Annotated in this window: 431 protein-coding genes, 9 tRNA genes, 1 other RNA gene, 12 pseudogenes, 1 riboswitch and 1 other annotated feature (1 of these 455 running past the window's edge); of the genes and pseudogenes, 215 read left to right on the top strand and 238 right to left on the bottom strand. The window is 70.9% G+C overall.

Annotated features, from left to right (window positions below):
* A protein-coding gene (locus CFI00_RS02265; protein WP_207083684.1) for a hypothetical protein crosses the window boundary here: on the top strand, positions 1-290 show its final stretch. It extends 604 nt beyond the left edge of the window; the window shows 290 of its 894 coding nt (coding positions 605-894); its start codon lies beyond the left edge, outside the window; the stop codon is at positions 288-290.
* A 97-nt stretch (positions 291-387) separates the two neighbouring features.
* Here the strand turns inward: CFI00_RS02265 and CFI00_RS02260 are convergent, their stop codons facing one another.
* Positions 388-2,715: a sodium-translocating pyrophosphatase gene (locus CFI00_RS02260; protein ID WP_207083683.1), complete on the bottom strand. Its 2,328-nt coding sequence runs from the start codon at positions 2,713-2,715 to the stop codon at positions 388-390.
* Positions 2,716-2,883: 168 nt separating this feature from the next.
* A complete protein-coding gene (locus CFI00_RS02255; RefSeq protein WP_207083682.1) occupies positions 2,884-3,216 on the bottom strand; it encodes an anti-sigma factor antagonist in 333 nt (110 codons plus the stop codon).
* Between the two features lie 177 nt (positions 3,217-3,393).
* Between CFI00_RS02255 and CFI00_RS02250 the strand changes: the two genes are divergently transcribed.
* A complete protein-coding gene (locus CFI00_RS02250; RefSeq protein ID WP_242532642.1) occupies positions 3,394-5,736 on the top strand; it encodes a DEAD/DEAH box helicase in 2,343 nt (780 codons plus the stop codon).
* Positions 5,737-5,751: 15 nt separating this feature from the next.
* A complete protein-coding gene (locus tag CFI00_RS02245) occupies positions 5,752-6,057 on the top strand; it encodes a hypothetical protein (protein WP_207083681.1) in 306 nt (101 codons plus the stop codon).
* Positions 6,058-6,061: 4 nt separating this feature from the next.
* On the opposite strand, the gene CFI00_RS02240 is transcribed toward CFI00_RS02245, so the two are convergent.
* The 7 genes from CFI00_RS02240 to ssd form a co-directional block, all read right to left on the bottom strand.
* The gene (locus CFI00_RS02240) at positions 6,062-6,409 is read right to left on the bottom strand and encodes an Rv3654c family TadE-like protein (RefSeq protein WP_207083680.1); all 348 of its coding nucleotides are present in this window, start codon (positions 6,407-6,409) and stop codon (positions 6,062-6,064) included.
* The gene (locus CFI00_RS02235; RefSeq protein ID WP_207083679.1) at positions 6,406-6,768 is read right to left on the bottom strand and encodes a TadE family protein; all 363 of its coding nucleotides are present in this window, start codon (positions 6,766-6,768) and stop codon (positions 6,406-6,408) included. The genes CFI00_RS02240 and CFI00_RS02235 overlap by 4 nt, the downstream gene beginning before the upstream one ends.
* Positions 6,768-6,941: a DUF4244 domain-containing protein gene (locus CFI00_RS02230; RefSeq protein WP_207083678.1), complete on the bottom strand. Its 174-nt coding sequence runs from the start codon at positions 6,939-6,941 to the stop codon at positions 6,768-6,770. The genes CFI00_RS02235 and CFI00_RS02230 overlap by 1 nt, the downstream gene beginning before the upstream one ends.
* A gap of 140 nt (positions 6,942-7,081) precedes the next feature.
* On the bottom strand, positions 7,082-7,768 hold the full coding sequence (locus CFI00_RS02225) for a type II secretion system F family protein (RefSeq protein WP_207083677.1): 687 nt from the start codon (positions 7,766-7,768) through the stop codon (positions 7,082-7,084).
* On the bottom strand, positions 7,765-8,442 hold the full coding sequence (locus CFI00_RS02220) for a type II secretion system F family protein (RefSeq protein ID WP_207083676.1): 678 nt from the start codon (positions 8,440-8,442) through the stop codon (positions 7,765-7,767). The genes CFI00_RS02225 and CFI00_RS02220 overlap by 4 nt, the downstream gene beginning before the upstream one ends.
* A complete protein-coding gene (locus tag CFI00_RS02215; protein ID WP_207083675.1) occupies positions 8,439-9,614 on the bottom strand; it encodes a TadA family conjugal transfer-associated ATPase in 1,176 nt (391 codons plus the stop codon). The genes CFI00_RS02220 and CFI00_RS02215 overlap by 4 nt, the downstream gene beginning before the upstream one ends.
* Positions 9,611-10,618, bottom strand: a complete 1,008-nt coding sequence (gene ssd, locus CFI00_RS02210; RefSeq protein ID WP_207083674.1) for a septum site-determining protein Ssd — start codon at positions 10,616-10,618, stop codon at positions 9,611-9,613. Before ssd ends, CFI00_RS02215 begins: the two co-directional genes overlap by 4 nt.
* 134 nt (positions 10,619-10,752) lie before the next feature.
* Between ssd and CFI00_RS02205 the strand changes: the two genes are divergently transcribed.
* Positions 10,753-11,544 (top strand): HAD-IB family hydrolase, encoded by a 792-nt coding sequence (locus CFI00_RS02205; protein ID WP_207083673.1) that lies wholly within the window; start codon positions 10,753-10,755, stop codon positions 11,542-11,544.
* A gap of 287 nt (positions 11,545-11,831) precedes the next feature.
* Here the strand turns inward: CFI00_RS02205 and CFI00_RS02200 are convergent, their stop codons facing one another.
* Positions 11,832-12,548 carry an oxidoreductase gene (locus CFI00_RS02200; protein ID WP_207083672.1) on the bottom strand — a complete coding sequence of 239 codons (717 nt, stop codon included), beginning with the start codon at positions 12,546-12,548 and terminating at the stop codon, positions 11,832-11,834.
* A gap of 98 nt (positions 12,549-12,646) precedes the next feature.
* Here CFI00_RS02200 and CFI00_RS23810 point away from each other — a divergent pair, with 98 nt between their 5' ends.
* The 9 genes from CFI00_RS23810 to CFI00_RS02155 all read left to right on the top strand — a co-directional run bounded on the left by CFI00_RS23810 (position 12,647) and on the right by CFI00_RS02155 (position 22,856).
* On the top strand, positions 12,647-13,948 hold the full coding sequence (locus CFI00_RS23810) for a hypothetical protein (protein WP_207083671.1): 1,302 nt from the start codon (positions 12,647-12,649) through the stop codon (positions 13,946-13,948).
* 20 nt (positions 13,949-13,968) lie between these two features.
* Positions 13,969-14,832 carry a class I SAM-dependent methyltransferase gene (locus CFI00_RS02190; protein WP_207083670.1) on the top strand — a complete coding sequence of 288 codons (864 nt, stop codon included), beginning with the start codon at positions 13,969-13,971 and terminating at the stop codon, positions 14,830-14,832.
* A gap of 68 nt (positions 14,833-14,900) precedes the next feature.
* Positions 14,901-16,373: a calcium-binding protein gene (locus CFI00_RS02185; protein WP_207083669.1), complete on the top strand. Its 1,473-nt coding sequence runs from the start codon at positions 14,901-14,903 to the stop codon at positions 16,371-16,373.
* Positions 16,370-17,644, top strand: coding sequence for a calcium-binding protein (locus CFI00_RS23805; protein ID WP_207083668.1), 1,275 nt, complete (start codon positions 16,370-16,372; stop codon positions 17,642-17,644). The genes CFI00_RS02185 and CFI00_RS23805 overlap by 4 nt, the downstream gene beginning before the upstream one ends.
* 25 nt (positions 17,645-17,669) lie before the next feature.
* Positions 17,670-19,073: a calcium-binding protein gene (locus CFI00_RS02175; protein ID WP_207083667.1), complete on the top strand. Its 1,404-nt coding sequence runs from the start codon at positions 17,670-17,672 to the stop codon at positions 19,071-19,073.
* Between the two features lie 28 nt (positions 19,074-19,101).
* Complete coding sequence (locus CFI00_RS02170; protein ID WP_207083666.1) at positions 19,102-20,232, top strand: histidine kinase; 1,131 nt, start codon at positions 19,102-19,104, stop codon at positions 20,230-20,232.
* The gene (locus CFI00_RS02165) at positions 20,229-20,948 is read left to right on the top strand and encodes a LytTR family DNA-binding domain-containing protein (RefSeq protein ID WP_207083665.1); all 720 of its coding nucleotides are present in this window, start codon (positions 20,229-20,231) and stop codon (positions 20,946-20,948) included. Before CFI00_RS02170 ends, CFI00_RS02165 begins: the two co-directional genes overlap by 4 nt.
* Complete coding sequence (locus CFI00_RS02160; protein WP_207083664.1) at positions 20,945-21,337, top strand: hypothetical protein; 393 nt, start codon at positions 20,945-20,947, stop codon at positions 21,335-21,337. The genes CFI00_RS02165 and CFI00_RS02160 overlap by 4 nt, the downstream gene beginning before the upstream one ends.
* Positions 21,338-21,344: 7 nt before the next feature.
* A complete protein-coding gene (locus CFI00_RS02155; RefSeq protein WP_207083663.1) occupies positions 21,345-22,856 on the top strand; it encodes a cation acetate symporter in 1,512 nt (503 codons plus the stop codon).
* A gap of 54 nt (positions 22,857-22,910) precedes the next feature.
* On the opposite strand, the gene CFI00_RS02150 is transcribed toward CFI00_RS02155, so the two are convergent.
* The gene (locus tag CFI00_RS02150) at positions 22,911-23,597 is read right to left on the bottom strand and encodes a VOC family protein (RefSeq protein WP_207083662.1); all 687 of its coding nucleotides are present in this window, start codon (positions 23,595-23,597) and stop codon (positions 22,911-22,913) included.
* Between the two features lie 281 nt (positions 23,598-23,878).
* On the opposite strand from CFI00_RS02150, the gene CFI00_RS02145 reads away from it, so the two are divergent.
* Together CFI00_RS02145 and CFI00_RS02140 are read left to right on the top strand one after the other, a co-directional pair.
* Positions 23,879-26,104 (top strand): ATP-binding protein, encoded by a 2,226-nt coding sequence (locus CFI00_RS02145; RefSeq protein ID WP_207083661.1) that lies wholly within the window; start codon positions 23,879-23,881, stop codon positions 26,102-26,104.
* Positions 26,105-26,106: 2 nt separating this feature from the next.
* A complete protein-coding gene (locus tag CFI00_RS02140; RefSeq protein ID WP_207083660.1) occupies positions 26,107-27,468 on the top strand; it encodes an ATP-binding protein in 1,362 nt (453 codons plus the stop codon).
* Positions 27,469-27,526: 58 nt separating this feature from the next.
* On the opposite strand, the gene CFI00_RS02135 is transcribed toward CFI00_RS02140, so the two are convergent.
* Both CFI00_RS02135 and CFI00_RS02130 read right to left on the bottom strand, forming a co-directional pair.
* Complete coding sequence (locus CFI00_RS02135; RefSeq protein ID WP_207083659.1) at positions 27,527-28,705, bottom strand: IS110 family transposase; 1,179 nt, start codon at positions 28,703-28,705, stop codon at positions 27,527-27,529.
* 431 nt (positions 28,706-29,136) lie between these two features.
* The gene (locus tag CFI00_RS02130; protein WP_207083658.1) at positions 29,137-29,433 is read right to left on the bottom strand and encodes a DUF4193 domain-containing protein; all 297 of its coding nucleotides are present in this window, start codon (positions 29,431-29,433) and stop codon (positions 29,137-29,139) included.
* A gap of 357 nt (positions 29,434-29,790) precedes the next feature.
* Between CFI00_RS02130 and CFI00_RS02125 the strand changes: the two genes are divergently transcribed.
* Entirely contained in the window at positions 29,791-30,630 is an 840-nt protein-coding gene (locus CFI00_RS02125) for an Ltp family lipoprotein (protein WP_242532641.1), read from the top strand.
* A gap of 72 nt (positions 30,631-30,702) precedes the next feature.
* Here the strand turns inward: CFI00_RS02125 and CFI00_RS02120 are convergent, their stop codons facing one another.
* From CFI00_RS02120 to CFI00_RS02090, 7 genes are all read right to left on the bottom strand, one after another.
* Positions 30,703-31,401, bottom strand: coding sequence for a hypothetical protein (locus CFI00_RS02120; RefSeq protein WP_207083656.1), 699 nt, complete (start codon positions 31,399-31,401; stop codon positions 30,703-30,705).
* Positions 31,402-31,795: 394 nt separating this feature from the next.
* On the bottom strand, positions 31,796-32,674 hold the full coding sequence (locus CFI00_RS02115) for a DUF1524 domain-containing protein (RefSeq protein ID WP_242532640.1): 879 nt from the start codon (positions 32,672-32,674) through the stop codon (positions 31,796-31,798).
* Between the two features lie 210 nt (positions 32,675-32,884).
* The gene (locus CFI00_RS02110) at positions 32,885-33,778 is read right to left on the bottom strand and encodes a right-handed parallel beta-helix repeat-containing protein (protein ID WP_207083655.1); all 894 of its coding nucleotides are present in this window, start codon (positions 33,776-33,778) and stop codon (positions 32,885-32,887) included.
* Between the two features lie 157 nt (positions 33,779-33,935).
* Positions 33,936-35,048 carry a uroporphyrinogen-III synthase gene (locus tag CFI00_RS02105; protein WP_207083654.1) on the bottom strand — a complete coding sequence of 371 codons (1,113 nt, stop codon included), beginning with the start codon at positions 35,046-35,048 and terminating at the stop codon, positions 33,936-33,938.
* On the bottom strand, positions 35,045-35,383 hold the full coding sequence (gene nirD / locus CFI00_RS02100) for a nitrite reductase small subunit NirD (RefSeq protein ID WP_207083653.1): 339 nt from the start codon (positions 35,381-35,383) through the stop codon (positions 35,045-35,047). The genes CFI00_RS02105 and nirD overlap by 4 nt, the downstream gene beginning before the upstream one ends.
* Positions 35,380-38,007, bottom strand: a complete 2,628-nt coding sequence (gene nirB / locus CFI00_RS02095; protein ID WP_207083652.1) for a nitrite reductase large subunit NirB — start codon at positions 38,005-38,007, stop codon at positions 35,380-35,382. Before nirB ends, nirD begins: the two co-directional genes overlap by 4 nt.
* A gap of 85 nt (positions 38,008-38,092) precedes the next feature.
* Positions 38,093-38,518, bottom strand: coding sequence for a hypothetical protein (locus tag CFI00_RS02090; protein WP_207083651.1), 426 nt, complete (start codon positions 38,516-38,518; stop codon positions 38,093-38,095).
* A 56-nt stretch (positions 38,519-38,574) separates the two neighbouring features.
* Here CFI00_RS02090 and CFI00_RS02085 point away from each other — a divergent pair, with 56 nt between their 5' ends.
* The 9 genes from CFI00_RS02085 to thiC all read left to right on the top strand — a co-directional run bounded on the left by CFI00_RS02085 (position 38,575) and on the right by thiC (position 46,020).
* Positions 38,575-40,032, top strand: a complete 1,458-nt coding sequence (locus CFI00_RS02085) for a phospholipase D-like domain-containing protein (RefSeq protein ID WP_207083650.1) — start codon at positions 38,575-38,577, stop codon at positions 40,030-40,032.
* 32 nt (positions 40,033-40,064) lie between these two features.
* Positions 40,065-40,304 (top strand): hypothetical protein, encoded by a 240-nt coding sequence (locus CFI00_RS02080; protein WP_207083649.1) that lies wholly within the window; start codon positions 40,065-40,067, stop codon positions 40,302-40,304.
* A gap of 32 nt (positions 40,305-40,336) precedes the next feature.
* Positions 40,337-40,447: riboswitch (TPP riboswitch) on the top strand.
* Positions 40,441-41,034 (top strand): thiamine phosphate synthase, encoded by a 594-nt coding sequence (locus CFI00_RS02075; protein ID WP_207083648.1) that lies wholly within the window; start codon positions 40,441-40,443, stop codon positions 41,032-41,034. (Overlaps the previous riboswitch by 7 nt.)
* Positions 41,034-42,062: an FAD-dependent oxidoreductase gene (locus CFI00_RS02070; protein ID WP_207083647.1), complete on the top strand. Its 1,029-nt coding sequence runs from the start codon at positions 41,034-41,036 to the stop codon at positions 42,060-42,062. Before CFI00_RS02075 ends, CFI00_RS02070 begins: the two co-directional genes overlap by 1 nt.
* Positions 42,053-42,241 (top strand): sulfur carrier protein ThiS, encoded by a 189-nt coding sequence (gene thiS / locus CFI00_RS02065; RefSeq protein WP_207083646.1) that lies wholly within the window; start codon positions 42,053-42,055, stop codon positions 42,239-42,241. Before CFI00_RS02070 ends, thiS begins: the two co-directional genes overlap by 10 nt.
* Positions 42,238-43,023 (top strand): thiazole synthase, encoded by a 786-nt coding sequence (locus tag CFI00_RS02060; protein WP_207083645.1) that lies wholly within the window; start codon positions 42,238-42,240, stop codon positions 43,021-43,023. Before thiS ends, CFI00_RS02060 begins: the two co-directional genes overlap by 4 nt.
* Complete coding sequence (locus CFI00_RS02055; protein ID WP_207083644.1) at positions 42,999-43,562, top strand: thiamine phosphate synthase; 564 nt, start codon at positions 42,999-43,001, stop codon at positions 43,560-43,562. Before CFI00_RS02060 ends, CFI00_RS02055 begins: the two co-directional genes overlap by 25 nt.
* Positions 43,556-44,374 (top strand): bifunctional hydroxymethylpyrimidine kinase/phosphomethylpyrimidine kinase, encoded by an 819-nt coding sequence (thiD, locus tag CFI00_RS02050; RefSeq protein ID WP_242532639.1) that lies wholly within the window; start codon positions 43,556-43,558, stop codon positions 44,372-44,374. Before CFI00_RS02055 ends, thiD begins: the two co-directional genes overlap by 7 nt.
* Positions 44,371-46,020 carry a phosphomethylpyrimidine synthase ThiC gene (gene thiC, locus CFI00_RS02045; RefSeq protein WP_207083643.1) on the top strand — a complete coding sequence of 550 codons (1,650 nt, stop codon included), beginning with the start codon at positions 44,371-44,373 and terminating at the stop codon, positions 46,018-46,020. The genes thiD and thiC overlap by 4 nt, the downstream gene beginning before the upstream one ends.
* Here thiC and CFI00_RS02040 read toward each other — a convergent pair.
* From CFI00_RS02040 to CFI00_RS02010, 7 genes are all read right to left on the bottom strand, one after another.
* Complete coding sequence (locus CFI00_RS02040) at positions 46,007-47,557, bottom strand: alpha/beta fold hydrolase (RefSeq protein WP_207083642.1); 1,551 nt, start codon at positions 47,555-47,557, stop codon at positions 46,007-46,009. The two genes, thiC and CFI00_RS02040, sit on opposite strands and share 14 nt — an antisense overlap.
* An 80-nt stretch (positions 47,558-47,637) precedes the next feature.
* Entirely contained in the window at positions 47,638-48,057 is a 420-nt protein-coding gene (locus CFI00_RS02035) for a hypothetical protein (RefSeq protein ID WP_207083641.1), read from the bottom strand.
* 110 nt (positions 48,058-48,167) lie between these two features.
* Entirely contained in the window at positions 48,168-48,737 is a 570-nt protein-coding gene (locus CFI00_RS02030) for a hypothetical protein (RefSeq protein WP_207083640.1), read from the bottom strand.
* 264 nt (positions 48,738-49,001) lie between these two features.
* Positions 49,002-50,414 carry an FAD-dependent oxidoreductase gene (locus CFI00_RS02025; RefSeq protein ID WP_242532638.1) on the bottom strand — a complete coding sequence of 471 codons (1,413 nt, stop codon included), beginning with the start codon at positions 50,412-50,414 and terminating at the stop codon, positions 49,002-49,004.
* The gene (locus CFI00_RS02020; protein ID WP_207083639.1) at positions 50,407-52,440 is read right to left on the bottom strand and encodes a molybdopterin oxidoreductase family protein; all 2,034 of its coding nucleotides are present in this window, start codon (positions 52,438-52,440) and stop codon (positions 50,407-50,409) included. Before CFI00_RS02020 ends, CFI00_RS02025 begins: the two co-directional genes overlap by 8 nt.
* Before the next feature lie 11 nt (positions 52,441-52,451).
* Entirely contained in the window at positions 52,452-53,927 is a 1,476-nt protein-coding gene (locus CFI00_RS02015) for an MFS transporter (RefSeq protein WP_207083638.1), read from the bottom strand.
* Between the two features lie 177 nt (positions 53,928-54,104).
* A complete protein-coding gene (locus CFI00_RS02010) occupies positions 54,105-54,308 on the bottom strand; it encodes a cold-shock protein (RefSeq protein WP_207083637.1) in 204 nt (67 codons plus the stop codon).
* Between the two features lie 351 nt (positions 54,309-54,659).
* On the opposite strand from CFI00_RS02010, the gene CFI00_RS02005 reads away from it, so the two are divergent.
* The gene (locus CFI00_RS02005; protein ID WP_207083636.1) at positions 54,660-55,097 is read left to right on the top strand and encodes a GNAT family N-acetyltransferase; all 438 of its coding nucleotides are present in this window, start codon (positions 54,660-54,662) and stop codon (positions 55,095-55,097) included.
* Positions 55,098-55,163: 66 nt separating this feature from the next.
* Here the strand turns inward: CFI00_RS02005 and CFI00_RS02000 are convergent, their stop codons facing one another.
* Together CFI00_RS02000 and CFI00_RS01995 are read right to left on the bottom strand one after the other, a co-directional pair.
* Positions 55,164-56,081, bottom strand: coding sequence for an NAD(P)-dependent oxidoreductase (locus CFI00_RS02000; protein ID WP_207083635.1), 918 nt, complete (start codon positions 56,079-56,081; stop codon positions 55,164-55,166).
* A 15-nt stretch (positions 56,082-56,096) separates the two neighbouring features.
* Positions 56,097-56,750 (bottom strand): phosphatase PAP2 family protein, encoded by a 654-nt coding sequence (locus CFI00_RS01995; protein ID WP_207083634.1) that lies wholly within the window; start codon positions 56,748-56,750, stop codon positions 56,097-56,099.
* A 171-nt stretch (positions 56,751-56,921) separates the two neighbouring features.
* On the opposite strand from CFI00_RS01995, the gene CFI00_RS01990 reads away from it, so the two are divergent.
* Together CFI00_RS01990 and CFI00_RS01985 are read left to right on the top strand one after the other, a co-directional pair.
* Positions 56,922-57,290, top strand: a complete 369-nt coding sequence (locus tag CFI00_RS01990) for a DUF485 domain-containing protein (RefSeq protein ID WP_207083633.1) — start codon at positions 56,922-56,924, stop codon at positions 57,288-57,290.
* A 76-nt stretch (positions 57,291-57,366) separates the two neighbouring features.
* Positions 57,367-58,974 carry a cation acetate symporter gene (locus CFI00_RS01985; protein ID WP_207083632.1) on the top strand — a complete coding sequence of 536 codons (1,608 nt, stop codon included), beginning with the start codon at positions 57,367-57,369 and terminating at the stop codon, positions 58,972-58,974.
* Positions 58,975-59,065: 91 nt separating this feature from the next.
* On the opposite strand, the gene CFI00_RS01980 is transcribed toward CFI00_RS01985, so the two are convergent.
* Positions 59,066-61,288 carry a hypothetical protein gene (locus CFI00_RS01980; RefSeq protein ID WP_207083631.1) on the bottom strand — a complete coding sequence of 741 codons (2,223 nt, stop codon included), beginning with the start codon at positions 61,286-61,288 and terminating at the stop codon, positions 59,066-59,068.
* 182 nt (positions 61,289-61,470) lie between these two features.
* Here CFI00_RS01980 and CFI00_RS01975 point away from each other — a divergent pair, with 182 nt between their 5' ends.
* The 5 genes from CFI00_RS01975 to CFI00_RS01955 all read left to right on the top strand — a co-directional run bounded on the left by CFI00_RS01975 (position 61,471) and on the right by CFI00_RS01955 (position 66,767).
* On the top strand, positions 61,471-62,019 hold the full coding sequence (locus tag CFI00_RS01975) for a sigma-70 family RNA polymerase sigma factor (protein ID WP_242532637.1): 549 nt from the start codon (positions 61,471-61,473) through the stop codon (positions 62,017-62,019).
* A complete protein-coding gene (locus tag CFI00_RS01970) occupies positions 62,016-62,714 on the top strand; it encodes a zf-HC2 domain-containing protein (RefSeq protein WP_207083629.1) in 699 nt (232 codons plus the stop codon). Before CFI00_RS01975 ends, CFI00_RS01970 begins: the two co-directional genes overlap by 4 nt.
* A 130-nt stretch (positions 62,715-62,844) precedes the next feature.
* Complete coding sequence (acs, locus tag CFI00_RS01965) at positions 62,845-64,809, top strand: acetate--CoA ligase (RefSeq protein ID WP_207083628.1); 1,965 nt, start codon at positions 62,845-62,847, stop codon at positions 64,807-64,809.
* Between the two features lie 108 nt (positions 64,810-64,917).
* The gene (locus CFI00_RS01960) at positions 64,918-65,721 is read left to right on the top strand and encodes an S-methyl-5'-thioadenosine phosphorylase (RefSeq protein WP_207083627.1); all 804 of its coding nucleotides are present in this window, start codon (positions 64,918-64,920) and stop codon (positions 65,719-65,721) included.
* On the top strand, positions 65,718-66,767 hold the full coding sequence (locus CFI00_RS01955; protein WP_207083626.1) for an NAD-dependent epimerase/dehydratase family protein: 1,050 nt from the start codon (positions 65,718-65,720) through the stop codon (positions 66,765-66,767). The genes CFI00_RS01960 and CFI00_RS01955 overlap by 4 nt, the downstream gene beginning before the upstream one ends.
* Before the next feature lie 3 nt (positions 66,768-66,770).
* Here CFI00_RS01955 and CFI00_RS01950 read toward each other — a convergent pair whose 3' ends face one another.
* The gene (locus CFI00_RS01950) at positions 66,771-68,108 is read right to left on the bottom strand and encodes a hypothetical protein (RefSeq protein ID WP_242532636.1); all 1,338 of its coding nucleotides are present in this window, start codon (positions 68,106-68,108) and stop codon (positions 66,771-66,773) included.
* Positions 68,109-68,221: 113 nt separating this feature from the next.
* On the opposite strand from CFI00_RS01950, the gene CFI00_RS01945 reads away from it, so the two are divergent.
* From CFI00_RS01945 to CFI00_RS01925, 5 genes are read left to right on the top strand one after another with little or no spacing between them, the layout of a single operon-like run.
* Complete coding sequence (locus CFI00_RS01945) at positions 68,222-68,887, top strand: glycosyltransferase family 2 protein (RefSeq protein WP_207083625.1); 666 nt, start codon at positions 68,222-68,224, stop codon at positions 68,885-68,887.
* The gene (locus CFI00_RS01940; protein WP_242532635.1) at positions 68,884-69,552 is read left to right on the top strand and encodes a DUF2064 domain-containing protein; all 669 of its coding nucleotides are present in this window, start codon (positions 68,884-68,886) and stop codon (positions 69,550-69,552) included. Before CFI00_RS01945 ends, CFI00_RS01940 begins: the two co-directional genes overlap by 4 nt.
* Entirely contained in the window at positions 69,522-70,196 is a 675-nt protein-coding gene (locus CFI00_RS01935) for a class I SAM-dependent methyltransferase (protein ID WP_207083624.1), read from the top strand. The genes CFI00_RS01940 and CFI00_RS01935 overlap by 31 nt, the downstream gene beginning before the upstream one ends.
* Positions 70,193-71,353: a molybdopterin-dependent oxidoreductase gene (locus CFI00_RS01930; protein WP_207083623.1), complete on the top strand. Its 1,161-nt coding sequence runs from the start codon at positions 70,193-70,195 to the stop codon at positions 71,351-71,353. Before CFI00_RS01935 ends, CFI00_RS01930 begins: the two co-directional genes overlap by 4 nt.
* Positions 71,350-71,760, top strand: coding sequence for a hypothetical protein (locus tag CFI00_RS01925; protein ID WP_207083622.1), 411 nt, complete (start codon positions 71,350-71,352; stop codon positions 71,758-71,760). Before CFI00_RS01930 ends, CFI00_RS01925 begins: the two co-directional genes overlap by 4 nt.
* Before the next feature lie 69 nt (positions 71,761-71,829).
* On the opposite strand, the gene nhaA is transcribed toward CFI00_RS01925, so the two are convergent.
* Positions 71,830-73,245 (bottom strand): Na+/H+ antiporter NhaA, encoded by a 1,416-nt coding sequence (nhaA, locus tag CFI00_RS01920; protein ID WP_207083621.1) that lies wholly within the window; start codon positions 73,243-73,245, stop codon positions 71,830-71,832.
* Between the two features lie 161 nt (positions 73,246-73,406).
* Here nhaA and CFI00_RS01915 point away from each other — a divergent pair, with 161 nt between their 5' ends.
* The gene (locus tag CFI00_RS01915; protein WP_207083620.1) at positions 73,407-73,811 is read left to right on the top strand and encodes a phage holin family protein; all 405 of its coding nucleotides are present in this window, start codon (positions 73,407-73,409) and stop codon (positions 73,809-73,811) included.
* 128 nt (positions 73,812-73,939) lie between these two features.
* On the opposite strand, the gene CFI00_RS01910 is transcribed toward CFI00_RS01915, so the two are convergent.
* The 4 genes from CFI00_RS01910 to nth are packed head-to-tail and all read right to left on the bottom strand — an operon-like array spanning position 73,940 to position 77,134.
* Positions 73,940-75,115, bottom strand: a complete 1,176-nt coding sequence (locus CFI00_RS01910; protein ID WP_207083619.1) for a MarP family serine protease — start codon at positions 75,113-75,115, stop codon at positions 73,940-73,942.
* A gap of 5 nt (positions 75,116-75,120) precedes the next feature.
* On the bottom strand, positions 75,121-75,858 hold the full coding sequence (locus tag CFI00_RS01905; protein WP_242532634.1) for a CoA pyrophosphatase: 738 nt from the start codon (positions 75,856-75,858) through the stop codon (positions 75,121-75,123).
* Entirely contained in the window at positions 75,855-76,481 is a 627-nt protein-coding gene (locus CFI00_RS01900; RefSeq protein ID WP_207083618.1) for a TlpA disulfide reductase family protein, read from the bottom strand. The genes CFI00_RS01905 and CFI00_RS01900 overlap by 4 nt, the downstream gene beginning before the upstream one ends.
* Positions 76,478-77,134 carry an endonuclease III gene (gene nth / locus CFI00_RS01895; RefSeq protein ID WP_207085333.1) on the bottom strand — a complete coding sequence of 219 codons (657 nt, stop codon included), beginning with the start codon at positions 77,132-77,134 and terminating at the stop codon, positions 76,478-76,480. Before nth ends, CFI00_RS01900 begins: the two co-directional genes overlap by 4 nt.
* A gap of 223 nt (positions 77,135-77,357) precedes the next feature.
* Between nth and CFI00_RS01890 the strand changes: the two genes are divergently transcribed.
* The 3 genes from CFI00_RS01890 (at position 77,358) to CFI00_RS01880 (ending at position 79,916) form a co-directional block, all read left to right on the top strand.
* Entirely contained in the window at positions 77,358-78,035 is a 678-nt protein-coding gene (locus CFI00_RS01890; RefSeq protein WP_207083617.1) for a Crp/Fnr family transcriptional regulator, read from the top strand.
* 112 nt (positions 78,036-78,147) lie between these two features.
* Positions 78,148-78,645: a SigE family RNA polymerase sigma factor gene (locus CFI00_RS01885; RefSeq protein WP_242532633.1), complete on the top strand. Its 498-nt coding sequence runs from the start codon at positions 78,148-78,150 to the stop codon at positions 78,643-78,645.
* Positions 78,642-79,916, top strand: a complete 1,275-nt coding sequence (locus CFI00_RS01880) for a PD40 domain-containing protein (RefSeq protein WP_207083615.1) — start codon at positions 78,642-78,644, stop codon at positions 79,914-79,916. Before CFI00_RS01885 ends, CFI00_RS01880 begins: the two co-directional genes overlap by 4 nt.
* Before the next feature lie 79 nt (positions 79,917-79,995).
* On the opposite strand, the gene CFI00_RS01875 is transcribed toward CFI00_RS01880, so the two are convergent.
* Genes CFI00_RS01875 through CFI00_RS01855 form a run of 5 tightly spaced genes read right to left on the bottom strand, consistent with a single transcriptional unit; the run spans position 79,996 to position 82,862 of the window.
* Positions 79,996-80,529, bottom strand: coding sequence for a TIGR03086 family metal-binding protein (locus CFI00_RS01875; RefSeq protein WP_207083614.1), 534 nt, complete (start codon positions 80,527-80,529; stop codon positions 79,996-79,998).
* A 39-nt stretch (positions 80,530-80,568) separates the two neighbouring features.
* Complete coding sequence (locus tag CFI00_RS01870) at positions 80,569-81,381, bottom strand: MBL fold metallo-hydrolase (protein WP_207083613.1); 813 nt, start codon at positions 81,379-81,381, stop codon at positions 80,569-80,571.
* A 7-nt stretch (positions 81,382-81,388) separates the two neighbouring features.
* The gene (locus CFI00_RS01865) at positions 81,389-82,249 is read right to left on the bottom strand and encodes an NUDIX hydrolase (protein ID WP_207083612.1); all 861 of its coding nucleotides are present in this window, start codon (positions 82,247-82,249) and stop codon (positions 81,389-81,391) included.
* Positions 82,250-82,705: a RidA family protein gene (locus CFI00_RS01860; protein ID WP_207083611.1), complete on the bottom strand. Its 456-nt coding sequence runs from the start codon at positions 82,703-82,705 to the stop codon at positions 82,250-82,252.
* Position 82,706: 1 nt separating this feature from the next.
* Positions 82,707-82,862, bottom strand: a complete 156-nt coding sequence (locus CFI00_RS01855) for a hypothetical protein (RefSeq protein WP_191194160.1) — start codon at positions 82,860-82,862, stop codon at positions 82,707-82,709.
* A gap of 91 nt (positions 82,863-82,953) precedes the next feature.
* On the opposite strand from CFI00_RS01855, the gene CFI00_RS01850 reads away from it, so the two are divergent.
* The 5 genes from CFI00_RS01850 (at position 82,954) to CFI00_RS01830 (ending at position 88,527) form a co-directional block, all read left to right on the top strand.
* A complete protein-coding gene (locus tag CFI00_RS01850; RefSeq protein WP_207083610.1) occupies positions 82,954-84,117 on the top strand; it encodes a sensor histidine kinase in 1,164 nt (387 codons plus the stop codon).
* On the top strand, positions 84,114-84,794 hold the full coding sequence (locus CFI00_RS01845; RefSeq protein ID WP_277988343.1) for a response regulator transcription factor: 681 nt from the start codon (positions 84,114-84,116) through the stop codon (positions 84,792-84,794). Before CFI00_RS01850 ends, CFI00_RS01845 begins: the two co-directional genes overlap by 4 nt.
* A gap of 111 nt (positions 84,795-84,905) precedes the next feature.
* On the top strand, positions 84,906-85,655 hold the full coding sequence (locus CFI00_RS01840) for an ABC transporter ATP-binding protein (RefSeq protein ID WP_207083609.1): 750 nt from the start codon (positions 84,906-84,908) through the stop codon (positions 85,653-85,655).
* Positions 85,655-88,069: an FtsX-like permease family protein gene (locus CFI00_RS01835; protein WP_207083608.1), complete on the top strand. Its 2,415-nt coding sequence runs from the start codon at positions 85,655-85,657 to the stop codon at positions 88,067-88,069. Before CFI00_RS01840 ends, CFI00_RS01835 begins: the two co-directional genes overlap by 1 nt.
* A 62-nt stretch (positions 88,070-88,131) precedes the next feature.
* A complete protein-coding gene (locus CFI00_RS01830) occupies positions 88,132-88,527 on the top strand; it encodes a low affinity iron permease family protein (protein ID WP_207083607.1) in 396 nt (131 codons plus the stop codon).
* Between the two features lies 1 nt (position 88,528).
* Here CFI00_RS01830 and CFI00_RS01825 read toward each other — a convergent pair whose 3' ends face one another.
* Positions 88,529-89,563 (bottom strand): LLM class flavin-dependent oxidoreductase, encoded by a 1,035-nt coding sequence (locus CFI00_RS01825; RefSeq protein WP_207083606.1) that lies wholly within the window; start codon positions 89,561-89,563, stop codon positions 88,529-88,531.
* A 75-nt stretch (positions 89,564-89,638) separates the two neighbouring features.
* Here CFI00_RS01825 and CFI00_RS01820 point away from each other — a divergent pair, with 75 nt between their 5' ends.
* The gene (locus CFI00_RS01820; RefSeq protein WP_207083605.1) at positions 89,639-91,006 is read left to right on the top strand and encodes an MFS transporter; all 1,368 of its coding nucleotides are present in this window, start codon (positions 89,639-89,641) and stop codon (positions 91,004-91,006) included.
* Between the two features lie 73 nt (positions 91,007-91,079).
* Here CFI00_RS01820 and CFI00_RS01815 read toward each other — a convergent pair whose 3' ends face one another.
* Positions 91,080-92,168, bottom strand: coding sequence for an alkene reductase (locus CFI00_RS01815; protein ID WP_207083604.1), 1,089 nt, complete (start codon positions 92,166-92,168; stop codon positions 91,080-91,082).
* Between the two features lie 210 nt (positions 92,169-92,378).
* Between CFI00_RS01815 and CFI00_RS01810 the strand changes: the two genes are divergently transcribed.
* The gene (locus tag CFI00_RS01810; protein WP_207085331.1) at positions 92,379-93,593 is read left to right on the top strand and encodes an IS30 family transposase; all 1,215 of its coding nucleotides are present in this window, start codon (positions 92,379-92,381) and stop codon (positions 93,591-93,593) included.
* A gap of 35 nt (positions 93,594-93,628) precedes the next feature.
* Here CFI00_RS01810 and CFI00_RS01805 read toward each other — a convergent pair whose 3' ends face one another.
* Positions 93,629-94,564 carry an EamA family transporter gene (locus CFI00_RS01805; RefSeq protein ID WP_207083603.1) on the bottom strand — a complete coding sequence of 312 codons (936 nt, stop codon included), beginning with the start codon at positions 94,562-94,564 and terminating at the stop codon, positions 93,629-93,631.
* Between the two features lie 73 nt (positions 94,565-94,637).
* Here CFI00_RS01805 and CFI00_RS01800 point away from each other — a divergent pair, with 73 nt between their 5' ends.
* Entirely contained in the window at positions 94,638-95,561 is a 924-nt protein-coding gene (locus CFI00_RS01800; RefSeq protein WP_207083602.1) for a LysR family transcriptional regulator, read from the top strand.
* Between the two features lie 67 nt (positions 95,562-95,628).
* Positions 95,629-96,513 carry a hypothetical protein gene (locus tag CFI00_RS01795; protein ID WP_207083601.1) on the top strand — a complete coding sequence of 295 codons (885 nt, stop codon included), beginning with the start codon at positions 95,629-95,631 and terminating at the stop codon, positions 96,511-96,513.
* Here CFI00_RS01795 and CFI00_RS01790 read toward each other — a convergent pair whose 3' ends face one another.
* A complete protein-coding gene (locus CFI00_RS01790) occupies positions 96,514-97,182 on the bottom strand; it encodes a 3-oxoacid CoA-transferase subunit B (RefSeq protein ID WP_207083600.1) in 669 nt (222 codons plus the stop codon).
* A 1-nt stretch (position 97,183) separates the two neighbouring features.
* The gene (locus CFI00_RS01785; RefSeq protein ID WP_207083599.1) at positions 97,184-98,020 is read right to left on the bottom strand and encodes a CoA transferase subunit A; all 837 of its coding nucleotides are present in this window, start codon (positions 98,018-98,020) and stop codon (positions 97,184-97,186) included.
* Between the two features lie 98 nt (positions 98,021-98,118).
* Between CFI00_RS01785 and CFI00_RS01780 the strand changes: the two genes are divergently transcribed.
* Entirely contained in the window at positions 98,119-99,159 is a 1,041-nt protein-coding gene (locus CFI00_RS01780) for an ArsA-related P-loop ATPase (RefSeq protein WP_242532632.1), read from the top strand.
* Positions 99,156-100,313 (top strand): ArsA-related P-loop ATPase, encoded by a 1,158-nt coding sequence (locus tag CFI00_RS01775; protein WP_207083598.1) that lies wholly within the window; start codon positions 99,156-99,158, stop codon positions 100,311-100,313. Before CFI00_RS01780 ends, CFI00_RS01775 begins: the two co-directional genes overlap by 4 nt.
* Before the next feature lie 6 nt (positions 100,314-100,319).
* Here the strand turns inward: CFI00_RS01775 and CFI00_RS01770 are convergent, their stop codons facing one another.
* Positions 100,320-100,607, bottom strand: a complete 288-nt coding sequence (locus CFI00_RS01770; protein WP_207083597.1) for a WhiB family transcriptional regulator — start codon at positions 100,605-100,607, stop codon at positions 100,320-100,322.
* 193 nt (positions 100,608-100,800) lie between these two features.
* Here CFI00_RS01770 and CFI00_RS01765 point away from each other — a divergent pair, with 193 nt between their 5' ends.
* Positions 100,801-103,185, top strand: coding sequence for a transglycosylase domain-containing protein (locus tag CFI00_RS01765; RefSeq protein WP_207083596.1), 2,385 nt, complete (start codon positions 100,801-100,803; stop codon positions 103,183-103,185).
* Positions 103,186-103,197: 12 nt separating this feature from the next.
* On the opposite strand, the gene CFI00_RS01760 is transcribed toward CFI00_RS01765, so the two are convergent.
* Complete coding sequence (locus CFI00_RS01760; RefSeq protein WP_207083595.1) at positions 103,198-103,656, bottom strand: GatB/YqeY domain-containing protein; 459 nt, start codon at positions 103,654-103,656, stop codon at positions 103,198-103,200.
* Between the two features lie 26 nt (positions 103,657-103,682).
* Here CFI00_RS01760 and CFI00_RS01755 point away from each other — a divergent pair, with 26 nt between their 5' ends.
* Entirely contained in the window at positions 103,683-104,597 is a 915-nt protein-coding gene (locus CFI00_RS01755) for a metallophosphoesterase (RefSeq protein ID WP_207083594.1), read from the top strand.
* A gap of 146 nt (positions 104,598-104,743) precedes the next feature.
* Positions 104,744-104,817 (top strand) — tRNA-Pro (locus tag CFI00_RS01750).
* 63 nt (positions 104,818-104,880) lie between these two features.
* Here CFI00_RS01750 and CFI00_RS01745 read toward each other — a convergent pair.
* Entirely contained in the window at positions 104,881-106,068 is a 1,188-nt protein-coding gene (locus CFI00_RS01745) for an IS481 family transposase (protein WP_207083593.1), read from the bottom strand.
* A 167-nt stretch (positions 106,069-106,235) separates the two neighbouring features.
* Here CFI00_RS01745 and CFI00_RS01740 point away from each other — a divergent pair, with 167 nt between their 5' ends.
* Complete coding sequence (locus tag CFI00_RS01740) at positions 106,236-106,862, top strand: hypothetical protein (protein WP_207083592.1); 627 nt, start codon at positions 106,236-106,238, stop codon at positions 106,860-106,862.
* 96 nt (positions 106,863-106,958) lie between these two features.
* Here the strand turns inward: CFI00_RS01740 and CFI00_RS01735 are convergent, their stop codons facing one another.
* The 7 genes from CFI00_RS01735 to ffs all read right to left on the bottom strand — a co-directional run bounded on the left by CFI00_RS01735 (position 106,959) and on the right by ffs (position 113,287).
* Positions 106,959-108,008 carry an aspartate-semialdehyde dehydrogenase gene (locus CFI00_RS01735; protein WP_207083591.1) on the bottom strand — a complete coding sequence of 350 codons (1,050 nt, stop codon included), beginning with the start codon at positions 108,006-108,008 and terminating at the stop codon, positions 106,959-106,961.
* Positions 108,005-109,288: an aspartate kinase gene (locus CFI00_RS01730; RefSeq protein ID WP_207083590.1), complete on the bottom strand. Its 1,284-nt coding sequence runs from the start codon at positions 109,286-109,288 to the stop codon at positions 108,005-108,007. Before CFI00_RS01730 ends, CFI00_RS01735 begins: the two co-directional genes overlap by 4 nt.
* 90 nt (positions 109,289-109,378) lie before the next feature.
* Entirely contained in the window at positions 109,379-109,960 is a 582-nt protein-coding gene (locus tag CFI00_RS01725) for a DUF5063 domain-containing protein (protein ID WP_207083589.1), read from the bottom strand.
* Positions 109,957-110,553, bottom strand: a complete 597-nt coding sequence (gene recR / locus CFI00_RS01720) for a recombination mediator RecR (protein WP_207083588.1) — start codon at positions 110,551-110,553, stop codon at positions 109,957-109,959. The genes CFI00_RS01725 and recR overlap by 4 nt, the downstream gene beginning before the upstream one ends.
* A 10-nt stretch (positions 110,554-110,563) precedes the next feature.
* Positions 110,564-110,941 carry a YbaB/EbfC family nucleoid-associated protein gene (locus CFI00_RS01715; protein ID WP_207083587.1) on the bottom strand — a complete coding sequence of 126 codons (378 nt, stop codon included), beginning with the start codon at positions 110,939-110,941 and terminating at the stop codon, positions 110,564-110,566.
* Positions 110,942-110,972: 31 nt separating this feature from the next.
* Positions 110,973-113,129 (bottom strand): DNA polymerase III subunit gamma and tau, encoded by a 2,157-nt coding sequence (locus CFI00_RS01710; protein WP_207083586.1) that lies wholly within the window; start codon positions 113,127-113,129, stop codon positions 110,973-110,975.
* 68 nt (positions 113,130-113,197) lie between these two features.
* Positions 113,198-113,287: signal recognition particle sRNA small type (gene ffs / locus CFI00_RS01705), an RNA gene on the bottom strand.
* A gap of 118 nt (positions 113,288-113,405) precedes the next feature.
* Here ffs and CFI00_RS01700 point away from each other — a divergent pair.
* Positions 113,406-113,491, top strand: a tRNA-Ser gene (locus CFI00_RS01700).
* 62 nt (positions 113,492-113,553) lie between these two features.
* On the opposite strand, the gene CFI00_RS01695 is transcribed toward CFI00_RS01700, so the two are convergent.
* The 8 genes from CFI00_RS01695 to CFI00_RS01660 form a co-directional block, all read right to left on the bottom strand.
* Positions 113,554-114,855 carry a UDP-N-acetylglucosamine 2-epimerase gene (locus CFI00_RS01695; protein WP_207083585.1) on the bottom strand — a complete coding sequence of 434 codons (1,302 nt, stop codon included), beginning with the start codon at positions 114,853-114,855 and terminating at the stop codon, positions 113,554-113,556.
* Between the two features lie 26 nt (positions 114,856-114,881).
* Positions 114,882-115,949, bottom strand: coding sequence for a sugar phosphate nucleotidyltransferase (locus tag CFI00_RS01690; protein WP_207083584.1), 1,068 nt, complete (start codon positions 115,947-115,949; stop codon positions 114,882-114,884).
* A gap of 53 nt (positions 115,950-116,002) precedes the next feature.
* Positions 116,003-117,244, bottom strand: coding sequence for a S8 family serine peptidase (locus tag CFI00_RS01685; RefSeq protein WP_207083583.1), 1,242 nt, complete (start codon positions 117,242-117,244; stop codon positions 116,003-116,005).
* The gene (locus tag CFI00_RS01680; RefSeq protein WP_207083582.1) at positions 117,241-118,659 is read right to left on the bottom strand and encodes a type VII secretion protein EccB; all 1,419 of its coding nucleotides are present in this window, start codon (positions 118,657-118,659) and stop codon (positions 117,241-117,243) included. Before CFI00_RS01680 ends, CFI00_RS01685 begins: the two co-directional genes overlap by 4 nt.
* A 16-nt stretch (positions 118,660-118,675) precedes the next feature.
* Complete coding sequence (eccD, locus tag CFI00_RS01675; protein ID WP_207083581.1) at positions 118,676-120,058, bottom strand: type VII secretion integral membrane protein EccD; 1,383 nt, start codon at positions 120,056-120,058, stop codon at positions 118,676-118,678.
* A gap of 192 nt (positions 120,059-120,250) precedes the next feature.
* A complete protein-coding gene (locus CFI00_RS01670) occupies positions 120,251-120,541 on the bottom strand; it encodes a WXG100 family type VII secretion target (protein WP_207083580.1) in 291 nt (96 codons plus the stop codon).
* Positions 120,542-120,574: 33 nt separating this feature from the next.
* Positions 120,575-120,886, bottom strand: coding sequence for a WXG100 family type VII secretion target (locus tag CFI00_RS01665; protein ID WP_207083579.1), 312 nt, complete (start codon positions 120,884-120,886; stop codon positions 120,575-120,577).
* Positions 120,887-121,025: 139 nt separating this feature from the next.
* Positions 121,026-122,393: a hypothetical protein gene (locus CFI00_RS01660; RefSeq protein WP_207083578.1), complete on the bottom strand. Its 1,368-nt coding sequence runs from the start codon at positions 122,391-122,393 to the stop codon at positions 121,026-121,028.
* Positions 122,394-122,523: 130 nt separating this feature from the next.
* Here CFI00_RS01660 and eccCa point away from each other — a divergent pair, with 130 nt between their 5' ends.
* Positions 122,524-126,531, top strand: coding sequence for a type VII secretion protein EccCa (eccCa, locus tag CFI00_RS01655; protein ID WP_242532631.1), 4,008 nt, complete (start codon positions 122,524-122,526; stop codon positions 126,529-126,531).
* Between the two features lie 156 nt (positions 126,532-126,687).
* Here the strand turns inward: eccCa and CFI00_RS01650 are convergent, their stop codons facing one another.
* On the bottom strand, positions 126,688-128,280 hold the full coding sequence (locus CFI00_RS01650) for a helicase HerA-like domain-containing protein (RefSeq protein WP_207083577.1): 1,593 nt from the start codon (positions 128,278-128,280) through the stop codon (positions 126,688-126,690).
* A gap of 68 nt (positions 128,281-128,348) precedes the next feature.
* Here CFI00_RS01650 and CFI00_RS01645 point away from each other — a divergent pair, with 68 nt between their 5' ends.
* Both CFI00_RS01645 and CFI00_RS01640 read left to right on the top strand, forming a co-directional pair.
* The gene (locus CFI00_RS01645; RefSeq protein WP_207083576.1) at positions 128,349-128,645 is read left to right on the top strand and encodes a type II toxin-antitoxin system VapB family antitoxin; all 297 of its coding nucleotides are present in this window, start codon (positions 128,349-128,351) and stop codon (positions 128,643-128,645) included.
* Entirely contained in the window at positions 128,645-129,148 is a 504-nt protein-coding gene (locus CFI00_RS01640; RefSeq protein ID WP_207083575.1) for a LytR C-terminal domain-containing protein, read from the top strand. Before CFI00_RS01645 ends, CFI00_RS01640 begins: the two co-directional genes overlap by 1 nt.
* 9 nt (positions 129,149-129,157) lie before the next feature.
* Here the strand turns inward: CFI00_RS01640 and CFI00_RS01635 are convergent, their stop codons facing one another.
* On the bottom strand, positions 129,158-130,675 hold the full coding sequence (locus tag CFI00_RS01635; RefSeq protein ID WP_207083574.1) for a potassium/proton antiporter: 1,518 nt from the start codon (positions 130,673-130,675) through the stop codon (positions 129,158-129,160).
* A gap of 187 nt (positions 130,676-130,862) precedes the next feature.
* Between CFI00_RS01635 and CFI00_RS01630 the strand changes: the two genes are divergently transcribed.
* Genes CFI00_RS01630 through CFI00_RS01620 form a run of 3 tightly spaced genes read left to right on the top strand, consistent with a single transcriptional unit; the run spans position 130,863 to position 133,549 of the window.
* A complete protein-coding gene (locus CFI00_RS01630) occupies positions 130,863-131,285 on the top strand; it encodes a hypothetical protein (protein ID WP_207083573.1) in 423 nt (140 codons plus the stop codon).
* A 1-nt stretch (position 131,286) separates the two neighbouring features.
* The gene (locus tag CFI00_RS01625; RefSeq protein ID WP_207083572.1) at positions 131,287-132,234 is read left to right on the top strand and encodes a hypothetical protein; all 948 of its coding nucleotides are present in this window, start codon (positions 131,287-131,289) and stop codon (positions 132,232-132,234) included.
* The gene (locus CFI00_RS01620; protein WP_207083571.1) at positions 132,227-133,549 is read left to right on the top strand and encodes a hypothetical protein; all 1,323 of its coding nucleotides are present in this window, start codon (positions 132,227-132,229) and stop codon (positions 133,547-133,549) included. The genes CFI00_RS01625 and CFI00_RS01620 overlap by 8 nt, the downstream gene beginning before the upstream one ends.
* Positions 133,550-133,556: 7 nt before the next feature.
* Here the strand turns inward: CFI00_RS01620 and CFI00_RS01615 are convergent, their stop codons facing one another.
* From CFI00_RS01615 to CFI00_RS01605, 3 genes are all read right to left on the bottom strand, one after another.
* Entirely contained in the window at positions 133,557-134,942 is a 1,386-nt protein-coding gene (locus CFI00_RS01615) for a VWA domain-containing protein (protein WP_207083570.1), read from the bottom strand.
* Between the two features lie 6 nt (positions 134,943-134,948).
* A complete protein-coding gene (locus tag CFI00_RS01610; RefSeq protein ID WP_242532630.1) occupies positions 134,949-135,827 on the bottom strand; it encodes a MoxR family ATPase in 879 nt (292 codons plus the stop codon).
* A gap of 97 nt (positions 135,828-135,924) precedes the next feature.
* A tRNA-Ser gene (locus CFI00_RS01605) sits at positions 135,925-136,009 on the bottom strand.
* A 100-nt stretch (positions 136,010-136,109) separates the two neighbouring features.
* Between CFI00_RS01605 and CFI00_RS01600 the strand changes: the two genes are divergently transcribed.
* The 3 genes from CFI00_RS01600 (at position 136,110) to CFI00_RS23800 (ending at position 137,033) form a co-directional block, all read left to right on the top strand.
* Positions 136,110-136,571, top strand: a complete 462-nt coding sequence (locus CFI00_RS01600; protein WP_207083569.1) for a hypothetical protein — start codon at positions 136,110-136,112, stop codon at positions 136,569-136,571.
* Positions 136,572-136,635: 64 nt separating this feature from the next.
* Positions 136,636-136,726 (top strand) — tRNA-Ser (locus CFI00_RS01595).
* Between the two features lie 172 nt (positions 136,727-136,898).
* Positions 136,899-137,033 (top strand): hypothetical protein, encoded by a 135-nt coding sequence (locus CFI00_RS23800; RefSeq protein WP_277988342.1) that lies wholly within the window; start codon positions 136,899-136,901, stop codon positions 137,031-137,033.
* Between the two features lie 156 nt (positions 137,034-137,189).
* On the opposite strand, the gene CFI00_RS01590 is transcribed toward CFI00_RS23800, so the two are convergent.
* The 6 genes from CFI00_RS01590 to CFI00_RS01565 form a co-directional block, all read right to left on the bottom strand.
* Entirely contained in the window at positions 137,190-138,197 is a 1,008-nt protein-coding gene (locus tag CFI00_RS01590) for a LuxR family transcriptional regulator (RefSeq protein WP_207083568.1), read from the bottom strand.
* 144 nt (positions 138,198-138,341) lie between these two features.
* The gene (locus tag CFI00_RS01585) at positions 138,342-140,189 is read right to left on the bottom strand and encodes a phosphoenolpyruvate carboxykinase (GTP) (protein WP_207083567.1); all 1,848 of its coding nucleotides are present in this window, start codon (positions 140,187-140,189) and stop codon (positions 138,342-138,344) included.
* A gap of 171 nt (positions 140,190-140,360) precedes the next feature.
* A complete protein-coding gene (locus CFI00_RS01580) occupies positions 140,361-140,591 on the bottom strand; it encodes a hypothetical protein (protein ID WP_207083566.1) in 231 nt (76 codons plus the stop codon).
* Position 140,592: 1 nt separating this feature from the next.
* Positions 140,593-141,999 carry a glycosyltransferase family 2 protein gene (locus CFI00_RS01575; RefSeq protein ID WP_207083565.1) on the bottom strand — a complete coding sequence of 469 codons (1,407 nt, stop codon included), beginning with the start codon at positions 141,997-141,999 and terminating at the stop codon, positions 140,593-140,595.
* 60 nt (positions 142,000-142,059) lie between these two features.
* Positions 142,060-144,312 carry an EAL domain-containing protein gene (locus CFI00_RS01570; RefSeq protein WP_207083564.1) on the bottom strand — a complete coding sequence of 751 codons (2,253 nt, stop codon included), beginning with the start codon at positions 144,310-144,312 and terminating at the stop codon, positions 142,060-142,062.
* A 48-nt stretch (positions 144,313-144,360) separates the two neighbouring features.
* Complete coding sequence (locus CFI00_RS01565) at positions 144,361-146,199, bottom strand: phosphoenolpyruvate carboxykinase (GTP) (RefSeq protein WP_207083563.1); 1,839 nt, start codon at positions 146,197-146,199, stop codon at positions 144,361-144,363.
* A 181-nt stretch (positions 146,200-146,380) separates the two neighbouring features.
* Between CFI00_RS01565 and CFI00_RS01560 the strand changes: the two genes are divergently transcribed.
* Together CFI00_RS01560 and CFI00_RS01550 are read left to right on the top strand one after the other, a co-directional pair.
* Positions 146,381-146,453, top strand: a tRNA-Arg gene (locus tag CFI00_RS01560).
* Between the two features lie 450 nt (positions 146,454-146,903).
* A complete protein-coding gene (locus tag CFI00_RS01550) occupies positions 146,904-148,151 on the top strand; it encodes a site-specific integrase (RefSeq protein ID WP_207083561.1) in 1,248 nt (415 codons plus the stop codon).
* Between the two features lie 629 nt (positions 148,152-148,780).
* Here the strand turns inward: CFI00_RS01550 and CFI00_RS01545 are convergent.
* From CFI00_RS01545 to CFI00_RS01535, 3 genes are all read right to left on the bottom strand, one after another.
* Positions 148,781-149,869 carry a hypothetical protein gene (locus CFI00_RS01545; protein ID WP_207083560.1) on the bottom strand — a complete coding sequence of 363 codons (1,089 nt, stop codon included), beginning with the start codon at positions 149,867-149,869 and terminating at the stop codon, positions 148,781-148,783.
* 13 nt (positions 149,870-149,882) lie between these two features.
* Entirely contained in the window at positions 149,883-150,086 is a 204-nt protein-coding gene (locus CFI00_RS01540; protein WP_207083559.1) for a hypothetical protein, read from the bottom strand.
* Positions 150,087-150,540: 454 nt separating this feature from the next.
* Positions 150,541-150,855, bottom strand: coding sequence for a hypothetical protein (locus tag CFI00_RS01535; RefSeq protein ID WP_207083558.1), 315 nt, complete (start codon positions 150,853-150,855; stop codon positions 150,541-150,543).
* 279 nt (positions 150,856-151,134) lie between these two features.
* Between CFI00_RS01535 and mftD the strand changes: the two genes are divergently transcribed.
* From mftD to CFI00_RS01510, 5 genes are all read left to right on the top strand, one after another.
* Positions 151,135-152,313 (top strand): pre-mycofactocin synthase MftD, encoded by a 1,179-nt coding sequence (gene mftD, locus CFI00_RS01530; RefSeq protein ID WP_207083557.1) that lies wholly within the window; start codon positions 151,135-151,137, stop codon positions 152,311-152,313.
* The gene (locus tag CFI00_RS01525) at positions 152,310-153,089 is read left to right on the top strand and encodes a mycofactocin-coupled SDR family oxidoreductase (protein ID WP_207083556.1); all 780 of its coding nucleotides are present in this window, start codon (positions 152,310-152,312) and stop codon (positions 153,087-153,089) included. The genes mftD and CFI00_RS01525 overlap by 4 nt, the downstream gene beginning before the upstream one ends.
* Positions 153,090-153,252: 163 nt before the next feature.
* On the top strand, positions 153,253-154,437 hold the full coding sequence (locus CFI00_RS01520; protein ID WP_242532629.1) for an iron-containing alcohol dehydrogenase: 1,185 nt from the start codon (positions 153,253-153,255) through the stop codon (positions 154,435-154,437).
* The gene (locus CFI00_RS01515; protein WP_242532628.1) at positions 154,434-155,879 is read left to right on the top strand and encodes a histidine kinase; all 1,446 of its coding nucleotides are present in this window, start codon (positions 154,434-154,436) and stop codon (positions 155,877-155,879) included. Before CFI00_RS01520 ends, CFI00_RS01515 begins: the two co-directional genes overlap by 4 nt.
* Positions 155,876-156,553 (top strand): response regulator transcription factor, encoded by a 678-nt coding sequence (locus tag CFI00_RS01510; RefSeq protein WP_277988341.1) that lies wholly within the window; start codon positions 155,876-155,878, stop codon positions 156,551-156,553. The genes CFI00_RS01515 and CFI00_RS01510 overlap by 4 nt, the downstream gene beginning before the upstream one ends.
* On the opposite strand, the gene mftM is transcribed toward CFI00_RS01510, so the two are convergent.
* The 4 genes from mftM to mdo form a co-directional block, all read right to left on the bottom strand.
* Positions 156,550-157,470 (bottom strand): mycofactocin oligosaccharide methyltransferase MftM, encoded by a 921-nt coding sequence (gene mftM / locus CFI00_RS01505; protein WP_207083554.1) that lies wholly within the window; start codon positions 157,468-157,470, stop codon positions 156,550-156,552. The genes CFI00_RS01510 and mftM overlap by 4 nt on opposite strands.
* Complete coding sequence (locus CFI00_RS01500; RefSeq protein WP_242532627.1) at positions 157,470-158,936, bottom strand: VWA domain-containing protein; 1,467 nt, start codon at positions 158,934-158,936, stop codon at positions 157,470-157,472. The genes mftM and CFI00_RS01500 overlap by 1 nt, the downstream gene beginning before the upstream one ends.
* A 58-nt stretch (positions 158,937-158,994) precedes the next feature.
* On the bottom strand, positions 158,995-160,203 hold the full coding sequence (locus CFI00_RS01495) for a MoxR family ATPase (protein ID WP_242532626.1): 1,209 nt from the start codon (positions 160,201-160,203) through the stop codon (positions 158,995-158,997).
* Between the two features lie 91 nt (positions 160,204-160,294).
* Positions 160,295-161,587 carry an NDMA-dependent methanol dehydrogenase gene (gene mdo / locus CFI00_RS01490; protein WP_207083552.1) on the bottom strand — a complete coding sequence of 431 codons (1,293 nt, stop codon included), beginning with the start codon at positions 161,585-161,587 and terminating at the stop codon, positions 160,295-160,297.
* A gap of 213 nt (positions 161,588-161,800) precedes the next feature.
* Between mdo and mftA the strand changes: the two genes are divergently transcribed.
* From mftA to CFI00_RS01435, 11 genes are all read left to right on the top strand, one after another.
* Complete coding sequence (mftA, locus tag CFI00_RS01485; protein ID WP_207083551.1) at positions 161,801-161,908, top strand: mycofactocin precursor MftA; 108 nt, start codon at positions 161,801-161,803, stop codon at positions 161,906-161,908.
* Positions 161,908-162,174 carry a mycofactocin biosynthesis chaperone MftB gene (gene mftB, locus CFI00_RS01480; RefSeq protein WP_207083550.1) on the top strand — a complete coding sequence of 89 codons (267 nt, stop codon included), beginning with the start codon at positions 161,908-161,910 and terminating at the stop codon, positions 162,172-162,174. The genes mftA and mftB overlap by 1 nt, the downstream gene beginning before the upstream one ends.
* Positions 162,171-163,388: a mycofactocin radical SAM maturase gene (gene mftC / locus CFI00_RS01475; protein ID WP_207083549.1), complete on the top strand. Its 1,218-nt coding sequence runs from the start codon at positions 162,171-162,173 to the stop codon at positions 163,386-163,388. The genes mftB and mftC overlap by 4 nt, the downstream gene beginning before the upstream one ends.
* A 1-nt stretch (position 163,389) precedes the next feature.
* The gene (mftE, locus tag CFI00_RS01470) at positions 163,390-164,157 is read left to right on the top strand and encodes a mycofactocin biosynthesis peptidyl-dipeptidase MftE (RefSeq protein ID WP_207083548.1); all 768 of its coding nucleotides are present in this window, start codon (positions 163,390-163,392) and stop codon (positions 164,155-164,157) included.
* Positions 164,154-165,575, top strand: a complete 1,422-nt coding sequence (gene mftF, locus CFI00_RS01465) for a mycofactocin biosynthesis glycosyltransferase MftF (protein ID WP_207083547.1) — start codon at positions 164,154-164,156, stop codon at positions 165,573-165,575. Before mftE ends, mftF begins: the two co-directional genes overlap by 4 nt.
* Positions 165,576-165,661: 86 nt before the next feature.
* Positions 165,662-166,849: a GAF domain-containing protein gene (locus CFI00_RS01460; RefSeq protein ID WP_207083546.1), complete on the top strand. Its 1,188-nt coding sequence runs from the start codon at positions 165,662-165,664 to the stop codon at positions 166,847-166,849.
* Positions 166,850-166,939: 90 nt separating this feature from the next.
* Positions 166,940-168,463 (top strand): aldehyde dehydrogenase family protein, encoded by a 1,524-nt coding sequence (locus CFI00_RS01455; protein ID WP_207083545.1) that lies wholly within the window; start codon positions 166,940-166,942, stop codon positions 168,461-168,463.
* Positions 168,464-168,835, top strand: coding sequence for a DUF779 domain-containing protein (locus tag CFI00_RS01450; protein ID WP_207083544.1), 372 nt, complete (start codon positions 168,464-168,466; stop codon positions 168,833-168,835).
* 199 nt (positions 168,836-169,034) lie between these two features.
* Positions 169,035-171,044, top strand: coding sequence for an acetate--CoA ligase (gene acs / locus CFI00_RS01445; RefSeq protein ID WP_207083543.1), 2,010 nt, complete (start codon positions 169,035-169,037; stop codon positions 171,042-171,044).
* A 35-nt stretch (positions 171,045-171,079) separates the two neighbouring features.
* A complete protein-coding gene (locus tag CFI00_RS01440) occupies positions 171,080-171,709 on the top strand; it encodes an adenylate kinase (RefSeq protein ID WP_207085324.1) in 630 nt (209 codons plus the stop codon).
* Positions 171,710-171,790: 81 nt separating this feature from the next.
* On the top strand, positions 171,791-173,044 hold the full coding sequence (locus CFI00_RS01435; RefSeq protein WP_207083542.1) for an IS256 family transposase: 1,254 nt from the start codon (positions 171,791-171,793) through the stop codon (positions 173,042-173,044).
* Positions 173,045-173,213: 169 nt separating this feature from the next.
* Here CFI00_RS01435 and CFI00_RS01430 read toward each other — a convergent pair whose 3' ends face one another.
* Complete coding sequence (locus CFI00_RS01430) at positions 173,214-173,372, bottom strand: hypothetical protein (RefSeq protein ID WP_207083541.1); 159 nt, start codon at positions 173,370-173,372, stop codon at positions 173,214-173,216.
* A 132-nt stretch (positions 173,373-173,504) separates the two neighbouring features.
* The gene (locus tag CFI00_RS01425) at positions 173,505-174,713 is read right to left on the bottom strand and encodes a glycoside hydrolase family 16 protein (RefSeq protein ID WP_207083540.1); all 1,209 of its coding nucleotides are present in this window, start codon (positions 174,711-174,713) and stop codon (positions 173,505-173,507) included.
* A 113-nt stretch (positions 174,714-174,826) separates the two neighbouring features.
* Between CFI00_RS01425 and CFI00_RS01420 the strand changes: the two genes are divergently transcribed.
* Positions 174,827-175,363, top strand: a complete 537-nt coding sequence (locus tag CFI00_RS01420) for a hemerythrin domain-containing protein (RefSeq protein ID WP_207083539.1) — start codon at positions 174,827-174,829, stop codon at positions 175,361-175,363.
* 25 nt (positions 175,364-175,388) lie between these two features.
* Here the strand turns inward: CFI00_RS01420 and CFI00_RS01415 are convergent, their stop codons facing one another.
* Genes CFI00_RS01415 through CFI00_RS01400 form a run of 4 tightly spaced genes read right to left on the bottom strand, consistent with a single transcriptional unit; the run spans position 175,389 to position 178,647 of the window.
* A complete protein-coding gene (locus tag CFI00_RS01415) occupies positions 175,389-175,871 on the bottom strand; it encodes a hypothetical protein (protein ID WP_207083538.1) in 483 nt (160 codons plus the stop codon).
* 48 nt (positions 175,872-175,919) lie between these two features.
* The gene (speB, locus tag CFI00_RS01410; RefSeq protein WP_207083537.1) at positions 175,920-176,930 is read right to left on the bottom strand and encodes an agmatinase; all 1,011 of its coding nucleotides are present in this window, start codon (positions 176,928-176,930) and stop codon (positions 175,920-175,922) included.
* A gap of 17 nt (positions 176,931-176,947) precedes the next feature.
* Positions 176,948-178,072 (bottom strand): SGNH/GDSL hydrolase family protein, encoded by a 1,125-nt coding sequence (locus CFI00_RS01405; RefSeq protein ID WP_207083536.1) that lies wholly within the window; start codon positions 178,070-178,072, stop codon positions 176,948-176,950.
* A complete protein-coding gene (locus tag CFI00_RS01400; protein ID WP_207083535.1) occupies positions 178,069-178,647 on the bottom strand; it encodes a TetR/AcrR family transcriptional regulator in 579 nt (192 codons plus the stop codon). The genes CFI00_RS01405 and CFI00_RS01400 overlap by 4 nt, the downstream gene beginning before the upstream one ends.
* Positions 178,648-178,751: 104 nt before the next feature.
* Between CFI00_RS01400 and xylB the strand changes: the two genes are divergently transcribed.
* From xylB to CFI00_RS01385, 3 genes are read left to right on the top strand one after another with little or no spacing between them, the layout of a single operon-like run.
* Positions 178,752-180,158, top strand: coding sequence for a xylulokinase (gene xylB, locus CFI00_RS01395; protein ID WP_207083534.1), 1,407 nt, complete (start codon positions 178,752-178,754; stop codon positions 180,156-180,158).
* Positions 180,155-181,321, top strand: a complete 1,167-nt coding sequence (gene xylA, locus CFI00_RS01390; protein ID WP_207083533.1) for a xylose isomerase — start codon at positions 180,155-180,157, stop codon at positions 181,319-181,321. The genes xylB and xylA overlap by 4 nt, the downstream gene beginning before the upstream one ends.
* A gap of 2 nt (positions 181,322-181,323) precedes the next feature.
* A complete protein-coding gene (locus tag CFI00_RS01385) occupies positions 181,324-182,511 on the top strand; it encodes an ROK family transcriptional regulator (RefSeq protein ID WP_207083532.1) in 1,188 nt (395 codons plus the stop codon).
* A gap of 12 nt (positions 182,512-182,523) precedes the next feature.
* Here CFI00_RS01385 and CFI00_RS01380 read toward each other — a convergent pair whose 3' ends face one another.
* The 5 genes from CFI00_RS01380 to CFI00_RS01360 all read right to left on the bottom strand — a co-directional run bounded on the left by CFI00_RS01380 (position 182,524) and on the right by CFI00_RS01360 (position 187,901).
* On the bottom strand, positions 182,524-183,753 hold the full coding sequence (locus tag CFI00_RS01380) for an ROK family protein (protein ID WP_207083531.1): 1,230 nt from the start codon (positions 183,751-183,753) through the stop codon (positions 182,524-182,526).
* 9 nt (positions 183,754-183,762) lie between these two features.
* Positions 183,763-185,040, bottom strand: coding sequence for an ABC transporter permease (locus CFI00_RS01375; RefSeq protein ID WP_207083530.1), 1,278 nt, complete (start codon positions 185,038-185,040; stop codon positions 183,763-183,765).
* Between the two features lie 21 nt (positions 185,041-185,061).
* Positions 185,062-185,838 (bottom strand): ATP-binding cassette domain-containing protein, encoded by a 777-nt coding sequence (locus tag CFI00_RS01370; RefSeq protein WP_207083529.1) that lies wholly within the window; start codon positions 185,836-185,838, stop codon positions 185,062-185,064.
* A gap of 112 nt (positions 185,839-185,950) precedes the next feature.
* Positions 185,951-187,048, bottom strand: a complete 1,098-nt coding sequence (locus CFI00_RS01365; RefSeq protein WP_242532625.1) for a substrate-binding domain-containing protein — start codon at positions 187,046-187,048, stop codon at positions 185,951-185,953.
* Positions 187,049-187,295: 247 nt separating this feature from the next.
* Positions 187,296-187,901, bottom strand: a complete 606-nt coding sequence (locus CFI00_RS01360; protein ID WP_207083528.1) for a DNA starvation/stationary phase protection protein — start codon at positions 187,899-187,901, stop codon at positions 187,296-187,298.
* Between the two features lie 72 nt (positions 187,902-187,973).
* On the opposite strand from CFI00_RS01360, the gene CFI00_RS01355 reads away from it, so the two are divergent.
* Positions 187,974-188,411, top strand: coding sequence for an SRPBCC family protein (locus CFI00_RS01355; RefSeq protein WP_207083527.1), 438 nt, complete (start codon positions 187,974-187,976; stop codon positions 188,409-188,411).
* A 6-nt stretch (positions 188,412-188,417) separates the two neighbouring features.
* On the opposite strand, the gene CFI00_RS01350 is transcribed toward CFI00_RS01355, so the two are convergent.
* Positions 188,418-188,891 (bottom strand): DUF6328 family protein, encoded by a 474-nt coding sequence (locus tag CFI00_RS01350; RefSeq protein WP_207083526.1) that lies wholly within the window; start codon positions 188,889-188,891, stop codon positions 188,418-188,420.
* 84 nt (positions 188,892-188,975) lie between these two features.
* Here CFI00_RS01350 and CFI00_RS01345 point away from each other — a divergent pair, with 84 nt between their 5' ends.
* On the top strand, positions 188,976-189,254 hold the full coding sequence (locus tag CFI00_RS01345) for a Rho termination factor N-terminal domain-containing protein (protein WP_207083525.1): 279 nt from the start codon (positions 188,976-188,978) through the stop codon (positions 189,252-189,254).
* A gap of 11 nt (positions 189,255-189,265) precedes the next feature.
* On the opposite strand, the gene CFI00_RS01340 is transcribed toward CFI00_RS01345, so the two are convergent.
* The gene (locus tag CFI00_RS01340; protein WP_207083524.1) at positions 189,266-190,132 is read right to left on the bottom strand and encodes a DICT sensory domain-containing protein; all 867 of its coding nucleotides are present in this window, start codon (positions 190,130-190,132) and stop codon (positions 189,266-189,268) included.
* Between the two features lie 102 nt (positions 190,133-190,234).
* On the opposite strand from CFI00_RS01340, the gene CFI00_RS01335 reads away from it, so the two are divergent.
* From CFI00_RS01335 to CFI00_RS01300, 9 genes are all read left to right on the top strand, one after another.
* Positions 190,235-190,429 (top strand): hypothetical protein, encoded by a 195-nt coding sequence (locus CFI00_RS01335; RefSeq protein WP_207083523.1) that lies wholly within the window; start codon positions 190,235-190,237, stop codon positions 190,427-190,429.
* A gap of 106 nt (positions 190,430-190,535) precedes the next feature.
* Entirely contained in the window at positions 190,536-190,709 is a 174-nt protein-coding gene (locus CFI00_RS01330; protein ID WP_207083522.1) for a CsbD family protein, read from the top strand.
* Positions 190,710-190,829: 120 nt separating this feature from the next.
* Positions 190,830-191,345, top strand: coding sequence for a CinA family protein (locus CFI00_RS01325; RefSeq protein WP_207083521.1), 516 nt, complete (start codon positions 190,830-190,832; stop codon positions 191,343-191,345).
* 18 nt (positions 191,346-191,363) lie between these two features.
* On the top strand, positions 191,364-191,498 hold the full coding sequence (locus CFI00_RS23795; RefSeq protein WP_277988340.1) for a hypothetical protein: 135 nt from the start codon (positions 191,364-191,366) through the stop codon (positions 191,496-191,498).
* A 36-nt stretch (positions 191,499-191,534) separates the two neighbouring features.
* Positions 191,535-194,879: an exodeoxyribonuclease V subunit gamma gene (recC, locus tag CFI00_RS01320; protein WP_207083520.1), complete on the top strand. Its 3,345-nt coding sequence runs from the start codon at positions 191,535-191,537 to the stop codon at positions 194,877-194,879.
* The gene (locus CFI00_RS01315) at positions 194,876-198,238 is read left to right on the top strand and encodes a UvrD-helicase domain-containing protein (RefSeq protein WP_242532624.1); all 3,363 of its coding nucleotides are present in this window, start codon (positions 194,876-194,878) and stop codon (positions 198,236-198,238) included. The genes recC and CFI00_RS01315 overlap by 4 nt, the downstream gene beginning before the upstream one ends.
* Positions 198,235-200,013, top strand: coding sequence for an exodeoxyribonuclease V subunit alpha (gene recD / locus CFI00_RS01310; RefSeq protein ID WP_207083519.1), 1,779 nt, complete (start codon positions 198,235-198,237; stop codon positions 200,011-200,013). Before CFI00_RS01315 ends, recD begins: the two co-directional genes overlap by 4 nt.
* A gap of 9 nt (positions 200,014-200,022) precedes the next feature.
* Entirely contained in the window at positions 200,023-200,628 is a 606-nt protein-coding gene (locus CFI00_RS01305; protein ID WP_207083518.1) for an ACT domain-containing protein, read from the top strand.
* Between the two features lie 73 nt (positions 200,629-200,701).
* On the top strand, positions 200,702-200,884 hold the full coding sequence (locus CFI00_RS01300) for a hypothetical protein (RefSeq protein ID WP_207083517.1): 183 nt from the start codon (positions 200,702-200,704) through the stop codon (positions 200,882-200,884).
* A gap of 2 nt (positions 200,885-200,886) precedes the next feature.
* Here CFI00_RS01300 and CFI00_RS01295 read toward each other — a convergent pair whose 3' ends face one another.
* Positions 200,887-201,327 carry a nitroreductase family deazaflavin-dependent oxidoreductase gene (locus tag CFI00_RS01295; protein WP_207083516.1) on the bottom strand — a complete coding sequence of 147 codons (441 nt, stop codon included), beginning with the start codon at positions 201,325-201,327 and terminating at the stop codon, positions 200,887-200,889.
* A gap of 142 nt (positions 201,328-201,469) precedes the next feature.
* Between CFI00_RS01295 and CFI00_RS01290 the strand changes: the two genes are divergently transcribed.
* Together CFI00_RS01290 and CFI00_RS01285 are read left to right on the top strand one after the other, a co-directional pair.
* A complete protein-coding gene (locus CFI00_RS01290) occupies positions 201,470-202,405 on the top strand; it encodes a 1,4-dihydroxy-2-naphthoyl-CoA synthase (RefSeq protein ID WP_207083515.1) in 936 nt (311 codons plus the stop codon).
* An 18-nt stretch (positions 202,406-202,423) separates the two neighbouring features.
* Positions 202,424-203,581, top strand: coding sequence for a sterol desaturase family protein (locus tag CFI00_RS01285; RefSeq protein ID WP_207083514.1), 1,158 nt, complete (start codon positions 202,424-202,426; stop codon positions 203,579-203,581).
* Between the two features lie 4 nt (positions 203,582-203,585).
* On the opposite strand, the gene CFI00_RS01280 is transcribed toward CFI00_RS01285, so the two are convergent.
* From CFI00_RS01280 to CFI00_RS01270, 3 genes are read right to left on the bottom strand one after another with little or no spacing between them, the layout of a single operon-like run.
* Positions 203,586-204,626 carry a glutathione synthetase gene (locus CFI00_RS01280; RefSeq protein WP_207083513.1) on the bottom strand — a complete coding sequence of 347 codons (1,041 nt, stop codon included), beginning with the start codon at positions 204,624-204,626 and terminating at the stop codon, positions 203,586-203,588.
* Positions 204,623-205,795, bottom strand: a complete 1,173-nt coding sequence (locus CFI00_RS01275; protein WP_207083512.1) for a tyrosine/phenylalanine carboxypeptidase domain-containing protein — start codon at positions 205,793-205,795, stop codon at positions 204,623-204,625. Before CFI00_RS01275 ends, CFI00_RS01280 begins: the two co-directional genes overlap by 4 nt.
* Positions 205,792-206,595: an N-formylglutamate amidohydrolase gene (locus CFI00_RS01270; protein ID WP_207083511.1), complete on the bottom strand. Its 804-nt coding sequence runs from the start codon at positions 206,593-206,595 to the stop codon at positions 205,792-205,794. Before CFI00_RS01270 ends, CFI00_RS01275 begins: the two co-directional genes overlap by 4 nt.
* Before the next feature lie 80 nt (positions 206,596-206,675).
* On the opposite strand from CFI00_RS01270, the gene CFI00_RS01265 reads away from it, so the two are divergent.
* Both CFI00_RS01265 and CFI00_RS01260 read left to right on the top strand, forming a co-directional pair.
* Entirely contained in the window at positions 206,676-207,353 is a 678-nt protein-coding gene (locus tag CFI00_RS01265) for an NAD-dependent deacylase (RefSeq protein ID WP_207083510.1), read from the top strand.
* A gap of 83 nt (positions 207,354-207,436) precedes the next feature.
* Positions 207,437-208,213 carry a hypothetical protein gene (locus CFI00_RS01260; protein WP_207083509.1) on the top strand — a complete coding sequence of 259 codons (777 nt, stop codon included), beginning with the start codon at positions 207,437-207,439 and terminating at the stop codon, positions 208,211-208,213.
* Here CFI00_RS01260 and CFI00_RS01255 read toward each other — a convergent pair.
* Together CFI00_RS01255 and CFI00_RS01250 are read right to left on the bottom strand one after the other, a co-directional pair.
* A complete protein-coding gene (locus CFI00_RS01255) occupies positions 208,210-210,054 on the bottom strand; it encodes a GAF domain-containing sensor histidine kinase (protein ID WP_207083508.1) in 1,845 nt (614 codons plus the stop codon). The genes CFI00_RS01260 and CFI00_RS01255 overlap by 4 nt on opposite strands.
* Before the next feature lie 114 nt (positions 210,055-210,168).
* The gene (locus CFI00_RS01250) at positions 210,169-211,941 is read right to left on the bottom strand and encodes a HAMP domain-containing sensor histidine kinase (protein ID WP_207083507.1); all 1,773 of its coding nucleotides are present in this window, start codon (positions 211,939-211,941) and stop codon (positions 210,169-210,171) included.
* Between the two features lie 115 nt (positions 211,942-212,056).
* On the opposite strand from CFI00_RS01250, the gene CFI00_RS01245 reads away from it, so the two are divergent.
* Together CFI00_RS01245 and CFI00_RS01240 are read left to right on the top strand one after the other, a co-directional pair.
* Positions 212,057-213,202, top strand: a complete 1,146-nt coding sequence (locus CFI00_RS01245) for an acyl-CoA dehydrogenase family protein (RefSeq protein WP_207083506.1) — start codon at positions 212,057-212,059, stop codon at positions 213,200-213,202.
* A 64-nt stretch (positions 213,203-213,266) separates the two neighbouring features.
* Complete coding sequence (locus tag CFI00_RS01240; protein ID WP_242532623.1) at positions 213,267-214,001, top strand: VIT family protein; 735 nt, start codon at positions 213,267-213,269, stop codon at positions 213,999-214,001.
* Positions 214,002-214,020: 19 nt separating this feature from the next.
* Here CFI00_RS01240 and CFI00_RS01235 read toward each other — a convergent pair whose 3' ends face one another.
* The gene (locus CFI00_RS01235) at positions 214,021-215,034 is read right to left on the bottom strand and encodes a LacI family DNA-binding transcriptional regulator (protein ID WP_207083505.1); all 1,014 of its coding nucleotides are present in this window, start codon (positions 215,032-215,034) and stop codon (positions 214,021-214,023) included.
* Positions 215,035-215,167: 133 nt separating this feature from the next.
* Between CFI00_RS01235 and CFI00_RS01230 the strand changes: the two genes are divergently transcribed.
* The 3 genes from CFI00_RS01230 (at position 215,168) to CFI00_RS01220 (ending at position 218,417) form a co-directional block, all read left to right on the top strand.
* The gene (locus tag CFI00_RS01230; protein WP_207083504.1) at positions 215,168-216,469 is read left to right on the top strand and encodes an extracellular solute-binding protein; all 1,302 of its coding nucleotides are present in this window, start codon (positions 215,168-215,170) and stop codon (positions 216,467-216,469) included.
* An 89-nt stretch (positions 216,470-216,558) separates the two neighbouring features.
* Positions 216,559-217,506, top strand: a complete 948-nt coding sequence (locus CFI00_RS01225; RefSeq protein ID WP_207083503.1) for a sugar ABC transporter permease — start codon at positions 216,559-216,561, stop codon at positions 217,504-217,506.
* Positions 217,506-218,417, top strand: a complete 912-nt coding sequence (locus tag CFI00_RS01220; RefSeq protein ID WP_242532622.1) for a carbohydrate ABC transporter permease — start codon at positions 217,506-217,508, stop codon at positions 218,415-218,417. The genes CFI00_RS01225 and CFI00_RS01220 overlap by 1 nt, the downstream gene beginning before the upstream one ends.
* A gap of 6 nt (positions 218,418-218,423) precedes the next feature.
* Here the strand turns inward: CFI00_RS01220 and pntB are convergent, their stop codons facing one another.
* Entirely contained in the window at positions 218,424-219,863 is a 1,440-nt protein-coding gene (pntB, locus tag CFI00_RS01215) for a Re/Si-specific NAD(P)(+) transhydrogenase subunit beta (protein WP_242532621.1), read from the bottom strand.
* 1 nt (position 219,864) lies between these two features.
* Positions 219,865-221,394, bottom strand: coding sequence for a Re/Si-specific NAD(P)(+) transhydrogenase subunit alpha (locus CFI00_RS01210; protein ID WP_207083502.1), 1,530 nt, complete (start codon positions 221,392-221,394; stop codon positions 219,865-219,867).
* 212 nt (positions 221,395-221,606) lie between these two features.
* Between CFI00_RS01210 and CFI00_RS01205 the strand changes: the two genes are divergently transcribed.
* Both CFI00_RS01205 and CFI00_RS01200 read left to right on the top strand, forming a co-directional pair.
* Complete coding sequence (locus tag CFI00_RS01205; protein WP_207083501.1) at positions 221,607-221,882, top strand: HU family DNA-binding protein; 276 nt, start codon at positions 221,607-221,609, stop codon at positions 221,880-221,882.
* Positions 221,883-221,956: 74 nt separating this feature from the next.
* Positions 221,957-222,094, top strand: coding sequence for a hypothetical protein (locus CFI00_RS01200; protein ID WP_207083500.1), 138 nt, complete (start codon positions 221,957-221,959; stop codon positions 222,092-222,094).
* Positions 222,095-222,101: 7 nt separating this feature from the next.
* On the opposite strand, the gene CFI00_RS01195 is transcribed toward CFI00_RS01200, so the two are convergent.
* The 3 genes from CFI00_RS01195 to upp form a co-directional block, all read right to left on the bottom strand.
* Positions 222,102-222,734 carry a hypothetical protein gene (locus CFI00_RS01195; protein WP_207083499.1) on the bottom strand — a complete coding sequence of 211 codons (633 nt, stop codon included), beginning with the start codon at positions 222,732-222,734 and terminating at the stop codon, positions 222,102-222,104.
* Positions 222,735-222,954: 220 nt separating this feature from the next.
* Positions 222,955-224,388 carry an HNH endonuclease signature motif containing protein gene (locus CFI00_RS01190; protein ID WP_207083498.1) on the bottom strand — a complete coding sequence of 478 codons (1,434 nt, stop codon included), beginning with the start codon at positions 224,386-224,388 and terminating at the stop codon, positions 222,955-222,957.
* Between the two features lie 156 nt (positions 224,389-224,544).
* Entirely contained in the window at positions 224,545-225,186 is a 642-nt protein-coding gene (gene upp / locus CFI00_RS01185) for a uracil phosphoribosyltransferase (RefSeq protein ID WP_207083497.1), read from the bottom strand.
* A 111-nt stretch (positions 225,187-225,297) separates the two neighbouring features.
* Between upp and CFI00_RS01180 the strand changes: the two genes are divergently transcribed.
* Genes CFI00_RS01180 through CFI00_RS01170 form a run of 3 tightly spaced genes read left to right on the top strand, consistent with a single transcriptional unit; the run spans position 225,298 to position 226,738 of the window.
* Positions 225,298-225,783 (top strand): tRNA adenosine deaminase-associated protein, encoded by a 486-nt coding sequence (locus CFI00_RS01180; protein WP_207083496.1) that lies wholly within the window; start codon positions 225,298-225,300, stop codon positions 225,781-225,783.
* Positions 225,780-226,256: a tRNA adenosine(34) deaminase TadA gene (gene tadA, locus CFI00_RS01175; RefSeq protein WP_242532620.1), complete on the top strand. Its 477-nt coding sequence runs from the start codon at positions 225,780-225,782 to the stop codon at positions 226,254-226,256. Before CFI00_RS01180 ends, tadA begins: the two co-directional genes overlap by 4 nt.
* Positions 226,253-226,738 (top strand): GNAT family N-acetyltransferase, encoded by a 486-nt coding sequence (locus tag CFI00_RS01170; RefSeq protein ID WP_207083495.1) that lies wholly within the window; start codon positions 226,253-226,255, stop codon positions 226,736-226,738. The genes tadA and CFI00_RS01170 overlap by 4 nt, the downstream gene beginning before the upstream one ends.
* Here CFI00_RS01170 and CFI00_RS01165 read toward each other — a convergent pair.
* From CFI00_RS01165 to CFI00_RS01150, 4 genes are read right to left on the bottom strand one after another with little or no spacing between them, the layout of a single operon-like run.
* Positions 226,699-227,988 carry a DUF2254 domain-containing protein gene (locus tag CFI00_RS01165; RefSeq protein WP_207083494.1) on the bottom strand — a complete coding sequence of 430 codons (1,290 nt, stop codon included), beginning with the start codon at positions 227,986-227,988 and terminating at the stop codon, positions 226,699-226,701. The genes CFI00_RS01170 and CFI00_RS01165 overlap by 40 nt on opposite strands.
* Before the next feature lie 26 nt (positions 227,989-228,014).
* Complete coding sequence (locus tag CFI00_RS01160) at positions 228,015-229,427, bottom strand: wax ester/triacylglycerol synthase domain-containing protein (protein WP_207083493.1); 1,413 nt, start codon at positions 229,425-229,427, stop codon at positions 228,015-228,017.
* Positions 229,424-230,857 carry an HAD-IB family hydrolase gene (locus CFI00_RS01155; RefSeq protein ID WP_207083492.1) on the bottom strand — a complete coding sequence of 478 codons (1,434 nt, stop codon included), beginning with the start codon at positions 230,855-230,857 and terminating at the stop codon, positions 229,424-229,426. Before CFI00_RS01155 ends, CFI00_RS01160 begins: the two co-directional genes overlap by 4 nt.
* On the bottom strand, positions 230,854-232,773 hold the full coding sequence (locus CFI00_RS01150; RefSeq protein ID WP_207083491.1) for a lysophospholipid acyltransferase: 1,920 nt from the start codon (positions 232,771-232,773) through the stop codon (positions 230,854-230,856). Before CFI00_RS01150 ends, CFI00_RS01155 begins: the two co-directional genes overlap by 4 nt.
* A 164-nt stretch (positions 232,774-232,937) precedes the next feature.
* Between CFI00_RS01150 and CFI00_RS01145 the strand changes: the two genes are divergently transcribed.
* A tRNA-Ser gene (locus CFI00_RS01145) sits at positions 232,938-233,027 on the top strand.
* 235 nt (positions 233,028-233,262) lie between these two features.
* On the opposite strand, the gene CFI00_RS01140 is transcribed toward CFI00_RS01145, so the two are convergent.
* Entirely contained in the window at positions 233,263-235,446 is a 2,184-nt protein-coding gene (locus CFI00_RS01140) for a hypothetical protein (protein WP_207083490.1), read from the bottom strand.
* Positions 235,443-236,501 (bottom strand): hypothetical protein, encoded by a 1,059-nt coding sequence (locus CFI00_RS01135; RefSeq protein ID WP_207083489.1) that lies wholly within the window; start codon positions 236,499-236,501, stop codon positions 235,443-235,445. The genes CFI00_RS01140 and CFI00_RS01135 overlap by 4 nt, the downstream gene beginning before the upstream one ends.
* 637 nt (positions 236,502-237,138) lie before the next feature.
* On the opposite strand from CFI00_RS01135, the gene CFI00_RS01130 reads away from it, so the two are divergent.
* The 6 genes from CFI00_RS01130 to CFI00_RS01105 all read left to right on the top strand — a co-directional run bounded on the left by CFI00_RS01130 (position 237,139) and on the right by CFI00_RS01105 (position 245,352).
* The gene (locus tag CFI00_RS01130; RefSeq protein ID WP_207083488.1) at positions 237,139-237,501 is read left to right on the top strand and encodes a helix-turn-helix domain-containing protein; all 363 of its coding nucleotides are present in this window, start codon (positions 237,139-237,141) and stop codon (positions 237,499-237,501) included.
* A 184-nt stretch (positions 237,502-237,685) separates the two neighbouring features.
* On the top strand, positions 237,686-239,347 hold the full coding sequence (locus CFI00_RS01125) for a site-specific DNA-methyltransferase (RefSeq protein ID WP_207083487.1): 1,662 nt from the start codon (positions 237,686-237,688) through the stop codon (positions 239,345-239,347).
* Positions 239,344-241,908, top strand: coding sequence for a DEAD/DEAH box helicase family protein (locus CFI00_RS01120; RefSeq protein ID WP_207083486.1), 2,565 nt, complete (start codon positions 239,344-239,346; stop codon positions 241,906-241,908). The genes CFI00_RS01125 and CFI00_RS01120 overlap by 4 nt, the downstream gene beginning before the upstream one ends.
* A complete protein-coding gene (locus tag CFI00_RS01115; RefSeq protein WP_207083485.1) occupies positions 241,905-243,203 on the top strand; it encodes an ATP-binding protein in 1,299 nt (432 codons plus the stop codon). The genes CFI00_RS01120 and CFI00_RS01115 overlap by 4 nt, the downstream gene beginning before the upstream one ends.
* A 931-nt stretch (positions 243,204-244,134) precedes the next feature.
* Positions 244,135-244,629 (top strand): hypothetical protein, encoded by a 495-nt coding sequence (locus tag CFI00_RS01110; protein ID WP_207083484.1) that lies wholly within the window; start codon positions 244,135-244,137, stop codon positions 244,627-244,629.
* Positions 244,630-244,758: 129 nt separating this feature from the next.
* The gene (locus tag CFI00_RS01105) at positions 244,759-245,352 is read left to right on the top strand and encodes a hypothetical protein (RefSeq protein ID WP_207083483.1); all 594 of its coding nucleotides are present in this window, start codon (positions 244,759-244,761) and stop codon (positions 245,350-245,352) included.
* Between the two features lie 401 nt (positions 245,353-245,753).
* Here the strand turns inward: CFI00_RS01105 and CFI00_RS01100 are convergent, their stop codons facing one another.
* The 3 genes from CFI00_RS01100 to CFI00_RS01090 form a co-directional block, all read right to left on the bottom strand.
* The gene (locus CFI00_RS01100) at positions 245,754-246,038 is read right to left on the bottom strand and encodes a rhodanese-like domain-containing protein (RefSeq protein WP_242532941.1); all 285 of its coding nucleotides are present in this window, start codon (positions 246,036-246,038) and stop codon (positions 245,754-245,756) included.
* A 98-nt stretch (positions 246,039-246,136) separates the two neighbouring features.
* Complete coding sequence (locus CFI00_RS01095) at positions 246,137-246,598, bottom strand: helix-turn-helix transcriptional regulator (RefSeq protein WP_207083481.1); 462 nt, start codon at positions 246,596-246,598, stop codon at positions 246,137-246,139.
* A 73-nt stretch (positions 246,599-246,671) separates the two neighbouring features.
* A complete protein-coding gene (locus tag CFI00_RS01090; protein WP_207083480.1) occupies positions 246,672-247,064 on the bottom strand; it encodes a hypothetical protein in 393 nt (130 codons plus the stop codon).
* A gap of 204 nt (positions 247,065-247,268) precedes the next feature.
* Between CFI00_RS01090 and CFI00_RS01085 the strand changes: the two genes are divergently transcribed.
* Positions 247,269-248,354, top strand: coding sequence for a carbon-nitrogen hydrolase family protein (locus CFI00_RS01085; protein ID WP_207083479.1), 1,086 nt, complete (start codon positions 247,269-247,271; stop codon positions 248,352-248,354).
* Positions 248,351-248,782, top strand: coding sequence for a hypothetical protein (locus CFI00_RS01080; RefSeq protein WP_207083478.1), 432 nt, complete (start codon positions 248,351-248,353; stop codon positions 248,780-248,782). The genes CFI00_RS01085 and CFI00_RS01080 overlap by 4 nt, the downstream gene beginning before the upstream one ends.
* A gap of 367 nt (positions 248,783-249,149) precedes the next feature.
* Here the strand turns inward: CFI00_RS01080 and CFI00_RS01075 are convergent, their stop codons facing one another.
* Together CFI00_RS01075 and CFI00_RS01070 are read right to left on the bottom strand one after the other, a co-directional pair.
* Positions 249,150-249,461, bottom strand: a complete 312-nt coding sequence (locus CFI00_RS01075) for a hypothetical protein (RefSeq protein WP_207083477.1) — start codon at positions 249,459-249,461, stop codon at positions 249,150-249,152.
* 36 nt (positions 249,462-249,497) lie between these two features.
* On the bottom strand, positions 249,498-250,541 hold the full coding sequence (locus CFI00_RS01070; RefSeq protein ID WP_207083476.1) for a LacI family DNA-binding transcriptional regulator: 1,044 nt from the start codon (positions 250,539-250,541) through the stop codon (positions 249,498-249,500).
* 694 nt (positions 250,542-251,235) lie between these two features.
* On the opposite strand from CFI00_RS01070, the gene CFI00_RS01065 reads away from it, so the two are divergent.
* Together CFI00_RS01065 and CFI00_RS01060 are read left to right on the top strand one after the other, a co-directional pair.
* A complete protein-coding gene (locus tag CFI00_RS01065; protein ID WP_207083464.1) occupies positions 251,236-252,432 on the top strand; it encodes an IS30 family transposase in 1,197 nt (398 codons plus the stop codon).
* Positions 252,433-252,439: 7 nt separating this feature from the next.
* Positions 252,440-252,760: pseudogene (locus tag CFI00_RS01060) on the top strand (integrase core domain-containing protein); the annotation flags it as partial.
* Between the two features lie 382 nt (positions 252,761-253,142).
* On the opposite strand, the gene CFI00_RS01055 reads toward CFI00_RS01060, so the two are convergent.
* The 6 genes from CFI00_RS01055 to CFI00_RS01030 are packed head-to-tail and all read right to left on the bottom strand — an operon-like array spanning position 253,143 to position 257,766.
* Positions 253,143-254,324 carry an FAD/NAD(P)-binding oxidoreductase gene (locus CFI00_RS01055; protein ID WP_207083474.1) on the bottom strand — a complete coding sequence of 394 codons (1,182 nt, stop codon included), beginning with the start codon at positions 254,322-254,324 and terminating at the stop codon, positions 253,143-253,145.
* On the bottom strand, positions 254,324-254,671 hold the full coding sequence (locus CFI00_RS01050) for a Rieske 2Fe-2S domain-containing protein (RefSeq protein WP_207083473.1): 348 nt from the start codon (positions 254,669-254,671) through the stop codon (positions 254,324-254,326). The genes CFI00_RS01055 and CFI00_RS01050 overlap by 1 nt, the downstream gene beginning before the upstream one ends.
* Entirely contained in the window at positions 254,671-255,486 is an 816-nt protein-coding gene (locus tag CFI00_RS01045; RefSeq protein ID WP_207083472.1) for a hypothetical protein, read from the bottom strand. Before CFI00_RS01045 ends, CFI00_RS01050 begins: the two co-directional genes overlap by 1 nt.
* Positions 255,486-255,761, bottom strand: coding sequence for a hypothetical protein (locus tag CFI00_RS01040; protein ID WP_207083471.1), 276 nt, complete (start codon positions 255,759-255,761; stop codon positions 255,486-255,488). The genes CFI00_RS01045 and CFI00_RS01040 overlap by 1 nt, the downstream gene beginning before the upstream one ends.
* The gene (locus CFI00_RS01035) at positions 255,758-256,597 is read right to left on the bottom strand and encodes an alpha/beta hydrolase (protein WP_207083470.1); all 840 of its coding nucleotides are present in this window, start codon (positions 256,595-256,597) and stop codon (positions 255,758-255,760) included. Before CFI00_RS01035 ends, CFI00_RS01040 begins: the two co-directional genes overlap by 4 nt.
* A complete protein-coding gene (locus CFI00_RS01030) occupies positions 256,594-257,766 on the bottom strand; it encodes a Rieske 2Fe-2S domain-containing protein (protein ID WP_207083469.1) in 1,173 nt (390 codons plus the stop codon). Before CFI00_RS01030 ends, CFI00_RS01035 begins: the two co-directional genes overlap by 4 nt.
* A gap of 160 nt (positions 257,767-257,926) precedes the next feature.
* On the opposite strand from CFI00_RS01030, the gene CFI00_RS01025 reads away from it, so the two are divergent.
* Complete coding sequence (locus tag CFI00_RS01025; protein WP_207083468.1) at positions 257,927-258,688, top strand: IclR family transcriptional regulator; 762 nt, start codon at positions 257,927-257,929, stop codon at positions 258,686-258,688.
* A 4-nt stretch (positions 258,689-258,692) separates the two neighbouring features.
* Here CFI00_RS01025 and CFI00_RS01020 read toward each other — a convergent pair whose 3' ends face one another.
* Positions 258,693-260,999, bottom strand: a complete 2,307-nt coding sequence (locus tag CFI00_RS01020) for a LuxR C-terminal-related transcriptional regulator (protein ID WP_207083467.1) — start codon at positions 260,997-260,999, stop codon at positions 258,693-258,695.
* 444 nt (positions 261,000-261,443) lie between these two features.
* Between CFI00_RS01020 and CFI00_RS01015 the strand changes: the two genes are divergently transcribed.
* The 8 genes and pseudogenes from CFI00_RS01015 to dmpG all read left to right on the top strand — a co-directional run bounded on the left by CFI00_RS01015 (position 261,444) and on the right by dmpG (position 266,903).
* Positions 261,444-261,884, top strand: coding sequence for a hypothetical protein (locus CFI00_RS01015; protein WP_207083466.1), 441 nt, complete (start codon positions 261,444-261,446; stop codon positions 261,882-261,884).
* A gap of 303 nt (positions 261,885-262,187) precedes the next feature.
* Positions 262,188-262,484: a transposase gene (locus CFI00_RS01010; protein WP_207083465.1), complete on the top strand. Its 297-nt coding sequence runs from the start codon at positions 262,188-262,190 to the stop codon at positions 262,482-262,484.
* Between the two features lie 108 nt (positions 262,485-262,592).
* A pseudogene (locus tag CFI00_RS23790) lies at positions 262,593-262,871 on the top strand (transposase); the annotation flags it as partial.
* Entirely contained in the window at positions 262,772-263,776 is a 1,005-nt protein-coding gene (locus tag CFI00_RS01005; protein ID WP_242532940.1) for an IS3 family transposase, read from the top strand. The pseudogene CFI00_RS23790 and the gene CFI00_RS01005, both read left to right, overlap by 100 nt.
* Positions 262,904-263,053, top strand: a sequence feature (AL1L pseudoknot). It overlaps the preceding gene by 150 nt.
* Positions 263,777-263,865: 89 nt before the next feature.
* Positions 263,866-265,062 carry an IS30 family transposase gene (locus CFI00_RS01000; RefSeq protein WP_207083464.1) on the top strand — a complete coding sequence of 399 codons (1,197 nt, stop codon included), beginning with the start codon at positions 263,866-263,868 and terminating at the stop codon, positions 265,060-265,062.
* A 4-nt stretch (positions 265,063-265,066) separates the two neighbouring features.
* Positions 265,067-265,414: pseudogene (locus CFI00_RS00995) on the top strand (integrase core domain-containing protein); the annotation flags it as partial.
* A 29-nt stretch (positions 265,415-265,443) separates the two neighbouring features.
* Positions 265,444-265,863: pseudogene (locus CFI00_RS00990) on the top strand (acetaldehyde dehydrogenase (acetylating)); the annotation flags it as partial.
* Positions 265,860-266,903, top strand: a complete 1,044-nt coding sequence (dmpG, locus tag CFI00_RS00985; RefSeq protein WP_207083462.1) for a 4-hydroxy-2-oxovalerate aldolase — start codon at positions 265,860-265,862, stop codon at positions 266,901-266,903. The pseudogene CFI00_RS00990 and the gene dmpG, both read left to right, overlap by 4 nt.
* Before the next feature lie 1,285 nt (positions 266,904-268,188).
* Here dmpG and CFI00_RS00980 read toward each other — a convergent pair.
* From CFI00_RS00980 to CFI00_RS00970, 3 genes and pseudogenes are all read right to left on the bottom strand, one after another.
* Positions 268,189-268,479, bottom strand: a pseudogene (locus CFI00_RS00980) (integrase core domain-containing protein); the annotation flags it as partial.
* Between the two features lie 7 nt (positions 268,480-268,486).
* Positions 268,487-269,686 carry an IS30 family transposase gene (locus tag CFI00_RS00975; RefSeq protein ID WP_207082267.1) on the bottom strand — a complete coding sequence of 400 codons (1,200 nt, stop codon included), beginning with the start codon at positions 269,684-269,686 and terminating at the stop codon, positions 268,487-268,489.
* 290 nt (positions 269,687-269,976) lie between these two features.
* A pseudogene (locus tag CFI00_RS00970) lies at positions 269,977-270,950 on the bottom strand (IS3 family transposase); the annotation flags it as partial.
* Between the two features lie 105 nt (positions 270,951-271,055).
* Between CFI00_RS00970 and CFI00_RS00965 the strand changes: the two are divergent.
* The 7 genes from CFI00_RS00965 to CFI00_RS00935 all read left to right on the top strand — a co-directional run bounded on the left by CFI00_RS00965 (position 271,056) and on the right by CFI00_RS00935 (position 275,321).
* On the top strand, positions 271,056-271,622 hold the full coding sequence (locus tag CFI00_RS00965; RefSeq protein ID WP_207083461.1) for a uracil-DNA glycosylase: 567 nt from the start codon (positions 271,056-271,058) through the stop codon (positions 271,620-271,622).
* 85 nt (positions 271,623-271,707) lie between these two features.
* Positions 271,708-272,370: an alpha/beta hydrolase gene (locus tag CFI00_RS00960; protein ID WP_207083460.1), complete on the top strand. Its 663-nt coding sequence runs from the start codon at positions 271,708-271,710 to the stop codon at positions 272,368-272,370.
* A gap of 130 nt (positions 272,371-272,500) precedes the next feature.
* Positions 272,501-272,992 (top strand): sigma-70 family RNA polymerase sigma factor, encoded by a 492-nt coding sequence (locus CFI00_RS00955; protein WP_056604303.1) that lies wholly within the window; start codon positions 272,501-272,503, stop codon positions 272,990-272,992.
* On the top strand, positions 272,989-273,642 hold the full coding sequence (locus tag CFI00_RS00950; protein WP_129478271.1) for a zf-HC2 domain-containing protein: 654 nt from the start codon (positions 272,989-272,991) through the stop codon (positions 273,640-273,642). Before CFI00_RS00955 ends, CFI00_RS00950 begins: the two co-directional genes overlap by 4 nt.
* Positions 273,643-273,700: 58 nt before the next feature.
* A complete protein-coding gene (locus CFI00_RS00945; RefSeq protein WP_129478269.1) occupies positions 273,701-274,396 on the top strand; it encodes a hypothetical protein in 696 nt (231 codons plus the stop codon).
* Between the two features lie 185 nt (positions 274,397-274,581).
* Positions 274,582-274,821 (top strand): cupredoxin domain-containing protein, encoded by a 240-nt coding sequence (locus tag CFI00_RS00940; protein WP_211253534.1) that lies wholly within the window; start codon positions 274,582-274,584, stop codon positions 274,819-274,821.
* A gap of 26 nt (positions 274,822-274,847) precedes the next feature.
* Positions 274,848-275,321, top strand: a complete 474-nt coding sequence (locus tag CFI00_RS00935; protein ID WP_129478267.1) for a hypothetical protein — start codon at positions 274,848-274,850, stop codon at positions 275,319-275,321.
* 521 nt (positions 275,322-275,842) lie between these two features.
* Here CFI00_RS00935 and CFI00_RS00930 read toward each other — a convergent pair.
* The 3 genes and pseudogenes from CFI00_RS00930 to CFI00_RS00920 all read right to left on the bottom strand — a co-directional run.
* A pseudogene (locus CFI00_RS00930) lies at positions 275,843-276,163 on the bottom strand (integrase core domain-containing protein); the annotation flags it as partial.
* Between the two features lie 7 nt (positions 276,164-276,170).
* The gene (locus CFI00_RS00925) at positions 276,171-277,370 is read right to left on the bottom strand and encodes an IS30 family transposase (protein ID WP_207082267.1); all 1,200 of its coding nucleotides are present in this window, start codon (positions 277,368-277,370) and stop codon (positions 276,171-276,173) included.
* Between the two features lie 245 nt (positions 277,371-277,615).
* Positions 277,616-278,268: pseudogene (locus CFI00_RS00920) on the bottom strand (IS3 family transposase); the annotation flags it as partial.
* Between CFI00_RS00920 and CFI00_RS00915 the strand changes: the two are divergent.
* From CFI00_RS00915 to CFI00_RS00900, 3 genes are all read left to right on the top strand, one after another.
* A complete protein-coding gene (locus CFI00_RS00915) occupies positions 278,192-278,584 on the top strand; it encodes a DUF202 domain-containing protein (RefSeq protein ID WP_129478265.1) in 393 nt (130 codons plus the stop codon). The pseudogene CFI00_RS00920 and the gene CFI00_RS00915 sit on opposite strands and share 77 nt — an antisense overlap.
* 140 nt (positions 278,585-278,724) lie before the next feature.
* Positions 278,725-279,462, top strand: coding sequence for an MBL fold metallo-hydrolase (locus CFI00_RS00910; protein ID WP_129478263.1), 738 nt, complete (start codon positions 278,725-278,727; stop codon positions 279,460-279,462).
* Between the two features lie 414 nt (positions 279,463-279,876).
* Positions 279,877-280,272: a GNAT family N-acetyltransferase gene (locus CFI00_RS00900; RefSeq protein ID WP_207083459.1), complete on the top strand. Its 396-nt coding sequence runs from the start codon at positions 279,877-279,879 to the stop codon at positions 280,270-280,272.
* Between the two features lie 958 nt (positions 280,273-281,230).
* Here CFI00_RS00900 and CFI00_RS00890 read toward each other — a convergent pair.
* Entirely contained in the window at positions 281,231-281,653 is a 423-nt protein-coding gene (locus CFI00_RS00890; protein WP_207083458.1) for a RidA family protein, read from the bottom strand.
* A 72-nt stretch (positions 281,654-281,725) separates the two neighbouring features.
* On the opposite strand from CFI00_RS00890, the gene CFI00_RS00885 reads away from it, so the two are divergent.
* The 7 genes from CFI00_RS00885 to CFI00_RS00855 are packed head-to-tail and all read left to right on the top strand — an operon-like array spanning position 281,726 to position 289,198.
* Positions 281,726-282,523, top strand: a complete 798-nt coding sequence (locus CFI00_RS00885) for a fumarylacetoacetate hydrolase family protein (protein WP_242532619.1) — start codon at positions 281,726-281,728, stop codon at positions 282,521-282,523.
* A 23-nt stretch (positions 282,524-282,546) separates the two neighbouring features.
* Positions 282,547-283,032, top strand: a complete 486-nt coding sequence (locus tag CFI00_RS00880) for a cupin domain-containing protein (RefSeq protein WP_207083456.1) — start codon at positions 282,547-282,549, stop codon at positions 283,030-283,032.
* Positions 283,029-283,931 (top strand): acyl-CoA thioesterase domain-containing protein, encoded by a 903-nt coding sequence (locus CFI00_RS00875; RefSeq protein ID WP_207083455.1) that lies wholly within the window; start codon positions 283,029-283,031, stop codon positions 283,929-283,931. The genes CFI00_RS00880 and CFI00_RS00875 overlap by 4 nt, the downstream gene beginning before the upstream one ends.
* On the top strand, positions 283,928-285,571 hold the full coding sequence (locus CFI00_RS00870; protein WP_207083454.1) for an AMP-binding protein: 1,644 nt from the start codon (positions 283,928-283,930) through the stop codon (positions 285,569-285,571). Before CFI00_RS00875 ends, CFI00_RS00870 begins: the two co-directional genes overlap by 4 nt.
* A complete protein-coding gene (locus tag CFI00_RS00865) occupies positions 285,568-287,943 on the top strand; it encodes a bifunctional salicylyl-CoA 5-hydroxylase/oxidoreductase (RefSeq protein WP_207083453.1) in 2,376 nt (791 codons plus the stop codon). The genes CFI00_RS00870 and CFI00_RS00865 overlap by 4 nt, the downstream gene beginning before the upstream one ends.
* Complete coding sequence (locus tag CFI00_RS00860; protein WP_207083452.1) at positions 287,940-288,386, top strand: acyl-CoA thioesterase; 447 nt, start codon at positions 287,940-287,942, stop codon at positions 288,384-288,386. The genes CFI00_RS00865 and CFI00_RS00860 overlap by 4 nt, the downstream gene beginning before the upstream one ends.
* Entirely contained in the window at positions 288,347-289,198 is an 852-nt protein-coding gene (locus CFI00_RS00855) for a PaaX family transcriptional regulator C-terminal domain-containing protein (RefSeq protein ID WP_347401908.1), read from the top strand. The genes CFI00_RS00860 and CFI00_RS00855 overlap by 40 nt, the downstream gene beginning before the upstream one ends.
* Positions 289,199-289,346: 148 nt before the next feature.
* Here the strand turns inward: CFI00_RS00855 and CFI00_RS00850 are convergent, their stop codons facing one another.
* Positions 289,347-289,841: an IclR family transcriptional regulator gene (locus CFI00_RS00850; protein ID WP_242532617.1), complete on the bottom strand. Its 495-nt coding sequence runs from the start codon at positions 289,839-289,841 to the stop codon at positions 289,347-289,349.
* Between the two features lie 143 nt (positions 289,842-289,984).
* Positions 289,985-290,089 (bottom strand): annotated as a pseudogene (locus CFI00_RS23435) (hypothetical protein); the annotation flags it as partial.
* Between the two features lie 33 nt (positions 290,090-290,122).
* Between CFI00_RS23435 and CFI00_RS00845 the strand changes: the two are divergent.
* The 4 genes and pseudogenes from CFI00_RS00845 to CFI00_RS00830 all read left to right on the top strand — a co-directional run.
* A pseudogene (locus CFI00_RS00845) lies at positions 290,123-291,096 on the top strand (IS3 family transposase); the annotation flags it as partial.
* A 290-nt stretch (positions 291,097-291,386) separates the two neighbouring features.
* Positions 291,387-292,586 (top strand): IS30 family transposase, encoded by a 1,200-nt coding sequence (locus CFI00_RS00840; protein ID WP_207082267.1) that lies wholly within the window; start codon positions 291,387-291,389, stop codon positions 292,584-292,586.
* A 7-nt stretch (positions 292,587-292,593) separates the two neighbouring features.
* Positions 292,594-292,884: pseudogene (locus CFI00_RS00835) on the top strand (integrase core domain-containing protein); the annotation flags it as partial.
* 236 nt (positions 292,885-293,120) lie between these two features.
* Positions 293,121-293,453, top strand: coding sequence for a hypothetical protein (locus tag CFI00_RS00830; protein WP_165354436.1), 333 nt, complete (start codon positions 293,121-293,123; stop codon positions 293,451-293,453).
* Positions 293,454-293,747: 294 nt separating this feature from the next.
* Here the strand turns inward: CFI00_RS00830 and CFI00_RS00825 are convergent, their stop codons facing one another.
* On the bottom strand, positions 293,748-294,815 hold the full coding sequence (locus CFI00_RS00825; protein ID WP_224275779.1) for a putative sulfate exporter family transporter: 1,068 nt from the start codon (positions 294,813-294,815) through the stop codon (positions 293,748-293,750).
* Positions 294,816-294,922: 107 nt separating this feature from the next.
* Here CFI00_RS00825 and CFI00_RS00820 point away from each other — a divergent pair, with 107 nt between their 5' ends.
* A complete protein-coding gene (locus tag CFI00_RS00820) occupies positions 294,923-295,867 on the top strand; it encodes a LysR family transcriptional regulator (RefSeq protein WP_129478277.1) in 945 nt (314 codons plus the stop codon).
* 57 nt (positions 295,868-295,924) lie between these two features.
* On the opposite strand, the gene CFI00_RS00815 is transcribed toward CFI00_RS00820, so the two are convergent.
* The 3 genes from CFI00_RS00815 to CFI00_RS00800 all read right to left on the bottom strand — a co-directional run bounded on the left by CFI00_RS00815 (position 295,925) and on the right by CFI00_RS00800 (position 299,315).
* Positions 295,925-296,083 carry a hypothetical protein gene (locus CFI00_RS00815; RefSeq protein WP_207083450.1) on the bottom strand — a complete coding sequence of 53 codons (159 nt, stop codon included), beginning with the start codon at positions 296,081-296,083 and terminating at the stop codon, positions 295,925-295,927.
* Positions 296,084-296,255: 172 nt separating this feature from the next.
* Positions 296,256-297,059 carry a cyclase family protein gene (locus CFI00_RS00810; protein ID WP_084622976.1) on the bottom strand — a complete coding sequence of 268 codons (804 nt, stop codon included), beginning with the start codon at positions 297,057-297,059 and terminating at the stop codon, positions 296,256-296,258.
* Between the two features lie 1,782 nt (positions 297,060-298,841).
* Positions 298,842-299,315 (bottom strand): MarR family transcriptional regulator, encoded by a 474-nt coding sequence (locus CFI00_RS00800; protein ID WP_207083448.1) that lies wholly within the window; start codon positions 299,313-299,315, stop codon positions 298,842-298,844.
* A 59-nt stretch (positions 299,316-299,374) separates the two neighbouring features.
* Here CFI00_RS00800 and CFI00_RS00795 point away from each other — a divergent pair, with 59 nt between their 5' ends.
* Both CFI00_RS00795 and CFI00_RS00790 read left to right on the top strand, forming a co-directional pair.
* Complete coding sequence (locus CFI00_RS00795; RefSeq protein WP_129475681.1) at positions 299,375-300,208, top strand: sulfurtransferase; 834 nt, start codon at positions 299,375-299,377, stop codon at positions 300,206-300,208.
* Positions 300,209-300,246: 38 nt separating this feature from the next.
* Entirely contained in the window at positions 300,247-300,612 is a 366-nt protein-coding gene (locus CFI00_RS00790) for a hypothetical protein (protein ID WP_129475683.1), read from the top strand.
* A gap of 978 nt (positions 300,613-301,590) precedes the next feature.
* Here CFI00_RS00790 and CFI00_RS00780 read toward each other — a convergent pair.
* The 4 genes and pseudogenes from CFI00_RS00780 to CFI00_RS00765 form a co-directional block, all read right to left on the bottom strand.
* Complete coding sequence (locus tag CFI00_RS00780; RefSeq protein WP_207083447.1) at positions 301,591-302,448, bottom strand: glycoside hydrolase family 16 protein; 858 nt, start codon at positions 302,446-302,448, stop codon at positions 301,591-301,593.
* An 83-nt stretch (positions 302,449-302,531) separates the two neighbouring features.
* Positions 302,532-303,071 carry a fibronectin type III-like domain-contianing protein gene (locus CFI00_RS00775; RefSeq protein ID WP_207083446.1) on the bottom strand — a complete coding sequence of 180 codons (540 nt, stop codon included), beginning with the start codon at positions 303,069-303,071 and terminating at the stop codon, positions 302,532-302,534.
* A gap of 238 nt (positions 303,072-303,309) precedes the next feature.
* Positions 303,310-303,552 (bottom strand): annotated as a pseudogene (locus CFI00_RS23965) (DUF305 domain-containing protein); the annotation flags it as partial.
* Between the two features lie 280 nt (positions 303,553-303,832).
* Positions 303,833-304,315 (bottom strand): MarR family transcriptional regulator, encoded by a 483-nt coding sequence (locus tag CFI00_RS00765; protein WP_129478242.1) that lies wholly within the window; start codon positions 304,313-304,315, stop codon positions 303,833-303,835.
* 184 nt (positions 304,316-304,499) lie between these two features.
* Between CFI00_RS00765 and CFI00_RS00760 the strand changes: the two genes are divergently transcribed.
* Both CFI00_RS00760 and CFI00_RS00755 read left to right on the top strand, forming a co-directional pair.
* Positions 304,500-305,102, top strand: a complete 603-nt coding sequence (locus CFI00_RS00760) for a TetR/AcrR family transcriptional regulator (protein WP_129478245.1) — start codon at positions 304,500-304,502, stop codon at positions 305,100-305,102.
* Between the two features lie 38 nt (positions 305,103-305,140).
* Positions 305,141-307,480 (top strand): MMPL family transporter, encoded by a 2,340-nt coding sequence (locus CFI00_RS00755; RefSeq protein ID WP_129478247.1) that lies wholly within the window; start codon positions 305,141-305,143, stop codon positions 307,478-307,480.
* 131 nt (positions 307,481-307,611) lie between these two features.
* Here the strand turns inward: CFI00_RS00755 and CFI00_RS00750 are convergent, their stop codons facing one another.
* A complete protein-coding gene (locus CFI00_RS00750) occupies positions 307,612-308,115 on the bottom strand; it encodes a MarR family transcriptional regulator (RefSeq protein ID WP_129478249.1) in 504 nt (167 codons plus the stop codon).
* 732 nt (positions 308,116-308,847) lie between these two features.
* Between CFI00_RS00750 and CFI00_RS00745 the strand changes: the two genes are divergently transcribed.
* On the top strand, positions 308,848-309,681 hold the full coding sequence (locus CFI00_RS00745; RefSeq protein ID WP_129478251.1) for a TetR family transcriptional regulator: 834 nt from the start codon (positions 308,848-308,850) through the stop codon (positions 309,679-309,681).
* 723 nt (positions 309,682-310,404) lie between these two features.
* Here CFI00_RS00745 and CFI00_RS00740 read toward each other — a convergent pair.
* Positions 310,405-310,899, bottom strand: a complete 495-nt coding sequence (locus CFI00_RS00740; RefSeq protein ID WP_129478253.1) for a peroxiredoxin — start codon at positions 310,897-310,899, stop codon at positions 310,405-310,407.
* A gap of 52 nt (positions 310,900-310,951) precedes the next feature.
* Positions 310,952-311,377, bottom strand: coding sequence for a DoxX family protein (locus CFI00_RS00735; protein WP_207083444.1), 426 nt, complete (start codon positions 311,375-311,377; stop codon positions 310,952-310,954).
* Positions 311,378-311,585: 208 nt separating this feature from the next.
* Here CFI00_RS00735 and CFI00_RS00730 point away from each other — a divergent pair, with 208 nt between their 5' ends.
* Positions 311,586-311,957: a helix-turn-helix domain-containing protein gene (locus tag CFI00_RS00730; RefSeq protein WP_207083443.1), complete on the top strand. Its 372-nt coding sequence runs from the start codon at positions 311,586-311,588 to the stop codon at positions 311,955-311,957.
* A 152-nt stretch (positions 311,958-312,109) separates the two neighbouring features.
* On the opposite strand, the gene CFI00_RS00725 is transcribed toward CFI00_RS00730, so the two are convergent.
* Complete coding sequence (locus CFI00_RS00725; protein ID WP_224276416.1) at positions 312,110-312,589, bottom strand: PaaI family thioesterase; 480 nt, start codon at positions 312,587-312,589, stop codon at positions 312,110-312,112.
* 5 nt (positions 312,590-312,594) lie between these two features.
* Positions 312,595-313,221 carry a TetR/AcrR family transcriptional regulator gene (locus CFI00_RS00720; protein ID WP_207083442.1) on the bottom strand — a complete coding sequence of 209 codons (627 nt, stop codon included), beginning with the start codon at positions 313,219-313,221 and terminating at the stop codon, positions 312,595-312,597.
* 269 nt (positions 313,222-313,490) lie between these two features.
* Between CFI00_RS00720 and CFI00_RS00715 the strand changes: the two genes are divergently transcribed.
* Positions 313,491-313,637: a hypothetical protein gene (locus tag CFI00_RS00715; protein ID WP_242532616.1), complete on the top strand. Its 147-nt coding sequence runs from the start codon at positions 313,491-313,493 to the stop codon at positions 313,635-313,637.
* 1,235 nt (positions 313,638-314,872) lie between these two features.
* On the top strand, positions 314,873-315,835 hold the full coding sequence (locus CFI00_RS00710; RefSeq protein WP_207083441.1) for a hypothetical protein: 963 nt from the start codon (positions 314,873-314,875) through the stop codon (positions 315,833-315,835).
* Here CFI00_RS00710 and mobF read toward each other — a convergent pair.
* Positions 315,759-319,133 carry a MobF family relaxase gene (gene mobF / locus CFI00_RS00705; protein WP_207083440.1) on the bottom strand — a complete coding sequence of 1,125 codons (3,375 nt, stop codon included), beginning with the start codon at positions 319,131-319,133 and terminating at the stop codon, positions 315,759-315,761. The two genes, CFI00_RS00710 and mobF, sit on opposite strands and share 77 nt — an antisense overlap.
* A 256-nt stretch (positions 319,134-319,389) precedes the next feature.
* On the opposite strand from mobF, the gene CFI00_RS00700 reads away from it, so the two are divergent.
* The 4 genes from CFI00_RS00700 (at position 319,390) to CFI00_RS00685 (ending at position 323,006) form a co-directional block, all read left to right on the top strand.
* Positions 319,390-319,605 carry a helix-turn-helix domain-containing protein gene (locus CFI00_RS00700; RefSeq protein ID WP_207083439.1) on the top strand — a complete coding sequence of 72 codons (216 nt, stop codon included), beginning with the start codon at positions 319,390-319,392 and terminating at the stop codon, positions 319,603-319,605.
* Between the two features lie 53 nt (positions 319,606-319,658).
* Positions 319,659-321,131: a plasmid pRiA4b ORF-3 family protein gene (locus CFI00_RS00695; RefSeq protein WP_242532615.1), complete on the top strand. Its 1,473-nt coding sequence runs from the start codon at positions 319,659-319,661 to the stop codon at positions 321,129-321,131.
* Between the two features lie 113 nt (positions 321,132-321,244).
* Positions 321,245-322,255, top strand: a complete 1,011-nt coding sequence (locus CFI00_RS00690; RefSeq protein WP_242532614.1) for a transcriptional regulator — start codon at positions 321,245-321,247, stop codon at positions 322,253-322,255.
* A gap of 4 nt (positions 322,256-322,259) precedes the next feature.
* Positions 322,260-323,006, top strand: coding sequence for a prevent-host-death protein (locus CFI00_RS00685; RefSeq protein WP_207083437.1), 747 nt, complete (start codon positions 322,260-322,262; stop codon positions 323,004-323,006).
* 31 nt (positions 323,007-323,037) lie between these two features.
* On the opposite strand, the gene CFI00_RS00680 is transcribed toward CFI00_RS00685, so the two are convergent.
* From CFI00_RS00680 to CFI00_RS00670, 3 genes are all read right to left on the bottom strand, one after another.
* Positions 323,038-324,210, bottom strand: a complete 1,173-nt coding sequence (locus tag CFI00_RS00680; protein ID WP_207083436.1) for a site-specific integrase — start codon at positions 324,208-324,210, stop codon at positions 323,038-323,040.
* 396 nt (positions 324,211-324,606) lie between these two features.
* Complete coding sequence (locus CFI00_RS00675; protein ID WP_207083435.1) at positions 324,607-324,984, bottom strand: hypothetical protein; 378 nt, start codon at positions 324,982-324,984, stop codon at positions 324,607-324,609.
* Positions 324,977-325,222, bottom strand: a complete 246-nt coding sequence (locus CFI00_RS00670; RefSeq protein ID WP_207083434.1) for a hypothetical protein — start codon at positions 325,220-325,222, stop codon at positions 324,977-324,979. The genes CFI00_RS00675 and CFI00_RS00670 overlap by 8 nt, the downstream gene beginning before the upstream one ends.
* A gap of 191 nt (positions 325,223-325,413) precedes the next feature.
* On the opposite strand from CFI00_RS00670, the gene CFI00_RS00665 reads away from it, so the two are divergent.
* From CFI00_RS00665 to CFI00_RS00640, 6 genes are all read left to right on the top strand, one after another.
* On the top strand, positions 325,414-326,079 hold the full coding sequence (locus CFI00_RS00665; protein ID WP_207083433.1) for a DUF305 domain-containing protein: 666 nt from the start codon (positions 325,414-325,416) through the stop codon (positions 326,077-326,079).
* A gap of 38 nt (positions 326,080-326,117) precedes the next feature.
* Positions 326,118-326,552 carry a DUF6153 family protein gene (locus tag CFI00_RS00660; RefSeq protein WP_207083432.1) on the top strand — a complete coding sequence of 145 codons (435 nt, stop codon included), beginning with the start codon at positions 326,118-326,120 and terminating at the stop codon, positions 326,550-326,552.
* A gap of 93 nt (positions 326,553-326,645) precedes the next feature.
* Entirely contained in the window at positions 326,646-327,284 is a 639-nt protein-coding gene (locus CFI00_RS00655) for a DUF305 domain-containing protein (RefSeq protein ID WP_207083431.1), read from the top strand.
* A 65-nt stretch (positions 327,285-327,349) separates the two neighbouring features.
* On the top strand, positions 327,350-327,973 hold the full coding sequence (locus CFI00_RS23785) for a helix-turn-helix domain-containing protein (RefSeq protein WP_207085314.1): 624 nt from the start codon (positions 327,350-327,352) through the stop codon (positions 327,971-327,973).
* Positions 327,974-328,018: 45 nt separating this feature from the next.
* Positions 328,019-330,520 carry an MMPL family transporter gene (locus CFI00_RS00645; protein ID WP_207083430.1) on the top strand — a complete coding sequence of 834 codons (2,502 nt, stop codon included), beginning with the start codon at positions 328,019-328,021 and terminating at the stop codon, positions 330,518-330,520.
* A 35-nt stretch (positions 330,521-330,555) separates the two neighbouring features.
* A complete protein-coding gene (locus tag CFI00_RS00640; RefSeq protein ID WP_242532938.1) occupies positions 330,556-331,341 on the top strand; it encodes an HAD-IIA family hydrolase in 786 nt (261 codons plus the stop codon).
* A gap of 63 nt (positions 331,342-331,404) precedes the next feature.
* Here the strand turns inward: CFI00_RS00640 and CFI00_RS00635 are convergent, their stop codons facing one another.
* From CFI00_RS00635 to CFI00_RS00605, 7 genes are all read right to left on the bottom strand, one after another.
* Positions 331,405-331,647: a hypothetical protein gene (locus tag CFI00_RS00635; protein ID WP_207083428.1), complete on the bottom strand. Its 243-nt coding sequence runs from the start codon at positions 331,645-331,647 to the stop codon at positions 331,405-331,407.
* A gap of 99 nt (positions 331,648-331,746) precedes the next feature.
* Positions 331,747-333,258, bottom strand: a complete 1,512-nt coding sequence (locus CFI00_RS00630) for a fused MFS/spermidine synthase (RefSeq protein WP_207083427.1) — start codon at positions 333,256-333,258, stop codon at positions 331,747-331,749.
* Positions 333,259-333,303: 45 nt separating this feature from the next.
* Positions 333,304-334,668 carry a chromate transporter gene (chrA, locus tag CFI00_RS00625; RefSeq protein WP_207083426.1) on the bottom strand — a complete coding sequence of 455 codons (1,365 nt, stop codon included), beginning with the start codon at positions 334,666-334,668 and terminating at the stop codon, positions 333,304-333,306.
* Between the two features lie 111 nt (positions 334,669-334,779).
* Positions 334,780-335,037, bottom strand: a complete 258-nt coding sequence (locus tag CFI00_RS00620) for a hypothetical protein (protein WP_207083425.1) — start codon at positions 335,035-335,037, stop codon at positions 334,780-334,782.
* Positions 335,038-335,104: 67 nt separating this feature from the next.
* Positions 335,105-336,484: an aspartate aminotransferase family protein gene (locus CFI00_RS00615; RefSeq protein ID WP_207083424.1), complete on the bottom strand. Its 1,380-nt coding sequence runs from the start codon at positions 336,482-336,484 to the stop codon at positions 335,105-335,107.
* Positions 336,477-338,021, bottom strand: a complete 1,545-nt coding sequence (locus CFI00_RS00610; RefSeq protein ID WP_207083423.1) for a CoA-acylating methylmalonate-semialdehyde dehydrogenase — start codon at positions 338,019-338,021, stop codon at positions 336,477-336,479. The genes CFI00_RS00615 and CFI00_RS00610 overlap by 8 nt, the downstream gene beginning before the upstream one ends.
* Positions 338,022-338,159: 138 nt before the next feature.
* Positions 338,160-339,572, bottom strand: coding sequence for an FAD-dependent oxidoreductase (locus tag CFI00_RS00605; RefSeq protein WP_207083422.1), 1,413 nt, complete (start codon positions 339,570-339,572; stop codon positions 338,160-338,162).
* A gap of 139 nt (positions 339,573-339,711) precedes the next feature.
* Between CFI00_RS00605 and CFI00_RS00600 the strand changes: the two genes are divergently transcribed.
* Entirely contained in the window at positions 339,712-341,307 is a 1,596-nt protein-coding gene (locus CFI00_RS00600; RefSeq protein WP_207083421.1) for a PucR family transcriptional regulator, read from the top strand.
* Positions 341,308-341,359: 52 nt separating this feature from the next.
* Positions 341,360-341,695: a cupin domain-containing protein gene (locus CFI00_RS00595; protein ID WP_207083420.1), complete on the top strand. Its 336-nt coding sequence runs from the start codon at positions 341,360-341,362 to the stop codon at positions 341,693-341,695.
* 126 nt (positions 341,696-341,821) lie between these two features.
* Here CFI00_RS00595 and CFI00_RS00590 read toward each other — a convergent pair whose 3' ends face one another.
* From CFI00_RS00590 to CFI00_RS00570, 5 genes are all read right to left on the bottom strand, one after another.
* Positions 341,822-343,324, bottom strand: coding sequence for a gamma-aminobutyraldehyde dehydrogenase (locus CFI00_RS00590; protein ID WP_207083419.1), 1,503 nt, complete (start codon positions 343,322-343,324; stop codon positions 341,822-341,824).
* A 109-nt stretch (positions 343,325-343,433) separates the two neighbouring features.
* Entirely contained in the window at positions 343,434-344,054 is a 621-nt protein-coding gene (locus CFI00_RS00585) for a hypothetical protein (RefSeq protein WP_207083418.1), read from the bottom strand.
* 54 nt (positions 344,055-344,108) lie between these two features.
* Positions 344,109-345,008 (bottom strand): cation diffusion facilitator family transporter, encoded by a 900-nt coding sequence (locus CFI00_RS00580; RefSeq protein WP_207083417.1) that lies wholly within the window; start codon positions 345,006-345,008, stop codon positions 344,109-344,111.
* Positions 345,008-345,757 carry a cation transporter gene (locus CFI00_RS00575; protein WP_207083416.1) on the bottom strand — a complete coding sequence of 250 codons (750 nt, stop codon included), beginning with the start codon at positions 345,755-345,757 and terminating at the stop codon, positions 345,008-345,010. Before CFI00_RS00575 ends, CFI00_RS00580 begins: the two co-directional genes overlap by 1 nt.
* Entirely contained in the window at positions 345,754-346,134 is a 381-nt protein-coding gene (locus CFI00_RS00570; RefSeq protein WP_207085313.1) for a metalloregulator ArsR/SmtB family transcription factor, read from the bottom strand. Before CFI00_RS00570 ends, CFI00_RS00575 begins: the two co-directional genes overlap by 4 nt.
* A 99-nt stretch (positions 346,135-346,233) precedes the next feature.
* On the opposite strand from CFI00_RS00570, the gene CFI00_RS00565 reads away from it, so the two are divergent.
* A complete protein-coding gene (locus CFI00_RS00565; RefSeq protein WP_207083415.1) occupies positions 346,234-347,496 on the top strand; it encodes an MFS transporter in 1,263 nt (420 codons plus the stop codon).
* A gap of 172 nt (positions 347,497-347,668) precedes the next feature.
* Here the strand turns inward: CFI00_RS00565 and CFI00_RS00560 are convergent, their stop codons facing one another.
* From CFI00_RS00560 to CFI00_RS00525, 8 genes are all read right to left on the bottom strand, one after another.
* Complete coding sequence (locus CFI00_RS00560; RefSeq protein WP_207083414.1) at positions 347,669-348,679, bottom strand: aldo/keto reductase family protein; 1,011 nt, start codon at positions 348,677-348,679, stop codon at positions 347,669-347,671.
* 38 nt (positions 348,680-348,717) lie between these two features.
* Positions 348,718-349,092, bottom strand: coding sequence for a hypothetical protein (locus CFI00_RS00555; protein ID WP_207083413.1), 375 nt, complete (start codon positions 349,090-349,092; stop codon positions 348,718-348,720).
* Entirely contained in the window at positions 349,085-349,480 is a 396-nt protein-coding gene (locus CFI00_RS00550) for a hypothetical protein (protein ID WP_207083412.1), read from the bottom strand. The genes CFI00_RS00555 and CFI00_RS00550 overlap by 8 nt, the downstream gene beginning before the upstream one ends.
* Complete coding sequence (locus CFI00_RS00545) at positions 349,477-350,691, bottom strand: hypothetical protein (RefSeq protein ID WP_207083411.1); 1,215 nt, start codon at positions 350,689-350,691, stop codon at positions 349,477-349,479. The genes CFI00_RS00550 and CFI00_RS00545 overlap by 4 nt, the downstream gene beginning before the upstream one ends.
* Positions 350,692-350,763: 72 nt before the next feature.
* The gene (locus CFI00_RS00540) at positions 350,764-351,420 is read right to left on the bottom strand and encodes a Pr6Pr family membrane protein (RefSeq protein ID WP_207083410.1); all 657 of its coding nucleotides are present in this window, start codon (positions 351,418-351,420) and stop codon (positions 350,764-350,766) included.
* A gap of 37 nt (positions 351,421-351,457) precedes the next feature.
* Entirely contained in the window at positions 351,458-351,685 is a 228-nt protein-coding gene (locus CFI00_RS00535; RefSeq protein ID WP_207083409.1) for a biotin/lipoyl-binding carrier protein, read from the bottom strand.
* Between the two features lie 90 nt (positions 351,686-351,775).
* The gene (locus tag CFI00_RS00530) at positions 351,776-353,038 is read right to left on the bottom strand and encodes a hypothetical protein (protein WP_207083408.1); all 1,263 of its coding nucleotides are present in this window, start codon (positions 353,036-353,038) and stop codon (positions 351,776-351,778) included.
* An 11-nt stretch (positions 353,039-353,049) separates the two neighbouring features.
* On the bottom strand, positions 353,050-353,823 hold the full coding sequence (locus tag CFI00_RS00525; protein WP_207083407.1) for a carbon-nitrogen hydrolase family protein: 774 nt from the start codon (positions 353,821-353,823) through the stop codon (positions 353,050-353,052).
* A gap of 43 nt (positions 353,824-353,866) precedes the next feature.
* Between CFI00_RS00525 and CFI00_RS00520 the strand changes: the two genes are divergently transcribed.
* The 4 genes from CFI00_RS00520 to CFI00_RS00505 are packed head-to-tail and all read left to right on the top strand — an operon-like array spanning position 353,867 to position 356,463.
* Positions 353,867-354,445, top strand: coding sequence for a molybdenum cofactor guanylyltransferase (locus tag CFI00_RS00520; protein WP_207083406.1), 579 nt, complete (start codon positions 353,867-353,869; stop codon positions 354,443-354,445).
* Positions 354,446-354,495: 50 nt separating this feature from the next.
* Positions 354,496-354,819, top strand: a complete 324-nt coding sequence (locus tag CFI00_RS00515) for a DUF6457 domain-containing protein (RefSeq protein WP_207083405.1) — start codon at positions 354,496-354,498, stop codon at positions 354,817-354,819.
* A 4-nt stretch (positions 354,820-354,823) separates the two neighbouring features.
* The gene (locus tag CFI00_RS00510) at positions 354,824-355,789 is read left to right on the top strand and encodes an NAD(P)H-quinone oxidoreductase (RefSeq protein WP_207083404.1); all 966 of its coding nucleotides are present in this window, start codon (positions 354,824-354,826) and stop codon (positions 355,787-355,789) included.
* A 53-nt stretch (positions 355,790-355,842) separates the two neighbouring features.
* Positions 355,843-356,463, top strand: a complete 621-nt coding sequence (locus CFI00_RS00505) for a bacterial proteasome activator family protein (RefSeq protein WP_207083403.1) — start codon at positions 355,843-355,845, stop codon at positions 356,461-356,463.
* Between the two features lie 18 nt (positions 356,464-356,481).
* Here the strand turns inward: CFI00_RS00505 and CFI00_RS00500 are convergent, their stop codons facing one another.
* Genes CFI00_RS00500 through serS form a run of 5 tightly spaced genes read right to left on the bottom strand, consistent with a single transcriptional unit; the run spans position 356,482 to position 360,290 of the window.
* A complete protein-coding gene (locus tag CFI00_RS00500) occupies positions 356,482-357,063 on the bottom strand; it encodes a hypothetical protein (protein ID WP_207083402.1) in 582 nt (193 codons plus the stop codon).
* 10 nt (positions 357,064-357,073) lie between these two features.
* A complete protein-coding gene (locus CFI00_RS00495; protein WP_207083401.1) occupies positions 357,074-357,874 on the bottom strand; it encodes an HAD family hydrolase in 801 nt (266 codons plus the stop codon).
* Complete coding sequence (locus CFI00_RS00490) at positions 357,871-358,191, bottom strand: DUF1905 domain-containing protein (RefSeq protein ID WP_207083400.1); 321 nt, start codon at positions 358,189-358,191, stop codon at positions 357,871-357,873. Before CFI00_RS00490 ends, CFI00_RS00495 begins: the two co-directional genes overlap by 4 nt.
* Before the next feature lie 4 nt (positions 358,192-358,195).
* The gene (locus tag CFI00_RS00485; protein WP_207083399.1) at positions 358,196-359,032 is read right to left on the bottom strand and encodes an HAD family hydrolase; all 837 of its coding nucleotides are present in this window, start codon (positions 359,030-359,032) and stop codon (positions 358,196-358,198) included.
* Positions 359,025-360,290, bottom strand: coding sequence for a serine--tRNA ligase (gene serS / locus CFI00_RS00480; protein ID WP_207083398.1), 1,266 nt, complete (start codon positions 360,288-360,290; stop codon positions 359,025-359,027). Before serS ends, CFI00_RS00485 begins: the two co-directional genes overlap by 8 nt.
* Positions 360,291-360,406: 116 nt before the next feature.
* On the opposite strand from serS, the gene CFI00_RS00475 reads away from it, so the two are divergent.
* Together CFI00_RS00475 and CFI00_RS00470 are read left to right on the top strand one after the other, a co-directional pair.
* Positions 360,407-361,981, top strand: coding sequence for a YegS/Rv2252/BmrU family lipid kinase (locus tag CFI00_RS00475; protein WP_242532613.1), 1,575 nt, complete (start codon positions 360,407-360,409; stop codon positions 361,979-361,981).
* Between the two features lie 133 nt (positions 361,982-362,114).
* Complete coding sequence (locus CFI00_RS00470) at positions 362,115-362,252, top strand: hypothetical protein (protein ID WP_207083396.1); 138 nt, start codon at positions 362,115-362,117, stop codon at positions 362,250-362,252.
* A gap of 3 nt (positions 362,253-362,255) precedes the next feature.
* On the opposite strand, the gene CFI00_RS00465 is transcribed toward CFI00_RS00470, so the two are convergent.
* Positions 362,256-362,654 carry a DUF4446 family protein gene (locus CFI00_RS00465; protein WP_242532612.1) on the bottom strand — a complete coding sequence of 133 codons (399 nt, stop codon included), beginning with the start codon at positions 362,652-362,654 and terminating at the stop codon, positions 362,256-362,258.
* Between the two features lie 70 nt (positions 362,655-362,724).
* Here CFI00_RS00465 and CFI00_RS00460 point away from each other — a divergent pair, with 70 nt between their 5' ends.
* The 6 genes from CFI00_RS00460 to CFI00_RS00435 all read left to right on the top strand — a co-directional run bounded on the left by CFI00_RS00460 (position 362,725) and on the right by CFI00_RS00435 (position 368,092).
* Positions 362,725-363,561 carry a prephenate dehydratase gene (locus CFI00_RS00460; RefSeq protein ID WP_207083395.1) on the top strand — a complete coding sequence of 279 codons (837 nt, stop codon included), beginning with the start codon at positions 362,725-362,727 and terminating at the stop codon, positions 363,559-363,561.
* 16 nt (positions 363,562-363,577) lie between these two features.
* Positions 363,578-364,183 (top strand): TMEM165/GDT1 family protein, encoded by a 606-nt coding sequence (locus CFI00_RS00455; RefSeq protein ID WP_242532611.1) that lies wholly within the window; start codon positions 363,578-363,580, stop codon positions 364,181-364,183.
* Positions 364,165-365,313, top strand: a complete 1,149-nt coding sequence (locus CFI00_RS00450; protein ID WP_207083394.1) for a GNAT family N-acetyltransferase — start codon at positions 364,165-364,167, stop codon at positions 365,311-365,313. The genes CFI00_RS00455 and CFI00_RS00450 overlap by 19 nt, the downstream gene beginning before the upstream one ends.
* 62 nt (positions 365,314-365,375) lie before the next feature.
* On the top strand, positions 365,376-366,611 hold the full coding sequence (locus CFI00_RS00445) for an arginine deiminase (RefSeq protein WP_207083393.1): 1,236 nt from the start codon (positions 365,376-365,378) through the stop codon (positions 366,609-366,611).
* Between the two features lie 48 nt (positions 366,612-366,659).
* A complete protein-coding gene (locus tag CFI00_RS00440; RefSeq protein ID WP_207083392.1) occupies positions 366,660-367,034 on the top strand; it encodes a cyclic nucleotide-binding domain-containing protein in 375 nt (124 codons plus the stop codon).
* 5 nt (positions 367,035-367,039) lie between these two features.
* On the top strand, positions 367,040-368,092 hold the full coding sequence (locus CFI00_RS00435; protein ID WP_242532610.1) for an adenylate/guanylate cyclase domain-containing protein: 1,053 nt from the start codon (positions 367,040-367,042) through the stop codon (positions 368,090-368,092).
* A gap of 267 nt (positions 368,093-368,359) precedes the next feature.
* Here the strand turns inward: CFI00_RS00435 and CFI00_RS00430 are convergent, their stop codons facing one another.
* Both CFI00_RS00430 and CFI00_RS00425 read right to left on the bottom strand, forming a co-directional pair.
* A complete protein-coding gene (locus CFI00_RS00430) occupies positions 368,360-369,295 on the bottom strand; it encodes a DUF5926 family protein (RefSeq protein WP_207083391.1) in 936 nt (311 codons plus the stop codon).
* A gap of 34 nt (positions 369,296-369,329) precedes the next feature.
* Entirely contained in the window at positions 369,330-370,151 is an 822-nt protein-coding gene (locus tag CFI00_RS00425) for a glycerophosphodiester phosphodiesterase family protein (RefSeq protein WP_207083390.1), read from the bottom strand.
* Positions 370,152-370,226: 75 nt separating this feature from the next.
* On the opposite strand from CFI00_RS00425, the gene CFI00_RS00420 reads away from it, so the two are divergent.
* Complete coding sequence (locus CFI00_RS00420) at positions 370,227-370,646, top strand: DUF2177 family protein (protein ID WP_207083389.1); 420 nt, start codon at positions 370,227-370,229, stop codon at positions 370,644-370,646.
* 9 nt (positions 370,647-370,655) lie between these two features.
* Here the strand turns inward: CFI00_RS00420 and CFI00_RS00415 are convergent, their stop codons facing one another.
* The 3 genes from CFI00_RS00415 to CFI00_RS00405 form a co-directional block, all read right to left on the bottom strand.
* The gene (locus tag CFI00_RS00415) at positions 370,656-371,129 is read right to left on the bottom strand and encodes a DUF2087 domain-containing protein (RefSeq protein ID WP_207083388.1); all 474 of its coding nucleotides are present in this window, start codon (positions 371,127-371,129) and stop codon (positions 370,656-370,658) included.
* Between the two features lie 242 nt (positions 371,130-371,371).
* Positions 371,372-371,581 carry a hypothetical protein gene (locus CFI00_RS00410; protein WP_207083387.1) on the bottom strand — a complete coding sequence of 70 codons (210 nt, stop codon included), beginning with the start codon at positions 371,579-371,581 and terminating at the stop codon, positions 371,372-371,374.
* Positions 371,582-371,790: 209 nt separating this feature from the next.
* Positions 371,791-372,792 carry a TerC family protein gene (locus tag CFI00_RS00405; RefSeq protein ID WP_207083386.1) on the bottom strand — a complete coding sequence of 334 codons (1,002 nt, stop codon included), beginning with the start codon at positions 372,790-372,792 and terminating at the stop codon, positions 371,791-371,793.
* Positions 372,793-372,975: 183 nt separating this feature from the next.
* Here CFI00_RS00405 and CFI00_RS00400 point away from each other — a divergent pair, with 183 nt between their 5' ends.
* A complete protein-coding gene (locus tag CFI00_RS00400) occupies positions 372,976-374,391 on the top strand; it encodes an NAD(P)/FAD-dependent oxidoreductase (protein WP_207083385.1) in 1,416 nt (471 codons plus the stop codon).
* Positions 374,392-374,397: 6 nt separating this feature from the next.
* Here the strand turns inward: CFI00_RS00400 and CFI00_RS00395 are convergent, their stop codons facing one another.
* Both CFI00_RS00395 and CFI00_RS00390 read right to left on the bottom strand, forming a co-directional pair.
* Positions 374,398-375,594 carry an ATP-binding protein gene (locus CFI00_RS00395; RefSeq protein ID WP_207083384.1) on the bottom strand — a complete coding sequence of 399 codons (1,197 nt, stop codon included), beginning with the start codon at positions 375,592-375,594 and terminating at the stop codon, positions 374,398-374,400.
* A gap of 171 nt (positions 375,595-375,765) precedes the next feature.
* A complete protein-coding gene (locus CFI00_RS00390) occupies positions 375,766-376,029 on the bottom strand; it encodes a hypothetical protein (protein ID WP_207083383.1) in 264 nt (87 codons plus the stop codon).
* A 46-nt stretch (positions 376,030-376,075) separates the two neighbouring features.
* On the opposite strand from CFI00_RS00390, the gene CFI00_RS00385 reads away from it, so the two are divergent.
* A complete protein-coding gene (locus CFI00_RS00385) occupies positions 376,076-376,957 on the top strand; it encodes an Fpg/Nei family DNA glycosylase (protein ID WP_207083382.1) in 882 nt (293 codons plus the stop codon).
* Between the two features lie 98 nt (positions 376,958-377,055).
* On the opposite strand, the gene CFI00_RS00380 is transcribed toward CFI00_RS00385, so the two are convergent.
* From CFI00_RS00380 to aat, 3 genes are all read right to left on the bottom strand, one after another.
* A complete protein-coding gene (locus CFI00_RS00380; protein WP_207083381.1) occupies positions 377,056-377,379 on the bottom strand; it encodes a hypothetical protein in 324 nt (107 codons plus the stop codon).
* 141 nt (positions 377,380-377,520) lie between these two features.
* Positions 377,521-378,009, bottom strand: coding sequence for a hypothetical protein (locus tag CFI00_RS00375; RefSeq protein ID WP_207083380.1), 489 nt, complete (start codon positions 378,007-378,009; stop codon positions 377,521-377,523).
* A gap of 71 nt (positions 378,010-378,080) precedes the next feature.
* Positions 378,081-378,767 carry a leucyl/phenylalanyl-tRNA--protein transferase gene (gene aat, locus CFI00_RS00370; protein ID WP_347401891.1) on the bottom strand — a complete coding sequence of 229 codons (687 nt, stop codon included), beginning with the start codon at positions 378,765-378,767 and terminating at the stop codon, positions 378,081-378,083.
* Between the two features lie 71 nt (positions 378,768-378,838).
* Between aat and CFI00_RS00365 the strand changes: the two genes are divergently transcribed.
* Entirely contained in the window at positions 378,839-380,191 is a 1,353-nt protein-coding gene (locus CFI00_RS00365; protein ID WP_207083379.1) for a hypothetical protein, read from the top strand.
* Positions 380,192-380,226: 35 nt separating this feature from the next.
* Positions 380,227-380,904 (top strand): EcsC family protein, encoded by a 678-nt coding sequence (locus CFI00_RS00360; RefSeq protein WP_207083378.1) that lies wholly within the window; start codon positions 380,227-380,229, stop codon positions 380,902-380,904.
* Between the two features lie 4 nt (positions 380,905-380,908).
* On the opposite strand, the gene CFI00_RS00355 is transcribed toward CFI00_RS00360, so the two are convergent.
* The 11 genes from CFI00_RS00355 to CFI00_RS00305 form a co-directional block, all read right to left on the bottom strand.
* Positions 380,909-381,472 (bottom strand): GNAT family protein, encoded by a 564-nt coding sequence (locus CFI00_RS00355; protein ID WP_207083377.1) that lies wholly within the window; start codon positions 381,470-381,472, stop codon positions 380,909-380,911.
* Positions 381,473-381,526: 54 nt separating this feature from the next.
* Positions 381,527-382,291: a hypothetical protein gene (locus CFI00_RS00350; protein ID WP_207083376.1), complete on the bottom strand. Its 765-nt coding sequence runs from the start codon at positions 382,289-382,291 to the stop codon at positions 381,527-381,529.
* A gap of 89 nt (positions 382,292-382,380) precedes the next feature.
* Complete coding sequence (locus tag CFI00_RS00345) at positions 382,381-382,551, bottom strand: hypothetical protein (protein WP_207083375.1); 171 nt, start codon at positions 382,549-382,551, stop codon at positions 382,381-382,383.
* Positions 382,552-382,653: 102 nt separating this feature from the next.
* Positions 382,654-383,850 (bottom strand): hypothetical protein, encoded by a 1,197-nt coding sequence (locus tag CFI00_RS00340; protein WP_207083374.1) that lies wholly within the window; start codon positions 383,848-383,850, stop codon positions 382,654-382,656.
* Positions 383,847-384,977, bottom strand: a complete 1,131-nt coding sequence (locus CFI00_RS00335) for a hypothetical protein (RefSeq protein WP_207083373.1) — start codon at positions 384,975-384,977, stop codon at positions 383,847-383,849. The genes CFI00_RS00340 and CFI00_RS00335 overlap by 4 nt, the downstream gene beginning before the upstream one ends.
* On the bottom strand, positions 384,974-386,059 hold the full coding sequence (locus CFI00_RS00330) for a hypothetical protein (RefSeq protein ID WP_207083372.1): 1,086 nt from the start codon (positions 386,057-386,059) through the stop codon (positions 384,974-384,976). The genes CFI00_RS00335 and CFI00_RS00330 overlap by 4 nt, the downstream gene beginning before the upstream one ends.
* Before the next feature lie 93 nt (positions 386,060-386,152).
* The gene (locus CFI00_RS00325; RefSeq protein WP_207083371.1) at positions 386,153-387,079 is read right to left on the bottom strand and encodes a hydroxymethylglutaryl-CoA lyase; all 927 of its coding nucleotides are present in this window, start codon (positions 387,077-387,079) and stop codon (positions 386,153-386,155) included.
* The gene (locus CFI00_RS00320) at positions 387,072-389,024 is read right to left on the bottom strand and encodes a biotin carboxylase N-terminal domain-containing protein (RefSeq protein ID WP_207083370.1); all 1,953 of its coding nucleotides are present in this window, start codon (positions 389,022-389,024) and stop codon (positions 387,072-387,074) included. Before CFI00_RS00320 ends, CFI00_RS00325 begins: the two co-directional genes overlap by 8 nt.
* 121 nt (positions 389,025-389,145) lie before the next feature.
* The gene (locus CFI00_RS00315) at positions 389,146-390,678 is read right to left on the bottom strand and encodes a carboxyl transferase domain-containing protein (RefSeq protein ID WP_207085308.1); all 1,533 of its coding nucleotides are present in this window, start codon (positions 390,676-390,678) and stop codon (positions 389,146-389,148) included.
* 48 nt (positions 390,679-390,726) lie between these two features.
* Positions 390,727-391,923 (bottom strand): ATP-binding protein, encoded by a 1,197-nt coding sequence (locus CFI00_RS00310; RefSeq protein ID WP_207083369.1) that lies wholly within the window; start codon positions 391,921-391,923, stop codon positions 390,727-390,729.
* A 7-nt stretch (positions 391,924-391,930) separates the two neighbouring features.
* Positions 391,931-392,626, bottom strand: coding sequence for a response regulator transcription factor (locus CFI00_RS00305; RefSeq protein ID WP_207085307.1), 696 nt, complete (start codon positions 392,624-392,626; stop codon positions 391,931-391,933).
* Positions 392,627-393,000: 374 nt separating this feature from the next.
* On the opposite strand from CFI00_RS00305, the gene CFI00_RS00300 reads away from it, so the two are divergent.
* Positions 393,001-393,552, top strand: a complete 552-nt coding sequence (locus tag CFI00_RS00300) for a TetR/AcrR family transcriptional regulator (protein WP_207083368.1) — start codon at positions 393,001-393,003, stop codon at positions 393,550-393,552.
* Between the two features lie 13 nt (positions 393,553-393,565).
* Here CFI00_RS00300 and CFI00_RS00295 read toward each other — a convergent pair whose 3' ends face one another.
* Both CFI00_RS00295 and CFI00_RS00290 read right to left on the bottom strand, forming a co-directional pair.
* Positions 393,566-394,264: an SWIM zinc finger family protein gene (locus CFI00_RS00295; protein ID WP_207083367.1), complete on the bottom strand. Its 699-nt coding sequence runs from the start codon at positions 394,262-394,264 to the stop codon at positions 393,566-393,568.
* The gene (locus CFI00_RS00290) at positions 394,261-396,969 is read right to left on the bottom strand and encodes a DEAD/DEAH box helicase (RefSeq protein ID WP_207083366.1); all 2,709 of its coding nucleotides are present in this window, start codon (positions 396,967-396,969) and stop codon (positions 394,261-394,263) included. Before CFI00_RS00290 ends, CFI00_RS00295 begins: the two co-directional genes overlap by 4 nt.
* An 83-nt stretch (positions 396,970-397,052) precedes the next feature.
* Between CFI00_RS00290 and CFI00_RS00285 the strand changes: the two genes are divergently transcribed.
* Positions 397,053-398,234 carry a dipeptidase gene (locus tag CFI00_RS00285; RefSeq protein ID WP_207083365.1) on the top strand — a complete coding sequence of 394 codons (1,182 nt, stop codon included), beginning with the start codon at positions 397,053-397,055 and terminating at the stop codon, positions 398,232-398,234.
* 82 nt (positions 398,235-398,316) lie between these two features.
* Entirely contained in the window at positions 398,317-399,891 is a 1,575-nt protein-coding gene (locus CFI00_RS00280) for a DHA2 family efflux MFS transporter permease subunit (protein ID WP_347401890.1), read from the top strand.
* A 109-nt stretch (positions 399,892-400,000) separates the two neighbouring features.
* On the opposite strand, the gene CFI00_RS00275 is transcribed toward CFI00_RS00280, so the two are convergent.
* From CFI00_RS00275 to CFI00_RS23780, 9 genes are all read right to left on the bottom strand, one after another.
* Positions 400,001-402,163, bottom strand: a complete 2,163-nt coding sequence (locus tag CFI00_RS00275; RefSeq protein WP_207083364.1) for a DEAD/DEAH box helicase — start codon at positions 402,161-402,163, stop codon at positions 400,001-400,003.
* A gap of 118 nt (positions 402,164-402,281) precedes the next feature.
* Positions 402,282-403,295, bottom strand: coding sequence for an SGNH/GDSL hydrolase family protein (locus tag CFI00_RS00270; RefSeq protein WP_207083363.1), 1,014 nt, complete (start codon positions 403,293-403,295; stop codon positions 402,282-402,284).
* Between the two features lie 98 nt (positions 403,296-403,393).
* Positions 403,394-404,200 (bottom strand): 2-phosphosulfolactate phosphatase, encoded by an 807-nt coding sequence (locus CFI00_RS00265; protein ID WP_207083362.1) that lies wholly within the window; start codon positions 404,198-404,200, stop codon positions 403,394-403,396.
* A gap of 22 nt (positions 404,201-404,222) precedes the next feature.
* Positions 404,223-406,169, bottom strand: coding sequence for a M13-type metalloendopeptidase (locus CFI00_RS00260; RefSeq protein WP_277988337.1), 1,947 nt, complete (start codon positions 406,167-406,169; stop codon positions 404,223-404,225).
* A 48-nt stretch (positions 406,170-406,217) separates the two neighbouring features.
* Entirely contained in the window at positions 406,218-407,195 is a 978-nt protein-coding gene (locus tag CFI00_RS00255; protein ID WP_207083361.1) for an NADPH:quinone oxidoreductase family protein, read from the bottom strand.
* Positions 407,196-407,326: 131 nt separating this feature from the next.
* A complete protein-coding gene (locus CFI00_RS00250; RefSeq protein WP_207083360.1) occupies positions 407,327-408,547 on the bottom strand; it encodes a M15 family metallopeptidase in 1,221 nt (406 codons plus the stop codon).
* Between the two features lie 10 nt (positions 408,548-408,557).
* Positions 408,558-409,952, bottom strand: coding sequence for an MFS transporter (locus tag CFI00_RS00245; RefSeq protein WP_207083359.1), 1,395 nt, complete (start codon positions 409,950-409,952; stop codon positions 408,558-408,560).
* A gap of 16 nt (positions 409,953-409,968) precedes the next feature.
* Positions 409,969-410,532, bottom strand: a complete 564-nt coding sequence (locus CFI00_RS00240; protein WP_207083358.1) for a TetR/AcrR family transcriptional regulator — start codon at positions 410,530-410,532, stop codon at positions 409,969-409,971.
* A 47-nt stretch (positions 410,533-410,579) separates the two neighbouring features.
* Positions 410,580-412,055 (bottom strand): fatty acid desaturase, encoded by a 1,476-nt coding sequence (locus CFI00_RS23780; RefSeq protein WP_207083357.1) that lies wholly within the window; start codon positions 412,053-412,055, stop codon positions 410,580-410,582.
* 152 nt (positions 412,056-412,207) lie between these two features.
* Here CFI00_RS23780 and ppgK point away from each other — a divergent pair, with 152 nt between their 5' ends.
* Positions 412,208-412,963 carry a polyphosphate--glucose phosphotransferase gene (ppgK, locus tag CFI00_RS00230; protein WP_207083356.1) on the top strand — a complete coding sequence of 252 codons (756 nt, stop codon included), beginning with the start codon at positions 412,208-412,210 and terminating at the stop codon, positions 412,961-412,963.
* Positions 412,964-412,971: 8 nt separating this feature from the next.
* Here ppgK and CFI00_RS00225 read toward each other — a convergent pair whose 3' ends face one another.
* Positions 412,972-413,457 carry a MarR family transcriptional regulator gene (locus CFI00_RS00225; protein ID WP_242532609.1) on the bottom strand — a complete coding sequence of 162 codons (486 nt, stop codon included), beginning with the start codon at positions 413,455-413,457 and terminating at the stop codon, positions 412,972-412,974.
* A gap of 149 nt (positions 413,458-413,606) precedes the next feature.
* Here CFI00_RS00225 and CFI00_RS00220 point away from each other — a divergent pair, with 149 nt between their 5' ends.
* A complete protein-coding gene (locus tag CFI00_RS00220; protein ID WP_242532608.1) occupies positions 413,607-415,733 on the top strand; it encodes an MMPL family transporter in 2,127 nt (708 codons plus the stop codon).
* Between the two features lie 37 nt (positions 415,734-415,770).
* Here the strand turns inward: CFI00_RS00220 and CFI00_RS00215 are convergent, their stop codons facing one another.
* Complete coding sequence (locus CFI00_RS00215) at positions 415,771-417,150, bottom strand: NAD-dependent malic enzyme (protein ID WP_207083355.1); 1,380 nt, start codon at positions 417,148-417,150, stop codon at positions 415,771-415,773.
* 60 nt (positions 417,151-417,210) lie between these two features.
* Between CFI00_RS00215 and CFI00_RS00210 the strand changes: the two genes are divergently transcribed.
* The 5 genes from CFI00_RS00210 to CFI00_RS00190 all read left to right on the top strand — a co-directional run bounded on the left by CFI00_RS00210 (position 417,211) and on the right by CFI00_RS00190 (position 420,295).
* Entirely contained in the window at positions 417,211-417,489 is a 279-nt protein-coding gene (locus CFI00_RS00210; RefSeq protein WP_207083354.1) for a GNAT family N-acetyltransferase, read from the top strand.
* Between the two features lie 77 nt (positions 417,490-417,566).
* The gene (locus CFI00_RS23775) at positions 417,567-418,139 is read left to right on the top strand and encodes a potassium channel family protein (RefSeq protein ID WP_207083353.1); all 573 of its coding nucleotides are present in this window, start codon (positions 417,567-417,569) and stop codon (positions 418,137-418,139) included.
* A complete protein-coding gene (locus CFI00_RS00200) occupies positions 418,136-418,522 on the top strand; it encodes a hypothetical protein (protein WP_242532607.1) in 387 nt (128 codons plus the stop codon). Before CFI00_RS23775 ends, CFI00_RS00200 begins: the two co-directional genes overlap by 4 nt.
* A 52-nt stretch (positions 418,523-418,574) precedes the next feature.
* Positions 418,575-419,033: a DUF350 domain-containing protein gene (locus CFI00_RS00195; RefSeq protein WP_207083352.1), complete on the top strand. Its 459-nt coding sequence runs from the start codon at positions 418,575-418,577 to the stop codon at positions 419,031-419,033.
* Positions 419,033-420,295 (top strand): glutathionylspermidine synthase family protein, encoded by a 1,263-nt coding sequence (locus tag CFI00_RS00190; RefSeq protein ID WP_207083351.1) that lies wholly within the window; start codon positions 419,033-419,035, stop codon positions 420,293-420,295. Before CFI00_RS00195 ends, CFI00_RS00190 begins: the two co-directional genes overlap by 1 nt.
* A 4-nt stretch (positions 420,296-420,299) precedes the next feature.
* On the opposite strand, the gene CFI00_RS00185 is transcribed toward CFI00_RS00190, so the two are convergent.
* From CFI00_RS00185 to CFI00_RS00165, 5 genes are all read right to left on the bottom strand, one after another.
* Positions 420,300-420,776 carry a glutathione peroxidase gene (locus CFI00_RS00185; protein ID WP_207083350.1) on the bottom strand — a complete coding sequence of 159 codons (477 nt, stop codon included), beginning with the start codon at positions 420,774-420,776 and terminating at the stop codon, positions 420,300-420,302.
* Between the two features lie 44 nt (positions 420,777-420,820).
* A complete protein-coding gene (locus CFI00_RS00180; RefSeq protein WP_207083349.1) occupies positions 420,821-421,273 on the bottom strand; it encodes a hypothetical protein in 453 nt (150 codons plus the stop codon).
* Positions 421,270-421,911: a nitroreductase family protein gene (locus CFI00_RS00175; RefSeq protein WP_207083348.1), complete on the bottom strand. Its 642-nt coding sequence runs from the start codon at positions 421,909-421,911 to the stop codon at positions 421,270-421,272. Before CFI00_RS00175 ends, CFI00_RS00180 begins: the two co-directional genes overlap by 4 nt.
* 106 nt (positions 421,912-422,017) lie before the next feature.
* The gene (locus CFI00_RS00170) at positions 422,018-422,326 is read right to left on the bottom strand and encodes a hypothetical protein (protein ID WP_207083347.1); all 309 of its coding nucleotides are present in this window, start codon (positions 422,324-422,326) and stop codon (positions 422,018-422,020) included.
* A 59-nt stretch (positions 422,327-422,385) separates the two neighbouring features.
* A tRNA-Leu gene (locus CFI00_RS00165) sits at positions 422,386-422,471 on the bottom strand.
* Between the two features lie 211 nt (positions 422,472-422,682).
* Between CFI00_RS00165 and CFI00_RS00160 the strand changes: the two genes are divergently transcribed.
* Genes CFI00_RS00160 through pknB form a run of 7 tightly spaced genes read left to right on the top strand, consistent with a single transcriptional unit; the run spans position 422,683 to position 431,278 of the window.
* Entirely contained in the window at positions 422,683-423,399 is a 717-nt protein-coding gene (locus tag CFI00_RS00160) for a DUF3662 and FHA domain-containing protein (RefSeq protein WP_207083346.1), read from the top strand.
* Positions 423,392-423,871 carry an FHA domain-containing protein gene (locus CFI00_RS00155; RefSeq protein WP_207083345.1) on the top strand — a complete coding sequence of 160 codons (480 nt, stop codon included), beginning with the start codon at positions 423,392-423,394 and terminating at the stop codon, positions 423,869-423,871. The genes CFI00_RS00160 and CFI00_RS00155 overlap by 8 nt, the downstream gene beginning before the upstream one ends.
* Positions 423,871-425,118 (top strand): protein phosphatase 2C domain-containing protein, encoded by a 1,248-nt coding sequence (locus CFI00_RS00150; RefSeq protein WP_207085301.1) that lies wholly within the window; start codon positions 423,871-423,873, stop codon positions 425,116-425,118. The genes CFI00_RS00155 and CFI00_RS00150 overlap by 1 nt, the downstream gene beginning before the upstream one ends.
* A gap of 13 nt (positions 425,119-425,131) precedes the next feature.
* Positions 425,132-426,535, top strand: a complete 1,404-nt coding sequence (locus CFI00_RS00145) for an FtsW/RodA/SpoVE family cell cycle protein (RefSeq protein WP_207083344.1) — start codon at positions 425,132-425,134, stop codon at positions 426,533-426,535.
* Positions 426,532-427,992 (top strand): penicillin-binding protein 2, encoded by a 1,461-nt coding sequence (locus CFI00_RS00140; RefSeq protein ID WP_207083343.1) that lies wholly within the window; start codon positions 426,532-426,534, stop codon positions 427,990-427,992. Before CFI00_RS00145 ends, CFI00_RS00140 begins: the two co-directional genes overlap by 4 nt.
* Positions 427,989-429,458 carry a serine/threonine protein kinase gene (locus CFI00_RS00135; RefSeq protein WP_207083342.1) on the top strand — a complete coding sequence of 490 codons (1,470 nt, stop codon included), beginning with the start codon at positions 427,989-427,991 and terminating at the stop codon, positions 429,456-429,458. The genes CFI00_RS00140 and CFI00_RS00135 overlap by 4 nt, the downstream gene beginning before the upstream one ends.
* Entirely contained in the window at positions 429,455-431,278 is a 1,824-nt protein-coding gene (pknB, locus tag CFI00_RS00130) for a Stk1 family PASTA domain-containing Ser/Thr kinase (protein ID WP_207083341.1), read from the top strand. Before CFI00_RS00135 ends, pknB begins: the two co-directional genes overlap by 4 nt.
* Positions 431,279-431,291: 13 nt before the next feature.
* Here pknB and CFI00_RS00125 read toward each other — a convergent pair whose 3' ends face one another.
* Positions 431,292-432,044, bottom strand: a complete 753-nt coding sequence (locus CFI00_RS00125) for a DUF881 domain-containing protein (RefSeq protein ID WP_207083340.1) — start codon at positions 432,042-432,044, stop codon at positions 431,292-431,294.
* Between the two features lie 95 nt (positions 432,045-432,139).
* Here CFI00_RS00125 and CFI00_RS00120 point away from each other — a divergent pair, with 95 nt between their 5' ends.
* Positions 432,140-432,592: a cell division protein CrgA gene (locus CFI00_RS00120; protein WP_207083339.1), complete on the top strand. Its 453-nt coding sequence runs from the start codon at positions 432,140-432,142 to the stop codon at positions 432,590-432,592.
* Positions 432,593-433,001: 409 nt separating this feature from the next.
* On the opposite strand, the gene CFI00_RS00115 is transcribed toward CFI00_RS00120, so the two are convergent.
* A complete protein-coding gene (locus tag CFI00_RS00115; RefSeq protein ID WP_207083338.1) occupies positions 433,002-433,715 on the bottom strand; it encodes a GAF and ANTAR domain-containing protein in 714 nt (237 codons plus the stop codon).
* A 1-nt stretch (position 433,716) separates the two neighbouring features.
* Positions 433,717-434,445: a GAF and ANTAR domain-containing protein gene (locus CFI00_RS00110; RefSeq protein ID WP_207083337.1), complete on the bottom strand. Its 729-nt coding sequence runs from the start codon at positions 434,443-434,445 to the stop codon at positions 433,717-433,719.
* Positions 434,446-434,594: 149 nt separating this feature from the next.
* Here CFI00_RS00110 and CFI00_RS00105 point away from each other — a divergent pair, with 149 nt between their 5' ends.
* Positions 434,595-435,317, top strand: coding sequence for a GAF and ANTAR domain-containing protein (locus tag CFI00_RS00105; RefSeq protein ID WP_207083336.1), 723 nt, complete (start codon positions 434,595-434,597; stop codon positions 435,315-435,317).
* 9 nt (positions 435,318-435,326) lie between these two features.
* Here the strand turns inward: CFI00_RS00105 and CFI00_RS00100 are convergent, their stop codons facing one another.
* Both CFI00_RS00100 and CFI00_RS00095 read right to left on the bottom strand, forming a co-directional pair.
* Positions 435,327-436,286, bottom strand: a complete 960-nt coding sequence (locus tag CFI00_RS00100) for a rhomboid family intramembrane serine protease (protein ID WP_207083335.1) — start codon at positions 436,284-436,286, stop codon at positions 435,327-435,329.
* A 24-nt stretch (positions 436,287-436,310) separates the two neighbouring features.
* The gene (locus tag CFI00_RS00095; protein ID WP_207083334.1) at positions 436,311-436,823 is read right to left on the bottom strand and encodes a peptidylprolyl isomerase; all 513 of its coding nucleotides are present in this window, start codon (positions 436,821-436,823) and stop codon (positions 436,311-436,313) included.
* 149 nt (positions 436,824-436,972) lie between these two features.
* On the opposite strand from CFI00_RS00095, the gene CFI00_RS00090 reads away from it, so the two are divergent.
* Positions 436,973-437,758, top strand: a complete 786-nt coding sequence (locus CFI00_RS00090; RefSeq protein WP_207083333.1) for a hypothetical protein — start codon at positions 436,973-436,975, stop codon at positions 437,756-437,758.
* A gap of 100 nt (positions 437,759-437,858) precedes the next feature.
* Here the strand turns inward: CFI00_RS00090 and CFI00_RS00085 are convergent, their stop codons facing one another.
* The 4 genes from CFI00_RS00085 to CFI00_RS00070 are packed head-to-tail and all read right to left on the bottom strand — an operon-like array spanning position 437,859 to position 440,898.
* On the bottom strand, positions 437,859-438,878 hold the full coding sequence (locus tag CFI00_RS00085) for a lysophospholipid acyltransferase family protein (RefSeq protein WP_242532606.1): 1,020 nt from the start codon (positions 438,876-438,878) through the stop codon (positions 437,859-437,861).
* Positions 438,875-439,750 carry a patatin-like phospholipase family protein gene (locus CFI00_RS00080; RefSeq protein ID WP_242532605.1) on the bottom strand — a complete coding sequence of 292 codons (876 nt, stop codon included), beginning with the start codon at positions 439,748-439,750 and terminating at the stop codon, positions 438,875-438,877. The genes CFI00_RS00085 and CFI00_RS00080 overlap by 4 nt, the downstream gene beginning before the upstream one ends.
* Positions 439,751-439,768: 18 nt before the next feature.
* Positions 439,769-440,149 (bottom strand): DUF3817 domain-containing protein, encoded by a 381-nt coding sequence (locus tag CFI00_RS00075; protein WP_207083332.1) that lies wholly within the window; start codon positions 440,147-440,149, stop codon positions 439,769-439,771.
* 23 nt (positions 440,150-440,172) lie between these two features.
* Positions 440,173-440,898 carry an SURF1 family protein gene (locus CFI00_RS00070; RefSeq protein WP_207083331.1) on the bottom strand — a complete coding sequence of 242 codons (726 nt, stop codon included), beginning with the start codon at positions 440,896-440,898 and terminating at the stop codon, positions 440,173-440,175.
* A gap of 64 nt (positions 440,899-440,962) precedes the next feature.
* Here CFI00_RS00070 and CFI00_RS00065 point away from each other — a divergent pair, with 64 nt between their 5' ends.
* Positions 440,963-441,622 carry a hypothetical protein gene (locus CFI00_RS00065; protein ID WP_207083330.1) on the top strand — a complete coding sequence of 220 codons (660 nt, stop codon included), beginning with the start codon at positions 440,963-440,965 and terminating at the stop codon, positions 441,620-441,622.
* A 5-nt stretch (positions 441,623-441,627) separates the two neighbouring features.
* On the opposite strand, the gene leuE is transcribed toward CFI00_RS00065, so the two are convergent.
* The 13 genes from leuE to dnaA form a co-directional block, all read right to left on the bottom strand.
* On the bottom strand, positions 441,628-442,299 hold the full coding sequence (gene leuE, locus CFI00_RS00060) for a leucine efflux protein LeuE (protein ID WP_207083329.1): 672 nt from the start codon (positions 442,297-442,299) through the stop codon (positions 441,628-441,630).
* Positions 442,300-442,361: 62 nt separating this feature from the next.
* On the bottom strand, positions 442,362-442,835 hold the full coding sequence (locus CFI00_RS00055) for a hypothetical protein (protein WP_207083328.1): 474 nt from the start codon (positions 442,833-442,835) through the stop codon (positions 442,362-442,364).
* A gap of 264 nt (positions 442,836-443,099) precedes the next feature.
* Positions 443,100-443,175, bottom strand: a tRNA-Ala gene (locus CFI00_RS00050).
* 20 nt (positions 443,176-443,195) lie between these two features.
* Entirely contained in the window at positions 443,196-443,321 is a 126-nt protein-coding gene (locus CFI00_RS23410; RefSeq protein WP_242532604.1) for a DLW-39 family protein, read from the bottom strand.
* Positions 443,322-443,351: 30 nt separating this feature from the next.
* A tRNA-Ile gene (locus CFI00_RS00045) sits at positions 443,352-443,425 on the bottom strand.
* A gap of 82 nt (positions 443,426-443,507) precedes the next feature.
* Positions 443,508-444,053: a DUF3566 domain-containing protein gene (locus CFI00_RS00040; RefSeq protein WP_207083327.1), complete on the bottom strand. Its 546-nt coding sequence runs from the start codon at positions 444,051-444,053 to the stop codon at positions 443,508-443,510.
* 3 nt (positions 444,054-444,056) lie between these two features.
* Positions 444,057-446,783, bottom strand: a complete 2,727-nt coding sequence (gyrA, locus tag CFI00_RS00035) for a DNA gyrase subunit A (protein ID WP_207083326.1) — start codon at positions 446,781-446,783, stop codon at positions 444,057-444,059.
* A 58-nt stretch (positions 446,784-446,841) separates the two neighbouring features.
* Positions 446,842-448,917: a DNA topoisomerase (ATP-hydrolyzing) subunit B gene (gene gyrB / locus CFI00_RS00030; protein WP_207085298.1), complete on the bottom strand. Its 2,076-nt coding sequence runs from the start codon at positions 448,915-448,917 to the stop codon at positions 446,842-446,844.
* Positions 448,918-449,310: 393 nt separating this feature from the next.
* Positions 449,311-449,892, bottom strand: coding sequence for a DciA family protein (locus CFI00_RS00025; RefSeq protein ID WP_207083325.1), 582 nt, complete (start codon positions 449,890-449,892; stop codon positions 449,311-449,313).
* The gene (recF, locus tag CFI00_RS00020; RefSeq protein WP_207083324.1) at positions 449,882-451,033 is read right to left on the bottom strand and encodes a DNA replication/repair protein RecF; all 1,152 of its coding nucleotides are present in this window, start codon (positions 451,031-451,033) and stop codon (positions 449,882-449,884) included. The genes CFI00_RS00025 and recF overlap by 11 nt, the downstream gene beginning before the upstream one ends.
* A 4-nt stretch (positions 451,034-451,037) precedes the next feature.
* Complete coding sequence (gene gnd / locus CFI00_RS00015; protein ID WP_207083323.1) at positions 451,038-452,012, bottom strand: phosphogluconate dehydrogenase (NAD(+)-dependent, decarboxylating); 975 nt, start codon at positions 452,010-452,012, stop codon at positions 451,038-451,040.
* Between the two features lie 86 nt (positions 452,013-452,098).
* Positions 452,099-453,232, bottom strand: coding sequence for a DNA polymerase III subunit beta (dnaN, locus tag CFI00_RS00010; RefSeq protein ID WP_207083322.1), 1,134 nt, complete (start codon positions 453,230-453,232; stop codon positions 452,099-452,101).
* A 410-nt stretch (positions 453,233-453,642) separates the two neighbouring features.
* On the bottom strand, positions 453,643-455,046 hold the full coding sequence (dnaA, locus tag CFI00_RS00005; RefSeq protein ID WP_242532935.1) for a chromosomal replication initiator protein DnaA: 1,404 nt from the start codon (positions 455,044-455,046) through the stop codon (positions 453,643-453,645).
* Positions 455,047-455,384 lie beyond the last annotated feature (338 nt).

Below are 455,384 nucleotides of genomic sequence, written 5' to 3'. Positions count from 1 at the left end.
AGCCCGGCGTGCACAACCAGTGGCTGGCGCACGACCGGGTGTGGATCCTCGACTGGGAGTCGCTGCTCCTCGCACCGCCCGAGCGTGACCTCGCCACCCTGGTGCTCGAGGGCCGCGACGTCGCGCACGACCCGCAGATGGTGCGCCTGTTCGACCTCGAATGGCGGCTCTCGGAGATCTGGTCGTTCGCCCAGTGGCTGCAGGCCCCGCACACCGGCGACGCTGACGACCGCGCTGCGCTCGGCGGGCTCACCGAGGAGCTGACGCGAGCCCACTTCGGTGAGCGCTGAGCGGGCTTCCCTATCAAGACTGGAGCCTCACCCCCGAAGTTTCGGGGGTGAGGCTCCAGGTTCCCCGGGTACCCGGGGATCGCGACCGAGTGGGCCGTCAGGCGTGGTCGGGGTGCGGGGTGAACGACGACGAGCCGGTGTTGTCACCGTCGTCGGCGATCGCCACCTCGCGCCGCTTGGAGACGACCACCGCGCCGGCGATGATCGCGACCGCGACGAGCGCGATCACGATGCGGAGCACGTCGTTCTGGTCGTCGCCGACGCTCAGGGAGACGACCGCGCTCGCGATGAGCAGCGAGACGAGGTTCATCACCTTGATCAGCGGGTTGATGGCCGGGCCGGCGGTGTCCTTGAACGGGTCACCGACGGTGTCACCGATGATGGTCGCCTCGTGGGCGGCCGAGCCCTTGCCACCGTGGTGGCCGTCCTCGACCAGCTTCTTGGCGTTGTCCCACGCACCACCGGCGTTGGCCAGGAAGACGGCCATCAGGGTGCCGGTGCCGATGGCGCCGGCGAGGAAGCCGGCCAGGGCGGTCGCGCCGAGGCCGAAGCCCACGGCGATCGGCGCCAGGACGGCCAGGATGCCGGGCGTCACGAGCTCGCGCAGCGAGTCCTTGGTGACGATGTCGACGACCTTGCCGTACTCCGGACGACCGGTGCCCTCCATGATGCCGGGGATCTCGCGGAACTGGCGGCGGACCTCCATCACGACCGCGCCGGCAGCGCGGGCGACCGCGTTGATGGCGAGGCCGGAGAAGAGGAACACCACGGCCGCACCGAGCAGCACGCCGACGATGACCGCCGGGTTGAAGACGCTGAAGTCCAGCAGGTAGGCCTCGTCGAGGCCGACGTTGGCCTCGGCGAGCGACTCGAACACCGAGGTGGCGTAGGAGCCGAACAGCGCCGTCGCGGCGAGGACCGCCGTGGCGATCGCGATGCCCTTGGTGATGGCCTTGGTGGTGTTGCCGACCGCGTCGAGCTCGGTGAGGATCTGCGCGCCCGCGGGGCTGACGTCGCCCGACATCTCGGCAATGCCCTGCGCGTTGTCGGAGACCGGACCGAAGGTGTCCATCGCGACGATGACGCCGACGGTGGTCAGCAGGCCGCAACCGGCCAGGGCCACGGCGAACAACGACACGGTGAGGGCCGCGCCACCGAGGAGATAGGCACCGAAGACCGCGGCACCGATGACCAGGGTCGTGTAGACCGCGGACTCGAAACCGACCGAGAGCCCGGACAGGATCACGGTGGCCGGGCCGGTGAGCGAGGTCTTGCCGACGTCCTTGACCGGGCGGTACTCGGTGCCGGTGTAGTAGCCGGTGAGGGCCAGGATGCCCGCGGACATCACGATGCCGATGACCACTGCGGAGGCGGCGATGAACCGCGGGTCACCCTCGGCGCCGGTGAGGTCGGCGGCGATGTTGGTGAACTCCGAGAAGCTGCTCGGCAGGTAGAGGTAGGACAGCACGACGCTCGCCACGGCGGCGATGCCCGAGGAGATGTAGAACGACTTGTTGATCGTCGTCAGGCCGTTCTCGTCGGCCTTGGGCTTCGTCAGGTAGACGCCCGCGACCGCGGTGAGGGCACCGATGGCAGGGATCAGCAGCGGGAACACGAGGCCCTTGTCGCCGAAGGCCTGGGAGCCGAGAATCAGCGCGGCCACCAGCGTGACGGCGTAGGACTCGAAGAGGTCGGCGGCCATGCCGGCGCAGTCGCCGACGTTGTCGCCGACGTTGTCGGCGATGGTCGCGGCGTTGCGCGGGTCGTCCTCGGGGATGCCCTGCTCGACCTTGCCGACCAGGTCGGCGCCGACGTCGGCGGCCTTGGTGAAGATGCCGCCGCCGACGCGCATGAACATGGCGAGCAGCGCTGCACCGAAGCCGAAGCCCTCGAGCACCTCGGGCGCCGAGTCCTGGAAGAACAGCACGACGAGGCTGGCACCGAGCAGGCCCAGGCCCACGGTCAGCATGCCGACCATCGCCCCGGTGCGGAGGCCGATCGTCATGGCCGGCTCGCGGCCGGTGGACTCAGCAGCTGCCGCGACGCGCAGGTTGGCGCGCACCGCGAGGTTCATCCCGAGATAGCCCACGGCTGCGGAGAAGCCGGCGCCGACGATGAAGAACACCGAGCGGAAGATGCGCACGGTCATGTCGTCGGCCGGCAGCACGAGCAGCGCGAAGAACGCGATCGCCGCGAAGATGGCAAGGGTCCGGAACTGCCGGGTCAGGTAGGCGTTGGCGCCTTCCTGCACGGCCTGGGCGATGGTCTTCATGCTGTCGGTGCCTTCGCCGGCGGCCAAGACCTGGGACCTGAACATCGCAGCCATCCCGAGCGCGCCGAGCGCGATCAGGGCGACGACGACGACCAGGACCAGGTTGGTGCCTTCGAGCTCCGGCCTCACGACCGCGGGCAGGATCCCCGTCATGCGTGTCCTCCTAGGACTGATACGTCAACCTCGAACGCGCCGGAGTCTACGCAGACGTGACCCAGATCACGGGACGGCGTGACCTACGCCACACCGTGCGACTGGACCGGAGCACGACAAACCCCTCCGAACCTGCTCGGAGGGGTGAGGTGAAAGGGCGTAGCGGCGTCAGGCGCCGGACGCGCTCACGGCGTCGTGGATGACGAAGACCTTCGCCAGGCCGGTGATGCGGAAGATCTTGAGCAGGCGCTCCTGGGTGCAGACCAGGTCGAGCGACCCGTCGTGGGCGCGGACCTTCTTCAGCCCCCCGACCAGCACGCCGAGGCCGGTGGAGTCGAGGAACTCGACGGCCTCGAGGTCGATCACGATGTCGTAGGTGCCGGCACCGACGAGGTCGGTGATGCAGTCGCGCAGCTTGGGTGCGGTGTAGACGTCGATCTCCCCGCCGACGGCCACGACGGCGCGGCCGTCCACCTCGCGCGTAGCAAGGGTGAGATCCACGACTGCTCCCCGGTCCCCGAACTCGTTCGGACAGTGCGTCTGCGGGCACACGCGTGCCCCTTGTTCTTTCCGGGTGGTATCAAACCACGAGTCACAAGGGTTGCGCAGGACTCCCCGGCACTTGGGAACGGGCCACACGCAGCGCTCACCGTCGCAGGCGTTTGCCAGACTGCGTGGGTGAGCCAGTCCCCAGTCCGCGCGCTGCCCCCGGTCGACGCGCTGGTCCGACGGCTCACCGGGGTTCCGGGGCGCGAGGAGCGGCTGCAGCACCTCGAGGTGCTGCCGGCCCGCGAGGCGGTCCACGAGGACTGGCCGGACTGGGTGCCCGACGACGTACGCAGTGCGTTCGCCGCCCAGGGCGTGGCCCGTCCGTGGCGCCACCAGGTCGTCGCCGCCGACGCCGCGCACGCCGGCGACCACGTCATCGTCGCCACCGGAACCGCGTCCGGGAAGTCCCTGGCCTACCAGGTGCCGGCGCTCTCGGCGATCCGCGCGGCCCGCGGTCCGCGCGGCGAGCGGGGCGCCTCGGTGCTCTACCTCGCGCCGACGAAGGCGCTGGCGCACGACCAGCTCGCGGGCCTGGAGTCCCTGCGCCTCGACGTACGCCTCTCCGCGCACGACGGCGACAGCTCGCGCGAGGAACGGGACTGGACCCGCGACCACGCCGAGTACGTCCTGACGAACCCCGACATGCTGCACCGATCCCTCCTGCCCTCGCACCACCGCTGGGCGCGGCTGCTCGGGTCGGTGAAGTACGTCGTGGTCGACGAGTGCCACCACTACCGCGGGGTCTTCGGCGCGCACGTCTCCCACGTGCTGCGACGGTTGCGACGGGTGTGCGCGATGTACGGCGCGCACCCGACGTTCGTGCTCGCCTCGGCCACCGTCGCGCAACCGGAGGTGACCGCGTCGCGACTGACCGGGCTCGACGTCGTCGCGCTGACCCGCGACGACTCGCCGCGCGGCAGGGTGTCGCTGCTGCTGTGGGAGCCGCCCTTCACCTCGCACGCCGGGGAGAACGGTGCCCCGGTGCGGCGCGCCGCGTCGTCGGAGGTCGCCGACCTGCTGGCGGACCTCGTCGCCGAGGACGTGCGCACCCTGGCGTTCATCCGCTCGCGCCGCGGCGCCGAGCAGGTGGCGCTGACCGCGGCCGAGCTGCTCGCCGAGGTCGACCCGTCGCTGCCGGGACGCGTCGCGGCCTACCGTGGCGGCTACCTCCCCGAGGAGCGTCGGGCGCTGGAGTCGGCGCTGAGGCGCGGCGACCTCGTCGGGCTCGCCGCCACCAACGCCCTCGAGCTCGGCATCGACATCAGCGGCCTCGACGCCGTCCTGATCGCCGGCTTCCCCGGCACCCGCGCCGCCTTCTGGCAGCAGGTCGGGCGCGCCGGCCGCGGTGCGCAGGACGCGCTCGGCGTGCTGGTGGCCAAGGACGACCCGCTCGACACCTACCTCGTCACCCACCCCGAGATGTTGATCGGGGCGCCGGTGGAGGCGTCGGTCTTCGACCCGTCGAACCCGCACGTCATGGGCCCACACCTGTGCGCGGCGGCGCAGGAGGCGCCCCTCACCGAGGTCGACCTGCCGCTCTTCGGGCCGACGGCGCGCGAGGTCCTGGACCGGCTCGTCGAGATCGGGCTCCTGCGGCGGCGCCCGCGCGGCTGGTTCTGGACCGACTCCGGACACGCGGCCGACCTCGCCGACATCCGCTCCGCGGGCGGGTCGCCGGTGCAGCTCATCGAGGCCGGCACCGGCCGCGTGGTGGGCACGGTCGACGCCGGGGGCGCGCACAACCAGGCGCACCCGGGCGCGGTCTACGTCCACCAGGGCGAGACCTGGCTGGTCGAGGAGCTCGACCTCGAGCACCACGTGGCGACGATGCGCCGCGACGAGCCGGCCTACAGCACCACGGCGCGCGAGACCACCGACATCAGCATCGTCGCCACCCACGAGCGCCGGTCGTGGGGCGGCTGCGAGCTCGCGTTCGGCGAGGTCGACGTGTCCCACCAGGTCGTGTCCTTCCTCAAGCGGCGCCAGCCCGGCGGGGAGGTGCTGGCCGAGGAACCGCTCGACCTGCCCGAGCGGACCCTGCGCACGAGCGCCGTCTGGTGGACGGTCCCCGACGACGTGGTCACCGAGTCGGGTGTCCCGCTGCTCGACGTGCCGGGGGCGGCGCACGCCGCCGAGCACTGCTCGATCGGCCTCCTCCCCCTCTTCGCCACGTGCGACCGCTGGGACATCGGCGGGGTCTCGACCGCCCGTCACGCCGACACCGGCCTGCTCACCGTCTTCGTCTACGACGGCCACCCGGGCGGCGCCGGCTTCGCCGAGCGGGGCTTCCGCACCGCGGTCGCGTGGCTCTCGGCCACCCGTGAGGCGATCGCCAGCTGCGAGTGCGCGAGCGGGTGCCCGTCGTGCATCCAGTCACCGAAGTGCGGCAACCAGAACAACACCCTCGACAAGCCCGGCGCGATCGCCCTGCTGGACGCCCTCCTCACGGGTGCGCCCCGCGAGGGGGAATGACGCTAGATTCGCCGCATGGTGATCCTCGGACTTGGCCTGCTGATCCTCGGCGGCATCGCGATCCTCTCCGCCGTCTTCGTCAGCGAGCCCGGGTCCGGCGGCGAGCTGCTGGGCTTCGACGTCACCACCCTGGAGTCCTTCTTCGTCGGCGTCGCCGCGGGTGCGGCCATCCTGTGGGGCTTCTCGATCCTCAAGTGGGGCACCCGCCGCAGCCTCGCGCACCGCAAGGAGCGCAAGGAGCTGACCGAGCTCAACGCGAAGCTCGAGCGGGTCGAGGCCGAGCGCCGCGACGAGGACCCCGAGCGCCGCGACACCGTCTGACGGGCTAGACGGGGCCGGCCCTCGACTCCGCGCTCACCCGCACCTCGCGCCACGGCACCCGCGGCCCGGGCACCGACACGGTGACCGTGACCTCGCGTCCCTCCACCCGGCACCGGTCGAGGGACGCCGCGTTGGCTGCGGCGACACGGGCGGCCGCGGCGCACGCGGTCGCCGGGTCGTCGGCCCCGCCGAGGGCGGCGAGGTCGGCGGCGGCTTGCGCCTGCCGTTGCGCGGTCACCAGTCCCCCGACGGCGGCGAGCCCCACCGCCACGAACATCAGCACACCCGCCATGGCCACCACGAGGACCGTCGCGGCGCCGTCGTCGCGGCGCGGCCGGCCGGCGGCATTCACGACGTCTCCGCCACCGCGACCGCGTCGGCCGACACCGTGACACCCGGCAGCGCGCCGAGCAGCCCTCCCGGGGCGGCGACCCGGACGCTCGTGGTGACCTCGACCTGACCGGCGCCCTGGTCCACGCTCACCCGTGCCCCGTCGGGCGCGATGCGCAGCGCCACCGCGCGGGCCGACGAGACGTCGTCGCCCCGTGCCACGGCGCGCGCCGCCTCGCGCGAGGCGTCGATCACCCGCACCTGGGCCGCGCCGAGGGCCAGCATCCACACCAGCCCGGCGGTCAGCGCGACGAGCAGCGGGATGCCGAGGGCGAGCTCGGCGGTCGCCGCTCCCCGCTCGCACCGAGCCCGCCTGCCCATCAGCCGATGCCCAGCAGGCCCATGACGTGGTCGAAGAGCCGCTCGAGCACCTGGTTGCCGAACCGTCCGGTCAGCAGCGTGTAGAGCAGTCCGGCGAAACCAGCCCCGGCAGCCGTGCCGACGGCGTACTCCGCCGTGGTGATGCCGGACTCGTCGTGGCGTCGGATCTTCATCGCTTCCCCTGTCGTCCCGGGGCTCCCGATGAGCCCCGCTGCCTCCACCCTCGGCCGCCCGGGCGAGCCGGCGCACCCGTCACGTCCCGGGCCTGTGGATCGCGACGTCAGGGGGCCGCCTGTGGACGGAAGGTGGCCCGTCACGGGGCCACCGACCCGAAGAGCGAGGCGACGGTCGGCACCACGCCGAGCAGCAGGAAGGCCGGCAGCAGGCACACCCCGAGCGGGACCGCGGCGGACACCCCGACCTTGCGAGCGGCGTCCTCGGCGCGGGCCAGCGACTCGCGCTCGAGCTCGTCGGCCAGCCGCTCGACGGCCTGCACGACCGAGGCGCCGGAGGCCTGGGAGCGCACCATCGTGCGGGCCAGCGGAGCGAGCGCGGGGTCGCGGGCGAGGGTGTCCCAGGCGTCGGCACCCGACGCGCCCCAGCGCGAGCGCTCGACGACCGGCGCCAGGCGCGCGGCCGTCGGACCGGGCAGGGCCGCGCAGACGCGTGCCATCCCGGAGACCGGTTCGGCGCCCGCGCGCAGCGTGGAGGCGAAGAGGGCGACGAGGTGCGGCAGCGAGCGCTCCACCTCCTCGCGCTCCCGGCGTGAGGCCGACGACTCCGCCCTGGCCAGCACGTGCCGGGCACCGACGCCGGCGACGACCGCGGCCACCATGCCGGCGACACCACCGACGACGAGCCAGGCGGCGAGCGCGACACCGACCACCGCGACGGGGCGTGCGCCGGGCCGGGCGGCCGTGGGCCGCCGGGGACGCACCGCCGACGGGGGCAGCCAGCACAGCACGGCCGCGGTCGCGGCGAGGACGGTCACCCACGTCATGGCGCGGCCGCCCGATCCGCCAGCCGCTCGATCCACCACAGCCCGAGCCCCAGCAGGCCCAGACCCAGGACCAAGCAGCCCAGACCGACGGGAGTCGCGAGCAGGAAGGACCACGGGTCCGAGCCCGCACCCGAGCCCATCAGCAGGACCGCCAGCGGCAGGCACGCGACCAGGCGGGCCGTGGCTCGCGCCGAGGCCAGCTCGGAGTCGATGAGCCGGCGCGTACGCCCGTGGGCGCGGAGTCCGCGGGCGGTGCGCTCGAGAGCAGTGGCAAGGCCGTGCCCCGAGTCGTGGGCGACCTGCCAGGCGCCTGCGACCCACCGGAGGTCGGTGGCGCCGCGGCGCTCGTGGGCCAGGCGGCGCAGGGCGTCGGGGACGTCCGCGCCGAGGCGGGCGGCCTCCACCGCGACGTCGAGCGGAGGCCACCGCTGCGCCGCCGACGCCAGCGCCACGCCGGCCGGTCGCCCGGCTGCCAGCTCGGCGGCCAGGAGGTCGCACACCTCGAGCACTGCCGCCTGCGTGGCCGCGGTCTCGCGACGGCCCGCCCACGGCACCGCGGGGCGCGGCCGCCGCCCGCCGGGACTCCCCGGTCCGCGGGCTGCGCCCGCTCTCCCGGCGGGGACCCACGCCGCCACCGCGGCTCCGGCGAGCAGTGCCACCAGCACGGCGCTCACGGGACCGCCGACCCGAGCCGTGCGGCCAGGGTGGACGCGGCCGGCCCGCGCACCACGCGGTCGGCCTCGAAGGTCACCGCGGTGCGCAGCACCACCAGTCCCGACCCATCGCGCTCGGGCACCCCGAGCTCGAGGACCCGGCGTCGGCCGTCACGTCCGCGACCGAGGTGGATCACGACGTCGAGGGCGGCGGCGAGCTGGCTGTGCGCCGCCTCCCGCGGCAGCCCGGCGGCCAACGACAGGGCCTCGATCCGGGCGGGCACGTCGGCCGCGGAGTTGGCGTGGAGGGTGCCGCAGCCGCCGCCGTGACCGGTGTTGAGGGCCGCGAGCAGGTCGACCACCTCCGCCCCGCGGACCTCCCCGACCACCAGCCGGTCGGGCCGCATCCGCAGCGCCTGCCGCACGAGCGTCTGGAGGGTGATCTCGCCGGCGCCCTCGATGTTGGGCGGCCGGCTCTCCATCGCAACCACGTGCGGGTGCTCGGGTCGCAGCTCGCTGGCGTCCTCGACCAGCACGATGCGCTCGCCGGTGTCGACCAGGGACAGCAGGGCCGACAGCACGGAGGTCTTGCCGGTCCCGGTGCCGCCGGTCACGAGGAAGGCACAGCGGGAGTCGACCACCTCCTCGAGCAGGAAGGCACCGTCGGGCGGCACCGCCCCGGCCGCGACGAGCTCGGGCAGCGTCCAGACCCGGCCCCGCGGCACCCGCAGCGACACGACCGTGCCGGAGCGGGCGACCGGGGCGAGCACCGCGTGGAAGCGGGTGCCGTCGGGCAGGCGTACGTCGGCGTGCGGGGTCGCGTCGTCGAGGCGCCGCCCGGCCGAGGCCGCGAGGCGCTGGGCGAGCCGCCGCACCGCGGCGTCGTCGGGGAAGGACACCGCGGCGCGCTCGAGACCCGCACCGCGGTCGATCCACACGTCGTCGGGCCCGTTGACGAGCACGTCGGTCACGTCGGGCAGCCGCAGCAGCTCCTCGAGCGGCCCCGCACCGAGCACGTCACGGCGGAGCAGGTCGTGCACGGCGAGCACGGTGGCGTCCCCCACCGGCGCCCCCGAGGCCCGCAGCGCCTCGGCCACCCGGTGGGGGGTCAGGTCGCCGACGGAGCCGGCCAGCCGACGGCGTACGTCGTCGAGGACGACGGTGGGCACCGCCGGGACCGCGGGGGCACTCACGCTGCCTCCAGGAGGGTGCGCGCGGCGCGGGCCAGCGGACCGCGGCCGGCGAGCGGGCCGAGCCCGCGGTCGACCGAGGCGGCCAGGCCGCGCTGGTCGGCGACGGACGCCACCACCGGCAGCCCGGTCACCCGCTCCGCGTCGGCGTCGCCGAGCGCCCCGGGGCGCACCACCAGTCCTGTGTCCTTCTCCCGACCCAGCGTCGCGACGAGCCGCGCGGTCGCGGCGAGGGCGGGGACGGTGGTGGGTGTGACGACGAGCAGGTCGTCGCACCGCTCGACGAGCTCGGCCAGGCACGGGTCCTGCCGGGCGAGGTCGAGCACGACGAGGTCGTGACCACGGACCGCGGACGGGAGGATCCGGCGCGCGGTCGGCAGGTCGAGCCGCCGTTGCAGGCCCGACCAGGTCAGCACGCCGAGGTGGTCGCGCCGCGGGACCCCCTCGCGCAGCGCCCGCGCGCCGAGGCGTCCGGCCGTGTCGACCAGGCCCTCCCACCGCACGCCCCGGCACTCCTCCATCCCGAGCAACCGGTCCAGCCCCGCTCCGAGCGGGTCGGCGTCGACGAGCAGCGTCGGTGCGCGCAGGGAGTGCCACTGGGCGAGCGCGCAGGCGAGCGTCGTCGCCCCGGCCCCACCCGCGCCACCCACCACGCCCACGGTGCGGCCCGGGGAGGCCCGCTCACCCACGTCGGCCAGCGCCTCCACCAGCCACGGAGCCGCGTCCGGCAGGTCGACCACGGACGCCGCGCCGATCGCCACCGCGGCCCGGAAGACGGCGTCGACCGGCGACAGGCCGACCACGTGCACGTCGGGCCGTCGCGGCGGGGCGAGCGCCACGACCTGGTCGGCGAGGTCCACCCCGACCAGCACCAGGTCGGCGCGGCTCCAGGCCGCCAGGCAGAGGGCGGGGTCGCCGCCCACCTCCACCTCGACGCCCGCGGCAGCGCAGAGCGGGACGACGGCGTCGTGGACGGGACCGGAGCGGGTGAGGAGGAGGACGGGCATGGCGACGAGCCTGCGCCGGGCCACCGACGCCGGCCAGCGCGGCGTACGGATCCCTGTGGACAACGTGTCCCGGAGGCCGCCTGTGGACGGTTGATGGCCCGTCCCGCAGGCCTGCGGCCCCCTACGATGAGCCCATGACCCGCCCCACCGCGGCCTTCTTCGACCTCGACAAGACGATCATCGCCAAGTCGAGCACGTTGGCCTTCAGCCGCGAGTTCCAGGCGGGCGGCCTCATCTCCCGGCGCGCGATGCTGCGCTCGGCCTACGCCCAGTTCGTCTTCTTCACCGGCGGCGCCGACCACGACCAGATGGACAAGATGCGGCTGTTCATGTCGCAGCTGTGCGCCGGCTGGGACGTGGCCACGGTCCGCGAGATCGTCCACGACACGCTCAACAACATCGTCGAGCCCCTCGTCTACGCCGAAGCCGTGCGGCTGATGGAGGAGCACCGCGCGGAGGGTCGCGACATCGTCATCGTCTCCGCCTCGGGTGCCGAGGTGGTCGAGCCGATCGGCCAGATGCTCGGCGCCGACCGCGTGATCGCCACCCGGATGGAGATCGTCGAGGGGAAGTACACCGGCAACATCGACTACTACGCCTACGCCGAGGAGAAGGCGCGCGCGATCGAGCACCTCTCCGCCACCGTCGGCTACGACCTCGACGAGTGCTACGCCTACAGCGACTCGGTGACCGACGTGCACATGCTCGAGGTGGTGGGGCACCCGTTCGTGGTCAACCCGGACCGGGAGCTGCGGCGGACGGCCGTCGCCCGCGAGTGGCCGGTGCTGAGCTTCGTGCGCCCGGTCGCGCTGCGCTCGCGGGTGCCGCTCCCGCCGGCGCGCCCCACCCTCGCGGCCCTCGCGGTGGGCGGCGCGATGGCCGCGGGTGGCGTGATGTGGGCCAATCGCCGCCGCCGGCCCACCTGATCCGCACCCGGTCGCCACCTGATCTCCGCGCACCCACCGCCGGAGGCATAAGTCAACCCTTGAAGGTGCCGCCCGGCAGGACTACAACTGAGTCAGAACTCAAGAGCAGCACGTGATCCAGGTACCCACGCGGCGATCCACCCATCCGATGGGGTGCTAGCCATTCGGGATCTGCCCGAGGGCGGCGACTTAGAGAATGCACGCTTGGTAGCCACGGCATCACGTGTCAGCGGCGGCACCCGATCCTCGTGAACGGGTGCCGCTCGCATGCCCGGACCGGTGAGGGCTCAGCCCCGCAGCGGCGACGCCTCGGCGCCCGCGGAGAACGCCTCCGCCCCGTAGAGCGCCCACGCGTGCACGCCGCGCGGCCCGCCGTCGCTGTAGGCGCGCAGGTTCGACTCGTACGCCGCGCGCTGGGCCAGGTGCCCGGCCTCGGGCACGACCAGCGACTTGGCGTCGACGCCGCGCGAGACCAGCACCAGGCGCTCGAGGGCGCGGGCGACGATCCCGTTGTGGGAGGCGAAGGGCGCGGCGGTGGCGACGTCGGCGTGCGCGATCGCGGCCACCAGGAGCGCGGGGGCGTCGGTGTCCGACAGGAGCAGCTCCGCGACCCCGCGCAGCCGGTCGGCCGAGGCCGCGTCGCGCGGGCGGCCGAGCTCGTCGGCGGACAGCGACGAGGACGCCACGACGGTGTGCAGGCGCGCGATCGCCTGCAGCGGCGCGGTCTTGAGCAGCGGCGCCAGCCCCAGCATGGAGGTGGAGAGGCGTACGGCGTCGGCGGCGATCTCGTCGGTCTCCCCCGCGCGGACCTCCTCCAGGCTCGAGGACGAGCCCTCGAGCACGGCGCTCGCGTGGGCGCCGCGCAGCAGCGACTCGGCGGTCAGCTCCGGCGACGTGCGCCGCAGGCCGCGGTCGCGCAGCATCACGTCGATCCCGTCGCGGGTGCCGGCGTAGGCGGAGCGGACCCCTTCGAGGTCGGTGAGCCAGGCGAGCGGGTCGGTCATGGGAAGGAACGGTAGTCGTGACAACCTCCGGCACCGCGCGCGCGTCCTATCCGCGTCCGGCCGTCACTGACGCACGAGCTGATCTCCAGGGGAGTCCGATGATCCGCACCACCACCCTGACCACCACCGCGCTGGTGGGGCTCGCGCTCCTCGTGCCGACCGGCGCGCAGGCCGCCGACGAGACGTGCCGGGGCCTGCCCGCCACCGTCGTGGGGGCGCCCGACCAGCGCCTCGTCGGCACCGAGGGGCCCGACGTCGTCGTCACCAACGGTGCGCAGTCCCTCGTCGCTCTCGGCGGCAACGACACGATCTGCGTGACCGGTACGCCGGTGACCACGGGCCAGGGGATCATCAGCATCGACGCGGGGGCGGGCGACGACCACGTCGAGGCGTCGGTCCAGGGCCGCGGCTCCTCCACGACGTTGGGTGCCGGCGCGGACACGTTCATCTCCGGCAACGGCGCCGAGCACTCGGTGTACGCCGGCACCTCGCGCCTCGCCTCGTCGACCGACACCGAGGCCGACAACGTCCGGATCACCCTCGGCGACGCGTCGGTGACCAGCGGCCAGGTCGGTGCGGTGAACCTCGACACCGTGGCGATCGACGACGGGACCGTCGTGTGGAACGGCCGGTCGGGCGGCCAGGGACCGGTGACGGCAGGGGGCCGTGGCAACCTGGTCCTCGGCGGGATCACCGGTTCCACCGTGATCGACGCCCGCAGCGGATCCGCCACCTCGGAGTCGTCCTCGCTGGACTTCTCCGGCTTCACCGGGTTCACCTTCAGCGGCGGCAGCGCCGACGGCACGCTGACCTTCCGCGGCACCGGTGCCGACGAGCGGCTCGAGGTCTTCGCCCCGGACGCCTTCGAGCGGGACGTGGTGATGCGCGGCGGGGACGACTTCTACGGCACGAACGGCACCGGGACCCGCTCGTCGAGGGCGCGCGGCGGGTCCGGCCGCGACGAGGTGCTCCTCGCCCTGCCGACGTACGACGTCACTGCCGACCTCGACGGCGGCCGCGCCGTCGCGCGCCAGGGCCGCGCCAAGAAGATCGTGAGGACGACGGGCTTCGAGGACCTCTCCCTGACCGCCCGACGCGGCGTGGTCGACGGCACGCCCGCCAGCGAGCAGATCATCGTCGCGGCGTGCCGGGTCAACGTCAGCGGCGACCGCGGCAAGGACTTCGTCGCGGCCACCGACGAGCTCGATGACGTGTGGCCGGTGCGCGACTGCTCGCGCTACTCGGCCTACCTCAGTGGTGGTCGCGGCAAGGACATGCTGTTCGGCGGACCGGGCGACGACCGGCTGATCGGCGGTGCGGGCCGCGACACCCTCGACGGCGGCTCGGGTCGCGACGTGTGCCAGGGCGAGAAGCGTCGCGGCTGCGAGCGCAAGATCTGACGACCGATACGGTGAGGGGGATGAGCGACGAAGTCCCTGAGTCCCCCGCCACCGTCGACCGCGCGCGGTCCTTCGGCCCCGTCGCCGAGGCCTACGACCGGGGTCGTCCGGGCTACCCCGCCGAGGCGGCCGCGTGGCTCGCCGGCGGGGAGGCCAAGGTCGTGCTCGAGCTCGCCGCGGGCACCGGCAAGCTGACCCGCCAGCTCGTCGACCAGGGCCACGCCGTCTTCGCCACCGAGCCCGACGAGGCGATGCTGGAGGTGCTGCGCGAGCGGGTTCCGGAGGTGAGCGCCAAGGTCGCGACCGCCGAGGAGATCCCGGCCAACGACCGCTCCGTCGACGTGGTGGTGGTCGCGCAGGCGTTCCACTGGTTCGACCACGAGGTGGCGCTGCCCGAGATCGCCCGGGTGCTCAAGCCGGGCGGCCACGTCGCACTGGTGTGGAACAGCCGCGACGAGCGGATCCCGTGGGTGCGGCGGATGGGGGCCATCCTCGGGCGCCAGGACCTCGACACGTCGTCGGCCGAGCACCTCGTGCACAGCGACCTCTTCGGCTTCATGGAGGAGACGACCTTCAAGCACTGGCAGGAGATCGACCGGGAGTCGATCCTCGACATGGCCCGCTCGCGCTCGAGCTTCGCGGTGATGGACGAGGCGGAGCGCGAGCGCCACCTCGCCGAGGTGCTGGCCTTCTACGACGACTTCGGCCGCGGCATGGACGGCATGCGGGTCCCCTACGTCACCCGCTGCTACCGCGCGGTGGTCGTGGACCGCGACGAGCCGCCGAGCCACACCGACGGCGACGGGCCAGACGACGAGCGGCCCGACGGTCCCGTCGTCAGCGACGGGACCGACACCGACATGCTGCTCATCGACTTCCGCTGAGTCCGCAACCTTCCGGGCCGCACGCGCATCACACGACCGGAAGCACGACGACGAACTCGGGGGATCCCATGCGACGTACGACGCCACTGACCACCGCCGCGCTGCTGGGCCTGGCCCTGCTCACGCCGGCGACCGCGGCCGTCGCCGCGGGCGAGACCTGCCGCGGCGAGGCCGCCACGATCGTCGGGACCGGACCCACCGTGACGGGCACCGAGGGACGCGACGTGATCGTGACCGCAGCAGCCGGCGTGGTCGACGCGCTCGGCGGTGACGACCTGATCTGCGTGACCGGCCCGGGCGGCAGCTCCAACCTGCTGTCGGTGGTCGCCGGTGCGGGCGACGACGTGGTCGACACGACCGCGGCCCCGGCCAACTTCTACGTCACCACCGTCCTCGGTGCCGGCGCCGACACGTTCGCCGGCGGCCCGGCCTCCGACACGGTGTACACCGGCGAGAGGGCGAGCACCGGCGGTGGCGGCTACACCTTCGGCGCCGACACCGAGAAGGACACGGTCGACACCGGCGAGGGCAACGACACCGCCTGGACCGGCGCCGCCGGCACCCCGAACCGCGACGTGGTCCGCCTCGGCGTCGGCACCGACCTGCTCTACCTCGGCGCCGCCAACGCCACGTCCGAGGCGGTCCTCGACGGCGGCGAGGGCCTGGACGGCCTCCGCCTCACCGGAGGATCGGGCGACCTCACCCTCGACATGGCACGCGGCACCTTCACCTCGCCGCAGGGCACGGCCGCCTTCACGGCCTTCGAGTCCACCAGCCTCGAGGTCGGGACCGGCACGGTCACCTACCGCGGCACCGAGGGTGACGACGACGTGACCCTGCGGCCCACCGACGGCGTGCCCGCGCTGGACGTCACCACGGGCGGCGGTGACGACGACGTCACCCTCGAGCCCGCCACGGCCATCGGGACCGGCAGCCGCATCGACACCGGCGCGGGCGCCGACAACCTCGTCGCCGCGACCGAGACCGGGCGCCTCGCGCTCGACCTGGCGACGCAGCGCTTGGGCGTCGGTGGTGTCGACGCGGTCGCCGTCGGCCTGGAGGACGCCTTCCTGATGGCGCCCGAGGTCGTGATGAACGGCGACGACGGCGACAACGAGCTCAGGTGGAACGGCTGCGACGCGACGCTGCGCGGCGGCCTGGGCGACGACTCCCTGCGGTGGCAGTTCGACTACGTCTTCGAGACCTACACGTTCGACTGCGACGGCGAGGTCTCGATGAACGGCGGGGACGGGCGGGACAGCCTGCGCGGCTCCGGCGCCGACGACCAGCTCATCGGCGGTCGCGGGCACGACACCATCGAGGGACGCGGCGGCGACGACCGGATCCGCGGCAGCCGCGGCAACGACGAGGTCGACGGCGGCAACGGCCGCGACAAGGTGAGCGGCGGCGCCGGCAACGACGTGCTCAAGGGCCGCTCGGCCGACGACGTGCTGATCGGCGGGCCCGGGCGCGACCGGGTCGACGGCAGCAACGGGCGCGACCGCTGCGTCGCCGAGCGGAAGACGCGGTGCGAGCGATGAGGCGTACGACCTCCCTGACGGCCGCAGCACTCGTCTGCCTCACCGTCCCGGGCCTGGCGCTGCTCGGCCCGACCGCGGCCAGCGGTGCCGCCGAGACCTGCCAGGGCCGGACCGCGACGATCGTCGGGTCCGGGCACAGCGTCCAGGGCACCGAGGGCCCGGACGTGATCCTCACCAACGGCGCCCGGTCGGTCTACGCCCAGGGCGGCAACGACCTCATCTGCATCTCCGGCCCCTACACCGGGAAGTACTACCCCGTCTTCGTGCGCTCCGGCAACGGCAACGACGTCGTCGACGGGACGGGCTCACCGCGTCAGGAGGTCTACGCCTTCCTCGCCGCTGGTGTGGACACCTTCCTCGGCGGCGACGCCAGCGACTCCGTCGAGCTCGACTACCCCGACGCCGCGAGCGGCGTCGACACCGTCGACGGCGGGGGCGGCTCCGACTCGATCCGGATCCAGACCGGCCCCGGCGACGCGGTCGTCGACAACGAGGTCGGGCGCTTCACCTCCGCCGGCGAGGTGCGCACCACGTGGGCGGACGTCGAGGGGTTCGGGATCCAGCAGTCCGCGGGGTCGCAGCGCCTGACCTTCGTCGGCACGGACGCCGACGAGTCCGTGGGCTGGTCGTCGTCGGACGCCGCCACCGTCGACGTCACCCTGGGCCGCGGTGACGACCACTGGTCCAGCTCGACTCCGCCGACCCCGTCGAGCCGCCTCTTCGGCGGCCCGGGTCGCGACAGCATCTACCTGGCCTCCGAGGAGGCCGGCATCGACCTCGACCTGCCTGTCGGCACGATGGGCGTCGATGCTGCTGCGCCCTACGTCGTGACGGCCGCGGACTTCGAGGACGCCGACCTCTTCGCCCCCAGCGTCACCGTGCGCGGCACGGACGGCCCCAACGACATCGGCCTCACCGCCTGCACCGGGGTGGTGCGCCTCGGTGGCGGCGACGACTCGGTGCGCCGGCAGTACGACTCGAGCTTCGAGACCGACATCCGCTGCGCGGAGACCCTCACCGCCAACGGCGGCTCCGGTGACGACAAGCTCTCCGGCACCCGGGGTGACGACAGGCTCACGGGTGGCTCCGGCAAGGACGTCCTGAAGGGCGGGTTCGGCGAGGACCGGCTCGTCGGTGGCCGCGGGCACGACCGGCTGGTCGGACAGGCCGACGCCGACGTGCTCCTCGGCGGCAGAGGGCGCGACACCGCCGACGGCGGCACCGGGCGCGACCGCTGCAAGGCCGAGCGCAAGCAGTGCTGCGAGGGCTGACCACCACCTGGAGAGGATCGCACTCATGCGTACGACCACCTTGGCCTCCGCCGGACTGCTCGGTCTGGCCCTGCTCACGCCCGCGTACTCCGCGACCGCAGCACCCCACACCTGCCGCGGTGCGGCAGCCACGATCGTCGGTCAGCCGGGCACCCGCGTCGTCGGCACCGAGGGGCCTGACGTCATCGTCACCAACGGGGGCCTGTCGGTCGACGCCCTCGGTGGTGACGACCTGGTGTGCGTCACCTTCGACACTGGGCTCCCCTTCGTGGCCGTCGACGTGCGGGCGGGCGCCGGCGACGACGTGGTCGACGGCACCGGCTCGAGCAGCCGGGTCGCCGCCGAGCTGGGCGAGGGTGCCGACCGCTTCGAGGCAGGTGCGGCCGGCAGCTCGGTCTTCGGGGCCCATCGGAACGACTCACCCGCGGACACCGAGAAGGACGTCATCATCGGTGGCGCGGGGTCGGACTCGGTCACCAGCGGGGTGACCGGTGAGCCCAACCCCGACGTCATCGGCCTCGGCGCCGGCGACGACGGCCTCACCTACGCAGGGACCACGGCGCCCGGGGGATCGATCGACGGCGGAGCCGGCCAGGACCTGTTCACCCCCTTGACGGGGCGACTCGGCGCCAAGGTGATCGACAACGCGGCCGGGACCCTCACCGTCGACCAGCAGGTCGTGGCGACCTGGGCCGGTCTCGAGAACTTCCAGACCGGGACCATCAACGGTGCCCCCCTCCGGTTCGTCGGCACCGCGGCCGACGAGGAGGTCGTCGCCGCGGTCTCCGGACCGATCCACGCGACCTTCGGCGCCGGCGACGACAGCCTCGTGATCGACGAGGCACCACGTGCCGGCAGCTCCATCGCCGGTGGGGACGGCCGCGACGACGTCTACGTCAGCACCGACTCGGGCCTCCTGGACCTCGACCTCCGGCACGGCCGGCGCGGCCGGCTGACGACCGACGCCGACGACCCGTACACGGTCATGGTCGCCGGCTTCGAGGACGCGACGCTGCACGCGCGCCGGGTCGTCGTCGCAGGTACTGACGGAGGCAACGAGCTCCAGTTCTCCGCCTGCGACGCCACGCTCCGCGGCCGCAAGGGCGCCGACACGGTGATGCGGAACTACGACACCTGGTTCGAGAGGGTCTTCTGTCCTCGGTTCATGAAGGCGCGCATCAACGGCGGACGAGGCCACGACGACCTGCAGGGAACGCGGGGTCGCGACGTCATCCGCGGCGGCCCGGGCAACGACGTGCTCGACGGGCTCGAGGGCGCCGACCGGCTCTACGGGGGCGACGGACGTGACGAGATGAGGGGCAGGGACGGCACGGACCAGCTCTTCGGCGGGCAGGGACGGGACTCCGCCTTCGGCGGTCCCGGTCGGGACACGTGCCGCGCCGAGGTCCGTAGGTCCTGCGAGCGCTGAGGCCCCTCCTGGGGGCTAGTCTCCCGACGTGGCGAGGTGGAGGTGGCGGCGTACGTCGCTGGGCGGCGAGGCCGACCGCGCAGCCTTCCGCGCCCTCCACAACGCCTCCCTCGCCAGTCCCGCGCTGCGGGAGGGCCTGACCACCGCCAGCGCGGAGAAGTCGGTCGGCCACCTGCGGGCGCTGCTCGGCACCCCGGCGGCCGGGCTCGGCGACACCAGCGGGCTGCTGGCGTGGGACGGCCTCGGCGGCCACCACCGCAGCCAGCTGGCCGCCACGATCAGCCAGGTCGCGGAGACCGGGCGCACGATGATCGTCGACGAGCGCACGCTCGTGTGCGACGACGGCGGCTGCCAGGTGCGGCAGGCGATCGTGAGCCCACTGGTCGTCGAGGACACCCTCGTCGGCGCGCTCGTGGTCGGCGCCCCGCACACCACCGGCGGCCTCGTGCGCGCGGCCGACGAGGTGGCGTCGTGGGTGAGCGGCCAGCTCGAGCTGGCCGAGCTCGACCTCTCGCGCAACCGGCTGATGGAGGCCGAGGTGCGCGCGCTGCGGGCGCAGATCAGCCCGCACTTCATCTACAACTCGCTCGGCGCGATCGCCAGCTTCGTGCGTACGGACCCCGACCGCGCGCGCGAGCTGCTGCTGGAGTTCGCCGACTTCACCCGCTACTCCTTCCGCCGCCACGGGGAGTACACGACGCTCGCCGAGGAGCTGCGCTCCGTCGAGCGCTACCTCCTCCTCGAGCAGGCCCGCTTCGGCGAGCGGCTCCAGGTGCGGCTCAAGATCGCGCCGGAGGTGCTGCCGGTGGCGGTGCCCTTCCTGTGCATCCAGCCGCTGGTGGAGAACGCCGTACGCCACGGGCTGGAGGCCAGCGCCGACAAGGAGGACGGCGTCGGCCGGCTCTCCATCACCGCGCGCGACCTCGACCAGGAGTGCGTCATCGAGGTGGAGGACGACGGCACCGGCGAGGACCCCGAACGGGTACGGCAGGCGTTGGCCGGTGACGCCTCGATGGACTCGGTCGGGCTGGGCAATGTGGATGCGAGGCTGCGCAACGCCTACGGCGACGACTACGGTCTGGTCGTCGAGACCGCACCCGGCGCCGGCACGAAGGTCATCGTGCGGGTGCCCAAGTTCGCCCCGGGAGTCCAGGTATGACAGGTCTGAAGGTCCTCGTCATAGACGACGAGCGCCCTGCCCTCGACGAGCTGACCTTCCTGCTCGGCCGCGACCCGCGCATCGGCGAGGTCCGCGGCACCGACTCCGCCACCGAGGCGCTGCGGGTGCTGCAGGCCGAGGAGGTCGACGCGGTCTTCCTCGACATCCAGATGCCAGGCCTGACCGGGCTCGACCTGGCCCAGGTGCTGTCGCGCTTCAGGTCGCCGCCGCCGGTGGTCTTCGTGACCGCCCACGAGGAGCACGCGGTCGCGGCCTTCGAGCTGCGCGCGGTCGACTACGTCCTCAAGCCGGTGCGCGAGGAGCGCCTCGCCGAGGCCGTACGCCGCGTGGTGGAGGCCGGCGCACCGGTGCCGTCCGGCGACGTGCAGATCCCCGTCGAGCGCGGGGGCGTCACCCGCTTCATCAACCGTTCCGAGATCACCCACGTCGAGGCGCAGGGCGACTACGCCCGGCTGCACACCGCCGAGGGCTCGCACCTGGTGCGCACCCCGCTGTCGTCGCTCGCCGAGCAGTGGGCACCCGCCGGGTTCGTGCGGATCCACCGCTCGGTGCTGGTCGCGCTCCCCCATGTCGAGGAGGTGCGCAGCGAGGGCGGGCGCGTCAGCGTGGTGATCGGCGGGATCGAGCTGCCGGTGAGCCGTCGCCACACCCGCGAGCTGCGATCCGTCCTGACGAAGCGGGAGCCGCTCGCGTGAGCGAGCAGCCGCCGCCTCGGGTCCGGGTCACCGGCCCGCCGCGGCGGCGCGCGTCCGGCGTACGGTCTGCCGGGACGCGCGAGATCGACGCCGAGACCGCGCTGGGCGAGGTCTTCATGCGCTCGCTGCTGCGCGAGCAGCTCTTCCTGGCGCTGCGGGTGCTGGCGGCGCTGGCGCTCAGCGTCGGGCTGCTGCCGCTGGCCTTTCACCTCTTCCCGTCCCTCGGCGACGTGCGAGTGGGGCCGTTGCCGCTGGCGTGGCTGCTCCTCGGGGCGCTGACCTATCCGTGGCTGGTGCTGCTGGGCTGGCTCTACATCCGCCGGTCCGAGGCCAACGAGCGCGACTTCGCCGAGCTGGTCGGGACGGTCCTCCCGGAGGAGCCGCGGTGAGTGCCTCGTGAACGCCGACGTGGTCCCCGGCGTCGTCGCGGTCATCCTGGTCACGGTCGCGACGCTCGCCATCGGCACGTGGGGTCTGCGGATCTCGCGCACCACGAGCGACTTCCTCGTCGCCTCGCGCACGGTGCGGCCGCGGCTCAACGCGAGCGCGATCGGTGGGGAGTACCTCTCCGCGGCGTCCTTCCTCGGCGTCGCCGGCCTGCTGCTGACCTTCGGCGCGGAGATGCTCTGGTATCCGGTCGGCTGGACCGCGGGATACCTCGTCCTGCTGGTGCTCGTCGCCGCCCCGCTGCGGCGCTCGGGGGCGTACACCCTGCCGGACTTCGCCGAGGCTCGACTGGGGTCGCGGGGGGTGCGCAAGCTCTGCTCGGTGCTGGTCGTCGGCATCGGCTGGCTCTACCTCCTGCCGCAGTTCCAGGGCGCCGGCGTGACGCTGCGCTCGACGATCGGGGCGCCGCCGTGGGCGGGGTCGCTGGTCGTCGCGCTGGTGGTGCTGGCGTCGGTGAGCCCGGGCGGGATGCGCTCGATCACCTTCGTGCAGGCCTTCCAGTTCTGGCTCAAGCTGACCGCGCTGCTCGTCCCGATCTTCGTGCTGCTGGCGGTCTGGGCGGCCGACGGGGCCCCCGACCCAACCACCACCGCGGCCTCGTCGTGGTCGACCCCGCTGGCCTCGGGCGGCGGCGTCGGGCTCTACACGACGTACTCCCTCATCGTCGCGACCTTCCTCGGCACGATGGGCCTGCCGCACGTGGTCGTGCGGTTCTACACCAACCCCGACGGCCGGGCGGCTCGTCGTACGACGCTCGCGGTGCTGGTGCTGCTGGGCGTCTTCTACGTCCTGCCCCCGCTGTACGCCGCCCTAGGCCGGATCTACGCCCCCGACCTGATCGACGGACGGTCCGACGTGCTCGTGCTCGAGCTGCCGTCGCTGATGGTGGGCGGACTGCTGGGCGCCGTGCTGACCGGGCTGGTCACCGCGGGAGCCTTCGCGGCCTTCCTGTCGACCAGCTCGGGCCTGACGATCGCGGTCGCGGGCGTGCTGTCGCAGGACGTGACCGGGCGGCGGTGGGGGTCCTACCGCCTCGGCGGCGTCGCGTCCTTCCGCGTCGCCGCAGCCATCGCGGTGGTCGTGCCGCTGCTTCTCTCCTTGCCTGCGCAGGATGTCGCGGTCGCCCGGACCGTGGGCCTGGCCTTCGCCGTGACCGCGTCGACCTTCGCGCCGCTCCTGATGCTGGGGATCTGGTGGCGCGGCCTGACGCCGGCCGGTGCAGTCGCTGGACTCCTGGTCGGTGGGCTGGGATCCGGGGCCGCCGTGGCTTGGACGCTGGCGACCTCGACCTCCACCGGCTGGACCGCCGCCCTGCTCGGGCAGCCGGCCGCCTGGTCGGTGCCGGCGTCCCTCGCCACGATGGTCGTGGTGTCTCGGCTGACCCGGGCGTCGGTGCCCGCGCACGCCGGACGTTTCATGGTGCGCCTGCACACGCCCGAGGCAGTCGACCTCCAGCGCTGAGGGCCCCTCGCTGGTCGAGTAGCCGAGCGAGGAACGAGCGAGGCGTATCGAGACCTACTCCTCCGCCCGCAGCTCGAACCCGTTCCCGTCCGGATCGACCATCTCGACGTAGTCATCAAATCGCTGGGTCACCGAAGCCCCCAGGCCCACCAGCCGCTCCACCTCAGCCTCGAGCACCTCCGCGACGAGCACGAAGTACATCCGGTTCGGCCCGTGCCGCTCGTTGAGCGGCTCGCCGCCCCACGCGATCTTGAACCCACCCTCCGGCGGCGAGATCGCGGTCTCGCCGTCCTCGTCCCAGACCAGCGGCCAGTCGAGTGCCGCCGCCCAGAAGAGCCCGACCTCCCGCGTCCCGTCCGCCGCGATCTCGCCCAGGAAGCTCGTGCCGGCCAGCCAGTTGTTCCCTGCCTCGATCACGCAGAACTCGTTGCCGTCGGGATCGGCCAGGACGACGTGGTCCTCCTCCGGCAGCTGGCCGACGTCGAGGTGGGTGCCGCCGAGGTCAAGCACCCGCGCGACGGTCGCCTCCTGCGAGATGGCGTTGCTGGTCAGGTGGAGGTGCATCTGGTTGAGGCCAGTCCTCGGCCGATCAGTCGCGGCGAACGTGAGCCGCAGGGGCACTCCCTCCCCTGGTACGACGTCCAAACCCTCGCGCTCCCACCCGAGCAGGCTCGCCCAGAAGACCGCCAGTTCCTCAGGGGCAGTCGCAAGGACGGTGAGGGCGCACAACCTGGAGGCCATGGACGCCACGGTAGGCATCTCGACGTCCGCGCTGCCACTGCATTGCAGGCCCCTCATGGAGACAGTCAGTTGCCGGCAGTGTGTCTCTAGAGGTGCTGCGAACCGCCGCGAATGACGCCGGTTCGCTGATCTTGAGCCGGCCAGCATCGGCCCGGCTGAGCGAGTGGACACATTGGTGAGGCCGAACCTGCAGGATGCAAGCTTGAGCAAAGATTCCGTCGCGCCGAGCACGCGCCCGGTTATAGTCTCCTAACGATTGGCGTCTTACCGAAAGCCTCCCCGTGCAGAATGAATCGCTGATCACTGTCGGCGCGCGACTTGAGTTCGAGCTCCGCGGACGCGGCAGCCACCGCGTGCTCGCTACGGTGATCGGTGTCCTGCCAGAGTCGCTCCAGCTCGTCACCCCGGACGGTCGGCGACTTACGGTCCCGAGAGAAGCTGTCTCTGCCGCTCGGAGACAACCATCGAAGTCAGCGGATCCCCCTGCCACTGACCCGACGAAGTCGCTGGAACCGGAAGACCAGGAGCCCCATCCGACCCAAGCCTCGCTCGCCCGCGAATTCATCGAGGCGGATCTTCTGGAAGCGCCTCCTGTCGAAGCAGCTCACCTGGAGCCACTACGGCGGGCGATCCTGCACATGCAGCCGGCCATTACCGGGAAGTTCAACCGACACCTGGCCGGTGTCGCGCTCGGAGCGTTGGATGCCTTCGCAGCCCAGTTAGGCAGCGATGACCCCTCCGTCGTCGAAAACTCGCACCAGCGGGTCATTGAGCAGCTTGCGCTGGTTCCCCGTGCGAGGCGAACTCAACCTCTCAGCGCGGCACTTCGTGAGTGCATCGACACCATCGGCGCCTGGGAGAAGGCCTCTTGGATAAGCAGGGTTGAGAACCTGTTAGCTCCGCCCCAAGTCACTACGATCGACCTAGTGAACGTCACCCGCGACGTAAACGGGGAGTTCGAACTGCCGGTCCGGATTCTCCTGCAGGCCGACGGCGCTCCTGTCCGTGACGTGCGCCTCGTGCTCGACAAGTACCGAGGCATGAAGTTGATCGGAGCGCAGCCTTATTTGGGCGAGCTTCGCCCCGGGAAGTCAGCAACGCTCAGAGCACGCTTCCGCGACACCCGAAAGCAAGGAGCGCGTGCAGAGATACGGCTCGAGACTCACTTGACGTACGTCGATGCAATCGGGACCAAACGTCAGTCGGCAAGGCAAAATATCAATGTCAAGATCTTGGGTAAGGAGAACCACGAGGACATACCCAACCCGTTCGAGCCGTACGCTGGCGGCCTCCCGATCGCTGCTGAGTCAGACATGTTCTTTGGCCGCGAACAACTTGTTGCCGATTTCGCGAAAGAGTTGTCGAAGACGCCCGGCGGACGCTGCTTTGCGCTATACGGACAGCAACGAACCGGTAAGTCGAGCGTCCTCAGCCAGGTGCATAAGCGGCTACTCGATCAGGGGGCAATAGTCGCCAGACTGTCGTTTGGGACCATTGACCGACGCAGCATTACTGTCGACTTCTTCGAAGAAGTGCTCGACCAGTTCCGCGACCAAACCTACGAACGCCTGCCTGAGGAGCTGTCACAACTGTTCCTCAGCAGTTGGCCGGACTCCGCAGCAATAGAGCGGCGGCCGCTTCGCAGTTTCCAGCGGGGGCGGGATGCCGCGCGTAGCGTACTCCGCAGCGCGGGACATACCGGTGTCCCATTCGTTATTGTTGTCGACGAGTTCACCTATTTGCAGGAGGTGCTTCGCGGAGGGACGAACCCGAGCGAACACCAAGAACTTCGCGATTTCATGCGGCAGCTTAAAGGCCTTCTTGAGGCCAGGATGTTCTCAGCGCTTCTGCTTGGCCAGGACACCATGCCGCGCTTCCTCGACGCGTACCCAAATGAGTTCAGCGTCATGACGACCCGCAAGCTCGACTATCTCACCCCCGACGAAACTCAAGCCTTGGCTGACGTTCCGATCCGCACGGCGTCCGGCAGCACCCGTTACACCGGATATGCGCTTAGCACTATCGCAGGGTATACCGACGGACATCCGTTTTTTACACAGATTCTCTGCGACCGGATTGTGCGAAACGTCAACTCTCGACGACGTTCCCAAATTACCCAAGGCGACGTAGAGGAGGCGATCGAGAATCTGGTCGCTGGCCACGACCGGATCGAGCAGCACAAGTTCGACTGCCTTGTGACGGCCGACAATACGAAGTCGTTCCTCGCGAACTTCGATGAGGAGAATGAGAAAGAAGACGGGCATCCAAGCGACGAGGACATCGCGCGGCACGATGATTCACGCGTCGCCGTGGAAGTGTTGACCCGAATCGCTCTGCTAGGCGGGCCGCAGAATAATCCGGTCCCCATTGAAAGTTTGCAACTTGAAGGGGAACACATCCTAGCCTTAACGGATTTACTGGTACGCGGTGTCCTCCATGAGTCGGAACGTGGCGTAAGTATCCGCGTCGTGCTGTATGCCGAATATTTACGCCGGAGGTACGGATGACAGTGAGGGGCGACTTCCCCGGGCGCTTGGCGAGACTTTTGCGCGCGCCAGCCAATGTGGCCTTGCACGGCAGTCCCGGGTCAGGCAAATCGTGGATCGCCGATCGCAGCATCGAGCAACTAGAGCATGTCGGCACCCGGTCAGTCCGCTTCGACCTCTCAACGTCCATGACCGGCGCCGAGGTGTTCGCGGAGCTCGCGACTGAAGTCAGCGGTCAAGGTGTCGCTGGCGGCTCGAGCAATTCGACGCGCGAGAGTTGGAAGCGTCTGCGTGCTGTTTTGGCCGCCGAGAAGCGCCTGACAGTTCTCGCGCTCGACCAGTTCGATCGCGTTATCCACTTCCCGGATAGCCAGCAGTTCCTGCTGCTGTTACGGGAGCTCCTTCACCGTCCGGAAGCACTGCATTGCACCGCATTGATCACCTCCCGTCGCTCGCTTGCGTTCATTGAGACGCATGTCAGCGGTATTTCGACTCTCGCCAGCGTCTGCTACACGGAGTACCTCGGAGGCGTCAATGCCGCCGACATCGGAGCTTTCGGCGAGACCGAGCTCGAACACGACGACATCCGGTCTTGCCTTTCCTGGTCCGGCGGTCACGCCGGACTCACAAAGTACTGGCTCGCAACTCGGCCCGACTCGAACCCGAGCGGAGCCTCCGAGCTCGAGCGCGCCCGCGCCTTCGTCCGAGTTGTCGACCACCTTGCCGAACTCAAGCTCTTGTCCCCGGCGGCGCAACTGGTGCTCGGACCTGTCGTGAGCGACTTGTTCCTCGAACGTCAGGAACTCGAAGAGCTTGGGGTCTTGCCCCGGAGCCCTGAGGCGGAGTCAGACGACCCGAGTCTTGCCGATCAGCCGGTCTTCCGCGACGCCCTGGCACACCGAACCTGGAACCTTGACCCCTGGGGCATCTTCGGTGTCGCTGAGGTGCGCGTTCGGAGCGTCATAGAACTCGTCCTGGCGGACCACTACGGCGACGACTGGCCAGACGAAGTCGCCAACAAGAACGCCGCCGTTAAGAAAGCCCGGAACGAAGCGCTTGCGAAGATGGAGCGCGATAGTCGCATGTTCGGGCGACAGGCACCTTGGTTGTCCTACACCTATCCTCTGGACCTCTGGGCGATAATCAATGCCGAGTGGGCGGTCTTCGCCGCCGTGTTTGCCGCCCGCGATAAGGCGTATTGGCGAGGAACCTTCACCGCAGTGAGCGAGTATCGAGCGCCGTTGGCACACGGCCGTCCAGAGGTCCTGGGCCAAGATCGTCGCGCCCACCTGAGTGTACTGGCGCGGGAAATCCTCGACGAACTTGACCGCTTCGATGCCCGTCGGAACAATTCAGTGCTGCAGGCAACGCTCGGCGACGACTAAGTCCGCCTCACAAGTCAGGTGTGTAGTCCACCTGTCCCATTCCGGCTCCCTTCTGTTGTCAACCGGTTCGGCGTAGCGTCTTCTTCGCGGGTCCGGGAAGTGGCTGATCCGAAGTGTCGATGTGCGGGTGCAGGTCGACCGCGCTGGATTGAAGAGTCGCCCCGCAGCGCCCTCCCGGACCCGTGCCAACGTCCTCGCCGGCGGCGCGTTGTGCGTCCTCGAGCAGTTGTCGGTAGATCGCATCCGAGATCCTGCGCTTGAGGCATCGGATCGCTTCGAGGGGCTTCTTGCCCTCGGCTCGCTTGCGTCGGTAGTAGGCGCGGCCGTTGGTGGCGAGGCGGATCTGGCTCATCGCGGCGATGTGGATCATGTGGTTCATCCGACGGTTCCCGGCACGTGAGAGCCGGTGCCGGTTCTGCTCACCCGAAGACGCATCGAGGGGTGCTGTGCCGGTCCAGGACGCGAACCGGTTCCGGTCAGCGAAGCGGGTGACGTCACCGACGTCGGCCAGGACCCGGGCGGCGACGACAGGTCCGACGTCGTGGATGTCCATCAGGTGTGAGCCGCGGGCCAGGACGATGGCCTTGAGCTCGGCGGTGGACTTCTTGATCTTGGCCTCGACCGCAACCAGTTCTGCGAGCTCCTCGGCAGCTATGCGCCGCCGGGTCTTCCCGGCGATGTCACGCGGTCGGACCGAGGCGAGCATGGCCTTTGCCTGACCGGTGGTGATGTCACGTTTCGCCTGTCCTGGCAGGAGTTCTGCGAGCAATGCCTGGAGCCGGCCAACGGTCTGGACCCGCCGGCGGGTGAGTGCTTCGCGGCGGTCGGTGAGCATCCGCAGTGCCTCGAGCTCGCCGTCGAGCTGCAGTACCCGCAGGTTCTTGGTGCGCACCGCGACGGCCGCGACCGCGTGCGCGTCGTGGGCGTCGGTCTTGCGGTTATGGCCGGTGTCGAAGAGACGCACCCGAGCAGACAGCTTGGCCGGCACGTCGACCACGCGTTCGCCATCTTCGAGGAGCCGCTGTGCCAGCGGGCGGCCAGCGCCGTTGGCCCCCTCGACCGCCCAGACCCGGTCCGGCCAGGTCTTCGTGTACCCGCGCATCGCGGCGTAGCCGGCCCGATCCGTGGTGAACCTGCCCGAGCCCAACATCTGTTCGTGCTGGTCGACGACCTCGATCGTGGCCGACAGCTTGTGGGGGTCGACCCCGATGATCACGTGCTCCGTCTGGTTGTCCATGTGCTGCTCCCGCCTGTGCTCGTTCCCGTTATGGACGGCGAGGTGGGCATTGCTACTACGAGCAGGGCAGTCCCTTCTTGAGCCACGCCTCGTCACGGTGACCGGCGGGCCGCAGACCGAAAGTGAGCCACACCAGAACAGCCGGTGGGCAGCCGCATGGAGAGCTGCCCGCCGATCACCTGAACCGAGTCTGGCCAGACGCCGGTCCTAACGGAATCGTCTAGTAGCCGCGTCGGTACGTCCAGATCCGCTCCGGCTCAGTGCGCCGACGGCCTGTCCGGCCTCGATCCGCTCGACCCTGCGCGCGTTCGACCGCGTGATGACGCGTGACGAGGGGACGTCCGTTGACGACGTGCCGACCGCTCCGCCGAGGACCGGACAGCGCTGAACGCGTCGCCGGTGCCGACCGCCAGCCCGACCGATGCGCGCGACTACGCGCAGTCGCGACAAACGGGCGGGGTGTCTGCTGTCCGCGCGCTGCGGTGGTGCACGAGGAAGCACACCGAGCAGGTGAACTCGTCGTCCTGCTTCGGCACCACCTCGATGCTGAGCTCCTCGTTCGACAGGTCGGCTCCGGGCAGTTCGAAGGACTCTGCCGCGTCGGTTTCGTCCTCGTCGATCTTGCTGGAGCTCGCGTCCTTGTCGGTTGCAGCGAGGCGAAGGGCTTCGAGGCTCTCCTCCTTCTGCTCCTCCTCGCTCTTGCGAGAGGCGTCGTAGTCAGTTGCCATGGCGGGAGGTACGTCCTATTCGTTCGGGGCGAGCGCAGTCTGCCGTACCCAGTCCGTCCTTTGACCACGCATTCAGATGAACATTCGGCTCCCAAGAACACCTCACCTCCGTTGACCGACGGCGGTCGAGTGGCGCCTGACCGCCTGGACGTCATCGGTCGTTTCGCGAACAAGACGCAGTCGTCAATGCGACCCTGACAATGGCGCACTCGATCTCGACATGCGCTTGACGAAGCACCTTGGGGGAACGAGCTCATGCCTACAGACACGCCAGCGCCGGGATGGTTTCCTGACCAGTTGAACCGCGAGCAGCTGCGGTGGTGGGACGGTCGGGCTTGGACTGACCAGACTCGGCCGTTGAACGGCCCGGAGACTCCTCGCGCCGACGTGGTGGCGCCAGGCCCCGGGTTCCCGCCGGCGCATCACCAGGCTGCGTCGTCGACAGCGAAGAAGCCTTGGTACTTCCGGTGGTGGGCCATCACGGCTGCGGTGCTGATCGCCCTTTCGGTGGTGGGCAATCTGCTGCCGGACGAGGAGGCCCCCGTCGCAGCAGCTACAGAGCCGTCGCCCACCACGGCAGCATCATCACCATCGCCGACTGAGACTGAGCCCGCGGTTGAGCCTGAACCCGTCGACACCGACGGCGACGGCGTTTTGGACGACGAGGACTTTGCGCCCGAGGACCCGAAGGTCCAGACCGAGGATGATGTCGACACCGACAAGGACGGCGTCGCGGACTACAAGGACGACTTCCCGAAGAACGCCAAGTACAGCAAGGACGCAGACGGCGATGGCGTCGCTGACCAGGTCGACGACTTCCCCCAGGACGAGCGATACAGCAAGGACTCTGACGGCGACAAGGTGGCGGACTCGGAAGACGACTTCCCTGCCGACCCCAGCCGGTCGAAGATCACCAACGCGATGTACAACGCGATCGACAGTGCGTCGTCCTACCTCGACTACACCGCGTTCTCCCGGACCGGTCTGATCGGCCAGCTGGAGTTCGAGAACTACGCGACCGCGGACGCGACCTTCGCGGTCGACTACTTGAAGGTCAACTGGAACGAGCAAGCATTCGAGTCCGCGAAGAGCTACCTCGACTACACCAGCTTCTCCCTCCAGGGCCTGATCGACCAGCTGGTGTTCGAGGGGTTCACCTACGAGCAGGCGTCGTACGGCGCCAACAAGGCGTACTGACCAGGACGGCTCCATCGAGAACTCGTCTGACACCTTCCAGGACGTACTCGCAGGGAACTGCGACCCCTCGGCTCAACGGCTCGTTGTGTCCCGCTCCGCAGTGGCGGCCGTGGCGTGCTCGGTCTCTCGGCGCTCGAGGAAGAAGGCGCCCAGGCTGCCAGCAAGAGTGGCGAACACGACGACCGAGAACACGGCGAGCACCACCTCCAGGGCGCGGGCGAAGCCGTCGGACAGGCCGAGCGGCTCACCCGTGATGGTCGCGAGCGCTGAGGCATGCAGGGCGTCGGCGTACCGGGTGTATTCGGAGAACTGGAAGAGCAGCTGGCTGCTCCCCATCACGGTGATCGCCCAGACGACGCCCAACCACCCGATCCGGCTCCCCAACACCTGGTGCGCCGAACGGGAAGACCGGACGGCGGAGGACAGGACGCGCCCGGTTCGGAGGAACCGCGCCGCGCGCACCACCCTCAGCACGCGTAGGAACGGCAGAACCAGAAAAAGCAGCTGCCACCAGTTGCGGCGCAGGAAGCGACCGGTGTCCGGCGCCACCACCAGACGTGCCACGAACTCGACCACGAAGACCGACCACAGTCCCCACCCCAGAACAGCAAGCGCCATGGCCACCGGGGTCCCCTCTCGGGCGAGGCTCTCCCCGAGGACGACGAGCAGGAAGAGGACGCCCAACGCAGTCATGACGGGGCTGAGCCGGTCCAGCACCTCGTCGGCCCAACGTTCGCGCTCGGTCTGGCTCCGTCGAAGCAAGGTGACCATGGAGGCGAGTATCCCAAGGGCGCTGCTCGTGGAGACCCCAGCGGCCTGGGCTCACGGGCCGAGAACTGGGTACTACTCCCAGATGAACCCGTCATATCCATTCGATCCCGATTTGCACCCGGAGCGTTCGACCGCCGCCGGGGGCCGATGTTCATGGCATGGCACGCACGGAACGGCCGAGTCCGCGTGCATGGGCGAGGCCGTGGTGTCGTTCCAGGACGAGCAGGGCACGTGGCAGGCCGGCTGTCAGCGCGCTCTCGAGGACCTGGTGAACAGCGGTCAGATCGAGCCCTTGGGGCAGAGCGCTTGAGCCTGGCTGAGGCTGCCTACCCGCGCACGCACTGGGACTGGCACGAAGCCAGCAACGGCGCCTGACCCCGGCCGCGTCCGGGCGTCATTCGCACGCAGATCCATCTCCGTCCCCGTCCAGGTGTGTGCCGTAACCCGGATCCCCGGTGCGGACCGGCGTCGCACCGGCTGCACGCGCCTCGTCGCAGCTGTCGTAGCGCACGGGATCGCCGCCTCCGGACGGACCGGTCGCAGGCACTGCCGACGGGTCGGAGATGTTGTGGTCCACCTCGGTCGGCGCGCCCCACCGGTCAGGCGTCACGGCCTGTCCGTCGCACGGCACGAGCACTCGCTGGATCGCCGCCTCCTCCGGGGGCGTCACCCAGAGGTCGTACTTGGCCTTCACCGCGACCTGCCGTGAGACGTACTCACAGCGGTACGACGTGTTCGCCGGCAGCCACGTCGCGGCGTCACCGTCTCCCTTCTGACGGTTGGCACCGGCGTCCGTCGGGAGGAGGTTGAGCGGGTCGTTCGCGAAGGCAGCGCGCTTCTTGATCGGCCAGTCGAAGGCTCCCGTCGCCCAGGCGTTGCCCAGGGAGACCACGTGGTCGATGTCGACGAGGGACCCATCGCCCTGCCAGTAGTCGATCGTGGACCCGGTGTAGGGGTCGTCGTACGACCCAGCGGCCACCACACAGCCGTTGCTCTCCAGCGTCACCGGCAGCAGGTGTTCGGCGAGGATGTCGTTCCTGGTGTCGCAGCCGTTCCGGTCCGCGTCGAGCCACGCCGGCCCGAACCGAGCGCGGTCGTACCCCGTCATGGCAGCACGCCCCTTGACGGACAGGAGACCGAGAGCCGCCACCGCGGTCGCGTCGCCAGCTCCGGTGGGAGCCTCGCGGGCGCCTGGCACGACGTCGGAGTCGTCGCCGCACTGGCCGGCCGCGACGAGAAGGACAACACCCACGACGACGAACGCGAGCTTCACAGGGGTCCGATTCGCCAGAGCGGGACCAGGCCCAGCGCAGGCGTGGCCGCTGCTGTCAGCGCTTCTCGCAGGCGATGCCGTCGTTGTCCGATGGCCACGAAGGTATGTCAGGACGTCGGGCGTTGTCCGGCGAACGGGAAGGTGAGCCCACCTGCCCGAGGCAGGTGGGTCTCGATACTCGACCAGCGATGGGGACTGGGCTACTCGCCGCTACGCGCAGCTGACTCCCACGCACTGGGCCGGGTTGCCGTTCCCCGAGGCCAGGTTGCCCCCGCCGTCCGTCGTCCCGGGCACCGCCTCGATGCCGAGGTCGCCGTTGCCGTTGGCGACGTTCTCGGTGATCGTCGTGCGCGGGTTGTCCGTGTCGATCCCGTCGTCGCCGTTGAGGTTCGCGATGTTCTTGGTGATCGACGTGAGGTCGGAGTCGGGCGAGACGGAGATGCCGTCGCCCTGCACCGTGCCTTGCACGTCGTTCTTCTCGATGAGGTTGGCGTCGGAGTCGCTGAACACCGCGATCCCGAATCCGCGGGTGCTCCGGAGGACGTTCTTCTCGATCAGGTTCACCGTCGAGCGGTCAGCCACGCCGATGCCGAACACGTTGCCCGTCAGGACGTTCTTGCTGATGATGTTGTCAGTGGAGAGGCCGAGGCGGATCGCGTCGAGACCGCTGTTCGCGATCGTGTTCTTCTCGACCAGGTTGTCGTCCGACCCCGCGACGTTCACGCCGCGGATGTTGCCGGTCAGCGCCAGCTTCGACACGGTGCTCAGGGTGGACTCGTCGAGCACCACTCCCGTGTGGAAGCCCACGATCGTGCCGCTCGTGACGGTCACGCCCGTGCGCTGTGCGACACGGACGCCTGCGCCGCTCCCCGTCCCGCTGATCGTGTAGCCGCCGAGGTCGATGGTGATGTTGTCCGCCCCGGCGATCAGCGCGTCACCGGCGCACGGGCCCAGGTTGGCGGTGAGCTTGATGCTGGTGGTCACCACGGTCCCGCAGGTGACGGCCGCCGCGGTCGCGGGGGCGGCCGGGACCGCGAGCAGCGAGGTCACGAAGGCAGCGCCGAACAGGGCGCTGCGGGCGCGAGAGAACGATCGATTCGTCATGGTTGTCGCCTTCGGGGGTCATGCGCGCAGTGGTCGCGACCGATGGCCCGTGCCACGGCGCGCCGAGAACTGGCTGCCCTCCAGAGTCGTCAGCGCGGCAGGACTCCGTCAACGTGCTGAGAAGCAGATACCGACGATGAGGTACGCCCTTCGGTCCTCACCCCACGGCCAGCCGGTACCCCCGCTTCACCACGGTGAGCACGGCCTTCGTGCCGACGGCGGCCCGGAGCCGTGCCACCGCCATCTCCACCGCGTGCTCCGAACCCGCCTGACCCGACGGCAGCGCAGCCAGCAGCGCCCGCCGCGAGACCACGAACCCGGGGTTCACCAGCAGCGCCATGAGCACCGACAGAGGCGCAGGCGACAGCTCCACCGGCACCCCGTCGAGCAGCAGCGAGTCGGAGTGCACGATCAGCGTCCGCCCGTCGGAGAGGCGTACGTCGACACCGTCGCGTCGCGTCGGGAGCTCGGTCTCGAGCTGCTTGATCATCCCGGCCAGGCGCGAGCGGTCGGGGAAGATCGTCGGCACGCCCCACATCTCGAAGGCCGCGGCGGTGACCGGGCCGACGCAGGAGGCGACGACGTCGGACTGGAAGGCGGAGACGATGTCGTCGCGACGACCGACGCTGTAGGCCGCCTCCATCAGCGCGGCCACGGCCGGCGCCGAGGTGAAGGTGACGGCGTCGAGCTCGCGGTCGGCGATGAGGTCGATCAGGTGGAACATCGACGACGGGTCGTCGGCCGACTCGACGCGGTAGATCGGGACGGTCACCACCGACGCGCCCTGCCGGCGCAGCGCGTGTGCCGCCATGGACAGCGACTGGCCGTGCTCCTGCACCACGATCCGCTTGCCGGTGAGGTCGCGCCCGCGCAGGTGCGCGAGCACGTCCTCGAAGCACTCCGACTCCGGCGACCACAGCTCGCGCAGGCCGTGGCGGCGCAGCACGCCGACGCTCTTCGGCCCGCGGGCGAGGATCTCCGAGGCGCCGAGGACGGACACCAGCTCGTCGTACAACCCGGCTTCGGTCGCGGCGTCGAGCCACGCCTTCATGCCGATGCCGGTGGTGGCGAGGAAGAGGTCGACGGGCGCGGAGACCACGTCGCGGGTCGCGGCCAGGAGCTCGGCGAGGTCGACGTGGTTGGGCTCCAGCGACAGCGCCGCCGCCCACTCGACCTTCGCGCCGCGACGCTCCAGCAGCGCGACCTGCTCGTCGGCCTTGCGGGCAGCCGTCACCCCGATCCGGAAGCCCTCCAGCGGCAGGACGCTCACCGGACGCCCCCGACCAGCACGACGCCGTCGACCACCGAGACGTCGTACGACGGGACGGACACGGATGCGTCGTCCAGGCAGGCGCCGGTGCGCAGGTCGAAGGCCTGCTTGTACATCGGCGAGCTGACCACCGGCGCTGTCCCGCGGGAACCCACGATCCCGCGGGACAGCACCGACGCGCCGCTGAAGGGGTCGACGTTGCCGATCGCGTGGACCGACCCGTCGTGGGTGCGGAAGACCGCGACCGCGACGCCGTCGACCAGCGCGGCGACGCCGCCCTCGCGCGGGATGTCGGCCACGGCGCACACGGCGGTGGCCCGGGCGAGGTCGATCATGCGGGGGCTCCCACGGGGATCAGCGCCGGCGCGATCGGCTGGATCTGGTCGCGCTCGGTGGTGAAGGCGATGGTCGGGTCGGGGGTGTCGGGGGCGTTGACGAAGGACACGAAGCGCTCGAGCTTCGCGGGGTCGGCCAAGGTCGCTGCCCACTCGTCGGCGTACCCGCCCACGTGGCGCGCCATCTCCGCCTCGAGCTCCGCGCCCAGGCCCAGCGAGTCGTCGACGACGACCTCGCGCACCCGCTCCAGCCCGCCCTCGAGCTGCTCGATCCACGTCGAGGTGCGCTGGAGGCGGTCGGCGGTGCGGACGTAGTACATGAGGAACCGGTCGAGGTACGACACCAGCGTCTCCGTGTCCAGGTCACCCGCGAGCAGCCGTGCGTGGGCCGGCGTGGCGCCGCCGTTGCCGCCGACGTAGAGGTTCCACCCCTTCTCGGTCGCGATGACGCCGAAGTCCTTGCCGCGCGCCTCCGCGCACTCGCGGGCACACCCGCTGACGCCGCCCTTGAGCTTGTGGGGGCTGCGCAGCCCGCGGTAGCGCAGCTCCAGCGCGATCGCGAGACCCACCGAGTCCTGCACCCCGAAGCGGCACCACGTCGAGCCGACGCACGACTTCACCGTGCGCAGCGACTTGCCGTAGGCGTGGCCGGACTCGAAGCCCGCATCCACCAGCCGCTTCCAGATCGCCGGCAGCTGCTCCATCCGGGCACCGAAGAGGTCGATCCGCTGGCCGCCGGTGATCTTGGTGTAGAGCCCGTAGTCGCGCGCCACCTCCCCGATGACGATCAGCTTCTCCGGCGTGATCTCGCCGCCGGGGATGCGCGGGACGACGCTGTAGGTGCCGTTGCGCTGGATGTTGCCGAGGTACTTGTCGTTGGTGTCCTGCAGCTCGGCGGTCACCGGCTCGAGGATGTGGGTGCTGGTCTGGCTGGCCAGGATGCTGGCGATCGCGGGCTTGCAGACGTCGCAGCCGCGGCCCGTGCCGTGGGCCTCGACGATGTCGTCGAAGCGGCGGTAGCCGTGCACCGCGACGACGTCGAAGAGCTCCTGCCGGGTGAGCCGGAAGTGCTCGCACAGGCCCTTGTCGACGACCTTCCCGACACTCGCGAAGTGCTCCTCGACCAGGTTCTTCACCGTCGGCACGCACGAGCCGCAGGTGGTGCCGGCACGGGTGCACTGCTTGACGTCGGCGACGCTCTCGCAGCCCTGCTCGGCCACCGCGTGGAGGATGTCGGCCTTCGTGACGTCGTTGCACGAGCAGACCTGCGCCTCGTCGGGCATGCCGAGCTGGACGCCGCTGCTCGCGGGCAGGATCAGCTGCTCGGGGTTGTCGGGCAGCGCGAGCCCGCTGCTGACCATCGGCCGCAGGGTGCCGTACGCCGACGCGTCGCCGACCAGGATGCCGCCGAGCAGTCTGAACGAGCCGTCCCCGGCTTCGGACTCTGCCACCACCAGCTTCTTGTAGACCCCGCTCACCGCGTCGGCGTACGTCAGCTCGAGCGCGCCGTCGGTGGTCGCGAAGGCGTCGCCGAAGCTGGCCACGTCGACGCCGAGGAGCTTGAGCTTGGTGGACATGTCCGCGCCGGTGAAGGTGCCGGGGCCGTCGAGGAGCGCGTCGACCACGACCTCGGCCATCGCGTAGCCCGGCGCGACCAGGCCGTACATCGTGCCGCCCGGAGCCGCGCACTCGCCGATCGCGAAGACGTGCGGGTCGGCGGTGCGGCACTGCTCGTCGACCAGCACGCCGCCGCGCGCGGCCGTCTCGAGGTCGCACTCCCGGGCCAGGGCGTCGCGCGGGCGGATGCCGGCGGAGAACACGACGACCTGCGCCTCGACGACCTCCGTCGGGGCGCCCTCCTCGGTCCCGGCCTGCCTCATCCGCAGGCCCGTCACGCTGGAGTCGCCCTCGATCTCCTCGGTGAGGACGGCGGTGTGGACCTTCACGCCGAGCTTCTCGACGTGGCGCACGAGCGTCACGCCTGCGGCGTCGTCGAGCTGGACGGGCATCAGCCTCGGGGCCATCTCGACGACGTGGGTGTCGAGGCCGAGCTGGACGAGCGCGTTGGCCGCCTCGAGCCCGAGCAGCCCGCCGCCGATGACGACTCCGCTGGTCGCGGTCTCGCTGGCGGCCTTGATCGCCTCGAGGTCCTCGATCGTGCGGTAGACGAAGCAGCCGTCCTTGCCGCGACCCTCCACCGGCGGGACGAACGGCGCCGCGCCGGTCGCGAGGACGAGCACGTCGTAGTCGTGGACCGTGACCGCTCCGGGCTCCCCCCGCTGGTCGAGGAGGGCGCCCTGGCGCCCGTCACGAGACCCCGCCGACGGCGGTGACACGACGGTGACGGTCCGCGCCGCCCGGTCGATCTCGGTCACGACGCTGTCGAGCACGAGCCGCACCCGCGGGTCGTCGTACACCCCACCGGGCAGGAGCGAGAGCCCCTCCGCGCCGTCGGGGTGGCCGAACCAGCTCGTGAGGCCGACGCGGTCGTAGGCCGCCCGCGGCTCCTCGCCGAAGACGACGACGTCGTGGGTCTCGGTCAGGCCGCGCTCGACGGCGGCCTGGGCGAAGCGGTGGCCCACCATGCCGTGCCCGACGACGACGATCCTCTGGCGCTTGGTCATGCCGAGGACGGTAGGAAGCCGATGTTGTCAGCGGGCTCCGCGAATGTTTCGGGCGTGAAAACTGGGTGGCACGGGCTCACGCGCCTCACCCGGCCCGGCCGAGCTCCTCCCGCATGCCGACGAGCACCTCGAGCTCGGCGGGGGTGACGTAGGACGGGTTGCTGCCGGCCGGCATCCGGATCACCTCGAGGCCCGCGAGGTCGGCGTGCCCGACCAGCTCGGAGCGCAGCAGTGGCGGATCGAGGGGCGTGAGCACCAGCGGGACCTCGCCGGCGCGCGCCGGGCCGGTCGTGCGCCCGTAGGCGTGGATGCCGGCCCCGGTGCCGCTCACCCACAGCAGCACCCGCTGCCCCGCCTCCACCAGGTCGGTGCGGTAGGTCGGCCGCACGCACCGTGCCCGCACGTCGGCAAAACCGGTGCGCAGGTGCGCCTGCGTCGAGGGATCTGAGCCGGTCGCCTTGAACAGCCAGGCGCCGAGAGTGTCGGCGGTGAGGGCACGATCTGCAGCCACTCCCTGAGGGTGGCACAGGCGTCGACTCCGACCCCGACAGGTGCCAACCTGAAGGGGTGAGCGAGTGGTTCCTGCCCGAGAGCGAGCGTCCCTGGACCTCGGGCAACCTCGTCGTGCCGCGGGTCCACGGCGCGACCTACTTCGCCCGCCTGGTCGAGGTCGTCGGCGCGACGGAGGCCGGCGACCGGGTCTACTTCACCGACTGGCGCGGCGACGCCGACGAGCGGCTGACCGACGACGGGCCGACCGTGGCCCAGCTGCTGCGCGCGGCCGCCGCGCGCGACGTCGAGGTCCGCGCGCTCATGTGGCGCTCGCACCCCGGGCAGCTCAACGGCGAGGAGAACGGGCACCTCGGGCGGATCATCAACGAGTGCGGCGGCGAGGCGCTGCTCGACGAGCGGGTGCGCTACGGCGGCTCGCACCACCAGAAGCTGCTCGTCGTACGCCACCGGGACCGGCCGCAGGACGACGTGGCCTTCGTCGGCGGGATCGACCTCTGCTACAGCCGCCGCGACGACGCCGCGCACGCCGGCGACCCGCAGGTCGCGCCGCTGGACGACCGCTACGGCGACTCGCCGCCCTGGCACGACGCGATGGCGGAGATCCGCGGCCCGGCGGTCGCGCACGTGGTCGACACCTTCGCCGAGCGGTGGGACGACCCGACGCCGCTCGACCACCGCAACCCCTACCGCGCCGTCGCCCAGCGGATCGCGCGAATGCCGCGGCACCCCCAGCAGCTGCCGGAGAGCTGGGACCCGCCGCCCGCCGCCGGGCGCCACCAGGTGCAGATCCTGCGGACCTACCCCTTCAAGCGCCCGCACTACCCGTTCGCCCCCGACGGTGAGCGCTCGATCGCGCGCGGCTACTCGCGCGCCTTCAGCCGGGCGCGACGCCTGGTCTACATCGAGGACCAGTACTTCTGGTCCGACGTCGTGGCCACCACCCTCGCCGACGCGCTGCGCCGCGAGCCCGGCCTCGAGGTCATCGCGGTCGTGCCGCGCTTCCCCGAGTCCGACGGCCGCATCGGCGGCCCACCCATCCACCACGGCCAGCGGCTCGCGTGGGAGAGTCTGCGCGCCGCGGGCGGCGAGCGCTTCGCGATGTTCGACCTGGAGAACGCCGCCGGCACGCCCGTCTACGTCCACGCCAAGGTCTGCCTCGTCGACGACGAGTGGATGACCATCGGCTCGGACAACCTCAACCTGCGCTCGTGGACCCACGACTCCGAGCTGACCTGCGCGGTCGTCGACCCCGAGGGCGAGCTCCCACGCACCCTGCGTACGTCGTTGTGGGCCGAGCACCTCGGGCTGCCCGAGGACGACCCGCGACTCGCCGACCTGGACGGCGCGCTCGACCTGTGGCGCGAGCGCGTCGGAGCCGCCGGCAGCCGCATCGGCGTCCACGAGCCGCCCTCGCTCCCCCGGCGTACGACGCGGTGGGCCGGCCCCGCCTACCGTCTGCTCTACGACCCGGACGGCCGGCCGCGGCGGCTGCGCGGCACCACCGAGTTCTAGGACCCCACGGCCTTCGGGGCTACCTTGACGGCATGCCCACATCGATCGAAGCCTGGTGGCCCCGGCTGTCGCAGGAGACCCGGGACTGGCTCGTCGCCCACAACGGCGACGAGGTCACGCCCACCGTGATGGCGGAGATCAACCGCGCGGGCGGCGTCGTGTCGACCGACGCGTGGGGAGCGGGGCACGACACCCCGCAGGGGGCCTACCTCCCCGACGAGGTCGTCGACTGGATCGAGGCGGTCGCCAACGGCGAGGTGCCGCCGCGCTAGCGGGCCCGCCTGCGCGGGTCTGCTAACGTCCACGCCGTCCACACGGGAGTCCGCGGTAGCGGGCTGAGAGGGAGCTGTACACCGCTCCGACCGTCGCACCTGATCCGGGTCATGCCGGCGAAGGAAGTGAGTTCCGGTGTCACTGCCACGCATCTTCAGCCTGGTCTCCTCGACCGACGACCTGTCCCTCCTGGCAGACCTGGCGCTGGCCGGGATCGACGGGTTCCAGGTCCGCGACAAGACCGCCACCACCCGCGAGCTCGTCGAGCTCACCCGTGTCGTCGTCGCTGCGGTCCGGCCGCTGGGCGCGACCGTCGTCGTCGACGACCAGCTCGACGTCGCCCTCGCCACGGGCGCGGACGGGGTCCACCTCGGCGAGCACGACCTCCCCGTCGAGCTGGCCGCGGCCATCGCTCCCCACCTCCTGATCGGCGCGACCTGTCGCGACCGGGAGGCGGTCGAGCGGGCGGCCGCGGACGGGGCGTCGTACGCCGGCTTCGGCCCGGTCCACGACACCGCGAGCAAGACCGGCCTGCCGCCCGCGCTCGGCACGTCCGCGATCACCGACGCGTGCGGCGTGCTGCCGCTGGTGGCGATCGGCGGCATCGGCCCCGGCCGCGTACGCCCGGCGCTGGCCGCCGGCGCCCACGGCGTGGCCGTGCTGGGCGCGATCTGGCGGGACCCCGACCCTCTGGCAGCAGCGAAGGAGCTGGTCCGGGAGCTCGGCTGATGCGGGTGCACGTCCTCGGGGGCGGCGTCGTCGGACTGGCGTGCGCCGACGAGCTGCTCGCGCGTGGGCACGACGTCGTCGTGGTCGACCGCGCGGTCGGCAGCGGCGCGTCGGCCGTCGCCGCCGGGATGCTGTCGCCGGCCGGGGAGGCCTGGCACGGGGAGCAGGACGTCCACCGGCTCGGCGTCGAGAGCGCACGGCTGTGGCCGTCGTACGCCGCTCGCCTCGGCGTGCCGCTGCACGACCACGGCACCCTCCTGGTCGGGCACGATGCCGACGACCGGCACGACGTCCGGCGCCAGGTCGAGCTGCTGGCCGGGCTCGGTGTCGTGACCGACCTCCTCGCCCCTGCCCAGGTGCGCCGGCTCGAGCCGGGCCTGGGCCGGGTGTCCGCAGGTGCGCGTGTCGAGGACCGCGCCGTGGACCCGCGCGCCGTCGTCGCGGCCCTGCTGCGGCGGCTCGCGGGTCGCGTGCACGCCCGCGAGCCCCGGGCCACCGCCGACGCGGTCGTCCTCGCCACGGGCGCCCGGCTCCCCGAGCCGTGGACCCACTTGCTGCGCGGTGTGCGGGGCGAGGTGGTCCGGCTGCACACCTCGGACCCGCCGCGCCACGTCGTGCGCGGATGGGTGGCCGGCGAGCACGTCTACGTCGTGCCGCACGAGGGGGGCGAGGTCGTCGTGGGCGCCACGGTGGAGGAGCACGACGAGCCACCGGTCCCGACCGCCGGCGGGGTGCTGCGGCTGCTGCGCGCAGCACGCGTCCTGCTGCCCGCGCTCGACCGGGCCGAGGTCCTCGCGTGCGCCGCCCGGGACCGACCGGCGACGCGCGACCACCTGCCCCTCATCGGCCCGACCCACGACCCGCGGACGTGGCTCGCAGCGGGTCACTTCCGCCACGGCGTGCTCCTCGCGCCGCTGACCGCGCGGTTCCTCGCCGACGCCCTCGAGGGTGCCGCGCCCGACCCGGCCGTCGACCCCCGACGACTCCTCGCCACCCCCACCGCCCCAGGAGGACCACCGTGCACCTGACCCTCAACGGCGTCCCGCTCGACGTGGACGTCACGACGCTCGCCGACCTCGTCGGACCCCTGCCCGTCGGGCACGCAGCAGCGGTCAACCTCGAGGTCGTGCCCCGCGCAGACCACGGCCGCGTCGTGCTGGCCGACGGCGACGTGGTCGACGTGGTGACGGCGGTGGCAGGCGGATGAGCGACCTCGTCATCGCGGGCACCCGCCTGGCCTCGCGCCTGTTCCTGGGCACGGGCGGGCTGCCGCGCCCCGACCTGCTCGGCCCGGTGCTGGCCGCCGCCCGTCCCGGGCTGGTGACCGTCAGCGTGCGGCGTACGTCGAGCACCGCCGCCGGTGGCATCCTGTCGGTCCTGCGGGAGCACGGCGTGCCGGTCCTGCCCAACACGGCCGGCTGCCTGTCGGCGCGCGAGGCCGTGCTCACCGCCGAGCTGGCCCGCGAGGCGCTCGGCACCACCTGGGTCAAGCTGGAGGTCGTGGGCGACGAGACCACCCTGATGCCCGACGTCGTGGATCTCGTGGAGGCGGCCGAGGAGCTCGTGAGCCGCGGCTTCACGGTGCTCCCCTACACCACCGACGACCCCGTCGTGGCACGCCGCCTCGCCGATGCCGGGTGCGCCGCGGTGATGCCGCTGGGGTCGCCGATCGGCTCGGGCCTGGGCGTCCTCAACCCCTACGCGATCGAGGCGGTGGTCGCCGCGGTCGACGTGCCCGTGGTGCTCGACGCGGGCGTCGGCACCGCCTCCGACGCGGCGCTCGCGCTGGAGCTCGGGTGTGACGCGGTGCTGGCCGCGACCGCGGTCACCCGCTCCGCGGACCCCGAGCGGATGGCCCACGCCCTGCGGCTGGCCGTGGCGGCCGGCGCCGCTGCCCGGGACGCCGGCCGCATCCCGCGCCGCGACACGGCGCGGGCCTCCAGCCCGACCGAGGGGAGGGTGACGTGGTCCCCCGGCTCGTCCTGCTGACCGACCGCTCCCAGCTCCGCCTCGGTCGCGGCCTCGTGCGCACCGTCCTGGAGTGCGCCGACGCCGGGCTGGAGGCGGTCGTCGTGCGCGAGCACGACCTCGACGCCTCGCGCCGGCACGCGCTCGTCGCCCGGCTGGCCGCCGTCGACGGGCTCACGGTGCTGTCCTCACGGCTCCCCGACCCGGCCGCCCACGGCCTGCACCTGGCCGCCCACCAGCGACCTCCGGGCGAGGGTCGCTGGGGACGGTCGTGCCACGCCCCGGGAGAGGTGGCGGTCGCAGCGGCCGAGGGCGCCGCGTGGGTCACCCTCTCGCCGTACGCCGCCAGCGCGAGCAAGCCGGGGCACGGACCCGCCCTGCCACCCGCGGCGTTCGCGGGGCACCCCGTCCCAGTGCTGGCGCTGGGCGGCGTCGACGTGACCACCGCCGCCGCTGCCCGGGGGGCCGGCGCCCACGGCGTCGCGGTGATGGGCGCGGTGATGCGGGCTGCCGACCCGGCACGCGTCGTGGCCGGGCTGCTGCGGGAGACCGGGTGCTGACCCCGCCGGTGGTGCTCGCCGTCGCGGGCACCGACAGTGGTGGAGCCGCCGGGCTCGCGGCCGACCTCGCCACGGTCGCTGCGCTCGGCTGCCACGGCGCCTGTGCCGTGACCGCGGTGACGGCGCAGGACACCACCGGCGTCCACGCGGTCCACCCGGTCCCCGCGGCCACCGTCGCGGCCCAGGTCGAGGCCGTCCTGGGCGACCTGCCGGTCGCGGTCGTGAAGACCGGGATGCTCGGCTCACCCGAGGTCGTCGACCTGGTCGCCACCCGGCTCGGCCACCTGCCCCTCGTGGTCGACCCCGTGCTCGTGGCCACCAGCGGCGCGGTGCTCGGCGGCGCCGCCGTCGTCGCGGCCTACCGCGAGGCGCTGCTGCCCCGGGCGCTCGTCGCCACGCCCAACCTGTCCGAGGCCCGCGCCCTCGCCGGCCGCGACGGGTCGGCGCCCGACCTGGCCGCGGCGCTCGCCGACCTCGGCTGCGCGGTCGTCGTCACCGGCGGGCCCGAGTGGCGTCCGGGCGATCCGGGCGCGACGTGCACCGACTGGCTCTGCCGACCCGGAGGCGCGCCCGTGCCGCTGCGCCACCCGGGCGTGGCGACCACGGCCGACCACGGCAGCGGGTGCACCTACGCCGCCGCGCTCGCCGCCGGCCTCGCCCACGGCGCCGACCTCGAGGACGCCGCCGGCGATGCCGCGGCCTTCGTCGGCGCCCGCCTCGCCGCCAGCAGCGGCTGGCGGCTGGGGCGCGGTCGCGGCCCCGTCTCCCACCTCGTCCAGGCCCCACCACCCACCCAGGAGGAACCCGCATGACCGTCCACCCCGCCCACGAGCGCGTGCTCACCGGCCCGCTCGGCGTCCCCGCCACCCGCGTCCACCTGACCAACGGCGAGACCTTCGACCTCTACTCCACCTCCGGACCGGGGTCCGACGCCGAGACCGGCCTGCCCGCGCTGCGGGCCGGGTGGATCGAGGACCGTGGCGACACCGAGGAGTACGCCGGTCGCGAGGCCCTGCTGCGCGACGACGGCCGCTCCGCCGTACGCCGTGGATCGACCCGCGGCGCGTGGCGCGGTGAGCGACGACGTCCGCGCCGGGCGGTGGCGGGCGGCAACGTCACCCAGCTCCACCACGCCCGCCGTGGCGTCGTCACCGCGGAGATGGAGTACGTCGCCGCCCGCGAGGGCTGCGACGTGGAGCTGGTCCGCAGCGAGGTCGCCGCCGGCCGCGCGATCATCCCCGCCAACGTCAACCACCCGGAGTCGGAGCCGATGATCATCGGCCGCGCGTTCCTGGTGAAGATCAACGCCAACATCGGCAACAGCGCCGTCACCAGCAGCATCGCCGAGGAGGTCGACAAGCTGACCTGGGCGACCACGTGGGGCGCCGACACCGTCATGGACCTCTCCACGGGCGAGGACATCCACACCACCCGCGAGTGGATCCTGCGCAACTCGCCGGTCCCCATCGGCACCGTCCCCCTCTACCAGGCGCTGGAGAAGGTCGGCGGCGAGGCGGACCAGCTCACGTGGGAGGTCTTCCGCGACACGGTCGTCGAGCAGTGCGAGCAGGGCGTGGACTACATGACCGTCCACGCCGGCGTGCTGCTGCGACACGTCCCGCTCACCGCCGAGCGGGTGACCGGCATCGTGTCGCGCGGCGGCTCGATCATGGCCGGCTGGTGCCTGGCCCACCACGAGGAGAACTTCCTCTTCACCCACTTCGACGAGCTGTGCGAGATCTTCGCGGCCTACGACGTGGCCTTCTCCCTGGGCGACGGCCTGCGGCCCGGCAGCGTCGCCGACGCCAACGACGCCGCCCAGCTGGCGGAGCTGCGCACCCTCGCCGACCTGACCGCCCGGGCGTGGGAGCACGACGTGCAGGTGATGGTCGAGGGCCCCGGCCACGTCCCCCTCGACCTCGTGGAGGAGAACGTCCGGCTCCAGCAGGAGTGGTGCCACGGCGCGCCGTTCTACACGCTCGGTCCGCTGGCCACCGACGTCGCGCCCGGCTACGACCACATCACCAGCGCCATCGGCGCCGCGGCGATCGCCATGCACGGAACGGCGATGCTCTGCTACGTCACGCCCAAGGAGCACCTGGGCCTGCCTGACCGCGACGACGTCAAGACCGGCGTCATCACCTACAAGCTGGCCGCCCACGCCGCGGACGTGGCCAAGCGGCACCCGGGTGCCCGCGCGTGGGACGACGCACTCAGCCGGGCCCGGTTCGAGTTCCGCTGGCGCGACCAGTTCGCGCTCTCGCTCGACCCGCCCACCGCCGAGTCCTTCCACGACGAGACGCTCCCTGCCGAGAGCGCCAAGACCGCGCACTTCTGCTCGATGTGCGGACCGAAGTTCTGCTCGATGCGCATCAGCCACGACGTGCGCGAGCGGTTCGCGGAGAAGTCCGCCGAGCTCGTACGCCTCGGCGGCACCGTCTACGTCAGCGAGTCGTGACCGGCAGGTGCACCACGACGTCCTTCATCCGCATCGCACCGACCACGCGCGAGCCGAAGCCGACGTACATGTCCGAGATCGGCGCCACCGTCAGGAAGAGGGTCTTCCCGGCCGGCACGTCGACCGCGACCGACGGCAGCTCGATGCCCCGGCGCGGCTTGTTGATCACGATGCCGCTCTCTCGGACCGGGAGCATGTTGTTCTGCACGATGCGGGCGTCGAGCGGGCTGGTGCCGACCGACAGGCCGAGGAAGGCGCGGTTGTCGAGGCCGAGCGTGGTGAGGGTGGCGTCGAGCTTCGAGGAGCCGGCGATGGTGAGCGGGCCCTGCGCGATCGGGTAGGCGATCGGGGCGCCGACGCCCACGGTGCTGACGACCTCGCCGAGCTCGACCGGCGTGGTCGGCGCGGAGGCCGGGACGGTGACGCAACGGTCGCCGGCGGCGGTGGTGAGGTGCAGCTGGCCGAAACCCTCGAGGCCGGTCTTCACGCCCTGCAGGTTCTGCTGGAGGAAGCGCAGGCCGAGGTCGGCGAAGGTCGCGCTGCCCAGCACCGGCGAGCAGGCGTCGCTGGTGGCGAGCGGGATGTCCAGGTTGCTGCCGAGGGGCAGGGCCGACGGCAACGTGTGACCGCCGTTGTAGCCGACCAGCATGCTCTGCGCGCGGGCCTTGTCGGTGAGCGCCCGACGGAAGTTCTTCAGGCCCTGGTCGAGCGGGAACAGGTTGTCGGTCGCGCCCTGCCCGAAGAGCACAGGGATGTCGAGCTTGCGCCCCTGGCGCACGTGCCACTCCGGGCCGTTGCGGTCGAGGAAGTCGTGGAGGTACGCCGGCACGTGGCCCGTCGCGGTCGCCTCGGCGAAGCCGCGGAGGACGATCGGCGGCAGCGCGTCGGTCGGCAGCGCGGCCGCGGTGAGGGCGGTGGCCCACTCGGTGCGCGGGACGCCCTGCGGGAAGAGGCTCTCGGTCAGGCTCGACCAGGTGATCTCCGGGACGAGCGCGTCGAAGCGCGTCGCGCCCCTGTCGCGCAGCTCGCTGAAGGCGCCGACGAACTGGTAGCCACCGCCGTAGGACCCGCCGATCGCGCCCAGCACCGGGTCGCCCGGCCTCTGCTTCTTCACCCACGGCTGCGCGGCGACGACGTCGACGATCGCCTGGACGTCCTTGCCCTCGACGTCGGGGTTCTCGATGTGGGCCCGGCCGCCGCTCTCGCCGAAGCCGCGCTGGTCGAAGCTCAGCACCCCGAAACCGGCGTCGGTGAGGTGGGCGAACGCGACCGGGTCCGTCGTACGACTCCCACCCCAGCCGTGGCTGTGCAGCACCATCGGCACCGGTCGGTCCTTCGTGGCGCCGGCCGGGCGGAACAGCGTGAAGCAGATGTCCACCGGTGCGGTGGTGCCCGGGTCCGGGACGCTGCTCAGGCAGCCGTCGGTCGTGGTGACGGCCTCCGCGGCGGCGCCCGGCGAGGCGACGTAGGGGACCGAGGCGAGCGCGAGGACGCCCGCGACGGCGGCGGTGATGCGGCTGGCGAGGTGACGGTGCATGGCTTCTCTCCTGCGGTGGGGTCACTCGTACCAACGAGTAGCCCCGCTCGCGGCTACGCACCCCGCCAGCCGCGGTCACCTCAGCAGTCGTGCGCGTCCGCCCCGGCGATCCAGGTCTCGACCATCTCGTCGGCCAGCGTCGAGCCGGCACCGAAGTACTCCAGCCCCTTGCCGTCCGCGCCGTTCGGCGTCGGGATCCGCTCGGTGCCCTTGGGATCGCCGATCGTCATCTTCTCGAAGATCTTGATCCCGACCGGCATGCGCTCGGCGCGCAGGGCGTCGTAGCCCGCGTCGGCGGCCTCGTCGCACGCGGCCTGGTAGCCGAAGATCAGGTCGGCCCCCGTCTCGGCCGAGAGGACGAACCAGTTGCTCGACGCCGGGGCGCTGAGGGAGTACATCGGCACGTAGCAGTGGTGCGCGCTGGCGCTGGTCGCGGTCACGGCGACCGCCGCTGCTGCTGCGGCTGACACGACGCCGAGGCGGCGCAAGGTGGTTCTCATGGTGCTGACCCTTTCGTCACGGACCCCCGTCGGGTCTCGGTCCCACCAGTCCACCCGCCGGGCCCGGGCGCCGACCACCGCGTGGACCCGCACAGTTCTCGTACAGTTCGTCAGCCCTGGCGCCTCGCCAGCTCCAGGCCCGCATCCCATCCCGGGGCGCGGCCACCGGCGGGCGGTCGGATCGCCTCCATGTCGTGGCCCGAGCGCGCCAACACCCACGCGACCGCGGAGTTCGAGTTCCACATCTCGCCGAGCGCCAGCTCGTCGCGGCCCCAGACGAGCGGCGGCACGAGGGCGAGGAGCTCCAGGACACGCCTCACCCGGGCCAGCTCCTCCGTCGTGCGGACGGGGCTGTCGACCGCCTCGGCGACGTCGGGGATGCGACCGCCCGCCCAGCAGCGCAGCTCGTAGCGGAACGCGCGGAAGCGGCCGAGCCGGGCGGACCCGACGGGGCCCTCGCAGAGCACGCCACGGTCGCGGTCGGCCACGTTCCACACGGGCCCCATCTCGACCGCGTAGGTGGCGCCATCGGCGTGCACCATCAGGCCGGAGTGGAAGAGGTCGAGGGGTGCACGGTGGTTGCGCCCCGCCGAGCAGCGCTCGTAGACGCGTCCGTTGGTGCGGACGAACCAACCGCCCGCGCCGAGGGGCAGCCAGTAGAGATCGACCCATGAGTCCACTGGCTGCCCTCCCCCTCGTGACGCCAGATAATCAGCGCGCAGCAGGGGACCGACAGGGCCGAAGGTCCCAGTGGTCGGCAGGGGTCACGCCTCTTGCGTGCGACCAGGGTGCGGGCCTCGCCGACGAGACCGCGTACGACGTCCGCCGCGCGCAGGGGCCGTGCTTGTGCGGTCGCTGTGGTGTGGATCCCGCACCACGACGACCGCACTGTCGTCGGGGTCCCCGGGTGACCGGGGATCCCGAGGGATCGGCGACCCCGGCCCTCACCCCACCGGGACCCGCACCGGCCCGACCTCGCCCACGAGACGGCGTACGACGTCCGCGCACCCACCGCAGCCGGTGGTCGCACGGGTCCGGTCGACGCACTCCGCGACGGTTCCGCAGGCCCGGATCTCCCCCGCACTGACGCCGGCGCAGGCGCAGACCTCGGCCTCGTCGGGCAGCGGGGTGGGGGCGTCGGCGGCCTCGGGCAGCAGCAGCTGGCCGGGCTCGTCGGGTCCGAGGATGGTGCCCCGGTCGTAGAGCTGGGTGATCAGCCCGACGCGCGACAGGTCGCCGACCAGCGCGGCCGCGACGATGCGACCGCCGTGGACCACGAGTCGCCGGTGCGAGCCGGCGATCGGGTTCGTCACCTCGACGACCTCGCCCTCGGCGGCCCGCGGGTCACCCAGCACGGCGACCTCGAGCCCGGTGGCGCGCAGCCGAGCGACGCTGCGCCGGCCGTCGTACGCCGCCTCCTCCCCGCGCAGGACGCGGGCCAGCACCTCGGCCTGCTCCCAGGCGGGCGGGACGAACCCGGTCGTACGCCGGCGGTGCTCCGCGCAGTCGCCGATGGCGTGGACGCGGTCGTCGGTGACGCTCGTGAGCGTGCTGTCGACGACGATCCCGCGGCCCACCATCAGCCCGGCACGGCGCGCCAGCGCGGTCGACGGCCGGCCGCCAGCGGTGAGGACCACGAGGTCGGTCGGGAGCAGCGCGCCGTTGTCGAGCTGCACGCCGTCGTCGGTCATCCGGACCGCGCGGGCGCCGGTGTAGACCTCGGTCCCGAGACGGCGCAGGTCGCGGGCGAGCACCCCGCCCGCCGCCGGCCCGACCTGCCCGGCGAGCAGGTGGTCGGCACCCTCGACGACCTCGGTGAGCACGCCGCGCACGGACAGGGCCCGGGCGACCTGGAGGCCGAGGAGGCCGCCGCCGACGACGACCGCCCGCGATGGTTTCGAGGCTCGCTGCGCTCGCACCTCAACCACCGAATGCTCGAGGCGGCGGCAGTCGGCCAGGCTGCGGAAGGGGTGCACCTTCGGGTGCAGCGTGCCGTCGCGCCGCACCAGGCCGCGGATCGGCGGGAGGGTCGGGATCGATCCGCAGGCCAGGACGAGCCGGTCGTAGGCGATGCGTTCCCCGTCGACCAGCACCACCTCGCGGTCGTCGCGGTCGAGCTCGAGCACCCGCGCGTCGAGCCGCAGATCGAAGCCCTGCGCCGCGAACCACTCCGGCGAGCGGAGCGTCAGCGCGTCGGCGGAGTGCGTGCCCTCGAGGACCGCGGAGAGCAGGATCCGGTTGTAGGGCGCGTGCGGCTCGTCGGCGAGCACCGTGAGGCGGACGTCGGCGCCGACGAGCTGCTCGGCCAGCCGGACGGCGGCCATGCCACCGCCGACCACGACGACCCGCTCAGCCACGACCCACCGCCGCGAGCCGCGCGGCGCACACCTTGAACTCCGGCATCCGCGAGGCCGGGTCGAGCGCGTCGTTGGTCAGCCGGTTGGCGCCGACCCAGTGGAAGGGCACGAAGACCGTGTCGGGGCGGATCGTGGTGACCACCCGCGCGGGCGCGGTCATCGTGCCGCGGCGCGTCGAGACCTGCACGGCCTCGCCCGTGGCGAGGCCGAGCCGGCCGGCGAGCAGCGGGTGCAGCTCGACGAACGGACCGTCGTCGGGGAGGTCGCGGACCCGGCGGGTCTGCGCGCCGGACTGGTACTGCGCGAGCACCCGCCCGGTGGTCAGGTGGACCGGGTAGTCGTCGTCCGGGACCTCGGCCGCGCCCCGGTGCTCGACGCTGAGCATCCGCGCCCGGCCGTCGGGGTGGTTGAACGACGAGGCGAAGAGCCGCTCGCCACCCCAGAAGACGCCACCCTCGGCGCGGATCCGGTCGTAGGTGATCGACGAGTAGTCCGCCGGCCCGCCCGCAGACGCCCGGCCGAGCTCGGCGAAGACCTCCTCCGGGTCGGTCGCGAAGGTGGCCGTGGACCCCAGCCGCTCCGCGATCGCGGCGATGACCTCGAGGTCCGACCGCACGCCGGACGGCGGGGTGATCGCCTTCTGCCGCAGCACCACCCGGCCCTCGAGGTTCGTCATGGTGCCGGTCTCCTCGGCCCACTGCGTCACCGGCAGCACCACGTCCGCGATCGCGGCGGTCTCCGACATGACCACGTCGCACACCACCAGCAGGTCGAGCGCCTCCAGCCGCGCGGTGACCTGGGTGGCGTTGGGCGCGCTGACGACGATGTTGGAGCCGAGGACCAGCATCGCGGCGGGACCGTCGTCGGTGCCGCAGGCGTCGAGGAGCTCGTACGCCGACCGGCCGGGGCCGGGCAGCGAGTCGGGGTCGACGCCCCACACGCCGGCGACGTGGGCGCGGGCCGCGGGGTCGTCGATGCGGCGGTAGCCGGGCAGCTGGTCAGCCTTCTGCCCGTGCTCGCGCCCGCCCTGGCCGTTGCCCTGCCCGGTGAGGCAGCCGTAGCCGCCGCCGCGCTTGCCGACCATGCCGAGGGCCAGCGCCACGTTGATCCACGCCAGCACGGTGTCGGAGCCGGTGGAGTGCTGCTCGGCGCCGCGCGCGGTGAGCACCATGACGCGCGGCGAGCCGGCCAGCATCGCCGCCAGCTCCCGCACCTCGGCGGCCTCGATGCCGGTCACCCGCTCGACGCGCTCGGGCCACCACGGCGCGACCGACTCCTTCACCTGCGCCCAGCCGGTCGTGCGGGCGGCGAGGTAGTCCTCGTCCACCGCACCGGCGGCGACGAGCAGGTGCAGCAGGCCGAGGGCGAGCGCGAGGTCCGTGCCGGGCACCGGCTGCAGGACGAGGTCGGCGCGGTCCGCGGTCGGCGTACGCCTCGGGTCGATGACGACGACGCGACCGCCGCGGGCGCGCAGCCGGTCGAGGTGGCGCGCGGCCGGCGGCATGGTCTCGGCGAGGTTGGACCCGACGAGCACCAGCACGTCGGTCTCCTCGACGTCGGCGAGCGGGAAGGGCAGGCCGCGGTCGAGGCCGAAGGCGCGGATCCCGGCCGAGGCGGCCGAGCTCATGCACCAGCGGCCGTTGTAGTCGATCTGCGAGGTGCCGAGCGCGACGCGGGCGAGCTTGCCGAGGGCGTACGCCTTCTCGTTGGTGAGCCCGCCGCCCCCGAAGACCGCGACCCCGTCCGGGCCCTTCGCCGCCTGCGCGGCGCGGATCCCGGCAGCGACCCGGTCGAGCGCGTCGTCCCACGTCACCGCCGCCCACTCCCCCGTCGCCCGGTCGCGCACGAGCGGCGAGGTGAGCCGCTCGCGACCGCCGTACAACCCGGCCGCGGCCCAGCCCTTGCGGCACAGCGCGCCGGCGTTGACGGTGAACTCCTCCCAGGCCGACACCTCCGGCACACGCCGGCCGGTGAGCCGCATCCCGCACTGCAGGGAGCAGTAGGGGCAGTGGGTGTCGGTCGCCATCGGGTCGCCGCTCAGATCCCGGCGCCGGCCAGGCTGTGGGAGCGGACCTCGGCGGGACGGCGCAGGTAGACCGCCCAGGTCACCGCGCCGCAGACGACGTAGAAGACGGTGAAGACCAGGAAGGCGCCCTTGGTGGCGGACATCGGGTCGGCCACCCACGGAGCGCTGAAGGCCATCGGGATCAGGAAGCCGCCGATGGCGCCCACCGCGCCGATCACGCCGATCGCGGCGGAGGCCTGCTTGGTGCCGGCCAGCAGCGCGGCGGTGCGCTCGGGGGTGCCGGCCGGCGTGGCGCGCTCGGCCTCGGTGCGCCAGATCGCCGGGATCATCTTGTACGTCGACCCGTTGCCGATGCCGGTCGCGGCGAAGACGCAGAGGAAGAAGCCCAGGAACCACGGGAACCACGACTGGTTGGCCGACGCGATCGCCGGGTCGGCGGTCGGGTTGGGGGTGAGCTGCATGAGCGTCCAGAGCACCGCGAGGGTGAAGACGACCATCGCGGCGAACGCGCCCAGCGTCACCTTCGCACCGCCGAGGCGGTCGGCCAGCCAGCCGCCGAACGGGCGGGTCGCCGAGCCGACCAGGGCCCCGAGGAACGCGAAGTAGGCGAAGTAGATGCCGGTCCCCAGCGGCGCCGGCTCCGGCACCCAGAAGTTCAGCTTGATGAGCAGCGGCATGGCGGCGGAGTAGCCGATGAACGAGCCGAAGGTGCCGATGTAGAGGAACGCCATGATCCACGTCTGCCGCTTCCGCACGACCTGCATCTGCTCGCGGGGCGAGGACTTCGCGGTGCTCAGGTTGTCCATGAAGAAGTACGCCGCGAGCGTCGCGACGACCGCGAGGCCGGCGTAGACCCAGGCCGCGCGCTGCAGGTCGATCCCGCCCTCGGAGGCCTTGACCAGGCCGAAGATCCCGGCACCACCGACGATGACGGGCAGGAAGAGTTGGATCAGTGCGACGCCGACGTTGCCGCCCGCGGCGTTGAGGCCCAGCGCCGCGCCCTTCTTGGCCGCGGGGTAGAAGAAGTTGATGTTGGCCATGGAGCTGGCGAAGTTGCCGCCGCCGAGGCCGGCGGTGGCGGCGATGAGGCAGAACACCCAGTACGGCGTGTCCGGGCGCTGCACGGCGTACGCGAAGCCGAGCGTGGGGATGAGGAGCAGCGCCGCGCTCGCCATCGTCCAGTTGCGGCCACCGAACTTCGGCACCGCGAAGGTGTAGGGCAGGCGCAGCATCGAGCCGACGAGGTTGGGCAGCGCCACCAGCAGGAAGAGCTGCTGCGGCGTGTAGTCGAAACCGGTCGCCACCAGGAAGGCCGAGCTCACGCTCCAGATCAGCCACACCGAGAAGCCGAGGTGCTCGGCGAAGATCGACCAGACCAGGTTGCGCCGGGCGACGCGGCGGCCTCCTCCCTCCCAGAACTCGGGATCCTCGGGACGCCAGTCGTCGATCCAGCGGCGGCTACGGCGGGTGGGGGTCTGCGTGCTCATGGCAGCAGCGTGGTCGGCGACTGTGACGTGCGCGTGGGCCCGGCGGTGGCAGGACCGTCACGTTCTCCTCACGGCCTCACGGACCGCACCGCCCCACGGCGCGCCACCCGTACGACCTGCCTCGGACGCAGGAAGAGCCCCGTCCGCACGAGGCGGACGGGGCTCTTCGAGGAGAGGTCAGGCGATGCGGACGTTCTCGGCCTGGGGACCCTTGGGGCCCTGGGCGAGGTCGAACTCGACCTTCTGGTTGTCCTCGAGCGACTTGTAGCCGTTGGACTGGATCGCGGAGAAGTGGACGAACACGTCCTCGCCGCCGCCGTCCTGAGCGATGAAGCCGAAGCCCTTGTCAGCGTTGAACCACTTGACGGTGCCCTGAGCCATGATGTGTTTCCTTTGTTTTCGTTCGCGGGCTGTGTGCCGGCGACCTGCTGAAGACATCCACCTGATGGAGTCCAGCGAACCGAAAACCAGGAGTAAGAACACGAGCCGCACATCGTGAGCGGCCAGGACGATCCGGGGATCGTCCCTTCAACAACCACCAGCGTACGCCATCGGACCCCGAACCCGGGTTTCGTGGGCGCGGTGACCGTCGTGATGGTTGCGCACGACCTGCTGCCGATGGGCGAGGTCTCCCCCGCGACACGTTGCGGCGACCGCACCCGCTGCGGCGTACCTCCGGGTAGTCCACCGGGACTCCGGGGGCCGGGGTAGGGATGGTGTCAGGATCGCCTCATGACCGACGGCTACGAGATCCGCGCCGGCCTCGACGCGATGGACCTCGACCTCGTCCACCGCTGGCTCAGCACCGACGCCTACTGGGCGCTCGGCCGCACCCGCGACAACGTCGAGCGCGCCGCAGCCCACTCGTTGAACTTCGGCGCGTTCGCCGACGGCACCCAGGTGGCGTACGCGCGCGTGGTCACCGACCACGCCAACTTCGCCTGGCTGTGCGACGTGTACGTCGACCGCGACCACCGCGGCCGCGGCCTCGGCGGGCGGCTGGTCGCTGCGGTCGCCGAGCAGCTCGACGACCTCGGGGTCCGGCGCACCCTGCTGTCGACGTACGACGCCCACACGGTCTATGCGGCCCACGGGTTCACGCCGCTTCCGGATCCGGACCGGTGGATGGTCCGGGTAGTCCACCGGGAAGTGGCTGACGAGCTCGGGTAGTCCACCGGGGGCGGCGGGGCGGAGGCGCCGAGGCGCCGGCGGGCCGGGGCGGTCGGCGAGCCGGACTCAGGACTCCCGCAACCCCGACCGCAGCTCGGCGAGCGCGTCCTCGAGGGACACCCGCGGCGACCAGCCCCAGCCCCGCGCCCGGTCAGCACGGATCTGCCCGGTCCAGGCGGGGGCGTCGTCCCAGGTCGGCTCGAGGCCGAGGGCGGAGGCCACGGCGCCGAGGTAGTCGCGCTGCGTCGCCGGTCCGCCGGCCACGTTGACCGGGGTGCAGCCGCCGGCCACCGGCCCGGTCGTCGGGTCGGACCCGGCGGGGATGGCGCCCGTGGCGAGGTCGGCGGTGAGGGCCGCCAGGTCGTCCACGTGCACCCAGGCGAAGGTCGCGTCGGCGACGGCGTGCTGCTCGGCCGGGTCGGCCGCGATGTCGCGCGGACGGACCGTGTTCCACACCGACGACCCGCCCGGACCGAGGATCGCGGGCGGGCGCAGCAGCACGCGGGTGATGCCGGCCAGCCGCTCGAGGGCGGCGTCGGTGTCGCGCTTCACCACGCCGTACGCCGACGAGCCGTCCGGCACCAGCGCCCCGTCCTCGTCGATGTCCCCGACCCCGGGGCTGCGGTCGTAGACACCGGCCGTCGAGACGTGCACCAGCAGGGGCACGGCGGCGGCGACCGCGGCGTCGGCGATCACGAGCGTGCCGTCGAGACCGACGCGGCGCTGGTCCTCGGCGCCCGAGCCGAGCGGGTGGACCGTGGTGACGAGCGCGTCCGTGCCCGCGACCACGGAGTCGGCGAAGGCCGGGTCTGCGAAGTCGCCGACGTGCTCCTCGACGCCCCGAGCGACCGGCGCGGTGCCGACCCGGCGTACGACGGCGCGCACGATGGCGCCCCGCTCGGCCAGAGCGGCCACCACGTGGCTGCCGACCAGGCCGTTGGCACCGGTCACGACGACGACGGGGTCAGTTGTGCGAGAGCTCATGGACCCACCTTGTCACTACGCGGAAACGCGCCTCGGCAGCACGACGTGCGCGACGACGGCGACCCACAGCGGGGCGAGGGCCAGGCTGGTCAGCACGTCGGTGGGGTGGTGGGCGCCCTGGTAGAGCCGGCTCGCGGCGACGACCAGCGGGACGGCGTACAACGGCCACACCCAGCGGCTCGCGCCGGCGACGGTGCGGGTGAGGTGGACGGCGAGGGCGACGTAGACCACGACCGAGGTGACGACGTGGCCCGACGGGAAGCTGTGGTCGGGCACGAGGCCCGGGTCGAGGATCTCCACCGGCGGGCGGTCGCGGGTGATGACCCACGTGGCCACGAGGTAGAGCGCGAGGGCGCCGACGACGAGCACCCCGTAGTAGACGAGCGGGCGGCGCGACCCCTGCCAGCGCCAGGCGACCAGCGCGATCACGACGGCCAGGCCGATCCCCACCACCGTGTCGGCGACGTGGCTGCCGACGGCGGCGACGACGTCGAGGGTGGGCGTGCGGCGCTCCTCGATCCCCACCGCGACGCTGTCGTCCCAGGGGTCCACCACCGACTCCAGGGGCCCGGTGAGCAGCCAGCCCACCGCGAGGACGGTGAGGGTCAGCAGAGCCCAGGCGGAGGCGAGGACGCGTACGCCGTCGCGGCGGGCGTCGGTGTCGGTCACCGGCGAAGCCTCGCACCCCGACCGCTCGTCGTACCCCACCCGCCGCTCGCCGCGCGGCGGCAGCCATCGACAGACCGTCCGGTCCGCACCACTGCCACACGGATGTGACGGCTGCCACGGTGATCGCGGTCACACGACGTGGCCACCAGCCACAGCGTGAGAGGAACCCCCGTGACCACCGAGGCACCCGACCAGGCAGCGCGCCATGATCCGGTCTACGACCGGCTCCACGAATCCAGTGAGTTCACCGAGCTGAGGAAGCGCTACCGCGGCTTCGTCATCCCGGCCACCGTGGCCTTCCTCGCCTGGTACCTGCTCTACGTCGCCATGTCGAACTGGGCCGGCGACCTCATGGCCGTCCAGGTCGTGGGCAACATCAACGTGGCCCTGGTCTTCGGGCTCCTGCAGTTCGTCACGACCTTCGGGCTGGCCTACATGTACAGCCGCTACTCCAACGCCAAGCTCGACCCGTTGGCGCGCAACCTCGAGCAGGCCTACCGCGACCAGGCCGGCACCACCGGGAAGCGGGGCCAGGCATGAGCGAGCGAAGCGAGCGAATCATCCAACACAGTGCGACATGTGCCTCATGCGCGCACGGAGCGAAGCGAGTACGCGCATGAGTGACCAGTTCCTGACCACGTTCCTGTTCCTGTCGGTCGTCGCGCTGACGGTCGGCATCACCTTCTGGGCCAGCCGCCAGACCAAGACGGCCACCGACTTCTACTCCGGCGGCCGGTCCTTCTCCGGCTTCCAGAACGGCCTGGCGATCGGCGGCGACTACATGTCGGCCGCGTCGTTCCTCGGCATCTCGGGCGCCATCGCGGTCTACGGCTACGACGGCTTCCTCTACTCCATCGGCTTCCTCGTCGCGTGGCTCGTCGCCCTGCTGCTGGTGGCCGAGATGCTCCGCAACGCCGGTCGCTACACGATGGCCGACCAGCTCGCCTTCCGGATGAACCAGCGCAAGGTCCGCACCGCGGCCTCGGTCTCGACCGTGGTCGTCTCGATCTTCTACCTGCTGGCCCAGATGGTCGGCGCCGGCACGCTCGTCGCGCTGCTCCTCGGCGTGGACAGCGAGGCGATCAAGAACATCACCATCGTCGGTGTCGGCATCCTGATGATCTTCTACGTCGTCGTCGGCGGCATGAAGGGCACGACCTACGTCCAGATCACCAAGGCCGTGCTGCTGATGATCGGCTCCGCGCTGATCGTGCTGCTCGTGCTCGCGGAGTTCAACTTCAACCTCTCCTCGCTGCTCGGCGCCGCTGCCGAGAACTCCGGCAAGGGTGACGCGTTCCTCCAGCCCGGCCTGCAGTACGGCAGCACGCTGACGTCGCAGATCGACTTCCTGTCCCTGGGCCTGGCCCTGGTGCTCGGCACCGCCGGCCTGCCGCACATCCTGATCCGCTTCTACACCGTCCCGACCGCCCGTGACGCCCGGAAGTCGGTGCTGTGGGCGATCGGCCTGATCGGCGCGTTCTACCTGATGACGCTGGTGCTCGGCTTCGGTGCCGCGGCGCTGCTGGACCGCGAGGCCGTCGACCCGGCCGTGGGCGGCAACCAGAACCTGGCCTCCCCGCTCCTCGCCGAGGCGGTCGGCGGTGGCGCCGGCTCCACCGGTGGCGCGGTCCTGCTGGCCCTCATCGCAGCGGTCGCCTTCGCGACGATCCTCGCCGTCGTGGCCGGCCTGACCCTGGCGAGCTCGTCGTCGGTGGCGCACGACCTCTACAAGGGCGTGCTGAAGAAGGACCAGGAGGTCAGCGAGAAGGACGAGGTGCGGGTCGCCCGCATCGCCGCCTTCGCGATCGGCGCCATCGCCATCGTGCTGTCCATCCCGGCGCAGCGGCTCAACATCGCCTTCCTCGTGGCCCTGGCCTTCGCGGTGGCGGCGTCGGCGAACCTGCCGGCGATCATCTACAACATGTTCTGGCGCCGCTTCAACACCCGTGGCGCAACGTGGAGCATCTACGGCGGCCTGATCTCCGCCGTCGGCCTGGTGCTGCTCTCGCCCGTCATGTCGAGCCTGCCGACCTCGATGTTCCCCGACGCGGACTTCGCGATCTTCCCGCTCAACAACCCGGGCATCGTCTCGATCCCGCTGGGCTTCCTGCTCGGCTACATCGGCACGATCACCAGCCGGGAGCCGTCCGCGGAGGAGCGCTTCACCGAGCTCGAGGTCCGCGCCCTGACCGGCGCAGGCGCGGAGGGCGCGACGCACCACTGACCCGCACCACCGCGCCGCACGCGCACTGACGCCCCGGGGACCATCGGTCCCCGGGGCGTCGGCGTTGTCGTCGTACGGGTGGTGCGAGTGGTCAGATCCCGGTGCCCGGCAGGATGAGGGCGCCGTTGACGCTCATCAGGCCACCGTCGTTGTAGGCGTCGGGGCCCTCGGGCGCGGTGTTGTCGCCGAAGGTGATGCCGGTGGCCGTGAACGTGCCGGTGGCGGAGTTCCACAGGCCGCCGCCCTCGTTGGCGGCGCTGTTGCCCGTCACCGAGCCGACTGCCCAGGTCACCGTGCCGGCGCCCGTGACGTGCAGGGCACCACCGTTGCCGGGCGCGGGACCGGTGGAGTTGTCGGCGGCGTTGACGTTGGACAGGTCGGCCGACCCGCCGTTGACCTCGACGGCTCCACCGGCACGGGGCGCGGTGTTGCCGTTGAGGTTGGTCCACGCCATGTCCAGCGATCCGTTGAGCGACAGCACGCCGCCGCCGGAGCCGGCAGCCCCGGTCGCCTTGTTGGCCTCGACCATCGAGCCGGTGACGACCAGCTCGCCGCCGTCGTTGTAGATCGCACCGCCGCCCTGGTCGGCCGCGGCACCGCTGGCGGTGTTCCCGCGCAGATGGGTGTCGCTGACGGTCATGGTCCCGGTCGCGGAGCCCCACAGGCCGCCACCCTCGACGGCCGTGTTCTCGTAGACCTTGCTCTGCGAGACGGTGACGTTGCCGGCACCGGTGAGGTGCAGTCCGCCGCCGTTGCCGGGCGCGGTGCCGGCGTCGTTGGCCTGGAGCAGGGTGCGGGCGACGGTCGTGGTGCCGACGTTGGCCTCGATGCCGCCACCGGCACGGTTCGCGGTGTTGGCGGACACGGTGCTGCCGTCGACGGACAGGGTGCCGAGGTTGTTGAGCACGCCACCACCCGAGCCGGCCGCACCGGTGGCCTTGTTGGCGCTGATCGTGGTGCCGGTGATCGACGTGGTGCCGTCGGAGTAGACGCCACCGCCGCCCTGGTCGGCAGCGGCACCGGAGGCGACGTTGCGCGAGATCGTGGAGCGGGTGACCGTCAGCCTGCCGGTCGCGGCGTTCCACAGCCCGCCGCCCTCGACGGCCGTGTTGTCGAGCACCTGCGTGGTGTCGACGACGACCGTTCCGGCGCCGGTGAGGTGCAGGCCGCCACCGTTGCCGGGACCCGCGCCGGTGCTGTTGGACTGCAGCGTCGAGCCGGTCAGCGTCGTCGTACCGGCGTTGGCCTCGATGCCGCCACCCGCGCGGGGCGCGGTGTTGGAGAGGACCTCGGTGTTCGCGATCGCCAGCGTGCCGAGGTTGTTCAGCACGCCGCCGCCCGAGCCGGCAGCGCCGGTCGCGGCGTTGCCGGAGATCGTGCTGCCGCTCACCGTCAGGGTGCCGCCGTCGTTGTAGAGGCCACCACCGCCCTGGTCGGCGGCGGCGCCGGCCGCCTCGTTGTCGCGCACCGTGGTGCGCTCGACGGTGAAACGTCCCGTGGCGGAGTTCCACAGGCCGCCGCCCTCGGCGCTCGCCGAGTTGTTGGCCACCAGGCTCGCCTTGACGCGTACGTCGCCGGTGCCGGTGAGGTGCACCGCGCCACCGTTGCCGGGGACGGCCCCGGTCGCGTTGCCGGTCAGGCGACTGCGTACGACGACGGTGGTGCCGCCGACCGCCTCGATGCCGCCGCCGGCGCGCTCGGCCTCGTTGCCGCGCACGCGGCTGTCGACGATGCGGAGCATGCCGCCGTCGTTCATCACGGCGCCGCCCGAGGCGCTGGCACCGGTGACGGTGGAGCCCAGCAGGTGGGACTTCCTGATCTCGACCTCGCCGAGGCTGCGGACCAGCCCGCCGCTCTCGGTCTCTGCCGGTGCGCCGTTGCGCAGGTGGAGCCGCTTGACGACCAGGCGGCTGTCGTCGCGCACGTCGAAGACGCGGTCGACGCCGCGGGCGTTGATCGTCTTGCCACGACCCATCACGACCAGGCTGCCGCGGACGTCGAGGTCGCCGCGCCCGGCGCCGCCGTTCGCGCCCTTGCCCGTGCTGAACCTGATGGAGCGCAGCAGGACGATGCGGTCCTTGCCCTTGCTCTTGTTGGCCTTGCGCACGGCCGTGCGCAGCTGCTTCTCGGTGCGCACCCTGAAGACCCGCTGGGCCTGGGCGGCCTTCGCCGCCTGCGCCTGCGTGGTGGTCGTGGTCGATGCGTTCGCGGTCCCGGCCGCGCTGGCCGGGGCCACCGCGAAGGCCGCGAGTGCGAGCGCGGTGGCGGCCACTCCCGTGGTCGCTCGCGCCGTGGTTGTCCTCAGTGCTGACATCGCTGTCTGCCCTTCTGGTCGTCGTCCGGCGGACGTGTCGTGCTCCGCCTCTGGTCGGCCCCGCTCGTGCGGGTCGACATCGGTGGATACGGCTCCGAGCCCGGTCGCGTTCACCGGGTGCCGGGATGAACGTGGCCCCACCCGGCGCCGTACACACGGGTGTGACCGGCAGACTGGATGGCGTGAGCGACCCCGACGGAGCGGTCCCGTCCCTGGCGGACGAGGACGGTGTGACGGCGGCCTACCGGTTGCACGGCGCGGAGGTCTACCGCTTCGTCCTGCGGGGGCTCGGGGACCCGATGGCCGCCCAGGACGTCACCCAGGAGACGTTCGTGAAGGCGTGGCGCCACTCCGAGCGCTACGACCCGGAGGTGGCCTCGCTGCGGGTCTGGCTCTACGGCATCGCCCGCAACACGATGATCGACCACGTGCGCGCCGCTGCGGTCCGCCCGTGGCACAGCCAGCTCGCCGAGCCGCCCACGGTGGAGGCGGCCGCGGGCTCGACCAGCGACCGGGCCGACGCCCTGCTCGACGGCTGGCTGGTCGAGGAGGGCCTGCGCCGGCTCGCCCCGCACCACCGGGAGGCGCTCGTGCAGACCCACCTGCGCGGACGTCCCTACGACGAGGTGGCGACGGAGATGGCCATCCCCGTCGGCACCCTGCGCAGCCGGGTCTTCTACGCGATGCGAGCCCTGCGGGCCGCCATGGATGAGATGGGAGTGAGCCTGTGAGCGTCTCCGAGGAGGGTCACCGCGAGCTGCGGGAGCTGCTGGGCTCCTACGCCCTCGGCCACCTGCCCGACGACCAGGTCGCCCGGGTGCGCGCGCACCTGGACGGGTGCCGCGCGTGCCGCGCCGACCTCGACGAGCTGCTCCCCCTCGCGCGACGGCTCGACGCGGTGGACGCCGACGCGTTCGGCGACGTGCCCGCACCCCCGCCCGGCCTCGGCGACGACATCTGGCAGGCCGTGTCCCGCGAGCGCACCGCGGCACAGGAGGCCGAGGAGGTCGTCCGCCTCCGGCCGCGACGGACCCGCCTCCTCGCGGCGGCCGCAGCCGTGGTCGTGGCGCTCGGGGTCGGCGGTGCCGTCGGTCGGGCGACCGCACCCGAGCCCGCCGCGGTGCCGACCGAGGCCATCTCGATGCGCGTGGTGCAGGACGACCCCGTGAGCATCGAGAGCGCCGACCTGGTGGCCCACACCTGGGGCGTCGAGCTGCGGATCGTCGCGGCCGGCTTCACCGAGGGCGAGACCTTCCGCGCCTCGTTCCGCACCGAGGACGGCACGCTGGTGCCGGCCGGCGAGTTCCTGGGTGTCGGCTCGTCGCGGATGACCTGCTTCCTCCAGTCGGCGGCCCTGCGTGAGGACGTCACCCAGGTGCTGGTGACGGACGAGACGGGCACCACGGTGCTCTCCTCGGACCTCTGAGCGGGTCCCCCCGCCCGTCCACCGCACGCCCCTGACCGCCCGTCGCGCTCCGCGGGACCGGACCTGTCGACGACCCGCCCGCGCGCAGTAGGTTCACGTGACGACAATCACGCACACCGGGAGATCGCAGATGAGCAGTGAGACCCTCTCCAACCTGTCCCGCGAGGACCGGCGGTTCGAGCCCCCGGCCGCCCTGGCCGCCGACGCCAACGTCAAGGACGAGGCGTACGCCCGTGCCGACTCGGACCGCGAGGCCTTCTGGGCCGATGCCGCCGAGCGGCTCGACTGGGGCCAGAAGTGGGACCAGGTCCTCGACTGGTCGAACCCGCCCTTCGCGAAGTGGTTCGTCGGCGGCACCCTCAACGCCTCGGTCAACTGCGTGGACCGACACGTGGATGCCGGCAACGGCGACAAGGTCGCGATCCACTGGGTCGGCGAGCCGGTCCACGACGGGGTGGCCGACACCCGCGACATCACCTACTCCCAGCTCAAGGACGACGTCTCCCGGGCCGCCAACGCACTGACCGAGCTCGGTGTGAAGAAGGGCGACCGCGTCGCCATCTACATGCCGATGATCCCCGAGGTCGTCGTCGCGATGCTCGCCTGCGCCCGCCTCGGCGCCCCGCACACCGTCGTGTTCGGCGGGTTCTCCGCCGACGCCCTCGCCTCGCGCATCACCGACTGCGAGGCGCACGTCGTGATCACCTCCGACGGTGGCTACCGCCGCGGTGCGGCCAGCGCCCTCAAGCCGGCCGTCGACGAGGCCGTCGAGAAGACCGGCGACCTGGTGCGCCACGTGCTCGTCGTACGCCGTACGGGCCAGGACGTCGCCTGGAACGACGAGCGCGACGTGTGGTGGCACGACGCCGTCGACGGCGCCTCGGCCGAGCACGAGCCCGAGATGCACGACTCCGAGCACCCGCTCTACGTCATGTACACCTCCGGCACGACCGGCAAACCGAAGGGCATCCTGCACACCACCGGCGGCTACCTCACCGGCACGTCGTACACCCACTGGGCGGTCTTCGACCTCAAGGACGACGACGTCTACTGGTGCACTGCCGACGTGGGCTGGGTGACCGGCCACAGCTACATGGTCTACGGCCCGCTGGCCAACGGCGCGACGCAGGTGATGTACGAGGGCACGCCCGAGAAGGGCCGCTGGTGGCAGATCATCCAGGACCTCAAGGTCACCATCTTCTACACCGCGCCCACCGCGATCCGGACCTTCATGAAGCAGGGCCGCGAGATCCCCGACGGCTACGACCTCACCTCGCTGCGGCTGCTCGGCTCGGTCGGTGAGTCGATCAACCCCGAGGCCTACATCTGGTACCGCGAGGTCATCGGCGGCGAGCGCTGCCCGATCGTCGACACCTGGTGGCAGACCGAGACCGGTCAGATGATGATCAGCCCGCTCCCCGGCGTGACCGCCGGCAAGCCCGGCTCGGCGATGAAGGCGCTGCCGGGCATCTCCGTCGACGTGGTCAACGACGAGGCGGAGTCCGTCGGCAACGGCAACGGCGGCTACCTCGTGATCCGCGAGCCGTGGCCCGCGATGCTGCGCACCCTGTGGGGCGACGACCAGCGCTTCAAGGACACCTACTGGTCACGCTGGGAGGGGCTCTACTTCGCCGGGGACGGCGCCAAGCTCGACGACGACGGCGACATCTGGCTGCTCGGCCGCGTCGACGACGTGATGAACGTGTCGGGCCACCGCCTGTCCACCACCGAGATCGAGTCGGCGCTCGTGTCGCACCCCAAGGTCGCCGAGGCGGCCGTCGTGGGCGCGGCGGACGAGACCACCGGTCAGGCCGTGTGCGCCTTCGTCATCCTGCGCGAGTCCGCCGGCGACGGCGGTCCCGACATCGTCGAGGAGCTGCGCAAGCACGTGCAGAAGGAGATCGGCGCGATCGCCAAGCCGCGCCAGATCATGGTCGTGCCCGAGCTGCCCAAGACGCGCTCCGGCAAGATCATGCGGCGCCTGCTCAAGGACGTCGCCGAGCACCGCGAGGTCGGCGACGTGACGACCCTGGCCGACTCGACGGTCATGGACCTGATCAAGTCGAAGGAAGGGTCCTCGGCCTCCGACGACTGACCTGCGTCCCGGGATATCTAGGGACGATCTGGTGGGCGATCCGGCCTCCGGACCCACCATTTCGTCCCTAGATATCCCGGTTCAGGGCCGCTCACTAGGGTGAACCGGGTGACCGACTCCCCCCGCGCCGACGTCGCCGTGATCGGTGGCTCCGGCTTCTACTCCTTCCTCCCCGACCCGACCGAGCACGTGGTCCGGACGCCGTACGGCGAGCCGTCCGCGCCGGTCGGGATCGCCGAGGTGGCCGGTCGTCGGGTCGCCTTCCTCCCCCGCCACGGTCGCCACCACGACCACCCGCCGCACGCCATCCCCTACCGCGCGAACGCGTGGGCGCTGCGCTCCCTGGGCGTACGCCAGGTGCTGGCGCCGTGCGCCGTCGGCGGGCTCCGCGACACGGTCGCGCCGGGCGACCTCGTCGTCCCCGACCAGCTCGTCGACCGCACCCACCGCCGCGTCGGGTCGTTCGTCGAGTCCGGCGCGGTGCACCTGCCGTTCGCCGACCCCTACTGCCCGGGCGTCTCCGCAGCGCTGGCCGGCGCCGACGCGGACGTGCGGGCCGGCGGCACCATGGTCGTCGTCGAGGGGCCGCGCTTCTCCACCCGCGCCGAGTCGCGCCACTACGCCGACCAGGGCTGGGACCTGATCAACATGACCGGGGCGCCGGAGGCGGCGCTCGCCCGCGAGATGGGCCAGTGCTACGCCTCGCTCGCGCTGGTCACGGACATGGACGCCGGCGCCGAGTCGGGCGACGGGGTCGGCCAGGAGCAGGTCTTCGCGCTCTTCCGCCAGAACCTCGAGCGGCTGACCGGCCTGCTCACCGCGGCCATCGAGGCGCTGCCCGACCCGGAGGGCTGCACCTGCTCGACGTGGGCGGACGGCGTGGACCTGACCTACGAGGTGCCGGGCGCATGAGGGTCCTGCTCACCGGCGCCGCCGGCTTCATCGGCGGCGCGATCGGCCGTGCGCTGGCTGCTGACGGGCACGAGGTCGTCGGGGTCGACCTGATGCTCGACAGCGCGCACGGCAGCACCACCCCGCCCGAGGGCGTCCACCAGCTCGACGTGCGCGAGGCCGGGTCTCCGGAGTGGACCGGGCTGCTGCGCGGAGTCGACGCCGTCTGCCACCAGGCCGCGCTGGTCGGAGCAGGCGTCCGCGTCGGCGACCTGCCGGCGTACGCCTCCCACAACGACCTCGGCACCGCCGCGCTGCTGGCGGCGATGCACGACGCCGGCGTCGACCGGCTGGTGCTGGCGTCGTCGATGGTGGTCTACGGCGAGGGGCGCTACACCTGTCCGCGCCACGGCGACCAGCAGCCGCCGCCGCGTGACCTCGCGGCGCTGGAGAGCGGCGACTTCGACAACCACTGCCCCGTCTGCGCCGAGCCGCTCGCATGGTCGCTGGTGCCCGAGGACGCCCGCCTCGACCCGCGCAGCAGCTATGCCGCGAGCAAGCTCGCGCAGGAGCACTACGCCTCGTCGTGGGTGCGGCAGGCGGGCGCCGGGGCGGTGGCCCTGCGCTACCACAACGTCTACGGCCCGGGCATGCCGCGCGACACCCCATACTCGGGCGTCGCCGCGATGTTCCGCTCCTCCCTCGAGCGGGGTGAGCGTCCGCAGGTCTTCGAGGACGGCGGGCAGGTGCGCGACTTCGTCCACGTCGACGACGTGGCCCGCGCCAACGTCGCCGCCCTCGAGCAGGTCGTCGCCAAGTCGGTGCCGCGCTACGCCGCCTACAACGTCTGCTCCGGCACGCCCGTGACCATCCTCGACGTCGCGACCCGCGTCGCCGAGGGCACGGGGCGCGACATCGCCCCGCAGGTGACCGGCGGCTTCCGCGTGGGCGACGTACGCCACGTGGTGGCCTCGCCCGAGCTCGCCACTGCGGAGCTGGGCTTCACCGCCTCGGTCGACCCGCACACCGGGCTCGCCGACTTCGCCACCGCGCCGCTGCGCACCTAGGCATCACCAGGTCGTGTAGAGCAGGTGCTGCACCGCCAGCGCGGTGAGCACCTGCAGCCCCAGCCCCCAGCGCCGCCAGCCGCCGGGCAGCAGCGCCAGCGACAGGGTCAGCCACGGCACGAACGGCAGCCAGATCCGCTCGACCTCGGCCTTCGACATCCGGCTCAGGTCCGCCGCCGCGACCGCGGCCGCACCGGCGAGCGCCAGCACCGCGAGCGTGCGCGCCTCGCCCTCGTGGCGGCGCGCCGCTACCGCCAGGCCGGCGCCGAGCAGGGGGCCGCCCGACACGAGCAGTGCCCCGAGGTTCCCCCACATCCAGTACGCCGCGGGGCGGGTCGCGGCGATGCCGTCCCAGTAGCGGTCGACGAGCACCGGGTAGGCCTCCCACCACGCGAAGCCGAGGACGGCGAAGCCCAGCACCACGACCAGCGCGGCACCCGCCGCGACCGGCAGCGGCCACCACGAGCGGGCGAGGAACAGCACCGCCAGGGCAGGCAGGCCGAGCAGCGGCAGGCCGTAGGAGCTCATCACGCACCAGCCCAGCAGCAGCCCCGCCACGACGCCCCAGCCGACGAGGCGCGCGCGCGAGGTCGACGTCGCGGACACGGCCAGCGCGGCCAGCCCCCAGGCGCCGAGGGCGGCGAAGACCGCGTCCGCCGACACCGCCAGGAACACCGCCGCCGGGGTCAGCACCAGGAAGGGCGCGGCGAGTCGCGCCCCCCGGTCCGCGCCGAGCGCGCGCAGCGCCAGCAGGGTCGCCACCGGGATGCTGGCCGCCACCGCGCAGACCACGAGCGCGGCCGCCAGGTCGCTGCCGAGACCGACCGCGACGAGTCCCACGAAGAACAGCAGCGCGCCGGGCGGGTGGCCGGCGACGTGGATCGGCCAGTTGTCCGGGTGGGCCTGCGGGATCCGCTCGACGTAGCCCGCCAGCAGGGCCGGGACGTCGGACACCGTGCGCGCCGTGACGAGGTACTCCGTGTCGTTGGTCATCACCCGCGTCAACCCGGCGGAGCCGTCGACGAGGGCGAGCGAGACCAGCCACACCAGCGCGACGACGTACGCCGTCAGCAGCAGGCGGCGCCACGACCAGGCCAGCGCCCAGGCCTCGGCGCGCCACACCCCGAGGCCGGCGACGAGCAGCGCCGGCAGCGTGCCGATGCCGACCTTGGCCTGCCAGAAGCCGTGGGTCGGCGGCACGCCCAGCATGTCGCTGCGCGCATCGACGTCCCAGCCGGTCAGCGGCGGGACGACGAACGACGCCAGCAGCACCAGCGCCGCCACGGACAGGCCGATCGCGGCGCGTCTGCCGACGCGTGCGGACGTGCCCCCCTCGGTCATGCCGCCGAGCCTAGGGGCCGCGTGCGCGGGACCCCCGGGCCGCGGCGCGACGTCACAGTTTCGTAAGCCGAAGGGTGAGCACGGGCTGCGCCCGGCTGGCTACGTTCGACGACATGACCCACGACACCGTCTGCGACCTGGTGCTGCCGTGCCGCGACGAGGCCCCCGCGCTGGCCGCCCTGCTCGCCCGCGTGCCGGCCGAGTTCTCCGTCGTGGTCGTCGACAACGGCTCGCGCGACGGCACCGCGGAGGTGGCCGCCGGCCTCGGTGCGCGGGTCGTCGTGGAGCCGACGCCGGGCTACGGCTCCGCCGTCCACGCCGGGATGCTCGCCGCGACCCACGACTACGTCGCGGTCATGGACGGTGACGGCTCCTTCGACCCGACCGACCTGCGACGCCTGCTCGCCGACGTGCGCGAGGGCCGCGCCGACATGTCCGTCGGCCGGCGACGTCCCACCGGTCGCGGCGTGTGGCCGTGGCACGCCCGGCTGGGCAACGCCCTGATCGCGACGTGGCTGCGCCGCTCGATCGGGATGGACGCCCACGACATCGCGCCGATGCGGGTGTGCCGGCGCCAGGCGCTGCTCGACCTCGACCTGCGGGACCGCCGCTTCGGCTACCCCGTCGAGCTGCTCCAGGCCGTGACCCGCGCGGGCTGGCGGATCACCGAGCACGACGTCGACTACCACCCCCGCGCCGAGGGCACCCGCTCCAAGGTCTCCGGCTCCGTGACCGGCACCGTGCGCACGGCCCGCGACTTCTGGCGGGTGCTGTCGTGAGCACCCTCACCGTCCTGGTGATGGCCAAGGCGCCCGTCGCCGGACGCGCCAAGACCCGGCTCGCCGCCCACACCGGCAACGACGTCGCCGCCGACCTCGCCGCCGCGGCGCTGCTCGACACGGTCGCCGCCGTCGAGGCGACGCCGGGCGCGCGCGGCCACCTGGCCCTGGCCGGCGAGCTCACCGACGGGGCACGCGGCGCCGAGCTGGCCGACGCAGTCCGCGGCTGGACGATCACCCCCCAGCGCGGCCGCACCTTCGCCGAGCGGCTCGTCGCCGCGCACGAGGACGCCGGCCACGGCCCGGTCGTCCAGGTCGGCATGGACACCCCGCACCTGACGCCCGACCTGCTGCTCGGCGCGGCCCGCGACCTCGAGGCGTACGACGCCTGCCTGGGGGCCGCGCCCGACGGCGGCTGGTGGGTGCTGGCCCGCCGCGACCCGCGCGTCGCGGCCCCGCTGGCGACGGTCGTGATGTCCACCGCCGCCACGCACGACGACACCCGGGCCGCGCTCCTCGCGGCCGGCCACACCGTGGGGGCGACCGCCCGGCTCCGCGACGTCGACACGATCGACGACGCGCACGAGGTGGCCCGGCTAGCACCCGACACCCACTTCGCCCGCACCCTGCGCGCGTGGGTCGACCGCACGACGGTGGCACCGTGACCGCCGAGCGGTCCTTCACCGAGGTCTTCACCTCCGCGCTCCGCGGGGTGCCGACCCACGTCGTCCACACGTCCGACGACACCCTGACGCCGCTGCCGGTCACGTCCTGGACCGGACCGGCCGACGCCGCCGACCACGCGCTGCTCGACCTGTGCCACGGTCCCACGCTCGACATCGGCTGCGGCCCCGGCCGTCTCACCCAGGAGCTCGCCCGCCGCGGCCACCGGGCCCTCGGCGTCGACCTGGTCGCCGAGGCCGTGGCGCAGACCCGACGCCGCGGCGCGGACGCGGTCGTCGCCGACCTGTTCGAGCCGCTGCCCGACGAGGGCCGGTGGTCCAGCGTGCTGCTCGCCGACGGCAACGTCGGCATCTGCGGCGAGCCGCGCCGGCTGCTCGGCCGGGTGCGCGAGCTCCTCCACCCCGGCGGGCGGGCCGTCGTCGAGGTGAGCGCCCCCGGCACGGGGTCGACGTCGGGGTGGACGGTCATCGAGGGCGCCGGCGCACGCAGCCGGCCCTTCCGCTGGGCGCAGGTCGCCGCGGACGACGTCGCCGTCGTCGCCGTAGCCGCGGGCCTGGTGGTGCACTCGCTGCACGAGCTCGCCGGGTGCGGACGCTGGGCAGCGGTGCTCGTGGACCCGTCGTGAGGGTCCCGCACCCCGAGCACTTCACCTCGCGGCTCCGCAGCCCGGCCGTCGCGGCACGCGTCGGCGTCTGGCTCGGGATCAGCTTCGGCACCTGCTTCCTCACCGGCCTGGTGAGCCACTGGGCCCAGCTGCCCTCGCCCGCGATCGGCTTCCCCACCTCGCCGGCCTGGGGCTACCGCTCCACCCAGGGCCTGCACGTCGTGACCGGCTGCGCCGCGGTGCCGCTGCTGCTGGTGAAGCTGTGGGTGGTCTACCCCCGCCTCTTCGAGCGCGTCGACCTCCGCGCCGGCCGACGCCTCGTCACCGTCGGGCTCGAGCGCGCGTCGATCGCCGTCCTCGTGGCTGCATCGATCTTCCAGCTCGCGACCGGGCTGGCCAACGCCGCGCAGTGGTACCCCTGGCGCGAGTTCTCCTTCCGCACCACCCACTACGCCCTCGCCTGGGTCGCGATCGGTGCCCTGCTGGTGCACATCGCGGTCAAGCTCCCGGTGATCCGCGCCGCCCTCGGCGCCGACGTCGACGACACCACCCACGACCGGGCGACCGCCGTCGAGCCGGGCCCCGTCTCGCGCCGCGCACTGCTGCGCACCACCTGGGCGGCCGCCGGCGTCGCGGTCCTCGCCACCGCGGGCGGCACCGTGCCGTGGCTGCGCCGCGTGAGCGTGCTGGCCGTGCGCACCGGGGAGGGCCCCGGCGGCGTGCCGATCAACAAGACCGCCGCCGCGGCCGGCGTCACCACCACTGCGGCCGACCCCGGCTGGGCGCTCGAGGTGGTGATCGGCGGGGACCTACGCGCCCGCCTCGGGCTCGCCGACCTCCGCGCGCTGCCGCAGCACACCGTCGACCTGCCGATCGCCTGCGTGGAGGGCTGGAGCGCGCAGGGCCGGTGGTCGGGCGTACGCATCTCAGACGTGCTCGCCGCGGCCGGCGCGACGGGTGGACGCGACGTGCTGGTCACCTCGCTCCAGCAGAGCGGCGCCTTCCGTCGCACGGTCCTGCCCGGCGCCTTCGCCGACGACGACCGCACCCTGCTCGCGCTCGACCTCGCCGGCGAGCCGCTGTCCCTCGACCACGGCCACCCGTGCCGGCTGATCGCGCCCAACCGTCCGGGCGTGCTGCAGACCAAGTGGCTGGCCTCGCTGGAGGTGGGCGCATGAGCGCGGTCCGCTGGGCCGTCGGCGGCCTCGGCGTCCTCGTCGGGGCGTACGGCGCCTGGCTGGCGCTGACACGGCAGGACCTCCTCCAGCTCGCGGAGGTCGCACTGTGGCTGGCCGCCGGTGTCGCCGTGCACGACGTGCTGGTCGCCGGCGTCGTCATCGGCGCCTCGATCCTCGGCCGTCGCGTCCTGCCCCGTCCGTGGCACGCGCCTGCCACATTCGGCCTCGTGGTGTGGGGCGGCGTGTCGGTGATGGCCGTGCCGGTGGTGGGCAGGTTCGGCGCCCGGGCCGACAACCCGACGCTGCTCGACCGTCCCTACCTCGCCACGTGGCTCGCGCTGACCCTGCTCACCCTCGCCGCGGTCGCCGTGGCCGGACTGGTCCGATCCCGCCGGACGGAGGCCTGAGGTGGCGCGCGTGCTCGGGCGTGGCCGGCTGCCGCTTCGTCGTACGGCTGCCGGCCTGACCGCCCACCGTCAGGGCGTGGCGGTGTCCCGGTCCTCGTCGAGCGCGTCGTCCTCGTCCTCCTCGTCGTCGGCCGCGCCGCTGGTCGAGGCCAGCAGCACGACGATGCCCACGACCGCCGCGAAAAGGGAGGCCAGCAGGATCGCGATCTTCGCCTCCTCCGTGAGCAGGTCGGCACCCGGGAAGGACAGCCCGGCGATGAAGATCGAGACGGTGAAGCCGATGCCGGCGACCGCGCCGAGGCCGAGCAGCATCGGCCAGGAGGTGCCCTCGGGCAGGCGCGCGACGCCGAGGCGTACGGCGAGGTAGGACGTCAGGAAGATGCCGACCGGCTTGCCGAGGACCAGGCCCAGGATGATGCCGAGGCCCACCGGCTCGGTGAAGACCTTGCTGATCGCGCCCAGCTCGACGCCGGCGTTGGCCAGGGCGAAGATCGGGAGCACGACGTAGGCCGACAGCGGGTGGAGCGTGCTGATGAGGCGCTCCACGACCGAGACCGACTCCTTGAGCAGGAAGCGCAGCCGCGCCAGCTCGTCGGGGTTGAGGTGGCGGTCACGCAGCGCGTCGGTGGCGTAGCCCCGCGCCACCGCCTCGTTGAGCAGGGGCTTGGCCGGCGCGAGGAGGCCGATCGCGACGCCGGCCAGGGTGGCGTGCACGCCCGACTCGAGCAGCGCGAACCAGACCCCCACGCCGAGGATCGCGTAGACCACGACCGACCACACCCGCAGCAGCCGGGCGACGACCATCAGCGCCAGCAGGCCGAGGGCGATCACGAGCCAGGTCAGTGAGAGGTCGCTGGTGTAGAACACTGCGATCACCAGGATCGCGCCGATGTCGTCGACGATCGCGAGCGTCAGCAGGAAGAGCCGTGCCGCGGACGGGATCCGCCGGCCCAGCACGCCGAGCACACCGACCGCGAAGGCGATGTCGGTGGCCATCGGGATGCCCCAGCCGGCGCTGCCGTCGCTGCCGGGCGGGTTGAGCGCGAGGTAGAGGCCGGCGGGCACCACCATGCCGCCGATCGCGGCGATGATCGGCAGCGCCGCGGTCTTGGGATCGCGCAGGTCGCCGTTGACCAGCTCGTACTTGATCTCGAGGCCGACGACGAAGAAGAAGATCACCATCAGCGCGTCGTTGACCCAGTGCTGGATCGACTCGTCGAGGTGCAGCGGGCCGACGTCGATGACGAGGTGGGCGTGCCAGAGCGCGTCGTAGGACGACGCCCACGGGCTGTTCGCCCAGATCAGGGCCGTGGCCGCGGCGAGCAGCAGCAGGATCGAGCCGGCCGCCTCCACCCGGAGGAACTCGCGCACCGGCCGCGCCACCAGCCGGGCCAGCGGCTTGTTGCTGGCGATGTAGACCGGCCCGGACTCCCAGAGGTCGTCGTCGGGAGCCGGGTCGTGGGGACTGTTCTGGCGTGAGGCCATGCGGGGGGCGCATCCTTCGGGGGTCGTCGGGGAACTGTCACCGCGACGACACGTCACGGGCCGACCAGACTTCCCGGCTCACCTGAGGCCCCAGTCTAGTCGGACCCGTTGGTAGGGTCACAGCCGTCAGCCCCCGAGCGTTCACCGAAGGACCGCCACACATGGCCCACGAACCGATCAAGGACACCGATCCGACGCTCGGCAAGCTCGTCATGGACGCGCAGCGCGACATCTCGACCCTGATCTCCCAGGAGATCGCCCTCGCCAAGAGCGAGATCAAGGTCAGCGTCCGCCACGGCGGCCTCGGCCTGGGCCTCTTCGCCGGCGCGGCCTTCCTCGGCCTGCTCGCGGTGATCATGCTGTCGGTCGCGATCGCCTACTTCATCCACTGGAACGGCGCCGGCCTCGACCTGCACTGGGCGTTCCTGATCGTCTTCGGCCTCTACGTCCTCATCGCCGCGCTGCTGGCCTTCGTCGGCATCAAGCAGGTCAAGCAGGTCAAGGCACCCGAGCGCGCGATCCAGCAGGGCAAGCAGATCCCCTCGGCGCTCAAGGGCCGCGGCTGACGCTCGGCCCCTCGGTGATCGAGCAGCCGGCGACGCGACATCCCGCCCGCACCGGGCGGTGAGTGACGCAGGTTCCGCGCGCCCGCAAGCTGTCTCACGCACCGCCAGCCCCGGAGGCGTACGCCGTCTCAGCGCACGCAGGTGCCGGTGTCGACCGGGGACTCTCGGGTGACGCCGGCGGCCGCGGACTCCGCGACCTGGCTCGCGGTCAGCGCGTAGCCGGTGTCCCGGTCGCTGACGGATGCGGCGAAGACGAGGCCCGCGACCTCGCCGGCCGAGGTGACGATCGGGCCGCCCGAGTTGCCGGGGCGGATGAGTGCGCGCAGCGAGTAGACCTGGCGGATCACGGTGCCGTCGCCGTAGATGTCCGGGGAGCGCAGCCGCTGCTCGGCGCGGATGCGGCCGGACTGCACGTCGTAGGGGCCGTCCTCGGGATAGCCCAGCACCGCGATCGGGTCGCGCGGCTCGGCCTCGGTGTCGAAGGCGAGCTGCGGCACGCCGACGTCGGGCACCGAGAGCACGGCGATGTCGAGGTCGGCGTCGTAGAGGACGACGGAGGCGACGACGCTCGAGCCGCCCACCTCGACCTCCGGACGGGTGACGCCGGCGACGACGTGGGCGTTGGTCATCAGCCGGCCGGGAGCGTAGAAGAAGCCGGTGCCCTCGACGCCGCTGCCGCAGCCGTTGGCGCCGCGGACCTTCACCACGCTGGTCTCGGCCGCCATCACGTCGGGGTCGGTGAGCATCCGCGGGTCACCGGGCTTGACCGCGACGATCCGCTCCGGGGCGAAGGGCTCGAGGTAGCGCGGGAAGAAGGTCGTGCCGACGACGTTGTTGAAGGTCGCCAGCACCTTGCCGGAGTCGGGCGGCAGCGTCTGGTCGACGCGGGCCAGGATGGCGGAGTCACGCACCAGCGGCGTGATCGCGCCGATGCGCGTGCCGGAGACAGCGACGCCGAGCGCCCACGCGACGAGCAGCACGGCGACGGCGCTCAGCGCGGACCCGCCCACGGCGTCGAGCGCGCGCACCGGCTGCCAGGTGATGCGGTCGCGCAGCCGGGCGCCGAACCACTGGAAGACCGCCTGGCCCAGCGACGCCGACAGGATGACGATGAAGAGCGCGCCGAGCGAGACCCACAGCGAGGGTGCCGCGTCGCCGAGCGCGAGCGGTGCCGCCCAGATGCCGAGCAGGCCACCGATGAGCAGACCGGCCGTGGCCGCCGCGCCGGTGATGAAGCCCTGCCAGTAGCCCGAGAGCGCGTAGATCCCCACGAGTGCGACCAGGCACCAGTCGAGGACGTTCATCGTTGCTACTCCTCGAGGCTGGTGTTGGGCGCCGGGTTGGGCGCCAGGTCGGACTGTCGGGGCTCACCTTGCAGCATGTGGTCCGGCAGGTCACGCACCCGCGCCCGGTCCCAGTTCTCGTCCCAGCCGAGGTAGGAGAACAGCCGGGCGATGATCCCGGCCGTGAAGCCCCACAGGATGACGTCCTTGTCGGGGCCGATGAGGAAGCCCGGGCCCGTCCAGCCGCTGGGGTGACGCACGTTGATCCGGTGCTCGGGGTCGAGCAGCTCGGCGATCGCCACGTGGTGGATCTCGTGCACCTCGTCGGGGCTCGCGATGCGCACCTGGCCCCGGTCGCGCCAGTAGCCCAGGACCGGGGTGACCGCGAAGTTGCTGGGCGGCAGCCACAGCTCGGGCAGCTCGCCGAAGACCTCCACCTCGGAGGGCTCGAGGCCGATCTCCTCGTGGGCCTCGCGCAGCGCTGCCTCCACGGGGGTCTCGCCGTCGTCGAGCGATCCGCCGGGGAAGGACACCTGGCCGGGGTGGGAGCGCATGTGGTGGGCGCGCTCGGTGAGCAGCAGCTCGCCGCGGTGGGCGAGGTCGTCGGGGGCGCTCGGGTCGTCGTCTCGGTCGGCGAACACCATCAGCACCGCGCCGAGCCGCGCGTCCGCGTCCTCGGGCGGCATGAAGCGCGTCAGCTCGTGGACCGTGATCGTGGAGGCGGCCTCGACCACCGGGGCCAGCCACCCCGGGAGGGACGTCACAGGTCGACCCCGAGGTGCTCGGCGACGAGGCCCTTGAGCTCGTCCATCGACTCGACGCCGCCGGAGTCCTGGCCGACGACGACACCGTCGGCGTCGACGAAGACGAAGGCCGGCAGGCCGCGTCGCGCCACCGCGAAGGTGCTCTCACCCATCAGCTCGCCGCCCGGGTCGGCGACGGACGGGTACGTCGCCCCGGTCTCCTCGGCCAGCGCCATGGCACCCTCGGGGTTCACGTCGTTGAAGTCGACGCCGACGATGCGTACGCGGTCGGCGTACTGCTGGTGGAACTCCTCGAGCACCGGCATCTCGTCACGGCACGGCTCGCAGAACGCCTGCCAGAGGTTGATCACCAGCGGGCCCCGCAGCGACGACAGCTCGACCTCGGGCCCGCCGCCGAGGCACGGGAGCGTCAGCTCCGGCAGGCCGCCCTCGACGGGCTGGCCCGTGCCGGGCTCGCAGTCCTCCATGCCGATACGGGCCTTGACCCTGCGCAGCTCGGGGGTGTCGACCTGCACGTCGGGAGGGCGTACGTCGAAGCCGCCGCCGTCGTCGGACGTGCACGCGGTCAGCGACGCGACGAGCAGCGCCGTGAGGAAGGCCCCTCGGAGACCGGGACGGCTCATGCAGGCCCCTGCGTCTTCACGAGCTTCTCCGCCTCGACCGGGTCGGTGGGCCCCGCGCCGAAGGAGGGGCACAGCCGCGCGATCGGGCAGGCACCGCACGCGGGCCTCTTGGCGTGGCAGCGCCGACGGCCGTGCCAGATGAGGTGGTGCGACAGCATCGTCCAGTCACGCTTGGGGAAGAGGGCGCCGACGGCGTGCTCGACCTTCACCGGGTCGGTCTCCTCGGTCCAGCCGAAGCGGCGCGCGAGGCGGCCGAAGTGGGTGTCGACGGTGATGCCGGGCTTGTCGAACGCGTTGCCGAGCACGACGTTGGCGGTCTTGCGCCCGACCCCCGGGAGGGTGACGAGGTCCTCGAGCCGGTCGGGCACCTGGCCGTCGAAGCGCTCCACGAGTGCCTGGCTGAGCTTGAGCACCGAGTCGGTCTTGGCGCGGAAGAAGCCCAGCGGGCCCAGCAGCTGCTCCATGTGCTCGCGGGGAGCGGCGGCCATCGCCTCGGGCGTCGGGTAGGCCGCGAACAGTGCGGGGCTCGCGGCGTTGACCCGCCGGTCGGTGGTCTGCGCGGAGACCACGGTGACCACCAGGCACTCGAAGGCGTTGGTGAAGTCGAGCTCTGCGCGGGCGTCGGGATAGGTCTCGGCGAGGATCCGGTCCATCTTGCGAGCCCTGCGCACCAGCGACGTGTCGGGCTTGACGCTCACAGTGGGGGCAGGCACGCGCCCAGCCTACGGTCCGGCTCCGACACGCCCCCGATCGCCGACTTCGGCTGCCGCACCGGCCCTAACTGGCCGTTGTGAGCCAGACCACGGCTAGGATCGTGCCGATCCCGAGGGCTCGGCACCGGGCCCGGCACGGGACGCAACTACTTGGAGGATCAACGTGGACAACGACGTGCTTCGGCAGGCACCGCTGTTCAGCTCGCTCGACGACGAGGCGGCGACCGCGCTCGGCAACTCGATGGCCGAGACCACGCTGCGCCGTGGAGACGTGCTCTTCCACGAGGGCGACTCCGGCGACAGGCTCTACATCGTCACCGAGGGCAAGGTGAAGCTCGGTCGCTCCTCCTCCGACGGCCGCGAGAACCTCCTGGCCATCATGGGCCCCGGACAGATGTTCGGCGAGCTCTCCCTCTTCGACCCGGGCCCGCGCTCGGCGACGGTCACCGCGGTCACCGACGCCACCTTCGGCTCGCTGTCCCACGACGACCTCCTCAAGTGGCTCGACGGCCGGCCGATGGTCGCCCGCGGGCTGCTGTCCCAGCTCGCCGGCCGGCTGCGCAAGTCCAACGACGTCGTCGCCGACCTCGTCTTCTCCGACGTCCCCGGTCGTGTCGCCAAGGCACTGCTCGACCTCGCCGACCGCTTCGGCCGCACCGCCGACGACGGCGTCCACGTCCACCACGACCTCACCCAGGAGGAGCTCGCCCAGCTGGTCGGCGCCTCCCGCGAGACGGTCAACAAGGCGCTCGCCGACTTCGCCTCGCGCGGCTGGCTCCGCCTGGAGCCCCGCTCCGTGGTGATCATGGACCTCGAGCGCCTCTCGCGCCGCGCCCGCTGACACACCACACCTGACTCCCGGCGGCCCCAGAACTTCTTCCGAGCCACTGCCACCCGGCACGACGCCAGCGCGCGTCGTACGTGGTGAGGTGCTGATGCGGGGGAGGTTCGACGTGATCACAGGGGACGAGGCGGGATTCGACGCCTTCGTGGCCGGGCGGCAGGCCGCCCTGTCGCGGACGGCGTACCTGCTGAGCGGCGACCACCACCTCGCGCAGGACCTCGTGCAGGCCGCGCTGCTGCAGGCGGCGAGGCACTGGAAGCGGATCCACACCTCGCCCGAGGCCTACGTCCGGCGCGCGATGTACCACCAGAACATCTCCTGGTGGCGACGCCGCCGCTTCGCCGAGTCGCCGCTGCTCGGGCACGACGGCGCGGCCGCCGCCGTCGACACCGACCTGCGGCTGACCCTCGACCAGGCGTTGGCCCGGCTCACCGCCAAGCAGCGGACCGTGCTGGTGCTGCGCTTCTACGAGGACCTGACCGAGGTCGAGACCGCACGTGCGCTCGACCTCTCGACGAGCACCGTGAAGTCGACGACCCGGCACGCGCTGGCCCGGCTGCGGACGCTGGCCCCCGAGCTGGCCGACCTGATCGGAGCAGACGCATGAGCGACGACCTGCGCACCCGGATGCACCACGTGGCCGACGAGGTCACGCCGCTCCCCGTCTCCGACGACCTCTGGCGTCGCGGGCAGGCCGCCCGCCGCCGCGCGCAGGCGCTCGCCGTGGCTGCGGTCCTGGTGGTTTTCGCCTCCGTCGGCGGCGGCGTCGCGATGTGGTCCACATCGGACCGGGAGGCGCGTACGGCGTCGGGCGAGGTGCCGGACGCCGGTGCGATCCCGAGCCGGATCGAGGACGTCCCCGATGACCTCGAGGTGACCACGGACCTCGCCGTGGGGCGGGCCTCGGCGGCTTTTGTGTCTGCCTCGGGTGACGCCGTCGTCATCACGGCGACCGACGGGGTGGCGCACCGGATGGGGCTGCCGGGCTGGGACCAGACGCTGACGGGGCTGGCGCTGTCCCACAACGGGCGGACGATCGCCTATCAGGATGGATCTCCCGAGTCGGGCACCTACCTCACCCTGGTGGACCTCGAGACCGGACGCTCCGTGCGAGCCTTCTCAGATGACAGCCAACGCCTGCAGCTGAGCGAGCTCAGCTGGTCACCGGACGGACGCTGGCTCGCCTGGATCGCGACCACCCAGGACGGTCTCCAGGCCTTGCTCGGCAGGGTCCTCGTCGCAGACGGCCGACCGCTCCAGGTCCGTGTTCCTTCGGACACTGTCAGCGTCGCGGTGGCAGACGATGGATCCGCGCTCGTCGGGCGGGTGGCTGGAGAGCTCCTCCTGGCCGAGCCGGACCGCACGCCGGTCAGCGTCCACTCCCGACCGAGGATCGAGGCGGGCGCCTTCTCCCCGGACGGCCGCCACGTCGCCCTCCGGACGTTCGCGGACACGTCGTCGTACACGTGGGACGCGGATGCCGGCGAGCTGCTGCAGCACCCGTTCCCGGAGGACACCTTCGAAGCGGTCGACATCCATCCCCTCGGCTGGATCGACCACCGCCTGCAGGTGCTGCTGGTGCAGAACCTGCGAGGAGGGGCCGGCGAGCTCGTGGTCACCACCACCACCGTGAGCGACACCAGCACGTGGCGCCGCTCCGTCGGCCGCGTCGACGCGGACATCGCCACCTCGCTCAGCCTCGCCGTCGACCTCGTCCCCGACCTCGACGGCACCTCGTCGCAGGAGCTCACCCACGACTTCGGCGACGGTCCGCCGACGCCGCTGGGGATCGAGCTCTCGCTCTTCATCGGCCTGGGCGTGGCAGCGGCGATCGCGCTGCTGCTCGCGCTGCGGTGGCTCTGGCGCCGGTTCGCGTAGTCCACCGGAAGACGGTTGCTACCTACGCCGTCGAACGACCCCTTCCCGGTGGACTACCGAGCGGGAGGCGGTACGACGGTCAGTGCGGATCGCGCCCCGCGAACGCCACCAGCCGGTCGTACGCCGACGCGTCCTCCGCCACGCCGACCGGCGGACCGAAGGCAGCGCCGCGGTTGTCCGCGGTCAGCCCCTGCTGGATGAAGGCCAGCCCGCGTTCGGCCACCTCGTCGTCGAGAGCGAGCGGTCGCCCGAGCGCGCGGACGAGGTCCCAGGTGTGGACCCCGAGCTCGGCGGTCTGCCAGTCGGCCTGCGCCACGCGGTCGTCGGGCTGGCCGTGCCAGTGGTGGATGAGGTCGTCGGCGTGCGAGCGGAAGTGCGCGGCGAGGGCGTAGGGCTCGACTCCTGTGCCCGACGCCCAGTCGACCTCCTCGCCGCGGGCCAGCTGCAGGAAGTGCTGCGGCGCCGCCGCGAGGTGGTCGGCCAGCTGGCGCACGGTCCAGCCCTCGCACGGCGTCGGCCGGTCCCAGTCGTCCGCATGGACGGCCGTGAGCGCGTCGCCGGCCTGGTCGAGCGCGTGGGACAGGACGACGACGGACCGGTGCTGGGTGTCCATGCCCCCACTCCACTCCTGCCGGAGGCGTGCGCGCAAGCCCTACTTCGGGGAGGTGAGGTAGGCCAGCTGCGCGCGCACCGAGAGCTCTGCGGCGCCCCACAGCACGGGGTCGACGTCGGCGTAGACGATCTCCACGATCGCGCGCGGCAGCGTCTCGTGCGGGAAGGCGCCACCCTCGCGGGCGATCGCGTGCAGGTCGCGCAGCGCGTCGCGGACCTGGTCGAGACGCTGCTTGCGGTGGGCGAGGTAGAAGTCGAGCGCCCCGAGGGCGTCGTCGATCACGGGCCCGTGCCCCGGCCACACCGTCGTGATCCCCTGCTCGCCGCACAGCGCGTGGAGCCGCTCGAGGGAGGAGAGGTAGGCCCCGAGCTGGCCGTCGGGGTGCGCGACGACGGTGGTGCCGCGCCCCAGCACGGTGTCGCCGGTCAGCACCGCCCGGTCCTGCGGCACGACGAAGGAGAGCGAGTCGGCCGTGTGGCCCGGCGTCGCCACCACGTGCACCTCGAGGTCGCCGACCGACACCACGTCGGCCTCGCCCAGTCCCTCGGAGCCGAGCCGGTGCGCCGGGTCGAGGGCGCGTACGCCGCACCCGTGGCGTTCGGCGTACTCCCGTGCCGCCTCGCTGTGGTCGGCGTGGTGGTGGGTCAGCAGCACGACGGCCACGTCGCCGGCGGCAGCGTCGATGGCGTCGAGGTGGCGGGTGATCGAGGGTCCGGGGTCGACGACCACGGAGCGCGAGGAGGACGGGTCGCGCAGCACCCACGTGTTGGTGCCGTCGAGGGTCATCACGTCCGCATTCGGCGCCAGCACGCAGGTGCCGGTGTCGCCGAAGGAGCCGCCGCTCCAGCTCATCGCCGGCTCACCGGGAGGCCATCAGCGCGGTGTAGTGCGGCGGCGTGGACAGGATGAACTCGTCACCGTCGGCCACGACCTCGGGCATGAACATGTCGACGATGCGGTCCTGCGCCGCCGCGAGCACCGCGTCGGGATCGGCGAGCCGGCCGATCTCGAGGCAGGTCAGCCAGGTCGGCGGCAGCATCAGGATCTCCTCCTGCTCGACCTGGGCGACCGCGTCGAGCGCGCCGGTCCACGTCACCGACGACGACTCGGTGGACACGTCACGGGTGACCTGGCCCTCCGGCAGCCGCGCGACGAAGAACCACGTCCGGTAGCGCCGCGGCTCGAAGACCGGGGTCAACCAGCCCGACCACGCGCCGAGCAGGTCGGTGCGCAGCACGAGCGAGCGCTTCTCGAGGAACTCCGTCAACGAGATCGCACGCGACTCCAGGGCGAGCCGGTCGGCCTCCCAGTCGTCGCCCGTCGTGTCGGCGACGACGGAGTCCGCGCCGGTGCCGGCGAGCAGCACGCCGGACTCCTCGAAGGTCTCCCGCACGGCCGCACACACCAGCGCGCGGGCCTTCGCCTCCTCGCAGCCGAGCCGCTCCGCCCACTCCGTGGGGTCCGGCCCGGCCCAGAGCCCGCGGTCGACGAGCTCGTCGTCGAAGTCGCGCGGGTCGACGCCGCCGCCGGGGAAGACGCACATCCCGCCGGCGAAGGCCATCGAGGTCTGCCGGCGCAGGAGGTAGACATCGGGTCCGGTCGCTCCGGGGCGCAGCAGCACCACCGTGGCCGCGTCGCGCGGCTCGGCCGGAGCGGCGTCACCCGAGGCGTACGCCCTGGCCTGGGCGACGAAGGCGTCGGGCAGCGGGAGGCGCTGCACTCAGACCTCGACGACGATCTCGACCTCGACCGGCACGTCGAGCGGCAGCACGGAGACGCCGACGGCGGACCGCGCATGCTTGCCGGCCTCACCGAAGACCTGACCGAACAGCTCGGACGCACCGTTGGCGACCTTGGGCTGGCCGGTGAAGTCAGGGGTGGAGGCGACGAAGACGACGACCTTCACCACGCGCTTGACCTGGTCCAGCGAGCCGATCTCGGCCTTCACCGCGGCGAGCGCGTTGAGCGCGCACTGGCGCGCGCACTCGTAGCCCTGATCCTCGCTGACCTCGCCGCCGAGCTTGCCGACGGCGATCATCTCGCCGTCGCGCGCGGGCAGCTGGCCGGCGGTGAAGACGAGGTTCCCGCTGCGGGCCGTGGGCTGGTAGGCCGCCACCGGAGGCACGACCTCCGGGACGGTGATGCCGAGCTCGGCGAGGCGCGCCTCGGCCGACACGTCAGGCCGCCTTCGCGCGCTTGAGGAAGGCCACCAGGCCACCCTGGGCGTTGGTGTGGATCGCCACCAGCTCCCATCCGTCCTGGCCGAAGTTGTTGAGCATGAGCGCTTCGTTGTGGAGCGGAATCGGCGCCACCTGGTATTCCCACTGGGTCATGGATCGCACCCTACTCGGGCCCCGCCCGCCGCCGCGCGGCGTCCTCCCGTGGTCTGACGTGCCGGCCGCGCCCGGCGTCTAGGGTCCGCACATGCGCGATCACCGGGACTCCCACCCCTGGCGGCTCGGCCCACGCGGCCGGTGGCTGTTCGACGCAGCCCTGACCCTGGGCCTGCTGGTCACGGGGTTCCTGGGCCACCTGACGGCCGAGGAGCCGCTCGCCGCGCTCCTCACGGCCGCGCAGGTGGCTCCCCTGTGGTGGCGTCGCGCCCACCCCAGCGCGGTCTTCGCGGTGGTCGCACTCGCGAGCGCCGCCCAGGCACCCCTCCACGACACGCCGATCTTCGGTCAGCTGGCCTTCCCGGTAGCGACGTACTCCGTGGCCAGATGGGGCCCGCGACCGCACGGTGTCGCGGCGCTGCTCATCGGCTACACCGGGTCGCTGGTCGCCGCCTGGAGCTGGATCGGCGGCCTGGGCGCCCCGACCGTCACCCTCGAGGCCCTGGTGCCCTACGTCGTCACCATCAGCGCGATCGTCACCTCTGCCTGGGCACTCGGCTTCGCCGCCCAGCAGCGGGAGAGGTACGTCGCCTCGCTGGTCGCGCGCGCCGAGCAGGCCGAGCGGATCGCCGAGCGCGAGGTGGAGCTGGCGGCGCGCGACGAGCGCTCGCGCATCGCCCGCGAGATGCACGACGTGGTCGCGCACGGCCTGTCGGTGATCGTGGTGCAGGCCGACGGCGCCCGCTACGCCGCCGCCAAGGACCCCGACGTCGCCGTCGGCACGCTGGCGACGATCTCGAGCACCGGTCGCGAGTCGCTGACGGAGATGCGCCGGCTGCTGGGTCTGCTGCGCGACGGCGACACCGGCGTCGCGCCGCAGCCCGGCCTCGACGACGTACGCCACCTCGTCGACGAGGCCCGGGCCGCCGGGATGCAGGTCGACGCCGACCTCCCGGAGGCTGCGCCGGACGTCCCGGACGGTGTCGGGCTGGCGGCGTACCGGATCGTGCAGGAGTCGCTGACCAACGTGCGCAAGCACGCCGGTCCCAGCGCCACGGTGGCGCTGCGCGTCACCGTCGGGCGCGCGGTCGAGGTGGAGGTGCGCGACGACGGGCGCGGTGCGGCCGCATCCTCCGACGGGCGCGGGTTGGGCCTCACCGGGATGCGCGAGCGTGCCGCCGTGCACGGCGGCACGCTGCAGGCCGGACCCGCCGCGGGTGGCGGGTTCACGGTGTCTGCGAGGCTGCCGCTGTGAGCGAGCAGTCCGTGACGGCACCGATCCGGGTCTTCCTGGTCGACGACCAGCAGATGGTGCGCGCCGGCTTCCGGATGCTGGTGGAGAGCCAGGACGACATGGTCGTGGTGGGCGAGGCGGGCGACGGCGGCGAGGCGCTGGAGCGGCTCGCGGTCACGGCCGCCGACGTCGTGCTGATGGACGTCCGGATGCCCCGGCTCGACGGCGTCGAGGCGACCCGGCAGCTGCTGGCGCAGCCCGAGGCGCCGCGCGTGATCGTGCTGACCACCTTCGACCTCGACGAGTACGCCTTCGCCGCGATCCGCGCCGGCGCCTCCGCGTTCCTGCTCAAGGACGCCGCGCCGCCCGACCTGCTGGGCGCGATCCGGTCGGTCCAGGGTGGTGACGCAGTGGTCGCCCCCAGCACCACCCGCAGGCTCCTGGAGCACTTCGCCGCACTGCCCGATCCCGCGGCACCCGCCGCGCACGACGACCGCCTCAGGCACCTCACCGAGCGGGAGGTCGAGGTGCTGACCCTCATCGCGCGCGGGCGCACCAACACCGAGATCGCGGCCGACCTCGTCGTCGCCGAGACGACCGTCAAGACGCACGTCGGGCGGATCCTGGCCAAGACCGGCTCGCGTGACCGGGTCCAGCTCGTGGTGCTGGGCTACGAGTCCGGGCTCGTGGCTCCCTGACCCCGTCCTCCCCGGGTCGTACGCCGCGCGCCGGCGTACGACCGCGGACCGACCGCAGGTCCGTGCCCGGGACCGACGATCGCGGGACCGCCGACGACGAGCGTTGACCCCATGACGACGACACTCGACCAGACCACCGCGACGGCCGCCAGCGCGCGCGGGCTGACCCGCACCTACGGCGACGGTGACAGCACCGTCCACGCCCTCCGCGGCGTCGACCTCGACCTGCCGGCCGGTCGCTTCACCGCGATCATGGGGCCCAGCGGCTCCGGCAAGTCCACCCTCATGCACTGCCTGGCCGGGCTCGACACCGCCACTTCCGGCACCGTCACCGTCGCCGGGCGCGACCTCGCCGGACTCGACGACACCGCGCTGACCCTCTTCCGACGCGAGCACATCGGCTTCGTCTTCCAAGCCTTCAACCTGCTCCCGATGCTCACCGCGGGGCAGAACATCCTGCTCCCCCTCGAGCTCGCGGGACGCGCCGTCGACCGGGAGCGCTACGACCAGGTGGTCGGCGTCCTCGGCCTCGCCGACCGGCTCGGCCACCTGCCCAGCCAGCTCTCCGGCGGCCAGCAGCAGCGCGTCGCGATCGCCCGCGCGCTCGTCACGCAGCCCGACATCGTCTTCGCCGACGAGCCGACCGGCAACCTCGACAGCGAGGCCAGCGCCGAGGTGCTCGGCCACCTGCGCCGCTCGGTCCGCGAGCTCGGCATGACGGTGGTGATGGTCACCCACGGCCTCGACGCAGCGGCGTACGCCGACGACGTCGTGGTCATCCACGACGGCGCGGTCACCGCGCACCTCACCGACCCCGACCAGGACGCACTCGTCGCCGCGCTGCGCGGAGGGATCGCCTGATGCGCACCGTGCTCCTGGCGTCGATGCGCCACCACACCCGCAGGTACGTCGCCGCGTCGGTCGCGGTCGCGATCGGCGTGGCCTTCATCGTGGTCGTCGGGATGCTCACCGGCGCCACCCGCTCCGGCCTGACCGCCGACGTCGGCGCCCCGGTCGCGGGCGTCGACCGGGTCGTGACGACGTACGACTCGCGCGAGGTGAGGCGGCTCGTCGACGTGGCGGCCGACCGCGACCTCCCGGTGCTCACCCTCGGCTACGCGATGGAGCCGGTCTCCCGCCACGGCATCCAGCTCGCGGCGGCCGCCGACGTCGCGGAGGTGTCGCTCGACCCGCTCCTGCAGTGGCAGGAGCTCGAGGACGGGCGGTTCCCTGCCGCGGCGGGCGAGGCCCTGGCCGACGTCAACCGCGCCAAGAGCAACGGCTTACGCCTCGGTGACGTCGTCCGGGTCGGCGCCGGGGACGCGGCGGTCGACGTGGAGGTCGTCGGCATGGTCGACAGCCCGGCCGCCCGGACCGCCGCCCTCTACGTGCCGTGGGAGGACCTGCGACGCTTCGAGGACACCCTCTGGGTCGACGCGGTCGCCTGGGGCGGGTCGGCGGACCTGGCCCGCGCGACCGCTCCCGACGCCGGCGTGGAGTCGGCCGCCGACTGGACGGCTGCCCGCCAGGCCGAGATCTCCCGCGGCGTGGACGTCATCGCGCTCCTGGCGCTGCTCTTCGTCGTGATCGCCCTCTTCGTCGGCGTGCTGGTCATCACCAACACCTTCTCGATCCTCTTCGCCCAGCGGATGCGCGACTTCGCGCTGCTGCGCTGCGTGGGGGTCACCCGCCGCCAGCTGCGCCGCGCGATCCGGCTCGAGGCGCTCGCCCTGGGCCTGGCGGCCGCCACGGTCGGGGTCGTCGTCGGGGCCGCGGCCGGTGTCGGGCTGGTGGCGCTGGTCGGGCGCTGGTTCAGCGACATGGGCGCCGCTGCGATCGACCCCGTGTGGGCACTGTCGGCGTTCGCCGTCGGCACGCTGGTCACGCTCGGGGCCGCCTGGCTGCCCACGCGCTCGGCGACGCGGGTCGCCCCGCTGGCCGCGCTGCGCCCCGACACCGGCGTCGACGTCCGCTCGGCTGCGGGCCGCTGGCGCCTCGGCCTCGCTGCCCTCTGCCTCGTCGGTGGCGGCGCCCTGCTCGCCCTGGCGGTCTCCGTGAGCTCGGTGCCGGCGATGCTGGCCGGCGGCATGGTCTCCTTCGTCGGCGTCCTGCTCGTGGGGCCGGTGCTGGTCCCCCGCCTGATCCGGCTCGCCGACCACCTGCCTGGCGGCGGCCCGGTGCGCCGGCTCGCCACCGGCAACGCCGTGCGCAACCCGCGGCGCACGGCGACGACCGCCGCGTCGCTGCTCGTGGGCGTCACCCTCACCACCGCGATCCTCACCGGCCTGGCGTCGTCACGGACCGCTATCGACCGCGACATGGACGACTCCTATCCGCTCGACGCCACCCTCACCGCCGTCGGCGCACCGCTCGAGACGTCCCTGGTGGACCGGGTGGCCGGGACCGAAGGCGTCTCCGACGCGCGGGTCCTGGACGGCACCGTGGCGGAGGCCGGCGGGCTGGAGGTCCCGCTGCTGGGCTCGGCCGGGGACGACGTCGTCGTACGCGGTCCTGCCGACCTGTCCCCGCCCGACGGGACGGTGCTGCTGCCCTACGCAGTCGTCGAGGAGCTCCCCGCGCGGCTTGCCGACCGGGTGTGGGAGGACCGCGAGCTCTCCGTGGTGGTCGCCGGTCGCGAGCACACGCTCCGTGTCGAGACCGGCAGCGGCTGGGGCCGGGCGGGCCTGGTCTCGCCGGCCACGCTGGCGGTGCTCGACGCCGGGGCCCGTCCGACGGCGGTCTGGGCGCGCGCCACTGACGGCGCGGACTCCGAGGACCTGACGGGCGACCTCGCGGCACTCGCCGGGACGGCCGACGCCGAGCTGGACGGCGGCTTCGGCAACCGCAGCTGGGTCTACGTCCAGCTCGACATCATGACCGGCGCCGTCATCGGGCTGATGGCCGTCGCGATCATCATCGCGCTGGTCGGCATCGCCAACACGCTCGGCCTCTCGGTGCTCGAGCGTGCCCGGGAGAACGCGCTGCTGCGGGCCATGGGACTCACCCGTCGGCAGCTGCGGCACGCGATGGCCGCCGAAGGACTGCTGCTCTCGGCCGCAGCGACCGTCCTCGGCACGGCCCTCGGCCTGGTGTTCGCGTGGATCGGCGTGCAGGTGATGGTGGGCAGCGTCGTCGAGGGTGCCGGGTTCACCGTGCCCGTGTGGCAGGTGGGCGCGGTCGGCGCCGTCGCGGGTCTCGCCGGCCTCGCCGCGTGCGTCGTGCCCGCCCGCCGCGCGGCCCTCGTGACGCCGGCGGCCGGGCTCGCCGCGGACTGACGGGTGCCGGTCGTGCCGCCGGGGTGGGGACGCGGAGTGCCCGGCGGCACTAGATTCCGGGCATGGAGCGCACCGACGCGGCCGAGAGCCGCAAGAACCAGAAGGGCCTCGACCCCTTCGAGAAGTTCGTCGAGCTGTCGACGAAGGCCATCAGCCGGGCGCCCTTCTTCGCCGTCGTCATGGCGATCGTGGTGATCTGGGCGGCCAGCTACCCGCTGTGGAAGTCCACGACCAAGTGGGAGCTCGCGATCCACACCTTCGGCGCGGTGCTCTCGCTGCTGCTGCTCGTGCTGCTGGAGAACGCCGGGCGCCGCAACACCGAGGCCATGCAGGAGAAGCTCAACGTCATCGCCGATGCGCTCGCCGCGCTGATGGACTCACGCGCCGCTGACGACCCCGAGCTCCGCGAGGCCGCGGAGAACTTGCGCGAGGCCGTGGGCCTGGAGGAGCGGCACTGACCTACGCCACCAGCAGCCGCAGCGTCTCCTCACGCGCTGGCGAGGTGCGTACGTCGGTCCCGGTCGCCGCACCCGCGACGGGGTGCACCATGACCTCGTCGACGCCGTAGGTCTCCGCGAGCTCCGCGAGCTGCTCGCGCGCCTGCTCGGGTGATCCCACGACCCAGCGGCGTGCCATCGCAGTGCCGACCGAGCGCTGCTCGGGCGTCATCTCCACGGCCTCGGCCTGCTCGACCAGGCGCTGCGGGTGCAGCGGGGCGCCGGTGCGCAGCGCGATCATCTGCTGCACGTTGGGCAGCGCCCGGCGGCGTGCCTCCTCCTCGGTCTCGGCGACGACGGCGTTGACGGTGAGGAAGGTGCGGGGCTCCGGGTGCTCGGGCGAGGGACGGTAGGTCGAGCGGTAGAGGTCGAGCGCAGCGCCGGTGCCCTCGCCGGAGAAGTGGTGGGCGAAGACGTAGGGCAGGCCCTTCTCGGCCGCGAGGCGGGCGGAGTAGTCCGACGACCCGAGCAGCCACACGTCGGCGACGCTGCGTGCCGACGGCGTGGCGCGCAGGGGCTGGCGGCGCGGGCCGATCTGCACCTCGACGCCCTCGGTCGACATCAGGGTGCGGATGTCGTCGACGTACTCCGGGAAGCGGGTGACGGCATCGTCGGCCGACTCCGCGCTGCCGCCGCGCAGGACGTACCTGGTCAGCGGGTCGGTGCCGGGCGCACGGCCCAGGCCGAGGTCGATGCGGCCGGGGTACGCCGCCTCGAGGAGCGCGAACTGCTCGGCGACCACGAGCGGCGCGTGGTTGGGCAGCATCACGCCGCCCGAGCCGACGCGGATCCGCGAGGTGGCCGCGGCGAGCATCGCGATGATGACCGGCGGGTTGGTCGACGCGACCGCCGGCATGTTGTGGTGCTCGGCGACCCAGTAGCGGCGGTAGCCGAGCTCGTCGGCGACCTGCGCGAGGCTCCGGGAGGCGGCGAGCGCGTCGCCGGTGGTCTGGTCGCTGCGGACGGTCACGAGGTCGAGCACGGAGAGGGCAGTCACTGTCGGTGCAGCAGTTCGGCGCCCGCGGATATTCCGATTGACCTCAGGTGCCCGTGAGGTCCTAGCGTCCTCGACGTGAGTGCCACCACGTCATCGCCGCGCGAGCGGATCCTCTCCCCCGCCTACGCCGCGACGACCGTCGCGATGTTCGGCCTGATCGCCTTCGTGGCCTTCGAGGCGATGGCGGTCGCCACGGTCATGCCGACCGTGGCGCGCGACCTCGACGGGCTCGGCCTCTACGCGCTGGCCTTCGCCGCACCCCTGGCGAGCGGGGTGGTCGGGATGGTCGCCGCCGGGACGTGGAGCGACCGGACCGGCCCGGTGGTGCCGCTGCTCGCGTCGATGGCGCTGTTCTCCGCCGGCCTGCTCGTGTGCGGCCTCGCGCCGTCGATGGAGGTGCTGCTCGCCGGCCGCGTGCTCCAGGGCCTCGGCGGCGGGGCCCTCACCGTCGGGCTCTACGTCATCGTCGGCCTCGTCTACCCGCCGGCGCTGCGACCCGCGGTCTTCGCGTCCTTCGCCGCCGCGTGGGTGCTGCCGGCCCTCTTCGGTCCCGGGCTCGCAGCGCTGGTGGCCGACGTGTGGAGCTGGCGATGGGTCTTCCTGGGCGCGGTGGCCCTCGTCGTGGTGGCGCTGGCGATGCTCGCCCCAGCGCTCCGCGGCCTCGAGCCGCACGCGGAGGGCACGGCGACCCCGCGGTCGCGGCTGTGGTGGGCGGTCCTCGGCGCCGTCGCGGTGCTGGTGCTCGAGCTGCTCGGCTCCGCGACCGGCACCACCGCCCTGGGCGCGCTGCTGGCGCTGGCGCTGGTGTGGGTGGCGCTGGGCCGGCTGCTCCCGGCCGGCACCCGGCGTGCCGCCCCCGGGCTCCCCGCCGTGGTCGCCACCCGCGGCCTGCTGAGCGCGGTCTTCTTCTGTGCCGAGGCCTACATCGTCTACGTCCTGCAGGACCACTGGGACCTCGGCCCCGGCCGCGCCGGCATCGCGCTCACCTGCGTGGGCGTCGTGTGGGCCACGACCAGCCAGGTGCAGTCACGGCTCGGCGAGCGTGTCTCGCACCCGCGGGCGATGCTCGTCGGCACGTCGCTCGTGCTGGTCGGCACCGCCTGCCTGGCCGCCTCCGTGCTGCTGGTCGACGCGGGCGCGCAGCCGTCCGCCCTGCTGCCGGGAGCGGCGTACGTCCTCGCCGGGGCCGGCATGGGATTCGCCTACCCCCGCACCGGCGTCGCCATGCTCGAGGCGTCGTCGGACCGTGACCGCGGCTTCAACTCGTCCGCGCTCTCGGTCGCCGACTCGCTCGGGGCCGCGCTGGCCCTGTCGCTGGCCGGCGCGGTCTTCGCCGTCACCGAGCGCACGGGGGCCGATCCGTTCCTCGCGGTCTTCACGATGGCGGCCGCGGCCGGGGTGCTGGGCGTCGTCGCCGCGTCGCGCACCGGCGTACGCAGGTGAGACGACGAGCGTCCGGCCGGCCCCACGGGGGTGTGAGGGACCGACCGGACGGTTCAGGGGATGACCGCTGGGGTCAGGACGCCTCGTCGAGGGTCGGGTAGTCGGTGTAGCCCTCGGCGCCACCGCCGTAGAAGGTCGCCTGGTCGGGCTCGTTGAGGTCGGCACCCTTGCGCCAGCGCTCGCCGAGGTCCGGGTTGGCCAGGAACGGGCGACCCACGACCACGGCGTCGGCCAGGCCGGTCGCGAGGAGCTTCTCCACCGAGTCGAGCGTCGTGACGTCACCGAAGCCGTCGTTGAGGAGCACGACGCCGTCGAAGCGCTCCCGCAGGTCGCGGACCAACGTCTCGAGGGGCTCGAGCGGGCTGGCGAGCAGGCTCAGGTAGGCCAGGCCGAGCGACGACACGCCGTCGACCACGGCGCGGTAGGTCGCGGTGAGGTCCGACCCGATCTCCTCGCCGACGCCGTTGAACGCGTGGCCGGGGCTCAGCCGCAGGCCCACCCGGTCGGCGCCGATCGCCTCGGCGACGGCCGTGACGACCTCGATGACGAAGCGAGCCCGGTTCTCCGGCGAGCCGCCGTAGGCGTCCTCGCGCAGGTTGATCGTCGGGTCGAGGAACTGGTGCAGCAGGTAGCCGTTGGCGGCGTGGACCTCGACACCGTCGAGCCCGGCCGCGACGGCGTTGCGCGAGGCGGCGACGAAGTCGGCGACCAGGCCGGCGATCTCGTCGGTCTCCGGGGCGCGGGGCACGTCGTGCGGCTTGGGACCCTCGGCGGTCACCATCTCGTCCGGCGCCTGCACGGCGCTCGGAGCGATCGTCTCGACGCCGTCCTTGTTGTCTGCGTGGGCGATGCGACCGGCGTGCATCAGCTGCGCGACGACGATGCCGTCCTTGGCGTGCACGGCGTCGGCCACCAGGCGCCAGCCCTCGACCTGCTCGTCGGTGTAGAGGCCCGGCACGTTGAGGTAGCCCTGGCCCACCTGGCTCGGCGCCGTGCCCTCGGTGACGATGAGGCCGGCACCGGCGCGCTGGGCGTAGTACTCGGCGTTCAGGGCGGTCGGGGCGTGGCCGGCGCCGGCGCGGTTGCGCGTCAGCGGCGCCATCACGAAGCGCTGCGGGAGCTGCCAGCGGCCGACGGTGAGGGACTCGAATGCACGGGTCATGGGGGTGCTGCCTCCAGAGAAGTTGAGGACTGTACGACCGTCCTCAGCGACCTCGGCGCCGTCGTTGTTCCCCGATCAGCCCCTTCGAGAGATGGCTCACAGGCCGCGCCACCCGCCCGGGTAGTCCACCGGGTTCTGGTCGGTTCGGGGTCCTCGAGTTCAACGGGCTAACGCAACACCTCTCATGAGGAGGTTGTGATGGCTTACTTGATGGCGGCACGTCGAGGGTTGTGGGAGTGCATCGCGGCGGGCTGCTCGGTGGAGGAGGCTGCCTCACGTGTCGGTGTGCCGGTCACGACGGCACGCCGGTGGTTTCGTGAGGCTGGCGGTGTGAAGCAGTTACCCAGCCGCAGGCCGGCCACGTACCGACGCTTGTCGATGCTCGAGCGTGAGTGGATCCATGCCGCGATGGAGCGTGAGGAGTCGATCCGCGAGATCGCGCGATCCTTGAGCCGGTCGCCCTCGACGATCAGCCGCGAGATCGCGAAGAACCTGTGCAACCAAAACTACGGCCGCCCGGCCCGCGATGGCAGACGACGCTCCACGCCGTGGAACTACTCCCCGCACCTGGCACAGGTCGGTGCGGAGCGTCGGGCTCGCGGCAAGGGCCGCCCGGCGAAGCTGACGCTCAACGAGCGACTGCGTCGGGAGGTGCAGTCCAGACTGGCCCGCAAGCACAGTCCCGAGCAGATCGCCCGGCGGCTGCGTAAGAAGTTCCCCGACCAGCCGGAGATGTGGGTGTCACACGAGACGATCTACCAGTCGATCTACGTCCAGGGCCGCGGCGCTCTCAAGCGTGAGTTGGCGGTGTGTCTACGCACCGGGCGCGCCATCCGCAGACCCCGCCGCAGTGGCGAGGCACGCCGCGGCCGGATCAAGGACATGGTCAACATCAGCGAGCGTCCCGCCGAGGTCGAGGACCGGGCCGTGCCCGGACACTGGGAGGGCGACCTGATCACCGGCAAGGAGAACAAGTCCGCGATCGGCACCCTGGTCGAGCGGACCACGGGCTTCCTGATGCTGTTGCACCTGCCCGAACGCCACGGTGCAATCGAGGTCCAAGAAGCGATGATCCAGACCCTCGCCCAGCTCCCCGATCGGCTTCGGGGCAGCGTCACCTGGGACCAGGGCATCGAGATGGCCAACCACGCCCAGATCACCTTGGCCACCGACGTGAAGATCTACTTCTGCGACCCCGCTTCACCCTGGCAGCGCGGCCTGAACGAGAACACCAACGGGCTCCTGCGCCAGTACTTCCCCAAGGGCACCGATCTGTCCGGATACCACCCCGACTACTTGGCCTACGTCGCGAACGAGCTCAACGACCGACCACGCAAACGTCTGGACTGGGACACCCCCACCGAAGCCCTCACCGCCCTACTGTCGAAACCAACAGATCCAGACGGTGTTGCGCTAGCAGGTTGATTTCGCCCCCCCACGAACGACCACATCCCGGTGGACTACCGCGGCTCCACGACACGATCCCGGTGGACTACCCCGGCCCGGCGTCGCCCGCGGCCGGGGTCCGCGGGAGTGGCCACCGGCGCGGGACGACGCAGCGCCACCAGCACGCCGAGCAGCAGCAGACCGCCACCGCCCAGCTCGGCGGCATTGGGACGTTGGCCGAGCAGGGACCAGGCCGAGGCCATCGCCACGACCGGAGCGAGCAGGACCCATGGGACGACGTCGCTCGACGGCCACCTGGCGAGCAGCCCGTTGAAGATCCCGTAGCCCACCAGCGAGGCGAAGCCCGCGGTGTAGAGCGTCGACACCCCCGCCTGCCACGAGAAGCCCGCCACCGCCGCGACCACCGCGTCCGGGCCGTCGACCGCGATCGAGAGCACCAGCAGCGGACCGGGTACGACGAGCGCCGACCAGACCGTCAGCGACAGGCCACCGGGCACGCGAGCCTGGCGGGCCACGACATTTCCGACGGCCCAGGACAGAGCGGCGAGCAGGCAGAGCGCCAGCGCGAGGAACGGCACGTGCCCACCCCGCCCGACGCCGATGAGCACGAGCCCGGCCGTTCCGAGCGCGACCCCGCCGACCTGGACGGGCGTGGGGATCTCCCGCAGCACCCCGGCGGCCAGCACGATGGTGAAGACCACCTGGGCCTGGAGCACCAGGGCGGCCAGGCCCGGGGGCATGCCGGCCGCCATCGCCAGGTAGAGCAGGGCGAACTGTCCGAGCGACATGAACGCGCCGACCGCGGCGATGCTCCGCCAGGATGCCGCCGGTCGCGGCACGAGGAACACCGCCGGCAGCAGCACCGCGGTGAACCGGATCGCCACGAACAGCAGCGGCGGCACGTCGCGCATCCCCCAGTCGATGACCACGAAGTTGAACCCCCAGATCGTGGCGACGAGGGCGGCCAGCAACGAGTCACGTGTGTTCACCCCGTCAGTCTCCGTCTGCACGACCGTCAAGCACCAGCGATCTCTGGTGCACCTGATTCGGTAGCATTCCTGCATGATCGATCTCGCCGCCCTGGCCAGTCTCCGCGCGGTGGACGCCCATGGCAGCGTGGTCGCGGCCGCCGCGGCGCTGGGCTTCACCCCCAGTGCGGTGTCGCAGCAGGTCAAGCGGCTCGAGAAGCAGACAGGCGTCGCCCTGCTCGAGCGCGTCGGCCGCGGCGTGATGCTCACCGAGCAGGGTCGGCGCCTCATCGACGACGGCGCACGCCTGCTCGCCGAGCTGGAGGAGATCGAGTCCGGGCTCCAGCGCGCCACCGGCACCGTCACGGGCCGTCTGAGAGTGGCGGCCTTCTCGACCGCCATGCGCGGACTGGTCGCGCGGTGCGTCCGCGACCTCCTCGACCGTCACCCCGACCTCTCCCTCGTGCTGACCGAGCGCGAGCCGTGGGACACGGTGGACCTGGTCGCGAGCGGTCAGCAGGACCTGGGCATCGTGCACACGTGGGGCGACGTCCCCATCCACCTACCCGACCACCTCGCGGCCACCACCGTCGCCCGGGACGTCGCCGACGTGATCGTCCCGCGCAGCCACCACCTCGCCGGTCGTGCACGAGTGTCTCCGCGCGACCTGGTCGACGAGCCGTGGATCGCCACTCCCGAGGGTTCCATCTGTCGCCAGTGGTTGATGCGGATGTACGACGGCACCGGGCACTCCCCTCGCATCTCCCACGTCGCCATGGAGTTCGACTCCCACCTCGCGCTCGTCGGTGCCGGCCTGGGGATCGCACTCGTGCCCCGGCTCGGTCGCACCGTCCTGCCCGACACCGTCGTCGCCGTCGCGGCGCACCGGCCGGTGCCTTCGCGGGAGATCACGGTCGTGCACCGCCGGTCGATGTCGGACTCGCCAGCGGTCCGGGCAGTGGTCACCGCGCTCCGAGGGGATCGACAAGGCGGCGTGGGCTCCGACCCCGGCACCTGAGGAGGTGCGCCACCCCGCGGGGTGAGGATCGGCGCGGACGGCGCGCTCCTGGGGGAGGATCCCGGTCATGCCCCGCCCGGACCTGTCCGACGTACGCCGACGACTCGAGCTCGGCCGGCTCCTGCTCGGCTCGCTGCTCGAGGTGTTCATCAAGACCTACGGTGTCGCGGCCGCAGTCGCCGTCGCACTGAGCCCCGCCGAGTCCTTCGGCGGCAAGGCGAGCGACGCCGTGAGGGCGGTGCCGACCCTGGCGGAGGAGTGGGACCGGGCGAGCTACCTCGTCGACCACCGCGAGGAGATCCAGGCCGCCGTCACCTACCTCAACGAGAACACCCTCCCCCGTGAGGAGCTGGAACGGACGGCGGACGAGAGCGTGGCGACGCTCGACGCGATCGACACGACGTACGACGAGGTGGCCGCGGCCCGCGACGTGCTCGAGATCGACGGCATCACGGGCACGATCGACAACGTCCGCGAGGCGATCGGGCACGTCGGCGACGCCTACGACGCACGGCCCGACCTCGCCTCGCTCGAACGGCTCGCCGGCGTGGCCGACCAGGTCGGTCCCCTGGCCGACCAGGTCGACGTCCTCCTGCCCGTCTACTACGGCGGCCTCGCGACGATCACCGACAACTTCGCGAGCGACGAGATCGCCTCGACGCTCCTCGTCATGGCACTGGCCTACGGCGTGGCCGTCGTGGTCGGTCACGCCGTGGGCTTCTGGGTCCGACGGGGCCGGCCCGGCCTGCTCGCGCTGCTGCTGCAGGCGCTCGGCGCGCGCGTCTTCCGCCGTTGGTACGTCGACAACCTGCCCTGGGCGCTGACCCCGCCCCTCCACGACGCCGCGCGGGAGCACCTGCAGGCCGAGATCGCCGCGGACCCGGAGGCCGCGCTCGACCCGGAGACGCTCCGCGCGCTCGAGGAGCACTTCGCGAGGAAGCGCCCCGACTGATCAGACCAGCGTCGGGCCCGTCTTCTCCCGCACCTCGTCCTCGGTGACGCCGGGGGCGAGCTCCACGAGCCTGAGGGCGCGCTCGCCGAGCGTGCCCGACGGCGCCACCTCGCCGGTCGCGGGGTCGATCACGTCGATGACGGCGAGGTCGGTGATGATCCGCTGCACGACGCGCTTGCCGGTGTAGGGCAGGTCGCACTCGTCGAGGATCTTCAGCGAGCCGTCCTTGGCGGTGTGCTCCATCAGCACGATCACGCGCTTGGCGCCGTGGACCAGGTCCATCGCACCGCCCATGCCCTTGACCATCTTCCCGGGGATCATCCAGTTGGCGATGTCGCCGTTGACCGAGACCTGCATCGCGCCGAGGATCGCGGCGTCGATCTTGCCGCCGCGGATCATCCCGAAGGACTGCGCGGAGTCGAAGAACGACGCGCCCTTGCGCAGGGTCACCGTCTCCTTGCCGGCGTTGATGAGGTCGGGGTCCTCCTCGCCCTCGAAGGGGTAGGCGCCCACGCCGAGGATGCCGTTCTCGCTCTGCAGCACCAGCTCGACGTCGTCGGCGACGTAGTTGGGCACCAGGGTCGGCAGTCCGATGCCGAGATTGACGTACGACCCGTCCTTGAGCTCCGAGGCGGCACGGGCCGCCATCTCCTCACGTGTCCAGCTCATGTCAGCCTCCCAGTCCGTGCGTCGCGGCGTCGTCGGTCAGCGCACCGTCGGCAGAGCCCGATGAGTCCGGCCGCGGTCGCGTGGTGACCCTCTCGATCCGCTTGTCCGCCGCCTGCTCCGGCGTCAGCGCGACCACCCGCTGGACGTAGACGCCCGGGGTGTGGACGTCGTTGGGGTCGAGCTCACCGGGCTCGACGAGGTGCTCGACCTCGGCGATCGTGGTGCGCCCGCACATCGCGGCGAGCGGGTTGAAGTTGCGCGCGGAGTCGCGGTAGACGAGGTTGCCGTGCCGGTCGCCCTTCCAGGCCCGCACCAGCGCGAAGTCGGCCACGATCGCCTCCTCGAGCACGTACTCCTTGTCCCCTTCCGCGGTCGAGAAGACCCGCGTCTCCTTCGGCGGGGACGCCACGACGACGTTGCCCTCGGCGTCGTACTTCCACGGCAGGCCGCCCTCGGCGACCTGGGTGCCGACGCCGGTCGCGGTGTAGAAGCCCGGGATCCCGGAGCCTCCGGCGCGCATCCGCTCCGCGAGCGTGCCCTGCGGGGTCAGCTCGACCTCGAGCTCGCCGGAGAGGTACTGCCGGGCGAACTCCTTGTTCTCCCCGACGTAGGAGGAGATCATCCGCCGCAGCCGCTTCTCGACCAGCAGCCGGCCCAGGCCCCAGTCGTCGACGCCGCAGTTGTTGGAGACCGCCTCGAGGTGCGAGGTGCCCGCCTCCAGCACCGCCTCGATGAGGACCGACGGGATGCCGCACAGTCCGAATCCGCCGACCGCGAGGGTCGCTCCGTCCGGGATGTCGGCGACAGCCTCGGCCGCCGAGCTGACCACTTTGTCCATGCTCGGCACCCTAGCGGCCGTGTGACCGCGGCCACTGTGTGGGCCGGGGCCACACTTTCGCCCCTCGCACGTGCACACCCGCGCCCTACGCTGAAGGCGTGAGCGCCCACCCCGACCGGCCCGTCGACTGGCCCCAGGTCCGCCTGCACGTGGTCACCGGCAAGGGCGGCACCGGCAAGTCCACCGTCGCCGCCGCCCTCGCGCTCGCCCTGGCCTCCTCGGGGCGCAACGTCCTGCTCTGCGAGGTCGAGGGCCGCCAGGGCATCGCCCGGATGTTCGACGTCGACCCGCTCCCCTACGAGGAGCGCCGCATCGCCAAGGGAGCCCCGGACGCGACGGGACGCGCGGGCCAGGTCAACGCGCTCCACATCGACCCGGAGTCGGCGCTCCTGGAGTACCTCTCGATGTACTACAAGCTCGGGCGCGCCGGGAAGGCGCTGGACCGCTTCGGCGTCATCGACTTCGCCACCACCGTCGCCCCCGGCGTGCGCGACGTGCTGCTCACGGGCAAGGTCTACGAGGCCGTGCAGCGGCCCGCCCGGCCGGAGAAGAAGTCCGGCCGCGGTCGCGACCCGGTCCGGTACGACGCCGTGGTGCTCGACGCCCCACCGACGGGCCGGATCGGCCAGTTCCTCGGCGTCAACTCCGAGCTCGCCGGGCTGGCCAAGGTCGGACCCGTCAAGACGCAGGCCGACAAGGTGATGGAGCTGCTGCGGTCCCCGCGCACCGCCGTTCACCTGGTCACGATCCTCGAGGAGATGCCCGTGCAGGAAACCTCCGACGGCATCGCCGAGCTCCGGGCGGCCGGCCTGCCCGTGGGTGGCGTGGTGGTCAACCTGGTCCGCCCGCAGGCACTCGGCGCCGGGGCGCTGGCCCGGGTCCGCGAGGGTGGGGTCGACCCGACCGCGATCGCGTCCGAGCTGACCCGCGCGATGGTCGACGTCGACGCCGGGCTGGTGGGCTCGCTGCTCGACGAGGCCCGCGACCACGCCGTACGCCGTCAGCTGGAGGACGAGCAGCGCGCGCTCGTCGCGGCCGAGGGCGTGCCGACCTACGAGCTGCCCCGCATCGCCGGCGGCATCGACCACGGGGCGCTGCTCGAGATGGCGCAGATGCTGCGCGAGCAGGGGATGGCATGAACACCCCACGGACGAGGCAGACCGACCCGCCGGTGCTGGACGTCGACGCCCTCCTCGACGACCGGAGCACCGAGATCATCGTGTGCTGCGGGTCCGGTGGCGTCGGCAAGACCACGACCTCCGCCGCACTGGCCCTGCGGGCCGCCGAGCGCGGGCGCAAGGTCGTCGTGCTGACCATCGACCCGGCCCGCCGCCTCGCGCAGTCGATGGGCATCGAGCAGCTCGACAACACCCCGCGCCCGGTGGCCGACGTCGACCCCTCCGGCGGCGGGTCGCTCGACGCGATGATGCTCGACATGAAGCGCACCTTCGACGAGGTGGTGGAGAGCCAGGCGAGCGCTGAGAAGGCGCGCCAGATCCTGGAGAACCCGTTCTACGTCGCGCTCTCGAGCTCGTTCGCCGGCACCCAGGAGTACATGGCGATGGAGAAGCTCGGCCAGCTCCACCGCGAGGCACTCGCCGACGGCACCTACGACCTGATCGTCGTCGACACCCCGCCCTCGCGCTCGGCGCTGGACTTCCTCGACGCGCCCGAGCGGCTCTCGAGCTTCCTCGACGGGCGACTGATCCGGCTGCTCATCGCGCCTGCCCGTGGCCCGGCGCGACTGATGACGGCCGGCTTCTCGGTGGTGACCAACGCGCTCGGCAAGATCCTCGGCGGCCAGATGCTGCGCGACGTGCAGACCTTCGTGACGGCGCTCGACACGCTCTTCGGCAGCTTCCGCCAGCGCGCCGAGCAGACCTTCGCGCTGCTGCAGGCCGACGCGACGGCGTTCGTCGTCGTCGCCGCGCCCGAGCCCGACGCGCTGCGCGAGGCGGCGTACTTCGTGGACCGGCTCACCGACGACCACATGCCGCTGGCTGGCATGGTGGTCAACCGGGTCAGTCCGTCGGCGCGCACGGAGCTGTCCGCCGAGGAGGCGATCACCGCCGCCGACCGGCTGCGTGCCGGCGACTCGTCGTCGCTGACCGCGGGCCTGCTGCAGCTGCACGCGGACCGCGTACGCATCATCGAGCGCGAGCGGCACCTGCGCGAGCGCTTCGCCGCCTCGCACCCGAGCGTGCCGACGGCCGTGGTGCCCGCCATGGCGAGCGACATCCATGACCTCGACGGCCTGCGGGAGATCGGCCGGGCCCTGGCGCACCAGGGCTGAGGCCGATCAGACCGAGACGGCCGGCGCCTCGACCTTGGTGCGGGCGGTCTCCAGGATGGAGCGCCACGACGAGTCGGGGCGGCGGCGCAGCAGCGCACGACGCTCACGCTCGGTCATCCCGCCCCAGACACCCCACTCGATCTGGTTGTCCAGCGCCTCGGCGAGGCACTCGGTCCGCACGGGGCAACCCGCGCACACCTGCTTCGCCTTGTTCTGCTCGGCCCCGCGCACGAACAGCGCGTCCGGAGTGTCGCCCTTGCATGCAGCGCGTGCTGCCCAGTCCTCGACCCACATAGTCAATCCCCACGGTGTGTGCGAGCCGATCGGCCGCCCCCATAGCGGCCATTCCCGACTCGAGTAGAAAAGTAAACGAATCGCTACCACCACCGGCAGGGCCAGGTGGCTCAATTCGTATAGTCCGATGTGACTATCCGGCTGCGCGGCTGGAATTCCGTCTGGTATGCCCGCTCCCCGTACTCTGGTGACCATGTCTTCACGCTCCGAGCGCTCCACGGGACGCCCTGAGGCCGGTCGCGTCGCCTCCCACCTCGCGGTCATGGGTGCCGTCGCGGTGGTCATGGGTGTCCTCACCGCCTGCCTCGCCATCCCGTTCGCCGGCCTCGTCGGCGTGGCGGCCAAGGACGTCAGCGCCGGGATGGTCGACCTGCCCGAGTCGCTGGAGGCCAAGGACCTGTCGCAGAAGACGCGCATCTACGACGTCAACGGCAACCTGATCGCGTCGCTCTACGACCAGAACCGGATCAACGTCCCGCTGAGCTCGATCTCGCGGCCGATGGTGAAGGCGATCGTCGCGATCGAGGACTACCGCTTCTACGACCACGGCGCCCTCGACCTCAAGGGCACCCTGCGCGCCTTCATCACCAACCAGGCCAACGGCGGCTCGGTGCAGGGTGGCTCGTCGATCACCCAGCAGATGGTGAAGCAGACCCTGCTCTACCAGGCCGAGACCGACGAGGAGCGGGCTGCGGCGACCGAGGAGACCTACGCCCGCAAGATCCGCGAGCTGCGCTACGCGATCGCCTTCGAGAAGAACCACACCAAGGACTGGATCCTCGAGCGCTACCTCAACATCGCCTACTTCGGCGACGGCGCCTTCGGCGTCCAGGCGGCCGCGGTCCACTTCTTCTCCAAGAACGCCAAGGACCTCAACCTGCTCGAGTCGGCCACGCTCGCCGGTCTGGTGAAGAACCCGGTCGGCTACGACCCGGTGGACAACCCCGAGCGCGCCGAGAGCCGCCGCAACGTCGTGCTCGACCGCCTCGCCCAGCTCGGCGTGCTGTCCGAGAAGAAGGCCGAGCGCCTCAAGAACACGCCGATCAAGAAGACCCTGAAGATCAAGAACTCCCCCAACGGCTGCCAGCAGTCGCGGGCGCCGTTCTTCTGCGACTACGTCGTCAACTGGCTGCTCAAGGACCCCGTGCTGGGCGACACGCCCAAGGAACGTCGTACGGCGCTCAAGAACGGCGGCCTGACGATCAACACCACGATCGACCTCGACATGCAGAAGGCCGCCGACGAGTCCGTGGCCTCCCACGTCTACCCGACCGACCAGGCCATCGGCGGCCTGGCCATGGTCGAGCCGGGCACCGGCGACGTCCGCGCGCTGGCGCAGTCGCGCCCGATGGGCAAGGACAAGGAGGCAGGCCAGACCTACCTCAACTACGTCGTCCCGAAGAAGTACGGCGACGCCAACGGCTTCCAGGCGGGCTCCACCTTCAAGGTCTTCGTCCTCGCCTCGGCCATCAACCAGGGCATCCCCCTGAGCACGGTGATCAACGCCCCGGAGGAGATGAACATCCCCGACGAGGAGTTCGAGACCTGCGACGGCCCCTACGCCGGAGACGGCGAGGGCTGGAACGTCTCCAACTCCACCGGCTCGGGTCCCTTCAACCTCTACACCGGCACCCAGCAGTCGGTGAACACGTTCTTCGCCCAGCTCGAGGTGCAGACCGGCATGTGCGAGCCGCTGCAGCTCGCCGCCGACATGGGCGTCAGGGTCCCGCTCGAGCAGAAGGTGCCGTCGTGGATCCTCGGCGTCTCCGACAGCAACCCCCTCGAGATGGCCCAGGCCTACGCCACCTTCGCCGCGCGCGGCCTGCACTGCGAACCCCGCCCGGTCACCGAGGTGCTCGACCCGCAGGGCCAGCAGCTCAAGGCCTTCCCGAGCGAGTGCGAGCAGGTCATGCCCGGTGCCACCGCCGACGCCGTCAACGACGTGCTGCGCGGCGTGATCGAGGGCGGCTTCGGCTCGGCCCTCGCGATCGACAAGCCGTCGGCCGGCAAGACCGGCACCACCCAGAGCGGCCGGTCGGTGTGGTTCGTCGGCTACACCCCCCAGATCTCGGCCGCCGCCATGATCGCGGGCGCCAACGACCAGGGCCAGTGGCTCGAGCTCGGCGGCCAGACCGTCGGCGGGCAGTACATCAGCGAGGCCTCCGGCTCCGGCTACGCCGGCCCCATCTGGGGCGACGCCATGGCGGCGATCTCGGCCAAGCTCACCTACGAGGACTTCCAGGCCCCGCCCGGCGACGAGATCGCCGGCGTGCTGAGCACGGTCCCCGACGTCGCGGGCCAGAGCGTCGAGGCGGCCACCGCAGCCCTCGAGGCGGCCGGCTTCTCGGTCGCCGACGGCGGCCAGGTGAACTCCGAGGTCGCCGCGGGCTCCGTCGCCTACACCTCCCCCGCGGGCGGCACGGCGCTGAGCAGCGGTGACACGGTCACGCTCTACGCCTCGACGGGCTACGTCCCGCCGCCCCCGTCGAACAACGACGGCGGTGGCAACGGGAACGGCAGTGGCAACGGCAACGGCAACGGGAACAACGGCCAGGGCAGGGGCGGCGGGCGCCGCTGACCCGGCCGGGCCTCAGCCCAGCTGCTTGCGCACCTCAGCGGCAACGGCGCCACCATCGGCGCGCCCCTTGACCTGCGGCGTGACGACGCCCATCACCTTGCCCATGGCGCGCATGCCCTCGCCGGCCGCGCCGGTCTGCTCGACGGCTGCGGTGACGAGTGTGGCGATCTCGGTCTCGGTGAGCGGGGTCGGGAGGTACTCCGCGATGACCTCGCCCTCGGCGGCCTCCTTTGCCGCCATCTCGTCGCGACCGCCCTCGGCGAAGGCGGTGGCCGCCTCGCGGCGGCGCTTGGCCTCGCTGGACAGCACCCCGAGGACGTCCTCGTCGGACAGCTCGCGCGCCTCCTTGCCGGCGACCTCGGCGTTGGTGATGGCGGTCAGCACCATCCGCAGCGTCGATGAGCGCAGCTCGTCACGCGCCTTGATGGCGGTGGTGAGGTCGGCGCGCAGACGGTCCTTCAGAGCACTCATGACGACCATTGTGGCAGCCTTGGCGAATGGCTTTCCTCCCGCTCGTGCGCCGCACCATGACGCTCGGCGCGGTCGCCGGCGCCGGCTTGGCGTCGTACGCCGCCTGGGAGGCCCGGCAGTACACGCTGCGGCGTGTCACGGTGCCCCTGCTCCCGCCCGGGCACGCGCCGCTGAAGGTGCTGCACCTCAGCGACATCCACATGGCGCCCGACCAGCGCGCCAAGCAGGAGTGGTTGCGCGGGCTCGCCGCGCTCGACCCCGACCTGGTCATCAACACCGGTGACAACCTCGCCCACGACCGGTCGGTGCCGGTGGTCGCGGACGCGCTCGGGGGCCTGCTCGACGTGCCGGGCGCCTATGTCCTGGGATCCAACGACTACTGGGTCCCCGGCATGCGCAACCCGCTGCTCTACCTCCTGCCCGACACCGGCACGCGGCACACCTCGGGCCGCCAGCTGCCGTGGCCCGACCTGAAGGACCGCTTCGACTCCGCCGGCTGGGTCGACCTCACCAACGGCTTCGGCGCGCTCGACGTGGGCGGCACGTCGATCGCCTTCGCCGGCGTCGACGACCCCCACCTGAAGTACGACGACCTCCCCCGGGTCGCGGGCCCCGCCGACCGCGAGGCCGACCTGCGGCTCGCGGTCACGCATGCGCCGTACCTCCGGGTCCTCGACCAGTTCGCCGCCGACGGCTACGACGCGATCATCGCCGGCCACACCCACGGCGGCCAGGTCTGCCTGCCGGGCGGGCGGGCGCTCACGACCAACTGCGACATCGAGCCGGCCCGCGCCCGCGGTCTGCACCGCCACCCGGCCGACTCCGCTCCCGGCGACGCCGGCTCCGCCTGGCTGCACGTGTCCGCCGGTCTCGGCACCAACCCCTACGTCCGCTTCCGGGTGGCCTGCCGGCCCGAGGCGACGCTGCTGACGCTGACCTGAGGCTGGGTTGCTGCATCGGCGTTGCAACGCCCTGTCCACGCAAGACTCCCCCGCCTCCTCCAGGGGGCCGGGGGCGATTTCGGAGGGCGTCGCCCGCTCCGGTATGCTCGCCCGCGTTGCCCGGACTGGAGTTTCGGCCCGGGCGGCGGGCTGTGGCGCAGCTTGGTAGCGCGCCTCGTTCGGGACGAGGAGGCCGCAGGTTCAAATCCTGTCAGCCCGACATTGTGATGTCGCAAGACATCACGGACACCCGAACCCACGGAAACGTGGGTTCGGGTGTTCTTCATTTCGGGGTTCTGCGTTGGTAGTCGTGGTCGGGGTCGATGGTGAGCTCGCGGAGGAGTTCGCCGGTGATGGCGTTGATGACGCGCACCTGTAGGTCCTGGATGAGCAGGATGACGTGGGTTCGGGTGTGGGTTCGTCCGACGCCGATGTGGCGCAGTTGGCCGGCGATGCGCAGGGTGACGGTGCCGGACTTGTCGACGATGTCGTGTCGGATGCGGTCGTGGGTGTCGGTGTCGCGGCTGGGGCCGGGGACGGCTTTGGGGATGGCGTCGTAGAGCGCTGCGGGGGTGGCCTTGTGTGGTAGCGAGCGGTGGGGCCGGGTGGTGTTGTACTCGCGGCGGAACCGGTCCAGCAGGGCCTGTAGCTCGTCGATGGTGGCGGGCTGTGCGGGTTGGGCGCGTAGCCAGTTCTTCATCGTCTGCTGGAACCTCTCCACTTTCCCGCAGGTGGTGGGGTGGTTGGGCCGGGAGTTCTTCTGGATGACGTGCCAGTCGCGGAGCTGGTGCTCGAATCCGTTGCGGCCGCCGCGGTGTCCGATGCTGGCCAGGCGGACGGTGTAGACCATGCCGTTGTCGGTCAGCGTGGATGCGGGGATGCCGTGCTGACCTGCGGCTTTGCGGAAGGTGGCCGTCACGATCGTGGTGGTGATCGCCCGGTGGGCGGACACGTGGAGTGCGTAGCGGGTGCAGTCGTCGAGCCAGGTGATGATCTCGACACCTTTGGGGAACGTCGCGGTGTCGGTGAGGGGGTAGTGGGTGAAGTCGGACTGCCAGCACTCGTTGGGCATCGCGGCCTGGAACCGGATGTAGGACGACCGGGGTCGTTTCCTCGGTTCGGGGGTGACGGCGCCGTGGCGGGTCAGGATGCGGTGGATCGTGGCACGTGAGAGCTGTACGTCGTGGTGCTGGGCCAGGTGCCAGGCGATGGTGTCGGCGCCGGCGTCGTGGCCGGCCTCGAGGAGTTGTTTGCGCAGGGTGAGGACCAGGTCGACAGTCGCGGGCGGGGTGGCTCGCGGTGAGGTCTTCGGGGCCTTGGAGCGGGGTTCGAAGGCGGCCTCGCCCTCGTCTCGGTAACGGGCCAGCAGTTCGTAGAGCCAGGAACGGGACACCCCGTACGCGGCGGTGACCTCGTCGACTGTTCTTTTCTCGACCACGACAGCGGTGATGACCAGGCGTGCCTTCGACATGGCTGAGCATCAGCGCGGTGTCGCGTATGTCTTGAGACATCTGTCCGGGATGTCGTGAGACATGGGTTTCCGATGTCCTGAGCCAGCACACTGTCAGCCCGACATCCGGAGCTCCCGGACCCACTTCGACGGGTCCGGGAGCTCCTGTCATTTGGCACACTGCCCCCATGGCAGACACCGGCAGGCCCGACGAGCCCGACGACGGCCCCTCCCTCGAGATGCCCGCCTTCTCGCTGCGGCGCAGGAAGCCTGCGGCGGAGCCGGGGCCGGTCGAGCACGTCGAGCCGACACGGGCCGTCACCCCGGCGGTCGAGGCCGAGCCCGCGCCGGAGACCGACCCGGAGGAGCCGGTACGCCGCCGTGAGCCCCGCCGGTTCCCGACCGTCGCCCTGCCCGGCCTCACCGCAGCGGCCGTGAGCGGCGTGGCGATCGGCGCCCTCGCGGTGCTGCTCGCCTGGCTCGCCGGGGCCGGCTGCAGCGCCGTACGCGGCACCTCGTCGTGCGGCGGCGCGGCCGGGCTGCCGCTCCTGCTCGCGGGCCTCGTGCTGCTCGCGTGGGTCGGCAGCCTGCTGCTGCGTGCCCTCGGGGTCGCGGACGCCGGCTCCACGAGCGTCCTGGCCGTCGGGGTCATGGCCGTGCTCGTGATGGTCTTCCTGCTCGGCTCGCTCGACGAGTGGTGGGCGCTGGTCGCTGTGCCCGTGGTGGCCGCCATCGGCTACGGCGCCTCGTGGTGGGTGACCTCGTCGGTCGTCGGAGGCGACGCCGAGGCACCCGCGCCCCGCGACGTGCGTTGACGCAGGGTTGTCAGGCTCTCCCACACGTTGTCAGGCCGTGCAGAGGCCGACAACCTCGGGGATCCCCGGTCAGCCGGGGATCCCGAAGGTGCCCGATCACCGAGCGGCGACGATCAGCTCCGCGATCTGCACGGTGTTGAGGGCAGCGCCCTTGCGCAGGTTGTCGTTGCTGATGAAGAGCGCGAGGCCGCGGTCGTCGGGCACACCCGGGTCCTGCCGCAGCCGTCCGACGTAGGACGGGTCCTTGCCGGCGGCCTTGAGCGGGGTCGGCACCTCGTCGAGCTCCACGCCCTCGGCCGAGGCCAGGATCTCGCGGGCCCGAGCCGGGGTCATGGGCCGGGCGAACTCGGCGTTGACCGCGAGCGAGTGTCCGGTGAAGACCGGCACCCGCACGCAGATCCCGGAGACCAGGAGGTCGGGCAGGTCGAGGATCTTGCGCGACTCGTTGCGGAGCTTGTGCTCCTCGTCGGTCTCGTTGAGGCCGTCGTCGACGATCGAGCCGGCCATCGGGAGCACGTTGTAGGCGATCGGCTCGACATACTTCACCGGCTCCGGGAACGCGACCGCAGAGCCGTCGTACGCCAGCTCGCGGGCCTTGTCGCCCGCCTCGGCCACACCGTCGGCGAGCTCGTCGACGCCGGCGACACCGGAGCCGGAGACGGCCTGGTAGGTCGAGACGATGAGCCGCGCCAGCCCCGCCTCGTCGTGCAACGGCTTGAGCACCGGCATCGCGGCCATCGTCGTGCAGTTGGGGTTGGCGATGATGCCGCGCCCGGCCCCGACGACGCCGGACATCGCGCCGGGGTTGACCTCGGCGACGACGAGCGGGATCGCCGGGTCCTTGCGGAAGGCGCTCGAGTTGTCGATGACGATCACGCCGGCGTCGACGAACTTCTGGGCGAGCGCCCGCGAGGTGGTGGCGCCGGCGGAGAACAGCGCGATGTCGAGACCGGCAGGGTCGGCGGTCTCCGCGTCCTCCACGGTGATCTCACGGTCACCGAAGGGCAGCACCGTGCCCGCCGAGCGGGAGGAGGCGAAGAAACGGACCTGGTCGGCCGGGAAGTCCCGCTCGAGCAGGATCTGGCGCATCGCGACGCCCACCTGCCCGGTGGCGCCGACGATTCCGAGGTTGACGCGTGCACTCATCGGCCCGTGCCTCCGTAGACCACGGCCTCGACCTCGTCGGCGTCGAGGTCGAACGCCGTGTGCGTCGCGCGTACGGCGTCGCTGACGGAGCTCTCGTCGACGATCACCGAGATGCGGATCTCGGAGGTGGAGATCATGCCGATGTTGACCCCGGCGGACGCGAGCGCGCCGAAGAACTTCGAGGTGATGCCGGGGTGCGAGCGCATGCCGGCGCCGATCAGCGAGACCTTGCCGATCTTGTCGTCGTAGAGCAGCTTGTCGTAGCCGACCTCTGCCTGGATGCGCGCCAGCGCCGTCATCGCGGTCTGCCCGTCGGTGCGCGGCAGCGTGAAGGAGATGTCGGTGAGGCTGGTCGCGGCGGCCGAGATGTTCTGCACGATCATGTCGAGGTTGATCTGGGCCTCGGACAGCGCCTCGAAGATCCGGGCGGCCTCGCCGACCTTGTCGGGCACCCCGACGACGGTGATCTTGGCCTCGCTGACGTCGTGGGCGACTCCGGCGATGATGGGCTGTTCCATGGTCTCTTCCTCGGGTCCGTCGAGACCGGGGTCGTTCATGACCCAGGTTCCCTGAAGCTGGCTGAACGACGAGCGCACGTGGATCGGGACGCCGTAGCGGCGGCCGTACTCCACGCAGCGCAGGTGCAAGATCTTGGAGCCGCAGGCGGCCAGCTCGAGCATCTCCTCGTAGGAGACCCGGTCGAGCTTGCGGGCCTGCGGGACGACCCGCGGGTCGGCGGTGAAGACGCCGTCGACGTCGGTGTAGATCTCGCAGACGTCGGCGCCCAGCGCGGCGGCCAGCGCCACCGCGGTGGTGTCGCTGCCGCCGCGGCCCAGCGTGGTGATCTCCTTGGTGTCCGCGGAGACGCCCTGGAAGCCGGCCACGATGACGATGTGGCCCTCGCCGATCGCCTGGGTGATGCGCCCCGGCGTCACGTCGATGATCTTGGCCTTGCCGTGCACCGAGTCGGTGATCACGCCCGCCTGCGAGCCGGTGAAGGAGCGCGCGGTGTAGCCGAGGTCGCTGATCGCCATCGCGACCAGCGCCATCGAGATGCGCTCACCTGCGGTCAGCAGCATGTCCATCTCGCGCGCCGGCGGCAGGGGAGACACGCCCTTGGCCAGGTCCTCCAGGTCGTCGGTCGTGTCGCCCATGGCGGACACGGCGACGACGACGTCGTGTCCGGCCTTCTTGACCTCCACGATGCGCCGCGCGACGCGCTTGATGGCGTCGGCGTCGGCGAGCGAGGAGCCGCCGTACTTCTGCACGACAATGCCCACGGTTGGTCCTCGGGATCGGGGTGCGGCCGTCAGCGGCCGCCTTCGACTGACGAGCCCGACGGCGGCGTTGCCGGCAGGCCGTGCCCGATTCTACGGCTGCTCGGCCGGGTCGACCTCCAGCATCTCATCGGCGACCGCGACCGCTGCCGCGTTGGCGACGAAGTCGGTGTCGAAGCGGTCGTGCGCCACGACCGTGAGCAGCGCGTTGAGCGCGGCACCGGCGAGGTTGCCCCAGTTGTTGACGTAGGAGAACTGCCACCACCACAACGCCTCCTCGACGTTGCCGGCGCGGAAGTGGCGCAGGCCGTTCTCGAGGTCGATGGCGATCGAGGCGAGGTCGTCGGACAGACGGCTCTCCACCACCTCGGGGACGTAGGGGTCGAAGACGAAGGTGTAGGAGTCGACGCCCTCGAGCATGTCGGCCAGGCGCAGCCGGAGCTCGTCGATGTCGGCCTCCGGACCCACGTCGGGCTGGAACTCCTCGCGCGGGGCGAAGTCGGTCTGCGCACCCAGGCGGGCACCCGCGAGCAGCACCTGGCTGATCTCGAGGAGCAGCAGCGACACGGCCTCCGAGCCGTTGCCCTCGCGGGCGATCTCGCGCAAGGCGAGCAGGAAGCTGGTCACCGAGTCGGCGATCTGCTCCTCGAACCTGATCTGGTCGGCGTCGGTCATTGTGCTGATCTCCTTCCGGCGAATGCGCGGCCGAGCGTGACCTCGTCGGCGTACTCGAGATCACCGCCCACGGGCAGTCCACTCGCCAAGCGGGTGACGCGCAAGCCCATCGGCAGGAGCAGGCGCGTGAGGTAGGTCGCGGTGGCCTCGCCCTCGAGGTTGGGGTCGGTGGCGAGGATGACCTCGGTGACCGTGCCGTCGGCCAGTCGGGGCATGAGCTCCTTGACGTGGAGCTGGTCGGGTCCGATGCCGTCGATCGGCGAGATCGCCCCGCCGAGCACGTGGTAGCGGCCGCGGAACTCGCGGGTGCGCTCGATGGCGACGACGTCCTTGTACTCCTCGACGACGCACAGCACGCTCGGGTCGCGCCGCTCGTCGCGGCAGATCCGGCACTGCTCGTCCTCGCTGACGTTGAAGCAGACGGAGCAGAACTTCACCCGCGCCTTGACCTCGATCAGCACGTCGGCGAGACGGCGTACGTCGGCGGGCTCGGCCTGGAGCAGGTGGAAGGCGATCCGTTGCGCGCTCTTGGGACCGACGCCGGGCAGTCGGCCCAGCTCGTCGATCAGGTCCTGGACGACGCCCTCGTACAAATGAAGCCCCTCAGCCCAGGCCGGGGAGGCCGAGGCCACCGGCCCCGCCGCCGAGCCCGTCGGTGAGCGGACCCATCGACTCGCTCGCCAGGGCCTCGGACTTGGCCCGGGCGTCGCGGTAGGCCGCGACGATCAGGTCGGACAGGTCCGAGAGGTCGTCGGGGTCGTTGCCGTCGAACTCGCCGGTGCGGATCGTGACGCCCACCAGCTCGCCGACACCGTTGGCGGTGACCGAGACCGCGCCGCCGGCGACGGTGCCGTCGACGGTCTGGCGGGCGAGGTCGGCCTGCGCCTCCTCGAGCTGCTGCTGCATCTGCTGGGCCTGCTGGAGCAGGGCGTTCATGTCGAAGCCGCCGCCGCCGAGGGCGTCGAAGGGGTTCTGGGTCATCGGGTCTCCCGCGTCGTGGATGGGACGTGCATCAGTCGTTGCGAATCTCTTCGATCAGCCGCGCGCCGAGCGTCTGGCTCAGCAGGGACTCGGTGTCGAGCGCGGCCGACTCGGCGTCGGGGTCGTCGGGGTCGACGTCGTCGTCGGCCGACCGGACGGGCTCGGACGCCTCGGGCGTGCCACCCGCACGGGCAGCCTCCAGCGCCTCGCGCGCCGGGGCCGCGGACACGACGGGTGCCGGCGACGGAGGCGGAACCGGGGCGTCGGGCGCGGCGGACTCACCGGTGACCCACGACGGCGGGCCGTCGGGTGCGTCCGCGGCCGGCGCAGCGGCCAGGCCGGGCTGCGGAGGCGCGGCGGTGGCCGACTGGCGCACCACGGGTGCCTCCGCGGCGGCACCGGACTGGTCGACGATGGACTCGACGCGCCAGTCCATGCCGACGACGTCGATCGCGGCCTGGCGCAGGATCTCGTCGCAGCCGCCGTTGACGAAGGAGTCGCGCGCGCCGGAGTTGGCGAAGCCCACGGTCAGGCGGGTGCCATCGACGTCGACGACGTGGGCGTGCTGGGAGAGCACCATCCAGGCCAGGCGGCGACGGTTCTTGGTCTGCTCGAGGATGTCGGGCCACAGGCGGCGTACGTCGACGAGGCTGAGGCCACCGCGCGGTCCTGCCGGCTGCTCGGCCACGGGCGTGCCCGGGGCGGCCGGGGCCGACGGCTCCGGCGCGGGCTCGGCCGTCGTCGGCGGGGGCTGCGGCGGCTCGGGCAGCGAGGTGGGCATCGGCGGGGGCGGCGCGGGACCGTCGTCGCGCACCGGGGTCGGCGCCTCGGGCCGCGACGGCGCCTGGGCCTCGGCAGGAGGGGTGGTCGGCACCGGGGGCGGCGGCGCGGGCTCGTCGGCGCGCGCCGGACCGGGGGCCGCCACGGGAGCAGCCGGGGACACCGCGGCAGGAGCCGGTGCCGCGGCGGGAGCCGGTGCCGCCGCCGCCCGCGCGACCGCGGCGGGAGCCGGGGCCCCGGTGACGTCCATGCGGCGCTCCAGGCGCTCCAGGCGCGCCATCACGCCGTCGGCCGTGTGGTCGGCGCCCGGCAGCAGCACGCGGGCGCAGAGCAGCTCGAGCAGCAGGCGGGGGGCGGTGGCCCCGCGCATCTCGGTCAGCCCGGAGGCGACGATGTCGGCCGCGCGGCTGAGCTCGATGGCCCCGAAGCGCGCGGCCTGGGCCACCAGCCGCTCCCCCGCGTCCTCGGCGACGTCGATGAGGCCCGTGGCCGGGGCGTCGGGCACGGCGGTGACGATGACGAGGTCGCGCAGGCGGCGCAGCAGGTCCTCGGTGAAGCGGCGCGGGTCCTGGCCGGTCTCGACGACCTTGTCCACGACCGAGAAGACCGCGGCACCGTCGCGGGTGGCGAAGGCCTCGACCACCTCGTCGAGCAGCGAGTCGGGGGTGAAGCCGAGCAGGTCGGTGGCCAGCTTGTGGGTGACGCCGCCCGGACCGGCGCCACCGAGGAGCTGGTCGAGCACGGACAGCGTGTCGCGCGCGGACCCCGCCCCGGCGCGTACGACGAGGGGCAGGGCGGCCGGCTCGATGCTCACCCCCTCCTCACCGGCGAGCTGGGAGAGGTAGTCGCTCAGCAGGCGCGGCGGGATCAGCCGGAAGGGGTAGTGGTGGGTGCGCGAGCGGATCGTCGGCAGCACCTTGTCGGGCTCGGTCGTGGCGAAGATGAAGCGCAGGTGCGGCGGCGGCTCCTCGACCAGCTTGAGCAGGGCGTTGAAGCCCTGCGTGGTGACCATGTGGGCCTCGTCGATGATGTAGACCTTGTAGCGGTCGCGCACCGGGGCGAAGAACGCCTTCTCGCGCAGGTCGCGCGCGTCGTCCACACCACCGTGGGAGGCGGCGTCGATCTCGATGACGTCGATCGAGCCGGGACCACCGCGGGCCAGGTCGCGGCAGCTGTCGCACTCACCGCACGGGTCGGAGATCGGGGCCTGCGCGCAGTTGAGCGCACGGGCCAGGATCCGGGCCGAGGTGGTCTTGCCGCAGCCGCGGGGGCCGGAGAAGAGGTAGGCGTGGTTGACCCGGTTGGCCGCCAGCGCCGCCCGCAACGGCTCCGTCACGTGGTCCTGCCCGATGACCTCCTGGAAGGTCTCGGGCCGGTAGCGGCGATAGAGCGCGAGCGGTGACTCCACGTCGTGAACCCTAACCGTGACCACCCACAGCGACCACAGGCCCGCCCCCTGAGGTGGAAAGGACATGGAAAGGCCCCCCACGCACCCGTCAGAGCTCACTGACCCTTGCTGCCTTCCGGCCCTGGGGGATTGGGCGAGGTGACGCCACGTGGGGGGTTGCCGGGAGTCTAGGCGGAGCCTCGCCGGGCGCCCAAACCGAGGGGGCGCGATGGCCGGGGCACCGTCGGCGGTCGGGCGATTTCACCGCTCGTGGAGCCGACCGGTACTCTCCTCGGCGGAGGTATCGCCTAGTGGCCTATGGCGCTCGCTTGGAAAGCGGGTTGGGTTAATAGCCCTCGGGGGTTCGAATCCCCCTACCTCCGCCGGCACGAGGCCCCGCACCGATCACGGTACGGGGCCTCGTCGTTCGTCCGGTGTACGCCGCTCAGCGCAGCTGCGCCTTGAGGCCGTAGCGCCACTCCTCGGAGATCAGCAGGCTGCCCTCGTCGAGGCGCCGCTCGACCGCGTCGACGAGCATCCGCGAGGCGCCCTCGGGGTAGACGCGGTCCCACGACAGCTCGGCGCGGTGCTCGAAGACGTTGTGGATGACGCTGGTCATCAGCGCCTTGTCGATGGGCGGGGCGAGGAAGTTGCTGCCGGCCAGGAAGGTCTCGGAGCGGTCGGAGCCGAAGCGCAGGGTCACGCACGGCACCTGGAGCACGTTGGCCTCCTCCACGATCGAGCCGGAGTCGGTCACGATCACCGCGCACATCGACATGGCGGCGACCACGTCGAGGTAGCTGTCCCACACCGGGGTCGAGATCAGCGCGTCGCCGTACCTCGCCTCGAGGTCCTCGAGCCACTGGCGGCGACCGAAGTTGTCGATGGCGGCCTCGGTGCCGAGCAGGCGGATGAAGAGGACGTGGTGTCCCTGCTCGAGCAGCGACTCCATCGCGTCCATCAGCAGGTTGAACCGGAAGTGGTTGGTGGTGTTCTCGCGCCGGTGGACGCAGAAGCGCAGGAACGACCCGTCGCCCATCTGCGGGAACTTCTGCAGCACCTGGTTCTTGTCGCTGCCGGCGACCGCCTGCGCGAGCGCGTCGACGACGGAGTTGCCGACGACGTCGATCGCGGCGGGCGCGAAGCCCTCGTCGACGAGGAACTCGCGGTTGAGCTCGACCGGGGCGGCGTGCAGGTCGGTGCCGGCGTCGGCGACGCGGGTGTTGAACTGCTCGGGCGAGGGCTCGCGGCTGCCCTTGGACCAGCTGTTGCGGTCGATCGACTGCTCCCGGAACGAAGCCCAGTCGAGGTCGGCGCCCTGGTCGAGCCAGCCCTGCAGCACCTCCGGCTTCGGCGACAACGTGCGCAGGCCCGCCTCGACGTGGACCAGTGCCTGGCGCTCGCCGAACGTGGCGAGCGCGCCCGCCATCGCAGTGGTGGTGTCACCGTGCACGTAGGTGATCGGGAAGCCGCCCCGCTCGGCGAAGCCCCGCAGGTAGAGGGCGAGCTTGGCGGTGATCCCGGAGACCAGGTCGTTGACGCCGCCGCGCACCTCGAGGTTCACGTCCTCGCGGACACCGAACTCGTCGAGCATCGACTGCGAGAGGTTGTGGTCGTAGTGCTGGCCGGTGTGGCACAGCACGACGTCGTGCCCGCGGTTGCGCAGCTCGTGGTAGATCGGCGCCTGCTTGATGATGTCGGGCTTGGTGCCGACGACGACGATGTGCTGGCTGTTCTCGTGGGACATGGGTTCCTTCGGGTGGGAGCGAGGCGTCAGAGGAGATCTTCGCGGGTGCTGGCCGCGAGGAGCGAACGCAGGTGTGCGAGGCCGCCGGCGTCGAGGGCCAGCTTCTTGTCGAGGACGTAGACCGCGTCCTCGTGCGACACCACGACGAGGCCCGTCGCCCCGAGCGTGATGACGGGCCGCCCGTCCATGCTGGCGACGAGGACGTCGTCGCTCTCCAGCTGCAGGGCGGGGCCGATGGCGTGCTCGTCGTCGGCGGCGAGCACCTGCTCCAGTCGCTTCCAGGTGCCGATGTCGCTCCAGCCGAGGTGGCGCGGCACGACCAGGCACTCCATCCCGGCGGCGAGCAACGGGTAGAGCTCGTGACCACCGATCGCGGCACCGCGGTAGCCGTTGACGTCCGGCCGGTCGGCGGTGAACCGCGAGATGGCGTCGAAGACCATCGGCATCGCGGCGCGGTAGGCGTCGCACGCCTGCTGGACCCGTACGCCGTAGCAGGCGGTGTTCCAGTATAGCGATCCCTCGTCCCCGATCTCGTCGATCGTCGCGGGGTCGGGCTTCTCGAAGAAGCTGGTGATCACCTCGACGGGTCCGCCCTCCCCCTGGGTGTGGATGTAGCCGAGGGTGCCGTCGAAGCCGGTGGGCTCGGCGCCGAGCACCACCATCGACTCGGGCGTCTCGACGAGCTGGGCGAGCATGTCGCGCGAGGCCTGGTTGAAGGCCTCGTCCTCGGTGATCAGGTGGTCGGACGGAGCGATCAGCGCCGGCACGTTGCCGTAGCGGTGCTCGAGCGTCGCGATGCCGAGCGCGAAAGCCGTTGCGGGCCCGGCCGGGTCCTCCTCGAGGATCAGGTTCTCCGGCGGCACCGGGCCGAGCGTGGCGCGGGCGGCGTCGGCGAACCGGGCGCGGGTCGAGACATGGATGCGGGACGGGTCGACGATCTCGCTGAGCCGCTCGATGGTCCCCGTGAGCAGCGGACGACCACCCACGACGGGCTGGAACTGCTTGGGTCGGCGGTCCCGGCTGATCGGCCAGAGGCGCGAGCCCTGCCCGCCGGCGAGGATGACGGCAACCGGCTCGTCAGTGGTGTCGGTCATGGCTCGATTCCATCACGGTGTCGGGGACGGGGCGGGGGAACGTGGCTCAAACGTCAGCGGCGCAGCAGCGGGCGCAGCATGAACGCCAGCGCCAGGAGCGATCCGGCGACCAGGCCCGACCACAGCAGGATCGCGCGCGGGGTGCTGAACAGGTCGATGCGCTCGGGCGCGGGAGGCGCCTGGGCGTCGGTGCGGGTCTCGGCGACGGTCGTCTCGATCCTTCCCTGCCGTCCGGGCTTCAGCTCGCGGGTGAGCGCGTCGTGGGCCTGCACCACACCGGCTCCGGTCCACGGGTTCGCGACCGCACCGTCCTCGCCCTGCACCGGGCCGTCGCCCTCGGTGGTGGCCTGCAGGCGGGCGACGAGCTGCTGCGGGGTCTCGCGGGGGAAGCGCTCGCGCAGCAGCGCGATGATGCCGCTGACCTCCGCCGCCGACCACGACGTCGCGACCTCCACGACGTCGCACGCCTGCCCGGACGCGTTGAGCGAGATCGCGCCGAGCGTGGGCGCGGCGACGTCGGTGTCGAGGTTGGGCAGGACGTAGGTGCCCGGGTCCTCGAAGCCCGGCGGGACCGCGCTCACGGCCAGCACGCCGGGGTAGTCGGCGGGGTAGACGTCGGCGTCGTTGCCCGGCGTGCCCTTGAAGGACTCGTCGTCGGAGCCGTCGCCCTCCTCGGCGTTGCCGGCCGCGGCCACCACGACGAGCGGCAGCTCGACGAGCCGCGCGACCGCGGCCTCGAGCCTCGGGTCCGACTGGTTCACGGCGAGGGAGATGTTGACGACGTCGAACTGCTGCGTGCGGTGGTCGGCGATGACGGCCTCGATGCCGGCGACGATCCCGGCCGACGTCACCTGCTTCTCCCCTTCGGCGATGTCGGCGACCTCGGTGTCGTAGACCTTGTAGTCGAAGACCTGCGCGTCGGGGGCGACGCCGCGCGGACCGGCGATCAGGCCCGCGACGATCGTGCCGTGGCCGGACAGGATGCCCGTCGCAGACGCTCCGCCGACCGCGACGGCCGTCGGGCGGTCGATGCCCGGCAGCGGCATGACGCCGCTGTCGATGACCGCGACCTTCACGCCGCGACCGGTGGCGAGCTCCTGCGCCTGCTCGACGTGCATCCGCTCGAAGGCCGGGTTGTCCCTGCTGTGCGTGTCGGCGAGCTGCTCCGAGCCCGGCACCTCACCGACCGAGCACGGCGCGTCGTGCTCCGCGGAGGCAGGGGTCGCCCACAGCGGCACGACCCCCGCGGCGACCAGACCGGCCGCCAGCGTCGTACGCAGTCGTGCGCGGCTCACGAGCCGCTGTCCTCTTCCGCGGCGGCGGGCGCCGCGTTGTCGGGCAGCCGTCGGGCCCGGTTGGTCGACAACGGCACGCCGGGCTCGAAGAACTCCAGCCAGGTGCTGGGCACGAGCGGCGGGTCGACCTCGGCGTAGCCGATGAAGTCCGGCACCTGCGAACCGAGGAGGGCGTACTTCTCGCCCTTGGTGTCGATGACGTAGGGAGTGCCGGCGTCGGCCGCGGCCTCGGAGCCGGACTGGACGTAGGCCCCCGCGCTGGGCGCGACGTCGACCTCGTGGCGCCCCGACGAGACCTCGCTCGGGTCGGCCGCACCGGTCGGGTTGGTCGCCAGGCTGACGGCCGGGTCGGCGCCCTCTGCGGGGTGCAGGACGCCGCACAGCGCGCCTTCGCGCACCGCGACGGGGAGCGCGGTCGGCCACTCGGCGGGGTACTTCGTGGACCCGAACGAGGCGACGAGGTCCTCGCTGACCGGGGTGGCGGCGCGGCCGACGACGTCGTAGACCATGCCGGCGAACGGCGAGAGCTCCTCCGGAGCCTCGTCGCCGAGCAGGTAGTACCGCCCGGTGTCAGCGAGCAGCAGGTCGCCGATGCGGTAGCGGGAGAGGTCGGTGCGGCTGTCGCCGTAGGGCACCTGCTCACCGCGCTGCGTGACGCCGAAGGCGTCCTCCTCCAGCGCGTCGCGCTCGGGGAAGAGGTTGAGCCAGTCGACGTCGACCTCGACGGGGGTGGCGCCGAAGCCGATGCGGTTGCCGACGGTGGAGGCGGAGGTCTGGTTGGCCGGCATCGGGAAGCGGTAGGCGCGCTCCTGCTGGTTGCCCACCGCCGGCGCCGTGGCGATGAGCCACTGCTCGCCCTCGTGGGACACCAGGAACGCCGAGCCGGTGAGGTCCTCGACCGTCGGGGTCTGCTGGACGGCGACCTTGATGCCGACCTCGGAGCCGGTGCACGCGGTCCAGCCGTCGTCCACCAGCTCGCCCGCCGACGGCAGACCCGCCGGGGCACCCTCGATGCCGAGGTCCTCGCCGAGCTGCACGGTGCGGATGTACTTGTCGCGCACGGTGTAGGGCGTCAGCTCGGCGTCCTCGAGCAGCAGCTGCGCCGAGACGTAGTTGGGGACGCGCTGGAGCAGCGGGTCGTCGCCGCCGCGCAGCACGACGTACTGCTCGCCGGTGTCCTTGGAGATGATGAAGCTGCCCTCGTCGAGCCACTGGGCCGGCGGGCGGCCGAGCAGGAAGCCCGCGATCGCAGCACCGGCGAGCAGCAGCACCGACAGCGCGACGCCGCCGATGAGCACCCGGCCGGGACGCACCGGCTCGACCTCACGGCCGCCCGGGGCGCCGGAGACGAACGCGGTGACCAGGCGGCGGCGGCTGAAGGCGTGGGCCTCGACGAGGTCCTTCTTGGTGGCCATCTGTTCCCAGCCCGCCTCAGCCCGCCACAGCGGCGACGAAGCCCGCCGCGAGCACCATCAGCGGGAGCAGCGCGAGCAGGGTCACCATCTCGACCACGTCGCCCATCCGGCCGCGCCGCACCGACGGCGAGGCCGGCACCAGGGTCAGCGCCAGCAGGACGGCGCCGACACCGGCGAGCCCGATGGCCGCACCGGCGCGCCAGCCGTCGTGGATGAGCAGCATCGACACCGCCACCGACACCAGGCCCAGGATCCCGGACGTGAGGCCGGCGAGGACCTCGGCGCCGGTGCGGTACTGGCGGGTGCGGAACATGACGGCCAGGCAGCACACGGCCGCCAGCACCGTGCCGTAGGCGCCGCGGCCCACCGCGAACGGCGCGAAGAGGACCAGCAGGGTGCCGACCGTCGCAGAGACGGCCAGCAGGATCTCGTGCCCGACGCGGGCGTCGCCCGCCACCTCGTCGGGGTCGATCTCCTCGGGGTCGGCAGTGATGTCGTGCAGCGAGTAGAGCTGGTCGACCTTGGTGCCGGTGACCCCGAGCGCGAGCCACGGGAAGATGCTCCCCGCGAGCACCACGAGCGTCAGGAGCACGGTGAAGACGACGTCGGGCTCGAGCGAGGCGACCCGGATCAGCACCGAGCTGGCGACCAGCACCGCGCCCACCACGATGGCCGGGATGACCAGCGGACGGCCGTCCTGCAAGCCGACGACGGCGACCAGACCGGCGGCGAGGACGCCGAGCCCGGCGAAGAGCAGCGGGTCGGAGAAGAAGGTGTCGGCGAGGGGCCACTCCCAGCCCGGCAGCTCGCCGGGGGCGAGCAGGAGGCCGGCCACGCCGGCGTACAGGGCGGCGAGGAGGGAGACGACCACGCCGGCCTCGGGCTCCTCCTGGGCCCGGGCCAGGACGATGCCGCCCACGACGAGGAGGCCGGCGATCACCGCCGCGGCGACGCCGCCGAGCAGGCTCTCGCCCCGCAGCAGCAGCGCGAGCGCGCCGAGGCCGAGCAGGATGCTGCCCGCGCCCAGCGCCGTACGCCGTCCGGCCGAAGGCTCCCACGGCTGGAGCTCGTTCTCCACCACGTCGGCCATCGCCTCGACCACGTCGTCGTAGACGCGCGGCGCCCTGTCGTCGACGCCGGCGGTGACCGTCAGCAGGCCGCCGTCCTCGATGCCCTGCATCGTGAGGCCGGCGTTGTTGACCAGGATCCGGCCCTCCTGGGTCACCAGGCGGTAGCCGCCGTAGACGGTGGAGGCGTCGAGCAGGCCCACCGAGCGGGCGAGCTCGGGCACCAGCTCGGCGACGGGGATCGAACCCGGCAGCACCAGATCGACGCGCCGGGACCCCGATGCGATGGTCACCCGGACCAGGCCCGAGGCGACCGAGGACCCCTGACTCATTGGTGTTTCCCCCTGGTTGTGCTTCACGTGCGCCGACGCGGCCGGGCACCGAACGGAGTGCAGCCTAGGCGAATTCCCCCTGGCGGCGGCCGACGGCTCCGGCCCGACGTGCCGGAGCCGGGCAGAAGACGGCGCGAGGCCGGTCGTCCCCGTGGGGACGACCGGCCTCGGATCAGGCGTGGTGCGAGGCGCTCAGAAGCGGTTGGCGCCCCGGGCGTCGGCCGCCTTGTACTCGGCGTTGGACGCGTCGACGCCCTGGCTGGCCTGCTGGAGCAGCAGGGTCATCTCGGTCATCGCCTGGTCCCACTTCGCCTTGGCCTGGTCGTACGCCATCTTGGCGTTACCGTTCCAGTCCGACTTGAGGGGGTTCAGCTCGTTCTCGAGCTGGTCGAGGCGCGCCTCGATGTCCTTGGCGGCCTTCATGACGTCGGCGGCACCGGCGTCGAGCGACCCGTGCTGGACCTTGATTCCGTCGAAGCTCATCATCGATCTCCTAAGTCTGTGAGGGGCTCGGCGTCAGCCGAGGCGGCCCTGGAGGTTGGCGTGGGTGGCGGACTGGCTCTCGTCGGTCGAGACGTTGTCGCGCTCGGTCTCCTTCATCGACGCGGAGAGCTGGTCGAGGGCCTTGAGGATCGTCTCCTGCTTCTGGTCCCACGCGATCATGAGGTTGTTGAACGCGGTGGCGCCCTGGCCGCCCCATCCACCCATCATCGTCTGGATGTTGCCGGAGAGCACGCCGCACTTGTTCTTGACGTCACCGCGGGCCTGGTCGACGAAGTCGGCGCCCTTGGAGAGGGCCTTCTCTGTCTGGCCGTACATCTCGCTCATGAAAGATCCTTCTCCCTCGGCGGTCGAACCGACCGAGTTTCTGTGTGTTGGTGATCCACTGGTGGTGATCCGGTGCTCGGGGAGACGTCCCGGCCCCCCGCGCTGACGTGCATCTACCCGACCGGATTCGGGCTAAACATCAGGACGTCATTTCCCACAGGCGCCGGAAGACGCCGGCCGCGACGACCGCCGAGGCGAAGGCGAGGCTGCCGCACAGCGACTCCGCGACCTCGGCCCGACGCGACCACCAGACCGAGCGCCAGCCGCGTCCCGTCGCGATGGCCGCGGCGAGCGCGATCGCCCCGAGCGCGACCGCGACGTAGAAGAAGGTGTCGAGGTGGGAGGCGCCGGGTCCTGCGACGAGGTGCACCGCCAGGGAGACCAGCGCGCCGAGCCCGGCCAGGCGCAGCAGCGCCCGCGCGGCGGCGTGGCGGTAGGAGCGCGCGGCGAGCAGCAGCGAGCAGCCGGCGAAGAACACCAGGCAGCGGGCGCCGATGCGGTCGAGGTCGATGGTGGCGCTGCGCAGCAGCAGCGGGCTGGCGACCACGACCGTGACGAGGATCGCCGCCGAGGCGCCGGTGACGATCCGCGAGGCCCGGTGGACCAGGCGCTCCATCGCGTCGGCGGCCACCACGATGCGGCCCCGTCGGCCCGTGCGCTGGGAGTCGCGCGCCGACCAGGCCGTGACGGCGAGCCGGTCGAGGTCGAGCAACGCCTCGTCGGGGACGTCGATGGCCAGCGACGGCGCGAACCGCGCCGCCATCATCGAGCCGAAGACCAGCAGCGTCCAGGCGACGCGGGCGTCCCAGCCCATCAGCGCCGGCAGCGCGCAGCAGGCGAAGACGGTGAGCCCAGAGACGATCCACACCGTGCCGATCTCGTCGCCGCCGTCGACCGACAGCGCCCGGCCGATGCCGGCCACCACCGCGGCCGCGATACCGGCCGCGCCGAGGATCGCGGGCAGCAGGTGCAGGCCCGGCTCGTAGAGGGCCGCGAAGGCGGCGGCCGCAGCGAAGGCGGGTGCGGCCGCCGCGCGCTGGCGGGTGTGCCGGCCGACCGGCAGCGCGCCCACGAGCGCACACACGAGCAGGATCCCCACCGTGACGGTGCGGACGGCGTCCTCCCCGGCGCGGGCGGCGTACCACCCGGCGAGGGCGGCCACGAGGGACGCGACGCTGGCGATCATCGACGCCAGGGCCGGGCTCTCGGGTGCGTTCTTGGCCGCCTCGAGCAGCGTGGCCTTGCGGGGGCGGTGCACGCCGGTCGTCGCGACCAGCACGTCGCCGGACTGCACCCCGACCTCGGCCAGCGGCACTGCCGCGTTGAGCCGCTCCCCGAGCGCGGTCTGCAGCAGCGGGATCCCGGAGACGACGCCGGCGGCCTCCGCCTGCCTGGCGTACTCGCGCGCGACGTCGACGGACGTGGCTCCGGCAGGCACGACGAGGTCCAGCACCCCGGCAGGGCCGTGGATGCTCACGGCGATGGTCGCGTCAGCAGAGCTGGGCATCGCAACGTCCGACACGAAATCCCCCTTCTCGTGCATCGGGCGGGCGCTTCTCGGCAGCAGGGTAGTCGCGCCCGTGCCGGAGCACACCTATCATCGTCGCGACTTCAACGGGTGAGGCAACGGGGGACGCGTGAGCACGACACTGCGGGGCGGCCAGAGGCTCGACGAGCCCGAGATGCCGGGCGGTCAGATCGTGCTCCAGCCCCCGCCGGAGCTGCAGGAGGGCGAGGGCGCCGGCGGCGTGCTGATGAACGCCATCCCGATGCTCGGCAGCCTCGGCTCGATCGTGCTCGTCGCCACGATGGGCGGCGGCGGCAACCGCACCCGCAGCTTCCTCGCCGCCGGCATGTTCCTCTTCGCCACGCTCGGCTTCATCATCGTGCAGATCGACCGGCAGCGGAAGCAGCGCGCACAGCAGGTCACCGGTTCGCGCACCGAGTACCTCCGCTACCTCGGCAACATCCGCAAGGTGGCCCGCGAGGCGGCCGACCAGCAGCGCCGCGCGCTCAACTGGCACCACCCCGAGCCGTCCGCGCTGCCGGCCCTGGCCGAGGACCGCACCCGGCTGTGGGAGCACACCGCCTCCGACGACAACTTCCTCCACGTCCGCTACGGCCTGTGCTCGCAGCCGTTGTCGCTGGAGCTGGTGCCGCCGGAGAGCGCACCCGTCGACCAGGTCGACCCGGCTGCCGCGTCCGCGCTCCACCGCCTGCTGGTGGTGCACCGGCTCCAGCCCAACCTGCCGGCCTCGATCGACCTGCGCGCCTTCGACCGCATCGAGCTGTGCGGCGACGCCGAGGAGGTCCGCTCGACCGCCCGGGCGATGATCTGCTCGGCGACCGCCTTCCAGAACCCCGACCAGCTGATCGTCGCGGTGCTCAGCTCGGAGCAGAACCTCACGCACTGGGACTGGGTCAAGTGGCTCCCCCACGCCCAGAGCACCCGCGAGGCCGACGCGGTCGGGCCGATGCGCCTGGTCTCGACGTCCCTCGACGACCTCGGCAACCTGCTGCCCCCCGACCTCAGCGACCGGCCCCGCTTCGGCGCCGACGAGCGGGCCGCGACGCCCCACATCCTGCTGGTCATCGACGGCGGCCACCTGCCGCCCGGCAACCACATCGTGCCGCCCGACGGCCTGCACGGCGTGACGCTGCTCGACCTGCCGAGCCGCTGGGACGAGCTCGAGGACTCGACGCGGCTGCGGCTGGAGTTCGCCGACGGCCCCGACGAGCTCGGCAAGCGCCCGGTCAGCGCGCTGCGGCTGCGCGGCGAGCCCGTGCGGGCGCTGGCCGACCAGTGCGACATCGCCACCGCGGAGGCGTACGCCCGTCGCATCGCGCCGCTGAAGACCGCGAGCGCCGAGTCGTCCTCGGCCGGCGGCGCCGTCGACATCACCTCCACGACCCCCGACCACATGGACCTGCTCGGGCTCGGCGACATCTTCGCCTACGACCCCGCCACCGCGTGGCGGCCGCGACCGGCCCGCGACCGGCTGCGGGTGCCGATCGGCATCGGCGACTCCGGCGGCCTGATCCACCTCGACATCAAGGAGTCCGCCCAGCAGGGCATGGGCCCGCACGGCCTGGTGATCGGCGCGACCGGGTCCGGCAAGTCGGAGTTCCTGCGCACGCTGGTGCTCGGGCTGGTGATGACGCACTCCTCGGAGCAGCTCAACCTCGTGCTCGTCGACTTCAAGGGCGGCGCGACCTTCGCCGGCATGGCCGACATGCCGCACGTCTCAGCCGTCATCACCAACCTCGCCAACGAGCTCACCCTCGTCGACCGCATGCAGGACGCGCTCTCCGGCGAGATGACGCGTCGCCAGGAGCTGCTGCGCGACGCCGGCAACTACGCCTCGGTCCGCGACTACGAGAAGGCCCGCGCCAACGGCGAGCCGCTCGAGCCGATGCCGTCGCTGTTCATCGTCGTCGACGAGTTCTCCGAGATGCTCTCGGCCAAGCCCGAGTTCATCGACCTCTTCGTCGCCATCGGCCGTCTCGGCCGCTCGCTCGGCCTGCACCTGCTGCTCGCCTCGCAGCGCCTCGAGGAGGGTCGCCTGCGCGGCCTGGAGTCGCACCTGTCCTACCGCGTCGGCCTGCGCACCTTCTCCGCCGGCGAGTCCCGCGCGGTCCTCGGCGTGCCCGACGCCTACGAGCTCCCGGCCGTCCCGGGCCTGGGCTACCTCAAGCCCGACCAGTCCACGCTGCTGCGGTTCAAGGCGGCGTACGTCTCGGGGCCGCCGTCGAGCCGCACCCGCGTCACCCGCGACGAGGGCGGCGCCATCCGCGGGATCCTGCCCTTCACGATCTCCGAGGTGCAGGCGCTCGAGCCGGTCGCCGACGACGACGCCGACGTCGCCACGCCGCAGCCGCAGCAGGGGCAGGGCGAGCAGCCCTCGCTGCTCGACATCGCCGTGACCCGGATGATCGGCAAGGGCCCCGAGGCGCACCAGGTGTGGCTGCCGCCGCTCGACGTGCCCGACACCCTCGACGAGCTCATGCCCGACCTCGTCGAGCACCCCGACCTGGGCCTGACCTCACCCCAGTGGCGCGACGTCCCCGGCCTGGTGATCCCGCTCGGCACCGTCGACCGTCCCCGTGAGCAGCGCCGCGACACGATGACGCTGAACCTCACCGGCGCCGCCGGCCACGTCGCCGTCGTCGGGGGGCCACGCTCGGGCAAGAGCACGCTGCTGCGCAGCATCGTCACGAGCATGGCGCTGGTGACCACCCCGATGGAGTCGCAGTTCTTCGTGCTCGACTTCGGCGGCGGCACGTTCGCGCCGCTGACCCGCCTGCCGCACGTCTCGGGCGTCGCGACGCGCTCCGAGCCCGACGTCGTACGCCGTGTGATGGCCGAGGTCGAGGGCATCGTCGACCGCCGCGAGGCCTACTTCCGCACCAATGGCATCGACTCCATCGAGACCTACCGCTCGCGTCGCGCCCAGGGTCGCGTCGACGACGGCTGGGGCGACGTCTTCCTCGTCATCGACGGCTGGAGCACGCTGCGCGCGGAGTTCGACGACCTCGAGATGGAGATCCAGCAGCTGGCCGCCCGCGGCCTGACCTTCGGCCTCCACATCGTCACCGCCTCCACCCGCTGGGCCGACTACCGCGCCGCGATGCGCGACGTCTTCGGCTCCAAGCTCGAGCTGCGCCTCGGCGACCCGCTCGACTCGGAGGTCGACCGCAAGGTCGCCGCGCTCGTGCCCGTCGGTCGTCCCGGCCGCGGCCTGGTGCCGTCGAAGCTGCACTTCCTCGGTGCGCTGCCGCGCATCGACGGCGACGGCAGCGCCGACACGCTCGGCGACGGCGTCGACGACCTGATCGACAAGATGGCCGCCGCGTGGAAGGGCCCCGAGGGCCCCAAGCTGCGCCTGCTGCCCGAGAGGGTCACGCTGGAGGCGATCCGTGAGGACGCGGTGCGCCGCCAGCTGCCCGAGCGCCAGATCCTGCTCGGCATCAACGAGAAGGAGCTCGCCCCGGTCGGCCTCGACGTCGACGCCGAGCCGCACATGCTGATCTTCGGCGACGGCCAGTCGGGCAAGAGCGCGCTGCTGCGGGCGTACGTCCACGAGGTCATGCGCACGCGCACGCCCAAGGAGGCGCAGATCGTCCTCGTCGACTACCGGCGCTCGCTGCTCGGCGAGGTCCCCGACGAGTACCTGCTCAACTACCTCACCTCCGCGACCCAGGCCACGCCGACGCTGAAGGACATCGCGAGCTATCTCGAGGGGCGCATCCCCGGTCCCGACGTGACGCCCGACCAGCTGCGCAGCCGGTCGTGGTGGACCGGCGCGGAGGTCTTCGTGGTCGTCGACGACTACGACCTCGTCGCGACCCAGCAGTCCTCGCCCGTCTCCTCGCTGCAGCCGCTGATGGCGCAGGCCCGAGACGTCGGCCTCCACGTGGTGGTGGCACGGCGTACGGGCGGTGCGTCCCGCGCGCTCTACGAGCCGGTCATCCAGTCGCTCCGCGACCTCGCGATGCCGGGCGTGATGCTCTCCGGACCGCGCGACGAGGGCGTGCTGATCGGCAACCTGCGACCGCAGCCCGCGCCCGAGGGCCGCGCGCGCGTCGTCACCCGCGACGGCGGCACGCAGACGACCCAGCTGGCCTGGCTCGACCCGACGATGTGAGACCCGCCCTCGCCTGTGCGTCATACGAAGGCGCACCCATGGGTGCATGTGCGTATGACGATGGCGGCCCGGCCCCTGGGAAGCGTCATACCCAAGCGAACGGATGAGTGCGGGTTCGTCTGACGCACGCCCGGGGCAGCCGCGCCGACGCCAGCCTCAGCGGCGACCGGAGCCGAACATCCCCCGCGCGATCTCGCGCGCGGCTGTGCGCATGAAGTCCTTGAACACCGGCGACTTCACGACGCTCTCCACCATGGAGTCCTCCTCCGGCGCAGGCTTCGAGGACTTCTTGGTCACCCGCTCGTTGCGCTGCTCGCGAGCCATCTCCTCCACGCGGGCGTCCTCGGCCGCCTTGCGCGCGCCCTCCTCGAGCTTCTTGGCGAGCAGCTCGCGCGCGGACTCGCGGTCGATCGCCTCGGCGTACTTCGGGGCGAGGGGGGAGGCCGCCACCGCAGCCTCCATCGCGGAGGTCTCGGCGGCGTCCATCAGCGACTCGGGCGCGCGCAGCCGCGTCCAGGCGACCGGCGTCGGGGCGCCGCGCTCGTTCATGACGGTCACGACGGCCTCGCCGATGCCGAGCGAGGTGATGACCTCGCCGAGGTCGTCGTAGGCGCTGTTGGGATAGGTGTTGACGGTCGCCTTCAGGGCCTTCGCGTCGTTGGGCGTGTGCGCCCGGAGCTGGTGCTGCACGCGGGAGCCGAGCTGGGCGAGCACCTCGTCGGGGACGTCGGTCGGCGACTGCGTCACGAAGAAGACACCGACCCCCTTCGACCGGATCAGCCGCACCGTCTGGGCGATCTGGTCGAGGAAGGCGTCGGAGGCGTCGTTGAAGAGCAGGTGCGCCTCGTCGAAGAAGAAGACCAGCTTGGGCTGGTCGAGGTCGCCCTCCTCGGGGAGGTCGTGGAAGAGGTCGGCGAGCAGCCACATCAGGAAGGTCGAGAAGACCGCGGGCCGGTCCTGGAGGTTCGGCAGCTCGAGCAGGCTGATGACACCGCGACCGTCGTCGGTGGTGCGCAGGAACTCCTTGGTCTCGAACTCCGGCTCGCCGAAGAACACGTCGGCGCCCTGGGCCTCGAAGGAGACCAGCTCGCGCAGGATCACGCCGGCGGTCTGCGGAGAGAGCCCGCCGATGGTCTTGAGCTCGGCCTTCCCGGCCGGGTCGCCGGTGAGGTACTGCAGGACCGCGCGCAGGTCGGCGAGGTCGAGCAGCGGCAGGCCGTGGGAGTCGCAGTAGTAGAAGACGAGCCCGAGGGAGGACTCCTGCGTCTCGTTGAGGCCGAGCACCTTGGCCAGGAGGGTCGGGCCGAAGGCACTCATCGTGACCCGCACGGGTACGCCGACGCCCTGGCCGCCGATGGCGTAGAACTCGGTCGGGAAGCCCGTCGCCGTCCACTGCTGGCCCACGCTTGCCGTACGCGCGGTGAGCTTCTCGCTGCTCTCGCCCGGCTGGCTGAGCCCGGACAGGTCGCCCTTGATGTCGGCGGCGAAGACCGGCACGCCGTGGGCGCTGAGCTGCTCGGCCAGCAGCTGGAGGGTCTTCGTCTTGCCGGTGCCGGTCGCCCCGGCCACCAGGCCGTGCCGGTTGAGCATCGCGAGCGGGATCCGGATCGGCACGTCGGCGAGGGTCTCCGCGTCGAGCATCAGGCCGCCGAGCTCGAGTGCCGGGCCCTCGAAGTCGTAGCCCGGCGCGACGGCGGCCGAGATCGGGTCGACGGGAGCCTGCGGCGCTGCCTCGGGAGTCTCACTCATGGCGCGAGCCTAGCCGCGCCGGACGGAGCGGGGTGGGGCTCGAGCGGGGCGTCGTTATGATCACCGGCGTGATCTTCAAGCGGGTGGGCGACGGCCGGCCCTACCCCGACCACGGGCTCGACTCGCGCGGCTGGGCCGACCTGCCCCCGCGCCAGGTGCGCCTCGACGAGCTGGTGACCACCAAGGACACCCTGCGGCTCGACACCCTGCTCGACGAGGACTCCACGTTCTACGGTGACCTCTTCGCCCACGTCGTGCAGTGGCAGGGCGACCTCTACCTCGAGGACGGCCTGCACCGCGCCCTGCGCGCGGCGCTCCAGCAGCGCAGCGTGCTGCACGCTCGCGTCCACCTGGCGGATGGCTGATGACGGGTGCCGTGAAGTCCGCGCTCACCCTCGGCGTGCTGACGCTGCTGGTGGTCGTCGCCGCGGTGTGGGGCTGGGCCGCGCTCACCGAGCCGCTCCCGCGGGAGGAGCCGGTCGCCATCTGCGAGGACACCGCAGTCACCGCCGGTTCGGAGGTGCGCCGCGACCAGGTCGTGGTCAGCGTCTTCAACGGCAGCGGCCGCAGCGGCCTGGCCGGAGCGACCAGCGCCCAGCTCGCGGAGCGCGGCTTCGTCGAGGGCGACGTCGGCGACTCCCCGCTCCCCGCCGCCACCACCCAGATCTGGGCGGCCGAGCCGAAGAACCCGGCGGTCCTGCTCGTCAAGCGGCAGTTCAGGGGAGCCCAGGTCGTGCAGGGTGAGGCGCTGGGCCCGGGCGTCGTCGTCGTGGTCGGCGAGGAGTTCAAGTCGCTGCGCAAGAAGCAGGTCGAGTCCGTCGTCGCCAAGGCCGACGCGACCTACTGCCGGGCCACCGGCTCGGAGTAGACCCCGACCTCAGTCGCGCTCGCGCCGCGAGGGGTCACCGATCCACTGCGCGAGCCGCCCGTTCGCCGAGACCTGCCGCATCCGCGCCTCGGTCGCCTCGCGCAGCTTCCGGGGCGTGACGACCACGAGGTCGTCGCCGTGGCGCAGGACCGTACGCAGCTCCGGCACCAGCACGTTGCCCCCGCGGATCACCAGCGAGACCGAGGCCCCCTGCGGCAGCCGCAGCTCCCCGACCTCGACACCGTGCATCTTCGACGTGGGCGCGATGGTGACCTGGAGCAGGTCGGCGTCCACCCGGTCGAGCGGGGCGGCCTCGACGTCGAGGCCGCGCGGCTCGGAGCGCCGCGCGATCCGCAGCCGGCGCGCCACCCACGGCAGGGTCGGGCCGGTGAGCAGCGTGTAGACCACGACCATCACGAAGACGATGTCGAAGAGGTCGTCGGCACCGTCGACGCCTTCGGAGAGCGGGATGGTGGCCAGCACGATCGGCACCGCACCGCGCAGCCCGGCCCAGGAGATGAAGGCCAGGTCGCGCGGGGCCATCGGCTGCGCGATGCTGCTGACGAACACCGACAGGGGTCTCGCGACCAGCGTGAGCACGAGCCCGGTGACGAGGGCCTGGAAGACCGTGTCGAGGTCGATGCGCGAGGGCGAGAGCAGCAGGCCCAGCATCACGAAGAGGCCGATCTGGGCGAGCCAGGCGACGCCCTCGGCGAAGGAGCGGGTCGCGACGCGGTGCGGGAGCTCGCTGTTGCCCAGGATGAGGGCGGCGACGTAGATCGCGGCGAAGCCGGAGGCGTGCAGCGCGGACGAGGCGCCGTACGCCGTGAACGCCAGGCACAGCACGGCCAGCGGGTAGAGGCCGGAGGACGGCAGCGCCACCCGCCGCATGAGCCACGCGCCCGCGACACCGCAGGCCACTCCCACGAGCCCGCCGGCGATGAGCTCGAAGACGATGATGCCCGCCGTCTCGGCCAACCCTGCCTCGCCGACGGCGCCCGTGGAGATGATCCCCACGAGCACGACGGTCGGTGCGTCGTTGAGACCCGACTCCGCCTCGAGCGCGCCGGTCAGACGCTTGGGCAGCGGCAGCGCCCGGAGGACCGAGAACACCGCCGCGGCGTCGGTGGGCGAGCAGATCGCGCCGAGCAGGATGGCCAGCTCCCACGGCAGGCCGAGGAGGTAGTGGGTTCCGGCGGCCACGACAGCGACCGACACCGCGACCCCGACCGTCGCCAGTGACAGACCGAGCCGGATGCTCGGGCGCACCTGTCGCCAGTCGGTGGTGAGCCCACCCTCGGCCAGGATCACCGCCAGCGCCCCGAACCCCAGCGCGTGCGCGAGCTGGGCGTCGTCGAAGGGGATCCCGAAGGGACCGCCCTCGCCCAGCACGACACCGATCAGGAGGTAGATCAGCAGTGACGGCAGACCGGCCCCGGCCGAGACCCGCACCGCGAGGATCGCCGCCAGCGTCACGACCGCGCCGACCAGCACGAACAGGTCGAGCTGGTGGACGTCGAAGGTCATGCACACCTCTGTCACGGCGGGCGGCGGGAGGCGGGTCGGGCCTGCACCCGATCCTATCGGGCGGAGCGGGTCCGACGGGCCGCGTCCCAGTGCCCTCGCGCGGTGGAAGAATGCTCCCTCGTCCACGTGGGAACGTTTGGGCAGGCCGCCTCTCGGGTAGTCGTCCACCGACGAAAGGGTGTGATCGATGTACGGCGACTCCGCTGCGGGCCGCAAGCGCGTCGCGCAGCTGCGCGAGCAGAGCGGTGACATCCGGGCCCTCGCCCAGCGCCTCGTGTCGCAGGCCGAGGCCGTGCCGTGGCACGGCAAGGCCGCCGACGCGATGCGCGAGCGCATCAAGGACCGCGCCAACCACCTCCGCACGGCCGCCGCCCACCACGAGACCGCGGCCGACTCTCTCGCCCGCCACCTCGTCGAGGTCGACTCCCTCAAGGAGGCGATCGAGACCCGCGCGCACAAGGCGACCTCGCTCGTCGAGGACGCCCGCACCCGCGCCGCCGGGGCCGACCCCGCGGCGGTCCCCGACGACGCCGAGACCGCGCTCCTCGCCTTCGACCCCCCTCCGGCCGGTCACCGGGACTGGCTCGCCGTCGACCTCCCGGGCCTCTGACATGGTGACCATCGACCTCACGAGCCCGCCCCCGGTGCCGGCGTCCTTCCTCGACGGCCTCGCCCGGCGGCTCGCCCTCACCCTGCCCGAGCTGCGTGTGGTCGCCGAGCTCGCCGGCGGAGCGCCGCTCCCGTTCGACCTCCAGCCCGCGGAGGCCACCGACGCGGGCTCGCTCTCCGGGCGCCTGGGGCAGAGCCGCGGCTCGGCGGAGGACTCGGCGTACGCCGACGCGCTCGGCACCCTCCACGACCCGCACGACACCCTCCGACGGCGCGGCCTGCTCACCGACGAGGGCGCCGACCCGGGCGTCGTCGGCGCGGTCGGCCTGCTCGCGACGCCGCGCCTCGCCCTCGACGTCGACGTGGCCGCCGGCGCCACCCAGGTCAAGGCGTGGCACCGCCAGGCCGGTGACGCGGTGGCGAGCCTGTCCACGTGCGACGGCATCGTCTTCGAGCTGGCGTGGTTCCCCGTCACGCAGTGGACCACCGAGCTCGCGCGCGTGACCGCGGTGCCCGAGGACCTGCCGCTGACCACCTCGCAGGTGCCGACCCGGCTCGACGTGCCCTACGCACTGGCCGACTCGGTCGGCGAGGCGCTGCGGTCGGGTCGCTCCGACCTTGTCCCGGTGCTGGTCGGCCATGCCGACGGTGCCGTGCTCGCCGACGGCGAGGAGCTGGGTGACGCCGAGGCGGCCGCCGCGGTCTCCGCCGTGCACGCCGAGGGCCGCGGCCGGCTGCGCATCCTGGCCGCCGAGGTGTCCGAGCGCGCCACCACCGCCGTGGGCGTGGTCTCGTGGGTGCTGCTCAAGGACGGCTGGCACTCCCTCACCCCGCGCCACGACGACGGCGCGCGCGTCTCGGTCGCCCGCGTCGACCCCGACGCCCTCGCCACCGAGCTCGCCCCCGTGCTCGCGCAGGTCCTGGTCCGCGAGGAGCCCACCGATGAGTGACCTCGACATCCCCCGCACCCACAGCGCCGGCGACGACTCCTCGGCGGCCGTCGCCGCCGACAAGTACGACCAGATGCTGGCGCTCGCCGACCTCTTCGACGCCTCGGGCAACGAGATGCGCACCCGGGCCCGCCTGGGCGCCGAGATCCTGCGCGACGACGACGTCGTCGACTCCGGGCCGCTCTCCCCCGCCACCTGGGGCCAGGCCGAGGAGGACGTCCGGGCCGCCACCACCGGCAAGCACGGGTTGCTCACCCGCTCGGTCGAGCTCGACGCCGACGCGCTCGTCGTACGCGCCACGGTGCTGACCTACCGCTGGATCGACGAGCTCCAGCAGGCCGCCTACAAGACGCTCGGGTCGATCGCGGGCCGCGCCATCGGCTACCTCGCCCCCGAGGTGGCGCTGGGCGGCGCGATCGTCAGCGCCGGCCTGATCGAGAGCGACACGCTCGACCGCGACGGCGTCACCGCCTACCTGAGCGAGCTCGCCGAGAGCAACCCGGACCTGATGGAGCACCTCTCGGGCGGCGGTGGTCTGCTCGACGGACTCCACATGCGCTCGCTGCTCACCGCGGGCGTGCTGTCCTCCGACCAGGGCGCGGCCGCTGCGCGCGGCGGCCTGCGAGCGATCGGCGTCGACCCGTTCCCGACCGACGCCGTGTCGGCCCTCCGCGACTCGGCGGGGTCCTTCGTCGAGGTCGAGGAGGCCGAGCCCGAGGTGGGCACGGACACCGCCCGCGCACCGCGCTCCCTCGAGGAGCTGATGGCCAACCTGGTCGCCGAGGACCGCCGGATCAGCGTCCAGCGCGTGGGCACGGGCCGCTACATCGCCTACCTGCCGGGCTCGCTGGGCGCGGAGTCCGGTCGCCTCCGACTCGTCGGCGCGGACCCGACCACGTCGGCCGGCCAGGTCGTGCGCGCGATCGAGAAGGCGGTGACCGAGGACGACGCGCGCGTCATGCTCGTCGGGTCCGCCGCCGGCGGCACCGTCGCCGCCGAGATCGCGGCGAGCCTCTTCTCCTCGCGCTTCGTGGTCGACCAGGTCGTCACCGCCGGCGCGCCCTCGGCGCAGGTGCCCCGGATCCCCGACGCCGTGCGCATGCTGTCGCTGGAGGACCGGGGCGACCCCGTCGCCCTCCTCGGCTCGCTGATCAACGCGCGCACGACCAACCGCCTCACGGTGGTCTTCGACAGTGGTGACCGCGACGGCGCCCACGTCTACGTCGCCGGCGCCCGGGCCGCCGACAGCGCCCAGCACCCCGAGCTCAGGGCCGAGATCTCCCGACTGCAGGGGCTCGGCTACCTCGCCGGCTGAACGACCCTCACGCGATCTCGTGCACGAACTCGCCGAGCTGGGCGAGGTTGCGGCACTCCACCATCGGCACGATCGCGCCGTACTGGTCGGCCGCGCTGTCGCCGGTGCCCCAGTGCCGCGGGTGCTCGGGGTTGAGCCACCACGCGTGCCGGGCCCGCCCCGCGAGGTCGGCGAGCACCGGCAGCGCGAGGTCGCTGTAGTTGGAGCGCCCGTCGCCGAGGACCAGCAGGGACGACCGCGGTCCGATCGCGTCGGGGTGCTCCTCGGCGAAGCGGGTCAATGCCCGTCCGTAGTTGGTGCGGCCGAACATCGCGGCCTGCGACATGCTCGCTGCCAGTGACTCCATCACCTCGGCGACGTCGGCGCCGGGGCGGAACACGTCGCTGACCTCGGCCACGTCGTCGACGAAGGTGAAGGCCCGCACGCCGCTGAAGGCCTCCCGCAGCGCGAAGACCAGCATCAGGGTGAACTGCGCGAAGTTGGCGACCGACCCGCTGACGTCGCACAGCACCACGAGCTCGGTGCGGTGCGGGCGCCGCGGACGGTGGTGGGTGGTCAGCGGCACCCCGCCGGTGGCGATCGAGGCGCGCACGGTGCGGCGTACGTCGAGGGGGCCGCGACGGCGGGCGTGCTGCTCCTTGGTGAGCCGGGCGGCCAGGCGCCGGGCGAGGGGGTAGACCTCGCGGCGCATCTCCTCCAGGTCGCTGCGCCGGGCGGCGGTGAAGTCGAGGCGGTCGATCGTCGGGCGGACGGTCACGCCCGCGACGTGCTCGGGGCCCTTCTCCTCGGCGATGCGCCGACGGGCGTCGCCCTCCACCATCCGCGTGAAGTCCCCGATGCGCCGTCCCGCGGTGCGCTGGGCCCGCTCGGCGTCGAGGCCGTCGGCGAGGAGCCCCTGCACGAGGCGGTCGACCAGCTCGGCGGGCGAGACCCGCTGGAGGGAGGTGTACGCCGACCAGCTCGACAGCCCCGGGCCACGCCCGGGCATCGCCCCGAAGCGTGCGACCGCCTCCGCTGCAAGGTCCTGCAACGCCTGCTGGTCGCCGGAGACCAGCGCCTCGGCGAGGGCCTCGCGGAAGCGCTCGAGGTCCGGACCGGTGTCGCGCGGACCGGCATCCGGCCCCGGGGCGTCACCGTCGTCACCGTCGCGCTCGCGCGCGACACCGTCGCCGACGAGCCGCGGGTAGTAGATGTCGAAGACCGCGTCGAAGGTCACCCGCTGCGGCTGGCGCTTGACCAGCGTCGCGGCGTACGCCGCCCGCACGGTCTCGCGGTCGTGCCAGCTGACCTGCTCCAGCGCGCTGATCGCGTCGAGCCCCTCGGCGAGGGACACCGACAGCCCGGCGGCGCGCAGCGCCTCCACGAAGCCGATGTGGGTGTCGAGCAGGCTCACCTCGGATCAGGCCGTCGCCAGCTTGAGCTCCTTGACCGCGCGGCGCTGGTCGGAGGCGTGCTTGAGCACGACGCCGAGGGTGCGCGCGACCGTGGCCTCGTCGAGGTCGCCGATCTGCAGCGCGATCAGCGTGCGGGCCCAGTCGACGGACTCCGCGATCGAGGGGGCCTTCTTCAGCTCGAGCTCACGCAGCCGCACGACCACGTCGACGAGCTGCGCGGCCACCTTGTCGTCGAGGCCCGGCACCTGGGAGGTGACGATCGCCCGCTCACGCTCGGCGTCCGGGTAGTCGAGGTGCAGGAACAGGCAGCGGCGCTTCACCGCCTCCGACAGCTCGCGGCTGGCGTTGGAGGTCAGCACCACGAAGGGGCGCCGGGTCGCCGTGACCGTGCCGAGCTCGGGGATGGTGACCTGGAAGTCGCTCAGCACCTCCAGCAGCAGGCCCTCGACCTCGATGTCGGTCTTGTCGACCTCGTCGACGAGCAGGACCGTCGGCTCCTCGCGCCGGATCGCGCTCAGCAGCGGCCGGGTGAGCAGGAACTCCTCGGTGAAGATGTCGTCGTGGGTCTCGCTCCAGCTGTCCTGCCTCGATCCTCGGCCGCTGCTGGCCTGGATGCGGAGCAGCTGCTTCTTGTAGTTCCACTCGTAGAGCGCCCGTGCCTCGTCGAGGCCCTCGTAGCACTGCAGCCGCACCAGCTCCGCACCCGTCGCGCGCGCGACCGCCTTCGCGAGCTCGGTCTTGCCGACCCCGGCCGGGCCCTCGACGAGCAGCGGCTTCTCCAGAGCACCCGCAAGGTACGCCGTCAGCGCGGTGGCGTCGTCGGTGAGGTAGCCAGCCTCGCGCAGGCGGGTGGCGGCGTCGGCGGGAGAGGCGAACCAGGTCACCCGGCGCAGCCTACCGTCGTGGCTTCGGGTTGCAGGCGGGCTCTGCTGAGGTTCAGGCGGCCTCTGCTGAGTCCCTTCGCTGCGCGAAGGGACTCAGCAGAGGGGGCGGGATTCGAACCCGCGGTAGGTCTCCCTACGACCGCTTTCAAGGCGGTTCCGATCGGCCGCTCCGGCACCCCTCCTCGCGCGGCGTCGCGACGCCGCACACCGCGGGACTCTACCCAACTGCGGCGCTCGACCACCCGGGGGACGACCCGGCGGGCCGCGTGGGAAAATCGGTGCGTGACGACCGACACCGCCACCGTGCACCGCCTCGCCCCCGCCGTCACGGCGCGCCTGCTGGGCGTGGTGCTGTGCGCCGTCGCGGTGCTCATCCTCGTCAGCACGCTGCTGATCGCGGTGCTCGACCTCCACACGGTCTTCCTGCTGGTGCCCGTCGTGATCACCATCGCCGCGCTGGTGGCCTGCTGGTGGTTGTGGCGTGAGAAGGGCTGGGTCGTGAAGCTCACCGCGGAGGGCTACCGGGTCCAGTGGGTGCGGGGCGTCGGCGCCGCGTCGGCGCGGTGGAAGGACGTCGAGGACGCGGTCACCACGACCCTCCTCGAAGCGCCGGTGGTGGTGCTGCGGCTGCGCGACGGACGGACGACCACCATCCCCGTGGAGATGCTCGCGACGGACCGCGAGGCGTTCGCCCGCGACCTCCGCGAACACCTCCAGCGCGGTCAGGGACTGCGGAACTTCTGACCTGATTCGGCGCAGGCACCCTGCGCCTTGTAGCCTTCTGTGCGCTCGACCATTGGTCGGGCATGGAGGCGTCGCCTAGTCCGGTCTATGGCGCCCGCCTGCTAAGCGGGTTTGGGGCTAAAACCCCATCGAGGGTTCAAATCCCTCCGCCTCCGCCCAGGGGTCGGCCCCCTCCGTCGCGAGGGGGCCGACACGCGGCCCTCCCTCTTTTGCAGGATCCTGCAATGCACAGACCTGCAGTCCGTTCGGTGGGACGCCACCGCGGACAGTGGGTGAGAATGGTCTGGTCATCCCCTGTGACAACGTGACATGAGTAAGGTGAAAGCAATGACCCCAGTACGCCGCATCGCAGCAGCAGCCCTCGTGGCCGCTCTCGGACTCGGTTTCGCCGTCGTTCCGATGGGCGCCGCCAGCGCCGGCATCGACACCACGTGGGGCGGCCGGGTCGCAGCTCACAAGTAAGCCAGCCGTGCCATGATGGGCACGCAGTGAAGAGCCGGGACACGGACCCCTCAACCCCCCACGAGTTCTGGTCCGGAAGGCCTCCCCCACAGGCCAGTCCTGGCAGCAAGGGCAGCGACCTCGGTCGCTGCCCTTGCCTCATTTCGCGGCCCGTCCCTACCTCTTCGGGGACTCGTCGGTCTCCCGGCCCGAGATCCCCCGCTTGCCCATCTCGTAGCCGAGCTGGAAGCGGGTCTCCACCTCGAACTCGTTCTTCAGGTCCGCCACGTAGCCGGCGTACGTCCGGGGGCTGACGCCGAGGCGCTTCGCGCCCGCCGGGTCGGCCCGGCCCTCCAGGAGCATCCGGATGGTCATCGCGCGCTGCTCGGCGGCGATGTCGCGCATCAGGGAGGTCTCGCTGCTGGTGAAGGGCCGCGCCCGCTCCCAGTGGCGCTCGAACATGTCGACGAGGTAGCCCACCATCGAGCGGTCGCTGATCACCATGGCGGCGTTCATCCCCTCGTGGCTCGGGATGATCGCGATGCGCTGGTCGACGACGATGAGGCGGTTGAAGAACTCGTCGAGGGTGCGGACCTCGGCGCCCGCGGCGGTCACCGCGGCGACGTACTTGCGGGTGTCGGTGCCGCGGCGGGCCGCGTGCTGGTAGAGGGTGCGCATCTTGACGCCGCGCTTGAGGGCGGCGATCTCGCGGGCGCCGGCCTCGCCGAGCTGCTTGACCCCGCGGCGGTCCTGCGGCTGCGCGGTGAGCAGCTCGACCTCGGCGTCACTGACCAGGGAGGCGAGGAAGTTGCCGATGGTCGCGAGGCCACGGATCTCCGCGAAGGGGCCGCCGACGGCGCTGGGCGAGCGACGCCAGGCGTGGGACAGGGTGCTGAAGGCCTGTGCCCAGTGGGCGGACTCCGCGATCAGCTCGGCGCCCTGCTGGCCCAGCGGCGCCACCACGCGCGCCTGGACGGCCGCCGGGTCCACGGCGCGCCAGTAGGCCTCGTCGTCGCTCCTGACGACCAGGCCGACCTCCACGAGGAGCTCGAAGGCTCGCTTGAGCTCGCCGCGCCGGCCGATGCGCTCGTCGGTGGCGGTGATCCCGCCGGAGCTCACGATCTCCTCGTAGAGCGGGGTGGCCTGCTCCTCGAAGATCGCGCGCTCGTGCTGCCCCAAGGGCATGCCACACCTCCCGATCACCCCCGACACCAGTGAGGTGATCGTGCCACACGAGCACCAGTGACCTCCCCGGAACGCGTCCAGAGCTGCCACGACCCGCCGCACCGGGAGACCGGTGGGCGGGTCGAGGCGTACGACGCGGTTGGGTCAGGCCCCGAGGCGCGCCTTCAACGTGTCGAGCTCGCTCCAGAGCACGGCGGGCAGGTCGTCGCCGAACTTCTCGAACCACTCCTCGATCTGGGGGATCTCGGCCTTCCACTCCTCCGCGTCGACCGCGAGCGCCTGGGCGAGCTGGTCGTCGGTGAGGCCGAGGCCGTCGACGTCGAGCGACCCCGGCGCCGGCACGTGGCCGATGGGGGTCTCGACCGCGGCGGCCTGGCCGTCGATGCGCTCGATGACCCACTTGAGCACGCGGCTGTTCTCACCGAAGCCGGGCCACAGGAAGTCACCGTCGTCGGAGCGGCGGAACCAGTTGACGTAGAAGATCTTCGGCAGCTTGGCGGCGTCGTTGTCCTTGCCGATGCCGACCCAGTGGCCGAAGTAGTCGCCGGCGTTGTAGCCGATGAAGGGCAGCATCGCCATCGGGTCGCGGCGCACCACGCCGACCGCGCCCACGGCCGCGGCGGTGGTCTCCGAGGAGAGCGTGGCGCCCATGAAGGTGCCGTGGTTCCAGTCGCGCGCCTCGGTCACGAGCGGGATCGTGGTCTTGCGGCGACCGCCGAAGAGGATCGCGTCGATCGGCACGCCGCGCGGGTCGTCGTACTCGTCGGCGAGGATCGAGCACTGCTTGATCGGGGTGCAGTAGCGGCTGTTGGCGTGGCTGGAGAGCTCACCGGTCTCCTCGGCGATCTCCGGGGTCCAGCGCTCGCCCTTCCAGCTCGTGGCCTCGGCGGGCGTGTTCTCCAGGCCCTCCCACCACACGTTGCCGTCGGGGGTCAGCGCGACGTTGGTGAAGACCGAGTTGCCCTTGCGGATGGTCTCCATCGCGTGCGGGTTCGTGTGCTCGTTGGTGCCCGGCGCGACGCCGAAGAAGCCGAACTCGGGGTTGACCGCCCAGAGGCGTCCGTCCTCACCGACCCGCATCCAGGCGATGTCGTCACCGATCGCCTCGACGGTCCAGCCGGGGATGGTCGGCTTGAGCATCGCCAGGTTGGTCTTGCCGCACGCGCTCGGGAAGGCCGCGGCGACGTACTTGGTCACGCCCTGCGGCGAGGTGAGCTTGAGGATGAGCATGTGCTCGGCCAGCCAGCCCTCGTCGCGCGCCATCACCGAGGCGATGCGCAGCGCGTAGCACTTCTTGCCGAGCAGGGCGTTGCCGCCGTAGCCCGAGCCGAAGCTCCAGATCATCCGCTCCTCGGGGAACTGGACGATGTACTTGGTGTCGTTGCAGGGCCACGCGACGTCGTCCTGGCCGGGCTCGAGCGGCATGCCGACCGAGTGCAGCGCCGGCACCCACTGCGGGTCGCGGCCCGCGGCGTCGAGCTCCTCGATGCGGGCGAGGACGTCGCTGCCCATGCGGGCCATGACGCGCATGGAGACGGTGACGTACGCCGAGTCGGTGACCTCGACGCCGAACATCGGCTGCTCAGCCTCGAGGTGGCCCATCACGAACGGGATGACGTACATCGTGCGGCCCCGCATGCAGCCGGCGTAGAGCCCGCGCATGAGGTCCTTCATCTTGGCCGGGTCCATCCAGTTGTTGGTGGGGCCGGCGTCGCGCTCGTCGACCGAGCAGATGTAGGTGCGGTCCTCGACCCGGGCGACGTCGGTCGGGTCGGAGGCGGCGTGGAACGAGTTGGGCATGACGTCGGGGTTCAGGCGGGTGAACGTCCCGGTCGCCTCGAGGGAGGCGGTGAGCTGGGCCCACTCCTCGTCGGAGCCGGTGCACCAGTGGATGGTGTCGGGCTGGGTGAGCTCGGCGATCTCGGTGACCCAGGCGAGGATGCCCTCGTGGGTCGTCGGCGGAGTCGTCTGGGTGTCGATGGTGGCGGTCATGCCCGTTCCTTCAGCGTTCGTCGCGGTTCGCGCGGCCTCGTTGTCGGCGACTTTTTCCGGACGCTAGCGCTTGTGAAAGCGAGCACGTATTGGATCGGTCTAAGGGTTGTGACGTGGATCTCGCTACCCACGCGTATGCCCCGGGCGCGGCTGGGCAGCGCTGCCGCTGGGTCAGATCGGCGCGTCGGGGTGGATGCTGCGGGTCTCCGCCCGGCGGTTGCGGGTGCTGAGCCAGTCGCTGACGTAGACCTTCGGCAGCATCTTGGCCACCGACAGCGTCACGTAGACGATCGTGTTGATCGCCACGAAGGCGGCGAGCACCGCGATGGCCTCGTGGCGCAGGATGCTGTCCGGCAGGAGCACCCCCATGGGGACCAGCCCCGACGTGACCGTGCCCAGCACGTCAGACCCCCGTCCGTGCGGCGGTGTCGGGCTGGACGACGTGCTTCCAGTCGGCCTGGCGCGCCAGCGTCAGGTCCCACACGCCCTTGAGGTAGACCACATTGAGGAACATCGCGTAGCCGAGCTCGGGGAACAGCGAGAGTGCCAGCAGGCGCGCTCGCCACCCGCCGCGCCAGACGGTGACGACCCGCTCGAGGGTGAAGACGAGGCCGATCCCGATCCAGAACGGGAACCACACCCAGCTCGACGTGGCCAGCACCATCAGCAGGATGAGCAGCAGGTAGGCGGCGAGCGCGATCACGCCGTAGCCGATGCCGAGCTGCTGCATCCAGTAGCGGAAGGTCTGCGGCCTCATCCCGTAGGCGCCGAGGTTCTCCAGGGCACCGCGCTGCCAGCGCAGGCGCTGGGCCCACAACCCGCTCCACGACGGCATCACCTCGGTGACGACGGTGCACTCGCGCGGGGAGACCATCAGCGCGCCGAGCGTCTTCAGCGCGATCGTGAGCTCGTTGTCCTCGGTGAGGGCCACCGTGTCGTAGACGTCGCCGGGCACTCCCGGCAGGAGCTTGCCGCGCTCCTCGGCCACCGCGCGCAGGGCACGCGGGCGGAAGACCGACGCCGTCCCGGTGAGCACGAAGACCCGTCCGCGGCGCCGGCGCAGGTCGCGCTGGTAGCGCGTGTACTCGTTGCGCTGGAACTGCCCGATGAGGCCGAAGCCGTCCTCGCCGTAGAAGAGGCCGCCGACCGCCATCAGGGCGCGGTCGTCGGTGAGGCGGCGGGTGGCACCGGCGAGGAAGCCGGGGTCGAGGGTGGTGTCGGCGTCCATGATCATCACGCAGTCGTTGTCCCCCTGGGCGGGAAGGAGGTCGCGCAGCGCCTGGTTGAGCCCGCCGGCCTTCTTGTGCCGGTTGGCCACGGTCTCGAACACCTCGACGCCGGCCTCGCGCGCCAGGCGTACGGTCCCGTCGGTGCAGTTGTCGGCGACCACCACGATCCGCGCGGGCGGGGGCTCCTGGGCAAGCAGGGAGGCGAGCGTCTCCGCGATGCAGCTCTCCTCGTTGTGGGCCGGGATGAGGACCGTGATCGTGACGGGGCCGGCGAAGTGCCCGCGCGTCTCGGCCATCACCAGCCTCGGCGCCAGCGGCATCCGGTTGCCGTCCTCGCTGCGGCGTGCTCGCGTGAGCAGACGACGCTCGAGCCCGGCGACCGCGGCGGCCAGCAGCAGTGCGACGCCGACCGCTGCGAGGAGGACGCGGGGCGCGGGCATCTCGGTGTCGTAGAAGACGCGCCAGATGCCGAACAGCACCCCCTCACTGGGGGCGCGCCCCCTCTCGGGGGCACCGGCGGCGACGGCGAGCCAGAGGGCGACCGCCCCCAGCGCGGCGGTCCCGACGATCGCCAGTCCCACGGACCTCTGCAACCACTGCACGCGACCTGCTCCCCCCTCCTGTGCCATGGGTGGCCGCGCTCAGTCCCCGGCCACAGCGGGCACGGGTGCGGGCACGAGCAGGAACTCCTCGATGAAGACGTCCATCGGCACGGGCTTGCCGATCAGGAACCCCTGGGCGTAGTCGACGCCCTCGGCCCGGACCACCTCGAGGATCTCGGGGTCGGAGACGAACTCGGCCACCGTCTGCTTGCCGAGGTCGCGGGCGATGCCGACGATCGAGCGCACGATCGTGCGGTCCACCGACGAGCGGTGCACGTGCGCGACGAACTCGCCGTCGATCTTCACGTAGTCGAAGATCAGGTGCTTGAGGTAGTAGAACGAGCCGAAGCCAGCGCCGAAGTCGTCGAGGGCGAACCGGCACCCGAGCGCCGCCATCCGCTCGGCGAACTCGCGGGCCAGGGCCACGTCGGCCACGGCGGAGGTCTCGGTGATCTCCAGGATCAGCGCGTGCGGGTCGACCTCGAAGCGCTGGAGCGCCGACAGGATGGTCTGCTCGACGGCGGGGTCTCCCATGGACGCCCCGGAGATGTTCACCTCCAGGCAGAAGTCCGGCACGATCTGGCGCAGCTGCGCCAGCATCTCGAGGCTGCGGTCGAGCACCCAGCGGTCGACCCTCGGCATGAGACCGGCGCGCTCGGCGATGTAGACGAAGCGGCCGGGCGGCACGAGCTCGCCGTCGTCGCCGCGGAGCCGCAGGAGCACCTCGGCCGAGTCGATGCGGCCGGTCTTCATGTCCATGATGGGCTGGAAGTGGAGCGCGAAGCGGTCGTGCTCCAACGCCTCCTCGATCCGCGCCTGCCACTGCAGCCGCATCGAGCTGCGCGGGCCGCGGCCCTCCCCCTCGGCGAGGAGCGCGACGCGGTTGCGGCCGGACTCCTTGGCGTCGTACATCGTCATGTCGGCCAGGGCCAGGATGTCGGCGGAGTGCTCGGCGGCCGCCGCGAAGGTGACCGCCCCCACGCTCGCCGAGACGTGACGACGTACGCCGTCGAGGGTCGCCGCGTGGTCGCGGATGCGCTCGACGACGAGGTCGGCGACCCGCTGGGCAGCCGCCTGGTCGGCGTCGGTGAGCATGATGGCGAACTCGTCGCCGCCCACCCGCGCCACGACGTCGGTGGTGCGGATCGAGCGACGCAGCAGTCCCGCGATCGTCACGAGGAGCTGGTCGCCGGCGTTGTGCCCGAGCGAGTCGTTGACCTGCTTGAAGTTGTCGAGGTCCAGCAGCAGCAGGGCTCCGGTGGGACCGTGCCGGCGGCACCGGTCCAGGTGTCGCTCGAGCTCGCTCTCGAAGCGGCGCCTGTTGGCCAGCCCGGTGAGCACGTCGTGGTCGGCGAGGTGGGCGAGCCGGTCGAGGTAGCGACGGCGGTCGGAGACGTCGACGACGTTGACCATCACGATGTCGCCGATCTGCGGGTCCTGGACCACGGTGCTGCTGAGCGCCACGGCGACGTCGTTGCCGCCCGAGTCACGCAGACGGCACTCGGCGTCCATGATCTCGCTGCGGTGGGACATCAGGCGCTCGACGTGGTCCGAGATGGCGTCCTCGCCGGGCGTCTCGAAGCTCGTGAAGGGGTGCCCGACCATGTCCGGCGGCTCGAGGCCGACGATCACGGCCAGGGCGGTGTTGACGCGCACGACCGTTCCCGCCGGGTCGAGCAGGGCGACCCCGTGCGGAGCGTTGTCGAAGAGCCGCTCCACACGCTCGTTCGCCGTCCGGGCACGACGGGTCTCCCGGTCGAGGTCGTGCACGATCCGCTGGACGACGGGGGCGAGCACGAGCGCGACCGTGCTCCACACCGCGGCGCGGCGCCAGTCTCCCCACACGTACTCCGGCGCGCCGATGAGCACGATCGGGAGGAGGAAGACGAGCACCGTCAGGCCGCTCGCCACCCACAGCTCACGGCGCGTGCCGGTGATGGCCAGCCACAGGATGGGCAGCAGGACGCTCGCACTCAGTCCGGACGAGGTGCCCCCCGCCGCGCCTCCCGACGCGTGGTGCACGAGGGCGACGAAGGGGAACATCAGGTACGCCGGCGCCGGGTCGAGCCACGTGCGCTCGGGGCGGCGCACCGCGAGGACGAAGAGGGCCGCGACCGCGACGAGGAGCAGCCCGGCTAACGCGTAGACCCACCACCCGCTGACGTACGGCGGGACCAGGATGACCCCGAGGCACGCCAGCGCCACCGCGGCGAACGGCACCGCCAGCCCTACGCCGGGCTTGCCGTTGCGCAACCACAGCAGCGGGTCCGCGTGTTGCCGAGATCTTGACACGCACTTGATCGTACGTGCGATCTTCGTCCGCCGGGGCCGATTCGGTGGTCAGTCCTCCGCGTCGAGGTCCGCAGCCACCCGGCGGTGCGCCTCCCAGATCTCCTCGGGCATCCGGTCGAACTGCGCGAGGTGCTCCTCGCGGAAGCCCATCTCCTGCTGCCAGCGCTCCTTGTCGATGGTGAGGATGCGCTGGAGGTCGGCGGCCGGGACGTCCATGCCCGCGAGGTCGAGCTCCTCCTCGGTCGGGATGATGCCCACGGCCGTGCGGCGTCCCTCGACCTCGCCGTTCTTCAGCTGCAGGAGCCAGAGCAGCGGACGCAGGTTGTCGCGGTAGCCGGGCCACAGGAAGTGCCCGTCGTCGGGGTCCTTCTGGAACCAGTTGACGTGCGCGAAGATCGGCTGCTCCTTCGCCGCACCGACGACGTCGAGGTAGTGGCGGGCGTAGTCGCCCTCGCCGTAGGCCATGAACGGCCGGTTCGACATCGGGTCGTAGCGCAGCTGGCCGTCGACGCCCTCGGCCGCGAAGGTCGCCTCGGCACCGAGCGTGAGGCCGTCGTAGACACCCTCCGCGAGGTCGGTGATCGCGCGGATCAGCGGCTCACGGTCGCTGGTGCGACCACCGAAGATGATCGCGTCGATCGGCACGCCCGCCGGCACGTCGTAGTCGGGCGCGATGTTGGGGACGTTGGCCAGGGTCGTGGTGAAGCGGCTGTTGGGATGCGCCCACGCGGCCGTGTCGTTGTCCTTGCGGTCGGCCAGCGGTGCGCCGGTCCAGTCGAGCCAGCCCTTGACGTCGGTCGGCGGCTTCGGCGACTTGCCCTCCCACCACACCTCGCCCGTCGTGGGGTTGTGGGCGACGTTGGTGAAGATCGCCCGCGAGCCCTCGTCGATCGAGGCGAGGGCGTTGGGGTTGGTGGTCTCGTTGGTGTCCTTCGCGACGCCGAAGACGCCGTACTCCGGATTCATTCCCATCAGCCGGCCGGACTGCTCGTCGACCCACAGCCACGCGATGTCGTCGCCGTAGAACGACACGTGGTAGCGGTCGCCGAGAGCGTCGGGGGCCGCCATCATCGCGAGGTTGGTCTTGCCGGAGGCGCTGGGGAAGCCGCCGCAGACGTGCCAGGTCTTGCCGGTCTCCTTGTCGTGGATGCCGATGAGCATGTACTGCTCGGCGAGGAACTTCCGGCTCGCCCAGCCGTCGTACGCCCCCTGCCGCAGGCCGTGGGCGATCTTGCCCAGGAGCGCGTTGCCTCCGTAGGAGGAGCCGAAGTGCAGGATCGTGCGCTCGTCGGCGACGGTCACGAAGTAGCGCTGGTCGTCGGGGGTGCCCTGGCCGAGGTTCTCCAGGTCGCCGGTGACGTGGACCGCGCGGACGAAGGAGTCCGGGTCCTCGAGGTCGTTGACGAACTGCACGCCCACGCGGGCCATGCGGATCATGTGGAGCACGACGGTGCGGGTGTCGGTGAGCTCGACGCCGGCGGCCCACGGCTCGAGCGGGTTGCCGGGGGGCGACATCAGGTAGGGGATGACGTACATCGTCTTGCCCTCGGACGCGCCGCGCATCCGGTCGTGGAGCATCGGCTTCATCTCCGAGGCCGGGCGCCAGTTGTTGTAGACCCCGCGGTCCTTCTCGTCGTTCGTCGCGACGATGGTGCGCTCCTCGGAGCGGGCGGTGTCCTTGTAGTAGCTGCGGGAGTAGTAGCGCCCCTCCCCTGCGCGTTGGAGCTCGCCGGCCGCCACGGCCTCCTCGAGGAGACGGGCGTCGTCGGAGGCGTTGACCACCTCGACGTGCTCGGCGCCGGTGAGCTCGGCGTACTCCTTGACGAACTCGCGGACACGGGGGTTGGTCAGCCCGGCTTCGTCCAGGACTGCCTCGAGATCTGCCATCGCGCTCCCTCTCGTCGTGCGACGACCCGTTGTTCGACGTGCCGTCGCGTGTGCGGTGCTAGGCACCCTAGGGCACCGCCTCGCGGACCGGACCGGCCTGCAGGGGTGCTGATTTCACTGGTCCGGAGTACGTCGGCTATCCTCGACCAGTCGTTGCACGCCGGTTGGCTCGCACCGACGGGCGCCTGTAGCTCAACGGATAGAGCATCTGACTACGGATCAGAAGGTTTGGGGTTCGAATCCCTACAGGCGCACAGATCGGAACAGGTCGATGACCTGCACGAACGCCACACGCGAGGCGAGACACCACCCACCACGGTCGCCAGCATCGGCTCAAGAATCGGCCCAAGAACCACCGCAGGTACCACTGGCGGAAGCAGGCGGGTCCCGGCGCACCCAGCCGCACCACTCCCCCTCGGGGTCCGCGTCGCCTGACCGCTCGGAGCCGCTCCGGCGACGTAGGTGCAGTATGGAAACCACAACTCACGCCCCGGACAGCCACGACCCGTCCACCACCGTCACCCTGCTGCTGACCTTGGACGAGGTCGCCAACGAACTACGCTGCGCTCGACGCAGCGTCGAGCGCCAGATCGCCGCGCACCGACTCCGCGTCGTCCACTTCGGAAGGTCGGTGCGAGTCGCGCGCTCCGACCTCGAAGGCTTCATCGACGATCTCCGCTCAGACCATCTCGCAGGACCCGCTGATGGGTAGGCCACGAAAGCCCGCCGCGGCGACGACCTCGTCGGTGTACCTAGGTGCCGATGGTGACTGGCACGGCCGCGTCACCATGGGGAAGCGACCCGACGGCCGCACCGATCGCCGGCATGTTCAACGCCACACGAAGGCCGAGGCCCGTCAAGCCGTCCGCGATCTCGAGCGCCGCCGTGACGCCGGCGAGTACCACTGGATCGCGGCTGACCTCACCCTGGAGAGCTGGCTGAGCCACTGGTTGGAGGTGATCCTCCCGATGACCGTGCGCTGGAAGACACTCTCGACCTACCGCAGCCAGATGAACCGTCACGTCATCGGCACCTTGGGCTCCTGGCGGATGAGCGAGATCGAACCCGAACACCTGGAGGAGCTCTATCGACACCTCACCGCCCAAGGACACTCGACCCACACCGTCCGCGCCGTTCACCGAGTCCTACGATCCGCGTTGAACGAAGCGGTGCGCCGCAGGCGGCTGAGCGTCAACCCGGCCATCATCGCCCGCCCGCCACGCGCGGTGGAGACCGAGATCGAACCTCTCACCATCGAGGAATGCCGCCGCGTCCTCCAGACAGCGCACTCGACCCGCCATCCCGCTCGCTGGTCCGTCGCTCTCTCGCTCGGCCTTCGTCAAGGCGAGGTAATTGGGCTGCTGTGGACGGACGTGGACTTCGACTCAGGGCAACTGCGGGTGCGCAGATCCGTGCAACGGCGTACTTGGTCGCACGGCTGTGGCCTGACGGACGGCCGCGCAGACTGTGGGCGCAAGCGCGGCGCCGAATGCCCGGAGCGTCGCGATGGCGGTTTGCTCCTGGTGGAGCCCAAGACGAGCGCATCCAAGCGCACAGTGGCCCTTCCCGCGCCGTTGACCGCCGAACTCCAGGCACACAAGAACAGGGTGAACAGGCGCAAACTTGCCGCCGGCCCGAGCTGGGACGACACCTGGCCGCTGGTCTTCCCAGCCGACGACGGCGGCCTCATCGACCCTGCCCGCGACCATCGGGAGTGGAAGGCACTCCTCGACAAGGCCGGAGTGCGTGCCGTCCGACTGCACGACGCACGACACACCGCCGCCACCCTGCTTCTGCTGCAGGGCGTGGACATCCGCACCGTGATGGCCATCATGGGGTGGACCGAGATGGCCACCGCCCAGCGCTATCTCCATGCCGTTGACGACCTCCGCCGCCGAGCGGCACAGCAGATGGGTTCCCTGCTGTGGGACACATGCTCGACAATCCCCTGACCCGACCTTCCGCTCGATGATCGAGCGACGACTGGCCGAAAGGCCTGGCCGAGTCGTCGAGGCCCGCAGCCTTCACGCGCAGTCCCGTGGCGAAGAGCCAGTTTGTCCGCCCGAATCTGCGCGGCCTCCCGAGCGTCCGCGACGGCGGCGTCGTGCTGCGGCACGCCCTTCTGAGGGAAATGCAAAGAGTTCGCCCTGAACCTCGCTTCAACATCGTCCACGCGATCGAACCACCTGCGCGCTAGCAGGGGTGACGATCCCGGGTTGACGCTCATGCCACTCGGCGCCCTTGCCAGAGGCGCCCGGGTGTTGTGTCGAGGGTCGAACCCCAACGACCGGCGACGCGACAACTCCAGCGGCCATCGCTGCATCTACGACGGCCTGGCTGGCAGCCCGGAGACCCGCGATGACGGGCGGAGGAGCGTCGACGACTCGCTTGGCGAGGATGGCTTCGGGCGACACCCACACGACGTCGCCGTCCCGAGGCTCGGCGTCGCGACCGGCCTCGATGTCGTTGTGCGCGCGTATGGACATGGCTCGCGCGCGCCCGGTCGGCCCGGGAGTGGTGGCCTTCTCGGCTATCGCGCGCCCGAGCTCGTCGGCGTGCTCGAGGGCGTGGAGCGCGGCCGCTAGGCCCTGGTGGTGGCCGGGCCGCTGGCGATGGTGTCCTGGCAGGCCATGGTGGCGCCGTCGTGGATGAGTTCACGTGTTGCGGCGCGGATCTCGCCGGCGGCCACTAGCAGCTGCGGCGAGGGTCGGACGTTCACCGGCGTGAGGTCGTCCCAGCGGCTACCGAGGTCGCTCCACGCGGCACCGGCTCGGCCGAGAGCAGGCCCGAGCCGCGGTGATGGGTCGAGTTTCCCGCCGGCGGCCGCGGCGTCGACCAGCACCATGGCGGTCGCGGCGATGAGCGCTTGTGTGCGCGTGATCAGGACCATGTTGTCGCGCCAGCCTGGGCACACGAGTCCGCGGTGGGCCTGGACATCCCAGCGGGCCAGGGCTCGAGTGAGCCGGCTGGTGTCAGCCGGCGGAACGCGCTGTTCGCCGTTGAGCAGTGCGGGGAGTCGGCCGTGGGCGGCGAAACCGGCAGCGGCGGCTTCGGCCGCAGCCATCCGGCGTACCCACTCGGTGGTCGGGGCCACGGCGTACGGGGTCTGATCGGCTGGCCTGGCCAGGGGCCGGCGGTTGGCCGAGGCCTGATCGTGACGTGTGCGACCGTGTTGAACCAGTGACACCGTGACCGCGTGCGCGGCGACGTAGAGACTGTGCATGATCCGCGCTCGCGCGGCGTCGAGGTCCTCGCGCCCCGCGTCGCTGAGAGGCACGTGGTCAGCGAACCGCTCGACCAGAGAAGCCGCTTGGTCAAGGGTGTGCGCCATGTCGCCCAGGCGTGGGTCGGGCGCGGTCGGTGGTGGCCATGAGCTTGTCGTCAGCCGCCGGGAAATGCTGTCGCTGATCTGGGCGACGCGCTCGATCGGTGTCGTCGTTACGGCTACAGGCCCCGCAAGACGGGGCAGGGCTCGCCACAGATTGACCGCCGCGGAGACGAGTGCTGGCCAGGCGTGCAGGAGTTGCGCGACGTCGTCCTCCGTGACGTCGATCAACAGCAGCCGCGCATGACGATCGACGTCGAAGAGGAGCTCCCCGACGCTGCGTTGGTCGGTGGTGTGCGTGAGCCGGCCAAGGTCGAAGAGCTCGACGTCGGCGGTGGCGTACATCGCCGGCCCGCCGCTACCAGTCAAGGTGACTGGCCTCGCGGATCAGGTCGCATAGGGCGACAACCAGATCCGAGATCGCCGCCGTCTCGGGCCAGTGCAGCGGCAGAGTCCGGGCGCGATGTTCGGCGTCCCGGAGCAACTGCACCACGGTGCGGTCATCGACGTCGACGAGGACCTGGTAGTCGGTGGGCAACAAGGTGCTCACCTGCGCGTGCACGAGGTAGATCCCCAGCCCCAGGGAGACGCGCGGTTACTCGGTCGCTGCGCCCTGCCAGGTCTGTTCGGAGGCCTGATGCAGCAGCTGGACGATCTCCCCGATCACCTGGTGCGGGTCCTGGACGATGGTGCTGGACACGGTCACGTTGCGGGTTCCTTTCGTTCGGCGCGGATGCCCGATAAACCCACACGGCAGGCCTCTGGCGCTCCTGATGCCACCTGCCTGTGGATAACTGCATCGGTGTCGGCGGTTGGGCACACACTGGTCACCAATACCTACGGAAAGTGACCGCCGGGAGCGGTCAACTCATGGCCAGTCCGACCGCCATCAGCTGGGACACCCGAGAGGAGAGGGTCTCGATGAGGATCGTTTCGACGTCGTTGCTGCGGCTGGTTCGTGCCGGACCGGCCCTGGTGGTGGGCCCATGCTGATCGCCGGGCTGGCCGTCTTCGGCCTATCGAACGTGGTGGCGGCCCTGGCACCGACCGCCGAGGTGATGATCGGCGCACGCGTGGCCAGCGGTATCGGCGCAGCCGTGATCATGCCCATCACCCTGGCCGTCATCACCTCGACCTTCCCGAGGAGCAGCGGGGAGCTGAGGGTGCGTTGCATCGACGGTAGAAGTCCGCGGTACCAGCGCACGGTTGTCCAGGCGACCGCGCTCGAGAACGGACTCGGTGGTCTCGGTGATGTCGAGCAGCACGTCGCCTGGCAGGGCGATGTCGGTGATGTCGATTCGCTCGATCGTCAGGCGCACGGTGTCGTTCATCGCGGGTTGGCGAATTCGATGCCGCAACTGAGCTTGACCCGGGCGAGCCGCTCGACCTCTTCGATGTCGTTGTGTGCGGCGCCCGGCAGGCCAATGGGTCTCCTTGTGGCCACGCATAACGGCAACGAATGGCAGTTGGGTGTCCGCACGCGGTGTGATCTCGCGTGCGTCCGGGGCTGTAACGGCCTGCCGGTGTGGTGGTCACGTCCCCTCCGGACGGGCAGTTATCAGCACCGTGTACGCCGCCTAGCGTCGAACCGACGACACGAGGAGGATCCGATGGGTCAGTGGTTCGAGACAGTGAACGAGGCGCAACGACGGGCGAAGAAGAGGCTGCCGTCGTCGGTCTACTCCGCCCTGCTCGCCGGGTCGGAGCGGGGAATCTCCTACGACGACAACACGCGGGCGTTCGGCGAGCTGGGCCTGGCGCCGCACATGGCCGGACTCTCGGCCAAGCGTGACCTCGCCACCCGGGTGATGGGCCAGGACATCTCGATGCCGGTGATCATCTCGCCGACAGGGGTGCAGGCCGTGCACCCCGACGGTGAGGTTGCCGTGGCGCGCGCCTCTGCGGCGCGGGGTACGGCGATGGGCCTGAGCTCATTCGCCAGCAAGCCGCTCACCGAGGTGATCGCGGCGAACTCGCAGACGTTCTTCCAGACCTATTGGATGGGCGACCGCGACGCGATGGTCCGTCGGATGAATCGGGCCCGCGACGCGGGAGCGGTCGGGCTGATCGCCACGCTGGACTGGTCCTTCTCGCACGGCCGCGACTGGGGCAGCCCGCAGATCCCGGAGAAGCTCGACCTCAAGGCGATGGCGAAGTTCGCGCCCGAGGTGCTGCGCCGCCCGCGGTGGCTCGCCGACTTCCTGCGCTCCGGTGCCCTGCCCGACCTGAGCGCGCCCAACCTGGCCGAGCCCGGTGGCGAGGCGCCGACGTTCTTCGGGGCGTACGGCGAATGGATGACCACCCCGCCGCCGTCCTGGGAGGACGTGGCCTGGCTGCGTGAGGAGTGGGGTGGGCCGTTTATGCTCAAGGGGATCTGCCGCGTCGACGACGCGCTTCGCGCCCGCGACGCGGGGGTCACCGCCATCTCCGTCTCCAACCACGGCGGCAACAACCTGGACGGCACCCCGGCCCCGATCCGGGTGCTCCCGTCGATCGCGGCCGCCGTCGGTGACGACCTCGACGTGCTGCTCGACTCCGGGATCAGGCGGGGCAGCGACGTCGTGAAGGCGGTCGCCCTCGGTGCCAAGGCCGTGATGATCGGCCGCGCCTACCTCTGGGGGCTCGCCGCCGGCGGCCAGCCGGGCGTCGAGAACGTCCTCGACATCCTGCGCGGTGGCATCGACTCCACGCTGCTGGGGCTCGGCCACTCCTCCATCCACGACCTCACGCCCGACGACGTGATCGTCCCCGACGGCTTCACCCGCACCTTGGGCGTCCCGCGGTCGTGACCCGCGTCGCCCTCGTCACCGGTGCTGCTCGGGGGATCGGCGCGGCCACGGTCCGCGCCCTCGTCGACGACGGCTGCCGCGTGGTCGCGGTCGATGCGTGCCTCGGCGAGGACCATGGATTGCCCGGTGTCGACTACCCGTTGGCGACGCGCGACGACCTCGACCTGCTCGGGTCGTACGGCGACGCGATCATCACGCACGTCGCCGACGTCCGGGACCCCGACGGACTCGGTGCGGCGGCCGACCTCGCACTGGAGCGCTGGGGAAGGCTGGACGTGGCCGTGGCCAGCGCCGCCGTGATGGCCGGCGGTCGGCCCGCGTGGGAGACGACGGCCGCCGAGCTCGAGGTGCTCTGGGCGGTCGACGTGGTCGGCGTGTGGAACACCGCCGGCGTCGCCGTACCCCACATGCTGGCCGGCCCGGACCCGGCGAGCTGCCGGTTCGTCGCGATCGCCTCCGCCGCGGGCAGCCGGGGGCTGTTCCACCTGGCCGGCTACACCGCGGCCAAGCACGCCGTGATCGGACTGGTGCGCGGCCTGGCGGCAGACCTGGTCGGGACCGGCGTCACGGCGGTGGCCGTCTCACCCGGAGCCACTCGCACCGCGATGCTCGACGCGACGGCCCGGCTCTACGGGCTCGAGGACCCGGCCGACCTGGTCGGCGACCAGCTCACCCGACGCCTGCACGAGCCGGCGGAGGTGGCCGCGACGATCGTGCACTGCTGCTCCGTGGCGGGCGGACTGCTCAACGGCTCGGTCATCGAGCTGGGAGGCTGAGCCCGCATCTGGTTGTGCCTGTCCGATCGGGCAGGACGGCCCCCGCACAGTGACGGGCGGAAGTCACCCGGTCGGCACCTAGGGTGAGGGCGTCCCACCAGTGGGTTCCCGGCTCGCTTCCCTGGGGCTACCGTGGAAACGAACCGGGTGAGGAGGTCCTGTGGTGTCTGCCCTGACTCCCTCGCGCCCCCCGGCCCCTCCAGCCCTGGCGAAGTTCCACGCGCCGGAGGTGGTGTTCGGTGCCGACTCACTGGGTGAGGCAGGGTTCGCGGCCATCCGGCTGGGGGCACGTCGACCGTTCCTGGTCACGGACCCCGGCATCGTCGAGGCGGGCTGGCTGGCGATGCTGCTCACCCTGCTCAAGGCGGAGGGGCTCACGCCGGTGCTGTGGACCGACGTCACGCCCAACCCCAAGGACCACGAGGTGCGCCGGGCCTACGAGTTGTACGCCGAACGCGAGTGCGACGTCATCATCGCCCTCGGCGGCGGATCGGTCATCGACGCAGCCAAGGGCGTCGCGATCCTCTCCGGCAACGGCGGCGACATCCGCGACTACGCCGGCGTCGACCAGGTGACCCGACCCATCCCGCCGCTGCTGATGATCCCCACGACCTCCGGCACTGGCGCCGACGTGTCGCAGTTCTGCATCGTCACCGACACCGACAGGCACGTGAAGCTGACCATCATGGGCCGAGCCCTGGTGCCCGATGTGTCGATCACGGACCCGCGGTTGCTCACGACCATGCCCGAGGACCTCAACGCCGCCACGGGCCTCGATGCACTCACCCACGGCATCGAGGCTTTCGTGTCGCTGGCGCACAACCCGCTCGCCGACACCCATGCGCTGAACGCGGTGGGCCTCGTCTGCCGCAACCTGCGCACGACGATCACCGAGCCGGCCGAGATGACGGCGCGGGCGAAGATGGCGCAGGCCAGCCTGCAAGCAGGCCTCGCCTTCACCAATGCGATCCTCGGCGCCACGCACGCCATGAGCCATCAGGTCGGTGGGCTTCTGGACGCGCCGCACGGCGTGGTCAACGGTGTCCTGCTGCCCCACGTGATCCGTTACAACGCCCGTGCCAGCCCCGAGCGTTTCATCGACCTGGCCCGGTCGGCGGGTATTGCCGTCGAAGGGATGCCCGGCGAGGACGCCGCCGAGCTCCTCGCCCAGCACGTCCGACGGCTTGCCGACGACGTGGGTGTTCCGCGCGGGCTGCGAGAGCTCGGGGTGTCCGACACCGACATCGACACGTTGGCGCACACCACGCTCGACGACACGTGCCTGACCACCAACCCGCGCACGGCGTCCGAGGCCGAGATCCAGCAGTTGTTCAAGGACGCGTTGTGACGACGCGAGCGCAGCAGCCTGCACCGGACCTGGCCACCCTCACGGGGGTCAGGTCCGGCAAGGGCTCCTACTACCGCGCCTACGTCAACTCCGACGAGCGGATGCAACGCGCCGTCCGCGCGATGGACTCGATCTCGCGAGCGCTGGTGCGCACGCATGAGGGGCCCCGCGGGCTGCTGGAGGAAGTGGTGCGGGCGGCGGCCGAGCACCTCCAGGCCGAGTGGACTTTGCTTGCCCTTTCCGACGGACACCTCAGGGGTGCCCGGCCACGGATCCTCGTGCTGGGTCCGGCCGACGGACCGCAGGGGCAGCCGACCGCCGACGACTCCGGCCTGCCCCCGATGGTACAGCGAGAGCTGGGTGCCATCCGGGCCGGCCATGCGGTCCGTAGCCACGACGACGGCCGTTGGGTGCGGGTGCCGATGACGCTCGAGGGGCGGCCCATCGGCTGTCTCGTCGGCCTCCACCAGCTGGAGGTCGATCCCGAACCCGGAGACCTGTCCGTGCTGCGCATCCTCGCCAACCAGGCGGCGGTCTCGCTGCACACCTCGGAGCAGTACCAGGCCAGCATGGCCCTGCACCGGCGCGCCCAGCTGCTGCACGACGAGGCCCGCGCGCACGAGCGCGATCTCGAGGTGCGCACATCCGAGCTCCGGCGGGCCGAGGACCGGCTGGTGCTGGCGCACCAGCGCGAGCTGATCGACACCGAGCGCCACCGGATCGCGCGCGAGCTCCACGACTCCGTGTCGCAGTACGTCCTCTCGGCCGGCATGGCCGTCGAGGTGGCCCGAGGAGAGGCGGAGTCCCTGGGTGAGCCGGGCGCCGGCATCTCCCATCGACTCGGCACGGCCAAGGAGCTGTCCCAGCAGGCGGTCGACCAGCTGCGGCGTGCGATCTATGCCCTGCACCGCACCCCGAGCGAAACCGTGGTCGCGCTGCCCGAGCTGCTGCGCGAGGTGGCCGCCCACCACCGGCCGCAGCTTGTGGTCCAGGTCAGGGTCGAGGGGGAGGCCGTGACGCTCCCGGCCGAGGCTGGGCACGAGGTGGCCAGGGCCGTCGGCGAAGCCATGTTCAACGTCGCCGTACACGCGCGGGCGGAGCGGGCCGTGGTGCGCCTGCGCTACCGGCCAGACCAGGTGCTGGTGTCGGTCGCGGACGACGGGCAGGGCGACCCCAAGGAGCTGAGCCGGCTGCTGCGCCTGGAGCGCGGTCGCTCCGGCGACGGGTCGCACCGCGGCCTCGCCAACATCGAGAGCCGGCTGGTCGAGCTGGGCGGCAGCGTCGCCTTCCGTCGTGCTCGCATCGGCGGAGTCCGCGTCGAGATGCGCATCCCGCTCCCGCTCACACCGCCCGACCGGCCGGGCATCATCGACCAGCTGGTCGCGACCGGGAAGCGGCAACCCGCCGCACTGAAGGCCCACCGAACAAAGGACAGCTCGTGACGACGCTGACACCACCCCAGCACGGCCATGACGTGGAAACGGTGCGGATCATGCTCGTCGACGACCACGCCATCGTTCGCCAGGGCCTGCGCTCGATCCTCGAGCGGGAGCGCGACCTGATCGTGGTCGCCGAGGCATCCACCCCCGACGAGGCGCTCACCGTGATCGGCCGCTCCGCGCCGCACATCGTGCTGCTCGACCTCAAGTTGTCGACCGCGTCCGACACCGAGGGGCTCGAGCTGTGCGCCGAGCTCACGAGCCGCCACCCCGACATCGGGGTGCTGGTGCTGACCACCTTCCTCGACGAGCAGCTGGTGCTCAAGGCCATCCGCGCTGGCGCGCGCGGCTACGTCCTCAAGGACGTCGACACCTCCGGGCTGGTCCGGGCGATCCGCGACATCAGCCGTGGTGAGAGTGCCTTCGACGCGCGGTCGGCGGCCGCGATGGTGCGCGGGCTCAACACCCCGGACCCCGAGGAGTCCCAGCAGCTCACCGCCCGCGAGCGCGAGGTGCTGCGGCTGCTGGCGCGCGGGCTCTCCAACCGCGACATCGGCGTCAAGCTGTACATCTCCGAGACGACCGCGAAGTTCCACGTCGGCAACATCCTGCGCAAGCTGGGCGTCTCCCGGCGCGCCGAGGCCGTCTACGAAGCGACCAAGCTCGGCCTGATCTAACGCTTGTCGATCACCAGCCAGCCGCCGTGATGCTCGTTCACCTCGAACGGTAGCCCGGTCGCGCGGCCCCACGCTGTCAGGTCGTCGAGGCTGATCGTGCGGACGTGGCCCCACGTCTCGTCCGCCTCGTCCTCGAGGGGTACGGCGATGACGACCCGCCGCGCCGCCAGGCGCACCGCCTCGGCGACCACTCGGTCGCCGTGCCCGGCGTCGAGGTGCTCGAGGAGGTGGATGGCCAGCACCGTGTCGGCACTCGCGTCAGGACCGGGGAAGTGCCCGGCATCGGCCGCGACCGTGGTCAAGGAGATGCCGAGGCGCGGCGCCACCCCGGCGAGCAGCCGGCTGGTGCCGGGGGAGAGGTCGCTGGCTGTCGTGCGCCGACCGCTGGCCGCGATGCGGAGCGAGAGAAAGCCGAAGCAGCAGCCCAGCTCGAGCACGCTGCCGGGAGCGAGCAGCTGCTCCGCCCGGGCGTAGACGGGTGCGTAGTTGGCGATGGTGCCGTGCCGATCTGAGCCCTGCGCCACCCCGGTGTGGTCGTCGATGCGCTGCTCGATGCGCGCCATCGAGTTGCGGTAGAAGAGCTCCCAGCTGTCCAGTGCCCCGGACCGCGACGTGCGCACGATGCCGGTGAAGATCCGCTCGAAGACCTCGGGCCCACGCAGCCAGCCCGGACCGAAGAGCTCATCGGCGAGCAGCCCGGCGAGGTCGTCGTCGACCAGCTCGGGCGGCACCCGGTGGCCGACGTGGAGCAGGTCTCGGTCGTTGTGCACGTCGAAGTGCTCGGTGCGGATCGTGTGCAGCGCGCGTCGTGGCGGCACCGGACCCTGCGCACGCACCTCCACGACCTCGTCGACATAGGCCCCGTCGAGGCAGGCCTGGAGCGGGTCGATGGGGGCCGAGGTCGCGGCCTCGGTCATCAGCCGACCTCGGACATCGACATGGTGACCCGGTCGAGACCGGTCAGGTTGCGCACCACCTGGACGCGGCTGCAGTACTCCGCATAGGCGGGGAGATCGCAGCGACCCAGTCCCCACGAATAGCGCGGTTCCGGGGTGAGCCAGACGGTCTCGCGGGCCCGCCGCGTGATCTCCTCGAAGACCGACAGTCGCGGGTCGTTGCCGTTGCCCCGGCCGTCGCCGAGGACGATCACGGTCGTACGGCGGGTGACGGCGGAGCCGAACTGCTCCAGGAAGTCCTCGAACGCGGATCCGTAGTCGGAGTCGGCATCGACGTCGAGCACACCACCGGCCGGCAGTCCGGACATCACGAGCGAGAGCGCCTCCTCGGGGTGGTGCTCGGCGAACAGGTCGGTGATCTCCACGAGGTCCTTGACGAACGCGAAGGTGCGCACCGACGAGGCCAGCGACTGCAGGCTGTGCACGAGCTGCAGGGTGAAGCGCGCCGCCGAGCGCACCGAGAGCGAGACGTCGCAGAGCACCAGCAGCTTGGGCCGGTCCTCGACCTTGCTGACGGTGACCGGTCGGAACGGGACGCCGTCGTACTTCATGTTGGCGCGCATGGTGCGGGCGCCGTCGACGACGCCACGCGCGGCGGCCTTGCGACGCGGACGCGGCGCGCCACGCAGCGACCTCAGCAAGCGGCGCAGGGCCTCTTCCAGCTCGGCCCGCTCGTGCTCGTGGATCCGCTCGGTCTGGGCTGCCCGGATCTCGCGCTTCTCGATCTCGTGCTCGACCGCCATCAGCTTCTCGAGGTGCTGCTTCAAGCGCTCGGGCAACCCGGCGAGGAAGGGTGCGAGTGCCGCGCGCAGGGCTTCGAGCGTCGCACCGCGGTCCTCGTCGACATCGGGCAGGGCGTCCTCGAGCCAGCTGAGCAGTGCCATCTCCTGGGCCACGGTGAGCTCGACGTCGAGCTCCATGCCAGGGCTGCGGATGAGGTCGCCGGGGGAGCCCGGGTTGTGCATCCGGTGCGTGGAGATCTGCACGCGCGCGGCCTCGCCGGCACTGCCCTCGGTGTCGTTGGAGAGCACGATCTCGTCGGTTAGGGCAGCGATGTCGATCTTGTTCGCCTCCTGGTGGAGGTTGTACTGCTGCGCCATGTCCTCCGGCTTGAAGAACTCCTTGATGTCGTCCGGCTTGCCGTGCGAGTGACCGTCCTCGGGGATGTCGCCGGGCTCGTCGGAGAGCGTGAACTGCTCGAGCTCGCCGTCATCGGTCAGGTCGTCGTGGCTGTGGCCGTGGCCGACCTCGTCCTCGAAGACCGCTCGCAGCCCGAAGAACAGGTCGAAGACGCGATCGAAGGTGTCCAGGTCGCGACGGTCCTTGATCAGACTGACCATGAGCGCCGATCGAAGCACCTCGCGCTCACCGAGCACGCCGGCCTGAGCGACGGCGTGCATCGCGTCGATCGCCTCCGCCGTGCTCACCCGCACCCCGTTGAGGCGGAGGAACCTGATGAAGCGATGGACTGCCCCCTCCATCGGATCAGACCGGACGCTTGCGGGCAGAGCGCGCAGCGAACGAGCGCTCGCCCTGGCTGGCCGTGACCGTCTTGACCGCGGGTGCCTCGTCGGACTTCCCGGGACCGCCGTAGTTGTCACCGTGGCGTCCGGGCCTGTCCTTGGCGGCGCGGACCTCCTTGCCGTCCACCTCGGCGTCACCGTCGTCGTGACTGTGGTCGCCGTCCGCGCCGTGGCCGTGTCCGTGGCCGTGTCCGTGTCCGTGGTCGTTCTTGGACGGCACCTTCGCATTCGGGTCGACCAAGGTGGGGATCGCGGCCAGCGCCTTCTTCAGGTCACGTTCGTACTTCACCACCACGTTGAGGGTCTGTGACAGCACGTCGGCACTCAGCTCGCTGACCCCGAGCACGGCCAGCGTGCGGGCCCAGTCGATGGTCTCGGAGATGCTCGGTGCCTTGCGGAGCTCGAGCGCGCGCAGACCTCGGACGATCTCGATGAGGCGGACGGCCAGCGCCTCACTGAGCCCGGTGTCCTTGGAGTTGATGATCTCCAGCTCGCGCTGCGCCTCGGGGTAGTCGAGGAAGAGGTGGAGGCAGCGGCGCTTGAGTGCGGCGGACAGGTCGCGGGTGTTGTTGGAGGTGAGCACGACGTACGGCAGTTGCTCGGCCTTCACCGTGCCGACCTCGGGGATGGAGATCTGGAACTCCGACAACAGTTCGAGCAGCACGGCCTCGAGGGCCTCGTCGGCGCGGTCGACCTCGTCGATCAGCAGCACGACGGGTTCGTCGGAGTCGATCGCTTCCAGCAACGGTCGGGGAGCGAGGAAGCGCTCCGAGAAGAAGACGCTGTCCTGCTTGGCGATCCGCTCGACCGCCTCGTTGAGGTCGGCGGCGTCCTCGACGACCTGGCCGATCTTCTCGCGCAGGATCTGGGTGTAGAGCATCTGCTTGCCGTAGTCCCACTCGTAGAGGGCCTTGGTCTCGTCCTGGCCCTCGTAGCACTGCAGCCGGATCAGCCGCCGGCCGGTGACGGCGGCGAGGCTGGTCGCGAACTGGGTCTTGCCCACGCCGGCCGGGCCCTCGAGGAGGACCGGCTTGCCCAGGCGGGTCTGGAGGAACACCGTCGTGGCGAGACGGTCGTCGGCGAGGTAGCCGGCTTCGCGGAAGCGCTCGAGGGCATGGTCGACGTCGTCGAACTCGCCTTCGCCGGCAGCATTGCGCGGATCTGTGTTCACTTGGCGCTCCCTCGAACGTGGTGGGGATGGGGTCCGGACCGGGCAGCACGGCGATCGCTGCCCGGTCCGGCGTACAGGGGCGAACCCGGCCTCAGGAAAGGAGGTCGTCCAGGTCACCGTTCATGCAGTGCTCGATGACGGGGCGAACCGTCTCGAAGGTGCACTCCTTGGCGTTGCCCGGGGTGCAGGCGTCGCCGAGGACGTGGTTGGTGATGCGGTCCACGTCCTCCTTGTCACCGGTGATCACCTTGGCGTTCTCGTAGAACTTCGTCGGGCCCTGGCCCAGCCGGTTCTTCGAGTAGCTGTCGGCGGTGATGTCGGTGAACTTCTCCGGGATGCCCACGTCGCGCAGCAGCCGGATCGAGGCGGCGAGCGCCGCATCGGCTGCCTGCGGCTTGGTCATGCCGCGGGTGTCGACGCCCATCGCCTCGGCGATGTCGGCGAAGCGGCCGTACGCCGCCGACATGTTGAACGCCCACACACGCGGCAGCGCGATGGCGTTGTTCAGGCCGTGGTGCGTGTCGTAGAACGCGCTGATCGCGTGCGACGTCGAGTGGATGATGCCGAGACCACCGGAGTTGAACGCCTGGGCGGCGATGTACTGCGCGTACATCATGCCCTCGCGTCCGGCGAGGTCCTGGCCGTTCCACACCGCTGCCCGGAGGTGCTCCGACGTCAGTTTGATGGCGTGCAGTGCGTTGCCGAGCGACGGCTGGAAGTTGATGCGGGAGACGTACGGCTCGCTGGCGTGCGCGAGCACGTCGAAGCCGCACTGGGCGGTGTAGTCGACCGGGCAGTCGAAGTAGAGCACCGGGTCGTCGATCGCCAGGGAGGTGACTGACGCGTCGTCGAAGGCGACGTACTTGTGCGGGTTGTCCGGGTCGGTCGTGGTGTCGGTGATGACGTAGGCCCACGAGGTCTCCGAGCCGGTGCCGGCCGTGGTGGAGACCGCGATGTGCGGCGGGTTCTTCGGGTTCTCGGACATGTTGAAGCCCTCGAACTCGTTGACGTTGCGACCGTCATGGGCCACCGAGACACGAGCGCCCTTGCAGGCATCGTGCGAGGAGCCGCCGCCGATGGAGACGAACGAGTCGCACTCGTTCTCCTGATACATCGCCACGGAGTCCATGACGTTGTAGTCTTTCGGGTTGGACTCGACCTTGTCGTAGACCACGACCTCCAGGCCGTGGTACTTCATCGACTCCACGATCTTGTGCACGATGTCGGTGCCGCGCAGGCCCGACGTCATGACGAGCGTCTTGCGGAAGCCGAGCTTGAGTGCCTCCGGCCCGATCATCTCGTGCGCGCCGGGTCCCATCAGGGCCCGAGGGAACGGGTGGAACTCCTTGATGGGGAACGGTTTGAGCAGTTCGTCGACCTGCATGGATGACCTCCTGGAGACGGATATCTGACTGCTCCGGACGCTAGGTCCGCCACGGGGCCGCGGCCAGACGAGGATCCGCATACGGGTCGGTGGGTCAGGAGTCGACCTGACCATCAGGGCAGGTCCGGCCCGCTGAGTGAGGGGTGCGCCGCCACGGCGTGCTTCCTAGCGTGGAAAGCGACCCACCAGCCATCTCGACCCGGAGGTATCGCCATGACCGACCCGAACCAGGACCCCACTCCCGAGACCAAGACCGCCGCCCTCGCCGAGGACGAGCTGGTCGAGGAGGTCTCCATCGACGGCATGTGCGGCGTCTACTGATGATCGACGGCGAAGCCTGGCAGCTGAGTCCGTCGGTGGAGTTGCGACCGGAGCCCTTCGGGGCGTTGGTCTACGACTTCTCGACCCGACGCCTCAGCTTCCTCAAGACCCTGCGCCTGCTCGACGTCGTCCGCCGCCTCGACGGGACGACAGACGTCGGTCACGCGCTGGAGTCTGCGGGAGTGGGCGAGGGGGAGCGCGCCGGCTACCTCAAGGCCCTCGACGGGCTCGCCGCCAACGGCGTACTGATCAGGAGCGCACCATGACCGCGACATTGACCGAGACCCCGCCGCCCGCCGTCGGTCGCCTCATCGACCAGTTCGAGCTCGGCCTCGACGCCCCGATCTGCCTCACCTGGGAGCTCACCTACGCCTGCAACCTTGCGTGCCTGCACTGCCTGTCGTCCTCGGGTCGCCGCGACCCCGACGAGCTGGACACGGAGGAGGCCAAGGCCCTCATCCGCGAGTTCGAGCGGATGCAGATCTTCTACGTCAACATCGGCGGCGGAGAGCCCACGGTGCGTCCCGACTTCTGGGAGCTCCTCGACTACGCGGTCGAGCACCACGTCGGGGTGAAATTCTCGACCAACGGCTTCCGGATCACCAAGGAGCGGGCCGAGAAGCTCGCGGCCACGGACTACATCGACGTACAGATCTCGCTCGACGGCGCGACCGCCGAGGTCAATGACGCGGTCCGCGGCCAGGGCACCTACGACGCCGCCATGAAGGCGCTCGCCAATCTCCAGGCAGCCGGCATGCAGGACTTCAAGATCTCGGTGGTGTGCACGCGTCACAACATCGACCAGCTCGACGAGTTCAAGGCGATCGCGGACAGCTTCGGCGCCCAACTGCGGCTGACGCGGCTGCGACCGTCGGGTCGCGGTGCCGACGTGTGGGACGAGCTGCACCCGCTGCCGCACCAGCAGCGCCAGCTCTACGACTGGCTCGTCGCCAACGGCGAGAAGGTGCTCACCGGTGACTCGTTCTTCCACCTTGCGGCGTACGGCGATCCGTTGCCCGGCCTCAACCTGTGTGGCGCCGGCCGCGTGGTCTGCCTGGTGGACCCGGTCGGGGACGTCTATGCGTGCCCGTTCGCGATCCACGACAGGTTCAAGGCCGGCAACATCCGTGACCTCGGCTTCGACCACGTCTGGAAGCACGCGCCGTTGTTCGAGGAGCTGCGCAGCCCGCAGACCGGCGGTGCCTGCGCGAAGTGCTCGGCCTACGACAACTGCCGCGGTGGCTGCATGGCGGCCAAGTTCTTCACCGGGCTGCCGTTGGACGGTCCGGACCCGGAGTGCGTCAAGGGCAACGCCGAGGAGGCGTTGGCGAGCCTGGACCGCGGCGCGCTCCCGGGCTCCAGTCAGGACCACTCCCACACAGGCACGGTGCGCAACGCACCCGTCGGACTCACGCTCGGGGCGACCCGGACGCGACCGACGAGCGCGTGCGACGAGAGTCCGGTCGCAGGGATGGTCTGAGATGGGTGCGAGCTCGGCCGGCGAGCCCAGTCGACGCCTCGGCCTCGGCGGGGCGCGCTGGCCAACGATCGAGGGCGACCCGCCGCTGGTGCTCGTACCCATCGGATCGCTCGAGCAGCACGGCCCGCACCTCCCGCTGGCGACGGACTCGATGCTGGCGTGTGCAGCGACCCGGGAGGTCGCCGTACGACTGGATGCTGCTGGTGTGCGCGTGCTGGTGGCGCCCGCTCTTGCGTATGGCGCCAGCGGCGAGCACGAGGACTTCCCGGGGACCATCTCGATCGGCCACGAGGCGCTCCATCTGCTGCTGGTCGAGCTCGGCCGATCGGCCTGCCGGTGGGCCAAGGGGTTGGTGTTCGTCAACGGTCACGGCGGCAATGTGCCCACGGTGGTGAGCGCCGTGACCACCCTGCGCGACGAGGGCCGCCCCGCCGCCTGGACAGGGTTCGGGGTGCTGGGCGGCGACGCGCACGCCGGCCGCACGGAGACCTCAATGCTGCGCAACCTGGCGCCGTGGACCGTGCGCATGGACCTCGCCGAGGCCGGGGCCACCGAGCCCATCGACCAGTTGATGCCGCGGCTGCGCAGCGTCGGCGTCCGCACCGTGTCGCCCAACGGCGTCCTCGGTGACCCGACCGGCAGCTCCCCGGACGAGGGCCGGCGACTCTTCGACGTGCTGGTGAACCGGCTGCATCGTGAGCTGACCGTTCTGGACGTCGGCAACGACGGCCGACTCCGGCGTCCCGAGCGCAGCAGCGTCAGATCGTGACCCTGCCGGACGGCTTCGGGGTCCGTCTGTCGTCCCGGACCAAGGTCTGTGACGGTGGCCGGTCACTGGTGGGCGGCAGCCGCGGCTCGGTGCTCTATCTCAGCGACGTCGCCGCCGAGCTGCTCGACGGCGGCCCGGTCCTGCGTGCGCACACCAGCGACGCCGCCACGCTGGCCAGGTCGCTCCTCGACAGGGGTTTCGCGGAGCCGTGGTGGCCGGACCCGGCCGGGCCCGACAGCGACGTCCTCGACGTGACCGTCGTGGTGCCGGTGCGCGACCGGGCGCCGGACCTGACCTCGTTGCTCGAGGCGCTGCCCTCATCGGTGCCGGTCGTGGTGGTCGACGACGGATCGCGCGATCCCGATCTCGTCGCCCGTGTCGCTCGTGCGTACGGCGCCTTGCTGGTCGTCCACGACGTCAATCGCGGCCCGGCGGCCGCCCGCAACTCCGGCCTGCGACACGTGACCACGCCCTTCGTCGCCTTCTGCGACTCCGACATCGTCCCCGACCCCGGCTGGCTGGCGACGCTGCGTCGGCATCTCGACGACCCAGCGCTGGCGATGGTCGCGCCGCGGGTGCTGGGTCCCGAGCGTCGCCCCGGTGACAGCTGGGTGGAGCGCTACGAACAGGCGCGGTCCTCCCTCGACCTCGGCCCCGAGCCGGCAGCGGTGCGTCAGCAGGGCGTCGTTGCCTACCTCCCGAGCGCCTGCCTGATCGCGCGCGTCGCCGTACTCGCCCGGCTCGGGTCCGGCCCCTTCGACGAGGCGCTGCGCTGCGGTGAGGACGTCGACCTGGTCTGGCGGCTGCTCGCCGCAGGCGCGGGTGTGCGCTACGAGCCGGCGGCCACCGTCCGCCATCGGCACCGCGCCCGGCTGGGGGAGTGGCTCGGACGCAAGGCCTTCTACGGCACGTCGGCGGCACCGCTGGCGCAGCGCCACGGCTCGGCGGTCGCGCCCCTCGTCATCTCGCCCTGGTCGGCCGTGTTCGCGGCCGCCCTCCTCGCCCAGCGCCGCTGGTCCGTCCCGGTCGCGCTAGCCTCGGCTGCCGTCGCGACGGCCGGCACCTCCCGTCAGCTGGGCCGCAGTGAGCGTCCCGTTCGCGCGGCGGCGATCCTGACGCTGGAGGGCAGCGTCACCGTGCTGTGGCAGACGGGCGCCGCGTTGACCCGCCACTACTGGCCGCTCGCGGCCCTGGCCGCCACCCAGTCACGCCGCGCCCGGCGCGCACTGGCCGTGGCCGCGGTGGTCGACGGACTGGTCGACCGGCGACGGGTCGGGGCCGACCTGGATCCCGTCCGCTACGTGCTGGCGCGACGGCTCGACGACCTGGCCTACGGGAGCGGCGTCTGGCTCGGCGCCGCCCGGGCGCGTTCCTTCGACGCGTTGCGCCCCGACGTACGCCTCTCTCGTCGCCGATGAATCACGGTGCAACCTCGTCGAACCTCCGGCGCGCGATGGTGGGGAACCGGGCGGGCTCCGGAGGGATGAGCGTGAATAATGAACCCATGGGTCGCGACGGCATGCGCGCAGAGGTGGCAGATTCCTGGCACCTGTCGGCGGCGGCGGGCGTGGACGTGGAGAGCATCGAGGCGCCGATCACGCTGGCCGAGTCCGACCTGCGTGACCACCGGGCGGCTCATCCGCTCGCCCAGGTCTTCCCGCTGCTCGACGACGTGCTCGGCCAGGCCGCGCGGGACTGCGGTGCGGTCATGGCGGTCAGCGACGCGGCCGGCCAGCTCCTGTGGGTGTGCGGCTCTCCGTCGACGCTGCGGCAGGCCGAGAAGATCGGCTTCGTCGAGGGCTCGAACTGGGACGAGCGCCTGGCCGGCACCAACGCTCCGGGTCTCGCCCTGCGCCTCGGCCAGCCTGTCCAGGTGCGGCGGTCGGAGCACTTCCGGCACTCGGTCCAGCAGTGGAGCTGTGCGGCATCGCCGATCCACGATCCGACGTCCAGCACCCTGCTCGGGGTCCTCGACATCACCGGCAACGACGACATCGCGGTGCCGCAGACGATGGCGATGGTGCGGGCGGCGGCCCGGATGGCCGAGGCCGAGCTCGCGCGTGAACTGCTCACGCGCGCCGCGCAGCCGGTCGAGTCCAAGGCCGGTCCGCAGGTCGTGGTCGAGCTGCTCGGACGCCACGAGGCGCTGCTCACGATCGACGCGCGCCACTCGCTGCGGCTCTCCCCGCGCCATAGCGAGATCCTGCTCCTCCTCGCCTCGGCCCCGCACGGGCTCTCCGGCGACGAGCTCGCGGTCCTGGTCTACGAGGACGACGGCGCGTCCTCCACCCTGCGCGCCGAGCTCAACCGGTTGCGCAACCTCCTCGGCGACGACCTCCTCGCCTCCCGCCCCTACCGTCTCGGGGCCCGGGTCGCCGGCGACTGGCTGGCGCTCGAGGCGCAGCTGGCGGCGGGCGACGTACGCCGAGCGCTGCGCGACTATCGCGGCCCGATCCTTCCCCGGTCGACCGCGCCCGGCGTGGTCCGGCTTCGCGACCAGCTGCACCACTCGCTGCGTGCCACGGTGCTGGCGAGCAAGGAACCCGACCTGATGTCGACGTGGACGCGCTCTCGGTGGGGCGCGGACGACTACGACATGTGGGTGGCGCAGCGCGATGCCCTCGGCGCGGTGTCGCCGATGCGTTCGCTGGTCGACGGGCAGCTCGCGCGCCTCGACCGCGACCTGGCCTGAGGGCCGGCCCGGGGGTTCGCAACGTTCATGCAACATGCCCGCTCCTAGCGTGACGGTCGTCACACACTCCCTCACTCTTTGGAGCATCACATGACTGTCTACGCCCAGCCCGGAACCGACGGTTCGGACATCGAGGTCAAGAGCCGCTACGGCCACTACATCGGCGGCGAGTGGGTCGACCCGATCAAGGGCGGCTACTTCGAGAACATCTCCCCGGTCAACGGCAAGCCCTTCACCGAGGTGGCGCGCGGGACCGCCGAGGACATCGAGGCCGCCATCGACGCTGCCTGGAACGCCGCCGACGGCTGGGGACGTTCATCGACCACCGAGCGTTCCAACGTCCTGCTCAAGATCGCCGACCGGATGGAGGCGAACCTCGAGTCCCTCGCCGTCATCGAGACGTGGGACAACGGCAAGGCGGTGCGCGAGACCATCAACGCGGACATGCCGCTGGCCATCGACCACTTCCGCTACTTCGCCGGCGCCCTGCGCGCCCAGGAGGGCGGCATCTCCGAGATCGACGAGAACACGATCGCCTATCACTTCCACGAGCCTCTGGGCGTCGTCGGCCAGATCATTCCGTGGAACTTCCCGATCCTGATGGCGGTCTGGAAGCTCGCGCCCGCCCTCGCGGCCGGCAACGCGGTCGTGCTCAAGCCGGCTGAGCAGACGCCGTGGTCGATCCTCAAGCTGATGGAGCTGATCGGCGACCTGCTGCCGGCTGGCGTGCTCAATGTCGTCAACGGCTTCGGTGTCGAGGCCGGCAAGCCGCTGGCGAGCAGCAGTCGCATCCGCAAGATCGCGTTCACCGGCGAGACCACGACCGGGCGGCTGATCATGCAGTACGCCTCGGAGAACATCATCCCGGTCACGCTCGAGCTCGGCGGCAAGAGCCCGAACATCTTCTTCGACGACGTCGCGGCCGAGAAGGACGCCTTCTACGACAAGGCGCTCGAGGGCTTCACGATGTTCGCGCTCAACCAGGGCGAGGTCTGCACGTGTCCGTCGCGCGCGCTCGTTCAGCGGTCGATGTACTCCGACTTCGTGCCCGACGCGATCGCCCGGGTCGAGGCCATCACCCAGGGCAACCCGCTCGACGTCACCACGATGATGGGCGCGCAGGCCTCCAACGACCAGCTCGAGAAGATCCTGTCCTACCTCGACATCGGCAAGCAGGAGGGCGCCAAGGTGCTCACCGGTGGTGAGCGCAACGTCCTCGAGGGCGACCTCGCCGAGGGCTACTACGTGCAGCCCACCGTCTTCGAGGGCGACAACTCGATGCGGATCTTCCAGGAGGAGATCTTCGGTCCGGTCGTCTCGCTCACCAGCTTCGACGACGAGGCCGACGCCCTCAAGATCGCCAACGACACAATGTTCGGCCTCGGTGCCGGTCTGTGGACCCGCGACGGCTCCCGTGCCTTCCGCGCCGGCAAGGCGATCCAGGCCGGCCGGGTCTGGACCAACTGCTACCACGCCTACCCCGCGCACGCGGCGTTCGGCGGCTACAAGCAGTCCGGCATCGGCCGCGAGAACCACAAGATGATGCTCGATCACTACCAGCAGACCAAGAACCTCCTGGTCTCCTACAGCCCCGACAAGCTGGGCTTCTTCTAAATGCTCGAACGAGTAGCGGTGACAGGTGAGGCGGCGGAGATGATCCGCCGCCTCACCGAGGCGCACGGCCCGGTGATGTTCCACCAGTCCGGTGGCTGCTGCGACGGGTCGTCGCCGATGTGCTACCCCGACGGCGAGTTCCGCACCGGCGACTCCGACATCCTGCTCGGCGAACTTGCTGTCGGGCTCGACCGCGACGTGCCCGTCTGGATGTCGAAGACCCAGTTCGAGTACTGGCAGCACACCCACCTCACCATCGATGTCGTCAAGGGCCGCGGCGCCGGCTTCTCCCTCGAGGCACCCGAGGGCGTGCGGTTCCTGATCCGATCACGTCTATTTACGGACGAGGAGTCCGCCACGGTCAACGGCTGACATGTAGGCCACGCCGGCACGCGCTGCTGCCAGCAAGTTGGACGACAACCCCGCGATCGTCATGGCGGGAGCGCGGTGATGCACCTAGTAGAGAGGCAATTTCGCCACTCAAGACACGGCTGCTTGCCGGCGGGCGTCAACGCGGCCCGACTAGCGCTGAACTTGCACTCCACTTTCAACTACCCGATAAGGAGACGATATGAATTGCCCAGGGAAGCCCGACCCAACTCGTTCAAGACTTCTGTCGAATCCGTCCCGTGAGGAGCGTCGCTTCGAGCCGCCCGCCGACCTCGCAGCCAACGCCAACGTCAAGGAGGAGGCCTACGCCCGCGCCGATTCCGACCGTGAGGCGTTCTGGGCCGAGGCCGCCGAGCGCCTCGACTGGGGCCAGCGCTGGGACCATGTCCTCGACTGGTCCAACCCGCCGTTCGCGAAGTGGTTCGTCGGCGGCACCATCAACGCCGCCGTCAACTGCGTCGACCGGCACGTCGATGCCGGCAACGGCGACAAGGTCGCGATCCACTGGGTCGGCGAGCCCGAGGACGACACCCGCGACATCACCTACGCCGATCTCCTCGACCAGGTCTCGCGCGCGGCCAACGCGCTGACCGACCTCGGCGTGCAGAAGGGCGACCGGGTCGCGATCTACATGCCGATGATCCCCGAGGTCGTCGTCGCGATGCTGGCGTGTGCGCGCCTCGGCGCCCCGCACACCGTGGTCTTCGGCGGCTTCTCCGCCGACGCCCTCGCCTCGCGCGTCACCGACTGCGGGGCGAAGGTGATCCTCACCGCCGACGGTGGCTACCGCCGCGGTGCGCCCAGTGCCCTGAAGCCCGCGGTCGACGAGGCCGTGGCCAAGGTCGCCGCCAAGGGCGGGGAGAGCCTCGTCGAGCACGTCGTCGTCGTACGCCGCACCGGCCAAGACGTCGAGTGGGACGACTCGCGCGACGTCTGGTGGCACGACGTCGTCGACGCCGCCTCGCCCGAGCACGACGCGGAGATGCACGACTCCGAGCACCCGCTCTACGTCATGTACACCTCCGGCACCACCGGCACACCGAAGGGCATCCTGCACACGACCGGCGGCTACCTCACCGGCACGTCCTACACACACTGGGCGGTCTTCGACCTCAAGGACGACGACGTCTACTGGTGCACCGCCGACGTCGGCTGGGTGACCGGGCACAGCTACATGGTCTACGGCCCGCTCGCCAACGGCGCGACGCAGGTGATGTACGAAGGCACCCCCGACGCCCCGCACAAGGGCCGCTGGTGGGAGATCATCGCGAAGTACGGCGTCACGATCTTCTACACCGCGCCGACCGCGATCCGGACGTTCATGAAGTGGGGCGACGACATCCCCGCCGAGCACGACCTGTCCTCGATCCGCCTGCTCGGCTCGGTGGGTGAGTCGATCAACCCCGAGGCCTACATCTGGTACCGCAAGCACATCGGTGCCGTTCAGGCGCCGATCGTCGACACCTGGTGGCAGACCGAGACCGGCCAGATGATGATCAGCCCGCTGCCCGGCGTGACCGCCGGCAAGCCCGGCTCGGCGATGAAGGCGCTGCCCGGCATCTCGATCGACGTGGTCAACGACGAGGCCCAGTCGGTCGGCAACGGCAACGGCGGCTACCTCGTGATCCGCGAGCCCTGGCCGGCGATGCTGCGCACTCTGTGGGGCGACGACCAGCGGTTCAAGGACACCTACTGGTCGCGCTGGGAGGGCCTCTACTTCGCCGGCGACGGCGCCAAGCTCGACGACGACGGCGACATCTGGCTGCTGGGCCGCGTCGACGACGTCATGAACGTGTCGGGCCACCGGCTCTCCACGACCGAGATCGAGTCGGCGCTGGTCTCGCACCCCAAGGTCGCCGAGGCGGCCGTGGTCGGGGCAGCCGACGACATGACTGGCCAGGCCGTGTGCGCCTTCGTGATCCTGCGCGACACGGCCGGCGACGGGGGGGCGGACATCGTCGAGGAGCTGCGCAAGCACGTCGCCAAGGAGATCGGCGCGATCGCGAAGCCGCGCCAGATCATGGTCGTGCCCGAGCTGCCGAAGACCCGCTCGGGCAAGATCATGCGCCGCCTGCTCAAGGACGTCGCCGAGCACCGTGAGGTCGGCGACGTGACCACGCTCGCCGACTCCACTGTCATGACGCTGATCACCGACAAGCTCACGTCCGGCAGTCCCAAGGACGACGGATGAACTCTGGCCGGACCAAGAAGGAGCAGCCCGCCGCACTGAGATTGATCTTGATGGGCCCCCCAGGAGCGGGCAAGGGGACGCAGGCGAGGGTCATCGCCGCCGAACTGGGAATCCCCGCCATTTCCACCGGGGATCTCTTCCGAGCCCATGTGGCGAAGCAGACACCCCTCGGCATCGAGGCGGAGCGTTTCATGAGCCTCGGCGAGTACGTCCCTGACTCCGTCACCAACGCGATGGTTCGAGATCGGCTTGACGAGGGTGACGCTCGCGGCGGATTCCTACTCGATGGCTATCCGCGCACATTGGCACAGGTTGAGGAACTCGACGTTCTGATGACCGCAAGAGGAATTGCTCTGGACGCGGTCATCTTGTTGATCGTTGATGGTGACGAAATCGTCGAGAGGCTGCTGCGGCGGGGTGCCACCGAGGGACGCACGGACGACAACGAGAGAGTGATCCGTCGCCGTCTTGACGTCTACGCGGAGGAGACCGAGCCATTGCTCTTGAACTACTCTCGCAGTGGCCTTCTCACCGAAGTCTTTGGTGCGGGTCCGCCTACCGAGGTGACCAGTCGAACCTTTGCCGCTCTACAGCGCTCCGGACTGACGGTGCCAAATCCCTCCCAGTTGAGTCCACGGGTGTGGTGTACGACGGGCCCGTCGTGAGCGTGGCGTCCTGACATAGCGACGGCCACCGCGTGATCCTTCAGAAGACCTGCGAAAGCACAACTGAAGGAGAACCAAACGATGACCGTCGACCCCAACTCTATTGACCTGCCCGCGTTCATGGCCGAGCACCTCCAGCGCGCCGAACCCGACCTGCTCCGATCGATGCTGTCCACGTTCGTTCAGGCGTTGATGTCGGCCGAGGCCGACGCGATCTGCGGCGCCCCGTATGGCGAACGCAGCCCGGATCGGACCAACTCCCGCAACGGCTACCGGACCCGGGACTTCGACACCCGCACCGGGACGATGCAGGTCGCGATCCCCAAGCTGCGCGAGGGGTCCTACTTCCCCGACTGGCTCCTCGAGCGACGCCGTCGTGCGGAGCGAGCACTGACCACCGTGGTGGCGACCTGCTACCTCCTCGGGGTCTCTACCCGGCGGATGGAGAAGCTCGTCGAAACGCTCGGCATCACCCGGCTGTCCAAGTCGCAGGTCAGCGTGATGGCCAAGGAGCTCGACGCGCACGTCGAGGACTTCCGGACCCGGCCACTCGATGCCGGGCCGTACACGTTCGTGGCCGCGGACGCGTTGACGATGAAGGTCCGCGAAGGCGGCCGGGTGGTCAACACCCACGTGCTGGTCGCCACCGGCATCAACGCCGACGGCCACCGCGAGATCCTCGGCGTGGACATCTGCTCAGCCGAGTCCGAGGCCGGCTGGCTGACCCTGTTCCGTGGCCTGAACGCCCGCGGCCTGACCGGGGTCAAGCTCGTCACCTCGGACGCCCACAGCGGTCTGGTCGCCGCGATGACCTCGACCCTGGACGGTGCCGCCTGGCAACGCTGCCGGACCCACTACGCCGCGAACCTGATGTCCGCGACGCCCAAGTCGTCGTGGGGCTGGGTCAAAGCGATGCTGCACTCGATCTACGACCAGCCCGACGCCAAGGCCGTGCACGCCCAGTTCGACCGCGTCATCGAGACCCTGTACGAGAAGCTCCCCGCGGTGGCTGAGCACCTCGAGGAAGCTCGCGCCGACATCCTGGCCTTCACCGCGTTCCCGAAGGAGATCTGGCGCCAGATCTGGTCCAACAACCCGAACGAACGGCTCAACCGCGAGATCCGCCGCCGTACCGACGTCGTCGGGATCTTCCCCGACCGCAACTCCGCCATCCGGCTCATCGGCGCCGTGCTGGCCGAGCAGCACGACGACTGGGCCGAAGGACGCCGCTACCTCGGACTCGACGTCCTGGCCCGCTCCCGCATCGCCCTGATCAACACCGACGACACCACCGACCAAAAGGAGGACCTGACACCCGCCGCACTCACTGCCTAGAGTGCTGCCACCGGGTCACGCGGTGGCCCCTTCATCCACCACGACCGTGGACTCGACCCACCAGTCACCTCAGCGGATCCCTACGGATCAGAAGGTTTGGGGTTCGAATCCCTACAGGCGCGCAGATCAAAAACGGTCCCGGCTCCACGCCGGGGCCGTTTTCTGCATCTCAGCCCGCCTGCGGACCGCTGTGCCGGTGGCGCTTGGGCCGGTTGGCCAGCACCAGGAACAGGCCCATCCCCACCACCACGAGGGTGGCCATGGTGAGCAGCACCGCTGCCCACAGGAACGGCGGCCAGTCGTGCTGGACGTACTGCTGGGTGAGCATCGCGACCTCCGGGTCTCTCGGCGATCCCTCCACGATGGCGCCGGGGGCACCACCCGCGACAGGTCCGGAGGACCCGTCGCGGGTGGGCCGGAAGGCCCGGGCGCTGACCCGGGCTGACCCGGGCTGACCCGATCAGGCCTGCCAGATCCGCAGCCAGTCGACCGACATGTGCTGGGGCAGCTGCTCGTCCCGCATGTAGGACAGCTCGTAGTCGGAGGCGAGCAGGCTCAGGATCGGGTACTGGGGCTGACCGGAGACGCCCTTGCGCGTGCGCCAGGTCTCCTTGCCGTCGATCCTGAAGATGTACATCTTCGGGGTCCACTCCACGGAGAAGACGTGGTAGTTCTTCGACCACCCGTCGCGCCGGTTCTTCAGGAAGCTCCTCGGCTGCTTGATCCAGGAACCGGTCTTGACGACCCGGCCGTCGCGCTTCCAGTGGATGAAGCTCGTCAGGCCGCCGCGGCGGTGCTTGTCGCCGAAGTACTCGATGACGTCGATCTCGGCGCCCGCCGTGCGCGGGCTGCCGGCCCGCGAGACCTCGGGCTGCATCCAGAAGCTGCTGTGCTGGCCACGACGCGTGTGCATCTTGATCCGCGCGGCCGCGAAGCCGTACGTGAACGACACGCGGTCCTGCGTCGAGATGTGGCCGTTGAGACGGTAGGCGTAGCGGCCGGACGAGGAGCCCCGCTTGACCGCCTTGCACCTGTCCTTGCGGCTGCGGTCCTTGATCACGCTGAGGCGCACCTTGCCGCCGCGCACCTTGACGGCCTTCGGGCTGCCCTTGGAGCACAGTCTCTTGCTGGCCCGCTCGTAGGTCTGGCCGCGGTGGCTCCACTCGGGTCGCAGCGAGCGACCCGAGAAGTTCTCGGTGTAGTGGGGTGTGCGCCAGCGTGCGGTGCTCTCTCCACGGCTGGTGGTCGGGCGCAGGCCCTTGAACCGGTGGGCCTTCACGCGGTAGGTCAGCGGGAGGCCACGGCGGGTGGCGCGCGCGGAGAACTCCGCACGCCCGCGGCGGTCCGAGCGCGCCTTGCCGACGTTCTTCCACCCCGAGCCGCGCTTGACCTGGAGCCGGACGGGTCGACCGGCACGGCGGGGCTTGACGGTGGCGGCGATGGCCACCCGGGCAGCGTCGGGGCTGGCCGTGCGGCGCCCCTGCTGCACGATCTGGGGCAGCACCTGGATCTTCGCCCGGGACCGGGTGGCCCGGCGTTCGGGCGACGACAGTGCAGTTGGGGCGGCCACCGACGGATCGGCGGCCGACCCGGTGCTTGTGGCCAGGAGCAGGGACGCGGGCATCAGCAGCGCGAGGGCGCCACCGGCCAGCGCGCGTGGTGCGGGCATGGCGATGTCTCCTTCGTTCATCGTGACTCGTGTCTCTCGACAGCTCTCCACTCGAGGGTGTCCCGCGTGCCTGGCGCAGCCAAATCGTCGGGTCGGTCCGTAGGCTCGCCGTCGTGCCGATCGACGACGCCACCCGACCTCGCGTGGCCGGGCAGGTGGACCTGACTCCGACGCAGCGTCACGCCGGCGACCACCTGCGGATGATCCACGACCACTTCCGCCAGCAGCTGGCCCAGCTGACGGCGGCCGTCACCGAGCTCCGCGAGGGCACGCTCGACGTGGGTGCCGTCCGCGAGCACCTGCACCGACTGGCCCCCGCACTCACGACGCAGCAGGTGTCGGGGCTGTGCCAGCAGGTCTGCCGGTTCCTGACGATGCACCACACCATCGAGGACCAGAACCTGTTCCCCGCCGTCGCCACCCTGGAGGCGTACGCCCCGGTCGCGGCGCGGCTGGCCGAGGAGCACCTCGACATCCACGCCCACCTCGAGCGGGTCGACGAGCTCGCGGTGGCCGTGCTCTCCGACCCGACGCACGTCGACGCCCTGGTGGTGGCCGTGGCGGACCTGCGCGCGGACCTCGAGTCGCACTTCACCTACGAGGAGACCGAGATGACCGAGCCGCTCGGACTGCTGGGGCTGGGGATCTAGCCCGGCGCAGGACCGACCGGACGGATCAGCGGCTGAACACCGGGTGGATGCCCGGGGGCGGCGTGAGGGTGTCGTCCGGCTCCCACGCCGCGAGGTGCGCGCCGTTCGCGACGGCCAGCTCACGCAGCCGGACCGGGAACTCCCACACGCCCGGCGCCGAGCCGATGGCGAGGCGGCTCACCATGTGGAGGTAGAACGGCCGGCCGGATCCGGGCTGCACCCACACCTCGGCCATCGGCGACACGGCCACCTGCTGCAGGCTCGACAGCGGGACCGTCCTGCGCGCCCACCGACCCTGGGCGCGGAGCTCGCCGTCACGCACCACGACGCAGCGTCGCAGCTCGAGCAGGGTGGCCGCACCGACGACCAGGAAGACGAGACCCCACGGGTTCTGCTTCCAGAACACGCTGGCGAGCCCGACCGCCAGCAGCAGCCCGCCACCCGCCAGGAAGGCCCAGCGCTCGGACCAGTGCGGACGTCCCACGAGGGTGCTTGCGTCATCAGGCACACACGCATGGTGTCACTACGCCACAGCCGCCAGGAGCCACGTCTGGGCCTAGCGGTCCAGCAGCGGGCGCGCCGGGTCCCAGGTCGTGCCGTCGCGCTCGTCGCGTCGCCTCCGCGCGATCGCGGACAGCGCCTCCAGCACGACGCGGTTGGCGAGCGCAGCCGTGATGTCGGCGTGGTCGTAGGGCGGGCTGACCTCCACGACGTCGATGCCTACGACGGGCAGCTCGAGGCAGATGCGGCGTACGGCGTCGAGCAGCTCGCGGGCACTGAGGCCGCCGGGCTCCGGGGTGCCGGTGCCCGGCGCGTGGCCGGGGTCGCAGACGTCGATGTCGACGGAGAGGAAGACGCCGTCGCACTCGTCGGTGGCGATGGCGAAGGCCTCGGTCAGGCACGCGGTGAGCCCGCGGTGGACGATCTCGGTCATCTCGTAGGACCGCATCCTCTCCGCGGCCATCCAGTCGAGGGTCTCGGGACCGGGCCAGTAGCCGCGCAGTCCGACCTGGAGGAAGCGGTCGCCGCGCAGCGCACCCGACTCGATGAGGCGTCGCATCGGCTGGCCGTGGCCCCACAGCGAGCCGAACTCGATGTCGCCGGTGTCGGCGTGCGCGTCGAAGTGGATCATCGAGACGCGGCCGTGGCCGAGCACGTTGGCCACGCCCTTCGCGTCGGGGAAGGCGATCGAGTGGTCGCCGCCGAGCACGACGGGGATGGCGCCGGCGCGGGCGACCTTCTCCACCGCCGCCTCCAGCACCCCGAGGGCGCGCTCGATGTCGCCGGGCGGCATCTCGACGTCGCCGGCGTCGACCACACGGAGGTCCTGGAGGCCGTCGGTGCGCAGCGCCAGGCTCGGCCGCGAGCCGTCGTGCGGGAGGTAGTCGGTCATCCGGATCGCCTGCGGCCCGAAGCGCGTGCCCGGGCGGTGCGACGTGCCGCCGTCGAAGGGTGCGCCGACCACGACGACGTCGGCGCCGGCGTACGTCGCCGGGTCGTCGAGGTCGCACGCGGGGACGCCGAGGAAGGTGATGTCCGGGCCGAACTGAGCGCCGTAGCGAGCCATGGGCCGATGCTAGAGCGCTACCAGTCCCCCAGCGCCGCGAACCGCTCGCCGATCAGCCGGTGGGCCGCGGAGTCGGGGTGAAGGTTGTCCGGCAGCGGGAGGCGCTCCTCGTCCGCGGGGCCGTAGAGCGCCAGCCCGTCGACGTACGCCAGGTGCGGGTCGTCGCGTCGCTCGACCACCTCGGCGAGCACCTCGCGCACCACCTCCAGGGTGAGCGCTCCGCGCGCCACCTGCGCGGGGTCCCCGCCGGCGACGAACGCCACCCGGCCCTCGGCGAAGGCCTCTGCGTCGGGGGCGGTGGGTCCCGGCACCGACTCGTGGATCGCGCAGTGCACGGGCGAGACCACCCGGACCGGGGTGTCGGGGTGGCCGTCACGGATCGTGTCGAGCCAGCCGTGGACCGCCGGGCCCAGCGCGCGGCGGCGGATCAGGTCCTGGTTGACCAGGTTGACGCCGAGCTTGAGGCTTATCAGGTCGGCAGGGGTGTCGCGGATGGTGCGCGCGACGAAGGGGTCGAGCAACGCACTGCCGCCGAGGCCGAGGTTGACCAGGTCGAGCCGGGCCAGGCGCGCGGCCACGACCGGCCACGGCTCGGTGGGGTGGGTCGCGATCGACCCGTGGCTGATCGAGCTGCCGTGGTGGACCCACCGGGGCCGGTCGTCGTCGACCGCGGTCACGTGCGCATCCGCGCGCAGGTCGACGAGCGCGGTCTGCTCGTCGTGCGGCAGCCAGACCTCGACGTGCTTCGCACCCGCCGGGAGCGCGATCACGAGGGTCGTCGGGTCGCCTGCGGTGAAGGTGCTCGCCCCCGTCATCATGTCGACGTCGAGCACGTTGCCGCCGGGTGCCTGGAGCCGGTCGACCAGCGCGCCGTCGACCAGCACGTCGTACCACCCGTCGGGTCGCGCCGGGGCGCCGACGTAGCGCCGCTTGGTGGGCAGCACGTCGAGCTCCAGGCGGGTGGCGGTGGTGCGCAGCGCGAGGCGTACGCCGGCGGGCTGGGCCTCGACGAGGTGGAGCTGCGGGTCGTCGGACTGCGCGCGGGCCCACCCGGGCAGTCGGTGCGGCAGCAGGCCGCGGTCGGTGGGCTCGAGCTCGAGGGCGCCCTTCACGAGGGTCTCGAGCAGGGTCGGGTCGGTCATCGGGTCTCCCAGGAGCGGAACAGGGTGTCGAGCCCGTCGAGCACGCGCTCCCACGTGTCGTCGGACGTCGGTGCCCCGGGGGCACCGTGGCTGAAGGCGCCAGCCGCGTCGAGGGCGGCGTAGCCGTGGAAGGTCGCGCCCAGCAGGCGTACGGCGTGGGTCCCGTCGGCGTCGGACAGGGCGTAGTCGCGGAGCGAGGCGCGAGCCAGGTCGGCGTGGCGCGGGCCGGCGCTGGCGGCGGCCGCGGCGGGGTCGAGGGGCAGCCGGGTCGCGGCGTAGCGGCCCGGGTGCTCGCGCGCATAGGTGCGCCAGACCCCACCGACGGCGGTGAGGGCGTCGCGCCCGCTGACCCCGGCGAGGGCCGCGGCGACGAGGTCGGCGCTCTCCTCGAGGGCCAGCAGCGCGACCCGCACCTGGAGGTCGCGCAGGCTGCTCACATGGGCATAGAGGCTCGGGACCGCCACCCCGAAGCGACGGGCCAGGGCCGAGAGGCTGAGCCCGTCGACGCCCACCTCGTCGGCGAGGTCGGCAGCGGCCTCGGCAAGGCGGTCGCCGGTCAGTCCTGCGCGTGGCACGGGCCGCTCCCTTCGTTCGTGAGGTTGAAACCTAACATCTATAGGACGGTGGTCGGGGGGGAACCACCATTGACATTAGTTCGAGACTCGTACTTAATAGTGACGTGGCTCTCGTGCTCGGCATCGACTCATCGACCCAGTCGACCAAGGCGCTCCTCGTCGACACCGACGACGGGCGCGTGGTCGACGCCCGGACCGCTCCGCACCCGCCCGGCACCGAGGTCGATCCGCGTGCCTGGCTGGGCGCGGTCGACGACGCGACGCAGGGCCTGCTCGAGCGGGCCGACGCGGTCTCCGTCGCCGGCCAGCAGCACGGCATGGTCGCCCTCGACGCCGACGGCGAGCCCGTGCGCGACGCCCTGCTCTGGAACGACACCCGCTCCGCAGGCGCCGCCCACGACCTCATCACCGAGATGGGCGGGCCGCAGGCCTGCGCCGACGCGGTCGGTAGCGTGCTGGTCGCCTCCTTTACCGTCACCAAGCTGCGCTGGCTGCGCGACCACGAGCCCGACCGGGCCGCCCGCGTGGCGTCGGTCCTGCTCCCCCACGACTACGTCTCCCGCCACCTGTCCGCGGCGGGCACCCCGGCCTTCACCGACCGCGGCGACGCCTCCGGCACCGGCTACTTCGCCACCGCCGAGGGGTCCTGGCGCCCCGACCTGCTCGAGCGCGCGCTGGGCAGGTCGGCGGACCTGCCGCGGGTGGTCGCGCCCGGCACGGCGGCGGCGGAGACCGCCGGCGGAGCCCTGGTCGCGGGCGGCACCGGGGACAACATGGGCGCCGCCCTGGGGATGGCGCTGCGTCCCGGCGACGTGCTCGTCTCGGTCGGCACCTCCGGCGTCGCCTCTGCGGTCAGCACGGTCCCGGTCGCCGACGGCACCGGCGTGGTCACCGGCTTCGCCGACGCCAGCGGCGGCTACCTGCCGATGGTGACGACCATGAACGCCGCCGGGATCCTCGACCTCCAGGCGCAGTGGCTGGGTGTCGACCACGACGGCCTCGCCGAGCTCGCCCTGGCGTCCACGCCCGGCGCGGGCGGCGTCACCCTGCTGCCCTACTACGGCGGTGAGCGCACCCCCAACCGTCCCGACGCCGTCGGCACCTGGACCGGGCTCACGCCCCGCACGACCCGCGCCGACCTGGCGCGAGCGGCGTACGAGGCGCTCCTGTGCTCGCTCGCCGACGCCGTCGACCGGCTGGTGGCCGCCACCAGCGAGCAGCCCCGCCGCCTGCTGATGGTCGGCGGCGCCACGAAGAGCCCCGCGCTGCGGGCGCTGGCCCCGGCGATCCTCGGCGCGTCCGTGACGCTGCCGCCGTCGGGTGAGTACGTCGCCCTCGGCGCCGCGCGGCAGGCCGCGTGGGCGCTCGCCCGGACGTCCGCTCCGCCGACCTGGCCGGCCGCCGAGACGACCGTGCTCGAGGCCGACCCCACCCCCCACGTCCGCGAGGTCTACGCCGACCTCCGTGAGCGCACCGCCCCCTGGACCCCTGCAACGGAAGGCACGTCATGACCACCCAGATCCCCACCCCCACCCCCGAGGACAAGTTCTCCTTCGGCCTCTGGACCGTCGGCTGGCAGGGCGTCGACCCGTTCGGCGGCGCGACGCGCCCGCCCATGGACACCGTCCACGCGCTGGAGAAGCTGGCCGAGCTCGGCGCCTACGGCGTGAACTTCCACGACGACGACGTGATCCCCTTCGGCTCCGACGACGCCACCCGCGACAAGATCATCGCCCGCTTCAAGAAGGGCCTCGAGGACACCGGCCTGGTCGTCACCACCGCGACCACCAACCTCTTCAGCCACCCGGTCTTCAAGGCCGGCGGCTTCACCAACAACAACCGCGAGATCCGTCGCTTCGCGCTGCGCAAGGTGATGCGCAACATCGATCTGGCCGCCGAGCTCGGCGCCAAAGTCTACGTCGCGTGGGGCGGGCGCGAGGGCGCGGAGTACGGCGCCTCGCAGGACACCACCGTCGCGCTGGACCGCATGAAGGAGGCCTTCGACCTCCTCGGCGACTACGTGACCGAGAAGGGCTACGACCTCCGCTTCGCGATCGAGCCCAAGCCCAACGAGCCCCGCGGCGACATCCTGCTGCCCACCATCGGGCACGCGCTGGCCTTCATCAACGAGCTCGAGCGCCCCGAGCTGGTGGGCGTGAACCCGGAGATCGGGCACGAGGAGATGGCCGGCATGAACGCCGCCGCGGGGTACGCCCAGGCGCTGTGGGCCGGCAAGCTCTACCACATCGACCTCAACGGCCAGAACGGCCCGAAGTACGACCAGGACCTGCGCTTCGGCGCCGGCAACGTGCGCGGCGCGTTCTGGATCGTCGACGTGCTCCTCGCCGGTGGCTACGACGGCCCGGTGCACTTCGACTACAAGCCCTCGCGCATCGAGGACGAGGACGGCGTGTGGGTCAGCGCCGCGGCCAACATGCGCAACTACCTGATCCTGCGCGAGAAGGTGAAGGCCTTCCGCGCCGACCCCGAGGTGCAGGAGGCGCTGGTCGCCGCGCGCCTGCCCGAGCTGGCCCAGCCCACCCTCGGCGAGGGCGAGGACTGGAAGCAGCTGCTCGAGTGGCAGCTGCCCGACCCCGAGGCACTGGCCACGATCGGCGCTGCCACCGAGCACCTCGACCAGCTGGCGCTCGAGCACCTGTACGGCGTCCGCTGACCGTGGACCGTCCCGGCGGCGCCGGCACCGAGGGACTGCGGCGCGACAACACCGCCGCGGTCCTGCGTTCCCTGCGCCGCTGCGGACCCTCCACCCGGGCCGAGCTCGCCAAGGACACCGGACTCGCCAAGGCCACCGTCGGCGTGATCGTCGCGGACCTCCAGGCCGCCGGTGCGGTGGCCGAGGAGGGCTCGCGACCCGGGGTGCGAGGCCGGCCCGGCCGCCCGGTGGCGCTGCGCGGCGAGGGTGTCGTCGCGCTCGGGCTGGAGCTCAACGTCGACTACACCTCCGCCGTGGTCCTCGACCTGGCCGGACAGGTGGTCCTCAGCGAGAGCCGGCCCGGCACCGGCGACACCGCCGACCTGCTGGCGCTCGCCCGTGACGCGTACGCCGCCGCGGTCGGCGACGGCCGCCGGCTGGTCGGCGCCACCGTGGCGGTGCCGGCGCTGGTCCGCGGCGACAACCGCACCGTCGCGTGGGCACCCAACCTCCACCTCGAGGGCGCGGGCCTCGCCGACGACCTCACGGCCACGCTGGCCGAACTCGGCGCCGGACCGACCCCGGCCGTGCGGGTGAGCAACGACGCCAACTGCGCGGCGTACGCCGAGTCCCACCACGGGGCCGCGCGCGGCGCCGCCCACGCGCTCTACCTCACCGGCACCGTCGGCATCGGCGCCGGCATCGTGCAGGGCGGCGAGCTGGTGCGCGGGGCTGCGGGCTTCGCCGGCGAGGTCGGCCACATGCCCCTCGGTGACGCGTCCGCGGTGTGCGGGTGCGGCCGCCACGGCTGCTGGGAGGCCTCGGTCGGCCTGCACGCGATGCTCGCCGAGGTCGGCATGCACGAGCTGGACACCCCGCTGCGGACCGCGGAGGCCGTGGCCGAGCGCGCCGCCACCGACGCCGGGGTGCGCGCCGGCCTCGAGCGCGTCGGGCGCGGCGTCGGCCTCGGCATCGCGATGCTCAGCAGCGTGCTCGACCCCGAGGTCGTCGTGCTCGGCGGCTACTTCGCGCCGCTCGGCGACCTCGTGCTCGACCCGGCGAGGCGCACGCTCGACGAACGACTGGCCTCCGAGGCGCAGGTGCGCCCCGAGCTGCGACTCAGCACGCTCGGCATCCGCGCGGCCGCCCTCGGCGCCGCCGAGCAGTCGCTGGGACCGGTCTTCAGCGGTGAGCTCGACCTGACGTCCTGAGCCCGCGACCGGTCAGCCGGCGAGGCGGGCGCGTACGTCGACCAGCGCGGTGCCCAGCGCGGCCACCGGGTCCACGAAGAGCGGCTCGAGCGCGATCTCGGCCGCTCCGAGCAGCGCCGAGTCCGATCCCAGGCCGGGCAGCGTGAGCCGCACCGACTCCAGAGGCGCGGGCAGGGCGCGGTCGGCCAGTCCGGCCTCGATGTCGGGCCCGACGAGCTGGTGGAGCGAGCGGAAATATCCCCCGAGGATCACCAGCCGCGGGTTGAACATGTTGACGATGCTGGCCAGCCCGTGGCCGATCGCGGTGCCGGTGCGGCGCAGCTCCGGCGACGGGGAGTCGAAGCCGTCCAGCACCTCGTCGAGCTGGGCGACCTTGTCGGGCGGGCAGTGGATGGCCTCGGCGATGGCGTGGCCGCCGACCTCGGTCTCCCAGCAGCCGCGGTTGCCGCAGTGGCAGGGGCGACCACCGGGGTCGAAGCGGAGGTGGCCCACCTCGCCGGCGTAGCCGCCGGCACCTTCGAGCCGGTGCCCGCCCATGATCACGCCGGCGCCGACGCCGACGTTGCCGGAGACGTAGATGAGGTCGTCGATGCCCACCCCGACACCGCGGGTGTGCTCGGCGAGCGCACCGAGGTCGGCGTCGTTCGCCAGCGACACGGGGACGTCGAGGCCCAGCGCGGCCAGGACGATGCCCCCGAACGACACGTCGTGCCACTCGAGGTTGGGCGCGAGCCGGATCAGGCCGTCGCTGCGCCGCACCATGCCGGGCACGCTGATGCCGATGCCCACCAGCGGCGAGGCGGCGGGCGCGTCCTCGACGACCTCGCGGATGAGTGCGGCCACCGAGGCGCCGACCTGCCAGGCCTCGCCCTCGGCGGGCACCGGCGCCTGCGCCCGCTGGAGCACCCGGCCGCCGAGGCCGACGCGGGCCACCACGGCCCGGTCGACCCCGAGGTCCACGGCGATCACGCACGGGCCGTCGGCGGCGATCGCCACCCCGGCCGAGGGGCGTCCGGCGCCCTGTCGGGCACCTCCGGCGGGGGTCGCCCGCTCGGAGATGCCCAGGGACTCCAGCTCCGCGACCAGCCCGGCGATGGTGCTCCGGTTGAGGCCCATCAGGCTGGTGAGCTCGGCCCGGGAGATCTGTCCGGCACCGTGGACGTGGCGCAGCAGCGTCCCGAGGTTGTGGCGCCGGACGGCCTCCTGGTTGGTGCCGAGGCCCGAGCGCCGCTGGGCGGTCATGTGGTCGACCTAGACCCCGGCCGAGGAACGGCGGCGGCGCGAGATCGCATCGACGCTCGCGGCGAGCAGCAGGACGCCGCCGGTGACCACGAAGTTGATGTACGCCGCCTGGTCGAGCAGGCCGAGACCGTTGGGGATGGTCGCGATGACCAGGCCGCCGACCACGGCGTCCATGGCGCGGCCGCGACCACCGAAGAGGCTGGTGCCGCCGATGACGGCGGCCGCGACGGCGTAGAGCAGCTCGTTGCCGCCGCCGGAGCCCGGGGAGACCTTGCCGGTGTAGGACGCCGACAGGAGCCCGGCGATCGCCGCCATGGAGGAGCAGATGACGAAGGCCATGATCCGGACCCGCAGCACGTTGATGCCGGCACGGCGCGCGGCCTCGGCGTTGCCGCCGACGGCGTAGAGGTGACGGCCGAAGCGGGTCTTGGTCAGCACGAAGGTCCAGAAGAGCAGCAGCGCGATCACGACGGGCGCCACCCACGGGATGCCGCTGATGTCGAAGTTGGGGTTCGGTGCGCGGTTGGCGCTCAGGAGCGCGGTGAGCCCCAGCACGATCACGGCCAGCACGGCGATCCGGACGATCACGAGGCTGAGGGGCTGGTGGACCAGGCCCTTGGCCGACAGGGAGCGGTAGCGCCACAGCGACAACGCTGCGAAGCCCACCACGATGAGGATCGCGGCGATCCAGCCCGCGGTGACCGGCACGTTCTTGATCGACAGCCCGCGCAGCACCTCGTCGTTGAAGCGCAGCGAGCCGCCCGAGCCGATGAGCCGCAGCGGCACGGCCTGGAGGGCCAGGAAGAAGGCCAGGGTGACGACGAACGACGGGATGCCGAGCATCGACACCAGGGCACCGATCGCCAGGCCGATCACCGCGCCGGCCGCGATCCCGGCCAGCGTGGCCATCCACCACGTCCAGTCGTAGTCGATGAGCATCAGCGCGATGATCGTCGCCGACGCGCCGCCCGCGACACCCGCGGAGAGGTCGATCTCGCCGAGCAGCAGCACGAAGACGATGCCCATGGCCAGGACGATGATCGAACCGGCCTGGATGACCAGGTTGGCCATGTTGTAGGTCGTGAGGAACCGGTCGTTGAGCGAGGCGAAGACGACGACCAGGAAGACCAGGCCGAGGATCGCGGGCAGCGAGCCCATGTCGCCGCCGCGCAGGCGGTTGACGTAGTCACGAGCCGCGTCGCCGATGGTCGCGGCCTGGCGGTTGTCGTTGTCGAACCCGCTGGGGGCGGGTGTGGAAGCGGACGCGGTGTCGGTGGAAGCAGTCATGGTGGGGGTCTCCGGTCCTTCTCAGACGGTCGCGGTCGCGGGGTTCTCGGCGATGCCGAGGTCGCCCGAGCGGCCGGCGGTGATGAGCTCGACGACCTGGCTGTGGGTGAGGTCCTTCGCGGGGACGTCGGCCGCCACCCGGCCGAGGTAGAGCGCGGTGATCCGGTCGGCGACCTCGAAGACGTCGCCCATGTTGTGCGAGATCAGCACGACGCCGAGCCCGCGGTCGGCGAGGCGACGCACGAGGTCGAGGACCTGACGGGTCTGCGCCACGCCGAGGGCCGCGGTGGGCTCGTCGAGGAGGACGACCTTGGAGTTCCACAGCACCGCCTTGGCGATGGCCACGGTCTGGCGCTGACCTCCCGACAGGCTGGCCACGCTCTGGCGCACCGACTTGACCGTGCGCACCGACAGCGACGCCAGTGTCTCGCGGGCGCGCGTCTCCATGGTGACCTCGTCGAGGCCGAAGCGGCTGGTCTCCTCGCGGCCGAGGAACATGTTCTCGACGATGTCGAGGTTGTCGCAGAGCGCGAGGTCCTGGTAGACGACCTCCACACCCAGCGCGGCGACGTCGCGGGGGCCGTGGACCTCGACCGGCTTGCCGTCGAAGTGGTAGTCGCCGGAGTCGCGGCCGTAGATGCCGGCGATGATCTTGACGAGGGTCGACTTGCCGGCGCCGTTGTCGCCGACGAGGGCGGTCACCTGCCCCGGGTAGACCGCGAAGTCGACGTCGTGCAGCACGTGCACCACACCGAAGCTCTTGTTGACTCCACGGAGCTCGAGCAGCGGCTCAACCATGGGATTCACTTCCGATCGCGAAGAATTTGTTGTGCGGGTGGACAAGTACGACGCCCGGGCCGGGGTCGGCCCGGGCGTCGTCCGAGGTGGATCTGATCAGCCGGTCAGGGGATCAGGAGATGCCGGCGTCGGCGCACAGGTCGGCGAAGTCGCCGGTGCACACGTCCTCGGCCTTCTGGCCACCGTCCTCGATCACGTCGGAGACGTTGTCCTTCGTGATCGCCTGCGGCTCGAGCAGGATCGAGGGGACCTCGCTGTCGTCGGAGGAGTCGACCGTCGTGCCGGTGGTCTCGGCCTCCTCGCCGTTGGCGAGCGCGATGGCGACCTCGGCCAGCGCCTCGGCCTCCTGCGTGGCGGACTTGTAGACCGTCATGCACTGCGTGCCGGCGAGCACGTTCTGCAGGCCCTCCACCGTGGCGTCCTGCCCGGTGACCGGGACCTTGCCGTCCTGGCCGTTGGCCTCGAGGATGCTGATCGCGGCACCGCCGAGGCCGTCGTTGGCGGCGAGCACGCCGTCGACCTGGCCGTCCGCAGCGGTGTAGAGCTGCTGGAAGATCGTGGCGGCCTCTTCGTTGTCCCAGTCCGGGACGGCCTGCTCTCCGACGACGGTGTAGTTGCTCATCTCGTCGAGCACGCTGTGCGCGCCCTCGGCGAACAGCGTCGCGTTGTTGTCGGTGGGCGAGCCGTTGAGGTAGACGATGTTCGCCTCCTTGTCACCGAGGCAGTCCGCGAGGCCCTGGCCCTGCAGCTCGCCGACGACGGTGTTGTCGAAGGAGACGTAGTACTCCGCCGTGCCGCCCAGCGTGAGCCGGTCGTAGTCGATGGTGGCGACGCCCTGCGACGCGGCCTTCTCCTGGATCGCGGCGCCCGACTCGGAGTCGAGGTTGACGATGGCGAGGACCGTCACGCCGTCGCCGATCATCGAGTCGGCGATCTGGGTCATGCGCTCGGCGTCACCCTCGGCGTTCTGGATGTCGTACTCCACGCCGGCCTCCTCGAAGGCAGCCGCGAGGGCGGGGCGGTCCGCGCTCTCCCAGCGCACCGAGGACTCGGTGTCGGGGAGGATCACGCCGATCTTGCCGGCGGAGTCGCCGCCGCTGCCGCTGTCGCCGGCGTCAGAGCCGGTGTCGCCGTCGTCACTGCCACAGGCCGTGAGGGCCATGGCGGCACCCAGCAGGGGGACGAGGACCAAATTGTGCTTCCGCTTCACGCGAACCGCCTCCTAGCGATTTCAATCGCACGTCGGCCGGTCGGGGGACACTGCGCCGTCGTACATATGTTGTGCGGGACAACATATGTAGTGATGGTGGTCACGTCCAGAGCGCAGCCGAGCCGTTAGCGGTTCGTTACCGAAGTGAGGGTCGTCCAACCCCGGACACGCGTAGGGGCGACTGGACCACTGGTCCAGCCACCCCTGCGTGTGACGTATGCGCGGACGCCTGCGCGTCGCAGTCGGCTCAGCGCTTGCGGCCGCGCCGCGACACCTTCTCGGCGGCCTCGACCTCGCCCGAGGCGCCGGCGGTCGCCAGCTCGCCGGTGACGCCCTGGAGGTGTGCCCGCACGAACCACTGGAACTGCTCGAGGTCGGCGGTCTGGCCGATCACGATGTCCTCGGTCACCGGGTCGTCGCCCACGGCCTCGATCGCGGCGCGGTGGTCCTCGATGACGCCGGTGTAGACGAGGTCGAGCGCGGCGAGGTGGGCAGCGGTGTCGGCGCGGGTGAGGTCGTAGTCGTCCCAGGTGCGCGCGGCCACGAGGGCACCGGGCAGGCCGTTCGGCGGCACCCCGAGGGTCGACATGCGCTCGGCGAGCACGTCGATCATCTCGCGCACGCCGTCGATCTGCGGGTCGAGCATCTCGTGGACGCCGATGAAGTGCGGGCCCACGACGTTCCAGTGGGCGTGCTTGAGGGTGAGAGCCAGGTCGTTGAGCGCGTGCACCCGCATCTGGAGCGCGTCGGCCACGCGGTGACCGGTGGCGGCGTCCAGGCCGGGGACGGTGAGGGGGGCGTCGGCGTCGCTGGACACCGAGGTGGTCGCGGAACGAGTCGTCTTCTTCGCCATGCCTCCACGCTAGGAGGCCGGGCCAAGGCGGACACCAGCCGAAGGGAGGTGGCCGCTGGCTACGGTGGGCCCATGCCCTCCATCACCCGCACGTTCGCGACGACCGCCTCCCCCGAGGCGGCGCACGCCTACCTCGCCGACTTCCGCACGGCCGAGGAGTGGGACCCGGGCACCCGCACGTGCGAGCGCACCAGCGGCGACGGCGGGGTCGGCACGACCTACCGCAACGTGTCGTCGTTCCTGGGCCGCACCGTCGAGATCACCTACACCGCCGCCGAGGTCGTGGCACCGACCCGCGTGCACCTGCGCGGCACCAACGAGTCGTTCGAGGGCCACGACATCTTCGAGATCACCCCGGCGACCGGCGGCGCACAGGTGTCCTACACCGCCCGCATGTCCTTCTCCGGCGTCTCGCGCCTGGCCTCGCCGCTCGTCCAGGCCTATCTCCCACGGCTGGCTTCGAAGACGGTGGACCAGCTGCGCGCCTGCCTGGACCGCCAGCCGGGCTGAGCGACCTCAGCTGCGCCGCAGCACCCGGGACGGCAGGACCAGCAGGAGTCCGGCCAGCACGACCACCGACCCCACGGCACCCGCCGCGGCGGCCTGCCGGTCGTAGACCACGTCCACCACGAGGAACAGGATCCCGCCGAGCAGGACGGCGATGAGCGCGAGCGCGATCGAGGTGAGCCGATGGCCCGCGCGCACCAGCTCGGGCTTCGCGTTCTCCTGGAAGACGTGGCGGTGGATGGCGACGGGGGCCAGCATCACGGCGACCGTGGTGAACGCCAGGGCCAGCAGGCCGACGAACCACCCGCGCTGGAAGGCGTCGAGCTCGTCGAAGCGCGACTGGAACGGCAGCGTGGCGAGGAAACCGGCCAGCAGCTGCACTCCGGTCTGGCTCACCCGCAGCTCCTGGAGGAGCTCGAGCCAGTTGCGGTCGGCGCGCTCCTCGGGCGTCTCGTCGCGGCGCGCGCGCTGGTTGTCGGACATCCTGCTGACGCTACTCGGCCCGCCCGCGGCGCCCACCTCCCGACGGGTGAGGATCAGACCGGCGAGCGGTGGCACGGTGGAGCGATGGCCGAGAAGAAGAAGCAGGATCCGGGGCCGTCCGTGAAGGACGCCGAGGTGTACGAGGCGCTGCGCGACGACGGCGCCAGCAAGGAGAAGGCAGCCCGCATCGCGAACGCCTCAGCAGCACAGGGCAGGTCGAAGGTCGGTGAGCGTGGCGGCGAGGCGGCCGACTACGAGGACCGCACGGTCGAGGAGCTGCGCAAGCGCGCGGCCGAGCTCGACATCGAGGGTCGCTCGTCGATGACCAAGGACGAGCTGATCGACGCCCTGCGCCACCACTGAGCCACGAGGCGTCAGCCGGGCGGGTCCAGCCGGGCGAGCGCGCGCAGCCACATCCGGTCCGCGTCGACCGCCGCGGTCGCCGGACCGTGCGCCGGCTCGTCGAGGACCGCCGTCGCCGAGGCGGGCGGCGTCGCTCCGGACGCGCGTGCGACGTCGACGAGCACCCGCGCCGCTGCCAGCGCGGCGGGCCGGTGCGTGCTGATGACGGACTCGTAGACAGGCGCGCCCCCCGGACCGCTCGGCACCTCCCAGGCCGAGACGACAGCTGCGCGCGAGGCGCTGACGGTGACCACCGTCCACTCCCGGCGCAGGGGCGAGCGCTCCGGCAGCTGGCACCGGGCCGGCTGGGCCGAGGGGTCGGCAGGGTGGGCCTCGTCGAACTCGGCCACGACCGCGGCCCACGACGCCGTACGCGCCAGCTCGTCCCAGCGGTGGCTGGAGCGGGCGAACTTGTGGCCCTCCTGGAAGGTGCCGAGGACCAGCGGGCGGTCGGCGCGGGCGAGCGCCTCGTCCTCGACCGCGTGCGAGGCGGCCAGCAGCGCCCGCCGTCCGAGGCGGTGGACGACGAGGTGCGGGAAGTCGCGCGACAGCACGGCGTGGACCGAGTCAACCGCGCCCTGCTCCTGGCGTCGGCGTACGGCGTCGATGGCGACCTGGAGGCCGACCCCGGACTCGCGCACCTCGAGCACCTGGCGCACGAGCTCGACGTCGGCCTCGGAGAAACGGCGGTGGCCCGTGGGCGAACGCTCGCCGGCGGGGAAGCCGAACCGGTTCTCCCAGGTCCGCAGCACCGCGGGGGTCAGCCCGGTCCGGTCGGCCAGGACACCGATGCTGAAGCCACCCGTTGCTCCGGTGTCCATGACGCCTCCACGATTCATCTCGTCCAACCCTTGTACAACGTGTGGAAATAATCTATACAGGACTGTAGAGGTTTTCGCACCATCCACAGGGAACCCCACACGAGACACCTGGAGAATCGCATGGGCACAGTGATCCTGATCGGGACGGTGGCGATCATCGTGGCCATCGTCGGCTGCTTCGGCATCTGGCGCCTGGACGCGTCGCGCGCCGAGGAGATCGAGCACCAGACCCCGCCGCCGCCGCGTCCGCAGCTCGGCGTCGTGCCGGCTCCCACCACTTCCACCACCACACCCCCGCGCCACATCGGCTCCTGACCGGCACCCACCCGCACGGGTGTCGTCGGGCGCCCACCCGCGTGGCAGGTTCGATGATGACCACCCGGTCAGCACCGACCCACACCCGAGACGCAGGAGGAACACCATGGGACTCGACGACAAGATCGGCAACAAGGCCGAGGAGCTCAAGGGCAAGGGCAAGGAGCACACCGGCAGGGCGACCGACGACGAGCAGCTCGAGGCCGAGGGCAAGGGCGACCAGGCCGGCGCCAACCTCAAGCAGGCCGGCGAGAAGGTCAAGGACGCCTTCAAGGGCTGACGCACCGCCCTGCTCCACGCGTCGCCCAGAGCGACGCCCCCCGCCCCCGCCGGCGGCCACCTACCCCCGTGTGGCCGCCGGCGGTCGCATGTCCGGACGCCCGCGCGGGTACGACGGCGCATGACCGGCACCGACGCCCACGGGGCGGATGACCAGCAGTGGGTGGAGCGCATCGCCGAGGTGGCCCGCGCCCAGGACGTGGGCGTCGCCGTCGCGGAGTCGCTGACGGCGGGACGGCTGTCGGCGTCGCTCGGCCGCGGCAGCGAAGCCGCCTCGTGGTACCGCGGCGCGGTCGTGGCCTACGCGAGCGAGGTCAAGCACGCGGTGCTCGGCGTGGACCCAGGCCCGGTCGTGACCGACGGCTGCGCGCGCCAGATGGCCGAAGGCGTACGCCGCCTGCTGGGCGCCGACGTCGGGCTCGGGATGACCGGGGTCGGCGGACCGGGCAGCCAGGAGGGACGCCCACCCGGCACGGTCCACCTCGCGGTCGCGGACGGACGTGGGACGTGGTCGCACGAGGTGCACCTCGAGGGCGAGCCGGACGAGGTCCTGGCGTCGGCCACCACCCTGGCGCTGCGCGAGCTGGCGAAGGCGCTCGGTGCGGACACCGATGACGAACCGCATGCGACGGCGTGACGCGGGTACCGACACGTCATGGACCCCCGTCACCAGCCCGACAAGGTGGACCCCACCAAGCAGAGCGGTCGCCCCTGGATGGTCACCGCCGCGCCGATCGGCCTGCTGATCGTGCTGGCGTTGCTCGTGCTGGTCTACTTCCTCGCGCGCTGACCCCGGCTGTCGGTCGCCGCTCATAGGGTGGCGCCCGTGACCCTGCACCTGCACACGGCCGAGCGCACCGACGCCCTCGCCGACGGCCTCGCCGACCTGCTGGTCACGCCCCTGCCCGACCCGTTCGCCCGCGAGGTCGTGGTGGTGCCCGCGCGCGGTGTCGAGCGCTGGCTCACCCAGCGCCTGTCCCACCGCCTCGGCACCGGCCCCCGGGGCGGCGACGGCGTCTGCGCAGGTGTCGACTTCGTGACGCCCCACTCCCTGGTGTCGCTGCTCCTCGACCGGGACGCCGAGGACCCGTGGAGCCCCGACCGGCTGGCTTGGCCACTGCTGTCGGTCATCGACGACGTGATGGGCACGACGGGCTTCGAGGACCTCACCGCGCACCTCGGCGGCGGGGATCCCGACGACGACCGCTCCGCGCGGCGCTACGCCGTGGCGCGGCGGCTGGCCGGGCTGTTCTCCTCCTACGCCGTGCAGCGCCCGGCGCTGCTGGCCGACTGGCGCGCGGGCGGGCGCTCCGACGGCGCCGGCGGCGTGCTCGACGCCGACCTCGCGTGGCAGGCCGAGCTCTGGCGCCGGCTGCTCGACGCGGTCGGCGACCCGCCCCCCGACGTGCGCCACGCCGAGACCGTGGCCCGGCTGCGCCGCGGGGGCGACGCCCTCGACCTGCCGCCGCGGCTCTCGCTCTTCGGCCACACCCGCCTGCCGGAGACCGAGGTCGCGCTGCTGAAGGCGCTCGGCGAGCTCCGCGAGGTCCACCTGTGGCTCCCACAGGCCTCGACGGAGCTGTGGGAGTCGCTCGCCCCGACGGCACGCGAGGGACAGGTGCCGCGTGCCGCCGACGACTCCGCGGCGCTCGTCGGCCATCCCCTCCTCGGCTCGCTCGGTCGTGACGCGCGCGAGCTGCGCCGCACCCTCGGCGACCTGCCGACCGTCCCGGTCGGGGCCCCGCCGGTGTCGGCGCCGACGCTGCTGGGGTGGCTCCAGCACGACCTGCGCGCCAACAGCGCCCCCGGTCCCGACGAGCGGGCCGGCCGCACCGGCACCGACGACTCGGTCCAGGTGCACGCCTGCCACGGCGCGGCGCGCCAGATCGACGTCCTCCGCGAGGTGCTGGTGGGGCTGCTGGAGGACGACCCGACCCTCGAGCCCCGCGACATCCTGGTGATGGTCCCCGACATCGAGACCTACGCACCCCTGATCTCCGCGTCCTTCGGCATGGCCGACGTCGCCGGGGAGGGCGCCGGGCACCCGGGCCACCGGCTCCGCGTACGCCTGGCCGACCGCTCGCTGGCGGCCACCAACCCGCTCCTGGCGCTCGCGGCCCAGCTGGTCGAGCTCGTCCGCGGCCGGATGACGGCCAGCCAGGTGCTCGACGTCGCGGGCGCCGACCCGGTGCGGGCGCGGTTCGGTCTCGGCGACGAGGAGCTCGAGCGCATCGCACACTGGGTCGACGTCAGCGGCATCCGCTGGGGCTACGACGCCGAGCACCGCGGCGCCTTCGGCCTGGCCGGCCTCGACGCCAACACCTGGGTGGCGGGGATGCGCCGCGTGCTGCTGGGCGCGGCGATGTCCGGCCTCGACCACCGCCAGGTCGCCGGCACGGTGCCGGTCGACGACGTGAGCGACGGCGACCTCGACCTGGTCGGACGCTTCGCCGAGCTCGTCGAGCGCCTCCACACCTTCGTCACACGGGCCGAGCAGGCGACGACCGTCACCGACTGGACCACGGCCCTGGGCGAGGCGGTGCACCACCTCACCTCGACGCCGCTGGCCGAGGTGTGGCAGGTGGCGCAGTTCGACCGCGAGGTCGCACGCATCGCCGCGGGCGCGGAGGGCACGGGCACCCGGCTGCGGCAGGCCGACGTACGAGCCCTGCTCCAGCAGCGGTTGCGCGGACGTCCGACGCGCGCCAACTTCCGCACCGGCACGCTGACCGTCTGCACGATGGTCCCGATGCGCTCGGTGCCGCACCGGGTGGTGTGCCTGGTCGGTCTCGACGACGGCGTCTTCCCCCGGGTGTCCACCGTCGACGGCGACGACGTGCTCGCGCGCCGACCGCGCACCGGCGAGCGCGACCTGCGCGCCGAGGACCGCCAGCTCTTCCTCGACGCGATCGTCGCGGCCACCGACAAGCTCGTCATCACCTACACCGGCCGCGGCGAGCACACCGGGGCGGAGCGCCCGCCCGCAGTGCCGCTCGGCGAGCTGCTCGACGCCCTCAACCGCACCGCCGCGACGCCCGTGCGCGACCACGTGCTGACCCAGCACCCGCTCCAGCCCTTCGACGAGGACAACTTCGTCGCCGGTGCGCTGCGCGGGGGCGGGCCCTTCACCTTCGACCGCTTCGCCCTCGCAGGTGCGAGCGCGGCCCGCGACGAGCGCCGCCCCGTGGGTGTCCTGGTGCCGCACGCCCTGCCGGCCGCCGGCACGGCCGAGGACGTCTCGCTCGCCGACCTCCACGACTTCTTCGCCCATCCCGTGCGCGGGTTCTTCCGCCGGCTGCGGATCGCGCGCCCCTACGACGCCGACGTCGTCAAGGACGCCATCCCGATCACGCTCGACGCGCTGGAGAAGTGGGGGGTCGGCGACCACCTGGCCTCCGAGGTGCTCGGCGGTGCCGACGCCCTGGCCGTGGGCGAGGCGCTCAAGGTCTCCGGTCAGCTCCCACCCGGGCCGCTCGGGGAGGGCGTCCTCGACGACATCATCGAGGTGGTCCGCCCCCTGGTGATGAAGGCGCTCGAGCTGCGGCGCGGACCCCACCGCACCCTCGACGTCGACGTCGACCTGGGGGGCGGACGCCGCCTCTCCGGCACGGTGGGCGACGTGTGGGGCAACAACGTGGTGTCGGTGTCCTTCTCCAACCTCGCCGCCAAGCACCGCCTGGCCGCGTGGATCGACGCCCTCGCGCTCGCGGCCGGGGCCCCCGACGAGAACTGGACCGTCCACACCATCGGCAAGCACCGCTCCGGCGGCCAGGTGCAGCTCATCGGCCCGCTCGCCCAGCACGAGGCCCAGGAGTGGCTGCGCGGCCTCGTCGCCCTCTACGACGCCGGCCAGCGCGAGCCGCTCCCGCTCCCGGTGAAGACCTCGCTGGCATGGGCCGAGGAGCACCGCAGGATGCTCGCGGGCAGCGACGGCGACCCCGACGTCCGGGCGCGCGCAGAGTGGGAGACGCCGCGCTTCAACGACGCCGGCTTCCCCAAGGAGGACGCCGACGCCTGGCACGTCCGCGCCTTCGGCGAGCACGCCGACTACTCCCTCCTCACCACCGCACCGCGCACGGGCGAGGACGGACCGCACCGGCTCGGCCACTACGCCTGGGCCCTCTGGGCGCCGCTGATCGACGGCGGCCACGAGCAGGTGAGGGGCCTGTGAGCACCACTCCGACCCACGTGCCGGTCCAGACCTTCGACATCACCGCGGACCTCCACCCCGGCACCACCCTGCTCGAGGCGAGCGCGGGCACCGGCAAGACGTGGACGATCGCCGCACTGGTGGCCAAGCACATCGCGTCCGGCGACGTACGCCTCGACGAGATGCTGGTCGTCACCTTCACCCGCGCCGCCAGCCAGGAGCTCCGCGAGCGCGTACGCCGCCAGCTCGACGAGGCCGTGCAGCTGCTCACCGGCACCTGCGCACCCGAGCCGGCCAACCGGCTGCACACGTGGCTGCTCGACGCCGACACGACCGCGCGGGAGGCTCGCCACGACCGCCTGACGCAGGCGCTGGTGTCCTTCGACGCGGCCACCATCGCCACGATCCACCAGTTCTGCCAGCTGGTGCTCCGCAGCCTCGGCGTCGCGGGCGACACCGACGCCTCGGCCACGCTGGTGGAGGACCTCGAGCAGCTCACCACCGAGGTCGTCGACGACCTCTACCTCGCCCGCTTCGGCTCCGAGGCGCGCCCGCCGTGGAGCCGCGCCGACGCGCTGGAGCTCGCACGCCATGTCATCGGCGACCCCCGAGCCGTGGTCGAGCCGGCCGCCGTGCTCACCGAGTCGCCCGACTCCTCGGCCGCGATGCGGGTCCGTTTCGCGTGCGACGTGCTGGAGGAGGTGGAGCGCCGCAAGCGCCGCCTCGGCGTGCTGAGCTACGACGACCTGCTGAGCCAGCTGGCCGACGCCCTGGAGGACACGCACGCGGCGGCGCGGCGCCGGATGCAGCACCGGTGGAAGTTCGTGCTGATCGACGAGTTCCAGGACACCGACCCGGTGCAGTGGCAGGTCTTCCGGCGTGCCTTCGCCGAGACCACGACGATGGTGCTGATCGGCGACCCCAAGCAGGCGATCTACGCCTTCCGCGGCGGCGACGTCGTGACCTACCTCCAGGCCGCCGACACGGCGACCACGACCCAGACGCTCGGCGTCAACTGGCGCTCCGACCGCCCGCTGCTCGACGCCGTCCAGGCGGTGCTCCGGGGCGCCCAGCTCGGCGACGAGCGCATCGTCGTCCATCCGGTCGAGGCGCACCTGGCCCACTCGCGCCTCGAGGGGGCCGGGGCTCCCTTCCGCCTCCGGGTGGTCCGTCGTGCCGAGCTCGGCAAGGGCCCGCGCTCGAGGCCGCCGGTGGCGCTGTGGCGCGACCACGTCGTCACCGACACCGCCCACGACATCAAGCGACTCATCGACGCCGGCGCCCGCTTCGAGGGCCGGGACCTCAGGCCGGGCGACATCGCCGTGCTGGCCGCCCGGCGCAACGAGCTCGAGGCGGTCCAGGCGGCCCTCGCCGACGTCGGGGTGCCGTCGGTGGTCAACGCCGGCGGTTCGGTCTTCCACACGCCCGCCGCGGGCGAGTGGCTCACGCTGCTCGAGGCGATGGAGCAGCCGCACCGTGCCGACCGGGTGCGCGCCGCCGCGCTCACGTCGTTCTTCGGCCACGACGCGGTCTCGCTCGACGCCGGCGGCGACCGGCTGACCGACCAGCTCGCCGCCCGCGTCCGCACCCTGGCCGACGTCTTCACCCGGCGCGGGGTCGCCGCGGTGGTGGAGGTGGCCGCGGTCGAGGGGTTGACGGCCCGGGTCCTGGCACGCGTGGGCGGCGAGCGCACGCTGACCGACCTGCGCCACATCGGGGAGTCCCTGCTGCGGGTGTCCACCGAGCAGCGGGTCGGGCTGGTCGGCCTGCTCGCCTGGCTGCGCGAGCAGGTCGCCGACGACAAGCTCGAGGTCGCCTCCGAGCGCACCCGGCGCCTCGACTCCGACGCCGCCGCGGTCCAGCTCGTGACCATCCACAGCAGCAAGGGGCTGCAGTGGCCCGTCGTCTACCTCCCCACCCTGTGGAACCGCTTCACCGGCCGCGACCCGGCCGTGCCGCTCTTCCACGACGACGCCGGGCGCCGGTGCCGCGACGTCGGCGGTGCGAGCGCGTTCCACCGTGACGCGGTGCGCCGCCACTGGCGCGAGGACGCGGGCGAGTCGCTGCGCCTGCTCTACGTCGCGATGACGCGCGCCCAGTCGCAGGTCGTGGCGTGGTACGCCGCCGCTGACCGCAACACCCCCGACTCCCCCCTGCACCGGATGCTCCTGGGACGCCGCCCGGGGACGGCCCCGGTGCCCGACAGCCAGGCGCTGGTCGACGAGGACCGGCTGATGACCATCCTGGCGGCCTGGGCGCAGGAGGGCGGGCCGAGCGTCGAGCTGGCCACCCTCACCCCGCCCGACCCGACCCCGCTCCAGGGCTCGACCGAGCGCTTGGCCGTCCGGTCGTTCAGCCGCGAGGTCGACACCACCTGGCGCCGTACGTCCTACTCCTCGCTCTCCGCCACTAGCGCCGCCCACGCCGCCGCCGCGCTGTCGGAGCCCGAGATGGAGGCCGAGCTGGAGGCGAGCGCCGACGCGGAGGTCTCCCCCGAAGAGCTCGACGGCGCGGCCGAGGGAGACCTCGCGGCCGCCGCGGTGCCGTCGCCGATGGCGGCCCTGCCCGTCGGTGCCACCTTCGGCTCCCTGGTCCACGCGGTGCTCGAGCACGCCGACCCGGGCGCCGACGACTTCCACGCCGAGCTGCTGGGGCACGTGCGCGAGCAGCTGGTCTGGTGGCCGGTCGACCTCGACCCGGTCGCGCTCACCGACGCGCTCGTCGCGGTGTGCTCGAGCCCGCTCGGACCGCTCGCCGCCGACCGCACGCTGCTCTCCCTGGGCCTGCCCGACCGGCTGCGCGAGCTCGACTTCGAGGTCCCGCTGGCCGGCGGCGACACGGTGGCCACGCCCGTCGACGTACGCCTGGGCGACCTCGTTCCGCTGCTGCGCCGGCACCTGCCCGAGGGCGACGCGGTGCGGGTCTACGCCGACGCACTCGACGCTGACCCCGAGCTCGCGTCCCAGTCGCTGCGCGGCTACCTCACCGGCTCGATCGACGTGGTGCTGCGCGTCGACGTCGGCGGCGCCCAGCGCTTCCTCACCGTCGACTACAAGACCAACTGGCTCGGCCCGATGGACCAGCCGCTGACGGCCCACGACTACCGCCCCGAGGTGCTCGACGAGGCGATGGCCCACTCCGACTACCCGCTCCAGGCGCTCCTCTACACCGTGGTGCTCCACCGGTTCCTGCGCTGGCGACTGCCCGACTACGACCCCGCGACCCACCTCGGCGGGGTGCTCTACCTCTACCTCCGCGGCATGTGCGGCCCCGGCACCCCGGTGGTCGACGGCATGCCGTGCGGTGTCTTCTCGTGGCGCCCGCCCGTGCCGCTCGTGGAGGAGCTCTCCGACCTGCTCGACGGGGTGGTGAGGAGATGAGCGAGGTCTTCGAGCCGGTCGACGCGCACGACCGCGACCTGGCGCTCGCGGCCCACGGGCTGCTGCACACCTTCAACGCCGCCGGGGTGCTCACGTCGGCCGACGTCCACGTCGCCTCGACGCTCGGCCGGCTCGCCGGCGAGTCGGACGAGTCCGTTCTGCTCGCGGTCGCCCTCGCCGTGCGGGCCGTGCGCCACGGCTCGGTCTGCCTCGACCTGGCGGCCGTGCCGGCCTCCCTCGCGGACCTCGGGCTGCCGTGGCCGACGCCGGAGCGGTGGTCCGCGGCCGTGTCGGCGAGCCCGCTGCCGGCGGCCGGGGTGGTGCGCCTGGACCACGGGCTGGTCTACCTCGACCGCTACCACGAGCAGGAGACCCAGGTGCTGGGCGACCTGCGCGAGCGCGGGCGGGTGGCCCACGCCGTCGACACGGGGCTGCTGGAGCAGTCGCTGGTGCGGGTCTTCCCCACCGCGGAGTCCGACGAGCAGCGCGAGGCCTGCCGGCGGGCGGCCACGCAGGCCACCACCGTGGTCACCGGCGGCCCCGGCACCGGCAAGACGACGGCCGTCGCGGGCCTGCTGGCCGTCCTCGTCGAGCAGGCCGAGGCCCGGGGCGAGCGGCTGCGCATCGCGCTGGCCGCGCCGACCGGCAAGGCCGCCGCGCGGCTCGAGCAGTCGGTGCGGTCGTCCGTCGCCCGCTTCGGGCCGGCCGACCAGAGCCGCCTGGCCGACGTGTCGGCGATGACGCTGCACCGCCTGCTGCGCCAGCACCCCGGCAACAGCACCCGCTTCCGCCACCACCGCGGCAACCGCCTGCCCCACGACCTCGTCGTGGTCGACGAGGCGTCGATGGTGTCGTTGACGATGATGGCGCGCCTGCTCGAGGCGGTCCGGCCCGAGGCCCGCCTGGTGCTGGTGGGCGACCCCGACCAGCTCAGCTCGGTCGACGCCGGTGCCGTCCTCACCGACCTCGTCCGCGGCTACGAGCACCGCCCCGACAGCCCGGTCGCGGCGCTGCGCACAGCGCACCGCTACGGCGCCGAGATCGGCGAGCTCGCCGAGGCGCTGCGCCTCGGCGACGCCGACCGGACGGTCGCGGCCCTGCGCGCCGGTGGCGAGGCGGTCGAGTGGGTGCGCGACGGCGACCCGGCCCGCGCGATCCGCTCCTCGGTGCTGCCGCACGCCCTCGCCGTGCACGACGCCGCGGTGGCCGGTGACGCCCAGCGGGCCCTGGAGGCGCTCGATCGGCACCGACTGCTGTGCGCGCACCGCGACGGCCCGTTCGGCGTACGCCACTGGAACAGGCGCATCGAGCAGTGGTTCACCGCCGAGACCGGCGAGCCCGTGCACGATGCGGCCTACCTCGGGCGGCCGCTCCTGGTCTCGTCCAACGACTACACGCTCGGCGTCTACAACGGCGACACCGGTGTCGTCGTGGCCAGCCCGTCCGGGCCGCGCGCGGCCATCGCGACGGGGGTCGGGTTCCTCGAGCTGGCCCCCTCCCGCCTCGGCGACGTGGAGACCATGCACGCGATGACGATCCACAAGTCGCAGGGCAGCCAGGCCGACGAGGTCACGGTGCTGCTGCCCGACGAGGAGTCGCGGCTGCTGACGCGCGAGCTGTTCTACACCGCGGTCACCCGCGCGCAGCGACGGGTGCGCGTCATCGGCTCGGAGTCGGCGGTCCGCGCGGCCATCGCCCGGCAGGCGCTGCGCGCGAGCGGGCTGCGTGCCCGGCTGTCGGATGACGGAAACCTGGCCGACACGTCGGCCCGATAGCCTCGGCCCATGCCCTACCTCATCCGTGTCGAGCTCCCCGACGTCCCGGGGTCGCTGGGCCGCGTCGCGAGCGCGATCGGTGAGGCCGGCGGCGACATCGAGGCGATCGAGATCGTCGAGAAGCGCGACGGCTACGCCGTCGACGACGTCCTGCTCGAGATCCCGCCCGGCACGATGCCCGACTCGATCGTGTCCGCGTGCAGCGTGCTCGACGGGGTGAGCGTGCTCTGGATCAACCGCTACGCCGCGGGCGGCAACCTCTTCCTGGACCTCGAGGTCGTCGAGGCGCTCACCGAGGACCCCGGCTCGGCGCGGGACCGGGTGGTCGACCTGCTGCCGATCACGTTCCGCGTCGACTGGGCGGCACGCGTGCGTCGCGGCGACGCTGGGCTCTCGGTGGTGCACGCGACCGACGCCGCGCCGAGCGAGTTCGACATCGGCCACCTCACTTCCCCCACCCGCCTGCCCGGCGACGACACCTACGTCGAGTGCGCGGCGCCCTTCGGCGACGACCTCATTGCCATGGGTCGGCGCGGGGGTCCGGAGTTCCTCGACTCCGAGCTCGCGCGGCTCGAGCACCTGCTCGGGCTGGCGATGACGATCAGCCGCGCCTGAGGCGGGTCGGGCGGTCGCACATGGAACGCACGCGTGACGGGTACGTCCCGGGTCCCGAGGAGAGGTGAGTCCAGTGGCAACCGACGAGACGCAGCACGAGGCCTTCCACGACGACGAGATCGAGCAGCCGGCCGACCCGTTCGAGCCCGAGGCGCCGGCCCACGTCGATCCCGACGCCGAGGCGATCGTCCACGCCGAGGACCCCGACGAGGAGGCCGTCGTAGACGAGATCGACGCGGACCAGCCCGCGGGCTGAGGTCAGGCGCGCTCGAGCAGGAAGAGCGGGATCAGGCGGTCGGTCTTCTCGGCGTACGACGCGTAGGTCGGCCACGTCGCCACGGCGTGCTGCCACCAGTCCTCGCGCTCCGCGCCCTCGAGCTCGCGCACGCGGTAGGCGTGCTTCTCCGCGCCGTCCTGGAGCTCGACCTCGGGGTGGGCGACGAAGTTGTGGTACCACTCCGGGTTCTCCGGGGCGCCGCCCTTGGACGCCACCGCGAGGTAGGCCCCGTCGCGCTCGACCCGCATCACCGGGTTCTTGCGGAGGTGGCCCGACCTCGCACCGACGGACGTGACGACGACGATCGGGTAGTCGGTGTCGGGGAGCGTGCCCGACCTCGCGCCGTCGGTCGCCTCGTACTCCTCGACCTGGTTGCGGACCCACTCGGACGTGCTCGGGACATAGGTGCCAGTCAGTGCCATGCCTGCCACAACACCACGGGCGGCGACGATCTTCCAGACCGGCTGGGGGTAGTCCACCGGGAAGTGGCGGGTAGTCCACCGGGAGATGGTCGGCGGCACGCGGTCCCCGCGACCGTCTGCCGGTGAACTACCCTCCGACTCCATGAGTGCGATCGAGGGCGTCAGCGAGATCTTCGACCCCGAGGCGTGGGACGTCGTCCCCGGCTTCGAGGACCTGACCGACCTGACCTACCACCGGGCCCGCGCGCACGGCACGGTCCGGATCGCCTTCGACCGCCCGGACGTGCTCAACGCCTTCCGTCCGCACACGGTCGACGAGCTGCTGCGCACGCTGGAGCACGCGCGGCAGTCGGCCGACGTCGGGTGCGTGATCCTCACCGGCAACGGCCCGAGCGCGAAGAACGGCAAGTGGGCCTTCTGCACCGGCGGCGACCAGCGCATCCGCGGGCGAGCGGGCTACCAGTACGAGACCGACGGGCACACTGACGCCGGCGCCGAGCCCCACCCGATCGACAAGGCCAGGCTCGCCCGCCTGCACATCCTCGAGTGCCAGCGGCTGATCCGCTTCATGCCGAAGGTCGTCATCTGCGTCGTCCCGGGCTGGGCCGCCGGCGGCGGTCACAGCCTGCACGCGGTCGCCGACCTCACGCTGGCCAGCCGGGAGCACGCGCGCTTCAAGCAGACCGACGCCGACGTCGGCTCCTTCGACGGCGGCTACGGCTCGGCCTACCTCGCCCGCCAGGTGGGTCAGAAGTTCGCCCGCGAGATCTTCTTCCTCGGCGACGAGTACGACGCCGAGACGATGCACCACATGGGCGCCGTCAACCGCGTCGTCGACCACGCCGACCTCGAGCGCGAGGCGCTGGAGTGGGGGCGCAAGATCAACGGCAAGTCGCCCACCGCGCAGCGGATGCTGAAGTACTCCTTCAACCTCCTCGACGACGGCCTCGTCGGCCAGCAGCTCTTCGCCGGCGAGACCACCCGCCTGGCCTACATGACCGACGAGGCGCAGGAGGGCCGCGACCAGTTCCTCGAGAAGCGCGAGCCCGACTGGTCGCCCTACCCCTGGTACTACTGAGCCCGGCATGATGGCGCCGTGAAGATCGACCTCACGGTCGCCGCGATCCCGGCGTTCGTCGGCGCCATGGCGGCCGAGTACGCCTGGCAGCGCACGCACCCGGTCGCGCCGGGCACCCGCGCGGGCGACTACCAGCTGGCCGACACCGTCGCGAGCCTCAGCATGGGCGTCGGCAGCCTCGCCGCGCCCTACGTCGCGCGCCGCCTGCTGGACCCTGTCACCCTCGGCCTCGGCCGGCACGGCCGGACCCTGCTCGCGATCGGCGCGGCGACGGCGGCGCTGACCACGGTCGGCGACGTCGTACGCCGTCGGGTGCGCGACGGCGCGCTTCCCGACCCGCAGACGGTGCCCGCCGACGTGCGCGAGGTCCAGGAGGAGCTGGCGCAGATCCGGCAGGCGCCGCCCACCCGGACGGACCGTACGCCGCCCACGCTCCGTCGCGTCCACGGCGGGCTCGCCGTCAGCGCGGTCGCGTCGACGGCGCTGATCACCTCGACCACCTGGGCGGCGATGACGTCGGGCAAACGGCTCCACGCCCGGTCACCGCTCGACCTCGGCACCGGCCACTGGGCGCTCCTGGCCGCGGTCCTCGGCTGGGACTTCATCTACTACTGGAACCACCGGCTCAGCCACGAGAGCCGCTGGCTGTGGGCGGTGCACTCGGTCCATCACTCCAGCGAGCGCTACAACCTCTCGACCGCGCTGCGGCAGCCGGTCGCCGAGGGCGTGACGCTCACCGTTCCCTACGGCCTGCTCGCGCTGGCCGGCGTACGCCCCGCGCTCATCGAGCAGGCGCGCGGCATCAACCTGATCTACCAGTTCTGGATCCACACCGAGGCCATCCAGCGGCTCGGGTGGGTGGAGAAGGTCTTCAACACCCCGTCGCACCACCGGGTGCACCACGGCTCCAACCGCGACTACCTCGACCGCAACCACGGCAGCATCCTCATCCTCTGGGACCGCCTGTTCGGGACCTTCGAGGAGGAGGACGAGCCGGTCGTCTACGGCTTGACCTCCAACATCGACACGTTCGACCCGGTGCGGATCGCGACCCACGAGTGGCGCGACATCGCCGCCGACGTCGCCGCGGCCGAGTCCTGGCACGACCGCTGGTCGTTCCTGCTGCGGCCGCCGGGATGGGCGTACGCCCGTCGCCCGGCCGCCGGCGTCGCCTGACGCCTCAGCTCGTCGCGAGGCTGTGGTTGTCGATCTCCGGGTAGTGGCGGCGGATGTTCACCTTGCGCTCGAGCTCGCCGATGATCGCGGGCGCGAAGTTGACGTCGTAGAGCGCCTGGGCGCTGCCGAGGCCGCCGGGGCTGAAGACGTTGATCTCCATCAGCTTGTCGCCGACGATGTCGAGGCCGACGAGGAACATCCCGTCGCTGACGAGCTTGGGACGCACCACCTCGACCATCTCCAGCATCGCGTCGGTGACGTGGACCTTCTCCGCCTTGCCGCCAGCGGACATGTTGGAGCGGATGTCCTTGGTCTTGTTGGTGCGGCGGAAGGCGGCGTACTCCCCCTGGTGCATCAGCGGCTGGCCGTTCATCACGAACATGCGCACGTCGCCGTTGACCGCCTCGGGGAGGTACTCCTGCGCCACGACGTAGCCGTCGCGCGAGATGGCCTCGATGATCTGGGTGAGGTTCGGCGCCTCCTTGCGGTCGACGAGGAAGACGCCGGCGCCGCCCGAGCCCTGGAGCGGCTTGAGGACCGCCTTGCCGCCGAGGTCGGAGATGAACTCCTCGATCATGCCCTCGTCGCGCGAGATCAGCGTGCGGGGACGCACGACCTCTGGGAAGTGCTGGAAGTAGGCCTTCGACAGCGCGTTGGCGAGGCTGGTCGGGTCGTTGACCACGAGCACGCCGCTGGAGGCGATGAGCTGGCCGAAGGCGACGCCGGCGTTGTTGCGCCACGGGTCCGACTCGGCGTCGTCGGCCGGGTCGTTGCGCAGCATCACCACGTCGAACTCCTCGAGGCCGAGCAGCTGCTCGACCTCGGGCTTCTGGATGTCGGAGAGGTGGCGCTCGAGGGAGCGGTACGACTTCGCGTCGCCGGCGCGGGCCTTGGTGCTGAGCGAGCCGTCGGGCAGGTAGGCGAAGTCGCCGATGCCCATGTACCACGCCTCGTGGCCCATCTCCTTGGCTGCCATGGCGAGGCGGTTGGTGGTGTACTCCGCCTTCTCCGTCTCGATGTCGTTGACGACGAATCCGATCTTCATGCGTGTCCCTCCAGGAGTGTCCCGAGATCCTCGGTCCCGGCCGCGCGGGCCAGGTTGGCGTGGGTCGCCGGGTCGTGCAGGTAGCGCGGCAGCACCCGGGGCGGGCGCAGCAGGCCGCGGTCCTCCAGGTCGCCGATGAGCGGCAGGTCGCGCAACGAGAACTTGCCCAGCCAGAGCTGGTCGAGCGAGCCGTCGGCGCCGAGGTGCTCGAGCAGCTCGACGAGGCCGCGCAGGTAGATCGCGTCCTTGGTCATCCCACCGGAGCGGTAGACCCGCATCACGGTCGTCCACGCGCTGCCCTCGGGGAAGCCGTCGGCGACCAGCGCCTCGTGGGCCTCGGCGAAGCTCGCGCCGCCGATCATCCGGTGCACGGTCACGACGCGGCTGGCGAGCTGGCGCAGCCGGAAGGCGGTCAGGCCGCCGCACGCGATCTCGGCGAGGACCGCGAGGCCCTCCTGCGTCTCGTCGTAGCCGGCCAGTCCGACACCGAGCACCTTGATCGGCTGGTGGCTGCCGTTGGCCTGGGTGACGAGGTGGGTGCCGACCTCGTGGTGGAGCAGCGCCTGCGCGCGGGCGCGCTGCACCTTGGTCTCGGGTCCGATGAGCAGGGTGTCGCCGGAGACCATCACGCCGTTGACGTCGGTGCGGATCTCGGCGTGCATGTCGAGGTCCGGGTCCTCGGTGCGGTAGTGAGCGATCTCGTCCTCGGCCAGGGCGAGGAACTCCTCGGCGTCGAGCGCCTCGTCTGCTGCCTCGGTGCGGGTGATGCCCGCGAGCAGCGTCTCGGCCTGCGTGCGCAGCGAGGGCGACACCCCGCCGTAGAGCTCCACGCTCAGTGGCAGGAAGTCGTCGGTGTCGCGCGCCTCGAGCATGTCGAGCTGAAGCTCCATCTCGCGGTGCTTGGCGCGCAGCAGCTGGCCCAGCACCGGGTCCTCGACCTCGCCGACGTCGATCGCGTCGAGCTCGGCGCGGACGACGTCGGGGTCGGTGTCGAGCTCGCGGTAGGTGAAGGCGGGGTCGGGGTCCCGGCCCTCGAGGAAGTCGTCGCGCAGGTCGTCGGCGTCGACCGGGGTGACCTCGAGGAGGAAGCGGAAGCTCTGCGACAGCAGCGCGAGGCGGTGGTCGACCGCGAGGTCGGCGGCGCTCAGCCCGGCGTCGCCACCGCTCACCGCAGCCTCCCCAGCTCCTCGTGGAGACCGGGCAGCGCGGCCGCGAGGCCCTCCTGCGCGTTGCGCAGCCGCGCCTCGTCGAGCTCGCCGGACCACTCGTCCATGAAGGTCTTCTTGAACTCCAGGGCCAGCACGCACCCGACCCGGGGATAGCGGTCGTGCACCCACCACGCCAGGTTGCGGCCCTCGAAGGCGACGTTCTCGCGGGCGTCGAGCGGACCGCAACCGAGCGAGGCGTCGCGCAGGTCGCCCATGAAGCGCTCCACCAGCGGACCGAAGAGGTCGTGGTCGAGGCTGCCGGTGCCGACGTTGACCTCGGGGTTGTCCGACGACGGCGCTGGTGGGGCGTCGGCCCCGTCGCGGCGGTGGTTGTAGGAGTGCACGTCGAGGAGCACGAACGGACCCCGCTCGGCCAGCGCGTCGAGCCGCGGCGCGAGGGCGTCGTAGAAGGCGTCGTACGTCTCGAGGCTGCCCTCGAAGAGCTCGTCGGACAGCACGCCGTCGCGCCACACCTCCAGGCCCCAGCAGTCCTCGGGCCGGCGGTAGACCGCCTCGCGCCGCGGCCGGTTGAGGTCGGCCTCGAAGCGCGAGCGGGTGGTCACCACCCGGTCCGGCACGACCGCGGCGATGCGGTCGGTGTGGGGGTCCTCCTCGCGGAACCGCTCGGTCTCGTCGAGCACCATCGCCGCGGCGATGTCCGGGCGCAGCTCGTGCCCGGCGTGCACCGAGGTCGCCACCACGGGCCCGCTCCAGTCACCGACGAACGCGACGGCGTCCGACGTCCCTCCCAAGGTCGTCATGGTCGACTGTCTACCGGAGTCCCGGACCGCGGTGCACACCTCGCGCCTCCCTAGGGGTGGGGACTGGTAGTAATGGACGCGTGCGCGTCGTGGTCCTCACCGGTGCCGGCATCTCCGCCGAGAGCGGGCTGTCGACCTTCCGCGACTCCGGCGGGCTGTGGGAGGGCCACGACCCGATGCAGGTGGCCACCCCCGAGGCGTACGCCGACGACCCCGGGCTCGTGCAGCGCTTCTACGACCAGCGGCGCGCGGCGCTCCCGAGGGTGCGTCCCAACGCGGCCCACGAGGCGCTCGTGCGACTCGAGGACGCGCTCGGCGACGACCTCCTCGTCGTCACCCAGAACGTCGACGACCTCCACGAGCGGGCCGGGTCGCGACGGGTGCACCACATCCACGGGCGGCTGCGCTCGGCGTGGTGCACGACCTGCGACGCGCGCCACGGGTGGGACGGGCCGCTGCGCCACGAGCCGCCGTGCCCGACCTGCGAGGAGCCGACACTGCGGCCCGACATCGTCTGGTTCGGCGAGATCCCCTACGGCATGGACGTGGTGGAGCAGGCGCTGTGGGACTGCGACCTCTTCGTCTCCATCGGCACCTCCGGCGTCGTCTACCCCGCCGCGGCCTTCGTGCACTGGGCACGCGGCGCGACCCTCGAGCTCAACCTCGAGCCGAGCGCGACCGCCACGGACTTCGGGCAGTCACGTCATGGTCCGGCCACCCGCCTGGTCCCCGCCTGGGTGGACGAGCTGCTCGGCTGACGTGCCCCCGGACTTGACCAGTTCGCCTGCGCCCGACGCCGCCGCGTGATGTGATCGACCGGCTCGTCATCAGGGGGGACGTCATGCGCAAGGTCCAGAAGATCGTCGTCGCGCTGTCCGTCGCGTGCGCCGCGACCGGGTGCAGCGTGTACGACGACCTCACGACCTCCGACTTCGCCAAGCAGGACGGCGACGCGATCGTCGCCGCCGCCAGCGAGGCGATGCTGGACGTGCAGAGCATGCGCATCACCGGCCAGGCGCGCTCGAAGGGCAACCAGGTCTTCATCGACCTCCGGCTCGACCGGGAGGACAACTGCACCGGGGCGGTCCGCCTCGGTGGCAGCAACATCGACATCCGCCGGGTGGGCGACCGCGTCTGGCTCAAGGGCGAGTCCGGCGCCTACAACCGGTTGAGCAGCACCCCGCTGCCCCGCTACCTCCTCGAGAAGCTGAGCACGACCTGGTTGCTCTTCGAGGACGACCAGGAGATGCGCAGGCTCTGCGACCTCGAGGACCTCCTCCAGTCCTTCGAGGTCGTCGACCTCGTCGAGGACGACGAGTCCGACGGGGGCAAGGGGAAGGGGAAGGGGAAGGGCAAGGACCGCACCGACGACCTCTCCGGGGACGTGCCGACCACCGTCGGTGACGAGACCAGCGAGGACGGACAGAAGGTCGTGCAGCTCAGCGGCAGCCCCGGGGGCCAGCACGAGGAGCTGGCCTGGGTGCGCAGCGAGGCCCCGCACCACGTCGTACGCCTCGAGTCGACCTCGACCCAGGACGGTGGGTCGATCGCGTTCTCCGAGTTCGACGAGGAGTTCGAGGTCGAGGTCCCGAAGGACAAGGACGTCATGCGCCCCTAGTCACCGGTGCGCCAGCTCGACGCGCCCCGCGGCGTCGGCGTGCGGGGCGTGGCGTCCGGGGCCAGCGGACGGAAGTGCAGGCGTACGGCCGTGCCGCGCCCGAGCGTCGACTCGACCTCCACGGTGCCGCCGTGGCGCTGCATGATCTCGCGCACGATGCCCAGGCCCAGCCCGGTGCCGGGACGCATCAGCGCCTCGTCGTTGGTGGACCGGAACAGCGGCGTGAAGAGCTTCTCCTGGTCGGGCCCGGAGATGCCGATGCCCTCGTCCTTGCACGCGAACGACAGGCCGCCGTCGTGGCGGCGTTCGATCCCGAGCCAGATCTCGTCGTCCTGGTCGGAGTACTTCACGGCGTTGTCGACCAGGTTGGTGATCGCGCTGGCGATCTCGCGCGGGTCGGCGAGCACGATGGCCTCGCGCGTGTCGCCGACGAGGTGCAGGGTGATCCCACGGCGCTCGGCCACGGCCGCCATCGAGGTCAGCGTCTCCTCCACGATCGGCAGCAGGTCGATGCGCCGCATCGTGGGCGGGTGCTGCGGGTCGCTGACCCGCGACAGCATGGCCAGGCCCTCCAGCAGGTCGCCGAGCCGCTCGCTCCCGCGCAGGATCGCCTGCGCCCGCCGGCGGTCGCGCTCGTCCACGAAGTCGCTGGTGGCGAGGAACTCGGCGTTGGCGGAGATGACCGTCATCGGGTTGTTGATCTCGTGGGTGAGCTCGCGCAGGAACCGGTGGCGCGACTCCTCGAGCTCGCGCAGCTCGGTCAGCAGCCGGCGTTCGCGCTGGGTGGCGTGCGCGTTGGCGATTGCGCGGCCCAGGTCGTGACCGAGCTCGAGCGCGGCGACGCCCTCGCCGTCGGTCCAGCGCCGCGACCCGGTGCGGCGCGCGCACATCAGCATGCCCAGCACCTGGTCGTCGACGCCGACCGGCGCGACGACGACGGCCTCGAAGCCGGCGGTGCGCAGGGCGTCGGTGAACCAGTCGGCGTGCGAGGTGTCGAGCTCGGGGTCACCCCAGACGTGACCGGCCTCGATGATCAGCACGCGCTGCTCGGCCCACGCCCGCGCGGCCGCCTCGTCGAGCGCACGGCGCACGTCGGGGGCGATCTGCAGGCCCAGGCTGTCAGGCGTCTCGGCGTCCGGCTCGATGAAGACGTGGATCTCCAGCTCGTCGACCGACAGCGCGCCGAGCAGCGTCGAGCGCGCCTCGCGCAGCAGGTGGCCGACGTCGTGGCGGGCGGGGTTGGAACGGGCGAGGCGGCGGGTGGCGCGGATGACGCGCATGTGGTCGGCGTACTCCTCGCGCTCCACGAGCGTCACCACGGAGCGCAGCGTCATCGCCAGCTCGTCGGAGATCTCGAGCAGGCGGGCCTTGTCGGGACGCTTCAGGTCGTTCGGGACGTCCAGGTAGAGCAGCGCGCGCAGGTCCCCGCGCTCGTCGGCGATCTGCGCGACGAGCATGTCCATCGGGTGCCAGTCGTCCGGCTCGCCCGTGGTGGGGATGTCGGGGACGACGACCACGCCGTCGATGCGGTCGCGGGTCGCGTCGGAGAGGAGCTCGTCGGGGATCCACAGGAAGTTGCCGAAGGCCTCCCCGTCCGTGAAGACGCCCTGCATGTCCGAGAGCCGGGAGGCCGTGCCGAGGCGCTCCTCGGCGTTGGTCATGTCGCCGTAGATGGCGACGAACTCCAGCAGGCCCTTGGGGCGGACGACCTCGATGGCGCACACACGGAAGCCGGCGCGGGTGGCGGCGTCGCGGGCGAGGGCGTGCATCAGCGCTCGCGCACGCGCGTCGCCCCAGCTCAGGTCGCGCGTCCTGCGCTCACCCGACCCACCCTTTTCCATGCCGCACTCGTCCTCCCACCCGCCATGGGGATGGTAGGCGCGCGATGGTGACTCCGGGACTTTTTCCCAAGTCTTGACCTTCGGTGCCCGACATCGGTCGATGACGGCAGTGGCTCACCGCTCGCGCCGGCCGGCTTCCGCCGGGAGCCACACCGCGAAGGTGGTGCCCTCACCCAGCACCGACTCGACCTCGACGGTGCCGTGGTGGCCGGTGACCACCCGCTCGGTGATCGCCAGGCCCAGCCCGGTGCCGGGTCGCCGGCGCGCCTCGGGCCGGGCGGAGCGGAAGAAGGGGGTGAAGACGTCGCCGAGCTCAGCGGCGGCGATGCCGATCCCGGTGTCCGCGCACGTGAGGCGTACGCCGTCGCGCCCGTCGACGACCTCCGGCGCCAGGCGTACGTCGACCCGGCCGCCCGCGGCGGTGTACTTCAGGGCGTTGGAGAGCAGGTTGGTCACCAGGCGCTGCAGGCCCGCGAGCTCGCCCTCGACGACGAGGCCCTCGGTGACGTCGGCGTGCATCTCCAGACCGCCGAGGGCCGCCGTCGGCGCGAGGAACTGGCAGCTCTCGCCCACCAGCGCGGAGAGGTCCACCGGCGCCGGCGAGGTGGGCCGCTCGGGGTCGCTGACGGTGGCGAGCGCCATCAGGTCCTCGATCATGTCCTCGATCCGCCGGGCGGCGCGGTCCATCGCCTGCACCGACTCGTCGCGCTCGTCGTCGTCCGGCTCCAGGGACAGCAGCTCCAGGTTGGTCCACAGCACGCTCACCGGGTTGCGCAGCTCGTGGGCCAGCGTCATGACCATGTCGCGGCGGTAGTCGTTGGTGGCGCGGAGCTCGGCGTTGAGGGCGCGCTCGCGCTCCACCAGTCGCGCCTCGAGCAGCATCCGGGCGATGTCGGAGGCCACGACGCTGGCGGCCATGATCTCGGAGGCGATCCACCGCGGCGCGTCGGGCGCGCGGCCCATCGCCAGGGTGCCGAGGTAGTCGTCGCCGGCGCCGATGGGCACCAGCAACCCCGACCCGAGCCCGTGGGTGTCGAGGAGCCGGGTGAGCGAGGGCGGGGTCTCGATGGACTCCTCCTGCATGCTCCACGTCCGCTGGCGCTCGACGACGACGTGCCCGCGCCGGCGCCACTGGCGCCGCATCAGCTCGGTCACCTCGCCGCGGTCGGCCTCGAGCTCGGCGATGACGGTGGACTCCGAGATCACGTCGACGGTCGCGACGTCCATCGCGTCCACCATCGCCTCCGACAGCGCTGCGAGGAGCTCCTCCTCGCCCAGCCCCGGTCGTACGCTCTCGATGGCGCGCCGCGCCTGCGTGACCATGCGCACCTGCTCGCCGTAGAGCTCGCGCTCGACGATGCTGATCACGGCCTCGAAGAGCACGCCCGCCCCGGCGTTGATCTCCGCGACGCTCTCGGGCGTCGGTCGCAGGCCGGACAGGGGCTCGTCGAGGTAGAGCATGCCGCGCAGCTCGCCGTCCTCGTTGAGGAGCATCCGCACCAGCTGGTCGTCGGGGTCCCACCCGTCGGGCAGGTCGGACGCGGGCACGTCGGGCTTGTGGCCGTACTCGTCCAGCCACGCCCGCGTCTCCCCGTCGAGCCGCTCGCTCGGGATGTGGCGCCAACCAGCCATCTCGTCGCCGAGGTGATGGATGTGGTTGAGCTCGAGGGGGGACGCCTTGCCGAGCATCTTGTCGCGAGCGGCATCGTCCCCGGCGATCGCGACGAACTCGAGGTAGCCGTCGGAGCGGAGCGCCTCGATCGCCACGACCTTGTGGGCGGCGCGGGTGGCGATGTCCTCCGCGACGGCGTGCAGGACCGCGCGCTGGGCGTCGTTGCCCCAGGCGCGTCCTCGCGGGCGTACGAATGCCCCGCTGTCTTCGCTCACGTGCTGCTCCCGCTCCCTCAGAGCCACTGGAGGCGACGTTACGCGCGTGGTGGCTCCTCCGGCAGCAAGTCGGGATGTTCGGTGGCTCAGGTGACCCGCGGGTAACATAGGCCGCATGAAGCGTGAGATCTACGACGAGGACCACGAGGCCTTCCGCGCCTCGGTCAAGCAGTTCCTGGACCGCGAGGTCGCCCCGTACCTGGAGGCGTACGCCGACAACCACGGCCTGGACCGCGCCTTCTGGACCGCGGCGGGCAAGCAGGGGTTCCTGGGCCTGGAGATCCCCGACGAGTTCGGAGGCTCCGAGGCCGGCGACTACCGCTTCAACGCGGTGCTCACCGAGGAGCTCGCCAAGGTCAACATGACCCTGCCGAGCTGCGTGGGCATCCACGCCGACATCACCGTCCCCTACCTGGTGCACCTCACCAACGACGAGCAGAAGGCACGCTGGCTGCCCGGCTGTGCGTCGGGCGAGATCGTCACCGCCATCGGCATGACCGAGCCCGGCGGCGGCTCCGACCTGGCCAACCTCAAGACCACGGCCGTCCGCGACGGGGACGACTGGATCCTCAACGGGTCGAAGACCTTCATCACCAACGGCGGCTCGGCCGACATCGTGCTCGTCGCGGCGCGCACCAGCCCGGAGAAGAAGGCCAAGGGCATCTCGCTGTTCGCCGTCGACACCACGCTGGAGGGCTTCAGCGTCGGCCGGGTCCTCGACAAGGTCGGGCAGGACGAGTCCGACACCGCCGAGCTCGCCTTCGACAACGTGCGCGTGAGCAACGACGACCTGGTCGGCCCGCTCGACACCGGCTTCATCTCGATGATGCAGTTCCTGCCGCAGGAACGCCTCGGCTCGGCGATCACCAACCTCGCCCACGCCAAGCAGATCCTCGAGGAGACCGTCCAGTACGCCAAGGACCGCCAGGCCTTCGGCCAGCCGATCGGCTCCTTCCAGAACACCCAGTTCCTGCTGGCCGACCTCGTCACCCGCGTCGACGTCACCCAGGCCTTCGTGGACCAGTGCGTCCTCGCGCACACCAAGCAGGAGCTGACGCCGGTCGACGCCGCGAAGGCGAAGTGGTGGACCTCGCAGGTGCAGAACGACGTCCTCGACCACTGCGTGCAGGTCCACGGCGGCTACGGCTACATGAACGAGTACCGCGTGGCCCGCGCCTGGCGCGACGCCCGGGTGACGAAGATCTGGGCCGGCTCCAACGAGATCATGAAGATGCTGATCGGGCGCGACCTCGGCTTGTAGGGGGCCTCTGAGCACAGCCTCACCTTCGTTGCGCGGCCCCGGTCGCGGGGCGAGGATCGTAGACGTGAGCCTCGAGATCGGAACCGACGAAGAGCCGCAGCACTTCCACGACGACATGGGCGACGACGTCGGCGCGCGGCTGAACTGGCTGCGTGCCGCGGTGCTGGGCGCCAACGACGGCATCGTGTCGACCGCCGGGGTCGTGATGGGCGTCGCGGGCGCCACCGACGACAGCGGCGCGATCGTGATCGCGGGCATCGCCGCCCTGACGGCGGGCGCGCTGAGCATGGGCACCGGGGAGTACGTCTCGGTGAGCACCCAGCGGGACTCCGAGAAGGCGCTCCTCGCCCTCGAGGCGCGCGAGCTCGAGCGGATGCCGGAGACCGAGCAGTCCGAGCTGGCCCGGATGTACCAGGACAAGGGACTCTCGCGCGCGACCGCCGAGCGCGTCGCCGCGGAGCTGACCGAGAAGGACGCGCTGCGCGCCCACGCCGACATCGAGTTCGGCATCGACCCCGACAACCTCACCAACCCGTGGCACGCGGCCTGGGCCTCGATGATCGCGTTCACGATCGGTGCGCTGCTGCCGCTGCTGATCGTGGCCTTCGTGCCCGACGGCGTACGCATCCTCGTGACGGTGCTCAGCGTCGTGGCCGCGCTCGCGCTGACCGGCTTCGTCAGCGCGCGGATCGGCTACAGCCCGCGCCTGCCTGCCGTGGTCCGCAACGTGTCGGGCGGCCTGCTCGCGATGGGCGTGACCTACGCGATCGGCATGCTCGCCGGCACCCAGCTGGGCTGACGCCGGCGACCGTACGCCGTCAGGCCGGCACCGGCCCGGTGGAGCTGCGCATGATGAGCTCGGGCGCGAAGAGGTACTCCCGCGACGCCACCGGGTCGCCGCCGATGGCGTCCGCGAGCGCGGCCACGGCCGTGCCACCCATCGGTGCGACGGGCTGGCGCACGGTGGTGAGCGGCGGGTCGAGGAAGGCGACGAGGGGCGAGTCGTCGAAGCCGACCACCGAGACGTCGCCGGGCACCGTGAGGCCTTGCGCGCGGGCCGCGCGGATCGCGCCGATGGCCATCATGTCCGAGCCGCAGACGACAGCGGTCGCCCCCTGCTCGAGCAGCTGGGTGGTCGCCGCGGCGCCGCCCTCGACGGAGAAGATCGTCTCCGCGATCCAGCTGCGCGCCTCGGCCTCGGGGAGCCCGAGGTGGCGGCGCAGCGCGGCGACGAAGCCCTCGTGCTTGCGTGCCGAGGGCATGAAGCGCGCCGGGCCGATGGCCAGGCCGATCCTGCGGTGGCCGAGGTGGCAGAGGTGGGCGACGGCGATGTCCATCGCGACCCGGTCGTCGGCGGAGATGAAGGGCGCGTCGATGCCGTCGACGTAGCCGTTGATGAAGACGACGGGCAGACCGCGCTCGAGCAGGACGCGGTAGCGGTCGTGGTCGGCGCGGGTGTCGGCGTGCTTGCCGGAGACGAAGATGATCCCGGCGACACCGTGGTCGAGCAGCGACTCGACGTACTCGTCCTCCGACAGGCTGCCAGGTGACTGGGTGCAGAGCACGGGCGTGAAACGTCGGCGGGCGAGGGCGTCCTCGATGACCTGCGCGAAGGCGGGGAAGATGGGGTTCTCCAGCTCGGGCACCACCAGGCCGACGAGCCCGGCGCTGCGCTGGCGCAGCTGGGTGGGGCGCTCGTAGCCGAGCACGTCGAGGGCGGTGATCACCGCCTGTCGGGTGCTCTCGCTGACACCCGGCTTGGAGTTGAGCACACGGCTGACGGTGGCCTCGCTCACGCGGGCCTCCGCAGCGATCTGGGCCAGCGTTGCCATGGCGCAATGAAAGCACCGTGCGCGACCCTTGCACACACATTGCAAGGTCTTTCAGATTCTGAATGTTCTTGCTAGCCTCCGGTGACCGTCATCACAGCGTCCGGTCCGGACGCGCGTTCACCAGGAGAAATCGATGCGTCGATCCACCGCCGGCACCACCGGCATCGCCGTCGCCGCCCTCGCCCTCACGCTCGCAGCGTGCGGCAGCGACGGCGGGGACTCCGACACCAGCAGCGACGACGCGGGCGCCTCCGGCGACCTCAGCGCCGAGCTGACCTGGTGGGACACCTCGGACGCCACCAACGAGGCGCCCGCCTACGACGAGCTGATCAAGAAGTTCAACGAGGAGTACCCCGACGTCACGATCAACCACGAGACCGTGCCGTTCGACCAGACGCAGAACAAGTTCAAGACCGCGGCCGAGTCCGGCTCCGGTGCCCCGGACATCCTGCGCGCGGAGGTCGCCTGGACCCCCGAGTTCGCCTCGCTCGGCTACCTCTACGCCCTCGACGGCACCGCCGCGCTGGAGAACAACTTCCTGGAGACCCCGCTCTCGAGCAACGTCTACGAGGACAAGACGTACGGCGTCCCGCAGGTCACCGACACCCTCGGGCTGATGTACAACAAGGCCCTCTTCGAGGAGGCCGGCCTCGACCCCGAGGCCCCGCCGACCACGTGGGACGAGGTCCGCGAGGCGGCCAAGGCCCTCAAGAGCCAGGCCAAGGTCGACGGCATCTACCTCAACTCCGGCGGCTACTTCCTCCTGCCGTTCCTCTACGGCGAGGGCGCCGACCTCGTCGACAGCGAGGCGCAGGAGATCACCGTCAACAGCCCCGAGGCCGCAGCCGGCATCGAGGTCGCGGCCAGCATGGTCGAGGACGGCACGGCCGTGAAGCCCACCGCCAACGACCCCTACGGCACGATGATGACCCTGTTCAAGGAGCAGAAGGTCGCGATGATCATCAACGGCCCGTGGGAGGTCGCCGGCGTCAGCGACGACCCGAACTTCGGCGGCATCGAGAACCTCGGGGTCGCGCCCGTCCCCGCCGGCAGCGCCGGCCAGGGCGCCCCGGTGGGCGGCCACAACTACGTCGTCTACTCCGGCATGGACGACGAGAAGGCCGAGGCCGCCGCGGCCTTCATCGCCTTCATGAGCTCCGCCGAGTCTGAGGCCTTCATCGCCGACGAGCTCGGTCTGCTGCCCGGCAACGCCGACTCCTACGACATGGTGACCAACGAGCGGGTGGCCCTGTGGGCCGACGCGATGGAGGTCGCGCAGCCGCGTCCGTGGATCCCCGAGGGCGGTCAGTTCTTCGCCGCGCTCGACACGATGGCGACCGAGGTGCTCGTCCAGGGCAAGCCCGCCCAGGGCGCGCTGGACAAGGCCGCCGACACCTACAAGAGCGACGTGGTCCCGGACTACTCGCTCCGGTGACACCCCGCTGAGCCCCGAGCGGCCGGCCCCGGAGTCCCCGGGTCCGGCCGCTCGACCCAGCCCGACCTCTCGACGACGGAGACAGTCAGTTGCGCAAGAGCTTCGACAAGCACTGGTACGCGTGGGCCATGGTGCTGCCCACCGTGGTGGTGCTCGGCGTCCTGGTCTTCTACCCCCTCGTGCAGGGTGTGTGGCAGTCGTTCACCGACCTCAACGAGTCCAACCAGCGCGAGGAGATCTGCACGAAGATCCTCGGCGGCGCGGAGACCTGCGAGCCGAACCCCGACGCCGCGAGGTTCGTCGGTCTCGACAACTACGTCGACATCCTCACCGGCGCGCAGGGCAGCTTCTGGCTCCAGCTCACCAACACCCTGGTGTGGACGGTGGCGTGCGTCGCGCTGCACTACGGCATCGGCCTGGGGCTGGCGGTCATCCTCAACCGCAACTTCCGCTTCCGCGGCTTCTACCGCGTCGCGCTGATCCTGCCGTGGGCGGTGCCGTCCTTCGTCGCGGCCTTCGCCTGGCGCTTCATCTTCGACGAGCGCTTCGGCATCATCAACGGCGTGCTGCGCGCTGTCGGCATCGACCCGGTGTCGTGGTTCGAGCAGCGTTGGACCTCGCTGTTCACCGCGATCGTGGCCAACGTCTGGCTCGGCGTGCCGTTCATGATGGTCGCCCTGCTCGGCGGCCTCCAGTCGATCAACGGCGACCTCTACGAGGCGGCCGAGATCGACGGTGCCACCCCGTGGCAGCGCTTCGTCAACATCACGCTCCCGGGCCTGCGCCCGGTGTCGTCCACGGTGATCCTGCTCGGCACCATCTGGACCTTCAACATGTTCCCGATCATCTACTTCGTCACCCGCGGGCAGCCGGCCGGCTCGACCGAGATCCTGGTGACCGGCGCCTACCGGGCGGCCTTCGAGGGCATCCGCGACTACTCGCTCGCGGCCACCTACGGCGTGCTGATCCTGTCGATCCTCGTCGTCTACGCCAGCGCCTACAAGCGCATGCTGGCCAAGCAGGGAGAGGTGTTCTGATGACCACGATGCCCCCGGCCGCCGTGGCCGCCGACCCCGTCGAGACCGTCGCCGGGACGCGTACGCCGCTCCCGCGCCGCCGCCGTGACCGCTCGGTCGGCGCCAGCGTCGCGCTGCACGGCACGCTCGTCGTCGCGACCTTCATCGCGCTCTTCCCGATCCTGTGGGTCGTGCTGAGCTCGATCAAGCCCGCCAGCGAGATCCGCCGCACGGAGGTCGAGCTCTTCTCCAGCCCGACCCTCGACAACTACCGACGCCTGCTGACCGAGACCGACTTCCCGACCTGGTTCGCCAACTCGGTGGTCGTGGCAGCCTTCACGATGGTCATCGGCATCGCGATGTCGGCGACCGCGGGCTACGCGCTGAGCCGCTTCAACTTCCCCGGCAAGCGCGGCCTGATGTGGGTCTTCCTGCTCACCCAGATGTTCCCGGTGGCGATCCTGATCGTGCCGATCTACACGATCATGGCCAACCTCGGGCTGATCGACACCAAGCTGTCGCTGATCATCGCCTACTGCACGGTGGCCGTGCCGTTCTGCGCGTGGATGCTGCGCGGCTACTTCGACACCATTCCGCGCGAGCTCGACGAGGCCGCCGCGCTGGACGGGCTCGGCCCCTTCAGCACCTTCTGGCGGATCATCCTGCCGCTGGCCCGTCCGGGCCTGGCGGTGACAGCGTTCTACACGTTCCTCACCGCGTGGGGCGAGGTGGCGTACGCCATCGCCTTCATGCAGGGCAGCGACCACTACACGCTCGGCGCCGGGCTGCAGCAGTTCGTCCCGCAGTTCAGCCCCCGGTGGGAGCTGCTGACCGCGGGCGCGGTGCTCATCACGGTGCCGGCCGCGATCGTGTTCTTCTTCGCCCAGCGCCACCTCGTGGCCGGGCTGACCGCGGGCGGCACGAAGGGCTGAGCGCCCTCAGCCGAGGGCGGCGACGATCTCGTTGACCTTGTCCTTGGCGTCGCCGAAGAGCATCTGGGCGTTGTCCTTGAAGAACAGCGGGTTCTGCACGCCGGCGTAGCCGGTGGCCATCGACCGCTTGAAGACGATGACGTCGCGGGCGTTCCAGACCTCGAGCACCGGCATCCCGGCGATGGGCGAGCCGGGCTCCTCCATCGCCGCGGGGTTGACGGTGTCGTTGGCGCCGATCACGAGGACGACGTCGACGTCGGGGAGGTCGTCGTTGATCTCGTCCATCTCCAGCACGATGTCGTAGGGCACCTTGGCCTCGGCGAGCAGGACGTTCATGTGGCCGGGCAGTCGGCCGGCGACGGGGTGGATGCCGAAGCGGACGTCGACGCCCTTCTCCCGCAGCCGCTTGGTCATCTCCGCGACCGGGTACTGCGCCTGCGCGACCGCCATGCCGTAGCCGGGCGTGATGACGACCGACGAGGCACCGGCCAGCATCTCGGCAACGTCGGCGGCCTGGATCTCGCGGTGCTCGCCGTAGTCGCGGGCCTCCCCGCTGACGGTGCCGTCGGAGCCGAAGCCGCCGGCGATGACGCTCACGAAGGAGCGGTTCATCGCCTTGCACATGATGTAGCTGAGGATCGCACCCGAGGAGCCGACCAGCGCGCCGGTGATGATGAGCAGGTCGTTGCCGAGCATGAAGCCCGCAGCCGCGGCGGCCCAGCCGCTGTAGCTGTTGAGCATCGACACCACGACCGGCATGTCACCGCCGCCGATCGCGGCGACGAGGTGGAAGCCGAGGAACAGCGCGAGTGCGGTCATCACCAGCAGCGGCACCAGCCCGAGCACCAGCTCGCCGTCGAGCGCGACGAACCAGACCATGAGCAGCACCGAGACGACGATGACGGCGAGGTTGAGCTGGTGGCGCCGGGGCAGGACCAGCGGGGCGGACGACATCCGTCCGCTGAGCTTGGCCCAGGCCACGATCGACCCGGTGAAGGTGACCGCGCCGATGAACACGCCGATGAAGACCTCGGCGTCGTGGACGCCGTCGGCGAAGCCCTCGTACTCCAGGTAGGAGTTGATGCCGACCAGCACGGCGGCGAGACCGACGAAGCTGTGCAGCATCGCGACGAGCTCGGGCATCCCGGTCATCTCGACCGTGCGGGCCCGCCAGGCCCCCACCGCAGCACCGGCGCCCATCATCAGGAGCACCAGCAGGAGGGTGACGGCGAAGCTGCGCTCGTCGAGGAGCTCGGCCTTCTGGGCCGCCAGGAGGAGGGTGGCCACCAGGGCGAGCGCCATGCCGGCCATGCCGGCGATGTTGCCCACCTTGGCGGTCTCGTGCCGCGAGAGGCCGGCCAGCGCAGAGATGAAGAGCAGCCCGGCGATGATGTAGGCGCCGGTGACGAAGCCGAACAGGTTGTCGGAGGCCAGGAAGTCGCTCACGTCAGTCCTTCCTGAACATCTCGAGCATGCGCAGCGTCACGAGGAAGCCTCCGAAGATGTTGATGCTCGCCACGAAGACCGCGACGAGCGCGAGCAGCATCACGACGAGGTTGTCGCTGCCGACCTGGAGGATCCCGCCGACCAGGATGATCCCGGAGATGGCGTTCGTCTCCGCCATGAGCGGCGTGTGCAGGGCGTGCGAGACGTTCGAGATGACGTAGTAGCCGACGACGACTGCGAGTGCGAAGACCGTGAAGTGGCCGAGGAAGCTGCCCGGCGCGAGCGAGGCCACCACCGCGAAGACCGCGGCGCCGAGCCCTGCGGCGTACCACTTCCGCCTCTGGTCGACCGGCTTCGGAGGCGCCTTCTCGACCGGCATCACCTTCGTCGCTTCGGCCGGGGCTGCGGAGACCTGGACCGGGGGCGGTGGCCACATCGTGGTGCCGTCACGGGTGACGGTGATGCCGCGCTGGACCACGTCGTCCATGTCGAGGGTGAGGACGCCGTCCTTGGCAGGGGTGAGCAGCTTGAGGAGGTTGACGATGTTGGTGCCGTAGAGCTGGCTGGTCTGCGCCGCGAGACGACCGGCGAGATCGGTGTAGCCCAGGACGGTCACGCCGTTGGCGGTGACCACGCGCTCGTCCTTGACCGTGGCGTCGACGTTGCCGCCGTTGGCGGCCGCCATGTCCACGACCACCGAGCCGGGCTTCATGGCCGCGACCGTCTCGGCGCTGATCAACTGCGGGGCGGGGCGGCCGGGGATCAGCGCGGTGGTGATGACGATGTCGGCGGCGCGCGCCTCCTCGTCGTACATCGCCGCGGTGGCGGTCTCCTGCTCGGCGGTCATCTCCTTGGCGTAGCCGTCGGAGGAGACCTCCTGCTCCATGTCGACAGTGACGAACTCCGCGCCCATCGACCGGACCTGCTCGGCCACCTCGGGGCGTACGTCGAACGCGCGCACGATCGCGCCCAGCGAACCCGCGGCACCGATGGCGGCGAGCCCCGCGACACCGGCGCCGACGACGAAGACGCGCGCCGGCGGGACCTTGCCGGCCGCGGTGACCTGGCCGGTGAAGAGCCGGCCGAACTCGTGGGCCGCCTCGATCACCGCGCGGTAGCCCGCGACGTTGGCCATCGAGGACAGCACGTCCATCGACTGCGCCCGGGAGATGCGCGGCACCGCGTCCATCGCGAGCGCGGTCACGCCTGCGGCGGACAGCCGCTCGACGAGCTCGGGGCTGCGGGCCGGCGCCATCAGTGCGATCACCGTCGCGCCGCGGCGCAGTCGACCGATCTCCTCGTCGGTGGGGGCGTTGACCTTCACGACGACGTCGCTCGACCAGACCTCCTCGCCCGTGCCGACGAGGATGTCCGCGTCGGCGTACGCCGCGTCCGGCTGGTCGGCCGCAGTGCCTGCGCCCTGCTCGACCACGACGTCGTAGCCCAGCGACACCAGCTGTGACGCCGTCTTCGCCGTCGCGGCGACGAGGGTCTCGCCGGGTCGTGACTCACGTGGGATGCCGATGCGCACTGCTGCCTCCTGGGTGGGGGCTCCGGACCTGGTCGGGACCAGAGCGGCGTGCGGGCCGGGGCACAACGTACCGAAACGCAGGCCGCTGTCACCGGCATCTCAGGTGGCGCGCGTCACACGTCTGCTCACCCTTCGGGGTCAGGCGGGCGCGACCGCGGGCGACGAGCACGGTTGAATGGCCGCTGACCGACATCGACGAGCAGGAGCTCAACGTGAACAAGACCGAACTGCGTGACGCCATCGCCTCGCACGCCGAGCTGACCAACGCCCAGGCCGACAAGGCACTCGAGGCCGTCATCACCTCCATCACCACCGCTGTCGCCGGTGGCGACAAGGTGACCGTGCCGGGCTTCGGGACGTTCGAGTCCCGTGAGCGCTCGGCGCGCACGGGCCGCAACCCGCAGACCGGCGAGACGATGGAGATCGCCGCCAGCAAGGCGCCCGCCTTCAAGCCGGCTGCTGCGTTCAAGAACGCCGTCAACGGCTGACCTGAGGCACCACCACTCGGCCCCGTGAGGACTCCTCACGGGGCCGAGGTGCGTGATGACAACCGTGCGGGCCGATGGCCGACAGCACCAACCGCGCGAACAAGATCGGTGTCATCGCGTGCGGGACGACGATCAAGGGCAGGAGGAGCCGGGACGAGCTCTACGTCGACTCCCCGTACCGCGGCCTCGGCTCGTGGACCGCGCAGCGGTGAGGAGCGCTCAGCCCTGACGGCTGAGACCAAGGATGTCGAGGATTGCTTCCCCACCGTCCAGGATCCCGCCGACCGCCCCCTCCTGGTCGTCCGCTCCAGGTGGCGTCGTGTGGGGGTTGTCAGTGAGGCGAACGTCGCGGCAGCCGTAGTCGTCCACGACCAGTCCGGTGAGGTCGCCACCGTGGTTGTAGACCACCAGCCAGCGCGGCCCCAAGTCAGCGTTGCATCCCTCGCTGCGGTCAGCGGGGTGCAGTCCGCCCAGTGCATCTCGCAAGTGAGGAAGGTCAGCAGAGTCGACGGGCGTGGGCTGATCGGATCGTCGCCACTCGTACACGGCCCCGCCACTCGTCGTGGTGGCGGCGTCGAAGGGGTCGTACTGGCACACCCACGCCTCGTTCGGGCTCAAGAGGCTCGGGTGGTCGTCAGCGACCTCCTGGACACCGAACCCGTGTCCTGACGGGTCGTCACCCGTGGGCAACTCGTCAGGGCAGGGCCGGTTGGCGGCGTCGGCCAGTTCGAAGGGCCGTACCTCTGGCTTGTCGGCGGTCGACGTTCCCGACCACTGCACTCCGCACCCCATGAGAACCACGGCTGCCGATGCAGAGCCGAGGAACGCACCGACTGGCCTGATCCGACCCATGGCGGGTGGGCGCCCGCTGAAGACCGAAGGAAGGTGCAGGTTCGGCGGCATGGCTGTCCGACGCTCTCACGACGCCGCTGGTTGCATCTTGGACCGCCTGAACCCACACCGCAGGCAGCTCCACCCCTACCTCCGCTGCTGCAAAGCGACGGGAGCGTTCTTGTTCTGCAGACGCGCCCGCGGCCCCGTCAGCTCGTGGCCGGCGGGGTGTGGGGCGGGGTCATCTTCGAGGTGACGGGATCCGGGGCGGTTTCGGGTCGGGCGGGTCGAGTGCGGTGGTGCCAGTCGAATCTCGCCGGTAGCGGTGCCCGTGCGGACTCGTCCACTCGAACACCCCGGGCGCGACCATGTCGTAGCGCCAGGCGGTGTGGGTCTTGACCCGGTGGTGGAACCGGCACAAGGCGCCCAGGTTCTCGGTCCACGTCGGGCCCGGCTGGGGTCTGCCTTCCGCGTCGGCGTCATGGTCGTACTCGGTGACGTGGTCGACGTCGCACCCCCGTGCAGGGCGGGAGCAGAACGGGAACACGCACGTGCGATCGCGGAGGACCACGCGCTCACGGATCCGGTCCGGGATGTCGTAACCGGGCGAGTACTTCTCCTGGTTGAGGTCGATGACGGGCTTGACCGTGACTTTCGTACGCGAGTCGCCACACCACGACTTCAGCTGCTCGAGCAGCAGCAGCCGCTGGCCCTCCTCCAGCCGCCCGATCCGCTCGAAGACCGTGGCGTCGCCGGCCATGGTGGCGTCGAAGTGGGCGTGGAGGACGACCTCGCGTGCCGCGGGGAGGTCTGGTCTCGATACGCCGGCTCGTTCCTCACCGGCTACTCGACCACCAGCAACCTCGTGGAGGTCGAGCGCGGTCTGCGTCCGGGCGAGGTCGCCGAGTGCCTTGGCCCTGCGGGCATCCAACGACTCCTGGGAGCCGAGGGCTTTCTGCGTCGCCGCCCCGTGGGCGAGGGCCTGGTGGAGGTCGAGTCCGTCGGCGAGGTCGATCTCTGCCTCGAGCCGCACGGTGCCGGCGAAGTGCACGTCCTCGTCGTGGATCGTGACGTGGCGCGGGTCGACATGGAGGTACCCGTCCTCCGGATCCGCGGCCGGGTCCACGCCTGCGAGGTCGAACCGCTTGATCGTCTCGGCCACGAGGCGATCCAGCTGCGCAGGTCCGATCCGACCGGCGACCGCGGCGACCTGCGCGTCGACGAACCGCGCCGCCTCCACGGTGAGCGCGGGAGTCGCGTGGATCGTCACCTCCGCAACGGCCCGGGCCCGCCAGGCGGGGACCGATCCGGCGTGGACCTGTGCCCACAGTCGGGGGAGGCGGTGGCGGAGCTCGAGGGCGTGCCCGATCAGCTTCTTCGCCGACACCGAGGTGATGCCCAGGACGGTGCCGAGCTCGGCGACGCAGAACTCCGCGACCAGCGGCGCCCCAGGTCCGGCAATGGGCTCCTCGTGCTCACACCCCGGCACGGTGAACGAAGCGGCGGAGTGGATGGACTCAGGTGGGTGGAGGTCGGCCCACCGGGCAGCGAGGTCGAGCTGCCGGGCGGCTTCGGTGTTCTCGATCGACCGAGAAGCCTTGATGGAGGCGAGCAGGGCTGCGGGGCCAAGGGCGTCTGCCCCGGCCTCGGCCTCTGCTTCCAGCTCCTCGATCATGCGTTCGACTCTAGATGAGGGGTCCGACAACGGCCCCGGTCTCGATACGCCGTCGCTCGTCCCTCGCTCCGGCTGCTCGACCACCGGCGGAAGGAGGTTGGGCTACTCGACCACCGGGGGAAGGAGGCTCGCTACTCGACCACCGAGACGGTGGGGTCAGTGCGCGACGCCGTACAGCCGGTCGCCGGCGTCGCCGAGGCCCGGGACGATGTAGCCCTTCTCGTTGAGCTTCTCGTCCTGCGCGGCCGTGACGACCGTGACCGGGACGTCGAGGCCCTCGAGGCCCTTCTCCAGGTTGGCCACGCCCTCGGGGGCGACGAGCAGGCAGATCGCGGTGATGTCGTCGGCGCCGCGGTCGGTGAGGAAGCGGATCGCGGCGGCCAGCGTGCCGCCGGTGGCGAGCATGGGGTCGAGGACGTAGCACTGACGCCCGGACAGGTCCTCGGGGAGGCGCTCGGCGTACGTCGACGCCTCGAGCGTCTCCTCGTTGCGCACCATGCCGAGGAAGCCGACCTCAGCCGTCGGCAGGAGCCGCATCATGCCGTCGAGCATGCCGAGCCCGGCGCGCAGGATCGGGACGACCATCGGCTTGGGCTGGGCGAGGTAGACGCCCGTGGTCGGACCGACCGGCGTGATGATGTCCATCGGGTCGACGCGCACCTCGCGGGTCGCCTCGTAGGCCAGGAGCGTCACGAGCTCGTCGGTCAGCCGGCGGAAGGTCGGCGAGTCGGTGTTCTCGTCGCGGAGGACGGTGAGCTTGTGGGAGACGAGGGGGTGGTTCACCACGTGCAGGCGCATGGCGCTCACCCTAGTGGGTCCGGGTCCCGGCGGATCGCTCCCGCGAGAGGGTTGGCGGACCCTGTGGTTTCTGCGACATTGGATGTCCGATTGACGGTGGGGAGGCCGGTCATGTCCGAGCAGAGCGGCGAGATCGACTTCGCGCTGGCCGCGTTCGTCGAGGACGGCGCCTGGCAGGTGCAGGACATCGCCCCACCGGCCTTCGAGAGCATCGAGGCACTGAGCCATGCGCTGCGCCACGTGTCGGGTGAGTCCGGGGCAGTCGGCATGGTCGCGGTCGACGAGGACTTCTTCGTGCTCGTCCGGGTCGACCGCACCACGACCCGCGTGCTGCTCTCCGACGTCACCGCCGCCGACGAGTGGGAGCTGGCCCAGTCGGCGATGGACTTCCTCGGCCTCCCGCCCCCGGAGGACGACGACATCCAGGTGCCCGCGGGCGACCTCGACCTCCTCGCCGACCTCGGCCTGCACGCGATCGACATGGGCGCGCTGCTCGATGACGTCGAGGCCTACCCCGACGAGGTGCTGTCCGACATCGCCCGCCGCCTCGGCTTCGGCGAGCTCTTCGACGACGCCGTGGGCCTGACCTCGGCATGACGCGCGTGGACACCTGGGACGGCGCCATGCGCCTGGCCCTCACCGAGGCGCGCACCGCGCTGGCCGGCGACGACGTACCTGTCGGCGCGGTCGTCCTCGACGCCGACGGCACCGTCATCGGCACCGGCCGCAACACCCGCGAGTCCGACGCCGACCCGACCGGCCACGCGGAGGTCGTCGCGCTGCGGGCGGCGGCGGCCGCCCGCGGTGAGTGGCGGCTCACCGGGTGCACGCTCGTCGTCACCCTCGAGCCCTGCACGATGTGCGCCGGCGCGCTCGTCCTGGCGCGGGTGGACCGCGTCGTCTTCGGGGCGTACGACGACAAGCTGGGCGCCGTCGGGTCGCTGTGGGACGTCGTGCGCGACCGTCGGCTCAACCACCGGCCCGAGGTGGTCACCGGCGTGCTGGCCGCGGAGTCCACGGCGCTGCTGGACGAGTTCTTCTCCCGCCATCGCTCACCGGACGCCAGGTGACCACCGTCCGCCGCGCCACCGCCGCCGACGCCGAGGTGCTCGGCCGGCTGCTGTGGGACTTCAACACCGAGTTCGAGTCCGAGACCGACGACGCCGAGGTGCTGGGCGTCCGCTTCGCGCGGCTGCTGGGGCTCGACGGGATCGTGGCGGTGCTCGCCGAGGACGACGTACGCGGTGCGGTGGGGTTCGCGCTGCTCAGCCTGCGACCCGCCATCTGGTTCGACGGCCCGGTGTCGCAGCTCGAGGAGCTCTACGTCGTGCCGGACCTGCGTGACCAGGGCATCGGCACGCAGCTGCTGGAGCTGTCACGACGGATCGTGCGCGAGCTTGGGTCGCCCGAGATGCACATCAACGTCGACGAGGTCGACGCCGACACCCGCCGCTTCTACGAGCGGCACGGCTTCCGCACCATCGAGGAGGGCACCGACCACCGGATGCTCTGCTACATCGGGTCGACGTCCGAGGCGCCGAGCACCAGCTGATCACGGCTGGCGCGCAGGCGCTCGAGGTCGAAGGGTGACGTGCCCTCACGCTCGGCGGCGGCCAGGAGCTCGTCCACCTGCGTCCGGACGCGCGCGGCGGTCTCGGGCCCCGCGACCCGCGCGAGCCGACCGGCCAAGCGCAGCGCGGCCTTCACGACCTCGGGGTCCCCGGCGGCGTACAGCCTGAGGTCGTCGAACACCAGGTCCACTAGCTCGGCTCCGGACGGCAGCCGCCACACCAGGCGCACGACACCGGCGTCGTCGGCCCACCCGTCGCCCGGTGCGGGGTGCCGCATCGCCGGGACCAGCCCGCAGGCGAGCTCCTCCACCACGTTGCGTGCGGTGTAGGGGTCGTTCGTCGACGGCGACACCGCGCGCACCGCCATCTCGACCAGCTGCTGCACGGCGAACTCGACGTCCTGCGCCGGGGTGCGGGTGTCGCCGACGCGCACGTGGTCGCACACGACCCGGCTCATGCCCTCGGCGTCACCGCTCACCCGCGCCAGCGGCTCGCCCGCCATCACGTGCGTCCCCGGCGTGGCGACGAGCTCGGCCACGCCCACACCGGTCGCGGCGCGCACCAGGCCCGGGACGTCGACGAGGGTCACGAAGCCCGAGCGGGGCGCGAGGACGTCGGCCTCCGCGCCGGCGAGGGCAGCGGCGGGGACCCGGTCGTCGGCGGCGTCCCCGTAGAGGTCGTCGACCGCGGACTCGAGCTCGGCACGGACCCGCCGCACGAGCGTCGCGACCTGGATGACGTCGGAGATGTGGTGCAGGAAGTAGACCAGCGCCGCGACGCTGGCGAGGGCGAGGAGCAGCGCCCCGTAGACCGCGACGTGCGGCACGAAGGTGATGCCGTCGGAGGCGCCCTGGACACGGCGCAGCACCATCAGGCAGTAGACGAACGTGCCGACGAAGAGCCCCAGCACCCGCTGGTTGCTGCGGTCGGACATGAAGTTGCGCACCAGCCGCGGGCCGTAGGTCGACGACGCGGTCGCGATCACCGACATCGTGATCGAGAAGGTGGTGGCGGCCACGGCGAGGACCGAGCCCCCGATCGCGACGAGGATCCCACGGCTGCCCTCGACACCGAGCAGGAACGAGTCCGGCAGCACCTCGAGCGTCCGCGAGTCGAGCCACAGGTCCAGGACGATGACGCCCTGGGCGAGCACGATCGCGGCCACCACCATCACGCCGGGGACGAACCACATCGACTCGCGGAGCTGCGCGCCCCGCCACCAGGTCTTCACCTCGCCACTCTAGGCGTGGGTCTCGGCTACCTTCCCGCCGAGACGAGCTCCTCGACGCCCTCGGCCAGGCACTCCTCCAGCCCGCGGAGGTCGGCGACGGCGCTGGCGTCGACGTTGACCCCGATGCACGCGGTGTCGCCGACGGTCACCAGGCACACGGTCAGCGCGGCGCCGGGCAGTGGCCCGAGGACGTACATCCCCTGCACCTCGGCGCCGGCCATGAAGCGCTTGCGCGGCGGGCCGGGCAGCGTCAGCACGAAGGCGTCGGGCGGGACGGCGGTGCGCAGTGCCGAGGCACCGACGAAGGCGGGCATCCGGTTCACGACCGGAGCCGCAGCGTCGAGCACCTCCAGCGCACGCTCGGTGTGCAGCGACAGCACCTCGCCCCGCACGGCCGCGACCCGGTCGACCGGGTCCTCGATGGCCAGCGGGCCGGAGATCAGGGCCTGTGCGAAGCGGTTGCCGAGGTCGTCGGCGCGGTCGAGGGAGACGCGTACGCCGACCGGCAGCTCACGCACGTCGCTGCCCCGTCGTGCGTGGTAGCGGCGCAGCCCGCCGAGCACCAGCGCGACCGCGGCGTCGTCGAGGGTGCCGCCGCCCTGCCGGGCGACCGTGCGCAGCGGCTCCAGCGGTGCCTCGAAGGTCAGGAAGGTCCACTTCTTGCCGGTGCGCGGGGACAGCTCGGGCGAGGGCCGCTCGGTCTGGGTCAGGAGCCGGCGCACCGACGCGCCGTAGCGCAGCGCCGACGCCACGACCGCCTGCGGACGGACGGCCGCGTGGCCGAGCGTGCGCACGCTCGTGCGGGCGAGGTCGGGGAGCGTGGAGACGTCGGCGCGCAGGCCGGCCACCGCAAGCTCGACGCCGTCGACACCCACGGGCGCGGCCACCTCGTCGCCGAGCGGCTTGCGCGCGGTGTGGGCGCGGCGGCCCGACTGGAGCATGGACAGCAGCTGCACGATGCCGAGGGGGTCGGCGAGCGCGTGGTGGATCTTGAGGACGTACGCCGCCCCCTCCCCGCCCTCGACGGGCACGCCCTCGTAGAGGACGCCCTCCCAGAGCGGGCGGGAGCGGTCGAAGGGACGCAGCGCGACCTGGGCGGCCTGGGCGAGCATCTCCTCGCGGCTCGAGACGCGCTCACGGCGGAGGTGGTAGCCGAGGTCGAAGGTCGGGTCGTCGGCCCACGTCGGCGGCGCGGTCGGCACGACCGGGTCCACGACGCGCTGGCGCAGGCGGCGTACGAGCCCGGTGCCCCACTCGGTCGCCGCGACGAAGCGCTTCCAGTCCGGCGCCCGGTCGAGGTCGATCACCACGGTCGTGGTGGACGACTGGACGGGGTGGCGCTCCGCGCGCCAGAGCAGGGTCTGCATCGACGTGAGCTCGGCACCGACCGACCAGGCGGCCGCTCCGCCCCAGCGCTCGAAATCCTCCGCGGCACTCATGCCGGCCACCTCGCGAGCGTCTCCTCGAACTTGGCGTGCAGGGCGGCGATGCGCTCGCTCATGTCGTCGACGCTCCAGTCGGTCTCGGGCTCCAGCACGCACACGTCGACGACGCCGGGGTTGAGCACCAGGGAGCTGCGCCGCATCAGCTCGCCGGTGTTGCGCAGCACGATGGGCACCACCGGCACGCCGGCCTGCGCGGCGAGGTGGAAGGCGCCCTTGCGGAAGGGGCCGAGCACCGGCGTCGCCGAACGGGTGCCCTCGGGGAAGATCATCAGCGAGGTGCCGCCGCGGATCCGCTCCACGACCCCGTCGAGGGTCGCGCGGGCCGAGGCGGAGTCGGACCGGTCGATCCACGCCGGGTCGATGACGAGCGAGCCGACGAAGGTGCGCGGGTCCCAGCGGGCCTCCTTCTTGGCCACGATGGTGAAGTCGCGCTCGAGGAGGTTGCCCAGGACCGGGATGTCGAGCGCGCTCTGGTGGTTGGCCACGAAGATGGCCGGGCGGTGGGTCCAGAGGCGCTCGCGGTTCTGCACCTCGACCTCCACGCCCGCCAGCGCCATCGGCAGCGAGGTGGCGAGCTTGACCGCGAGGTTGCGGCCCTCGTGGGCGTCGCGTCGGGCCAGGCCGTAGGCCAGCCCGGCGACGACGCCGGTGTTCATGCCGGCCAGCGCCGCCGCCGTACGACCGGCCGCGACGAGCGAGCCGCCGACCGGGTCGGAGAGGTCGAGCACCGGCCAGCCGAGGCGGGCGGCCGCGGCGCGGAGGTCGCGGTGCGGGTTGAGCGCGGTCGGGTGCCCGACGGACGAGAGGAAGGCGACGTCCTCGTAGCCGTTGCCGTAGGCGTAGGAGTCGGCGAGGTCGACGCCGTGCTCGCGGGCGAAGGCGCGTACGCCGCTCGCCTTGTGGCGGCCCCACAGCATCGGTCCGTCGGTGGCGCCGGTGAACTGGCCGTCCTCGACCACGAGCTGCGTGCAGACGAGGTGCTCGACGCCGAGGTCCCGGGCGACCGGGGCGATCTGGTACCTCGTCGCCGCGGACGCCACCGCGACCGTGTGGCCGGCGCGCTGGTGGGCCATCACCAGCGCGCGGGACTCCCGGCGGATAGTGCCGGCGATCTTGGAGCGGAAGAGCCGCTCGCCGAGGTCGGCGAAGGCCTCCTCGGACTCCCCGCGCATCGCGGAGAAGGCGACGTGCGCGATGCGGGTCGGGTCGCCGCCGAGCTCGCCGTCGACCGCCGTCACGACGGTGCGCAGGAACTCGGCCGGCGACACGTCGCGGCCCTTGAGCCGGTCGCCGTAGAACGTGGCAGCGGTGTATCCCGCGACGAGGGTGCCGTCGAGGTCGAAGAAGGCGCCCACCGTCGGCCCCTGGGGACCGGCCTCGATCGCCTCGATCGCCTCCTGCGCGGCGGCCGAGAGCCCGCTCACCGGCTCGCCTGGTGATGCGGCTGCAGCACCGCGTGCGGGTGCACCGCAGGCGCCACGTGAGCCGCGATCTCGCCGATGATGTTGACCCGACGCACCGTGTCGCGCAGCTCGGCGGCGAAGGCCTCCCGTGCCGAGCCCACCCCGTCGCGGCCCTCGAGCAGCCCCTTGTGGCGGGCCAGGGCGAGCGCCGTGCGGAAGAGCTCCAGCGAGATCGACTCCGCGCTCGCCACCCGCCGCTGCAGCGCCCACTGCTGGCCGACGGCCAGCGAGTCGGCCAGCAGGTCGTCGTCGCCCACCGGGGCGTCGCCGTGGTCGGCAAGACGGTCGGCGAGCACGAGGTAGGCGTCGAGGAACGGCCGCAGCACCAGGTGGGCCAGGTGCGGTCGCGCACTCACCAGGAGCTCGCGCGCACGGTCCGGCGTCATGTCCGTGACGTCCTCGCCGACGAGCAGCTGGAGCTCGGTGCGCAGGTCGTCCTCGAAGCCGGCCCGGCTGGGGAAGAAGAACTCGAACTTGAGGAGGTCGCGCATCCGCTTGGCCTCCTCCCAGCCCACCTGGAGCGTGCCGCCCTGCGGCAGCTCGGCGTCCGGCTCGAGCTCGGAGACGGTGAGCAGCGCGAGCTCGCCGATCGCGCGCTCGACGAGGATGTGGATCACGGTGTTGCGGTAGAACGCGGCCACCAGGTGCTGGTCGTCACCGATCTTCCAGACCGGCTCGCTGCCTTGGTCGTACGCCGTCAGCACCCCGCTGCGCGCCAGCTCGGCCAGCGCCCGGCGGATCGTCGAGCGGTCCCGGAGGTCGGCGGCTCCGGCCACCGGCCACTGGCGCGCATCGATGTAGGTGGCCAGCGGCTCGACGGTGTCGAGCACCTCGTCGACCGTCAGGGCGCGGTCGGCGCCGAGCAGGGCCAGCGAGACGATCGCGGTGACGGTCACCGGGGTGGCGCGGTTGAGCCGGTGGGAGATGTCGAGCGCGACCCGCTCCACGGCCTGGTGGCCGGTGAGGCCCTCGGCAGCGAGCTCATCCATCCGCTCGCGCAGGGAGAACGGCTCGCCGACGGTGAGGTAGGCGCGTCCCATGCGCTGGCGCTGGAGCCGGGCGAAGCGGACCAGCCAGCGCCAGTCCTCCGGGGTCTTGCTGGCGCCGCGCGACTCCTCGGTCATCAGCGAGACCTCGTGCAGCTGGTCGTAGACCACGGACACCGGCACGACCTGGACGTCGGGTGCCTCGTCCCCTTCGCCTTGGTCCTGCACGGTGTCGGTGAGGTACTTCAGGATGCCGTGGACCGGCGGGCGCAGCTTGCCGGTGCGGGTGCGGCCGCCCTCGATCGACCACGCCATGTTGCGCTTGTTCCTCACCATCTGGCGGATGTAGGAGCGCAGGGCGAGCCGGTAGACCGGGATCTCCTGGGTCGAACGCCGGATGAAGATCAGCCCGGTCCGACTGGCCACGGTGCCGATGATCGGCAGGTTGAGGTTGGCGCCGCCGAAGGTGTAGGTCGGCGAGAACCGCCGCGACGACAGGGCGTTCGGGATCACCATGCCGTCGAGGTAGGAGCGGTGGCTGAAGGCGAGCGCGAGGCTGTGCGAGCGGTCGAGCCGCTTGAGCTCCTGCATGTCGTCCTCGTCGACCAGGACGTCGTACGCCCGGAGGAACCACTCGCCCATCCGCGCCCACCCCTGGGAGGTGCGGTCGTCGTGGGCGGCGGCCATCTCGTGGAGGTAGCCCTTGACCTCGGACCACACCTCCTCCTCGGGTCGCCCCTGCTCGGTGGCCTGCTCGGCGACGGCGCGCTGGAAGCGCTTGTCGTGGAGGAGCTCGGTCACCTCCCGCGGCGGGGCGGCGGGCAGCCGCTCACCCACCGACCGGGGCAACGCGACCCTTGCAGCATCTCGGACACGGCGTACGACGGTCATGGTCAGCCACGCTCCTTCCCTCTCGCGGAGGCGCGAGCACAAGCGTGCGGCGAAAGTTACCGCCGTACGCCGTCCCTGACCATGGCACCGCACCGATCCGTGGACCGTTCGCTGGGTCGACGCCGGTTTCAGGCTGGCGGCGGGGCTCCGGTAATGTTCCGCGCGGTGGCGTGTCCGAGCGGCCGAAGGTGCAACACTCGAAATGTTGTGTGGGGTCAAACCCACCGTGGGTTCAAATCCCACCGCCACCGCCAGTGGGCTACGGAATCAAAACCGCAGCCAGACAGACAAAAGTCTGAGAGACACCCCCTTGGGGCCCGAATCCGGGTCACGAGGGGGTGTCTTGGCGTTCCGGGCTGATCTGAGGCGTCCCTTCGTGCGCCGTCGGAGCGCTTGCGGCCGTGATCGGGGTCCGGAAACGCCGAAGCCCCCTGAATCGGGGTAGGCCGATTCAGGGGGCTGGGTTGGTGGTGTGGTGACCTCTGCTGGTCAGGCGGCTCCTTGGTCGTCGAGGGCGGTCTCGACGTTCTCGTCGTAGGCAGGGTCACCGCGAGTGCCCTTCGTGCCGGGTGGCAGATGGGTGGGTGCGTGGTCGTCCTTGCGCTTGTAGCGGGTGACGTAGAGGTCACCGTTGGCGTCCTCGATGGCGCGGCTGAGGAAGGCGCGGACCTTGCGGATGCCTGCGGCTGCGAGGAGAACGGCAGCGAACAGGGACTGGGCTGCGTAGCCGCGGGCGCGGCGCTTGCCGGAGGAGCCGAGGGCTTCCTTGCCCTCGTCCTTGGCGAAGCCGTGCAGACCTTCCTGCGACTGGCGCAGGGCGTTGTAGATGTCGGTGTGCTGGTCGGTGCCGAAGGGAAGGTCTTGGAGGTACTTGGCCAGGTCCACGCCGGACGACGGCTTCTTCTTGGCACGCTTGTCAGCACCCGAGGGCTTCTTGCGCGGCACGTCGTCGGCATCAGACGGCTTGGCGGGGCGCAGGTCGATGGTGACGGACTCCTGCCGACAGGGCTTGGGCCAGACACCGTTGGTCTGCGTATCGGGGTTCGGGGTGATGCGGTCCTTGAGTCGGACACCGAGCACGGGTCCACCGATCATCTTCTTCTCCACCGAGCGAGGCTTGAGCGCGCAGATGACGGCCGGGTGGGCGCCAGATGCTGGGCAGCCCCACCGCTGGGTTCCGGAGTCGTTCATGCCCTTGTTGCGAGCACGGTAGGTCTCGCGAGAGGCGATGCGCTCCAGGTACTCCTTGCGAGTGATGGCTCCGGCCCGGAAGTCCTTCGTCGCGTCCACCAGGATCGCCGGGATGCTGGGGCAGTACCACTCGCCCTCGACGAGAAAGAGGCCGTCGGCGCTGCCCTGCACGCCGATGTGGTCATCGAGGATCGGCAGGACCAGTTTCCAGCCCAGCGAGCGTGCCGGAAGGTGGAACGTCTCGGCTGTGGCGTTGGCGTAGAGGCCGTCCCCTGCAAGGTAGTTGGGCTGGTGGACGTGAGCGGCGAGGTCGGTCATGACGCGGCGGGCTGCTCCGGCGGCGTCGACGCCGGGCGCGTCGAGGTGCATGGCGATCGGCAGGGCGGGCAGGTACTGGTTGTCGCCGAGGTAGTCGCAGGCGGCGACCATGAGGTTGATGTCGTAGCCGTAGAACGCCTTGCGCACTCCATTGCCGTGATCGGCGTGGTCGCCGCCGCGGACGTAGAACCCGGCGTTGGGGTCGGTAGAGGCGAGGGTGTTGTCGACTCCGCGGCCCTTGGTGTGGAGGCGCAGCGGGGTGGCGTCGATGCAGGCCGAGCCGCGGTACTTGGAGCGGACCTTCGCGGGCAGGAGCGTATAGGGGATGCGCAGGATGCGATTGCAGACCAGCGTGAGGGCGTCGTGGTTGTCGAGGATCTCCTCGGTCGTGAGCGGCCGGTCCCGCTCACGCAGTTCGATCCAAGGGATCTCCTTGCCGGTGGGGTGGATGGAGGGGTCGAGGGTGATGAGGAACCGGCGCAGTGCCGTGCGGACGTGACGTTCCACGCGCCACAACTCGCGACGGGCCTCCTCGGCGGTGGCCGCGGTGGGCAGCGCCTTGATGTCGAGCAGCCGCATAGAGGCGGGGTGGAGCCGGAAGTAGAGAGTGCGGGCGATCTCGGAGGACAGGCACCCCTTGCCGTCCATCGCAGTCAGCATGATGGCGACGAGCAGCGCCCGGTAGCCGATGGCGGTAGGTCGTCCCTTCCTCTTCTTGCGCTTGGCGATGCGGGCTTCGACGTGGTCGAGCACGTCGGCCTTGTTGATGGCGTCGAAGACGCTGTCGACCGTCTTGTCAGCGAACTTGGTGTCGTGGTGGTCGAAGATGCCGTGCACGGTGTCCTCGCCAACCACGCCCGGCCCGTTCATCGGGATGGCGAGCGTCTTCTCCCTGCGCTGGAGGAGGTCGGTGACCGTGCCGGTCTCGAACTTCTGGCGCAGACCGCGACCGGTGATGGTGGGGTCGGTGCTCTTCTTGCCGCGGCGCCTGCTCGCCGGGGCAGTGGACGGGCTGGCGGTCTCGCCGGTGAGGTCGCCTGCGGTGTCGGTGGCCGTGTCGCTGGTGGTGTCGCTGGTGTTCTTGCTCGTCTCCTTGCTGTTGGTGGATGTGGTGCCGCTCTGCTTGGGGTGCTTGCGCCGGTGACCGGGCGACTTCTCGCTCATACCTGGTCCTCGTCGTTGAAGTGGACCGTGACCGACATGTCGGTCTCGGGGATCGTGATTGTCATGGGCGGCCGGTACGGGTTGGCGCGCAGCAGCCGTGCGGTGCGCTCAGGCTCGGTCGGCGGGAGCATCTGCAGGAGGTTGTGAAGGTGGTTGGCCTCCTTCATGTCCGATGCCTCCATCAACTCCTTGAGGGGAGTGCCGTTGGCGAGGTGCCAGCACAGCCAGGTGTTGCGCAGGCGGGTGGAGTTCATGAGCACCGGCGGGTTCTTCGCCATCGCCCGACGCACCGACTCGTTCGAGGAGTGCAGTCCGGGCTCGGTGCGCCACGGAGCCGTGAGGATGTGGCCGGGCTCGACGGCAAGCACGATGTCGGCCAGGCGACGCTCCCAGTGCGACAGGCACGTCACCGTCCTGGTGGACTTCGGCGAGGTCACCGTGACGTGGACGGCACCGTCCTCGTCGATGACGACGTCGTCTCGCTTGACCCGCGTCAGTTCACCACCGGTGAGGCCGCACCCGAGGCCGAGGGCAAGGAAGGCCGTCATCCGCTTGACGCGCTTCTTCACGCTCAGCGTCTTGGCCCACACCCACAGGTCGGCCTGGTCGGCGTCGCTGAGCGGGGTGACGGGTGCTTCCTCGGTGATGGTCGGCTTGCGCAGTTCCCGAGGCGTGGCGCCGAGGAGGAAGTCACCAATGAGTTCGAGACGAACCCACGTCACGTTCTTCGACGTCTCCGTCCAACCCTTCGCAGGCCCAGCCCACTCGATGTAGCGGTAGCGCGTCTCCTCGCACAGCAGGTGCTCACGGGTCAGCGGCTGCCCGGTGCTGTGCGCCCAGCGAGCCAGACCCGCAAGGGCTGAGAGCGAGATCCTCATCCACGAGTTGCCCACCGGGGTCGGCGCCATCGCGAGAGAGTCGATGAGCGCCTGCTGGGTGAACCGCAGCGGCTCCGGCTGCAGGCAGGGGTGACCCTTGTAGCCGTTGACCATCGCCACAGCCATCTGCAGCGCCACGTCAGCGTCGGGGTGCAGAGCAACGCCACGGTTCCTCATCGCGAGCCACCAGTCGGGGAAGTCGAACCGGTGAGGGCAGCGGCGGCGAAGGCCGCAGGCGACGTAGTGGGCATGCCACTGGACCGACGGCCACTCGACGTCCGGGGGAGGGACAGGCAGCGGTCGCTGGACAGGGCCAGACGAGGTGCGGTTGCAGTGGTCAGTCGAGCCGTGCGGCGCTGAGACCGACGATCCGGTCGCTTCGTCCGCGGAGGGTGGACAGGGCCGGGCAGGGGCGCCACCACTCGGGCGGCCTGAAGTGTGGGGTTGCGAAGGGTCGACGAGTCGCAAAGCGCGACCCGTCCGAGGACGGTCTGGCACGGGTTCTCCTGGTTGACATCAACCCGGAGACGACTCGTGTTAGGGCACAGACGCCGCCGGGCAACAACCCGGTGCATTAGGGCTGCACCGGCTCGACCCGACGACGTCCTACCACAGCAGACGGACAACAGTCGAACAAGCGTTCGACACACGAGGAAGGCCATCAAGGCCACGAAGGTGATCATGGAAGGGATCTCGGAACCCCCTGGACGGCCCTGGATCACTTATGCACACTCACGTGGTTCCAAACCACATGCTGTGTGGTTCAGCCGTCCGGCTTCCTAACCACACAGCATGTGGTTCCTACGGTTGGGCCGTGCCACGCCGACCCGCCATCCGCGCCAAAGCAGTACGCGGGCCCCGACGGCATCTGCGCTACCCCGAGCAGTTCGGCTTCGTCAACGAGCCACAGTTCAAGCAGGGGACGCCACCCCACGTCGCACAAGCCGTCATCGACCAGCACCGCCTCGCCCAACGCGTCCACTCCCAGATGACCCGCGACGAACTCGGCTGGGACGACATCGCCGACTCCCTCGGAGTCTCCGAAGAACAAGCCCGCCGCATCCTCCGCGGCGAATCCGAGATGGCCCTCGACCGCATGCACCAACTCGCAGCAGCCGTCGGCTACCGCCTCCTCGTGCAGCCCCAGCCGATCAAGCCCGAAGGCACCGTGAAGTAGCACGGGCCCCGCTCAAGCGATCGGCGGGAAGGGCCTCAGACGTCTGCGGCGATCGGCTGCGACCCGTCCATCGCGCCTCCTAGGGTGGTGAGACCCGGCACACGCGCCAGCAGGACATGGCGCCGCCTGCCGATAGAGAATTCATGGACACAACGAGGGGGACGCTGCCGTGACGAGCACGGGCATGAGGCTTGAACTGACGTGGCCGAACAAGGACAAGTTCCTCCTCAACCCCAAGGACGACACCGGCAAGCCCGTGTGGGTCGAGCGTGACCACCCCGCCGCTGCCGAAGTTCGCCTGACCGACTTCACCGACAGCGTCGGCGAGGTCAACGATGCCGACCCGCACGCCGACAACCTCCTGTTCACCGGCGACAGTCTCGACTTCCTTCGCGTCCTCGTCGAGGTTCCCGAGTACGCGAGGGAGTACCGCGGCAAGGTCAAGTTGGTCTACATCGACCCGCCGTTCAACACCGGCCAGACGTTCGCGCACTACGACGACTGGATGGAGCACTCCACCTGGCTGTCCTTCATGCGTGAGCGCCTACTCCTCATCAAGGAACTGCTTGCTCCCGACGGGTCCGTGTGGGTCCACCTCGACGACGCCGAGCAGCACCGCATGCGACTCCTCATGGACGAGATCTTCGGTCCGCGCAACTTCGTCGCAACGTTCGTTTGGGAGCGCACCGACATCCCCGCCATGCAAGCGTCGGTGACCATGAGCCAGGACTACCTGCACGTGTACCGAGGCGGCGAGGCCTTCGCACCAAACGGCTTCGTCACCGAGGAAGTGGCGGACCACTACAACAAGGTCGACGCGGATGGGCGGGCGTACTGCCTCCGAACCCTGCGCATGACCGGCCCAGGATCAGCCCGAGCCGACCGTCCCACGATGTGGTTCTCGATCCCAGCCCCCGACGGCACCGAGGTGTGGCCGATCCGCAGCGACGGAACGGAAGGGCGATGGAGGTGGGGTCCCGACCGAGTCGGTCGCGATGAGAACACGCTGGAGTGGGTCGAACGGGACGGGCAGTGGGAGCCATATCGGCGCATCTACGCGGGCACCTCGACGAGGCCTCCCGCGACCCTTCTCAAGTACACCGATGTCGGATCCAACCGCATCGCGAAGTTGGAAATCCGGAAGTTGTTCCCCGGTGTCAACCCGTTCGCGACCCCCAAGCCAGAAAGCCTGATGGAACGGGTGCTCCACATCGGCTCGGGTCCGGGCGACATCGTGCTGGATTGCTTCGGAGGCTCAGGCACAACCGCCGCAGTCGCCCACAAGATGGGCCGTCGATGGCTCACCAGCGAGATTCTTCCGGCGACGGTCGCCGAGTTCACTCGACCTCGGCTTGAGAAGGTGGTTGCTGGCAGTGACACCGGTGGCATCAGCAAGGCGATCGGCTGGGCAGGCGGTGGCGGGTTCCGTGCCGTGACGCTCGCTGAGTCGATGTACGAGGTAACCCCCTACGGCGTCATGCTGGCGGACTGGGCGACGAACGGTCGGTTCGCGCGTGCGGTCGCCGGGCAGTTGGGGTTCGACTGGGAGCCCGACGGATTGTTCTCCGGTGCCCGCGGGCGCATGCGGCTAGCCGTCTTCGACGGGACCATAGGCGCCGAGGAGGTGCGCCACGTTGTGGCAGCCCTCGCCGACAAGGAGCGCGCCACGATCGTCGCTCAGGCCGTGCTCCCAGGGGCAGAGGAGACCCTCGCGGAGTTGTCCAAGGGCTCGCGCATCAGGAAGGCACCTCGTGACCTCCTGACCGCAGGAGCGCAGCGCTCGCGTCGGCGACTCGAAGCCGCAGAGCGTGCCGTGCAGGTGAAGATGGAAGAGGTTCCGGCGTGACGATCCCCTACGACGAGGCGCTGGTCGAACAGGTCTCCACCACCCTCAACCTTCGTGCGCCGAACCAAGCAGCGTTGAACAAGTTGGCCCAAGAACTGGACACCGCACCGGCAGGGGCAGAACTCGTTGCAGACCTGGCCACCGGCGTGGGCAAGACCTACATCGCCGGAGGGCTGCTGGACTACCTGCACGCCTCCGGCGTCCGCAACGTCGTCATCGTGACACCCGGCTCGACCATCCAGAAGAAGACCATCGGCAACCTCACGCCTGGCCACCGCAAGTACCTGCGTGGCTTGCAGTGCCGCCCCACCCTCATCACCCTCGACGATGTCGAGAAGGGCGATGTCGCCGCAGCACTGGAGGACGACAACGCCTTCAAGGTCTTCGTGTTCACGGTCCAGTCCCTGCTGGGGTCCGGCAAGGGAGGCAAGGAAGCCCAACGCCGCGCCCACCGGCCGCACGAGACGCTCGGGCAGGCGCTGTACGACTACCTTCAAGCCGCCGAGGACCTCGTGGTGATCGCCGACGAGCATCACATCTACTACTCAGGAACCGCCACGAAGTTCCAGTCCGCGATCGACGACATGAAGCCCCTGTCGATGGTTGGGCTGACGGCAACCCCGCACCCCTCCACGCCGCGGGACAAGATCGTCTTCAAGTACCCGTTGGCTGAGGCCATCGCGGACGGATACGTCAAGATCCCCGTGCTCGTGTCACGGCAGGACGGGATCAAGGACGCACGGACACAGATGGCCGACGCACTCACCCTCCTGGATGCCAAGGCCGAGGCCATGCGTGAGCACTGCCAGCGCACCAGAAAGCCCTACGTCGAACCCATCCTGTTCATCGTCACCCAGTCCATCGACGAGGCCAACCAGTATCGAGACCTCCTCGTCGGATCCGACATGCTTGGATCCGCCAACAAGGTGCTCTCGGTGAACTCGGCCGAAGCCGAGGAGACGCTCCGCCTGTTGGACACCCTTGAGGACCCTGACTCGCCCATCCGTGCCGTCGTGTCGGTGGACATGCTCAAGGAGGGCTGGGACGTGAAGAACATCTACGTCATCGCCTCCACCAAGGCGCTGGAGTCGACGCTCCTCACTGAGCAGATCCTCGGGCGCGGACTACGACTCCCCTTCGGGGAACGCACCGGCAACCCCATGCTCGACACCGTCGAGGTGCTCTCCCACAACTCCTTTGCCGCACTCCTCAAGCGAGCAAAGGCGCTGCTGGAGGAAACGCTGGGCGACCGGGTCGAGGAAGCCTCAGTCGTGGTCAACCCGCAGGCTGGCGTCCGGCAGCCGGGCACCCCGCTGAGCAAGCAGGGCGAACTCCCCGTGGACTTCACCTTCCCCGCCTCCGGAGAAGTGCAGATCCAGTTGCCAGGTCCTGCAGCCACCGACCCTGACCAGGGCGGGCTGTTCGAACTCGACGAGGATGACTGGGCGGCTGCACGGCAGACCCCTCAGCAGCACGTCGGACTCAGCCTCGCCACCATGGACTCCCGTGTAGCCACAGCCGCGTCGTCCACCGAGATCCTGACCCGCACCCTGCGCCCGAGAAAGCCCGGCGGCCTCAACATCCCGCTGTTCCTGCCACAGGTCACCACAAAGTGGCAGCGCGACCCGTTCAGTCTCGCCTCGGTCAACCTCACGGACGTCGAGGCACTCGGGCGCCAGTTCGCCAGCGACGACGCCCCAGTCCTGCTGCAGAAGATGATCGACGCCGAACGCACCGAGGACGGGATCGCACACATACGCATCCACAACGCCACCTACACCGTGCGCGCCTCACAGACCGCGATGCCATTCGGTGACATCGAAACCGACCTCGTCTCCCGCCTCCTGCGCACCGACGGCATCGTCATGACCGTCGCTGAACAGAACGCCGCACGCGCCATCGCACAGGCGTTCATGACCGGCGCCGACGTCACCATCGACACGCCATGGCGCGAAGCCCACGGCCGACTGGCGACCGCCCGACTCGCGGAGTGGATCAACAACAAGCAGACCTCCAGCCCGGCCCGTGAGGTCAAGGAAGTCACACAGGCCAAGTGGCCCGAGCCCCCGGAGGTCACCGAGACAAGGGTCCCCGCCGACCGTCACCTTGTGACCAAGTCCAGCGAGTTCACCCGTCACTACCCCTACGAAGGCTGGAACAAGTCCGTCTACGAGATCAACTCGTTCGACGCCTACTCGACCGAGTTCCTCCTCGCATCCATCTTCGAGACCCCCGGTGAAGTCCGGGCGTGGATCCGCATCGACCACACCGTGCCGCTGCGCATCCCGTACCACGTCTCAGCCATCCAGCGGACCTACGTGCCCGACTTCATCGTCATCGACAACCACGGCACCTACTGGATCGTCGAAGGCAAGGCCGACGGCGAGATGACCTCCAACATCGTCATCGCCAAGCGCGACGCCGCCCGCGAATGGGCCAAGGCCGTCAACGACTCCGACACCGTCCACGACAAGTGGGCCTACCTCCTCGCCTCCGAAGCGGTCATCAAGAGCGCCTCCACCTGGACGGCGCTCAAGAACGGAGGACAGGCCTACCAGTGAGCATCACGAACAGCGCCATCCACGAGGCACTTGGAGAGACCGGCGTCCTCGACCTCGGGATGGTTGAGCGTGCCGTAGCCGAGGGCGTCCGTGAAACGGAGAACCTGGACTGGAAGGGCTCCGACCCGTACGTGCCTAAGGGTGACAAGGGCAAGGACGAGTTCGCGAAGGACGTGGCAGCGTTCGCCAACTCCCGCGGTGGCATCATCGTCATCGGGGTCGCCGAGGACCGCACCACGGGTCGCGCATCGGAGGTGCAGCCCTTCGAAGTCACGGACGCCATCGAACGACGAATGCGCTCGTGGCTGCCCACGAGACTCCACCCGCCAGTGCCCGGCCTCGTGTTCGAGCCACTCACAGACGAGGAATCGCAAGGCGTACTCGCGATCCATGTCCCAGCCAGCCCTGATGCACCTCACATGGTCGGCAAGGACACTGCGTGCGCGTTCCCCTACCGCCGCGGCACACAGACCGAATGGATGCGTGAGTTCGACCTCGAACGCGCATACCGGGACCGGTTCGCCCGCCGGGACGCCGATGAGGAAACGCTCTCCCGCATGGAGACGTACGCCCTCCAGCACCTCGACCTGACCAGTGGATGCTGGATCGTCGCCACCGCACGCCCCACAATCCCGGCTCAGACGATGACACCGCTCAGCCGCGAAGACGCCACGACCATCGCGCAGACAGCCGCGAAGAAGCGACCTTTCGTTCTGCCGGAGGGTGTCCGCCCGCACGCCGTCGTGGAACAGATGACCGAAGGTGTTCTCAACCCGCGCCCCGGACTTCGACGTTGGGTGATGACCCGCACCGCCGTCGAACCCAGCAAGCAGGTCAAGGACTCATACGTCGAACTCCACCACGACGGCTCAATCGTGCTCGCACTTCGCACAGGCGGCTACCACCAGCGCGAAGACATCCCAGACCGCAACCCCATCACTGACTGGGGTGTTAGCGCGATGGCCGTCGACCTCACCAACCTGATCCACGCACTCTCCGAACGACTCAACCTACAAGGCCAGTTCCTCATCCGAATGAACCTCGCACGCGGCGACGACAAGCCGTATGCGTTCCTCATGCCCGAACGGAGCGGCAGCATCACGTTCGGCCCCAGCCAGCCAGACTGGTCACGAGAACTCCGAAACTTCATCCCAGTCGACCTTGCAGTGCCACCCATGGGGACACCCGAAGATCGTGCCGAGGTCGCGCGGACGCTCACAGCCGACATGTGCCAGCAATTCGGCATCTCACCCCACGAGTTCGGCTGGCCCCAGCCTTCAAGCCCCGACTCCTGAACCAGACAACCGGGTCAAGCCGGAGCCAGCATGTTCGACTCGACCCACATCTCCACGATCGCCCACCCGCCCTCGTCTGGGGCGGGTACGAGGATTTGGCCGTCGTAACCGTCGCCGACATGTCGCCAACGCACCAGGAGCGCCGCCTGGCGGCCGTACGGGCCGAGGTACCAGCAGTGCTTCACCGTGGGCGCCTGTGGCGGTACAGGCGCGAGGGGCTGAGGTGGCTGGGCTGGCTGGGGCGGGTGGAATCCTGCCGTTGAGTGCGCCGTGATCGAGCGCGTGGCGGCGTCCCCTGCCTGCCGGGCGCGCGTGTTGGCCACGCGCTGAGCGAGGCTCTCATCGCCTTCCGCGCTCATCCCTCCCGCCATGTTGCCGAGGCTAGATCTCGGCACCGTCAGCGGAGGGTCCGCGCCCGGTCTCGCTACCCGCTGAGGCTCGTAGCCGGGCCAGCACGTCAATCGTGAGCCGCTCTGCCGCTTCCTGAGAAGGGACGGCGGCGAGACGGAGGCGATGGCACACCCTTGCCTGTGCGAGGAGCCGAGGCCGCAGTGCGTCGACCACCGCTGCAACCCACTCGTCGCTCTCGCTCCGCTCCATGGAGTTGACCGTAGGCAGCGGCTCCGACACCGCACCCGAACGCGCGCCAGCCGCTGGTGACGGTGGCCCGAGCCGCCTGTCACAACGGCTCGGGCCATCAAGGTCGGCACGGTGAGCCTGTCACCCGCCCACCGGACCACACAGGCTGATGCGAGAGCCCTGCAACCGGTCCTCGCAACCACTGCCGGGAGGCCGGTCCGCCTGACACAACGGACCGGAACACCCGACGTCGACAGTAGAACGACCGCTCGCGGCTGGGAAGTGGCGGCGACGATCCCAGTCCGTGACTGGAATCGCGGGACACGGTTCCTCGTGGAAGCGATGATTGGGTGTGCCTAGACCATTCATCGCCCTCGCTGCCCTAGTCGCCGTCGGCACCCTCACTGGGTGCGCTTCTGACAACGAACCCACGAACGCCAGCGAGACTCAGGCAGCCGAGCCTGAGACCTTCACTGTGGTCGGCGCCATCAAGGTAGTCGACCGCGACGGGATCGACCTCAACTTCATGGACGACCTCAACGTGGGCGATGAGTGCACCACCAACCCCGGCTACGGCGACATTGCAGCCGGAGCACAGGTGACCGTCCTCGACTCCAAGGGTGAAGCAGTCGGCGTTGGGTCCATCGGCGACGGCGAACTCACCGTCGACGGTTTCGAGATGCTCGGCGGCGGATCGGCGAACGGCGTGACCGAGGGATGCAAGTTCCCGTTCAAGGTCGAAGACATCCCGGAGGGCGGCAACATCTACTCCATCTCGGTCGGCATGCGGCCGGACTACCAGTTCACCCGTGACGAAGCCCTCAGCCTCACGCTCGTACTGGGATAGTCAGCCTGTCGAAGTGAACGGGCGGACCAGTTCCCACGCGGGACGCCGCCCTCAGTCGGGACGACATTGCCCTGACACATCCCAACCCGAGCCCTAGGCTCTGTACGTCGATCGAACCGGGGGCAGGCGATGAGCGAGCAGGCACTCTCAACACAAGCGTTCTGCCCGAACTGCAATACCGTCTCCCAGTTCTTGGCGTACCAGCAACGCGCCTACATCACTGTGGTGTTCGTTCCGCTCATCCCGTTGGGCAAACGGCCCGTTCAGTGGGTCTGCTCCTCCTGCGGGTTCGCTGCCCGGCCCGAGGTGCTCACGGCCGCACAATCGCGCCATGAGGAGCAACTTGGTGTCGCCCTCCGTGCGTCAATGGCGTACATGCTTCGCAGGATCTCGCCCGGCAACGGCGTGCTCGCCCTCGTCGGTGATCTGGCCTCAGGATGCTTCGGCATCAGTCCGGAGTACTCCGCCGCCCATGCGGCCCGCGACCTCGACTGGTTCGTCGAGCACGGCTGTACGCCCTACATCGAACCCGCCCGGGGGCTCCTCGTCGGCGATATGCGCGAGGACTTCTTTGGTCTCGTCGCAGTCCTAGGTATCCACCTGGCCGACACTCAACCCAACCCAGAGCCCCACATCACGGACCTCGCGTACATCGGCGACACAGTCGGCCTCAGCGCGATCCACCAGCAAGGCATCATCCAGCACATCCGGTCTATCAACTGACGCGCTCGTCGCCGACACAGGAGCCCGCGATACGGCAAGGCCCGCTGAGGCACTGGCCGCGCGTAGCAGGGTCGGCCGCGGGGAAACTCGTCCGAGGCCGCGGGGAAACACCTAGCCGGGCCTACGCGAAGTAGCGCCTGACCTGCACGTTCGGACTTTCTTCCGTAGCCCGCCAGTACCAAACAGCCTCTGACCTGCGAAGATGCGGTGTCAGAGGCTGTTTGGGTTATATGTCGTGCCAGATACGTGCCAGATGGGTCGAGCTCAAAGAGCTTGCTCGGCGCAATCCCGACCATCGGTCAAGTGCCTGCTGGCCGAAGGCCTCGTTCGTTCCGATAGCGGATTGGTCACCGGGACGATGTGCGAGGCCGAGGCGCTGGACCGTGTTGTTCCCCGTCGGCTTAGCGGCAGCTTTCATGGCGATCGGGCACCGCGGGCTTCGCTCGGTTCGTCTGCTGGCGGCTCAGGCTCGCCACTCCTCGGCGAGCAAGCCGTAGCTCAATCCGTCGAGCCACTCGCCCTCCTGCTGCACGAGGTAGCCGGCGGCCTGCAGAGCGGCCGCCGGCCTCGCAGACCGCCAGCGTCTGCCGGGCGGGCAGCTCGCCGAGGCGCTGCGGCAGCTCCATCAGCCGGACGTGGATGGCCCCCTCTATTCGCCCGTGCGCCCACTCGACGGGCTCGAGCACGTCAAGCACGGCCAACCAACCCCTCCAGGAGCGGGTCGGGCACGCCGTTGATGCTCACGGTGGGGATGGCGAGCCTCACCCTGACACTGACGGCTACCCTACCGCCGGGGACCGATCGCCGACCGCGCCCGCTCCTCCGAGGGCGGGTAGCCGTGCTGGCGGCGGTAGCCGCGGGTGAAGGTGCCCACGTCGAGGAAGCCGCACCGGGACGCGGCGGACGAGACCGTGGACCCGCCCCGGAGCAGCTCGCGGGCGCGGCCGAGGCGGTAGCCACGCAGGTAGGCCGCCGGCGAGAGGCCCACCTCGGCGAAGAGCGCCTGCAGGTAGCGCAGCGAGACCCGGTGGGCCGCCGCCACCTCTGCAGGCGTCAGCCCCGGGTCGGCGTGGTGGGACCGGAGGAAGTCCAGCATCAGCTCTCGCTGGACGTCTCGGCTGAGCTCTCGCTCGTTGCCCGCCGGGTCGGCCGCCAGGATCACCGAGCGGACCAGCGTCACCGCGACGTCGGCCAGCGACTCGCCGTCCCTGGGGTCGGCCGACTGCTCGGTCCCGGCCTCGAGCACCGAGCGCAGGACCCGGAGCGGCCGGTTGTCGTCGATGGCGAGGGGCCGCGCGACGACCTGGTCGATGACCTGGTCACGCAGGCCCAGCGACCTGCGGGGGCACCTGGAGCACCAGCTGGCTCATCGGCCCGGGGAAGCTCAACGTGTAGGGACGCGCCGCGTCGTACAGCGCTCCGGCTCCGCTGCCGAGGACGGCGGCTCGGCCGGACTGCCGGATCTCTCCGCGGCCGTGGGTGAAGAGCGATAGCAGGACGTCCTCCCGCGGCTGCTCGGCGACCAACCGCGGGGTCCGCACCAGCTCGGAGCGACCGCAGGTGCCCCGGGCCATGCCGACCCCGGGCGTGATCTGCGCGTGGAGAAGCTCGCCGCGCAGCGACGTGGCGGCGGCATTGACCCGGAGCGGGACGAAGCTCTCGCTGCAGGCCTGCTCAAGGGCGTCGGCGCCGTCCACGACGAACTGCTTCATCTTCCTCGCAACCACTTCCCTCGAACGGCCCCGGTCACCCGGGGATCACCCTGCGATGCCCTTGACGTTATCCGAATGTGCTCACGCGCGCCCCGGAGCGCGCGGGCGCGGATCGCCGGATGCCCCTGCGGGAAACGCCGGATCGCGCCCGCCGAGGTGGCCTAGCGTGGGGGTCGGCGCACCCGAGACCTGTAGGAGACTTCGATGGACGACCTCAGCGCGACTGACCCGATCACCCCGGCCGGCACCGGAGCGGGCCAGCCCGCCGGCCCGCGGACGATCCGGGCTGCCGCCGTGCAGCTGCAGGGCGTCGTCGGCGACGTGGCGGAGAACCTGCGCCGGCTCGAGGCGATGATCGACGAGGCCGCCGGCAAGGGGGCAAGGCTGATCGCGGTGCCTGAGTTCGCCACCTCCCCGCTGCCGTTCCGTGCCGAGGTGCACCGCAGCGTCCTGCCGCCGGAGAACCCGGCCGTCGAGATGCTCCGGGCGGTCGCGAAGCGGCACGGCTGCCACATCGGCGGGTCGATGCTGATCGCCGATGGCGAGGCGGTCTACAACCGCTACCACCTGGTCGAGCCCGACGGCCGGACCCACCTGCACGACAAGGACCTGCCCACGATGTGGGAGAACGCCTTCTACGAGGCCGGTCACGACGACGGCGCCTGCGAGACCAGCATCGGCCGGATGGGTGCGGCAGTCTGCTGGGAGCTGATCCGCACCCAGACCGTCCGCCGCCTGCTCGGCCGGGTCGAGGTGATGATGACCGGCACGCACTGGTGGACCCTGCCGAGCAACTGGGGCGGCCTGGTCGACCGGACCTTCGGTCCGCTGACCCAGTACAACCGCTACCTGTCGGAGAACGCGCCCTCGGAGTTTGCCCGCCGGATCGGGACGCCGGTGCTGCAGGCGTCGCACTGCGGGCAGTTCCGTACCGACTTCATGCTCGTGCCCGGCGTGCCGGTGACCGCGCCGTACGACACCGAGTACGTCGGCGCGACGCAGATCGTCGACGCCGAGGGGCGTGTCCTGGTCTCCCGGAGCACCGCCGAGGGCCCCGGCGTGGTCGTCGCCGACATCGAGCTCGGCGCGCGGGAGCCGGTCGTGCCGCTGGAGGACACCTTCTGGACCCCGAAACTGCCGTTGGCGCTGCGCGCCTACTGGCACCACCAGAACCTCTGCGCCAAGCGCTACTACCGGCGCACCGGCCGTGAGGCCGGCCTCGCGGCCGCGCGCAGCGCGTCGACCGGGTCGAGCGCGTGGGTCGAGGCGCCGTCGGAACGGGTCCGATGATGGTGGCCGCCCTGGCGACCGAGACCCGGATCTTGCTGCTGGCCGGCGGGTTGGTCTTTTGTGGGCGCTCGGCTTGGGCGTGCTCAAGTACCGCCCAGATGTTGCGGTCGCCGGAGGCGGTCGCCCACCCCTACACCGACATCGCCCACCGGTCGGCCATGCTGTACTCCTTCGCCATCGCGCTGATCGCGGTTTTCGTCGAGTTGAGCGACTGGCCGACCTCGGTCGACCTCACCGCGGCGCCGGTGCAGATGGCGTTCTTCGCGGCCGCGATCGCGTGGTACCAGTGGCACGGCATGAGGCGCGACACCGACAACCAGTTCCGGCAGGCGGCCCCGGCGCTCGGCTGGTTCATGGGCGCGCTGATCGTCGGGGAGATCGGCGGGTTCGCGGTGCCGCTGGCGGGGTTCGTGCACGCCTGGGCGTGAGCACGCCCGCGGCGAGGTGACAGCATCGAGACGTGAGTATCTCGGGGCAGGCATGAGCGACACGGTCGGCGAGCGTGCGGCCGCCGCCGTCCTCCAGTAGCTCTCCACGCTCGACCGGCTCCTACCGGTCTGGGTCCTCGCCGCCATGGTGCTCGGACTGCTGCTCGGGCGGCTCCCGCGACTCCGCCACCGCTCGCGGCCGACGACCACGGACGCTCGACACAGCAGTTGTTCAGCGTGGACGTCGTCGTACCCCGTCGCTGGGGCACCCGGCGCATCAGCAGCGAAGGCCGCGATATCTACGCCGTCACCGCACCCATCGTGGTCGAGGGCGCGGTTCGACTTCTCGACGGGCGCAATCGCGGCCCTAACGCTCACCTCGGGTGTCTGCTTTTGAGCTGTAGAAAACCAGCCCAGCGACCGCGCAATCCGGAACAACCAGATGCGGGCGTCCCACAAGCCGAAGCTCACCCGGGACCTGCATGATCGTGCGTTGGGGCACTTGCGCTACCCCCATGAACTCCACCAGCTCGAAGATCGCGACCTGTCCCTCGAGGCCGTCACGGAACAGGCGTCCGCGGAGCTCGAGATCATGGCTCGCCTCGACGGGATCGTCGGGTTGGAGACCGCGGCGCCCGCCTTGCTGCTGCGCATGGTCAAGGCGCAGGACCTCGGCCACAAGTCCGGCCGAGGCTTCTTCTCGTACGCCGAGTACTCAGACGCGGGCGGCCCGATGAGGCGGCCCCGACGACGCCCGGGCCACGAGCTCGACCGGCAGGGTCAGCGACTCGGAGCGGCCGCCCTCGATGAGGTTGAGCAGCTTCTCGAACGCGAGCGCTCCCATCTGGAGCACGGGCGAGCGCATCGACGTCAGCGGCGTCGGGAGCTGTCCCACGATCGGAATGTCGTTGTACCCGACCAGGGACAGGTCGTCGGGAACCGAAAGCGCTAGGTCGCGGGCGGCACCGAGCATGCCGATCGACGACGTGTCGTCGACGGTGAACACGGCGGTGGGTCGGTCTGCCGTCCGCAGCATCGCGTGGCCGGCCGTGATGCCCGCCTGGACGCCGAAGCCGCTGCGCACGATGTGCTTGGGCCGGACCTTTATCTTCGCGCTCGCGGCCGCCTCGAGGAAGCCGACCACCCTGTCGTGCGCAGTGCTGGCGTGCTCTGGCCCCGCGACGATGCCGACGCGGCGATGCCCGAGCTCGATCAAGTGCTCAGCCGCGAGCCGCCCGCCAGCACGGTCGTCACAGGTCACGGAGGGCACGTCCAGATCGGCGTGGCGGTTGAACACCACGATCGGCAGCTGCCCGAGATTGAGTGACTCGAGGAAGCCTTCCGCCCCCCGGTGCAGGCTGCTGAGCAGGAGGCCGTCCACCTGGCGGCTGGCGAGCAGCTCGATCGCTGCGCGCTGGGCATCCATGTCGTCCTGCGGGCTCGACAACAGCACGGAGTATCCGGCCGCGCGCGCGGAGATCTCGACGCCTTCGAACATCGTCGCGATCACGCCGTCCGTCAGGCGCGGCATGACGAGGCCGATCGTCATGCTGCGGCGGGTGCGCAGGCTCGCCGCGGCCAGATTCGGCTGGTAGCCGAGCTCCGCCGCGATGTCCTTGATCCGCTGCGCCGACTCCGACCATCCATCGGGCGGTTCACTCTGCCGCAGAACCCGCGACACCGTGGACACGTGGACCTCGGCGCGCTCGGCGATCTCCTTGAGGGTGGGCGCACGACCCCCGACGACACGCTGGTTCATCGACGCCGCCTCCAGATCAAACGTTTGCGCGATCGATCTCCAGTCTAGATGCGAACCACCCGGACATGGCGCCTATTCGACCGGGTGCGGCGTCGGGCGGGGCAATGCGGTCGACGAGGGATGAGGCGGACCGCCTCGCCGCGGCTGCCAGACGGCTGCCGCACGGCGCGACCAGGAAGTTCGCGCACCAAATGTTCGAAGGTCACAAGAGCCAGTAGGAACGCGCGTCATTCCAGCTGCGTGTGACTGTCAGGAACTGATGCCGCGATGCACGGAGCACTGCTCCTGACCGGCGGTGTTCCCCCGCTCCGCGTTCGCTCTGTTGCCAACGATGACTCGCCGGGCTAATACCAACATCGGCAGTGTGCACCTTTACGCTCAAGGAAGCCCATAGCGGATCGGGTATCTATGGCGGAATCAGTCGGTTGTCGCAACACCTCGAGGATGGAGGTGTGTCATGGGTAGTCCGCGAAGGCCGAGCACGATCGAGGTGCCACAGGGTGGACGGCGGCAGTGGGCCGCGGACCGGGCGCTGCGTCCGGCGATGCGTTCACCGGGGCGCCCCGAGCCCTCGCGTGCGGTGCAGCGAGCTTTCTGGCGTCTGATCGCCCAAGGCCTGACCAGCGAGGCAGCAGGCGCTGATGTTGGGGTGTCGATGCCGGTCGCGTCGCGGTGGTTCCGACACGCTGGCGGGATGCCACCGATCAGTCTGTGCGAGCCCACCGGTCGCTACCTCTGCTTCGAGGAACGCGAGGAGATCGCGCTGCTCAACGCCCAGGATATCGGGGTCCGCGAGATCGCCCGACGCATCGGTCGTGACCCGTCGACGATCTCGCGAGAGCTACGCCGCAACACAGCGACCCGGGCCGGGCAGCGGGTCTACCGGGCCGGGGTCGCGCAGTGGAAGGCACAGCAGGTGGCGAAGCGACCCAAAGTCGCCAAGCTCGTCGCGAACCCACGCCTGCGCGAGTACGTCGAGCACAAGCTCGCCGGCGATGTCACCGACGCCCAGGGGCGCCCGATCGCGGGCCCGAACGTGCCCTGGGCCGGGCGTCGCCACGGACGTCGCCAGGACCGGCGCTGGGGCACCGCGTGGAGTCCGGAGCAGATCAGCCACCGGCTACACCTCGAGTTCCCCGAGGATGAGTCGATGAGGATCAGCCACGAGACGATCTACCAGTCGCTCTACGTCCAGGGCCGCGGCGCGCTCAAACGCGAGTTGAGCGCGTGCCTGCGCACCGGGCGGGCGCTGCGTGAGCCACGGGCGCGGACCGGACGCAGCGGCAGGACCTTCGTAACCGATGAGGTCAAGATCAGCCAACGCCCCGCAGAGGCCGATGACCGAGCCGTGCCCGGTCACTGGGAAGGTGACCTGATCATCGGGTTGGAGAAGTCCGCGATCGGCACACTGGTCGAGCGGTCGAGTAGGTACACGATGCTGCTCCACCTGCCCCGGATGGAGGGCTTCGGCGCCGCCCCGTACGTGAAGAACGGGCCACCCCTGGCCGGGCATGGTGCGGTTGCTGTCCGCGACGCGATCACCGCCCAGATCGGGGTCCTACCGAAGCTGCTGCGTCAGTCCCTGACCTGGGACCAGGGCGGCGAGTTGGCCCAGCACGCACAGCTCAAGATCGACGCCGGGATCGACGTGTACTTCTGCGAGCCACACTCCCCGTGGCAGCGACCCACCAACGAGAACACCAACGGGCTGCTGCGCCAGTACTTCCCCAAGGGCACCGACCTGTCGCGCTGGAGCCACGAGGAGCTCCAGGCCGTCGTGGCCACCCTCAACGACAGACCACGCAAGAGCCTCGACTGGCGGACCCCCGCTGAGGTCTACCAAGCCCAGCTAGAGTCCCTGTCACAGGCTGGTGTTGCTACGACCCCCTGAACCTGCCCAATACCTCGCCGTGCGGTACACCCAGCGACTCGCCGAGGCAGGCGCCGTCGCGTCAGTCGGCTCAACCGGCGACAGCTACGACAACGCCCTGGCCGAGGCGTTCAACTCGCTGTTCAAGGCCGAGCTGGTCCGCAACAAGGGAGCCTGGAAGAACATCGACGACCTCGAGATCGCGGTCGCTGAGTACATCGACTGGTTCAACCACCGCCGCCTGCACGGCGAGATCGGGCTCATCCCACCAGCCGAGTACGAGGACAACCACTACCAGCACACCACCACCCCGACTACCGTCGAGGCGTCAGTTCAGAGCCTCCACTGAACCCGGCACGCGACACACCGCATGCACCCCGAGCCGGCCTGTGGCGGCCAGGACCGAGCGCCTGGCCGCCCGTCGACAACGCCCCGATGCACTCGCGCATCGGGGCGTGGACTGAACGGAACGCGCTGGGCCCAGGAACAGGGGACGGGCCCGGCCCCCGACCGGGCCCGTCCGTGTCGAGCCCGGGACGCAACGGGGACATGCTGCGCCCGGGACTCGTGATCTTGTGTTGCACCGATTGCAACGCTGAACAACTTTCGCCGGTCTTTCTTACCGCCCACGCCCCCGGACGACCGCACAAGCCCGCCGTTCTCGGGGAGTCTCGCTCCATACCGGCCCGCCGTAACCCGATCATGTGGCGGTGCTGGCGCAGCGACGCCCTTCAGGCAATCGCTGCCGTAAGCGATGTCAGGAGTTCTCTCGCCCTAGTGAGGTCGTCGGGCCGGTTGATGCCTGCCACCCCGACAATCCGACCGCTGTCGCGATAGAACGCAAGCGCCTGTCGGCCGTCGGCCTCGACCTCAAGCGAAACTTCGCTGCCGCGGCTGGTGTGGCCGAGCGTCCAGATATCCAGGTCGTGTTGCGTCGACCAGCAGTATTCGATGGGGTCGTGTACGGCACTACCGCCGAGCATGTTGCGGGCTGCGACAACGCCTTGAGACTGGGCGTTGGCTTCGTGTTCGAGCCTGCGGTGGCGGCCTAGTCGCGGCGAGTACATGAATGCTGCGTCCCCGGCGGCGTAGACGTTGCTGCGCGAAGTGCGGCAGTATTGGTCGACAACGATCCCGCCGTCGATGTCCACACCGGAGCCCGCGAGCCAGTCCAGTTGGGGCCGTGCGCCGATCCCGACGACAACGAGCTCGCAAGCGATGTCGGTGCCGTCAGCGAGGCGGACGCCTTCAACTGATGCTCCACCCAGCACGCTGTCGACTCGGGCGTCCAGGAGCACGTCGACTCCGGCCTCGCGGTGACGCTCGGTGAGAAGCGAGCCCACTTCGTCGCCGAGAGCCTGTCCCATCAGCTGCGTCATTGCTTCGACGATCGTCACCTGGACGTTCATCTTGGCCAGCGATGCGGCGATCTCAGATCCGATGAATCCACCGCCCACGATGACCACGCGGCACTGACGGTCCCTTACCTCTACGGCATGGCGAAGCTGGATCGCGTCGTCATAGGTGCGCAGGTAGTGGACCCCGGCGAGGTCGCCACCCGGGACGTTGAGCCGGATAGGTTCGACGCCCGGTGCAAGGAGTAGGTGGTCGAAACTGATTACGGAGCCCGAAGCAAGTTCAACGACTGGCTCATGGGGATCGAGCGCCACTACACGGTCACCCAGCCACAGCTCGGCGCCTTGCGCCTCATACCAACTCGGGTCGCGAAGGCACAGGCTCCCGATCGACCTGCCGTCGACGAGTGCTTCCTTGGACAGGGGCGGGCGGGAGTAAGGCCGCCATTGCTCAGCGCTGATGAGCGCTACCGAGTCGGCACGCTTTGACAACGCCTCGACGGCGCGGCCGCCCGCTACGCCGCCGCCGATCACGAGGTGCGTGTACTGGCGCGTCATCAGTCGGCGTCCATCGGTGCCAGAAGAACCTCGGACCCGTCGACTACGACGTCGTAAGCGCGGACCGGGACGACGCACGGTGCGACGGTCGCAGCTCCTGTTCGGACGTCGAAGCGGCCTACGTGCAAGGGGCATTCGATCTCAAGGCTGTCGGCGTGAAAGATCCCCATGTCGAGGTAGGCCTCAGCGTGGCTGCAGAGGTTGGCGATGGCGTAGACACGCTCGCCTGAGCGCACCACCATGACTTCCTCGCCTTCGACCTCGAAGACCTTCGGGATGTCCGGCTTGAGTTCGTCGAGATTGGCGACCCGAGACCTCGTGGGGGGGGCGGCCGACTGCGGGCCCATCAGACAGCCGCGACGTCGAACTCGAAGGCACCCATGCCGGTCACCCACTGCGGAATCGGCTCGTAGTACAGGGAACGCCCAGGGCGGTCACCGACGGCTCCGGAGACCAGGATCCAGTTACGGATCTCGAGACCACCGTTGCCGGCGTGCTCGCGGATGTAGTCGGTGCTCCAGGTAGCCGCCTCGCCGCCGCCGCCGTTCTCGAGCAGCGTCAGGAAGTCACGGTCGAACTCTTCGTTGATGCGGCCCATGTCGGGCGTGCCGGGCCAGTGCGACAGCCCTCCGCACCCGACGACGGCGACGCGCTCCGGGCGGCTAGCGGCGTAGTCAGCGAGGACCTTGCCGAGCTGGTGGCAACGCGCGGCGGTCGCAGTGGCCTCTTCGACCAGCGAGTTCACAATCATCGGCACGATGGGAATGTCGAGGTCTGGGAACATCTTCAGGACCGGGATGGCGGTGCCGTGGTCGGCCTGGAACCTCTCGACCGTTGCCAGGTCGAAGCCGGCCGTCGATGCGTGCCGGACGAATCCGCGGGCAAAGTCGGGGTGACCCGAGAAGGAGGTCTTCGGGACCCCCATCTCGCCGAACGTCCGAATCGACTCGCCCGTGCCGACGACGAACGCCGGCTGCGGACCTGAGGGAGGCAGCGTGGGGCCGTGCTCAGAGGAAACGAGGAGCACGACGTCGGCCCCCGCTTCGCGGATGCGGCTCCCAATCTCCTCGAAGCCTGCTACGACCGTGGCCGCTTGAGACTCCACGCCGACACTCGGGAACATGGTGTGGGAGGTGGCGTATCCGCCGACAATTGCGCCCATCAGACGGCGTCCTTTCGCTGGTCATCGAAGTATTCGCTGGCACTCATCCCGGCCGCGAACCCGGGGTTTCGCATGAACGAACCCCACATGGCGAGCATCGGGTGCACGCCGAGAGCGGCAAGGCTGCCCGGGTCGGGTGCTTGCAGCGCCGCGATGTCGCTGGGGTCGAGGTCGTACTCAGCCAGATAATCTGGATCCAACTGCGCGACCGCGTCCCACGCAGCCTCTCGCGTCAAGCCGTCTTCGAACATGCGGTTCAACTCAGGAACACTCATCGAGTCTCCTCCTTTTTGATGAAGTCAGTGACCGCAGTTGCAAGCTCTTCTGGGTGCTCGAGCATCGCCCAGTGGCCACACTGCGGGATTGAATACAGGCGCGAGTTCTCGAGGAGCTGGTGGAACCGCACCGACAGGTCAAGGGGCACTACCTGGTCCTCACGACCGCAGATCACGAGCGTCTTGGACTTGACGCGGGCGATGTCGTCCTCGGGATAGAACAGGCCACGCTGCTCACGGATCCAAGTCATGGTGGCGCGGTAGGCGTCCATGATGCGGCGGTCGTTGGTCAGCTGATACCGGTACTGGATCAGTTGCTCGCTGGGCTGGAACCGAGGGTGCGTCAGTGCTGAGACGATGCGACGCATGCCGTCGACGCTGGGTTCGGTGTAGTCCAGCATGGTGGACAGCTCGGCCGAGAACTCTCGGGTCAGGCCGGCACTTCCCATCAGGGTCAGGGTCGTGATCCGGGAAGGGTCTCGCATGGCGAGCCCCAGGGCGGTCGCGCCGCCCATGGAGTTGCCGACGAATGACGCCTGCTTGAGCCCGATGGCGTCGAGGAAGTTCGACAGGTGCTCGATCCGTGCGGGCTGGGTGAAGGCGAAGTTGCTGTCGTCGGGCACGGATTGACCGAAGCCGACCATGTCGTAGGCGATGACCCGGAAGTGGGGGGAGAGGAGGGGCGCCGAGCGGAACCAGTTGCCCCTGGCGTCCGCGCCGGCCCCGCCGCCGTGGATCAGGATGAGCGGTTCCCCGGATCCGGCCTCCCAGTAGCGGGTCTTGACGCCGCCGGCGTCAACGATGCGCTCAACCCCTGGGTCGAGGACGTGGTTCACGCTTTTGCTCCTCGGGCCGACCGCACCCCGCGTGCGCGGTCAGAGGCAACCATCCGCCACTTCACGATGCAGAGGTCCGGCGGGAACAGCTGCTCGTTGTTCCACCCGTCGCGCTCGCCGTAGAAGTTCTGCTGAGCCTCGCGCGCCCAAACATCGTCGTCGTTGAACGCGTGCAGGGCGTCGGGGACCCAGGTCTCCTCAAACTCAACCGCGAACGCCTCTGCATCTCCGGGGCTGGAGATCTTCCGCTGGAGGACCTGGAAGTACTCGTGCTGAGTCTCGGTGATCGGGACGTAGAACTCGTACTGGATGAGCGTCGGGTCCGGGAACGGGTCGACCTTCAGAACGCCCGGAACCCACACGCTGATCTGAGCGGCGACCTTCTTCTCTTCGCCGGTGAGGTTGGCAGCGAACACAGTCTCGCCGTCGAACTTTGCTTCGAAGACCGGCATGTAGTTGTCCGCGAGCCGGTCGAGGACGCCCTTGGGCCAACCGTCGTCGAAGACCTGCATGGCGTCGCGGTCGGCGGGCACGAAGCCGTAGGGCAGCGCCAGCCGGTTGGACTCGATCAGGGCCGAGTTGCGGTGCAGGAAAATGTGGGTGGTATCGAACCCATTCTCGACCCCGAGACGCCAGTTGGACTGAACCGTCCGGCGGATACCGAGGCTGTGGGTGTCCTCGTCGAGGAAGCCCGGGGGAAGGTCCTCGCTGAGTGCGTGAGCCTCCTCGGTGCCCACGAATACGAAGATGAGGCCCTTTGCCTCCTGAACCGGGTAAACCTTGATCGAGATCTGACCGATGACGGGTGAACCGGGGGAGGTGAGCACGTCGACCAGCTGGCCGTCTTCGAGGTCATAGGTCCAGCCGTGGTACCAGCACGAGACCGTGCCGGCCTTGAAGCACAGGGGGTCCTTGGAGAACGGGACGCCCCGGTGCGCACAGCTGTCAGCGATCGCCTTGACGACACCGTTTGCTCGCGTCAGCAGCACCTTGTCCCCGAGCAGCGTGACCGAGAGGAACTCGCCTTCGCCGAGCTCGTGGCCGAACGCGGCCGGGTGCCAGTGGTTGTCGAAACCGAGCGTCGCGTCCAGGTATCGGGGCCACTTGGTCGCTGCGCCGCTCGTGGACTGCTCACTTGCTGTGTCTGACACTTGATCAAAGGTGGTCATCGGGGACGTCCTTCTGGGTTCGGGGTCGAACGATCGGGTAGCCGGGAGTCAACAGACGCCAGACCGTCCGGACAACGCGGAGTTCCACGGTGCGAAATCAGGGGGGCGAATCAGTAGTTCTGCTGATGGCTCCCGGAGTGACAGGCACCACAGTGAGGTGATGACCACCACTCAACCCGAAGTAACGACACTCAGAACCGTGGATCGGGCCTTTCAGATCCTCAGCAGCGTCGCGGCTGATGACCGCGACCTGACGCTCTCGGAACTCTCGGCACGCGCCGGGGTCCCGCGACCTACCGGTCTCCGCATCGCACGTGCCTTAGTCGGGTTAGGCGCCCTCGAGCACACCGCCAACGGCTACCGCCTGGGGCCACGCATGTTCGAACTGGGCTTGCGAGCCCAAGGCCATAGGCAACTGCGCGAACTCGCCTTGCCGATCATGAGCGACCTCTACCACTGGACGCACGGCACAGTGCACCTCGCGGTCCTAGAAGGCACCTCGACGCTCATCATCGAGAAGATCGCCGGCCCCCGATCGATCCCGCTCGCATCCAAGGTCGGCGGTCGCGGACCAGCGCACTGCACCGGACTTGGAAAGGCACTCCTCGCCTTCTCCTCGGAGGAGACCGTTGTCAGAGTCATCGACGAAGGCCTGCCCCGGCTGACGTCACGCACCGTCACGAACGCCAACGAGCTGCGCACCGACCTCGCAAAGATCCGGCGAGTCGGTCTCGCCTACGAGAACGGAGAATCCACCGAGGGAGTCGCATGCATCGCTGTCCCGGTCTTCGACGCCGACCAGCGGGTCGTAGCTGCGCTCTCGATCGCGGGTGCCGCCAACGACGTACACCCCGGCCGGCTCGGCCCCGCCCTGCGCGATGCGGCGGGGATTTTGACCCGCTTGGTTGCGGGCCGCTGCTAAGCGTCTACTGCCTTGCCATCCAGGCAGCCACCTGCGCGCGCGACTTGAAGCCCAACTTGGTGAATATGTGCTGCACGTGACTGTCAACAGTCCGGGTAGACAGCACCAGAGTTTCAGCTATCAGTTTATTGCTGCGACCTTCTGACACTAACCGAGCCACCTCTAGTTCACGCGGCGACAACACCGCGGCCGCAGCTACAACCGGGCCCGCGGGGTCACCGTGAACGTCCCGCCCGATAAGGCTGAGCACGACATCACGGGCATCGAGCCTCGCGCCGCTCTGCGTCGTATGACGGTAACCCTCCTCGCCGAGTTGGGCACGAAGTCGCTCCTGAGAGCGGAAGTGGCAGTTGGCCAAGTGCGGGCCGAACGCCGACATGGGTGTGCCCAGTTTCTCCCGTAGCGCGTCCTCCAACCCCATCCAGAGCGCCCCGTGCTCCGCATCGCCCTCGGACGCAGCGATCCAGCCCAGCAAACCAATGAGGTGGGAAATGCCGAGCTGGTCGTTGAACTCGACCGTGATCTCAAGACTCCGTCGAGCGAGCCCCGCAGCGGTTCGATAGTCGCTCTCCAGCCACCGGTTCACTGCGAGCGCCCACATTGCGTAGGCCCTGCCCCACCGCTCACCCGACTGCTCACAGAGTCGGATTGCGCGTTCGCACGCTTCGTCGGCGAGGGTCGCCTCTCCGCAGAACGTGTATGTGACCGCGAGTTGAAACAGCAACCCGGCGATGGCGGCGTCGTTGCCGTTGGCCTCGTGTTCCTTCAGCGCGGTCTCGTAGAAGATTCGGGCGGCCTCGAGATCGCCGCCGAAGAGTGAAGCCATCCCACGGACTTGTGCCGCGTAACCGGCCACGTCAGCTGTCCCGAAGTTAGATGCGAGCCGGTCAGCTTCGTCGAGACGGTTACGCGCCGTTTTCAAATCGCCTTGCAGCAGTCCCAGATACGCGTCGAGCCATAAAGCGTCGACCGAGGCCGCTGTCGGTGCGCCTTCATTGGCGGCCAGAACTCGCCCCAGCCACCGTCGGCCTTCGGCGAGGTAGCCTCCGGCGATCCAATGCCACTGCAACGCGACCGCCATCGCGACCGCTACCTGTCGACTGTGGCCGTCGCCTGCGGCGTAGTCGAAGGCCGACCGCAGGTTGGCGTGTTCAATTCGTAGCGTCGCAAGCAGCTTCGCCTGGTCGGCGCCCCACCACTCCTTTGCAGCCTGAGCAGCCATGTTTGCGTAATAGTCGCGGTGCCGGCCGCGTACAACGGTCAGCTCGGCTTCATCCTCAGCCAGCCGCTCAGCGGCATACTCGCGAATCGTCTCAAGCAGGCGGAACCGCACACGTCGAGGCGCGGCGTCAGGGGTGACCATCGACTTCCGCACCAGTAGGTCGACAAGATCAAGCATGTCACCTGTCAACGAGGCGCTCGAGCACACGTCTTCGACTGCAACGAGGTCGAAACCTCCGGAGAAGACCGAGAGCTGAGACAGCAGCGCCTGTTCGTCCGCTGAGCACAACGTGTAGCTCCAGTCGATGAGCGCGCGAAGCGTCTGTTGGCGGGCCGGCGCCTCGGGGCTCCCACCGACGAGCAGGCGTAGACGGTCGTCAAGACGGAGCAGTAGGTCTTCAATCGAGATAGATCGGAGCCGCGGAGCCGCAAGTTCGATCGCCAAGGGCAACCCGTCGAGCCGCGCACACAACTGGACAACCGCCTCGGCGTTGTCCGGCGTCACCTTGAACCCCGGCGCCTGATCTGCGGCACGAGCAACAAGGAGCGCGACCGCGTCGTAAGCTTCCACGTCGACCGGCGGCCCCGCGTGTTCGAAGTTCGGCACCCCCATAGGTGGCACCGCGTACAGGCTCTCGCCGACGACACCGAGTGACTCACGGCTAGTGACGAGGAACCGAACTGCCGGTGCCGCGCGCAAAAGGTTGCCAATCAACACCGCCGTCGGCTTAGCGAGATGCTCGCATCCGTCGAACAGAATCAGCGCGTGTTGATCGGCTAGATGCCGGCGCAACTGCGCGAACGGTGCCCGGGCGGTTTGCTGCACAAGTCCGAGCGCGTCGGCCAGCACCTCAGGCAGGAGCGAAGGATCGTCAACATCGGCCAACTCGACTAGGTAAACCCCGTCCGAGAAAGCGCGCCGTGCCTCCGCTGCAACCCTCAGGGCCAGACGACTCTTGCCTACTCCGCCAGGGCCGGTGAGTGTCAGGAGTCGCGAGGAGCCAAGCCGCTCCCGGACGACGGCTAGTTCGGTCTTCCGGCCAACGAAAGAACTAACGTCGGACGGCAGCTGTGGCGCCTCATGCTTCATCACTGACCTTCAGACGAGCAGATGCCGTAGTCAAACCCGAGTTGAACGTGGCCTTGCTTCAATCTAACGGATAGGTCCGGAAAGCGTGAGCCGTTTCGGTGCGACCCGACGTCTGCACCTGACCCCACCTCGCGCGGTCGGGTGTTGGCTGACCGTCGCCGCGCACCTCGACTGTGTTGTGCATTGCAGCAACAGGCAGGGCGAAGCGCTTTCAGGACGAACTTCACGGGCCCGTTTTGCGCCTTCCAGAGGCAGACCCGACGCGCCGAGGACCGGAGCGGCCGGATCTGTAGGCGACGGCCGTATCGGTCGCCGCAAGAGCTCGAGGCGCAGAACCCACAAAGGACCTCGAAGACGTCCCAGCAGCGCCTGTGATCAGTCCGTTGTGTCGGTCCTCGAACAATCGCAGCAGTCTGTCGGTGGGAGCGATTACGTTCCGCAGGCATGTGGAAAGACCTTGCATCGGTCGGCGTCGCCCTCCTTGGGCTCGGCGTCGCCGCCGGCCTGTTCGCTCGCCGTACGACGCGGCGGACCGCGGCGATGATGTCGCAGGCCGAGCTGTGGGCACAGCTGCCCCGCGGCCCAGGCAAGGCGGCGCTCCGGATGTACCTCGACGAGCGCACGGTCAAACTCGTGGCGGACCTCCGACACACGGACACAGACTGGACCGAGCGCGCGTTCAGGTGGTTCGACAACATCATGTGGACCGGGCTCGCGCTCATTGCCGCCGGGTACGCGCTGCATATCCCGGACAGTGAGGCGATCGAGACAACCGGGTCTCTCATCATCGCCCTAGGTGTCGTCTTGGTCGGCTTCGCCGTGCTATTGGCTGTAGCCGCCACCAGCACGATCGCGCTCCGCTGGAGTCGCAAACGGCGACCCTAGTTGAACGGACGCCGTCCCGGTCTTTGGAGCGTCGCCAACTGGTTACATGGACAGAAACGAGGCTAACTGGCCGTCGGACGGGATTGCCGACGGCCCGCCTGTTCAACACTCAGTCTGGTCATGAGACGCGTAGAGGACGACAATGATTCGATCGCCAGGCTTCCTACTTCTTGCGACCCCTCCGCGGGCTTTCGATTTCGCCAGTCGCGATTCACGACGCAGCCCCCAAAACTGGGGTTGACCCCATCTGGTGGACATCTTGATGGCTCGGGTCCGTGACCTGGGCAGTGGAGGATGTTCATTGTGGGATTGCAACGCAAGACGTACACGGCTGCGTATCGCAGCGAGGCTGCACGGTTGGTGATCGATACCGATCGGCCGATCGCGCACGTCGCGGCCGAGATCGGTGTCGGCTCGCAGCTGCTGGGACGGTGGGTCGCTGTGGAGTGGGCCAGGATGGACGACCCGCCGACCGCGGTTGATGCCGACCCCCAGGCCGAGCTGGCCCGGCTGCGTGTCGAGGTCGCCGAGCTGCGTCGGGATCGTGAGTTCCTGAAAAAAGCAGCAGCCTTCTTCGCAGCGGAGAACCAGACCCGGTGAGCAAGTACGAGCTCATCGAGGCGGAGAAGGCGAACTACCCGATCACCCGCATGATCGACCTCCTTGGCGTCGCCCGGTCCGCCTACTACATGAATCGCCCCGGGTCTGATGGAGGCTCTCAATCCATGGAGGATGAGAGTCATGGCAGCACCCAGGAAGTACCCCGACGAGCTGCGTGAGCGGGCCACGAGGATGGCCGTCGAGCTCCGGGCCGATCCGGCATCGAAGCAGGGCGCGATCGCCCGAGTGGCCGAGCAGCTCGGCATGCACCCCGAGACGTTGCGCAACTGGGTCCGGCAGGCGGAGATCGATGGTGGCGTCCGCCCCGGCACGATGACGAGCGACGCCGAGCGCCTGGCCCATCTCGAGCGAGAGAACCGCGAGCTGCGACGGGCCAACGAGATCTTGAAGACGAGCGCGGCTTTTTTCGCCGCCGCGGAGCTCGACCGCAAGATCAAGTAGCAGTCCCTACAGCGGTGCTGGTCGACTACATCGACCAGCACCGCGACAGGTTCGGGGTCGAGCCGATCTGCACCGTCTTGAAGGACGCCGGTGTGCAGGTCGCCCCGAGCACCTACTACGCCGCGAGACAGCGCCCGCCCTCGGCGCGGTCGGTGCGTGATGCTGCGCTGGTTGAGGACATCAAGGTCGCTCACAAGGCGAACCTGGGTGTCTACGGAGCGAGGAAGATCCACGCCGAGCTCAACCGTGAGGGCATCCCGGTCGCTCGCTGCACCGTGGAGCGGTTGATGCGCGCCGAGGGCCTGCGTGGGATCCCGCGGGAGAAGACCCGCAAGACGACCATCGGCGACGGCGCTGAGACCGAGCGGCCCGAGGACCTGGTCGATCGGAAGTTTGTCGCCACGGCGCCGAACGAACTGTGGGTAGCGGACCTGACCTATGTCCGCACGCACGCTGGGTGGACCTACGTCGCGTTCGTCCTCGACGTCTTCTCCCGGATGATCGTCGGCTGGCAGGTGTCCACGTCGCTGCGCACCGACCTCGCACTCGACGCCCTCGACATGGGCCTGTGGACCCGCCAGCGCGCCGGTCAGGACGTCACCGGCCTGGTCCACCACTCGGATCGTGGAGTTCAAGGCGGAATCAGTCGGTTGTCGCAACACCTCGAGGATGGAGGTGTGTCATGGGTAGTCCGCGAAGGCCGAGCACGATCGAGGTGCCACAGGGTGGACGGCGGCAGTGGGCCGCGGACCGGGCGCTGCGTCCGGCGATGCGTTCACCGGGGCGCCCCGAGCCCTCGCGTGCGGTGCAGCGAGCTTTCTGGCGTCTGATCGCCCAAGGCCTGACCAGCGAGGCAGCAGGCGCTGATGTTGGGGTGTCGATGCCGGTCGCGTCGCGGTGGTTCCGACACGCTGGCGGGATGCCACCGATCAGTCTGTGCGAGCCCACCGGTCGCTACCTCTGCTTCGAGGAACGCGAGGAGATCGCGCTGCTCAACGCCCAGGATATCGGGGTCCGCGAGATCGCCCGACGCATCGGTCGTGACCCGTCGACGATCTCGCGAGAGCTACGCCGCAACACAGCGACCCGGGCCGGGCAGCGGGTCTACCGGGCCGGGGTCGCGCAGTGGAAGGCACAGCAGGTGGCGAAGCGACCCAAAGTCGCCAAGCTCGTCGCGAACCCACGCCTGCGCGAGTACGTCGAGCACAAGCTCGCCGGCGATGTCACCGACGCCCAGGGGCGCCCGATCGCGGGCCCGAACGTGCCCTGGGCCGGGCGTCGCCACGGACGTCGCCAGGACCGGCGCTGGGGCACCGCGTGGAGTCCGGAGCAGATCAGCCACCGGCTACACCTCGAGTTCCCCGAGGATGAGTCGATGAGGATCAGCCACGAGACGATCTACCAGTCGCTCTACGTCCAGGGCCGCGGCGCGCTCAAACGCGAGTTGAGCGCGTGCCTGCGCACCGGGCGGGCGCTGCGTGAGCCACGGGCGCGGACCGGACGCAGCGGCAGGACCTTCGTAACCGATGAGGTCAAGATCAGCCAACGCCCCGCAGAGGCCGATGACCGAGCCGTGCCCGGTCACTGGGAAGGTGACCTGATCATCGGGTTGGAGAAGTCCGCGATCGGCACACTGGTCGAGCGGTCGAGTAGGTACACGATGCTGCTCCACCTGCCCCGGATGGAGGGCTTCGGCGCCGCCCCGTACGTGAAGAACGGGCCACCCCTGGCCGGGCATGGTGCGGTTGCTGTCCGCGACGCGATCACCGCCCAGATCGGGGTCCTACCGAAGCTGCTGCGTCAGTCCCTGACCTGGGACCAGGGCGGCGAGTTGGCCCAGCACGCACAGCTCAAGATCGACGCCGGGATCGACGTGTACTTCTGCGAGCCACACTCCCCGTGGCAGCGACCCACCAACGAGAACACCAACGGGCTGCTGCGCCAGTACTTCCCCAAGGGCACCGACCTGTCGCGCTGGAGCCACGAGGAGCTCCAGGCCGTCGTGGCCACCCTCAACGACAGACCACGCAAGAGCCTCGACTGGCGGACCCCCGCTGAGGTCTACCAAGCCCAGCTAGAGTCCCTGTCACAGGCTGGTGTTGCTACGACCCCCTGAACCTGCCCAATATCGAGCCATCCGATACACCGAGCGGCTTGCCGAAGCCGAGGCCGTCGCGTCCGTCGGCAGTCGTGGCGATTCATACGATAACGCGATGGCTGAGGCGCTCAACTCACTGTTCAAGGCCGAGTGCATCCGCAACCCGGTCATGCGACCCAAGGGCGGCTGGAAGTCCGTCGGTGACGTCGAGATCGCCGTCGCCGAATACGTCGACTGGTTCAACCACAGGCGTCTGCATGGCGAGATCGGGCTCATCCCGCCCGCCGAGTTCGAGGCCAACCACTGGGCGACAGCCGAGTCCGAGCACTACGTTGAAACCCCGGTCCTCACCGAGACCGGATCCAAGTAACCGAGCCTCCACGAAACCCGGGGCGATTCATCGTCAAGGTCGGGGGCGCAAGGCGGGGCAAGGCGATCATCATCCTTAACCCGGCCGAGCCACCCCTCATCATGAGAGACACCGTTTTCGCGCTCGTCAACGCATCCGACCCGGGCACGCACGATGAGATCCGAAACAGCGTCGAGAAGATGACAGCCGACGTCGCGGCCTACGTGCCCGGATACCGGCTCAAGCAGCAAGTCCAGGTCACCGCGATACCCGACGACCAACCCGTAGAGACCCTCCTCGCCGAAGGCGCCGAAGCGCAGCATGGCCGTCCGACGCACCAGGTGTCGGTCTTCCTCGAGGTCGAGGGCGCAGCGCACTACCTACCCGCCTACGCCGGCAACCTCGACATCATGACTTCAGCTGCCATGCAGGTCGCTGAGCGCATCGCAGCAGCAAAGGCACCCCGATGAGCACCCCAATCTTCGTTCAGGACGTCACCCTCCGAGACGGCATGCACGCAGTGCGCCACCGCATCACCCCGTCCAATGTCGAGCGAATTGTTCGCGCCCTGGACGAGGCCGGCGTCGACGCTATCGAGGTCGCACACGGCGACGGCCTTGCCGGCTCTTCGGTCAACTACGGCCCCGGCTCGCACTCGGACTGGAGCTGGATCGAGGCAGCCGCCTCGGTCCTGAAGAGGGCGCGCCTCACCACCCTGCTTCTGCCCGGCGTTGGCACCATCCACGACCTCAAGCGCGCTTACGGCCTGGGCGTTCGCTCGGTTCGCGTGGCCACCCACTGCAGCGAGGCGGACATCTCCGCCCAGCACATCACTGCCGCCCGCGAACTCGGCATGGACGTCTCCGGGTTCCTGATGCTGTCTCACATGGCCCCACCTGACGAACTGGCTGCACAGGCCAAACTCATGGAGTCCTACGGCGCCCACTGCGTGTATGTAACCGACTCAGGCGGACGCCTAACAATGAACGATGTCGCTGCCAGGGTGCGGGCCTACCGCAAGGTCCTCGACCCGAGCACTGAGATCGGCATTCACGCGCACGAGAACCTGTCCCTTTCCGTAGCCAATTCCGTGGTTGCAGTCGAGAACGGCGTCTTCCGGGTCGACGCCTCACTGGCCGGTCACGGCGCTGGCGCAGGGAACTGTCCTATCGAGGCCTTCATCGCGGTCGCAGATCTCATGGACCTCAAGCACGGATGCGACCTGTTCAAGCTCCAGGACGCCGCCGACGACCTGGTGCGCCCGCTTCAAGACCGTCCCGTCCGGGTGGACCGTGAAACATTGACGCTCGGCTACGCCGGCGTCTATTCCAGCTTTCTCCGTCACGCCGAATCCGCAGCCGAGCGCTACGGAGTCGACGTTCGGGGCCTGCTCATGGAGTGCGGGCGACGCCGCCTTGTCGGTGGCCAGGAAGACATGATCTACGACATCGCACTGACGTTCGCAGCAGAACGCGAGGCGACTCTCGCCGAGACCGGTCCTCGCACTTGAGGTTCCTGGAGGTCACCAAGTTCGACCGTACCCCTGTTCGTCCGGACGACGACAAGTCTGTCGACGCCGGTGCCGCACGATACGTCAGTCCTCCGGTTGCCTCGGACGACGCTGCGCCCAATTCGTAGGTTGACCGTGTTTCGGCGTACGGGATGACACATAACTGGCCCGGAGCAGGCGTGCGGCTCGCGTACGTTCCGGCCGCGCGACTTTCGCAGGCCAGAGCGTGCTCGGTGGCGGCTAGATCAACCAGTAGAACCGGTAGCGCCGTGTCGCTGCCCACAGCGGTACCGCGACGCGAGCCTTGATAGGCGCACCTCGGTTCCACTCGGTGAAAGCACGTGTTGAGGCCAGCATCGACTAGTGGTCAAGTGTTTACGCGGCGTTCCCGCGCAGCCCATCGTTCTCGTGCCACCCGATACGGAGCCTCCCGATGCATGTCGAGCCACAATCGGACCCGCCGCTATGGACGTCAGGGAAAGCCGCCCGTCACTATTGGGTGGTTTGCGGTTCGCACCTAGAAGCCACCGGATGCACACTCATCCTCGAACACCCGACGCATGAGCGTTCATCGTTGGAGCGCTCCACGTACGCTGTGCCTTCCCAGCCCGACCACGACGAGGTGGCCCGATTGCGCAGCACGGGACTTCACCCAATGTCGGTCAAGCTTGAACACGACGAACTCGGGACGCTCATCTGCAGCGTGCTGTTTCGTACTCGTAAGGGCCCGGAGCGACGCACTGTCTCTCCTGCGGTAGCGGTTGCGTTGTGCGTCGCCGGAACGAGAACAGTCATGATTCGAACCGCCGTGGATCTCGCCAGCTGAAGGTGTCGTAGCCTTCGACTGATATGTAGGGCTTCGGTGTCAAGGGCAGGGTGAGGCGCCCTCGGGGCTGGGTGCCTCGAGGGCGCCTCTTCTGGCCTGGTCGCGGTGTCTGGTTCAGCGTGTCTTTCGACGCACGGTCGAGACTGATATGCGCGGGTTGGGTACCGCAGGGCGGCGTTCGGCAGGAGCGCTGCGCTTCTCTGAGGTCGAGCGTCACGGCCAGCGGTTGCTGTTGCTGGTTCGTGGCTCACAGTCGAATCGCGGGTGGGGCTCCTCGCGCTGCGTCCCGGGCACCGGGTCCAGGTCAGGTCTTGTGCCGGCTACCGCTCTAGTCGTCCATGACGGCCAGGGACCAGCACCAGCCCGCCAGCTCGCGGGCGATCGCGGTGTTGGCCACGGTGTGCTTCTTCCCGCGACGGTTGTAGGGCCCTGCCCCCGGATCTTGGACACAGGGTGTGATTACGCAGCGGGTTGCAGCGTAGCGGCGTAGTTGGACTCGTAGGTGGACGGGGACAGGTAGCGGCACCAGGAATGGCGTCGGCGGGTGTTGTAGCGCACGAGCCACTTGAAGACCTGCCGGCGACACGTCGCCTCGTCGCTCCAGCAGGCGGCGTCTTGGAGGACCTCGCGCTTCATCGTGGCGTTGAACGACTCCGCCAACGCGTTGTCGGCCGAGGAGCCGACCGCACCCATCGACTGGGTGACGCCGAGCCTCTTGCAGAGCTTGGCGTAGTCCTTCGAGCAGTAGACCTTGGGTTCAACCAGTCGATGCAACACTGGGTTGTTGAAGCGAGCGTAGTTGCTCATCGAACACCTCGGCAGGTGTCTTCCACCCAAGGATCTTGCGGGGCCGGTTGTTGAGCGCGTGAGCGACGGCCTCGAGGTCCTCGGCGGACCAACGCGACAGGTCCGTGCCTTTGGGGAAGTACTGGCGCAGCAGGCCGTTGGTGTTCTCGTTGCTCGGCCGCTGCCACGGCGAGTGGGGGTCGGCGAAGAACACCTTCGTGCCGGTCTCCAACGCGAACTGCGCGTGACCCGAGAGCTCCTTGCCGCGATCCCAGGTCAGGGTCTTGCGCAGCTGCTCGGGCAGCTTGGTGATCGACGCACTCAGCGCCGCGTTCATCGCGACGGCCCCGTAGCCGCCGAGCGATGGACCGTTCTTCACGTAGGGCTTCTCGCCCCAGCCCTCCATGCGTGGCAGGTGGACCAGGATCGTTGAGCGGCTGCTGCGCTCAACGATCGTCCCGATCGCCGACCGGCCAGTGCCGATGATCAGGTCGCCCTCCCAGTGACCCGGGACGGCGCGGTCTTCGGCTTCAGCGGGGCGCTCGCTGAGAACCACATCGGCCGTGACATGCCCACCGGGCTTGTTCTGCGATCGGGCCCTCGGCTGCCGTAGCGCACGTCCGGTGCGCAGACACGTGACCAGCTCGCGCTTGAGCGCACCACGCCCCTCAATGAACAGCGACTGGTAGATCGCCTCGTGGCTGATGCGCATGGACTCATCATCGGGGAAGTCGACCTTCAACCGCTGTGCGATCTGCTCCGGGCTCCAGGCCAGCGACCAACGCCGGTCGGCACGGTGCGGCTTGTTCAGCCCCTTCCAGGGGGCCGGTGTGGGGCCAGTGACGATCGTGCCGTCGGGCCGGCGAACGTTGCCGGCGAGCCGATCTTGGACGTACTCCCGCAGTTTCGGGTTCTCGAGCAGCTTCGCGGTCTTGGGGCGCTTGGCCGCCTGCTGTGCCTTCCACTGCGCCACGGTGGCCCGGTACTCCTGCTTCCCCCCACGAGTCGCAGCGTTGCGGCGCAACTCGCGTGAGACCGTTCCGGGATCACGCCCGATCGCGCGGGCGATCTCGCGAACGCCCTTGTCCTGGGCGTGCAGGATGGCGATCTCCTCACGTTCCTCGAAGCTCAGATAGCGGCCGGTGGGCTCGGCCAGCGAAATGGGCGGCATGCCGCCAGCGTGGCGAAACCAGCGGGTCCCAACCGGCACTGACACACCGACCGCCAGCGCCGCTTCTGCCGACGTGATGCCCGTGGCGATCAGCCGCCAGAACTGCCGTTGCACCGCTCGGGACGGGTCAGGACGCCCGGGCGAGCGCATCGCTGGCCGCAACGCCCGGTCAGCACGCCACTGCCGGCGAAGCTCCTCTGGCGCGTCGCTGGTCTTCTTGCTCCAGTCCGCTGTCGCCATGCTCGAACACCTCCGAACTCAAGGTGTTGCGACGACCGGTTGATTTCGCCGACCGACCCGTGGTCGCTGTGGAAGATCGCGCCCTTGAGGGTGCCGCGGGTTCCGGCAGCAGCCTTCAAGGCGTCCTCGACGAGCTCGGTGCGCATGTGGTCGGCGACGGCCCAGCCGGCGAGGCGACGTGAGTAGCAGTCGATGACGGTCGCCAGGTACAGGTTCGTCCCGTCGGCCAACGGCAGGTAGGTGATGTCCCCGACGTAGCGTTCGTTCGGGGCTTCGGCGGTGAAGTCCCGGTTGAGCAGGTCGGGGTACTTCTGCCCCGATGGCTCGGGGATCGTGGTCCGCACTCGACGCTTCTTCACATAGCCACGGATGCCCTCAAGGCGCATCACCCGGGCGACGCGCTTGTGGTTCACGCGGTCGCCGGCAGGTGCGCCGTCGTTGAGCTCAGCGGTGATCCGTGGCGCACCCTGGGTGCTGTCCTCGGCATGCACCGCTCTGATCCGTTCCGCGAGCTCGGCATCGGCTCGGGTGCGCTCCTCGCGTGCTGGGGCCGCCTTGAGCCAGGCGTAGTAGGACGAGCGCTCGATCTCGACGAGCTCGCACAGTCGCTTCACCTCGAAGGTGGTGGAGTTGTCGGCGACGAACTGGAAGCGACTCACCAGCGCGTCTCCCCGGCGAAATATTTGGCCGCCCGTTGGAGGATCTCGCGCTCGGTGGTGAGCTTGGTTGTCTCGACCTCGAGCTCGTTCACCCGGGCCTGAAGCCGGGCGATCTTCTGTTCCGGTGTCTCCTCGGGCGCCGCCGACGGGCTCCTGGACGAGCTCTTGGACTGCAGTGGGCTGGAGGTCAGCGTCCCGTCAGCGGCGGTCTTCTTGCCGGTCCCGTAGGCCTCGAGCCAGTGCCGCAGCGTGCCGCGCACGATGCCGAGGTCATCGGCGATGCCGCGGACCGTGGCGCCCGGGGTGGACTCGTACAAGTCGACGGCCTGACGACGGAACTCCTCGGAGTAGTTCTTCCTGGCCATGATTCTCGGATCATCTCGCTTCCCCAGCACCAGATGCTGGATTCAGCGTGTCCAAGAACCGGGGTCAGGCCCCGAGCGCGCGTCCACGACGACCCGGTTGGCCGCTTGAACGAGCTGGCCGAACGGTGGCGGTTAGAAGGTCCGAGCAATTCCAGGTTCGTGCCCTGGTTCGACCCCGACGGTGCAGGAACTAAGGCCCAGGTGCTGCTACTGATGGAGGCGCCCGGCCCCAGAACGGTCGCCGCGGGCGACCTCGGCTTCAGCTCGCTCGACAACGACGATCCCACCACCCGACAGGTTCACCGGGCGCTGACCTCCTCCAATCTCGACCAGGCTCGCTGCCCGCGGTGGAACGTCGTCCCCTGGGCCCTGACCGGACCTGAAGGTCGACTCCGCGCCCCCCGGGTCGATGACCTGGAAGACGCCCGGCCGGCCTTGAGCGCGCTGCTCGCCGAACTGGTCGACCTCCGGGTGGTCGTGACCTTCGGCGGCGCGGCACTTGAAGGGTGGATGAGGTACCTCACGCTCGCCGAGCACCCGGTCGTCGTCCCGACCCTGGCCGTTCCCCATCCCTCACCTGCCAACGGACACCGGCGCCAGGAAGCCCTCCAGCGAACCACCGCCGCTCTGGAACGAGCCGCAGATCTCTGCGGGCGAACAGCCCACAGTTGAGTCCACAGGCGTGGTGTACGACGGCTTACGCGTGGCGGGCAAGGGACGGTCACACAGATGAGCATTCCGTGCACAGCGACCTAGTGTGGTGGACATGCTCGGAACCCTGAAGAGAACGGCACTCGCACCGGTCCTTGTCCTGGCCCTGGCGAGTTGCGGAGGATCGCCGGAGACGGCCAGCACCGGTTCCACCGGTGACTCCTCAGGGCAGACCATCTCCGTCGCCGGCGCCCCGGCGTCGAGGTGGGGCCAGGGAGACTACGGAGTTGTCCTCGCTCATGGCGCCGCCTTCAACGCGGCCAGTTGGGAGGAGCAAGCCGTCGCGATCGCCGACCAGGGAGCGAGCGTGATCGCTGTCGAGGACATCGACCCCGATGCGATTCGCGACGCCGTGGAACAGCTACAGGGCGAGGGAGTCGCCGACGTCGCGCTCGTCGGGGCCAGCGCTGGGGCCGACGCCATCCTCGATCTCGCGAGCCAGGACCCATCGCTGGCCGATCAGCTGATCTTGCTATCGCCGAACGCAACGGTCGACGGTCTCGGGGAGGAGCCGAAGCTCTTCGTGGCCAGCGAGGACGAGCCCGTGGCCAACGTCTCGACGGAGCTGGCCGCGTCCTCCCCCGGTGAGGAGAACGAGGTGACGATCCTGCCGGGCACGGCCCACGCGCAGAACATCTTCGCCACAGACCAGGCCGGTCCGGTCCTCGACGCGATGCTCCAACGCCTCAAGCGCTTCGCTGCCCCGTGAGCCCTCACGGAGCCGTCGTGCACGGCGCGACACGGTGAACCGATCCCGAAAGCGGGTCGTACCCAAACCCGTGAGATCGCTGCTCCCCGGCTCGCGGGCACCCGGTAGGTCGGCCGGGGCCGATGAGCGAGTGCTGACCGAGCTCTACCTACGGCACGGGACGGCCCTGATGACCTTCGTGCTGCGCCTGGTCGATGACCGGGGCCGCGCCGAGGACGTCGTGCAGGAGACGATGCTGCGCGGCTGGCGCAACCTCGACAGGATCGATCCGAGTCGCGGTGATCCGCGGGCCTACCTGTTCGCGGTGGCCCGCAACCTGGTCATCGATCTGTGGCGCGCCGACGAGCGCCGCCCACGACTCATCGGCGACGACGACACCGTGGCAGCCCAGTCGGTCGGTGACCGCGCCGACGCGCTGGTCGACGCCTACGTCGTCGAGCAGGCACTGGACCGGCTCTCACCCGAGCACCGGGCCGTGGTCGACGAGCTCTACTACCGCGGCGCCACCGTCACCGAGGCCGCCAGCACCCTCGGGCTGCGCCCGGGCACCGTGAAGTCACGCTCGTACTACGCGATCCGCATCCTGCGGACCGCGTTCGAAGAGATGGGAGTCGAGCGATGAACCAGCACGAGGAGGACCGCGCTCACACCCGGCTGCGCGAGCTGCTGGGCCCCTACGTCCTGGGCGGTCTCGACGCCGACGACCGGGCTCGGCTCGAGGCCCATCTCCCGACCTGCGCCTCGTGCCGCGACGAGCTCGCGACGTACGCCGGGCTGCCGGCGCTGCTGCGGGCCGGGGCGCCGTCATCAGCACACCGCGAAACCTCCGATGCTGCCTTGGGTGACGCGATCGGAGCCCTGCGGACCCGTCGGCATCGTCGCCGGCTGCTCCTCACCGCTGCCGCCGCGGTCGTGCTGGTGGCGGGAGCGGGTGTCGGCACGGCGGTGGTCCTCGAACCCGACGCACCCCTCGCTACGACTCTCGCCCTGAGCGCACCGGCGGGAGTGAGCGCCACCGGTGCGGCCTCCTTGAGCGCCAAGCCGTGGGGCACGTCGGTCGAGCTCGACCTGCGGGGGCTCCCACAAGACGAGCAGTTCGTCGCCTGGCTGGTCTCACCCGAAGGAGAGCGCCAGCAGGTCGCCACTTGGGGATCGACCGGCAACGGCGAAGCGCGCGTGACCGGGGCCTCGGCGTTCGTCACGCGCGATGTCGCCCAGGTGCGGGTCACCGACTCCGACGGTGATCTCGTGATCTCCGCCACTACCCGGTGAACCGATCCGCCGGCGACGGCGTACCCCTGCGTGACATCCGACGAAAAGGGACCCACCAATGAAGAAGATGACCACTGCCCTCACCGCCCTCACCGTGACCGCGGCGCTCGGCGGCACCTACGCCGCCACCGCCGGTGGGGCCTCCGCCGCCCCTGGGCCTGGGCACCGCGACCGCCATGACGCGGCCAAGTCCGTGGACGTCGAGATCCTCGCCCCCGCACGCGGCGACAACGCCGGCATCGCCGGAGCCGGGTGGTTCGTCGACCTCGAGATCGAGTTCAATGACACCTCGCTCGCAGGCACCGGCTTCACCGCCAACCAGTTGACCGGGCCGGCCGCGCACAACAACACCGCTCCCTTCCCCGGTAGCTTCTCGACCGGTGCCGACGACCGGATGCCCGGTTTGGTCGTGCTCACCAGCACCACCAACAGCACCCTCCCCGGCTTCTCCGGGCCCGGAACCAACCTGGCCAACCTGTTCAACCTCACCGGAGTCACCGACCGCTCCAAGAACGACGTCGAGATCTGGGACACCTGGATCGTCGGCGCCCCGATCGCCGGCAAGGACGTCACCACCACGCTGACCGTCGCCGTCATCGACGACCTCAACCACGACGGCATCTACAACGACGCACCCGCCGTCGTCACCGACCAGAACGCCGACGGACGCATCGACCGCCGCGACCTCGAAGCCATCGGCGTCGCCTCCAAGGTCGAGACCGTGGACTTCCGTATCAACGGCGCCCCCGCATGAGAGTGATCCGTCCGGCTCCGTTGGACCGACCCCAGGTCTCGCGACACGTCCTGAAGGCTCTGATCGTCCCTGTCCTCTTCCTTCTAACGGCCTGTGGGTCTTCGTCGGAGGAGCCCTCGTCCTCGCCCGCCCCCGTCTCGTCCGCTACGCCGGACGGCGCGTCGGGTGATGTGCTGCCGGAGGGGGTGGCCTACACCGTGGCGGACTACGCATTCGCGCCGCTCACCGTCGCGCCTGGCCAAGAGGTCGAGGTCGTCGACAGCGACGCCGAAGCGCACACCCTGACCGCGATCGACGGCTCCTTCGACACAGGCAGCTTCGACAACAGCTCGCCGGGCACGTTTACCGCTCCTGACAAGCCCGGGACCTACGACTTCGTCTGTGAGATCCACCCGTCGATGACCGGCACTCTGACCGTTCAGTAATGAAAAGCCACACCAAGGAGATCACCATGCGTAACCTGACCGCGCGGCGCAGCGCCGCTGTCATCTCGAGCCTGTTCCTGGCTTTCGTCCTGGCCGGCTGTGGTAGCGACGACGAGTCGTCCACCGCTGTCCCCGCCGAGGATTCTTCCACCACGACTACCGGCACGGTCGAGGCAGCCGACCAAGACGGTGACGGCAGCACCCTGACCGTGAGCTCCGTCAGCCTCGAGGGTGTCGAGCAGGGTTGGATCGCAGTGCACAGTGACGTCGACGGCAAACCCGGACCGGTCGTCGGCACCGTCCAGGTCGAGCAGGGTGAGAGCAGTGACGTGGTCGTCGAGCTCGACGACACCGTCGCCACCGGCGACTACTGGCCGATGCTGCACGTCGACGACGGCGAGATCGGGGCCTACGAGTTCCCCGATGTCGAAGGCGTCGACCTGCCGGTGCTCGACGGCGAGATGCCCGTGATGCAGAAGCTGACCCTGACCGTCAGCTGACCTGCGTGGTCCCTGAAGATCATCCGGACTCACGAGTGCAGGGACGCCGCCAAGGGTCGTCGCCCCAGCGGCGACGACCCTTGCCTGCAGGGCGAGCTGGTCGTTTAGCCGTGCTTCGCGTCAGCATCACGGGGAGCACCCGCGGAAGTACCCCGAGGAATTTCGGGGCGTGCGATCCCATGGCCGTCGACCGACAACGTGAGCTGGCCAGATGTCCGCGGTCGAGGAGCACTCGCCCTGATGATCATTGACCGGTCGCACAGCACCGGATCTCAGCTCGTCATCGATCTTTCTTGGCATGGTGCTCGTCCTCCTGGACTCAAACAGGAGCGGCATCAAACCTCCGGCGCGTGACCCCATTCCGCAAGCGCCTGCGGACGGGTCTCCTGGGACCTCGGGCGATCAGCTCGCCCAGAGACTGCACCAGTTTCGAAGGTGGTTGGGATGTGGACTCGTCGGCTCACGTCGAGGCTGCGGCGTCGGGGACCCTTGACTCGCCCTGGGTCTGATGGAGGCTCGGGCTATTGGATTTCGACCAGGGGTTGGTCGGTCCTAGCTCGAGCGTAGAACGTCTCCTCGAACTCTGCTGGCGGTACGTCGTCGAGGTAGCCGTGAAGGCGCTCGTGGTTGTGCCAGTAGACCCACGACAGGGTCGCGAGCTCGACGTCCTCAACCGTCTTCCAGGGCCGACCTTCACGAGCTGGGCCGCGGATCAGTTCGGCCTTGTAGTAGCCGTTCACGGTCTCAGCGAGAGCGTTATCGTAGGAATCTCCGACGGCCCCGATCGAAGGAACCGCGCCAATCTCGGCCAGGCGTTCGCCATACCGAATCGACGTAAATTGCTTGGGTTCAACCAGTCGATGCAACACTGGGTTGTTGAAGCGAGCGTAGTTGCTCATCGAACACCTCGGCAGGTGTCTTCCACCCAAGGATCTTGCGGGGCCGGTTGTTGAGCGCGTGAGCGACGGCCTCGAGGTCCTCGGCGGACCAACGCGACAGGTCCGTGCCTTTGGGGAAGTACTGGCGCAGCAGGCCGTTGGTGTTCTCGTTGCTCGGCCGCTGCCACGGCGAGTGGGGGTCGGCGAAGAACACCTTCGTGCCGGTCTCCAACGCGAACTGCGCGTGACCCGAGAGCTCCTTGCCGCGATCCCAGGTCAGGGTCTTGCGCAGCTGCTCGGGCAGCTTGGTGATCGACGCACTCAGCGCCGCGTTCATCGCGACGGCCCCGTAGCCGCCGAGCGATGGACCGTTCTTCACGTAGGGCTTCTCGCCCCAGCCCTCCATGCGTGGCAGGTGGACCAGGATCGTTGAGCGGCTGCTGCGCTCAACGATCGTCCCGATCGCCGACCGGCCAGTGCCGATGATCAGGTCGCCCTCCCAGTGACCCGGGACGGCGCGGTCTTCGGCTTCAGCGGGGCGCTCGCTGAGAACCACATCGGCCGTGACATGCCCACCGGGCTTGTTCTGCGATCGGGCCCTCGGCTGCCGTAGCGCACGTCCGGTGCGCAGACACGTGACCAGCTCGCGCTTGAGCGCACCACGCCCCTCAATGAACAGCGACTGGTAGATCGCCTCGTGGCTGATGCGCATGGACTCATCATCGGGGAAGTCGACCTTCAACCGCTGTGCGATCTGCTCCGGGCTCCAGGCCAGCGACCAACGCCGGTCGGCACGGTGCGGCTTGTTCAGCCCCTTCCAGGGGGCCGGTGTGGGGCCAGTGACGATCGTGCCGTCGGGCCGGCGAACGTTGCCGGCGAGCCGATCTTGGACGTACTCCCGCAGTTTCGGGTTCTCGAGCAGCTTCGCGGTCTTGGGGCGCTTGGCCGCCTGCTGTGCCTTCCACTGCGCCACGGTGGCCCGGTACTCCTGCTTCCCCCCACGAGTCGCAGCGTTGCGGCGCAACTCGCGTGAGACCGTTCCGGGATCACGCCCGATCGCGCGGGCGATCTCGCGAACGCCCTTGTCCTGGGCGTGCAGGATGGCGATCTCCTCACGTTCCTCGAAGCTCAGATAGCGGCCGGTGGGCTCGGCCAGCGAAATGGGCGGCATGCCGCCAGCGTGGCGAAACCAGCGGGTCCCAACCGGCACTGACACACCGACCGCCAGCGCCGCTTCTGCCGACGTGATGCCCGTGGCGATCAGCCGCCAGAACTGCCGTTGCACCGCTCGGGACGGGTCAGGACGCCCGGGCGAGCGCATCGCTGGCCGCAACGCCCGGTCAGCACGCCACTGCCGGCGAAGCTCCTCTGGCGCGTCGCTGGTCTTCTTGCTCCAGTCCGCTGTCGCCATGCTCGAACACCTCCGAACTCAAGGTGTTGCGACGACCGGTTGATTTCGCCTTGCGACCCAGCGTCGCTGTGACACCGCAGCCCGGCCAGCTGGGTGCCGCGTGACCAGCGGGCCATCTCGATCGCGTCGAGGACCATCGTGGTCCTGATGTGCGAGGCGGCCCTCCACCCGACGATGGTGCGGGAGTATACGTCGATGATGAAGCAGACGTAGGCGATCCCGGCCCAGGTCGGCACGAACGTCAGGTCGGTGACCCACAGCTGGTTAGGTGCCGCAGCGGTGAAGTCACGACCCACCAGATCGGGGTGGCGTGGCGCACCGGGGTCTGGCTTGGTGGTGCGGACCCGCTTGGTGCGCCGGGCCCCTTCGATACCGTCGGCGCGCATGAGTCGGGCGACCTGGTCGCGACCGATGTCGTGGCCACCACGGTGGGCGGCCTTCCAGATCTTGCGGGCCCCGTAGACGCGGTAGTTGTCCTCCCAGAGCTGACGCACGACCGGGGCCATGACGGCGTCGCGCTGGACACGGGCGGAGGGTGGCGGTTCTTGTACTCGTAGTAGCTGCTCGGGGCCACCTGCAGCATGCGGCAGATGACCCCGACCCCCAGGCGCCGGCCCGCGACGACATCGTCGCGGTTGGCGTCGATGAACGCGGCTACTACTTGCACCTACCTAGCCTGGCTCCGCACCGCGGGTGGGGTCATGGTGCTCGGCCTGGCCGTGGCCACCTTCGGCGACGCCACCACCATCTACACCATCGCCGCCGGGGCAGTGCTCATCGTGGTCGGCGTTGCCGGACTGTTCTACGGCACCCGACGCTACCGCCGTGTCAACCGCGAGATCGAGCACGGCGAGTACACCACCGGCAGCCGCGGACGCGGCCCCGCCATGGCCTCGACGGTCCTGACCCTCGCCGTGCTCGCATCACTGATTCTGCTGATCATCGGAGAAGCATCGAACGGTCAAGGCCGCTGACCACCTGCACTCGGTGAGCCCCGACCCAGAGCCCAAACGTCGGGGGTGCGCCGACAACGTCATGACATTCGGGTCGCTGACGCTCGAGAATGGCAAGCACCACAACAAGTGATGCCCCGTGAACGACGTATCCTCCAAGCATGCGAGTGACCGTGCTGGGAGGCGGGGGTGGGTACCCCACCCCGGAGCGAGCGTGCAGCGGCTACTTGGTCGAGCACGATGACTTCCACCTGCTGATGGACCCAGGGCACGCGACCATGTCCCGGCTGGTGGAGTACGTCTCGCCCGAGGACGTCGACGCCGTGCTGGTCACTCACGGTCACGCCGACCACTGCGCCGACCTCAACCCGTTGCTGCGCGCGCGGCACCTCGCTGACGACCCACCCGGCCAGCTGCCTATCCACGCACCCTCGGGCGCGCTCGACGCGCTGCTGAGTCTCGACGGCGCGATGCTCGCCGATGACTGGACCCTGACCGTTCTCTTATCGGCGCAAGAGGTGGTGATCGGTCCTTTCACGGTAACCTCGGTCGAGCTCCCGCACTTCGTCTCGAACCTCGGTGTCCGCATTAGCGCCGGCGGTCGCCTGCTCGCCTATACCGGCGACGCGGGTGCGAGTCCCGACACCGTCGACCTGGCTCGCGGTGCCGACGCACTCCTGGCCGAAGCGAGCTTCGTCGACGAGGTACCCACGGAGTCGGCCGAGGGACTGAGCAGCGCCCGCGACCGCGGAAAGGTCGCCGCCGAGGCAGGAGTCGGCCAGCTGGTGTTGTGCCACGTCTGGCCCGGCGAGAGCACTGACCGGCTGCGGCAGGCGGCTCGCCGAGAGTTCTCCGGAGAGATCGCCGTGGCCACCCCCGGGCTAACGATCGAAGTCTGATGCGACGGTTCAGTTTCCGGTTGAGGATGGTCGCTGTGGCTTAATCGACGAGTTGCTCCTGATGATCTACCCGCTCGTGCTTGGCTCCGGTCATCGCCTGTTCGGGCCGGATGACCATGCGCACGGACTGCAGTTGGTAAGTGCCACACCAACAGTGGCCGGAGTGCTCCCGCCACGTACCAGCGCGGAGGTGAAAACGTCTTAACCGTTTGGGCTGTCCCGCGAGCCGAACCCCAAAGAGCGCTGAAACGCAAACGGAAACGGCGAGACGCCGATGTCCCACAGGGGTATCGCTCCGCGAGCGCGGGCGGTTACCTGAACTGGGGTGCCAGTAGCGTTCTGCCTGTGACAGATGGCGTGGTTCGGCGGGCCCGAGGATCCGACGTAGAGGTTCTGGTCGAGTTGCGGGGGCACATGTTCGTCGCCATGGGAGTGACCGACCCTGACCCCACCTGGCGAAAGAACGCACATGAATGGTTCTCCTCCCGGCTTGACGACCCGAACTATCACTTCGCGGTCGTCGAGGTCGGCGGGACGGTTGTCGCCTGTGCCGTCGGGGCTGTTCGTGATGCGGCTCCTTCACCGGCAGTGCCCGATGGACGTGACGCGCTGGTGAATAACGTGAGCACGGCTCCGTCGTTCCGTGGCCGCGGCTATGGCCGTATGGCCTTTGGCTCCGTCATGGTGTGGGCCTGCGAACTCGGCATCCGGCGCGCAGAATTGATGGCGACTGCGGTCGGGCGCGGTATGTACGAACGGGCGGGCTTCCGCGACACGTTGTTCCCCGCCATGCGCGCGAAACTGGTCTGACTGCCGGCCTTAGCTGCCGCTTCGCCCGGAAGGCGCGCGGTTCGCGCGGTTCGTCGCGAGAGGATCGTCGAAGAGCGCCGATGTCGCCGGCAGCGTGTGAGAGAGTTGCACCTCAGAGATGTCCCTTGTGTTCGGTCGAATCGTTGCCTGAAGAACATCGATTCTCCCGCTACACAAGGGCATTCTCGTTCTACGCCACGCTCAACCAACCGACCTCATCGGTGGATTCAGGCTAAGCGAGGCCTCCGCTGAGTCGGGCATCTCCTACAGCTACTTGAGTGACGTCGAACGCGGACGCCGGCTGCCTACCCTGGAGGTTCTCGACGCGCTGGCCGTCACGTTGGGTGGTTCGGTCGCGTCCCTGTTGCGCGGACTGTATCCGTGGGACGTCGCTGACCCACCGGCCACTTCTGAGCCTCCGAGAGATGCCCGCAAACGGCTTGCGGACCCTGAATGATGTCCGAGCTGCGGCGACAGTTCGTTGGGGCGTCAGCCGGCTTGAGTAACGCTGGCGCTCGGTACTCCCCTGCCGGGGAACACGTCAGTCAGACGGCGCGACGCAATGCGCCATGCGACTGGTCCCGATAGCACGGCGATCGACGGTCCCGCCGCACCCCTGCCCCAAGCCAACGGCCGTACTGAGTCCGTTCATTGGGCACATATCGGGGCACGAAAGCGATGACAAAAGGCCTCTGATCTGCGTTTCTGCAGGTCAGAGGCCCTTTGGCTGGCGGTGGCGTGGCGGTCCAACATCTAGGAAGGACGGCGTCGGATCGTTAGGGAAGTTGCGGCCGATTGCTGTCGCGATTGCCGTCAGGTTGCTTTGAGCGATCGACGTCTGTCAGCAGCCAGGTGCTGTAGTCGACGCCTGTCGGGACGTCGGGCAAGTGGCCGACGGATCGCGCGATGCGTGCCAATGGCGCGCCTACGCAGCGCCAGAGCATATCGAGTACTGCTTTCAACCGCGGTTGAGGCGCTCATCGGGAATGACCGCAACGCCCAGGATCTCGATGAGGGCATCGGACTGCCACAGTCCGGTGGTGCCGATGCCGGCCATGGCCGGGTAGACGGGCCCTGCTAGCTCGCGCCAGGCCTGCCCGATTTCCTTACTGTGCGCCTGGTAGTCGGGGATGTCGGTGAGGTAGATGGTGATCGAGACCAGGTCCTCCGGGATGCCCCCCGCGGCGCTGAGGGTTGCGAGGACGTTGCCGAACGCCTGCCGAAATTGTTCGACGATGCCGCCCGGAACGATCGCCATGTTTGCGTCGAGCGCGGTCTGTCCGCCCAGGTAGAGGGTGTTCCCGCTCAGGGTGCCGTGGGAGTAGCCGCGCGGTTCAGGCAGCGAGGTGGGGTTGATTGCGGTGGGCGTCAGGTCCGTCATGTTGGCCACGGTAAGCGCTCCATTGACGTTCTGCAACGTTCGTGCAATTTTTGAAACATGCGACTGGCGACTGTGACCACACCCGGCGGCAGCACCGCGGCTGCATGGCGCGACGGTTGGCGCCGGCTCCCGGCTAGCGACCTCAGCGCCTACCTACGCGTCCACACGACCGCAGACGCTCACGCACTTGCCGGCGACGACGTCTCAGACGCTGTGCCCACACTTCTGCTGCCCTCGCCCGGCAAAGTCATCTGCTGCGGCCTCAACTACGGCGACCACATCGCGGAGACCGGCCGTGAAAGGCCGACCTACCCGACCCTGTTCGCTAAGTTCGCAGACACCCTGATCGGACCCGACGACACGATCGACCTACCGGCCGACGTCGAGACCGACTGGGAAGCGGAACTCGCCGTCGTCGTCGGCGCCGAACTACGCAACGCCACGCAGACCGAAGCGCAAGCAGGCATTGCTGGCTACACCATCGCCAACGACATCTCGATCCGCGACTGGCAGCGCCGCACCTTGCAATGGTTTCAGGGCAAAGCATGGGACGCCACCACTCCATTGGGGCCGGTCCTCGTGACACCAGACGAAATCGACCCCAAAGACGGCGTCGAAGTCGTATGCCGGGTCAACGGCATCGAGCGCCAGCGAGGCAACACCAGGACTCTCGTCTTCGACTGTCCTGCGCTCCTGTCCTACATCTCCACGTTCACGACGCTCCGACCCGGAGACGTCGTACTCACCGGCACCCCAGGTGGCGTCGGCATGGCCATGGACCCCCCGACCTACCTGACCGGCGGCGACACCGTCGAGACAGAGATTGACGGCATCGGCATGCTCACCAACCACATCCGAACCGGCGCCTGACCCAACCAGACAAGGACATCTCCATGGATCCCGACCCCAGCAACTACGTCCTCGAGGGCGACGCCATGAAGTACGCGAACGAGCACGGCTTGGTAGTCCCCTACGTGACGCGAGCAGGACAAGAACCCGACTTGACCGGGCAGAGCGAGGGCGCCACCCGCATCAGCGGCATCAGCATCCAACACACGCCTGCCACCAAGTTGTGGTTCGGCAAGGTGCACAACCTGGCTGGATACCGTTCCGTACCTCATCACCACGGCGAAGCAGAGACCGGTGGCTACGTGCTTTCTGGGCGGGCCCGGATCTACTTCGGAGAGAAGTTCGCGGACTACATTGACATGTCTGAGGGCGACTGGGTGTTTGTGCCGCCGTTCCTGCCGCACGTCGAGTGCAACATCGACCGCAACAACCCCCTCACGTGGATGACCACCCGCACGCCGGAGAACATCGTCGTCAACCTGTTGCAGGTCGACGACACGGAACTCCCGGACTGGGCGGACCGGCCATGAATACGTCGGAGACGTTCACTGACGCTGTCACATTGAGGCCCGCCGACGCAGAGACCCTAGATGTCGCGTTCCTTGCCACCTCCCAGCCTTGCCCCTGGCCAAAGGCATACGGCGGCGACATGGTGGCACAAGCAGCAGTTGCAGCCATGCGAACCGTGCAAGACGGCAAGACGATGCACTCGATGCACTCGTACTTCATGCGTCCGGTCAACGTTGGCGCCCACATCCGCTACGAGGTCGAACTGCTCCGCGACGGTCGCGGCTACAGCACGCGCCACGTGCGCGCCTTCCAGGACGGGAAGCCCGTCTACGTCTGCATGGCAAGTTTCGCAGCCGGAGAGCTGGGCGGCCGGTTCCAGGCAAGCATGCCGGACGGCATACCTCACCCCGAGTCGTTGCCGACTGCGGAGGACTACCTGGCCCCGAAGACCGGTGGCACCATGACCGACACGTCTAAGGCCTACTGGGCCGGCGGCCGCAGCTTCGACATGCGACACGTACCGGGACCGGTCTACCTCACTGTCGAAGGTGACACGGCGCCCAGCCAGGGCGTCTGGGTTCGGCCCTTCGACGCACTGCGCGAGGTCGACGGGCTTACCAACGAGCAACGCGACATCGCAGCGCTGGCGTACGTCTGCGACTACACCATCCTGGAACCAGCTCTACGAGTCCTCGGGCTGGCTTGGGCAGACGAGGGTCTGGTCACAGCAAGCCTGGACCATGCGATGTGGTTTCACCGGCCAGTCCGCATGACCGATTGGCTGCTGTACGCCCAAGACGCAATCTCGGTCGAAGCTGGACGTGGCACCGCGATCGGTCGTTTCTTCACCACTGACGGAGAACTGGTCGCCACGGCGGTTCAGGAAGGCATGATTCGTGCCACCGGGGCGACGTCGTGACAGGGCCTGGGTCGACGGGGCATCTCGACACGTTCGCGCGCGACCACCTGCCCCCCGCAGAACAATGGCCGACGCTCGAGTTCACTATCCCATCGCTGCAGTACCCGGACCGCCTCAACGCCGGCGTAGCACTGATAGATGTACCGACGGCTGAGTTCGGCCCGGACCGCCCGGCGCTGCGGACCCCCGACGGCGTGACGTGGACCTATGGCGAGCTCAGGGCGCGATCCAATCAGGTTGCGCACGTCCTGGTCGACGATCTCGGCCTCGTCCCGGGCAACAGGGTGCTGCTGCGTTCCCCGAACAACCCGTGGACTGTGGCTGCCTGGCTCGGCGTTTTGAAGGCTGGCGGCGTGGTGGTGACCTCGATGTCGGCGCTGCGTGGGACCGAACTGGCCCCGATTGTTGCGAAGACACAGCCGTCGATTGCACTGGTGGACCACCGGTTCGTCGACGACGTGCGCACCCTGCAGCGAACCACCGCACCCGATCTGAGGGTCGTGACTTTCGGCGCCGACGCTGCCGACGACCTCACACGCCGCGCGGACAGCAAACCCGACCGTTTCGAGGCCGCCAACACAGCCGCCGACGACGTGGCGCTGTTTGGCCCGACCTCTGGGAGCACCGGCGTACCAAAGGTCACCACCCACTTCCACCGCGACATTTTGTCGATCGACAACACCTTCGGTCGGAACACGCTCTGTCTACAACCCGACGACCTCGTCTCGTGCACTGCACCTTTCGCGTTCACCTTCGGCCTCGGGATGCTGATCGTCTTCACGCTGCGGGCAGGGGCTTGCGCGTTCCTGACCGAGGCAGCGAGCCCCGCCCAACTGGCTGACCTCGTCGCGGAGCACGACGTGACGGTGCTCGCGACTGCGCCGACGGCCTACAAGCAGATCCTTCGGTCAGGAAAAGCGCAGCAGCTCGCCAAGTTACGCACCGCGGTCACGGCCGGTGAGTCGATGGCGCATGCTACCTGGCAGGAACTCTATGACGAGGTAGGGCTCAAGGTCATCGACGGCATCGGCGCCACCGAGATGCTGCACATCTTCATCTCCGCCGCAGGCGACGACATCCGGCCCGGAGCAACCGGACGCGCGGTGCCCGGCTACCGCGCCACAATCCTCGACGAGGACGGCAACGAGGTAGGTCACGGCGTCGAAGGACGGTTAGCCGTCATCGGCCCGGTCGGCTGCCGCTACCTCGACGACGACCGCCAAAGCACCTACATCGTCAACGGCTGGAACGTCACGGGCGACACCTTCGTCCAGGACGAGGACGGCTACTTCTGGTACCGGGCGCGCACCGACGACATGATCGTCTCGTCGGGCTACAACATCGGCGGCCCCGAAGTCGAAGCAGTCCTCGACACCCATCCTGACGTGGTTGAGGCGGCCGTAGTCGCCGAACCCGACCCCGAACGCGGCGCCATCGTGTGTGCCTTCGTCGTGCTCCGCGACGGCGTCGAAGGCGACGCCGCCAAAGTCAAAGAACTGCAGGACCACGTCAAGGGGTTGCTCGCCCCGTACAAGTACCCCCGCGATGTGCGCTTCACCACGGCGCTGCCACGCAACACCAACAACAAGCTGCAGCGCTACAAACTGCGCGAAGCCATTGAGGCGGAGGCCCAAGTATGAAGATCGCGATCGTCGGAGGCGGCCCGGGCGGGCTCTACCTCGCGACCTTGATGAAGACCATGGACCCGACCCACCAGATCACCGTCTGGGAGCGCAACGCCCCCGATGAGACTTTCGGGTTCGGAGTCGTTTTCTCAGACGAAACGTTGGGCAGCATCGAAGGTGCTGACCAGGTCATCCACAACCGGATGGAGGAGCGGTTCGCCCGGTGGACCGACATGGACGTCACCTTCAACGGCCACCCATTCACGGTCGGCGGCCAGGGCTTCGCGGCCATGTCCCGCAAAGAACTGCTTGAGATTCTTCAGCACCGTGCCGCCGAACTCGACGTCACCGTGCATTACCGCGCTGAGGCGCCGGACCCGGACGAACTGCGCAGGTCCTACGACCTCGTAGTGGCCGGCGACGGCTTGAACTCGGCGATCCGCACACGGTATGCCGAAGCGTTCCGGCCGAACCTCGACCGCAGACGCAACAAGTACATCTGGTTCGGAACCGACCTCGTTTTCGAAGCGTTCCAGTTCTTCGTTAAGGAGACGGAGTGGGGCGTCATGCAAATCCATGGCTACCCCTACTCCGACCAGGGCTCGACTTTCATCGTCGAGATGCACGAGGACGTGTGGCGGCGAGCCGGGCTCGACCGCACCGAGCATGAGGTATTTCCGCCCGGAGTCTCCGACGAGTACGCCGTTGAACGGGTCCAGGAACTGTTCGCAGAAGAGCTTGCGGGCCACAAGATCACGACCAACAACTCGAAGTGGATCAACTTCACCACCGTTCGCAACGAGAACTGGTACCACGGCAACGTCGTGCTCCTCGGCGACGCCGCCCACACCGCCCACTTCTCGATCGGATCAGGCACGAAGCTGGCGATGGAGGATGCGCTCGCGCTGACGGCCTGCCTGCACGAGCACGACTCAATCGACCGTGCGCTCGCCGAGTACCAACAGGAACGCAAACCGGTCGTCGAGTCGACTCAGCGGGCAGCTCAAGCGTCGCTTGAGTGGTTCGAGAACATCAACATGTACGCGAAGCAAGAGCCAGCCCAGTTCGTTTTCAACCTGCTCACGCGGTCGCGTCGCATCACGTTCGAGAACCTGCGCGAACGAGACGCCGACTTCGCCGCATTGATGGAAGCCGAATTCGCTCAAGCCGAGGGCGCGTCCGAAGTTGCACCGGCCATGTTCCAGCCCACCTCGATCGGAGGGCTCGAACTGAAGAACCGCATCGTCCTCTCACCAATGGACATGTACTGCGCCACCGACGGCGTACCGGACGAGTTCCACCTAGTCCACCTCGGCTCGAAAGCGCTCGGCGGTGCCGGACTCATCATGACCGAGATGACCTGCGTCTCCCCCGAGGGCAGGATCACCCCAGGTTGCCCTGGACTCTGGAACGACGAGCAGCTCGAAGCATGGCACCGGGTGACGTCGTTCGTGCACGGACAGTCGACAGCCAAAATCGGCGTCCAACTCGGCCACTCGGGCCGAAAAGGCTCGACCAAGCTGATGTGGGACGGCATGGACGAGCCACTCGAGGAGGGGAACTGGGCCGTCATCGCCCCATCACCGCTCCCCTACGGCTCCGACTGCCACACTCCTCGCGAAGCCACCCGAGCCGACCTAAGCCAGGTGGTCGCCGACTTCGTAGCCGCGGCCCGCCGGGCAGTCGACGCAGGTTTCGACCTCATCGAAGTTCACGCAGCGCATGGCTACCTACTCAGTTCCTTCCTCTCGCCAGTATCGAACTGCCGCACCGACGAGTACGGCGGTTCGCTACAGAACAGGCTGCGGTTCCCGTGCGAGGTGTTCAGCGCCATCCGAGCCGAAGTTCCGCCGCACATCCCCGTCACGGTCCGCATCTCCGCAACCGACTGGATGCCGGATGGCAACACCGACGAAGATGCAGTCGAGATCGCTCGGGCGTTCGTTAAAGCGGGTGCGGCCGCGATCGACGTCTCGTCGGGCCAAGTGTCGAAGGACGAGAAACCGGCGTTCGGCCGCTCGTACCAAACCCCCTTCGCTGACAAGATCCGGCACCGTGTAGCGGCGCCCGCAGGCGTCAAAGTGATCGCGGTCGGAGCCATCTCGTCCTACGACGACGTGAACTCAGTCCTGCTCGCTGGCCGCGCCGACCTGTGCGCGCTTGGACGGACCCACCTTTACAACCCAAGTTGGACGCTTCACGCCGCCGCTGAGCAGGGTTACCGCGGCCCCGGCGCCGACTGGCCGCGCATGTGGGAGGCCGGCAGGAGGAAGCCACCGACGGCCCGCACAGACAAGATCCCGCCCCGGCTGCAGCTGCTCCGCGAGGGCGACTCCTCGGCCGTCCACGTGCGTTGGACCCCGGGCCGTACCCAAGAGACGACATGACCGCGCGAGCGGCAGGGGCTGCCCGTGCCCGTATCGAATGGATTGACACCGATGCAGCCGGGATCTACCACAACAGCACGGTGGTGCGGTTGGTCGAAGCCGCCGAAGCGGCGCTGATGCGGGAGCGTGGACTGTACGCCTACTTCCCCGTCGCACCCCGCGTGCGATTCGAGGTGGACTTCGAGGCACCGCTCTTCTTCGGTCAAGAAGTTACGACCGTCGTCGAGGTAGCGCACATGGGTCACTCATCGATGACGTTTAAGTTCGAGGTTTGGGGCGAATCCTACGGAGGTAAGCCGCGTCGGCGTGCTGCACACGGTTCATATGTCACCGTCCACATCGGCGCGAACCGCGCCGGAGCGGCTCATTCGGACGGCGCCGGCAGCGAGCCATGGCCCGACGCGTGGGTTGCGGCCCTGAGACCGGCAGAATCCCGAGGGTGAGCAGGAGATCACGGACGGTCGTGGTGAGTTTCCTAGGCGCCGTCGTTCGGCCCCAAGGGAACTGGATGCCAATCGCGGGCGCGGTGGACCTGATGACCCAGGTTGGCGTGGACGCGCCGAGCCTTCGAACGGCCGTCTTCAGACTCAAGGAACGAGGCTGGCTCGAGTCTGAGACCCGCAACGGTGCTCGCGGCTACGTGCTCACCGACCACGCCCTTGCAACCTTGGCGGCGGGAGATGAAGTCATCTGGCACGCCCGTCAGCCCGCCAACCTCGACGAGGGCTGGTGCATCATCAACTTCAGCGTGCCCGAGTCGATTCGACCTAAGCGATACCAACTGCGTTCACACCTCTCCCATCTCGGTTTCGGCAACATCGGCACGGCGATGTGGATTGCACCCGCCCGGATGCGCAGCGCCGCCGTGAAGGCCGTAGCCGAACTCGGTCTCGAAGAGTACGCGGCGATCTTCGTCGGGGGCTATGTCGGCACCCAAGACCTCACCGCCTTGCTATATGAAAGCTGGGATCTGACCGGCATCGATCGCAGTTACCGAGAGTTCATTGACGCTTACGGCAAGGTCATTGCATCGACTGAGCCGCGCGAAGCGTTCGAGACGTACCTCGGGGTTGTCGATCATTGGCGTCGCCTACCGTTCCGTGATCCCGGGTTGCCTCGAGAGGTCCTCGACCCCGACTGGAGCGCACCAGCGGCAGCCGCGCTATTCGAGCGTTTAGCCAGAGCACTGGAGCGACCCGCGATGAAGCATGCTGCGACATATTGGCCGCAGAACGACACAGCGCTCGGCGGTTGAATCACCGCGAGCGCCGCTCCGGGCATGTGAACGGTGCGCTTCCGGTCTCGGGAACCCCAAAGGCGAATCTCGAGCCATGCACGCCTTGGTCGGGACGCTTCAGGTCGAACGGACGACATGGTATCCAGCAGCCCAATAATGTTGGTGCTCACTGTGCGGCACTCGTCAAGGTGGCGGTAAGCGCCGATGCAGCGGCGCGAATGGTTAAGGAGTGTGCGCCCGGGCGGAACCGGCTGGTCGGACCGGTGAGGCTGAGCGCGGCCATGAGTTCGTTGCCAGGTCCGAATACCGGCGCCGCTACACAATTGATGCCCGGGGCCGACTCCTCGTACTCGAAAGCGACGCCGGACTTCACGACTTGAGCTAGTTGACGACGAAGCAGACCAGGGGCGACGACCGTGTGCGGCGTGCGACGCTCCAACGACCCCGTGAGGACCTCACGACGGAGCGAGGAATCGCCGAAGGCGAGCAGGGCCTTACCGATGGCCGTGCAATGCAACGGCATCCGACCACCAGCGCGAGAGGGTGCGCGAGCTTGACGGCGGCCGCCGATCTTCGCGATGTAGACGACCTCCTGTCCTTCGCGGATGCCCAGGTGCACGGTCTCGTGGGTCCTCTCGTAAAGATCCTGCAAGAACGGCATCGCGGCCTCATGCAGGCTCGGTGCGCCCGCCGCCCGCATCCCTCTAGTTCGAACAACCCGACAGAGAGCCGATAACCCCCTTCGACGCGGTCGACAAGCCCGTTGAGGACTAGCTCGCCGGCGAGACGATGCACGGTCGCCTTGTGAAGGTCGGTACGCCGGACCAATTCGGCCAGCGCCACCGTCTGGTCCCCGAGTTGGAAGGCCCGGGGCCTGACCCCGGTTCTTGGACACGCTGAATCCAGCATCTGGTGCTGGGGAAGCGAGATGATCCGAGAATCATGGCCAGGAAGAACTACTCCGAGGAGTTCCGTCGTCAGGCCGTCGACTTGTACGAGTCCACCCCGGGCGCCACGGTCCGCGGCATCGCCGATGACCTCGGCATCGTGCGCGGCACGCTGCGGCACTGGCTCGAGGCCTACGGGACCGGCAAGAAGACCGCCGCTGACGGGACGCTGACCTCCAGCCCACTGCAGTCCAAGAGCTCGTCCAGGAGCCCGTCGGCGGCGCCCGAGGAGACACCGGAACAGAAGATCGCCCGGCTTCAGGCCCGGGTGAACGAGCTCGAGGTCGAGACAACCAAGCTCACCACCGAGCGCGAGATCCTCCAACGGGCGGCCAAATATTTCGCCGGGGAGACGCGCTGGTGAGTCGCTTCCAGTTCGTCGCCGACAACTCCACCACCTTCGAGGTGAAGCGACTGTGCGAGCTCGTCGAGATCGAGCGCTCGTCCTACTACGCCTGGCTCAAGGCGGCCCCAGCACGCGAGGAGCGCACCCGAGCCGATGCCGAGCTCGCGGAACGGATCAGAGCGGTGCATGCCGAGGACAGCACCCAGGGTGCGCCACGGATCACCGCTGAGCTCAACGACGGCGCACCTGCCGGCGACCGCGTGAACCACAAGCGCGTCGCCCGGGTGATGCGCCTTGAGGGCATCCGTGGCTATGTGAAGAAGCGTCGAGTGCGGACCACGATCCCCGAGCCATCGGGGCAGAAGTACCCCGACCTGCTCAACCGGGACTTCACCGCCGAAGCCCCGAACGAACGCTACGTCGGGGACATCACCTACCTGCCGTTGGCCGACGGGACGAACCTGTACCTGGCGACCGTCATCGACTGCTACTCACGTCGCCTCGCCGGCTGGGCCGTCGCCGACCACATGCGCACCGAGCTCGTCGAGGACGCCTTGAAGGCTGCTGCCGGAACCCGCGGCACCCTCAAGGGCGCGATCTTCCACAGCGACCACGGGTCGGTCGGCGAAATCAACCGGTCGTCGCAACACCTTGAGTTCGGAGGTGTTCGAGCATGGCGACAGCGGACTGGAGCAAGAAGACCAGCGACGCGCCAGAGGAGCTTCGCCGGCAGTGGCGTGCTGACCGGGCGTTGCGGCCAGCGATGCGCTCGCCCGGGCGTCCTGACCCGTCCCGAGCGGTGCAACGGCAGTTCTGGCGGCTGATCGCCACGGGCATCACGTCGGCAGAAGCGGCGCTGGCGGTCGGTGTGTCAGTGCCGGTTGGGACCCGCTGGTTTCGCCACGCTGGCGGCATGCCGCCCATTTCGCTGGCCGAGCCCACCGGCCGCTATCTGAGCTTCGAGGAACGTGAGGAGATCGCCATCCTGCACGCCCAGGACAAGGGCGTTCGCGAGATCGCCCGCGCGATCGGGCGTGATCCCGGAACGGTCTCACGCGAGTTGCGCCGCAACGCTGCGACTCGTGGGGGGAAGCAGGAGTACCGGGCCACCGTGGCGCAGTGGAAGGCACAGCAGGCGGCCAAGCGCCCCAAGACCGCGAAGCTGCTCGAGAACCCGAAACTGCGGGAGTACGTCCAAGATCGGCTCGCCGGCAACGTTCGCCGGCCCGACGGCACGATCGTCACTGGCCCCACACCGGCCCCCTGGAAGGGGCTGAACAAGCCGCACCGTGCCGACCGGCGTTGGTCGCTGGCCTGGAGCCCGGAGCAGATCGCACAGCGGTTGAAGGTCGACTTCCCCGATGATGAGTCCATGCGCATCAGCCACGAGGCGATCTACCAGTCGCTGTTCATTGAGGGGCGTGGTGCGCTCAAGCGCGAGCTGGTCACGTGTCTGCGCACCGGACGTGCGCTACGGCAGCCGAGGGCCCGATCGCAGAACAAGCCCGGTGGGCATGTCACGGCCGATGTGGTTCTCAGCGAGCGCCCCGCTGAAGCCGAAGACCGCGCCGTCCCGGGTCACTGGGAGGGCGACCTGATCATCGGCACTGGCCGGTCGGCGATCGGGACGATCGTTGAGCGCAGCAGCCGCTCAACGATCCTGGTCCACCTGCCACGCATGGAGGGCTGGGGCGAGAAGCCCTACGTGAAGAACGGTCCATCGCTCGGCGGCTACGGGGCCGTCGCGATGAACGCGGCGCTGAGTGCGTCGATCACCAAGCTGCCCGAGCAGCTGCGCAAGACCCTGACCTGGGATCGCGGCAAGGAGCTCTCGGGTCACGCGCAGTTCGCGTTGGAGACCGGCACGAAGGTGTTCTTCGCCGACCCCCACTCGCCGTGGCAGCGGCCGAGCAACGAGAACACCAACGGCCTGCTGCGCCAGTACTTCCCCAAAGGCACGGACCTGTCGCGTTGGTCCGCCGAGGACCTCGAGGCCGTCGCTCACGCGCTCAACAACCGGCCCCGCAAGATCCTTGGGTGGAAGACACCTGCCGAGGTGTTCGATGAGCAACTACGCTCGCTTCAACAACCCAGTGTTGCATCGACTGGTTGAACCCAAGGTCTACTGCTCGAAGGACTACGCCAAGCTCTGCAAGAGGCTCGGCGTCACCCAGTCGATGGGTGCGGTCGGCTCCTCGGCCGACAACGCGTTGGCGGAGTCGTTCAACGCCACGATGAAGCGCGAGGTCCTCCAAGACGCCGCCTGCTGGAGCGACGAGGCGACGTGTCGCCGGCAGGTCTTCAAGTGGCTCGTGCGCTACAACACCCGCCGACGCCATTCCTGGTGCCGCTACCTGTCCCCGTCCACCTACGAGTCCAACTACGCCGCTACGCTGCAACCCGCTGCGTAATCACACCCTGTGTCCAAGATCCGGGGGCAGGGCCCCTCGTTTGCTGGCAGGGTCAGGCAGCACGGTGTCCGCTCCAGCCCACGGGCGCAACACCGACAGCCAGGCAGATGCCCGCGAATCCGGCGGCCACCGGGAGGGGGAACGCTTGCTCATCCCGTACATGCGGCGGCGACGTCACAAGAGAAACCCTATGCCGAACCAGCGGTGAGCCATGTCCCCGCACCCGGCTCCACTTCGTGGGCCACCAGTTCATTGTGGAGGCGCTCTGGTGGTCAGCGCTCAGCCGCACGCGCGATCGCGACGAGGTCACGCACGGCCCCGGCCGGCGGGTTCTTGGTTCCGACCCAGACGGCGCGGAAGTACCGTCGCAGATCGAGGTCCAGTACCGCCACGACGCTCAGGCTCCCGGAATCCACGTCGCGCGCGACGACGCGACGGCACCGCCGGCGCTGATGGCGAGCAGCACGTCCCACTGCGACGTGAACAAGGAAGGCAACCGGTGGACCGTGCCGGTGAGCCTGTCACCGGACGTATCGGGATCGATCGGCAGATCGCCGACGTCGGGGTAACTATTTTCGGGCACACGAACTCCTACCTGTCTCAGGTAGGGACTGTTGGTGGCCTGCCGCCACGGTTGTCGGCGAGCCCCACCGCCATCGTGTGCGCTCATTCTAACCAACTGCGACACTCACCGGCGAACCCGGACACCCCGAACACATCAGCGCGGACCGCCCAGCGTTTGGGATCCCCGACGATCACGCCGAAGGGTCGGGCCAAGTTGGGCCAGGTTGGGCGCAGGAGTGCCCGAACCACACGACCCACCCACCGCGGGGTTGGTCGAACCGACCACCACCCCTTGCCCGTCATGCGCCGGTGAGCTGTACGCCGGCGTAGGCGACCCCCGCGACGAGGACCCATGACATGAGGCCGAGCACCAGCGCGCGGCCTCCGGTGCGCCGCAGCACCGGGAGGTGGATCCCGGTGCCCAGACCGACCAGGGCTGCGGCGAGCAAGACCTCCTGGAGGACCTTCGCGCCGTGCAGGACCGGATCGGGCAGGAGCCCGGTGCTCGCGACGGCGATCGCTGCCAGGAAGCCGGCGACGAACAGGGGAAGCAGCGGTGGGCGGCGCCCCGTCGCCGCCGCGGGGGTGCGACGCCGCAGCGCAACGGCGGTCCCGGCGACCAGCGGGGCGAGGAGCACGACGCGGCTGAGCTTGACGACGACCGCGGTCGTCAGGGCTCCCGGTACGCGGTCGGCTGTCGCCACGGTCTGGCCCACGTCGTGCACGCTTGCGCCGACCCAGCTGCCGAACGCAGCAGGGTCGAGCCCGAGGGGCTCACGAAGCAGCGGGAGCAGCACGATGGCCAGGCTCCCGCACAACGTGACGAGCGCGATTGCGACCGCCGTGTCGTCCTCGTCCCCGCCGGCGACCTCCTCCATCGCGGCGACGGCCGAGGCGCCGCAGATCGAGAAGCCGGTGGCGACGAGCAGGGACCGGGCCGGCGGCACACCCAGCAGCCGCCCAAGCAGGCGCGTTCCGGTGAACGTGACCGTGACGGTGGTGACCACGACGAGGGCACCGCGCGGCCCCAGGTCGAGCAGCTGTTGCAGCCCCAGCTGCAGGCCAAGCAGCACGACGGCCAGGCGCAGGAACCGGTGTGAGGCGACGTGGGTGCCGACGTGCAGGGAGGGGTGGTGCAGCCCGATGTTGACCGCGATCGCGCCGATGACCACAGCAACGGTGGAGGGGTTCACCGCTGGGACCAAGGCATGCACGCCGAACGCGACGCCGGTGGCGGTTGCGACGGCGAGCAACCCAGGTACCGGACTGCGGTGCCCGGGCTCGGGAGTGGGCGGGCAGGACGGGCGGCAGCGGCTGCCGGTGCGGTGTCGGTGGACAGGGGCTTCGTGGGGCGTGGTCACAGGCATTCTCCTTCGTCGGTACTTCCAGCCTGCGCCGGCAGACGGGCGCTCGGTAGACATCCTGGATCGATGACGTCATCCACCGGACTGATGGCGGGCTCTAGAGTGGGTCGATGACTCTCACCCGGGTGCCCGACCTCGACACCCTGTCGCTGCTCCTCGAGATCGCTGCCAGCGGCAGCCTGAGCAAGGCCGGTGCCTCCCGCGGGCTAAGCCAGCCTGCCGTGAGCGCACGGGTGCGCGGACTCGAACGGCTGGTCGGGTTCGCGGTCCTCACTCGCTCGGCCCGTGGCTCGAACCTCACCCCCAACGGTGCACTGCTGGCCGAGTGGGCACGTGGGGTCCTCGCTGCTGCGGACGTCCTCGAGGCGGGCATCGCGTCCCTGCGCAGCGACCGCATCGCGCGGCTGCGGGTCGCGGCGAGCTTGACCGTGGCCGAGCATCTACTGCCGAGCTGGCTCGTCGTGCTGGCCGCCACGCATCCGGACACCGCCGTCAGCCTGACCGCAGGCAACAGCGACACCACGGCGGCCGCGGTTCTCGCGGGCGACGCCGACCTCGGCTTCATCGAGGGCCCCGACCTTCCCTCCGGCCTGTCTGCTCAGGTCGTGGCGACCGACCGGCTCGTGGTCGTCGTCGCGCCCGCTCACCCGTGGGCCCACCGCCGTAGATCGGTAGAGGCTGAGGAGCTGGCCGCAACGCGGCTGGTGCACCGCGAAGCCGGGTCGGGGACCCGCACCGCGCTGGACCGAGCCCTGACCCCGTTCGGCACCCCCACCCAACCCCTGCTCGAGGTGTCGACCAGCAGCGGCGTCCGCTCCGCAGTCATCGCCGGAGCCGGCCCGGCCGTGCTCTCCGACCTGGCAGTGCACGACGACGTCGCAGCCGGCCGCCTAGTCCAGGTCCCCGTTCACGGAGTCGACCTCGACCGCTCGCTACGTGCCGTCTGGCTCACCGGCCAGCGACCGGTCGGCCCGGCAGAGGACCTGCTTCGGCTTGCAGTCCCCGAGAGGCCACGAGCCCGGCGTCTACCCCGGAGCAGAGCGCGAGTTCGTTGAGGATCGCTGGCGCTACCGTGACTCGCGCGAGCTGGTCAACGCGCCACAAACTACTGGTCACAAAGAGCGCGACCGCAGCAGGATCGGCTCGCGGAGCGTGCCAGTGCAGGATCGGCTCGCGGAGCGCGCCAGTGCAGGATCGCTATCCGGGACGGTGTAGCAGCCGACGGTGGCGGTCGGCCGCGAGGCCACGACGGCGTCGGGCAGCTGGTTCACGGCACGAGCATCGCCGACGCCGCCATACGAATCTGCCCGACCGGGCAGGGGGCAGCGGCTCAGGAGATCCGTCGACGGCCCCGGTGCTGGGTCGTCCCCGACGCACAAAGCGCGTCCGCGCCCGAAGACGACCCACGCACAGTGCGCAACCGCACTGCGGCTCCGTGGTGGTTCAGCGCTCGCCTGGCTCTGCGACTAGAGCTACGGCTCGCGTCCACGCTCCGCTGCCGCACTCAACCTTGATCGGGAACGCGAGGATGGTGGCCCCGATCGCAGGCACCGCCGTGAGGTTGGCCAGCTTCTCGATCTGCAGATAAGGCTGCTCGATGCCAGCGAAGTGCGCGGGCCACAGCGCCGCCGGATCGCGCCGCTGCTGCCACTCCGCGCCGATCAGCGGATATGGCCGGTCCAAGCTCCAGGCGTCGGTACCGATGGTCCGCACGCCACGCTCGAGCAGCGCCAGCACCGCTTCACGTCCCAGACCACACCCGGTCTCCCAGAACTTCTCATCACCCCAGAGCCGCTCCGCGCCCGTGTAGAACGCCACCACAGCGCCCGCCTGCAGATCGGGTGCGATGCCCGCAAGGCGCTCGACCACTTCGTCTCGGCCGATCAGGTGCCCGGTGGGCAGGTCCGACACGTCCACCACCACCAGGTCACCGACGCACCACGAGAGCGGCACACGGTCGATGGTGGCGGCAGGTGCACCGCCTGCTGTCGGCGCGTAGTGCCACGGCGCGTCCACATGGGTACCCGCGTGCGTGGACAGCCGGTGCAGCATCTCACCGGCGAAACCCCGTCCGCCTGGCAGAGCCCCACGTGGGATGCCGAACATGCCCTCCCACACCTCGGCGCCTTCCTCATGCGTCTGTGCCTCCAGCCACGGGGGTACCGGCTCGCTCGGCGACGGTCCGAGACGGTGTGTCAGGTCGACGAGGCGAACACGGTGGCCCAACAGAGAAATCAGCTCTTCCACCGGATCATCGTCCCAGCCCTACGCTCGCCTCGGGCTGCGCACCTGCTCGAGATCCTGGTTGCGCCACCTGCCCCGGCCGAGTCGCGTCACCAAGCGTTCGCGAAGAAGCACACTCACATGGCCGCGATCCGTGCATCTGGCGACGTGCGTCTTTATAGCCGCCATCGACGCGGTTGCCCGCCCTGTCAAAGTGGCCGCCATGGACGACGACCTCGATGAGCGACAAACCGTCGACGGCGTGGCTGTCCTCCCCACCACTGCCGATGCGGTGTCGGCATCCGTCGCCTGTGCTCGGGCATTGGGGCTGCCAGCCGACGATCCCAAGGTCATCGCCGAGGGCTACAGCGTTCGCGTACGACTCAGGCCCGCACCAGTAGTCACCCGCGTCGTGACCGTCGGGCGCGCACTGCGCCCACACCCCCTGCCCTGGCTCGAACGTGAAGTGCTCGTCGCCCAGTTCCTCGCCGCCTCGGGCGTACCTATCGTCGCCCCGTGGGAGGACCCGGGGCCCCACATCGCAGAGGGACTGGAAGTGTGCCTGTGGCACTGGACCGAACACGACTCCCGCGAAGTATCAGCCGCCGGCTTCGGCGCGATGCTGGGACCGTTGCACGACGCACTGGCCCGCTACCCCGGTGACCTGCCCACCCTGATCGGCCCTCTCACCGACATCTCCCCGGCGCTGGCGATCTCATCAGATCCGACCCTCCATCGCGCTGCCGCCGAGTTGGTCCCCTTGACCCGGTCCTGGCCGGCCCGTCCCCTGCATGGAGACGCCCACACAGGAAACGTGCTCATGACGCCGGACGGACCACTCTGGACCGACTTCGAGGACGTGTGTGTCGGGCCCGTGGAGTGGGACATGGCCTCGATGACGATCACAGACGACGCATTGGCCGCCTACCCCGGCCCATCGACCGGACCCGACTCTCCGACTGCCGTGACCTGCGCCGTCTGCAGGTCCTCGCCGGCCTCCTGGTCGGGAACCACGACGACCCTTCGCTCTACGAGACGCTGGTCGCGCACCTCGACCGACGCCTCCACGACTGATCCGGCCTGCGAGGGAGGGCCGACTGGTCGAAGCCTTCGCGGTACGACGGCCAGGCCGGGCTGCCGCTGCCGCGTGCCGAAGCGGCCGAGCCCTGCGACGACCGCAGGTACGAAGACGCGGGAGGCCGCCGCGCCCAGCTCATGTCAGCCGGGTGACGACCGGTTGCCGGTGAGGGATGGGCTCGCGGAGCGACCCGGTGCGGGATCGTCATGGGGCGCTCCGTTTCGGAGCATCGCAGACCGTTCGTGTTGTGCACCCCGCGCTCGCGCCACCAATGGTGCGGCGTCGGTGCGCAAGGTCGGCCTCGTGGGATGTCGTTTCCCGTCGGGTGGTAGGTCGTGACCAGAATCTGACCGTCGAGGACCTTGTGGTCGATGAGGTCGAGGTCGGTGGAGGCGATGTCGGTGAAGGCCCAACTCCCGACCCGCAGGTCCCGGGAACAAGGGGAAGGTGACCAGCAGCAGGTTGTCGACGAGGGATGCGTCGATCAGTTGGCGCACAAGCGTCGGACTGCCCACGGTGCGCAGTGGAGCCGACGACGTCTCCTTGAGTCGTTGGATTTCGCCTCTGAGGTCGTCGGCGACTCGTGCGGTGGGCCAATCGAGGTTGGTCAAACGTTCGGGAGAACACCACGGTCTCTCGGTTGACCATCTTTTCGTACTCATCGTCCTTGGCCTCGTCAGGACGCTCGTTCAACGTCTCGTAGGTCGTTCGTCCGGGGCAAGTCGCGGCTAGGACGCGGCGAGTTTCGCTGCTGCGATCACGCCAGTGAGCTGGGCATGCATGGCGTGGAGGTCATCGAGGCTCATGCCGAGACGTTGGACGACCTCGATGGGCACCTTGAGCGCTTGTTGCCGCAGCGACGTCCCCTTCGAGGTCAGCGTGACGGCCAGCGACCGCTCGTCTGCGGGGTCGCGCCGGCGGACGATGAGGTCTGCTGCCTCGAGGCGCTTGAGGAGACGAGACAGGGTGCCGGCATCGACATCGAGCAGGCGGCTCAAGTCGGTCACCGACAGCGGTTGCTCACCCCACAGCGCCAGCATCACCAGGTACTGCGGGTGGGTGAGCCCCAATGGTTCAAGGACCGGTCGGTACACCGAGATGACGGTTCGAGAGGCGACTGCCAGCGCGAAGCAGACCTGACGTTCCAGCGCCAGGGGGTCGAGGTCCTCAATGCGAGATGGATTGCATGCAGCTTCGGGCATACCCGTAGCCTACCAACCGTTGTTCTAACAAGGGATGTCCCACCAAGCATTGGAGAAGCATGAGCCGCGCTACCGCCCTGGTCACCCCCGACTGGCTCGAGCCGCGCCTCGGCGACGACGGCATCGTCGTCATCGAGGTCGACGAGGAGACCAACGCCTACGACGTCGACCACATCGCCGGCGCCATCGCGTTGAACTGGCGCACCGAACTGCAGCACCCGCACAGCCGCGACGTTATCGACCGGGTAGGCTTCGAGAAGCTCCTGAGCGACAAGGGTGTCGCCACCGACGACACCGTGGTCCTGTACGGCGGCAACAACAACTGGTTCGCCGCCTACGCGTACTGGTACTTCAAGCTCTACGGCCATTCCGACGTCAAGCTGCTCGACGGCGGCCGCAAGACCTGGGAGCTGCAGGGCCGACCCCTGGTCGCCGACGAGGTGACCCGACCGGCCACCCACTACGTCGCCCGCGACGCCGACCAGAGCCTGCGGGCCTACCGCGACGACGTGGTGGCGGCTCTCGGCACGGGTACCACCATCGTCGACGTGCGGTCCCCGCAGGAGTTCTCCGGTGAGATCCTCGCGCCGGCGCACATGCCCCAAGAGCAGCCACAGCGCCGAGGACGCGTCCCCGGCGCACTCAATGTCCCGTGGTCGCAGGCAGCCAACGACGACGGCACGTTCAAGTCCGACGACGAACTGCGGACCCTCTACGGCTCCGCCGGCGCCCCGCTGGACGGCACCGAGACGATCGTCTACTGCCGCATCGGCGAACGCAGCGCTCACACCTGGTTCGTCCTTCACGAGCTGCTCGAGCAGCCTGCGGTGCGCAACTACGACGGTTCCTGGGTCGAGTACGGCTCCCTCATCGGCGTACCGATCGAGATCTGATCGCCACCACCGACTACCCACTGGGAAGAAACCCCGCCATGAGCAGCTCCACCCCGCAAGAGTCGCGGCCCGCCAAGCGCCGCAGCCACCTCCTGGACCCCAATGCACCCCGTCCCGTCTACGACCCCGACGCCGAACGCAAGCTGATCCACGTACAGCAGTGGGTCATGTCTACGCTGGCCGTTATCACGTTCCTGCACCTGGCGGCCGGCTTCATCCTCGGCGCCTGGGCACTCGACGACCCGGGGCCGGGCGCCGTCATCGGCCTCAACGTCCTCGCCGGGATCGTCGGAGTCATCTCGATCGCAGCCGCGCGGGCGATCCACCACCGCCGCATCCTGTCGTGGTGGCTCCTCCTCGGTGCGCTCATCACGCCCCTAGGGCTGTGGCTGACCGGGTCCTGAACTCACGAGCCGTTGCTAGGGCGCGGCCCGCCGCGCCATGGACCCTTGATGAATCCCGCCGCCTCGGGCGGTCATAGAAAGTGAACCCCATCTTGGGAGGGTGGCGTGAGCATGGACTGGGTACCTCTTCACAGCGCTGGCGAGCCCCAGCTGGCGACTCAACCAAAGGCTTCTCGTCCTCTTGGCGCTTCGGGTGCGGAGGTCAACACATGCAGACGGTGAGCGGGGTACAGCACGCCGGCGAGGTGCTTGCCCTCTTCACCAGTGACGCCCCGAATGGGGTGCCGCCGGTGTCGGGCGAGCGCTCGGAATGTCGAAGTCTCATGCCCATCGGCTCCTCGCGACGCTGGCTGGGATCGGGCTCCTCGACAGGGTGAACTCGAGTGGCCGCTTCCGGTTGAGTTGGGTATGGCTCTCCTACGCATCTGCGGTGCTCGCCTCGGACCGGCTCGTGACCGCGGGGATGCCCGTCCTGCGCAGGCTGGACCAAAGCTTTGGGGCCGAGTCGATGATGGCCGTGTGGCGCGATGGTGCGGTCTTCGGCCTGCGGTCACGAGGCATGCGAATGGTGACCAGGATCGAGCTCAAGGACTGCCCGTTGGTGGGGTTGGTGCTGATGGCAGGCTTGACCGACGACGAGGTAGACGCAGTTGTGGCCTCAGAGCACGTCCGCAACGGATTGTTCGGCCGCGCAGATGTGCACTCCTGGGTGCGTCATGTCCGCTCCGGAGGGGTACTTACCAGGACCGCCGTGCAGGATGGCGGCGACTGGGTCTGCGCCGCCCCCGTCCTGGACGGCGGGCAGGTGGTCGCCGTCGTCGCTGCGTCATGGCCTGCAACATCCCTTGCATCGGACCACCTGGCCGCGCTGGCAGTGAAGAAGGCGGCGCTCAGCGTCACGTCGTCTCTCGGACGCGGCGCGAGCCGACCCAGAGTCGACCTCACGCCCCCGGGTCGGAACGGGAGATCGCCGTGCCATCAACTCGGGTCTCCCGACGCCCGGTAGACACGAACATGGTCGATGGTGAACGAGACCGGGAACACCACGTCGGCCGCGAGGGCGCCTCCGAAGTTGCCGCCGACGGCGAGGTTCGCCAGCAAGAAGAACGGGTGGTCGAAAACCCACTCATGGGGCGCGACATCGGTCGGTGAAGCTTGATGAAATGCTGCGCCGTCGACCGCCCAGACGATCTTCTGCGGTGACCACTCCACCGTGAACTCGTGCCAGTCCTCGGCCACGGGGCGGCCGATGTCGAGGAAGCCGTTGAACGACTCCCCACCTGCGTAGCCGGGGCCGTGAATCGTCCCGAAAACTTGGTCCGGCTCCCGACCGACGAACTCCATGATGTCGATTTCGCCAGTCTGGGGCCACCCGACCTCACCGAAGTCGGCGCCGAGCATCCACAGTGCCGGCCACGAGCCGGACCCAGCGGGCACTTTGACTCGGGACTCGATACGCCCGTAGGTGAACTTCTGCTTGCCCGCTGTGATCAGCCGCGCCGAGGTGACGGTGCACGGGCCGTACCAGCATTTCAGGTCGGTCGTGGCCGGGTCGACCTCTCGCGCCGTGATGACCAGGTGGCCCTCCCCGTCGAGGGCGGCGTTGTCTGCGCTGTCGGTGTAGTACTGCAACTCCTCATTGCCCCACCCGCTACCGCCGATCTCGTGGCTCCAATACTCACCATTGGGCGGCGTGCCAGCGTCCCCCTCGAAGTCGTCACTCCACAACAGGGTCCACGGGTCCTGGGCCGAGCCGGAAGTTGAGGCCGAGCCGGAAGTTGGGTCGGGCTCGTCTTCAGTCGTGGCGTGCACAACAAGTGAGCTCACCAGAGCCACCAGCACCGCCAGGAACTGCCACAGTCGGCGCGCACGGGTGCCACGACCTAGAGCAGGTCGTGGCACCCGTGAGCCGAGTGTGTCTAACCGGCACTCGGGCCAACGCCGCCACCGGGCGACGACGCGCTCATGGCAAGTTCGCTGCCCTCACTGCACGAACCACCCGGAAGTCGCACCCTGCCCTCGAGGCGGATGTCTGCCGAGGACGCCCCGACCGACAGGTTCACCGGTCCGGCAGGCATAATCCAGCGGCCGTCGTCGGTATCCCAATAGGCGAGCGACTTGCAGGCCAGCTCAACGGTGACCCGCTTTCGCGACTGTCGCTGAATGTCGACCCGCGCCCAACCTGCCAGCTGGGTCACCGGCGTCCCGACACGTCCAGGCAACCCGCCCGCATACACCTGTGCCACTTCCACGCCTCGGCGCTGCCCTTGATTCCGGACAGTGAAACTGGCCCTGACCGTGCCGTCCTCGACAGCGAGCGCGAGATTGCGGTAGCGGTAGCTGGTGTACGAAAGGCCGTAGCCGAACGGGAAGAGCGGCGTTGCTCCCGCAGCCGCGTACCCGCGGTATCCGACGTCGACGCCTTCGGTCAGTTCAACGTCCCGGGTCTCCGGGAACAACAGTGAGTTCCGGATCCCCAACTCGTCCGTCGCCTGGGTCTCCGTAGCGGGATGGCCGGCTGGACGCCTGTGGACGTGCTCAGTCGACACACCTCCGCCGGTGCCATGGCCGAGGGGCGGCGCCTCGACCTCGACAACCGATCGCGCTCTGAGGGCGAGGTGCGGACAGTAAGCCGATCGGGTCCCAGCACGCCTGCCGGGACCCGAGCACGGTCCGTGTGAGCCTCAGTTGTGGCGATCAGGACGCGAGGAGTTCCTTCATCGTCTCGATCTCGAAGGCCTGCGTCTTCTCGATGGTCTGGGCCAGGTCGACGGCGCCGGGGTTCTCGCCGTCTGCCTGCTCGGTCTGGGCCATCTCGATTGCGCCCTCGTGATGCTCGATCATCATCGACAGGAACATCTCGTCGAACGCCGACCCGGACGCAGACGCCAACTCCTCCATCTTGTCGGACGACATCATGCCCGGCATGTCTTCCATGCTGCCCGCCCGCCGTGGTCCATGCCACCCATGTCACCGCTGCCGGTGTCGGGGACGTCCTCAACGCCTCAGCCACGAGCTCATCTTCTCGGTCTCGGGCTCTTGGACGGCACTGATGTCCGCGGCGAGGTCCTTCACCCCTTGGCTCTCGGCGTCGGGCCGGAAACTACCGATTCGCTCGGTGTGGTGAGGGATTCGCCCTCGCTTCCGATCTCAGGATACCCGTCCAGTACCGAGTAGCACGGGCCCAATGTGGACCGTAGGTGGTACCGGGTCGAATCACTCAGGCGAGCTCGGAGACAAGATCAATGATGTGACGCAGCAGCGGGACCGCGATCGACTGCTCCTCGGCGGTGAGGGATGTCCAGGCCACCGCCAACCGGTCGGCAACCAGGCCGCGCTTGGCGGCCAGGAGTTGCTCCCCGCGCTCGGTGAGCGTGAGTACGCGTCGGCGTCGATCGTCCACGGCTGGGATACGGCACAGCAGGCCGGCCGCTTCCAGCCCGGCGGCCTGTTGGGTCACCGTGGGTTGGCTCAGCAGCGTGTATGCCGAGATGGCGGCGATGCCCTCGCGACCACAAGCCTGCACGGCGTCCAGCAGTACCAGCTGTGGCACGGTGACGTCCTCGAAAAGCGGCTGCAGTCGGCCCCTGGTCCGCCGAGCGACTGCGAGCAGGGCCAGCACCGCATCGGCGAACTGTTCCCCGTCAGTCGTCGTCTGGTTCCGTGTACGGTCAACGCCGACCGCTTCGCCATCAGCACCCATACGCGCTCCCCTAGGTCGATGCCGCCGACTGACAGGACCGGCCGTCCAAGGCGGATCAGCAGTCGCGTGTGCCGTCACGCTACCGGCCGCCGCCGGCGGCTACCGCTCAGCAAGGCGTCAGGCGACTGTCTGCGTGCTCACTGGGCAATGTTGCTCATTGGGCAGGCCCGGTCATACTGAGGGCATGGATCGTGGGTTGCGGGACCTCAAGCGGGAGGCGACGGCGCAGGCGCTGGCCGAGGCGGCCTTCGAGCTGACCCGTGAGCGCGGGTTGTTCGGGTTTGTCACTGCGGACGTCGTGGAGCGGGCGGGCTACTCCCGGCGCACCTTCGCGAACCACTTCTCCTGCAAGGAGGAGGCAGTCGCCGCGGTCGCGTTCGGGGGTGTCGACGACGCCAGCGCGATCCTCGCCGACCTGCCGGAAGACCTGCCACTGCTCGATGCCCTGTTGTCCGTGATGAGGGATCAGTTCACCGCGGACACCTTGGTGAGGATGCGCGAGCTGATGGCCATGGCACGGCAGTACCCGACGCTCGAGCCGTACGTCCTCAGCGTTCAGCAGCGCATGCGCCACACCGCCCAGGAGCTCTTGGGATCCGCAGCCGGGGACCGCTATCCCGCCATCTACGTGCCGCTGCTGTTCGGCGCCGTCTATGGCGCCGTGATGGCCGCCTTGGAGGGAACTCTCGACGTGCACCTGGACGGCGAGAACGACGCCACCCCCGCATCGATGGACTACGCCTCGTTCCTCGATCTCACCTTCGACTACCTGCGCCACGGCCTCTAGCCACCGCCGCCCCGCCCCCTCAAGGAGACCCAGAACCCATGTCCACATTCTTGTACCGACTCGGACGAACCGCATTCGGCCGGCCGTGGCTGTTCATTGCCGGTTGGGTGGCGGTCCTCGCCGCGGTCGTCGGTGCCGTGGCCATCAACGGGGTGAACGTCAGCTCCGAGATGAAGATCGAGGGCACCGAGGCTCAGACCGTGCTCGACCGCGTGGCCGATGAGCTTCCCGCGGCGTCGGGAGGCCAGGCCAGCGTCGTCTTCACTGTGCCAGGCGGTGAGCGCCTCGACACTCCGGAGCGTCTTGCGGTGATCAGCGGCACCGTCAGCGACGTCTATGCCCTTGAGAAGGTCGTCAATCCCCTGGACGCCGCTCTGGGTGCCGGGGAGCAGGGCGGACCGGGCACTCCTCAGGAAGGTGCTCCGGCCGATCCCTCAGCCGGGACGGAGCAGGGGCAGGCGCCTCCCTACCAGCCGCTGGTGGTGGACGGGGCCGCGGTGCCCGGCGTGCTGGTGTCCTCGGACGGGCAGGTCGCACTGTTCCAGTTCCAGTTCACAGTCGCCTCGACCTCATTGACCGATGACGACGTCACCTCGGTGGTCGAGGTGGTGGAGCGTGCCGAGCAGGGAACCGGGATCACCGTGCTCCCGAGCGACTCGCTCAAGGCCATCGAAATCCCGGTCGGTATTGGTGAGGTGATCGGTCTCGCCGTCGCCGCTCTCGTGCTGGTGCTCACCCTGGGTTCGCTGATCGCGGCCGGTCTGCCCCTGATCACCGCCCTGGTCGGCGTCGGCATCGGCGTGGGTGGCGCGTACGCGCTCTCCACGGCCGTCGAGATGAACTCCGCCACCCCCGTCCTCGGTCTCATGGTCGGCCTCGCCGTCGGCATCGACTATGCGCTGTTCGTCGTCAACCGGCAGCGACGGTTGATTCTCGATCGGGGACTCAGCGCGCAGGAGGCAGCGGGCAGAGCGGTCGGCACCGCGGGCAGTGCTGTGTTCTTCGCCGGCCTGACCGTCCTTATCGCGCTGACCGCTTTGACCGTGATCGGCATCGCCATGCTGTCCACGATGGCACTGGTCGCGGCGTCCACGGTCGCCTTGGCCGTGCTCATCGCACTGACCCTGCTGCCCGCCCTGCTGGGGCTGGTCGGGGAGCGGATCTGCTCCGACAAGGCCCGATCCCGGCGCCGCGCCAAGGTGGAGGCGGAGTCCCACAGCGTCGCCGACCACTGGGTCAAGGGCGTGATCAGGTTACGGTGGCCCGTCATCGCAGGAGTGGTCGCGATCCTGGGCGTGATGGCGATCCCCGCTGCCAGCATGAACCTGGGCATCCCCACCGGCGAGACCGCGAACCAGGACACCGCCGCCCGGCAGAGCCACGAGGCCGTCTCCCAAGGCTTCGGTGAGGGATTCAACGGCCCCCTCCTGGTCACCGCAGAGCCCACCGGCACCGCAGACCGCGTCACACCCGAGCTGACCGACAAGCTCCTCGCCGAGTTCCAGGACCGAGACGACATCGTGCTGGCCGCGCCGGTCGGCGTCAACGAGGCCGGCGACCTCGCCGTGTTCAGCATCATCCCCACCTCCGGCCCCAGCGACGAGGCGACCAGCGACCTCGTGAAGTCGCTGCGCGAGCCCGACAACGACATCGCCCAGGACAACCAGGTGCAGTTAGGCGTCACCGGGTTCACCGCCATCGGCATCGACATGTCCGACAAGCTCGCCGACGTCCTACCGCTCTACCTCGGCATCATCATCGTGCTGTCCGTCCTGATCCTGACGCTGGTCTTCCGCTCGATCGTCGTCCCACTCAAGGCCACCGCCGGCTTCCTGCTCAGCATCCTGGCCACCTTCGGCGCCACCACCGCCGTCTTCCAGTGGGGCTGGCTCAGCAGCCTCTTCGGGTTCGACACCGGCGGCCCGCTGATGAGCTTCATGCCGATCATCGTGACCGGCATCCTCTACGGCCTCGCCATGGACTACGAGGTCTTCCTGGTCTCCTCCATGCGCGAGGCACACATCCACGGCCAGCCAGCCCGCCAGAGCGTCGTGCATGGGTTCGACCAGGCCAGCCGCGTCGTCGTGGCAGCCGCGATCATCATGGTCGCGGTCTTCTCCGGCTTCATCTTCAGCCACGACATCATGATCAAGCAGATCGGCTTCGCCCTCGCCGCCGGCATCCTCATCGACGCCTTCATCGTCCGGCTGACCCTCGTCCCCGCGCTGATGGCCTTCTTCGACGAGCGAGCATGGTGGCTACCCCGCTGGCTCGACCGCCTACTGCCCGACCTCGACATCGAGGGCGACAAGCTCCTGACCATGCTCAACCAGCAGGCCGAGGCCACCGACCGACAAAGCATCGAGGTCAGCAACTGAGGGACCGAAGCGTCGAGAGACGAACGCCGGGGCACGTCCTGGAGGCCTCACCACACCGATCCGGACCGCAGCCAGGGCCCGAACGCAATCGACCACCAATCCCTGACGGCGCCTCGATCACCGAGGATCGCTCATCCAGGATGTCGGCGGTACTCGGCCCAGCGCTCGAGCATGCCCTCCGTCTCGCCGCGCAGGAACGCGATGAACTCTGTCGCCTCGGCCAATCGGTGGCCGCCGCCGTTCGCGCCGAGCTCGACGGCGGCGGACTCCACCACGGACTCCCACTGCTTGAGAACCGGGATCCAGGCGGCCACGATCATGCCGCACACGTCGCCCTCACAGACCCGGTAGAACTCGGCCCTCCTCCCGGGTTCGCGCTCCTTGACCACCATCCGTGTCGCGGTGAGATGCCGCACGGCCCCCGAGATTGCGGCCGGACTGACCCGGACCCCGTCCGCGAGCGCGGCGGCGGAGTAGCGGTCAGCGTCGTCGGCGAGCATGTAGGCCAACACCCTGGCGGACATCCGTGGGATCCCGGCTTCGTTCAGGATCAGGGCAATACGCTCGACCACGCGAAGCAGCCCCTCGCTCTCGTCCTGCCAGCGGCTCGGCAGCATCTGCTCAGCATCGCTCATCGAGCCAGGCCCATCCGGGTATGCCCGTTGGGATAGCAGCCCTCAGAGATCCCCCTGCGAACGCAGATCCTGGAGGCGTCCGGGCTGTGGGGGTCTGTTTCAAGGTCGGTGCCAGCCCCGGCGCCTCCAGGTCCGAGACCGGCCGGAAGGGGCGGGCCCGTCGTTGAGGTGCGCTGGATCGCGTTCGCGGAGGTACTCCTCAAGGTCGCCCAGCCCGCGGGCGATGTCTCGACGCAGCCTGCGTTCGGCGAAGAACCGTAGGCGGGGCGCAGGATGGTCGCGAACCCACTCGGTGTACATGAACTGCCCCATGCACCAGCATGCACCGAACGCGACGCTGCCAGCCACCAGCGTCCACCACACGACTGCCAAGACATCCCACAGGGCGTTCCCCAGCTGTTGCCATGCCGGCCCGTACGGATTCCCGTATCTCACCTCACCCACCTCCAGCCGTGGCGGCCGAACCCGGGGGATCGCGATCACCCGTAGGTAGCGGTCGGCGCCAGCCTACGCCGAAATACATAGGAGGAAAAGGGTAGAAGTAGAGGGTCCAGCCGCCCACGGCGCCACGCCTGTCCCTGCAGTGGGCGTGCAGTGGGCTACCGATGGCGTTCATCGCCCGGCGTTGCCGCGTCTGGCTGAGCGAGTTCGGCAGACCACCAAGAATCGGCGCACTCAGCATTGTCGCCTCCGCTTTGAGTCGTCGTTGCCCGGATGTCGTGTTGACCACGTATGCAGCCTCGTTGCCCTTCGAGCACCATCGTCCGACACTGTCAGGATGGCGGCACCGGCCTCGACGAGGTGACGCGGTCGCTGACCAGTGACGGACAGGCTGAATTTCATGAGGACTGCCACGCCCCGGCGTGTCGCGTCCGCTCTCCTGAGCCGCCAGCCCTTCGTCGACGGCCTTTGGACGGAAAACTAGGCGGGTGGGGTATGGAGCAACCTTCTGATGGAACGGCGGCCGTGAGCCCGGTCAGAGCACGACCAGGGCGCCGGCCGGGGCACAGTTCTACACGCGAGGAGATAGCTCAGGCAGCCCGCGAGCAGTTCGCCGCTGGAGGCTACGACCGCGTCACCCTGAGGGCGGTCGCAGCACAGGCGGGCGTGGATGCCGCCCTCGTGGCGTACTTCTTCGGCTCGAAACGAGAGCTGTTCGACGAAGTCGTCAACTCTTCTTCGGATTCGTCCGCGCTCATGGCTCGGCTCCTGGACGGGGACCCGAGGCTCGTGGGCGAGCGCTTGGCAAGACTGGTGATCGAGGCACTCGATGAGACGGGCCGGCGAGAGCGCATCCTCGGAACCCTCCGCACCGCGGCGGTCGAAGCCGACACCGCTCGCATGATTGGCGAGAAGTTCACCACTGATCTGCTGGAACCGGTCGTGTCCCATCTCGGGGTCGGGCAGGCACCATTGCGCGCCGCGCTCGTGATGTCGCAGATCCTTGGCCTCGCCTTGGCTCGCCACGTCGTCGGCCTCGAGGATCTGACCTCTGCAAGCCAGGACGAGCTGGTGGCCGCGCTTGCTCCCACGTTGCAGCGCTACTTGGTCGGCGACATCTCCTGACTGGCGTCCGGCTGTCCCCAAACATCGCCCACTTGCGATCTGCGTCTGGTGGCACTGCTGAGCCGCTACACCTGGAGGAGTAGCGCTTATCCCGGCGCCGCTCCGGCTCTGGCCACGCGAGAGACGCTGATGAGCCGGCTGTCGGTGGACACCTCGCTGTGGCTGGCCGGCGTTTTCATGTTCATCACCGGCGCCGGCATAGGGATGGTGATGCAGGTCCTCGTGCTGGCGACCCAGAATGCGGTGCCCCATGCCGACCTCGGCGTCGCCACCTCCGGCGCCACCTTCTTCCGCTCCCTGGGCGGCGCGATGGGAGTCGCCGTCTTCGGTGCACTGCTCACCCACCGGCTCCGCGACACCATCCCCGCCCAGCTGAAGGCGGCCGGGGTGAGCGCCGACCAGATGCCCGCCGGGTCCGCCCCCCCAGGGCAGCCCCGAGCAGATCGCCGCGCTACCCGAGCCCATCCATCTCGCGGTCACCAGCGGGTTCGCCGAGGCGCTGAAGACCACGTTCCTCGCCGCCGTACCGTTCGCGATCCTCGGGTTCGTCATCCTGCTGTTCCTGCGGGAGACCCCGTTGCGACAGACCCGGGGACACACCTCGGGCGAGGACCTCGCCGCCGCGTTCGAGACCTCCGTCGACCCCGACGCACATCTCACCGACGACGAAGACACCCCACGGCCCGAGAACCCCCCGCCCCCGGGGAGGCCACCCCGCCGTCGCTAGGCAGGCCCGGTCCCCCCGGCGTCCGCGCCCCCGTCGGCTGCGAGGATGCGCAACGCCTCGTCGGCATGGGCCTCCATCCGCAGCTCACTACGAATCACTCCCCGCACGCGCTGGTCGGAGCCGATCACGAAGGTGCTCCGCCGCGGCGGCAACCCGAGAAGATTCCGCTGCGCACCGTAGGCAACAGCCACGGCCCCCTCGGCGTCGGAGAGCAACCGGTACCCCAGGTCATGCTCGGCGTCGAACTGACGCTGACGAGCCACGGAGTCGCGGCTGACCCCCACCCTGGTCGCACCGGCCGCCGCGAACTCCGCAGCCAAGTCACGGAAATGGCAGCTCTCCGCGGTACAGCCCCGACTCATCGCCAACGGGTAGAAGAACAGCACCACCGGCCCGGCCACGAGCAGCCGACTCAACCGGACCGGAGTCTCATGCTGGTCGGGCAGCTTGAAGTCCGGAGCAAGGTCACCGACACCTATCGGTCCGCTCATCGACGACCCCATCCGGTACCGGCCAGTCGGTTCGGATCGCCGGACACGCCGCTCAGCCCAGGTCGAACAGCGGGTCGGTCAGGGTGAGCCCCAGATCAGGGCCGGCCCAGCCGTACAGGACCAACACCATCAGCGCCGCCCCGGCCAGCGCCAGGTCTTTGAGGAACTGGGTCTGCTCCATCATCCGCTGCTGAGGATCCTCGACGCCCCACGGGCCGTGCATGACCACCGCCGTCGGAACCAGGAAGACCACCAGGAACAGCGCGCCCAGGTCGCCCCATACGCCCAGCAGGACCATCAGTGCGCCGGCCACGATCAGCAGCCCCGTCCCGAAGACCGCTGTCGGGGCGAGCGCCTGAGGAACCCCGCGCGAGGCCGTGTACTGGGCCATCATCTTGGTCTGGGTCAGGTGCCCGAATCCCGACATCAAGAACAACGCGGCGAACAGGATGCGCCCCACCAACACGAGTACGTCCACGGTCAGCCACCAGACCTTCCACGTCGAGGTGCGGAGCAGAACTGTGGGCCGTCCGCTCCATGGCCATCCTAGCCACAAAACTTACGTATGGTAAGTACTCTTCGTAAGTGGTGTTGAAAGTGGGTGTGCCCTGCGACGACGTGACCCCGCCGCGCGTGGTGTCCGGCCAAAGGTTCCTCGCGACGAACCGAAACGTCATGATGGACCAGTGACGCAGCAGAGCAGCACTCCCGGACAATGGCCGCCTGGCCACTGCCTCGGCCTGCAGCAAGCGCTGGAACTCATCGGCGGCAGATGGACGGGCAGCATCCTGCTCGCAGTGCTCTCCGGAGCCCGGCGGTTCAGCGACATCCGCGTCGCCGTGCCTGGCGTATCGGATCGGCTGCTGTGCGACCGCCTGCGCCGGCTCGAGGCCGAGGGACTCCTTGAGCGTCACACCGCCACGGATCCGGGCCTGGTCGGGTATTCCCCGACCGCGGCAGCGCAGGCGCTCGTGCCCGCGCTACGCGCGTTGTCAGACTGGACCACGCATTGGAGGGGCGGGACCGGGCGCGAATCCGACACCGGGCCCGGCCGTTGAATCCGAGCGCCGTCCTGAGCTGTTCGTGCTGCTCAGGTTGTACCAACCGCTGCCGAGACTCTGAGGCAACCGCCACCAGGATCGGCACCCACGGGACTGCAGACCTTCGGAACACGAGGCGTCGGGAAGTACGGCGCCCGACGATGGGCCCGTCATCGCGGCATGCCCTGGTTGAAGTGGGTCACGTCCACCGAAAGGAAGAGGGCCGTGGCGGAGGCGACACGCGACCCTCCGAGCTGCTTCATGTCGGCTTCCATGAAGAGCTTGCGCCCTTCTGTCCGGACGACCCTGGCCGCGAGATCGTAGGTGGTGCCGAGGATGACCGGTGAGTCGTAGAGCACCTCGAGCTTCCGGGTCACCGCAGGACCGCCCGTGAGGTAGAGCAGGAACCCGAAGAGGTCGTCGAAAACGGTTGCTACGGCACCGCCGTGGGCGATCCCGGGGGCGCCCACGTGACGTTCGTCGAAGACGTGGGTCGCGTGCACCTCCTCGCCTCGACGACGGGCGGTGAGGTGGTGGCCGTGTGGGTTGTCGGGGCCACAGGCGAGGCAGTGGGTGTGGTGCGGCGGAAGCTGAGCACCATCAGCGTGCGGCCGGAACTTCTCGTTCCAGCTGGCGAGGAGCTCCTCCATGCTGCTCACAGCGGCTCACTCCGCCGCTGGTCGCGACTGCCAGGTGTCGCGAGACCGTCGAGGACCAGCTCGCTGACCGCGGCAGAGAAGCGCGCTGCGTCGGCGGATGGGTCGGCGGACGGCCCCTCCACGGCCGCGCTGAGGCCAGCGAGGGTGATGGCACCGAAGACGCTCAAGGCCACGGCGCCCGGATCGGCGACCTGGCGCAGCGACCCGTCGGAGACACCCTCAGCCAATAGTTGCTCGATCGGTTCGTAGAAGGCAGTCCGCAGTGCCGCCGCCAACTCGGGCAGCCGGGTCGCGCGTCCGAGGTCGCCGACCAGTGCCCGACACAAGGACGGGTGCTCGAGCATCACGCCCAGCTGCGCTTGCACAGCCGCCTCCAGTCGGGTCCGCGCGTTCTCCTCGCTCGCCACCGCAACACCGACCGCCCCGGCGATCATGTCCAACAGGTCGCCGAGGAGAAACTCCAGCACCGCGTTCTTGCCGTCGAGGTGGTAATAAATCGTGGCCTTGGGGATGCCCGTGGCCTCAGCGATGTCTTCGATCTTGGTGCCGTCCAGACCGCGCTCCGCGATCAGCTCCGCCGCCCCGTAGAGCTGACTGGCCAACTTCGCTGGAAGCTTCCTCATCCCACACGTCTCCGTTCACTTGCCGCCCAGCTCGGGAGGTCACGGCTCTCGACCTACGCGACATCGTAGTTGTACTTCCAGTACAAACCATGAGTTCAGGAGATGACGTGGTCAACCGAGCGACCTCGGGTGGGCGGCACGCCCGTCGCCCCCACCCACCTGTCCGTACTCGACGTCGATCACACCGAGGGCCGCTGATGAAGGAGCGACCGCGAAGGAGATGTTCGGGGAGCGACCAGCCACTGACCGATAGCCCGTTCGACGCCGAGGTGATCGCCGATCCCTATCCCCTCTACCGAGAGCTGCGCGCCAACGCCCCGGCCCACTGGTCGCGCAAGGCCAACTCGTGGGTCCTCCGCCGGTACGACGACGTCTCCGCCGCGCTCGCCGACCCGGCGACGTACTCCTGGCAATAATGCATTTGACCCCGGATGACCTCCTCGCATTCAACACACACGAGCCGAGCCAAGGTCATCCTCAAGGGACGATGCCCCCTTGCCTGCGGGCGACTGATGCTGGTTCAAGGCATAGCGATCCACCAGGACACATGTGCCTCGCCGGGACTCGGCGGAGGTGGTCAGAACGTGCAGCGACGAACCAGCCAGCATCCAGGGTTGTGCCGAGGTTGAGCAGGCGATCGGATCATCGTTCTCGCAGAGCGCGTTCCTCCTGCGCTTGCCCGCGTCCACCTCGGGGAGGTTGCCGACGAGCACTCGGTCGAGCTTGTCGATCTGGCGCGCACTGTGATAGCCACCGCCGTCGGGTGCGCCATCACCAAGGTTGCCCCAAAGACAGGCGCCCGACGTCGTGGAGATCCTCGACCAGGTATGTGGCGATCTGCTGTCGTAGGCACAACCGTACGGTGCGGATTGGCATTCCAATGTGAGACACATCCTTCTCGATGCCCCACGAGAACGTCCCGCCCACCTCCTCCTCGTTTGCTCCTGGTCAGCGCGGAGTCGCTGATTCAGTACAACCGGGACCTGCGGATGGTATTCGGGGCGACCACCTACCGGGCCCATGCCCAGATGCTCGCCGCAGGCGACCAGATCGAGTAACTCGGACACATGGGTCACCCCCATGCCGGGCCTTCTCGCCATTGTGGCGGCACCCCTGGTCCCGTTGGCCGAACCTGTTGCGACAACGACGCTGGTCGCGGCGTAGAGCCGGAGCTATGTGTCCCGTAAGGGCTGTCCGGGTAACCGTCCCGGGACGCGGGCGTCGTACGGCAGGGACCGACACGGTGCTGGCGTCGATCAGCGGCTCGAGTTGCACCACATCAGGGACTCTCTCCTCACTAGTTCGGCTTCATAGCCATATGGCGCAGATGCGTGTCACGGGATGCCCTCAAGCTGCTCACGGACTGCCGATCGGCCGCCGCGACGGGACCCAAATTGTCCGGTGCTCGAGGTCGGGAACTCGGTCAAAGCCTGAGAGCCGGCGAAGAATCCCTCACGCCCCCAGTGCTGGTTGACACCTACTGTCCACGAGTGACCACGAGTGACTTGAGGACTTGAAATCGCTCTATTGACAGGCATCTGACCGCGGCGCACCTTGGGAGGTAGTTCGCGGCCCAGATGGGTGCTTGTGACCCCACCGCCCCGAACTCGCCGGGTGGACCAGCCACCGGTGAAGGCTCGGGGAGATCGCGATGGGACTGGCAACGAATCTTGGCGTTGACGACGACAGATCGCCGCTGATGGTGGCCGCTCATCGAATCTGGACGCGCTGGTGCGCGGCCGACCCGGAGCTGGCCGTGGTCGAAGACCTGGGCGATCTACCCGCGTGGACGCGGCGCGCCACGGCATCAAGGAAGGGCGCGGTCCTGGCGAAGCTCGCGGCCCTGACGGCGTACGACGAAGAAGCCGTGACCGTGCTGGTGTGGCTCCTCATCCCTGGTGCCACCAGGATCGCCGACAACCTGCGCGATCTCCATCCCGACATCGACCGCATGGTGGCTGGACAGTTGTGGCTCGAGGCAGCGCAAGCACACGAGCTGGACGGGGGGAAGGTGGCGGGGAAGATCCTCGGACGTACCCGCCGTGAGGTGGGTGCCGATCTCGGGGTGGGCGATCTCGCCAGGCGACGTGACCGGGTGTGGGCGGAGGCGACCCGAGTCGAGTACGACGCCACAATTGGGTTCGCGCCTGAGGACGACGGATCACAGGGCGACGCGTTCTGGGATCTGACGGGCTTTATGATCGAGGCGATGGACGTGAACGCGATCCACGTCTTCGACGCGGTCCTGTTGGGCGATCTGGGGCGGGTCGCCGCTGAGTTGGACGTCGGTGCGCGTCGGGGGCGGATGGGGTTGACGACGCCGGCGGTGGTCGACGTGGTCGCGGAATGCGTGCACTTGTCCAGCCGAGCGATCCGTCGCCGCGCGTCGGCGGCGCTCGATCGATTGGCCGAGTACGTCAGCGTCCGTGACGACGAGGCGAAGGTCTTGGTGTGGCGCGCTCAGCACCCCACCTGCCAGGTGACGGCGGCTGAGGAGATGCACCTCGTGATCAACGAGGACCACGACGCCCACTTCTTCAGAGTCCGAGACCTGCCGCCGGGCGCGTGGGCGCCCGACGTTGCTGCGAATCGTCGACCCGGCGCTGCTGGGTAGCCATCTGCTGCACGCGGTAGGCGAGCGCCTCGACAGTGTGCTCATCGGGGAGGGGCTTCCGCATCGACGTCGCTCGGCGAAGCAGGAGACCGGCGTTCATTCCCGCCCGGTCGAAACCATCGAGTTCCCGTGCCAGGTCGAGAACGTGTGTCCCGCGCAGCTCTGGTCGGCCGATCGACTTCGCGATGCGCTCCTCCCAACCCTGGACGGAGGGCGGGTAGAGATCGTTGATCCGTCGTTGCAGGCGTCGGGCGTAGAAGTGCGCGGCTGGGTCGCTGACGCGGGGACCGAGAAGGCTCCGGTCGTTGTCGAATACACCGTTGGCAGCCCGCCACACCACAACCTCGGCACGAAGGTCTAGTGTGAGCACGTCGTCGAACCTGGCCAGTGACTCCGGCAGATCCGCGCATCGGCGCACCTGGTCGCCGAGTGAGGCGACGCGATCGGCGCGCGACTCGAGGTACGCCGACCAGTCGCCGTACGCCTTCAGTTCGTCCGGAACACCGGGCAGCCATGGCAGCGGCCCCGCTGTCGACGCCAGCTCATCGGCGGCGTCATGCCCGAGGAGCCGCGTCGTGGCCATGGTGACGGCATCGGCGTACCGACGTGCGGCGTCGCGGAGCTGGGTCGCGGCACTGGTGGCGTTGGCGAGCTCGGTGGTCGCGGAGACCGCGGAACCGTCGCGGTCAACGACCCGGTCGAGGGTCGCGGCCGCGGTCAGCTGCTCGTCGATCCCGGGCAGAAACTGTTCATCGTCCCGGTCGCTCGCTGCTTGGTCGGTGATGAGGTGCAGGTGGTTCTCGGCCCGACCGCGGGTGAGCATCGTGTAGAGCAACTGTCGATCTTCGGAGCCGGTGACGATGCCGTGCATGACGTCAGCCGTGCTGCCTTGCGCTGCATGGACGGTGGTCGCGTAGCCGAGCTCGACGTGCGCGGCGACGTACTCCGCGGGTAGCACGACCTGCAGGCCCGTACGCAGGTGGCAGGCCCGGATCGAGCCGTCACCCGCGACTCCGGTGACGGTCCAGCGGTCGCCGTTCTTGACCCAGTCCGTGGCGCTGATGCCGAGGCGACGGTCGTTGTGACGAGTGAGGATGGTGTCGCCGACGGAGGCTTGGTTCTCGTCCGTCAGCTCGACCTCACCGGGTGGGCGCAAGCCTGCCAGCCGGGACTTCCGCGCAGCGTGGTTGAGCCGTGCGACCAGGTCGCGGGTCGGTGCGAGCATCAGGCACTCGCGTCCGGCTGACTGCTCTCTCGACCAGGCAGCGAGGACGTCGGCGAGGCTGGTGTCGGTGTCGCCGGTGTGCACGCGGTCGTGGTCGAGGTAGAAGCCGAGAGCTGCGCGGTCGCCCGTGCGCAGGTCGAGCGACGCGGCTGCCTCGGCAGGGTCGTCGAACCGGACGACCTCCTCAAGTCGTACGGCGCCGTGGGTCGTGGCGAGGTCACGCAGCACGCCACCGGCACCCACCGCTGCGAGCTGCCGGTCATCACCGATCAGGCGTACGCGGGCACCGCGCTGGGCGCAGGCAGCGATGACTCGATCGAGGGTGAGCGTGTCGGCCATCCCAGCCTCGTCGATCACGACCACGGTGCGCGGACCGATGCGGACCTCTTGGTCCGAGTGGAACGCATGGTCGAGCTTGGCGAGGGTCTCAGTCGCCATTCCGGTCGCCTCGGCAAGTACGGCAGCGGCTGCAGCCGAAGGCGCCAGGCCGACGGCCTCGTAGCCGAGGTCAGCACTGATGATCGCGAATGTATTCATCGCCGTGGTCTTGCCAGATCCAGCCGGCGCGAGCGCCAGAACCACGTGGTGAGGGTCGGAAAGAAGTGCGCGGACGAGTTCGCGCTGGCCCGCGTTGAGCGCGGTTCCGTCGACCTCGGCCTTCATCAGGGCAAGCTCGACGTCGAGGGAGTCGATGACCTCGACGCATTGGATTGCGGCAGCGTCGACGATGCGCTGCTCGGCAGCGAGCATCCGCTCGCTGGTGAAGTGGTCGGCGCCGGTGTGCCGATAGACGCTGGTGCCATCGGAGCGTTGCAACCCGGCGGGTTCAGCGATCGGGTCGCGGTCCGGAGTCAGGTTCACCAACGATGTCGTCGCGGTCTCGACCAGGCACTCCACGATCTCGGGGACCTGATCGGCCGGAACGTCGATGCCACGCACCTGGCGTTGCGCTTCGGCGTACAGGTGCCAGGACTGCCACGTCGCGCGATGAGCCTCGAGCTCTGCGATCGCGCGGGCGGTCGCCTCGCGGAGCCATTGTTCGTCCGCCCGCTGTGGTGCGGAGGTCGTCGGGTTGAGTGCGGCGCCGATCATCATGTCGAGGCCCCGTCGCCCGAGTTCCTGGACGGCCTCGCTTCGCCACGTCGTACGTTGGTCGGCCTCGGATCGTGGCTCGTGCTTGGCGGCGCGGGTCTCGAGGTTGGCGCGTTGTGCGAGGGCGATCTCCTCCTTCGGTGTCGGCAGGCGACCATGTTTCGCGGCGAACTCGTCGGTGAGTTCTCCGGTGCGGTCCTCGATGTCGTGGCGACGGTGCGACCAGCGCCGGCACAGAGTGGGATCGACGCCGTCGATCTCCCGGACGGGTCGCTTGGCGAGCCCCGCCGCTCGGTCGACGAAACGAACGCCGAGCTGTTCTGCGAGGTGGTGCTCGAGTGCGGTGTTGTAAGCCTCGGAGGCGGCGACGGCGTACTGGTGCAGGACGGTGCCGTAGACCGAGAGCCACTTGCCCTGGCGGGTCTGCACCTTGTTGGCGACGGCGACGTGGGTGTGCAGGTCAGGATCGCCGGCGCGCGAGTCACGGTGGACGAACGCGGCCGCGACCAGGCCGCAGGCCTCGACCTGGCGCACGCCGTCGGTCCCCTCGCGCGTGAAGATCGCGTGTCCCTCCAAGAAGGCGAGCGCGTCCGCGACCGCTGCATCGTGCGCCCTCGTGATGGCCTCGGCCACCTCGGGAGGCGCGACCGCCCACAGCGTCGAGACCGACTTCACCGGCGAGAAGGTGAGGTCGAAACCCGCGACAGCATCCGGTCGGTAGGCGCGGCCGAGAGCCGTGCCAGTGACGGGATGGCAGCCCTCCCCGAACAGGTTCTTCATGTGGTCGGCGGTGACCGTGTCGCCGTACGCGAGGCCGTCGAGACCGACCAACCCCGAGCCCACCCAGTGGCCGGGTGCCTCACCCTTGGCCGAGTAGTAGTCGCCCAACGGCGTCGAGCCGAGCTCGGTCGAGTCGGCGGCCGCGACCTGGCGGGTCAGGTACTCATACCCCGACCCGGCGGCCAGCTTCTTGAGTGTCATCGTCACATTCCCCAAGGCCGCGGAGGGCGGTCGAGTGGCCACCCCGATTTGGAATGAAAGAGGTGTGTTTCTGGAAACGGTCTAAGGGAGCGTGCGGGTTGAGGATCAGGACGGCGCTGGGCGAGTGGAGCTCGGGGCGGGAGACGTTGCGGATCTTGGTGCGGATGAACGGCAGATGGGGTGTCCATGTGGGGACAGGTTTCGGCCTTGAGGGATGTGGGCGGCCAGTTCGGTCGCTCTGGACCCAGGAGGACCCATGACTTCCACCACCACCGTTCCCCGCCGGCTCGTCTCGTTGGCCGAGGCAGCCGAGATCCTCGCCGTTTCGGTGAAGACCGTTCGTCGCTACATCGCCGCCGGCGAGCTCGATGCCGTTCGGCTCGGGCGCCGGACGATCCGGATCAAGGCCGAGTCGATCGACGCTCTGATCGACGCACACCCGGTGAATGCGTGGCGGGTGCGGACTTCATGAGGTGCCGGCGGAACGTGGTGTGATCCATCCACCGGAGTGCTTGACTGCCCGTCATGAGCAGCCGCTTCGACCCGCCCGACGTCAACAAACTCACCGCGCACCTGTTGGCTGAGGCAACGCCCGAGCAGAAGGCGGCTCTGCTCGAAGGGCTGATGAGCGGCCGGGTCACGGGCATCTTCGAGAAGCTCAAGGAACGCCGCGATCCGACGCTTGGTCCCGTCCCGGATCAGGTTCGCGGGTTCAGGCTGCGGCTCGACCTGCGCGGGGCGAAGCCACCGGTGTGGCGTCAGCTTGAGCTGCCGGGTGATCTGACACTGCCGAGGGTGCATGACGTCATCCAGGCGGCGATGGGTTGGACGAACAGTCATCTGCACCGCTTCCGCTTGGACCGCGACCCTCGCTCGCCGTACTTCCTCACCCAGTTCGACCTCGAGGAGGGCGACGAGGGGATGTTGGAAGACGACGTGCGTCTTGACCAGATCCTCACCGCCGTGGGCTGCGAGCTGTTTTACGACTACGACTTCGGCGACGGCTGGCACCACGCGCTCAGGCTTGAGGAGATCCTCGATGAGCCCCCCAGGACCGCTCGCTGTGTGGGAGGAAGTCTCGCCTGCCCGCCTGAGGACTGCGGTGGTCTGCCCGGCTACGACGAGCTCGCGGACTGGGTCCGTAGCGGGTACGACGACGCGAAACTGCCGGACGTCTTCGACGATGCAGCCGATGCCCACGAATGGCTCCCGATCGGCTGGCAGCCGGACCACTTCGATCTCGATGAGGTCAATGCCGCGCTCGCCGTGGCGGTGGCCGAGCCGGTCGCGGTCACCGGTGAACTGGCAGAGCTGAGCGCGCAACTCGATCTCCGTGGCATCCGGATGCTGCGTGAGGTGCTCGGACGACCGCTGTCTCACGGTCCGATTGACCTCCCCGACAGTGAGGTGAACCGGATCACCCAGCCCTTCGGAGTCCTTCTTGAAGCGATCGGGACCGCGACCAAGCTCACCGCCGCCGGCTACCTGCCACCGGCAGTCGTCGAGCAGATCGCGAAAGGCACCGGAGTCACCGAGTGGTGGATCGGCAAGGCCAACCGTGAGGATCTCACCCCACCGGTCGCGGCGATGCGTGACACGGCCCGCGCCCTTGGTCTTGTGTACGTCCGCGACGGCCATCTCCGAGCGAGTCGGATCGGCATCCAGGGTCGTCGGGATCCGCAGAAGCTGTGGCGCCACATCGTCAGTCGGCTCCCCCTAGGCACCAAGGATTGGGAGCGTCAGTCCGGGTGGATGGCGCTCGCGGTGGCCGCGAGTGGTACTCCCGTCGAGGAGTGGCGCAACGAGGTCAGTGACCTGCTCTCGGCGCTCGGGTGGCGAACGAGCGGCGACCCCTACGCACTGCCGCCCGCCAACAGCGCGACCCTTGATGTCCTGCTGCAGCTCGCAGGCGAGAACCGTCTGCATTGGCGCGAGGTCAAGGGCCTCGACTTCGCCGTCGCCACGACCGCGCGGGCGGTCATCCGAGCTGCGGACTGAAGCCAGGGTGCCTGGGCCCGATGTTGGTTGTCCATGGGCCTCTGCGCATACCCGCGAGAGAGTGTTCGGTGTTCGGTATTGACCGAACACCGAACACCTGCCAACATGGCCCCATGGATGCCGTGGCCGTGGCGCAGGACGCCTTCGCTCAGATTGGATTGGAGGCGCGTGTTCCCGTTGGCGCACACGCAGCATCCGCTGACCTCACGATCGAGCTGGACGGAACCGCGACAGAAATCGAGCTGAAGCATCGATCACTCGTGGACGCGAAGACAGCGGAACGGCTGATCGCTGAGTTCGACGCCTCATCTGGCCTGTTGCTCGTCGTCGGTGACCGCGTCACCGAGGATGCGCGCCGCCAGTTGCTCGCAGCCCGCGCCGGCTACTTGGACATGCGGGGCCACCTTGGAATTCGAGCCAACGGCATGGTGATCAACGCCGACGTACCGGGTGTCCAGCAGGAACGTGATCGGGCTGACGCGCTCGCGGGAAGGGTTGGGCTCGAGGTCGCCGCGCACCTCTTGCTGTCCCCGAGCCAGCCGGTCGCCGTCCGTGCTCTCGCTCGGGACCTCGGTCGATCACCGAGCACCGTTTCGGCGGTTTTGGGTGCGCTGCGTCGAGACGGGATCATCGACACCTCCAACACCGTCGTGGACACCGCGCTTTTCTGGCGACTGGCGGAGAAGTGGCCGCGGCGCCGCACCTTCGCAGCGGTTGTCCCTGACGACGCAGACCCGGTGATGACGCAGGCGCTTCGGCTTGGACTCGGAGACTTGAAGGCGCCGGGCTGGGCGCTCACAGACACCGCCGCTGCCGCGTCCTACGGCGCACCGGTCGCGTTCCGTGCCGGCCAGAAGCTCGACTTCCTCGTGCCCGACGAGTCGGTCCTACGGCGTGCCGTCCGATTGCTCGGCACCGCGGACTCCGCCGAGAGAGCCGCAGTCAGCCTCCGAGTTGCTCCAGTGCCTGTGGCCACACATCGGCGCATCGACCTCGGCGGACCAGCGGAGTGGCCGCTCGCACACCCGTTGTTCGTTGCACTCGACCTTGCGCAGGACAGCGGCCGCGGGCGAGAGATCCTCGACGCCTGGAATCCCGATGAGAGGTGGACTCGTGTCTGGTAGTCGCGTGACCTTCGTCGGTGACGCAATGGCAGCCGTCATCCAAGGCGTGGCCGAAGTGCGCGACCTGATCGGCGAGACGCCGGTCATCGTCGGCGGCCTCGCGGTGCTGGCGCGCCTCTCGAATCCCTACCGAGCCACCGTCGACCTTGACGTCGTCGATCGCATGCTAGGCGCCACACCACAACTCGAAGTACTCCGGTCGGCACCGGGTGCCGAGCCGGTGGAGCCTGCCGCCGTGCTGCTCCCGACCGCGTTCGGGCCGGTGAGGGTCGATGTCCTCGCGGTGCGGCAGGCCGAGCTCGACCAGCCGAGCGACGACCCGGGGGATCGTCTCCACGCCTCCTCGCATGCGTGGGCCAGTGACACTGCCACCGAGATGCTCATCGAGGTCGTCCGCCGCGATGGCCAACGAGTCGAGGTCATGACCCGCGTCGCCGAGCCGGGGCCGCTCATCGCGATGAAGCTCCAGGCCGTCATGAACCGGTCTGTCGAGAAGCAGGGCACTGACTTGCTGGACATCGTTCGGCTGACACTCGACGACGGAACGCGTTCCACTGCGCTCAGGCAGATCGGAGGCGTGACACCTGCGATAGCCAGCGACGTCGCGCTGCACGTCGACCTGTGGTTCGTCCGGCGACGGCAGCAGGTCCTTCAGTGGATTCGCAACGTCGGCGGAGATGACGTGAGCCTCGATGACATTGACCTCGTCGCGGAGCTGCTTGGCGGGGCAGCAGTCCGCGGAATCGGATAGGTCCCTCGCCGCACTACCTCGGCCGTCGCCTCTATGCCCCTCGAGGCGTCGGGGTTCGAGTTGCCCTTTCAGCGCGAGCGGAGAGTTTCCGGCCCAGCTCGCGATCGCGGTCCTGGGTGCTGTGCTGATAGCGCATCGCCATGGCGGGCGTGCTGTGCCCGAGACGGTGCATCAACTCGGCGATGCTCGCGCCCTCCTCGCCCGCCATGCTCGCCCCGGTGTGCCGAAGGTCGTGAAGGTCGAGGTCTTCGCGGCCGGCGACTCTCCGAGCTTCACGCCACCCGAACCCCGGCGTCTGGATATTGCCTTCGGGGTCCAAGACCGCAGCCCGGCCGTTGAGTGTGGATTCAGCAAGGTGTTTCGAGTGATCGCGCTCGGATGAGAACAGCAAGCTGTCCGGGCCAGCCGCGACGTGTTTGTCGAGGTGGGATCGGACAACGGGGATGAGTGCGCCGGGGATGGAGACGACCCGCACGCCGGCAGGGGTCTTCGGGTCGCCAACGATGGGTGCCGTGCGTCGCCCCGGTTCCGATTCTCCGGTCTGAGGCCGCACCACCCCACGCCCGACACTGACGGAGCCGAATGCGTCGTCTTCAAACCCCAGCACGACGTCTGATCGCCTGAGTTCGCGTAGTTCTCCGGAGCGGAGGGCACACCACGTAGCCAGCAGGAGCAGGAGCCGTCGCCGTTCCGGCATGGCTTCCACCATGACTGCCAACTCGTCCAGGGTCGCCGGGCGCAACTTCTTGTAGACGCTCTTGACGCCGGCTCCGCGGATGTAGGCCGGGTTGCGAGCGAGCAACTCGTCGTCGATCACGGCCGTGTTGAGGATCGCGCGCAAGGTCGAGTACGAGTCGGCCCGTGCCGCAGGGCCCGTTTCGAGGTTGTCGTACCAAGCGCGCACTGTCGTACGGGTGATCTCGTCCAAGGGCGTATCGCCGAACTCGGGGAAGACGTGGACGCGCAGGTTGGACATGTACTTGTCGCGGGTGGTCGGCCGAAGCGGTTCCCCCTTGCTGCTGCGCCGGTTCTTGATCCACTTCTCGGCGTATTCGCGAAACGTGGGCAGGCGGGCGGCTTCCTCGGCTCGCTGAGCTTCTTGGAGGCGAGTCTTGGGTGCAGCCCAGGTCTCGGGCTTCTCGAAGTGCCTCTCCCGCTCGGCAATCAGCCAGGCCTCGGCGTCCATCCGCGCGGTGAACGTCACGGGCGCCGGGACCACCTCTCCGGTGGGGCCGGTGTATCTCGCTTGGTAGCGCCCGCTGGGGAGGTTTCGGATACTTCCGAAGGTCCGCCTATTCGCTCGCCGTGCCACCATTTCGCCCTCTCAAAGTGCCCCTGCCGTGCCAGATACGTGCCAGATCGTGCCAGATACGTGCCAGATGGGAGTCAGCCCGTGTCGCGATCTGTCCCCAGAGCATACGCCCTCAAAACGCTATAACCGCAGGTCAGAGGGCTGTCTGGACACTCGAGTCCGCGTGTGGGCACTGGTGGCAAATGGCCATAGCGGCTAGTTCAAATCCCACCGCCACCGCCAGCCAGCTGATCGGGCCGGTCCCTCTGGGGCCGGCCCGATCTGCGTGCCCGGGCGACCCGGGGGGCCTCAGGACAGAGCGTACGGCGGGATCAGCAGACCCGCGACGACGCACAGCCACCCGAGGAACAACCACGGGTAGTGCCGGCCTGTCGACGGCTGCGGGCTGCGGATCTCGCGCAGCCGTCCGCGGTAGCCGATGGCCGCGAGGGTGCTGCCGAGGAGCCCGAGCGGTACGCCGATCCAGAACTCGGCGAGCCCGCTGGAGGTCGCGAAGAAGGTGTAGAGCCCCGCAAGACCCAGACCGGCGGCGATGAGGGGGGCCGCGCTGCGCAGGAGCTGCCAGCTCTCGAGCTGCTTGACGGTCTGGTCGAGCGGGGTCGCCGACTCCTCGGAGGACGGGGCGGACGCCTCCCCGCGCCGCGGTGGGGTCGGGTGCTCAGTCATGCCATTGTCCGTTGCGGTCGTCTCGACGTGGATGGGCGTGGGCACGGTACCTCTGGGCGAGGTCGGGGTCGGACTCCTCGATGGCGTCGATCTCGGCCCGCACGTCGCCGACGAGCTCGGCGCGGACGTCGCGCGCGCTCCAGTGGTCGTCGGCGCCCGAGATGACGTCGCGCCACGTGGGCTCGTCCCGGTCGATCCGCTCCCGCAGCTCGTCGGTGGTCTGCTGGAGCTCGCTCATCGCCTCCTGCATGCGCCCTGCGCGAGCACGATCGCGGCCACCACCATCACGCCGGGGACGAAGTGTCCTCGACGCAGAAGTGCCCCGGGTTCGGGTACGCCGCCGGCCGACCGGCAGCTTCCCCGGGCCCTTCGGCACTGGTGACGACCCGCTCCCGGGCGCAGTCTGGAAGCACCTGTTGGAGGTGCGTCATGGGACGGATGTGGAGCGGTGTCGTCGCCGCGGTCGCGGTGCTCGCACTGGTGGTCGCGGGGGTGGCGCTCCTCCGCGACGACGACGGCTGGATGCCGCACCGCGACGCTGGCGCGTGGTCGATGAGCAGTGGGATGGGCAGTGGGATGGGCTACGACGGCGGCGGCGGGATGGGCAGCGCGTGGAGCACCGCCGACGAGGCCGGCTTCCTGCGCGAGATGGTCGCCCACCACCGCGAGGCGATCGAGATGGCCGGTGAGCTGGCCCGGTCCGAGCGCCCGTCGATGCGCGCACTCGGGGCGCGCATCGTCTCCTCCCAGACCGCGCAGGTCGAGCAGATGGAGACCTGGCTCGACGAGTGGTACGCCGACGAGCCGACGGACACGGCGTACGAGCCGATGATGCGCGACCTCTCGGACCTCAGCGGCGACCGGCTCGACCGCACCTTCCTCGAGGACATGGTCGGACACCACATGGCCGCGGTGATGATGTCGCAGCGCCTGCTGGTCCACGGTGCCGCCGAGCACGACGAGGTGGCCGACCTCGCGCGCACCATCCGCACCGAGCAGGTGCGCGAGATCCGCTGGATGAGCGAGCGCCTGTCGACGTGGTTCGGCGTCCGGCCCGCCCACGGCCGCATGATGGCCTGCCCCGGTCTGGCCTGACGCTCCCGGCTGGAGCGGCGCCCGTAGCATCGGAGTCGATGAGCCGCCCGAGCCCCGCCCCGCACCGCGCCGCCCTCGCGACGCTGGTCGCAGCGCTCGTGGTCGGCATCCTCGGGATGCACGCGCTCACCCTCGACGGCCCGTCGCCGGAGGCGTACGCCGTCGCGCCGGCCACGGCGCACGGGGACCACGGTGCCGGTCACGGCAACGCCCACGAGCCCGCGACGAGCGCCCCCGTCACGTCGGCGCCGGACCACGGATCGGGCCAGCACGCCGACCACCTGCTCATGCTGTGCGCCGCGATGCTGGCCGTGGCGGCCCTGCTGCTGCTCGCGGGCCTGCTGGTGCGCGCCGTGCGCCCGGTCAGGCTCGTCAGGGCCTTCGCGCCCCTCGCGCCCACCTCGACCGTCAGGTCGTGGGTGCGTGCCACCGGTCCACCGCCCGCGTGGCAGTTCTCCGTCATCAGGTGCTGATCGGCGTACGCCACGGCTGCCCTGCGACCCCACCGGGCGCACGTGCGGCTGCTGTCTGCCGTCCCGACCCACCACACCTGGAGAACCCCTGACATGAGCACACGCACCCTGCCCCGCACCCTGGGCGCCCTGTCCCTCGGCCTCACGCTCGCGCTCGGCGCCACCGCCTGCGGCGACGACACCGAGGCGGCCCGCACCGTCGAGACCAGCCCCACCGAGCACAACGACGCCGACGTCGCCTTCGCGACCGACATGATCCAGCACCACGCCCAGGCCCTCTCGATGGTCGACCTGACGCTCGAGCGCCCGCTCGACCCCGAGGTCCAGGCGCTGGCCGAGGAGATCCGGGCCGCCCAAGCGCCGGAGATCGAGACCATGGCCGACTGGCTGACCGACTGGGACGAGCCCGTCCCCGAGACGATGCGTGACCACACCAACGCCGGCCACGACATGGGCGACATGTCCGACACCATGGACGACATGGAGGACCACGGGTCCGACATGCCCGGCATGATGAGCGCCGACGACATGGACGCGCTGGAGGGCTCCGCCGACGCGGACTTCCAGCAGATGTGGCTCGAGATGATGATCGAGCACCACGAGGGTGCGATCGAGATGGCCCGCTCCCAACAGGCGGGCGGCCGCTTCGAGCCGGCCGTCGACCTGGCCGGCCAGGTCATCGACTCCCAGACCGAGGAGATCGCCACGATGCGCGAGCTGCTGGAGGGCTGACGCGAGGAGGCTTTTGCACTGAGTGCAACACTTCCTGCGTGAGCCCCGCCGACCAGCTCGTCCCCCTGCGCGAGCAGCGGCACCGCGCGCTCGTCGACGCGGCCCGCGAGCTGGCGACCGAGCACGGCGCCGACGGGTTCACCGTCGACCGGGTCGCCACGCTCGCGGGCGTCTCGCGGCGTACGGTCTTCAACCACTTCGCCGGCCTCGACCAGCTGCTCGTCGCCGTGTGCGAGCAGATCCTCACCGAGGTCACCACCGACCTCCTCGAGGGCGTCGACCGCGGCACCACCGACCTGCCCCCGGGAGCCGCCGGCGGCCCGGCCGCGCTCGACGCGGTGTGCCAGGCGACCCGCGACGTCGACCTGCCGACGGCGATCGTCACGATCCAGCACGTGCTCGGCGGTCCCGACGTGGCCGACGAGCGCGCGGACGCGATCTCGCGCACCGCCTTCGAGCACGTCGCGGGCCGGCTGCGCGAGCGCCTGCTGGAGCGGGCGCCGGGACTCGACCCGCTCGACCTCGAGCTCACCCTGACTCTGCTCACCAGCGGCCTCGCGACCATCGCGCGGCACTGGCTCGAGGAGCAGCCTGCACCTCCCACGCGCGTGTCCACCGGGGCCCGTGCCGATTGGGACCGGTTGCTCGATCGCCTGCTGCACCGGCTCCGCGCCGGGCACGCCGGCTGACCCCCGCTGACCCGACCGACCCACCCCCGAAAGGCCGTCCCCGACATGGCTGAGCTCCTCTTCCGCATCGGTCGCTTCGCCGCGCGGCGCCACTGGACCGTGATCGGCGCCTGGCTGGGCGTCCTGGCGGTCACCGTGGTGACGTACGTGTCCTTCGCCGGCGCGCTCTCGACGAACATCACGCTGCCCGATACCCCCACCACGCGCGTCTCCGCGCAGCTCGAGCGCGACTTCGAGGCCGCCGGGGGCGGAAACGGCACGATCGTCGCCGAGACGAGCGACGGCTCGGCCTTCACCGAGACGCAGCAGCGCGAGCTCACCGCACTCCTCGACCGGATCGCCGACGTCGACGACGTCTCCGACGTGGCCGACCCCTTCGCCACCCAGGAGCAGCTCGACTCCTCCGCGAAGCGCGTGGCCGACGGCCAGCAGCAGCTGGAGGACGGACTGGCCCAGCTCGACGGGGCGCAGGCCCAGGTCGACGCCGGCCGCGAGGCGATCGCCGACCAACGGGCCCAGGCGCGCGAGGACGGCACCCTGCGCTCGATCCGCGCCCAGCTCGCCGAGGCCGAGCAGCAGCTCGACGAGGGCCAGGCCGAGATCGACCGGCAGCGCGAGCGGATCGAGCAGGAGTCCGCCCCGCTCGAGGTGGGCGTGGTGCTGTCCGACCTGTCCGCCGGCTACCGGACGGTGTCGCAGGACGGCTCCGCCGCCGTCGCCAACGTGACCTTCACGGTGCCGATCAACGAGATCACCGCCGAGGTGAAGGCCGAGATCGAGGACCTGGTCGCCGACGCCGACATCGATGGCGTCGAGCTCCACCCGTCGCAGGAGATCGCCCAGACGGTGCCGTCGATCCTGGGCCCGGGCGAGATCGCCGGCGTGGTCATCGCGGCCATCGCACTCTTCGTGGTGCTCGGCACCGTGCTCGGCGCGGCGCTGCCGCTCGTCACCGCGCTGCTCGGCGTGGGCGTGGCGTCGCTCGCCTCGCTGTCGTTCTCCGGGTTGGTGGAGTTCGTCTCCGTCACGCCGGTGCTGGGCGTGATGCTCGGCCTCGCGGTCGGCATCGACTACTCCCTCTTCATCATCAACCGGCACCGCCGCCAGCTGATGCAGGGAGCCGACCCGCACGACTCGGTCGGCCTGGCCAACGGCACCTCGGGCAACGCGGTCGTCTTCGCGGGCATCACCGTGATCGTCGCGCTGCTCGCCCTCAACGTGACCGGTGTCGGGTTCCTCGGCCTGATGGGCACCGTCGGCGCCGTCGCCGTGCTCGTCGCGATCCTCATGGCCGTCACCCTCACCCCGGCCGTCCTCGGCCTCGTCGGCCCGCGCATCCTGCGCAAGCGCGAGCGCGCCCGACTGGCCGCCGGCGACGAGGCTCCGGACGACGCCGCGATCACCGAGCGGGACCGGCCGATGACCACCCGCCACGCGCTGACCGTGCTGGCCCTCGGGATCGTCGCACTGCTGGTCCTGGCCGCTCCGGCCACCCAGATGCGTCTCGGCCTGCCCGACGGCTCCACGCAGCCGGAGGACTCGGCCGGCTTCCTGGCCCACGAGGTTCAGGCGGACAAGTTCGGCGAGGGCTTCAACGGTCCACTCCTCGTCGTCGCCGACCTCCCCGCCCCGGTCGCGGAGGACGACGTCCTCGCCCAGCAGGCCGCGATCGGCCAGGCCATCGACGACGTGGGCGGGATCGTCGCGGTCGTCCCGATCGGCGCCTCGCGCGACGCAGACGCGCTGGCCTTCCAGGTCATCCCGGCCTACTGGCCCTCCAGCGAGGCGACCGGCCGCCTGGTGGACGAGCTCCGCGACCTGACTCCGTCGATCGCCGGCGGCGAGGCCACCCTCGGCGTGGCGGGCAACGCCAGCGCAGGCATCGACATCTCGGACAAGCTCTCCGACGTGCTGCCGGTCTACCTCGCGCTGGTCGTCGGCCTATCGATGCTGATCCTCGTCGTGGTCTTCCGATCGATCCTGGTGCCGCTGACCGCGACGCTCGGCTTCGTGCTGTCGCTGCTCGCGACCTTCGGCGGCATCACCGCGATCTTCCAGCTCGGCTTCCTCAGCGACCTCTTCGGCGTCCACGCCCCCGGACCGGTGCTGAGCTTCCTGCCGATCATCGCCACCGGGATCCTCTTCGGCCTCGCCATGGACTACCAGCTCTTCCTGGTGTCCGGGATGCGGGAGGCGTACGCCCACGGCGCCCCGGCACGCGTCGCGGTGCAGCACGGGCTCAACGCCGGGCGGGCGGTCGTCACGGCCGCGGCGATCATCATGATCTCGGTCTTCGCGGGCTTCATCTTCTCCCACGACGCGACCATCAAGCCGATCGGCTTCGGCCTGGCCTTCGGCGTGCTGCTCGACGCCTTCGTGGTGCGGATGGTGCTGATCCCGGCTGCGATGCACCTGCTGGGCGAGCACGCGTGGTGGCTGCCGCGCTGGCTGGACCGGATCCTGCCCGACGTCGACGTGGAGGGTGCCAAGCTCGAGCGCAGCCACCCGGTGCACACCGCGCCGACTCACGACACAATGCACCCGTGACCGACTCCCGACCCGTCCGCACCTGGCTGACCGACATGGACGGGGTCCTCGTGCGCGAGGAGGACCCGATCCCGGGGGCGAAGGAGTTCATCGCCGCCCTGCGCGAGCAGGAGATCCCCTTCCTGGTGCTGACCAACAACTCGATCTTCACCCCGCGCGACCTGCGGGTGCGGCTCCTGCGCAGCAGCGGCATCGACGTGCCCGAGGAGTCGATCTGGACGTCGGCGCTCGCGACGGCGCAGTTCCTCGACGACCAGCGCCCGGGAGGTTCGGCGTACGTCGTGGGCGAGACCGGGCTGACCGCGGCGGTCCACGACATCGGCTACGTGATGACCGACCAGGACCCGGACTACGTCGTGCTCGGCGAGACCCGGACCTACTCCTTCGAGGCCATCACGCGCGCCATCCGACTCATCAACGGTGGGGCGCGCTTCATCGCCACCAACCCCGATCCCAGCGGCCCGAGCGCGCAGGGGATGCTGCCGGCGACCGGGTCGGTCGCGGCGCTCATCAGCACCGCCACGGGCCGCCAGCCCTACTTCATCGGCAAGCCCAACCCGTTGATGATGCGCAGTGCGCTCAACCGGCTCGAGGCGCACTCGGAGACCACCGTGATGATCGGTGACCGGATGGACACCGACATCATCAGCGGCCTCGAGGCGGGCCTGCGCACGATCCTCGTCGCGACCGGCGCGACCGAGCGCCACCAGGTGTCGGACTTCCCCTACCGGCCCACGATGGTCGTCGACTCGATCGCCGACGTGGTGCCGATGGTCGGGCAGATGCTGCTGGACGAAGAGGCCGGCGAACCACTGGTGTAGACCTCAGCTGCGCGGTGTCCGTGGTTCGTCTGACGCACCAGGATCACCGCACTGTGCAGTCGCTCAGGCGGCGCGGCCGGGCAGCAGGCGGCGCACGGCTCCGCGCAGCGCGCTCTCCGGGCGACCGCCGCGCTGGATCGGGAGCAGGTGGGTGAGGTTCTCGCGCTCGGCCATGAGCTGGATCGCGTCGTCCTCGTAGCCCTGCGCCAGGGACTCGGCGGCGGCGAGGTCGTCGCGGGCGACCGCGGCCTCGACCAGGCGGGCGTAGTGGTCGTGCAGCTCGTCGAGCTCGTCGATCAGTCGCATCTCGTTCTCCTCGCGGTGGGGACTTATGTCTCCAGTGTGCCTAAGTTGTTGGAACGATCCAATACGTGTGCGGTGTGACCTTGCCCGCGTCGTCCCGGATCAGCGCGCGTAGGGCGTGAGCAGCTGGTCGACGGGTGCGTAGTCGTCGCGCAGCACCGGGGCGTCACCGACCCACGCGTCGAGGTCCTCCCCCTCGAGCGCTCCCCACCCGAGGTCGCGCTCGGCCATCCGGTCCTCGATCGCAGCGACGTCGAGCGGCGACTCGGAGGCGACCACGACGAGGTTGCCGCCTTCCTCGCCGGCGAGCGACGAGGGTTCGGCGAGCAGGGCGACGTGGTCGAAGACCTCGGCGGTCGTCGCGACGGCCGCGCGGGCGAAGTCGAGAGGGCCGAAGTCGATGACGTTGGCGACGTAGACCCCGTCCTCGGCCAGCGCCTCCTCCAGGCCGCCGACGGCCTCGACGCTCGCGAGGTGCCACGGCACGCTGACGCCGCCGAAGGCGTCGCCGACCACCAGGTCGAGGGCGGCGGGCCCGAGGTCGTCGATCGCGAGACGGCCGTCCTCGACGTCGACCTCGACGCCCTCGGGCAGCGCGCCGCCGAGGAGGCGCACGTCGGCCTCGACCACGCCCGCGTCGATCTCCGAGACCCGGCTGCTGGTGCCCGGACGGGTGGTGGCGAGGTAGCGCGGCAGGGTGAGACCGCCGGCGCCGAGGTGGTAGGCCTCGAGCGGCTCGTCCTCGGCGAAGGCCGTGTCGGTGACCGAGGCCATCGCCTGGACGTAGGCGAACTCGAGGTGCGTCGGGTCCTCGACGTCGACGTAGGAGTGCCGCAGCCCGTCGAGCACGAGGGTCCGGCCGGTCGGCCGCTCGGGGTCGGTGGTGATCGCGAGGCAGTGGTAGGTCGTCTCGGTGTCGCAGCCGCTGGGTGCGGCGGCCGCGCCGAGGCCGGCCAGCGCCACCACGAGCGCGAGAACGACGTCGCTGCGTCCGCGGCGCCCGGCGACCTGCACCGCCACCGCCGCCACGAGCAGTGCGATCCCGAGGCCGACGAGGATCCCGCTGACCGGGACCCGCGAGATCAGCACGAAGCCGGTGACCACGGTGCCGAAGATCGCGCCCACCGTGCCGATGCCGGAGAGGTGGCCGACCACGCTGCCGGTCTGGTGGAGGCTGGTGAGGCGCAGCTTGATCACCACCGGCGTCACCGCCGACAGCAACGCTCCGGGCACGAGGATCGACAGCGTGGCCATGAGCAGCAGCAGTCCGGGACTGCCGGAGGCCGCGGCGCCCCGCACCAGCGTCGGCGTCAGCGCGACCGCGGCGCCGGAGATGCCCAGCAGCGGGCCGAGGAGGTGCCGGGGCGCGACGCGGTCGGCGCTCCACCCGCCGGCCCACGTGCCCGCCGCGATCGCGGTCAGCGCCAGGCCGATCACCATCGTGTTCGTCTCGAGGGTCAGACCGAAGTAGGGCGCGAGCAGCCGCAGCGCGACCAGCTCGACGACCAGCACCGCCGCGGACGAGCCGAAGACGAGGGCGGCGGCCACCCACGGACCGAGCCCGGGTCCGGTCGTCGGCCCCGGAGACTCTGTCGCTGCCTCGTCGCTCGTCATGGGCAGATCCTCGCCCACCGCCGCAACCGGAGCGGCGTACGTCCCTCAGGCGGCGAGCGCCAGACCGAGCACGACCCCGGCCAGCGCGCAGGCGCCCAGCGTGCGGAGCACCGACCAGCCGCGCCAGAAGACGAGCGCGCAGCCCAGCACGGTGATCGCGAGCGACGGCCACTCGAGGGAGCCGAGCAGGGGGTACTCCACGTCGAGCGGGCCCACGGCGAGGCGGGCGGTGTCGGCGAAGAGGGTGTGGAGGGCGAAGAAGACCGCGAGGCTGGCGATCACGCCGACGACCGCCGCCGTGATGCCGGCCAGCGCGGCGGCGAGGTCGCGGTTGCCGCGCAGACGCTCGACGTAGGGCGCGCCGAGGAGGATGAAGAGGAAGCACGGCACGAAGGTCACCCACGTGGTGAGCAGCGCGGCGAGCACCGCCGCCACCCACGGGTCGAGCCCGCCCGGCGCACGGTAGGCGCCGACGAAGGCGACGAACTGCACCACCATCACCAGCGGCCCGGGCGTGGTCTCGGCCAGCGCGAGGCCGCGCACCATCTCGCCGGGGGCAAGCCACCCGTAGACGCTGACGGCCTGCTGGGCGACGTAGGCCAGGACGGCGTACGCCCCGCCGAAGGTGACCACGGCCGCACCGGAGAAGAAGAGGCCCTGGTCGACGAAGATGCTCGAGCGCCCGAGCAGCACCGCGGCGAGGGCGACGGGGGCGAACCAGGCCGTGAGACCGATGGCGAGGACCACTGCGGACCGGCGGGCGGTCGGACGCTCGGAGTGCAGCGCGTCGTCGCTGATCAACGGTGCCGGACCGTCGTCGACCGCCGCCCGCGGCGGGTGGGTGAGGGTCGGGATCCGGCGTCCGAGCAGCCAGCCGAGGAGGGCTGCGACGGCGACGACCGCCGGAAAGGGGACGGCGAAGAAGGTGAGCGCGACGAACGAGAGCACCGCGAGCGCGACCAGCGCGGGGTGGCCGAGGCCTTTGCGGCCGACGCGGACGACGGCCTGCACCACGATCGCGATGACGGCGGGCGCGAGGCCGAGGAAGAGCGACTCGACGAGCGTGCTGTCACCGTAGGCGACATAGATCCCCGACAGCACCAGCAGCGCCACGACGCCGGGGAGGATGAAGAGGATGCCCGCGACCAGTGCGCCGCGCACGCCGTTGAGCAGCCACCCGACGTACGTCGCCAGCTGCTGCGCCTCGGGCCCGGGGAGCAGGGTGCAGTAGGACAGCGCGAAGAGGAACCGCTGCTGGCCGATCCAGCGCTTCTCGTCCACGAGCATGCGCTGCATCACCGCGATCTGGCCGGCGGGCCCACCGAAGGTCTGGAGCGAGATGGCGAACCACGCCCTCGCGGCCTCGCGCAGCGGGATGACGTCGCGGGTCGTGCTGGAGCCGGTGCCCATGGGTGCATGGGACCGTGCCTGCGCGAGGAAAGTCAAGTCGACTGGTCGACTTAACCCGGACATGGCCGACGCCCCGGCCGTGGCCGGGGCGTCGGAGGATGCTGCGGTGGCTCAGGCGGTCTTGTTCTTGCCGGCCACGGACTCGGCCACGCCGATCAGCAGGACGGCGAACACGACGGCGAGCACGAAGCCCAGCACGTTGAGCTCGAAGATGCTGCCCTTGTTGAAGAAGTTGGCGATGACGCCACCGATCACCGAGCCGACGAGGCCCAGGCCGAGGGTGGCGAGGATGCCGAGGTTCTGCTTGCCGGGCTTGATGAGCCGGGCCAGCGCTCCGATGATGAGGCCGGCGACGAGGAATCCGATCATGTGCTGCTCCTTGGCTCTTGACGGACGTCGTGGTGACGTCCGTCCTCGAGCGTAGGGGTTCGCGCGCTCATCGCTGCTTCGCCGACGCCTCGCCGATCGCCGCGTCGAGGATCGCCAGTCCCTCCCGCGCCTCGTCCGCAGTGATGGTCAGCGGCGGCACCACGTGGATGCGGTTGAAGTTGGCGAACGGCAGCATCCCCCGGCGTCGGCACGCGGCGAGGATGGCGTTCATCTCCGGGCTGCTCGCACCGTACGGCGCCAGCGGCTCGCGGGTCGCGCGGTCCGCCACCATCTCGACGGCCCAGAAGGCGCCGGTGCCGCGCACCTCGCCGATCCACTCGTGGCGTGCGGCCAGCTCGGCGAGGCCGGGACCGAGGACCTCGTCACCGAGCCGGGCGGCCTGCTCGACCACCGCGTCGTCCTCCATCGTCTCGATGGTCGCGACCGCCGCCGCACAGGCCAGCGGGTGGCCGGAGTAGGTCAGGCCGCCGGGGTAGACCCGGTCGTCGAAGGTGCGCTGGATCGCTCTGCTGATCGCGACGCCGCCGAGGGGGACGTAGCCGGAGTTCACACCCTTGGCGAAGGTGAGCAGGTCCGGCACGACCTCGCCGTCGCTGGCGCCGTGCTCGATCGCGAACCACCTGCCGGCCCGACCGAAGCCCGACATCACCTCGTCGGCGATGAGCATGATCCCGGACCGGTCGCAGAGCTCGCGGACGCCGGCGAGGTAGCCCGGCGGCGGCACCATGATGCCGGCGGTGCCGGGGATCGACTCGAGCATGATCGCCGCGATCGTGGCCGGGCCCTCGAGGGCGATGACCTGCTCGAGGTGGGCGAGCGCGCGCTGGCACTCCTCCTCCTCGGTCGTGGCGGAGAAGGCACTGCGGTAGAGGAAGGGCCCGAAGAAGTGGACCGTGCCGGTCGAGCCGTGGTCGCTGGCCCACCGGCGCGGGTCGCCGGTGACGTTGACCGCGAGGTGGGTGCCGCCGTGATAGCTGCGGTAGGTCGAGAGCACCTTGTGGCGGCCGGTGTGCAGCCGCGCCATCCGGATGGCGTGCTCGTTCGCGTCGGCGCCGCCGTTGGTGAAGAAGATCCGGTCCAGGTCGCCCGGCGTGTGCGAGGCGATGAGCCGCGCCGCCTCCGAGCGCGCGCCGTTGGCGTGGCCCGGGGCGACCGTGCAGAGCGTGGCGGCCTGCTCCTGGATGGCCGCGACGATGCGCGGGTGCTGGTGGCCGAGGTTGGTGAAGACCAGCTGCGAGGTGAAGTCGAGCAGCCGGTTGCCCTCGCCGTCCCAGACGTGGGAGCCCTCCGCCTTCGTCACGACCATCGGGTCGAGCGCGGCCTGGGCCGACCAGGAGTGGAAGACGTGGCGGCGGTCCAGCTCGTAGGCACGCGCCGGGTCGTCGAAGCTGCGTACGCCGCTCGCAGCGGCCGTGGTGTCAGACATTGCGGGGGAATCCCAGCTCGAGGCCGCCCTCGGGACGGGCGGCGGGGTTGATCCAGCGGGTGGTGACGACCTTGGCGCGGGTGAAGAAGTGCACACCCTCGGTGCCGTGGGCGTGGGTGTCGCCGAAGAGCGAGCGCTTCCAGCCGCCGAAGGAGTAGTAGGCCACCGGCACCGGGATCGGCACGTTGACACCGATCATGCCGACCTCGACGTCGTTCTCGAAGCGCCGGGCGGCACCCCCGTCGTTGGTGAAGATCGCCGTGCCGTTGCCGTAGTCGTTGGCGTTGACCAGCGCGACCGCCTCGTCGTACGACGACACCCGCACGACCGACAGCACGGGGCCGAAGATCTCCTCGCGGTAGATCTCCATGTCGGGCGTGACGTGGTCGAAGAGCGTCGGGCCGAGCCAGAAGCCGTCCTCGGCCCCGCGCGCCTGCACCTCGCGACCGTCCACGACGACCTTGGCTCCGGCAGCCTCGCCGGAGTCGATGAGGCCGGCGACCTTGTCGCGGTGGGCGCGCGTCACCAGCGGACCCATGTCGGCCTCCCGGGCCGCCTCGCCGTCGGTGCCGGCCGCCTCGGTGGCGCTCGTGCCACCGTCACCGATCAGCAGCGTGCGGGTGCGCTCGGCAATGCGGGCGACGAGGTCGTCGGCCACCGGCTCGACGGCGACGAGCACGCTGATCGCCATGCAGCGCTCGCCGGCCGATCCGTAGCCGGCGTTGACCGCAGCGTCGGCGGCGAGGTCGAGGTCGGCGTCGGGCAGCACGACCATGTGGTTCTTCGCCCCGCCCAGGGCCTGCACGCGCTTGCCGTGGCGGCTGGCCTGCTCGTAGACGTACTGCGCGATCGGGGTGGACCCGACGAAGCTGATGGCGGCGACGTCGGGCGACTGCAGGAGCGCGTCGACCGCGACCTTGTCGCCCTGGAGGACGTTGAAGACGCCGTCGGGCAGGCCGGCCTCCTTCCACAGCTCGGCCAGCCAGAGGGCTGCCGACGGGTCCTTCTCGCTCGGCTTGAGGACCACCGCGTTGCCGGCCGCGATCGCCACGGGGAAGAACCACATCGGCACCATCGCCGGGAAGTTGAAGGGGCTGATGATGCCGACCACGCCGAGCGGCGAGCGCTTGGAGTGCACGTCGACGCCCGAGGATGCGCTGTCGCTGTGCCCGCCCTTGAGCAGGTGGGAGATGCCGCACGCGAACTCCACGACCTCCTGGCCGCGGGCGATCTCGCCCATCGCGTCGGAGTGGACCTTGCCGTGCTCGGCGGTGATCAGGTGCGCCAGCTCGCCCTTGCGGCTGTTGAGCAGCTCACGGAAGGCGAAGAGCACCTGGGTGCGCGCGGCCAGGGAGGCCTCGCCCCACGCCTTGGCGGCGCGCGAGGCGGACGCGATGACGGCTGCGGCGTCCGCCTCGTCCGCCAGCGCGACCCGGCCGGAGACCTGGCCGGTGGCAGGGTTGGTGACGTCGGCCCACCGGTCGGAGGCGCCGTCGAGGCGACGGCCGTCCGCCCAGTGCGTGATCGAGGTGGTCATGCGGGTGCTCCCTGGCTGGTGTGGGCGGACGGCTCCATCCTCGCCGCCCCGGCTGCCGGCGACGCCCGACGATCCGTCGGATCGCCACGCCGAGGTCGACGCCTTGTCGCCGCACCGCCCCGGGTGGCCGTCAGTCGGTCAGGAGTCGAAGCCGAGCCCGGCCGCGTCGAGCGCCCGCAGCCAGGGGTCGCGGTGGCCCTGCCGGTGGTCGGCCCGGTCGAGCGAGCGGCGCGTGAGGTTGATGCCGATCGCCGCGGCGGGCTCGGGCGGGAAGGGCAGCGGACGGCGCCGCACCATCTCCAGCTCGGTCCGCTCGGTGTGCTGGTGCGCGAGCAGGTCGAGCAGCACCTCGGCGGCGAAGCGGGTGGCGCCGACCCCGAGACCGGTGAATCCGGCGGCGTACGCCACCCGGTCGCGGTGCGCGAGGCCGTAGAACGCGGCGAAGCGGGTGCACGTGTCGATGGCGCCGGCCCACCGGTGGGTGAAGGAGAGCCCCTCGAGCTGCGGGAAGGTGGCGAAGAAGTGCGAGGCGAGCCGCGTGAAGCTCTCCGGCCGGTCCTCGTAGCGCGCCTTCAGGCGGCCGCCGAAGTGGTAGACCGCGTCGTAGCCGCCGTAGAGGATCCGGTCGTCCGCGGTGAGGCGTGAGTAGTGGAACTGGTTGGCCAGGTCACCGAGGCCCTCGCGCCCGGCCCACCCGATCGAGGCGCGCTGCTCCGGGCTGAGCGGCTCGCTCATCAGGACGTAGTCGTAGACCGGCACCGTCATCGGCCGCGCGCGGCGCAGCAGCGAGGGGAACACGTTGGTCGCGAGCACCACGCGGTCGGCCAGCACCGTGGCCCGCGGGGTCTGCACGCGCACCCGCCCGGACGTGTCACGGGACAGCCCGTCCACCGCGGAGTCCTCGTGGACCTCCACCCCCAGCTCGCGAGCGACCCGCGCCAGCTCGTGGGCGAGCCGCGCCGGGTGGACCATCGCGGCCTCGTCGGCGACGCGGCGACCACCCAGGAAGAGCGGGCTGTCGACGAGCGCCCGGACTCCCGCGGCGTCGAGTCGGTCGGGGCCGAGCCAGTCGAGCTCGTGCTCCTCGACGGCGGCGTGGACGACGCCGGTGCGCTCCCACTGGCAGTCGAGACCCCAGGACGCCACGTCGGCCTCGAAGGCGTCGAGGTTCTGCCGGCCGAGCCGGTCCAGGACGTCGTACTCGTCGGGCCAACGCGCGCGCCCGTTGGCCTCCCCGTGCGTGATCGAGGCCTCGCAGAACCCGCCGTTGCGACCCGAGGCCGCCCAGCCGATGCGCTGCGCCTCGAGCAGCACGACGTGCTGGCCGGGGTCGCGCCGCTTGGCCAGCACCGCCGTCCAGAGGCCGAGGTAGCCGCCGCCCACGACGACCAGGTCAGCCCGGGTCGAGCCGGTCAGGGGCGTCGGCGCGGGCACGTCGTGGGAGTCCTCGAGCCAGAAGACCGCCTGCCGCGACGGCGCCAGCGCCAGCTCGACCAGCCGCGGGTCGGGGGCGTGCCGCTCGTACGCGGTGGGCGCGGGTGGTGCGGGCACGGGCTCGTCTCCGGAAGGTGGTCAGCGCTGCGGTGCCTCCGAGTCTGGCGCTGGTCCGCGCGCGCGACGGGTGCCAGATCGTCGGGGACCGCGCACAGAGTGCGACACATCGTCGGACGACGTCTGGGAGACTCGAACCATGTCGCAGCTGACCGTCGCCGAAGCGCTGCAGCTGCCCGCCTTCCAGCGGGCCGAGCCGGTGGTGGTGGCCGGCGAGGACGGGCTCACCCGGCCGATCCGGTGGGCGCACGCGACCGAGCAGAGCGACGTGGTGCCCCTGCTGCGGCCCGGAGACCTGGTGCTGACGATGGGCACCGGGCTCCCCGACGACTCCGACGAGGACGGCTGGCGCCGCTTCGCCGCGGACCTGGCCGAGGCCGAGAGCTCGGGCCTGGTGGTCGAGCTCGGCCGGCGCTGGAGCGACGCCGTGCCGCCCGCGCTCGTGACGGCCTGCCGCGAGCAGTCGGTCCCGCTGGTCGTGCTCACCCACGAGACCCGCTTCGCCGCGCTCACCCAGGCGATCGGCGAGCGCGTGGTCGACGTCCAGCTCGACGAGCTCGTCGAGGCCCAGCGCGTGCACGAGACCTTCACCGAGCTGAGCTTCGCCCAGGCGGGACCGGCCGACATCCTCGACGCCGTGTGCCGGCTCACGGGCGGGCCGGTCGTGCTGGAGAACGCCGAGCACCGCCCGCTCGACTTCCTCACCGGCACCGCCCCCTCGGCCGGCTTCCTCGACAACTGGCAGGCCAGGTCGTCGCGCGTCACCATCGCCCGTCGCACGGGCTGGGACGAGCGGCTCGGCTGGCTCGTCACCCGGCTGGGCAGCGACGACCGCGACTGGGGCCGGCTCGTGATCGCCTCCCCGCAGCGACCCTCGCAGCGGCTCGTGGCCGTCGCCGAGCGCGCGGCGGCAGCGCTGGCGCTGCACCGGCTGCACGACCGCGACCGCGACAACGTCGTACGCCGGGTCCACCTCGAGCTGGTGCAGGGGCTCCGGAGCGCCCCGGACGCCCCGGGACTCCTCGATCGGTGCGAGGTGGCCGGTTTCCCCACGCGTCGTCGCCGTTTCCTCGGCCTCGTCGCGCGCCCACCGCTGGCGAGCCGGGTGCAGGACGCCGGCGAGGTCGTCTCGGCGTTCGTCCGCGCCGCGCACGGGCTGCGGGTGCCGGTGCTGGTGTGCGAGGTGGACCGCGAGGCGCGGGTGCTGCTGTCGGTCCCGGCCACCTCCGACCCCGACGCCGCCGCCGACCGGATCGCCGCACGCGTGCAGGCGCTCACCCCCCTGGTGGTGGCCGCCGGCCGCCCCTCCGACAGCCTCGACGGCATCGACACCTCGCTGCTCGAGGCAGGCCAGGTCGCCGACGCGGTCCCGGCCTCCGACGACGCCTCGCCGGTGGTCCACCGCCTGGCCGACCTGCACGTGCGGGGCCTGCTCGCGCTGCTCGGCGACGACGAACGGATCCGGGTCTTCGCCGAGCGCGAGCTCCGGGTGCTGCGCGAGGCCGACGCCGGACCCGTCGGGCGCGGCAGCCTGCTCCCGGCGCTGCGGGCGCTGCTGGACCACCCGGCGAGCAAGACCGATGCCGCGGCGAGCCTGCACCTGTCGCGCGCGGCGTTCTACGACCGGCTCGCCAAGATCGAGCGCGTCCTCGGGATGGGTCTCGACGACCCCGAGGTGCGGCTCTCCCTGCACCTCGCGCTGCTGGCCGACGATCTGTCGCGATCACGCTCCTGAGCCGACACCACGTCCCTGCCGACGCCGTCCACACAGCGGCAGGATCGTCGCCATGCAGCGGATGTTGGACGTCGACGAGCCCTGTCGGCTGACGCCGGTCGAGCCCTCGACGGTCGTCGAGGGTGACCCGTACGCCGGCTCGCGGGCGCTCGCTGCCGTCGCCGGAGCGGAGGTGGGGGTCTGGGAGATGACCCCCGGCACCGCCACCGACGTCGAGGTCGACGAGGTGTTCGTCGTGCTGTCGGGATCGGCGACCGTCGAGTTCGAGGATGGCACCCTGCTGGAGCTCGGCCCGTCCTCGGCCGTCCGGCTCCGCGCCGGCGACCGGACCACCTGGACGGTCCGCGAGACCCTGCGCAAGGTCTACTTCACGGGCATGGAGCCCTGAGGCGGGGCCTTCCCCTGTCGCTTTCCCCGGATATCCGGGGAAAGTGGAGCTTCCCCCGCGAAGCTTCGGGGGTGAAGCTCCAGTTTCCCCGGGTGACCGGGGATCCCTCAGCCCCGACGGCCGCCCTCAGAGGTCGAAGATCGTCGTGTGCCAGGGCTTGGCGGCCACGCCGGTGATGTCGGCCATGACGTGCTTGACCTGGGTGTACTCCTCGAAGGAGTAGCTCGACATGTCCTTGCCGTAGCCCGAGGCCTTCATCCCGCCGTGCGGCATCTCGGAGATGATCGGGATGTGGTCGTTGACCCACACCGTGCCGGCGTCGATCTCGCGCGCGGCGCGCTGGGCGCGGTAGACGTCGCGGGTCCAGGCCGACGCGGCGAGGCCGAAGGGCGCGTCGTTGGCCAGGCCGATCGCCTCGTCGTCGGAGTCGAAGGGCAGCACCGCCAGCACCGGGCCGAAGGTCTCCTCCTGCACGATCTCGCTGTCCTGGGTGGCCCCGACGAGGAGCGTGGGCTCGTAGTAGGCGCCGTCGGCGAGCTCGCCGCCGGGCGCCCTGCCGCCGGTCACCGCGGCCGCGCCCGCGGCGACCGCGCGCTCGACCATCGCGGCCACCTTGTCGCGCTGCCGGAAGGACACGAGCGGCCCCTGGTCGGTCGTCTCGTCGGTCGGCGCGCCGAGGCGTACGCGTGACATGAGGTCCGCGACGCCCTCGACGAAGGCGTCGATGCGCGAGCGGTGGACGTACGCCCGGGTCGCGGCCGTGCAATCCTGACCGGTGTTGATGAGGCTGGCGGCGACCGCCCCCCGGACCGCGGCGTCGAGGTCGGCGTCGTCGAAGACCACGAAGGGGGCCTTGCCGCCGAGCTCGAGGTGGAGGCGGGTGCCGTTGGCGGCGGCCAGGCCGGCGATGCGGCGACCCACGGCGGTGGACCCGGTGAAGGACGTCATCGCGATCCCCGGGTGGGTCACCAGCGCCTCGCCGGTGAGCGGTCCCGGCCCGTTGACCACGTTGACGACGCCCGCCGGGATGCCGACGGCGGCGCAGGCCTCGGCCAGCATCAGCGTCGTGAGCGGGGTGTTCTCCGCGGCCTTCAGCACGATCGTGTTGCCCGCCGCGATCGCGGGCAGCACCTTCCACATCGCCATCTGGAGGGGGTAGTTCCACGGCGCGATGGACCCGACGACCCCGATCGGCTGGCGCCGGATCGTCGAGGTGTGGTCGGCGGAGTACTCGCCCGACGCGTGCCCGTCGAGGCGGCGGGCGGCACCGGCGAAGAAGGCCACGTTGTCGATCGAGCCGGGCACGTCGAACTCGCGGCTGAGCCGGATCGGCTTGCCCGTCTGCGCGGTCTCCGCCTGCGCCAGCTCCTCGGCCATGCCCTCGAGGTGCGCGGCGAGGGCGACCAGCGCGCCGGAGCGCTCGGCGGGCGTGGCGCGCGACCACCCGGCGTACGCCGTCGCTGCCGCGGTGACCGCGGCGTCGACCGTGGCCGGCTCGTCGGCGGCGTAGCGCCAGATCACCTCGCCGGTCGAGGGGTCGACGACCGACTGCTCCGGGCCGGTGCCGGTGCCGGCGACGCCGCCGATCAGGTTGCTGCTGTCGGTGCCGGTGCTGGGCTGGGTGGTCACGGTGAGCTCCTCGGGTCCGATCGGGCCGCGCCCATCCTCGCCCCGGCGCGGGCGGCGCAGCCACCGACGGACCGTCGGGATCGCTGTGCCGGCACGCCGGATCGTCGGATCAGCGCAGCGGGTGGGGGTGCACCAGGTACCCGTGGCGCCAGGCGCGGTGGATGACCAGCGCTGCGACGACGGCACCGGCGGTGCCGAGGGCGAGGTCGCCGAGGGTGTCGGCGTAGGCGAACTCCCGCTCGGTCGAGCGGCTGATGAAGGCGAAGAACTCCGCCACCTCCCACGCGATCGCCACGGTCGCCCCGAAGGCGAGGCAGCGCTCGAGGACGCGGCCGAAACCGACGTCCCGGGGCAGCGTCAGCAGCACGAACGCGGCCGCGAGGAGGCCGGTGTTGACGAAGTGCATCCAGTCGTCGAACCACACGACCGTGTCGTAGAGGTCCATCCGGTTGCCGAGGATGTCGGAGAAGCAGGTGAGGGTGATGAGCAGGTCGGGCAGCCAGGGGAACGACATCCGGTCGCGCCACAGCGTCCACCACAGCACCGGGATGGTGAAGGACACGAGGGGGTAGCCGATGGCCCGCATGCCGGCGGCCTTGTCACGCAGGTTGGCCTGGTCGGGGTAGACCACCGCGAAGACGAGGAGCAGCACGAGCGCGCCCTTGGCCAGGACGTTGGCGCTCTTTGCGAGCGTGGGCGTGGCGGGGTGTTCGATCACTGCCTCGGACACGTGCACCTCGTCTCGCGGCGCCGTGCGGACCGGGCGCGTACGCCGCTCAGTGTGTCACCAGGTCGCCTCGTGGCACTCGCGGGCGGGCGTGACCTCCACCTGGAGCGTCGCGTGGTCGATCCCGTGGCCCTCGCGCAGGGTGGCCCGGGCGGCGCCCAGCACGACCTGCGAGTCGGCGCCGACGCGGAGCACGAGGTGGGCGGTCGCGACGTTCATCCCCGACGTCAGCGTCCAGGCATGCAGGTCGTGCACCTGCGCGACGCCGGGCACCTGCTCGAGGTCGCGCACCACGGCGTCGAGGTCCACGTCGTGGGGTGCGTGCTGTCCCAGGACGGTCAGCACCTCCCGCCCGAGGACGACCGCGCGCACCGCGACGAACCCGCCGATGGCGAGCGCCACGACGGTGTCGGCGCTGGTGGAGCCGGTCAGCGCGACCAGGACACCGGCCAGCACCACCCCGAGGCTGCCGGCGGTGTCGGCCACCACCTCGAGGTAGGCCCCGCGCACGTTGATCGACTCCTTCGCCCCGCCGCGCAGCAGACCGAGGCACACGACGTTGACGACCAGTCCGAGGGCGCCGACGACCAGCATCGGGCCGGACGACACCTCGACCGCCTCCCCGGCACGGCGTACGGCCTCGACGACGACGTACGCCGCCACCCCGAGCATCAGCAGCACCGTGAAGCCGGAGGCGAAGACCTCGGCGCGGTAGGAGCCGTAGGTGCGGCGACCGGTGTCGTCGCGGCGGGTGGCGATCTTCGTGGCGACCAGGGCCGCGCCGAGCGCCACGACGTCGGCGGCCATGTGCCCGGCGTCGGAGAGCAGCGCCAGCGAGCCGCTGACGAGGCCGGCGACGAGCTCGACGACGAAGAAGGTCGCGACGAGGCCGAAGGCGACGGCGAGGCGCCACCGGTGCCGCGCGCCGGCGTGGCCGTGCCCGTGTCCCGCGCCCATCACGACACCCCGTCGCGACCCGGGCGTGCGTCGCGGGCGGAGCCGATCGTGAGCGCTCCGGACGCGGTGCAGCCGCAACCGTCACCGCAGCAACCGGCGTCCCGGTCGGCGTGCGCCTGTCCCCCGGCGGGCGCGCAGCAGCCCTCGCCCCGCCAGGCCTCGAGCCCCTCCCTCGCGGCCACGACCGCGATGACGAGCCCGGCGACCGGGTCCGCCCACGACCACCCCAACGTCGCGTTGAGCACCAGACCGACCAGCAGGACGGCGGAGAGGTAGGTGCACAGCAACGTCTGGGTCGAGTCCGCCACCACCGCGTTCGACCCCAACGCTCGGCCGGTGCGTCGCTGCGCCCAGGACAGGAACGGCATGACCACCAGCGAGGCGGCGGCCAGCGCGATGCCGACCGGGGACGGGTCCGGGGCGTGGCCGCCGACCAGGGCGCGGACGGACTCGACGCCGACGTACGCCGCCAGCGCGAAGAACGAGACTGCCATCAGCCGCAGCGCCACGCGCTCGCGTGACTCGGGCAACGGGTGGCGGAACTGCCACAGGATGATCAGGCCGCTGGACACCTCGACCATGGAGTCCAGTCCGAAGCCCACGAGCGCGACGGATCCGGCGACGAGTCCGGCGGTCACGGCGATGACTGCCTCGACGAGGTTGTAGGACACCGACGCCGCGGCGAGCAGCTGGGCGCGACGACCCAGCTGCCGCCGCTCGCCGGCGTCGCGGACGGAGGAGGTGGTCACGACGCCTCGCCGTGGAGCGAGTCGGGGCCGTAGGTCGGGCACAGCGTGACCGCGTCGCCGGTCAGGGCGAGCAGCCTCTCGGCCGAGGCGAGCAGGTCCATCACGGTGTCGGCGTGGTTGAGCGACCACATCGAGGCCCGCCCCACGGGCCGGGACGAGACGAGCCCGCAGTCCTTGAGGCAGGCGAGGTGCTGGGAGACGGTGCTCTGCGCGAGACCGAGGTGCGCGGTGAGGTCGACGACGCGGTGCTCACCCAGAGCGAGGTGGCGCACGATCGAGAGCCGCGAGGTGTCGGAGAACCCGTGGAAGAGGCAGGCCGCGGCCGTGAGCCCGGTCGTCCCCTCGACGCCCGGGGCAGCGGCGTCAGTCGCTTTCATCGTCACGTGCCGATGTTATGCCTGTGACGTCGATCGGTCCAGCCGGTCCGCAGCCGACCTGCGCGGCGCAGCGGCGTACGCGTGACCTAGCCTGCGCGGGTGGAGAGGCGACTGCTGGCGGACACCCGCCCTCTCGCCAACCCCCACTTCCGCCGCCTCTGGCGGGCCAACATCATCACCGTCATCGGCGCCCAGCTCACGGTCGTGGCCGTCCCGGCGCAGATCTACGCGATGACCGGGTCGTCGGCCTACGTCGGCCTGACCGGGGTCTTCGGGCTGGTGCCGCTGGTCGTCTTCGGCCTGTGGGGCGGTGCGCTCGCCGACGTCTTCGACCGCCGCACGCTGCTGGTCATCACGACGGTCGGACTGATCCTCACGAGCCTCGGCTTCTGGCTCCAGGCGGCCACCGGCACCGAGGACGTGTGGCTGCTGCTGTCCCTCTTCGCGGTGCAGCAGGCCTTCTTCGCCGTCAATCAGCCCACCCGGTCGGCGCTGCTGCCGCGGCTGCTCGACCAGGAGCTGCTCCCGGCCGCCAACTCGCTCAACATGACCGTCATGCAGGCCGGCGGCATCGCCGGTCCGCTCGTCGGCGGGGCGCTGATCCCGCTGGTGGGCTTCTCCTGGCTCTACCTGCTCGACACGATCGCGCTGCTCGCCACCCTCGGCGCCGTCGTGCACCTCCCGCCGCTGCCGGTGATGGGCGTGACGGTGACGCCGGGGATCAGGGCGGTGATCGACGGCTTCCGCTACCTGCGGACCCAGCCGGTGCTGATGATGTCGTTCGTCGTCGACATCATCGCCATGGTCTTCGGGATGCCGCGGGCGCTCTTCCCGGAGATGGCCGACGTCGACTTCGGCGGGCCCAGCGAGGGCGGGCTGGCCTTCGCGCTGCTCTTCGCCGCGATCCCCGCAGGCGCGGTGGTCGGCGGCGTCCTGTCGGGCTGGGTGTCGCGCGTGGAGCGCCAGGGCCTCGCGGTGATCGTCGCGATCCTGGTCTGGGGCGTGGCGATGGTCGGCTTCGGCGTGGCCGCGATGCTCGCGCCCTTCGCGCCTGCGCTGATGCTCGGCATCGCCGTGCTGATGCTGGCGATCGGCGGCGCCGCGGACATGGCGTCCGCGGCCTTCCGCACCTCGATGCTGCAGTCGGCGGCGGCCGACGAGGTGCGCGGCCGGCTCCAGGGCATCTTCATCGTCGTGGTCGCCGGCGGCCCCCGGGTCGCCGACGTGGCCCACGGCGCCACCGCGGCAGCCACCGGGGCCGCGGTCGCCGCAGCCGGCGGCGGCGTACTGGTCGTGGTCTTCACGGTGCTCGCCGCGCTCGCGGTGCCGGCGTTCGTGCGCTATCGGGTGACGCGCCCCTGAGGCGAACCGGCGCGTCGGACGACCACAGGTCGGCCGGGCTGCCGCCTGGGCGTACGCCCGAGGCCAGAGGTTGTCAGGCTCTCCCACGGGTTGTCAGGGCGTGCAGAGGCCGACAACCTGAGGGATCCCCGGTCAGCCGGGGATCCCTCAAGGACGGCGGGAGACCGAGGCCTCAGACCACGCGCCCCTTCGGCGCACCCTCGGCGGTCTTGGCCGGGTCGCTGATCACGACCGAGCCGAGCGCGTCGTCGATGCGCTTCATCACGTCGGCGTCGAGCTTCACCCCGGCGGCCTTGACGTTGTCGGCGACCTGCTCGGGGCGCGAGGCACCGACGAGCGCGGCGGCGACGTTGTCGTTCTGCAGCACCCAGGCGATGGAGAGCTGCGCCATCGTGAGGCCGCAGTCCTCGGCGATCGGCTTGAGGTCCTGCACCGCGGACAGGGTGTCGTCGTTCATGAAGCGGCTGATCATGTCGGCGCCGCCCTTGTCGTCGGTGGCGCGCGAGCCCTCGGGCAGCGGCTGGCCGGGGACGTACTTGCCGGACAGGACGCCCTGTGCCATCGGGCTCCAGACGATCTGCGAGACGCCGAGCTCGGCGGAGGTCGGCACGACCTCGCCCTCGATGACGCGCCAGAGCATGGAGTACTGCGGCTGGCTGGAGATCAGCTGGAAGCCGAGCTCCTTCGACAGCTCCACGCCGGCGCGGATCTGGTCGGCGGTCCACTCGCTGACGCCGATGTAGAGCGCCTTGCCCTGGCGGACGATGTCGGCGAAGGCCTGCATCGTCTCCTCGAGCGGCGTCTCGGTGTCGTAGCGGTGGGCCTGGTAGAGGTCGACGTAGTCGGTCTGCAGCCGCTCGAGCGAGCCGTTGATCGACTCCATGATGTGCTTGCGGGACAGGCCGGTGTCGTTCTTGCCCTTGGGTCCGGTGGGCCAGTAGACCTTCGTGAAGATCTCCAGCGACTCGCGGCGCTCGCCCTTCAGGGCCTCGCCGAGGACGGTCTCCGCCGCGGTGTTGGCGTAGACGTCGGCGGTGTCGAACGTCGAGATGCCCTCGTCGAGCGCGGCGCGCACGCACTGCGTGGCGACGTCGTTCTCGACCTGGGACCCGTGCGTCAGCCAGTTGCCGTAGGTGATCTCAGAGATCTTCAGTCCGCTGTTGCCGAGGTATCGAAACTCCATTCCTCGACACTAGCGGGGCACCCGGAAGGGCGGTCTGCTCAGGGGACGGCCTGCCACTCGCCCACCTGCACCTCGACGCCGGCGGAGGCGAGGAGGCGTACGGCGTCGGTGAGCGCCTCGGCGACCTTGTCGGGGGCCGGGTGGTTTCCGGTGTCCTCGACGTCGACGACGACGGTGCTCGGTGACGTCGGCTCGACGAAGACCACGCACGAGGTCGCGGCGGCCGCGGCGAGCCAGGAGAGCCACGGACGACGCTTCGCGCGGAACCCGTCGTCGGCGGGCGTGCTGCGGAAGCCCTCGTCGTTCAGGCACGCCTCGACCTGGCGCAACGTGGCCTCGACGTCGGTGGTGGTGAGGGTCAGGCGCGGGTGGACGATGCGGCGCGACCAGCGCCGGACGGTCGGCTCAGGCATCGTCGACGTCCCGCCGCGGAGGACGCGTCACGCGCTCGCGCATCCGGTCGAAGGCCTCGTCGCTGTCCTCGACCTCCTCGACCAGGTCCGGCGGCATCGTCTCGCGCAGGGCCTGGAGGTTGGCGCTGGACATCTCGCGCAGGCGCTGTGCCTCGGGCGACTCGTCGCGACCGGAGAAGACGTCGAGCACCGTCGTCTCGCCGGCGTCGATGCGTCGCTGGACCCGCTGCCACTCCGGTCCCATCCGGCCGTCGCGGGCCGCGTCGGCACGCTCGCGGTCGCTGTCGGCGAGCTCGCGCTCGGAGGCACGCGCGTCGCGCTCGAGGGTGCCGATCAGCGCCTCGAGCCGCGCCAGCACGGGGTCGGGCTGTCCACCGGGCACGCTCATGCGGTGGCGCTCTGACCGAAGCCCGACACCACGTCGGCGATGACCTCGTACTTGTCCATGATCGCCATCTTGCCCTCAGCGAAGCCCTCGATCGCGGTCGCGATGGTCTCGATGATCGTGTAGATCAGCTTCACCTTCTTCACGATGCCCTCGATGTCGCTGTAGAGCGTCACCGCGCCGACCGCCCAGCCGACCACCGGCGTCGCCGCCTGCGCGGCCATCTTCAGCAGCTTGTTGACGATGAAGTTCAGCGCCATGCCGATGCCCGTCGCGGCGAGCTTGCAGGCGGTCGAGATGTTCTTGACCAGGTCGCTGGCGTAGCCCATGGCGTACTGCATGCCGAGGGCTCCGCCCGACACCGACGTCATGCTGGCGCGGAACGAGTGGCCCGAGACGCCCTGCCAGGTCGGCGCGGTCGAGGCGACCAGCCCGGCGTGGTTGCGAGCCAGCGCGAAGCACGCGTCGCCGCAGTGGCTCCACGCCTCCGAGGCACGGAAGATCGCCTCCCAGTCACCGGCGAAGGGGTGGTAGATGCAGCGGTCGAGGATCGAGTAGCCGAGGAACTGCTCGGCCACCCAGTCGATGCTGCCGAGGATCGCGCCCGCGCTCCAGCGCAGGTCCTGCACCGGGTTCTCCGGGTTGCTGGGCGCGACGAGGTACGACGTCGCGTCGACCTGCTCGCGCACCGGGCCGCCGTTGCCGAGGTCGCCCACCCGCTCGATCAGCTGGCGGGCATCGCTCACGCCGTCACCCACGGCACCGACGGTGTCGGCGCCCTTCTCCCAGATGAACGAGTTGACGTCGCCGTGGTCGCCGCCGGCCGACTCGCCCGCGGCCGGCAGCGTCGGGCCGCGCAGGTCGGGGTAGGGGCCGGTCGGGCCCGCGGCACCGCCGCACGCGCCGAGCTCGCCGCCGAGGGTGGTGAAGAAGTCGCTGACCGAGCCGTCCTGGTTGCGGAAGTCGACGGCGGTCTCGCCGACCGCCGCGGCGGCGGCCTGCTCGAGCGAGGCCAGCGCGTCCATGGCGTAGCCGGCCGCCTGGACCGCGGCACGCGACAGCGGGTCGAAGACCTGGAGCAGCAGACCGGTGGCGTCACCGATGTCTCCCTGGGACCGGATGTAGGAGGCCATCTGCTGGGCGTGGCCGTGCTGGCGCTCGAGCACCTGCTGGGTGAGGGCCAGCGTGTCGTACCTGATGACGATGTCGTTCAACGTCGGTCTCCTTCCGGACGCCGACATCCTTCCGCGTGCCGGTCGGCACCAAACCTCGCGGGGCCTGTGGGTTCAGCGCGGGTCGCTGCGCGGCGCCGCAGCGAGCCTGCGGTCCAGCCACCCGAAGGCGCCGAACAGCAGCAGGAACAGCGCCGTGATGCCGACGCTGACGACCGCCACCGTGGCCCACCCCTCGGTGCCGGCGTCGAGGAACGGGTAGGGCACCCAGCCGTCGACCTCGCCCACCGCGAGCGTCCAGACCAGCCAGGCCAGCGGCCAGCACAGGGCGTACGCCGCCTCGCGCACGGCGATCCGTGGGCGGGGCCCGACGACAGCCCAGGCCGCCAGCGCGAGCACCGGCACCACCATGTGCAGCAGCTTGTCGGCGACCCAGTCCGCACCGTCGAGGTCGAGCAGCGGGCGCAGCAGGAAGAAGTGCACCAGGCCGGTGACGGTGTTCCCGACCAGGCCGGCAAGGCGGGCGACGCGCCAGCCCCGGCGGTCGAGGGCCGGGTCGCGCGCCAGGATTGTGGAGGTGAGCGCGACGAGCAGGTTGCTCTGGATCGTGAAGTAGGCGAAGAAGCGGTAGACGCTCTCCGCGCGGCCGGGCGGGTCCTCCTCGACGAGGACGGCCGAGCCGAGCAGCACCAGCACCAGCTGCAGGACGACCGCCGCCCAGGCGACGACGGCGACGGCCAGGTGGACCGACCGGGCGCGGGCGGGAGTCATGGCGTGAGCGTAGGGGCCCGGATGCCCGCAGGTGCGGTCAGTCCAGGACGACGAGGACGTCGCCGTCCTGCACGACGTCGCCGACGGTCACCTTGATCGCGGTGACGGTGCCCGCGCGCTCGGCGAGCATCGGGATCTCCATCTTCATCGACTCCAGCAGCACGACGGTGTCGCCGGCCTCGACGCGGTCGCCCTCGGCGACCTCGATGGTCAGCACGTTGGCGACCAGCTCGGACACGATCTCGAGCGACGTGGTGCGGGCCATGGCTCGACGCTAGCGGTTACCGGGGCGTAGCCGCTGATCGGACCCGCGGCGGGCCCAAGGGCGGGCTCAGGGCCAGGCTCGGGGGCAGGCTCAGAGCTCGGCGAAGCGACGCGGCTCGGGCCGGTGCGGTCCGGCCTCCTCCGCGCGCCGTCCGCGGCTGCCCTTGGTGCCGGTGAGGGCGAGGTCGATGCGGATCAGCACGTAGCCGATGAGCAGGCCGAGGACGAGGGAGTACGCCGCCCGCAGGCCGGCCTCGAGGTAGGAGCTGTCCGGCGCGACCAGGCCCGTGGCCAGCGGCACGGTGGCCGCGACGCCGAAGGCGCACACCCACCAGCCCTGGCGCCGGCGGGCGCGCAGGTGGGTGCCCCACGCCAGCGCCGGGATGCCGAGGAGCACGACCAGCGGGCGCGGGAACGCCCCGATGCGGGCCGAGACCCAGTCGGCGAAGTCGAGGACGGACGACACGAAGGTCTGGGTGCCGTAGCGACGGAGCAGCTCGGCGTAGAGCAGCGTCACGACGAGGACGGCGAGGCCGGAGGCGACCACGATCATGCCGCGCCGGCCGAGGCCGTGGAGGCCGGCGCCGAGGCGGTAGACGATGGTGAAGACCAGGCCGAGGGCGAGGAACAGGGCCGCGAGGTCGAAGCGGTCGGGCGCGACGGTGGGCTCGAAGCCGACAGCCGCGAAGGCCGTCACCACCGCCACCAGGACCGCGACGAGGACCTCGCGCACCGCCTTCCACCAGGTCACGGCCGGCACCGTGACCATCACGGCGTACACGCTGCCCACGACGCAGGTCATCACCGCGGCGCCGGTCGGCAGCACCCTCCCGCCGACGAGGAGGCTGGCCACGCCCAGCGCCAGCGCGAGACCGGCGGAGACGAGCGCGCGCCCCGCCGTCCGGGTGGCGAGCAGCCACGACAGGGCGGTGGCCACGGCCACCGCGCCGGCGCCGTCCACCCACTCCGGCACGGATCCCAGGGGGCCGGCCGACGCATTCTCGGCGAGGAGCCCGCCCAGGGCCGACCAGACGAGCGCGGCGGCGCCCAGGCCGAGCACGGCGAACCACAGCAGCAGCAGCGAGCGACGCGGGCCGTCGGGAGGGAGGGCGCCGGTGTCGTGGGTGGGCTCAGGGGTCGGCTCAGGGGTCGGCTCGGGCGCAGGTGCGTGCGCGGTGGCGACGGGCGTGGCGGGCGGCGCCGCGACCGGGGTGGGCTCCGGCTCCGGCGGGGCCTCGGCCGGGGCGGGATGGGGCTTCGGCTTCCGGGTCCGGCGCAGCCGCGAGGGCGGCCGCTCGGCAGCCCGCTTGCCGCGGGAGGACCCGCGGGGGCTGTCGGCGGTGGGGGAAGACACGTCGCAGGAGGTTACAGCCGTCGGTTGGACAGGGACGGATTGGTGCGACGGGCCGTCTCGAGGTCCGCACGCTCCAGCACGACGTCGAGGGTCGCCTCGGCTCCCCCGGCCTCCGCGAGCACCTCACCGAGCGGCCCGACGACCACCGAGTGGCCGCTGTAGCGGGGCTCGGGCTGGGCGGCGCCGACGACGAAGCAGGTGTTCTCGATGGCCCGGGCCGCGAGCAGGGTGCGCCAGTGCGCCACCTTGCGCTCGCCGGGCAGCCACGCGGCCGGCACGACGAGGACCTCGGCGCCGGCGTCGACGAGGCGGCGCGCGAGCTCGGGGAAGCGCAGGTCGTAGCAGGTCATCAGCCCGACCCTCCAGCCCTCGACGTCGACGACGACGGGCTCGAGCGGTCCGCCGGTCAGCCGGTCGGACTCGCGGTAGCCGAAGGAGTCGTAGAGGTGGATCTTGCGGTAGTCCGCCCGACCGGCGCCGCGCACGACGAGCGTGTTCCAGGGCCGCGCCGGGTCGGCGGAGGTCTCGAACATGCCGGCGACCACCGTGCTCGAGGTCGCGTCGGCCACCCGCGCCACCTCGGTGGCGAAGGGTCCGTCCACCGGCTCGGCGTACGCACTGATGTCGGACCCGGCCTCCCCGAAGTCGCGGGCGTAGGCCTCCGGCAGGACGACCAGGTCGGCGCCGGGCGCCACGTCGGTGGCCAGTCGCCCACGGTTGGCGTCGGGGTCGAGGCCGCTCGCCCACTGGTGGACGCGCACGCGCAGCTGCTGTCCGGTGTCCATGCCTCCAGACTGCCAGAGCGGAGCGGGCTGGGAGGATGCGCACATGGACCTCGACCTGACTGCAGCCGGTTTCTGCGGCGTGGTGCTGGCCGGGGGCACGGCGGCGCGGATGGACGGGATCGACAAGGCGAGCGTCGAGCTCGCCGGTCGCACGCTGCTGGCCCACGCCGTGGACGCCTTCCTCGACGCCGACGAGGTCGTGGTCGTCGCCCCGCAGTCCGTGCCGACCGAGCGGCCGGTCACGTTCGCCTGCGAGGACCCGCCGCGCGGCGGTCCGGTCGCGGGCCTGCTCACCGGTGTCGACGCGCTGCTGCGCCGACCGCGGCTCGTCGGCGTGCTGGCCGTCGACATGCCGCGGGTCACGGCGGCCACGATGCGGAGGCTGCGCGCAGCGGCGGACGGCCACGACGGGGCGTTCCTCGTCGACGACGACGGCCGGCGGCAGCTGGCCGGGGTGCTCGACGCGACCCGCCTCGCCGACGTACGCCCCGGGCTGGAGCAGCAGCACGGCATGGCGCTGCACCGGCTCCTCGCCCCCCTGCGCCTGGCGTCGGTGCCGGCCGGCGCCGAGGAGGCGCTCGACATCGACACCTGGGCCGACCTGCGCGACCTCGGCGGCTGAGCGGGCCTCCTCCCTTGCCGCCGCCGGGTGGGGTGAGGGACATTGGGCTCGTGAACCTCCACGACTGGATCGACGAGCTCAGCGACGTCCTCGACGTCGACACCGAGGTCGACGAAGGCCTCGTCCTCGACCTGGCGCGCACCGCTGCGCAGAACGTGCAGAAGACGGCGGCGCCCATCACCGCCTACCTGCTCGGCTGGGCCGCCGGTGCGGGTGACGCCGACCCGGAGGCGATCGAGAAGCTCGCGGCCCGGGCGCAGCTGCTCGCCGAGAGCTGGGACCGGCCCGCCGACGCCCCCGACCCCGACGACGTCGACGACGAGGTGCCCGACGACTCGTCGGTCGACCACTCCAGCGATCTCTACGAGGACTGATTCCGTGCGCGCAGTCGTGACCACCGGCACCGGTGGCCCCGAGGTCCTGTCCGTCGGCGAGGTCGCCGACCCCCGACCCGGCGCAGGGGAGGTGCTGGTCGACGTCGTCGCGACGGCGGTCAACCGGGCCGACACCCTGCAGCGGCAGGGGTTCTACCCGCCGCCCCCGGGCGCGTCCGAGGTCATCGGCCTCGAGTGCAGCGGTCGCATCGCCGAGCTCGGCGAGGGCGTGGAGGGCTGGTCGGTCGGCGACGAGGTCTGCGCGCTGCTCGCCGGTGGCGGGTACGCCGCCCGCGTCGCGGTGCCGGTCGGACAGGTCATGCCGGTGCCGGGCGGCGTGTCCCTCGTCGAGGCCGCGGCGCTGCCCGAGGTCGCCGCGACCGTGTGGTCCAACGTCTTCATGACCGCCCACCTCGCGAAGGGCGAGCGCTTCCTCGTCCACGGCGGCGCCGGCGGCATCGGCACGATGGCGATCCAGCTCGCCGTCGCGCGTGGGGCCGAGGTCTTCACGACCGCCGGGTCGCCGGAGAAGCTCGAGCTGTGCCGCTCGCTCGGGGCCACGGCGATCTCCTACCGCGACGAGGACTTCGTCGAGGTGCTCAGCGGGGCCGGCGGCGCCGACGTCGTCCTGGACAACATGGGCGCGAAGTACCTCGGCCGCAACGTCGCGGCCCTCGCCACCGGCGGGCGTCTGGTCATCATCGGCTTCCAGGGCGGCACCAAGGGCGAGCTCGACATCCAGGCCCTCCTGCGCAAGCGCGCATCGGTGACCGCGACGTCGCTGCGCGCTCGACCGCTGGAGGAGAAGGCCGCCATCTGCTGCGGGGTGGTGGAGAACGTCTGGCCGCACGTCGCGGCCGGCCGGATCCGCCCGATCGTGGAGACCACGATGCCGCTCGAGGACGTGGCGCGCGCCCACCAGCTGATGGAGGACGGCGCCCACACCGGGAAGATCCTGCTGACGCTCTGATGAGCCAACCGCTCCCGTCGCCCGGCCACCGGGCGCGTCATAGGGTGGCGGTCATGACCGAGCAGCAGCAGCCCAGCGCCCCTGCGTCCGAGGACCACGTGGTCGTGGTCGGGCCTGACGGCCAGCCGATCGGCACCATCCCCGCGAGCGCCCTGCCGGCGATGACGCAGCAGTCCGGTGACGACGACGAGGAGGGTGGGGGCGAGCGCCACATCACCGAGCTGGTCGAGCAGCCGGCGAAGGTGATGCGCATCGGCAGCATGATCCGCCAGCTCCTCGAGGAGGTGAAGGCCGCGCCCCTCGACGAGGCCAGCCGCCAGCGTCTCAAGGAGATCCACGCCGCCTCCATCAAGGAGCTCGAGTCGGGTCTGGCCCCCGAGCTGGTCGAGGAGCTCGAGCGCCTCTCGCTGCCCTTCACCGAGGAGGGCACCCCGTCGGAGGGCGAGCTGCGCATCGCGCAGGCCCAGCTCGTCGGCTGGCTCGAGGGCCTCTTCCACGGCATCCAGACCGCGATCTACGCCCAGCAGATGGCCTCGCGCGCCCAGCTCGAGCAGATGCGCCGCGCGCTGCCTGCCGGCCCCGGCCACGCGCAGCACCAGCCGATGGGGATGCCCAACATGCCCTCCGACGAGACCCAGGAGTCCGGCGGGACGTCCAGCGGGATGTACCTCTGAGGCGTCGGCCCGGACGGGTCAGCGGCGCGCGAGGCGGCGTACGACGACGAGGCCGAGCAGGCCGATGATCGCGGCGGCGGCGCCCGGTGCGGCGGCGCGCGCGAAGCCCGCCGGCGGGGAGTCCTCGACGCGGGTCAGCTCCGCGGTCGGGGGCGGGGGCGGCTCGACCGGTGTGCCCTCCCCGAGGAGCTGCTCGACCTTGTCGACCTTCGTCGGGTTGGCGACGGCGGTGCCGCCGCAGCTGTCGGCGTCGTACGGCGCGGCGTCGCCCGTGGCGAGGAAGACGTAGGTCGTGCCGACCTCGAGCTCGCCCAGACCGCAGGCGGCCGGGCCACCGGCGGAGAAGACCTGGGTGGAGCGCTCGGGGGTGCCCTGGTAGGCCCGGGACGCGGTGACGTCGTAGGTGAAGTCGTCGCCGGCAGCCTCGACGCCGTCGATCGTGCCGATGAAGACCACGTCGGCGCGCTGGACCTGCTGCTCGAGCTGGCCCTGCTTGCAGGTGCACGCTGCGGAGGCCGGTGCGCTCACGGTCAGGACCAGGCCCACGCACGCGAGCAGCATCGCGGCAGCGACACGGACAGCATGGACGGCACGGATCATGGCGGGCAGCCTAGCGAGACAGGCCGAAGAGGTCGGTCAGCACCACCGCGACCCCGTCGTCGTCGTTGGCCGGCGCCCGGTGGTCGGCGAGCTCGTGCAGCGAGGGATGGGCGTTGGCCATGGCGTACGACGTGCCGGCCCACTGCAGCATCGCCACGTCGTTGGGCATGTCACCGAAGGCGACCACGTCCTCGGGCAGGACGCCCATCTCGTCGGCCAGCACGGCGAGCGTGGTGGCCTTGGTGACGCCGGCGGCGCTGATCTCGACGAGCGCGAAGGACGACGACCAGGTCGTCACCACCTGGTCGCCCGCCGACGCCTCCACCCGGCGCCAGAAGTCCTCCGGCTCGAGGTCGCGGTGCACCGCGAGCACCTTCACCACGTCGTCGCCGAAGATGTCGGCGAGGTCGCCGGTGTGGCGCTCGGCCCGGTCGTCGGGGTGGCGGGGGAAGTCGACCTCGCTGGCCCACCCGGTCGTGTGCTCGACGGCGAAGGTGGTCCCCGGGACGGCCGTGCGCAGCTGCTCTGCGACGGCGACGCCCACCTCGCGCGGCACCGCCCGGAAGTCGCGCACCTCGCGGCGCGCGACGTCGTACACCAGGGCGCCGTTGCTGCAGATCGCGAGCCCGTGGCCGCCGACGTCGGCCCAGAGCTCCTCCATCCAGCGGATCGGGCGCCCGGTGGTGAAGACGACCGGCACGCCGCGGGCGTCGAGCTCCTCGAGCACCGCGCGGGTGCGGTCGGTGACGGTGCCGTCGGAGTGGAGCAGGGTGCCGTCGAGGTCGGTGGCGACCAGCCGCGGCGTGCTCACGCCGGGTCCCGGAGCGACAGGGTGACGGTCAGCTCGTCGCCCTCCTCGACACCCGCCGCGGCGCGGACGGCCTTCTTCACCGGCAGCACGAAGCCGCCGGAGCCGGAGTCGGGGAAGACGCTGGTGTCCCAGGTCGTGGCGCCGACCCGGACGCGTACGCGCACGGACCCGAAGCCGCGCGGCTCGCCCGAGCCGTCGCGCACCTCCTCGGCCACGTCGGGCGGGAGGGTGACGAAGCACCACGAGGAGGAGTCGGCCGACTCCTGGCGTGCGGTCCACCGCCACAGCGGCGCGGTGAAGGTGAACCCCTCGCCCACGGGATCAGGCCCCCTGCGGGAACCAGCGCGACATCTCGAGCGCCGCGCCCTCGTCGTGGACCGACGCGGTGACGTCGTCGGCCGCGGCCCTGACCTCGTCGACGGCCTGGCCCATCGCGACGCCGCGACCGGCCCAGCGCAGCATCTCGATGTCGTTGCGACCGTCACCGATCGCGAGCACGTCGGCGGCGGTGAGGCCGATCCGGTCGCACACGTGCTGGAGTCCGGAGGCCTTCGAGACCCCGACCGGGGACAGGTCGAGCCACGCGGTCCAGCCCACGACGTAGTCGGTGCCGTGCAGCCCCAGCTTGGAGGCGAGCTCGAGGAAGTCGTCGGCCGTGGCATCGGGGTCACGGATGATCACGCGGCTCACGGGCTCACCGACGATGTCGTCGACCTCGGTGATGATCTGCTCGCCGGAGATCTCGCCCTCCGGGAAGACGCGGTTGACGCGGTAGCCGCCGACCGCGCGTTCCTCGACCGCGACCAGTGCGTCGGGGTGGTGCTCCAGCACCGCGGCGACCGCGGGCGCGGCGTCGAAGGTCTCCTCGTGGACGACCTCCATCGGCGGGTAGCGGAAGACCACCGCGCCGTTGGACGCCACCACCCACAGCTGGTCGGCCTCCTCGCGGGGGATGTCGAGCATGTCGGCGATCCGCGTCATGCCGTGCGGGGAGCGACCGCTGGACAGCACGACGTGCGCGCCGGCGTCGAGGGCGCGGTGGATCGCGTCGTAGACCGGCGCGGTGATGGTCTCGTAGTCCTCGGTCTGCCCGTCGACCCACTTCAGCAGGGTGCCGTCGATGTCGAGGGCGACGACCTTGGGGGCCCAGTCAGTCAAGGGGCTTCATCACTTCCAGTCCGCCGAGGTAGGGGCGCAGCGCCTGCGGCACCGTCACCGACCCGTCCTCGTTCTGGTGGGTCTCCAGGATCGCCACGATCGCGCGGGTGACGGCGGTGAGCGTGCCGTTCAGGGTCGCGACCGGCGTGGTGCCGCCCTCCCCGCGGGTGCGGATGTCGAGGCGACGGGCCTGGAAGTCGGTGCAGTTGGACGTCGAGGTGAGCTCGCCGTAGCCCTGCCGGCTCGGGATCCACGCCTCGCAGTCGAACTTGCGCGACGCGCTCAGGCCGAGGTCGCCCGCGGCGGTGTCGATGATCCGGTAGGCGAGCTCGAGCTTGTCGAGGAACTCCCGCTCCCACGCCAGCAGCCGTTGGTGCTCGGCGTACGACTCCTCGACGGTGGTGTAGACGAACATCTCCACCTTGTCGAACCAGTGCACCCGCCAGATGCCCTTGGTGTCCTTGCCGTAGGAGCCGGCCTCCTTGCGGAAGCACGGGCTGAAGGCGGCGTAGCGAAGGGGGAGCGCGGCGGCATCCAGGATCTCGTCGGAGTGGTAGGCCGCCATCGCCACCTCGGAGGTGCCGACGAGGTAGAGGTCCTCGCCCGCGATCTGGTAGACGTCGTCGGCGGCCTGGCCGAGGAAGCCGGTGCCCTCCATCGCGCGCGGCCGCACCAGCGAGGGGGCGGCCGCCTGGATGAAGCCGGCCGCGCGGGCCTGGTCCATCGCCATGTTGACCAGCGCGAGCTGGAGCTGCGCGCCGACGCCGGTGAGGAAGTAGAAGCGCGAGCCGCTGACCTTGGCGCCGCGCTCGATGTCGATGGCGCCGAGCATCCGTCCGAGCTCGACGTGGTCGCGCGGCTCGAAGTCGAACTCGCGGGGCGTGCCCACGTGCTCGATGACGGTGTAGTCCTCCTCGCCACCGGCGGGCGCGGCGTCGTCGGCGACGTTGGGGATGGCCTTGATCGCCTCGTCCCAGGCGGCCTCGGCGTCGTTTCGGGCGGCCTCGGCGGCCTTCACCCCAGCGGCGAGCTCCTTGACCTGAGCGAGCAGGGCCTGCTTCTCCTCGCCCTGAGCCTTGGCCACCAGGGCACCGCTCGCCTTCTGCTCGGCGCGCTTCGACTCGAAGTCGGCGATCGCCTGGCGCCGCGCGGAGTCGGCGGCGAGCGCCCGGTCCACCACGTCGGCGGACAGGCCCCGCTTGGCCTGGGCGGCACGTACGCGGTCGGGGTCGTCACGGAGCAGGCGAGGGTCGATCATTCCGGGGTCCCTGCGGCGAGGGGAGCGAAGCGAGGCTCGTCGTGGGGTGGGGTCACATGGGGAAGGCTAGCCGCCGCAACAGCATGATTCCGAACCGGTTTGGGCATACTTCGCAGGTGACTCCCGCCTTCCGCAACCGCAGCCTGGCCTGGGCGCTCCTCACGGGAGGCCTGTTCGCCGTCCTGGCCTACCTCGTCACCCAGGAACGCGCTCCCCTCGACGCCTTCGACATCGAGGGCCGCCGTCTGGAGGACTGGGCCGACGACTCGGCGCCCCTGATCTCGACGCTGCGGGTGGTCGAGACGGCCTTCGGCACGATCGGCATGACGATCCTCACCGTCCTCCTGGCGCTCTGGCTCGTCGTACGCCGCCAGCGCTGGGCGGCGCTCCTCGCCGTCGTGGTGATGTCGGTGACCGCCCTCGCGACCACGGTGCTCAAGAGCCAGCTGGGCCGCGACCGGCCGGACTGGCAGGACGCGCTGGGGAGCCACACCAACTTCAGCTTCCCGTCCGGCCACGCCTCCTCCAGCGCCGCGTTCGCCGCGATCCTGGTGATGCTGCTGGTCCTGTTCGTGAGGCGTACGAGCCTGCGCCGCCTCGGCATCACGCTGGCCGTGGCCTGGTGGCTGCTGGTGCAGATGGACCGGATCCTGCTCGGGCGCCACTTCCCGAGCGACGTCATCGGCGGAACCCTGCTCGCGCTGGCGGTCTTCTTCCTGGCCCTGGCCTTCATCGACCCGCGTCCGCGATCGACCGCGGCGAACGCCGAACCGCTCCCGGAGGTCTTCACCTCCCAGCGCCGGCTCGCGGTGATCCTCAACCCGATCAAGGTCGAGGACGTCGGGCAGTTCCGCGCCACGGTCGCCGAGATGGCCAGGGAGTCCGGCTGGTCCGAGCCGACCTGGCAGTACACGACGATCGAGGACCCCGGCACCGGCATGGCCGAGCGCGCCGCGGTCTCCGGCGCCGACCTGGTGATGGTCTGCGGCGGCGACGGCACCGTGCGCGAGGTGTGCGCCGAGCTCGCCGGCACCGGCATCCCGGTCGGCATCATCCCGGCCGGCACCGGCAACCTGCTGGCCCGCAACCTCGACGTCCCGCTCTACCTCCGTTCGGCGATCGACGTCGCGCTCAACGGCCAGGACCGGGCCATCGACCTGGTCAAGGTGGGCGGCGACAACATCGAGGACACCCACTTCATGGTCATGGCGGGCATGGGCTTCGACGCCGCGCTCATGGAGGGTGTCAACGAGGACATCAAGAAGAAGATCGGCTGGGTGGCCTACGTCGTCTCGGGCCTGAAGTCGCTGATGTTCCCCGCGATCAAGGTCGAGATCCAGATCGATGACCAGGAGCCGAGCGTCCACCGTGCCCGCACGGTCGTGGTCGGCAACGTCGGCTTCCTGCAGGCCGGGATGCCGCTGCTGCCCGACGCGACGATCGACGACGGCATCCTCGACGTGGTCATCATCCACCCGCGGCAGTTCCTGTCGTGGATCACGGTGGCGATGCGCGTGCTGGCCAAGAGCACGATCGTCGACGAGACGCTCGACCGGCGCACGGGCTCGCGGGTGCGGATCAAGGCCGCCTCCGACACGCCCCGCCAGCTCGACGGCGACTCCATCGGCGAGGGTCGCGAGCTGCACATGGAGTGCATCCACGGCCGGCTGCTGGTGCGCGTGCCGCGCTGACCGCCGGCCGACCCGCCGCTGTGACTGATGCGCCCGCCGCTGTAACGCCGGGTTAGCTCTTGTACCCACCGAGATATATCCGGGTGGGTACAGGCCCTAACCCGGCGTTACAAGGCGTGTCGGTACGCCTAGGGTGAGCGCAGGGCCGGCCACGAGCTGCCCGGGGGGCGGCGGCTACCTGCTCGGCGGGGAGTGGAGGATCGGCCTCTCGCTCGCGGTCGGGGTGACCATCGCCGCGACGATGGCGGTGCAGTACCGCGACGCCTGGTAGCACTCAGGGACGCGCGTGCTCGATCGCCTCCTCCTCCTCCGGCGAGAGCTGCTGCTCGCACATCCAGGAGGAGATCGACTTGGCGTAGGTGCGGGCCTCGCTGCGACCGTGGATCGACGTCAGCACGACCCCGTGGCCGGCGTCGTCGAGCACCGCCAGGCTCCAGCTGAGATGACCGCCGACGTCGCCGAAGGCGTCGTAGCGCACGACGGAGAGGTGGCGCAGCGCGTCGGAGCTCTCCGCCTTGAGGGCCGCGACCTCCTGGCGCAGGCCGTGCACGTCCTCGGGCAGCGCCTCGACCCCGTCACCGCCGGAGCGCGACGGCGTACGCCGCAGGGCGAGCCCGGCGAGCACGCAGGCCAGGGCGGCGAGGACGACGGCGACGACGGAGAGCACGAGCACGCCCCTGACCCTATGTTCGGCGACTGGTCACGGCCTGCCGGACACGGCCGGAGGTGACAGACTCCGCCCTGTGAATCGCCGCATCGCCTACCAGGGAGAGCCCGGTGCCAACTCCCACCTGGTGTGCCAGCAGGCCTACCCGGACTGGGAGCCGATGCCGTGCGCGTCCTTCGAGGACGCCTTCGCGGCGGTGGAGAACGGCGACGCCGACCTGGCGATGATCCCGATCGACAACTCGATCGCCGGCCGGGTGGCCGACATCCACCACTTCCTGCCGACCTCGGACCTCCACATCGTCGGTGAGCGGTTCCTGCGCATCCAGTTCTCCCTGATGGCCCTGCCGGGCGCGAACGTCGACTCGTTGCGCACCGTGCACAGCCACGTCCACGCGCTCGGACAGTGCCGCGGCGTGATCCGCGAGCTCGGGCTGACCCCGGTCGTCGCGGGCGACACCGCCGGCGCGGCCCGCGAGGTGGCGGAGTCCGGCGACCTGACCCAGGCCGCGATCGCCCCACCGCTGGCCGCCGGGATCTACGGCCTTCAGGTGCTGCGCGAGGAGATCGAGGACGAGGACCACAACACCACCCGCTTCGTCGTGCTCTCGCGCGACTTCGAGCAGGCCACGGCCGGCGAGGGCCCGGTGGTGACGACCTTCATCTTCAACGTGCGCAACCTGCCGGCGGCGCTCTACAAGGCGCTCGGCGGCTTCGCCACCAACGGCGTCAACATGACCAAGCTGGAGAGCTACATGGTCGGCGGCCACTTCACCGCCACCCAGTTCCTCGCCGAGGTCGACGGCCACCCCGACGACCCGGGCGTGCGCAACGCGCTCGAGGAGCTCGCCTTCTTCACCACCGAGGTGAAGGTGCTCGGGGTCTACCCCGCCGACGAGTTCCGCGCGGAGTGATTGAGACACTCGCGCGGTGATCGATCTCCTCGTGGTGGCCCTCGCCTTCGGCGCCATCTTCGTCGTCGAGCTGCCCGACAAGACCTTCATCGCCACGCTGGTGATGTCGACGAAGATGCGCCCGCTCTTCGTCTGGATCGGCGTCGGTCTCGCCTTCCTCGTCCAGACCGGCATCGCGGTCGGCCTCGGCAAGGCGGCGTCCTTCCTGCCCGAGCAGCTGATCCAGACCGTTGCCGCGCTCCTCTTCCTCATCGGCGCGGTCATCCTGTTCCGCGAGGCGCGCTCGGCCGACGACGACGAGGCCGACCAGGAGGAGGAGTACGCCGCGAAGGCCGACCCCGCCGCCCATGGCTTCCGGGTGGTCGCCACCTCGTTCCTGGTGCTCTTCGCCGCCGAGTGGGGTGACCTGTCGCAGCTGCTGACCATCTCGCTGGTCGCGAAGTACGACGACCCGGTGTCGGTGTTCCTCGGCGCGTGGGGCGCGCTGCTCGCGGTCTCCGGCCTCGCCGTCCTCGTGGGCCGCCTGCTGCTCCAGCGGATCAGGCTCTCGCTGCTCCACTACGTGGGTGCCACGGTCTGCGTCCTGATGGCAGTCTTGACGGTGTGGGAGATGACGCGCTGACCCATCGGGTGCGGATGGCGGTCCACGACCGCTACGTCGCCGTCAACGGCGACCACCCGATGACCGCCGACGACGACGCCTACGTGCGTGAGCACTTCGTCGCGGCGACGCCCGAGGCGGTGGCGCTCATGCTCGAGGGCCGCCTGCCGCTGCCGTCGTACGTCCTGCGTGACGGCACCCCGATGGTGCCCGCGGCGCACGGCGAGCTGGCCGACATCGCCGGTGGCCCCGACCGGCTCCGGAGGTGGTTCACCGCCTTCTGGGAGGGCGACGCAGAGACCGGCGCCCAGGAGTGGGCCCACTACCTGTCCGGGCAGGAGGTCAGCCTGCGCGACGTCAACCCGGTGCGGATCCGGCAGCGCGACGAGCGCATCGCCGAGGCCGCCGCGGCGCTCGACCTGCTGCGCCGCGACCCGCACGACGAGACCGGCCGCGGGATGCTCGGCGAGGCCGTCGACGGCGTGCTCGCCGTGCCCGGGCTGGACTCGCTGCTCCTGCCGATGACGGCGTACGACCGGCTCCGGTTCGGCGGCCCGACGGTGCGCGAGCTGTGGGTCGACCTCCCCCGCGCCGAGCTCCTCACGCCTTCCCCGCCGGCCTGGCCGGTGCGCACCGAGCGCCTGCTGCTGCGCCCCTACGAGCCGGGTGACGCCGAGGCCTTCGTCGAGGCCTGGGCCTCCGAGGAGTGGACCAACCTGCTGCTGAGCCGCCCGATGAACCGCGCCGAGGTGGTCGAGATGGTGCGCCGGCGCCTTGCCGGGGCATCCGGCGAGCTCGTCTCGCTCGTCGTCGAGCACGACGGCGTGGTCGTCGGCGACTCGATGCTCCACCTCCAGGGCACCGGGATGAGCGAGGGCGAGATCGGGTGGACGGTCCTGCCTCAGCACGCCGGACGCGGCTTCGCCACCGAGGCCGCCCGCGAGGTGCTGCGCCTCGGCTTCGAGCACTACGGGCTGCGCCGCATCGTGGCGAACCTCGACGCCCGCAACCACCGCTCCGCCGCGCTATGCGAGCGGCTCGGGATGCGGCGCGAGGCCGACAAGGTCGCCGACTTCTGGTCCAAGGGGACGTGGACCAGCTCGTACGACTACGCGCTCCTCGCCGAGGAGTGGCGGGTGTCGCCCGGCTGATCCGCCCGCCGCACGTGCGGCGGGCGTGGTTCCCCGGACCCCCTCGGCACTAGAGTCCGCACATGGTCTCCCACACCACCGCCCCCCACGGCGCGGACAGCGAAGTCGGCCGGCTGGCCACGGTCATGCTCCACCGGCCCGGCAACGAGCTCAAGCGGCTCACGCCCCGCAACAACGACCGGCTGCTCTTCGACGGCATCCCGTGGGTCAGCCGCGCGCAGGAGGAGCACGACGCGTTCGCCGCGACCCTGCGCGAGCGCGGCGTGGAGGTGCTCTACCTCACCGAGCTGCTCACCGAGACCCTCGAGAGCGAGCTCGCCCGCAACCACGCGATCACCAGCGCGCTGTCGGGCCTGCACCTCGGCGACACGATGCGCCGCTACCTCGCCCAGGCCCTGCGCGACCTCAGCCCCGCCGAGCTGACCGACGTGCTCACCTCGGGCATCCGCAACGACGAGGTCAAGGGCGGCCACGGACTGGTGACCAGCCTGCTCCACCCGCACGACTTCCTCGTCGACCCGCTGCCCAACCTGCTCTTCACCCGCGACTCGAGCGTGTGGGTGCGGGACCGGGTTGCGGTGACCAGCCTCGCGATGCCCGCCCGCAAGCGCGAGACCCAGCTGACCGAGCTCATCTACACCGAGCACCCGCGCTTCGCCGGCACCCGCAAGATCCACGGCTGGCACAACGAGCACGTCGAGGGCGGCGACGTCCTGCTCCTCGCGCCCGGTGTGATCGCCGTCGGCGTCGGTGAGCGTACGACGCCCGCCGGGGTGGAGCGGCTGGCCCGCCAGGTCTTCCACGCCGACCTCGCGCACACCGTGCTGGCCGTGCCGATCGCGCAGGAGCGCGCGACGATGCACCTCGACACCGTCTGCACGATGGTCGACGTCGACAAGGTCGTGATGTATCCCAACGTCGCCGACACGCTCCGCGCGGTGACGGTGACCCTCGAGGACCGTGGCTCGGGCGAGTCCGACCTGACGCTGAGCGTCAGCGGGTCCGAGCCGTTCCTCGTCGCGGCCGCCAAGGCGATGCAGATCGACACGCTGCACCAGATCGACACCGGCCTGGACCCGGTCACCGCCGAGCGCGAGCAGTGGGACGACGGCAACAACACGCTGGCGCTCGCGCCGCGGGTCGCCGTCGCCTACGAGCGCAACGACGAGACCAACGACCGGCTCGAGGACGCCGGCATCGAGGTCGTGCGGATCGCCGGCTCCGAGCTCGGCTCGGGTCGCGGCGGGCCGCGCTGCATGAGCTGCCCGATCTCGCGCGAGCCGCTCAGGGTGGACTGAACCGCACCGGGGGGCATCACCCTCGCGTCGGTGGCTCGTTGACCGGGCATGACTGACTCGATCCTCGACGCCCTGGAGCCCGCCGACGCCCAGCGCGTCCTGGCTGCCGGCAACGCCCTGCGCCTGCCCCAGGGCTGGTCGCCCATCGCCGAGAGCACGCCCGCCGACAAGGCGTACCTCATCACCGAGGGCGAGGTGTCGGTGCGCAAGGGGGGCGTCGAGATCGCCACCCTCGGCCCCGGGGCCGTGGTCGGGGAGACCGCGATCGTCCACCGCACGCTCCGCTCGGCCACCGTCGTCGCGCTGACGCCCCTGCGGGTCGTGCACTTCACCAGCGAGCGGCTCGAGCAGCTCGCCGACGAGGTCCCGGCGTTCGGGGCCGCCCTGCGCGCCGCTGCCGCCGGGCGTGCGGCAGGCGGCTGAGCACGGTGGGCGAGGCGCGTCCCACGGCGGAGGCACCTGCGGCGCTCGACGTGCCGGACGGGACGGCCCGCGCCATGGAGGCGTTCCTGCTCGGGCAGGAGCCGAGCCTGACCCGGGTGCAGGTCGCCGAGCGGGCCGGGGTGCCGCTCGAGCTGGCAGTGACGCTGTGGCACCACCTCGGCTTCCCGCACCACCACGACGACGACGTCGCCTTCGCCGAGAGCGACGTCGAGGCGTTGCGGCTGAGCGCCGACCTGGTCGAGATGGGCATCCTGCCGCCGGACTCGCAGGCGGCGCTCGTCCGCACCTGGGGCCGCAGCTACGCCCGGCTCGCGGAGTGGCAGACCGCGCTGCTGGCCGAGCTGGCGGTCGAGGGCGGTGACCCCGCCGCGGCGCTCACCGAGCTCACCTCCGACGTGCTGCCGCGCGTCGAGGCGCTCCAGAGCTACGTCTGGCGCCGCCACCTGGCGAGCGCGTCGCAGCACCTGCTCGAGCACGCCACCACCCTGACGAGCGGCACCGGCGAGGCGCGGATGTCGGTCTGCTTCATCGACATCGTCGGCTACACCACCCAGAGCCGCAGCCTCGACGGCGCCGAGCTCGTCGAGTGGATCGACCGCTTCGAGCAGGACACCACGACCCTCGTCGTCGACCACGGCGGCCAGGTCATCAAGACCATCGGCGACGAGGTGCTCTTCACCGTCGCCGACCCCGCGGCCGCCGTGACCATCGCCACCAGGCTCACCGCGCGCGGAGACGACCCCGACGACCCGTTCCCCGCCGTCCGCGCCGGCATCGCCCACGGAGCCGTCGTACGCCGCCTCGGAGACGTCTTCGGCTCCACCGTCAACGCCGCCTCCCGCCTCACCTCGGCCGCCCGGCCGGGCACCGTGCTGGTCGACATCGGGGTCCGCGAGACCCTGACGGAGACAGTTGAGGAGGGCGACGACGGTGAGGACGCCTCACCCTGGCGCTGGCGCAGGCTGCGGCGGGTGTCGGCCAAGGGCTTCAAGAACCTCGAGGCCTGGCGGGTCCGACCGGCCCCCGTGCGGGAGTGACGCGCATCGCGCGGATGCATTCCCGACGGCTGGGTACGGTGGGCCAGGTTCGCGGGCATTCATGAGTGCCCATGAGCCGAGGCCCGAGTGCTCATGATGGCGGGCACTCGGGCCGCCACCCACGACGTCCGGAGACGTGAAAGCCCGGTCGTTGTTGACGGGGGAAACAACAACGACCGGGCAGGGACGAATCTACTCCGCCCCTGAGGGCCCGCACAACCGTTGGCCCGCTTGTGTTCATCACGTGGCCAACACGTGGAGCCGCTCTTACCGGATCGTGACCTGGCGGTTGGCGAGCCCGGCCCGGGCGGAACGCTCGGCTGCCGTGAGCTCCTCGCCGGCCAGGGCCTCCTCGAGGTCGGCGGCGAAACGCGCGGCTGGCTCCTCGAGCACCTCGGCGCCGGTGCCGAGCGGCAGGTCCCACACCGGGGCGAGCAGCCCGTGCGCACGGAACATGCCCACGAAGCGCGAGCCCTCGACCACCGAGTCCCGGCCGGCGGCGTGGAGGCGGGCCAGCGCGTCCAGCAGCGCGTCCTCGGGGTGCGGCATGACCCAGCGCAGGTGCTCCTTGGTGCCGACGTTGGTCCAGTACGCCGCCTCGACCGAGGTGAGCCGCGTGGTCGGCATCACGCCGCCGTTGGCCTGCTCGAGGGCGGCCTCCATGCCGGCGTCGCGCTCGGGGATGTCGTCGATCCAGTACTCGAAGCCGTCGTGCACGGTGATGTCGAGGCTGGTGTCGGTGATGAGGTCCTGGAGGGTCGGACCCTCGCCGGGGGCGCTCAGGAGACCGATGATGCCGGGCTCCTCGGTGGCCATGGCCAGCTCGAGGACGGCACCGAGGTCGCGGGCCGGGTTGCCGTAGGCGTGCTGCACCTGCAGGCCGAGCCAGACGTCGCCGGAGTCGCGCACCATGGCCGGTGCTGCGCCGGGCAGCAGGGTGGCCAGGCGGACCCTGCGGTCGCCGTCCTTGAGCGTGAGGGGCGCAGTGGCCGCGGGCACGAGCTCGCGCAGCGCAATGACGTCGCACTCGCTGGGCATGCCCTCGAAGGGGCGCGCCACGAAGGTCGGGGCGGCACCGCCGGCCGCGCCGTGGCAGGCCTTGTAGCGCTTGCCCGAGCCGCAGGGGCAGGGCTGGCGGGGGCCGACCTCGCCGGCAGCGGGGGTGGACGCGGACGTGCTGCGGTTGCGCGACTTCTTGGCCATTCCCCGAGCCTAGTGCGGCGTCCCGGCGCCGCGCTCAGCGGTCGAGCAGCTCGAGGATGTGGGCCGGGCGGTCGCTGATCACGGCCGTCACCCCGAGGTCGAGGCAGATCTCGAGGTCGTCGGCGGTGTTGACGGTCCACACGTGGATCTCGCGCCCCGCCTTGACCAGGTGGCGCCCCAGGCCGGGGTGCTCGCGCAGCTCCTTGATGCCGGGGCCGATGATCCAGTCGTCGTCGACGACCGGGCGCAGCACCGGCCAGTGGTGCGCCTTGTCGACGAGCATCACGACCTCGAGCCCCGGCGCGAGGCGGCGTACACGGCTCACGGCGTTGAGCGAGAAGCTCATCACCCGGGCCGGGGACCCCGCCCGGTCCCAGCCGAAGTCGCCCAGCGTCTCCACCAGGCGTCGCTCGACCAGCCCGCCGTAGCGGGTGGGGTGCTTGGTCTCGATGGCCAGCTCGACGTGCCGGTCGTAGTCGGCGACCATCTCGAGGAGCTTGCGCAGGGTGAGGACCTTGCCGTCCGCGGGGTCCCGGTCCGGGGCCTCGTCGTCGAGGTCGGACCACGGGCTCTTCCACGACGCGAAGTCGAGCTCGTCGAGCTCGGCGAGGTTCATCGTCGACACCAGCCCCGTGGTGGACGCCGTACGCCTCAGGTCGCGGTCGTGCACGCACACGAGGTGGCCGTCCGCGGTGAGCCGGACGTCGCACTCGAGGGCATCGGCGCCCTCGTCGAGGGCCTTCACGTAGGCCGCGAGCGTGTGCTCGGCCGTGTCGTGGCTGCTGCCCCGGTGGGCGACCACCTGCGGTCGGGTGCGGGATTCACGGGGGCGCCGGATGCGCGGCGTACGACGCATGGCTCGAGCATGGCACGTCCGGGGACCTCCGCGCGGCAGGACGGCCCCCCACGGGCGGGTGCCATGCTGGACGCCATGTCCTGGGTCGCGCAGTACGCCGTCGCCGCCGTGGTCTTCTGCGTGCTCGACCTGATCTGGCTCGGCACCGTCGCGGAGGACACCTACGCGCGCCACCTCGGCGACCTGCTGGCGCCCTCACCCAACGTCGGTGCGGCGTTCGTCTTCTACGCGATCTTCGTCGCCGGCCTGCTCTACTTCGTGATCCACCCGGCGGTCGCCGCGGGCTCGTGGCGACGCGCGATCGGCGCGGGCGGCTTCTTCGGCTTCGTCACCTACGCCACCTGGGACCTCACGAACCTCGCGGTCCTGCGCGACTTCCCTGCCGCGCTCGTCCCGATCGACCTGGCGTGGGGCACGTTCCTGGCGGCGACGGTCTCGGTCACGACGTACGCCGTCGCGCAGCGCCTGCCCGGGTGGGCGCGCGGGAGCAGCTGAGCGCCGCGGTCAGCGCACGTGGTCGGCAAGGAAGCCTGGCAGCCAGTGGGCCTCCCACGCCGGGATCTCCTGCCGCTCGACCGCCGCCCGCTCGGGCGCCTGCGCGGCCGTCCGGTAGCGGCCGTCCTCCCGCTCGAGGTAGCGGTAGTTCACCAGCTCGCGGCGCAGGTAGGCGAAGTCCTCGTGCACCCCGAGCAGGACGTCGTTCACCTCGCGCTCGGAGTACACGCGCCCCCGCTCGAAGCGGCGCACCACCTCCAGCAGCACGGCAGCGCGGACCTTCCGCTTCGCCGGCACGCGCGCGATGCGCCCGTCGGCGAAGAGGCGTCCCACCAGCCGCTCCTGCTCGGCACGCGCGGCCTCGTACACCTCACGGCGCGGGCTGCGGGTCCCCTCCAGGGCGGCCCGTGCGGCGGCGTAGCCCTCACCGGTCTCGGCCATGCGCGCACGCACGACGTCCTTGAAGTCGCTGTCCCTGGTCATGTCGTGATCACCTTCGACTGCGCTGCGCCCCCAGTGCGCCGCTGCAGCGGGCGTCAACGATGCGACTCATGGATGCGTCCGAGGATCTGCTCCCCTTCGCCACCTCGCACGGACTGGGGCCGACGCGTGGGCTGGGCGCTGGACGGCGCCCTCGGGGTTGAGTCTCCCAGAGACTCAGCGGCGAGGGCAAAGACTTTCCCACGGGGTTGACCCCGCGCGGGGGCGATCGGCAAGACGTTTGCTCACCGTCGACCGAGGTCGGCGTCCGGCTCCCAGGCGCGCAGCCCGGCCAGGGTGCGCTCCACCAGGTCCACCTCGACCCGCTTCGGGTCGCACGCCCACCACTGGGGGTCGTCCGGCGGGAGGCCGAGGGTGGAGCGGAGGAGCACGAAGAGCGGTGCGTCCCCGTGCGCCACGTCGTCGTACGAGCGGGTCGCGAGGTGGTGGATCATGACCGTCTCCCTGGATCAGCGGTGATTCCGTGGCGTTTCTCCCGAGTTTCCGCTGCGTCATCTGCCAGGGAACCTAGGCACGCCCAGCTGGGACGGGAGCGGTGTTACCGAGCAGTGGTCGGGACGTGCACGGAGCGATGCCCCCGCACGGCCACCGGACCGACATGGTCTAGCCCGGAGCCGTCGGAGGCACCACGTGCGGAGCTGGGTCAGCGCGTGCCGACCGGCTCGTCCTCGTCGAGGCCCTCGGCCGCCCTCGCCTTGGCGCGGCGGTTGGCGAGGAGGCTGGTCGTGATGGTGACCGCCAGGATGCCGAGGATGACGAACAGCGACATCAGCGTGGGCACGTCCGGCACCGACGGCCAGACCAGGTGGGCCCAGTGCAGCACCAGCTTGAAGCCGATGAAGCCGAGGATCGCCGCGAGGCCGTAGCTGAGGTGGGCGAGCGCACCGAGCGCACCCTCGAGCACGAAGTAGAGCGCGCGCAGGCCGAGCAGGGCGAACGCGTTGGTGACGAAGACCAGGTAGGGGTCGCCGGTGATGCCGTAGACCGCCGGCACGGAGTCGACGGCGAACACCACGTCGGTGGCGAAGACCGCGACGGTGACGAGGGCGAACGGCGTCAGCGCCCGCACGCCCCCCTTGACCACGGTGAACTTCGCGCCCTCGTACTCGTCGGTGACGGGCATGAAGCGGCGCATCACCTTGACCACACGCATCTGGGCGACGTCGACCTCGTGCTCCTGCCCGCGGATCGCGTCACGCAGCAGCTTGACCCCGGTGAGCAGCAGGATCGCGCCGAAGATGAGGAAGACCCAGTCGAAGCGCGAGAGCGCCGCCGCGCCGAGGGCGATGAAGATGCCGCGCAGCACGAGCGCACCGATGATGCCGTAGAGCAGCACCCGCTGCTTGAGCACCTCGGGGACGGCGAAGGCCGCCAGCAGCAGCATGAAGACGAAGAGGTTGTCGACGCTCAGCGTCTTCTCGACGAGGTAGCCGGTGTAGTACTCCAGGCCACGGTCCCCACCGTGGACGTTCCAGACGTAGAGGCCGAAGGCGAGCGGCAGCGCGACGTAGAACGCCGACCAGCCGATGGCCTCCTTCATCGAGACCTCGTGCGGGCGGCGCGTGGCGATGAAGTCGACGGCGAGCAGGGCGACGACGACGCCGATGGTGATGAACCACAGGGTCGGGGACGCGATGGACGTCATGGGTCTCCTCAGGATCGAGTTCCTGAGGTCTCCCCCGCCGCTGGTGCGATCGGCCGCGCGCCGGGGCGCCTGCTGAGGCGCCGTAGTGACCGACGAGCGTTGGTGGGGTACTCCCCTCGCGGTGGAGTGTAGGTGATGCTTCAACGTGGTCGCCAGTCGAGCGCGCACCGTAGTGTCGCGACCATGGACGACCTCGAGTACGACGTCATCGTCATCGGAGGCGGACCGGCGGGCGAGAACGCCGCGCAGTACGCCGTCGAGGGCACCGACATGACCGCTGTCATCGTCGAGCGCGAGCTGCTCGGCGGCGAGTGCAGCTACTGGGCGTGCATGCCCAGCAAGGCGCTGCTGCGCCCGATCGCCGTCGCCGACCTCACCGCCGACCTGCCGGGGGTCTCGACTGCCCACGTGGCGCCGAAGGCGCTGCTCGAGCGGCGCGATGCCTGGGTGTCGCACTACGACGACGCCGGACAGGTCACCTGGGCCGAGGGCGCCGGGCTCGCGGTCCTGCGCGGCGACGCCCGGCTGGTCGGCGAGCGGACGGTCCGGGTGTCGGGATCCGACGGCGAGCGCACCGTCCGGGCCCGGCGGGCCGTGGTGATCGCGACCGGCAGCGCGGCCCACGTGCCGCAGATGTACGCCGACGCCCTGCCGTGGGACTCGCGCGACGCCACCGCGGTGACCGAGGTGCCGGACCGCCTCGTCGTGGTCGGCGGCGGGGTCGTCGCCTGCGAGGCCGCGACCTGGATGTCCGCCCTCGGCTCCGAGGTGACCCTCGTGGTGCGCGACCGACGCCTGCTCGGGCGCACCGAGCCCTTCGCGGGCGAGGCCGTCCTGGAGGGCCTGCGCGCGCGGGGCGTCACCGTGCACCTGCAGACCGACGTGACCGGCGTACGCCGGGAGGGCGCAGAGGCCACCGGGGTCGGGCGCATCCACGGAGGCACGGTCACCCTGACCACCTCGGCGGGTGAGCTCGAGGCCGACGAGCTCCTGCTCTCGATCGGGCGCGCGCCGCGGCTCGACGACCTCGGCCTGGACTCCGTCGGGCTCACCCCCGACGACGTCACCGGTGGCCGGCTGCCCGAGTGGCTGCACGCCGTGGGCGACGCCAGCGGTGGCCCGCCGCTGACCCACTGGGGCAAGCACCAGGCCCGCCTGGTCGGCGCCCGCATCGCCGCGGCCGCCGCCGGCGAGGTGGCGTGGGAGCCGGACCGCGAGGCGCCCGTGCCACAGGTCGTGTTCAGCGACCCGGAGGTCGCGAGCGTCGGCCTCACCGAGGCGCAGGCCCGCGACGCCGGACACGAGGTGGTCACCTCCCGCGTCCCGACGTCGGCCGCTGCCGGCACCGGCCTGCTGCGCGACCACGTCGTGGGACACGCCCAGCTGGTCGTCGAGACCGACTCACGACTCCTGCTCGGCGCGACCTTCGTCGGCCCGGAGGCCGGTGAGCTGGTGCACGCCGCGACGGTCGCGATCACCGGCAGGGTGCCGGTCCACGTCCTGCGCCACGCCGTGGCGTCGTACCCCACCGCCGCCGAGCTGTGGCTGCGGCTGCTCGAGGAGCTGCCGCGCGAGCTCCGGGTGCCGCCCGAGCGGTGAAGCCCGTCAGCCCCGTTCGCGCAGGTAGCGCCCGAAGTGCGGGACCGTGAAGGCGATCCGGCCGCGCTCGCCGGAGTAGACGAGGCCCTTCTTGAGCAGGGAGTCGCGCGCCGGTGAGAGCGACTGCGGCTTCTTGCCGAGGCTCGCCGCGACGTCGGCGCTGAGCACCGCGTCGCCCTCGGCCTCGTCCTGCGCGGCCGCGACCTCGGCCATCGCCATCAGGTAGTCACGCTCCCCCGGCGTGGCGCGCTCGTAGCGTGAGCCGAAGAAGCCGACCGCGAGCTCGGACTCGGCCTCGGGCGCGGCGACCGCGACGTCGTCGGCCGTGATCGGCGAGCGCGGGGCGAGGTCCCACACGGCCTTGCCGTAGGCCTGGATGAAGTAGGGGTAGCCGCCGGTGGCGTCGTACATCGCAGCCAGCGCGTCGTCGGCGTACGCCGCGTCCTCGTCCGCGGCCGGCGCCTCGAGCGCGCGGTCGGCGGCCTCGCGGGAGAGCCGGTCGATGCGCTGGTAGCGGAAGAGCCGCTCGCTGTAGGACTTGCTCGCGCTCAGCACTGCCGGCAGGTGCGGGAGGCCCGCGCCGACCACGATCACCGGCAGGCCCGACTGGCTCAGCTCGTGGCAGGCCGCGCACAGTGCCGAGATGTCGTCGGGGCCGAGGTCCTGCATCTCGTCGATGAAGATGCCGATGCCCTTGCCCACGTCTGCGGCCAGGCCGCCGAGGTCGGTGAAGAGCTCGACGAGGTCGATCTCGATGTCGCCGGAGTCGGCCCGCCCGCGCACGGCGGGGGCGTCGATGCCGGGACTCCACTGGTCCTTGAGCTTCGCAGCGGTGCCGGCGTCACGGTGGGCGAAGGACTTGATCACACCCAGGACGTGGTCGACCGAGTCCTCGTCGCGGTGCCCGAGCTCGCGCACCGCCTGGTGGAGCGCGCTGCTCAGCGGGCGACGCAGGCCCTGCCCCGGCCGCGCCTCGAGCTTGCCGGTCCCCCACCCCTTGCGTACGGCGGCGCCGCGCAGCGCGTTGAGCAGGACGGTCTTGCCGACGCCGCGCAACCCGGTCAGCACCAGGCTGCGCTCGGGGCGCCCCTTGGCGACGCGCTCGAGCACGACCTCGAAGGCGGCGAGCTGCTCGTCGCGGCCGGCGAGCTCGGGGGGGCGCTGTCCCGCGCCGGGGGCGTACGGGTTCCGGATCGGGTCCACGATCAGACGGTATCGGGGAATCTAGGCCGCGCCTTAGATTGCCGGATAGTCCGCGAGTCGGCCGCTGTCGGGATCCCCGGCCACCCGGGGAAGATCGAGCCTCACCCGCGAAGCTTCGCACTGGAACCTCCAGTTTCCCCGGGTACCCGGGGAAAGCAACGACGGCGGGCCTCAGCCCGCCCGGCTCGGCCGCTCCACCCGGTCGACCCGCTCGCGTGCCGCGTCGTACGCCTCGTCGAGCCCGCGGCGCAGGAGCGCGATCAGGTCCGGCACCTCGTCGGCGGCGAGGCGGAAGGTGCCGGCGCACACGTTGTCGCGCCACAGCGAGAGCACCACGACCTGCTGCTCCTGGTGCCAGGTCACCCGCATGGAGCGGTCCTCACCGCGGGGGTCGAGGAAGACCGCCCCGGTGCGAGGAGTGCGCTGCTGGGCCATGTCCCATTGTGACCCGACGCACACAGATCTGCCTAGACTCGACTTCGTGCCCGAGCTGCCCGAGGTCGAAGCCCTCGTCCAGGACCTGCGCGGCCGCCTCGTCGGTCGCGCCATCAGCCGCGTCGACCTCGCCGCCTTCAGCGCCCTCAAGACCTTCGACCCGCCGCTGCACGCCCTGCACGGCACGCTCGTCGAGGACGTGACGCGCCACGGCAAGTTCCTCGACATCGACGCCAGCGGGGTCCACCTCGTCATCCACCTCGCGCGCGCCGGCTGGATCCGGTGGCGCGACGAGGTGCCGGCGCTGCCCGCCCGGCCCAACAGCAAGAACCCGCTCGCCGCGCGGGTGGTCATCGACGACCCCGACCTCGACACGCAGCCCGGGCTCGACATCACCGAGGCCGGCACCCGCAAGGGCCTGGCGATCTACGTCGTGCGCGACCCGCAGCAGGTCGAGGGCATCGCGCGGCTGGGGCCGGACCCGCTCTCCGACGACTTCACGATCGAGGTGCTGCGCGGGATCCTCGAGGCCGAGGGGCGCAAGCAGATCAAGGGCGTGATGCGGATGCAGTCGATCATCGCCGGCATCGGCAACGCCTACTCCGACGAGATCCTCCACGCCGCGCGGATGTCGCCCTTCAAGCCGGCCAACAGCCTCGAGGACGACGACCTCGAGACGTTGTACGCCGCCATCCGCGGCACGCTGGGCGAGGCGGTCCAGCGCTCGAGCGGGCTCGCCGCGAGCGAGCTCAAGGGCGAGAAGAAGAGCAACCTGGCGGTGCACGGCCGCACCGGCCAGGCCTGTCCGGTCTGCGGTGACGTCGTGCGCGAGGTGTCCTTCGCGGACTCGAGCCTGCAGTACTGCGCGACGTGCCAGACCGGCGGGAAGCCGCTGGCGGACCGGCGGATGTCGAAGCTGCTGAAGTAGCCCGGCCGGACGCAGAGCAGGTGCCGGTCGGACTCACCCCCGTGAAGCCCGCCCGGCACCTGCTGCCGTCAAGCGTACCTTGACAGGGTCACATCGTCTCACGCAGTGGCGCTCTTGTCGCCGGACTTCCGGGAGAACCTCTCCCATGCGGCCTGGCGGGACACCCCGAGAGTACGGCCGATCTCGGCCCACGAGACGTTGCGGGCGCGGAGCAGGTCGACCCACTCGCGCGCGAAGGACTGGTTCTGCTCGGCCGAGGCCAGGATCATCGGGAGCGCGGCGAGCACCTCGGTGTCGCTCATCCGCTCCCACGGGAAGGTGCCACGCGCCTCGGCGACCTGCGCCGGGTCGTGGACCATGGTGTGGAAGTCCTCGATGCAGACGCGGCAGATCTGCGCGCCGAGGCCACCGATCAGGGGCACGTCCGTACCGGGCCCCCCCTGCGCCCCGCAGAACGAACAGATCCTGCCCTCACGCGTGATCGCCATGGTCCTCGCCTCCCTTTCTCGATGCTACTCCCGGGCCGGCAGGCCCACCTGCGTACGTCGAACCCCGTCCCGGCCTCACTCGGTGGACCCGGGCAGCTCCGGCATCTCGGGCATCTCGATGTCGTCGAGCGGGTTGCCGCAGGTCTTGGTGAGGTAGTCGGCGAAGGCCTCGGCCTCGCGCTGCGCGGCCTCCGACGCGTCCGCGCCGCCCTGCTCGAGCTCCTCGAGCTGGTCGATGGTGAAGTCGGCGGCGTCGATCTCGCCCGCCTGCTCGACGAGCTGCTCGAACCCGGCGCGGGCGTCGTCGGAGATGTCGTCGGGGGTCCCGATCTCCTCCAGCTCCCGGCCCCAGTCCTTGACCGCCTGCGCCATCTCCTCGTTGCTGGGGAGCTCGGGGTCGGCCATGTCCTCGGGCAGCAGGTCGTTGAACAGGCTGCTCTGGGTGTCGCAGAAGTCCTTCTCGCTGGCGTCGGCCGGAGCTCCGCCGCCACCGCCGCAGGCCGAGGTGACGGCGCCGACGAGCAGCACGGTGCCGGTCAGGGCGAGGCGGGCGCGGACGTTCATGGGGTTCCCCTTCGATCGGACGCGGACGCGTCGCGGTGTCGTGACTCGCGCCTACCCTTGCGCGGGTCGTGTCAATCGTCCATTCGGAACGCCTCCGGCAGCGGCACCCGCAGGGACCGCTCGAGCGCCTCGAGGTACTCCGGGCGCGGACGACGTACGACGCCCAGCGAGGCCAGGTGCGGCGTCTGCCACTGCACGTCGAGCACCCGGTGCGCGGCGTGCTGGTCCTGCAGCAGGTCCACGAGGGCGAGCAGCGCGACCTTCGAGGCGTCGCGCTCGTGGTGGAACATCGACTCCCCGGCGAACAGCCCACCGACGGCGACGCCGTAGAGCCCCCCGGCGAGCCGGCCGTCGCGCCATGCCTCGACCGAGTGTGCCCAGCCGAGGCGGTGCAGGCGGCCGTAGGCCTGCTTGAAGTCGGGGGTGATCCAGCCGTCGGGGCGGTCGGTGCGCCCGCACTGCGCCAGGACCTCGTCGAAGACGGTGTCGATGCGGATCTCGAAGTCGCGCGCGGAGCGCCGCAGCGAGCGCGACACCCGCATCCCGTCGAGCGGCAGCACCCCGCGCTCGACGGGCGAGAACCAGCCGAGCTGCTCGTCGCCCTCGAGGGTGACCGGCATCGGGAAGAGGCCGGCTGCGTACGCCGTCACGAGGGTCCCGGCCTCCAGGTCGGCGCCCAGCGCGACCAGGTCGTCGTCGGGGTCCCACGTCGAGTGGTGCGGGAACGCCCACGGGGTCGGAGCGGGAGCGATGGGCACGCTTCGCACGGTAGCGAACAACCTTTCGCCCCGCGGCGACGTCTTTACCTCGACACCATCTCGGAGGACACATGCGACGCACCACCACCCTGACCGCCCTCGGCACCCTCGCCGGCCTCGCCCTGGCGCCGGTCGTCGGCTCCGCGCCCGCGCACGCAGCCGTGACCTGCGACGGGCTCCCCGCCACGATCGTCGCGACGCCGTCGACGACGTACCCGCCCACGACGGTGCAGGGGACGCCGGGCGACGACGTCATCGTCGGGACGGACGGCGACGACGTCATCGACGGCGGTTCCGGCAACGACACGATCTGCGGGCTCGCCGGCGGCGACCGCATCATCGGCGGCGCGGGCGACGACCGGCTCTTCGGCGGGCTCGACTTCTACGACTACGAGGACTACGACGGCGACCACATCTGGCCCGGCCCGGGCGACGACCACGTCGACCTCGGCCACGACCCGGTGACCGAGGAGCTGTCCTGGGGCACCTACACCTGGGACCAGGTCTCGTTCGCGAACGCCCCCGGGCCGGTGACCGTCGACCTGACGGCCGGCACCGCGACCGGCGAGGGCACCGACACCATCGCCCCGACCACCCTGGTCGGCGGCGTCGAGGGCTCTGCCTTCGACGACCGCATCACCGGCTCGGAGCAGATCGACTGGATCACCGCCGGCGGGGGTGACGACGTGGTCGACGGCCGTGGCGGCGACGACTTCATCCAGGCCGACGCCCCGACCCGCAGGCTCCCGGCCAAGGAGACGCAGGTGCCCGGGGACGACGTGGTCGACGCCGGCGACGACAACGACGTGGTCGAGGGCGGCCACGGCAAGGACGTGCTCCGCGGCAACGGAGGACGGGACGTCATCCGGGTCGAGGACGGCGCGCGCGGCACCCGAGCGCTCGGTGGTCCCGGTCGCGACGCCATCGGGTCGTGGAGCTTCCGCGCGACCGGCAAGGCCCTGATGCTCGGCGGTGCGGGCGACGACACGTTCTACCCCGCGATCAGGGACCGGAGGGACGACGTCGTCGTGCGCGGCGGCGGCGGTGCCGACCGCCTCGCCCCTGGAGCCTCCCTGAAGGCAGCACCGCACCGGAGCAAGGTCGTGATCGACGCCCGCTCCGGCACGGTGTCGACGAAGATCGGCACCCGGATCCGCTTCTCCTCCGTCCTGTCCCTCGGCTTCGACGGCAGCACCGAGACGCGGCTCCACTTCCGGGGATCGAACCGCGCCGAGGTGCTGAGGCTCACCGAGCAGTACGGTCCGGTGACCGCCACCGGCGGGGGTGGCAACGACCGGCTCGCCGGCGGCTGGGGGCGCGACCGGCTCGACGGGGGCGCCGGGCGCGACGTGCTGCACGGCGACAAGGGGCGTGACCGCTGCCTGCGCGGCGAGCGGCTGGTCTCCTGCGAGGTCCGCCGCTGACGCACCGCGCTGGCGCGCCGCCGTACGATCGCGGCATGGGCCTGAAGCAGACCGTGGCACGCCAGCTCGCGCCGAGGATCTCCGAGCTCACCCCCGGGCTGAGCACCGGGTTCGTCCGTGAGGCGCTCAACCGCGCCATCGACGGGGTCGGCCCCCTCGCCCCTGCTGCGGTGGCCGCCGACAAACAGCTCACGGAGCAGCGCGGCAACGTCGAGCGCGCGATCCACGAGGTCATCGAGAACAACGTCCGCATCGCCGGGGCGCAGGGCTTCGCCACCAACGTCGGCGGGCTCGTGACGATGGCGGTGGCCATCCCGGCCAACGTGACCGGCCTGGCGATCATCCAGTGCCGGATGGTCGCCGGCATCGCACACCTGCGCGGCCACGACCTCAGCGACCCGCGCGTGCGCAACGCGGTCCTGGCGCTGCTGCTCGGCGAGGAGCACGTCACCGAGCTGGTGAGGAAGAAGAAGCTCCCCGCCACGCCGATGGCCCTGGCCACCGCGCCGGTGCACGACCCCAGCCTCGACGGCACGATCTCCGCGGTCGTGGCCTCCGACATCTTCACCCGGGTCGTCGGCAAGCGGCTGGCGACGACGGTCGGGCGCCGCGTGCCGGTGGTCGGCGGGGTCGTCAGCGCCGGGGCGGACGGCTTCGCGACCTGGAAGGTCGGGAGGTACGCCGACCGGGAGCTGCTGGTCCGTCGGCGCTGAGGCCTCACCCTGCGCGGGCCGCCCACTCCTCGGCGAGGAGCGCGTAGCCGACCTCGTCGAGCCACCCGAGCTCGTGGTGCCACAGGGACTGCCGCGAGTGTCGTTCGCGCCGCATCCCGGCCTTCTCGAGGACCGCGACCGAGGCGTGGTTGTCCGCATTCGCCGCTGCCGTCACGCGGCGCAGGCCGAGGCCCTCGAACGCGGCCGCGAGCAGAGCGCGGGCGGTGGCCGTCGCGATGCCCTGACCGGCGTACCGCGGGTCGACGATGTAGCCGATGAGGCCGTCGGTGCCGTCGGGGACGCCCGGCTGCCCGGGCCCGTCGACGACGTCGAGGAAGCCCATCGCGACGACCTCGCCGTCGCGCTCGACGACGCACGAGTGGTCCGTCGGGCTGTCCGGCACCGCCAGCAGCTCGCGGCGCAGGTCGTCGGGGTGGACGTGCGTGCGGACCATGAAGTGGTTGACGCCCGGGTCGTTGCGGAAGGACAGCAGGGCCTCGACGTCGGCCTCGACCGGGTCACGGAGGAGCAGGTCACCGGCGCGGGCGGGCCAGGGGCTGGGGGGCACGGCGGCGAGCCTCGCAGGCCGGGCAGCGGTGCGGCAACCAGATTCCGTGGGCGACTACGGCAGCCGGTCCACGGCCGTCGTGACGAACAGGCCGACCTCCTCGGTCGTGAACACAGGCTGCACGCCCTCTCCCATCACGATGTCGACCACCTGCACGGTCATCAGCACCGGGCCCTCGCGCACCAGGGCGCTGTGCAGCAGCCAGTAGGCCCGGCCGCCGGCTTCCTCCATCGTCGTCAGCTGCCCGTAGCGGTCCTGACCCACCTCCGGAAGGGTCATCGGCTCGACCGTGCCAGGCCCCTCCTCGCCAGCGGGGAAGTCGCCCTGACAGGCGCGCATGCCGTCACTCAGGGCGTCGAAGGTCGTCACGACCTCGTCCGGGTCGCCGGCCATGATGAGCTCCTGGACGAAGACCAGGTGACCCCGCCGATCGCCCGCGGCCATGTCGATCGGGTTCTCCTCGGACTGGTCGAGCTGCCGGAAGGCCTGCCAGCGCAGGGCGTCCGCAGCTGCTCGGGACTCCTCGCCCGCCCGGTCGCAGAGCTCGATCCTCGGCAGCATCGCCTGCTGGGCCTCGGTGACCACGCCGCTGATCGCGGCCGCATCGTCCGGGGGGACGTTCACGGTCCAGGTGCCGACGTACGCGTCGGGCGTCACCAGGGCGGCCGCCAGCTCCTCGGCCGTCGGCACGGCGACCTGGGACGTGCTGGACGTGGTGCTCGAGGGAGGTGACGGCGCCGTGTCGGAGCCGTCTCCCCCGCAGCCACCCAGCAGCAGCGCTGCAGCGGTCAGGACGACGATGGAGCGGATCCGCCTCATCGTGACACCTCCTCCGGTCGTTGACGTGCGACTGCCCTAGCCGCTCATCCAGCCCAGGCCCTCGGCGACCTGCTGGAGGCTGAGGAGCGTCACGAGCCCGCCGAGAAGCTCTCCGCCGGCTCGAGTCCCGCCGCGAACGCGATCGCGACGGCGACGGTGCCGGCCAGGGCGAGTCCGGCGAGGGACACCGCCCACGTGCCCCACCGGGTCCCGGGTGACCAGTGCACGCCACGACGGGCGTGCGACGGCGTGCTGGTCATCGAGCTCACCTCCCGAGGGCCTGCTCGGCTCTCGGGCAAGTGCCCTCGACCTCCACGCTAGGCCTCCGTGACGCCCAGCGTCAGGGGCGAAGGTCCTCGGGGCTACCCCCGGATCCGGCCCTTCGCCCGCCGGTAGGCATCGAGCGTCCCGCGTCCCGCGGGGCTGTCCTCGAGCGTGGTCACGACCTTGCGCCGGACCCGGTAGGACGGCGTGGCGCGCGCGTGGTCGCGCTCCTCGCGGGCCTCGCGCAGCTCCTCGTGCAGGCGATCCTCCACGGCCCGCAGCCGCGCGCCCTCGACGAGCAGCGCGCTGATCGCGTCGAGCGCCGGCGCCAGCAGCTCGTCGGCGGTGGTGGTGTCGGGGTCGGCGAAGGTGCCGGGCTCGGGGCCGAGGAGGTCGTCGAGCGAGCCGACGACGTCGTAGCCGCGCTCGGCCAGCACGGTCGCCCAGCTGCGGGAGAGCTCGCGCGCCCAGGCGTGGGCGTCGGGCGGCAGGCCCAGCCGGGCGGACGCGACGCCGCGCGAGAGCGTCTGGTGGGCGAGCACCTCGCGGACGAGGGGGCGGTAGTCGGGCGGCGCGATGATCGAGGTGACCCGCTCGTTGATGGTGCGCAGCAGCGACGTCTCCGGGACGCCGAGCGAGGGGTTCTCCCGCTCCGCGGTGAGGTCCAGCGGCAGGTCGTCGAGGCCGAAGGTGCGCGAGAAGCGGCGCCACAGCTCGCCCCGGTCCGAGCCCGACGGCGGGAGCGTGACCAGGTGGACCCGCTCGGGCGGCAGCGAGCTGCCCCAGCGGTCGAGGATGTCGGGAACCTCCTGCACCGCCCAGAACCACGACCCGATGCGGGACTCGCGCGCGGGGTCGCGGATGGTCTCGAGGAAGCGGGCGTAGGTGATGTGGCTGCGGTGCTTGACGTTCTCCTGCCACTCGGCAGGCACCTGGCGCACCAGGTCGCGCGCCGACAGCACGAGGTGGACCTCGGCGTCGCCGAGCGAGTCGAGCGCCCGCCGCACCTGGGTCGGGGTGGCGCGCGCGAAGATCTCGTGGCTGATGATCGCGGTGCCGTGCCACTCGCGCACCTGCGCGGAAAGCCGGTCCCACGCGCCGACGGCCTCGGTCTCGATGCCGCCCCACGGGAGCGTCATCAGGTCGAGCGCAGCGAGGAAGTGCGCGTCGAAGCGGTCGGCGGGGTAGAGGACGTCGTGCTCGCGCAGCAACGACTGGTTGCGGAACAGCACGTCCTGGAGGTAGGACGTGCCGGTCTTCGGGCAGCCCACGTGCAGCAGCACCTTCCTGCTCACTGCCCCACCTGCCTCTCCGTGCGCCGCTTCGCCCGACCGTCCGTGCGCCATGCCGGGTGGACGACCATCCTGATCGCCAGCTCGAGGACCTGCTCGTCGTCGGCACCGGTCACCGCGGCGGGTGCGCTGCGCGGCGCGAGATCGGCGAGGTCGCCGACCACAGGGTAGCCAGCGCGGGTCAGGTGACGCGTCATCCGTGCCGCGGACGAGGCCACCCAGTCGCGCTCGCGATCGGGTACGCCGACCGGCGCGATGCCGCTGTCGGGAATCCGCCGCTGCAGCGTGTGCATCAGCGCCGGCCGCTCGACGGACGGGACACGCAGCCCGACGACCGCGGCCACGCGGCGGGCGAGCTCGGCCTCGGCGGCCCCCGGGACGCGGATCGGGGGCAGCGACCGGACGCCGAGCTCGGGAGGCAGGCGGTCGAGGTCGGTGACGACCCGGACGAGGGGGCGCCGCGGGTGCCAGCGGCGTACGGAGTCGGCGAGGTCGACGCGGGCCGGCAGCTGGTCGCGCTCGCGCCAGAAGCGCAGCCACTCCGCCCACGGCTTGCTGCCGTGCTCGAAGCAGCGCTGGGTCCAGGTGCGCGCGAGGAGCTCGTCGAGCGGCGCGCCGAGGGCCACGACGTGCGGACGAGGTCCTCCCTCGGGCCGGCCGAGACCGCGCAGGTGCTCGCGCAGTCCGGTGGCCAGCACGGGGTCGCCCACCAGGCGGAACCTGCGCCGCCACGGCCGCGCCCAGCTGGTGCGTACGGGATCGGCGCCGAGCGCGACGAGGTCGTCGGCGACGAGGACGCTCGCCACGCGCAGCAGCTCGTGGGCACCCACGGTGGCCGGGTCGACGGGTGCGGGGCCGAAGCCGGACCTCGGCAGCCCGACGAGCGGCAGGTCGGCCTTGCCGCGTCCGGCGGCCGTGGTCGCCAGGACGCGGTCGGCGAGTCCGGTCCGGAGGCGTGCGGAGCCGCGGGCGAGGTTGATGCGGCGCAGCAGCTCGAGCTGCTGGGCGCCCGGCACCGCCGACGCGGCCCCCGGCGCGGTCCGGTCCGTCCACGCCAGCCAGGGCGTCGTACCGCCCTGACGCAGGTGCTCGACCCAGCCCGCCGCCGAGCCGGAGGAGTCGCCGGTCAACGGTCGCGCAGCCGACGCGCGGTCTCGCGGATCTTGCCGCTCACCGTGTCGGCGGAGGCGCGGTTGGCGGCCTCCTGCGTCATCACGGTCAGCGCGTCGAGCGCCGCCCCGAGCTCGAGCTTGGCCCGGACCCGGTCGGGGTTCTTCCACTCCTCGTCCTCGGCGGGACGGCGCGGGCGCAGGTCCTCCACGTCGCCGATGACGTCGACGCCGCTGCCCCTGATCCACTCGATCCAGAGGTCGGCGCGCTCCTCGGCGAAGGCGTAGCGCTCGGGGGGCAGGCGCACCGGGATCGCGGTGCGCGAGACCAGCACCTCCTGCGCGAGCACCTCGCGGATGAGGTTGTCGTAGGCCGGCTCGCGCCACACGCCGAGCTCGAGGCGGCGGTTGAGCTTGCGCAGGAGAGAGGTCTCCGCGATGCCGAGCGAGCGGTTGTCGCGCTCGGAGTCGAGCGGCGCCCAGTCCGGGTCGATGCTGAAGGCGCGGCAGAAGCGCAGCCACAGCTCGTCGCCGTTGGGCCCGCGGTCGTGGGGCACGGTGACCACGTGCACGCGCTCGGGAGGCAGCTTGGCGCCCCACTGCGCCAGCACGCGCGGCAGGTCCATGGCGTTGAAGAACCACGTCTGGCCCCGCTCGACCTTGTTGAGGAAGCGGCGGAAGGGCCACTTGCGGCCCTGCTTGATCGACTCCTGCCAGGCGGCGGGCAGCTGGCGGCCGAGGTCGCGCGCGGAGTAGACGATGTGGACCTCGTTGCCGGCGAGGTCGTTCATCGCCTTGGCGATCTTGTCCGGCTTGGCGCCGGCCAGGATCTCGTGGCTGATCACCACGTTGCCGTCCGAGCGGTTGACCCGCTTGACCATCGCCTCCCAGGCACCCTTGGCATGGCCGGGCGCGCCGCCCCAGTCCTGCTCGAGCAGGTCGAGCGCGGCGCGGAAGTGGAACATGTCCGAGCGGCTACCGCGCGGGCTCGGGACGGTCACGCCGTGCCGGGACAGCGCCGCGGCGTTGAGCAGCAGCCGGTCCTGGAGGTAGGTCGTCCCGGTCTTGGGGGCCCCGATGTGGAGGTGGACGACGCGGCTCATGGCGCTGATTGTGCCCGAGCGGGTAGGCAGGCGGGAAACGGCTGCCCTGCGACCCGCCGGAGGACCACATCCCGGTGGACTACCGGGGGTCCGTCAGGCGCCCAGTGCTCGTACGACGGCGCTCGGGCTCGGGCGGCCCAGCCGGCCGGCCATCCACACGCTGGTCGCGACCACGGCGTCGAGGTCGACCCCGTGATCGATCCCGAGCCCGGTCAGCATCCACACCAGGTCCTCGGTGGCGAGGTTGCCGGTGGCCGACTTCGCGTAGGGGCAGCCCCCGAGGCCGCCGGCGCTGGCGTCGAAGGTGGTGATGCCGGCCTGGAGCGCGGAGAACGTGTTGGCCAGCGCCTGGCCGTAGGTGTCGTGGAAGTGCATCGCCAGCCGGTCGGTGCCGACCCCGGCGTCCGCGAAGGCCGCGACCAGCGCCTTCACGTGTCCGGCGGTGGCCACGCCGATGGTGTCGCCGAGGCTGAGCTGGCTCGCGCCGAGGTCGAGGAGGCGGGTGCCGGCGGTGACGACCTGCTCGATCGGCACCGCGCCCTCCCACGGGTCGCCGAAGCACATCGACACGTAGGCCCGCACGTCCATCCCGGCCTCGCGGGCGCGGGCGACGGTCGGCTCGAACATCGCGAACTGCTCGTCGAAGGTGCGGTTGAGGTTCTTCGCGGCGAAGGTCTCGGTGGCGCTGCCGAAGATCGCGATGTGCTCCAGGCCGAGCTCGAGCGCCCGGTCGAGGCCGCGCTCGTTGGGCACCAGGACGGGCAGGTGGCGCCCGGCCTCGCCCAGGTCGGCCATCAGCTCCGCGGCGTCGGCGAGCTGCGGCACCCACCTCGGGTGGACGAAGGAGGTGGCCTCGACGATCGGGAGGCCGGCGGCCACGAGGCGGCGTACGAACTCCGCCTTGACCTCGACGGGCACGATCGCCTGCTCGTTCTGGAGGCCGTCGCGGGGGCCGACCTCGTAGATCGTGACGGCCGACGGGAGGCCGTCGGCGCGCACGGTCATGGGCAGGTCAGACATCGGAGGCCTCCACGACGAACAGGGCGGCGCCGAGCTTGACGAGGTCGCCGGTGGCCGCTCCGACCGCGGTGACCGTGCCGGCGAAGGGTGCCTTGAGTGCGAGCTCCATCTTCATCGCCTCCATCACCCCCAGTGTCTCCCCTTCCGCCACGCTCTGTCCCTCAGAGACGTTGACCGCCAGCACGGTGCCCGGCATCGGGGCGAGCAGCGTGCCGTCGCCCGCGGCGGCGGCATGGTCGGCGAACGGGTCGGGCCGCACCCACACCCAGCGCTGTCCGCGGTGCACGACGTCGACGACGTCGCGCTGCACGTCGAGCACCGCGTGCTCGGCGACCCCGTCGACGAGCAGGTGGACCGTGTGGTCCTCCGCCGACACCAGGCGTACGTCGTGGGTGGCGCCGGCGTGCGACACCTGTCCGCGGTGCCGGTCGACGACGACGTGGGCGTCGCCGAGCACCACCGTGTCGGCGGCCGGCTCCCCGCCCATCCGCCAGCCGTCGGAGCGCCAGGGGCCGCTGCCACCGTGGCGCGAGCCGGGCATCGTGTCGAGCAGCACCTCGGTCCAGGCGGCCAGCACCAACGCCATCGAGCCGTCGGGTTCGGGCACCTCGTGGCGGTCGAGCCAGGCAGTGTCGATGGTGGCGTCGCGGAACTCGTCCGAGGCGGCCAACGTGCGCAGGAAGCCGGTGTTGGTGGTGATGCCGAGGATCGCCGTGTCGTCGAGCGCGCCCACGAGCGTGGTGCGGGCGACCTCGCGGTCGGCGCCCCACGCGATGACCTTGCCGAGCATCGGGTCGTAGGAGGTGGAGACCTCCTGCCCCGGCTCGAGCGCGTGGTCGACGCGGATGTGCGCCCCGGCAGGCCCGCCGAGGGAGGACGCCCACCGCACGATCGACGTACGTCCCGCCTGGGGCAGGAAGCCGTGGAAGGAGTCCTCGGCGTAGACCCGGGCCTCGATGGCGTGCCCCTCGAGCCTGATCTGCGACTGGTCGATGCCCAGCGCCTCCCCCGTCGCGACCCGCAGCTGGAGCTCGACGAGATCCACCCGCTCGCTCGCTGCCCCCGTCCGGACCCGGACGACCTCCTCGGTGACCGGGTGCTCGACCTGCAGGCGGGTGTTCATCTCCAGGAAGTAGAACTCGCCGGTCGCGTTGTCGAGCAGGAACTCGACGGTCCCCGCCCCGGTGTAGCCGCACTGCTGCGCGAGCGCGACCGCGGAGGCAGTGATCGCGGCCCGTTGGTCCTCGTCGATCGTCGGTGCGGGCGCCTCCTCAAGCACCTTCTGGTGCCGGCGCTGGGTGGAGCAGTCGCGCTCGAAGAAGTGCAGCACGGTGCCGTGGGAGTCGCCCATGACCTGCACCTCGACGTGGCGCCCGGACTCGACGTACTTCTCCACCAGGATCGTGTCGTCGCCGAAGGACGACAACGCCTCGCGCCGGGCGGCGGCGAACGACTCGGCGTAGTCCTCGGCCGAGCGGACGACCCGCATCCCCTTGCCGCCACCGCCCGCGGCGGCCTTGACCAGGACCGGGTAGGCGTAGGTGGCCGGGTCGTCGTCGAGGGACCAGGACGGCACCACCGGTACGCCGGCGGCGAGCGCCACCTCGCGGGCGGCGTCCTTGCGCCCCATCGCGTCCATCACGTCGCCCGTCGGACCGACCAGGGTGATGCCCGCCTCGGCGAGCGCCCTCGCGAAGGGCGCGCGCTCGGAGAGGAAGCCGTAGCCGGGGTGGACGAAGCCGGCGCCCGACTCCCGCGCCGCGGCGACCACTGCGTCGATGTCGAGGTAGGACGAGACCCGCACCGCGCGGTCGGCGGCGCGCACGTGCGGCGCGTCGGCGTCGAGGTCGGTGTGGATCGCGACGCATGCCCAGCCGAGGCGTCGCGCCGTCCGCATGACCCGCAGGGCGATCTCGCCGCGGTTGGCGATCAGCAACGTTCTCATCAGCTCATTCCCATCAGGGGGTTTCGACGCGCCCGTTGCGCCCTCGTGCCTCGGTCGTGGGGCTTGCTCGACCTGGTCGCGCCCGCGCGACGCGCTCGTTCCTCGCTCGTCACTGCGCGCCTCACATCCGGAAGATGCCGTAGGACGGTTCGGGGATCGGGGTGTACGACGTCGCGGCGAGCGCCATGCCCAGCACCCGGCGGGTGTCGGCGGGGTCGATCACGCCGTCGTCCCACAGCCGCGCACTGGCGTAGTAGGGCGAGCCCTGGGTCTCGTACTGCTCGCGGATCGGAGCCTTGAACGCCTCGACTGCGTCCTCGTCCTCGAGGTCGGTGCGGACGGTGGCGAGCACCGAGGCGGCCTGCTCGCCGCCCATCACCGAGATGCGCGCGTTGGGCCACATCCAGAGGAAGCGCGGGTCGTAGGCCCGTCCGCACATGCCGTAGTTGCCGGCGCCGAAGGAGCCGCCGATGACCACCGTGAACTTCGGCACCACGCTGCACGCGACCGCGGTGACGAGCTTCGCGCCGTCGCGGGCGATGCCCTTGTTCTCGTACTCGCGCCCGACCATGAAGCCGGTGATGTTCTGCAGGAAGACCAGCGGGATCCCGCGCTGGTTGCACAGCTCGATGAAGTGCGCGCCCTTGAGCGCCGACTCGCTGAAGAGGATGCCGTTGTTGGCCACGATGCCGACCTCGTAGCCGTCGATGCGCGCGAAGCCGCACACCAGCGTGTCGCCGTAGAGCTTCTTGAACTCGTGGAACCGGCTCCCGTCGACCAGTCGGCGGACGACCTCGCGCACGTCGTACGGCGTGCGGGTGTCGGGGGGGACCACGTCGTAGAGCGACTCCGGCGGCTCGTGCGGCTCCTCGACCTCCGCGCTGGGCTCGCGCGCGGGACGGGCGGCAGGCAGCGTGTCGATGATCGAGCGCACGATGGCCAGCGCGTGGGCGTCGTCCTCGGCGAGGTGGTCGACCACGCCGGAGGTGCGGGCGTGGACCTCGCCGCCCCCGAGGTCCTCCGCGGACACGACCTCGCCGGTCGCGGCCTTCACCAGCGGCGGTCCGCCGAGGAAGATCGTGCCCTGGTCGCGCACGATCACCGTCTCGTCGGACATCGCCGGCACGTAGGCGCCGCCGGCGGTGCAGGACCCCATCACGCTGGCGATCTGCGGGATGCCCCGGGCCGACATGTTCGCCTGGTTGAAGAAGATCCGGCCGAAGTGCTCCCGGTCGGGGAAGACCTCGTCCTGCAGCGGCAGGAACGCCCCGCCGGAGTCGACGAGGTAGATGCAGGGCAGGTGGTTCTCGGCGGCGATCGTCTGCGCGCGGAGGTGCTTCTTGACCGTCATGGGGTAGTAGGTGCCGCCCTTGACGGTGGCATCGTTGGCGACGATCACGCACTCGCGGCCCGAGACCCGGCCGATCCCGGCGACCACTCCGGCCGACGGGACGGCGTAGGTGTCGTCGCCGTACATCCCGTACGCCGCCAGCGGGGCGAGCTCGAGGAAGGGGCTGCCGGGGTCGAGCAGCCGGTCGACGCGGTCGCGGACCAGCAGCTTGCCGCGGTCGGTGTGCTTGCGGCGCGCGCTCTCCGACCCGCCCTGGCGGACCCGGGCCAGCCGGGCGCGCAGGTCGTCGACGAGCTCGCGCATGGTCGGGGGGCCCTGGATCGGGCTCAGCTGCTCGGACACGTCATCAGGTTAGCGATCGTTAACCTCGGGCGTCCAGTGGCGGAACTCCCCGCGCAGCGTCGTGCCGCGACCCGGTGCCGTCTCGAGGTGCAGGGTGCCGCCGGCCGCCGCGACCCGGGCCTCCATCCCGAGCAGCCCGCCGGGGGTGACGATCTCGCGGTCGAAGCCGCGGCCGTCGTCGCTGACGCTGAAGCTCAGGTGCGGCCGACCGCGCACGGTGACCAGCACCGCGGTGGCGTCGGCGTGCTTGGCGGCGTTGGTCAGCGCCTCGAGGATGCAGAAGTACGCCGCGGCCTCCACGTGCTGCCCGGGGCGCTCGACGTCCGCGACGTCGAGGGTGACCGGGACCGGCGAGCGGCGGGCGGCCGACTGGAGCGCGGCGACCAGGCCGCGCTCGGTGAGCAGCGGCGGGTAGATGCCGCGGGCGAGCTCGCGCAGCTCGAGCAGCACCTCGCGGTTGTCCGCGGCGAGCTGCCCGAGCAGCGCGGCGGCGCCCTCGCCGCGCCCGGCGCGCAGCTCCGTGCGCGCCCGCTCGATCGTCACGCTCATCGCGAGCAGCCGCTGCTGGGCGCCGTCGTGGAGGTCGCGCTCGAGGCTGCGGCGAGCCGCGTCCGCGACCTCGACGATGCGCGTGCGCGACTCGACGAGCTGGTCGGACTGCTCGCGCAGGCGGTTGTAGGCGTCGCGCACGAGGAAGACCACCACGAGCACGCCCGCCGGCAGGGAGGACGCGATCACCAGGGCGTTGACCCACCACAGGTCGTTGAGCGCACCCACGCGCCGCCACTCCCCGAGCGCGGCCACCGACGCACTGCCGAGCACCGCCACCACCATGAGGGCGCGGATGCCGGTGCGACCGAGGTGGGGCAGGCTGACCAGCAGCGGCACCATCGTCACCAGCGCGGTCAGCGGGCTGAGGTTGGGCGTGGCCCAGGTGCCGCCGACGGCGAAGAGCAGCGCCGACAGCGTCAGTCCGACGATCGCGGCGGGGGCGCCGTAGCGGCGACACAGCGGCGCGGTCACGAGCATCAGCCCGAGCGACACCACCATGACGGCGAGGTCGATCTCGACGGCCGTGTGCTGGAAGCCCAGCCCGTACGCCGCCGCGAGCAGCAGGGTCGCGGTGGTGAGTGCGACGAGGTTGATGCGCAGCAGCCACCGCAGGGCCGGGTCGAGCTCGTCCCAGCCCGACAGCAGGCTCTTCACCGGCTCCTCATCGACGCGGCGACACCCCGCCGCCGCCCACGCCGACCCCCGCCTCGCTGAGGAAGACCAGGGTGGCGGCGACGCGGCGGTGCACGGGTGCGTCGGAGGGCAGGTCGAGCTTGGTGAGGATCGAGCTGATGTGCTTCTCCACCGCCCGGTCGGTGACCACCAGCTCCTCGGCGATCGCCGCGTTGGTCATCCCCCGCGCGACCATCCCGAGGACCTCGAGCTCGCGCGGGGTGAGTCGGTCGAGCAGGGAGTCGTGGCGACGGGTCCCGGTCGCCATCAGCGCGTCGACCACGATCTGGTCGATCACCGACCCGCCGGCCGCGACCGTGCGCAGCGCCGCGACCAGCTCGTCCACGTCGGCCACGCGCTCCTTGAGGAGGTAGCCGCGACCGTCGCTGCCCTCGCGCACCAGGTCCAGGGCGTACTCCACGTCGGAGTACTGCGTCAGCGCCACGACCCCGGTGCCGGGGTGCGTGCGCCGCAGCTCGCCCGCGGCACGGATGCCCTCGTCGGTGAAGTCCGGTGGCATCCGGATGTCGGTGAGCACCACGTCGGGACGGTGCTCCTCGACCGCGGCCATCAGCTCTGGGAGGCTGGTCGCGGTGGCGACCACGTCGAGGTCGTCGAAGGCCGCCAGCAGGGCGAGGATGCCCGCCCGGAGCAGGTCTCCGTCCTCGGCCAGCACGACCCGGATCCGCGTCATGCGCGCAGCGTAGCCACGGCGCGACACCGGCGTCTGTAGAGCAGGCACCACCCCGGCGGCCGTTGTCGCAAGGTGTGGCCGTCGCGTGTCCCGCGCGTGTGGATCGGGTTTGCCCCCGTGGGGTAGACCAGAGGTGGTGCTGGCACCACTGCAGCGATCCGCCCCGAGGAGGACACTTCTCGACGGATGCCAGGTGCACTGATCGTGGGGATCAGTGGGCCGCTGCGGGGGTGCGGCCCACTGGAGCACGACATGGGGAGGCACGTGTGATTCCGCTGGCGGTCTGGCAGGCGCAGCAGCGCCCGGTGACGCTCCCGGCGCCGCGCGCCCCACACGAGGGATCGGGGGGCACTAGCCTCGGCCCCGTGACCCCCCGCCGGCAGCAGATCCTCGACATCGCCGCCGACCTCTTCGCCGCGCGCGGCTTCCACGGGGTCTCGGTCGTCGAGCTCGGCTCCGCCTGCGGCATCTCCGGGCCGGCGCTCTACAAGCACTTCGAGTCCAAGGACGCGATGCTCGCCGAGATGCTGGTGAGCATCAGCGAGACCCTCCTGGCCGAGGGCCGTAGCCGCGTGGCCGGCGCCGACGGCCCCCGCGAGGCCCTCGAGGCCCTGGTCGAGTGGCACATCCAGTTCGCCATCGAGCACCCCGCCCTCATCGTCGTGCAGGACCGCGACTGGAGCAGCCTGCCCGACGAGGCCCGCGAGCGCGTGCGCGCGCTGCAGAGGGCGTACGTCGACGTGTGGGCCACGCAGGTGCGCCGCTTCCACACCGGCCTCAGCCCGGAGGCGTCCCGCACCCGCGCGCACGTGCTCTTCGGCCTGCTCAACTCCACCCCGCACAGCGGCCGGCTCCCCGACCCGCAGATGCACGACGTGCTCCGCGACATGGCGCACGGTGCCCTCGGCCTGACCTGAGGCGCCGGCGCGCTCACATCGCGTCGAACGGGCTCTCCTGCTGCAGCAGGCGTGCGGCCCGGACCGCGGCGTCCTCGGCGACGACGAGGTCGTCGAGCTCGTCGGGACCGTCACCGGCACCCGCGACGGGGTCGCCGTCCTCGACCACCTGCGGCTGGTGGATGCGGTGCAGCTCGCGCAGCACCCGCTCGCGCGAGAGCCCGCGCAGGTGGGTCAGCACGAAGGGGTCGGCGGCGATCAGCCACACCAGCTGGGTGAGCACGGCCAGCGCGTGGGAGCACGGGTCGAGCCACGCCTCGCACGTGCAGGCCGAGCCCAGCTCCCCGCCGTACGGCAGCAGCTCGACGCCCGCCTCCTCCACGGCCTCGACGAGGGCGTGCGGCAGCTCGCCGGCCATCAGCGCGGCGATGCGGCCGGCCTCGGCGGCGACGAGCTCGGTGAAGGCCGACGCGTCGGAGTCGTCGAGCACCGGCACCGTGACCTCGACGGTGAAGGCGTCCTGGCCCTCGCCCACCGCCGCCACCGCGGCACCGTCGGAGACGGTGATCGCACCCACCGCCCCGGCCCGGGCGAGCGCCCGGCCGCGCCTGAGGTCCTCGGCGCTGTAGGCCGCCTCCTCGACCGAGCGGAGCACCGCCTTGCTCCACCACGTGCCGGAGCCGCCGCCGCGCCTCGCCGCCAGGCGCGGATGGGTCGTGCCCGCCGCGCTCACCGGCGCAGCTCGACCAGGTCGCGCAGCTCGGCGTCGGACAGCTCGGTCAGCGCGGTCTCGCCGCGCGTGAGGACCGAGTCGGCGATGGAGCGCTTGCGGGCCAGCAGCTCGGCGATCTTCTCCTCGATGGTGCCCTGGGTGATCGCGCGGTGCACCTGCACCGGCCGGGTCTGACCGATGCGGTAGGCCCGGTCGGTGGCCTGGTCCTCGACCGCGGGGTTCCACCAGCGGTCGAAGTGGATGACGTGGTCGGCGCGGGTGAGGTTGAGCCCCGTGCCGCCGGCCTTCAGCGACAGCAGGAAGACCGGCACCTCCCCCGCCTGGAAGCGCGCCACCATCGCGTCGCGCTCGCGCACCGGCGTGCCGCCGTGCAGGAACTGGTGCGGAACTCCCGTCGTGGCCAGGTGGCGCTCGAGCAGCCGTGCCATGGCGACGTACTGGGTGAAGACGAGGACCGCACCGTCCTCCGCCACCACGGTGCCGACCAGCTCGTCGAGCAGGTCGAGCTTCTCCGAGCGCCCGCGCAGGCGCGGGTTGGCCTGCCGCAGGAAGTGCGCCGGGTGGTTGCAGATCTGCTTGAGCCCGGTGAGCAGCTTGAGCACCAGCCCGCGGCGGGTCTCCTCGTCGGCCTCCTCGATGCGGCGCATCGACTCGCGCACGAGCGTCTCGTAGAGGACGACCTGCTCGCGGGTCAGGCCGAGCACGTGGTCGGTCTCGGTCTTGGGCGGCAGCTCCGGCGCGACACCCGGGTCGGACTTGCGCCGGCGCAGCAGGAACGGCCCGATCAGGTCGGCGAACTGGCGCGCCTTGGTCGGCTCGAGGCCGGACTCGATCGGCCCGGCCCACACCTTGCGGAAGGCGTTGCGGCTGCCCAGCAGGCCGGGGATCGCCCAGTCGAGGATCGACCACAGCTCGGTGAGGTCGTTCTCGACCGGGGTGCCGGTCAGCGCGACCCGGGCGGTGCACGGGATGGTGCGCAGGGCGCGGGCGGCGGCCGAGCGGGAGTTCTTGATGTGCTGCGCCTCGTCGGCGACCACGAGGTCCCACGTGACCTCGGCGAGCAGGTCCGCGTCGTTGCGCATCGTGCCGTAGGTCGTCAGCACGAAGCCCCCGCTCACGCCGTCGAGGTCGCGCGCGCTGCCGTGGTGGCGGCGTACGGCGACGCCGGGGGCGAAGCGGCGGATCTCGGCCTCCCAGTTGCCGAGCAGCGACGCCGGGCAGACGACGAGCGTCGGACCCGCTGCGCCCGGCTGGCCGGCGCGGTGCAGGTGCAGGGCGATCACGGTGACCGTCTTGCCGAGGCCCATGTCGTCGGCCAGGCAGGCGCCGAGCCCGAGCGAGGTCAGCTCGGCGAGCCAGGAAAGGCCTCGGCGCTGGTAGTCGCGCAGCTCCGCACGCAGCGCGGGGGGCACGTCGACCAGCGCACCGGTCGCGGCGTCGCGGAGCCGGTCGCGGACCGCCAGCAGGCTCGCCCCGACGACAGCCTCGTAGGGGACGTCCTCGATGTCGACGACGCCGGTCAGCGTCGCGGCGAGCGCCTGCACGGGGGTCACGGTGCGGATCAGCCGCTTGCGTGCGCGCTTGATGATCCCGGAGTCGACCGCGACCCAGTTGTCGCGCAGCTTGATGATCGGGCTCGCCGTGCGGGCCAGCTCGTCCATCTCCTCCTCGCTCAGCTCCTCGCCGTGCAGCGAGACCTGCCACTCGAAGCCGAAGAGCGCCTGGGGGCCGAACAGCCCGTCCTGCAGCGGCTCCTCGCGACGCCCCGGCGCCGACCGGCGGCCCAGCTCGACGCGCTGGGTGACCTCGCGGTCGAGGTACTTCGGCCACAGGACCGGGTGCCCGGCCTCGGTGAGGGCCGCCGCCCCGTCGTCGAGCAGGGAGAGGATCTCGTCGGAGTCGAGGGTGATCTCGTCGGGGACCCGCAGGTCGAGCAGCCGCTCCAGCACCGGCCAGGCGTCGGCCGCAGAGCGCAGCGCGATGGCGGCGTGCGTGCGGGCGCGCTCGCCGAAGCCGTGCGCGGCCTCGGGGCCGGACTCGGCCCAGAGCTCGGAGGCGTCGGCCATGTGGGCGGCGTTGTCGACCGCGTGCACCTGCGTGACGAGGCGTACGGCGCCGGCGACGAGCTCCTCCTCGTCGGCCTCGATGCGGAAGGAGATCGTCACCAGGTGCGGCCGGTCGTCGCGGGCGCGCGAGCGGATCCGCGCGATCCGCTGCTGGAGCCGGTCGCTGAACTCGTCGGGACTGTGCGACACGACGGGCGCCGGCACCGCGGCCACCGGTGCGCGGTGGCGCGAGCGCCCGGGCGTCGTGCGCGGGACGGTGTCGACCACGGCGTCGAGCAGCGCCCGCACCGTGCCCTCCGCCGTCGCCTCGTCGAAGCCGTCCCAGGCCCGCGAGCGGGCCAGCTCGCCGATCCGGCGCTCGTCGTCGGCGTCGAGGCCCGCGACCTGCCAGTGGCGACCCTCGGGGTCGGGGGCGAAGCGGCCCGACGCCACCAGCTGCAGGCCCATCAGCGCGGCGCCGGCCAGCAGCGCGACCGAGGGGTGCGGCCCGTCGGCGTCGCGGACCTTGCCCAGCACCGGCAGGGCACCGCGGATCGGCAGCACGATCGTCCGGCGCTCGTCGGTGAACTCGATCGAGCCCTCCCGGGGCGGCTCCCCCACCAGCAGCCTGGCGGGACCGGTGACCGGGACAAAGCTCATGCAGCACCCTTCGTTGATCCGCTCGACCAGACGCTAACGCCTCGGACCGACAAGGAGTTCCCCGGCGACTACCGTCGGACGGCATGGACGTCTCCGCACTGCTCGCCGCCCACCCCGTCATCGACGGGCACAACGACCTGCTCTGGACCGCGCGCACGGCGACGGCGTACGACTTCACTCGCCTCGACGTCGGCGCCGGCGGCACCCCCACCCACACCGACCTGCCGCGGATGCGCGCCGGCGGGATGGGGGCGCAGTTCTGGTCGGTCTACGTCCAGACGCGCCTCACCGGCGACGACGCGGTGAGCGCCACGCTCGAGCAGGTCGACGCCGCGCGCCTGCTCACCGACACGTACGCCGACCAGCTGGCGTGGGCGACGACCGCCGACGAGGTCGAGCAGGCATGGGCGTCGGGCCGGATGGCCTCGCTGATGGGCGCCGAGGGTGGGCACTCGATCAACTGCTCGCTCGGCACCCTGCGCCAGCTCCACACCCTCGGCGTGCGCTACCTGACGCTCACCCACAACGCGAACACGCCGTGGGCCGACTCCGCCACCGACCGACCGGTGGCGGGAGGGCTGACGGAGTTCGGCCGCGAGGTCGTGCGGGAGATGAACCGCCTCGGGATGATGGTCGACCTCTCCCACGTCTCCGCCGACACGATGCGCGACGCGCTCGCCGTCAGCGAGGCGCCGGTCGTCTTCAGCCACAGCTCCGCGCGTGCGGTGACCGACAGTCCGCGCAACGCCCCCGACGACGTGCTCGAGGCCACGGCCCGTGGCGGGGGCGTGTGCATGGTGACCTTCGTGCCCAAGTTCGTGAACACCGCCTGCGCCGACTGGCACCGGGAGCTGGTCGCGGCCGCCGCGGCCGAGGGCGTCCCCGAGTCCGACGGGGAGCGGTTCGGCGCCTTCGAGGACGCCTGGGTGCGCGACCACCCGCAGCCCCCGGCGTCGCTCTCCGACGTGGTGGCGCACGTCGAGCACGTCCGGGAGGTGGCCGGCATCGACCACGTCGGCCTCGGCGGCGACTACGACGGCGTGGGAACCCTGCCGGTCGGGCTGGAGGACGTCTCGACCTACCCGGCCCTCGTCTCCGCGCTCGCCGACCGCGGCTGGTCGGAGGCCGACCTGGCCCGGCTCACCTGCCGCAACACGCTGCGGGTGATGCGCCAGGTCGAGGCGGCCGCGCGCGAGCTGCAGCAGGTGCGCGGGCCGAGCCTGGCGCGGATCGAGGACCTCGACGGCGTACGCCCGGGGGCCTGACGCGCTGCTCCACCCCGCGGGGTGACGCAGCCCACCCGAGGAGGAATAGGTGGTTGTCGAGGGCAACCAATATCGTTCTCGGGTGACCGACACCCAGATCGACTCCGGCGAGACCCGGCCGGACAGCTCCGACAAGCTCGACAAGAACGTCCTGATGGTGGCCGGCGTGGTCGTCCTCGGGGCGATCATGTCGATCCTCGACATCACGGTCGTCTCGGTGGCCCTCGAGACCTTCCAGCGCGAGTTCGACGCCACCGCGGCCGAGGTCGCCTGGACGATGACCGGCTACACCCTGGCCCTGGCCAGCGTCATCCCGCTGACCGGCTGGGCGGCCGACCGCTTCGGCACCAAGCGCCTCTACCTCCTCGCCGTCCTGCTCTTCACCGCCGGCTCGGTGCTGTGCGCCGCGGCGACGTCGCTCGAGATGCTCGTCCTCTTCCGCGTCCTCCAGGGCCTCGGCGGCGGCATGCTGATGCCGCTCGGCATGACGATCCTGACCCGCGCCGCCGGTCCCGAGCGCGTGGGCCGCGTGATGGCGGTCCTCGGCATCCCGATGCTGCTCGGCCCGATCTTCGGCCCGATCCTCGGCGGTGCGCTGATCGACAGCGCGTCGTGGCACTGGATATTCCTGATCAACCTGCCCATCGGCATCGCGGCGATCGTCTACGCCTGGATCGTGCTCCCGAAGGACGAGGTCGAGCCGTCGGAGACCTTCGACTGGCTCGGCATGGTGCTGCTCTCCCCCGGCCTCGCCGCCTTCCTCTACGGCATCAGCTCGATCCCCGAGGAGGGGACCGCGATGGCTGCGCGCGTGCTCGTGCCGATGATCCTCGGCATCGCGCTGATCGTCGCGTTCGTGCCGTGGGCGCTGGCGCGCCGCAACATCCACCCGCTGGTCGAGCTGCGCCTGTTCAAGAACCGCAACATGACCGTCGCGGTGCTGGCGATGATGCTCTTCGCGATCGCGTTCTTCGGCGCCTCGCTGCTCTTCCCGCTCTACTTCATCCAGGTGCGCGGCGAGGACGCCCTCGGCGCCGGCCTGCTGCTGGCCCCACAGGGCATCGGCGCGATGGTGACGATGCCGATCGCCGGGATCCTGGCCGACCGCATCGGCCCCGGCAAGATCGTGCTCACCGGCATCAGCGTCATCACCGTCGGCATGGCCATGTTCACCCAGATCGGCGCGGACACGTCCTACACCTACATCCTCGCCGCGCTCTTCGTGATGGGCCTCGGCATGGGCGGCACGATGATGCCGATCATGACCGCCGCGCTCGCCACGCTGACCGCGCACAACGTGGCCCGCGGCTCCACCCTGCTCAACATCACCCAGCAGGTGGCGGCCTCGATGGGCACCGCGCTCTTCTCGGTGATCCTCACCAACGAGCTCAAGGGCAAGGAGTCGGTCGCCGTGGCCGGCGCGGTCCGCGAGGCCGGCGACGACCAGGGCGCGGTCGCACGGGTCCTCGAGCGGTTCGGCCTCTCGCCGGCCGAGCTCGACAACGTGCTCGCGCGGGTGCCGGGCGACATGGCCGACTCGTTCGCGACGGTCTTCATCGTCGCCACGATCCTGGTCGCGTGCTGCCTTGTCCCGGCGGCGTTCCTGCCCCGCCGCAAGGTCGCGCCGGTCGACCCGACCGCGATGATGGGTCACTGAGCGGGCGGTTCGTTCCGCTGCACACCGCTGACCGGGCGGTTCCTCGCGCTGCGTGCGCAAGGAACCGCCGGTCGGTGCGTTCCAGCGCGAGGAAGTGCCCGCTCGGCGGCTAGGACCGGCTGCCCAGCCACAGCGGCAGCACGGCGCCGGCCCCGGCCTCGCGCAGCGCGACCGCGGCGAGCGTCGAGCTCCACCCGGTCTCGACGAGGTCGTCGACCAGCAGCACCGTGGCGCCCGGCGGCACCTCGGCGACCAGCCCGCTGCGACGGCGTACGGCGGCGACGCGCTGCGCGGAGTTTGACTGCCCGGCGCGCGGGGGCACGGTCGCGTCGCGCACGGCCCACGTGCCGACGACCGGCACCTGCATCACCCGCGCGAGCCCCTCGGCGAGGTCGCGCGTCAGCGTCGGCCGGGTCGCCGACTCGGTGACGACGATCGCGTCGGGCCGGCTGCGCCACTGCGGCGCCCAGTCCTTCATCACGTCCATCACTGCCTGCGCCAGCCCGGGCGGGACCGGACCGTCGGGGGTGTCCTCGCGGAAGAGGTCACGCAGCGCCTGGCCGTGGCCGAGGTCGGTGAGGCGGGCGACGGCACGGCCCGGCTCGGCGCCGGCGGTGATCTTGCCCTTGAGGTCGAGGCCGAGGTTGGCCAGCGCGGTGGGCCACATCCGGCGCGGGTCGATGGTGACGCCGGGGCGCGAGAGACGTTCGCCGGCCTCGGCGACGGCGGCCTCGCCCACCGAGGTCGACAGGTCGAGCCCGCCGCAGTTGTCGCACCGCCCGCAGTCGACGGCGCCCTCGTCGTCGAGCTGCTCGCGCAGGTAGCGCATCCGGCACTGGTCGGTGTCGAGGTAGCCCAGCATCGCCTGCTGCTCGCGCTCGCGGGCCTCGGCGACGCGGGCGTAGCGCTCGCCGTCGTAGTGCCACGGCCGGCCGGTGGCGATCCAGCCGCCCTGGACCCGCTGCACCGCGCCGTCGACGTCGAGCACCTTGAGCATGGACTCGAGCCGGTTGCGACCGAGCTCGACGCGGGTCTCGATCGTAGCGGTGGACAGCGGACGCTCGGAGTCGGCGAGCGCGGCCAGCGTCTCGCGCACCTGCTCCTCGCGCGGGAACCCGAGCGAGGCGAAGTAGGCCCAGATGTCACGGTCCTCGACCTGCGGCAGCAGCACGACCGTCGCGTCGTCGGTGCCGCGCCCGGCACGACCGACCTGCTGGTAGTAGGCGACCGGCGAGGCGGGGGCGCCGAGGTTGATCACGAAGCCGAGGCTGGCGTCGAAGCCCATCCCGAGCGCGCTGGTCGCGATCAGCGCCTTCACCCGGCCGTCGACGAGCGCCTGCTCGAGGCCGTGGCGCTCGTCGGCCTCGGTCTGGCCGGAGTAGGCAGCGACCTCCAGGCCGCGGTCGCGGAGGTAGCCCGCGACCTCCTGGGTGGCGGCCACCGTCAGGCAGTAGACGATGCCGGACCCGGGCTGCTCGGCCAGGTGGTCGGCCAGCCAGGCCAGGCGTTGCTCGGGCGTCCGGAGGCGTACGACGCCGAGGCGCAGCGACTCGCGGTCGAGCGTGCCGCGCTGCACGAGCACCGCGGAGCTGCCCGAGCCCTCGGCGTGGACCCCGAGCTGCTCGGCGACGTCACCGGTGACGCGGGAGTTGGCCGTCGCGGTCGTGGCGAGCACGGGGATGCCGTCGGGGAGCTCGGCCAGCAGCGTCCGGAGGCGGCGGTAGTCGGGCCGGAAGTCGTGGCCCCAGTCGGAGATGCAGTGGGCCTCGTCGACCACCAGCAGGCCGCACGTCGCGGCCAGGCGGGGCAGCACCTCGTCACGGAAGCCGGGGTTGTTGAGCCGCTCGGGGCTCACCAGCAGGACGTCGACCTCGCCTGCGTGGATCTGGTCGTTGATCGGCTGCCACTGGTCGATGTTGGTGGAGTTGATCGTCACCGCCCGGATGCCGGCGCGCTCCGCCGCGGCGATCTGGTTGCGCATCAGCGCGAGCAGCGGGCTCACGATGACGGTCGGGCCGGCGCCCTCCTCGCGCAGCAGCTTGGTGGCGACGAAGTAGACCGCGGACTTGCCCCACCCGGTGCGCTGCACGACGAGCGCGCGACGGTGGTCGACCGCGAGCGCCTCGATGGCCGCCCACTGGTCCTCGCGCAGGACGGCATCACCCTGCCCGTCCCTGGGTCCGACGAGAGCCCGCAGGTGCCGCTCGGCGGACTCGCGGGCCGAGCGGCGTACGTCGTCGGCGACGGGTGCGGCGGCAGTGGGGGTGGTCATGGTCCCTGTCTACCAACAGGGACCGACGGCGCGCCCGGCGGTTGAGTAGTCCACCGGGAAGTTCGTGCGGCGCGACGGCCGGCAGCCACTTCCCGGTGGACTACCGGGGGTCGAGCGATCAGCGACGCGCGCTGCGCTCCAGGAACTTCTCGATGTCGACCCCGGCCCGACGGGCGTCGCGACGTGCCTCGGGGGTGGTGAGGTCGGGGGCCACGAAGGTCTCCGGCTCGATGGCGCGGTCGGCGTCGGCGTACCGGCTCTGGATCGCCGCCTGCTCGTCCGCCGAGGCGGAGGACTCGGCGACGACCTGGGCGGTCACGGCGACGGCGGCGCCGGTGAGCAGCGGGCTGACGGAGGGCGTGTAGCCGCCTGCGTGGCCGTTGGCCTTGGGGTGGTAGCTCTCGCTGATCGGGCTGGACAACCCGTTGATCCACTCGTCGTCGGCGCAGACCGCGTGGCCGACGAAGCGGCTGGTCGGGTTGGCGAAGGAGAAGCCGGCCGCCGAGGCCGCCGAGGCGAGGCGGCTGTTGAGCAGGTCGGCGGTCTGGTTGAGCCGCGACTGCTCCGCCGGGGAGAACCAGGTGAAGGCGTTGCAGTCCTCGCCGTTGAAGATCCGCGGGTAGCCCACGACCACGACCTTGGCGTACGGCGAGCGACTGCGGATCTGGGAGTAGAGGGTCGTCAGCCGCGAGGGCAGGGTGTTGTTGATGAAGGACTGGGCGCTGTTGATCGCGCCGTCGCAGTTGCTCGTCCACCAGGGCTGGGCGCAGGTGGTGAGCACGCTGGCGAAGCCGGCGTCGTTGCCGCCGACCGAGAGCGACACGTAGTTCGTGGCCGACGTCAGGGCCGCGAGCTGGGTGTTGATGACGTCGGGGATGGTCGCACCGGAGCAGGCGCGGAAGTTGAGCGCGTAGCCGCGTGCGGCGGCGATCAGGCTCGGGTAGGCCGAGGTGGAGCGCTGGCAGCTGGTGCCGTCGCTGATGTAGGAGCGGGTGCCGGTGCCCGAGGCGTAGGAGTCGCCGAGGGCGACGTAGGCCGGCGCGGCGGCCTGGACCGGCTGGAGAAGGAGCGGGGTGAGCAGCCCGGCGAGGGCCGAGCCCAGCATTGCCAGCCGTCGAGTCGTGCGCTTCATCTGTGTGAGTCCTCCGAGATCGTGGCCACCCGAGTGTGACCGCGCTCACAGTAGGCACTGCGGGGCCTCCGCCACCAGACCGAACGGTCAGGTTTTCCTCACGACCCGACGCGACGCAGCCGCGGACCGCCGGGCGGCAGGGTGGCGGCGTCGCGGAACGACTCGCCGACCAGCACCGGGACCACCTCGCTGACGTCGTGCTGCGCGGCGATCTCCACGTCGGCCACGAAGCCCGCCTCGCGCAGCTCGCGGCCGCCGGCGCAGTCGAGCAGGTCGCCCGGGAGGTCCACCGCACGCCACGCGGCGACGGCCATCCGTGCCTCGGGGCTGGCCGCGGCGTCGACCCCCGGTGCGTCGAGAAGCGCGTCGAGGACCGCGCCCGCGCCCCACAGGTCCTCGGCCGCCGGGCGCAGCGTGTCGTCGTACCACCGCTCCCCCGCCGGTACGACGACCACGCTGGCGCCGTCGGCCACCCGCGGTGCCAGCCACCGGGCGACGGCGCCCGCGTTGCGCAGGCACGCCCCGACCACGCTCGACCCGGCGTCGGCGAGCGCGAAGGCGATGCTCGACCCGTTCGGCGAGGGCAGCACGAGGCGCTCGACCCCCTCGACCTCGGCGAGGCTGGCCGGCGAGAGCGAGACGTGGCGCGCGTCGCCGCGCGAGAGCGCCTCGAACCTCCCGACAGCCAGCGTGGCGGCGTGGCGCATGGCGTGCTCGGCCGCCCGGGCGTCGCGCCAGCGGAACGGGAAGACCTCGATGCCGCGCTCGACCGCGACGCTCAGCGTGGTCGTGAAGGACAGCACGTCGACGACGACGGCGTAGTCGGCACGCACGGCCTCGGCGCCGGTCGGCCCCCACTCGAGGCGCAGGCGATAGCTGGACTGGTCGTGTCCGGGGATCGTCACGGGCTCATTCAACCCGAGGCGGTCACCAGATCCGGACGCGCGACCCCGGCTCGAGCCACAGTCCGTCGCCGGGCTCGGTCTCGAACACCTCGTGGAACTCGTCGAGGTTGCGCACGATGTTCGCGCGGAACTCGGCCGGGCTGTGCGGGTCGATGGTGAGGTACTGCAGCTCCTGCTCCTTGCGGCGCTTGGTGCGCCACACGTGGCTCCAGTTGAGGAAGAGCGAGCGCCGGTCCTCGACCGAGGCGTCGCCGCCCTGGCTGATGACGTACGCCTTGTGCGCGATCGTGAGGCCGCCGAGGTCGCCGATGTTCTCGCCGACGGTGAGGCTGCCGTTGACGTGCTCGCCGGGCAGGTTGCGGGGCTCGAAGGCGTCGTACTGCGCGATGAGGGCCTGCGACTTGGCCTCGAACGCTGACTTGTCGTCGGCGGTCCACCAGTCGTGCAGGTTGCCGTCGCCGTCGTACTGCGCGCCCTGGTCGTCGAAGCCGTGGCCGATCTCGTGGCCGATGACCGCGCCGATGCCGCCGTAGTTCTCCGCGTCCGTGGCGTCGGGGCTGAAGAACGGGGGCTGGAGGATCGCGGCCGGGAAGCAGATCTCGTTGGTGCCGGGGTGGTAGTAGGCGTTGACGGTCTGCGGGAGCATCAGCCACTCGTCGCGGTCGACGGGCTGGCCGACCTTCTCGAGCTGGCGGTCGGTCTCGAAGGCCGAGGCCGAGGCGACGTTGCCCATCAGGTCGTCGGCGGAGATCTCCAGCTCGGAGTAGTCGCGGAACTCCGTCGGGTAGCCGATCTTGGGGTAGAAGCGGTCCAGCTTGTCGTACGCCTTCTGCTTGGTGTCCTCGCCCATCCAGTCGAGCGTCTCGATCGAGCGGCGGTAGGCGGTGACGAGGTTGGCGACCAGCTCGTCCATCATCTGCTTCGACGTGGGCGGGAAGTGCCGCGAGACGTAGACCTTGCCGACGGCCTCGCCGATCGCGCCCTCGACGAAGTCCACGCCGCGCTTCCAGCGCGCGCGCAGCTCGGGGGTGCCGTTGAGGGTGCGGCCGTAGAAGTCGAAGTTGGCCTCGACGAACGGCTCGGGCAGGTAGGGCGCGGAGCTGCGGACGATGCGGACGTGCAGGATGTCGCGCCAGGTCTCGATCGGCGTCTCCTCCAGCACCGTGGACAGGTGCGAGAAGAAGTCGGGCTGCATCACGATCGTGGTGCGCAGCGTCTCGTCGCTGCCACCGAGGGCCGCGACGTAGGTCGACCACTCGAACGCCGGGCACAGCTCGCGCAGCTGCTCCAGCGAGAGGTGGTTGGTCGTCTTCTGCACGTCGCGGGTGGCGGCGGCCTCCCAGTGGCCCTCGGCGAGCCGGGTCTCGTACGCCAGCACGCGGGCGGCCGCGCCGGCCGGGTCCTCGTGCTCGCTGAGGGTGAGGAGGGTGGTGAGGTACTTCTCGTAGGTCGCGCGGATCTCGGCGAACTTCTCGTCGCGGTAGTAGGACTCGTCGGGCAGCCCGAGTCCGCCCTGGGCGAGGTAGACGATGTTGCGCGAGGCGTCGACGCGATCGGGCGTGATGTAGGAGCCGAACAGCCCGGGTCCGCCGGTGCGCTCGAACATGCCGAGGAAGTCGGCGAGGGCGGTCAGGTCGCCGATCGCGCGGGCGCGGTCGAGCAGGTCGCGCACCGGCTCGAGGCCGAGCGCCTCGATCCGCTCGGTGTCCATGAAGGAGGCGTAGAGGGCCGCGATCTTGGTCTCCTCGTCACTGGAGAGCTGGTCGGCGGGACGGTCGGCGAGCTCGGTGATGATGTCGCGGACCTGCTGCTCGGCGGCGTCGGCCAGCGCGATGAACGCACCCCAGCTCGACTTGTCCGAGGGGATCTCGGTCTCGTCCAGCCAGCGCCCGTTGACGTGGCCGAAGAGGTCGTCCTGGGGGCGGATGTCGGGGTTCATGCCCTCGCGGGCGTCATCGAGGATCGTCACGCGTCCGACCCTAACCTCGCGCCCCCAGCCCGGGACGCAGCCGGGGCGTCAGCGCACCCGTACGACCGACTTGCCGAGGGTCCGGCGCTCGTCCATGTCGACGAGCGCGCGCCCGAAGTCGCCGAGCTCGTACGTCGCTCCGATCGGCGGCCGCACCACACCCGAGGCGATCATCGGCTCGAGGCGGTGCCACTGCTGCTGCATGTAGCCCGGGCGCGTCATGGCGTACGCCCCCCAGCCGACGCCGCGGACGTCGGTGTTGCCCAGGAGCAGCCGGTTGACCTTGACCTCGGGGATGCCCTGCCCGGCGGCGAAGCCCACCACCAGCACCCGGCCCTGCTCGGCGAGGCAGCGCAGCGAGTCGGTGAAGGCGGGGCCGCCGACGACGTCGAGGACCACGTCGACACCCAGGCCCCGAGTCAGCTCCTTGACCGCGTCCTTGAAGTCCGGGCCGACGACGACCTCGTCGGCACCCGCGGCGCGCGCGAAGGCGGCCTTCTCCTCGGTGCTCACGACGGCGATGGTGCGGGCGCCGAGGCCCTTGGCGACCTGGAGGGTGGCGGTGCCGACGCCGCCGGCCGCACCGTGGACGAGGACCGTCTCGCCCTCGCGCAGGCTCCCGCGCTCCTCGAGCGCGAAGAGGGCGGTGAGGTAGTTCATCGGCAGCGCCGCGCCCTCGTCGTACGACAACGCGTCGGGCAGCGCGAAGGTGAAGATCGCCGGGTTGGCGACCTGCTCGCCCGCCCCGCCGTGGAGGTTCACGCCCGCGACCCGCTGGCCGACGGTGAACCCGCTCGACTCCGGCGAGCCGGGGTCGAGGACGACGCCGGCGAAGTCGACGCCGAGGGTGAAGGGCGGCTCGGGCTTGAACTGGTACTCCCCGCGGCTCAGCAGCAGGTCGGGGAAGGCCACGCCGACGCTGTGCACCTCGACGAGCACGTCGTGGGGCTCCGGGGTCGGCGGGTCGACGTCGCGGATGACGATGTCGGCGGGACCGGTGGTGGTGACGACCTGGACTGCCTTCATGGGGGCGAGCCTAGGGGGCTGTGGTTCGGGGGCGGTTGCGGTGGGCCGGTCGGGATCCCCGGCTACCCGGTGATCGCAACGACAGTGCGGTCGTCCTGGTGCGGCAACCGCACCACAGCGACCGCACAAGCTCAGCCGACGGCCTTGACCTCGCTGAGCTCGAAGTGCATCGGGTCGGTGAAGCGCCAGTCCCCGCCCCACGCGAAGCCCCACGTCTTGAAGATCGCCACCACGTCACGGTCGATCTCGCCGACGGTGCCGCGCAGGTTGCCGGGCACGTTTAGGTCCAGGGCCAGGCCGAAGGAGTGGTTGGACAGGGTCGTGGTGTTCGCGATGAAGCGCGGGTAGTAGCACCCGGCGTACTCCCCCGGGTTGATCTCGTCGGCCAGCCCGCGCTGCTGCACCTCCAGCAGCGCGGCGCGCAGCTGCGGGAAGAGGTCCTTGTGGCAGGTGACGCTGCCGAGGATCGGCACCACCTCGGTGCGGATGTTGGCCGCCACCCACCCGGGGTCGGGGTCGATCCGGCCGCCGCCCGCCACGCGGTAGCGGTAAGTGCCGACGACGCTGCCCAGCGTGCCGCCGGTCGGGATCGCGGTGAGCCTGGCGTCGGGGTCGAGGCCGATCCGAGACGCCACGTCGAGCATCTGGACCGACACGTCCTCGCCGACCAGCCGCTCGAGCGGCTTGCGGATGGTGGCGGGGGTGATGTCGTCGGTCGAGATCAGCAGGCCGTTGTTCGTGGCCATCTCGATGTCCTCGGCCCACGCGGTGTTGACCACCATGTCGATCGTCGGGATCTGGGGGGTGTACGCCCCCACGTGCAGCGTCGGGGCCTCGTCCTCGTTGCCGAGGCGGATCATCCCGTCGGCGTCCGCGAGCCGTCGCGCCACCGCGCGGTCGATCGCCAGCTCGCCACCCGCCACCCGGTCCCAGGCCTCCTGGAAGTCCGCCACCTCGGCGCGGGTGAAGTGGCGGTAGTCGGCCGGATCCACCGACGCCACGGTCAGCACGCGGTTCTCCAGGCTGACCTGGCCGAGGCCGATCCGCTCGGTGTGGGCGACGCCTCTGAGCTTCTCGATCTTCTTGACCAGGTCGTCGTCGAGCGGCTGGTCCCACTGCACGAGGATGTCGGCGCTCCACAGCCGGCCGTCACGCTCCCCGGGAGGCTCGACGGCGTGCTCGGGGTCGGCGACCGGGACGGCCGGCGTGGCCGGGGGCGCGGTCGACGGCTCGGAGGGGGAGGCGGGCGCCGGTGCCCGTCCGCCGGTGCTCCCGGCCTCGCTGCAGGCGCCGAGCAGCAGGACCAGCGCGGCCGCTGCCGCGCCGCCCCGCAGTCCCCGTCCTCGACACATGCCACAGACCTTAGGCGGCAGGGGCAGGAGTGCGGACCCGAGCGGGAATGGTGAACCACGAGACCACGCCCCCCACCACGAGCAGCACCGCGCAGGCGACCATCGCCGAGCCGTACGCCGTGTCGAGGCGCGCCGGGTCGCGGTAGTCGTCGCCGGCGAGGCCGACGGCCATCGGCAGCGCGGCGACCGCGAGCAGGGACCCCGCGCGGGCGACCGCGTTGTTGATCCCGCTGGCCACGCCGGCCACCTCGTCGGGCGCCGCGGCGAGGACGGTCGCGGTCAGCGGCGCGACCATCAGCGCCAGACCGAGGCCGAAGACGGTGAGGCCCGGAGCGACGTCGCGCCACCACACCACGTCGGGCCCGACCACCAGCAGCCAGAGCGTGCCGGCGGCCATCACGAGCGGGCCGAAGGTCATCGGGATGCGCGGCCCGATCCGCTCGCCGAGCGCGCCACCGCGGGCGGCGAGGAAGAGCATGCAGGCGGTGATCGGCAGCGTCGCCAGCCCGGCCGCGAGGGCGCCGTAGCCCCCGACGGTCTGGAGCTGGAGCACGAGGAAGAACAGGATCGCGCCGAGGGCGGCGTAGACGAGGAGGGTCATGAGGTTCGCGGCGCTGAAGGTCCGGTCGGCGAAGAGCCCCAGCGGGACCATCGGCTCGCGGGTCCGGCGCTCCACGACCACGAACGCCACCGCCGCGACCAGCCCGAGCGCCGCGGCCCACGGCGTCACCGCTCCCCCGGCGTCGGTGAGCGCCCAGGTGGTCCCGGCGAGCGCGAGCGAGGCGAGCACCGCTCCCGGGAGGTCGAAGCGGCCGTGCGCGCGCGGGTCGCGGGTCTCCGGCACCCACCGCAGCGCCAGCCACACCGTGAGCGCCGCGAGCGGCAGGTTGATGAGGAAGATCCACCGCCACGACGCGTGGTCGACCAGCAGACCGCCGACGAGCGGGCCGAGGGCGGCCGCGATGCCGCCGAGCCCCGACCAGGCGCCGATCGCGCGGCTCCGGTCCTCGGCGCGGAAGGCGCCCTGGATCATCGCCAGGCTGCCGGGGGTGAGCAGCGCGCCGCCGATCCCCTGCAGCACCCGCGCCAGGACCAGCACCTCGGCGGTCGGGGCGAGGCCGCACAGCAGCGAGGCCAGCGCGAACCAGACCGTGCCGACGAGGAAGACGCGGCGCCGGCCGAGCCGGTCGCCCAGCGAGCCGCCGAGCAGGATGAGCGAGGCCAACGAGAGCAGGTAGCCGTTGGTGATCCACTGCAGCTGCGACAGCGAGGCGTCGAGGTCCTCACCCATCGTGCGCAGCGCGACGTTGACGACCGTGCCGTCGAGCAGGGTCAGCCCCGACCCGAGGGTCGCCGCGGCGACGATGCCCCGCGCGCTCGGCGTACCCCACGCGACGGCGCTCACGCAGCCAGCGTAGGACTCAGGTGCCGAGCACCTGCGCGGACACCCAGGCGATGTCGGCACCCGTCTGCTCCGGCGAGCCGGACGGCTGCATCACGTGGCTGAGCACCACGCGCACGACCATGTCGATGGCCGGGTCGAGGTGGGCCGGGTCGATCCCGGGGGCGTACGGCACCACGCGGGCGCTGATGACGTCCTTGGCGACACCGAGGAGGGATCCGGCGTTCGTCGTCAGCAGCGGCAGCAGCTCGGTGTCGGCGCCGTGGGTGGCGCTGACGACGGCGTGCAGGAGCGGGTTGGCCCGGGCGTAGGTGAGCACGTCGCACACCGCGCGCTCGATCGCGCGGGTCAGGTCGTCCGGCTCGGCGTCGAAGGCCTCCTCGACCACCCGCAGGAAGCGGGCGAGCTCCTCGAGGATCATCGTCTCGGCAAGCGCCGGCTTGGACCCGACCTCGTTGTAGACCGTCTGCCGGCTCACCCCGGCCTCCTGGGCGAGGCGGGCCATCGTCACCGAGGCCCAGCCCGACGAGGTGGTCATCGCCACGGCCGCGGAGACGATCCGGTCGCGGGTCGTCTCGGGCATGGCCACGAGTCTAGGAGGCCGCCTCCCCGGGCGCTGAGCCGCGCTGCTCAGGCCACCGACCGCTCGGGCTCGCACGGGACGAAGTCGACCTTCTCGCGCACGCCACAGTCCGGGCAGCACCAGTCCACGGGGATGTCGGCCCAGGCCGTGCCCGCGGCGAAGCCCTCGTGCTCGTCGCCCGCGGCCACCTCGTAGACGTACTCGCAGCCGGGACACCGCGCGGCCAGCACCTCCCGGACCACCACCTCGCCCTCGCCGGTCGAGGTGTGAGCGGAGCGAGCCTCGAGGCCCGCCGCCTGCTGCGCTGCGTACCTCTTCAGGTACACCTCCCGCTTGCGCGGGCTGATGTTGGCCAGCGACACGTCGCCGCCGAAGTGGTCGACGACCCGCTGGTCCATCACGCGCCGCCAGATCGCCGGCACGATGGCCAGCACGATCATCCCGGCGTAGCCCGTGGGCAGGGTCGGGCTCTCCTCGAAGTCGCGCAGCGTCTGGTAGCGCCGGGTCGGGTTCGCGTGGTGGTCGCTGTGGCGCTGGAGGTGGTAGAGCAGCACGTTGGTCGCGATGTTGTTGGAGTTCCAGCTGTGGCTGGGCAGCACGCGCTCGTAGCGCTGGCGCTCACCCTCGCCGACCTTCTGTCGCAGCATCCCGTAGTGCTCCATGAAGTTGACGACCTCGAGGAGCGAGAAGCCGACGACCGCCTGGATGAGGAGGAAGGGAGCGACCTCGATGCCGAAGGCCGCGACGACGCCCGCCCACAGCACCAGCGACATCAGCCACGCGTTGAGCACGTCGTTGTCGAGGCGCCACGGGCTCTGCTTGCGCCGCGACAGGCGCCGCTTCTCCAGGCGCCAGGCGGACTTCAGCGACCCGCCGACCGTGCGCGGCCAGAACTGGTAGAAGCTCTCGCCCAGCCGGGCGCTCGCGGGGTCCTCGGGGGTGGCGACCCGGACGTGGTGGCCGCGGTTGTGCTCGATGTAGAAGTGGCCGTAGAAGACCTGCGCGAGCGCGATCTTGGACAGCCACCGCTCGTTGGCCTCCTTCTTGTGGCCGAGCTCGTGGGCGGTGTTGATGCCGATGCCGCCGATGCACCCGATCGAGATCGCCAGGCCGACCTTGTCGAGCAGGGTGAGGGGCTGGTCGGCCAGCACGCCGAACACGTCCCACCCACCGACGAGGGCCATCGCGCCGAGGAAGCCGGCGTACTGGACGGGCAGGAAGAGGTAGGTGATCCAGCGGTAGTAGCGGTCCTGCTCCAGCGCCTCGATCACGTCGTCCGGCGGGTTGGAGCGGTCGAGGCCGGCGACCAGGTCGATCGCCGGCACGATCCCGAGGATCACGATCGGGCCGATCCAGAACCAGACGCTCCAGCCGGTGGCGACGTAGCCGCCGAAGGCGACGAAGGCCAGGCTCGGCACCACGAGGCCGATCAGCCACAGGTAGCGCTTCTGGTCCTTCCAGAGCTCCGTGGTGCCGTCGGGCACCGTGCCGCTGGGAGCGAGTCGGGTGGGATATCCAGCCATCTGCCTGACCTCCTGCCGTGGGGTTTACATGACCATACGATCTGTAAACCGCGTTGACAAGAGCCTGACTTTTGTCAATCGCTTGCCGGGCGACGTCTCGTCCGGTGTTGCCCGCGTCACACCCGCCCGGCCCGGGCGATAGGTTGGTGCCCATGGAGCACCCCTTCGGCATCGACTTCGGCGGCACTGGCATCAAGGGAGCACCCGTCGACCTCGAGCGCGGCGACTTCGTGCACGACCGCGTCCGCATCGACACCCCGCGCCCCGCCACGCCCGACGCCGTGGCCGAGGTCTTCCGTGCCATCGTCGGCAGCTTCCCCGCCTCGAGCAGCCCGGTCGGCGTGACCGTCCCGGGCATCGTGCGCCACGGGTTCGTCCACTCCGCGGCCAACATCGACAAGTCCTGGGTCGGCGAGGACGCCGACGCGATCTTCACCGAGGCACTGGGCCGTGAGGTCCACGTCGTCAACGACGCCGACGCCGCCGGCCTCGCCGAGTCGGAGTACGGCGCCGCGCGCGGACGCCGCGGGCAGGTCCTCGTCATCACGCTCGGCACCGGCATCGGCTCGGCGATGATCTGGGACGGCGAGCTGGTCCCCAACACCGAGCTCGGCCACCTCGAGCTCGACGGCGCCGTCGCCGAGGTCACCACCGCGACGAGCGCGCGCGAGCGCGAGGGCCTGTCGTGGCAGGACTGGTCCCAGCGGCTGACGCGCTACTTCCGCCACGTCGAGCGGCTCTTCAGCCCCGACCTCTTCGTCGTCGGCGGCGGCGTGAGCAAGTCGTGGGAGAAGTTCGGCCACCTCATCGAGATCGAGACCGAGATCATCCCCGCCAGCCTGCAGAACCGCGCCGGCATCGTCGGCGCCGCCCTGGTGGCCCAGCGCAAGGCGGGCTTCCCGGACTGAGGTCCGGATCAGCCCTCCAGGATCTCCTCGAACGCCGCGGCAGCGCCGCGCAGATAGCGCTCGACGACCGCCTTCTCCTCCTCGGTGAAGGAGGCGTCGTGACGGTGGAGCGCGCTGAACATCGGCATCAGGTGCCCGACGATCTCGCTGCGGCCCGAGTCGGTGATGTGCAGGTCGGTGCGCCTGCGGTCGACCTCGTGCGGTCGCCGCTCGACGTGCCCCCGCGAGACCAGCCGGTCGACGATGCCCGTGGCGGCAGCCGTGGAGACCTCGAGCCGTCGCGCCACCTCGGCGGGCCCGATCTGCTCGCGGCTCAGGTGCTCGAGGGTGACCAGCTCGGTCCCGCTCAGGCCGGCCCGCCGCGCGACCGTGTGGTTGACCCGGCTCCCGGCGGCGACGAGGTCGCGCAGGGCGAGCAGCGTCGGCGGCTGCTGGCGCTCCTGGCCGCGCGCCACCCACGGCGGGGCCTCGGGTGCGTCCTGCTGGTCGCTCACGCCTGTCCTCACTGCGTCTGTCGGTCCGGCGCCGGGGTAGGCGCCGTAGTTGCGAGTCTAGACGTTGTACCGCTAACTTGATAAGTAACTTGGTTAGCAATCATCGCGACTAGCGACGTACGCCCGACCTTCGCCTCCCGAGGAGCATCGTGTCCGCACACCGAACCCCCGCCCTGGCCCGGGCCATCGCAGGCCGGCGCCTGGCCTGGGTCGTCGCCCTGATCCCGCTCCTGATGGCGCTCGCGGTCATCGCGATGGTGCCCGAGGGCGACCGCGAGGGCTCCGCCACCGACACCCTCCCCGCCGGCGCGGACAGCACCCTTGCCGTCGAGCTGGCCGACCGACTCCCGGAGGACGAGGGCCAGGTCGCCATCGTGCTGTGGACCGCCGACTCCGGCGAGCTCGACCAGGCCGTCCAGGGCGAGCTCGCCGAGCAGGCCGTCGCGCTGCTCTCGCAGGCGGGCGGCCAGGGCGCCCCCCAGGGTGAGCAGGGCGGACCCCCGCCCGGTACGCCGGACAGCGGGGGCGCGCCGCAGTCGCCGGTCGTCGTGGCCGAGGACGGCACCGCCGCGTTCGTCGCCGTGCCCGTCACCTCGACGTCGGCGACCGACAACATCGACCGCGTCGAGAAGCTCCGCGAGGACCTGCGCGACGACGCCCCCGACGGGGTCACGGTCGAGGTGACCGGCCCGGCCGGCATCCAGGCCGACATCGGCCAGGTCTTCGACGGCGCCGACTTCCGCCTGCTGCTCGCGACCGCCGGCATCGTGGCGATCCTGCTCATCATCACCTACCGCAGCCCGGTGCTGTGGCTGGTCCCGCTGGCCGTTGTCGGCATCGCCGACCGCTTCGCCGCCATCGTCGCCACCAACGTCCTCGAGGTGACGGGCGTGGCCTGGGACGAGTCGACGGTGGGCATCCTGAGCGTGCTGGTGTTCGGTGCCGGCACCGACTACGCACTGCTGCTGATCTCGCGCTACCGCGACGAGCTCAAGACCACCGACTCGCGCCACGAGGCGATGGCGCACGCCCTGGCCCGCACCACCGAGGCGGTCATCTCGAGCTCCACCACCGTCGTGCTCGGCCTGCTCACGCTCCTGCTCTCCGCGATCCCGACGACCCGCGGCCTCGGCCTCGCCTGCGCGGTCGGTGTCGTGATCGCCGCGACCTTCGCCCTCGTCGTGCTGCCGGCCGCGCTGGTGCTCTTCGGCCGCTGGGTCTTCTGGCCCAAGGTGCCTCGCGTCGGCGACGCGGTGCTGGTCGACTCCCGCGGCGTGTGGCGCCGCGTCGGCGACGCCGTGGCCAAGCGTCCGCGCACCTTCGTCGTCGGGACGGTCGCCGCCCTCGCCCTGCTCGCGATCGGCACGACCTCCATCACGACGGGTCTCGACCCGGCCGACCAGTTCCTCCAGCGCCCCGAGGCCATCTCGGCAGCGGAGCGGCTCGGCGAGTCCTTCCCCGCCGGAACCAGCGACCCGGTCCAGGTCCTCACCCGTGACACCCCCGAGCAGGTCCTCGGCGCGGTCGAGGACGTCGACGGTGTCGACTCCGCGCGGATCACGACCACCGGGGACGGCATCGCCCGCATCGACGCCGTGCCCGACGCGGCACCCGGCAGCGACGAGGCCCGTGACGTGGTGCTCGACGTCCGCGCCGCCGTGGCCGACTTCGACACGACCCACGTCGGCGGCGGCGACGCCGAGGCGCTCGACGCCAAGGAGTACGCGGCCAGCGACCGGCTCCTCATCCTGCCGCTGATCCTGCTGCTGGTGCTGGGCGCGCTGCTCCTGCTGCTGCGCTCGATCGTGGCACCGCTGCTGCTCGTCGCGACCGTCCTGGCGACGTACGCCGCCGCGATGGGCGCCTCGTGGTGGCTGTTCCAGGGCGTCTTCGGCTTCGAGGCGATGGACACCGGCGTGCCCCTGCTGGCGTTCCTGTTCCTCGTCGCGCTCGGTGTCGACTACAACATCTTCCTCGTCACCCGGGCCCGGGAGGAGGCGCGCGAGCACGGCACCCGCCAGGGCATGCTGCGCGCCCTGACCGCCACCGGCGGCGTGATCACCAGCGCCGGCATCCTGCTCGCCGCGGTGTTCGCCGTCCTCGGCGTGCTGCCGCTGGTGGTGCTGGCCCAGCTCGGCGCGATCATCTTCGTCGGAGTGCTGCTCGACACGCTCGTCGTACGCACGGTGCTGGTGCCGGCACTCGCGCTCACGCTGGGCGAGAAGTTCTGGTGGCCCCGGAAGGTGACAGGGCCGACGGCGCCGGCGGAGAGCTGAGCGCAGGGGCGGCGGTGAGGACCGCCGCTGCCCCGCCTCAGCCCTCGCGACCGCTGATCGCGGCAGCCACCCGCTTGGTCACGTCGGGGTGGAACACGCTCGGGATGATGAAGGCGGCGTGGAGCTCCTCCTCGCTGACGGTGTCGGCGATCGCCTGGGCGGCGCGCAGGAGCATGTCGACGGTGACCTCGTGGGCGCTGGCGTCGAGCAGGCCGCGGAAGACTCCCGGGAAGGCGAGCACGTTGTTGATCTGGTTGGGGTAGTCCGAGCGCCCCGACGCCACGACGGCGGCGTACTTGTCGGCCTCGGCCGGGTCGATCTCCGGGTCGGGGTTGGCGAGGGCGAAGACGACCGGCGACTCGGCCATGGTCGGGATCCACTCGGCCTCGAGGATGCCGGGGGCGGAGACGCCGACGAACACGTCGGCACCGACCAGCACGTCCTGCAGGGAGCCGGTCGCGCGGCGCGGGTTGGTCGCGGCGGCGAGCTCGCCGTGGGCTGCCGACAGCGACTCGTCGCCCTGGGCCAGGGCGCCCTCGCGGTCCACGACGACGACGTCGTGCGCGCCCGCGGCGAGGAGCAGGGTGACGATGGCGGTGCCTGCGGCACCGGCGCCCGACACCACGATCCGCACGTCGGCGAGCTGCTTCTCCACGCACCGCAACGCGTTGGTCAGCGCCGCCAGCACCACGATCGCGGTGCCGTGCTGGTCGTCGTGGAAGACCGGGATGTCGAGCGACTTGCGCAGGCGCGCCTCGATCTCGAAGCAGCGCGGCGCGGCGATGTCCTCGAGGTTGATGCCGCCGAAGCCGGGGGCGATCATCTCGACCGCGCGCACGATCTCGTCGGTGTCCTGGGTGGCGAGGCAGATCGGCCACGCGTCGATCCCGGCGAAGCGCTTGAAGAGCGCGGCCTTGCCCTCCATCACCGGCAGCGCGGCGCCGGGGCCGATGTTGCCGAGGCCGAGGACGGCGGAGCCGTCGGTGACCACGGCGACGGAGTTGCCCTTGATGGTGAGCTTGCGGACGTCCTCGGGGTTGTCGTGGATCGCCATCGACACGCGCCCGACCCCAGGCGTGTAGGCCATCGACAGGTCGTCGCGGGTGCGCAGCGGCACCTTGGACGAGACCTCGATCTTGCCGCCGAGGTGGAGCAGGAACGTCCGGTCGCTGACCTTGTGGACGGTGACCCCCTCGACCGCGTCCACTGCGGCGACGAGCTCGAGGGAGTGGTCGGCGTCGGCCGCCGAGCAGGTCACGTCGACCACGAGCCGGTCGTGGCGCGAGTCGGTGACGTCGATCGCGGTGACCACCCCACCGCCCTTGGCGATCGACGTGGCGACGGTCCCGACGACGTGGTGGTCGGGAGCGGTGTACAACCGCATAGTGATCGAGTACGACGACGCGGTTGCTGCCATGCGCTGACCTTCCACCTCCGCCGGGGTTACGCACAAGTCACCTGGGGCTACGCTCGCCTTGTGGACACAGTGTTCGCCGACGCCCCCGACCGCAGCCGCTACGAGCTGCGTGCCGGTGACGAGCTGGTCGGCCTCATCGACTACCGCCTCGCCGGCGACGTCATCACCCTCGTGCACACGGAGGTCCCCGAGGCCTTCGGCGGCCAGGGCTACGCCGCCCGCCTGGCCCGCGGCGCGCTCGACGACGCCCGCTCCCGGGGACTGCGCGTCGTGCCGTCGTGCGCCTACGTCGCGGCGTACGTCGACAAGCACCCGGACTACGCCGACCTGGTGCGCTGAGCCGCAGCGACGTTTCGACGGCACGCCACGGGGAAGCCCTATAGTCCCGCCAGGACGCCGGGGAACGGGGGAAGCACATGTCGGAGCTGTCCGCAGAGGTCGACGAGGCCGACGCGGTCGTCGCACGTCGGCTGGGGTTCCTCACCCGACCCCTCCAGGCCCTCGTCAACGCTCCACACGTGCTGGTGCTGGCCATCGTGGCGATCTGGGTCGGCTGCTCGTTGACCTACGCGGCGCTGGAGGGCAAGGGCCCGGTCGAGGGACTGTGGTGGGGCATCGTGACCGGCTCCACCGTCGGCTACGGCGACTTCTACCCCGCCTCCACCACCGGCCGCGCCGTGGGCGCCCTGCTCATCGTCTCGATGCTCGTGCTGGTGCCGATCGCGATCGGTCACGTCATCGCGAACCTCGTCTTCGACAAGGAGTCGCTCGCCGTGGCGACCGTGCTCGAGGACGTCCACGAGCGCATCGACCGCCTCGAGCACCTCACCCTCGCCTCACTGGAGGCCCAGCACGGACGCGAGTGGCTCGACGAGCGGCTCGCGGAGCACGAGGCGGCCGACGCCGCCACCACCGACGTGGCCGAGCAGATGCTCGAGATGTTCCGGCCCAAGTTCCCGCAGGACCCGGACCCGGGAGGGACCCGATGACCACACCCGTACGCCGCCGCATGCGCTCGACCAGCATCTCGCTCGGCATCACCGCGCTGATGGCCTCCAGCCTCACCGGCTGCTCCTCGAGCGCCGACTACGCCGCCGTGTGCGTCGACCCGGAGACCGAGGAGCGCGTCGACGACGACCAGTGCGACGACGACTCCGACTACAACGGCACCGGGTCCGGCTTCTTCTGGTACTACCTCGGTGCCAGCTCCCGCGTGCCGGCGATCGGACAGACGACGTCGGGTGGCACGTTCAACGGCAGCACCCTCAACGGCACCGTCCAGCGCGGGGGCCTGCCGACGACCGGCGGCTCCAGCGTCAGGTCCAGCACCACCAAGGGCGGCTTCGGCGGCAGCTCGCGCGGCTTCGGCTGACCAGCGGCCCGTCCTCGTCCCGACCTTCCACGCCCGCCTCCCAGGAGACCCCGTGACCGACCTGCTCAACGCCCTGCTCCACGCCGTCGCCTACGCCGCCGTCGGCGGGATCATGCTCGTCGCGGCCTACTACGTCCTCGACCTCGCCACGCCCGGCCACCTCGGCACGCACCTGCGCGGCGTCGACGAGAACGGCAACGAGTCGGTCCACGCGCACTCGCGCTCGGCCGGCGTCGTCACCTCGGCGTGGCTGGTCTCCAACGCCGCCGTCCTCTTCACCGCGATCTGGACCAACGGCGAGACGTCGCTGGGCTGGGCGCTGGGCTGGACGGTCTCCTTCGGCGCACTCGGCATCCTGCTCAACACGGTGATGTTCTTCGCCGTCGAGGTGATCACCCCGGGCGACCTGCGCCGCATCGTGACCGACCCCGGCCCGGTCCGTCCCCTGGCCTACGTCGCCGCGGCGGTCGCGCTGTCGGTCGGCGCCATCGTCTGCGCCAGCATCGCCTGATGTGGCGCCACCGCTCGAAGGCCCGTGAGGGCTGGCGGGAGAAGGTCGTCGAGCAGGGACTCGTCTTCCCCGTGACGAAGATGCCCGACGGCAGCGAGCTCCCCTACTGGAACGAGGACGCCTGGTACGAGGTCACCATGGAGGAGGTGGAGGCCCTCGAGGCCGCCACCGAGGAGCTGTGGGCGATGTGCCTGCAGGCCGTCACCCACATGGCCACGACGATGACCGACGAGCGGCTCGGCCTCCCGCCCGGCTCGCTCGACGTCGTACGCCGCTCCATCGAGGCCGGCGACCCCGCGCTCTACGCCCGCTTCGACCTCGCCTACGGCGCCGACGGCTCCATCAAGATGCTCGAGATCAACGGCGACACCCCCACCGGCCTCGTGGAGACCGGCATCGTCCAGTGGAACTGGATGGAGGACGTGATGCCGGAGATGGACCAGTGGAACTCCGTCCACGACCGCCTCGTCGACGGCTGGCGCACGCTGCGCCGCTCGGGGCGCTTCGACGGCGACCGGATGCACTTCCTCTACGACCTGGGCGATGAGGACTCCTACGACGGCGGCGAGATGGAGATGACCTGCCACTACCTCATGGACACCGCCGTCCAGGCCGGCTGGCTCGCCCTGGCGCACCCGGTGGCAGAGGTCGGCTGGAACCCCGACGCGCGCGAGTACCGCGACGTCCACGACGAGCCGCTGCGCAACGCCTTCAAGCTCTACGCCTGGGAGGAGATGCTCGCCGAGCCGTTCGGCCGTTTCATCGTCGACCGGGCCGAGGCGCGGCCCACCCGGTGGATCGAGCCGGCGTGGAAGGTGCTGCTCAGCACCAAGGCGCTGCTGCCGGTGCTGTGGGAGCTCTTCCCGCGCCACCGCCTGCTGCTGCCGGCGTACTTCGACGGGCCGCGCGACCTCGAGCGCTGGGTCGCCAAGCCGCTGCACGGGCGCGAGGGCGACAACATCCGCATCCACCTCGACGACATGATCGAGGACGTGGTGATGCCCGGCGGCTACGGCGCCGAGGGCTGGGTCTACCAGGGCTACACCGAGCTGCCGAGCTTCGAGGGCAACCGCGTCGTGCTGGGCTCGTGGATCGTGGACGGCGAAGCCGCCGGGATGCTGGTGCGGGAGTCGGACAACATGGTCACCGACTACTTCTCCCGCGTCGCCCCGCACGTCATCTCCGACGGGCTGGCGCCGACCGAGGCCCAGGTCGCGGCGTGGCTCGCCGAGCGCGTGGGCCCCGACGCCCCCACGCTCTGACGCCTCACAGCGCCTTCTCGATGTCCTTGCTGAGCTTCTCGGGCTCCGTGGTGGGCGCGAAGCGGTCGATGACCTGACCGTCGCGGCCGATGAGGAACTTGGTGAAGTTCCACTTGATCTTCGAGCCGAGCATGCCGCCCTTGGAGTCCTTGAGCCAGTCGAAGAGCGGGTGCGCGTCGTCGCCGTTGACGTCGACCTTGGAGAACAGCGGGAACGTCACGCCGAAGTTCTTCTCGCAGAAGTCCGAGATCTCCGCCTCGCTCCCGGGCTCCTGGTTGCCGAACTGGTCGCACGGGAAGCCGAGCACGACCAGGCCCTGGTCGGCGTAGGTGTCCTGGAGCTGCTGGAGGCCCTTGTACTGGCCGGTGAAGCCGCACTGGGAGGCGGTGTTCACGACCAGGACGACCTTGCCGTCGTACTGCGAGAGGTCCGTGTCCGTGCCGTCGATGGCAGGCGCCGAGAAGTCGGAGAGAGAAGTCATGCCACGAGTCTGCCAAACCGTCGCCAACCGGCCGGCCGGGTCCGTCAGGAGGCGGTGACGCTGATCTCCTGCTCGCGGGTGGTCGGGCAGCCCGGACCGTCGCTCACAGCCCTGAGGTCGAGGGTGGCGCGGGTGGTGCCGATCGTGCGACCGGCTCCGTCCACCACCTCGACCACCACCCCACCGGGCTCACCGGGCTCACCGGGCTCGCCGGGCTCGCCGGGCTCGTCGAGGTCGACGTCGAGGTCGGAGAGCGCGACGTCGACGACGTACTGGGTCGCGGGGGCGGTGACCTCCTCGCACACGTCGTCCTGGCACACCTCGATCCGCACCTCGTGGTCGTCACCCACGGTCGACCCGTCCAGCTGGACCTCCAGCACGTCACTGGCCGACTCGTCGCCGCAGCCCACCGCACAACCGGTGGTTCCGGTGGCGGCCGCCACCAGCCCACCGACGAGGACCGCCCACGCGACCACGCGACGCCCGGGTGCGGTCATGTCCCGGAGCCTGCCACCGGTGGGGCGTCGAAGGGCTCGCCGAAGCGTCCGGTGAAGGCCCACTCCGCCAGCGGTCTGCGCGTGCGGTCGCGGTGGTCGCGGGCGGCCGTGCGCTCGTCGACCTCGCCTGCGTCGCCCGGCACGCCGACGGCGATGCCGGTGAGGAGCTGGTGGGAGGGAGGTACGCCGAGCGCGTCGGCCAGGGCGTCGTGGTCGAAGCCGGCGAACTGGTGGGCGTGCAGCCCCATCGCGCGTGCCTGGAGGGTGAGGTGTGCGGCGGCCTGGCCGACGTCGTAGAGCGCGTAATCGCTGAATGCTGGCGCATCGGCCTCGGCGCCGGAGCGGACGTGCGCCGCGGTGACGAAGACGACCGAGGCCCGCGGGACCCACCCGGAGTTGCCGCGGCTCAGCGTCGCGACCAGCCGGTCGTGGTTGGCGGTGCCCGGCACGCACACGAAGAACAACCAGGGCTGGCTGTTGCCCGCGCTCGGCGCCCACTGAGCCGCGTGCAGGAGGGTCTCGATCTCGTCGTCGCCCAACCGGTGCGCGGCGTCGTACACGCTCGGGCTCCAGCGCGAGCGCAGCGGCTCGGCGAGGTGCTGGGCGCCGGGCTGGGGCGCTCGCGGGTCATCGCTCATGCGCCGAGTATGTCCGGCGGAGACACGCGGACATCGGTCGGCCGAGCACCCGGGCGCGAGCGTGCCGATGACCCTCGGGACAGACCAACGCCCGCGCGTCTGCGGCTCACTCGTCGAGGGCGTCGAGCTCGCGCAGCGCGGACTCCCACCGTTCGCGCCGCTCCGCGTCGGTCTGCTCCCACCACTTCGGGCCACGCTCGCCGAGACCGGTCTTGGCCAGCTGCGTCCGGTGCCGGGTGGCGGCCAGCTCGGCGTCGTCGCGTGCGGTCCGCACGCCGGACCTGCCCCGGCCGAGGTGGGACTTCAGGCGGGCCAGCTCGTCGGCCGGGATCGCCGGGTCCGTACGCCGCCAGCGCCGGCCATCGACGACGAGCCACTTCTCGTCCTCCGTCGGGGACTCGTCGCGCTCGGCCATCCGTCGAGGATGCCCGACGACGACGAAGGCCCCGGACCGTGGTCCGGGGCCTTCGTGGTTGGTGCGCGAGGGGGGATTTGAACCCCCACGCCCTTTCGGACACTGCGACCTGAACGCAGCGCGTCTGCCGTTCCGCCACTCGCGCATGAAGCAGAGGGAAGGCTACCCCACGCCTGAGGCGCCCTCCCAATCGGCCGTGCCCTCGCGCGACGCCGTCGGCTGGGGTCACCCCTCGGGCGGGGCGGCACCCGTGCACACCGGTGAGCGGCCGGTACGCTCGGCGACACCGATCGGGCGGCGTGTGAAGCCTGCCCACCACAACGACGTGACGCCAGCGCGAGGAGAGGAGGCCCGGAGTGAATGCGCTCCAGAGGTTCGAGCAGCGGCTCGAGTCGGTCATCTCAGGCGTGTTCGCCCGCGCCTTCCGCAGCGCCGTGCAGCCGGTCGAGATCGCCGCGGCGCTCCAGCGCGAGTGCGACAACAACGCCCAGGTGCTCAGCCGCCAGCGCAGGCTGGTGCCCAACGACTTCCACGTCGAGCTCTCGGCGGCCGACCTGGAGCGGATCGTCGGCCTCGGCCGCGCGCTCGAGCAGGACCTCGTCGACCAGCTCCAGGACCACGCCGACGCGCAGGGCTACGTCTTCACCGGCCCGGTCAGCATCGCCTTCGAGTCCGCCGAAGACCTGACGACCGGCCGCTTCCGGATCCGCTCCAAGGCGCAGGCGAGCGTCACCGACAACGACCAGCGCACCCGCACGCGCTCCTCGCACGCCACGCTCGAGGTCAACGGCACCCGCCACCCGCTGCGCCCGCCCGGGCTGGTCATCGGTCGCGGCACCGAGGCCGACCTGCGCATCAACGACCCCGGTGTGAGCAGGCGCCACCTCGAGCTCGAGGTGAGCATCGACGGCGTCGAGGCGGTAGACCTGGGGTCGACCAACGGCATCCTGGTCGACGGCACGAAGGTCGCGCGGGCGCGCCTGCGCGACGGCTCCACGATCAAGATCGGGCACACCGAGATGACCGTCCGCATCGACGGCGGGCGCGACGAGGCCGGGGGCTGGAATGTCTGAGCTGACCCTCTTCCTGATCCGCGTGGCCTTCCTGGCCATCCTGTGGATCTTCGTGCTGTCGGCGATCTCGGTGATCCGCTCCGACATGTTCGGCGCCCGGGTGCCCGAGACGGCCCGCGGCGGCGCACCCGCGCCGACGGGTCGCAAGGGCAACGGCAAGCCGAGGAAGCCGCGGCGGGGCGCTCCCACCCACCTGCTGGTGGTCGAGGGCGACAGGCCGGGCACCCGCGCCGAGCTCGCGGACGCCCCGCTGCTGATCGGACGCGGCAGTGACGCGGCGATCAAGCTCGACGACGACTACGTCTCCACCCGCCACGCCCGTGTCGCGGCGAGCGGCGACGAGTGGTTCGTGGAGGACCTCGGCTCCACCAACGGCACCTACGTCGGCCCGGTCCGCATCACCCAGCCCACCACCATCGGCGTGGGCGTCCAGGTGCGGGTCGGCAAGACGATCCTGGAGCTGCGCAAGTGATGTACCTCCACTACTCCGCGATCTCCGACGTCGGGCGCGTACGCCGTGAGAACCAGGACAGCGGCTACGCCGGTCCGTGGCTGCTGACGGTCTGCGACGGCGTCGGCGGTGCGGTGCGCGGCGACCTCGCCTCGAGCACGGCCGTGCAGGCGCTCCGCAAGCTCGACCAGGAGCCCGACGACGACATCCTCGGCCAGGTGGCCGGTGCCGTGCACCGCGCGGACGACCGGATCGGCGAGCTCGTCGAGGAGGACCCCGACCTCAACGGCACCTCGACCACCGCGACCGTCGCGCTCTTCGACGGCACCCGCTTCGGCATCGGCCACATCGGCGACAGCCGCGCCTACCTCTACCGCGGCGGCGAGCTGCGCCAGCTCACCCACGACCACACCTTCGTGCAGTCCCTCATCGACGAGGGCCGCATCACCGAGGAGCAGTCGCGGACCCACCCGCACCGCAACCTCATCCTCAAGGCGCTCGACGGCATCCGCCACGAGGAGCCCGACCTCTTCGAGGTCCCCGCGGAGCCCGGCGACCGCGTCTTCGTGTGCAGTGACGGCGCCTGCGGCACGCTGAGCCCCGAGCGGATGGCCGACATCCTCTCCACCGGCACCCCGGACTTCGCCGCGGTCGAGCTGGTCCGCGCCAGCCTCGAGGCCGGCAGCACCGACAACGTCACCTGCATCGTCGCCGACGTCTCCGAGGAGCCGCCGCCGGACGACCTGGTGCCGCTCCTGGTGGGTGCCGCGGCCGAGCTGCCCCGCCGGATGCCGCTCGGCGGCGCCGTGGGCGGGCTGTTCCGCGGCCACCGCTCCGGTGACACCGGCGAGATCGCACCGGTCCCGGCCGACGTGCCCGAGGGTGCGTTCGCCGCCGACCCGATCGACCCCGAGGCCGCCCGCTACGCCCCGCGCGACCCGGGCCGCTACGCCTGGCTGCGGCGCCTGCTGGTCGCCGCGGTCCTGCTCGGCATCGCCTGGGTCGTCCTTGCGGCCGGCTGGTCGTGGAGCCAGCAGCAGTTCTACGTCGCCGAGCAGGACGGCCGGGTCGCGATCTTCCGCGGCATCGACGCCGACCTGCCCGGTTTCTCGCTGTCCCACGCCTACGAGGTCACCGACGTGGAGCTCGCCCGCCTCAGCGACATCGACGCCGAGACGGTGCGCGAGGGCATCGAGGCCGACGACCTGGACGAGGCGCGGATGACCGTCGACAACTACGCCGCGCGCCAGGACGTCGACGCAGGGTGACGGGGGTGCTGCGATGAGTCAGACCGGGACCCTGATGGGCTTCGTGCACCGGCGCCGCCGGGGCGCGGAGCTGTTCCTGCTCGTCCTCGCCCTCGCGGTCGGCATCGGCGCCTACGCCGCGGTCGGCCTGGGCCTCGAGGGTCAGGTGCCGGCCGACATCGTCGGCTACGGCGGCTGGCTCACCGCGCTGATCGTCGCCGCCCACGTGACCGTGCGCATCGTCGCGCCGTACGCCGACCCGGTGCTGCTGCCGCTGGTGGCCGCGCTCAACGGGTTCGGACTGGCCATCCTCCGCCGCCTCGACATCACCTACGAGGCGCTCGGCGACCCGCACACGTTCGCCCGCCAGCAGCTGGTGTGGATGACGCTCGGCGTCGTGCTCTTCATCGTCACGCTGGTGCTCATGCGCGACCACCGCGTGCTGCAGCGCTTCACCTACACCGCCGGCCTGACCGGCATCGTGCTGCTCGTCCTGCCGTTCCTCCCGCTGATCGGCCGCGAGATCAACGGTGCCCGCATCTGGATCAACGTCGCCGGCTTCAGCTTCCAGCCGGGCGAGGTGGCGAAGGTGATGCTGGTGATCGCCTTCTCCGGCTACCTCGTCCTGCACCGCGACGCGCTCGCGCTCGCGGGCCGGCGCGTGGTCTTCGTCGACCTCCCGCGCGGGCGCGACCTGGGCCCGATCATGGCGATGTTCGGCATCTCGATGATGATCCTGGTGCTCCAGAACGACCTGGGCTCCTCGCTGCTGTTCTTCGGCCTCTTCCTGGCGATGCTCTACGTCGCCACCGAGCGGCCCGGCTGGCTCGTCGTGGGGGCCGCCCTGTTCGCGGCCGGCGCGCTGGCGGCGTACACGTTCGTCGGCAACGTGCAGAACCGTTTCAACTTCTGGCTGGACCCGCTGGACTACTACGACGACTCGCCCGGCAGCTTCCAGCTCGTCGAGGCTCTCTTCGGGCAGGGCTGGGGCGGGTTGATCGGCCGCGGCTTCGGCGACGGCTTCCCCGAGCGCGTGCCGTTCGCCTACTCCGACTTCATCGTCTCCACGATCGGTGAGGAGCTCGGTCTGACCGCGGTCATGGCGATCGTGCTCTGCTACGGCCTGATCGTCGAGCGCGCCCTGCGCATCGCGCTGATCTCCCGCGACGGCTTCGGCAAGCTGATGGCGGTCGGCCTCGGCGCGATCTTCGCCCTCCAGGTCTTCGTCGTCATCGGCGGTGTCACCGGCCTCATCCCGCTGACCGGCCTCACCACCCCGTTCCTCTCCTACGGAGGCTCCTCGCTGGTCGCCAACTGGGTGGTCATCGCCCTCCTGCTGCGCATCTCCGACCAGGCGCGGCGCCCGGCACCGCGACTGGACCCGGTCGACGACTCGGCCGCCGACAGCGAGCACACCCAGGTGGTGAAGCTGCGGTGAACAAGCCCATCCGCGTCGTCGCGGTCTTCTGCCTCGTCCTCTTCATGGCGCTGCTGGTCAACTCGACCTACCTGATGTACGTCCGCGCCGACGAGCTGTCGGAGGACCCGCGCAACCGCCGCATCCTCACCGCGACCTACTCCCGCGAGCGCGGGGCGATCCTGGTCGGCGACGAGGCGATCGCGCGCAGCGTGCCGTCCGACGACAAGTACCGCTTCCAGCGGACCTACTCCGAGCCCTTCAAGTACGCCCACGTCACCGGCTACTTCGCCTACTTCAGCCAGACCGGCGTCGAGCGCTCCCAGAACGCGGTCCTCTCCGGCGACGACTCGCGCCTGTTCGTGACCCGCCTCGTCGACATGCTCAGCAACAGCGACCCCAAGGGCGGCAACGTCCAGCTGACCCTCGACGCGGCCGCGCAGGACGCTGCGTGGAACGGCCTCGAGGCGCTCCCCGGCGACGCCCAGGGCGCGGTCGTGGCCCTCGAGCCGACGACCGGTCGGGTCCTGGCGATGGCATCGACCCCGAGCTACGACCCCAACGTCCTGGCCTCCCACGACTTCGGCGCGGTGAGCGAGGCGAGCGAACGTCTCAACGAAGACCCGCGCGAGCCGCTGGTCAACCGTGCCATCGCCACCACCCTGCCTCCGGGGTCGACCTTCAAGCTCGTCACTGCGGCGGCCGCGATCGAGTCCGGCGACTACGACGCCGACTCGATGGTGCCCGGTGGCTTCCGCTACCAGCTGCCCCAGTCGTCGACCACCATCGGCAACTACGACGGCGGCAACTGCGGCGGGCGGCGGATCACGATGACGCAGGCGCTGCAGGTCTCCTGCAACGTCACGTTCCTCAGCCTGGCCAACGAGCTCGGCACCGAGGCGATGGCCGACCAGGCTGAGGCCTTCGGCTTCAACTCCACCTCGCTGGAGGACCTCCCCGGCCAGGCGAAGTCGCTCTACCCGCGCGACATGGACGCCCCTCAGACCGCGATGTCCGGCATCGGCCAGTCCAGCGTCACCGCCACTCCCCTGCAGATGGCGATGGTGGCCGCCGCGATCGCCAACGACGGTGACGTGATGCGCCCCTATGTCGTCGACGAGGTGCGCGCTCCCAACCTGTCGGTCCTGGACCGCACCGACCCGGAGACGATCAGCAAGGCCATCTCGAGCAGCACCGCCGACGAGCTCACCGAGATGATGGTGGCCACGGTCGACTCCGGGACCGCCTCCCCGGCGCAGATCCCGGGCGTCGAGGTCGCCGGCAAGACCGGCACGGCGCAGTCGAGCGGCGACCGTCCGCCCTACGCGTGGTTCGTCTCCTTCGCCCCCGCCGAGGACCCGAAGGTCGCGGTCGCGGTGCTGGTGGAGTCGAGCGACACCTCCCCCGACGAGATCGGCGGCGGCGCCCTCGGCGGACCGATCGCCAAGGCGGTCATGGAGGCGGTGATCAACCGGTGACCACCCTGTCCCCGGGCGGCCACGTCGACGACGCCCGCCGCTACGTCCTGGAGTCCCGCATCGCCACCGGCGGCATGGGCGAGGTCTGGTCGGCCCGCGACACCGTGCTCGACCGTGCCGTCGCGGTGAAGGTGCTCAAGACCGAGTACGCCGACGACGCGCTCTTCCGCACCCGCTTCGAGACCGAGGCCCGCCACGCGGCAGCCCTCCAGCACCCCGGCATCGCGTCGGTGTTCGACTACGGCGAGAGCTCCCTCGACGACGGCTCGGGAACCCCGCGCCCCTACCTCGTGATGGAGCTCGTCGAGGGCCAGCCCCTGTCGGCGCTGCTGCGCCCCGACGCACCGCTCGACCCCGCAGCCGCGCAGGACCTGCTCGCGCAGGCCGCCGACGCGCTCGGCGTGGCCCACGCCGCCGGCATCGTGCACCGCGACGTCAAGCCCGCCAACCTGCTCGTCACGCCCGACAGGCGGGTCAAGGTCACCGACTTCGGCATCGCGCGCGCCGCGGAGGGCATGGCGCTGACCAGGACCGGCGAGGTGATGGGCACGCCCGCCTACATCTCCCCCGAGCAGGCCGAGGGCGGCACCGCGAGCGCCGCCTCCGACGTCTACTCGCTCGGCGTCGTCGCCTTCGAGTGCCTCGCCGGGCGCAAGCCCTTCGTCGCCGACAGCGCCGTGGCCACCGCGATCGCCCACCTGCGCGACCCGGTGCCCGACCTGCCCGCCTCCGTGCCGGGCGACCTCGCTGCCGTCGTACGCCGTGCGCTGTCCAAGGCGCCCGGGGACCGCTACTCCGACGGCGCCGAGCTCGCCCGCGCGCTGCGTGAGCCCGCCGGGGCCGCGACCGTGGTCGCACCGGCCGTGGTGCCGCCGGCCGGCTCCTCGACGCAGGTGATGCCGGCCGTGGCGCCGGCCGCGCCCGCCGCTGCCGCCCCTGTTCCCGCGCCCGCGCCCGCCCGACGGCGTACGCCGGTGCCGTGGCCGCTGCTGCTCGGCATCGCCGCCGTGCTCGCGGCCGTGCTGCTGGCGGTGTGGCTCGGCACCCGCGACGACACCGACTCCACCTCAGGTCAGACCGACACCCCCTCGCAGACGCCCGAGCCGTCGCAGACGCCGACCGGGACACCCACCGAGACCCCGACCGAGACGCCCACGGAGACCCCGACGGAGACGCCCACGGAGACCCCGACCGAGACGGAGTCGCCGGAGCCCGCCACCGTCGAGGTCGACCCGGCGGCCTACGTCGGACGCGACCGCAAGGACGTCGAGAAGGAGCTGCGCGACCTCGGCCTCGACCCGACGCCGGTCGAGCTGGAGAACCCCGGCGACCAGCCCGAGGGGATCGTGGCCTCCGTCGAGCCGAGCGGCACCCTCCAGGAGGGCGACACGGTGACGGTGAGCTACTGGGCGAAGGTGCCGCCGGGCCAGGAGAAGCAGGACGACGGAGAGGGCGACGAGGGATGACGCAGCCGGAGCCGACGCTGATCGGCGGCCGCTACGAGCTCGGCGAGCTGCTCGGCCGCGGCGGCATGGCCGAGGTCCGCAAGGGCAAGGACCAGCGCCTGGGCCGCACGGTCGCGGTCAAGCGGCTGCGCACCGACCTGGCCAGCGACGCCACCTTCCAGGCGCGCTTCCGGCGCGAGGCCCAGTCCTCGGCGTCCCTGAACCACCCGGCGATCGTCTCCACCTACGACACCGGCGAGGAGATGGCGACCGACGGCTCCGGCGTCGCCCAGCCCTACATCGTCATGGAGTGCGTCGAGGGACGCACCCTGCGCGACATCCTGCGCGAGGGTCGCAAGATCCTGCCCGAGCGGGCGCTCGAGATCACCGCCGGCGTGCTGGCTGCGCTCGACTACAGCCACCGTGCGGGGATCATCCACCGCGACATCAAGCCCGGCAACGTGATGCTCACCCCGTCCGGCGACGTCAAGGTGATGGACTTCGGCATCGCGCGCGCGATCTCCGACGCCTCCTCCACGATGACCCAGACCGCGGCCGTGGTGGGCACCGCGCAGTACCTCTCTCCCGAGCAGGCCCGCGGCGAGACCGTCGACTCGCGCTCGGACGTCTACTCCACCGGCTGCATGCTCTACGAGCTCCTCACCGGCCGTCCGCCGTTCGTCGGCGACAGCCCGGTGGCAGTGGCCTACCAGCACGTCCGCGAGCCAGCCTCGCCGCCGTCGGACCTCGACGACCAGCTCGACCCCGAGATCGACGCCATCGTGATGAAGTCGCTGGCCAAGCGGGTCGAGGACCGCTACCAGAGCGCCGCGGCGATGAAGGCCGACATCGAGCGCTACCTGTCCGGCCACCCGATCCAGGCACCCGCGGTCCTCCCGACCGCGGCCGACACGCAGTACGTCCCCGCGACGCCGCCCGCCGACGCGACCGCCACCATGACCGCCGCACCACCGCCCCGCCAGGGCCAGGAGCAGCAGTCGTCCGGCGGGCGTACGGCGTGGTGGGTGCTGGGCGGCCTCCTCCTCGTGCTCCTCCTCGGGTTCGGCGCCTACCTGCTCAACGGGGTGCTCTTCGAGGACGCGCCCGAGCGCGACCCCGTTCCCAACCTGGTCGGGCTGACCGACGACGAGGCGCGCCTCGCGATCGCCGACGCCGGGCTCCGGGTCGGCCGCGTCACCCGGGAGACCTCCGACACCGTCGAGGCCGACCGGGTCATCGAGCAGCGTCCCAACCGCGACGTCTTCGTCGACCCCGGCAGCTCGGTCGACTTCGTGCTGTCCCTGGGCCAGCCCGAGGTCGAGGTGCCCAGCGTGGCCGGGAACCTCCGCGCCGACGCACGTGCCCAGCTCATCGCGCTGGGCCTGCGCGTCCGGTTCCAGGCGGAGGACTCCGACGAGGACCGCAACGAGGTCCTGCGCACCGAGCCTGCCGCCGGCACCTCGGTGGCGGAGAACACCATGATCACCGTCGTGTTCTCCGACGGCCCCGAGCAGGTGCCGGACGTCCGCGGCCTGCAGGAGCGCGAGGCCGAGCGGGCCATCCGCGAGGCCGGCTTCGTCGCCGACGTACGCACCGACCCGGCATCCACCGAGCCGCGGGGCACGGTCGTCGACCAGATCCCCGTGGGCGGCACGCTCGACCAGGGCAGCACCGTGACGATCTTCGTCTCCGCGTTCGAGGAGCCGACCGAGACGCCCACCGAGACCCCGACCGAGACGCCCACGGAGACTCCCACCGAGACCCCCACGGAGACTCCGACGGAGACGCCGGTGCCCACCGAGACCCCGACCACCCCGACCCCACGCGTCTCGCGCGACTGAGCGGGTGCGGCGCTCAGCCGTCGATGGGCGTCGCGTAGGTGAGGTCGAGCAGTCCGGCGTACGCCGGTGCGGTGACCGACTCGACCTGGGTCATGTCCCAGGAGACGCCGCCGCCCGGGATCGCGGTGTAGTCGCGGTAGGTCGCCAGGATCGGGTCGGTGGTGAGCTCGGACTCGAGCTGGGCGGTGTCACCGATGCCCACGATGACGTAGGGCGGGGAGTAGGGCAGGCCGTGCAGGGTCACCTGGTTGCCCTCGCACTTGATGCCGGTGGTGGAGATGAGTCGCTGGCCCTGGATGGTGACGGCCTCGGCGCCGGCGTTCCACATGGCGTTGGCGACGGCCTGGATGTCCTGCTGGTGCACCACCAGGTCGTTGGGTTCGCCCTCGTAGGCGAGCCGCGCCTCCAGGGAGGCGTCGTCGAGCACGACCTGGACGCCCGCGCCGGTCTTCTCGGTCAGCCCGGCGGGGTCGACGAGCGTGGCGATCTCCCGCTGCACCCGGCCGACCGACCGGTCGCCGAGCTGCGTGCTCAGCGCCTCGACCTCGGCGTTGAGCGCCGCGACCCGCTCGGTGAGGGCGCCGGTCTCGTCGCGCTCGGCGCGCACCACGGAGTCGAGGTCGGTGAGGCGGCCACCGCGCAGGTCGAGGCCGTCGCTCTGCTCCGCGCTCACCGCGAAGAGCACGCCGCTCAGCAGCACCACGACCGGCGTCGCCACCCGCCAGAGGCGGTGGCGTGCGGGGCGCACGTGTGAGTGGGGCGACATGGCGACTACGCTAACCCCCCGTCGGGTGCTACGCAGCCTCGGCGAGGTGTCGACGTACGCCGACGAACCGCATCAGCCAAGCCACAGGAGCAGCAGTGTCGAAGTCCACGACGGTCACCACCGGGGAGAAGAGCTCGCTCGTCACCCCCAGGTTCCTGATCAGTCTCCTCCTGGTCGTCGCCGGCATCGGCTGGATCGTCTACTACTACGTCGGCCCCCGCGGCAACCCGCTCGCCTTCCCGCCCGTCGAGGGCTCGCCCAAGGCCATCGCCGACCTCGGCGACTGGAACTACGCCATCGGCTTCGGCCTGCTCATGCTCGGCCTCATCGTCGCGGCGCACCCCTCCACCCCCCTCGGGCGTGGCCGGGGTGTCGTGGTCGGCATGCTCGGCTGCTTCCTGGTCGGACTGATCTGGATCTGCACCTTCTACGTGTTCTCCAACGACCTCTCCAGCCTGTGGGTCATGAACGACCTCGGGCAGTGGAACCTGGTCGTCGGGATCGCCTTCATGGCAGTCGGCTTCAGCTTCGCGACCAAGTGGGAGTAGGTTCTCCCTCGGCCCGGTAGCACGGGCCCCGCGCCTCGAGCGGTGAGTGAGGCGCCTTCCTGGGGAAGGGAAGGCGTCTCTCTCACCGCTCGAGTCGATTTCGGGGCGCTCGCGCGCTCGGCGTACGCCCGCGCCCGGGGTTGTCAGGCTCTCCCGGAGGTTGTCAGGCCGTGCAGAGCCCGACAACGTCGGGGATCCCCGGCCAGCCGGGGATCCCGAATGAGCAACGCGCCCGGCCGCCCCTCGCACACCTGTGCGGTTCTCCACATTGTGGAGAACTCCTGTGGAGAGTTACACGCGTGTAGTTATCCACACCTGTGTGCACACCTGTGGAACAACAGCAGACGCAGCACGGCCCCCGTTCCGAGTCGTACGACGCGGGGCGGGGGCCGTCCGCAGTGCGAGGGGATCAGCGCTGCCGGTCGGCGACGATGTCGTGCAGGACCTGCTGGGCCAGGGCCGACAGCGGTGTCCCCTGCTCCCGGCTGCGCTGCACCAGGAGCGTGAAGGCCTCGTCCATCTCCACGTCCTCGGTCTCGGCCAGCACCCCCTTGGCGCGCTCGATCACCACGCGGCCAGCGAGCGCGGCGCGGACCCGCTCGGCGATGACCATCGGTTCGTTCTCCACCCGGGCCTGCATCAGCGCGAGGGTGCAGATGTCGGCGAAGGACCGGGCGAGCTCTGCCTCGTCCCGGCTCAGGACGCGTTCGCGGCTCCAGAAGAGGTTCACCCCTCCGAGCACGCGGTCGTGCCACCGCATGGGCACCGCGTGGACGCTGCGCACGCCCGCCTCATCCATCGCGCGCCCGAAGTCCGGCCAGCGGGCGACCACGTCGTCAGGACCCGACGCGGACACGCTCTCGCCCTCGTCGATCGCCGTCACGCAGGGCCCGCTGTGCAGCTGTGACTGGTAGAGCTCGAGCTCGATCGCCCGGTGCGACGTGGCAGCCAGCATCTCCAGGCCGTGCTCGCCCGACCTCACCAGCACGCCGGCGGTGTCGGCACCCAGCAGCTCCGCGCAGTCCGCGAGGAGCACGTGGATGGTGCTGGAGCCGTCGACGCCCCGGACCATGGCCGCATTGGCGGCGGCAAAGGCCCGAGCACTCGTGATCGGCACGGTCACGTCACTCTCCTTCCACTTCGAAGCTCGAGAAGTTGATCTCGCGGCGCACCACGCGCGCGGCGACGTCGCTCACGTCGGTGTCCAGCGCGTAGGCGTGGCCGCGGAGCAGCGCCAGGGCGTCCTCTGCCGTGACCCGCACCTGCGCCATCACCATCCCCGTCGCCTGGTGGACCGCGCTCCGCGAGCTCCAGGACTCGCTGCCCTGGGGCTGCTCGTCCACTAGCTCGGAGGCGTCGACGAGGAGCGCGGCACCCACCGCGTTGGCCAGGAACGCCATCCGCGCCGGCTCCTGCGACAGGCCGCGCGTGCCGCGGGTGTAGAGCGTGGCGACCCCGCTGACCTGGCCGTCGGCGTGCAGGGGAATGGCATGGATGGTCAGCGGGCCGTGGCGCGCCTCCACGGCGTGGGCCAGCATCGGCCACCGCTGGTCGGCGTCACCGTCGAGGTGCGCCGTCACCATCTGCTCCGACCTCGCCGCTTCGTAGCCGGGCCCCTCACCGGCGATCTCCTGCAGTCCCTCGAGGTCACGGGCCACCTCGTCGCTGGCGCAGACCGTGGTCTGGCTGTCGGAGAGGTACTGCATGGTGATCGCGACGCCGTCGGCCCGGAGCATGCGACGGATCGCCTCGCCCAGGCGCCAGGTCTGGGGCTCGTCCGTCGGCAACGTGGCCAAGGTGGCGGCAAGGTCCGAGAGCAGTCGTCCCCGCACCGACAGTGGCAGGTCACTCACCTCGTCGCTACCCTCCGCGTAGGACTGCCGCATGGCCGCAGCAGCGCGTTCCACCCTACTCACGCCACGTGGTCGCCCGGTTGCGCTCCCTGCCGGTTTCCCTAAAGGGGGGAACCAAGGACGCATTCCGCCGACGCAGGAGCGTACGAGTGAATCCCCATGACATCGTTGCCGAGCTGACTCGGGTCGCCGAGCAGCTGCACCTTGCTGCGGACCCCAGCGAGACGGCGGGCGAGGCCGTGGACTACACCCGACGCCAGCTCGGCGCCGACCACGCCGGCATCACCCTGATCAGGGCGGGCGGCCGGTTGGAGACCGTCGCACCCACGGACGCGGTCGTGGAGCAGGCCGACCACTTCCAGTACGAGCTGAACGAGGGCCCGTGCCACGACAGCGCCTGGCAGGGCAGGACCCTCGTCGCCCAGGACCTGGCCGCCGAGACACGGTGGCCGGCCTGGGCACCCAAGGCCGTCGAGCTCGGTCTCGGCAGTGCCCTGGGCGTGGAGCTGATGAACAAGTCCGCCGATCGCAGGCTCGGGTCGGTCAACCTCTACTGGGAGCGCCCGCGGACGTTCAGCGGCGAGGAGGTCGAGCTCGCCCACCTCCTGTCGCGGCACGCCGCCATGGCACTCGTGGCGTCCCTCAACTCCCAGGGACTGCGACTGGCCATGGAGGGCCGCAAGCGCATCGGCCAGGCCCAGGGCATCCTCATGGAGCGCTACGGCGTCGACGAGGACCGGGCCTTCGCCATCCTCAGGCGCTACTCCCAGGACCACAACATCAAGCTGCGCGACCTCGCCGAGCAGCTCGCCACGACGCTCCAGCTGCCCGAGCAGCCCACCGGCGGGCCGGTCCGGCCCGCCGGCACGTGACGGTCGTCGTCAGGCGAGCGCGAGACCGCGTGCCACGGCGACGACCAGCAGCACGACGGTCAGCAGGCACAGGCCGATCCACTGGACGGCCGTGCGCCGCGCACGGGGAGCGTAGGCGACCACGGCTGCGGCTGCCGCGCCGGCGACGAAGCCCCCGAGGTGGCCCTGCCAGGAGATCCCACCGACGACCAGGCCGTAGACGCTGATCGCGACACCGAGGCCGAGGTTCTGCAGGAGCGCCCGGGTGTCCAGCCGCGCCTTGCGGGCCACCACGAGCAGCGCGCCGAGGAGGCCGAAGAGGGCGCCGGAGGCCCCGACGGTCGATCCGGACGGGCTGCTGAGCAGCATCACGGCCGCGGAGCCGCCGACCGCGCTGACGAGGTAGACGGCCAGGAAGCGGGTGCGGCCGATGATCCCCTCGAGGGCGGGGCCGAAGAGCAGCAGGGCGAACATGTTCATCGCGACGTGCCAGATCTCCACGTGGGTGAAGGCGCTCGTCAGCAGCTGCCACCACGCGCCGTCGGCCACGCCTGCGTGCCACACCCCGTCACTGCCGGGGACCAGGTTGCAGGCGGCCTCGCTCGGCAGGCCGGGGTAGTACTGGTTGGGCGCCGAGCGCGACCCGCAGCTGCCGGTCGGGGAGAGCGCCAGCAGGTCGGCGACCCGCGAGAGGCGACCACCGGTGGCGGTGATCGCGAGCCAGACGACGGCGTTGATGCCGATCAGGACGTACGTCGTCAGGCGGGGGTCCGCGCTGCGCTCGCCGCCGTACATCGCGCGGTTCTGGCGCGAGTTCTTGTTCGCCTCCTTGACGCAGTCGGGGCACTGGAAGCCCACGGCGGCGTCGCGCATGCAGTCGGGGCAGATCGGCCTGTCACAGCGCTGGCAGCGGATCCAGGTCTCGCGACCGGAGTGCCGGTAGCAGGTGGGCACCCCGGTCGCGGCCGGGTCCTCGGACGGTTGGGTCATGAGGAGGAAGTGGTCAGGTCTGCGTCAGCGCTCGACGGTGACCGACTCGATCACCACGGCGTCCGTGGGACGGTCCATGGCGCCGGTCGGGGCGCTGCCGATCGCGTCGACCACGTCGCGGCTGGCCTGGTCGGCCACCTCGCCGAAGATGGTGTGCTTGCGGTTGAGCCACGGGGTGGCGCCCAGGGTGATGAAGAACTGCGAGCCGTTGGTGCCGGGACCGGCGTTGGCCATCGCGAGCAGGTAGGGCTTGTCGAAGACGAGCTCGGGGTGGATCTCGTCCTTGAACGTGTAGCCCGGGCCGCCGGTGCCGGTGCCGAGCGGGCATCCGCCCTGGATCATGAAGCCCTCGATGACGCGGTGGAAGCCGAGGCCGTCGTAGTACTTCTCGCCGCTGCGGCCGGCGTCGTCGCGGTAGTCCTTCGTGCCCTCCGCGAGGCCGACGAAGTTCTCGACCGTCTCGGGGGCGTGGTTCGGGAAGAGCTCGATGACGATGTCGCCCTTGTTGGTCTTCAGGGTCGCCTTCAGGTCGGCCATGGGGTGTGCCTCTCAGCTGTCTGTGGGGTGGGCCTCGCGGGCCCGCGTGCGCCTCGATCCTGCCACGCACCGCCACCCACCCGGACGGGGCTGGTCGCCTCAGGGTGGGCATGGTGAGATGGAGCCACAACTGACAGAGGAGGTCACGCATGCCTTTCCGCCGCAAGAAGTCCCTCATGGACCGGGCACACGACTACGTCGAGCAGGTCTCGGAGACCGTTCTGCCCCACCTGGAGTCCGCGTGGGAGCAGGCCGTGGACAAGGCCGGGCCCGTCATCACCGACGCGCGCGAGAAGACCCAGCCGCTCATCGCCGAGGGCCGGGCCCTCGCCGCCGAGAAGGCGTCCGTGGGCGCCGCGCTCGCGAGCGAGAAGGCCGCCGAGGCCCGTGAGAAGGCCGCACCGCTCCTGGCCGAGGCCAGGGCCACCGCCAGCGAGAAGGCGTCCGTGGGCGCCGCCCTCGCGGCTGAGCGCGCCGCGGCCAGCCGCGACGTCGCCGCCGCGAAGGTCAACGAGCTGCGCGGCATCGAGCCCGAGCCCAGCGGGGGCCGGCTCAAGAAGTTCCTGCTGCTGGGCGGCCTGCTCGCCCTGGGCGGCGTGGTGTTCAGCAAGCTCCGCGCCAAGCAGGACGCCGAGGCCAACTGGCAGTCGAGCTACGTCCCCCCGGCCCCGCCGGCGGCACCCTCGACCCCCCAGGCGCCCGCCTCGGCACCGGTCACCCCGGCCACCACGTCCGGTGACCCGTTGAGCGACCCGCTCACTGACGACGTCACCGCGGACGACGTGGTCACCGCCGAGCCCCCGGCCGCCGAGGACATCGGCGGCGGAGCGCCCGGCGAGGCGATCAGCGACTCGGTCGAGGAGGCCCACGAGGCCACCACGCCCGACGCGCCCGCCGAGGTCATCGACATCGACGACGTGCCGCAGAAGAAGTAGCACCACCGCGACATCGCCCCGGGCGGTGTCCCGGCCACACTCCCGCACGCCGGGGTCCGTGGCCGGGGCACCGCCCGGTGTGCGTCCACACCCCTCGTCCTCAGGTCGCGTCCGGCGGCCGGTTGGCCTCGATCCACTCGTCGATCTGCTCCCACCAGCCGTAGAGCCACTCGATGCGCTCCTCGCGGTCCTCGGGGATCTCCGCGCGCGGGACCTGCCACCACCGCATGGTGATCTGCTTGTCCATCGGCAGCTCGCGCCACAGGTCGCTCACCGTCACCAGGTGGTCGAGCCCGGTGTGGGCGACCATCAGCACGTCGGCGTCCGGTGCCGCCTGCAGCGCCGCCAGCACGCCGCCCGGACGTGGCGCCAGCACGTGGATCATCTCCTCCGCGCGCACGGCCATCCGCTCGAGGCCGAGCTTGCGGAGCCGCGCGATGCCGCGGTCGCGGCGCTGCGGGGTGAAGTTGCCGCCCTCGGGGAAGATCACGAAGGCGTCGTTGTCGTCCAGGCCCGTGGCCAGCGCGGCGATCTGCGACTCCAGGTCCTCTCCCGCGACCGGGTTCGGGGAGATGAAGCGGGCCGGGATGCGGTTGAGGATCACGTCGATCGCAGGGTCCCACGCAAGGGTGTTCTTCAGCACCACCCGCGGCTCGCGGTGGTACCAGTGCAGCAGGGCGTACATCAGGATGAACGAGTCACCCGGGCCCGCGTGGCGGCACATGACCAGCACTGGGCCGTCCGGGTGGCGGGTCGGGTGCGGACCGTCGGTGCGGATGCGCAGCGCCAGCACGCGCCGGGCCTCGCGGAAGAAGACGATGAGCGTGCCCTGCACGAGGTCGTAGTGGATGCCGGCGAAGTAGGGCGAGCGGATCCGCCACCCGCAACCGCTGGCGAGCCACAGGCCCAGCAGCACGACCAGCAGCAGCGTCTCGAAGCTGAGGTAGACCACGACGAGCCACAGGAGCCGCAGCGCACGCCAGCGGCCGGGCAGCACCGGTGCGAGCGCGGCGGCGACGAGCAGCCAGGCCGGCAGGGTCACCCACAGCAGCACGGTGAGCGTGATGACCGTCGGCGCGACGACGAGACGGCGCAGCGCCCAGACGCCCGGGTGGCTCACTCCCGGCGCCCTTCCACCGGCCCGAGGGCCTCGTCGAGGTAGTCGCGGGAGGCGGCGTACGTCGCCTCGATCCGGGCCTCGACGCCGCCGAAGTCGCGGTGCGAGAGCAGCGAGTCGTCGCGCGCCGACGTGCCGCCGGCAGGGAGGACGTGCGCCTCGACGCCCTCGGGGATGGTCGCCATGTCGCGCATGAAGCGGTGCCGCCTGGCCACCTCGAAGCTGACCCGCGCCACGTCCCACGGCCGGGTGGGCGGCGTGAGGGGGCGGTCGATCCGGCCGACCTGGAGCACGAAGACCCGTGTCGCGCCGAGCTCGACGGCCCGGCCCACGGGGATGGAGTTCACCAGGCCCCCGTCGAGGAAGTGCTCGCCGTCGATCTCGGCAGGCGGCAGGAGACCGGGTACGGCGGCGCTGGCGAGGATCGCTGGCACGAGCGGGCCGCTGGTGAACCAGTGCTCCGCCGCGCGCTCGATGCTGGCGGCGCAGACCTCGAGGCGCACGGGCAGGTCTTCGAAGCGCGCGTCGCCGAGCTCGTCGGTGAGCCGCCGTCGCAGCGGCGCGGAGGAGTAGATGTGGGTGCCGGTGGAGACGGCCCTGCGGACCGTGCGCAGCGGCCGGTCGCCGTACACGTCGCGGGACCGCGCAGTGGACGCCCACAGCCCGGTGAGCCGCTCCACGACCGCGAGCTCGGGCTGGCGCGCCACCAGCGCGCCGTTGAGCGCACCGACGCTCGTGCCGACGACCAGGTCGGGCACGATCCCGCGCTCGAGCAGCGCACGCAGCATGCCGACCTCGACGGCGCCCAGGACGCCACCACCGCCGAGCACGAACGCGGTGCTGCCGTTGGTCGAGGAGGGACGAAGTCCCGTCACGAGACCCGGGTCCTCACGTCAGGCCAGCTCGGGGTGCTCCGCGCGCACCCGCTGCGTCGCGCGGTGCTCGGCCCAGAACGACAGCACCGGGATGGTGCCGCACGCCAGCGTGACCAGCGTGAACGGCAGGTCCCAGCCGGCCCGGCGCGAGAGCGCGAAGGCGCTGAAGAGGAAGATCATGTAGAGCCAACCGTGCGCGACGCCGAGGTAGGTCGTGATGACCTCGCCCAGGTTGTTGAGGTCGGAGCCGGTGGTCACCCAGGCGGGCGTGCTGTCGAAGACGCCCCACATCGGGGAGCCGTCGAAGTTGGCCAGCGGGACGCCGACCAGGCAGAGCACCACGAGGAGCACACCGACGATGGTGGCCATGACGCGGTAGGCGGTGAGGTTGCGGGACACGGCGCCAAGGTATCGGGTGCGGCCTACCCCGCCGACGGGGAGATCTCGGCAGCAGTCGCGTCCCGGCGCCAGCGCCACCAGATGAAGGCGGCGAAGCCCCCGAAGACCCACCACTCGACGGCGTAGAGCAGGTTGCGGATGCCGGTCGCGCGACTCGGGGTGGGCAGTGCCTCGAGCTCGGCGGCCTCGAGTCCGTCGGCGGGCTCCTGGGCGATCAGGTAGGCGGAGTAGAGGTCCACGTCCACCCGCTGCACCGCGTCCGCGACGCGGATCTCGGGGAAGACGTCGTCGTCGGGGTCGTCGTCGGTGACCAGACTGCCGTCGGGGGCCTGCAGCCACCCGGTCAGCTCCGCGTCACCCGCGACTGCGAGCAGGTCGGCCTCGGGCTCGGGTGCCCACCCGCGTACGACGAGCACGGCGGCGTCGCCGACCTGGAGCGGGTCGACGGCCCAGTAGCCCGACCGGCCGCCCTGCTCGCGGTCGGCGACCCAGAAGCCGCCGTCCAGCCACTCGCCGGCGACCTCCACGGGTCGCCCGAGGTCGGGTGCGGGGAACGGGTCGTCGTTGCCCATCACGTCGGTCAGCGGCACCGGTGCGATGCCGGTCAGGTCCCGGGCCTCGGCCTCCCGGCTGGCCTGCCAGGCGTCGTACTGCCACGTCCCGAGCAGCCCGGCGATGCCGACGAGCACGAGCGTGAGGACCGCGGCACCGAGGTCGGTCAGCAGGCCGGGTCGGCGGGAGGTGCTCACGGGCTCGATTGTCCCAGCCGGACCTGAGCCGACTCCCGGCGGTGGTCCCCGGTCGCGTGCGAGCATGTCGGCCATGGGGGTGCTGCTCAGCGGGGTCGCGGTGCGCAACGGTGACCTCGACGAGGTCGTCGACGTGTTCCTCTCGATCGTGCGCGGCGTCGGCCACCGGGCGGAGGCGCTCGCGGGACCACACCGGGACACCGAGTCGTCCGACGTGCTCTGCACGTCGTCGCCGGGATGGGTCACCCTCGTCCCGCACTACGTCGTCCCGCCCGAACGCCTCGCCGCCGAGATGACCCGCCGCCTCGACACGGTGGCCTCGGCGATCACCGTCTACGAGGACGTCTTCTGGACCCACCACCTCGTCGATCGCGGTCACGTGGTCGACAGCTTCGCCAACCTCCCGGGCTACTTCGGCGAGCAGGACTACGTGCACGGCCACGAGGGCGACCCCGACCTCGTCGCGGCGGGGCTGGGCGCGGACGCCTCGGCCATCGCGCCCTACTTCCGGCAGATCTCCGTACGTCGTGCCCGGTCCACGCTGCTCCCGGCGCCCAAGGCTCATCGCGACGACGAGTACGACCTCCTCGACGGGTGGGTGGTCGTCGAGCTGTGGCGCCGCATGGGGATCGCGTGGCCCGACCCGTCGGGATCCGCCACGACCCGCATCCCTCTGGGCAGGGACGCCATGGACGCCCTCTCCTCCTGGCTCCGGGGCTCCTGACCGCCTCAGGCCGAGGCGAGCGCCAGCTTCACGGCAAAGCCGAGGAAGACCGCGCCCACAGCGGACGTGGCGCCGGCGGAGAGCGCCGTACGCCGGCGGAACGCGTCGGCCAGCCGGGTGCCGGCGACGATCAGCACGCTGAGGTACGCCGCACTCGCGAGGGTGGCGAGCACCCCGAGCGCCAGGAATGAGATCGCCGGGTGGGCGTAGGCCGGGTCGACGAACTGCACGAAGAACGCGACGAAGAAGAGGATCGCCTTGGGGTTGAGCAGGCTGATCACCAGCGCCCGGCGGTAGGGCCGCTCCCCCTTCACCTTCGGCACCAGCCCGGCCTCCTCGGTGGCGTCGGCGAGCTGCTCGGCGACCGTGCGCCGCGAGCGCCACGTGGCCCACGCCGCGCGCATCATGCCGATCGCGAGCCAGAGCAGGTAGGACGCGCCGACCCACTTGACCGCACTGAACGCCGTCTCGTTGGCCTGCAGCAGCGACGCCACGCCCGCCGCGGAGAGCGTCATCAGCACGGCGTCACCCGTCCACACCCCCGCCGCGGCGGCGTACCCGCTGCGCACCCCGCGGCGCGCGGCGACCGACAGCACGTAGAGCGAGTTCGGTCCGGGCAGCAGGATGATGAGGACCAGGCCCACGAGGTAGGTCGGGAGGTCGGTGATGCCCAGCACGGGACCAGTGTGGGACCGGCGGGCGGGCGGTCCCGACCGATTTCGAGGGATGGTCCGCGTGGTCAGTTGCCGGGCCGGATGTCCCCGTCCGGCGGCTGCCTCACCTCGACGTCCCGGTAGATGCCGGTGTTGCGCTCGACCGGGACGGTCGTCGTGAGTGGTTCGGAGCCCGCGAAGGCCAGGGTGACGTCCGCGCGGTAGCCGGGAACGAACGCCTCCGAGAGGAGGGTGACGTTGGCATCGCGGTACAACCGGAGCGGCTCGCCCTCCGGCAGCAGGTAGGGGCCGTCGGCGAAGATCACCGTGTAACCGGGGGGTTCGGCATCGACGTCGAGCCCGACGAGCCGGTCCGGTTCGTCCGCCTGGTTGACCAGGGTGCCGATCAGTCGCGCGACCCCCGTGCCGTCGGTCACCAGGACCAGGTTCAGGGCGTCGATGCTCTCGGTGCGCTCGACCTGTCCGCTCGACTCGTCGACGGCGTCCGCCCGGCGGTCCGAGCCGCAGCCGGCCAGCACCAGCGCCAGGAGGATCACCATCCCTGCGGCAAGGGTCCCCGTTCGCCCGTGCCGGGGTCGGCGACGAATGTGTCGATGCTCCACCTGGTTCCTCCCGTCGTAGCGCCGGTGCCGACACCGGTCCTGCGGTGCGTCCGACACCTCCAACGTACGGACGAGGATCGGTGGCTCAACCCATGTCGACGAGTTGTCATGCACTTGAGGCGGGACCGTCACGTCATCGTCACTGCGGCCGAGCGAGCGGCGTTCGTCAGCGGGGCGAACGGGTCCCACGTGGTGGGTGGGTGGTGGAGCCTAGGGGACTCGAACCCCTAACCCCCTGCTTGCAAAGCAGGTGCGCTACCAATTGCGCCAAGGCCCCCGGTCAAGCCGAGTGGAGCGTCAGGCCTTCTCGACGGTGTCGGTGGCCTCGGCCCAGAGGGCCTGCTCGTGCTTGCCCTCGTCCATCTTCTTCTTCGCGACCAGCGCGCCAGCGGCGGCGAGGGCGAGGAGCAGGAGCTTCTTCATGGACTCTCCTCGTGGAGCGAAGGGATGGAGTGGGCCTAGGAGGACTTGAACCTCCGACCTCTTCCTTATCAGGGAAGCGCTCTAACCGTCTGAGCTATAGGCCCGCACACGTCGCAAGCGACGACGCCGAAGATTACCTGAGGGTGGTCAGGCGGTGCCAATCGAGGGGGGTCGATCAGGCGAGGATCACTTCTCGTCCTCGGCGAGGGTGACCTCGATGCCGCCGAGGAGGGCGGCGGCGAGGTTGTAGAGGAAGGCGGTCAGGGTGGCGATCGCGGTCAGCAGGACCACGTCGAGCACCGAGACCAGCAGCGTGAAGCCGAGCACCCGCGACATCCCGACGTAGTCGGTGATGTCGAAGGTCGAGTTGCCGCTGTCGCCCTCGACGATGCTCGCCACGGCCGAGTTGATCGAGTCCCACACGCCGGCGGCGCCGAGCACCGACCACACCATGAAGATGGCGACGAAGGTGACCACACCGAAGGCGACCGACAGCAGGAACGCCGTCTTCATCACCGACCAGGGGTCGATGCGGGTCAGCCGCAGCCGGGCGCGACGGGGCTGGCGCCCCGACGCACGGCGGGCGCGGTTGCCGCGCGGTGCCTTGGAGTCGGCGTTGGCGCGGTGCTCCTCGGCAGCGTTGGACAGCGTGTCCTGCAGGCGTCCGGTGAGGGACCTGCGGGCAGGCTCATCCCCGGACGTACGACGCGGAGTCGCGGTGCGGTCCGACATGGATCACTCCTCGGTGTCTTCGTCGGCGCCCAGCTCGTCGGACACCTGGACGCTCGCGTCAGCGGCGTCCTGAGCCTCGATTGTTGCACCGTCGGCCACGTCCTGCGATTCGTCGACCGGAGCACCGGCCTCGTCGGCGCTCGTGTCCCCGCCCGCTGCCTCGGCCGCCTCCTCGACGACCTTGGCCTCCACGGAGCGGGCCACGACGGCCACGGTGTCGCCCTTCTTCGGCGTCACGAACTTCACGCCCATCGTCGAGCGGCCGGTGGGCCGGAAGTTGGCGTCGATCGGGCTGCGCACGACCTGACCACTGCTGGTGATGGAGAGGACCTCGTCCTCCTCCTCCACGATGAAGGCGCCCACCAGGCCGCCACGGTCCTCGTTGGACAGCGACATCGCCTTGATGCCGATGCCTCCGCGGGACTGCAGGCGGTAGTCGCTGATGCGGCTGCGCTTGGCGAAGCCGCCGTCGGTGATCGTGAAGACGTACTGCTCCTTGACCTCCTCCGAGGCGGCGGCGTCGCCCTCGACGGCCTCCTCGGCCGCGACCTGGTCGGCCCGGATGACCGACATCGAGAGCAGCGAGTCGCCGTCGCGGAACTTCATCCCGCGCACACCGCCGGTGGCGCGGCCCATCGGGCGCAGCTGCTCGTCGTCGGCCTTGAAGCGGATCGACTGGCCCTTGCGGGAGACCAGCAGGATGTCGTCGTCGCCGTTGACCAGCTCGGCGCCGATCAGCTCGTCGTCGTCCTCACGGAAGTTGATCGCGATGACGCCGGCCTGGCGCGGGGAGTTGTAGTCGCCGAGCTTGGTCTTCTTGACCAGGCCGGTGCGGGTGGCGAGCACGAGGTAGGGGGCCTGCTCGTAGTCGCGGATCGCCAGCACCTGGGCGATGTCCTCGTCGGGCTGGAAGCTCAGCAGGCCGGCCACGTGGCCGCCCTTCGCGTCGCGCGCCGCCTCGGGCAGGTTGTAGGCCTTGGTGCGGTAGACCCGACCGGCCGTGGTGAAGAACAGCAGCCAGTGGTGGTTGGTGGTCGCGATGAAGTGCTGCACCACGTCGTCGCCGCGCAGGGTCGCGCCGCGCACGCCCTTGCCACCGCGCTTCTGCAGGCGGTACTGGTCGGCGCGGGTGCGCTTGGCGTAGCCGCCACGGGTGATGGAGACGACGAGGTCCTCGTCGGGGATCAGGTCCTCCATCGACAGGTCGCCGTCCGCGGCGATGATCTGCGTACGCCGCTCGTTGCCGTACTTGTCGGTGATCTCCTTGAGCTCGTCGGAGACGATCTGACGCTGGCGCGGCTCGTTGGCGAGGATGTCCTCGAGGTCGGCGATCACCCGCTCGAGGTCGGCGAGGCGGTCCATGATCTTCTGGCGCTCCAGCGCCGCGAGGCGACGCAGCTGCATCTCGAGGATGGCGTTGGCCTGCACCTCGTCGATGTCGAGCAGCGCGATGAGGCCGCTGCGGGCCTCCTCGACGTCGGGACTGCGACGGATCAGCGCGATCACCTCGTCCAGGGCGTCGAGCGCCTTGGCCAGACCGCGGTAGATGTGGGCCTGGCGCTCGGCCTCGGCGAGGCGGAAGCGCGTACGCCGCTGGATGACCTCGATCTGGTGGGTCACCCAGTTGGAGATGAACTGGTCGATCGGGAGCGTGCGCGGCACGCCGTCGACCAGCGCCAGCATGTTGGCCGAGAAGTTGGTCTGCAGCTCGGTGTGCTTGAAGAGGTTGTTGAGCACGACGCGAGCCACGGCGTCGCGCTTGAGGACGATCACCAGGCGCTGGCCGGTGCGCGAGCTGGTGTCGTCACGCACGTCGGAGATGCCCTGGATGCGCCCGGAGTCGGCGAGCTCGGCGATCTTCAGCGCGAGGTTGTCCGGGTTGACCATGTAGGGGAGCTCGCTGATGACGAGCATCGTGCGGCCCTTGGCGTCCTCGTCGATCTCGACGACCGCGCGCTGCGAGATCGAGCCACGACCGGTGCGGTAGGCCTGCTCGATGCCCTGGCGGCCCACGATCAGCGCGCCGTTGGGGAAGTCAGGGCCCTTGATCCGCTCGATGACGGCGTCCTGCAGCTCCTCCTTGGTGGCGTCCGGGTGCTCGAGCGCCCAGGTCGCGGCCTCGGTGACCTCGCGGAGGTTGTGCGGCGGGATGCTGGTGGCCATGCCGACCGCGATGCCGGCCGAGCCGTTGACCAACAGGTTGGGGAAGCGCGAGGGCAGGATGGTCGGCTCCTGCGAGCGCCCGTCGTAGTTGGGGCGGAAGTCGACGGTGTCCTCGTCGATGTCGCGCACCATCTCCATCGCCAGCGGCGCCATCCGGCACTCGGTGTAGCGCATGGCGGCGGCGGAGTCGTTGCCCGGCGAGCCGAAGTTGCCCTGGCCGTTGATCAGCGGGGAGCGCAGCACCCACGGCTGCGCGAGGCGGACCATGGTGTCGTAGATCGCGGTGTCGCCGTGGGGGTGGTACTGACCCATCACGTCGCCGACGACGCGCGAGCACTTCGAGAAGCCGCGGTCGGGGCGGTAGCCGCCGTCGTACATCGCGTAGAGGATGCGGCGGTGCACCGGCTTGAGCCCATCACGTACGTCGGGCAGCGCGCGTCCGACGATCACGGTCATCGCGTAGTCGATGTAGGACTGCTGCATCAGCGTCTGGAGCTCGATCGGCTGGATGCGGTCGTCGCCGAACCCGAAGCCGCCTGCGCCGGTGCCGGTGGGGGTCTCAGTCATGTGCTTCTCTCCTGCGTTCTAAGAATGTCTAGGGCTGCTCGTAGATCGGGCTAGCGGCCTAGATATCCAAGAAACGGACGTCCTTGGCGTTGCGCTGGATGAAGGAGCGGCGCTGCTCGACGTCCTCGCCCATCAGGATCGAGAAGATCTCGTCGGCCTGGGCGGCGTCCTCGAGCGTCACCTGCTTCATGAGGCGCGCGTCGGGGTCCATCGTGGTCTCCCACAGCTCGTCGGCGTTCATCTCGCCGAGACCCTTGTAGCGCTGGACCGGGTTCTCCTTGGGCAGCTTCTTGCCCTGGGCCTGGCCGTCGGCGAGCAGCGCGTCGCGCTCGGCGTCGGAGTAGACGAACTCGTGCTCGGCCGGCTTGTTCCAGCGCAGGCGGTAGAGCGGGGGCTGGGCCATGTAGACGTAGCCGTGCTCGATGAGCGGCTTCATGAAGCGGAACAGCAGCGTCAGCAGCAGGGTGTTGATGTGGTGGCCGTCGACGTCGGCGTCGGCCATCATCACGACCTTGTGGTAGCGCAGCTTCTCGAGGTTGAACTCCTCGTGGATGCCGGTGCCGAGCGCGGAGATGATCGCCTGGACCTCGGAGTTGGCGAGCACCTTGTCGATGCGGGCCTTCTCGACGTTGAGGATCTTGCCGCGGATCGGCAGGATCGCCTGGATGCGCGGGTCGCGGCCCTGGCGCGCGGAGCCGCCGGCGGAGTCGCCCTCGACGATGAAGACCTCGCACTCGGCGGGGTTGGTCGACTGGCAGTCGCTCAGCTTGCCGGGCAGGCCGCCGCCGCCGAGCAGGCCCTTGCGGCCGCGGGCGAGCTCGCGCGCCTTGCGTGCGGCGATGCGGGCGCTGGCCGCGGCCTGCGACTTGCGCACGATGTCGCGACCCTCGGCCGGGTTCTGCTCGAACCACGCGCCGAGCTGGTCGTTCATGATGCGCTGGGCGAAGCCCTTGGCCTCGGTGTTGCCGAGCTTGGTCTTGGTCTGGCCCTCGAACTGCGGCTCCGCGAGCTTGATGGAGACGATCGCGGTCAGTCCCTCGCGGATGTCGTCGCCCGAGACCCGGTCCTCCTTCTTCTTGATCAGGCCCCACTCCTCGCCCCAGTTGTTGACGAGCGAGGTGAGGGAGGCGCGGAAGCCCTCCTCGTGGGTGCCGCCCTCGTGGGTGTTGATGTTGTTGGCGAAGGTGTGGACCGACTCGGTGTAGGAGGTGTTCCACTGCATCGCGACCTCGAGGCTCATGTGGTTCTCCACCGACTCGGGGGTGTCGGCCTCGAAGGAGATGACAGTCGCGTTGGCCTTGTCCTTGCGGCGGTTGAGGTGCTCGACGTAGTCGACGAGGCCGCGGTCGTACTTGAAGACCTGCTCGAGACCACCGGTCTCCGCGCGCTTGATGGCGTCGTGGCCGGCGTTGTCGATCGAGCTGTCGACCGTGTCGTCCTCGATCGCGTCGACACGCGACTCGGCATCGGGCCGCTCGTCGCGCACGACGAACTCGACGCCCTTGTTGAGGAAGGCCATCTCGCGCAGGCGCGAGGTGATGGTCTCGAGGTTGTAGGTGGTGTGCTCGAAGATGTCCTCGGAGGCGTACCAGGTCACCGTGGTGCCGGTGCCCTCGCCGTCCTCCAGCGCGCGCACCTGCGCGAGGTCGGCGTCGGGCACGCCGAGCTGGAACGACTGACGCCACAGGTGGCCGCGGTTCTTGACCTCGGCGACGAGGCGGGTCGACAGCGCGTTGACGACCGAGACGCCGACGCCGTGGAGGCCGCCGGACACCTTGTAGCCGCCGCCGCCGAACTTGCCGCCCGCGTGGAGCATCGTCAGCGCCATCGTGAGCGCCGGCATGTCCTGGCCGGGCGCGGTGTCGGTCGGGATGCCGCGACCGTTGTCCTCCACGCGCACTCCGCCGTCGGCCTGGAGCGTCAGCACGATCCGGGTGGCGTAGCCGGCGAGAGCCTCGTCGACTCCGTTGTCCACGATCTCCCAGATCAGGTGGTGCAGGCCGCGCTCACCGGTGGAGCCGATGTACATGCCGGGGCGCTTGCGCACCGCCTCGAGGCCCTCGAGCACGGTGATCGCGGACGCGTCGTACTCGAAGGCCTCGTCGACCGCGGTCGAGGAGCGCTTCTCCGCCACGGCGTCGGCCGCCTCCTCCTGCGCAGCCTCCACCGCCTCGGCGATGGCCTCGGCGGGGGAGGGGGGAGCGTCGGGCGCGGGTGCCTGTGAGTCGGTGGTCGGCTCGGTGGTGAACTCGTCGTTCTCTTCGCTCAAGGCACAGCCTTCTTCCCGTCGCCTGCAAGGGCGTTCGACATGAGTCGAGTCGCTGCTGCTGCCACGGGCAACCAGACGTGCGACTCGTAGGCCCATACTACTGCCTCAGGCGCTCCCACCGAAGGATCAACCCGTGAGTTGGGGACGACAGGGGCAAAAAAGTGCCCTCAGGGGCCCCATGAGGCCGGTTCACAGCGCCGAACAGGGGGGTCGGTGGGTCCCCCTACCGGCGCGGGGCCCTCAGATCGGCATTCCGGCTCAGCCGTAGGTGTCGCGGGGTCCCCGGCCGTCGCGGCTGGACAGCCGGCCCTTGGTCCAGCTCGGCAGGTGCGGCCCGAGCACCTCGATCACGGTGACCGTGCCGTGCCCGAGCTCGGTGTTGAGGCGGCGTACGACCGAGGGCGCGAGCAGCTTGAGCTGGGTGGCCCAGGCGGTGGAGTCGGTGCGGACCACCAGCCGGCCGTCGTCGAACGACTCAGGCGTGCAGTGGTCGGCGACCTCCGAGCCCACCAGCTCGGCCCAGCGGCCGAAGACCCCCTGGACCTTCAGGTCGAGCTCCCAGCCGTGGTTGGCGATCAGTCGCCCCATGGCCTGGTCGAGCAGCTGCGGGTCGCGGTCGTCGGGGCGCGCGCCCGACGACGTGGTGCGCGTACGCCGCCGGAAGGGCGCCGCCTTCCGGCGCGCCGGCTGGGTGCTGGCGCTCGCCGCGGCCGCCCGGGCAGCGGAGCGCGCCAGGTCGAGACCGTCGGCGCGGTGCTCCGGGATCGGCTCCTGCCCCTGCCCGACGACCTGCTCGGGTGCCGTCTCCTCGCCCGTCGCGGGCTCGTCCTCAGGCGTCACGGGTCACCTCGCCGTCGGCGACGAGGTAGCGCACGCCCTGCAGCGACTCGGGCACGTCCGCGGCGACCGCGGCGGTGACCAGCACCTGCTCGGCACCGGCCACGAGCTGGGCGAGCTGGCTGCGGCGCTCGGCGTCGAGCTCGGCGAAGACGTCGTCGAGCACGAGGATCGGGTCGTCGCCGTCGGCGCGGAGCAGGTCGTACGACGCCAGGCGCAGCGCCAGCGCGAACGACCACGACTCCCCGTGCGAGGCGTACCCCTTGACCGGCAGGCGCAGGTCGTCGGGCCCGGACCCCGTGCCGAGGGTGAGCAGCAGCTCGTCACGGTGCGGGCCGACGAGCGAGATCCCCCGGTCGAGCTCGTCCTTGCGCCGTGAGGCGATGGCGTCGAGCAGGGCCTGCTGGAGGTCGGTCGCTTCGGGTGTGCCCACATCGATGCTGGGCTTGTACTCGAGGTCGGCGTCGTCGCGGCTCGCGCCGCGGGCCACCGCCTCGTAGGCCTTGCCGAGGTAGGGGCGCAGGTCCTCGACGAGCTGCAGGCGCGCACCGAGGATCTCCGCGCCGACCCGGGCCAGGTTGTCGTCCCAGATCTCGAGCGTCGCCATCGCGGCGTCGCGCGACGAGCCGCGTGCGATGCCGGCGGTCTTGAGCAGGCTGTTGCGCTGCTTGAGGATCCGGTCGTAGTCCGAGCGCACTCCTGCCAGTCGGGGGGTGCGGAGCACCAGCAGGTCGTCGAGCATCTTGCGGCGGTCGGACGGGTCACCCTTGACCAGGGTCAGGTCGTCGGGGGCGAAGACCACCGTGCGCACCAGGCCGATGATCTCCCGCGGCCGCGGCAGGGGAGAGCGGTTGATCCGGGCCCGGTTCGCGCGTCCGGGGTTCAGCTCGACCTCGAGCAGTGCCGTACGCCCCTCCTTGACCACCGACGCCCGCACGACCGCCTGGTCGGCGCCGGCCCGGATGAGCGGGGCGTCGGTCGCGACCCGGTGCGAGGACAGCCGGGAGAGGTAGTCGATCGCCTCGACGAGGTTGGTCTTGCCCTGCCCGTTGCGGCCGATGAAGGCCGTGGCCCCCGGCTCCAGCGCGACGTCGAGGTCGGCGTAGGACCGGAAGTTGTGCAGGCTCAGGTGGGCGACGTGCAAGGTCTCAACTCTCGCTGGGCTCCTCGGCGCTGCCGGCACCGGCCTTCTTCGCGGTCTCGGTCTGGTCGGCGGCACCGCCGTCCTCGACGTCGCCGCCCTTGGGGGCAGCGGTGCGCACGGCATGGCCGCCGAACTGGTTGCGCATCGCGGCCACGGCCTTCATGGCCGGGCTGTCGTCCTGGCGGGAGACGAAGCGTGCGTAGAGCGCGGCGGTGATGGCGGGGGTGGCGACGGCGTTCTCGATGCCGGCCTCGACCGTCCAGCGGCCCTCGCCGGAGTCCTCGGCGTAGCCGGCGATCTGGCTCAGCCCCGGGTCGTCGTCGAGGGCGGCGACCATGAGGTCGAGCAGCCACGAGCGGATGACGGTGCCCTCGCGCCACGAGCGGAAGACCTCGGTCACGTTCTCGACCATGTCGACCTTCTCGAGCAGCTCCCAACCCTCGGCGTAGGACTGCATGATCGCGTACTCGATGCCGTTGTGGACCATCTTGGAGAAGTGCCCGGCGCCGACCTTGCCCGCGTGCACGGAGCCGAAGTCGCCCTCGGGAGCCAGCGCGTCGAAGGCCGGCTGGACCTTCGCGATGTCGTCGGCGTCGCCGCCGTACATCAGGGCGTAGCCGTTCTCCAGGCCCCAGACGCCGCCGGAGACACCGCAGTCGACGTAGCCGATGCCCTTCGCCGCGAGCAGCTCGGCGTTGGCGACGTCGTCGGTCCAGCGCGAGTTGCCGCCGTCGACCACGACGTCGCCCTCGCCCAGGAGCTCGCCGAGCTCCTTCACCGTGGCGCGGGTGGCGTCGCCGGCGGGGACCATGACCCACACGACCTTGGGGCTGGGCAGTGCCTCGACGAGCGCGGCCAGCGAGTCGACGTCGCTGACGTCGGGATTGCGGTCGTAGCCGACGACCGTCAGTCCTGCGCGGCGCATGCGCTCGCGCATGTTGCCGCCCATCTTGCCGAGTCCGATGAGTCCGATGTCCATGGGTCGAGCCTAGACCCCGCCTCTCGACGGTCGACCCACCCTCTTGGTGGTCGAGGGGTCGAACAGTCCTCGAACAGCGACAGGACTCAGCTCAGCAAGCGCCGCGGCATCAGCAGGTAGCGGAACGACCCGGCGTCGTCGGCGTCGGTCCCGGAGATCACGACCGGCTTGGTGGCCTGGGTGAAGGCCAGGTCGACGAACTCCCCGTCGATGGCGGTGAGGCCGTCGAGCAGGAACTGCGGGTTGAAGCCGGTCGTGAGGTCGTCGCCGGTGATGTCGGCGTCGACCGCCTCGGTCGCCATCGCCTCGTCGCCGGAGCCGGCGTCGAGGACGATCTGGTGGTCACCGAACTTCATCTGCACCGCGGTGTTGCGCTCGGCGACGAGGGCCACGCGCTTCACGGTCTCGATGAGCTCGGCCTTGTTGACCTTGGCGATCGTGAGGTGCTCGGCCGGGAAGAGGGAGCGGACCTTGGGGAACTCGCCGTCGAGCAGGCGGGTGGTCGTGCGGCGTACGCCGCCCAGGCCCGTGCCCTCGAACCCGATGAGGCCCTCGCCCGCCCCGCTCGCGCTGAGCGCGATGGTGACCTCGGCTCCCGACGTCAGCGACTTCGCCGTGTCGCCGAGCACCTTGGCCGGGACCAGCGCGGCGACCGACTCGTCGGGTGACTGCGGGTTCCAGGTGAGCTCGCGGTGCGAGAGGCGGAAGCGGTCGGTGGCGAGCAGGGCCATCGTGGAGCCGTCGATCTCGATCCGTACGCCGGTCAGCACCGGCAGCATGTCGTCACGACCGGCCGCCGTGACCGCCTGGGCGACCGCGTGCGCGAAGTCGGCGCTGGACACGGTGCCAGTGGCCGAGGGCATCTCGGGAAGCGTCGGGTAGTCGGCGACCGGCATGGTCTGCAGGCTGAAGCGCGCCGAGCCGCAGGTCAGCGAGACGCGGGGGCCCTCCAGGGTCAGCTCGACCGGCTTCGCGGGAAGGCTGCGGCAGATGTCGGCCAGCAGGCGACCGCTCACCAGCGCCTTGCCCTCGTCGTTGACCTCCGCCGTAAGGGTGGCGCGGGCCGAGGTCTCGTAGTCGAACGTCGACAGCATCAGGCCGGCGTCGTTGGCCTCGATGAGCAGGCCGGCCAGGACCGGCGAGCTCGGGCGGACCGGCAGGCTGCGGGCAGCCCAGGCGACGGCATCGGCGAAGACGTCGCGTTCGACGCGGAACTTCACAGGGGTCTCCTCGAAGAGAGGTGGTGCGTGAGACGTGCAGGCAGACAGGGTCCACACGCAGGCGTGTGGGAAGTGCATCCTGCCACGCGGACCCGGGGGCCCGGCAGGGTTCTCCCCAGAGGAGGGGCCGGTAGACGTTGGTGGGTTGTCGGTCCAGTCTTGAGGTTCATAGTGGTCATAGGGTCGGTGGAAACTGTGGACAACCGACATCTCCGCAGGTCAGCGTCCTGGAACCATGTGGATGACGGGTGTGCACCCAGCACGGTGAACTCGCTGGCGGGTGTGGACAGGGACCGCTTCCGTGTCATTCGTCCCGAGGGGTCCACAGGGGCTGGGGACGAAGCGCCGATCCGAACCACACGTTCTCCACACGTCGTGGACCACGACCACGGCGGACGGCGTACCGGTCCTCAGGCCTGACGCGCCTGCATCTTGACCCGGTTGGTGAGCTCGCTGACCTGGTTGAAGACCGCGCGTCGCTCGGCGAGGAGCTGGCGGATCTTGCGGTCGGCGTACATCACCGTGGTGTGGTCGCGTCCGCCGAACTCGCGGCCGATCTGCGGCAGTGACATCGAGGTCAGCTCACGGCACAGGTACATGCCGATCTGGCGGGCCATGACGAGGTGTCGACCGCGAGAGGGGCCGGTCAGGTCCTCCAGGGAGACGCCGAAGTAGGCGGCGGTCTGGGCGATGATCAGCGCGTGGGTGATCTCCGGCTCGCCACCCTCGGGGATCAGGTCCTTGAGGACGATCTCGGCCAGGGTCATGTCGACCTCCTGGCGGTTGAGGTTGGCGAAGGCCGTGACCCGGATCAGCGCGCCCTCGAGCTCGCGGATGTTGGTCTGGATCTTGGAGGCGATGAACTCCAGCACGTCCGGCGGTGCGGTGAGGCGGTCCATCGCGGCCTTCTTGCGCAGGATCGCGATGCGGGTCTCGAGGTCCGGCGGCTGGACGTCGGTGATCAGCCCCCACTCGAAGCGGTTGCGGAGCCGGTCCTCGAGCGCCTCGAGGCGCTTGGGCGCGCGGTCGGAGGTCAGCACGATCTGCTTGTTGGCGTTGTGGAGGGTGTTGAACGTGTGGAAGAACTCCTCCTGCGTCTGGGTCTTGCCCTCGAGGAACTGGATGTCGTCGATCAGCAGCACGTCGACGTCGCGGTAGCGCCGCTTGAAGCGGTCCTGACGGTCGTCACGGATCGCGTTGATGAACTCGTTGGTGAACTCCTCGCTGGAGACGTAGCGCACCTTGGCGTTGCTGTAGAGGCTGCGCACGTAGTGGCCGATCGCGTGGAGCAGGTGCGTCTTGCCCAGCCCCGACTCGCCGTAGACCAGGAGCGGGTTGTAGGCCTTGCCCGGCGCCTCGGCCACCGCCACCGCGGCGGCGTGGGGGAACCGGTTGGACGAGCCGATGACGAAGGTCTCGAAGGTGTACTTCGGGTTGAGCCGCGTCTCGAGGGCGGACGGCCGACGCTCGCCGCTCGACGCCGGCTCGGCGTGGTCGACCTGCGGCGCGGGCGCTGCGTCGAAGGCTGAGTCGTACGCCGGCTCATTTGTCGACAAAGCGACAGATCGATCTGTCGACTCGTCGACGGGGGGCGGCGGTACGTCGTCCAACGCGGGGTTCACCGTCACCAGCATCCGGATCTCGCGCCCGAAGCCTTCGGTCAGCGCGTCCTCGATGTGGTTGCGCAGCCGGCCCTCGAGCTGGTTGCGCGTGAAGTCGTTGGGGACCGCGATGATCGCGGTGTTCTCGTGCAACGTCACCGGCACGCTCGGGCGCAGCCAGGCGCGCTGGTTGGGCTGGAGGTCCTCGACGATCTGCTGCCATGCCGTCCCGAGATCTACCTGCTGGTCGTCCACCGGACCGCCTTTGCTCTCCACCGTTGTCTGAAGGCTCACACCGAACACTCGGCGAACCGTGGTCCACAGAGTTGTCCACAAGCTGTGAACTGACTGGCCCGAGGACCCGGGACAGCGTCCCCGAGGCGTGCCGCACCCTGGCCGTTCCAGCGTTTCCGCAGGTCAGAGGGACATTCCGCGCCGCTGCGACCCGGGTCACACCATGTGCACGACCCTGGACAGACCGAGGTGGCAGGGCACCTCGAAGGCTGTGAACGTAACAACCTGAGGACCGTCGCGGCAAGACGTCATCCACA

The organism is Nocardioides sp. S5 (assembly GCF_017310035.1).
Classification (GTDB): Bacteria; Actinomycetota; Actinomycetes; order Propionibacteriales; family Nocardioidaceae; genus Nocardioides.
This window is presented reverse-complemented; position numbering and strand designations above follow the sequence as displayed.

Coding starts and splice junctions, on each gene's coding strand:
- CFI00_RS02260 (WP_207083683.1), bottom strand. CDS start 2,715: ATGACGGGGATCCTGCCCGCGGTCGTGAGGCCGGAGCTCGAAGGCACC.
- CFI00_RS02245 (WP_207083681.1), top strand. CDS start 5,752: ATGGTGATCCTCGGACTTGGCCTGCTGATCCTCGGCGGCATCGCGATC.
- CFI00_RS02235 (WP_207083679.1), bottom strand. CDS start 6,768: ATGGGCAGGCGGGCTCGGTGCGAGCGGGGAGCGGCGACCGCCGAGCTC.
- CFI00_RS02230 (WP_207083678.1), bottom strand. CDS start 6,941: ATGAAGATCCGACGCCACGACGAGTCCGGCATCACCACGGCGGAGTAC.
- CFI00_RS02225 (WP_207083677.1), bottom strand. CDS start 7,768: ATGACGTGGGTGACCGTCCTCGCCGCGACCGCGGCCGTGCTGTGCTGG.
- ssd (WP_207083674.1), bottom strand. CDS start 10,618: ATGCCCGTCCTCCTCCTCACCCGCTCCGGTCCCGTCCACGACGCCGTC.
- CFI00_RS02205 (WP_207083673.1), top strand. CDS start 10,753: ATGACCCGCCCCACCGCGGCCTTCTTCGACCTCGACAAGACGATCATC.
- CFI00_RS02200 (WP_207083672.1), bottom strand. CDS start 12,548: ATGACCGACCCGCTCGCCTGGCTCACCGACCTCGAAGGGGTCCGCTCC.
- CFI00_RS23810 (WP_207083671.1), top strand. CDS start 12,647: ATGATCCGCACCACCACCCTGACCACCACCGCGCTGGTGGGGCTCGCG.
- CFI00_RS02190 (WP_207083670.1), top strand. CDS start 13,969: ATGAGCGACGAAGTCCCTGAGTCCCCCGCCACCGTCGACCGCGCGCGG.
- CFI00_RS02185 (WP_207083669.1), top strand. CDS start 14,901: ATGCGACGTACGACGCCACTGACCACCGCCGCGCTGCTGGGCCTGGCC.
- CFI00_RS23805 (WP_207083668.1), top strand. CDS start 16,370: ATGAGGCGTACGACCTCCCTGACGGCCGCAGCACTCGTCTGCCTCACC.
- CFI00_RS02175 (WP_207083667.1), top strand. CDS start 17,670: ATGCGTACGACCACCTTGGCCTCCGCCGGACTGCTCGGTCTGGCCCTG.
- CFI00_RS02165 (WP_207083665.1), top strand. CDS start 20,229: ATGACAGGTCTGAAGGTCCTCGTCATAGACGACGAGCGCCCTGCCCTC.
- CFI00_RS02150 (WP_207083662.1), bottom strand. CDS start 23,597: ATGGCCTCCAGGTTGTGCGCCCTCACCGTCCTTGCGACTGCCCCTGAG.
- CFI00_RS02135 (WP_207083659.1), bottom strand. CDS start 28,705: ATGGACAACCAGACGGAGCACGTGATCATCGGGGTCGACCCCCACAAG.
- CFI00_RS02130 (WP_207083658.1), bottom strand. CDS start 29,433: ATGGCAACTGACTACGACGCCTCTCGCAAGAGCGAGGAGGAGCAGAAG.
- CFI00_RS02120 (WP_207083656.1), bottom strand. CDS start 31,401: ATGGTCACCTTGCTTCGACGGAGCCAGACCGAGCGCGAACGTTGGGCC.
- CFI00_RS02110 (WP_207083655.1), bottom strand. CDS start 33,778: ATGACGAATCGATCGTTCTCTCGCGCCCGCAGCGCCCTGTTCGGCGCT.
- nirD (WP_207083653.1), bottom strand. CDS start 35,383: ATGATCGACCTCGCCCGGGCCACCGCCGTGTGCGCCGTGGCCGACATC.
- nirB (WP_207083652.1), bottom strand. CDS start 38,007: ATGACCAAGCGCCAGAGGATCGTCGTCGTCGGGCACGGCATGGTGGGC.
- CFI00_RS02080 (WP_207083649.1), top strand. CDS start 40,065: ATGCCCACATCGATCGAAGCCTGGTGGCCCCGGCTGTCGCAGGAGACC.
- CFI00_RS02070 (WP_207083647.1), top strand. CDS start 41,034: ATGCGGGTGCACGTCCTCGGGGGCGGCGTCGTCGGACTGGCGTGCGCC.
- CFI00_RS02060 (WP_207083645.1), top strand. CDS start 42,238: ATGAGCGACCTCGTCATCGCGGGCACCCGCCTGGCCTCGCGCCTGTTC.
- thiC (WP_207083643.1), top strand. CDS start 44,371: ATGACCGTCCACCCCGCCCACGAGCGCGTGCTCACCGGCCCGCTCGGC.
- CFI00_RS02040 (WP_207083642.1), bottom strand. CDS start 47,557: ATGCACCGTCACCTCGCCAGCCGCATCACCGCCGCCGTCGCGGGCGTC.
- CFI00_RS02035 (WP_207083641.1), bottom strand. CDS start 48,057: ATGAGAACCACCTTGCGCCGCCTCGGCGTCGTGTCAGCCGCAGCAGCA.
- CFI00_RS02020 (WP_207083639.1), bottom strand. CDS start 52,440: ATGGCGACCGACACCCACTGCCCCTACTGCTCCCTGCAGTGCGGGATG.
- CFI00_RS02015 (WP_207083638.1), bottom strand. CDS start 53,927: ATGAGCACGCAGACCCCCACCCGCCGTAGCCGCCGCTGGATCGACGAC.
- CFI00_RS02010 (WP_207083637.1), bottom strand. CDS start 54,308: ATGGCTCAGGGCACCGTCAAGTGGTTCAACGCTGACAAGGGCTTCGGC.
- CFI00_RS02005 (WP_207083636.1), top strand. CDS start 54,660: ATGACCGACGGCTACGAGATCCGCGCCGGCCTCGACGCGATGGACCTC.
- CFI00_RS02000 (WP_207083635.1), bottom strand. CDS start 56,081: ATGAGCTCTCGCACAACTGACCCCGTCGTCGTCGTGACCGGTGCCAAC.
- CFI00_RS01985 (WP_207083632.1), top strand. CDS start 57,367: ATGAGTGACCAGTTCCTGACCACGTTCCTGTTCCTGTCGGTCGTCGCG.
- CFI00_RS01980 (WP_207083631.1), bottom strand. CDS start 61,288: ATGTCAGCACTGAGGACAACCACGGCGCGAGCGACCACGGGAGTGGCC.
- acs (WP_207083628.1), top strand. CDS start 62,845: ATGAGCAGTGAGACCCTCTCCAACCTGTCCCGCGAGGACCGGCGGTTC.
- CFI00_RS01955 (WP_207083626.1), top strand. CDS start 65,718: ATGAGGGTCCTGCTCACCGGCGCCGCCGGCTTCATCGGCGGCGCGATC.
- CFI00_RS01950 (WP_242532636.1), bottom strand. CDS start 68,108: ATGACCGAGGGGGGCACGTCCGCACGCGTCGGCAGACGCGCCGCGATC.
- CFI00_RS01945 (WP_207083625.1), top strand. CDS start 68,222: ATGACCCACGACACCGTCTGCGACCTGGTGCTGCCGTGCCGCGACGAG.
- CFI00_RS01925 (WP_207083622.1), top strand. CDS start 71,350: ATGAGCGCGGTCCGCTGGGCCGTCGGCGGCCTCGGCGTCCTCGTCGGG.
- nhaA (WP_207083621.1), bottom strand. CDS start 73,245: ATGGCCTCACGCCAGAACAGTCCCCACGACCCGGCTCCCGACGACGAC.
- CFI00_RS01915 (WP_207083620.1), top strand. CDS start 73,407: ATGGCCCACGAACCGATCAAGGACACCGATCCGACGCTCGGCAAGCTC.
- CFI00_RS01910 (WP_207083619.1), bottom strand. CDS start 75,115: ATGAACGTCCTCGACTGGTGCCTGGTCGCACTCGTGGGGATCTACGCG.
- CFI00_RS01900 (WP_207083618.1), bottom strand. CDS start 76,481: ATGAGCCGTCCCGGTCTCCGAGGGGCCTTCCTCACGGCGCTGCTCGTC.
- nth (WP_207085333.1), bottom strand. CDS start 77,134: ATGGACCGGATCCTCGCCGAGACCTATCCCGACGCCCGCGCAGAGCTC.
- CFI00_RS01880 (WP_207083615.1), top strand. CDS start 78,642: ATGAGCGACGACCTGCGCACCCGGATGCACCACGTGGCCGACGAGGTC.
- CFI00_RS01875 (WP_207083614.1), bottom strand. CDS start 80,529: ATGGACACCCAGCACCGGTCCGTCGTCGTCCTGTCCCACGCGCTCGAC.
- CFI00_RS01870 (WP_207083613.1), bottom strand. CDS start 81,381: ATGAGCTGGAGCGGCGGCTCCTTCGGCGACACCGGCACCTGCGTGCTG.
- CFI00_RS01855 (WP_191194160.1), bottom strand. CDS start 82,862: ATGACCCAGTGGGAATACCAGGTGGCGCCGATTCCGCTCCACAACGAA.
- CFI00_RS01850 (WP_207083610.1), top strand. CDS start 82,954: ATGCGCGATCACCGGGACTCCCACCCCTGGCGGCTCGGCCCACGCGGC.
- CFI00_RS01840 (WP_207083609.1), top strand. CDS start 84,906: ATGACGACGACACTCGACCAGACCACCGCGACGGCCGCCAGCGCGCGC.
- CFI00_RS01835 (WP_207083608.1), top strand. CDS start 85,655: ATGCGCACCGTGCTCCTGGCGTCGATGCGCCACCACACCCGCAGGTAC.
- CFI00_RS01830 (WP_207083607.1), top strand. CDS start 88,132: ATGGAGCGCACCGACGCGGCCGAGAGCCGCAAGAACCAGAAGGGCCTC.
- CFI00_RS01815 (WP_207083604.1), bottom strand. CDS start 92,168: ATGACCCGTGCATTCGAGTCCCTCACCGTCGGCCGCTGGCAGCTCCCG.
- CFI00_RS01810 (WP_207085331.1), top strand. CDS start 92,379: ATGGCGGCACGTCGAGGGTTGTGGGAGTGCATCGCGGCGGGCTGCTCG.
- CFI00_RS01800 (WP_207083602.1), top strand. CDS start 94,638: ATGATCGATCTCGCCGCCCTGGCCAGTCTCCGCGCGGTGGACGCCCAT.
- CFI00_RS01795 (WP_207083601.1), top strand. CDS start 95,629: ATGCCCCGCCCGGACCTGTCCGACGTACGCCGACGACTCGAGCTCGGC.
- CFI00_RS01790 (WP_207083600.1), bottom strand. CDS start 97,182: ATGAGCTGGACACGTGAGGAGATGGCGGCCCGTGCCGCCTCGGAGCTC.
- CFI00_RS01785 (WP_207083599.1), bottom strand. CDS start 98,020: ATGGACAAAGTGGTCAGCTCGGCGGCCGAGGCTGTCGCCGACATCCCG.
- CFI00_RS01775 (WP_207083598.1), top strand. CDS start 99,156: ATGAACACCCCACGGACGAGGCAGACCGACCCGCCGGTGCTGGACGTC.
- CFI00_RS01770 (WP_207083597.1), bottom strand. CDS start 100,607: ATGTGGGTCGAGGACTGGGCAGCACGCGCTGCATGCAAGGGCGACACT.
- CFI00_RS01765 (WP_207083596.1), top strand. CDS start 100,801: ATGTCTTCACGCTCCGAGCGCTCCACGGGACGCCCTGAGGCCGGTCGC.
- CFI00_RS01760 (WP_207083595.1), bottom strand. CDS start 103,656: ATGAGTGCTCTGAAGGACCGTCTGCGCGCCGACCTCACCACCGCCATC.
- CFI00_RS01755 (WP_207083594.1), top strand. CDS start 103,683: ATGGCTTTCCTCCCGCTCGTGCGCCGCACCATGACGCTCGGCGCGGTC.
- CFI00_RS01745 (WP_207083593.1), bottom strand. CDS start 106,068: ATGTCGAAGGCACGCCTGGTCATCACCGCTGTCGTGGTCGAGAAAAGA.
- CFI00_RS01740 (WP_207083592.1), top strand. CDS start 106,236: ATGGCAGACACCGGCAGGCCCGACGAGCCCGACGACGGCCCCTCCCTC.
- CFI00_RS01735 (WP_207083591.1), bottom strand. CDS start 108,008: ATGAGTGCACGCGTCAACCTCGGAATCGTCGGCGCCACCGGGCAGGTG.
- CFI00_RS01725 (WP_207083589.1), bottom strand. CDS start 109,960: ATGACCGACGCCGACCAGATCAGGTTCGAGGAGCAGATCGCCGACTCG.
- CFI00_RS01715 (WP_207083587.1), bottom strand. CDS start 110,941: ATGACCCAGAACCCCTTCGACGCCCTCGGCGGCGGCGGCTTCGACATG.
- CFI00_RS01695 (WP_207083585.1), bottom strand. CDS start 114,855: ATGTCCCACGAGAACAGCCAGCACATCGTCGTCGTCGGCACCAAGCCC.
- CFI00_RS01690 (WP_207083584.1), bottom strand. CDS start 115,949: ATGACCGACACCACTGACGAGCCGGTTGCCGTCATCCTCGCCGGCGGG.
- CFI00_RS01680 (WP_207083582.1), bottom strand. CDS start 118,659: ATGGCCACCAAGAAGGACCTCGTCGAGGCCCACGCCTTCAGCCGCCGC.
- eccD (WP_207083581.1), bottom strand. CDS start 120,058: ATGAGTCAGGGGTCCTCGGTCGCCTCGGGCCTGGTCCGGGTGACCATC.
- CFI00_RS01670 (WP_207083580.1), bottom strand. CDS start 120,541: ATGAGCTTCGACGGAATCAAGGTCCAGCACGGGTCGCTCGACGCCGGT.
- CFI00_RS01665 (WP_207083579.1), bottom strand. CDS start 120,886: ATGAGCGAGATGTACGGCCAGACAGAGAAGGCCCTCTCCAAGGGCGCC.
- CFI00_RS01660 (WP_207083578.1), bottom strand. CDS start 122,393: ATGCCCAGCTCTGCTGACGCGACCATCGCCGTGAGCATCCACGGCCCT.
- CFI00_RS01650 (WP_207083577.1), bottom strand. CDS start 128,280: ATGAGTGAGACTCCCGAGGCAGCGCCGCAGGCTCCCGTCGACCCGATC.
- CFI00_RS01640 (WP_207083575.1), top strand. CDS start 128,645: ATGACGGGTGCCGTGAAGTCCGCGCTCACCCTCGGCGTGCTGACGCTG.
- CFI00_RS01635 (WP_207083574.1), bottom strand. CDS start 130,675: ATGACCTTCGACGTCCACCAGCTCGACCTGTTCGTGCTGGTCGGCGCG.
- CFI00_RS01630 (WP_207083573.1), top strand. CDS start 130,863: ATGTACGGCGACTCCGCTGCGGGCCGCAAGCGCGTCGCGCAGCTGCGC.
- CFI00_RS01625 (WP_207083572.1), top strand. CDS start 131,287: ATGGTGACCATCGACCTCACGAGCCCGCCCCCGGTGCCGGCGTCCTTC.
- CFI00_RS01620 (WP_207083571.1), top strand. CDS start 132,227: ATGAGTGACCTCGACATCCCCCGCACCCACAGCGCCGGCGACGACTCC.
- CFI00_RS23800 (WP_277988342.1), top strand. CDS start 136,899: ATGACCCCAGTACGCCGCATCGCAGCAGCAGCCCTCGTGGCCGCTCTC.
- CFI00_RS01590 (WP_207083568.1), bottom strand. CDS start 138,197: ATGCCCTTGGGGCAGCACGAGCGCGCGATCTTCGAGGAGCAGGCCACC.
- CFI00_RS01585 (WP_207083567.1), bottom strand. CDS start 140,189: ATGACCGCCACCATCGACACCCAGACGACTCCGCCGACGACCCACGAG.
- CFI00_RS01565 (WP_207083563.1), bottom strand. CDS start 146,199: ATGGCAGATCTCGAGGCAGTCCTGGACGAAGCCGGGCTGACCAACCCC.
- CFI00_RS01550 (WP_207083561.1), top strand. CDS start 146,904: ATGGGTAGGCCACGAAAGCCCGCCGCGGCGACGACCTCGTCGGTGTAC.
- CFI00_RS01545 (WP_207083560.1), bottom strand. CDS start 149,869: ATGTACGCCACCGCCGACGTCGAGCTCTTCGACCTTGGCCGGCTCACG.
- CFI00_RS01535 (WP_207083558.1), bottom strand. CDS start 150,855: ATGAACGACACCGTGCGCCTGACGATCGAGCGAATCGACATCACCGAC.
- mftD (WP_207083557.1), top strand. CDS start 151,135: ATGGGTCAGTGGTTCGAGACAGTGAACGAGGCGCAACGACGGGCGAAG.
- mftM (WP_207083554.1), bottom strand. CDS start 157,470: ATGACCGAGGCCGCGACCTCGGCCCCCATCGACCCGCTCCAGGCCTGC.
- mdo (WP_207083552.1), bottom strand. CDS start 161,587: ATGCAGGTCGACGAACTGCTCAAACCGTTCCCCATCAAGGAGTTCCAC.
- mftA (WP_207083551.1), top strand. CDS start 161,801: ATGACCGACCCGAACCAGGACCCCACTCCCGAGACCAAGACCGCCGCC.
- mftB (WP_207083550.1), top strand. CDS start 161,908: ATGATCGACGGCGAAGCCTGGCAGCTGAGTCCGTCGGTGGAGTTGCGA.
- mftC (WP_207083549.1), top strand. CDS start 162,171: ATGACCGCGACATTGACCGAGACCCCGCCGCCCGCCGTCGGTCGCCTC.
- mftE (WP_207083548.1), top strand. CDS start 163,390: ATGGGTGCGAGCTCGGCCGGCGAGCCCAGTCGACGCCTCGGCCTCGGC.
- CFI00_RS01460 (WP_207083546.1), top strand. CDS start 165,662: ATGGGTCGCGACGGCATGCGCGCAGAGGTGGCAGATTCCTGGCACCTG.
- CFI00_RS01455 (WP_207083545.1), top strand. CDS start 166,940: ATGACTGTCTACGCCCAGCCCGGAACCGACGGTTCGGACATCGAGGTC.
- CFI00_RS01450 (WP_207083544.1), top strand. CDS start 168,464: ATGCTCGAACGAGTAGCGGTGACAGGTGAGGCGGCGGAGATGATCCGC.
- acs (WP_207083543.1), top strand. CDS start 169,035: ATGAATTGCCCAGGGAAGCCCGACCCAACTCGTTCAAGACTTCTGTCG.
- CFI00_RS01435 (WP_207083542.1), top strand. CDS start 171,791: ATGACCGTCGACCCCAACTCTATTGACCTGCCCGCGTTCATGGCCGAG.
- CFI00_RS01430 (WP_207083541.1), bottom strand. CDS start 173,372: ATGCTCACCCAGCAGTACGTCCAGCACGACTGGCCGCCGTTCCTGTGG.
- CFI00_RS01425 (WP_207083540.1), bottom strand. CDS start 174,713: ATGCCCGCACCACGCGCGCTGGCCGGTGGCGCCCTCGCGCTGCTGATG.
- speB (WP_207083537.1), bottom strand. CDS start 176,930: ATGGCTCGCTACGGCGCTCAGTTCGGCCCGGACATCACCTTCCTCGGC.
- CFI00_RS01405 (WP_207083536.1), bottom strand. CDS start 178,072: ATGACCGACCCGACCCTGCTCGAGACCCTCGTGAAGGGCGCCCTCGAG.
- xylA (WP_207083533.1), top strand. CDS start 180,155: ATGACCACCCAGATCCCCACCCCCACCCCCGAGGACAAGTTCTCCTTC.
- CFI00_RS01380 (WP_207083531.1), bottom strand. CDS start 183,753: ATGACCGCCCAGCGGCGCTCGGGCCTCGGCACCAACCAGGAGGCCGTC.
- CFI00_RS01375 (WP_207083530.1), bottom strand. CDS start 185,040: ATGACTGCTTCCACCGACACCGCGTCCGCTTCCACACCCGCCCCCAGC.
- CFI00_RS01370 (WP_207083529.1), bottom strand. CDS start 185,838: ATGGTTGAGCCGCTGCTCGAGCTCCGTGGAGTCAACAAGAGCTTCGGT.
- CFI00_RS01360 (WP_207083528.1), bottom strand. CDS start 187,901: ATGGCGAAGAAGACGACTCGTTCCGCGACCACCTCGGTGTCCAGCGAC.
- CFI00_RS01355 (WP_207083527.1), top strand. CDS start 187,974: ATGCCCTCCATCACCCGCACGTTCGCGACGACCGCCTCCCCCGAGGCG.
- CFI00_RS01350 (WP_207083526.1), bottom strand. CDS start 188,891: ATGTCCGACAACCAGCGCGCGCGCCGCGACGAGACGCCCGAGGAGCGC.
- CFI00_RS01345 (WP_207083525.1), top strand. CDS start 188,976: ATGGCCGAGAAGAAGAAGCAGGATCCGGGGCCGTCCGTGAAGGACGCC.
- CFI00_RS01340 (WP_207083524.1), bottom strand. CDS start 190,132: ATGAATCGTGGAGGCGTCATGGACACCGGAGCAACGGGTGGCTTCAGC.
- CFI00_RS01335 (WP_207083523.1), top strand. CDS start 190,235: ATGGGCACAGTGATCCTGATCGGGACGGTGGCGATCATCGTGGCCATC.
- CFI00_RS01330 (WP_207083522.1), top strand. CDS start 190,536: ATGGGACTCGACGACAAGATCGGCAACAAGGCCGAGGAGCTCAAGGGC.
- CFI00_RS01325 (WP_207083521.1), top strand. CDS start 190,830: ATGACCGGCACCGACGCCCACGGGGCGGATGACCAGCAGTGGGTGGAG.
- CFI00_RS23795 (WP_277988340.1), top strand. CDS start 191,364: ATGGACCCCCGTCACCAGCCCGACAAGGTGGACCCCACCAAGCAGAGC.
- recD (WP_207083519.1), top strand. CDS start 198,235: ATGAGCGAGGTCTTCGAGCCGGTCGACGCGCACGACCGCGACCTGGCG.
- CFI00_RS01305 (WP_207083518.1), top strand. CDS start 200,023: ATGCCCTACCTCATCCGTGTCGAGCTCCCCGACGTCCCGGGGTCGCTG.
- CFI00_RS01295 (WP_207083516.1), bottom strand. CDS start 201,327: ATGGCACTGACTGGCACCTATGTCCCGAGCACGTCCGAGTGGGTCCGC.
- CFI00_RS01290 (WP_207083515.1), top strand. CDS start 201,470: ATGAGTGCGATCGAGGGCGTCAGCGAGATCTTCGACCCCGAGGCGTGG.
- CFI00_RS01280 (WP_207083513.1), bottom strand. CDS start 204,626: ATGAAGATCGGATTCGTCGTCAACGACATCGAGACGGAGAAGGCGGAG.
- CFI00_RS01270 (WP_207083511.1), bottom strand. CDS start 206,595: ATGACGACCTTGGGAGGGACGTCGGACGCCGTCGCGTTCGTCGGTGAC.
- CFI00_RS01260 (WP_207083509.1), top strand. CDS start 207,437: ATGCGCAAGGTCCAGAAGATCGTCGTCGCGCTGTCCGTCGCGTGCGCC.
- CFI00_RS01255 (WP_207083508.1), bottom strand. CDS start 210,054: ATGGAAAAGGGTGGGTCGGGTGAGCGCAGGACGCGCGACCTGAGCTGG.
- CFI00_RS01245 (WP_207083506.1), top strand. CDS start 212,057: ATGAAGCGTGAGATCTACGACGAGGACCACGAGGCCTTCCGCGCCTCG.
- CFI00_RS01235 (WP_207083505.1), bottom strand. CDS start 215,034: ATGGCAACGCTGGCCCAGATCGCTGCGGAGGCCCGCGTGAGCGAGGCC.
- CFI00_RS01230 (WP_207083504.1), top strand. CDS start 215,168: ATGCGTCGATCCACCGCCGGCACCACCGGCATCGCCGTCGCCGCCCTC.
- CFI00_RS01220 (WP_242532622.1), top strand. CDS start 217,506: ATGACCACGATGCCCCCGGCCGCCGTGGCCGCCGACCCCGTCGAGACC.
- CFI00_RS01200 (WP_207083500.1), top strand. CDS start 221,957: ATGGCCGACAGCACCAACCGCGCGAACAAGATCGGTGTCATCGCGTGC.
- CFI00_RS01195 (WP_207083499.1), bottom strand. CDS start 222,734: ATGGGTCGGATCAGGCCAGTCGGTGCGTTCCTCGGCTCTGCATCGGCA.
- CFI00_RS01190 (WP_207083498.1), bottom strand. CDS start 224,388: ATGATCGAGGAGCTGGAAGCAGAGGCCGAGGCCGGGGCAGACGCCCTT.
- upp (WP_207083497.1), bottom strand. CDS start 225,186: ATGCGCCTGCACGTGGTGAACCACCCCCTCGTCTCCCACAAGCTCACC.
- CFI00_RS01180 (WP_207083496.1), top strand. CDS start 225,298: ATGTCCGAGCAGAGCGGCGAGATCGACTTCGCGCTGGCCGCGTTCGTC.
- tadA (WP_242532620.1), top strand. CDS start 225,780: ATGACGCGCGTGGACACCTGGGACGGCGCCATGCGCCTGGCCCTCACC.
- CFI00_RS01160 (WP_207083493.1), bottom strand. CDS start 229,427: ATGAGTGCCGCGGAGGATTTCGAGCGCTGGGGCGGAGCGGCCGCCTGG.
- CFI00_RS01150 (WP_207083491.1), bottom strand. CDS start 232,773: ATGACCGTCGTACGCCGTGTCCGAGATGCTGCAAGGGTCGCGTTGCCC.
- CFI00_RS01140 (WP_207083490.1), bottom strand. CDS start 235,446: ATGAGCGAGAAGTCGCCCGGTCACCGGCGCAAGCACCCCAAGCAGAGC.
- CFI00_RS01135 (WP_207083489.1), bottom strand. CDS start 236,501: ATGAGGAACCGTGGCGTTGCTCTGCACCCCGACGCTGACGTGGCGCTG.
- CFI00_RS01125 (WP_207083487.1), top strand. CDS start 237,686: ATGAGGCTTGAACTGACGTGGCCGAACAAGGACAAGTTCCTCCTCAAC.
- CFI00_RS01105 (WP_207083483.1), top strand. CDS start 244,759: ATGAGCGAGCAGGCACTCTCAACACAAGCGTTCTGCCCGAACTGCAAT.
- CFI00_RS01090 (WP_207083480.1), bottom strand. CDS start 247,064: ATGAAGCAGTTCGTCGTGGACGGCGCCGACGCCCTTGAGCAGGCCTGC.
- CFI00_RS01085 (WP_207083479.1), top strand. CDS start 247,269: ATGGACGACCTCAGCGCGACTGACCCGATCACCCCGGCCGGCACCGGA.
- CFI00_RS01080 (WP_207083478.1), top strand. CDS start 248,351: ATGATGGTGGCCGCCCTGGCGACCGAGACCCGGATCTTGCTGCTGGCC.
- CFI00_RS01070 (WP_207083476.1), bottom strand. CDS start 250,541: ATGAACCAGCGTGTCGTCGGGGGTCGTGCGCCCACCCTCAAGGAGATC.
- CFI00_RS01065 (WP_207083464.1), top strand. CDS start 251,236: ATGCCACCGATCAGTCTGTGCGAGCCCACCGGTCGCTACCTCTGCTTC.
- CFI00_RS01055 (WP_207083474.1), bottom strand. CDS start 254,324: ATGACGCGCCAGTACACGCACCTCGTGATCGGCGGCGGCGTAGCGGGC.
- CFI00_RS01050 (WP_207083473.1), bottom strand. CDS start 254,671: ATGGGCCCGCAGTCGGCCGCCCCCCCCACGAGGTCTCGGGTCGCCAAT.
- CFI00_RS01045 (WP_207083472.1), bottom strand. CDS start 255,486: ATGGGCGCAATTGTCGGCGGATACGCCACCTCCCACACCATGTTCCCG.
- CFI00_RS01040 (WP_207083471.1), bottom strand. CDS start 255,761: ATGAGTGTTCCTGAGTTGAACCGCATGTTCGAAGACGGCTTGACGCGA.
- CFI00_RS01030 (WP_207083469.1), bottom strand. CDS start 257,766: ATGACCACCTTTGATCAAGTGTCAGACACAGCAAGTGAGCAGTCCACG.
- CFI00_RS01025 (WP_207083468.1), top strand. CDS start 257,927: ATGACCACCACTCAACCCGAAGTAACGACACTCAGAACCGTGGATCGG.
- CFI00_RS01020 (WP_207083467.1), bottom strand. CDS start 260,999: ATGAAGCATGAGGCGCCACAGCTGCCGTCCGACGTTAGTTCTTTCGTT.
- CFI00_RS01015 (WP_207083466.1), top strand. CDS start 261,444: ATGTGGAAAGACCTTGCATCGGTCGGCGTCGCCCTCCTTGGGCTCGGC.
- CFI00_RS01000 (WP_207083464.1), top strand. CDS start 263,866: ATGCCACCGATCAGTCTGTGCGAGCCCACCGGTCGCTACCTCTGCTTC.
- dmpG (WP_207083462.1), top strand. CDS start 265,860: ATGAGCACCCCAATCTTCGTTCAGGACGTCACCCTCCGAGACGGCATG.
- CFI00_RS00975 (WP_207082267.1), bottom strand. CDS start 269,686: ATGCCGCCCATTTCGCTGGCCGAGCCCACCGGCCGCTATCTGAGCTTC.
- CFI00_RS00950 (WP_129478271.1), top strand. CDS start 272,989: ATGAACCAGCACGAGGAGGACCGCGCTCACACCCGGCTGCGCGAGCTG.
- CFI00_RS00945 (WP_129478269.1), top strand. CDS start 273,701: ATGAAGAAGATGACCACTGCCCTCACCGCCCTCACCGTGACCGCGGCG.
- CFI00_RS00935 (WP_129478267.1), top strand. CDS start 274,848: ATGCGTAACCTGACCGCGCGGCGCAGCGCCGCTGTCATCTCGAGCCTG.
- CFI00_RS00925 (WP_207082267.1), bottom strand. CDS start 277,370: ATGCCGCCCATTTCGCTGGCCGAGCCCACCGGCCGCTATCTGAGCTTC.
- CFI00_RS00915 (WP_129478265.1), top strand. CDS start 278,192: ATGCGGCAGATGACCCCGACCCCCAGGCGCCGGCCCGCGACGACATCG.
- CFI00_RS00910 (WP_129478263.1), top strand. CDS start 278,725: ATGCGAGTGACCGTGCTGGGAGGCGGGGGTGGGTACCCCACCCCGGAG.
- CFI00_RS00900 (WP_207083459.1), top strand. CDS start 279,877: ATGTTCGTCGCCATGGGAGTGACCGACCCTGACCCCACCTGGCGAAAG.
- CFI00_RS00890 (WP_207083458.1), bottom strand. CDS start 281,653: ATGACGGACCTGACGCCCACCGCAATCAACCCCACCTCGCTGCCTGAA.
- CFI00_RS00880 (WP_207083456.1), top strand. CDS start 282,547: ATGGATCCCGACCCCAGCAACTACGTCCTCGAGGGCGACGCCATGAAG.
- CFI00_RS00875 (WP_207083455.1), top strand. CDS start 283,029: ATGAATACGTCGGAGACGTTCACTGACGCTGTCACATTGAGGCCCGCC.
- CFI00_RS00865 (WP_207083453.1), top strand. CDS start 285,568: ATGAAGATCGCGATCGTCGGAGGCGGCCCGGGCGGGCTCTACCTCGCG.
- CFI00_RS00860 (WP_207083452.1), top strand. CDS start 287,940: ATGACCGCGCGAGCGGCAGGGGCTGCCCGTGCCCGTATCGAATGGATT.
- CFI00_RS00850 (WP_242532617.1), bottom strand. CDS start 289,841: ATGCCGTTCTTGCAGGATCTTTACGAGAGGACCCACGAGACCGTGCAC.
- CFI00_RS00840 (WP_207082267.1), top strand. CDS start 291,387: ATGCCGCCCATTTCGCTGGCCGAGCCCACCGGCCGCTATCTGAGCTTC.
- CFI00_RS00825 (WP_224275779.1), bottom strand. CDS start 294,815: ATGCCTGTGACCACGCCCCACGAAGCCCCTGTCCACCGACACCGCACC.
- CFI00_RS00820 (WP_129478277.1), top strand. CDS start 294,923: ATGACTCTCACCCGGGTGCCCGACCTCGACACCCTGTCGCTGCTCCTC.
- CFI00_RS00800 (WP_207083448.1), bottom strand. CDS start 299,315: ATGCCCGAAGCTGCATGCAATCCATCTCGCATTGAGGACCTCGACCCC.
- CFI00_RS00795 (WP_129475681.1), top strand. CDS start 299,375: ATGAGCCGCGCTACCGCCCTGGTCACCCCCGACTGGCTCGAGCCGCGC.
- CFI00_RS00790 (WP_129475683.1), top strand. CDS start 300,247: ATGAGCAGCTCCACCCCGCAAGAGTCGCGGCCCGCCAAGCGCCGCAGC.
- CFI00_RS00765 (WP_129478242.1), bottom strand. CDS start 304,315: ATGGGTGCTGATGGCGAAGCGGTCGGCGTTGACCGTACACGGAACCAG.
- CFI00_RS00760 (WP_129478245.1), top strand. CDS start 304,500: ATGGATCGTGGGTTGCGGGACCTCAAGCGGGAGGCGACGGCGCAGGCG.
- CFI00_RS00755 (WP_129478247.1), top strand. CDS start 305,141: ATGTCCACATTCTTGTACCGACTCGGACGAACCGCATTCGGCCGGCCG.
- CFI00_RS00750 (WP_129478249.1), bottom strand. CDS start 308,115: ATGAGCGATGCTGAGCAGATGCTGCCGAGCCGCTGGCAGGACGAGAGC.
- CFI00_RS00745 (WP_129478251.1), top strand. CDS start 308,848: ATGCAGCCTCGTTGCCCTTCGAGCACCATCGTCCGACACTGTCAGGAT.
- CFI00_RS00740 (WP_129478253.1), bottom strand. CDS start 310,899: ATGAGCGGACCGATAGGTGTCGGTGACCTTGCTCCGGACTTCAAGCTG.
- CFI00_RS00725 (WP_224276416.1), bottom strand. CDS start 312,589: ATGGAGGAGCTCCTCGCCAGCTGGAACGAGAAGTTCCGGCCGCACGCT.
- CFI00_RS00720 (WP_207083442.1), bottom strand. CDS start 313,221: ATGAGGAAGCTTCCAGCGAAGTTGGCCAGTCAGCTCTACGGGGCGGCG.
- CFI00_RS00710 (WP_207083441.1), top strand. CDS start 314,873: ATGGGACTGGCAACGAATCTTGGCGTTGACGACGACAGATCGCCGCTG.
- mobF (WP_207083440.1), bottom strand. CDS start 319,133: ATGACACTCAAGAAGCTGGCCGCCGGGTCGGGGTATGAGTACCTGACC.
- CFI00_RS00700 (WP_207083439.1), top strand. CDS start 319,390: ATGACTTCCACCACCACCGTTCCCCGCCGGCTCGTCTCGTTGGCCGAG.
- CFI00_RS00695 (WP_242532615.1), top strand. CDS start 319,659: ATGAGCAGCCGCTTCGACCCGCCCGACGTCAACAAACTCACCGCGCAC.
- CFI00_RS00690 (WP_242532614.1), top strand. CDS start 321,245: ATGGATGCCGTGGCCGTGGCGCAGGACGCCTTCGCTCAGATTGGATTG.
- CFI00_RS00675 (WP_207083435.1), bottom strand. CDS start 324,984: ATGACTGAGCACCCGACCCCACCGCGGCGCGGGGAGGCGTCCGCCCCG.
- CFI00_RS00670 (WP_207083434.1), bottom strand. CDS start 325,222: ATGAGCGAGCTCCAGCAGACCACCGACGAGCTGCGGGAGCGGATCGAC.
- CFI00_RS00665 (WP_207083433.1), top strand. CDS start 325,414: ATGGGACGGATGTGGAGCGGTGTCGTCGCCGCGGTCGCGGTGCTCGCA.
- CFI00_RS00660 (WP_207083432.1), top strand. CDS start 326,118: ATGAGCCGCCCGAGCCCCGCCCCGCACCGCGCCGCCCTCGCGACGCTG.
- CFI00_RS00655 (WP_207083431.1), top strand. CDS start 326,646: ATGAGCACACGCACCCTGCCCCGCACCCTGGGCGCCCTGTCCCTCGGC.
- CFI00_RS00645 (WP_207083430.1), top strand. CDS start 328,019: ATGGCTGAGCTCCTCTTCCGCATCGGTCGCTTCGCCGCGCGGCGCCAC.
- CFI00_RS00640 (WP_242532938.1), top strand. CDS start 330,556: ATGGACGGGGTCCTCGTGCGCGAGGAGGACCCGATCCCGGGGGCGAAG.
- CFI00_RS00635 (WP_207083428.1), bottom strand. CDS start 331,647: ATGCGACTGATCGACGAGCTCGACGAGCTGCACGACCACTACGCCCGC.
- CFI00_RS00630 (WP_207083427.1), bottom strand. CDS start 333,258: ATGACGAGCGACGAGGCAGCGACAGAGTCTCCGGGGCCGACGACCGGA.
- chrA (WP_207083426.1), bottom strand. CDS start 334,668: ATGGGCACCGGCTCCAGCACGACCCGCGACGTCATCCCGCTGCGCGAG.
- CFI00_RS00620 (WP_207083425.1), bottom strand. CDS start 335,037: ATGATCGGATTCCTCGTCGCCGGCCTCATCATCGGAGCGCTGGCCCGG.
- CFI00_RS00615 (WP_207083424.1), bottom strand. CDS start 336,484: ATGTCTGACACCACGGCCGCTGCGAGCGGCGTACGCAGCTTCGACGAC.
- CFI00_RS00610 (WP_207083423.1), bottom strand. CDS start 338,021: ATGACCACCTCGATCACGCACTGGGCGGACGGCCGTCGCCTCGACGGC.
- CFI00_RS00600 (WP_207083421.1), top strand. CDS start 339,712: ATGTCGCAGCTGACCGTCGCCGAAGCGCTGCAGCTGCCCGCCTTCCAG.
- CFI00_RS00595 (WP_207083420.1), top strand. CDS start 341,360: ATGCAGCGGATGTTGGACGTCGACGAGCCCTGTCGGCTGACGCCGGTC.
- CFI00_RS00580 (WP_207083417.1), bottom strand. CDS start 345,008: ATGGGCGCGGGACACGGGCACGGCCACGCCGGCGCGCGGCACCGGTGG.
- CFI00_RS00570 (WP_207085313.1), bottom strand. CDS start 346,134: ATGAAAGCGACTGACGCCGCTGCCCCGGGCGTCGAGGGGACGACCGGG.
- CFI00_RS00560 (WP_207083414.1), bottom strand. CDS start 348,679: ATGGAGTTTCGATACCTCGGCAACAGCGGACTGAAGATCTCTGAGATC.
- CFI00_RS00555 (WP_207083413.1), bottom strand. CDS start 349,092: ATGCCTGAGCCGACCGTCCGGCGCTGGTCGCGCCGCATCGTCCACCCG.
- CFI00_RS00550 (WP_207083412.1), bottom strand. CDS start 349,480: ATGAGCGTGCCCGGTGGACAGCCCGACCCCGTGCTGGCGCGGCTCGAG.
- CFI00_RS00540 (WP_207083410.1), bottom strand. CDS start 351,420: ATGACTCCCGCCCGCGCCCGGTCGGTCCACCTGGCCGTCGCCGTCGTC.
- CFI00_RS00535 (WP_207083409.1), bottom strand. CDS start 351,685: ATGGCCCGCACCACGTCGCTCGAGATCGTGTCCGAGCTGGTCGCCAAC.
- CFI00_RS00525 (WP_207083407.1), bottom strand. CDS start 353,823: ATGGACACCGGACAGCAGCTGCGCGTGCGCGTCCACCAGTGGGCGAGC.
- CFI00_RS00520 (WP_207083406.1), top strand. CDS start 353,867: ATGGACCTCGACCTGACTGCAGCCGGTTTCTGCGGCGTGGTGCTGGCC.
- CFI00_RS00505 (WP_207083403.1), top strand. CDS start 355,843: ATGACCGAGCAGCAGCAGCCCAGCGCCCCTGCGTCCGAGGACCACGTG.
- CFI00_RS00500 (WP_207083402.1), bottom strand. CDS start 357,063: ATGATCCGTGCCGTCCATGCTGTCCGTGTCGCTGCCGCGATGCTGCTC.
- serS (WP_207083398.1), bottom strand. CDS start 360,290: ATGATCGACCCTCGCCTGCTCCGTGACGACCCCGACCGCGTACGTGCC.
- CFI00_RS00445 (WP_207083393.1), top strand. CDS start 365,376: ATGGTCTCCCACACCACCGCCCCCCACGGCGCGGACAGCGAAGTCGGC.
- CFI00_RS00440 (WP_207083392.1), top strand. CDS start 366,660: ATGACTGACTCGATCCTCGACGCCCTGGAGCCCGCCGACGCCCAGCGC.
- CFI00_RS00430 (WP_207083391.1), bottom strand. CDS start 369,295: ATGGCCAAGAAGTCGCGCAACCGCAGCACGTCCGCGTCCACCCCCGCT.
- CFI00_RS00425 (WP_207083390.1), bottom strand. CDS start 370,151: ATGCGTCGTACGCCGCGCATCCGGCGCCCCCGTGAATCCCGCACCCGA.
- CFI00_RS00420 (WP_207083389.1), top strand. CDS start 370,227: ATGTCCTGGGTCGCGCAGTACGCCGTCGCCGCCGTGGTCTTCTGCGTG.
- CFI00_RS00415 (WP_207083388.1), bottom strand. CDS start 371,129: ATGACCAGGGACAGCGACTTCAAGGACGTCGTGCGTGCGCGCATGGCC.
- CFI00_RS00410 (WP_207083387.1), bottom strand. CDS start 371,581: ATGATCCACCACCTCGCGACCCGCTCGTACGACGACGTGGCGCACGGG.
- CFI00_RS00405 (WP_207083386.1), bottom strand. CDS start 372,792: ATGACGTCCATCGCGTCCCCGACCCTGTGGTTCATCACCATCGGCGTC.
- CFI00_RS00400 (WP_207083385.1), top strand. CDS start 372,976: ATGGACGACCTCGAGTACGACGTCATCGTCATCGGAGGCGGACCGGCG.
- CFI00_RS00390 (WP_207083383.1), bottom strand. CDS start 376,029: ATGGCCCAGCAGCGCACTCCTCGCACCGGGGCGGTCTTCCTCGACCCC.
- CFI00_RS00375 (WP_207083380.1), bottom strand. CDS start 378,009: ATGAACGTCCGCGCCCGCCTCGCCCTGACCGGCACCGTGCTGCTCGTC.
- CFI00_RS00365 (WP_207083379.1), top strand. CDS start 378,839: ATGCGACGCACCACCACCCTGACCGCCCTCGGCACCCTCGCCGGCCTC.
- CFI00_RS00360 (WP_207083378.1), top strand. CDS start 380,227: ATGGGCCTGAAGCAGACCGTGGCACGCCAGCTCGCGCCGAGGATCTCC.
- CFI00_RS00350 (WP_207083376.1), bottom strand. CDS start 382,291: ATGAGGCGGATCCGCTCCATCGTCGTCCTGACCGCTGCAGCGCTGCTG.
- CFI00_RS00345 (WP_207083375.1), bottom strand. CDS start 382,551: ATGACCAGCACGCCGTCGCACGCCCGTCGTGGCGTGCACTGGTCACCC.
- CFI00_RS00330 (WP_207083372.1), bottom strand. CDS start 386,059: ATGAGCCGCGTCGTCCACCTCCACATCGGGGCCCCCAAGACCGGGACG.
- CFI00_RS00325 (WP_207083371.1), bottom strand. CDS start 387,079: ATGTCTGACCTGCCCATGACCGTGCGCGCCGACGGCCTCCCGTCGGCC.
- CFI00_RS00320 (WP_207083370.1), bottom strand. CDS start 389,024: ATGAGAACGTTGCTGATCGCCAACCGCGGCGAGATCGCCCTGCGGGTC.
- CFI00_RS00315 (WP_207085308.1), bottom strand. CDS start 390,678: ATGCGCGAGCTCGTCGACGACCTGCGCGCCCGGCTGGCCCGGGTCCGC.
- CFI00_RS00290 (WP_207083366.1), bottom strand. CDS start 396,969: ATGAGCTTTGTCCCGGTCACCGGTCCCGCCAGGCTGCTGGTGGGGGAG.
- CFI00_RS00285 (WP_207083365.1), top strand. CDS start 397,053: ATGGACGTCTCCGCACTGCTCGCCGCCCACCCCGTCATCGACGGGCAC.
- CFI00_RS00275 (WP_207083364.1), bottom strand. CDS start 402,163: ATGACCACCCCCACTGCCGCCGCACCCGTCGCCGACGACGTACGCCGC.
- CFI00_RS00270 (WP_207083363.1), bottom strand. CDS start 403,295: ATGAAGCGCACGACTCGACGGCTGGCAATGCTGGGCTCGGCCCTCGCC.
- CFI00_RS00255 (WP_207083361.1), bottom strand. CDS start 407,195: ATGAAGGCAGTCCAGGTCGTCACCACCACCGGTCCCGCCGACATCGTC.
- CFI00_RS00250 (WP_207083360.1), bottom strand. CDS start 408,547: ATGTGTCGAGGACGGGGACTGCGGGGCGGCGCGGCAGCGGCCGCGCTG.
- CFI00_RS00240 (WP_207083358.1), bottom strand. CDS start 410,532: ATGCCCGAGACGACCCGCGACCGGATCGTCTCCGCGGCCGTGGCGATG.
- CFI00_RS23780 (WP_207083357.1), bottom strand. CDS start 412,055: ATGGCTGGATATCCCACCCGACTCGCTCCCAGCGGCACGGTGCCCGAC.
- ppgK (WP_207083356.1), top strand. CDS start 412,208: ATGGAGCACCCCTTCGGCATCGACTTCGGCGGCACTGGCATCAAGGGA.
- CFI00_RS00215 (WP_207083355.1), bottom strand. CDS start 417,150: ATGGCAGCAACCGCGTCGTCGTACTCGATCACTATGCGGTTGTACACC.
- CFI00_RS23775 (WP_207083353.1), top strand. CDS start 417,567: ATGTCGGAGCTGTCCGCAGAGGTCGACGAGGCCGACGCGGTCGTCGCA.
- CFI00_RS00200 (WP_242532607.1), top strand. CDS start 418,136: ATGACCACACCCGTACGCCGCCGCATGCGCTCGACCAGCATCTCGCTC.
- CFI00_RS00190 (WP_207083351.1), top strand. CDS start 419,033: ATGTGGCGCCACCGCTCGAAGGCCCGTGAGGGCTGGCGGGAGAAGGTC.
- CFI00_RS00185 (WP_207083350.1), bottom strand. CDS start 420,776: ATGACTTCTCTCTCCGACTTCTCGGCGCCTGCCATCGACGGCACGGAC.
- CFI00_RS00180 (WP_207083349.1), bottom strand. CDS start 421,273: ATGACCGCACCCGGGCGTCGCGTGGTCGCGTGGGCGGTCCTCGTCGGT.
- CFI00_RS00175 (WP_207083348.1), bottom strand. CDS start 421,911: ATGAGCGATGACCCGCGAGCGCCCCAGCCCGGCGCCCAGCACCTCGCC.
- CFI00_RS00170 (WP_207083347.1), bottom strand. CDS start 422,326: ATGGCCGAGCGCGACGAGTCCCCGACGGAGGACGAGAAGTGGCTCGTC.
- CFI00_RS00155 (WP_207083345.1), top strand. CDS start 423,392: ATGTCTGAGCTGACCCTCTTCCTGATCCGCGTGGCCTTCCTGGCCATC.
- CFI00_RS00150 (WP_207085301.1), top strand. CDS start 423,871: ATGTACCTCCACTACTCCGCGATCTCCGACGTCGGGCGCGTACGCCGT.
- CFI00_RS00145 (WP_207083344.1), top strand. CDS start 425,132: ATGAGTCAGACCGGGACCCTGATGGGCTTCGTGCACCGGCGCCGCCGG.
- pknB (WP_207083341.1), top strand. CDS start 429,455: ATGACGCAGCCGGAGCCGACGCTGATCGGCGGCCGCTACGAGCTCGGC.
- CFI00_RS00125 (WP_207083340.1), bottom strand. CDS start 432,044: ATGTCGCCCCACTCACACGTGCGCCCCGCACGCCACCGCCTCTGGCGG.
- CFI00_RS00100 (WP_207083335.1), bottom strand. CDS start 436,286: ATGACCCAACCGTCCGAGGACCCGGCCGCGACCGGGGTGCCCACCTGC.
- CFI00_RS00095 (WP_207083334.1), bottom strand. CDS start 436,823: ATGGCCGACCTGAAGGCGACCCTGAAGACCAACAAGGGCGACATCGTC.
- CFI00_RS00090 (WP_207083333.1), top strand. CDS start 436,973: ATGCCTTTCCGCCGCAAGAAGTCCCTCATGGACCGGGCACACGACTAC.
- CFI00_RS00065 (WP_207083330.1), top strand. CDS start 440,963: ATGTCGGCCATGGGGGTGCTGCTCAGCGGGGTCGCGGTGCGCAACGGT.
- CFI00_RS00055 (WP_207083328.1), bottom strand. CDS start 442,835: ATGGTGATCCTCCTGGCGCTGGTGCTGGCCGGCTGCGGCTCGGACCGC.
- CFI00_RS23410 (WP_242532604.1), bottom strand. CDS start 443,321: ATGAAGAAGCTCCTGCTCCTCGCCCTCGCCGCCGCTGGCGCGCTGGTC.
- CFI00_RS00040 (WP_207083327.1), bottom strand. CDS start 444,053: ATGTCGGACCGCACCGCGACTCCGCGTCGTACGTCCGGGGATGAGCCT.
- gyrA (WP_207083326.1), bottom strand. CDS start 446,783: ATGACTGAGACCCCCACCGGCACCGGCGCAGGCGGCTTCGGGTTCGGC.
- gnd (WP_207083323.1), bottom strand. CDS start 452,012: ATGGACATCGGACTCATCGGACTCGGCAAGATGGGCGGCAACATGCGC.